General features: G+C 39.0%; 416 protein-coding genes, 11 tRNA genes, 3 rRNA genes, 7 pseudogenes and 3 riboswitches (2 of these 440 running past the window's edge). Of the genes and pseudogenes, 227 read left to right on the forward strand and 210 right to left on the reverse strand.

Annotated elements, in window-relative coordinates; translation table 11 throughout:
- The 5 genes from nirK to queC all read right to left on the reverse strand — a co-directional run.
- Window positions 1-881: the 5' portion of a copper-containing nitrite reductase gene (gene nirK, locus EL215_RS06760; RefSeq protein WP_126471062.1), read on the reverse strand. It extends 313 nt beyond the left edge of the window; the window shows 881 of its 1,194 coding nt (coding positions 1-881); it begins with the start codon at window positions 879-881; its stop codon lies beyond the left edge, outside the window.
- Between the two features lie 16 nt (window positions 882-897).
- A complete protein-coding gene (gene parE, locus EL215_RS06765) occupies window positions 898-2,796 on the reverse strand; it encodes a DNA topoisomerase IV subunit B (RefSeq protein ID WP_126471064.1) in 1,899 nt (632 codons plus the stop codon).
- A 159-nt stretch (window positions 2,797-2,955) separates the two neighbouring features.
- Complete coding sequence (locus EL215_RS06770) at window positions 2,956-3,585, reverse strand: 7-carboxy-7-deazaguanine synthase QueE (RefSeq protein WP_126471066.1); 630 nt, start codon at window positions 3,583-3,585, stop codon at window positions 2,956-2,958.
- A 5-nt stretch (window positions 3,586-3,590) separates the two neighbouring features.
- Entirely contained in the window at window positions 3,591-4,016 is a 426-nt protein-coding gene (queD, locus tag EL215_RS06775; RefSeq protein WP_049357348.1) for a 6-carboxytetrahydropterin synthase QueD, read from the reverse strand.
- A complete protein-coding gene (queC, locus tag EL215_RS06780; protein WP_126471067.1) occupies window positions 4,009-4,695 on the reverse strand; it encodes a 7-cyano-7-deazaguanine synthase QueC in 687 nt (228 codons plus the stop codon). The genes queD and queC overlap by 8 nt, the downstream gene beginning before the upstream one ends.
- A gap of 1 nt (window position 4,696) precedes the next feature.
- Window positions 4,697-4,741, reverse strand: a riboswitch (PreQ1 riboswitch).
- 123 nt (window positions 4,742-4,864) lie between these two features.
- Here queC and EL215_RS10280 point away from each other — a divergent pair.
- Window positions 4,865-5,008, forward strand: coding sequence for a hypothetical protein (locus tag EL215_RS10280; protein ID WP_065420739.1), 144 nt, complete (start codon window positions 4,865-4,867; stop codon window positions 5,006-5,008).
- Between the two features lie 45 nt (window positions 5,009-5,053).
- Here the strand turns inward: EL215_RS10280 and ribA are convergent, their stop codons facing one another.
- Window positions 5,054-5,701, reverse strand: coding sequence for a GTP cyclohydrolase II (gene ribA, locus EL215_RS06785; RefSeq protein WP_049357352.1), 648 nt, complete (start codon window positions 5,699-5,701; stop codon window positions 5,054-5,056).
- Window positions 5,702-5,768: 67 nt separating this feature from the next.
- On the opposite strand from ribA, the gene EL215_RS06790 reads away from it, so the two are divergent.
- The 3 genes from EL215_RS06790 to EL215_RS06800 all read left to right on the forward strand — a co-directional run bounded on the left by EL215_RS06790 (window position 5,769) and on the right by EL215_RS06800 (window position 9,131).
- Window positions 5,769-6,500 (forward strand): phosphatase PAP2 family protein, encoded by a 732-nt coding sequence (locus tag EL215_RS06790; RefSeq protein ID WP_164757065.1) that lies wholly within the window; start codon window positions 5,769-5,771, stop codon window positions 6,498-6,500.
- Window positions 6,501-6,638: 138 nt separating this feature from the next.
- A complete protein-coding gene (gene nagK / locus EL215_RS06795) occupies window positions 6,639-7,556 on the forward strand; it encodes an N-acetylglucosamine kinase (protein WP_126471069.1) in 918 nt (305 codons plus the stop codon).
- Window positions 7,557-7,691: 135 nt separating this feature from the next.
- Window positions 7,692-9,131, forward strand: a complete 1,440-nt coding sequence (locus EL215_RS06800) for an alanine/glycine:cation symporter family protein (protein WP_049357358.1) — start codon at window positions 7,692-7,694, stop codon at window positions 9,129-9,131.
- A gap of 79 nt (window positions 9,132-9,210) precedes the next feature.
- Here the strand turns inward: EL215_RS06800 and EL215_RS06805 are convergent, their stop codons facing one another.
- From EL215_RS06805 to EL215_RS06820, 4 genes are all read right to left on the reverse strand, one after another.
- Entirely contained in the window at window positions 9,211-10,737 is a 1,527-nt protein-coding gene (locus EL215_RS06805; protein ID WP_049357360.1) for a catalase, read from the reverse strand.
- A 252-nt stretch (window positions 10,738-10,989) separates the two neighbouring features.
- Entirely contained in the window at window positions 10,990-12,189 is a 1,200-nt protein-coding gene (locus tag EL215_RS06810; RefSeq protein ID WP_049357361.1) for a Bcr/CflA family multidrug efflux MFS transporter, read from the reverse strand.
- A gap of 1 nt (window position 12,190) precedes the next feature.
- Entirely contained in the window at window positions 12,191-12,889 is a 699-nt protein-coding gene (gene rsuA / locus EL215_RS06815; protein WP_049357363.1) for a 16S rRNA pseudouridine(516) synthase RsuA, read from the reverse strand.
- Between the two features lie 9 nt (window positions 12,890-12,898).
- Window positions 12,899-13,528, reverse strand: coding sequence for a DUF1919 domain-containing protein (locus EL215_RS06820; protein WP_049357365.1), 630 nt, complete (start codon window positions 13,526-13,528; stop codon window positions 12,899-12,901).
- Window positions 13,529-13,728: 200 nt separating this feature from the next.
- Here EL215_RS06820 and EL215_RS06825 point away from each other — a divergent pair, with 200 nt between their 5' ends.
- Together EL215_RS06825 and EL215_RS06830 are read left to right on the forward strand one after the other, a co-directional pair.
- Window positions 13,729-15,003 (forward strand): malic enzyme-like NAD(P)-binding protein, encoded by a 1,275-nt coding sequence (locus EL215_RS06825; RefSeq protein ID WP_126471072.1) that lies wholly within the window; start codon window positions 13,729-13,731, stop codon window positions 15,001-15,003.
- 146 nt (window positions 15,004-15,149) lie between these two features.
- Window positions 15,150-17,075 (forward strand): LTA synthase family protein, encoded by a 1,926-nt coding sequence (locus EL215_RS06830; RefSeq protein WP_164757066.1) that lies wholly within the window; start codon window positions 15,150-15,152, stop codon window positions 17,073-17,075.
- A 68-nt stretch (window positions 17,076-17,143) separates the two neighbouring features.
- Here the strand turns inward: EL215_RS06830 and ytfE are convergent, their stop codons facing one another.
- Window positions 17,144-17,818, reverse strand: coding sequence for an iron-sulfur cluster repair protein YtfE (gene ytfE, locus EL215_RS06835; RefSeq protein WP_126471076.1), 675 nt, complete (start codon window positions 17,816-17,818; stop codon window positions 17,144-17,146).
- 211 nt (window positions 17,819-18,029) lie between these two features.
- On the opposite strand from ytfE, the gene EL215_RS06840 reads away from it, so the two are divergent.
- Window positions 18,030-18,881, forward strand: coding sequence for an endonuclease/exonuclease/phosphatase family protein (locus EL215_RS06840; protein ID WP_126471078.1), 852 nt, complete (start codon window positions 18,030-18,032; stop codon window positions 18,879-18,881).
- 59 nt (window positions 18,882-18,940) lie between these two features.
- On the opposite strand, the gene EL215_RS06845 is transcribed toward EL215_RS06840, so the two are convergent.
- A complete protein-coding gene (locus EL215_RS06845) occupies window positions 18,941-20,416 on the reverse strand; it encodes a leucyl aminopeptidase (RefSeq protein ID WP_126471080.1) in 1,476 nt (491 codons plus the stop codon).
- A 104-nt stretch (window positions 20,417-20,520) separates the two neighbouring features.
- Here EL215_RS06845 and lptF point away from each other — a divergent pair, with 104 nt between their 5' ends.
- Both lptF and lptG read left to right on the forward strand, forming a co-directional pair.
- The gene (gene lptF, locus EL215_RS06850) at window positions 20,521-21,612 is read left to right on the forward strand and encodes an LPS export ABC transporter permease LptF (protein ID WP_049357374.1); all 1,092 of its coding nucleotides are present in this window, start codon (window positions 20,521-20,523) and stop codon (window positions 21,610-21,612) included.
- 11 nt (window positions 21,613-21,623) lie between these two features.
- The gene (lptG, locus tag EL215_RS06855) at window positions 21,624-22,697 is read left to right on the forward strand and encodes an LPS export ABC transporter permease LptG (RefSeq protein WP_420026302.1); all 1,074 of its coding nucleotides are present in this window, start codon (window positions 21,624-21,626) and stop codon (window positions 22,695-22,697) included.
- Between the two features lie 91 nt (window positions 22,698-22,788).
- Here the strand turns inward: lptG and fbp are convergent, their stop codons facing one another.
- Window positions 22,789-23,793 (reverse strand): class 1 fructose-bisphosphatase, encoded by a 1,005-nt coding sequence (gene fbp / locus EL215_RS06860; RefSeq protein WP_049357539.1) that lies wholly within the window; start codon window positions 23,791-23,793, stop codon window positions 22,789-22,791.
- Between the two features lie 178 nt (window positions 23,794-23,971).
- Between fbp and EL215_RS06865 the strand changes: the two are divergent.
- Together EL215_RS06865 and EL215_RS06870 are read left to right on the forward strand one after the other, a co-directional pair.
- Window positions 23,972-24,106: pseudogene (locus EL215_RS06865) on the forward strand (patatin); the annotation flags it as partial.
- Window positions 24,107-24,290: 184 nt separating this feature from the next.
- A complete protein-coding gene (locus EL215_RS06870; RefSeq protein WP_126471082.1) occupies window positions 24,291-25,436 on the forward strand; it encodes a 5-methyltetrahydropteroyltriglutamate--homocysteine S-methyltransferase in 1,146 nt (381 codons plus the stop codon).
- A 139-nt stretch (window positions 25,437-25,575) separates the two neighbouring features.
- Here the strand turns inward: EL215_RS06870 and lysS are convergent, their stop codons facing one another.
- The 7 genes from lysS to EL215_RS06905 all read right to left on the reverse strand — a co-directional run bounded on the left by lysS (window position 25,576) and on the right by EL215_RS06905 (window position 34,492).
- Complete coding sequence (gene lysS / locus EL215_RS06875) at window positions 25,576-27,084, reverse strand: lysine--tRNA ligase (protein ID WP_126471084.1); 1,509 nt, start codon at window positions 27,082-27,084, stop codon at window positions 25,576-25,578.
- 298 nt (window positions 27,085-27,382) lie between these two features.
- Entirely contained in the window at window positions 27,383-28,513 is a 1,131-nt protein-coding gene (nrdB, locus tag EL215_RS06880; RefSeq protein WP_014065539.1) for a class Ia ribonucleoside-diphosphate reductase subunit beta, read from the reverse strand.
- 95 nt (window positions 28,514-28,608) lie between these two features.
- Window positions 28,609-30,879, reverse strand: coding sequence for a class 1a ribonucleoside-diphosphate reductase subunit alpha (nrdA, locus tag EL215_RS06885; protein WP_126471086.1), 2,271 nt, complete (start codon window positions 30,877-30,879; stop codon window positions 28,609-28,611).
- Window positions 30,880-31,154: 275 nt separating this feature from the next.
- Window positions 31,155-31,736, reverse strand: a complete 582-nt coding sequence (gene dolP / locus EL215_RS06890) for a division/outer membrane stress-associated lipid-binding lipoprotein (RefSeq protein ID WP_126471088.1) — start codon at window positions 31,734-31,736, stop codon at window positions 31,155-31,157.
- A 74-nt stretch (window positions 31,737-31,810) separates the two neighbouring features.
- A complete protein-coding gene (locus EL215_RS06895) occupies window positions 31,811-32,395 on the reverse strand; it encodes a D-sedoheptulose-7-phosphate isomerase (protein ID WP_126471090.1) in 585 nt (194 codons plus the stop codon).
- A 12-nt stretch (window positions 32,396-32,407) separates the two neighbouring features.
- Window positions 32,408-32,767 carry a YraN family protein gene (locus tag EL215_RS06900; protein WP_126471092.1) on the reverse strand — a complete coding sequence of 120 codons (360 nt, stop codon included), beginning with the start codon at window positions 32,765-32,767 and terminating at the stop codon, window positions 32,408-32,410.
- A 3-nt stretch (window positions 32,768-32,770) separates the two neighbouring features.
- On the reverse strand, window positions 32,771-34,492 hold the full coding sequence (locus tag EL215_RS06905) for a penicillin-binding protein activator (RefSeq protein ID WP_126471094.1): 1,722 nt from the start codon (window positions 34,490-34,492) through the stop codon (window positions 32,771-32,773).
- 69 nt (window positions 34,493-34,561) lie between these two features.
- Here EL215_RS06905 and rsmI point away from each other — a divergent pair, with 69 nt between their 5' ends.
- From rsmI to pntB, 4 genes are all read left to right on the forward strand, one after another.
- A complete protein-coding gene (gene rsmI / locus EL215_RS06910) occupies window positions 34,562-35,410 on the forward strand; it encodes a 16S rRNA (cytidine(1402)-2'-O)-methyltransferase (RefSeq protein ID WP_126471096.1) in 849 nt (282 codons plus the stop codon).
- An 81-nt stretch (window positions 35,411-35,491) separates the two neighbouring features.
- Complete coding sequence (tldD, locus tag EL215_RS06915; RefSeq protein WP_049357523.1) at window positions 35,492-36,940, forward strand: metalloprotease TldD; 1,449 nt, start codon at window positions 35,492-35,494, stop codon at window positions 36,938-36,940.
- A 303-nt stretch (window positions 36,941-37,243) separates the two neighbouring features.
- A complete protein-coding gene (gene pntA / locus EL215_RS06920) occupies window positions 37,244-38,785 on the forward strand; it encodes a Re/Si-specific NAD(P)(+) transhydrogenase subunit alpha (protein ID WP_049357521.1) in 1,542 nt (513 codons plus the stop codon).
- 10 nt (window positions 38,786-38,795) lie between these two features.
- The gene (pntB, locus tag EL215_RS06925; RefSeq protein ID WP_049357519.1) at window positions 38,796-40,175 is read left to right on the forward strand and encodes a Re/Si-specific NAD(P)(+) transhydrogenase subunit beta; all 1,380 of its coding nucleotides are present in this window, start codon (window positions 38,796-38,798) and stop codon (window positions 40,173-40,175) included.
- Between the two features lie 59 nt (window positions 40,176-40,234).
- On the opposite strand, the gene yedF is transcribed toward pntB, so the two are convergent.
- From yedF to moeA, 4 genes are all read right to left on the reverse strand, one after another.
- Window positions 40,235-40,504 (reverse strand): sulfurtransferase-like selenium metabolism protein YedF, encoded by a 270-nt coding sequence (gene yedF / locus EL215_RS06930; protein ID WP_049357517.1) that lies wholly within the window; start codon window positions 40,502-40,504, stop codon window positions 40,235-40,237.
- Between the two features lie 40 nt (window positions 40,505-40,544).
- Window positions 40,545-41,768: a selenium metabolism membrane protein YedE/FdhT gene (gene yedE / locus EL215_RS06935; protein ID WP_049357558.1), complete on the reverse strand. Its 1,224-nt coding sequence runs from the start codon at window positions 41,766-41,768 to the stop codon at window positions 40,545-40,547.
- Window positions 41,769-41,989: 221 nt separating this feature from the next.
- A complete protein-coding gene (moeB, locus tag EL215_RS06940) occupies window positions 41,990-42,712 on the reverse strand; it encodes a molybdopterin-synthase adenylyltransferase MoeB (protein WP_049357515.1) in 723 nt (240 codons plus the stop codon).
- The gene (gene moeA, locus EL215_RS06945) at window positions 42,712-43,929 is read right to left on the reverse strand and encodes a molybdopterin molybdotransferase MoeA (RefSeq protein WP_049357513.1); all 1,218 of its coding nucleotides are present in this window, start codon (window positions 43,927-43,929) and stop codon (window positions 42,712-42,714) included. Before moeA ends, moeB begins: the two co-directional genes overlap by 1 nt.
- Window positions 43,930-44,084: 155 nt before the next feature.
- Between moeA and folE the strand changes: the two genes are divergently transcribed.
- Window positions 44,085-44,735, forward strand: a complete 651-nt coding sequence (gene folE / locus EL215_RS06950; RefSeq protein ID WP_049357511.1) for a GTP cyclohydrolase I FolE — start codon at window positions 44,085-44,087, stop codon at window positions 44,733-44,735.
- Window positions 44,736-44,779: 44 nt separating this feature from the next.
- Here the strand turns inward: folE and aroA are convergent, their stop codons facing one another.
- From aroA to EL215_RS06965, 3 genes are all read right to left on the reverse strand, one after another.
- The gene (aroA, locus tag EL215_RS06955) at window positions 44,780-46,078 is read right to left on the reverse strand and encodes a 3-phosphoshikimate 1-carboxyvinyltransferase (RefSeq protein ID WP_049357509.1); all 1,299 of its coding nucleotides are present in this window, start codon (window positions 46,076-46,078) and stop codon (window positions 44,780-44,782) included.
- Entirely contained in the window at window positions 46,078-46,914 is an 837-nt protein-coding gene (purU, locus tag EL215_RS06960; protein WP_049357508.1) for a formyltetrahydrofolate deformylase, read from the reverse strand. Before purU ends, aroA begins: the two co-directional genes overlap by 1 nt.
- A gap of 71 nt (window positions 46,915-46,985) precedes the next feature.
- Window positions 46,986-47,390, reverse strand: coding sequence for an H-NS family histone-like protein (locus tag EL215_RS06965; RefSeq protein ID WP_049357505.1), 405 nt, complete (start codon window positions 47,388-47,390; stop codon window positions 46,986-46,988).
- Window positions 47,391-47,687: 297 nt separating this feature from the next.
- A riboswitch (Lysine riboswitch) is annotated at window positions 47,688-47,864 on the forward strand.
- A 63-nt stretch (window positions 47,865-47,927) separates the two neighbouring features.
- Here EL215_RS06965 and EL215_RS06970 point away from each other — a divergent pair.
- Entirely contained in the window at window positions 47,928-49,448 is a 1,521-nt protein-coding gene (locus EL215_RS06970) for a Na+/H+ antiporter NhaC family protein (protein WP_126471098.1), read from the forward strand.
- A gap of 72 nt (window positions 49,449-49,520) precedes the next feature.
- Here the strand turns inward: EL215_RS06970 and cls are convergent, their stop codons facing one another.
- Window positions 49,521-50,981, reverse strand: coding sequence for a cardiolipin synthase (gene cls / locus EL215_RS06975; protein WP_049357501.1), 1,461 nt, complete (start codon window positions 50,979-50,981; stop codon window positions 49,521-49,523).
- Window positions 50,982-50,999: 18 nt separating this feature from the next.
- On the opposite strand from cls, the gene EL215_RS06980 reads away from it, so the two are divergent.
- On the forward strand, window positions 51,000-51,677 hold the full coding sequence (locus tag EL215_RS06980) for a TIGR01621 family pseudouridine synthase (protein WP_126472036.1): 678 nt from the start codon (window positions 51,000-51,002) through the stop codon (window positions 51,675-51,677).
- 10 nt (window positions 51,678-51,687) lie between these two features.
- Here EL215_RS06980 and EL215_RS06985 read toward each other — a convergent pair whose 3' ends face one another.
- On the reverse strand, window positions 51,688-52,998 hold the full coding sequence (locus tag EL215_RS06985; protein WP_126471100.1) for a cation:proton antiporter: 1,311 nt from the start codon (window positions 52,996-52,998) through the stop codon (window positions 51,688-51,690).
- Between the two features lie 138 nt (window positions 52,999-53,136).
- Here EL215_RS06985 and xthA point away from each other — a divergent pair, with 138 nt between their 5' ends.
- Together xthA and EL215_RS06995 are read left to right on the forward strand one after the other, a co-directional pair.
- Window positions 53,137-53,940: an exodeoxyribonuclease III gene (gene xthA, locus EL215_RS06990; RefSeq protein WP_126471102.1), complete on the forward strand. Its 804-nt coding sequence runs from the start codon at window positions 53,137-53,139 to the stop codon at window positions 53,938-53,940.
- A 9-nt stretch (window positions 53,941-53,949) separates the two neighbouring features.
- On the forward strand, window positions 53,950-54,723 hold the full coding sequence (locus tag EL215_RS06995; protein ID WP_126471104.1) for a TIGR01619 family protein: 774 nt from the start codon (window positions 53,950-53,952) through the stop codon (window positions 54,721-54,723).
- 132 nt (window positions 54,724-54,855) lie between these two features.
- Here EL215_RS06995 and EL215_RS07000 read toward each other — a convergent pair.
- Window positions 54,856-54,931, reverse strand: a tRNA-Asn gene (locus EL215_RS07000).
- A 389-nt stretch (window positions 54,932-55,320) separates the two neighbouring features.
- Here EL215_RS07000 and uvrB point away from each other — a divergent pair.
- Window positions 55,321-57,357 (forward strand): excinuclease ABC subunit UvrB, encoded by a 2,037-nt coding sequence (uvrB, locus tag EL215_RS07005; RefSeq protein WP_126471106.1) that lies wholly within the window; start codon window positions 55,321-55,323, stop codon window positions 57,355-57,357.
- 39 nt (window positions 57,358-57,396) lie between these two features.
- Here the strand turns inward: uvrB and EL215_RS07010 are convergent, their stop codons facing one another.
- A complete protein-coding gene (locus EL215_RS07010) occupies window positions 57,397-58,788 on the reverse strand; it encodes a DegQ family serine endoprotease (RefSeq protein ID WP_126471108.1) in 1,392 nt (463 codons plus the stop codon).
- Window positions 58,789-59,201: 413 nt separating this feature from the next.
- On the opposite strand from EL215_RS07010, the gene aroG reads away from it, so the two are divergent.
- On the forward strand, window positions 59,202-60,293 hold the full coding sequence (gene aroG, locus EL215_RS07015) for a 3-deoxy-7-phosphoheptulonate synthase AroG (protein WP_126471110.1): 1,092 nt from the start codon (window positions 59,202-59,204) through the stop codon (window positions 60,291-60,293).
- 121 nt (window positions 60,294-60,414) lie between these two features.
- Entirely contained in the window at window positions 60,415-61,332 is a 918-nt protein-coding gene (locus tag EL215_RS07020; protein ID WP_197721739.1) for a LysO family transporter, read from the forward strand.
- Window positions 61,333-61,419: 87 nt separating this feature from the next.
- Here the strand turns inward: EL215_RS07020 and hypF are convergent, their stop codons facing one another.
- On the reverse strand, window positions 61,420-63,687 hold the full coding sequence (gene hypF, locus EL215_RS07025) for a carbamoyltransferase HypF (RefSeq protein ID WP_126471112.1): 2,268 nt from the start codon (window positions 63,685-63,687) through the stop codon (window positions 61,420-61,422).
- Window positions 63,688-63,700: 13 nt separating this feature from the next.
- Entirely contained in the window at window positions 63,701-63,976 is a 276-nt protein-coding gene (gene hybG / locus EL215_RS07030) for a hydrogenase maturation factor HybG (protein WP_005696275.1), read from the reverse strand.
- A 343-nt stretch (window positions 63,977-64,319) separates the two neighbouring features.
- Between hybG and EL215_RS07035 the strand changes: the two genes are divergently transcribed.
- From EL215_RS07035 to fdhF, 12 genes are all read left to right on the forward strand, one after another.
- Window positions 64,320-64,919, forward strand: a complete 600-nt coding sequence (locus EL215_RS07035; protein ID WP_126471114.1) for a 4Fe-4S dicluster domain-containing protein — start codon at window positions 64,320-64,322, stop codon at window positions 64,917-64,919.
- A 36-nt stretch (window positions 64,920-64,955) separates the two neighbouring features.
- Window positions 64,956-66,977: a hydrogenase 4 subunit B gene (gene hyfB / locus EL215_RS07040; RefSeq protein ID WP_126471116.1), complete on the forward strand. Its 2,022-nt coding sequence runs from the start codon at window positions 64,956-64,958 to the stop codon at window positions 66,975-66,977.
- A gap of 10 nt (window positions 66,978-66,987) precedes the next feature.
- A complete protein-coding gene (locus EL215_RS07045) occupies window positions 66,988-67,950 on the forward strand; it encodes a respiratory chain complex I subunit 1 family protein (RefSeq protein ID WP_126471118.1) in 963 nt (320 codons plus the stop codon).
- A gap of 11 nt (window positions 67,951-67,961) precedes the next feature.
- The gene (locus tag EL215_RS07050; protein ID WP_126471120.1) at window positions 67,962-69,407 is read left to right on the forward strand and encodes a hydrogenase 4 subunit D; all 1,446 of its coding nucleotides are present in this window, start codon (window positions 67,962-67,964) and stop codon (window positions 69,405-69,407) included.
- 15 nt (window positions 69,408-69,422) lie between these two features.
- Entirely contained in the window at window positions 69,423-70,061 is a 639-nt protein-coding gene (hyfE, locus tag EL215_RS07055; protein WP_126471122.1) for a hydrogenase 4 membrane subunit, read from the forward strand.
- Window positions 70,062-70,065: 4 nt separating this feature from the next.
- Complete coding sequence (locus tag EL215_RS07060) at window positions 70,066-71,604, forward strand: hydrogenase 4 subunit F (protein ID WP_126471124.1); 1,539 nt, start codon at window positions 70,066-70,068, stop codon at window positions 71,602-71,604.
- Window positions 71,605-71,624: 20 nt separating this feature from the next.
- Window positions 71,625-73,355: a hydrogenase large subunit gene (locus EL215_RS07065; protein WP_126471126.1), complete on the forward strand. Its 1,731-nt coding sequence runs from the start codon at window positions 71,625-71,627 to the stop codon at window positions 73,353-73,355.
- 12 nt (window positions 73,356-73,367) lie between these two features.
- Window positions 73,368-74,015, forward strand: coding sequence for a formate hydrogenlyase complex iron-sulfur subunit (locus EL215_RS07070; RefSeq protein WP_049367960.1), 648 nt, complete (start codon window positions 73,368-73,370; stop codon window positions 74,013-74,015).
- A complete protein-coding gene (locus tag EL215_RS07075; protein WP_049357455.1) occupies window positions 74,012-74,788 on the forward strand; it encodes an NADH-quinone oxidoreductase subunit B family protein in 777 nt (258 codons plus the stop codon). Before EL215_RS07070 ends, EL215_RS07075 begins: the two co-directional genes overlap by 4 nt.
- A gap of 44 nt (window positions 74,789-74,832) precedes the next feature.
- On the forward strand, window positions 74,833-75,240 hold the full coding sequence (locus EL215_RS07080; RefSeq protein ID WP_049357453.1) for a formate hydrogenlyase maturation HycH family protein: 408 nt from the start codon (window positions 74,833-74,835) through the stop codon (window positions 75,238-75,240).
- Window positions 75,230-75,688 carry a hydrogenase maturation peptidase HycI gene (hycI, locus tag EL215_RS07085; protein WP_126471128.1) on the forward strand — a complete coding sequence of 153 codons (459 nt, stop codon included), beginning with the start codon at window positions 75,230-75,232 and terminating at the stop codon, window positions 75,686-75,688. The genes EL215_RS07080 and hycI overlap by 11 nt, the downstream gene beginning before the upstream one ends.
- Before the next feature lie 183 nt (window positions 75,689-75,871).
- Entirely contained in the window at window positions 75,872-78,025 is a 2,154-nt protein-coding gene (gene fdhF, locus EL215_RS07090) for a formate dehydrogenase subunit alpha (RefSeq protein WP_126472040.1), read from the forward strand.
- An 83-nt stretch (window positions 78,026-78,108) separates the two neighbouring features.
- Here the strand turns inward: fdhF and EL215_RS07095 are convergent, their stop codons facing one another.
- Genes EL215_RS07095 through EL215_RS07115 form a run of 5 tightly spaced genes read right to left on the reverse strand, consistent with a single transcriptional unit; the run spans window position 78,109 to window position 81,190 of the window.
- Window positions 78,109-78,750: an energy-coupling factor ABC transporter ATP-binding protein gene (locus EL215_RS07095; protein WP_126471130.1), complete on the reverse strand. Its 642-nt coding sequence runs from the start codon at window positions 78,748-78,750 to the stop codon at window positions 78,109-78,111.
- Window positions 78,750-79,394 (reverse strand): energy-coupling factor transporter transmembrane component T family protein, encoded by a 645-nt coding sequence (locus tag EL215_RS07100; RefSeq protein WP_126471132.1) that lies wholly within the window; start codon window positions 79,392-79,394, stop codon window positions 78,750-78,752. The genes EL215_RS07095 and EL215_RS07100 overlap by 1 nt, the downstream gene beginning before the upstream one ends.
- Window positions 79,391-80,002: a cobalt transporter CbiM gene (gene cbiM / locus EL215_RS07105; RefSeq protein ID WP_126471134.1), complete on the reverse strand. Its 612-nt coding sequence runs from the start codon at window positions 80,000-80,002 to the stop codon at window positions 79,391-79,393. Before cbiM ends, EL215_RS07100 begins: the two co-directional genes overlap by 4 nt.
- A 16-nt stretch (window positions 80,003-80,018) precedes the next feature.
- Window positions 80,019-80,507 (reverse strand): HI_1622 family ECF transport-associated protein, encoded by a 489-nt coding sequence (locus EL215_RS07110; protein WP_126471136.1) that lies wholly within the window; start codon window positions 80,505-80,507, stop codon window positions 80,019-80,021.
- A complete protein-coding gene (locus EL215_RS07115) occupies window positions 80,507-81,190 on the reverse strand; it encodes a DUF4198 domain-containing protein (RefSeq protein ID WP_126471137.1) in 684 nt (227 codons plus the stop codon). The genes EL215_RS07110 and EL215_RS07115 overlap by 1 nt, the downstream gene beginning before the upstream one ends.
- Before the next feature lie 86 nt (window positions 81,191-81,276).
- Here EL215_RS07115 and EL215_RS07120 point away from each other — a divergent pair, with 86 nt between their 5' ends.
- From EL215_RS07120 to hypE, 5 genes are all read left to right on the forward strand, one after another.
- The gene (locus tag EL215_RS07120) at window positions 81,277-81,690 is read left to right on the forward strand and encodes a MerR family transcriptional regulator (RefSeq protein ID WP_049357439.1); all 414 of its coding nucleotides are present in this window, start codon (window positions 81,277-81,279) and stop codon (window positions 81,688-81,690) included.
- Between the two features lie 136 nt (window positions 81,691-81,826).
- The gene (gene hypA, locus EL215_RS07125; RefSeq protein WP_126471138.1) at window positions 81,827-82,168 is read left to right on the forward strand and encodes a hydrogenase maturation nickel metallochaperone HypA; all 342 of its coding nucleotides are present in this window, start codon (window positions 81,827-81,829) and stop codon (window positions 82,166-82,168) included.
- Window positions 82,169-82,355: 187 nt separating this feature from the next.
- A complete protein-coding gene (gene hypB, locus EL215_RS07130; RefSeq protein ID WP_126471139.1) occupies window positions 82,356-83,162 on the forward strand; it encodes a hydrogenase nickel incorporation protein HypB in 807 nt (268 codons plus the stop codon).
- 9 nt (window positions 83,163-83,171) lie between these two features.
- Window positions 83,172-84,284, forward strand: coding sequence for a hydrogenase formation protein HypD (gene hypD, locus EL215_RS07135; RefSeq protein WP_126471140.1), 1,113 nt, complete (start codon window positions 83,172-83,174; stop codon window positions 84,282-84,284).
- A gap of 4 nt (window positions 84,285-84,288) precedes the next feature.
- Window positions 84,289-85,302, forward strand: coding sequence for a hydrogenase expression/formation protein HypE (hypE, locus tag EL215_RS07140; RefSeq protein WP_126471142.1), 1,014 nt, complete (start codon window positions 84,289-84,291; stop codon window positions 85,300-85,302).
- 67 nt (window positions 85,303-85,369) lie between these two features.
- Here the strand turns inward: hypE and EL215_RS07145 are convergent, their stop codons facing one another.
- Window positions 85,370-85,693, reverse strand: a complete 324-nt coding sequence (locus EL215_RS07145; protein ID WP_049357433.1) for an HI1450 family dsDNA-mimic protein — start codon at window positions 85,691-85,693, stop codon at window positions 85,370-85,372.
- A gap of 129 nt (window positions 85,694-85,822) precedes the next feature.
- Between EL215_RS07145 and EL215_RS07150 the strand changes: the two genes are divergently transcribed.
- A complete protein-coding gene (locus EL215_RS07150; protein ID WP_126469813.1) occupies window positions 85,823-86,176 on the forward strand; it encodes a helix-turn-helix domain-containing protein in 354 nt (117 codons plus the stop codon).
- Entirely contained in the window at window positions 86,164-86,982 is an 819-nt protein-coding gene (locus tag EL215_RS07155; RefSeq protein ID WP_232013322.1) for an IS3 family transposase, read from the forward strand. The genes EL215_RS07150 and EL215_RS07155 overlap by 13 nt, the downstream gene beginning before the upstream one ends.
- Window positions 86,983-87,052: 70 nt before the next feature.
- Here EL215_RS07155 and ppc read toward each other — a convergent pair whose 3' ends face one another.
- Together ppc and purR are read right to left on the reverse strand one after the other, a co-directional pair.
- Window positions 87,053-89,692 (reverse strand): phosphoenolpyruvate carboxylase, encoded by a 2,640-nt coding sequence (gene ppc, locus EL215_RS07160; protein WP_126471144.1) that lies wholly within the window; start codon window positions 89,690-89,692, stop codon window positions 87,053-87,055.
- 177 nt (window positions 89,693-89,869) lie between these two features.
- Entirely contained in the window at window positions 89,870-90,880 is a 1,011-nt protein-coding gene (purR, locus tag EL215_RS07165) for an HTH-type transcriptional repressor PurR (protein WP_111315569.1), read from the reverse strand.
- 394 nt (window positions 90,881-91,274) lie between these two features.
- Here purR and EL215_RS07170 point away from each other — a divergent pair, with 394 nt between their 5' ends.
- The 8 genes and pseudogenes from EL215_RS07170 (at window position 91,275) to EL215_RS07205 (ending at window position 98,006) form a co-directional block, all read left to right on the forward strand.
- The gene (locus EL215_RS07170) at window positions 91,275-92,045 is read left to right on the forward strand and encodes a glycosyltransferase family 25 protein (protein ID WP_126471146.1); all 771 of its coding nucleotides are present in this window, start codon (window positions 91,275-91,277) and stop codon (window positions 92,043-92,045) included.
- Between the two features lie 7 nt (window positions 92,046-92,052).
- On the forward strand, window positions 92,053-93,252 hold the full coding sequence (locus EL215_RS07175) for a hypothetical protein (protein ID WP_126471148.1): 1,200 nt from the start codon (window positions 92,053-92,055) through the stop codon (window positions 93,250-93,252).
- Complete coding sequence (locus EL215_RS07180; RefSeq protein WP_126471150.1) at window positions 93,245-94,126, forward strand: glycosyltransferase family 2 protein; 882 nt, start codon at window positions 93,245-93,247, stop codon at window positions 94,124-94,126. Before EL215_RS07175 ends, EL215_RS07180 begins: the two co-directional genes overlap by 8 nt.
- A 22-nt stretch (window positions 94,127-94,148) precedes the next feature.
- Window positions 94,149-94,952: a glycosyltransferase family 2 protein gene (locus tag EL215_RS07185; RefSeq protein WP_164757067.1), complete on the forward strand. Its 804-nt coding sequence runs from the start codon at window positions 94,149-94,151 to the stop codon at window positions 94,950-94,952.
- 33 nt (window positions 94,953-94,985) lie between these two features.
- On the forward strand, window positions 94,986-96,068 hold the full coding sequence (locus EL215_RS07190; RefSeq protein ID WP_126471152.1) for a lytic murein transglycosylase: 1,083 nt from the start codon (window positions 94,986-94,988) through the stop codon (window positions 96,066-96,068).
- 79 nt (window positions 96,069-96,147) lie between these two features.
- Window positions 96,148-97,287 (forward strand): cytochrome-c peroxidase, encoded by a 1,140-nt coding sequence (locus EL215_RS07195; RefSeq protein ID WP_126471154.1) that lies wholly within the window; start codon window positions 96,148-96,150, stop codon window positions 97,285-97,287.
- A 49-nt stretch (window positions 97,288-97,336) separates the two neighbouring features.
- Window positions 97,337-97,558: pseudogene (locus EL215_RS07200) on the forward strand (ABC transporter ATP-binding protein); the annotation flags it as partial.
- A gap of 13 nt (window positions 97,559-97,571) precedes the next feature.
- Window positions 97,572-98,006, forward strand: coding sequence for a pseudoazurin (locus tag EL215_RS07205; protein ID WP_126471156.1), 435 nt, complete (start codon window positions 97,572-97,574; stop codon window positions 98,004-98,006).
- 93 nt (window positions 98,007-98,099) lie between these two features.
- Here EL215_RS07205 and EL215_RS07210 read toward each other — a convergent pair whose 3' ends face one another.
- The 12 genes from EL215_RS07210 to erpA form a co-directional block, all read right to left on the reverse strand.
- Complete coding sequence (locus EL215_RS07210; protein WP_126471158.1) at window positions 98,100-98,714, reverse strand: PM1805 family lipoprotein; 615 nt, start codon at window positions 98,712-98,714, stop codon at window positions 98,100-98,102.
- Window positions 98,715-98,814: 100 nt separating this feature from the next.
- Window positions 98,815-99,138, reverse strand: coding sequence for a c-type cytochrome (locus tag EL215_RS07215; protein WP_126471159.1), 324 nt, complete (start codon window positions 99,136-99,138; stop codon window positions 98,815-98,817).
- Between the two features lie 5 nt (window positions 99,139-99,143).
- Window positions 99,144-99,623, reverse strand: coding sequence for a TlpA family protein disulfide reductase (locus EL215_RS07220; RefSeq protein WP_126471161.1), 480 nt, complete (start codon window positions 99,621-99,623; stop codon window positions 99,144-99,146).
- Entirely contained in the window at window positions 99,613-100,284 is a 672-nt protein-coding gene (locus EL215_RS07225; protein ID WP_126471163.1) for an ABC transporter ATP-binding protein, read from the reverse strand. The genes EL215_RS07220 and EL215_RS07225 overlap by 11 nt, the downstream gene beginning before the upstream one ends.
- Before the next feature lies 1 nt (window position 100,285).
- Window positions 100,286-101,419, reverse strand: a complete 1,134-nt coding sequence (locus EL215_RS07230) for an ABC transporter permease (protein ID WP_126471165.1) — start codon at window positions 101,417-101,419, stop codon at window positions 100,286-100,288.
- Window positions 101,406-102,746, reverse strand: a complete 1,341-nt coding sequence (locus tag EL215_RS07235; protein ID WP_126471167.1) for an ABC transporter permease — start codon at window positions 102,744-102,746, stop codon at window positions 101,406-101,408. Before EL215_RS07235 ends, EL215_RS07230 begins: the two co-directional genes overlap by 14 nt.
- Entirely contained in the window at window positions 102,746-104,140 is a 1,395-nt protein-coding gene (locus tag EL215_RS07240; protein WP_126471169.1) for a Fe-S-containing protein, read from the reverse strand. The genes EL215_RS07235 and EL215_RS07240 overlap by 1 nt, the downstream gene beginning before the upstream one ends.
- Window positions 104,141-104,255: 115 nt before the next feature.
- A complete protein-coding gene (locus tag EL215_RS07245) occupies window positions 104,256-104,777 on the reverse strand; it encodes an iron transporter (RefSeq protein ID WP_126471171.1) in 522 nt (173 codons plus the stop codon).
- Between the two features lie 28 nt (window positions 104,778-104,805).
- Window positions 104,806-106,710: an FTR1 family protein gene (locus EL215_RS07250; RefSeq protein ID WP_126471173.1), complete on the reverse strand. Its 1,905-nt coding sequence runs from the start codon at window positions 106,708-106,710 to the stop codon at window positions 104,806-104,808.
- A 219-nt stretch (window positions 106,711-106,929) separates the two neighbouring features.
- Entirely contained in the window at window positions 106,930-109,329 is a 2,400-nt protein-coding gene (gene mrcB, locus EL215_RS07255; protein ID WP_126471175.1) for a penicillin-binding protein 1B, read from the reverse strand.
- A gap of 24 nt (window positions 109,330-109,353) precedes the next feature.
- Complete coding sequence (locus EL215_RS07260; RefSeq protein ID WP_164757096.1) at window positions 109,354-109,707, reverse strand: YacL family protein; 354 nt, start codon at window positions 109,705-109,707, stop codon at window positions 109,354-109,356.
- A 1-nt stretch (window position 109,708) separates the two neighbouring features.
- Complete coding sequence (erpA, locus tag EL215_RS07265; RefSeq protein ID WP_126471179.1) at window positions 109,709-110,056, reverse strand: iron-sulfur cluster insertion protein ErpA; 348 nt, start codon at window positions 110,054-110,056, stop codon at window positions 109,709-109,711.
- Between the two features lie 125 nt (window positions 110,057-110,181).
- Here erpA and map point away from each other — a divergent pair, with 125 nt between their 5' ends.
- The gene (map, locus tag EL215_RS07270) at window positions 110,182-110,985 is read left to right on the forward strand and encodes a type I methionyl aminopeptidase (RefSeq protein WP_126471180.1); all 804 of its coding nucleotides are present in this window, start codon (window positions 110,182-110,184) and stop codon (window positions 110,983-110,985) included.
- Between the two features lie 61 nt (window positions 110,986-111,046).
- Window positions 111,047-113,632, forward strand: a complete 2,586-nt coding sequence (gene glnD / locus EL215_RS07275; RefSeq protein ID WP_126471181.1) for a bifunctional uridylyltransferase/uridylyl-removing protein GlnD — start codon at window positions 111,047-111,049, stop codon at window positions 113,630-113,632.
- Between the two features lie 46 nt (window positions 113,633-113,678).
- Here the strand turns inward: glnD and hemL are convergent, their stop codons facing one another.
- Window positions 113,679-114,962, reverse strand: coding sequence for a glutamate-1-semialdehyde 2,1-aminomutase (gene hemL, locus EL215_RS07280; RefSeq protein ID WP_049357386.1), 1,284 nt, complete (start codon window positions 114,960-114,962; stop codon window positions 113,679-113,681).
- Window positions 114,963-115,083: 121 nt separating this feature from the next.
- Between hemL and wecA the strand changes: the two genes are divergently transcribed.
- The 15 genes and pseudogenes from wecA (at window position 115,084) to rnd (ending at window position 128,407) form a co-directional block, all read left to right on the forward strand.
- Window positions 115,084-116,148: a UDP-N-acetylglucosamine--undecaprenyl-phosphate N-acetylglucosaminephosphotransferase gene (wecA, locus tag EL215_RS07285; RefSeq protein ID WP_049357384.1), complete on the forward strand. Its 1,065-nt coding sequence runs from the start codon at window positions 115,084-115,086 to the stop codon at window positions 116,146-116,148.
- 181 nt (window positions 116,149-116,329) lie between these two features.
- Window positions 116,330-116,406: transfer RNA gene (locus tag EL215_RS07290), tRNA-Arg, on the forward strand.
- 28 nt (window positions 116,407-116,434) lie between these two features.
- Window positions 116,435-116,510: transfer RNA gene (locus EL215_RS07295), tRNA-His, on the forward strand.
- A gap of 24 nt (window positions 116,511-116,534) precedes the next feature.
- A tRNA-Pro gene (locus EL215_RS07300) sits at window positions 116,535-116,611 on the forward strand.
- A 172-nt stretch (window positions 116,612-116,783) separates the two neighbouring features.
- Window positions 116,784-118,323, forward strand: a 16S ribosomal RNA gene (locus EL215_RS07305).
- An 82-nt stretch (window positions 118,324-118,405) separates the two neighbouring features.
- Window positions 118,406-118,482, forward strand: a tRNA-Ile gene (locus EL215_RS07310).
- Window positions 118,483-118,535: 53 nt separating this feature from the next.
- Window positions 118,536-118,611 (forward strand) — tRNA-Ala (locus EL215_RS07315).
- Between the two features lie 231 nt (window positions 118,612-118,842).
- Window positions 118,843-121,739, forward strand: a 23S ribosomal RNA gene (locus EL215_RS07320).
- A gap of 144 nt (window positions 121,740-121,883) precedes the next feature.
- Window positions 121,884-121,999: ribosomal RNA gene (rrf, locus tag EL215_RS07325) — 5S ribosomal RNA — on the forward strand.
- Together the 16S, 23S and 5S rRNA genes with 5 tRNA genes alongside form the textbook arrangement of a ribosomal RNA operon.
- A 122-nt stretch (window positions 122,000-122,121) precedes the next feature.
- Window positions 122,122-122,247 (forward strand): annotated as a pseudogene (locus EL215_RS07330) (peptide deformylase); the annotation flags it as partial.
- A 5-nt stretch (window positions 122,248-122,252) separates the two neighbouring features.
- The gene (locus EL215_RS07335) at window positions 122,253-124,175 is read left to right on the forward strand and encodes a DNA repair helicase YoaA (RefSeq protein ID WP_126471182.1); all 1,923 of its coding nucleotides are present in this window, start codon (window positions 122,253-122,255) and stop codon (window positions 124,173-124,175) included.
- A 2-nt stretch (window positions 124,176-124,177) separates the two neighbouring features.
- Entirely contained in the window at window positions 124,178-124,888 is a 711-nt protein-coding gene (gene tsaB / locus EL215_RS07340) for a tRNA (adenosine(37)-N6)-threonylcarbamoyltransferase complex dimerization subunit type 1 TsaB (protein ID WP_126471183.1), read from the forward strand.
- A 20-nt stretch (window positions 124,889-124,908) separates the two neighbouring features.
- On the forward strand, window positions 124,909-125,451 hold the full coding sequence (locus EL215_RS07345) for a Slp family lipoprotein (protein ID WP_126471184.1): 543 nt from the start codon (window positions 124,909-124,911) through the stop codon (window positions 125,449-125,451).
- A 46-nt stretch (window positions 125,452-125,497) separates the two neighbouring features.
- On the forward strand, window positions 125,498-127,186 hold the full coding sequence (fadD, locus tag EL215_RS07350) for a long-chain-fatty-acid--CoA ligase FadD (RefSeq protein WP_126471185.1): 1,689 nt from the start codon (window positions 125,498-125,500) through the stop codon (window positions 127,184-127,186).
- 69 nt (window positions 127,187-127,255) lie between these two features.
- A complete protein-coding gene (rnd, locus tag EL215_RS07355; RefSeq protein ID WP_126471186.1) occupies window positions 127,256-128,407 on the forward strand; it encodes a ribonuclease D in 1,152 nt (383 codons plus the stop codon).
- A gap of 87 nt (window positions 128,408-128,494) precedes the next feature.
- Here the strand turns inward: rnd and pta are convergent, their stop codons facing one another.
- From pta to EL215_RS07365, 3 genes and pseudogenes are all read right to left on the reverse strand, one after another.
- The gene (gene pta / locus EL215_RS07360) at window positions 128,495-129,592 is read right to left on the reverse strand and encodes a phosphate acetyltransferase (RefSeq protein ID WP_420026303.1); all 1,098 of its coding nucleotides are present in this window, start codon (window positions 129,590-129,592) and stop codon (window positions 128,495-128,497) included.
- A 27-nt stretch (window positions 129,593-129,619) separates the two neighbouring features.
- Window positions 129,620-129,946, reverse strand: a pseudogene (locus EL215_RS10460) (AAA family ATPase); the annotation flags it as partial.
- A gap of 65 nt (window positions 129,947-130,011) precedes the next feature.
- Window positions 130,012-131,217 (reverse strand): acetate kinase, encoded by a 1,206-nt coding sequence (locus EL215_RS07365; RefSeq protein ID WP_126471188.1) that lies wholly within the window; start codon window positions 131,215-131,217, stop codon window positions 130,012-130,014.
- 221 nt (window positions 131,218-131,438) lie between these two features.
- Between EL215_RS07365 and yfbV the strand changes: the two genes are divergently transcribed.
- The 3 genes from yfbV to purF all read left to right on the forward strand — a co-directional run bounded on the left by yfbV (window position 131,439) and on the right by purF (window position 134,009).
- Entirely contained in the window at window positions 131,439-131,885 is a 447-nt protein-coding gene (gene yfbV / locus EL215_RS07370; RefSeq protein ID WP_126471189.1) for a terminus macrodomain insulation protein YfbV, read from the forward strand.
- 104 nt (window positions 131,886-131,989) lie between these two features.
- On the forward strand, window positions 131,990-132,481 hold the full coding sequence (locus EL215_RS07375) for a CvpA family protein (RefSeq protein WP_049355871.1): 492 nt from the start codon (window positions 131,990-131,992) through the stop codon (window positions 132,479-132,481).
- A gap of 10 nt (window positions 132,482-132,491) precedes the next feature.
- Window positions 132,492-134,009 (forward strand): amidophosphoribosyltransferase, encoded by a 1,518-nt coding sequence (purF, locus tag EL215_RS07380; protein WP_126471190.1) that lies wholly within the window; start codon window positions 132,492-132,494, stop codon window positions 134,007-134,009.
- 125 nt (window positions 134,010-134,134) lie between these two features.
- On the opposite strand, the gene dacB is transcribed toward purF, so the two are convergent.
- The gene (gene dacB / locus EL215_RS07385) at window positions 134,135-135,574 is read right to left on the reverse strand and encodes a serine-type D-Ala-D-Ala carboxypeptidase (RefSeq protein WP_126471191.1); all 1,440 of its coding nucleotides are present in this window, start codon (window positions 135,572-135,574) and stop codon (window positions 134,135-134,137) included.
- A gap of 152 nt (window positions 135,575-135,726) precedes the next feature.
- Between dacB and greA the strand changes: the two genes are divergently transcribed.
- Window positions 135,727-136,203 (forward strand): transcription elongation factor GreA, encoded by a 477-nt coding sequence (gene greA / locus EL215_RS07390; protein ID WP_049355876.1) that lies wholly within the window; start codon window positions 135,727-135,729, stop codon window positions 136,201-136,203.
- Window positions 136,204-136,240: 37 nt separating this feature from the next.
- Here greA and yhbY read toward each other — a convergent pair whose 3' ends face one another.
- The gene (yhbY, locus tag EL215_RS07395; protein WP_049355878.1) at window positions 136,241-136,540 is read right to left on the reverse strand and encodes a ribosome assembly RNA-binding protein YhbY; all 300 of its coding nucleotides are present in this window, start codon (window positions 136,538-136,540) and stop codon (window positions 136,241-136,243) included.
- Between the two features lie 167 nt (window positions 136,541-136,707).
- On the opposite strand from yhbY, the gene rlmE reads away from it, so the two are divergent.
- The 9 genes from rlmE to bioD all read left to right on the forward strand — a co-directional run bounded on the left by rlmE (window position 136,708) and on the right by bioD (window position 146,679).
- Entirely contained in the window at window positions 136,708-137,340 is a 633-nt protein-coding gene (rlmE, locus tag EL215_RS07400) for a 23S rRNA (uridine(2552)-2'-O)-methyltransferase RlmE (protein WP_005697532.1), read from the forward strand.
- A 92-nt stretch (window positions 137,341-137,432) separates the two neighbouring features.
- Complete coding sequence (gene ftsH, locus EL215_RS07405; RefSeq protein ID WP_126471192.1) at window positions 137,433-139,331, forward strand: ATP-dependent zinc metalloprotease FtsH; 1,899 nt, start codon at window positions 137,433-137,435, stop codon at window positions 139,329-139,331.
- Between the two features lie 113 nt (window positions 139,332-139,444).
- A complete protein-coding gene (gene folP / locus EL215_RS07410; RefSeq protein WP_126471193.1) occupies window positions 139,445-140,272 on the forward strand; it encodes a dihydropteroate synthase in 828 nt (275 codons plus the stop codon).
- A 72-nt stretch (window positions 140,273-140,344) separates the two neighbouring features.
- Window positions 140,345-141,679, forward strand: a complete 1,335-nt coding sequence (glmM, locus tag EL215_RS07415) for a phosphoglucosamine mutase (RefSeq protein ID WP_126471194.1) — start codon at window positions 140,345-140,347, stop codon at window positions 141,677-141,679.
- A gap of 69 nt (window positions 141,680-141,748) precedes the next feature.
- Complete coding sequence (gene sixA / locus EL215_RS07420) at window positions 141,749-142,231, forward strand: phosphohistidine phosphatase SixA (RefSeq protein WP_126471196.1); 483 nt, start codon at window positions 141,749-141,751, stop codon at window positions 142,229-142,231.
- 182 nt (window positions 142,232-142,413) lie between these two features.
- Window positions 142,414-144,225 (forward strand): apolipoprotein A-IV repeat region-like domain-containing protein, encoded by a 1,812-nt coding sequence (locus EL215_RS07425; RefSeq protein ID WP_126471198.1) that lies wholly within the window; start codon window positions 142,414-142,416, stop codon window positions 144,223-144,225.
- Window positions 144,226-144,735: 510 nt separating this feature from the next.
- Window positions 144,736-145,509: a hypothetical protein gene (locus EL215_RS07430; RefSeq protein WP_126471200.1), complete on the forward strand. Its 774-nt coding sequence runs from the start codon at window positions 144,736-144,738 to the stop codon at window positions 145,507-145,509.
- Window positions 145,510-145,576: 67 nt separating this feature from the next.
- Window positions 145,577-145,843 (forward strand): YcgL domain-containing protein, encoded by a 267-nt coding sequence (locus tag EL215_RS07435; protein WP_126471202.1) that lies wholly within the window; start codon window positions 145,577-145,579, stop codon window positions 145,841-145,843.
- A 101-nt stretch (window positions 145,844-145,944) separates the two neighbouring features.
- Complete coding sequence (gene bioD, locus EL215_RS07440; protein ID WP_164757068.1) at window positions 145,945-146,679, forward strand: dethiobiotin synthase; 735 nt, start codon at window positions 145,945-145,947, stop codon at window positions 146,677-146,679.
- Between the two features lie 54 nt (window positions 146,680-146,733).
- On the opposite strand, the gene can is transcribed toward bioD, so the two are convergent.
- Together can and asnS are read right to left on the reverse strand one after the other, a co-directional pair.
- On the reverse strand, window positions 146,734-147,426 hold the full coding sequence (gene can / locus EL215_RS07445; RefSeq protein ID WP_126471206.1) for a carbonate dehydratase: 693 nt from the start codon (window positions 147,424-147,426) through the stop codon (window positions 146,734-146,736).
- 128 nt (window positions 147,427-147,554) lie between these two features.
- The gene (gene asnS, locus EL215_RS07450; protein WP_054420411.1) at window positions 147,555-148,958 is read right to left on the reverse strand and encodes an asparagine--tRNA ligase; all 1,404 of its coding nucleotides are present in this window, start codon (window positions 148,956-148,958) and stop codon (window positions 147,555-147,557) included.
- 140 nt (window positions 148,959-149,098) lie between these two features.
- Between asnS and sohB the strand changes: the two genes are divergently transcribed.
- Window positions 149,099-150,154: a protease SohB gene (gene sohB, locus EL215_RS07455; protein ID WP_126471208.1), complete on the forward strand. Its 1,056-nt coding sequence runs from the start codon at window positions 149,099-149,101 to the stop codon at window positions 150,152-150,154.
- A 195-nt stretch (window positions 150,155-150,349) separates the two neighbouring features.
- Window positions 150,350-151,207, forward strand: a complete 858-nt coding sequence (locus EL215_RS07460; RefSeq protein WP_049355793.1) for an OmpA family protein — start codon at window positions 150,350-150,352, stop codon at window positions 151,205-151,207.
- 65 nt (window positions 151,208-151,272) lie between these two features.
- On the opposite strand, the gene EL215_RS07465 is transcribed toward EL215_RS07460, so the two are convergent.
- Entirely contained in the window at window positions 151,273-152,136 is an 864-nt protein-coding gene (locus EL215_RS07465) for a fructosamine kinase family protein (RefSeq protein WP_126471210.1), read from the reverse strand.
- 201 nt (window positions 152,137-152,337) lie between these two features.
- Between EL215_RS07465 and pheS the strand changes: the two genes are divergently transcribed.
- From pheS to EL215_RS07485, 4 genes are all read left to right on the forward strand, one after another.
- The gene (pheS, locus tag EL215_RS07470) at window positions 152,338-153,327 is read left to right on the forward strand and encodes a phenylalanine--tRNA ligase subunit alpha (RefSeq protein ID WP_126471212.1); all 990 of its coding nucleotides are present in this window, start codon (window positions 152,338-152,340) and stop codon (window positions 153,325-153,327) included.
- A gap of 75 nt (window positions 153,328-153,402) precedes the next feature.
- Entirely contained in the window at window positions 153,403-155,793 is a 2,391-nt protein-coding gene (pheT, locus tag EL215_RS07475) for a phenylalanine--tRNA ligase subunit beta (protein WP_126471214.1), read from the forward strand.
- A gap of 13 nt (window positions 155,794-155,806) precedes the next feature.
- A complete protein-coding gene (locus EL215_RS07480; RefSeq protein WP_005697518.1) occupies window positions 155,807-156,106 on the forward strand; it encodes an integration host factor subunit alpha in 300 nt (99 codons plus the stop codon).
- Between the two features lie 47 nt (window positions 156,107-156,153).
- Entirely contained in the window at window positions 156,154-156,639 is a 486-nt protein-coding gene (locus EL215_RS07485; protein WP_126471216.1) for a C40 family peptidase, read from the forward strand.
- 255 nt (window positions 156,640-156,894) lie between these two features.
- Here EL215_RS07485 and prfB read toward each other — a convergent pair.
- Window positions 156,895-157,993 (reverse strand): peptide chain release factor 2 gene (gene prfB, locus EL215_RS07490; RefSeq protein ID WP_111327117.1). Its coding sequence is split into 2 segments (ribosomal slippage): window positions 156,895-157,917 and window positions 157,919-157,993, totalling 1,098 coding nucleotides; the frame shifts between segments, so codons are not numbered across the junction.
- Window positions 157,994-158,121: 128 nt separating this feature from the next.
- On the opposite strand from prfB, the gene dsbC reads away from it, so the two are divergent.
- From dsbC to yciH, 14 genes are all read left to right on the forward strand, one after another.
- Complete coding sequence (dsbC, locus tag EL215_RS07495) at window positions 158,122-158,808, forward strand: bifunctional protein-disulfide isomerase/oxidoreductase DsbC (protein ID WP_126471218.1); 687 nt, start codon at window positions 158,122-158,124, stop codon at window positions 158,806-158,808.
- Window positions 158,809-158,910: 102 nt separating this feature from the next.
- A complete protein-coding gene (gene recJ / locus EL215_RS07500) occupies window positions 158,911-160,635 on the forward strand; it encodes a single-stranded-DNA-specific exonuclease RecJ (protein ID WP_126471220.1) in 1,725 nt (574 codons plus the stop codon).
- Window positions 160,636-160,638: 3 nt separating this feature from the next.
- Window positions 160,639-161,352, forward strand: a complete 714-nt coding sequence (locus tag EL215_RS07505) for a thiol:disulfide interchange protein DsbA/DsbL (protein WP_420026296.1) — start codon at window positions 160,639-160,641, stop codon at window positions 161,350-161,352.
- A complete protein-coding gene (locus tag EL215_RS07510) occupies window positions 161,352-162,041 on the forward strand; it encodes a 5'-methylthioadenosine/adenosylhomocysteine nucleosidase (RefSeq protein ID WP_126471223.1) in 690 nt (229 codons plus the stop codon). The genes EL215_RS07505 and EL215_RS07510 overlap by 1 nt, the downstream gene beginning before the upstream one ends.
- A 124-nt stretch (window positions 162,042-162,165) precedes the next feature.
- Window positions 162,166-164,541 carry an ABC transporter permease subunit gene (locus EL215_RS07515; protein WP_126471225.1) on the forward strand — a complete coding sequence of 792 codons (2,376 nt, stop codon included), beginning with the start codon at window positions 162,166-162,168 and terminating at the stop codon, window positions 164,539-164,541.
- A gap of 10 nt (window positions 164,542-164,551) precedes the next feature.
- A complete protein-coding gene (locus EL215_RS07520) occupies window positions 164,552-165,070 on the forward strand; it encodes an L-2-amino-thiazoline-4-carboxylic acid hydrolase (RefSeq protein ID WP_126471227.1) in 519 nt (172 codons plus the stop codon).
- The gene (locus EL215_RS07525) at window positions 165,060-166,289 is read left to right on the forward strand and encodes a M20 family metallo-hydrolase (protein WP_164757069.1); all 1,230 of its coding nucleotides are present in this window, start codon (window positions 165,060-165,062) and stop codon (window positions 166,287-166,289) included. The genes EL215_RS07520 and EL215_RS07525 overlap by 11 nt, the downstream gene beginning before the upstream one ends.
- A 62-nt stretch (window positions 166,290-166,351) precedes the next feature.
- A complete protein-coding gene (gene cmk / locus EL215_RS07530; protein WP_126471230.1) occupies window positions 166,352-167,029 on the forward strand; it encodes a (d)CMP kinase in 678 nt (225 codons plus the stop codon).
- A 96-nt stretch (window positions 167,030-167,125) separates the two neighbouring features.
- Window positions 167,126-168,775, forward strand: a complete 1,650-nt coding sequence (gene rpsA, locus EL215_RS07535; RefSeq protein ID WP_126471232.1) for a 30S ribosomal protein S1 — start codon at window positions 167,126-167,128, stop codon at window positions 168,773-168,775.
- 149 nt (window positions 168,776-168,924) lie between these two features.
- On the forward strand, window positions 168,925-169,209 hold the full coding sequence (locus EL215_RS07540; protein ID WP_126471234.1) for an integration host factor subunit beta: 285 nt from the start codon (window positions 168,925-168,927) through the stop codon (window positions 169,207-169,209).
- 94 nt (window positions 169,210-169,303) lie between these two features.
- A complete protein-coding gene (locus EL215_RS07545; RefSeq protein WP_126471236.1) occupies window positions 169,304-169,597 on the forward strand; it encodes a LapA family protein in 294 nt (97 codons plus the stop codon).
- Window positions 169,597-170,775, forward strand: a complete 1,179-nt coding sequence (gene lapB / locus EL215_RS07550) for a lipopolysaccharide assembly protein LapB (RefSeq protein ID WP_126471238.1) — start codon at window positions 169,597-169,599, stop codon at window positions 170,773-170,775. The genes EL215_RS07545 and lapB overlap by 1 nt, the downstream gene beginning before the upstream one ends.
- Before the next feature lie 21 nt (window positions 170,776-170,796).
- Entirely contained in the window at window positions 170,797-171,489 is a 693-nt protein-coding gene (gene pyrF, locus EL215_RS07555; RefSeq protein ID WP_126471240.1) for an orotidine-5'-phosphate decarboxylase, read from the forward strand.
- 1 nt (window position 171,490) lies between these two features.
- On the forward strand, window positions 171,491-171,811 hold the full coding sequence (gene yciH / locus EL215_RS07560; protein ID WP_126471242.1) for a stress response translation initiation inhibitor YciH: 321 nt from the start codon (window positions 171,491-171,493) through the stop codon (window positions 171,809-171,811).
- 47 nt (window positions 171,812-171,858) lie between these two features.
- On the opposite strand, the gene EL215_RS07565 is transcribed toward yciH, so the two are convergent.
- Together EL215_RS07565 and ettA are read right to left on the reverse strand one after the other, a co-directional pair.
- Entirely contained in the window at window positions 171,859-172,215 is a 357-nt protein-coding gene (locus EL215_RS07565; RefSeq protein WP_164757070.1) for a SirB2 family protein, read from the reverse strand.
- A 55-nt stretch (window positions 172,216-172,270) separates the two neighbouring features.
- Window positions 172,271-173,941 carry an energy-dependent translational throttle protein EttA gene (gene ettA / locus EL215_RS07570; RefSeq protein ID WP_126471245.1) on the reverse strand — a complete coding sequence of 557 codons (1,671 nt, stop codon included), beginning with the start codon at window positions 173,939-173,941 and terminating at the stop codon, window positions 172,271-172,273.
- A gap of 350 nt (window positions 173,942-174,291) precedes the next feature.
- On the opposite strand from ettA, the gene zevA reads away from it, so the two are divergent.
- Together zevA and zevB are read left to right on the forward strand one after the other, a co-directional pair.
- Entirely contained in the window at window positions 174,292-174,924 is a 633-nt protein-coding gene (zevA, locus tag EL215_RS07575) for a zinc transporter binding subunit ZevA (protein ID WP_126471247.1), read from the forward strand.
- Between the two features lie 4 nt (window positions 174,925-174,928).
- A complete protein-coding gene (zevB, locus tag EL215_RS07580) occupies window positions 174,929-175,906 on the forward strand; it encodes a zinc transporter permease subunit ZevB (RefSeq protein WP_126471249.1) in 978 nt (325 codons plus the stop codon).
- A gap of 41 nt (window positions 175,907-175,947) precedes the next feature.
- Here the strand turns inward: zevB and EL215_RS07585 are convergent, their stop codons facing one another.
- The 7 genes from EL215_RS07585 to EL215_RS07615 form a co-directional block, all read right to left on the reverse strand.
- Window positions 175,948-176,610: an NAD(P)H-dependent oxidoreductase gene (locus EL215_RS07585; protein WP_126471251.1), complete on the reverse strand. Its 663-nt coding sequence runs from the start codon at window positions 176,608-176,610 to the stop codon at window positions 175,948-175,950.
- Between the two features lie 47 nt (window positions 176,611-176,657).
- A complete protein-coding gene (locus tag EL215_RS07590) occupies window positions 176,658-177,401 on the reverse strand; it encodes a YdcF family protein (RefSeq protein ID WP_126471253.1) in 744 nt (247 codons plus the stop codon).
- Window positions 177,401-178,357 carry a polysaccharide pyruvyl transferase family protein gene (locus tag EL215_RS07595; RefSeq protein WP_126471255.1) on the reverse strand — a complete coding sequence of 319 codons (957 nt, stop codon included), beginning with the start codon at window positions 178,355-178,357 and terminating at the stop codon, window positions 177,401-177,403. The genes EL215_RS07590 and EL215_RS07595 overlap by 1 nt, the downstream gene beginning before the upstream one ends.
- Window positions 178,354-179,877, reverse strand: a complete 1,524-nt coding sequence (locus EL215_RS07600; protein WP_126471257.1) for a lipopolysaccharide biosynthesis protein — start codon at window positions 179,875-179,877, stop codon at window positions 178,354-178,356. Before EL215_RS07600 ends, EL215_RS07595 begins: the two co-directional genes overlap by 4 nt.
- 134 nt (window positions 179,878-180,011) lie before the next feature.
- Window positions 180,012-181,772: an ABC transporter ATP-binding protein/permease gene (locus EL215_RS07605; protein WP_126471259.1), complete on the reverse strand. Its 1,761-nt coding sequence runs from the start codon at window positions 181,770-181,772 to the stop codon at window positions 180,012-180,014.
- Window positions 181,773-181,836: 64 nt separating this feature from the next.
- A complete protein-coding gene (locus EL215_RS07610; protein WP_126471261.1) occupies window positions 181,837-184,020 on the reverse strand; it encodes a TonB-dependent siderophore receptor in 2,184 nt (727 codons plus the stop codon).
- Between the two features lie 169 nt (window positions 184,021-184,189).
- Window positions 184,190-184,266 (reverse strand) — tRNA-Val (locus tag EL215_RS07615).
- Window positions 184,267-184,492: 226 nt separating this feature from the next.
- Here EL215_RS07615 and pyk point away from each other — a divergent pair.
- The 6 genes from pyk (at window position 184,493) to EL215_RS07645 (ending at window position 191,543) form a co-directional block, all read left to right on the forward strand.
- Window positions 184,493-185,929: a pyruvate kinase gene (pyk, locus tag EL215_RS07620; protein WP_126471263.1), complete on the forward strand. Its 1,437-nt coding sequence runs from the start codon at window positions 184,493-184,495 to the stop codon at window positions 185,927-185,929.
- A gap of 148 nt (window positions 185,930-186,077) precedes the next feature.
- The gene (locus tag EL215_RS07625) at window positions 186,078-187,484 is read left to right on the forward strand and encodes a replicative DNA helicase (RefSeq protein ID WP_126471265.1); all 1,407 of its coding nucleotides are present in this window, start codon (window positions 186,078-186,080) and stop codon (window positions 187,482-187,484) included.
- A gap of 23 nt (window positions 187,485-187,507) precedes the next feature.
- Complete coding sequence (alr, locus tag EL215_RS07630) at window positions 187,508-188,590, forward strand: alanine racemase (protein ID WP_126471267.1); 1,083 nt, start codon at window positions 187,508-187,510, stop codon at window positions 188,588-188,590.
- A gap of 56 nt (window positions 188,591-188,646) precedes the next feature.
- A complete protein-coding gene (gene pgi, locus EL215_RS07635) occupies window positions 188,647-190,296 on the forward strand; it encodes a glucose-6-phosphate isomerase (RefSeq protein WP_126471268.1) in 1,650 nt (549 codons plus the stop codon).
- Window positions 190,297-190,383: 87 nt separating this feature from the next.
- The gene (locus EL215_RS07640) at window positions 190,384-190,737 is read left to right on the forward strand and encodes a helix-turn-helix domain-containing protein (RefSeq protein WP_126469735.1); all 354 of its coding nucleotides are present in this window, start codon (window positions 190,384-190,386) and stop codon (window positions 190,735-190,737) included.
- Window positions 190,725-191,543: an IS3 family transposase gene (locus tag EL215_RS07645; protein ID WP_232013322.1), complete on the forward strand. Its 819-nt coding sequence runs from the start codon at window positions 190,725-190,727 to the stop codon at window positions 191,541-191,543. Before EL215_RS07640 ends, EL215_RS07645 begins: the two co-directional genes overlap by 13 nt.
- Window positions 191,544-191,595: 52 nt before the next feature.
- On the opposite strand, the gene EL215_RS07650 is transcribed toward EL215_RS07645, so the two are convergent.
- The 6 genes from EL215_RS07650 to sfsA form a co-directional block, all read right to left on the reverse strand.
- Window positions 191,596-192,768 carry an MFS transporter gene (locus EL215_RS07650; protein WP_126471269.1) on the reverse strand — a complete coding sequence of 391 codons (1,173 nt, stop codon included), beginning with the start codon at window positions 192,766-192,768 and terminating at the stop codon, window positions 191,596-191,598.
- Window positions 192,769-192,837: 69 nt separating this feature from the next.
- Window positions 192,838-194,295 carry a glycoside hydrolase family 32 protein gene (locus EL215_RS07655; protein WP_126471271.1) on the reverse strand — a complete coding sequence of 486 codons (1,458 nt, stop codon included), beginning with the start codon at window positions 194,293-194,295 and terminating at the stop codon, window positions 192,838-192,840.
- 9 nt (window positions 194,296-194,304) lie between these two features.
- A complete protein-coding gene (locus EL215_RS07660) occupies window positions 194,305-194,916 on the reverse strand; it encodes a glutathione S-transferase N-terminal domain-containing protein (RefSeq protein WP_049355760.1) in 612 nt (203 codons plus the stop codon).
- Window positions 194,917-194,974: 58 nt separating this feature from the next.
- The gene (locus EL215_RS07665) at window positions 194,975-195,901 is read right to left on the reverse strand and encodes a fructokinase (protein ID WP_126471273.1); all 927 of its coding nucleotides are present in this window, start codon (window positions 195,899-195,901) and stop codon (window positions 194,975-194,977) included.
- Window positions 195,902-195,976: 75 nt separating this feature from the next.
- Window positions 195,977-197,164 (reverse strand): tyrosine--tRNA ligase, encoded by a 1,188-nt coding sequence (tyrS, locus tag EL215_RS07670; RefSeq protein WP_049355758.1) that lies wholly within the window; start codon window positions 197,162-197,164, stop codon window positions 195,977-195,979.
- A gap of 206 nt (window positions 197,165-197,370) precedes the next feature.
- Window positions 197,371-198,087, reverse strand: coding sequence for a DNA/RNA nuclease SfsA (gene sfsA, locus EL215_RS07675; RefSeq protein ID WP_126471275.1), 717 nt, complete (start codon window positions 198,085-198,087; stop codon window positions 197,371-197,373).
- Window positions 198,088-198,499: 412 nt separating this feature from the next.
- On the opposite strand from sfsA, the gene EL215_RS07680 reads away from it, so the two are divergent.
- The 4 genes from EL215_RS07680 (at window position 198,500) to odhB (ending at window position 204,200) form a co-directional block, all read left to right on the forward strand.
- On the forward strand, window positions 198,500-199,162 hold the full coding sequence (locus EL215_RS07680) for a Bax inhibitor-1/YccA family membrane protein (protein WP_005695953.1): 663 nt from the start codon (window positions 198,500-198,502) through the stop codon (window positions 199,160-199,162).
- 125 nt (window positions 199,163-199,287) lie between these two features.
- The gene (locus tag EL215_RS07685; RefSeq protein WP_126471277.1) at window positions 199,288-199,959 is read left to right on the forward strand and encodes a helix-hairpin-helix domain-containing protein; all 672 of its coding nucleotides are present in this window, start codon (window positions 199,288-199,290) and stop codon (window positions 199,957-199,959) included.
- A gap of 149 nt (window positions 199,960-200,108) precedes the next feature.
- The gene (gene sucA / locus EL215_RS07690) at window positions 200,109-202,916 is read left to right on the forward strand and encodes a 2-oxoglutarate dehydrogenase E1 component (protein WP_126471279.1); all 2,808 of its coding nucleotides are present in this window, start codon (window positions 200,109-200,111) and stop codon (window positions 202,914-202,916) included.
- 57 nt (window positions 202,917-202,973) lie between these two features.
- The gene (gene odhB / locus EL215_RS07695) at window positions 202,974-204,200 is read left to right on the forward strand and encodes a 2-oxoglutarate dehydrogenase complex dihydrolipoyllysine-residue succinyltransferase (RefSeq protein WP_126471281.1); all 1,227 of its coding nucleotides are present in this window, start codon (window positions 202,974-202,976) and stop codon (window positions 204,198-204,200) included.
- A gap of 101 nt (window positions 204,201-204,301) precedes the next feature.
- On the opposite strand, the gene cytX is transcribed toward odhB, so the two are convergent.
- On the reverse strand, window positions 204,302-205,480 hold the full coding sequence (gene cytX / locus EL215_RS07700) for a putative hydroxymethylpyrimidine transporter CytX (RefSeq protein ID WP_126471283.1): 1,179 nt from the start codon (window positions 205,478-205,480) through the stop codon (window positions 204,302-204,304).
- 144 nt (window positions 205,481-205,624) lie between these two features.
- On the opposite strand from cytX, the gene sucC reads away from it, so the two are divergent.
- From sucC to EL215_RS07735, 6 genes are all read left to right on the forward strand, one after another.
- Window positions 205,625-206,791 carry an ADP-forming succinate--CoA ligase subunit beta gene (gene sucC / locus EL215_RS07705; protein WP_126471285.1) on the forward strand — a complete coding sequence of 389 codons (1,167 nt, stop codon included), beginning with the start codon at window positions 205,625-205,627 and terminating at the stop codon, window positions 206,789-206,791.
- Between the two features lie 2 nt (window positions 206,792-206,793).
- On the forward strand, window positions 206,794-207,663 hold the full coding sequence (gene sucD / locus EL215_RS07710; RefSeq protein WP_126471287.1) for a succinate--CoA ligase subunit alpha: 870 nt from the start codon (window positions 206,794-206,796) through the stop codon (window positions 207,661-207,663).
- 122 nt (window positions 207,664-207,785) lie between these two features.
- The gene (locus EL215_RS07715) at window positions 207,786-208,409 is read left to right on the forward strand and encodes an L-threonylcarbamoyladenylate synthase (RefSeq protein WP_049355749.1); all 624 of its coding nucleotides are present in this window, start codon (window positions 207,786-207,788) and stop codon (window positions 208,407-208,409) included.
- Window positions 208,410-208,448: 39 nt separating this feature from the next.
- Window positions 208,449-209,459 carry a 23S rRNA pseudouridine(2605) synthase RluB gene (rluB, locus tag EL215_RS07720; RefSeq protein ID WP_049355748.1) on the forward strand — a complete coding sequence of 337 codons (1,011 nt, stop codon included), beginning with the start codon at window positions 208,449-208,451 and terminating at the stop codon, window positions 209,457-209,459.
- 12 nt (window positions 209,460-209,471) lie between these two features.
- The gene (gene cysB, locus EL215_RS07725) at window positions 209,472-210,443 is read left to right on the forward strand and encodes an HTH-type transcriptional regulator CysB (protein ID WP_126471289.1); all 972 of its coding nucleotides are present in this window, start codon (window positions 209,472-209,474) and stop codon (window positions 210,441-210,443) included.
- A 521-nt stretch (window positions 210,444-210,964) separates the two neighbouring features.
- On the forward strand, window positions 210,965-211,219 hold the full coding sequence (locus EL215_RS07735) for a helix-turn-helix domain-containing protein (RefSeq protein WP_126471291.1): 255 nt from the start codon (window positions 210,965-210,967) through the stop codon (window positions 211,217-211,219).
- 55 nt (window positions 211,220-211,274) lie between these two features.
- On the opposite strand, the gene EL215_RS07740 is transcribed toward EL215_RS07735, so the two are convergent.
- Together EL215_RS07740 and prmB are read right to left on the reverse strand one after the other, a co-directional pair.
- Window positions 211,275-212,339 carry an MFS transporter gene (locus tag EL215_RS07740; protein WP_126471293.1) on the reverse strand — a complete coding sequence of 355 codons (1,065 nt, stop codon included), beginning with the start codon at window positions 212,337-212,339 and terminating at the stop codon, window positions 211,275-211,277.
- A gap of 97 nt (window positions 212,340-212,436) precedes the next feature.
- Window positions 212,437-213,381 (reverse strand): 50S ribosomal protein L3 N(5)-glutamine methyltransferase, encoded by a 945-nt coding sequence (prmB, locus tag EL215_RS07745; protein ID WP_126471295.1) that lies wholly within the window; start codon window positions 213,379-213,381, stop codon window positions 212,437-212,439.
- A gap of 84 nt (window positions 213,382-213,465) precedes the next feature.
- Between prmB and smrB the strand changes: the two genes are divergently transcribed.
- A complete protein-coding gene (smrB, locus tag EL215_RS07750) occupies window positions 213,466-213,975 on the forward strand; it encodes an endonuclease SmrB (protein WP_049355742.1) in 510 nt (169 codons plus the stop codon).
- Window positions 213,976-214,015: 40 nt separating this feature from the next.
- Here the strand turns inward: smrB and trpA are convergent, their stop codons facing one another.
- The 9 genes from trpA to EL215_RS07795 form a co-directional block, all read right to left on the reverse strand.
- Window positions 214,016-214,822, reverse strand: a complete 807-nt coding sequence (trpA, locus tag EL215_RS07755; RefSeq protein WP_126471297.1) for a tryptophan synthase subunit alpha — start codon at window positions 214,820-214,822, stop codon at window positions 214,016-214,018.
- Window positions 214,822-216,018 carry a tryptophan synthase subunit beta gene (gene trpB / locus EL215_RS07760; RefSeq protein ID WP_126471299.1) on the reverse strand — a complete coding sequence of 399 codons (1,197 nt, stop codon included), beginning with the start codon at window positions 216,016-216,018 and terminating at the stop codon, window positions 214,822-214,824. Before trpB ends, trpA begins: the two co-directional genes overlap by 1 nt.
- Window positions 216,019-216,030: 12 nt before the next feature.
- Entirely contained in the window at window positions 216,031-216,789 is a 759-nt protein-coding gene (locus EL215_RS07765; RefSeq protein ID WP_126471301.1) for an SDR family oxidoreductase, read from the reverse strand.
- A 23-nt stretch (window positions 216,790-216,812) separates the two neighbouring features.
- Window positions 216,813-218,249, reverse strand: coding sequence for a bifunctional indole-3-glycerol-phosphate synthase TrpC/phosphoribosylanthranilate isomerase TrpF (gene trpCF / locus EL215_RS07770; protein WP_164757071.1), 1,437 nt, complete (start codon window positions 218,247-218,249; stop codon window positions 216,813-216,815).
- 41 nt (window positions 218,250-218,290) lie between these two features.
- The gene (gene trpD, locus EL215_RS07775) at window positions 218,291-219,292 is read right to left on the reverse strand and encodes an anthranilate phosphoribosyltransferase (RefSeq protein ID WP_126471305.1); all 1,002 of its coding nucleotides are present in this window, start codon (window positions 219,290-219,292) and stop codon (window positions 218,291-218,293) included.
- An 11-nt stretch (window positions 219,293-219,303) separates the two neighbouring features.
- Window positions 219,304-219,690, reverse strand: coding sequence for a tautomerase family protein (locus EL215_RS07780; RefSeq protein ID WP_126471307.1), 387 nt, complete (start codon window positions 219,688-219,690; stop codon window positions 219,304-219,306).
- 9 nt (window positions 219,691-219,699) lie between these two features.
- Window positions 219,700-220,284: an aminodeoxychorismate/anthranilate synthase component II gene (locus tag EL215_RS07785; RefSeq protein ID WP_005697516.1), complete on the reverse strand. Its 585-nt coding sequence runs from the start codon at window positions 220,282-220,284 to the stop codon at window positions 219,700-219,702.
- A gap of 12 nt (window positions 220,285-220,296) precedes the next feature.
- Window positions 220,297-221,847, reverse strand: coding sequence for an anthranilate synthase component I (gene trpE / locus EL215_RS07790; protein WP_049355734.1), 1,551 nt, complete (start codon window positions 221,845-221,847; stop codon window positions 220,297-220,299).
- A gap of 208 nt (window positions 221,848-222,055) precedes the next feature.
- Window positions 222,056-222,637, reverse strand: a complete 582-nt coding sequence (locus EL215_RS07795; protein ID WP_049355733.1) for an FMN-dependent NADH-azoreductase — start codon at window positions 222,635-222,637, stop codon at window positions 222,056-222,058.
- Between the two features lie 260 nt (window positions 222,638-222,897).
- On the opposite strand from EL215_RS07795, the gene thrS reads away from it, so the two are divergent.
- Window positions 222,898-224,829, forward strand: a complete 1,932-nt coding sequence (gene thrS, locus EL215_RS07800; protein WP_070582446.1) for a threonine--tRNA ligase — start codon at window positions 222,898-222,900, stop codon at window positions 224,827-224,829.
- Between the two features lie 104 nt (window positions 224,830-224,933).
- Here the strand turns inward: thrS and EL215_RS07805 are convergent, their stop codons facing one another.
- Window positions 224,934-225,713, reverse strand: coding sequence for a ferredoxin--NADP reductase (locus EL215_RS07805; protein ID WP_049355731.1), 780 nt, complete (start codon window positions 225,711-225,713; stop codon window positions 224,934-224,936).
- Between the two features lie 304 nt (window positions 225,714-226,017).
- Between EL215_RS07805 and infC the strand changes: the two genes are divergently transcribed.
- The 3 genes from infC (at window position 226,018) to rplT (ending at window position 227,366) form a co-directional block, all read left to right on the forward strand.
- Window positions 226,018-226,560: a translation initiation factor IF-3 gene (gene infC, locus EL215_RS07810; RefSeq protein ID WP_080351268.1), complete on the forward strand. Its 543-nt coding sequence runs from the start codon at window positions 226,018-226,020 to the stop codon at window positions 226,558-226,560.
- A 197-nt stretch (window positions 226,561-226,757) separates the two neighbouring features.
- A complete protein-coding gene (gene rpmI, locus EL215_RS07815) occupies window positions 226,758-226,955 on the forward strand; it encodes a 50S ribosomal protein L35 (protein WP_005596065.1) in 198 nt (65 codons plus the stop codon).
- 57 nt (window positions 226,956-227,012) lie between these two features.
- A complete protein-coding gene (gene rplT / locus EL215_RS07820) occupies window positions 227,013-227,366 on the forward strand; it encodes a 50S ribosomal protein L20 (RefSeq protein ID WP_005596075.1) in 354 nt (117 codons plus the stop codon).
- Between the two features lie 241 nt (window positions 227,367-227,607).
- Here the strand turns inward: rplT and dxs are convergent, their stop codons facing one another.
- The 3 genes from dxs to xseB form a co-directional block, all read right to left on the reverse strand.
- The gene (gene dxs / locus EL215_RS07825; RefSeq protein WP_126471309.1) at window positions 227,608-229,461 is read right to left on the reverse strand and encodes a 1-deoxy-D-xylulose-5-phosphate synthase; all 1,854 of its coding nucleotides are present in this window, start codon (window positions 229,459-229,461) and stop codon (window positions 227,608-227,610) included.
- 69 nt (window positions 229,462-229,530) lie between these two features.
- Window positions 229,531-230,424: a (2E,6E)-farnesyl diphosphate synthase gene (ispA, locus tag EL215_RS07830; RefSeq protein ID WP_126471311.1), complete on the reverse strand. Its 894-nt coding sequence runs from the start codon at window positions 230,422-230,424 to the stop codon at window positions 229,531-229,533.
- Between the two features lie 3 nt (window positions 230,425-230,427).
- Window positions 230,428-230,670: an exodeoxyribonuclease VII small subunit gene (gene xseB / locus EL215_RS07835; RefSeq protein WP_126471313.1), complete on the reverse strand. Its 243-nt coding sequence runs from the start codon at window positions 230,668-230,670 to the stop codon at window positions 230,428-230,430.
- Between the two features lie 167 nt (window positions 230,671-230,837).
- Here xseB and thiI point away from each other — a divergent pair, with 167 nt between their 5' ends.
- The gene (thiI, locus tag EL215_RS07840) at window positions 230,838-232,289 is read left to right on the forward strand and encodes a tRNA uracil 4-sulfurtransferase ThiI (RefSeq protein ID WP_126471315.1); all 1,452 of its coding nucleotides are present in this window, start codon (window positions 230,838-230,840) and stop codon (window positions 232,287-232,289) included.
- Between the two features lie 36 nt (window positions 232,290-232,325).
- Here the strand turns inward: thiI and EL215_RS07845 are convergent, their stop codons facing one another.
- On the reverse strand, window positions 232,326-233,270 hold the full coding sequence (locus tag EL215_RS07845) for a gluconeogenesis factor YvcK family protein (protein ID WP_126471317.1): 945 nt from the start codon (window positions 233,268-233,270) through the stop codon (window positions 232,326-232,328).
- A gap of 145 nt (window positions 233,271-233,415) precedes the next feature.
- Window positions 233,416-233,556, forward strand: a riboswitch (molybdenum cofactor riboswitch).
- On the opposite strand from EL215_RS07845, the gene moaA reads away from it, so the two are divergent.
- From moaA to EL215_RS07870, 5 genes are all read left to right on the forward strand, one after another.
- Window positions 233,545-234,558, forward strand: a complete 1,014-nt coding sequence (moaA, locus tag EL215_RS07850) for a GTP 3',8-cyclase MoaA (protein ID WP_049355725.1) — start codon at window positions 233,545-233,547, stop codon at window positions 234,556-234,558. (Overlaps the previous riboswitch by 12 nt.)
- 88 nt (window positions 234,559-234,646) lie before the next feature.
- Window positions 234,647-235,129: a cyclic pyranopterin monophosphate synthase MoaC gene (gene moaC / locus EL215_RS07855; protein ID WP_126472046.1), complete on the forward strand. Its 483-nt coding sequence runs from the start codon at window positions 234,647-234,649 to the stop codon at window positions 235,127-235,129.
- Window position 235,130: 1 nt separating this feature from the next.
- Window positions 235,131-235,376, forward strand: coding sequence for a molybdopterin synthase sulfur carrier subunit (moaD, locus tag EL215_RS07860; protein WP_126471319.1), 246 nt, complete (start codon window positions 235,131-235,133; stop codon window positions 235,374-235,376).
- The gene (gene moaE / locus EL215_RS07865; protein WP_126471321.1) at window positions 235,377-235,829 is read left to right on the forward strand and encodes a molybdopterin synthase catalytic subunit MoaE; all 453 of its coding nucleotides are present in this window, start codon (window positions 235,377-235,379) and stop codon (window positions 235,827-235,829) included. It abuts the gene before it with no gap.
- Between the two features lie 258 nt (window positions 235,830-236,087).
- On the forward strand, window positions 236,088-238,358 hold the full coding sequence (locus tag EL215_RS07870; protein WP_126471323.1) for a YadA-like family protein: 2,271 nt from the start codon (window positions 236,088-236,090) through the stop codon (window positions 238,356-238,358).
- A gap of 100 nt (window positions 238,359-238,458) precedes the next feature.
- Here the strand turns inward: EL215_RS07870 and EL215_RS07875 are convergent, their stop codons facing one another.
- From EL215_RS07875 to purE, 3 genes are all read right to left on the reverse strand, one after another.
- A complete protein-coding gene (locus tag EL215_RS07875; RefSeq protein WP_126471325.1) occupies window positions 238,459-239,649 on the reverse strand; it encodes an amino acid aminotransferase in 1,191 nt (396 codons plus the stop codon).
- Window positions 239,650-239,787: 138 nt separating this feature from the next.
- Complete coding sequence (purK, locus tag EL215_RS07880; RefSeq protein ID WP_126471327.1) at window positions 239,788-240,876, reverse strand: 5-(carboxyamino)imidazole ribonucleotide synthase; 1,089 nt, start codon at window positions 240,874-240,876, stop codon at window positions 239,788-239,790.
- A 70-nt stretch (window positions 240,877-240,946) separates the two neighbouring features.
- The gene (purE, locus tag EL215_RS07885) at window positions 240,947-241,441 is read right to left on the reverse strand and encodes a 5-(carboxyamino)imidazole ribonucleotide mutase (protein WP_126471329.1); all 495 of its coding nucleotides are present in this window, start codon (window positions 241,439-241,441) and stop codon (window positions 240,947-240,949) included.
- 162 nt (window positions 241,442-241,603) lie between these two features.
- Between purE and pepN the strand changes: the two genes are divergently transcribed.
- The 3 genes from pepN (at window position 241,604) to rnm (ending at window position 246,129) form a co-directional block, all read left to right on the forward strand.
- Entirely contained in the window at window positions 241,604-244,213 is a 2,610-nt protein-coding gene (gene pepN, locus EL215_RS07890; RefSeq protein WP_126471331.1) for an aminopeptidase N, read from the forward strand.
- A gap of 68 nt (window positions 244,214-244,281) precedes the next feature.
- Window positions 244,282-245,301 (forward strand): quinone-dependent dihydroorotate dehydrogenase, encoded by a 1,020-nt coding sequence (gene pyrD, locus EL215_RS07895; RefSeq protein WP_126471333.1) that lies wholly within the window; start codon window positions 244,282-244,284, stop codon window positions 245,299-245,301.
- Complete coding sequence (rnm, locus tag EL215_RS07900) at window positions 245,302-246,129, forward strand: RNase RNM (RefSeq protein WP_126471335.1); 828 nt, start codon at window positions 245,302-245,304, stop codon at window positions 246,127-246,129. It abuts the gene before it with no gap.
- 27 nt (window positions 246,130-246,156) lie between these two features.
- Here the strand turns inward: rnm and EL215_RS07905 are convergent, their stop codons facing one another.
- Window positions 246,157-247,056 (reverse strand): LysR family transcriptional regulator, encoded by a 900-nt coding sequence (locus EL215_RS07905; RefSeq protein WP_126471337.1) that lies wholly within the window; start codon window positions 247,054-247,056, stop codon window positions 246,157-246,159.
- A gap of 97 nt (window positions 247,057-247,153) precedes the next feature.
- Between EL215_RS07905 and topA the strand changes: the two genes are divergently transcribed.
- Window positions 247,154-249,760, forward strand: coding sequence for a type I DNA topoisomerase (gene topA / locus EL215_RS07910; protein WP_126471339.1), 2,607 nt, complete (start codon window positions 247,154-247,156; stop codon window positions 249,758-249,760).
- Window position 249,761: 1 nt separating this feature from the next.
- Entirely contained in the window at window positions 249,762-250,322 is a 561-nt protein-coding gene (locus EL215_RS07915; RefSeq protein ID WP_126471342.1) for an LOG family protein, read from the forward strand.
- Window positions 250,323-250,357: 35 nt separating this feature from the next.
- Here the strand turns inward: EL215_RS07915 and EL215_RS07920 are convergent, their stop codons facing one another.
- From EL215_RS07920 to EL215_RS07940, 5 genes and pseudogenes are all read right to left on the reverse strand, one after another.
- Window positions 250,358-251,164 carry an IS3 family transposase gene (locus tag EL215_RS07920; RefSeq protein ID WP_164757072.1) on the reverse strand — a complete coding sequence of 269 codons (807 nt, stop codon included), beginning with the start codon at window positions 251,162-251,164 and terminating at the stop codon, window positions 250,358-250,360.
- A pseudogene (locus tag EL215_RS07925) lies at window positions 251,161-251,531 on the reverse strand (transposase). The gene EL215_RS07920 and the pseudogene EL215_RS07925 overlap by 4 nt, the downstream one beginning before the upstream one ends.
- Before the next feature lie 56 nt (window positions 251,532-251,587).
- Window positions 251,588-252,421 (reverse strand): annotated as a pseudogene (locus tag EL215_RS07930) (DUF4198 domain-containing protein).
- Window positions 252,422-252,618: 197 nt separating this feature from the next.
- Window positions 252,619-253,542 (reverse strand): universal stress protein UspE, encoded by a 924-nt coding sequence (gene uspE, locus EL215_RS07935; RefSeq protein ID WP_049358044.1) that lies wholly within the window; start codon window positions 253,540-253,542, stop codon window positions 252,619-252,621.
- Between the two features lie 137 nt (window positions 253,543-253,679).
- Window positions 253,680-254,453, reverse strand: a complete 774-nt coding sequence (locus EL215_RS07940) for a fumarate/nitrate reduction transcriptional regulator Fnr (RefSeq protein WP_049358045.1) — start codon at window positions 254,451-254,453, stop codon at window positions 253,680-253,682.
- A 424-nt stretch (window positions 254,454-254,877) separates the two neighbouring features.
- Here EL215_RS07940 and mukF point away from each other — a divergent pair, with 424 nt between their 5' ends.
- The 9 genes from mukF (at window position 254,878) to EL215_RS07985 (ending at window position 267,150) form a co-directional block, all read left to right on the forward strand.
- Window positions 254,878-256,212 (forward strand): chromosome partition protein MukF, encoded by a 1,335-nt coding sequence (gene mukF, locus EL215_RS07945; protein WP_126471346.1) that lies wholly within the window; start codon window positions 254,878-254,880, stop codon window positions 256,210-256,212.
- A 45-nt stretch (window positions 256,213-256,257) separates the two neighbouring features.
- Window positions 256,258-257,010, forward strand: coding sequence for a chromosome partition protein MukE (gene mukE, locus EL215_RS07950; RefSeq protein ID WP_049358047.1), 753 nt, complete (start codon window positions 256,258-256,260; stop codon window positions 257,008-257,010).
- The gene (gene mukB, locus EL215_RS07955) at window positions 257,010-261,524 is read left to right on the forward strand and encodes a chromosome partition protein MukB (protein ID WP_126471348.1); all 4,515 of its coding nucleotides are present in this window, start codon (window positions 257,010-257,012) and stop codon (window positions 261,522-261,524) included. Before mukE ends, mukB begins: the two co-directional genes overlap by 1 nt.
- Before the next feature lie 69 nt (window positions 261,525-261,593).
- On the forward strand, window positions 261,594-262,466 hold the full coding sequence (locus tag EL215_RS07960; RefSeq protein WP_007243099.1) for a DMT family transporter: 873 nt from the start codon (window positions 261,594-261,596) through the stop codon (window positions 262,464-262,466).
- 2 nt (window positions 262,467-262,468) lie between these two features.
- Window positions 262,469-263,890, forward strand: a complete 1,422-nt coding sequence (sbcB, locus tag EL215_RS07965; RefSeq protein WP_126471350.1) for an exodeoxyribonuclease I — start codon at window positions 262,469-262,471, stop codon at window positions 263,888-263,890.
- Window positions 263,891-264,653: 763 nt separating this feature from the next.
- Complete coding sequence (ftnA, locus tag EL215_RS07970) at window positions 264,654-265,139, forward strand: non-heme ferritin (protein ID WP_049358051.1); 486 nt, start codon at window positions 264,654-264,656, stop codon at window positions 265,137-265,139.
- A gap of 20 nt (window positions 265,140-265,159) precedes the next feature.
- Complete coding sequence (gene ftnA / locus EL215_RS07975; RefSeq protein ID WP_126471352.1) at window positions 265,160-265,660, forward strand: non-heme ferritin; 501 nt, start codon at window positions 265,160-265,162, stop codon at window positions 265,658-265,660.
- Window positions 265,661-265,854: 194 nt separating this feature from the next.
- A tRNA-Leu gene (locus tag EL215_RS07980) sits at window positions 265,855-265,940 on the forward strand.
- 223 nt (window positions 265,941-266,163) lie between these two features.
- Window positions 266,164-267,150, forward strand: a complete 987-nt coding sequence (locus tag EL215_RS07985; RefSeq protein ID WP_126471354.1) for a tyrosine-type recombinase/integrase — start codon at window positions 266,164-266,166, stop codon at window positions 267,148-267,150.
- 275 nt (window positions 267,151-267,425) lie between these two features.
- Here EL215_RS07985 and EL215_RS07990 read toward each other — a convergent pair whose 3' ends face one another.
- The 36 genes from EL215_RS07990 to EL215_RS08170 form a co-directional block, all read right to left on the reverse strand.
- Window positions 267,426-267,719 carry a hypothetical protein gene (locus tag EL215_RS07990; protein ID WP_126471356.1) on the reverse strand — a complete coding sequence of 98 codons (294 nt, stop codon included), beginning with the start codon at window positions 267,717-267,719 and terminating at the stop codon, window positions 267,426-267,428.
- Between the two features lie 10 nt (window positions 267,720-267,729).
- Window positions 267,730-273,081, reverse strand: coding sequence for a TipJ family phage tail tip protein (locus EL215_RS07995; RefSeq protein ID WP_126471358.1), 5,352 nt, complete (start codon window positions 273,079-273,081; stop codon window positions 267,730-267,732).
- A 10-nt stretch (window positions 273,082-273,091) separates the two neighbouring features.
- Complete coding sequence (locus tag EL215_RS08000; RefSeq protein WP_126471360.1) at window positions 273,092-273,676, reverse strand: tail assembly protein; 585 nt, start codon at window positions 273,674-273,676, stop codon at window positions 273,092-273,094.
- On the reverse strand, window positions 273,619-274,353 hold the full coding sequence (locus EL215_RS08005) for a C40 family peptidase (RefSeq protein WP_126471362.1): 735 nt from the start codon (window positions 274,351-274,353) through the stop codon (window positions 273,619-273,621). Before EL215_RS08005 ends, EL215_RS08000 begins: the two co-directional genes overlap by 58 nt.
- A gap of 2 nt (window positions 274,354-274,355) precedes the next feature.
- Window positions 274,356-275,069: a phage minor tail protein L gene (locus tag EL215_RS08010; RefSeq protein WP_126471364.1), complete on the reverse strand. Its 714-nt coding sequence runs from the start codon at window positions 275,067-275,069 to the stop codon at window positions 274,356-274,358.
- On the reverse strand, window positions 275,069-275,398 hold the full coding sequence (locus EL215_RS08015) for a phage tail protein (protein ID WP_232013302.1): 330 nt from the start codon (window positions 275,396-275,398) through the stop codon (window positions 275,069-275,071). Before EL215_RS08015 ends, EL215_RS08010 begins: the two co-directional genes overlap by 1 nt.
- A complete protein-coding gene (locus EL215_RS08020) occupies window positions 275,395-278,808 on the reverse strand; it encodes a tape measure protein (protein ID WP_126471366.1) in 3,414 nt (1,137 codons plus the stop codon). Before EL215_RS08020 ends, EL215_RS08015 begins: the two co-directional genes overlap by 4 nt.
- A 303-nt stretch (window positions 278,809-279,111) precedes the next feature.
- A complete protein-coding gene (locus EL215_RS08030) occupies window positions 279,112-279,414 on the reverse strand; it encodes a type II toxin-antitoxin system RelB family anti-toxin (protein WP_005651224.1) in 303 nt (100 codons plus the stop codon).
- Window positions 279,398-279,781 (reverse strand): type II toxin-antitoxin system RelE/ParE family toxin, encoded by a 384-nt coding sequence (locus EL215_RS08035; protein WP_126471368.1) that lies wholly within the window; start codon window positions 279,779-279,781, stop codon window positions 279,398-279,400. The genes EL215_RS08030 and EL215_RS08035 overlap by 17 nt, the downstream gene beginning before the upstream one ends.
- A 68-nt stretch (window positions 279,782-279,849) precedes the next feature.
- Window positions 279,850-280,074: a phage tail assembly protein T gene (locus EL215_RS08040; RefSeq protein ID WP_118809166.1), complete on the reverse strand. Its 225-nt coding sequence runs from the start codon at window positions 280,072-280,074 to the stop codon at window positions 279,850-279,852.
- Window positions 280,075-280,118: 44 nt separating this feature from the next.
- Window positions 280,119-280,526, reverse strand: a complete 408-nt coding sequence (locus tag EL215_RS08045; protein ID WP_126471370.1) for a hypothetical protein — start codon at window positions 280,524-280,526, stop codon at window positions 280,119-280,121.
- Between the two features lie 57 nt (window positions 280,527-280,583).
- Window positions 280,584-281,237, reverse strand: a complete 654-nt coding sequence (locus EL215_RS08050) for a phage tail protein (RefSeq protein ID WP_126471372.1) — start codon at window positions 281,235-281,237, stop codon at window positions 280,584-280,586.
- A 2-nt stretch (window positions 281,238-281,239) separates the two neighbouring features.
- Complete coding sequence (gpU, locus tag EL215_RS08055; RefSeq protein ID WP_230304754.1) at window positions 281,240-281,611, reverse strand: phage tail terminator protein; 372 nt, start codon at window positions 281,609-281,611, stop codon at window positions 281,240-281,242.
- Between the two features lie 47 nt (window positions 281,612-281,658).
- The gene (locus EL215_RS08060) at window positions 281,659-282,189 is read right to left on the reverse strand and encodes a phage tail protein (RefSeq protein WP_126471374.1); all 531 of its coding nucleotides are present in this window, start codon (window positions 282,187-282,189) and stop codon (window positions 281,659-281,661) included.
- Window positions 282,190-282,191: 2 nt separating this feature from the next.
- The gene (locus EL215_RS08065) at window positions 282,192-282,503 is read right to left on the reverse strand and encodes a hypothetical protein (protein WP_126471376.1); all 312 of its coding nucleotides are present in this window, start codon (window positions 282,501-282,503) and stop codon (window positions 282,192-282,194) included.
- Window positions 282,484-282,807 carry a DUF2190 family protein gene (locus EL215_RS08070; protein WP_126471378.1) on the reverse strand — a complete coding sequence of 108 codons (324 nt, stop codon included), beginning with the start codon at window positions 282,805-282,807 and terminating at the stop codon, window positions 282,484-282,486. The genes EL215_RS08065 and EL215_RS08070 overlap by 20 nt, the downstream gene beginning before the upstream one ends.
- A 267-nt stretch (window positions 282,808-283,074) precedes the next feature.
- Entirely contained in the window at window positions 283,075-285,117 is a 2,043-nt protein-coding gene (locus EL215_RS08075) for a ClpP-like prohead protease/major capsid protein fusion protein (protein ID WP_197721741.1), read from the reverse strand.
- Complete coding sequence (locus EL215_RS08080) at window positions 285,053-286,576, reverse strand: phage portal protein (protein WP_126471380.1); 1,524 nt, start codon at window positions 286,574-286,576, stop codon at window positions 285,053-285,055. The genes EL215_RS08075 and EL215_RS08080 overlap by 65 nt, the downstream gene beginning before the upstream one ends.
- 3 nt (window positions 286,577-286,579) lie before the next feature.
- Entirely contained in the window at window positions 286,580-286,801 is a 222-nt protein-coding gene (locus EL215_RS08085) for a hypothetical protein (protein WP_126471382.1), read from the reverse strand.
- 38 nt (window positions 286,802-286,839) lie between these two features.
- Window positions 286,840-287,358: a Rha family transcriptional regulator gene (locus tag EL215_RS08090; protein WP_126471384.1), complete on the reverse strand. Its 519-nt coding sequence runs from the start codon at window positions 287,356-287,358 to the stop codon at window positions 286,840-286,842.
- 123 nt (window positions 287,359-287,481) lie between these two features.
- Window positions 287,482-289,599, reverse strand: coding sequence for a phage terminase large subunit family protein (locus EL215_RS08095; RefSeq protein WP_126471386.1), 2,118 nt, complete (start codon window positions 289,597-289,599; stop codon window positions 287,482-287,484).
- Between the two features lie 2 nt (window positions 289,600-289,601).
- Window positions 289,602-290,075: a DUF1441 family protein gene (locus EL215_RS08100; RefSeq protein WP_126471388.1), complete on the reverse strand. Its 474-nt coding sequence runs from the start codon at window positions 290,073-290,075 to the stop codon at window positions 289,602-289,604.
- 269 nt (window positions 290,076-290,344) lie between these two features.
- On the reverse strand, window positions 290,345-290,623 hold the full coding sequence (lysC, locus tag EL215_RS08105) for an Rz1-like lysis system protein LysC (RefSeq protein WP_126471390.1): 279 nt from the start codon (window positions 290,621-290,623) through the stop codon (window positions 290,345-290,347).
- A complete protein-coding gene (locus EL215_RS08110) occupies window positions 290,535-290,870 on the reverse strand; it encodes a DUF2570 family protein (RefSeq protein WP_126471392.1) in 336 nt (111 codons plus the stop codon). The genes lysC (EL215_RS08105) and EL215_RS08110 overlap by 89 nt, the downstream gene beginning before the upstream one ends.
- Window positions 290,840-291,322, reverse strand: a complete 483-nt coding sequence (locus tag EL215_RS08115; protein WP_126472050.1) for a lysozyme — start codon at window positions 291,320-291,322, stop codon at window positions 290,840-290,842. Before EL215_RS08115 ends, EL215_RS08110 begins: the two co-directional genes overlap by 31 nt.
- A 43-nt stretch (window positions 291,323-291,365) precedes the next feature.
- Window positions 291,366-291,617, reverse strand: a complete 252-nt coding sequence (locus EL215_RS08120; RefSeq protein WP_420026297.1) for a hypothetical protein — start codon at window positions 291,615-291,617, stop codon at window positions 291,366-291,368.
- Between the two features lie 66 nt (window positions 291,618-291,683).
- Window positions 291,684-291,757 (reverse strand) — tRNA-Trp (locus tag EL215_RS08125).
- Window positions 291,758-291,905: 148 nt separating this feature from the next.
- Window positions 291,906-292,748, reverse strand: a complete 843-nt coding sequence (locus EL215_RS08130; RefSeq protein WP_126471396.1) for a BRO family protein — start codon at window positions 292,746-292,748, stop codon at window positions 291,906-291,908.
- Between the two features lie 300 nt (window positions 292,749-293,048).
- Window positions 293,049-293,543, reverse strand: a complete 495-nt coding sequence (locus EL215_RS08135) for a hypothetical protein (RefSeq protein ID WP_126471398.1) — start codon at window positions 293,541-293,543, stop codon at window positions 293,049-293,051.
- 177 nt (window positions 293,544-293,720) lie between these two features.
- Complete coding sequence (locus tag EL215_RS08140; protein WP_053465065.1) at window positions 293,721-294,089, reverse strand: antiterminator Q family protein; 369 nt, start codon at window positions 294,087-294,089, stop codon at window positions 293,721-293,723.
- 1 nt (window position 294,090) lies between these two features.
- Complete coding sequence (locus EL215_RS08145) at window positions 294,091-294,645, reverse strand: recombination protein NinG (protein ID WP_126471400.1); 555 nt, start codon at window positions 294,643-294,645, stop codon at window positions 294,091-294,093.
- A 168-nt stretch (window positions 294,646-294,813) separates the two neighbouring features.
- Complete coding sequence (locus EL215_RS08150; RefSeq protein WP_126471402.1) at window positions 294,814-295,227, reverse strand: recombination protein NinB; 414 nt, start codon at window positions 295,225-295,227, stop codon at window positions 294,814-294,816.
- Entirely contained in the window at window positions 295,227-296,606 is a 1,380-nt protein-coding gene (locus tag EL215_RS08155) for a replicative DNA helicase (protein ID WP_126471404.1), read from the reverse strand. Before EL215_RS08155 ends, EL215_RS08150 begins: the two co-directional genes overlap by 1 nt.
- Window positions 296,606-297,400 carry a helix-turn-helix domain-containing protein gene (locus EL215_RS10395; RefSeq protein WP_126471406.1) on the reverse strand — a complete coding sequence of 265 codons (795 nt, stop codon included), beginning with the start codon at window positions 297,398-297,400 and terminating at the stop codon, window positions 296,606-296,608. The genes EL215_RS08155 and EL215_RS10395 overlap by 1 nt, the downstream gene beginning before the upstream one ends.
- A gap of 336 nt (window positions 297,401-297,736) precedes the next feature.
- Complete coding sequence (locus tag EL215_RS08165) at window positions 297,737-298,177, reverse strand: YmfL family putative regulatory protein (protein WP_126471408.1); 441 nt, start codon at window positions 298,175-298,177, stop codon at window positions 297,737-297,739.
- Between the two features lie 54 nt (window positions 298,178-298,231).
- The gene (locus tag EL215_RS08170) at window positions 298,232-298,414 is read right to left on the reverse strand and encodes a Cro/CI family transcriptional regulator (RefSeq protein ID WP_126471410.1); all 183 of its coding nucleotides are present in this window, start codon (window positions 298,412-298,414) and stop codon (window positions 298,232-298,234) included.
- A gap of 100 nt (window positions 298,415-298,514) precedes the next feature.
- Between EL215_RS08170 and EL215_RS08175 the strand changes: the two genes are divergently transcribed.
- The 4 genes from EL215_RS08175 (at window position 298,515) to EL215_RS10285 (ending at window position 301,706) form a co-directional block, all read left to right on the forward strand.
- Entirely contained in the window at window positions 298,515-299,168 is a 654-nt protein-coding gene (locus EL215_RS08175; protein WP_126471412.1) for a LexA family protein, read from the forward strand.
- Between the two features lie 3 nt (window positions 299,169-299,171).
- Window positions 299,172-301,019 (forward strand): AAA family ATPase, encoded by a 1,848-nt coding sequence (locus EL215_RS08180; protein ID WP_126471414.1) that lies wholly within the window; start codon window positions 299,172-299,174, stop codon window positions 301,017-301,019.
- Between the two features lie 348 nt (window positions 301,020-301,367).
- Window positions 301,368-301,444 (forward strand) — tRNA-Arg (locus EL215_RS08185).
- 109 nt (window positions 301,445-301,553) lie between these two features.
- Window positions 301,554-301,706: a hypothetical protein gene (locus EL215_RS10285; RefSeq protein WP_164757073.1), complete on the forward strand. Its 153-nt coding sequence runs from the start codon at window positions 301,554-301,556 to the stop codon at window positions 301,704-301,706.
- On the opposite strand, the gene EL215_RS08190 is transcribed toward EL215_RS10285, so the two are convergent.
- The gene (locus EL215_RS08190) at window positions 301,684-301,887 is read right to left on the reverse strand and encodes a hypothetical protein (protein WP_126471416.1); all 204 of its coding nucleotides are present in this window, start codon (window positions 301,885-301,887) and stop codon (window positions 301,684-301,686) included. The two genes, EL215_RS10285 and EL215_RS08190, sit on opposite strands and share 23 nt — an antisense overlap.
- A gap of 504 nt (window positions 301,888-302,391) precedes the next feature.
- Between EL215_RS08190 and EL215_RS08195 the strand changes: the two genes are divergently transcribed.
- The 10 genes from EL215_RS08195 to EL215_RS10300 all read left to right on the forward strand — a co-directional run bounded on the left by EL215_RS08195 (window position 302,392) and on the right by EL215_RS10300 (window position 307,399).
- The gene (locus tag EL215_RS08195) at window positions 302,392-303,414 is read left to right on the forward strand and encodes a hypothetical protein (protein WP_126471418.1); all 1,023 of its coding nucleotides are present in this window, start codon (window positions 302,392-302,394) and stop codon (window positions 303,412-303,414) included.
- Window positions 303,415-303,521: 107 nt separating this feature from the next.
- The gene (locus EL215_RS08200; protein ID WP_126471420.1) at window positions 303,522-303,776 is read left to right on the forward strand and encodes a hypothetical protein; all 255 of its coding nucleotides are present in this window, start codon (window positions 303,522-303,524) and stop codon (window positions 303,774-303,776) included.
- 259 nt (window positions 303,777-304,035) lie between these two features.
- Window positions 304,036-304,860, forward strand: a complete 825-nt coding sequence (locus EL215_RS10400) for a BRO-N domain-containing protein (RefSeq protein WP_232013304.1) — start codon at window positions 304,036-304,038, stop codon at window positions 304,858-304,860.
- A 98-nt stretch (window positions 304,861-304,958) separates the two neighbouring features.
- Window positions 304,959-305,228, forward strand: a complete 270-nt coding sequence (locus EL215_RS08210; protein WP_126471422.1) for a hypothetical protein — start codon at window positions 304,959-304,961, stop codon at window positions 305,226-305,228.
- Entirely contained in the window at window positions 305,225-305,389 is a 165-nt protein-coding gene (locus EL215_RS10290; protein ID WP_164757074.1) for a hypothetical protein, read from the forward strand. The genes EL215_RS08210 and EL215_RS10290 overlap by 4 nt, the downstream gene beginning before the upstream one ends.
- 2 nt (window positions 305,390-305,391) lie before the next feature.
- Entirely contained in the window at window positions 305,392-305,535 is a 144-nt protein-coding gene (locus EL215_RS10295; RefSeq protein ID WP_164757075.1) for a hypothetical protein, read from the forward strand.
- Window positions 305,536-305,544: 9 nt separating this feature from the next.
- A complete protein-coding gene (locus EL215_RS08215; protein WP_126471424.1) occupies window positions 305,545-306,045 on the forward strand; it encodes a siphovirus Gp157 family protein in 501 nt (166 codons plus the stop codon).
- Between the two features lie 10 nt (window positions 306,046-306,055).
- Window positions 306,056-306,709: an ERF family protein gene (locus EL215_RS08220; protein ID WP_126471426.1), complete on the forward strand. Its 654-nt coding sequence runs from the start codon at window positions 306,056-306,058 to the stop codon at window positions 306,707-306,709.
- Between the two features lie 9 nt (window positions 306,710-306,718).
- On the forward strand, window positions 306,719-307,153 hold the full coding sequence (locus EL215_RS08225; protein ID WP_126471428.1) for a single-stranded DNA-binding protein: 435 nt from the start codon (window positions 306,719-306,721) through the stop codon (window positions 307,151-307,153).
- 75 nt (window positions 307,154-307,228) lie between these two features.
- The gene (locus tag EL215_RS10300) at window positions 307,229-307,399 is read left to right on the forward strand and encodes a hypothetical protein (protein WP_164757076.1); all 171 of its coding nucleotides are present in this window, start codon (window positions 307,229-307,231) and stop codon (window positions 307,397-307,399) included.
- On the opposite strand, the gene EL215_RS08230 is transcribed toward EL215_RS10300, so the two are convergent.
- On the reverse strand, window positions 307,394-308,272 hold the full coding sequence (locus tag EL215_RS08230) for a DUF4393 domain-containing protein (RefSeq protein ID WP_126471430.1): 879 nt from the start codon (window positions 308,270-308,272) through the stop codon (window positions 307,394-307,396). The two genes, EL215_RS10300 and EL215_RS08230, sit on opposite strands and share 6 nt — an antisense overlap.
- Before the next feature lie 169 nt (window positions 308,273-308,441).
- On the opposite strand from EL215_RS08230, the gene EL215_RS08235 reads away from it, so the two are divergent.
- From EL215_RS08235 to metE, 12 genes are all read left to right on the forward strand, one after another.
- Window positions 308,442-308,933: a helicase gene (locus EL215_RS08235; protein ID WP_126471432.1), complete on the forward strand. Its 492-nt coding sequence runs from the start codon at window positions 308,442-308,444 to the stop codon at window positions 308,931-308,933.
- A gap of 3 nt (window positions 308,934-308,936) precedes the next feature.
- Complete coding sequence (locus tag EL215_RS08240; protein ID WP_005656638.1) at window positions 308,937-309,029, forward strand: hypothetical protein; 93 nt, start codon at window positions 308,937-308,939, stop codon at window positions 309,027-309,029.
- Between the two features lie 128 nt (window positions 309,030-309,157).
- A complete protein-coding gene (locus tag EL215_RS08245; RefSeq protein ID WP_126471434.1) occupies window positions 309,158-309,613 on the forward strand; it encodes a hypothetical protein in 456 nt (151 codons plus the stop codon).
- Between the two features lie 344 nt (window positions 309,614-309,957).
- Window positions 309,958-310,770, forward strand: a complete 813-nt coding sequence (locus EL215_RS08250) for a BRO-N domain-containing protein (RefSeq protein ID WP_126471436.1) — start codon at window positions 309,958-309,960, stop codon at window positions 310,768-310,770.
- Between the two features lie 239 nt (window positions 310,771-311,009).
- Complete coding sequence (locus EL215_RS08255; RefSeq protein ID WP_164757077.1) at window positions 311,010-311,285, forward strand: hypothetical protein; 276 nt, start codon at window positions 311,010-311,012, stop codon at window positions 311,283-311,285.
- A gap of 223 nt (window positions 311,286-311,508) precedes the next feature.
- Entirely contained in the window at window positions 311,509-312,438 is a 930-nt protein-coding gene (gene ttcA / locus EL215_RS08260) for a tRNA 2-thiocytidine(32) synthetase TtcA (protein ID WP_126471438.1), read from the forward strand.
- 1 nt (window position 312,439) lies between these two features.
- The gene (locus tag EL215_RS08265; RefSeq protein WP_049358053.1) at window positions 312,440-312,769 is read left to right on the forward strand and encodes a TusE/DsrC/DsvC family sulfur relay protein; all 330 of its coding nucleotides are present in this window, start codon (window positions 312,440-312,442) and stop codon (window positions 312,767-312,769) included.
- Window positions 312,770-312,875: 106 nt separating this feature from the next.
- Complete coding sequence (locus EL215_RS08270) at window positions 312,876-313,862, forward strand: FecCD family ABC transporter permease (protein ID WP_126471440.1); 987 nt, start codon at window positions 312,876-312,878, stop codon at window positions 313,860-313,862.
- Window positions 313,862-314,650 (forward strand): ABC transporter ATP-binding protein, encoded by a 789-nt coding sequence (locus tag EL215_RS08275; protein WP_049358055.1) that lies wholly within the window; start codon window positions 313,862-313,864, stop codon window positions 314,648-314,650. Before EL215_RS08270 ends, EL215_RS08275 begins: the two co-directional genes overlap by 1 nt.
- A 21-nt stretch (window positions 314,651-314,671) precedes the next feature.
- Window positions 314,672-315,706: an ABC transporter substrate-binding protein gene (locus EL215_RS08280; RefSeq protein ID WP_126471442.1), complete on the forward strand. Its 1,035-nt coding sequence runs from the start codon at window positions 314,672-314,674 to the stop codon at window positions 315,704-315,706.
- Between the two features lie 69 nt (window positions 315,707-315,775).
- On the forward strand, window positions 315,776-315,985 hold the full coding sequence (locus EL215_RS08285) for a TOBE domain-containing protein (RefSeq protein ID WP_007525241.1): 210 nt from the start codon (window positions 315,776-315,778) through the stop codon (window positions 315,983-315,985).
- A 213-nt stretch (window positions 315,986-316,198) separates the two neighbouring features.
- Window positions 316,199-318,472 (forward strand): 5-methyltetrahydropteroyltriglutamate--homocysteine S-methyltransferase, encoded by a 2,274-nt coding sequence (gene metE / locus EL215_RS08290; RefSeq protein ID WP_126471444.1) that lies wholly within the window; start codon window positions 316,199-316,201, stop codon window positions 318,470-318,472.
- A gap of 86 nt (window positions 318,473-318,558) precedes the next feature.
- Here the strand turns inward: metE and cdd are convergent, their stop codons facing one another.
- The 5 genes from cdd to EL215_RS08315 all read right to left on the reverse strand — a co-directional run bounded on the left by cdd (window position 318,559) and on the right by EL215_RS08315 (window position 325,251).
- Window positions 318,559-319,434, reverse strand: a complete 876-nt coding sequence (gene cdd, locus EL215_RS08295) for a cytidine deaminase (RefSeq protein ID WP_126471446.1) — start codon at window positions 319,432-319,434, stop codon at window positions 318,559-318,561.
- A gap of 177 nt (window positions 319,435-319,611) precedes the next feature.
- Complete coding sequence (locus EL215_RS08300; protein WP_126471448.1) at window positions 319,612-320,424, reverse strand: ABC transporter ATP-binding protein; 813 nt, start codon at window positions 320,422-320,424, stop codon at window positions 319,612-319,614.
- Window position 320,425: 1 nt separating this feature from the next.
- On the reverse strand, window positions 320,426-322,402 hold the full coding sequence (locus tag EL215_RS08305) for a dipeptide/oligopeptide/nickel ABC transporter permease/ATP-binding protein (protein ID WP_126471450.1): 1,977 nt from the start codon (window positions 322,400-322,402) through the stop codon (window positions 320,426-320,428).
- Window positions 322,402-323,355, reverse strand: a complete 954-nt coding sequence (locus EL215_RS08310; protein ID WP_014065363.1) for an ABC transporter permease — start codon at window positions 323,353-323,355, stop codon at window positions 322,402-322,404. The genes EL215_RS08305 and EL215_RS08310 overlap by 1 nt, the downstream gene beginning before the upstream one ends.
- A gap of 297 nt (window positions 323,356-323,652) precedes the next feature.
- Window positions 323,653-325,251 carry an ABC transporter substrate-binding protein gene (locus tag EL215_RS08315; protein ID WP_126471452.1) on the reverse strand — a complete coding sequence of 533 codons (1,599 nt, stop codon included), beginning with the start codon at window positions 325,249-325,251 and terminating at the stop codon, window positions 323,653-323,655.
- A 355-nt stretch (window positions 325,252-325,606) separates the two neighbouring features.
- Here EL215_RS08315 and EL215_RS08320 point away from each other — a divergent pair, with 355 nt between their 5' ends.
- On the forward strand, window positions 325,607-326,089 hold the full coding sequence (locus EL215_RS08320; RefSeq protein ID WP_126471454.1) for a Dps family protein: 483 nt from the start codon (window positions 325,607-325,609) through the stop codon (window positions 326,087-326,089).
- 51 nt (window positions 326,090-326,140) lie between these two features.
- On the opposite strand, the gene EL215_RS08325 is transcribed toward EL215_RS08320, so the two are convergent.
- From EL215_RS08325 to recB, 5 genes are all read right to left on the reverse strand, one after another.
- Window positions 326,141-326,602 (reverse strand): threonine/serine exporter family protein, encoded by a 462-nt coding sequence (locus EL215_RS08325; protein WP_014065358.1) that lies wholly within the window; start codon window positions 326,600-326,602, stop codon window positions 326,141-326,143.
- 4 nt (window positions 326,603-326,606) lie between these two features.
- Window positions 326,607-327,377: a threonine/serine exporter family protein gene (locus EL215_RS08330; protein WP_126471456.1), complete on the reverse strand. Its 771-nt coding sequence runs from the start codon at window positions 327,375-327,377 to the stop codon at window positions 326,607-326,609.
- Window positions 327,378-327,505: 128 nt separating this feature from the next.
- Window positions 327,506-328,153, reverse strand: a complete 648-nt coding sequence (gene grxB / locus EL215_RS08335) for a glutaredoxin 2 (RefSeq protein WP_126471458.1) — start codon at window positions 328,151-328,153, stop codon at window positions 327,506-327,508.
- Window positions 328,154-328,156: 3 nt separating this feature from the next.
- Complete coding sequence (gene recD, locus EL215_RS08340; RefSeq protein WP_126471460.1) at window positions 328,157-330,091, reverse strand: exodeoxyribonuclease V subunit alpha; 1,935 nt, start codon at window positions 330,089-330,091, stop codon at window positions 328,157-328,159.
- Entirely contained in the window at window positions 330,091-333,759 is a 3,669-nt protein-coding gene (gene recB / locus EL215_RS08345; RefSeq protein WP_126471461.1) for an exodeoxyribonuclease V subunit beta, read from the reverse strand. The genes recD and recB overlap by 1 nt, the downstream gene beginning before the upstream one ends.
- Before the next feature lie 138 nt (window positions 333,760-333,897).
- Between recB and EL215_RS08350 the strand changes: the two genes are divergently transcribed.
- The 5 genes and pseudogenes from EL215_RS08350 (at window position 333,898) to EL215_RS08365 (ending at window position 340,783) form a co-directional block, all read left to right on the forward strand.
- A complete protein-coding gene (locus EL215_RS08350; RefSeq protein WP_126471463.1) occupies window positions 333,898-335,445 on the forward strand; it encodes a type I restriction-modification system subunit M in 1,548 nt (515 codons plus the stop codon).
- A 7-nt stretch (window positions 335,446-335,452) separates the two neighbouring features.
- A complete protein-coding gene (locus tag EL215_RS10325; RefSeq protein ID WP_197721742.1) occupies window positions 335,453-336,052 on the forward strand; it encodes a restriction endonuclease subunit S in 600 nt (199 codons plus the stop codon).
- Window position 336,053: 1 nt separating this feature from the next.
- Window positions 336,054-336,602, forward strand: a complete 549-nt coding sequence (locus EL215_RS10330) for a restriction endonuclease subunit S (RefSeq protein WP_197721743.1) — start codon at window positions 336,054-336,056, stop codon at window positions 336,600-336,602.
- 74 nt (window positions 336,603-336,676) lie between these two features.
- Window positions 336,677-337,690, forward strand: a complete 1,014-nt coding sequence (locus tag EL215_RS08360) for a virulence RhuM family protein (protein ID WP_126471465.1) — start codon at window positions 336,677-336,679, stop codon at window positions 337,688-337,690.
- Window positions 337,687-340,783, forward strand: a pseudogene (locus tag EL215_RS08365) (type I restriction endonuclease subunit R). The gene EL215_RS08360 and the pseudogene EL215_RS08365 overlap by 4 nt, the downstream one beginning before the upstream one ends.
- Window positions 340,784-340,862: 79 nt before the next feature.
- Here EL215_RS08365 and EL215_RS08370 read toward each other — a convergent pair.
- The 3 genes from EL215_RS08370 to EL215_RS08380 all read right to left on the reverse strand — a co-directional run bounded on the left by EL215_RS08370 (window position 340,863) and on the right by EL215_RS08380 (window position 343,561).
- A complete protein-coding gene (locus tag EL215_RS08370) occupies window positions 340,863-341,219 on the reverse strand; it encodes a DsrE/DsrF/TusD sulfur relay family protein (RefSeq protein WP_126471467.1) in 357 nt (118 codons plus the stop codon).
- Window positions 341,220-341,280: 61 nt separating this feature from the next.
- Window positions 341,281-342,588, reverse strand: coding sequence for an NCS2 family permease (locus tag EL215_RS08375; RefSeq protein ID WP_126471469.1), 1,308 nt, complete (start codon window positions 342,586-342,588; stop codon window positions 341,281-341,283).
- A 19-nt stretch (window positions 342,589-342,607) separates the two neighbouring features.
- Window positions 342,608-343,561 carry an oxidoreductase gene (locus EL215_RS08380; RefSeq protein ID WP_126471471.1) on the reverse strand — a complete coding sequence of 318 codons (954 nt, stop codon included), beginning with the start codon at window positions 343,559-343,561 and terminating at the stop codon, window positions 342,608-342,610.
- A gap of 77 nt (window positions 343,562-343,638) precedes the next feature.
- Between EL215_RS08380 and ybaK the strand changes: the two genes are divergently transcribed.
- Entirely contained in the window at window positions 343,639-344,118 is a 480-nt protein-coding gene (ybaK, locus tag EL215_RS08385) for a Cys-tRNA(Pro) deacylase (protein ID WP_126471473.1), read from the forward strand.
- 60 nt (window positions 344,119-344,178) lie between these two features.
- Here the strand turns inward: ybaK and fabA are convergent, their stop codons facing one another.
- Window positions 344,179-344,712, reverse strand: a complete 534-nt coding sequence (gene fabA / locus EL215_RS08390) for a bifunctional 3-hydroxydecanoyl-ACP dehydratase/trans-2-decenoyl-ACP isomerase (RefSeq protein WP_005698958.1) — start codon at window positions 344,710-344,712, stop codon at window positions 344,179-344,181.
- Between the two features lie 165 nt (window positions 344,713-344,877).
- On the reverse strand, window positions 344,878-346,680 hold the full coding sequence (locus EL215_RS08395) for an AAA family ATPase (RefSeq protein WP_126471475.1): 1,803 nt from the start codon (window positions 346,678-346,680) through the stop codon (window positions 344,878-344,880).
- A gap of 102 nt (window positions 346,681-346,782) precedes the next feature.
- Between EL215_RS08395 and matP the strand changes: the two genes are divergently transcribed.
- Window positions 346,783-347,232: a macrodomain Ter protein MatP gene (gene matP, locus EL215_RS08400; RefSeq protein WP_126471477.1), complete on the forward strand. Its 450-nt coding sequence runs from the start codon at window positions 346,783-346,785 to the stop codon at window positions 347,230-347,232.
- 80 nt (window positions 347,233-347,312) lie between these two features.
- On the opposite strand, the gene cspD is transcribed toward matP, so the two are convergent.
- From cspD to EL215_RS08420, 5 genes are all read right to left on the reverse strand, one after another.
- Complete coding sequence (cspD, locus tag EL215_RS08405; RefSeq protein ID WP_049358078.1) at window positions 347,313-347,522, reverse strand: cold shock domain-containing protein CspD; 210 nt, start codon at window positions 347,520-347,522, stop codon at window positions 347,313-347,315.
- A gap of 146 nt (window positions 347,523-347,668) precedes the next feature.
- On the reverse strand, window positions 347,669-347,833 hold the full coding sequence (locus EL215_RS10335) for a YoaH family protein (protein ID WP_197721744.1): 165 nt from the start codon (window positions 347,831-347,833) through the stop codon (window positions 347,669-347,671).
- Between the two features lie 12 nt (window positions 347,834-347,845).
- A complete protein-coding gene (truC, locus tag EL215_RS08410; protein WP_232013305.1) occupies window positions 347,846-348,562 on the reverse strand; it encodes a tRNA pseudouridine(65) synthase TruC in 717 nt (238 codons plus the stop codon).
- The gene (locus EL215_RS10405) at window positions 348,563-348,883 is read right to left on the reverse strand and encodes a YqcC family protein (RefSeq protein ID WP_075875490.1); all 321 of its coding nucleotides are present in this window, start codon (window positions 348,881-348,883) and stop codon (window positions 348,563-348,565) included. It abuts the gene before it with no gap.
- A 70-nt stretch (window positions 348,884-348,953) separates the two neighbouring features.
- Window positions 348,954-349,223 (reverse strand): acylphosphatase, encoded by a 270-nt coding sequence (locus tag EL215_RS08420; protein WP_126471478.1) that lies wholly within the window; start codon window positions 349,221-349,223, stop codon window positions 348,954-348,956.
- A 121-nt stretch (window positions 349,224-349,344) separates the two neighbouring features.
- Between EL215_RS08420 and EL215_RS08425 the strand changes: the two genes are divergently transcribed.
- The 15 genes from EL215_RS08425 to EL215_RS08495 all read left to right on the forward strand — a co-directional run bounded on the left by EL215_RS08425 (window position 349,345) and on the right by EL215_RS08495 (window position 368,242).
- Window positions 349,345-350,001: a curli polymerization inhibitor CsgI-related protein gene (locus EL215_RS08425; RefSeq protein ID WP_049358082.1), complete on the forward strand. Its 657-nt coding sequence runs from the start codon at window positions 349,345-349,347 to the stop codon at window positions 349,999-350,001.
- A gap of 94 nt (window positions 350,002-350,095) precedes the next feature.
- Window positions 350,096-352,249: a YccS family putative transporter gene (gene yccS, locus EL215_RS08430; RefSeq protein WP_126471480.1), complete on the forward strand. Its 2,154-nt coding sequence runs from the start codon at window positions 350,096-350,098 to the stop codon at window positions 352,247-352,249.
- A gap of 100 nt (window positions 352,250-352,349) precedes the next feature.
- Window positions 352,350-352,928, forward strand: coding sequence for an electron transport complex subunit RsxA (rsxA, locus tag EL215_RS08435; protein WP_126471482.1), 579 nt, complete (start codon window positions 352,350-352,352; stop codon window positions 352,926-352,928).
- A 74-nt stretch (window positions 352,929-353,002) separates the two neighbouring features.
- Window positions 353,003-353,596, forward strand: coding sequence for an electron transport complex subunit RsxB (gene rsxB, locus EL215_RS08440; protein ID WP_049358084.1), 594 nt, complete (start codon window positions 353,003-353,005; stop codon window positions 353,594-353,596).
- Window positions 353,589-356,054 carry an electron transport complex subunit RsxC gene (rsxC, locus tag EL215_RS08445; RefSeq protein ID WP_126471484.1) on the forward strand — a complete coding sequence of 822 codons (2,466 nt, stop codon included), beginning with the start codon at window positions 353,589-353,591 and terminating at the stop codon, window positions 356,052-356,054. The genes rsxB and rsxC overlap by 8 nt, the downstream gene beginning before the upstream one ends.
- A gap of 14 nt (window positions 356,055-356,068) precedes the next feature.
- Window positions 356,069-357,151 carry an electron transport complex subunit RsxD gene (gene rsxD, locus EL215_RS08450; protein ID WP_126471486.1) on the forward strand — a complete coding sequence of 361 codons (1,083 nt, stop codon included), beginning with the start codon at window positions 356,069-356,071 and terminating at the stop codon, window positions 357,149-357,151.
- On the forward strand, window positions 357,151-357,777 hold the full coding sequence (gene rsxG, locus EL215_RS08455) for an electron transport complex subunit RsxG (protein WP_126471488.1): 627 nt from the start codon (window positions 357,151-357,153) through the stop codon (window positions 357,775-357,777). The genes rsxD and rsxG overlap by 1 nt, the downstream gene beginning before the upstream one ends.
- A gap of 10 nt (window positions 357,778-357,787) precedes the next feature.
- Window positions 357,788-358,498: an electron transport complex subunit E gene (locus EL215_RS08460; protein ID WP_049366549.1), complete on the forward strand. Its 711-nt coding sequence runs from the start codon at window positions 357,788-357,790 to the stop codon at window positions 358,496-358,498.
- Window positions 358,495-359,130 carry an endonuclease III gene (nth, locus tag EL215_RS08465; protein ID WP_005696036.1) on the forward strand — a complete coding sequence of 212 codons (636 nt, stop codon included), beginning with the start codon at window positions 358,495-358,497 and terminating at the stop codon, window positions 359,128-359,130. The genes EL215_RS08460 and nth overlap by 4 nt, the downstream gene beginning before the upstream one ends.
- A gap of 26 nt (window positions 359,131-359,156) precedes the next feature.
- Window positions 359,157-360,530 carry a sodium-dependent transporter gene (locus EL215_RS08470; RefSeq protein WP_126471490.1) on the forward strand — a complete coding sequence of 458 codons (1,374 nt, stop codon included), beginning with the start codon at window positions 359,157-359,159 and terminating at the stop codon, window positions 360,528-360,530.
- 217 nt (window positions 360,531-360,747) lie between these two features.
- Window positions 360,748-362,394 carry a class I SAM-dependent DNA methyltransferase gene (locus EL215_RS08475; RefSeq protein ID WP_126471492.1) on the forward strand — a complete coding sequence of 549 codons (1,647 nt, stop codon included), beginning with the start codon at window positions 360,748-360,750 and terminating at the stop codon, window positions 362,392-362,394.
- Entirely contained in the window at window positions 362,387-363,769 is a 1,383-nt protein-coding gene (locus EL215_RS08480) for a restriction endonuclease subunit S (protein WP_126471494.1), read from the forward strand. Before EL215_RS08475 ends, EL215_RS08480 begins: the two co-directional genes overlap by 8 nt.
- Window positions 363,762-364,175, forward strand: coding sequence for a hypothetical protein (locus EL215_RS08485; RefSeq protein WP_126471496.1), 414 nt, complete (start codon window positions 363,762-363,764; stop codon window positions 364,173-364,175). The genes EL215_RS08480 and EL215_RS08485 overlap by 8 nt, the downstream gene beginning before the upstream one ends.
- Before the next feature lie 10 nt (window positions 364,176-364,185).
- The gene (locus tag EL215_RS08490) at window positions 364,186-364,716 is read left to right on the forward strand and encodes a TIR domain-containing protein (protein WP_126471498.1); all 531 of its coding nucleotides are present in this window, start codon (window positions 364,186-364,188) and stop codon (window positions 364,714-364,716) included.
- A 355-nt stretch (window positions 364,717-365,071) separates the two neighbouring features.
- On the forward strand, window positions 365,072-368,242 hold the full coding sequence (locus EL215_RS08495; RefSeq protein ID WP_126471500.1) for a type I restriction endonuclease subunit R: 3,171 nt from the start codon (window positions 365,072-365,074) through the stop codon (window positions 368,240-368,242).
- Between the two features lie 66 nt (window positions 368,243-368,308).
- Here EL215_RS08495 and EL215_RS08500 read toward each other — a convergent pair whose 3' ends face one another.
- From EL215_RS08500 to EL215_RS08515, 4 genes are read right to left on the reverse strand one after another with little or no spacing between them, the layout of a single operon-like run.
- Window positions 368,309-370,252, reverse strand: a complete 1,944-nt coding sequence (locus EL215_RS08500) for an ABC transporter ATP-binding protein (protein ID WP_126471502.1) — start codon at window positions 370,250-370,252, stop codon at window positions 368,309-368,311.
- 45 nt (window positions 370,253-370,297) lie between these two features.
- A complete protein-coding gene (locus EL215_RS08505) occupies window positions 370,298-371,650 on the reverse strand; it encodes an anti-phage deoxyguanosine triphosphatase (RefSeq protein ID WP_126471504.1) in 1,353 nt (450 codons plus the stop codon).
- On the reverse strand, window positions 371,647-372,342 hold the full coding sequence (locus tag EL215_RS08510; protein ID WP_049355693.1) for a CidB/LrgB family autolysis modulator: 696 nt from the start codon (window positions 372,340-372,342) through the stop codon (window positions 371,647-371,649). Before EL215_RS08510 ends, EL215_RS08505 begins: the two co-directional genes overlap by 4 nt.
- 6 nt (window positions 372,343-372,348) lie before the next feature.
- The gene (locus EL215_RS08515; RefSeq protein WP_126471505.1) at window positions 372,349-372,765 is read right to left on the reverse strand and encodes a CidA/LrgA family protein; all 417 of its coding nucleotides are present in this window, start codon (window positions 372,763-372,765) and stop codon (window positions 372,349-372,351) included.
- A gap of 112 nt (window positions 372,766-372,877) precedes the next feature.
- Between EL215_RS08515 and EL215_RS08520 the strand changes: the two genes are divergently transcribed.
- From EL215_RS08520 to EL215_RS08550, 7 genes are all read left to right on the forward strand, one after another.
- Window positions 372,878-373,393, forward strand: coding sequence for a thermonuclease family protein (locus EL215_RS08520; RefSeq protein ID WP_049355691.1), 516 nt, complete (start codon window positions 372,878-372,880; stop codon window positions 373,391-373,393).
- On the forward strand, window positions 373,383-374,585 hold the full coding sequence (locus EL215_RS08525) for a cysteine desulfurase (protein ID WP_126471507.1): 1,203 nt from the start codon (window positions 373,383-373,385) through the stop codon (window positions 374,583-374,585). Before EL215_RS08520 ends, EL215_RS08525 begins: the two co-directional genes overlap by 11 nt.
- A complete protein-coding gene (locus EL215_RS08530) occupies window positions 374,579-374,953 on the forward strand; it encodes a SufE family protein (protein WP_049355689.1) in 375 nt (124 codons plus the stop codon). The genes EL215_RS08525 and EL215_RS08530 overlap by 7 nt, the downstream gene beginning before the upstream one ends.
- A gap of 2 nt (window positions 374,954-374,955) precedes the next feature.
- On the forward strand, window positions 374,956-375,741 hold the full coding sequence (locus EL215_RS08535; protein ID WP_126471509.1) for a Zn-ribbon-containing protein: 786 nt from the start codon (window positions 374,956-374,958) through the stop codon (window positions 375,739-375,741).
- 24 nt (window positions 375,742-375,765) lie between these two features.
- The gene (gene queF / locus EL215_RS08540) at window positions 375,766-376,605 is read left to right on the forward strand and encodes an NADPH-dependent 7-cyano-7-deazaguanine reductase QueF (RefSeq protein WP_126471511.1); all 840 of its coding nucleotides are present in this window, start codon (window positions 375,766-375,768) and stop codon (window positions 376,603-376,605) included.
- 84 nt (window positions 376,606-376,689) lie between these two features.
- Entirely contained in the window at window positions 376,690-377,043 is a 354-nt protein-coding gene (locus EL215_RS08545; protein WP_126469813.1) for a helix-turn-helix domain-containing protein, read from the forward strand.
- Complete coding sequence (locus tag EL215_RS08550) at window positions 377,031-377,849, forward strand: IS3 family transposase (RefSeq protein WP_232013322.1); 819 nt, start codon at window positions 377,031-377,033, stop codon at window positions 377,847-377,849. Before EL215_RS08545 ends, EL215_RS08550 begins: the two co-directional genes overlap by 13 nt.
- A 46-nt stretch (window positions 377,850-377,895) precedes the next feature.
- Here EL215_RS08550 and tyrA read toward each other — a convergent pair whose 3' ends face one another.
- The 9 genes from tyrA to EL215_RS08590 form a co-directional block, all read right to left on the reverse strand.
- A complete protein-coding gene (gene tyrA, locus EL215_RS08555) occupies window positions 377,896-379,020 on the reverse strand; it encodes a bifunctional chorismate mutase/prephenate dehydrogenase (RefSeq protein WP_049355686.1) in 1,125 nt (374 codons plus the stop codon).
- Window positions 379,021-379,106: 86 nt separating this feature from the next.
- Window positions 379,107-380,030: a tRNA pseudouridine(55) synthase TruB gene (truB, locus tag EL215_RS08560; protein WP_126471513.1), complete on the reverse strand. Its 924-nt coding sequence runs from the start codon at window positions 380,028-380,030 to the stop codon at window positions 379,107-379,109.
- Window positions 380,030-380,416: a 30S ribosome-binding factor RbfA gene (gene rbfA / locus EL215_RS08565; RefSeq protein ID WP_049355684.1), complete on the reverse strand. Its 387-nt coding sequence runs from the start codon at window positions 380,414-380,416 to the stop codon at window positions 380,030-380,032. Before rbfA ends, truB begins: the two co-directional genes overlap by 1 nt.
- A gap of 61 nt (window positions 380,417-380,477) precedes the next feature.
- Window positions 380,478-383,003, reverse strand: a complete 2,526-nt coding sequence (gene infB / locus EL215_RS08570; protein ID WP_126471515.1) for a translation initiation factor IF-2 — start codon at window positions 383,001-383,003, stop codon at window positions 380,478-380,480.
- Between the two features lie 13 nt (window positions 383,004-383,016).
- Window positions 383,017-384,504 (reverse strand): transcription termination factor NusA, encoded by a 1,488-nt coding sequence (gene nusA / locus EL215_RS08575; protein ID WP_126471517.1) that lies wholly within the window; start codon window positions 384,502-384,504, stop codon window positions 383,017-383,019.
- 15 nt (window positions 384,505-384,519) lie between these two features.
- Entirely contained in the window at window positions 384,520-384,975 is a 456-nt protein-coding gene (gene rimP, locus EL215_RS08580; RefSeq protein WP_049355681.1) for a ribosome maturation factor RimP, read from the reverse strand.
- Window positions 384,976-385,104: 129 nt separating this feature from the next.
- A tRNA-Met gene (locus tag EL215_RS08585) sits at window positions 385,105-385,181 on the reverse strand.
- A 78-nt stretch (window positions 385,182-385,259) separates the two neighbouring features.
- Window positions 385,260-385,382 (reverse strand): hypothetical protein, encoded by a 123-nt coding sequence (locus EL215_RS10430; RefSeq protein WP_263970175.1) that lies wholly within the window; start codon window positions 385,380-385,382, stop codon window positions 385,260-385,262.
- A 7-nt stretch (window positions 385,383-385,389) separates the two neighbouring features.
- On the reverse strand, window positions 385,390-386,100 hold the full coding sequence (locus tag EL215_RS08590; RefSeq protein WP_126471519.1) for an RIO1 family regulatory kinase/ATPase domain-containing protein: 711 nt from the start codon (window positions 386,098-386,100) through the stop codon (window positions 385,390-385,392).
- A gap of 88 nt (window positions 386,101-386,188) precedes the next feature.
- Here EL215_RS08590 and EL215_RS08595 point away from each other — a divergent pair, with 88 nt between their 5' ends.
- On the forward strand, window positions 386,189-386,749 hold the full coding sequence (locus EL215_RS08595; RefSeq protein WP_049355679.1) for a YceB family lipoprotein: 561 nt from the start codon (window positions 386,189-386,191) through the stop codon (window positions 386,747-386,749).
- A 34-nt stretch (window positions 386,750-386,783) separates the two neighbouring features.
- Here EL215_RS08595 and qseC read toward each other — a convergent pair whose 3' ends face one another.
- The 4 genes from qseC to EL215_RS08615 all read right to left on the reverse strand — a co-directional run bounded on the left by qseC (window position 386,784) and on the right by EL215_RS08615 (window position 390,073).
- On the reverse strand, window positions 386,784-388,139 hold the full coding sequence (gene qseC, locus EL215_RS08600) for a quorum sensing histidine kinase QseC (protein WP_126471521.1): 1,356 nt from the start codon (window positions 388,137-388,139) through the stop codon (window positions 386,784-386,786).
- Window positions 388,129-388,797 carry a response regulator gene (locus tag EL215_RS08605; RefSeq protein ID WP_126471524.1) on the reverse strand — a complete coding sequence of 223 codons (669 nt, stop codon included), beginning with the start codon at window positions 388,795-388,797 and terminating at the stop codon, window positions 388,129-388,131. Before EL215_RS08605 ends, qseC begins: the two co-directional genes overlap by 11 nt.
- A 75-nt stretch (window positions 388,798-388,872) precedes the next feature.
- Window positions 388,873-389,241: a NirD/YgiW/YdeI family stress tolerance protein gene (locus tag EL215_RS08610; RefSeq protein ID WP_049355677.1), complete on the reverse strand. Its 369-nt coding sequence runs from the start codon at window positions 389,239-389,241 to the stop codon at window positions 388,873-388,875.
- Between the two features lie 145 nt (window positions 389,242-389,386).
- Complete coding sequence (locus EL215_RS08615; RefSeq protein WP_126471526.1) at window positions 389,387-390,073, reverse strand: hypothetical protein; 687 nt, start codon at window positions 390,071-390,073, stop codon at window positions 389,387-389,389.
- 106 nt (window positions 390,074-390,179) lie between these two features.
- Here EL215_RS08615 and yfaE point away from each other — a divergent pair, with 106 nt between their 5' ends.
- Complete coding sequence (gene yfaE, locus EL215_RS08620) at window positions 390,180-390,428, forward strand: class I ribonucleotide reductase maintenance protein YfaE (protein WP_049355675.1); 249 nt, start codon at window positions 390,180-390,182, stop codon at window positions 390,426-390,428.
- On the opposite strand, the gene dapB is transcribed toward yfaE, so the two are convergent.
- From dapB to glnS, 14 genes are all read right to left on the reverse strand, one after another.
- Window positions 390,423-391,235 carry a 4-hydroxy-tetrahydrodipicolinate reductase gene (gene dapB, locus EL215_RS08625; RefSeq protein ID WP_049365834.1) on the reverse strand — a complete coding sequence of 271 codons (813 nt, stop codon included), beginning with the start codon at window positions 391,233-391,235 and terminating at the stop codon, window positions 390,423-390,425. The genes yfaE and dapB overlap by 6 nt on opposite strands.
- 16 nt (window positions 391,236-391,251) lie before the next feature.
- The gene (locus tag EL215_RS08630; RefSeq protein ID WP_126471528.1) at window positions 391,252-391,878 is read right to left on the reverse strand and encodes a LysE family transporter; all 627 of its coding nucleotides are present in this window, start codon (window positions 391,876-391,878) and stop codon (window positions 391,252-391,254) included.
- Window positions 391,872-392,366, reverse strand: a complete 495-nt coding sequence (locus EL215_RS08635; protein WP_164757078.1) for a phosphatidylglycerophosphatase A family protein — start codon at window positions 392,364-392,366, stop codon at window positions 391,872-391,874. Before EL215_RS08635 ends, EL215_RS08630 begins: the two co-directional genes overlap by 7 nt.
- Window positions 392,366-393,346, reverse strand: coding sequence for a thiamine-phosphate kinase (thiL, locus tag EL215_RS08640; RefSeq protein ID WP_126471532.1), 981 nt, complete (start codon window positions 393,344-393,346; stop codon window positions 392,366-392,368). The genes EL215_RS08635 and thiL overlap by 1 nt, the downstream gene beginning before the upstream one ends.
- Before the next feature lie 57 nt (window positions 393,347-393,403).
- The gene (gene nusB / locus EL215_RS08645; protein WP_126471534.1) at window positions 393,404-393,841 is read right to left on the reverse strand and encodes a transcription antitermination factor NusB; all 438 of its coding nucleotides are present in this window, start codon (window positions 393,839-393,841) and stop codon (window positions 393,404-393,406) included.
- A gap of 5 nt (window positions 393,842-393,846) precedes the next feature.
- Entirely contained in the window at window positions 393,847-394,320 is a 474-nt protein-coding gene (gene ribE, locus EL215_RS08650) for a 6,7-dimethyl-8-ribityllumazine synthase (protein WP_005695997.1), read from the reverse strand.
- A 105-nt stretch (window positions 394,321-394,425) separates the two neighbouring features.
- Window positions 394,426-396,891, reverse strand: coding sequence for a glycogen/starch/alpha-glucan phosphorylase (locus tag EL215_RS08655; protein ID WP_126471536.1), 2,466 nt, complete (start codon window positions 396,889-396,891; stop codon window positions 394,426-394,428).
- 114 nt (window positions 396,892-397,005) lie between these two features.
- Window positions 397,006-398,445, reverse strand: a complete 1,440-nt coding sequence (gene glgA / locus EL215_RS08660) for a glycogen synthase GlgA (protein WP_126471537.1) — start codon at window positions 398,443-398,445, stop codon at window positions 397,006-397,008.
- Between the two features lie 94 nt (window positions 398,446-398,539).
- Complete coding sequence (gene glgC, locus EL215_RS08665) at window positions 398,540-399,838, reverse strand: glucose-1-phosphate adenylyltransferase (RefSeq protein ID WP_126471539.1); 1,299 nt, start codon at window positions 399,836-399,838, stop codon at window positions 398,540-398,542.
- Window positions 399,828-401,846 carry a glycogen debranching protein GlgX gene (gene glgX, locus EL215_RS08670; RefSeq protein WP_126471541.1) on the reverse strand — a complete coding sequence of 673 codons (2,019 nt, stop codon included), beginning with the start codon at window positions 401,844-401,846 and terminating at the stop codon, window positions 399,828-399,830. The genes glgC and glgX overlap by 11 nt, the downstream gene beginning before the upstream one ends.
- Before the next feature lie 17 nt (window positions 401,847-401,863).
- Window positions 401,864-404,053, reverse strand: a complete 2,190-nt coding sequence (gene glgB, locus EL215_RS08675) for a 1,4-alpha-glucan branching protein GlgB (RefSeq protein ID WP_126471543.1) — start codon at window positions 404,051-404,053, stop codon at window positions 401,864-401,866.
- 35 nt (window positions 404,054-404,088) lie between these two features.
- Window positions 404,089-404,481 carry a 4-alpha-glucanotransferase gene (locus EL215_RS08680; RefSeq protein ID WP_126471545.1) on the reverse strand — a complete coding sequence of 131 codons (393 nt, stop codon included), beginning with the start codon at window positions 404,479-404,481 and terminating at the stop codon, window positions 404,089-404,091.
- Window positions 404,482-404,610: 129 nt separating this feature from the next.
- On the reverse strand, window positions 404,611-405,051 hold the full coding sequence (locus EL215_RS08685) for a YcgN family cysteine cluster protein (protein WP_049355663.1): 441 nt from the start codon (window positions 405,049-405,051) through the stop codon (window positions 404,611-404,613).
- Window positions 405,052-405,117: 66 nt separating this feature from the next.
- A complete protein-coding gene (gene glnS, locus EL215_RS08690) occupies window positions 405,118-406,791 on the reverse strand; it encodes a glutamine--tRNA ligase (RefSeq protein ID WP_126471547.1) in 1,674 nt (557 codons plus the stop codon).
- Between the two features lie 220 nt (window positions 406,792-407,011).
- Between glnS and EL215_RS08695 the strand changes: the two genes are divergently transcribed.
- From EL215_RS08695 to EL215_RS08730, 8 genes are all read left to right on the forward strand, one after another.
- On the forward strand, window positions 407,012-408,193 hold the full coding sequence (locus tag EL215_RS08695) for an efflux RND transporter periplasmic adaptor subunit (protein WP_126471549.1): 1,182 nt from the start codon (window positions 407,012-407,014) through the stop codon (window positions 408,191-408,193).
- An 18-nt stretch (window positions 408,194-408,211) separates the two neighbouring features.
- A complete protein-coding gene (locus tag EL215_RS08700) occupies window positions 408,212-410,143 on the forward strand; it encodes a MacB family efflux pump subunit (protein ID WP_126471551.1) in 1,932 nt (643 codons plus the stop codon).
- Window positions 410,144-410,227: 84 nt separating this feature from the next.
- Entirely contained in the window at window positions 410,228-411,595 is a 1,368-nt protein-coding gene (gene tdeA / locus EL215_RS08705) for a toxin/drug exporter TdeA (protein WP_126471553.1), read from the forward strand.
- 53 nt (window positions 411,596-411,648) lie between these two features.
- On the forward strand, window positions 411,649-412,278 hold the full coding sequence (locus EL215_RS08710; protein WP_049355658.1) for a histidine phosphatase family protein: 630 nt from the start codon (window positions 411,649-411,651) through the stop codon (window positions 412,276-412,278).
- Window positions 412,279-412,816: 538 nt separating this feature from the next.
- Entirely contained in the window at window positions 412,817-413,707 is an 891-nt protein-coding gene (locus EL215_RS08715; RefSeq protein WP_126471555.1) for an OmpA family protein, read from the forward strand.
- A gap of 20 nt (window positions 413,708-413,727) precedes the next feature.
- A complete protein-coding gene (locus EL215_RS10340) occupies window positions 413,728-419,793 on the forward strand; it encodes a hypothetical protein (RefSeq protein WP_197721745.1) in 6,066 nt (2,021 codons plus the stop codon).
- Window positions 419,790-422,489, forward strand: a complete 2,700-nt coding sequence (locus EL215_RS08725; RefSeq protein WP_126471557.1) for a hypothetical protein — start codon at window positions 419,790-419,792, stop codon at window positions 422,487-422,489. Before EL215_RS10340 ends, EL215_RS08725 begins: the two co-directional genes overlap by 4 nt.
- A gap of 241 nt (window positions 422,490-422,730) precedes the next feature.
- Window positions 422,731-425,862, forward strand: a complete 3,132-nt coding sequence (locus tag EL215_RS08730; RefSeq protein WP_126471559.1) for a UDP-N-acetylmuramoyl-tripeptide--D-alanyl-D-alanine ligase — start codon at window positions 422,731-422,733, stop codon at window positions 425,860-425,862.
- A 274-nt stretch (window positions 425,863-426,136) separates the two neighbouring features.
- Here the strand turns inward: EL215_RS08730 and apbC are convergent, their stop codons facing one another.
- Window positions 426,137-427,249, reverse strand: coding sequence for an iron-sulfur cluster carrier protein ApbC (gene apbC / locus EL215_RS08735; RefSeq protein ID WP_126471561.1), 1,113 nt, complete (start codon window positions 427,247-427,249; stop codon window positions 426,137-426,139).
- 165 nt (window positions 427,250-427,414) lie between these two features.
- Here apbC and metG point away from each other — a divergent pair, with 165 nt between their 5' ends.
- Window positions 427,415-429,463, forward strand: a complete 2,049-nt coding sequence (gene metG / locus EL215_RS08740; RefSeq protein WP_126471563.1) for a methionine--tRNA ligase — start codon at window positions 427,415-427,417, stop codon at window positions 429,461-429,463.
- Window positions 429,464-429,567: 104 nt separating this feature from the next.
- On the forward strand, window positions 429,568-430,437 hold the full coding sequence (gene tehB / locus EL215_RS08745) for an SAM-dependent methyltransferase TehB (protein WP_126471566.1): 870 nt from the start codon (window positions 429,568-429,570) through the stop codon (window positions 430,435-430,437).
- 62 nt (window positions 430,438-430,499) lie between these two features.
- Here tehB and dapD read toward each other — a convergent pair whose 3' ends face one another.
- From dapD to EL215_RS08765, 4 genes are all read right to left on the reverse strand, one after another.
- The gene (dapD, locus tag EL215_RS08750) at window positions 430,500-431,327 is read right to left on the reverse strand and encodes a 2,3,4,5-tetrahydropyridine-2,6-dicarboxylate N-succinyltransferase (RefSeq protein WP_014065291.1); all 828 of its coding nucleotides are present in this window, start codon (window positions 431,325-431,327) and stop codon (window positions 430,500-430,502) included.
- A 144-nt stretch (window positions 431,328-431,471) separates the two neighbouring features.
- Window positions 431,472-431,936 (reverse strand): outer membrane lipoprotein, encoded by a 465-nt coding sequence (locus tag EL215_RS08755; protein WP_049355522.1) that lies wholly within the window; start codon window positions 431,934-431,936, stop codon window positions 431,472-431,474.
- 22 nt (window positions 431,937-431,958) lie between these two features.
- Entirely contained in the window at window positions 431,959-432,258 is a 300-nt protein-coding gene (locus EL215_RS08760; protein ID WP_049355523.1) for a hypothetical protein, read from the reverse strand.
- Between the two features lie 4 nt (window positions 432,259-432,262).
- The gene (locus EL215_RS08765) at window positions 432,263-432,832 is read right to left on the reverse strand and encodes a VOC family protein (RefSeq protein WP_049355524.1); all 570 of its coding nucleotides are present in this window, start codon (window positions 432,830-432,832) and stop codon (window positions 432,263-432,265) included.
- A gap of 88 nt (window positions 432,833-432,920) precedes the next feature.
- On the opposite strand from EL215_RS08765, the gene argS reads away from it, so the two are divergent.
- Window positions 432,921-434,654: an arginine--tRNA ligase gene (gene argS / locus EL215_RS08770; RefSeq protein ID WP_049355525.1), complete on the forward strand. Its 1,734-nt coding sequence runs from the start codon at window positions 432,921-432,923 to the stop codon at window positions 434,652-434,654.
- A gap of 374 nt (window positions 434,655-435,028) precedes the next feature.
- Here the strand turns inward: argS and EL215_RS08775 are convergent, their stop codons facing one another.
- From EL215_RS08775 to rplM, 4 genes are all read right to left on the reverse strand, one after another.
- On the reverse strand, window positions 435,029-435,475 hold the full coding sequence (locus EL215_RS08775; protein ID WP_126471568.1) for a ClpXP protease specificity-enhancing factor: 447 nt from the start codon (window positions 435,473-435,475) through the stop codon (window positions 435,029-435,031).
- Window positions 435,475-436,113, reverse strand: a complete 639-nt coding sequence (sspA, locus tag EL215_RS08780; protein ID WP_126471570.1) for a stringent starvation protein SspA — start codon at window positions 436,111-436,113, stop codon at window positions 435,475-435,477. The genes EL215_RS08775 and sspA overlap by 1 nt, the downstream gene beginning before the upstream one ends.
- 228 nt (window positions 436,114-436,341) lie before the next feature.
- Complete coding sequence (rpsI, locus tag EL215_RS08785) at window positions 436,342-436,734, reverse strand: 30S ribosomal protein S9 (RefSeq protein ID WP_049355528.1); 393 nt, start codon at window positions 436,732-436,734, stop codon at window positions 436,342-436,344.
- A gap of 16 nt (window positions 436,735-436,750) precedes the next feature.
- Window positions 436,751-437,179, reverse strand: a complete 429-nt coding sequence (rplM, locus tag EL215_RS08790) for a 50S ribosomal protein L13 (RefSeq protein WP_049355529.1) — start codon at window positions 437,177-437,179, stop codon at window positions 436,751-436,753.
- A 320-nt stretch (window positions 437,180-437,499) separates the two neighbouring features.
- Between rplM and metF the strand changes: the two genes are divergently transcribed.
- Window positions 437,500-438,387 (forward strand): methylenetetrahydrofolate reductase, encoded by an 888-nt coding sequence (metF, locus tag EL215_RS08795; RefSeq protein ID WP_126471572.1) that lies wholly within the window; start codon window positions 437,500-437,502, stop codon window positions 438,385-438,387.
- A gap of 135 nt (window positions 438,388-438,522) precedes the next feature.
- On the opposite strand, the gene EL215_RS08800 is transcribed toward metF, so the two are convergent.
- Window positions 438,523-439,593, reverse strand: coding sequence for a TIGR01620 family protein (locus tag EL215_RS08800; RefSeq protein WP_126471574.1), 1,071 nt, complete (start codon window positions 439,591-439,593; stop codon window positions 438,523-438,525).
- A gap of 181 nt (window positions 439,594-439,774) precedes the next feature.
- Here EL215_RS08800 and EL215_RS08805 point away from each other — a divergent pair, with 181 nt between their 5' ends.
- Genes EL215_RS08805 through EL215_RS08815 form a run of 3 tightly spaced genes read left to right on the forward strand, consistent with a single transcriptional unit; the run spans window position 439,775 to window position 441,505 of the window.
- Window positions 439,775-440,881: a transglutaminase-like domain-containing protein gene (locus EL215_RS08805; RefSeq protein ID WP_053465624.1), complete on the forward strand. Its 1,107-nt coding sequence runs from the start codon at window positions 439,775-439,777 to the stop codon at window positions 440,879-440,881.
- Entirely contained in the window at window positions 440,856-441,218 is a 363-nt protein-coding gene (locus EL215_RS08810; RefSeq protein ID WP_005628992.1) for a mercuric transporter MerT family protein, read from the forward strand. The genes EL215_RS08805 and EL215_RS08810 overlap by 26 nt, the downstream gene beginning before the upstream one ends.
- An 8-nt stretch (window positions 441,219-441,226) precedes the next feature.
- Window positions 441,227-441,505, forward strand: coding sequence for a heavy-metal-associated domain-containing protein (locus tag EL215_RS08815; RefSeq protein ID WP_005651690.1), 279 nt, complete (start codon window positions 441,227-441,229; stop codon window positions 441,503-441,505).
- A 66-nt stretch (window positions 441,506-441,571) separates the two neighbouring features.
- Here the strand turns inward: EL215_RS08815 and sodC are convergent, their stop codons facing one another.
- Together sodC and EL215_RS08825 are read right to left on the reverse strand one after the other, a co-directional pair.
- Window positions 441,572-442,132, reverse strand: a complete 561-nt coding sequence (sodC, locus tag EL215_RS08820) for a superoxide dismutase family protein (protein ID WP_126472054.1) — start codon at window positions 442,130-442,132, stop codon at window positions 441,572-441,574.
- A 109-nt stretch (window positions 442,133-442,241) separates the two neighbouring features.
- Entirely contained in the window at window positions 442,242-443,651 is a 1,410-nt protein-coding gene (locus EL215_RS08825) for a YcjX family GTP-binding protein (RefSeq protein WP_049355534.1), read from the reverse strand.
- An 88-nt stretch (window positions 443,652-443,739) separates the two neighbouring features.
- On the opposite strand from EL215_RS08825, the gene EL215_RS08830 reads away from it, so the two are divergent.
- The 6 genes from EL215_RS08830 (at window position 443,740) to EL215_RS08855 (ending at window position 450,173) form a co-directional block, all read left to right on the forward strand.
- Complete coding sequence (locus EL215_RS08830; protein ID WP_126471576.1) at window positions 443,740-445,440, forward strand: ABC transporter substrate-binding protein; 1,701 nt, start codon at window positions 443,740-443,742, stop codon at window positions 445,438-445,440.
- Window positions 445,440-446,405, forward strand: coding sequence for an ABC transporter permease (locus EL215_RS08835; protein WP_126471578.1), 966 nt, complete (start codon window positions 445,440-445,442; stop codon window positions 446,403-446,405). The genes EL215_RS08830 and EL215_RS08835 overlap by 1 nt, the downstream gene beginning before the upstream one ends.
- The gene (locus tag EL215_RS08840) at window positions 446,395-447,282 is read left to right on the forward strand and encodes an ABC transporter permease subunit (RefSeq protein WP_126471580.1); all 888 of its coding nucleotides are present in this window, start codon (window positions 446,395-446,397) and stop codon (window positions 447,280-447,282) included. Before EL215_RS08835 ends, EL215_RS08840 begins: the two co-directional genes overlap by 11 nt.
- A gap of 3 nt (window positions 447,283-447,285) precedes the next feature.
- Window positions 447,286-448,341, forward strand: coding sequence for a peptide ABC transporter ATP-binding protein (locus tag EL215_RS08845; protein WP_049355538.1), 1,056 nt, complete (start codon window positions 447,286-447,288; stop codon window positions 448,339-448,341).
- Window positions 448,341-449,144 (forward strand): peptide ABC transporter ATP-binding protein, encoded by an 804-nt coding sequence (locus EL215_RS08850; RefSeq protein ID WP_126471582.1) that lies wholly within the window; start codon window positions 448,341-448,343, stop codon window positions 449,142-449,144. The genes EL215_RS08845 and EL215_RS08850 overlap by 1 nt, the downstream gene beginning before the upstream one ends.
- Window positions 449,145-449,240: 96 nt before the next feature.
- Window positions 449,241-450,173 carry a bile acid:sodium symporter family protein gene (locus EL215_RS08855; RefSeq protein WP_126471584.1) on the forward strand — a complete coding sequence of 311 codons (933 nt, stop codon included), beginning with the start codon at window positions 449,241-449,243 and terminating at the stop codon, window positions 450,171-450,173.
- 60 nt (window positions 450,174-450,233) lie between these two features.
- On the opposite strand, the gene sppA is transcribed toward EL215_RS08855, so the two are convergent.
- Complete coding sequence (gene sppA, locus EL215_RS08860) at window positions 450,234-452,096, reverse strand: signal peptide peptidase SppA (RefSeq protein ID WP_126471586.1); 1,863 nt, start codon at window positions 452,094-452,096, stop codon at window positions 450,234-450,236.
- Window positions 452,097-452,207: 111 nt separating this feature from the next.
- On the opposite strand from sppA, the gene EL215_RS08865 reads away from it, so the two are divergent.
- Window positions 452,208-452,762 (forward strand): nitroreductase family protein, encoded by a 555-nt coding sequence (locus tag EL215_RS08865; RefSeq protein WP_049355542.1) that lies wholly within the window; start codon window positions 452,208-452,210, stop codon window positions 452,760-452,762.
- Window positions 452,763-452,802: 40 nt separating this feature from the next.
- Here EL215_RS08865 and metX read toward each other — a convergent pair whose 3' ends face one another.
- Window positions 452,803-453,888 carry a homoserine O-acetyltransferase MetX gene (metX, locus tag EL215_RS08870; RefSeq protein ID WP_126471589.1) on the reverse strand — a complete coding sequence of 362 codons (1,086 nt, stop codon included), beginning with the start codon at window positions 453,886-453,888 and terminating at the stop codon, window positions 452,803-452,805.
- A 165-nt stretch (window positions 453,889-454,053) separates the two neighbouring features.
- Here metX and EL215_RS08875 point away from each other — a divergent pair, with 165 nt between their 5' ends.
- From EL215_RS08875 to EL215_RS08890, 4 genes are all read left to right on the forward strand, one after another.
- A complete protein-coding gene (locus tag EL215_RS08875) occupies window positions 454,054-454,752 on the forward strand; it encodes a SanA/YdcF family protein (protein WP_049355544.1) in 699 nt (232 codons plus the stop codon).
- 168 nt (window positions 454,753-454,920) lie between these two features.
- Complete coding sequence (gene lysC / locus EL215_RS08880) at window positions 454,921-456,273, forward strand: lysine-sensitive aspartokinase 3 (protein WP_126471590.1); 1,353 nt, start codon at window positions 454,921-454,923, stop codon at window positions 456,271-456,273.
- A gap of 129 nt (window positions 456,274-456,402) precedes the next feature.
- The gene (gene purA, locus EL215_RS08885) at window positions 456,403-457,701 is read left to right on the forward strand and encodes an adenylosuccinate synthase (RefSeq protein ID WP_126471592.1); all 1,299 of its coding nucleotides are present in this window, start codon (window positions 456,403-456,405) and stop codon (window positions 457,699-457,701) included.
- A 64-nt stretch (window positions 457,702-457,765) separates the two neighbouring features.
- Window positions 457,766-458,431 carry a DUF484 family protein gene (locus EL215_RS08890; RefSeq protein WP_126471594.1) on the forward strand — a complete coding sequence of 222 codons (666 nt, stop codon included), beginning with the start codon at window positions 457,766-457,768 and terminating at the stop codon, window positions 458,429-458,431.
- A 186-nt stretch (window positions 458,432-458,617) separates the two neighbouring features.
- On the opposite strand, the gene ilvN is transcribed toward EL215_RS08890, so the two are convergent.
- From ilvN to fabB, 3 genes are all read right to left on the reverse strand, one after another.
- Complete coding sequence (gene ilvN / locus EL215_RS08895; protein WP_111315760.1) at window positions 458,618-459,109, reverse strand: acetolactate synthase small subunit; 492 nt, start codon at window positions 459,107-459,109, stop codon at window positions 458,618-458,620.
- A complete protein-coding gene (locus EL215_RS08900) occupies window positions 459,109-460,833 on the reverse strand; it encodes an acetolactate synthase 3 large subunit (protein ID WP_126471596.1) in 1,725 nt (574 codons plus the stop codon). Before EL215_RS08900 ends, ilvN begins: the two co-directional genes overlap by 1 nt.
- A 368-nt stretch (window positions 460,834-461,201) precedes the next feature.
- Window positions 461,202-461,373 carry the 3' end of a beta-ketoacyl-ACP synthase I gene (gene fabB, locus EL215_RS08905; RefSeq protein ID WP_126471598.1) on the reverse strand. 1,049 nt of this gene lie beyond the right edge of the window, so 172 of the gene's 1,221 nt are visible here — the last part of the coding sequence; its start codon lies beyond the right edge, outside the window — the gene reads right to left on this strand; the stop codon is at window positions 461,202-461,204.

Consider the following 461,373-nt stretch of genomic DNA (forward strand, 5'->3'; position numbering starts at 1 on the left):
TTGTGATTAATAAGCGTACCGCCTTCCACATACACATTGTCAAATACTGCACCAATTAAGTGGAAAGAAGAGCATAAATTTGGCCCAGCATTTCCTACAAATAAACGAATTGTTTCACCGTTTTTTGCTTTTAAGGCATTTTCATCCATGGTTGCGCCGACTTTGCCGTTGAAGAGGACATATTCTGGGCGCTCATCAATAGCTTTTTTCATACTAAACGGCTGCAAGCCAGGATCGCCAAACTCGCCTTTGGTATAGAATTCACTTTGCATAATGTAAAATTCACGATCCACTTTTGGTAAACCTTCTTTCGGCTCAACCAAAACTAAACCATACATCCCCTTGGCAAGGTGAATGTCCACAGGCTGGCTGCCGCAGTGGTACAAATAAATGCCCGAACGTAACGCTCTAAATTGGAAGGTTGATGTACGTGTTGGTGGGGTTTCACTTGCGATAGCGCCGCCCATTGGTACGGCAGCAGCATGAAAATCGATACTGTGCGGCATCATTGAACTCGCTGAATTGGAAAGTTGCACTTCCACCATATCGCCTTCGCGTACACGAATGAATGGCGCAGGCACGCTACCGTTTAATGTCCAGAATTTAAATTGTACACCATCCATTAAATCCATAATTTGCTCAAGTGCGGTCAGTTTTACCACGACTTTTGCAGGGTGATTACGTTCAATCGGTTTTGGCACATTTGGGGCAAGCGTCAGCTCAGCTTCAATTTCAGGTAATTTTTCAACCGCAGTGGTTGCCGTATTAGAGGGCTTTTCCTCTGCTTGAGCAGAAGGAACAAGGCTTAAACCTGCACCCAATGTAATTGTTGCTAGGCCTAGTGCACTATTCTTAAAAAAATCTCGACGTTGTTCGTTCATGATTAACCTCAAATAATTAAACAGCTAAATCCACTTGATCGCCATTGGTTTGCAACCAATTTTTGCGATCTTCCGCTCGTTTTTTGGCGAGTAACATATCCATTAATTCTAATGTTTCTGCCCCTTGATCTTCGCCTAGCTCATAGGTTAATTGAACTAAACGGCGTGTATTCGGATCCATGGTAGTTTCACGTAGTTGTGACGGATCCATTTCGCCCAAACCTTTGAAGCGTTGTACGTTTAAGGTACCTTTTTTACCTTTTAAGCGTTCTAAAATCGCTTCTTTTTCGTTTTCATCGAGGGCATAAAAGACTTCTTTACCTAAGTCGATGCGATAGAGTGGTGGCATCGCCACATAAACATGCCCATCTTGAACCAATTTTGGGAAATGACGTAAAAAGAGGGCGCAAAGTAAGGTTGCAATATGCAAACCATCAGAGTCCGCATCGGCTAAAATACAGACTTTGCCGTAACGAAGTTGAGATAAGTCTTCATTATCAGGATCGATACCAAGCGCCACTGCAATATCATGAATTTCCGTTGAGGCAAGCACTTGATCACTGGCGACTTCCCAAGTATTTAAGATTTTTCCGCGTAACGGCAGAATAGCTTGATATTCACGATCACGCGCCTGTTTGGCTGAGCCGCCCGCAGAGTCACCTTCAACCAAGAATAATTCAGTTTTTTCTAAATTTTGTGATGCACAATCGGCTAATTTCCCCGGTAGAGCAGGGCCACTCACTAATTTTTTACGTACGACTTTTTTAGCGGCATTTAAACGACGTTGTGCAGAGCTAATGGCCATTTCAGCTAAGCGATCCGCATCTTGTACGTTCTGGTTTAACCATAAACTGAAGGCGTCTTTTAAAACACCCGCAACAAAGACCGCACTTTGACGGGAAGATAAGCGTTCTTTAGTTTGGCCGGCAAATTGAGCATCCTGCATTTTCAGTGAAAGAATATATGCACAACGATCCCAAATGTCGTCTGCGGTTAATTTCACGCCACGTGGTAATTTATTGCGGAACTCACAATATTCGGTCATGGCATTGAGCAAGCCTTGGCGAAGACCATTTACGTGTGTTCCGCCTTGTACTGTTGGAATTAAGTTTACATAGCTTTCAGCAATAAGCTCGCCACCTTCAGGCAACCATAATAATGCCCAGCTTACCGCTTCTGTGGAGCCTTTAAATTCACCGACAAATGGTTTTTCAGGCAAGGTTTCAAAACCATTTACCGCTTCAGTTAAGTAATCGGATAAACCATCTTGATAGCACCATACATCTTCGGTGTTATTCACTTTATCGACAAATTTAATCTCTAAGCCTGAACAAAGCACCGCTTTCGCACGTAATAAATGGCGTAAACGACTAACAGAAAAATTCTTGCTATCGAAATATTTTGGATTCGGTTTGAAGTGAACGGTGGTTCCAGTTGTTCGTCTGCCACAAGTCCCAATAACTTCTAATTCTTCTACTTTTACGCCATTTTCAAAGGCAATTTTATACACTTCACCGTTACGTTTAACTTGAATATCAACGCGTTCAGAAAGAGCATTGACGACAGAAATCCCCACCCCGTGTAAACCACCGGCAAACTCATAGTTTTTATTTGAGAATTTACCGCCAGCATGAAGTTTGGTTAAGATGACTTCAACACCCGAAACCCCTTCAGTTGGATGAATATCCACTGGCATCCCACGACCATTATCGATGACTTCAAGAGATTGATCCGCATGTAAAATCACTTCAACTTTGGTGGCAAACCCAGCAAGTGCTTCGTCCACACTGTTATCGATAACTTCTTGAGCAAGGTGATTGGGACGGGTAGTGTCCGTGTACATACCTGGGCGGATTTGCACAGGTTCGAGATCTTTCAGAACCGTAATTTCTTGAGCGGAATAATTTGTAGTCATTTTTAAAATTAGTTACTTATTTATAAAAAATAAGCCTGATTTTATCAAAAAATGACGCATTTATAAAATCAAAGATATGCAGGAAAGGAGGGGGATCTTGAAAAGTGCAGTTAAAGTTTGAAATGAATAATAACCGCACAGATAATAGAAAAATGATTGCTATTCGATCCCAATCAATTTATGTGTTTGTAAACTTAACAGCCATCTCGGTTTATTCGTTCTTTGATTTAATTTTCCTAATTGTGTGATCGTTTCTAATAGATTCATCTTGCCATGAACTTCACAAGGAGAAAGATAGTAATATTTTGCTTGAATTTTATTTTCAATCATTTCACAAAAAGGAATAATATTGTCATCAGCAACAATGCGAACTTCATGTGCAAATGAAATACAACGCTTTTCGTATTTATGTGCATATAGACGTTTTGGGCTTGTGGCAATAAAATCAATTTGTGCTGGAACAGTGTTAAGACCATTAGTTTCAATTGCTAAAAAATAACCTAAACTTTTTAATTGATTAAGTATCATCTCTAATTTGGGCACAATAGTCGGCTCCCCACCTGTGATAATAATATTCTTTGCAGAAAATGACCGCACTTTATTGAGAATTTGTGATAAGGAGCAACGTTTAAATTGATGATAATTAGTATCACACCAGGTACAGGCAAGATTACATTTACCAAAACGGATAAAAATAGCGGGCATACCGGTATTAAAACCTTCTCCTTGAAGGCTTTCAAAAATCTCAACAATATTATAATACGGTTCTGAAATGATTTGTTTTTCCACCGTACTTATTCCTGATATTCACAAAATGATGTTGGCGTTTCCCATAATCGGATGGCAGAAATTGGTAATTTTTCATCATATTTTAGACGATGAAAAATAAAACGAGCCATTTCTTCAGCGGTACTACGAAAATTCACGCCAAAGGTTTTTGATTGTAATTCTTCTAGAAGTATTGCAATTTTACTTTCACGTTTACTGGTTTGATCGTAGATAAAAGCATGATCCATGGGATCTAAAATGGATTTTTTCACAATAGATTTTAAATCTGAAAAGTCCATCACCATTGATTTTTTTGCGCCATGAGTAATTAAATGACCGGTTATTTCGACTTGGAGTTTATAGGTATGGCCATGTAGATTTTGGCATTTACCATCATGACCATCTAATAGGTGTGCCATATCAAAACTAAATTCTTTGGATACTTTAAACATCTTTATTCTCTGCTTTTATTGACAAGTACTCTTGTAAACCTTTATGACGTAATTGACAGCTTGGACATTTACCACAGCCTCCTTCAACACCTTCATAGCAAGTATGGCTGTGCTGACGAACATAATCTAAGGCATTTAATTCATCGGCAAGAGCCCAAGTTTGGGCTTTGGTGAGATACATTAATGGTGTTTTTAAGTTGAACGAATAATCCATGGCTAAATTGAGGGTGACATTCATGGATTTGATGAATACATCACGACAATCCGGATAGCCACTGAAATCTGTTTCACATACACCTGTAATAATGTCGTTGATGCCTTGTTTTTTTGCATAAATCGCTGCATACAATAAGAATAGGGCATTACGACCATCCACAAAGGTATTGGGTAATTCACCATCTTTTTGCTCAATATCAAGGTTTTCATCCATTAAGGCATTATGAGTGATAGATTTAATAACGGATGTATCAATCAGTGTTTGCTTTACGCCAAGATCGTTAGCGATCCAACGGGCTTTTTCTAATTCAATTGCGTGGCGCTGGCCGTATTGAAAGGTGACGGTTTCGACATTTTCTACGCCATATTCGGCAATTGCTTGAATTAAACAGGTTGTGGAATCTTGTCCACCAGAGAAGATCACAAGGGCTTTACGATTGTGATTAGGATTTGAAATATTCATAGGATACCTAGTTTTTTTATGTAGGAGGTTTGCGAACTACAAGTTAAAAATGAGCTGGTATTGTAGAAGGCAAGGATAAAATTTGCAAGAAATAGGGTAATTTAAGCAGTAAAAACCAACAAAAGTTGTGGTACAATTTTGATGATTTAGTTTTTAAAAGGTAAACACAATGAAAAAATTAATACTTATTGTTGTTGCGACATTGGTGATTTCAGCTTGCGCAAATAAAGACGTTTATTTTAATGGTTCTGAAGGATCCCATTCAGGCATGAAATTTGACAAAGATGCTCATCATTGGGGAGTAAATCAATAGGTTATACTTATAATCTAAAAGCCATACTGTTGTATGGCTTTTTTATTAAATGACTTCTTCTTGACAATGTGGGCATGTCATTAAGTGTTCTTCATTATTGTGAACAATATAATGACCCATTTTTTTCGCTTTGGTATCAAGATATTTTGTATTATAGCGGTTTTCACCCACATTAAGAGGCACTCGCTCCACAATATTAATACCCGCTTTTTTCATGGTTTCTACTTTTTGCGGGTTATTTGTCATTAAGCGGACTTGTTTCACACCTAATAATTCAAACATATCGGCACACACATTAAAGTTACGCTCATCAGCTTTAAAGCCTAGTGCAAGATTCGCTTCGATAGTATCCATGCCTTGATCTTGCAAAGAATAAGCACGGATTTTATTAATTAAACCAATTCCGCGACCTTCTTCACGGTGATAAATTAATATACCTCGGCCTTCTTCACTAATTTGGCGTAATGCCGCAGCAAGTTGGAAACCACAATCGCATTTTAAACTGTGTAATGCATCGCCAGTTAAGCATTCAGAATGAATACGGGCAAGTACAGGTTCATCTTGATTTGAAATATCGCCCATTACCAAGGCAACGTGCTCTTTTTTTGTATCGGGAAATTCAAATCCAATCATTTTAAATATACCATATTCGGTCGGTAAATTGGCTTGAGCAACCAGTTCGATTTTTGACATAACTTATCCTTTTTTTAACTTAACTCTGATAAAATGTGCACTTTATTGTTATTATCAAGAGGCAACAATGTTTAAAAGGCTGTCATTATATACGTTATTCCTTTGTCTTGTACCATTTTTTGTTTGGGGCTTTGCTTATCATTGGCATGGAAACAACCAATTAATGGAATGGGATTATTGGCTTTATCTTTTAACGGAGACGGGTAGTGTGCCTTACGCTTTAATTACCTGTGGTGTATTTGCTTTACTTTTCCGTTTTCTTTTTGAAAACCGTAAACAGTGGATTATGGGCGTGATTGTAATGGGGCTGTCGGTATTATCTACACAAGTAATTAAAACAGGGTTGAAAACGATTTTTGCTGAGCCGCGTCCTTTCACGGTTTATTTAGCGGAAAAAACAGAAAGTACGACGGATGATTTTTATCATCAAGATCGTTCAGAGCGTGCGAAATTAGTGGATAAATTTTATTCTACACAAGCAGATACACCAGCTTGGTTAAAAGCGCATTATGAAGATGAAACCGGTTATTCTTTCCCATCTGGACATTCTATTTTTGCCGCCACTTGGCTGATGTTAGCCGTCGGATTTAGCCAATTATTAGGTAATCGTTCTTTCAAAGCGGAATTACTTATTGGCGCGATGACAATTTGGGGCGTATTAATGTTGATTAGCCGAGTGCGTTTAGGGATGCATTATCCTATAGACTTATTTGTAGCGATAATTTCAGCGTGGATTGTTCATCTAATTATGTTTGGTTTTTTACAAAGAAAAACGATCTTTAATAAAAAAATAAAGTAAAAGATCGGTTTTGTTATAGCATCGATCTTTTTATTACTTGTAGAAAATATGATTTTTATCATAGATTTTCATTGAGATATCAAGGAAAATAGGCTGAGAAAATCCTGTTAATTTTGACCGCTCTTTTTAGGAGACAACATGTATTACGGTATTGATATTGGTGGCACAAAGATTGAATTGGCTGCTTTTAATGCAAAATTAGAAAAATGTTATACTGAACGTGTGCCAACACCGCAAACAGATTACCAAGATTGGTTACAGGCGATCAAAACTCTAGTAGAACGTGCAGATGCCTATTTTGGTGAAAAAGGAACGGTAGGACTTGGTTTACCCGGATTTGTTAATCTGACCACTGGACTCGCTGAAATCACGAATATTCGTGTCGCAGATAATAAGCCTATTTTAACCGATCTTGAGCGCCTTTTAGATCGTGAAGTAAAGGCTGAAAATGATGCGAACTGTTTTGCGCTTTCTGAAGCTTGGGATGAAGAAAATACTCAATATCCTTCCGTTTTAGGATTAATTTTAGGCACTGGTTTTGGTGGTGGATTTGTGATTAACGGCAAAGTGCATTCTGGACAAGTCGGGATGGCGGGGGAGTTAGGGCATCTTCAATTAAATTATCATGCCTTAAAATTATTGGGTTGGGATAAGGCACCCATTTATCAGTGTGGCTGCGGTAATCAAGCTTGTTTGGATACATATATTTCAGGTCGTGGTTTTGAAATGTTGTACCGTGATTTAAAAGGGGAAGCATTATCAGCCAAAGACATTATCGATCGTTTTTATGCAAAAGAAGAAAGTGCGGTTGATTTTGTTCGCATTTTTGTGGAGTTAGCGGCTATTTCTATCGGTAATATTATCACCGCATTTGATCCGCATATGATTGTGCTGGGTGGTGGCTTATCTAATTTTGATTATCTTTATGAAGCATTACCAAAAGCTTTGCCTCCACACTTAATGCGTAGTGCTAAAGTGCCACCAATTAAAAAAGCAAAACATGGTGATTCAGGTGGTGTTAGAGGTGCGGCTGCGTTATTTTTAAAACGTGAATAGATTTAAGCTAAAAATATAGTAAAAATTTGAATAAACTTCGTTTTATGGGATAACAATCCAGTTTTTTTCTAAGAAAACTGGATTTTTTCTTTTATCACTCTACAATCAGGAGATTGATTTTTTTATGAGGTTTTTATGCTGACAGAATTTGGTAACTGGATTGAGCAAGCTTTAACATGGATTGTTCAACATTTAGATGAGCCATTGTGGAACATCACTATTATCATTTTATTAGGTGTGGGCTTATTTTTTACGATTACGACTGGTTTAGTGCAACTACGTCTTTTACCTGCAAGTGTGCGAGAAATGTGGTTTGGGCGTGCTACTGAGGGAAATTCTTTAACGCCATTTCAAGCCTTTGCAACAGGTCTTGCAAGTCGTGTTGGTGTGGGCAATATCAGTGGGGTAGCGACCGCTATTGCTCTAGGTGGAGAAGGAGCCGTGTTCTGGATGTGGGTAACCGCATTTATTGGGATGTCGAGCGCTTTTGCAGAATCTACTTTAGCACAAGTATTTAAAATTCAAGATAAAGATGGTTCTTTTCGCGGAGGTCCCGCTTATTATATCGCTCAAGGTCTAAAATCGCGTTGTATGTCGGTCGCTTTTGCGATATCACTTATTTTTACTTTTGGGTTTGCATTCAATTCAGTGCAAGCAAACTCTATTGTTGAAGCAACCAATAACGCTTGGAACTGGCAAGGTGAATATGTCGGTCTTATTTTAGTTATTCTAACTGCGGCCATTATTTTTGGTGGAGTTAAACGTATTGCGACCATTTCCAGCCGTGTTGTACCAACGATGGCGTTATTTTATTTAATTATGGCCTTTATTATCTTAGGAATGCATATTGATATGATTCCTACTGTGATAGCCAATATTTACAAGAGCGCTTTTACTTTCCAATCAGCTGCAGGCGGGATGTTTGGTGCTTTAGTCTCTAAAGCGATGATGATGGGAATTAAACGAGGATTATTCTCTAATGAAGCAGGGATGGGCTCAGCACCAAATGCGGCCGCTGCAGCTCACGTAAAACACCCTGTTAGCCAAGGTTTAGTGCAAATGCTTGGTGTATTTGTGGATACCATGATCGTCTGTACTTGTACGGCGGTGATTATTCTGCTTTCTGATAATTATGGTAGCGAAACGTTAAAAAGCATTTCTTTAACTCAAAATGCATTACGTTATCATGTCGGCGAATTTGGTGTACATTTTCTGGCTTTTATTTTATTACTTTTTGCTTATTCTTCTATTATTGGTAACTATGCTTATGCGGAAAGTAATATTCGTTTTATTAAAAATAAACCATGGTTTGTGTGGTTGTTCCGTTTATCGGTGTTGTTCTTTGTTTATTTCGGTTCAGTAAAATCAGGCAATGTCGTGTGGAATTTTGCAGATACTGTGATGGCTGTGATGGCAATTATTAACCTAGTTGCGATTGTTTTACTTTCCCCGATTGTGTGGAAGTTAATGAAAGACTATCAACGTCAATTAAAAGAGGGGAAAGAACCTGAATTTAAAATTGACTTTTATCCTGAAATTAAAAAGCGAGTATTAGAGCATCGAATTTGGAAATAAGTGTTCAATAAAATATGAAAGGCGGGGAATTCCCGCCTTTATTTTTAGATTTAAAATCTGCTTATAAAATTGACCGCACTTATAACAATCCACCTTGACCTAATGCAGGGTCAGTTTCACGTGCTTTTAATGCCTCTTCAACGGTTAAACCTAATGCTTTTGCTACACCTGCACCATATGCTGGATCACACCAGTGGCAGTTACGAATGTGACGATATTTGATGAAATCAGGTGCATCACCCATTGCTGCGGCTGTATTGTTAAATAACGCTTGTTTTTGTGTATCATTCATTAAGTTGAATAATGCACGTGGTTGACTGAAGTAATCGTTATCATCGTTACGATAATCCCAGTGTGCTGCATCGCCATTGATACGAAGTGGTGGTTCAGCAAAATTTGGTTGTTGTTGCCATTGGCTGAAGCTGTTTGGCTCGTAGTGTGGCAAGCTACCGTAGTTACCATCTACACGACCTTGACCATCACGTTGGTTGCTATGCACTGGGCAACGCGGACGGTTTACTGGAATTTGACGGTAGTTCACACCTAAACGGTAACGTTGTGCATCTGCATAGTTAAATAAACGAGCTTGTAACATTCTGTCAGGACTTGCACCGATACCCGGAACCAAGTTACTTGGTGCAAACGCAGATTGTTCTACATCCGCGAAGAAGTTTTCTGGGTTACGGTTTAATTCAAACTCCCCTACTTCAATTAATGGGTAGTCTTTTTTCGGCCATACTTTAGTTAAGTCGAATGGATGATAAGGCACTTTTTCCGCATCTGCTTCTGGCATTATTTGTACAAATAATGTCCATTTAGGGAAATCACCACGTTCAATCGCTTCATATAAATCACGTTGATGGCTTTCACGGTCATTTGCAATAATTTCTGCTGCTTCAGCATCTGTTAAATTTTTAATGCCTTGTTGAGTACGGAAGTGGAATTTTACCCAAAAACGTTCGCCCGCTTCGTTCCAGAAACTATAAGTATGAGATCCGAAACCGTGCATATGACGATAACTTGCAGGAATACCACGATCACTCATTACAACAGTTACTTGGTGTAATGCTTCTGGTAATAATGTCCAGAAATCCCAGTTGTTAGTTGCTGAACGCATATTAGTACGTGGATCGCGTTTTACCGCTTTGTTTAAGTCTGGGAATTTACGTGGATCACGTAAGAAGAATACTGGCGTATTGTTACCAACTAAATCCCAGTTACCTTCTTCAGTATAAAATTTTAATGCAAAACCACGAATATCACGCTCAGCATCTGCTGCACCACGTTCGCCTGCCACGGTAGTAAAACGTGCGAACATTTCCGTTTTTTTACCCACCTCACTGAAAATTTTTGCACGAGTATATTGAGTAATATCGTGTGTGACAGTAAAGGTACCAAATGCACCAGAACCTTTCGCGTGCATACGACGCTCTGGAATAACTTCGCGTACGAAATCAGCTAATTTTTCGTTAAGCCATAAATCTTGTGAAAGTAATGGACCACGCGGACCTGCAGTTAAACTGTTTTGATTGTCAGCAACAGGGGCGCCATTTCCCATGGTTAGGTTAGTAGACGATAAATGCGAAAAAGGGCATTTTGAACTCATAGTTAACTCCTTGTATGAATAGATAGGGGGATGAAATAAATTTCTTAAGTATCATACAAAAAGGTTTCGGTGATTAAAATCTATTAAATTAATCAAAATAATCTATTGATTTGAAGGAGGATTGAATTTTGTATCAAATTTCATGAAATGCTGTTGTATTCGCTTTAAATGACACAAAAATACTAGTCTAATTGAAACAATTACATCCATTCATATCTAATAATTGCTTATTAGATATGAATAAAATTTTTATTATTTAGTTGAATTGCAATGCCGATAAGTCAGGAAATAGTAAGAGAGGGCTGAAATAACTACGCAAGCTGCCATTGTATAGAGCATTGGTGATGCTGTTTCCATTTTAAAGCTCGCTACTAGGGAACCCATTACTGCGCCGACACCAAAACGGACACTTCCCATTAATGAGTTTGCAGTACCTGCCATCGTTGGGAATTTTTCTAGAATAGAGGCGGTCGCATTGGAGGAAATTAATGGGTTTTGTCCTACAAAAAAGGCTACACCAATTGCCATTGACCAAAAACCAAAATCAAAAAGTGCGGTTAAAAATAACCAAATTCCTGAAATGAATTGTATGGCAATACCAATTCGTAACATGGTTTCTGCACCTAGCTTCAATACAAATTTACCATTTAGATAAGATGCAACGGTCATAATGGCAATATTGATCATAAAGAAATAGCCGAATTGATCGACAGGAATACCATAAATACCGATATAGACAATCGATCCCGCAGTGACGAAGGCAAATAAACCACCAAATCCAAAAGAGGCTGCGGCCATATAACCTAACACTTCTTTTTGTTTAGAAAGCATCATGAAGTTACGGGCAATAATATTAAGACGCAAGGGAATACGATTTTCTTGTTTATGGGTCTCGGGAATAATGAAAAAGACAAGCAATGCTGCAAGAAATCCCATGATGCCAATCACATAAAAAATCATATGCCAGTGGAAATATTTCACGATATATCCGCCAATTATAGGCGCAACAAGTGGTGCGATCATAAAGACAAGCGTGATGGTGGACATGATTCTAGAGAGCTGATCTTTGCGAAATAAATCTCGTAATAAAGCGCCTGAAAGTACAACAGGCGCCGCCCCAAAGAAACCTTGAACGAAACGCAGAACAGTGAAACTGCCAATAGAATGAATACTCGTTAAAATAATGGATGTGATAGCACCAATAATGACCCCTAATAAAATAATCGGTTTACGACCAAAGCTATCACCAAAAGGCCCCCAGAATAATTGCCCTGCCGCCATACCATAAGCGAAGAATGTCAGCGTGTGCTGTACTTGCTCGGCGTTGATATTTAAGTCTTCAGCAATATTTAAAAAGGACGGAATATACATATCCACGCCCAAAGGCGGTAGCATCGAGAGAATGCCGAGCGTGGCGATAAAAATAAAGGTAGGTTTAATATTTTGGCTCATATTATTTCACTAAATTGTCGATTTCGTCCTGAGTAAGTGGACGAAATTCGCCTTCTTCTAAGCTTTCATCTAATTCAACGTTACCGATTCTCCAACGATGGAGTGCCACGACTTTATTACCCAGCGCGGCAAACATTCGTTTCACTTGGTGATAGCGCCCTTCAGAGATAGTCAGGTTCACGTTGTAATCATCTAACACTTCAAGTTTTGCTGGCTTAGTTGGTTCTTTTTCACCACGTAATAGAATACCTTCTTCACAAGCTGAAGCATAATGATTCTCAACCGGATCAGCTAAAGTGACTAAATAGGTTTTCTCACATTGATGTTTTGGTGAGGTAATACGATGTGACCATTGACCATCATCAGTTAATAACACGAGTCCTGTCGTATCGACATCTAGTCGCCCTGCGCTGTGTAACTTGCCAGAAAGTGGTGGTTCAAAGAATTGATAAATAGTTGGATAGTCACCGTCATCATGAGAGCAAACGTAGCCCTGAGGCTTATGCAGCATAAAATATAGACCTTCTTCCACCCAAGGCAATAATTCATCTTCAAAATAAATTTCATCTTCTTGGCTTACTTTGGTGGCACTATTTTTAATAATTTCACCGTTAATTTTAACCGCACTTTGGCGAATGGCCTTGGTAGCTTGTGAACGGGTTAAACCAGTATTCTCGGCAATAAATTTATCTAATCGCATCGTAAACTCTTATTTTTGATTGAACCAGCTGACGTAATCAAATTGGTCGTAATATTTTTCGCCATTCCAACTGGAAAAGGTAAATAAATCACCCACTTCGTTTTCATTTTCAAAGCCTTTAATATAGAAAGCGGATTTAAACTCGGGATAAGGCTTATGGGTAAAGACCACTTTGTTCGGATAAGGCAAGTTATCAAAGGCTTGTAAGTGTTCGTAATCCACACCTTTTCCTCTGTACTTATCCGTCATTATAATAAATAAATTATCAAAGTTTAAACGTTGTGAGCGAGCCTCCCATTTTTCTTTAGCTTCTTGCTCTGAACGATAGTGCATAAAGTGGATTTTGAGGTCACCTAAGATTCCAATAGGATAGTTTTTTTCTGTTTGTATAAATTGGAGCGGCAGTGATTGATAAAAACGGATATCTTGCAAATAACGAATAAAATCAAAAGGTTCTAAATAAAGATTAACAAATGGAGAATTAAAAGGCTGATTTAGATCGTGTAAAATAAAAGCGCCGACACAGTTTGCAGAAATCACCGACATGCCTCGATTGGTTAAACGTTTTTGATAGGTTTGATTAATCGCTTTCCGTTGTAATTTATTGATGGCGCTTCTAAATTTAGAAAACAAACTCATTATTTATATCCTGTATATTTTTTGCGATATAGTAACGTTTTTGCTTATGAATGTGAAGAAAAGACAAAGGTGTGGTCGATTTCATTCATATTTTTGTAATAAATTTGTAAAATTTTTGCGGTATGTCACAAAATTCTATTTAAAAGGGAGTATAATGGCGTAAATTTTATTTGTTATAAGTGAAAATGGAGTATTTTTATATGAGCGAACAATTGCGCCAAGCCGCATTAGATTTTCATGAATTCCCTATCCCAGGAAAAATTGCAGTCACCCCAACCAAATCATTAGCTACTCAACATGATTTAGCCCTTGCGTATTCTCCAGGTGTTGCTGAGCCTTGCTTAGAGATTGAAAAAGATCCCTCAGCGGCAAGCCGTTATACAGCACGTGCTAATTTAGTGGCCGTTATTTCAAATGGTACAGCCGTGTTAGGGTTAGGAAATATTGGCGCACTTGCATCAAAACCTGTTATGGAAGGGAAAGGTGTATTGTTCAAAAAATTTGCAGGTATCAATGTATTTGATATTGAAATCAATGAACATAATCCAGATAAATTAATTGATATTATCGCTTCATTAGAACCAACATTTGGTGGCATTAACCTTGAAGATATCAAAGCACCGGAGTGTTTCTATATTGAAAAAGTGTTGCGTGAACGCATGGGTATTCCAGTTTTTCATGATGACCAACATGGTACAGCCATTATCGTGGGTGCGGCTGCATTAAATGGTTTAGAAATTATTGGTAAAAATATCTCTGATGTTCGCTTAGTGGTAAATGGCGCAGGTGCTTCAGCTATTGCGTGTACTAACTTGCTTCGAGCATTAGGCTTCAAAAAAGAAAACATCACCATGTGTGACTCTAAAGGCGTGATTTTCAAAGGTCGTGGCGATAACATGGATGAAACCAAACAATTCTACGCAATTGAGGATAACGGCTGGCGTACATTAGCCGATGCAGTAAACGGTGCAGATGTATTCTTAGGATGCTCTAAAGCGGGTGCGTTAAAACCTGAAATGGTGAAAACTATGGCTGAAAATCCGTTGATCTTAGCACTGGCTAACCCAGTTCCTGAAATTACACCAGATGAAGCCAAAGCTGTTCGTCCAGATGCGATTGTTTGTACCGGTCGTTCAGACTTCCCAAACCAAGTAAATAACGTACTTTGTTTCCCATTCTTATTCCGTGGTGCTTTAGACGTAGGTGCGACAACGATTAATGAGGAAATGAAATTAGCCGCTTCTCATGCAATTGCGGGTTTGGCAAAAGAACAAGTTCCATTAGAAATTATTGCTAGTTACGGCGCATTATCATTTGGTCCTGATTATGTGATTCCAACACCATTTGATCCACGTTTATTGTTTACCGTGTCCTCTGCGGTAGCGAAAAAAGCGATGGAAACAGGTGTAGCAACACGTCCAATTACAGATTGGGTAGCTTATGAACAGCAATTAAAAGCATTAGTTGCAGCGTAATTTTACTTTATCAAAGTGCGGTCAAAAATGATGATGTTTTTAACCGCACTTTGTGTTTTTTATCTGTCTATGAAAGGAATGGCACATTAACGTGCTTTAAATTAATCAAAGAGTAGCGGATTCCCTTAGGGCTTATGAGTGTCAAAATGAAGCAAACACGTTCTCCTTTATATCCGATTTTCCTCTTCGTCATCACTAATCTGATTATTTTCACCTTGTCTCGTCTTGGACTTGCAATTTGGCAGGCAGACCGCGTTTCTGCTGTAGCGGGATGGGGGCAATTATTTTTGCAAGGCTTGCGTATGGATATCGTAGCCTTATGCTATTTATTTGGTGTGCCAGCATTATTTACGGTGTTATTCCATAATAGCCGAATTTGGAAAATGATTTTACGCATTTGGCTTACTCTCGGTAGTGTGTTCATTCTATTTATGGAACTGGCTACGCCTGCATTTATCGAAACCTATGATTTCCGTCCAAACCGACTCTTTATTGAATATTTAATTTATCCGAAAGAAGTCTTTTCAATGTTGATGGAAGGTCATTTAACTGCGGTCATTTTTAGCCTTATTTTTACCGTTACGGCTTTCTTCTGTTATTGGAAGCTCTCTGGTTATGCGGTGAAAAACTTACGCTCAATGAAATGGAAATTACGTCCTGTTCTAGCATTGCTTGTGATTGCCGTTGCTTTTTTAGGTGCGCGTTCGAGTTTCCAACACCGTGGTGTGAATCCTGCAATGGTGGCTTTCTCTTCCGATGGTTTAGTGAATTCTCTAGTGTTGAATTCAGGCTATTCAGTTCTTTATGCGGCACAGCAATTTAAAGATGAAGGTTCTTCTTCCGAGGTGTATGGCAAAATGGATACAGATGAAATGTTGCGTATTGTCAAAGCAAGCCGTGGGCGCCCTGAAAGTGATTATATTTCAGAGAAGATTCCAACCTTAACGAAAAACCAAGCCACTTACCAAGGTAAACCGAAAAATATTGTGATTATTTTGGAAGAAAGTTTTGGGGCGCAATTTGTGGGTACATTAGGCGGAAAACCACTTTCACCTGAATTTGATAAATTAGCCAAAGAAGGTTGGTTATTTGAAAATCTCTATGCTACAGGGACGCGTTCTGTTCGTGATATTGAAGCAACTACAGCGGGCTTTACACCCACTCCGGCTCGTGCGGTGGTGAAATTGAATAACAGTCAAAGTGGTTTCTTTACCATTGCAGATTTACTTGCCAAACAAGGTTACAACACGTCCTTTATTTATGGCGGTGAAAAACACTTTGATAACATGGCAAGCTTCTTCTATGGTAACGGCTTTCAAAATATTATCGATCAAAAAGATTACCAAAATCCAAAATTTACCGCGACTTGGGGCGTGAGTGATGAGGATCTATTTGATAAAGCGAATGAAACCTTTACCCAATTACACAATGAAGGAAAACCGTTTTTTAGCCTCGTGTTTAGTTCGAGTAATCACGATCCTTTCGAGTTTCCCGATGGCAAAATCGAACTTTATGAACAACCAAAAGCCACCCGTAATAACAGTGCGAAATACGCGGATTATGCGATTGGTCATTTCTTCAAGTTAGCGAAACAATCTAATTATTGGAAAGATACCGTATTCTTGGTGATTGCAGACCACGACTCCCGTGCAGCAGGGGCAAGTTTAGTGCCAATTAAGCATTTCCATATTCCAGCGTTAATTTTAGGTGATCATGTTGCACCACGCCGAGACAGTCGTTTAGTGAGTCAAATTGATATGCCGACAACCTTACTTTCTATTGCGGGCGTAAGCGGTAATTATCCCATGATTGGTTTTGATTTAACGCAAGACGCTAATCCAGATCGTGCCTTTATGCAATTTGATCAAACTCAAGCTTTAATGAAAGGCAATCATGATGTCGTTATCCAAACACCAAATAGCAAAGCAAAAGGCTATGTGTATGATAAAGAAAAAGATACATTGACTGAAAAAGAGGTGCCGGAAGAAATGAAAAAAGAAGCCTTGGCACATGCCTTACTTGGCAGCTATTTGTATAAAAATCGTTTATATAAAGGCAGTGAAGAGAAATAAAGTGCGGTCAGTTTTAAGCTAATTTAAAGGGCGAATGATTTCGCCCTTTTTCTTTATATGATTTGCTCTTAATGATTTTCAGCAATAACACGTGGGAATAAAATATTGTTTTCACGGTGAATATGCATCATTAAATCGTCTGCAAATTCTTGAATGCCGCTATAAAGTGCGCGCCATGTGTTACAAGCATCAGCAGGAGGTGTCATATTGTTTGTTAATGATTTCAATACATCTAAATGTTCGCCGTGTTCTGCGTGTTCCATTTCCATCATACGAATCGGCATTTGTGCCATCATATAATTGCCTGCTTTAATCATAGGGAAAAGCACGTGCTCTTCTTTCATCATATGGTTGCTTAAATCATCATAGACATTGCGTAATTCTGCCGCTACGCCGATAGGGCAATCATCGCGATCACCATGAACGCTTTCTACGCGATCCGCTAACACGATTAATTCTTGAAGTTGTTCACGATGGCGTTGATGGTAGCGAACTAAAATATGATCGATAATTTCAGGATAAGTTGCATTAACCCAATATTCTTCAGGGTTTTCTGCTTTACTGTTTTGTAGCGCAGTTAAACGCATTTCGATGTCTGCTAAATTGAGTCCTTTTTCTGCTGCTGCGTGAGCGAGTGTATCTGAACCACCACAGCAGAAATCTAAATCATATTCACGAAGTAGTGAAGTTGAACCGGGTACACTGATTGCAATTTCACTTAATTTTTTATCTGCAAAAGACATAATTAATTTCCTCATTAAAGATAGAATTAAAGTTGAGTGAAATACTATGGTAATGGTAAAAAAATGCAAAGCCTTTTTTAGAAAAGTATGATTTAAATCAAAGCTACGACTCAAATTTACCTTGTTATAGTTAGGAGTTGATGCGTTTAAAAAGAGAAAGTTGCATTGCTTGAATAGGCTGTTATTATTCGAGTATTGAAAGGGGATTTAGATGAAACGAATTTATCGATTTTTAGCTGTTGGATTACTATTGCTGGTTTTAGGTGGTGGCTATTTTTTTGCGAATTTAACAATTTTTGAACGTACATTTATCCAATTAAATACATCACAAAAAGTAAATTATATTCCTTTTGAAAACAGGTTAAATATGCAATGTGACAAGGCTGATAATTCAGTGTCTAAATTAGTCTCTTCACATTTTCGTTTAGTCAATTGGAATGTGCATAAAGGGCAAGATAAGGGGTGGCAAGAAGATTTAGCGCGGCTCTCTAAACAAGCTGATTTTGTGTTATTACAAGAGGCGACGCAGCATCAAAATTTAAGTACATTTTCGACCGCACTTTTTGTGTCCTCTTTTTCTTTTAAAGATCTCTTATCAGGTGTAAAAACATTCACCAAAACGCAACCAGAATGGTATTGCGGTGGTGGCGTAGCAGAACCATTAATACAAATACCTAAAGTGGCAAGTGTGATGAGTTTTTCATTAGAAAAAGACGCTAGCTTGCTACTTATTAATGTGCATTTGATTAATTTTGAATGGGGTATTTCGGCTTATCAAACTCAGTTAGAGCAGCTCTTTTCTTTTGTGGAAAATCATCAAGGCCCCATCATTATGTCTGGCGATTTTAATGCATGGAATGAGCATCGTCTGAATTTTGTCAATAATTTGATGCAAAAATATGGCTTAGATTCAGTGGCACTCTCTCAAGATGAGCGGGTTAGATTTTTAGGTTATCCACTTGATTATATTTTTACGCGAGGCGTAAAAGTGGTGAGTGCAACATCAGAAGTGGTTACTTCGTCAGATCATAATCCGTTACTAGTTGAATTCGAATTGGAATAAAGAGCGGTCAGATTTTGAGAAAATTTTAGGGCTAACGTTATGTTAGCCCTATGTGTTAATTACTTGGTTTGATTAATTAAAAATTGTGTTAATAGAGACACTGGACGACCTGTTGCGCCTTTATTTGCACCTTGAAGCCAAGCTGTCCCGGCGATATCTAAATGTGCCCAAGTGTACTTTTTCGTAAAGTTGGAGAGGAATGCGCCTGCAGTAATTGCACCGCCCCAACGACCGCCAATATTAGCTAAATCAGCAAATGGGGATTTTAATTGCTCTTGATATTCTTCACTTAATGGTAAACGCCATGCTTTATCGGTGGTTTGCTGTGCGGCTTGTAATAACTGTTCTGCTAAGGCATCATCAGTTGAAACTAAGCCACTGTTATGTTGGCCTAAAGCAACCACACAAGCGCCAGTCAGGGTCGCAACATCAATCACATATTGCGGTTCAAAGCGTTCTACATAAGTTAATGTATCACAAAGCACTAAACGGCCTTCCGCATCTGTATTTAATACTTCTACGGTTAAACCGTTCATTGTGGTGAGAATATCGCCTGGGCGATAGGCATTGCCATCAGGTAAGTTTTCACAACCCGCTAATACACCAATGACATCTAATGGCAGATTTAATTCTGCAATGGCTTTCATTGTGCCGAAAACAGAAGCCGCACCACACATATCGTATTTCATCTCATCCATTTCTGCAGCTGGTTTTAACGAAATACCGCCCGCATCAAAGGTCAATCCTTTGCCCACTAATACGATAGGTTTCGCATTTTTATCTGGGGCGTTGTTGAAATGCAAAATAGATAGGTAAGCAGGGTGTTGAGAACCACCTGATACCGCTAAATATGCATTCATACCAAGTTTTGTCATTTCTTCTTCATCAATCACATCTAAGGAAAGTGCGGTTGATGTTTTGGCTAAATTTTTAGCTTGTTCAGCTAAATAAGCCGGTGTACAAATATTAGGTGGCATATTCGCGATATTACGCGCAGCTTTTACACCATTTGCAATGGCCTGTGCTTCTGCGATGGCTTGCTGAGCTTGTGAATCATCGGTATTAAAAATGATTTCTTGAAGTGAGATAGCATCCGCTTTTTTACTCTTAAATTCATCAAATTGATAAAGATTATGTTCGATGGTTTCAACAGTAAAACGTACATTCCAAAATAGATCGCGATCTTTAATTTCCACATCCGTTAAATTATTCACCGCTTGTTGAATATTTAATTCTTTTAATGTTTGGGTAACTCGTTGGATGATTTGTTTAAATTGGCGTTCAGTCGTTTCACCTTTTTTACCACAACCTGCGACTAACACGCGTTTAGTCGTCAGATTAGGTAACGAATGAAGTAGAGTTGCTTGCCCAATTTTACCTGAAAGATCTTGGCTTTGAGCTAACTGGCTAAGGTAACCTTGTGTGATTTGATCGATTTCATTGAAACTTTTTGTCAATTCATTGTTCTCATAAATGCCGATAATAAGGCAATCGGTTGATTGAGAAAGTGCGGTTGAGTTCGCTTGATATTTCATGTTATTTCCTTATGTTGCTAATTTGCTATTTAAATCAGTCAAAATAAGGTATCATACGCCATCTAAATTAGCCAGTTTCCCGTGTTTTTAGTTAGAAAAAAAGAATGATATTAACCCGATATTTAACAAAGGAAGTTTTTAAAAGCCAGATTGCAATTTTGTTTATTTTGCTTTTAATTTTCTTCAGCCAACAACTTGTGCGCGTACTTGGTTCAGCGGCAAATGGTAAAGTACCTGCCGATCTGGTGTTCTCTTTACTCGGTTTAGGGATGCCGACAATGGCGCAATTAATGCTGCCATTATGTTTGTTTATCGCCATTTTACTGACTTTCGGTCGTCTCTACGCAGAAAGTGAAATTACCGTTATGCGTGCTTGTGGTGTGGGACAACGTATCCTTGTTCGTGTGGCGTTAATTCTTTCTTTGTTCACAGCTGGCTTGGCTGCTTACAACGCATTGTGGCTTTCTCCATGGGCGATTCAAAAACAAGTGGCAATTGTTGAAGATGCTAAAGCGAACCCAACCATGGGGGCATTGGCTTCTGGTCAATTCATGTCTACAAGCAACAATAATTTCGTCTTATTCATTGATAAGATTAACGGTAATCAAATCAGTGATGTTTATCTTTTCCAAATGAAAGCCAAAGGCCAAACTAAGCCATCAGTGGTTACGGCTGAAAAAGGTGAATTAAAAGCGTTACCGAATGGCGACCAAGTCTTGAATTTACAGAATACCTTGCGTGTAGAAGGTACATCCGTGCTTCCTGATTTTCGTATTACACATTTTGATGATTACCAAGCCTATTTAGGCCATCAAGAGACAAACTCGGAAAGTGATGAAGCCGCTGAATTATCTTTTGAGCAATTATTAAAAGATAAAAGCGCAGCCGCAAAAGCAGAGTTGCATTGGCGTATTACCTTAATTTTGGCCGTGCCTTTAATGGCGCTCATCGCCGTACCAATGAGTAAAGTGAATCCTCGCCAAGGCCGTTTTGCGAAGATCTTACCGGCACTATTGCTTTATTTAATTTACTTCTTATTACAAAGCTCATTTAAATCTTCGGGTGGCGCAGGTAAGCTTGATGCCGGTTTGTTAATGCCGTTGGTAAATATCGCCTTTTTAATTTTAGGGATTGTACTGAATAGCTGGGATAGCACTGCTATGCATAAATTCCGTCGCGTATTCAGAAAAGGGTAATAACAATGTTGATGAATACTCTTGATCGTTATATCGGTAAAAGCATTTTAGGGGCAATTTTTGCCACGCTATTTACATTGGTTGGCCTTTCGGCAATTATCAAATTTGTAGAGCAATTCCGTAGCGTAGGGAAAGGTTCTTATGATATTTGGCAAGCGGTGGCTTATACAGGCTTAACGATGCCAAAAGATGTAGAAACCTTTTTCCCAATGGCGGCCTTGTTAGGTGCCTTAATTGCTTTAGGTAATTTAGCCAGCCGTAGCGAATTAGTGGTAATGCAATCTGTGGGTTTTTCCCGTTTTAAAATTGGATTAGCTGTCATGAAAACGGCACTTCCACTGGTACTTTTTACCATGATTATTGGGGAATGGGGAATTCCACAAACTGAACAATTTGCTCGTGATATGCGTACTCGAGCACTTTCTGGTGGTTCAATGCTTTCGGTGAAAAATGGAGTATGGGCAAAAGACGGTAATAATTTCGTGTATGTTCGTCGTATTACCGATGATGCACAATTAGAAGATATTTATATTTATACCTTTGATGAACAGCGTAATCTCACGCATTTGAAGCATGCAAATCAAGCACAATATTCTGCTGAAAATAATCAATGGCAGTTACGTCAAGTGAATAATTCAGCGGTATCAAAAGAGCAAATTACCACAACAAACCGCTTAACCGAAGATTGGGCGACGAGTTTAACGCCAGATAAATTAGGCGCAGTTTCATTACGTCCAACGTCATTATCCATTTCAGGTTTATACGAATATATCGCTTTCTTAAAACAAACGGGGCAGGATTCTCGCCGTTTTGAATTAACCTATTGGCGTAAGATTTTACAACCCCTTTCTGTAGGTGTGATGATGATGCTTGCGTTATCTTTTATCTTCGGTTCATTACGCAGTGTCACTGCAGGAGCAAGAATCGTAACGGGGATTTGCTTTGGATTCTTGTTCTATGTCGTCAATGAAATTTTTGGACAAATGAGTGTGGTATTTAATGCGCCAGCTTTTTTAAGTGCACTGATGCCAAGTCTCTTGTTTATGGCGATTATTTGGTGGTTACTCGCAAGAAAACGGGATTAATTAACAAGCATTAATGAAAAAGGCGAACTGATAAAGTTCGCCTTTTTATTCTCTAAGAAAGTGCGATTAAAATTGACCGCACTTTAGGAATTTAATCTTCTTTAAATTCTCTCATCATTTCTTCTGCTTTTTTCACCATTTCTGCAGAACCGATGAAAAGTGGTACACGTTGGTGAAGTTCAGTTGGCTGAATATCTAAAATTCGATTGTAACCATCAGAGGCAATACCACCCGCTTGTTCTGCTAAGAATGCCATTGGATTGCCTTCATAAAGCAAACGAAGCTTACCATTTGGATAGTTGGTTGCACTTGGGTAAATGTAGATACCGCCTTTTAATAAGTTGCGATGGAAGTCAGCTACTAATGAGCCGATATAGCGTGAAGCATAAGGGCGGTTAGTTGCTTTATCTTCTTCTTGGCAGTATTTAATGTATTTTTTTACCCCTTGTGGGAATTTGAGATATTGTCCTTCATTGATGGAATAGATTTTGCCCTCTTTTGGCATTTGCATATTTTCATGAGAAAGGCAGAATGTACCGATAGATGGATCATAAGTGAAACCATTTACGCCATGACCAGTAGTATAGACCAACATGGTAGACGAACCATATACGATATAACCCGCAGCCACTTGTTTATTACCCGGTTGCATAAAGTCTTCTAAGGTAACAGGTGAGCCAATCGGTGAAACACGACGGTAAATAGAGAAGATTGTCCCAACCGAAACGTTCACATCAATATTGGATGAACCATCAAGTGGGTCAGTCAAAATAATATATTTTGCATTGCGAGCACGTTCAGTATCAAAAGCAATAAAGCTTTCTTCTTCCTCAGAAGCAAAACCTGCCACTTCTTCACGTGACATGAGTGCTGCATTCATGGTGTTATGGGCGAACAAGTCCAATTTCATTTGGCTTTCACCTTGCACGTTTTCGACACCAGATTGACCAAGGATATTCGTTAAACCTGCTTTATTGATATCACGATGAATGATTTTTGCTAGTAAACGAATAGAGGACAAAATACCACTAAGTTCTCCTTTTGCATTTGGGTACTCTGCTTGGCGTTCAACAATAAATTCACTTAATGTTTTCATTTTTATTCCTTTTTTATCATTATTAAGTAACAGATGCGCTGATTATACGCTATTTCATAATTTTGATTGAGATCAAAATATGAATAATGAGATCTGCATCACACTTTATTTTCAAGGCGAAGCCTTGACAATGTGTATTTATTAGAAAAGGATAGAGTTTAAAAAATTATCGGAAAGACAGATGAGAAATGATGTGCTTAATATCGGTACATTGTTATATTTGCCAGAATCGGATGTGGATAAATTGCATGAAGCGGCTAAGATTTTATTGGAACAATCAAAAGAATACCATAAGGCAGTGAAAGCATTGTGATCGTTTATAGATTTAAAATGTGGTTAAAAATGACCGCATTTTTTCTTTTTATATTTTATATCAATTCCCTTCATATAAAATTACAATAAAATTCACACCCATCTAGACGTCTAAATGTTTAATGAGGACGTTAATTTTGTTACACTCAGTCTATCTTAAAATTAATTAAATATAGGAAAGCAAAATGAGTAAACTTTTTCCAAGTGCCACTATTCGTACTTCTGCACCCTATCGTTTTGATATTGTAGGCAGTTTTTTACGTCCAGAGACTTTAAAACAGGCTCGTCATCAATGTAGTTGTGGCGATATTTCTTGTGCTGATTTAACGCAAGTTGAAGATGCTGAAATTGCTAAATTGGTTGAGCATCAAAAAACTGTCGGATTGCATGCGGTGACTGATGGTGAATTTCGTCGTACTTTTTGGCATTTAGATTTCTTAGCCGCATTAGATGGCATGAAAGAAGTGGATGCTGAAAAATTCTCCGTGCAATTTAAACACGATAATGTACGCCCGAAAACATTAAAAATTGTGGATAAGATCGGTTTTTCAGAGAGCCATCCTTTCGTTGAACATTACCGCTCATTACAAAAAATAGCAGGGGAGACTGAAGTTAAATTAACGATTCCTTCTCCGTCCATGCTACATTTAATTTGTACAGTACGAGCTACAGATTATCAGCCAATTGAACGTTATAAAGATAATAATCAGTTGTTATTAGATGATATTGCTGATGCTTATATTGATGCAATGAATATCTTCTATAAATTAGGCTGTCGTAACTTACAGTTGGATGATACAAGTTGGGGCGAATTCTGTGCGGAAGATAAACGTAAAACCTATATTGAACGTGGTTTAGATTTAGATCAAATTGCCAAAGATTATGTGTATATGTTAAATAAAATCGTGGCAGCAAAACCGGCTGATTTAGCGGTTACAATGCATATTTGTCGTGGTAATTTCCGTTCAACTTGGTTCTCTGCTGGTGGTTATGAGCCTATCGCAGAAACCTTATTTGGCCACTGTAATGTGGATGGTTTCTTCTTAGAGTATGACAGTGATCGTGCGGGAGATTTTAAACCTTTACGCTTCATTAAAAATCAACAAGTAGTGTTAGGATTAATCACCTCTAAATCGGGCGAGTTAGAAAACCGTGATGAAATTATTGCTCGTATTAAAGAAGCAGCGCAATATGTGGATATCAATCAACTTTGCTTAAGTCCACAATGTGGTTTCGCTTCAACAGAAGAGGGGAATATCCTGACTGAAGAACAACAATGGAAGAAACTCGAATTTATCCGTAGTATCGTGGAAGAAGTTTGGGGTAAATAATTTCAAATTGGAATGTAAAAGGGATAACGGTGAAAGCGGTTATCTCTTTTTTTCATGAAAGTGCGGTTAAAAATGACCGCACTTTTAAATAATAAAAAAAGGAAGTCAATAGACTTCCTTTTATGTTACTTCAATTTAATTATTTTTGACGCATTGCAGGGAATAGGATTACATCACGGATAGATGGCGCGTTAGCATAAAGCATTGCTAAGCGGTCAATACCTAAACCTTCACCCGCTGTAGGTGGTAAGCCGTGTTCAAGTGCAACTACGAAGTCATCATCCTTAAACATTGCTTCATCGTCACCCGCTTCTTTCGCTGCGACTTGCGCATCAAAACGTTCATTTTGGTCTTCGGCATCGTTTAATTCTGAGAAGCCGTTACCAATTTCACGACCACCGATGAACAATTCAAAACGGTCTGTTACTTCTGGATTTTCATCGTTACGACGTGCAAGTGGTGAAATTTCTGCTGGATGCGCCATTAAGAAGGTTGGTTGAATTAAGTGATGTTCAGCCACTTCTTCAAAGATCGCATTTACGATAGAGCCTAAGCCCCAAGATTTTTGTACTTCAATACCTAAGCGTTCAGCGGTTGCTTTTGCACGATCGAAATCATAAAGATCTTCTTTTACGATACCTTTATCTGCACCATATTTAATGGTTGCATCATGTAATGTTATACGCTCAAATGGTTTGCCGAAGTCAAATTCTAAATCACCGTATTTCACAATGGTTGTACCAAGAATATCAATGGCGAGTTTGCGTAATAATTCTTCGGTGTTATCCATTAAATCATGATAATCTGCATAAGCTTGGTAGTATTCAAGCATGGTGAATTCTGGATTGTGACGGACAGAAACTCCTTCATTACGGAAGTTTCGGTTTAATTCGAAGACACGCTCAAAACCACCAACCACTAAACGTTTTAAGTAAAGTTCTGGCGCAATACGAAGATACATATCAACATCTAATGCGTTGTGGTGTGTGATAAATGGACGAGCAGATGCGCCACCTGGAATCACTTGTAGCATAGGCGTTTCAACTTCCATGAAACCTTTAGAAATAAAGAATTCACGAATACCGGCAACCACTTTTGAACGAATAATAAATGTACGGCGAGATTCTTCATTAGAAATTAAATCTAAGTAACGCTGACGATAACGCGCTTCCATGTCGGTTAAACCATGGAATTTGTTTGGTAACGGACGAAGTGCTTTGGTTAAAAGTTGTACTTCAGTTGTTTTAACGGTTAATTCATTGGTTTTGGTTTTGAAAAGTGTTCCTTTCACGCCAATAATATCACCTAAATCCCAGCTACCTACATCTTCTGCATAAACGCCTTCAGGAAGATTATCACGAGCAACATATAATTGAATTTTGCCACTCATATCTTGTAAGGTAATAAAGGTGGCTTTACCCATTGCGCGACGAGTCATAATACGACCGGCAACAGCTACTTCAATGGCTTTTTCTTTTAATACTTCGCCCTCTTCGGCTTCGTACTTATCATGTAAATCTTGGGCAAGGGCGTTACGACGGAATTGGTTTGGAAACGCATTACCTTTTGCGCGTAATGCGGCTAATTTTTCACGGCGAACGAGCATTTCGCCATGGAGATCTAATTCTTTTACTTCTTGCTCTGACATATCCTTTACCTCGTTAGTTTTTACTTGGAATGTGATTTATTTAATAATAAACAGAATTCTCCTATTCTACCTAGAGCATTGTTTTTTGTTAAGCCTTTTTTAATTAAGTTATCCTTTTTATCTAGAAAGTTGTCGAAATTGAATTGGTAGAGATGGAATTATGCCATTTTTCCACATAAGATAATTTTATCCTTGGCTCTTGAATAAGGTTCACCGTGTACGCAAACAAAAGAGCGGTCAATTTTTCAGAGGTTTTAAACGCTGAAAATACTGATCGCTCTTTGCGTAGAATGATTAATTAAAGATCGAAATCGCCGAAATCATTGGTATCGACTTTAGAATCAATTTGACCTACAAGATAAGAACTCACTTCCACTTCTTGCGGCGCTACTTGTACGTTGTCAGAAACAAGCCATGCGTTAATCCATGGAATTGGGTTAGAACGTGCACCAAATGGTAATGGAAGACCTACAGCTTGCATACGGATATTGGTGATGTATTCCACGTATTGCACCAAAATGTCTTTGTTCAAACCAATCATTGAACCGTCTTTGAACAAGTAATCCGCCCATTCTTTTTCTTGCTCTGCTGCGGCTAAGAATAAATCATAGGCTTCTTGTTTACATTCTTCCGCAATTTCAGCCATTTCAGGATCGTCTTGACCTGCAGCCATAATGTTTAAAATGTGCTGTGTGCCGGTTAAGTGTAACGCTTCATCACGAGCGATGAATTTAATGATTTTCGCATTACCTTCCATTAATTGACGTTCTGCAAAGGCAAAGGAGCACGCGAAAGATACATAGAAACGAATGGCTTCAAGTGCGTTCACACTCATCAAGCAAAGATAAAGTTGTTTTTTCAAGTTGCGTAACGTTACAACACATTCTTTACCATCTACAGTATAAGTGCCTTCACCATACAGGCTGTAAAGTTGGCTATCACGGATTAAATCATCGTAGTAAGAAGAAATATCACGTGCACGTTTAATGATTTCTTCGTTGGTCACGATGTCATCAAATACAATAGAGGGATCGTTCACAATGTTACGAATAATGTGTGTATAAGAACGAGAGTGAATGGTTTCAGAGAAGGTCCACGTTTCGATCCAGGTTTCCAATTCCGGAATCGACACCAACGGCAACAACGCCACGTTCGGGCTGCGGCCTTGAATAGAATCTAACAAGGTTTGATATTTTAAGTTACTGATGAAAATGTGTTTTTCATGTTCAGGCAACGCCGCATAGTCGATACGGTCTTGCGACACATCCACTTCTTCCGGACGCCAGAAGAAAGAAAGTTGTTTTTCAATGAGCTTCTCAAATGTCTCATATTTTTGTTGATCGTAACGCGCAACGTTAACGTTTTGACCAAAGAACATTGGTTCTTTTAATTGGTCATTTTTAGTTTGTGAGAATGTGGTATATGCCATGTTATATCCTTACTTATAGCGGGCTTTTACCCACTTAATGATTGATTGTCTAAAAATATCAAAAGGCGGACTTGTAAACAAGCCCACCTAAATGATTAAATCTTACAAGCACCGCCTGCACAGCCATCATCTAAATCTTCTTGGCTGTCTTCAGCACCATCACGGGTGTTTTGATAGTAAAGAGTTTTTAAGCCGTATTTGTAAGCGGTTAAAAGATCTTTTAACAACACTTTCATTGGTACTTTACCGTCTTCAAAACGTTTTGGATCGTAGTTGGTGTTTGCAGAGATCGCTTGATCCACGAATTTTTGCATGATGCCGACTAAGTGCAAATAGCCGTCGTTGCCCGGGATGTCCCAAAGTAATTCGTAGTTTTCACCGAGGTTTTCATAATCCGGCACCACTTGTTTCAAAATTCCGTCTTTCGAGGCTTTGACACTCACGTGGCCACGTGGTGGTTCGATACCATTTGTTGCGTTAGAAATCTGAGAAGAGGTTTCTGACGGCATTAATGCAGTTAAGGTTGAGTTACGTAAACCGAATTCTTTGATTTCTTGACGTAATGTTTCCCAATCATAATGTAATGGTTCTTGTGTTAAGTTATCGATATCTTTCTTATAAGTATCGATTGGTAAAATACCTTTCGCGTAATTGGTTTCATTGAAGTACTCACATGCACCTAATTCTTTCGCTAAGTTCATGGATGCTTTTAATAGATAGTATTGAATCGCTTCAAACGTACGGTGAGTTAAATCGTTCGCTGAGCCATCAGAATAACGCACGCCATTTTTCGCTAAGTAATAGGCATAGTTAATAACACCGATACCAAGTGAACGACGGCCTAGTGAAGAACGTTTCGCCGCTGGAACAGGGTAGTCTTGGTAATCAAGTAAGGCGTCTAATGCACGTACTGCCAGATCCGCCAAGTTATCTAACTCATCTAAATTCTCTAATTTACCCAAGTTAAATGCAGAAAGTGTACAAAGCGCAATTTCACCATTTTCATCATGGAAATGTTGTAATGGTTTAGTTGGTAATGCAATTTCTAAACATAAGTTAGATTGACGCACCGGTGCAACAAGCGGATCAAACGGAGAGTGAGTATTACAGTGATCCACGTTTTGGATATAAATACGACCGGTTGATGCACGTTCTTGCATTAATAAAGAGAATAACTCAACGGCTTTTACAGAACGTTTGCGGATATTTGGATCCTGTTCGTATTTCACGTAAAGTTCTTCAAATTTATCTTGATCTGCAAAGAAGGCTTCATAAAGCCCAGGTACGTCTGAAGGGCTGAATAAAGTAATGTCTGCGCCTTTAATTAAGCGTTGATACATTAATTTGTTTAACTGTACACCATAGTCCATGTGACGAACACGGTTATCTTCCACACCACGGTTATTTTTCAATACTAATAAGCTTTCAACTTCTAAATGCCAAATCGGGTAGTAAACTGTCGCTGCACCACCACGTACGCCACCTTGTGAACAAGATTTGACGGCACTTTGGAAGTGTTTATAGAATGGAATACAGCCTGTATGGAATGCTTCACCACCACGAATTGGGCTACCTAACGCACGAATTGCACCCGCATTTACCCCGATACCCGCACGTTGTGAAACGTATTTCACGATTGCTGCAGAGGTAGCGTTGATAGAGTCTAAGCTGTCACCACATTCAATCAATACACAAGAGCTGAATTGACGTGTAGGCGTACGAACCCCCGCCATGATAGGCGTAGGTAAAGAAATCTTAAAGGTTGAGGTTGCATCATAGAAACGACGAATATAATCCAAACGGGTTTCTTGCGGATATTTGGAGAATAAGCTCGCCGCAACTAATAAATAAAGGAATTGTGCAGATTCATAGATCTCACCGGTTACACGGTTTTGAACTAAATATTTTCCTTCTAATTGTTTTACTGCTGCATAAGAAAAGGTCATATCACGCCAGTGATCAATAAACCCATCCATTTCATCCCATTCTTCACGAGTATAGTCGGCTAAAAGTGCAGGATCGTATTTGCCCATGCGCACTAATTTTTTCACATGATCGTATAAACGAGGTGGATCAAAATGGCCATACGCTTTTTTACGCAAATGGAAAACCGCAAGACGTGCAGCAAGATATTGATAATCAGGGGTATCTTTGCTGATTAGATCTGCTGCTGCTTTAATAATGGTCTCATGAATATCGGAGGTACGAATACCTTCATAGAATTGAATATGAGAACGCAATTCAACTTGAGAAACAGACACATTTTCTAAGCCTTCAGCCGCCCAAGTAATTACGCGGTGAATTTTGTCTAAATTGATTTGTTCAAGCGTACCATCGCGCTTTGTAACCATTAATCCTTTGTTCATGGAAGATAAACCTGCTAGAGAGATGACTTTAAAAAAACACAAGATATAGTGTTGTGAAAAATAGTGATGCACAAGATAGAGGGTTTTGAAATTGAATTCAAGTGGTAAATTTTTTACTGATATTATTGACAAAAGATAAGTCATTTAAAATAAATAACTTTTTATTGAAGTGATCTTTTTTTAAGATTGAATCTTTTTTTGGGGAAAGTATTGAGAAAATATAAGTGCGGTTAAAACAACATGATTTTTAACCGCACTTTAAGTATAAAAATTAACTAATTCAAATACTTAAATACCTTGATAACTTTTTGAACACCTGCAACATTGCTTGCAATTTCTGCGGCAGAATTGCCTTGTGATTGAGTGACATTGCCGAGTAAGAACACTTCACCATTTTCGGTGATAATTTTGACATCTGTAGCCTTAACATTATCACCTACGAAAAGTTTTGATTTAATTTGTGTGGTAATCCAGCTATCTTTTGTAATTTGACCAAATGTAATTTTTGGGGCAATACGTAATTCGTTATAAACATCATTTACACCTTCGACACCTTTAGTAAGACTCGTTGCCGTGTCTTTTACATTTTCATCAGGAACTTGACCAATTAACAATATACGACCACTGTAAGAAACAGCATTTACACGGCCTTCAGATTTAATTTGAGCATCTTTATCCAATGCATTTTCCACTTTGACTTCTAGCGTTTCATCATCGACCTGCGTACCCATCGTGCGGGGATCCGTTGCAACTTTTGTTCCTGCTGCCGCACCACCTACAAGTGCGGCTGCACAGCCCTGCAAGAGGGCTGCTGTACCTAAAATAAGGGCAATTTTTTTTAATTGTGATAATTTCATTGTGTTCTCCTTATTGAGTGACTAATTCATGCATTAATTGCTCCTTAAGAGTGTGAGGTGTAATCGAAGATTTGTCAAGCTCTTGGGAAAAGTGTGCAATCAATAAGTTCACAAAGCGCATTAATGACAAATAAATGATTCTCTAAAATACGTGCTTCTTTGGTAGTAGGAATAGATATTTCCAAATCGCTATCAGCTAAGACACCTTGGATAGCGTCATTATTGGCACCAGTTAAAGCGATAACTTGAACTTCTTTGTGTACGGCATTGGCAATTGTATTCAGCACCGATTTTTCAGAACCAAGAGGGGCAAATGCTAAAAGAAGATCACCTGATTTAGCAATAGCATTGAATTGATGTTGATAAAGTTGATCAATTGGCTGATCAAAAACCAGTGAAGAACCGACCGCACTTTCCAGGCTAAGCAGTACAGATGGCAGGCTAGGACGCTCGAAATCGTAACGATTAAGCAAATTTGACACTAAAAATTGCGCATTGGCATAAGAACGAGATACCCCACAAGCAATGACTTTATTACCGCTCAGTAAACATTGCATCACCATTTGTGCGGCAGTAGCAATATTTTCTGATAGTAGGCTAGAAGCAGAGATTTGAATCTGAATACTTTCGCTATAAATATCTTTGACTTTTTGTAACATAATTAGAAACGATTAATCGAGGAAATTAGGAAACCATTGAATATCACTGGTCGTTTTACCAAAGGCGATAAGATCAAAACGGCAATCCGCATCTTCAAGGCTCAAATCGTGTTTAGCAAGCCATAAATTTGCAGCATTCAGCCATTTTTGTTGCTTTTGCCAATCGACGCTTTCAACAGCAGATCCAAATGCTGAGTTGGATCGTTGACGTACTTCAACAAAAACAATCGTTTGACCGTCTTGCATAATAAGATCTAATTCACCACATTTGAAATATTGATTCGCAGCGATGAATTTGAGGCCTTTGGTTTCTAAGAAAAGGCGGGCTTGATGTTCAAAGCCCGCCCCTTGTTGGCGTTTTAATGAAAACATAGATTAGTTTGCAACTGTAACTATGTGACCATCTTGTACTTGATACCATGTCATATCACGATTTATATTGCAGTTTGAATCAGCATTAAGCTGCCCAGTTAAACCGCTTAAGGTATAACCCGGTACTTGGCGTAATTCGTTAAAGTGATTGATGAGCAACCATGCATCAGCACCCATTGCATATAAACGCATTAATTGGAACTCACCACCAGTTGAATCCGCTACTTTTTGGTATTGTGAAGAATCATTTTGTTTAAAGAACGGAATATCACTAAATTGAACGCCATTCATTTTTGCATAGTATTCCGCAGTATTGCTTGCCGCATTTGAACGAGAACTTGCATAAATGCGAACATTCGGATTGCTGGTATCTAAGTAGCCTTTAATTTCTGCTAATTCATCTGGCGATGACACGACATAAAGCCCAGCTGTATCTTGTGAAGCACCTTGGAAGAAATAGGTAATATCAGCTGGTAAGTTATAGTAGCGAATATTCGCATCTGTACCTGCTAAACGTTGCCAACGTACATTGAACGCATTACCAACACGTTGTCCTAAATCATTTTGTGGCATCGCAACGATGGGGTTGCGAATACCATCTTGCCACATTTTATTTGCAGCCGATTCCGCTTCATCCTCTGGCGATAAACCGTAATAACACATTTGGTTAATTGTGCGCACATTCGGTGTTGCATTTAAGGCTAATACATCCATACCTTGCACTTCAGCAGGGTTTGAAATAATGGCATCTACGTTTTGTTTGAGCAATGGTCCGACTAATGCTTTAATGTCAGCGTTTTTAGCTTGTGCAATAATTTCGTTAATTGGTGTGGTTGATGAGTCAAAGACCTGCACTGGGATAGTTGAGTCACCTTTGGCATCATTGAAACCTGATTGAATCGTTGTACCTAAAATTTGTCCATCTCCACTTAAGGGTAAGATTAACCCAATTTGAGCTAAATTTGTTTGTTGGAAATTTAATAAGCTTTCTAGCTCTTTAGGGAAAAAAGTAGCTGCAACGTGACTTGGATAAGCGGATTTCCAGCTTTGTAGCGCTTGACTTAATTGTACCGGCTGACGAATGTTGTCATTATAGGCTTTAATTAAAGTGAGCCACCCCCCGAGTGCTACGCTGCCTTCATCTGAGGCATTATTAATGACCCCTGTATTAGCAGAATGGAGTAATGCCCAAGTCTTATTGACATTATTTTTACGACGTTGTATATCTGTTAAGTTTTCATCCATTTTGATGCGTGCTTTCACCGCTTCAATCACATCTTTACGATTTTCTGCAGTTTGCGCAAAGGTTTCGTAATAACGGGATTTTTGTGATGGACTTAATTTCGTAAGATCAAGCGCACGTAATTGACTTTCAGCCATCTCATTAGCGCCTTTCGCCGCAGAGATACTCGCTTCAACTAACGTACGGTCTAATTGTTGCGCTTCGTTTAAGTCAACCAATTCATTTAATAATTCTTCGGCTTGTGGCACTTTATTTTCAGTAATTAATACACGTGCGGCTAAGAGTTTGTAAGTTTGTTGATCTTCTTTATCTTGTACTTGTCCTAATTTGTTCATATAAAATTCAGAACTTGCATTAGCATCACGTTGTAATGTTTGGGTAAAGCTGCTATCGAATAAGTTAGAACAACCCACTAATGCAACAGACAATAAAATCGGCATTAAACGTTTTTTAAAACGACCGCCTTGTAATAGAATAGACATATTCGCTCCATAATGAATAAATCAATAATGGTCGATCTTACTTATCTCACAATGTAAAAGCAAACAAAAATGAATGATTTAACCGGAATTTTATATATTGTCGCCACGCCAATCGGGAATTTACAAGATATTACACAACGTGCTTTAGAGACCTTTTCACAAGTGGATTTAATTGCTGCGGAAGACACACGCCACAGTGGTTTATTGCTCAGTCATTATGGTATCAAAAAGCCTTTTTTTGCCTTGCATGATCACAATGAACAAGAAAAAGCACATGTGTTGGTAGAAAAGCTAAAACAAGGTACCAATATTGCATTAATTTCCGATGCAGGAACCCCCTTAATTAGCGATCCAGGTTTTCATTTAGTGCGTCAATGTCGTGAAGCGGGCATTAAAGTAGTGCCACTACCAGGTGCTTGTGCAGCGATTACTGCATTATGTGCATCAGGCATTGCGTCAGATCGTTTTTGCTTTGAAGGTTTTTTACCTGCGAAAACCAAGGCACGTAAAGATAAGTTAGAAAATGTCGCAGAAGAAGACCGCACTTTAATCTTCTATGAATCAACTCACCGCATTTTAGATACCCTTGCCGATATGCAAGACGTATTAGGTGGTGAACGCTATGTTGTGCTTGCACGTGAAATTACGAAAACGTGGGAAACCATTGCAGGGGATAAATTAAGTGATCTTCGTCAATGGTTAAGTGAAGATCCGAATCGCACGAAAGGTGAGATGGTGTTAATCTTGGAAGGCAAACCCAAATTAGAAGATAGCGAAGAATTTTCACCACAAGCAATTAAAGCACTCACTTTGATTGCCAAAGAACTCCCTTTAAAAAAGGCTGCGGCGATTGTAGCAGAACTTTATGGTTATAAGAAAAATGCCTTATACCAATTTGGATTGGATACTTTAGATTAGTCAAAAAACGATCTCCCTCTTTAGCAAAGAGGGGATAGGAGAGATTTGGCAGAATTAATTTTTATAAATTTCGGAGAACAAATGTTAAAACAGGTTTCAGATACCTTACTTGCACCAAGTAATTTATCGCATCAATCATTGCTTAATATTTTTGATGTGATGTCGCATCGTCATATTGATTATGCGGATCTTTATTTTCAATTAAGCCAAGATGAAAGCTGGGTATTAGAAGACAGCATTATTAAAGAAGGTGGCTTTCATATTGATCGCGGTGTTGGTGTACGCGCTGTTTCTGGTGAAAAAACAGGCTTTGCGTATTCTGATCAAATCAACTTAGCCTCATTACAACAATGTGCAGAGGCCGTAAAAGGTATTGCACAAATTAAAGAAGGCAATTTAATTTCGCCTCAAGCATTTAATGCGGTGAATGCGGTTCAGCGTTATGCGGCGATTAACCCGTTAGAAAGTTTAAGTAAAGAGAAAAAGATCGAGTTATTACACTTAGTGGATCATACAGCTCGATCTGAAGATCCTCGTGTTACGCATGTTTCCGCAGCATTAAGCTCAATTTATGAAGAAGTGTTAGTGGTCGCAACGGATGGCACTCTTGCTGCAGATATTCGCCCGCTTGTGCGTTTATCCATTTCGGTTCTCGTGGAAGAAGATGGCAAACGTGAGCGTGGTAGTTGCGGTTCAGGTGGACGCTTTGGCTTAGATTGGTTCTTTGACGTGGTAAATGGGGATATTCGTGCCGTTAATTTTGCCAAAGAAGCGGTTCGTCAAGCCCTTGTGAATTTGAGTGCGGTCGCTGCACCAGCAGGATTAATGCCTGTGGTATTGGGGGCAGGTTGGCCTGGCGTATTGCTTCATGAAGCAGTGGGGCATGGTTTAGAAGGGGATTTCAACCGCAAAGAAAGCTCTCTATTTACAGGAAAAATTGGTGAGTTAGTGACGTCGCCATTATGCACAATTGTGGATGATGGCACATTACAAAATCGCCGAGGTTCTTTAACCATTGATGATGAAGGTGTACCAAGTCAGTGCAACGTTTTAATCAAAGACGGGATTTTGCAAGGCTATATGCAAGATAAACTCAACGCTCGGTTAATGGGTGTGAAACCAACAGGAAATGGTCGTCGTGAATCTTATGCACATTTGCCAATGCCACGAATGACGAATACCTATATGTTGGCAGGTCAAAGCAAATTTGAAGATTTAGTGGCCTCTGTGGATCGTGGTATTTATGCACCGCACTTCGGTGGTGGGCAAGTGGATATCACTTCGGGTAAATTTGTGTTCTCGACTTCTGAAGCTTATCTGATCGAAAAAGGTAAAATCACCAAACCGGTTAAGGGCGCTACATTAATTGGTAGCGGTATTGATGTGATGCAAAAGGTGTCTATGGTCGCAGATAAAACAGACTTAGATCTTGGTATTGGTGTATGCGGCAAAGATGGCCAAAGCGTGCCAGTCGGCGTTGGTCAGCCCGCCTTGAAAATAGATGAAATCACCGTTGGTGGAACCAATTAAACATACAGCCCGATAAACCATGTCGGGCTTTTTATTCCTCCATTTAAGTGCGGTCAATTTTTTAGGTATTTTTATCAATCGATTTTTGATGAATAATCATTGAGTTATGTGAGAAACTAAGCGCACCATATTTCTATTTCAATCCTTTTGTGATCCCTATCACAATATCTTGTAAAACCAGTTAAAAATTTCCCCAAACAATCCCAATAAGTGGTACATTTACCGTGCATGACTTTTTGTCATTTAAGAGGTAGAGACAGGCGTGAGCTTGTCTGAAATTTTATCAACTAGAGGGAAACATTTATGTTAATTGGTGTACCTAGAGAACTGCTTGATAGCGAAAATCGTGTGGCGGCGACGCCAAAAACGGTTCAGCAGATCTTAAAACTGGGCTTTGACGTCATCGTAGAACACGATGCGGGATTCAAAGCAAGTTTTGAAGACCAAGCATTTATCGACGCCGGCGCAAAAATTGGCTCAAGTTCAGAAGTGTGGCATTCGGATGTGATTTTTAAAGTGAATCCACCAACGGATGCAGAAATTGATCAAATGAAGGAAGGTGCAACACTTGTGAGCTTCATTTGGCGCGCACAAAATCCGGATTTAATGAAAAAACTCACGTCGAAAAAAATTAATGTATTAGCGATGGATTCTGTGCCACGTATTTCCCGTGCGCAAGCGCTTGATGCATTAAGCTCTATGGCGAATATTTCTGGTTATCGTGCGGTGATTGAAGCAGCTCATGAATTTGGTAGTTTCTTCACTGGACAAATTACTGCAGCAGGTAAAGTACCACCGGCAAAAGTGTTAGTCATTGGTGCGGGTGTAGCAGGTCTTGCTGCTATTGGTGCTGCTAATAGCCTTGGTGCGATTGTACGTGCTTTTGACTCTCGTCCTGAAGTAAAAGAACAAGTACAAAGTATGGGCGCGTCTTTCTTAGAAATTGATTTCAAAGAAGAAGGCGGTAGCGGCGATGGTTACGCGAAAGTGATGTCAGAAGAATTTAACCGTCGTGCGATGGAGCTTTATGCGGAACAAGCGAAAGAAGTGGATATCATTATTACCACTGCAGCAATTCCGGGTAAACCAGCCCCTCGCTTAATCACAAAAGAAATGGTTGATTCCATGAAACCAGGTTCTGTGGTGGTGGACTTAGCGGCTGCAACAGGGGGTAACTGTGCTTATACTGAAGCAGGAAAAGTCGTCACCACTGAAAACCAAGTAAAAATTATTGGTTATACCGATTTCCCAAGTCGTTTACCAACACAATCTTCCCAACTTTACGGTACAAACTTAGTTAATTTATTAAAACTGCTTTGTAAAGAAAAAGACGGCAAGATCAATATCGATTTTGACGATGTGGTATTACGCGGTGTGACTGTGGTACGTGATGGTGAAGAAATTCCACCAGCGCAAATCCAAGTGTCAGCACAACCAAAACAAGAAACGAAAGCGGCACAAAGTGCGGTTAAAAAAGAGGAAGAAAAACCAGCAGATCCTCGCATCAAATATGGTGTGATGGCGGGTGTGGGTGTGTTATTCCTCTGGCTTGCGTCTGTAGCGCCAGCGGCATTCCTTTCTCACTTCACTGTATTCGTATTGGCTTGTGTAGTCGGTTACTACGTGGTTTGGAACGTCAGCCACGCTTTACACACCCCACTTATGGCGGTAACTAATGCGATTTCAGGTATCATCATTGTGGGTGCATTACTGCAAATTAGACAACCAACAGGCAACTTCTTTATTGATGCATTAGCCTTTGTGGCAATCTTGGTGGCAAGCATCAATATCTTTGGTGGTTTCCGTGTAACTCAACGTATGTTGGCGATGTTTAGAAAAGGTTAAGGAGAAGACGATGTCTGAAGGTTTAGTACAAGCAGCCTATATTATCGCTGCATTACTTTTCATTATGAGCTTAGCCGGTCTTTCTAAACATGAAACGGCAAAAGCCGGTTGTTGGTATGGTATTGTCGGTATGACAATTGCCCTTATTGCAACTATTTTCGGCCCGCAATCTGAAGGCACATTATGGATCATTATTGCGATGATCATCGGTGGCGTGATTGGTGTTCAACGTGCATTAAAAGTTGAAATGACTGAAATGCCTGAACTCGTTGCGATCCTTCACAGCTTTGTAGGTTTAGCAGCAGTGCTCGTAGGCTTTAACAGTTACGGTTTAACACACGAAACCGATCCGGTGTTAATGAATATCCATAATGTTGAAGTATTCTTAGGGATCTTCATTGGTGCGGTGACATTCACGGGTTCTATCGTAGCATTCGGTAAATTAAGCGGCAAAATCAATTCAAAAGCATTAATGTTGCCACATCGCCATAAATTAAATTTAGCGGCATTAGTGGTTTCTGCTTTATTGATGGTCGCTTTCTTAAACAACCCAGATAATATCTTCCCAGTGTTACTTATGACCGCGATTGCACTTGCATTCGGCTGGCACTTAGTGGCATCTATCGGTGGTGCGGATATGCCGGTTGTGGTTTCAATGCTTAACTCTTATTCTGGTTGGGCAGCGGCTGCAGCAGGTTTCATGCTAAGCAATGACTTGCTTATCGTCACCGGTGCATTAGTGGGTTCTTCTGGTGCGATTCTTTCTTACATTATGTGTAAAGCGATGAACCGCTCATTTATCAGCGTTATCGCAGGTGGTTTTGGTAATGATGTTCAAGTATCTTCTGATGAAGAACAAGGCGAACACCGTGAAACAACCGCAGAAGAAGTGGCTGAATTACTCAAAAATGCAAGCTCTGTGATCATCACTCCAGGATACGGTATGGCGGTAGCACAAGCGCAATATCCAGTGGCTGAAATTACGGCGAAATTGCGTGAGCGTGGTATTAACGTACGTTTTGGTATTCACCCTGTTGCAGGTCGTTTACCGGGTCATATGAACGTACTTTTAGCGGAAGCAAAAGTGCCTTATGACATCGTACTTGAAATGGATGAAATCAATGATGATTTCGCGGATACCGATGTGGTATTGGTTATCGGTGCAAACGACACTGTAAACCCAGCTGCAATGGAAGATCCAAACAGCCCAATCGCAGGTATGCCAGTGTTAGAAGTCTGGAAAGCACAAAACGTTATCGTATTCAAACGCTCGATGGCGGTGGGATATGCAGGCGTTCAAAACCCATTATTCTTCAAAGAAAACACTCAAATGCTCTTTGGTGACGCAAAAGAACGTGTTGATGACATTCTTACAGCATTAAACAAATAAGCAAAAAATTGAAGTAAAACTGACCGCACTTTGAGAGATTAAAGTGCGGTTTTTTTACATTAACGTTGAATCAAATAGCGTAATTTAGTGCCATCTTGCTCCACGCTTAATAATGTGTAGCCGTGGTTTTTAGTATCAACAGGAATATTGTTGATGGATTGGGCACAGTCGCTTAATAGCTCTAAAATTTCGCCTTTTTGTAATTGGGGCATGGTTTCGAGCATCGTGATTGCTGGATACGGGCAAGGTTCACCTAGTGTATCTAACGTGTAATCTGGGGTGATATCTTTTGGATCTTTATCTAATTTTTGAACAACGGTAAATGCCATAATAATGTCCTCTTTTTTGAATGAATTCGTTAATATTTAATTAGCAGCCACAAGCTTGTGGATTTGCTGCGGCGATTTTTGCTTTAGCCTTTTTCAAGAAGTGGTGTTCCCACCAAACGACAGCGATTAAGCAAAGAATAAGCAAGCCGTAATTCACTAATAAACCGCCAACTGGGCCAAAGGATTTCAATAAGTTAAGTTTTTCGTAATCTAACGCAAGCACAGGGGCGAGATCGTCCCATGCATAGGCTAAATAGGTTGAGCCAACAACATTACCCACTCCTACCCACATAAAGTGAACTTGACCTTCCATTGAGCGATACATCCAACCGGTTTCACATCCGCCTGCTAACACAATACCGAAGCCAAATAATAAACCACCGATAATCGCATTTGGACCCGCCCACATGATTTTGGCAGGGACGCCTAATTGAATATAGCTGAATACGCCAAGTGTACTCACGAGAATACCAAAGATAATGGCTTTTGCCATATAAGCACGGCCTGTTACCCATAAATCACGGAAGGCAGAAGTAAAGCAGATTTGAGCACGTTCAATTAATAAGCCGAAAGCTAATCCACAAAGCATCGCAAAACCCAGTTTGACGGAGTTTGTCATCACATAAAGTGACGTAATTAGGTAAGCAAAAAAGACGACCATACCAATCCAAAAACGACGATTTGCTTGTTTAGGATCCGTTTCTTGTAATTTTGCCGCGCCTTTTTTCAATTCTAATTTCACACGGAACATTGGAAGTAAGGTGACTTTTACCCCTGCGTAAGTGCCTATGGCAGTGGCAATAGTGAAAAACCAAGCGTGAACCGAAAATTGTGGAATACCCGTGAAGAGAGAGGCAAGGTTACAGCCCATTGCTAAACGAGCACCAAATCCCGCTAATGCACCACCAATGAGGGCTTGAACAATACGGCGTTTGTGTGGTTGATTACGCCATTTCACGTTGTTTGCCCAAAGTGCGGCAGAAATACATCCCGCGAACATACCTAAAATCATCACGCCATCAATACGGGTGAAGATCGTGCCTTGCATGCCGATAATTTTATAATAGCTCCAGTCGGATACATCGACGCCTAGCGCTTGCAAAGCATGACCGCCCCAACGGGTAAATTCCCCGGTAACCGCCCAATAAGTGCCTGTTACCCCAAAGTAATAAGCTGAAATAAGCCCTGCAGCAATAACGGCAGCGACAGGATTCCAGTATTTGATCAGATAATTTTGTTTGAATTGCTGCAAAATCTCTTTCATGAGTGAGTAAATCCTTAAAATGAAATGATGATTTGCAAGTGCGGTATAAAATGAAGAGATTTTTGAAGTGTCTGCCATTTTCCTATACACAAAACTTGCGATATAAGACAAATGAATTGTCGAGCAAGATAATAGCATTTGTTTTTTGTTAATGCACGAGGGGAGGGATAATTATTTATGGGTAATTTGAGAGAAGGACAGACTTGATGTCTGTCCAACTATTAGACGGGTAATTTCATTTCTCGGATACGCATGGTTAATCCATCGATTAACAATAAGCGTCCACATAAATTTGAACCAATTTTTAACCGTACTTTAATGGCTTCTAAGGCTTGAATAGAGCCAATAACACCCACAATTGGCGCGAGTACGCCCGCCTCTACACAACTTAAAACGTTTTGCCCAAATAGCTGGCTAAGTTGGCGATAGGTTGGGGTATTAGGTTCGTAAGTAAAGACGGAAACTTGCCCTTCTAAACGGATCGCTGCACCTGAAATTAGCGGGATCTTCGCTTGTTCGCACCCACGATCGAGCGCATTACGAATATCCACGTTATCGGTACAATCTAATATCACATCAAAGTGCGGTATGATTTCCGTGAGTTTTTCTTCGGAAAGTTGCGCATTGATGGTTTTAATTTCTACGTGTGGATTAATCTGTTGTAACGCGATTTTTGCTGATTCCACTTTAGGCATATTTAATCGGCTATCGGTATGCAAAACCTGACGTTGCAAATTAGAAAGCGATACAGTGTCAAAATCCAATAAAGTTAAATGACCCACGCCAGCAGCGGCAAGATATTGACTTGCCGCACAGCCTAAACCGCCCAGACCGACAATTAACATTCGGCTGTCTTTCAGCTTTTCTTGCCCGTCAAAATCAACTGCTTTTAAGATGATTTGGCGGTTATAGCGCAGTTCTTCTTCGTAGCTTAATTCAGCCATTATTGCCCCAATAGGTGATTAAACGGTTCAATGGTGACGATTTCACCCGCAGTTACATTACCGCGATCTTTTTCTAAACGAATAAAGCAGTTACTTTTCACAAAAGAACTGAATAAATGTGAGCCTTGGAACCCTACGGGTTGCACTTCAAGTTGACCATTTTCATTAATTTGATAGAAACCACGTTGGAAATCTAAACGTCCTGGCGCTTTTTTCAAATTGGTTTGGGCAATCGCTTGAAAGTGCGGTTGTTTTTTCGGGTGTTTTTTACCGCTTAATTTGGCAATAGCCGGTTGCACTAATTGATAGAATGTCACTAATGCAGAAACGGGATTGCCAGGTAAACCGCAGAACCAAGCATTTTCTAATTTACCGAAAGCAAATGGCTTGCCGGGTTTCATCGCAATTTTCCAGAAATTCACTTGGCCCACTTTTTCTAACACGGTTTTTGTAAAGTCAGCTTCACCCACCGAAACGCCACCACTTGTGATCACCAGATCTGCCTGAGCTTGTGCTTTCACAAAAGCCGCTTCAAATTCATCTTGGTTATCCGGCAGAATACCAAAATCAAGCACGTCACAATTTAATCTTTCGAGCATTAATTTCACGGTGAAACGGTTAGTATCATAAATTTGTCCCGCTTGTAACGGTTGGCCGACAGGCACTAATTCATCGCCGGTTGAAAGCACGGCCACTTTTAAGCGAGGGTAAGCTTTGACTTCAGCAATGCCTAATGAGGCAAGTAAAGGTAAAGAAACGGCATTTAACTCATCTCCTTGATGTAATACCACATCACCTTTTTTCACATCTTCACCAATACGGCGAATATTCTGATTAGCTTTAGGTAAGGCAGAAAAGGTAACAGAACCATCTTCATTGACGGTCACATCTTCTTGCATAACCACCGCATCAGCACCTTCAGGAATCATCGCACCCGTCATAATTCTGATCGCACTTTGTGTTACCCATTTTCCTTGAAATGGATTACCCGCAAAGGATTTTCCTGCGACAGAAAGCGTCATGGATTGCAGTAAATCGGCTAAACGAACCGCATAACCATCCATTGCGGAGTTATCAAAAGAAGGCACGTTAATTGGAGAAATCACATCTTCCGCACAGACACGATTTGCGGCTTCAGTTAAAGCCAGAGTTTCAGTTTTTGTTGGGAAGGGAAGTTGGTTGAGCATTTGCGCCAAGGCATCTTCAAGTGGCAACATTATCAATCCTTTGGGTTGAGCGAAATAAAAGTGGATATATTGTAGCCCGAAATTCAACATGAAGGAAATTAATAAATTAGGGTGATTTTTCGCATTTTACGAATAATTCATCTTTTGCTAAAATGACACATTATTTTTTTATAAATGGAAAGTAAATGAACGCGATTTCACCTGATGCGGAAAGTGTCCGCAGAGCCTTGATTGCCAAAGGCATCGAAACACCAATGATTGATCCGACTCAATGTAAAGATGAGCGCCGTGTGGCGATTGCTTCGCATATGCGTGAAGTGATGAAATTGATTGGGTTAGATCTACGTGATGATAGCTTAGAAGAAACGCCAAGTCGTTTAGCTAAAATGTTTGTTGATGAAATTTTCAGTGGAATGGATTATGCCAATTTCCCGAAAATGACGAAAATCAAAAATCAAATGAAAGTGAGCGAAATGGTGCAAGTGAATGACATCACGTTGACCAGTACTTGCGAACATCATTTTGTGACGATTGATGGTAATGTCGCTGTCGCATATTATCCAAAAGATTGGGTGATTGGCTTGTCTAAAATCAATCGCATTGTGGCGTTTTTTGCGCAACGCCCGCAAGTACAAGAGCGTTTAACTGAACAGCTTTTAACGGCATTTCAAACCATTTTAGAAACCGATGATGTGGCAGTTTATGTGAAAGCAACACATTTCTGTGTGAAAGCTCGCGGAGTAAAAGATACTCACAGCTATACTGTGACATCAGCTTATGGTGGAATCTTTCTAGAAGATCGTGAAACCCGTAAAGAATTTTTATCTTCTATTTAGAAATAACGAAAAAAGCACCGAGCATTCGGTGCTTTTTTATGTTTTTAACTTCGAACACTTAATTTCTCAAATTCATCGAAGAATGTTGGGAAGGTTTTAGCCGTACATTTCGGATCTAAAATCGTGACGGGTGTATCCGATAATGCAATCAACGCAAAACACATTGCCATACGGTGATCGTTATAGGTCTCAATTTCAGCATGCTTAAATTGAGAAAGATCAAGTGGTTGAATTCGAATAAAATCTTCACCTTCTTCAACTTCCGCACCGACTTTTCGTAATTCGGCAGCCATAGCTGCAAGGCGATCGGTCTCTTTCACTCGCCAGTTATAAATATTGCGAATAACGGTTTCACCCTTAGCAAATAAGGCGGTTGTGGCAATCGTCATGGCTGCATCAGGAATGTGGTTCATATCCATATCAATGCCGTAGAGCTCAGCTTGTTCTGCTTGAATAAAATCTTCACCCCAAGTGATTTTTGCGCCCATTTTTTCTAGCACGTCGGCAAATAGGCGGTCGCCTTGGATGGAATGCTTACCAATTCCTGTCACTTTTACGTTGCCTTTAATCGCGGCGGCGGCAAGGAAATAAGAAGCGGATGAAGCATCACCTTCTACTATATATTTGCCAGGTGAGACATAGGATTGGTTACCTTTCACCTTAAATAATTGATAATGTTGATTTTCAACCGAAACACCAAAATCTTTCATCATCGCGAGGGTGATATCAATATAAGGTTTTGAAACTAAATCACCCACAATATGGATATCTAAATCGCCTTCAGCAAGAGGGGCAGCCATTAAAAGTGCGGTCAAAAATTGAGAAGAAATCGAACCGTCAATTTTAATCATGCCACCTTTAATTCCTTGATTGCGAATTGCAAGCGGTGGGTAACCGTCATTTTCTAAATAACGAACATTAGCCCCCGCTTGAAGAAGTGCATCCACCAAATGTTTGATTGGGCGTTCTTTCATTCGAGGCTCACCGGTCAAAATGACTTCGCCTTCAGCGTTTCCTTTTAAACAAAGCGCAGCCGTTAAAGGACGCATGGCTGTGCCAGCATTACCTAGAAACAGTGATAAGCCATTTTCAATCTGAAATGCGCCACCTAAGCCTTCAACTTCACAGCAAGTTTTGTTTTCAGAAAGCTGGTAATTTACACCTAAAGCTTTAAAGGCATTTAGCATATGACGAATGTCATCACTGTCTAACAAGTTAGTAACCGTTGTGGTGCCTTTAGCTAATGCGGCTAATAATAATGCACGGTTTGATAAACTTTTCGAACCTGGTAAGTTGAGCTCACCTTCAATGCGAGAAATTGGCTCTAAAGTGATTGCTTTCATTACAAGACCACCGTTTTATTTTTATACACAAAAATACGATCATGTAAGGCAAGATCAAGTGCACGGCTTAATACGGTTTTTTCCACATCACGGCCTGCACGCATCATGGCATCGGCAGAGTAAGTGTGATCCACATTAATCACATTTTGCATAATGATCGGACCTTGATCTAATTCATTATTAATAAAATGAGCCGTTGCACCAATGATTTTTACGCCGCGCTCATAGGCTTGTTGATAGGGTTTTGCTCCAATAAATGCGGGTAAGAATGAATGGTGAATATTGATGACGCGATTTGGATAACGCGCCACGAATTCAGGATTTAATACACGCATATATTTTGCTAATACAATGTAATCAGGTGCATATTCATCAATTTTTTCAGCCAGTAATTTATCGTGTTCCACACGCGTGAGCCCTTCATGGCTGACACAATGGAATGGAATATCAAAGCGTTCAACTAATTCGCGTAAATTATCGTGATTGCCAATTACTGCCACAATTTCTACGTCTAACGCACCGTAGTAATTTTTCATTAAAATATCACCTAAGCAATGTGCTTCTTTGGTGACTAAAATTACGATACGTTTACGTATTGCACTGATTAGGCGACAGTTTGTTCCTTTCGGTAAACTATAATCTAAATCAGCTAGTAAGGTTTCTTCATTAAAAATCCCTTCTAATTCGGTACGCATAAAGAAATGCTTTGTTTCAAAATCAACAAACTCATTATTATGAAGGATATTTAATTGGTGTTTGTAACAAATATTGGTGATTTTGGCGATTAGTCCTTTGTCATCTGGACAGTCGGTCAGTAATATTTTCTTTTCTAACATAATGAATATTTTGCAAGGTAAATAAAAAAAGAGAACCCATAAAAATGGGTTCTACATAGTTGATAATGAAATTAGATTTCGAAAGAAGCTAAAGATGCACCTTTATCTAAGGCCTTTTGAATCACACGAGGTGTACGACCTTGGCCAGTCCATGTTCTTTCTTGACCAGTTTCATCAGTATATTTGTATTTTGCTGGACGAGGTTCACGTTTTTTACGAATTGAAGCAGGGGCAATACCAATAATTGCAGTTAATTCTTCCGCTGTGATACCTTCTTGTTTAATTAATTCTTTATATTTGGCAATACGAGCACGACGTTCTTGTTCAGCCTGTTTAATTTCAGCGGCTTGAGTGCGTTTTTCTTCAACAGCAGCTTGTAATTTTAAAAGTGAATTTTCAGCTTGCTCTAATGTTAAATCGCGTATAGCTGCGCGCAAGCTACGAAGATTAGTTAAACCTTTTGTTAATTCGTTCATTACTACCTCTTTTTACGTGTGTGAATGCTTAATTATTTTCAAAACATATGATAGCGAAAATAATATATTTGGTAAATATGAATTAACAAAAATACAATAATTAATTAGTCGAATGTCATTATATTTATATTATCAATTGAATTATTCTTATATTGTTTTCCTCATATAGAGGTTAAATTTCTTAACAAACACGTAACAATCTTATAAGTAATGGTAAATAAAATAATAGATCTAGGAAAAAAACATAAGATTTTATTGGTAATATTATCCGTTTTAATGTAATCTTTCTATATCCTATACAACAGTAGAGGTGCGATTACTATAAGTATTTTCTTAGAGTGGATAACGTTGAAGAGAAAGGAAAGGAGTGATTGCCGAAATCGAATAAAAGTCATTTTATTCGGTTGGTTGCGTGTTCGAAAGGAACGTGACTGTCATAGTTTTATGTATTAACTATGGAGCGCTACGGTTCGGTCTGGTTATACTTGATTGTATCTTTTCTTGCCGTTGTCTCCATTAATTTATAGGTATAACTTAATGGAACTAATTGATTATTCTTCATCTATTTATTCAGTTATACCCGCATTTCTTGCGATTGTTTTAGCGATTGCAACGCGTCGGGTTCTGGTTTCTCTAAGCGCAGGGATTATTGTTGGGACGTTAATGTTGGTTGACTTCCATCCATTGGATGCGCTTATTTATTTAAAAGATAATGTTGTTGCGTTAGTTTATAGTGACGAAAATGGCATGAATTCAAATATGAATATTGTGTTTTTCCTCGTTTTACTTGGCGTATTGACCGCACTTTTAACGGTATCAGGTAGCAATCGTGCTTTTGCTGAATGGGCTCAAAAGAAGATTAAAGGTCGTCGTGGTGCAAAATTATTAGCCGCATCTTTAGTATTTGTGACATTTATTGATGATTATTTCCATAGTCTTGCTGTGGGGGCAATTGCTCGTCCAGTCACCGATCGTTTTAAAGTTTCTCGTGCTAAATTAGCGTATATTCTTGACTCAACGGCCGCACCTATGTGTGTCATGATGCCAGTATCTAGCTGGGGAGCATATATTATTACTCTCGTAGCCGGTTTATTGGCAACCTATTCTATTACATCTTATACGCCAATGAGTGCATTCGTTGCCATGAGTTCAATGAATTACTATGCGATCTTCTCATTATTAATGGTGTTCTTTGTTGCTTATTTCTCATTTGATATTGCGGCGATGGCTCGCCATGAAAAATTAGCCATGGAGCGTGATTATAAAGAAGAAGCCATTGAAGGTGTGAAAGGTAAAGTTCGCAACTTAATTTTACCGATTTTAGTCTTAATTACCGTCACTGTTTTTATGATGATTCATACGGGTAGTGAGGCCTTAACGGCAGATGGAAAACCATTTAGTATCTTAGGCGCCTTTGAGAATACAACGGTGGGAATATCACTGGTTGTAGGTGGTTCTAGTGCAGTTGCTATATCGACATTATTGATTATTTTTGAGCGTCAAGTTTCTTTACAAGAGTATGGAAAAGCCTGGATTGTTGGTGTTAAATCGATGTTAGGGGCAATAGCAATCTTATTTTTTGCTTGGACAATTAACAAGGTTGTTGGTGATGCACAAACCGGTAAATATTTATCTTCTTTAGTAAGTGGTAGCATTCCCGTTCAATTTCTGCCTTTTATTTTATTTATATTGGGTACTGCAATGGCGTTCTCAACAGGAACAAGTTGGGGAACATTTGGGATTATGCTACCAATTGCTGCAGCGATGGCAACTAATTCAGCGCCAGAGCTATTACTTCCTTGTCTTTCGGCTGTAATGGCTGGAGCTGTATGTGGAGATCATTGTTCACCGGTTTCAGACACCACGATTTTGTCTTCAACAGGGGCAAAATGTAATCACATGGATCATGTAACGACACAACTCCCTTATGCTGTAACAATTGCGACAGCGAGTTCAGTTGGTTACATTGTAGTGGGTTTTACAAAATCAGGTTTAGCAGGTTTTATTACAACAGCTTTTGTATTAGCTCTTTTAGTCTTTGTGGTAAAAAAACGGTAATCGTTAAGTGACGCAAAATAAATAAGGGCATACACATTGAATGATATGCCCTTCTTTTTTAGTGTGTAAATATTATAACAATGGACTAAATAAGAAAAACAATCGTTCGATAATTCGATGATAGAGAGGGCGATTAAGCCATTCTTGCATATCGAGTTTAGATGAATTCGCTAAGTAATTTTCGTGGAGTGTTGCGACTTCGTTAGCAAAATTACGATCTTCGACGGCAATAGTGATTTCAAAATTAAGTAAAAAACTACGCAAATCCATATTTACTGTACCAACAAGTGCAAGTTTATTGTCAATCAGTACACTCTTTGTATGCAGAAGCCCCGCTTCAAAATGATAAATTTTTACTCCCGCTTCGAGTAAATCATCAAAAAAGGTTCGACTTGCCCAACGAACCATGAGGGAATCATTTTGCTTTGGTAAAATAAGTGTGATCTCAACGCCACGGAATGCGGCAATACGTAATGCTTCAGCGATATTGTGACTTGGTACAAAGTAAGGCGAGGTGATCACAATACTTTCCCTTGCCGCATAAATGGCGGTAGCAAGAGATTGAGCGATTAGGTCATCAGGAAAAGCGGGGCCACTAGCAATCACTTGTACTGAATGCGTGTCGTTATCGTCAATTTCTACAATCGGGCAATTTGGTAATAAAAGTGGTAATTCTTCCGTAGTTTCAATTTCCCAATCCCAGGCGTGTAGGCTGTTTAAAATCGGCGAAACAGGGCCATTAATTCTCACCATTACATCTACCCAATTACCCACATGACTTTCTTGTTTGAAGAAATTTGGGTCTACCATATTCATACTACCTGTATAGGAAATTTGATTATCAATGACGATAATTTTACGGTGTTGGCGTAAATCAATTCGGTTGAAGAACATGCGGAACAAGTTTACGTGTAACGCTTCTGTAATCTCAATGCCTTTCACTTGCATTTCTTTACAAATAGCACTTTTAAGAAACGCTTTACTTCCAACAGAATCTAGTAAAAGACACACTTTTACACCACGTTGTACGGCTTCTTCTAACGCTTGTTTAACCTCATTAATTAACCCATCATTACTCCAAATATAAAAGACCATATTGATGGAGTGGCGTGCTTGTTGAATATCACCGATGATACTTCGAATAATGCTTTCCGGTGTATCGAGAATATGTAATTCATTGCCTCGAATATTCGGAATGCCTAAGCGTTGGTGGACCAATTTAAATAAAGCACGATAACGTGGATCTTTAGAATGAGTGACCACATCTTTTTGTTCTGAAAGTAAGTTAAGCCATTTGATATATTTAGGTTTTAACAGCTGAAATGCTTTGGCACGGCGAGTACCGAGTTTCACTTCACCAAAAACCAGATAGGCAATGACACCAATTAGCGGCACGAGGTAAATAATCATTAGCCATGACAACGTAGCGGAAACCGCTTGTTTTTTGACGAGTAACCGCAAGGTGACAGAAATAACCGCCACCCAAATTAACACGGGAATAATATAAACCAGTATAATATGTTCAACATTCATCAATTTTTAACCGCACTTATGAAATTAGACATTATTTATCAGACCGATGATTTTATCATTATTTATAAGCCTTGTGGACTGAGCGTGCATAAAGATCAAAGCGAAATTGGTTTAACCACTTTGCTTGCTGAGCAGCTTGGCGTGTCACAGATTTGGCTTGTACATCGGTTAGATAAAGTGACATCAGGTTTACTCATTTTGGCATTGAACGCCGAAAGTGCGGCTGAATTTTTCCGACTTTTTGCTGAACACCATATTCAAAAAACTTATCTCGCCCTTAGTAATCAGAAACCCAAAAAGAAACAAGGATTGATTGTCGGGGATATGCAAAAGGCCAGAAACGGCGCTTGGAAACTCTGCCCATCAAAAGAAAATCCCGCGATTACGCGTTTTGAAAGTGTAAGTTGTGAGCCTAATTTACGAGTATTTATCTTAAAGCCGCAAACAGGGAAAACCCATCAATTGCGTGTGGCGATGAAAAGCTTAGGGAGTCCGATTTTAGGCGATACGCTTTATGGTAAAAACACTGAAAATATTGACCGCACTTATTTGCACGCTGCAAGATTGCAATTTGAATTTAAAGGTCAGGCATTTGATGTGTTGACCCCTCCGAAAGAAGGAGAGTGGTGGCATCGTGAAGGCGTCATGTCTCAGATTCAAAAAATAGGCTCAGCAAATGCTGAGCCAAAGATATAAACGTGATTGATTATTTCGCTAATCCGATACCTGTATAGCCGCGTTCACGCATGGTTGCTTCTTTTGATTTACGAATTAAAGTTTCAATTGTCATGCCTTGAATGAGAATTGAGAATGCGACTACCGCATACGTCATACCTAAAATAAGATCGCGAACATCCATTTCTAATCCTTCAATATAAAATTGGCCACTTGGAATAGAAAGCGCCATAGCGAGCGCTAATCCACCTCGTAATGCACCCCAAGTGAGTACTTTCATGGTGTAAGGGTTGTATTTACGGTAGCGTTTCATGACTTGGAATGGTAACCAAACACTTGCATAGCGACAGATTAAGCAAACCGGAATAGCGAGGAAAATTAAGATTAAACCTTGCCAAGACACATGAATCAATAAAATCGCTAAGCCTATCAATATGAAGAGTAAGGAGTTGAGAAAGTGATCAATCATTTCCCAAAAATGATCTAGATAACGCTGGCTTTGTTTAGAAAAACCGGTATATCTTGTCCAGTTTCCAATTAAAATCCCCGCAACAACCATAGCTAGTGCACCTGAGACGTGTAAGAGATTAGCAAGCATAAAACCAGCGGTTGGCACAATTAAGGTCAAGAGAATTTCTAATGAACCATCATCGGTAGCAGAAATAAGATAATGAGCAAATAATCCTAAAATCAATCCAAATGCTATCCCACCCAATGCTTCTTTTAAAAATAAATGTAAAATACCGCTAGCTGTTGGCTCGTGACCACCAAATGCAACCGCAAAAACTGTCGTGAAAATGACTAAACCAATCCCATCATTAAAAAGTGATTCACCTTCAACTTGCATAGAGAGGCGCTTTGGCGCTTTTAAGTTTTTGATAATGGCAAGTACGGCAATAGGGTCATCAGGAGAAATAAGCGCACCAAACAAAATACAGTAAATTAGATCAATATGCCATCCGAAAAGTAACGCTATACCATAAAGTAAAAAACCAATAAAAAAGGTAGAGGCTAATGTTGAGAATAAGGCAAAGGTGGTAATTTCCCATTTTTGATTATTCAGCACAGGAAGTTTAATGCCTAATGCGCCAGCAAAGAGTAGAAATCCTAAAATACCGTTCAGCAAGAAATCTTTAAAATCAATACGTTCAATAACTCGCGTCGCAATTTCGTCTAAATTAAACCAGTTTAAATAGCCCAGTAAAACGAGAAAGAGTGACCCCGCCATGGATGTTGCCGTAATAGCAATTGTATATTGAATATTATCGTTCAATTTACGAGTAATAAAACTGATTAGAATAGCGATAGTGGTGAGAAAACACAGATAAGTATAGATATTCATAAAATGATCCGAGCAAGTAATAAAGCTCGCTCAGTATAAGCAAGTTGATTTAATTTATAAAGCAGGATTTAGGAAAAGTGCGGTTAAAATTTTAATTATTTTGTATAATAGTCATTATTTTTCACATCAGGAATAGAAATGAAATTTATCTCTTTTAATATTAATGGGCTAAGAGCTCGCCCTCATCAACTCGAAGCAATTATTGAAAAATATCAACCCGATGTAATTGGTTTACAAGAAATTAAAGTCGCGGATGAAGATTTTCCGTATGCAATTACCGAAAATCTGGGGTATCACGTTTTTCACCATGGGCAAAAAGGACATTACGGTGTCGCACTGTTAACTAAACAAGAACCCAAAGCGGTGCGTCGTGGTTTTCCAACGGATAATGAAGATGCGCAAAAACGCATTATTATGGCGGATTTAGAAACGCCATTTGGTTTGTTAACGGTAATCAATGGCTATTTCCCACAAGGTGAAAGCCGCACACATGAAACGAAATTTCCAGCAAAAGAAAAATTTTATGCCGATCTTCAACGTTATTTAGAACAAGATCACGATAAAGCAAACCCTGTTTTAATTATGGGTGACATGAATATTAGCCCAAGCGATTTAGATATTGGCATTGGTGATGAAAACCGCAAGCGTTGGTTGCGTACCGGCAAATGTTCTTTTTTACCCGAAGAGCGTGAATGGTATCAACGTTTATACGATTATGGCTTGGAAGATACGTTCCGTAAATTAAACCCAACAGTCAATGATAAGTTCTCGTGGTTTGATTATCGCTCAAAAGGTTTTGATGACAATCGTGGATTACGTATTGATCATATTTTAGTGAACCGTCAATTAGCAGAGCGTTGTATTGATGTTGGTATTGCATTAGATATTCGAGCGATGGAAAAACCGTCAGATCACGCTCCAATTTGGGCAGAATTTAAATAGGGAAGCAAAATGGATATGGCAAATTGGCAGAATTATCGTTCACAAGTGAATGGTATGCCTGCTGTGTTTACTGCAAATATTGAAGATTTAGATGTTTATCATGGTAAACATCTTAGTAAAGTAGTGCAATTTACCGTGTCTTATCAAGGTGATGAGGACGGTTTGCCGAATGAAGACGAATATGAAAAATTGATTAATCGTCTTTTTAAAGTTCTTGCTCAATTGACCGCACTTCCGAATGTTTTTTTTGCTGGGCACTTTATTTGCAACCATCAGGCAAAAATGCATTTCTATTGTGAACATGATATTTTGCTTAAAGAAACCCTTCAACAGCTTGATTTTGTTTCAGAAATCAACGTACAGAATGATCCTAATTGGGATACCTATTTCGATTTCTTATTGGCTTCACCATTAGAAATGAAATTAAATGCGACAGAAGAAATTTTGAGCATGCTGAATAGCAAAGGGCGTAATTTAAGTGATACTTATTTAATCGAACATACTTTCCATTTTGATGAAGAAGAGAAAATGTTTCCCTTTATGGATGAATTAACGCTCGGACAAATCTCTTTTAATACGTTGAAATATTCTAGCCAAGCCATTCAAACAGAAGAAGATGAAGAACCTTACTTTATGGTGAAATTAGAGCAAGAGCTTTCATTAGATAGCAATGAGATCTTCCAGTGGGTAGAGCGCTTTGAAAAACTAGCCATAGAATTTTCAGGCGATTATATCGGCTGGGAGTGCGATAATTTAATTGATGATCGTTCAGCATTAAATTAGTGCGATAATTCATTAAATCAGTATAGATTAGATAAAAATAAAGCCCATCAATACGATGGGCTTAAATTCTTTTGGCTACTAATTTAGGATTCGTAAAAGGAGACAAACGAAAGCTAAACCAAAAGAGAAAGTTGGCTCCTCCTGCGGGACTCGAACCTGCGACATATGGATTAACAGTCCACCGTTCTACCGACTGAACTAAGGAGGAATAAACTTAGTATCATAAAGAATAGGCGCGCATTTTAATGATTGAAGCGATGTTTGTCAATAAAAAAAATGACAAAAAAGTGAGAGTTTTTCTATCCACAAAGCCTGTGGATAACTTTGTGGATTGTTTTTGTTTAAAATGCTTAACCACTTGTGCGGACTGGCTTTTCCTTAAATTGTTCACCTATTAGCCATAAGTAAATATTTTTTTAAATATCAATATGTTGCATAAAGTCCAGCAAAAAAAATGAAATATTTTTCAATTTTGAAGTGCTTAAGGCTTGACAGGTCTAAGTATGTGTAAAACTTGGATTTTTATTGCTCAAAATGGAGTAATAAATGTGCTAAAATAGCTACACTTCTAAAATAGCTAAAAAATTAACAGCACTTATGGTAGAGAAAATTAATACTAAGCCTTTTATCCTTCATTCCGATTTTCAACCTTCTGGCGATCAGCCCCAAGCAATCGAAAAATTGGTCGAAAATTTAGAGGATGGTTTGGCACATCAAACACTTCTAGGGGTAACGGGGTCAGGTAAAACATTTACCATTGCAAATGTCATAGCGACATTAAATCGTCCGGCAATGCTACTTGCCCCAAATAAAACCCTCGCTGCTCAGCTTTATGCAGAAATGAAAGCATTCTTTCCTGAAAATGCGGTGGAATATTTCGTCTCATACTATGATTATTATCAGCCGGAGGCTTATGTGCCGAGTAGTGATACCTTTATCGAGAAAGATGCTTCTATTAATGATCAGATTGAACAGATGCGCCTTTCTGCCACAAAGTCGTTCTTAGAACGTCGAGATACTATTGTAGTGGCGTCCGTATCAGCAATTTATGGTTTGGGGGATCCTGATAGCTATTTAAAAATGATGTTACACTTACAGCAAGGGGCCATTATCGATCAACGTCAGATTTTAGCGAAGTTAGCGGAATTACAATATACAAGAAACGATCAAGCTTTTCAGCGTGGTACATTCCGAGTGCGTGGCGAAGTGATTGATATTTTTCCTGCTGAATCTGACGATCGAGCGGTACGAATTGAATTATTTGATGATGAAATTGAACGTTTAAGTTTATTTGATCCTTTAACTGGCACAAGTTTTGGCGCAGTTCCGCGTTTTACGGTGTATCCGAAAACTCACTATGTGACACCAAGAGAACGTATTTTAGATGCGATTGAAAAAATCAAAGCGGAGCTTGTGCAACGCCGTGAATATTTCATCAAAGAACATAAATTACTAGAAGAGCAGCGTATAACCCAACGTACGCAATTTGACATTGAGATGATGAATGAGCTCGGTTATTGCTCAGGCATCGAAAACTATTCACGCTATCTTTCAGGCAGAAATGAAGGCGAACCGCCTCCGACATTATTTGATTATATGCCGTCTGATGCGATTTTGATTATTGATGAATCACACGTGACTGTGCCGCAAATTGGCGGAATGTATCGCGGAGACCGTTCTCGTAAAGAAACTTTGGTGGAATATGGTTTTCGTTTGCCTTCAGCATTGGATAATCGTCCATTACGCTTTGAAGAGTTTGAACGTTTAGCGCCGCAGACGATTTATGTTTCCGCAACACCAGGTCCTTATGAGTTAGAAAAATCGGGCAGTGAAATAGTCGATCAGGTGGTACGTCCAACGGGCTTGCTCGATCCACAAATTGAAATTCGTCCAGTATCCATTCAAGTAGATGATTTGCTGTCTGAAGCGCGTCAAAGAGCGGATAAAAATGAGCGTGTTTTAGTCACCACGCTGACGAAGAAAATGGCGGAAGATTTAACGGATTACTTAGACGAACACGGCATTCGTGTACGTTATCTGCATTCAGATATTGATACTGTTGAGCGTGTAGAGATTATTCGTGATTTACGTTTAGGCGAGTTTGATGTGTTAGTCGGTATCAACTTATTACGTGAGGGTTTAGATATTCCAGAAGTTTCTCTTGTCGCCATTTTAGATGCGGATAAAGAGGGTTTCTTGCGTTCTGAGCGTTCTTTAATCCAAACCATTGGTCGAGCAGCTCGAAACTTGAACGGTAAAGCGATTTTGTATGCTGATAGCATGACTAAATCTATGGAAAAAGCCATTACCGAAACGAATCGCCGTCGTGAAAAACAAATGAAATACAATGAAGAAAAGGGTATTGTTCCACAGGCATTGAATAAGAAAGTCGGCGAGTTATTAGATATTGGTCAAGGTGCAAATCAAAAAGCGAAATTGAAACAGCGTGGAAAAACGGCAGCTGAACCGACCGCACTCTACAATACACCAAAATCAGCCAAAGAATTCCAACAACAAATTAAGAAATTGGAACAACAAATGTATAAATTTGCTCAAGATCTCGAATTTGAAAAAGCCGCCGCAGTACGCGATCAGCTTCATCAATTAAGAGAGCAGTTTATGATATCGGAATAAAGTAAAAGAGGGTCAAATCAAATTGACCGCTCTTTCATTTTATTGCACTAATAAGTAGAAGTTGTTTTGACCACGTAAGATATTAAGTGCAATGGCAGATGGTTTTTCATCTAGCGCTTTGCGTAAGTCTTGTATGCTTTCAATTGACTGACGGTTAATGCCGATGATGATATCACCTGATTTTAAGCCGCGTTGTGCTGCCATTGAATTTGGCTGTACTTTGCTAATTTCCACACCTTTCAGGCCTTTTACATCATAGTTGTTTAAGGTTGCACCGTCTAATGCAGGAAGTTCGGTTTTACTTGCTGTTGGTGTGCTATCGTCTGCTTGCAAGGTCACTTTTACGTTTTCAGTTTTACCATCTCGTAAGTAAGTGAGCTCAATTTCTTTACCAACACCAGAAGTCGCGATTTTTGCACGCATTTCGGCAAAGCTTGAGATTTTTTGACCATTCATTGCGGTAATCACATCACCCGCTTTTAAGCCCGCTTTTTCGGCAGCAGATTTTGGAATGACTTCACTCACAAAAGCACCTTGTTGCGCACTGACATTAAAGACTTTTGCCAAGTCTGCATTTAATTCGCCACCTTTAATACCGAGTAAACCACGGCGTACTTCACCAAATTCTAAGATTTGTTGAACGAGATTGTTGGCTTGGTTGCTTGGAATTGCAAAGGCAATCCCAGCGTTACCGCCGCTTGGAGAAATAATTGCGGTATTAATGCCAATTAATTCACCTTGTAAATTCAATAATGCACCACCAGAGTTACCACGGTTTACCGCAGCATCAGTTTGAATATAGTTTTCATACGCTCCGCTATCTGAACCAGTAGAGCGACCAAGTGCTGAAACAATACCAGAGGTTACAGTTTGGCCTAAACCGAATGGGTTACCGATAGCAACGGTGAAATCACCTACGCGTAATTTATCGGAGTCAGCCATTTTGATTGCGGTGAGGTTAGTTGGTTTTTCGATTTGTACTAAAGCGATGTCAGATTGTTCGTCTTTTCCAACGAGTTTTGCTTTGAATTCACGTCCGTCTTGTAATTTTACGGTAATTTTATCCGCACCATCTACCACGTGATTGTTAGTTAAAACATAGCCTTTATCTGCATTGATGATCACGCCGGAACCTAAACCACGGAAGTTGCGTGATGAGCCACGGTTTCCACCAAATTGTTCGCCAAATTGATCACCAAAGAAAAATTTAAATTCTTCCGGAATATCATCAGGTAATGCAGAACGGCTGTTTGCTTTTGCTTTGCCTTCAACTGAAAGGGTTACAACAGCTGCTTGCGCTTTTTCTAACATTGGCGCAAGGCTGCCTTGTTCTACGATTTCATTCGGAATAGCTGCTTGAGCAGATAAAGAAGTCGCAAATACGCTTAAACCTAATGCGATGCCGGTTAACACAAAATTTCTTTTCTTCATAGAGTTCTCCAAGTAAAAAAATGACTGAATAAGTTTTCAATCTGACAAGGAAATGGGGGAAATGTTCAGTAAAACAAGAGGGTTTAAAAAAATATTTTAAAAAGTGCGGTCGGAATTGAAATTGTTTTTTATGACCACATTTTATTCAAATTTATTTATTCATTTTAGAGGATAAAAGAATAATCTATTTTAAATGGAGCAGGTACAACCTATTTTTACGCCAAAATCCTTGCCAGATAAAATGAAAGGTAGTTTAATAACGACCTACTTGGATTGCTTAACGAGTACAAGTTTTATGCAATTGTATAAAATTAGTGTATTAATTCAAATGAACTAGTTTACTAGTACAAAAAATAGGTGTAGAGTAACGCCATGAGATTTAAGCACAACATTTAAGATTTAGAGAGTGACATATGGCGACGAAGAAAGAAGATATCGAAATAAAAGTTGCAAATGACGATACCAGAATTGAAAAAGTGGATCAGGTATTGCCTCCAATTGCCTTATTAGAAAAATTTCCTGCAAGTGAAAAAGCAGCTGAGTTGGTTCGTGAAACTCGTTTGCATGCCCACAATATTATTCATGGTAAAGAAGATCGTTTACTTGTGGTGATTGGTCCTTGTTCTATACATGATCCTAAAGCTGCATTAGATTACGCTAAACGTTTAAAAGTATTACGTGATGAATATAAAGATACACTTGAAGTGGTGATGCGCGTTTACTTTGAAAAACCGCGTACAACAGTGGGTTGGAAAGGCTTAATTAACGATCCTTACTTAAATGATACGTATCGTTTAAATGATGGTTTACGTATTGCGCGTAAATTGTTATCTGATATTAATAACTTAGGAGTGCCGTCAGCGGGTGAGTTCTTAGATATGATCACACCACAATATGTGGCAGATTTTATGAGTTGGGGTGCAATTGGTGCGAGAACAACGGAATCTCAAGTACACCGGGAGTTAGCGTCAGGTTTATCTTGTGCGGTAGGCTTTAAAAATGGCACAAATGGTGGCGTGAAAGTGGCTCTAGATGCAATGGGTGCAGCAGAAGCTTCCCATTATTTCTTATCCGTAACTAAATTTGGTCATTCTGCCATCGTTTCAACAAAAGGAAATGAAGACTGCCACATTATTTTACGTGGTGGCGATAAAGGCCCTAACTATAAAGCAGAAGACATTGCAAAAGTGTGTGCAGAGATCGAAAAATCAGGTCGTATTCCACATGTAATGATTGATTTCAGCCATGCGAATAGTTGCAAACAATTCAAAAAACAAATGGAAGTTTGTGAAGATGTCAGTCAGCAAATTACAGGCGGTTCAAAACAAATCTTTGGCGTGATGGTAGAAAGCCATATCGTTGAAGGTCGTCAAGACTTAGTTGATGGCAAAGCTCAGACTTACGGGCAAAGTATCACTGATGCTTGTATCGGTTGGGAAGATACAGAAATCGTGTTAAAACAGTTATCCGATGCTGTATTAGCTCGTCGCCAAGTAAATGGCTAATCAGTTTTGTTCTTAGATGATTAGAAGTGAGGTCGATTTTGAGCGCACTTTTTTATGTGTTTTGAAAAAGGAGGGGAAAAGGGGTATGCTAGCGTCAGTGGAATAATAAGGGAGAAGTATAATGCAGGATATGATAAATGGTTTATTAATTGTCTTAGTACCGATGGTGTTAGGCTATCTACTGAAGGTCAATAATAAATCCTATATCGCAAAAATAAATCATATCGTGATGTTTTTGCTTTACATTATTCTTTTCTTAATGGGTTATTTACTCGGCCAGTTAGATGATTTAGAACATAAACTCCCTATTATTGGTACAACCGCATTGACGCTATCGGCGATCATTTTGGGATCCAATATGATTGGTTTGATGCTTTATGATCGCTTTAATCCGGCTGAACCACTTAAATCACAAGGTAAAATTGACTCTCGCTGGCACTCCTTAATTGACTCTCTCAAACTTTCCGGCACAGTGGTAATTGGTACCCTTTGTGGTTTCTTATTCAAATCCTATCTCATGTTACCTACAGGTATTAATCTGTATGTATTGATTGTACTGATTTTCTTTGTAGGGATTCAACTAAGAAATAACGGCATTTCCTTGAAAGAAGCCCTTTTCAATAAACGAGGTTTCCAAACGGGAATGGTGTTTACGTTTACCTCGTTACTAGGGGGCGTGATAGCTGCTTTTGTTTTAGCGATGCCTATTACTCAAGGACTGGCGTTTGCCTCTGGAATGGGGTGGTATTCGTTATCCAGTGTAGTATTGACCAATGCATGGGGACCGGTGCAGGGCAGTATTGCCTTTTTTAATGATTTATCCCGTGAAATAGTCAGTTTATTTGTCATCCCATTATTTATGCGTCATTTTCGTTCAACCGCGATTGGAATTACGGGGGCAACTGCAATAGATTGCACTTTGCCAATTATCCAAAAAGCGGGAGGCATTGAAGTCACGCCAATTGCGATTTCATTTGGCTTTGTGACGAATATTCTGCCACCATTGTTATTGGTTTTCTTTTCCAGTATTCCGCTATAAAAAGATAAAAAAGAAATACAAAAAACAAAAGAGTTAATCGTTATTTTTCGATTAACTCTTTTTCTTATATTTTAATATTAGGGATTATCAGTTTCTATGCATGGCAATAACAGCCTGACCTAAACTGAGACCTCCATCACCCATCGGTAGTTTATGCGCACTCAGTACGTGGAATTCGCTCAAATTTTCTTTTAATAAGCGACGTAGCAGTTGGTTATGCATCACACCACCAGATAGCACGATGGTACGGCATTGGTGTTGGCGTGCTTGGTTTGTAGCAAGTTCAGCAAAACCTTGGGCGAGAGAATAATGAAAGGCAAAGGCTTTATCTTCAACAGAAGCATGATAATTCAACCAACTTTGCCAAAAGTAAGCCAAATCCAGTTTATTGCCGATAAGCGGCATTTTTACAGGAATATTGACCGCACTTTCCGGTTGTATGGCAAAGGATGAACTATTTGCCAGAGCTTCGAGATGGCAAGCCGCTTCACCTTCCCAAGAAACAATGCTTGGAGCAATACCGAGATCATAAGCCACTGCATCAAATAAACGACCCGCAGATGATATAGGTGGACAATTGAGTCCGCGCTCAATGGCATTGACTAATATTGGCCAATTCGGTTCAGTGCAAGTTTTGGTGAGTATTTCTTGCCATTGTGGCACAAATTGATGCAGGTGAGCCAGCCAGTTGCGCCAAGGTTGTTTCGCAGCAAGATCGCCACCTGGTAGAGCAACAGCAGGTAGACCACCTAAATATTGACTATGTTGATAATCAACGAGTAGGCATTCGCCTCCCCAAAGTTGTCCATTTTCGCCCATGCCGATACCGTCTAGAGCAAGACCAATTACTGGCTCATTACAATTGTGCTCGGCCATCACGCTGACAATGTGTGCATGGTGATGTAGTACTTCGATGGTGGGGATTTGTTGCTGTTCGGCAAGTTGTTTACCAATGGAAGATGAAAAATAGCCAGGGTGAGCATCGACAGCGATGATGTCTGGTTTAAATTGATAAATACTTTGAAATAATTCAAGATTTTCACTTAATTGTGACCGCACTTGTTCATTTGCTGTGTCGCCAATATGTTGGCTTAGTATGGCTTTATTGTGACGTAGTAAGCAGAATGTATTTTTCAGATCAGAACCTAACGCTAACACATTCTTCGTGCTTTGTGTTTCAAGTGGTATTTCATCGGGTACATAGCCACGAGCACGACGTAGCGTTTCTAATCCATCGAAGGCAACGCGAACAAGGCTATCATCGGCACGTTGTAAAATATCGCGATTGTGACAAAGATAAAAATCAGCTAAATCATTTAATTGTTCTACCGCATATTCATTCTTCAGTACGGGAGGTTGTCCGCTTGCGTTAGCAGAGGTCATGACTAGCGGACGATTAACTGCGCGTAACAACAAATGCTGCAGTGGGTTACTTGGAAGCATCACACCAATTTCCTGTAAGTTTGGCGCGATGTTATCGGTAATATTCGGCACTTTGTGTTTTGAAATAAGTACAATCGGCGCAGCACTACTGGTTAGCAATTCTGTTTCTTGAGAACTCAAATCTTGTAAAAACTGCAGGTCAGGCACCATAATGGCTAATGGTTTTGTTGGACGATGCTTCCGTTGACGTAATAAATTAACGGCCATTTGGTTATTTGCATCACAGGCTAGATGAAAACTACCTAAGCCTTTAACTGCGACGATATGACCTTGTTGCAATAAAAGTGCGGTCTGTTTTAGCGCAGTTTCATGAGTAGCGAGTGTTTGTTCTCTATTTTGCAACCAGATATGGGGGCCGCAAACAGAACAAGCATTGGGTTGTGCATGAAAACGACGATCAGCGGGATCTTTATATTCTTTTTCACATTGTGGACAAAGTGGAAAAGAAGCCATTGCCGTGTTTTTTCGGTCGTAAGGAATTGCCTTGATGATGGTAAAACGTGGACCACAATGGGTGCAGTTAGTAAAAGGGTAATGATAGCGTCGGTTGTTGGGATCGAATAAGTCGGATAAACAATGTGGACAGGTCGCTGCATCGGGAATAATTTGCGTGTCCATTTGATTGTTTTCACTTTCCCGGATAGTAAAGCCTGTTATTGCAGTTGTTTCTGGCCAATCAATGGCGCGCTGAGTAATATCGGTAATTTGCGCGAGCGGTGGGAGTTTGTTTTGTAGGTCGGACAAAAATTGCTCGAGTGCATCTGTTGGAGGAGAGACAAAACGAACTAATACGCCTTGTCCATCATTATTGACATCTCCGTTTAACTTATATTGATTTGCTAGAAGCCAAACAAAAGGGCGAAATCCCACACCCTGAACTTTTCCTTTTATGCGTAATTCGATCCCTTGCATAACGCAACCCTATTTATTTTTGATTTAAGCCAAGAAAATCACCGACTTCATGTTCTAGTTGACTCATGGCAATTAAGGCTTCTTGCGTTTGTTTAGCCTCTTCTTCATCGATAATTGTCATGGCAAAACCCACATGCACGAGTACCCATTTACCGACCAAAGGTTTTGGGTCATCCTGACAAATTAATGAAATATTAACTTCTCTTTTAACTCCGCACACATCGACTACAGCAAGCTGTAATGCGCTGTCAGCTACTTGAATGATCTGTCCCGGAATACCTAAACACATAATCTGTCCTTAGTTAGAATGTTTATGAGATGAATTGTTTATTGTGAGGCAATAAACATACTACTAAAGGGAAATTTTATCACGTAAGCATTTAAATTTGTATAGCGATATTTCAAATAGGACAATGTCTATTGTTGAAAATCCGTTCACATTTTTAACATAAAATTATTATGTTTTACTCTTATTTAACAGGGGCATCGCAGTAATAGAAAAACAATGTAAATCTTTTGATCTTAATCACAATTTTTTGAATTACTTCTTGAGCTTTACTTTTCGTCAGGAGTATCCTTAGTCCTAGAGTGGTTATTGTAGAAACGTTATTTACATACAAGGAGGGGAATGTATGAATCGTTTTGTAATCGGTGATCCGAAGGATTGCATTGGATGCAACACCTGTATGGCCGCTTGTAGCGAAGTGCATAAAGCTTTCGGATTACAATCTTTTCCACGCTTACAAGTCATGCGTAATGACGATGTAACCGTGCCAATTCTCTGTCGTCATTGTGATGATTCACCATGTGCTACCGTGTGTCCTGTACACGCCATTACACATATTGATGACACCATTCAACTTAACGAAAGTCTCTGTATCGGTTGTAAACTTTGTGGTATTGCTTGCCCATTCGGTGCAATTACCCAACATGGTTCAGCACCGATTGACGCACCAACCTATTATGAAGGATTCTCCTTCACTGATGCGGTAAAACGAGATATTCGTACTGCACCAGATAATACGGATTTACACAATATGTTGGCATGGCAACCTGGCGTAAAAGCCATTGCGGTGAAATGCGATCTTTGCTATTTCCGTGAAGATGGTCCGGCTTGTGTACAAACCTGTCCGACCAAAACGTTATTTATTATTAGTGATGAGAGTATCAAACAGGCTAATGAAAGAAAACGTGAAATGGCAATGATTTCTTCGCCAGCTATCCCAAGATAATTAGTGTGTTTAACTTGTAATCAATGGAGTGATATTATGAGTTTACCAATCAATTTACTCATCACGGCCCTGTTGATTTATGTCGTAGGTGCGTTTATTTCGCTCGCAGTGAGACGAAACGAACAACTTTCAATCAATATATCCGGCGTGACCGGTGTACTTGCTGGAGTGTTAGGTATTGTTGCCTGCATCCCCGTTCTGATCAGCAGCGACACAGTCGTTGATGTTTTCAAAACCCCATTTGAATTTGCCTCGTTCTCCATCCGTATTGACGGATTGGCAGCCTTTATGGTGTGTGTCATTTCTTTATTAGTTATTGTGACCGCACTTTATTCTTTCTCTTATGTAAAAGAATATAAAGGTAAAGGCGCAGGTTCCATGGGTTTCTTCATGAATTTATTTATCGCTTCCATGGTTGCGTTAGTTACCAGCGATAATGCGTTCTACTTCCTTGTATTCTTTGAAATGATGTCATTGGCATCTTATTTCTTAGTCATTACCGAACAAGATGACAACGCCGTAAATGCAGGCTTGCTTTATTTCTTTATTGCGCATGCTGGTTCGGTATTAATTATGATCGCCTTCTTCATTTTCTACTGCTATGCCGGTAGTTTTGAATTTAGCGCATTTCGTCAAACCACTTTGCCAGCACCGCTTGCCTTTACCGCTTTTATTTTGGCATTTTTAGGTTTTGGCGCCAAAGCAGGTATGATTCCATTACACAGCTGGTTACCGAAAGCTCACCCGGCTGCACCTTCTCATGCATCTGCAATGATGTCTGGTGTGATGGTAAAAATTGGTATTTTCGGGATCATTAAAGTGGGGATCGATCTTCTTGGCTCTACCAATGTTTGGTATGGCGTTATCGTACTCGGTTTCGGTGCAGTCTCTTCCGTACTCGGCGTACTTTATGCCTTGGCAGAACATGACATCAAAAAACTCTTGGCTTATCACACGGTAGAAAATATCGGCATCATTATGATGGGTGTGGGCGTTGGTATGATTGGTATCGCAACACATCATCCTGTATTGGCTACTGTAGGCTTACTTGGTGGGTTATATCACTTACTTAATCATGCCGTATTCAAAGGCTTGTTATTCTTAGGTGCAGGTTCTGTAATGTATCGCTTGCACACTAAAGACATGGACTTAATGGGTGGCTTAGGCAAACTTATGCCTTACACTGCATTCTGTTTCTTAATCGGTACCATGGCGATTTCTGCATTGCCACCGTTTAACGGTTTTGTCAGTGAATGGTTTACTTATCAATCCTTATTCACCTTAAGTCAAAGTGATGATTTCGTCTTAAAACTTGCCGGTCCAATTGCCATTATTATGTTGGCATTGACGGGTGCGTTAGCGGCACTTTGTTTCGTGAAAGTGTACGGCATCAGCTTTGGTGGTGCACCGCGTAGCGAAAAAGCAGCCAATGCACGTGAAGTGCCAAAACCAATGGTAATTGCGATGGCGGTATTAGCGTTATGTTGTGTATTGTTAGGTATGGGTGCATCTGTGGTAACGCCAATAATTGCGAAAATTTCGACCGCACTTGCTCACAGCGAGCCGCTAATGTTGGCTCAAAATGGTGTGGTGGTCGCGCAAGCTGAACCGCATACCGTGCTTTCAACACCGATGGTGACTATCATGCTATTGGCATTTTTCTTCTTGCCATTTAGTTTTTATGCCTTCACCAAAAATCAACGTTTATCCGATCGTGCAAAAGGCAATCCATGGGCTTGTGGTTACGCTTATGAACAAGATATGGCGGCTTCTGCGGGTAGTTTTACTCGTCCGTTACGTACGATTTTCAAACCGCTTTATACCTTGCGCGAAGTATTGGATCCTGCACCTTTAGGTGATAAAGGCATCCAAGCGGTAATTAAAGGCGCAACAAAAACAGAACCTTTCTGGGAAGAAAAAGTGACCATGCCGATCGCTCGTTTTATTCCTTGGTTAGGAACTAAAATCCAATGGTTGCAACAAGGTGATTTTCGTGTGTACTGCGTGTACTTCGTGATTGCCTTGGTGGCAATACTACTTTCCATTGCGTTGATGTAGGAGGTTGAAGATGATTACGTTACCTTCAGAAATTGCAACATCTGCCGGAATGTTTGTTTTTGCCATTGTGCAAGCCTTGATTCTGCTTGCCCTTGCACCATTATTTTCCGGTATTTCACGTATGATCCGTGCTCGAATTCAATCTCGTCGCGGTCCAGGCGTGTTACAAGATTATCGTGACATTGTGAAATTAATGAAGCGCCAAAACATTTGGCCAGACAATGCGGGTTGGGTTTCTAAAGTGATGCCTTATGTGCTAATTAGCACGGTGATGGTAGTTGCCATGAGCTTGCCTTTATTTACTCGTGTTGCACCATTTGGCGCTGGCAGTGATTTAATCACCGTGATTTACTTATTCGCCTTGTTCCGTTTCTTCTTCTCAATTGCAGGTTTGGATTCAAACAGCACATTCTCAAGTTTAGGGGCGAGCCGTGAAGTCACATTGGGTGTTTTGGTGGAGCCAATTCTCATGTTGGCATTCCTTGTGATTGCTTTAATTGCGGGTTCAACCAATTTTGCGGTTATCGGTAATGCGCTTTCCGAAAACACTTGGCAATATCCAATTGCGACAGTAATTGCTATTGCCGCAGCATTCTTCGCCGTGTTTATTGAAATGGGTAAAATTCCATTCGATTTGGCAGAGGCTGAACAAGAATTACAAGAAGGTCCATTGACTGAATACTCTGGTCCGGCACTTGCCTTATTAAAAGTCGGCTTAAGCTTAAAATCAATGGTTGTAGCATCTATCTTTGTGAGCGTGTTGCTTCCGTTTGGTATCCCGACAGAGATGAGCTTAAGTGCGGTCATTTTAGGCGGTGTTTTATTCTTCGTGAAATTATTCGTAGTGTTCGTATTGGCTTGTGTCTTTGAAAATACACTCTCTCGTACCCGCTTTATGTTAACAGGACGTTTAACCGTAGTCGGCTTCGGCATTTCTGTGTTAGCGTTTGTATTTTACTTCACAGGGTTGTAAGGAGGACAAATATGGAACGTTTAGCTCTGATTACAATCATTTTACCTTTCATCGGGGCGTTTATTGTTGGTTTGAACAAAAAACACTTTGCTCAAATTGCCACTGTATTTGCAGCGCTTGCTACGTTAGGAACCATGTTAGTTGCTGGACAATGGTTTGCCGATGGCCATCAAAGTGTCACTTATGACATTGTCGCGTTTGATAAAACCGCGATCTTTGGTGTCACTCTTGATGCAGTCAGTACATTAATTGCCTTTGCTGTTGTGGCCTTAGGTTTCTTAATCTGCTTATATTCTTGTGGTTACTTAACCGATAAAAACCGCGAACATCCACATAACGGATTACCACGTTTTTACGCGTTCTTGCTTATTTTTATCGGTGCCATGGCGGGCTTGGTGTATTCCTCAACTTTAGCCGGACAATTGTTGTTCTTCGAAATTACTGGGGGATGTTCTTGGGCATTAATCAGTTATTATCAAACACCAAAAGCGCAAGCCGCTGCGATGAAAGCGTTGATTATCACCCATGTGGGGGCAATCGGGTTATATATCGCCGCAGCCTATTTATTTAGCCAATCAGGTACTTTCTCGATTACTGCGTTAGAACATTTAGATCCGAGTGCGAAAACAATCGTGTTATTCGGTGTGATGTTTGCCGCATGGGGTAAATCAGCACAATTACCAATGCAAATTTGGTTGCCGAATGCGATGGAAGCACCAACACCGGTGAGTGCGTATTTGCACGCCGCATCAATGGTAAAAGTTGGGGTATATATTTTCGCTCGCTCTGTTATGTCTGCTGGTGAGATTCCACATATTGTGGGTGAAGTCGGCATCATCATGGCGATGATTACTTTAATTTACGGCTTCTTGATGTACTTGCCACAAACTGACTTAAAACGTTTATTGGCGTATTCAACCATTACCCAACTGTCTTATATTTTCATTGGGATTTCTCTTGCTGCATTAGGTTCTAAATTGGCCTTTGTTGCAGCGATTAGCTACATCTTCAACCATGCTTTCGCGAAAAGCTTATTCTTCTTGGTTGCGGGTTCATTAAGTTATGCGACAGGAACTCGTTCTATGCCATTACTACAAGGCATTATGCGTACAATGCCAGTGGTAGGGGCTGGATTTGGTGTTGCGGCTTTGGCTATTGCCGGGGTACCACCGTTTAACGGATTCTTCAGTAAATATCCATTATTTGCGGCCGGATTTGAATTAGGCCATGAATATGGTTGGATTACTTGGTTAATGGTGCTTGCTTTAGTTGAATCTACCGCGACATTCGTATGGTTGTTGTATAAATTCGGACAATGTGTCATCGGTAAACCATCAGAAGCGGTTGCCAATGCACAACCTATACCATTCTCTATGCGCTTCGTATTAATTGTATTAATGGTGATGTCCGTGGTGTCCAGTTTTATCGCCGCATATTGGTTAGGTTTGGCTGGTTAGGTTAAGGAGGAATCTATGTTAATGATAAATGGACTTGCGTGTTTACTCATTATTACCTCTCTTTGCGTAATTATGGTTCGAACCGCCAAAAAAGCTGCGTTATTTTACAGTTTGCAATCGTTGGTGTTGGTATTACTGTTTGTCTATCTTGCCAATGAAATGCAAGCCCATGAACTTTATATGTGGTCAATTAGCGCATTTATTACCAAAGTATTTTTGGTGCCAGCAATTTTAATCTATGCGATGAAAAAAGTTGATGAAAGTCAAACTCCAGCTGGAATAAATGTCGCTTGGTTGATCCCGATCACAGCAGTGATAGTGACATTGTGCTACTTTGTCGTTGTCCCAATCGATTTGCCGTTGGTTGCCCATCTTAAACCGGCATTATCAGTGTCATTAAGTCACTTCTTATTAGGTTTAGTGTGCATTGTTAGCCAACGCAATATCGTAAAACAAGTATTCGGTTATTGTTTGATGGAAAACGGTTCTCATCTCACATTAGCCTTATTGGCAAATAAAGCACCTGAGTTAGTGGAAATCGGAATTGCCACAGATGCTATCTTTGCCGTCATCATAATGGTGGTGTTGGTAAACAAAATTTACCGCACATTCCACTCATTAGATGCAAAACAACTTATGAGTTTGAAGGGGTAACGCTATGTATGAACAATGGATAATCGCGTTATTAATCGCACCTTTAGCAATATCACTTGCCAGTTTCGCTTGTGGCGTGACAAAAACACGGACAATTTGTACCGCACTTCATGTTACAGGTTTGATTTTGATGTTGGCATTCACCTTACAAATTATTAATGGTGTGCTGACTCAGGGAGAAATCAGTGCATTACATAACTGGGTTTACATCGACAGTCTATCTGCTATTTTCTTAGGTCTTATCGCTATTGTTGGGACTTTAGCGGGTATTTATTCTATCGGCTATATCGGTACTGAATATCGAGAAGGCCATCTTGATTTGAAAACATATTGCAATTATTACGGCTTTTTGCATTTGTTTTTCTTCACTATGATTATTTCTGTGATCACCAATAATGTGATTTTAATGTGGGCAGCCATTGAAGCAACTACATTAAGTTCTGCGTTCTTGGTTGGCACATATAAACAAAAAACTTCTCTTGAAGCCGCATGGAAATACATCATTATTTGTTCAGTTGGGGTGGCGTTTGGATTGTATGGCACAATTTTAACGTTCTCTAATGGTACGAATCTTTTGGCGGATCCAAGCCAAGCTATTTTCTGGACAGAAATCAATCAACAGGCAGCGGGTTTGAACCCGATGCTTATGTATCTTGCTTTTGCCTTTATTTTGGTTGGCTTTGGTACTAAGTGCGGTCTATTTCCAATGCATACTTGGTTATCTGATGCGCACAGTGAGGCACCAAGTCCTGTGAGTGCGATTTTATCAGCGGTATTATTGAACTGTGCCATGTTGGTGGTATTGCGCTACTACATCTTAGTTTCTAAAGCAGTTGGTCCAACTTACCCTCAAACCTTATTATTGGTATTCGGTTTACTTTCTGTATTGGTTGCGGCCTTGTTTATTATCGTTCAATTCGACATCAAACGCTTATTGGCATACTCCAGTATTGAAAACATGGGTTTAATTAGCTTTGCTTTTGGTTTAGGTGGTCCAATAGGCGTATTTGCTGGGTTATTACATACCATTAACCATAGCTTGGCGAAAACCTTGCTGTTCTGTGCTTCAGGTAACATTTTATTGAAATACAAAACCCGTGATATGAACCAAGTACGTGGTTTATGGCGTGTGGCACCAATGACAGCAGTATTATTTGCCGGTGGTGCATTAGCACTAGGTGGTATTCCACCATTTAACGTGTTCGTCAGTGAATTCAGTATTGCGGTTGCCGGTATTTACGCAGGTAAAACTTGGTTGGTCGTTTTCTGTTTAATTTTACTCACTATTGTGTTAGCTGGATTGTCTTTAATGGTATTAAAAACTGTATTAGGCAAACAGCCAGATAATGTTGAAGTGGGAGATGTGAACAAAATTTCACTCGTGGCGATGGCAATTTTATTGTTATTCATGTTTATTATGGGTATTCATATTGCCGAACCAATTTTGCAGTTATTAAAAAGTGCGGTCGGAATTGTACTCGGATCTGAACACGTGTCTTTTGGTGAAATGTTAGTTTTACCTTGGCAAAGTTTAGCACAATGATCGACAGGAGGGATAAATATATGGAATTAACTAAAAATACATCAGTCGATCCAGCCAAAATGATTGGCAAAAATTATATTGAAGCAGTCGATGCAAAATTTCCAAATACTATTTTGGATGAGGAGTGGTCAACACCCAATCAGGTTACGCTTACCGTAAAAACGAATATGTTGCCTGATGTGGTGGAATATCTCTATTACCAACATGACGGTTGGTTGCCTTTAGTATTCGGGAATGATGAACGCTCAATCCATGGCAATTATGCAGTGTACTACGTGCTTTCCATGGAAGGGGAAGTGAAAACTTTTATCACTATTAAGGCCTTAGTTGATCCTGTGAGCTTAGAATTTCCGTCTGTGACACCAAAAGTCAAAGCGGCTGTCTGGGGTGAGCGCGAATTGTTCGATATGTACGGCTTAAAAGCGGTTGGCTTGCCTGATCAACGCCGTTTGGTATTGCCGGACGATTGGCCGGATGATCTGTATCCATTACGTAAAGACTCTATGGATTATCGTTTACGTCCTGATCCGACAACCGCGACAGAAACATACGAATTTATTAACGAAAAAGGCGAAGCACGTATCGTTCCACTTGGCCCGTTACATATCACTTCGGATGAACCAGGACATTTCCGTTTGTTCGTGGATGGGGAAGATATCATTGATGCGGACTATCGTTTGTTCTATGTGCACCGTGGTATGGAAAAATTGGCCGAAACCCGTATGGATTACGACCAAGTTAACTTCCTTGCTGACCGTGTGTGTGGGATTTGTGGTTTCACACATAGTGTAGCCTACGCCAACTCTGTAGAAAGTGCTTTAGGGATTAAAATTCCACAACGAGCTGAATGGATCCGTGCGATTTTATTAGAAGTAGAACGTTTACACAGCCACTTATTAAACTTAGGTCTATCTAGCCACTTTACCGGCTTTGATACTGGCTTTATGCAATTTTTCCGTGTTCGTGAGAAATCCATGACATTAGCGGAAGTATTAACTGGTGCGCGTAAAACCTATGGTATTAACCTTATCGGTGGTGTGCGTCGTGATATGTTGAAACACCAACGTGAGCAATGTATCAAACTTATCGGCGAAATGCGTGAAGAACTCAAAACCTTAACCGATATTTTATTAAATACACCGAATATGGAACAACGTACGGTGGGTGTCGGTGTCTTGGCAAAAGATATCGCGCGTGACTTTAGCCCGGTTGGTCCAATGATTCGTGGTTCTGGCTTTGCGCGTGATGTGCGTAAAGTACATCCATTCTCTGGTTATGGCGATATCCCTTTCAATCTCTTCACTGAAGCAAATGGCGACGTGTTATCCCGTGTGAAAGTGCGGATTAATGAAGTATTTGAATCTATGAATATCATTGATTACATGGTGGATAATTTGCCAAGTGGTGAAATCTTAAAAGAAGGTTTCAATTATACGCCTGGACGTTTTGCTTTAGGGATTACCGAAGCTCCACGTGGCGAAGATATTCACTGGTCAATGCTAGGCGACAACCAAAAACTTTTCCGTTGGCGTTGTCGTGCTGCCACTTATGCTAACTGGCCAACCTTACGCTACATGTTGCGTGGCAATACAGTGTCTGATGCACCACTTATTATTGGTAGTCTTGACCCTTGTTATTCTTGTACCGACCGTGTCACTGTGGTGGATGTGCGTAAACGCAAAGCGAAAACCGTAGATTACAAAGAAATTGAACGCTACGGTATCGAACGTAAAAATTCACCATTGAAATAGGGGAGGCGGAAAATGTTTAAATTACTAAAAACGGTATTTAAAGCAGGTGATGTCACCACCAAATATCCGTTCAAACCTTATGAAGTCGATGATGATTTTAGAGGAAAACCAGAACTTAATTCTGATCAATGTATTGTCTGCGCGGCTTGTACCATTGCCTGTCCAGCCAATGCGTTGACCATGAGAACGGATCCGGTGACAGGTGAACGTACATGGTCGTTATTTCTTGGTCGTTGTATTTTCTGTGGTCGTTGTGAAGAAGTTTGCCCAACTAAGGCGATTCGCTTATCACAAGATTTTGAACTCTCAGTGACCAATAAACAGGATCTTTTCCAAGAAACCACCTTTGCTACTGTAACTTGTCAGGAATGTGGTAAACCGTTTATTTCTTATAAAGAATTGAATTACACCATTGATTTATTCAAACAAACTTTGGATAAACCTGAATTAGTGAAACAAAAATTGGCGGAGTTGCATACTTGTCCGGTTTGTAAACGTCAGCACAGCTTAGAAAAAACCGCGAATATGGAATCCAATATGCGGATGAAGTTAATCGACTTTAAAGAGCCGGTTCGCTTGAATTTTAAAAAAGCGCTCGAGCAACGAGAACAAAGTGCGGTTGATTTACCTAACGTTTTAGCAGGAGGCGAAAGACGATGAACACACAAATTCCAATGCCGGTCAATGGCATATCAACGCCATTTAGTATTGATGAAAATATTGCCAAAATGAAACAAACGTTGCTGAAAGATATTCAACGTTCAGCTTACGTTTATCGTGTGGACTGCGGTGGTTGTAATGGGTGTGAAATCGAAATTTTCAGTACCATTACGCCAACATTCGATGCGGAACGTTTTGGTATTAAAGTGGTAGCCTCACCTCGTCATGCGGACATTTTATTGTTCACCGGTGCAGTTACCCGTGCAATGCGTACGCCAGCAATGCGAGCTTACCAAGCTGCGCCTGATCCAAAAATCTGTATCGCTTACGGAGCTTGCGGTTGCGGCGGTGGTATTTTCCACGATCTCTATTGTGTATGGGGTGGTTCTGACCAAATCGTACCGGTTGATGTGTATATTCCTGGTTGTCCACCAACTCCTGCAGCGACCATTTATGGATTCGCGGTAGCACTTGGTTTGCTTGATCAAAAGCTCAAAGGTAAACAAGAAAAAGCTGATCCTAACGCAGAAGCTAAATTACGTTTCCCAACTATTCCGTTGGATTTGCGTATTAGTCTTGAACGTGAAGCCCGTCGTCTTGCCGGTTATCGTCAAGGTGGCAACATCGCTAACCAATTTATGGCAATGATGACAGAAAATGACAAAGTGCCATTTGGTGTACGTTTAGGTGAATATCTAGAACGCGAAGCCGATCCGCGTTTAAGCGAAATTGTCAATCGTTTGCATGCGATTAGTCTGCCGTTTTCGGGATAATTAATGATGGGGCAAGTGATTGCCCCTATAAAAATGGGAATGTTATGACAACGAAAGTCTTTTTCTATTTATTAAATGAACGTTTCGTCGAAAATGATGAACAGGTGCCAGAGCAAGCAAAACAGGTGATGTATTACTCTTTGGCGATAGGTCACCATGTTGGCGTAATTGATTGTTTTAAAAAATTACTGGTTTGCGATTACGATGCTTATCAACGTTTTGTAGATAGCTTTCCAGAAGGGGATGCTAAACGTAAATTTGCCGGCTTAATACGATTCGGTGAAATCGTGATTGATTCTAGCCATGTCAATTTATTGGCGAAAGCGATGGATGAAAATAAAGCAAATTTCACCCCAGAACATCAAGAGTGGGTCGAAATTCTGATGAATACGTTAGCATCAATTCAGCGTGAACCTGTGATGTATATTATGGTGAAACGTCGTGACGAATAATGTGATCTTAACCGTTGGCAACAGCATGATGGGGGATGACGGTGCTGGCCCTTATCTCTATCAGCTATTGAATGAAAATCCATTGCCAAATTGGACCGCACTTGACGGTGGCTCAGCACCGGAAAATGTTGCACATATTGTGCGAGGCATGAAACCTGATTTGCTTTTAATTTTCGATGCGGCTGATATGGAATTAGCGCCGGGCAAAATCCGAATCATTGAAAAAGAGAGCATTGCGGAAATGTTTTTCATGAGTACACATAATATGCCGCTCAATTACCTCATCGAGCAACTGGAACAAGATATTAAACAAATCGTTTTTGTTGGGCTCCAACCCGATCTGGTTTCCTTTGGTTTTCCAATGACAGAAAGTGTAAAAGAGTCTGTGCAATTTATATATGATTTTTTAAAAGAGGGAAGATCGCTTGAAGAGATTCCTGTTTTGTAAAAAAGTGAGGGTGATTTTCTAAACATATTTTAAAAATATTACGAAAACCTGTTTTATATCAATAAATCCATGTTTTTTGTAAGACTATAAGCTGATTTTGGGTGTAATATATACCCAGAATTAATTATTCTAATTCTATCTCTAACCTCGTGTTGTATCTAAAATAAGGACGTTACTATGGCTATTAAAAAAGTAATTACCGTATGTCCGTATTGTGCCTCAGGTTGTAAAATCCATCTTTTGGTGGAAAACAACAAAATTGTGGGAGCTGAAGGTGCAAACGGCAAGACAAACGAAGGGGAGTTATGCCTAAAAGGATATTATGGCTGGGATTTTGTGCATGATACAAAAATCCTGACTCCTCGCCTGACTCAACCGATGATCCGCTACAAACGTGGCGAACCATTCACACCAGTGAGCTGGGAAGAAGCGATTTCTTACACAGCAAGACGTCTCAGTGAAATCAAAGAAAAGTACGGTAACGAATCGATTATGGTAACGGGCTCTTCCCGTGGACCAGGTAACGAAGTGAACTTCGTGATGCAAAAATTCGCCCGTGCGGTATTAGGAAATAACAACATTGACTGTTGTGCGCGCGTGTGACACGGCCCTTCTGTAACAGGTCTGCTCAAATCGGTCGGTAACGGCGCAATGTCCAACTCAATTGTTGAGATTGAAGATACCAAATGCGTATTTATTTTTGGCTATAATGCCTCCACTTCACATCCTATTGTGGCGCGTCGGATTAACCACGCCAAAGCAAAAGGGGCGAAAGTGATTGTTTGTGACCCTCGTAAAATCGAAACAGCCCGTATTGCGGATATTTATGCACCGCTTGCTAACGGGTCTAACGTGGCATTCTTGAATGCGATGATGAATGTGATTTTAGAAGAAGGATTACAAGATCAAAAATTTATTGATGAACACACCGAAAACTTCGATGCGTTCTATGAAACCGTGAAAGCTTATACACCGGAATCCACTCAACACATCACCGGTATTGAGCCTGAAATGTTGCGTGAAATTGCCCGCACTTATGCGAAAGCGGAAACCGCTACTATCTTATGGGGTATGGGCGTTTGCCAATTCCGTCAAGGTGTAGAAACCGTACGTGCATTAGCAAGCTTGGCAATGCTTACCGGTAACTTAGGTAAACCAAATGTTGGGGTGAACCCAGTACGTGGTCAAAACAACGTACAGGGTGCATGCGATATGGGGGCGTTATTCAACACATTACCTGGCTATCAAAGTTTTGCTAATCCAGAGATTAATGCAAAATTTGCGAAAGCTTGGGGCGTGCCATCTATTCCAACCAAACCTGGTGTGCCGTTGAGTGAAGTGCCTGAAGCGATCATGGAAGATAAAATTAAAGCATTCTATATCATGGGTGAAGATACATTACAAACTGAGCCTGATATTAATGCGGTTAAAAAAGCCTTCGAGAAAGTTGAGCTTCTTATTGTTCAAGATATCTTCATGACTCAAACCGCAGCAGAAGCAGATATTTTATTACCTGCGACTTCTTGTGCTGAGCATGAAGGGGTGTATAGTGCCGCCGACCGTGGTTTCCAACGTTTCTATAAAGCGGTTGAACCAACCGGCGATGTTAAGGATGACTGGGTGATCATTAGCGAAATTGCTACGGCAATGGGCTACCCAATGCACTATAACAATACCAAAGAAATTTGGGATGAGTTACGTGATCTTTGTCCACTTTATAAAGGGGCAACTTACGAAAAAATGGAAGGTATGGGCTATATCCAATGGCCATGTACTGACGAAGGTCCTGAAGATCAAGGTACAACATACTTGTATAAAGGCCAAATCTTCGACCGTCCAAACGGCAAAGCTGAATTCTTTGCATGCGACTGGGAACCACCGATGGAAGAGCTTTCTGAAGAATTCCCATTGGTACTCTCTACCGTGCGTGAAGTTGGTCACTATTCTTGCCGTTCAATGACAGGTAACTGCCGCGCTCTAGCTGCACTAGCGGATGAGCCGGGATTCGTACAAATGAATGATCAAGATGCCAAAGGATTAGGTATTAAAAATAATGACTTGGTTTGGATTGCTTCTCCGCGTGGTAAAGTGATTTCTCGCGCGGATGTGAGCACTCGTACTAACAAAGGCGCTTGTTATATGACCTATCAATGGTGGATCGGTAAATGTAACGAATTAACCGCTGAACATTTGAACCCGGGTTCTAGAACGCCGGAATACAAATATAGCGCGGTTCGTATTGAGAAAATTGAAGACCAAGCCTGGGCTGAACGCTATGTGGTCACTGAATACGCGAAATTAAAAAATCGCTTAAAAGAAACCGCACTTGTGGCTTAATTAGTGTCATAAATGAATGACGGGCGAACTTAAATGGTTCGCCCGTTTTTTATTCAATTATTTTCTCATGATTATGAACGCATTTAGCCATCATTATCTGTGGCTAAAGACAAACAGGAATCGGCGAGCGTTTCACTAAAGTGTAAATCATGCGAGGCAATAAGCATTGGTAACTGTAACTCGCGTAAAAGTGCGGTCAGTTTGGCAATATTTTTTACATCCAGTCCATTGGTTGGTTCATCAAGTAATAATACTTTGGGTTGCATCGCTAGCACGCCAGCCAGTGCAGTAAAATTCTGTTCACCACCAGATAAGGTATTCACAGAGCGATCTTTTAATCCAACAATATTCAGACGTTCCAACTGCTGTAATGCAATTTGATAGGCTTCATCTCTGTTTAATCCTTGATTAAGTGGACCAAAGGCCACATCATCAAGTACGGTTGGACCGAAAAGTTGATCGCCTGCATGTTGGAAACATATACCAATCTTTCCACGTAATGGTACAAAATCTTTTTCTTGACGGCAGGTGTTATCAAACCAGCGAATTTCTCCTTGTTGGTAAGGTATAAAACCTAATAGGCAATGTAATAGGGTGGATTTTCCACAACCAATATCACCTTGTAAAAAAAGACGATGGCCTTCGGGGAGTTCAAAAGAAAGGTTATCAATAATCACGCGTTGGTTGCGCATGATCTGTAATTGTTTGACTTCGAGGACGTTCATCAAGATTTATCCTGTGTTTTTTTCACATCATGTAGCTGAAAGCCACGAGCTTTTAGCGCCATTTCTGTTTTTTCTGCTTTAACGAGTGCATGAATTAATAATAGGGCGACACGCTGCGCCGCGATAAATAAGGTTCTGCCGTTAAGTTTTGGCTGATATCCGCGCGCGCGCATTGCCATATCCATTTTTTTATGTACATCACCGAGTACAGAAATATAACGTACGGTTAGAACAAATAGGTGAAGTAGTTTTTCGGGCAATGGTAAACGACATAATGCTTGTAATAAAAGGCTCTCGTTCATATCAATTAACAAGAGGCGAGTTAAACTTAAAATCAAATTGAAGCGTAGCGTGATGAGCAGTGCGAGCTGAATACCCATTGGATTTAATACTAAACCTTGCTCGGTGATTTTCCAACTTAAGGTCAACCAAACAAGCAAAGTGAAAAAATTCAGTTTCAGCCAATATTTGAAATAACCGGCAAGGGATTTTTGATAACGTATTAGCGCAATAAGTAACCCGCTGAATACGATCAGATTAAGGATAATAAGCGTTGAAATATGTGTCATTGTGCTGACGATAAGTCCACACAAAAACACATAAATTAATCGCAAGTGCGGTTGAAAAAAAATAAGAAAATTCATTTCACCACACTGAGCGCTGTTGGATACATTTTGTTTAACAATAAGACCACCCCGACGCTGACGATACTGTCGATAATAAATACGGGAATATGTGATATCACCAGTAGCATGATCAGATCGCTGTAGGCTTTACCACCATCTAGAGCCAAGACTAAAGAAGCGAGCAAGGCTGAACCGCCAACGCCGATCACGCCAGCTCCAATTCCTGCAGTAATTTGAGTGCGACGGGAATTGTCATTTTCAAGCCTTTTTGCAAATAGCCAATGTACAAGAAGGGCTGGTAATGCCATTACGCATAAATTGACACCTAATACAGCAAATCCCCCGAAGGAAAAGAGCAGAGCTTGTAGGACTAATGCGATTAAAAAAGCAGGGAAAACGGCCCAGCCAAGAAACAGGCCGGCCATGCCGTTTAAGATGAGATGCACGCTACCAATGCCTACCGGTACATGAATGGTTCCAGCAATAAAAAAAGCAGCAGCAAACAATGCTGTTAGCGGCAATTGCTGCGAATTGAGTCGTTTAAGACCAATCATTACGCAGACTAATGCGACAGCTGCACCACCAAGCAGTATGGGTGTATGCAACACACCTTCCGATAAATGCATATTATCTTTCCTTAGATTACGACGCACGCGTCATTTTTGAGGCTCTAATCAATGCCCATAAGCCAAAAATACCAACAATATAGCCGATACCGCCAATAATATCGTGCAGGTAAATTTTGTCTTTTAATTTAGAAATATCTTCGCGGACCAACATCAATGCATTGTCGCTGTTATTAGTGGCTTGCGCAGATACTCTGTTGGCAACAATTGAGGCTCGATGTCCTTCTTCACCTTCTATCACTACTTTAATGGCACCTTCTGTAGTCGTATTGATCGGATAGAAAAATTGCCCATCGCGATCCGTTTTGCCTTCCAACAGAGGGGAGTCCTGTCCAGATTGCAAAATTTCCATATAGGTTTCTGCCGCTGGGGTCATATCGGAATAATAGGCTTTGCCAAAGACTGTGCGTCCATCATATTGTGCAAAAACATGTAAACTATGAGCCAATGCTGATGGTGCGCACAGCCAGGTGAAAAGTGCGGTTAAAAATACAACTCTTTTCATTACTTCGCATCAAAAGTCAGCATATATTCAACACTGCGTTCGGTATAGTCAGGGTTTTCTTTAACAGGCTCGTCAAATTCAGCCCAAACTTTGTTATAACCCGCTTTAGGGGTGAATTGTGCGATACCTTTTTCATTGGTTAAGTTGAATGGGTGATCTTCGCCTAAACCCACTTTGATGCCTTGTACAGGTTTACCTTTTACTAGCACGAGAATATCGAGTGGTTGTCCCGCTTTGGGTTCACTTTGAGGGATTAATTCATAATCCATGTTGTGTGATTTATTTGCTTGCGCATCCCAGTGTAAAATCGCTTTACCGAATTTGATTGGATTAACACTGCGTACCGCTTCAGGTGCCTGTTGTTTGGTTTTTTCGACATATTTACCGCTCGGTAATTTTGACCAAACACCATTATCAAAGCGAATAAACGCAATGGCTGCATCTGGTGCGGCAAAGTGTGCTTCGCCTTCCTTAAAGTTCACTGTGGCATTTTGCAATTGGCCTTTAGCATCAAGAAGGCGTACCGTTTTTAATTTGCTTTGAGGATAGGTTTCAGTTTCCTCATGACCAAATTTAACCACATATTGTCCTTTTACATCCTTAACGGGCTCCAACCAAACATTATGTGCATTGGCGAGTGAAGCACCGAATAGTGCAGTAATAAACAATGCTGCTTTTTTCATGGAAGTTCTCCTTTTCTAACATGTGAATACTGTGATAAAGTATAAAATATGAAGTAACTTCAGAGTCAAGTGTAATTTAATTAAAAATGAAAATTGGTCAGTTAGCCAATATCGTTGGCTGCACGGTGGAAGCCGTACGTTTCTATGAAAAGCAAGGATTAATCGAGCCTGCCAAGCGAACAAGTGGTAATTTTCGCGTTTATACGGAAGAGCATTTGAAGCAACTTTCTTTTATTTGTTATTGCCGCAGTTTGGATATTTCACTAAAAGAAATCAAAATGTTGCTGAATCCGCAATGTGCCACTCAAGAGCAAGAAAGAGAAATCAATGAGCTGCTAGATCGACATATTCGAGAAGTATCAAAACGGATCCATGAATTGGCTCACTTACGAATTCGCTTAATTCAGCTCAAAGGTAAATGTAGCCATTTTGAGCAAAACAATGATTTAATGAATACTTTATTGCAGCACAGTGGCATTAATTTTGTGCCGCTAAAATGATATCTAGCACGAGTACCGGTAAAATTTTTTCAAATAACGTTTAAATATCGAACAGCGAAACACAGAAACACTGAAAATAAACATTAAAAAAGAGTAGAATCGGAACAGACTGCTTTTTTATTTTAAGGAGAAAATCATGCATGAGATGTCTCTCTGTCAGAATATTATGGAAATTATTGATCAACAAAAGAAAAAGCATGAAATCCATGAAGTGACAGATATTTGGCTAGAAATTGGGGCACTGTCTTGTGTCGAGCAAAGTGCGGTTGAATTTTGCTTTGAAATTATGCGTAAAGATACCGTTGCTGAAAATTGCCAGTTGCATTTCATTCATTTACCTGCGTTTGCTTGGTGCTGGCAATGCCAAAAGGAAGTAGAGATTGAGGCCTATCAGGATTGCTGTCCACATTGTCACAGTGCATGTTTACAACGTCGAAGCGGCACAGAATTTAGAGTGAAAGAAATCGCCGTAAAATAGCATAGTATTTTAATTGATTAGAATGTCGTCTGACTTTTGAATATAAAACACGCTAACTGATTGATAGTATGCGTTTATCCCTCTTCAAAGAATATATTTAAGATAGAGAATATGGTATTCTAACGCATGTGAATTACCATAGATTCTAAGTATTTACAGAATAAACGAAAAATTATTGAGGTGACTTATGTGTACAACCTGTGGCTGTGGCCATCCAGACCAAGTCAGAATCGGAGAATTACCGCATGTCCATAATGATTCCAATGCGCAACATGCAACAAAACTACCTAATTTTTCTCACTCCTCCTTCCGCATGCCAGACACGCCGCAACAAGAAGAAACGCAACAACGATTACTGAAAGTAGAACAAGATATTCTCGGTGCAAACAATCAATTAGCCGATATGAATCGTCGCTTTTTCGCGAATCAGCATATTTTGGCGCTTAATCTTGTTTCAAGTCCTGGCTCAGGCAAAACTACCTTGTTGACGACTACATTAAACGCATTAAAAAATAATTATCCTTGTTATGTGATAGAGGGCGATCAACAAACAGAAAACGATGCGGATCGTATTCGTCAAACAGGTGTGCCGGCGATTCAAGTTAATACGGGTAAAGGTTGTCACTTAGATGCACAAATGATTGGCAATGCATTGGTGAAATTGCAGCCACAGGAAAATAGCCTGATGTTTATTGAAAATGTCGGAAACCTAGTTTGTCCGTCAGAGTTTGATTTAGGTGAGCACGCCAAAGTGGTGATCTTATCCGTGACAGAAGGCGAAGATAAACCGCTGAAATATCCACATATGTTTGCGGCTTCTAAGTTAATGATTTTAAATAAAGTGGATTTATTACCTTACTTGAATTTCGATGTGGAAAAATGTATTGCTTATGCAAAACAAGTGAATCCAACAATTCAGGTTATCCAGTTATCTTCTCAAAGTGGAGAAGGATTACAGCAGTGGCTAGATTGGTTAAAAGTGCAAGAACGATAGGAGCATCAAATGCAGTTTGTTGATGAATTTCGTGATCCTGAACTGGCTAAAAGTCTGTTGCAGCGGTTACAAAAAATAATGGAAAACCAACCGCACTTTACGCCAGAAAATCCGTTATATCTGATGGAGGTCTGTGGCGGACATACTCATACCATTTTTAAATTTGGGCTGGATCGCTTATTACCAAAAAGTATTGAATTTATTCACGGTCCAGGCTGCCCGGTGTGTGTCTTACCGATGGGGCGAATTGATGTATGTATTGAGATTGCTCGTCGTCCAGAAGTGATTTTCTGTACTTTTGGTGATGCTATGCGAGTACGCGGACGTCTAGGCTCATTATTAGAAGCCAAAGCACAGGGCGCGGATGTTCGTATCGTTTATTCACCGCTTGATGCATTGAATATCGCATCCAATAATCCAGACAAAAAAGTCGTGTTCTTTTCACTCGGTTTTGAAACGACGATGCCGAGTGCCGCGATTACCTTGCAACAAGCGAAAAAACAACAGGTAAAAAACTTTTTTGTGGTATGCCAAAATATTACCATCATCCCGACATTACACAGCTTATTGTCACAGGGACAAGTAAAGATTGATGGTTTTATTGCGCCAGGTCATGTCAGCATGGTGATCGGTTCTGAACCTTATCAAGAATTGTGTGACGCTTATCATAAGCCATTTGTGATCACCGGTTTTGAGCCTCTAGATATCCTACAAGCAATTTTAATGTTGGTGACACAGATTGTTGAACAACGATGTGAAGTGGAAAATCAGTATAAACGCATTGTGCACCAACATGGCAATCTGTTGGCTCAGCAGGCAATAAGCGAAGTATTCCGCTTGAAAGCTAGCAGCGAATGGCGTGGATTGGGCGAAATTGCAGAATCTGGTGTAGAACTGACAGATGATTATCAATGCTTTGATGCAGAAGCCCATTTTGTTTGTCAGCCACATCAAGTTGCAGATGATCCTGACTCTCGCTGCGGTGATGTATTAATCGGTAAATGCAAGCCGGCGGATTGCCCATTATTTGCTAAAAAATGTAATCCAGACAATGCCTATGGTGCATTAATGGTGTCTTCTGAAGGGGCATGTGCGGCCTATTATCAATACAGACGGGAATAAAACAATGACTGATTTTATTACGATGGCACACGGAAATGGTGGTGCCACAATGCAAGAGTTGATCCGCGATTATTTTGTCAAGGCATTTGATAACCCGATACTTTCACAAGGTGAAGATCAGGCTCGCATTGCGTTACAAGAAATGAACGCTTTGGGTGGAACATTAGCTTTTTCAACTGATAGCTTTGTGATTGATCCGATTTTTTTCCCTGGTGGTGATATTGGTAAATTGGCGGTATGTGGTACCGCTAACGATGTCGCGGTATGCGGTGCTGTTCCCAAATATTTATCATGTGGCTTTATTTTGGAAGAAGGTTTACCACTAGAAACCTTAAAAAAATTGATTCAATCGATGGCAAAAGCCTGCCAGTCAGCCGGTATTCAAGTGGTAACAGGTGATACCAAAGTGGTACAAAAAGGCGCAATAGATAAAGTGTTTATTAATACGGCAGGTATTGGTGTGATTCCAAACGGACTCGACTGGGGCGTGCATCGAATTCAGCCTGGCGATCAGATTATTGTGAGTGGTACTTTGGGTGATCATGGTGCAACCATCTTGAATTTACGCGAAAATCTCGGTATTCAAACGGATTTATACAGTGATTGCGCCGTGCTAGCACCGCTTATTGATTGCATTCGTCCGATTGAAGGGGTGAAAGCTGTACGCGATGCGACCCGTGGTGGTGTGAATGCGGTACTTCATGAATTTGCACAGGCTCAGAAAGTGGGGATTCAAATTGATGAAACGGTATTACCAATTCGTCAGGAAGTACGTGGTATTTGCGAATTACTCGGTTTGGATGCGTTGAATTTTGCTAATGAAGGCAAATTGGTGATTGTGGCGGACAAAGCAAAAACAGCTGAAATTCTGACCGCACTTCGTCGCCATCCATTAGGTGAAAATGCGGCCGTAATCGGCGAGGTAACGACTGATGGCAAAGTTCGTGCAGTTGGACTCTTCGGTCAAAGTCGTTTATTAGACTTACCACGTAACGAACCTTTACCACGAATTTGTTAAGCAAAAACCGGTTTAATTTTTAATTAAACCGGTTTTAGTTTGTCAATTGATATAGAGAGAAGAGTGATTATTTTTTCCAAATAACGTGGAATTCGCGATCTTCTTCTCGATGTGAAATTAAGAATTTCGCAAACACATCATCCATTTCATCTTTCTCATTCACTAAACCCACCCAAACTTCAGCAAAAGCGTCAGGATCGATTAACACCCCAATTTCTTGTTCCCAGTCATCTGCAGTTTCGACAAACTCGACAGCACCACGATCTTCAAATTGCAGATTGAATAGCATAATATCAGCGGGATCGAGATTTTCGCCTGCCATTTCTAAGAAAATATCATAAGCAAGATCAATCGCTGCATCGGGATCGAGTTTTTGAATATCAGTTGTCATTGGGTTTTCCTTTATTAAGTCAATTGCACGTATGATACCGCAAGAAACACAAAACAAAAAGTGCGGTCAAATTGATCTGCACCCCAAAAGTTGGACTAACCAAACCAACAATTGAGGTGCAGATTTTTTATGGGTAAACACTACACAATCGAATTTAAATTACAGGTTCTTCAACCTATTTTGAATGGGAAAATGAGTATTAGAGAAACTGCGCGTTTTTACAATATTCCTTCCAACGCCTTAGTCGGAACATGGTTGAAACGGTTTGAAAAAAGTGGCATAAAAGGACTTATTCCCCGTAAACCATCAGGACGACCGCCGATGAAACCCAAATATGCAAAAATGCCACCGCCACCCAAAACTGAAGAAGACCGTTTACGCCTGAGAATTTTACAGCTTGAAGCGGAGGTAGCCTACCTAAAGGAGTTGAGAAGGCTCAGACTTCAGGACGAAGCCGAGCAACGGAAATTATCCAAAGGTTAAGAACACGCTATCCGTTAAAATGGCTTTTAGGCTTTGCACAATTAGCGCGTAGTACGTTTTTTGCTAAACTTCAGATTAAACTGGATAAGGATGAGTTGTTGAAAAAGACCATTAAACGCATCAAAGCCAATCATCCTGATTATGGCTACCGACGTGTTCATGCCTGCTTGCCAGGCGTGAATCATAAAAAAGTTCAACGTTTAATGCAGACACTTGGGCTTCAAGTGCGGTCAAGAAAAAGCAAGAAATTTACGACCTATCGAGGCACGATAGGGGTGATTGCTCCTAATCATCTTGAACGCGATTTTAGTGCAACGGCCCCGAACCAAAAATGGGTGACCGATATCACCGAGTTTAAGGCGAAAGATGGGAGTAAAGTCTATTTATCTCCAATTTTAGACTTATTTAACAATGAGATAGTTTCATATAATCTCAGCTATTCCCCAAACTGGGCGCAAGTAGAGGACATGTTAATGCAAGCCGTCAAAGGATTAAATAAAGCTTGTGGTGTCATTTTACATTCAGACCAGGGATGGCAATATCAAATGGTGGCTTATCGTCGAATCTTGGCTGAACATGGCATCATTCAAAGTATGTCGAGAAAAGGGAATTGCTTGGACAACGCCGCAATGGAAAGTTTCTTTGGACGATTAAAAACAGAATGTTTTTATGGTCGGGAATTTAACAGTAGAGAGGAGATAGTTGATGCCGTCAGGGATTATTTGGATTACTATAATCACCGACGGATTCAACTAAAATTAAAAGGACTGAGTCCGGTACAATATCGAAAACAATCCTTTAAATAACAGTCTAACTTTTTGGGGTCAGATCAAATTTATCATTATTTATGACCGCACTTATTTTTAGTTGCTGTAACTATCCTGTATTTCGCATACCTGCTGCAATACCTGTGATGGTAATCATCAAGGCTTGTTCGACATCAGGGCTTGGGTTTTCAGGCGATTCACGGAAACGACGGAGCAATTCCACTTGAAGGAGATTGAGCGGATCCGTATAAACATTACGTAACGCAATAGAATCGGCGATCCATGGCAAGTCCGCCATTAATTCATCTTTGTGAGAAAGCGAAAGCACGGTTTTAATATCCGCATTGAGTTGATTACGCAGATTTTCACCTAAGTACCAAAGCTCTTTTTTCACTAAGTTATGATCATATTGTTCAGAAAGCCAAGTATCGGTTTTACTGAAGACCATTTCCAACATGCCCACACGAGTAGAGAAGAATGGCCACGCTTTACACATTTCTTCAATAATATGACCTTTGCCTTCATCTACAATTTTTTGAATTGCCGCACCCGCACCCAGCCATGCCGGTAGCATTAAGCGGTTTTGCATCCAAGCAAAAATCCATGGAATGGCACGTAAGCTTTCTACGCCACCATTTGGATTACGTTTTGCAGGGCGAGATCCAAGTGGCAGTTTAGATAGTTCTTGTTCTGGTGTGGCACTACGGAAATAAGGTACGAAGTCTTTATCACCACGAACAACACTACGATAAATATCACATGAAGTGCTAGAAAGCTCATCCATGACGGTACGCCATTCTGCTTTAGGTTCTGGTGGTGGAAGTAAGTTCGCTTCTAAAATAGCACTGGCGTAAAGATCAAAGGTTTCAACTGCGACTTCAGGCAAACCAAGTTTAAAGCGGATCATTTCCCCTTGTTCAGTCACACGTAAACCATTTTTGAGTGAGCGCGGAGGTTGGGAAAGTAATGCCGCATGTGCAGGCGCACCACCACGACCGATTGTACCACCACGACCATGGAATAAAGTGAGTTCAATACCCAGTTCTTCGGTTAAATTGACTAATGCTTCTTGTGCACGATATTGTGCCCATGAAGCTGCCATCATCCCCGCATCTTTAGCTGAGTCAGAATAACCAATCATCACCATTTGGTGATTGTTAATCACACCACGATACCAACCAATATTAAACAATTGACGCATGACTCCTTCAGAGGCATCTAAGTCATCTAAGGTTTCAAAGAGTGGCACGACAGGAATGTGATAAGGCACGCCCGCTTCTTTTAATAATAAATGCACGGCGAGTACATCAGAGGCGCTTCTTGCCATGGAAATAATATAGCAAGCAATTACGCCTTGTTTTTGTTGGGCAATGACTTTGCAAGTCTCTAAAATTTCTTGGGTTTCTGCAGACGGCTCCCAATGGGTTGGAATTAATGGACGGCGAGAATTTAATTCACGCACTAAGAAAGATTGTTTTTCTGCTTCGCTCCATTGTGCATAATCACCAATACCAAGATAACGGGTAATTTCTGCGATAGCATCTGTATGACGCGTGCTTTCTTGACGGATATCCATTTGTGAAAGGGTAACCCCAAAACAGCGAATACGATGCAAAATATCTAATAGTGAACCATTGGCGATAATCCGCATGCCACATGCCATTAATGATTGATAGCAATCATAGAGCGGTTCCCAAAGTTGATTATCTTCCATAATGATATCCGCTTGGCTTACGCGTGGTGGACGATTTGCCATGCAATCTTCAAAGTAATCAAGGGTGGCGATAAGTTTTGCACGAAGTTCTTTGACCACAAAACGATAAGGCTCTAAATGTTCACCATATTTTGCAGTAAATTCTGACGTGCATTTCACCATAGATAATTCATCGGCAAGGGATTTGATATCGTTCAAGAATAAATCCGCCGCTTTCCAACGAGCAAGATAGAGGACTTGTTGGGTGATTTTTGAGGTCACAAATGGGTTACCATCACGGTCACCGCCCATCCAAGAAGAAATTCTGACAGGACGTAAGCCCACAGGTAAATCGTAGCCTAAGAATTCACGAGCATGTTCATTTAATTGACGTAAGAATTCCGGTACACCTTGCCATAGGCTATTTTCAATCATGGCATAGCCCCATTTTGCTTCATCGAATGGAGTAGGGCGAACAGTACGGATTTCATTAGTATGCCAAGCTTCAGCAATTAAACGAAGCAACAGACGTTCAATAATGCCGCGTTCTTTCGGTGTTAAGTCATCGTGCTCTAATTTGCTTAAACATTTATTGATCTCAACGTGTTTATGGACTAAAGAACGACGCGTGGTTTCGGTTGGGTGTGCCGTTAATACAAGCTCAATGAGTAAGTTTTCAACAGTTTTATAAACCTCTTCTTTTGAGGCATTTTGTGCTTTTAAACGTTGAAATAAAGCACTTAATGAACGATTAGAAGATTGTAAATCTTTATGTTGGCGAGAGACCGTTTGGTATTGTTCAGCGATATTCGTCAGATTAAGAAAATGGCTGAATGCACGCGCAACGGGAATAATGTTTTCGTTAGAAATGGTGGAAAGGGTATCTAACAATGTTTTACGTGCTTGGCTATCGCCCGCTCGAGATTGTTTGGACAATTGTCGAACATTTTCAATCAAGGTAAGAATGTCTTCGCCTTGTGCATCATTGATGGTTTCTCCAAGAAAACGCCCTAACATATTAATATTATGGCGGAGAGTGCGATACTCATCAGTCATATAAACTCCGATAAAGAAAAAATAAAATAAAACCAGGAGAGATATAACCAAAAATATGTATCGGGATCAAATGCTATACGTCGAAAACTTGTATTAAATCAAAAAAGCTGAAAATAAGTAAAAAAAAGACCGCACTTTTTTAGATAAAATTTAAAGTGCGGTCAAAAAATTTAATGTTTATGCAAGTGTACGAACTGATTTTCGTAGTACCAATTCTGGATGGATCGCAATACGATGTTTTTCGTGATTGTCGTTATCTTTATTCGCAATACGTTCAAATAAGAGATTCACTGCCTGTGCACCTAAGCGCGACTTCGATTGGTGAATCGTTGTGAGTGGCGGTGCATAGAAACGTGATGAGTGAATATTGTCATAGCCAATAATCGAAATATCATCAGGCACGCGCAAGCCTTTTTCCGTAATAGCAGAAATTGCCCCTAATGCCATCACATCATTACAGCAGAAGACAGCAGTAGGTAGGCTGTCTTGTGAAAGGATCTTGTTCATGCACTCGTAACCGTCTTCTGGTTCGAAGAAACCTTCCATAATCCAATTTTCATGAATTGGCAGATTGGCTTCATTCATGGCTTTCACAAAACCTTCATAACGGGTTCTTGCGGTAGTTTTATCCAATTCCCCCGCAATAAGACCAATGGCTTTATGACCACAATCAATTAAATGCTTAGTCGCAATATAACCGCCCGTAAAGCTGTTATCTTCAATGATATCGGTATCCACATTAGGACCCCAATCCATTACCACCATAGGTACGGAAGAGAAACCTGAAAGCACATCAAGTGAATGTTGCGTATATTCAGAACACATCACCAATAAACCATCTACGCGTTTCTTGGCGAGCATTTCGACGTGATTTTTAATTTTTTCAGGATCATTTTGTGTATTACACAAAAAAAGTGAATAACCTTGACGATAACAATGATCTTCAACGGCATGAATGATTTCAGCAAAATAAGGGGATTCACTGGTGGTCACAATCATCCCAATAGATTTTGTCGTATTGACTTTCAAACTACGCGCAACAGCACTTGGTGAGTATTTCAAGCTTTTAATGGCTTGCATCACTGCCTCTTCGGTTTCCTTTGCTACAAAACGGGTTTTATTAATTACATGGGAAACTGTGGTGGTGGAAACACCAGCCATTTTCGCGACATCTTTAATTGTTGCCATAATTTTGCCTCTAGAGAATTTTTCCCATTATAAAGACTGTCACCAAATAGGTTAAGCAAATTATAAAAAATTTTTGAAAAAACGTACTTTATTGTTAGAATGGGTTATCTTTAACTAAACAAGTGGGAAATTAAAATGAGTGATTTTGGTTATGCAATGTTAGCTGTAGTGCTTTCTTTAGGTGTTGTAGTAGGTTTAGCGACTGCAATTTTCTAATTGAAAGAAAAACATATTTAGGATTAACCGCGCTTTAAGCAATTAAAGTGCGGTTATTTTTTTGTTGTTTTTTGTCTCTGAGCTAAAAGCAATGCCAACAGACTATTTCTTTAGTATAATTTGCAACTATTTTCGTTTGTTGCAATCAAAATAACGCAAAAACTAAATTGAGATAATTATGAATAAATATTTGATTTCACTAGATAAAGATGTTCAGCGTCGTGAGCTGTTTTTTGCTCAACCAGATACCGCTGATTTTGCTGTATTTTCAGCCATTAATACCATGCAAAAAGAATGGGAAGAATTGGCAGAAGTGTTCAATTCAACGAAGTTTGAACAGCATTATGGACGCAACGTCACAAAAGGCGAAATTGGTTGTACATTAAGCCATTTAGCGGTTTATCGCCAGATCGTAGAAGATCAAAATGTGACGGAAAATGACTATGCTTTAGTCTGTGAAGATGATGCGTTATTTAATGCTAATTTATCGCCAAACACAACCGCACTTTTAACCGAAAAATGTGATGCAGATATTGTATTAATCGGGCAGTCAAAAATTGCGGAATTTGATGATGTAGAATTGGAAATTAATTATCCGACAACCTTCTCATTTTTACGTCAAACAGTGGGTGATGTCACCGTGGCTTATCCATATAAAAGTTATTTTGCGGGTACGGTAGCATACTTAATTAAAAAATCAGCGGCACGTGCATTTTTAAGACAGATCGAACAAGAAAAACCGTTTTGGCTGGCTGATGATTTCTTATTATTTGAAACCCAATTCCAGATTAATAACAAGGTAGTTCGTCCGCTTGTAGCCATTGAAAATCCACAATTAGCGAGTAATTTGGAAGCGATTCGTGGTTCAAAATCCAATAATTTAGTGAAGAAATTAATTAAATATCCGCTCAAAAAAATCTTAGCGGTGAAAAAGAATTTAGGAAAATAACGTAAAAATGACCGCACTTTTTAACCTTTTTTATCTTTACGATCCTTGGCTGTTCCATGTCGTACGAATGTCATTCGTCGCGGGCTTGGCAGCACTGGTTGTTTTGGCTTATCAGTACATTAAAAAGCAGAAGCCACAAGGCATCATTCTGCCTTTAGACAGTCTTGCTGTTTTAGGCGGATTGATTGTTTTCAGTGTGATTCCGTTATTGCTTAATGGCACAAAAGATCTTTCTGTTATCACCATGTATGTGAAGGAATTGATTTTATTCCTCTTAGGAGTGGGACTTTATAATGCGTTTTATGCCAATGCAAACGGACAACAACGAGTCGTGCGAGATTTGCAAATTGGTGTTGTGGTGCAATTTGCAGTGGGCATCATTGGCTTGCTCGGCGCATCATTTATGATCGATTTCTTGCTTTCAACTAATGCGGTGTTGCCTGCACGTTTTTATGGTTCAGAGCAGGAATATCGCTTATATAACATCACCGCAACCGCCTTTTTCCAACTGAGTTTATTCTATTTAATGCTGTTGCATTTCTTACTGGCTTACAACGCTAAATATAATACACTTCCAAGTATTTTAGTGTTTTTAATGTTATGTATCGGATTAATTTCAGGACGTACATTCCTTCTGTTATCGGTTGTGAGCATTTTAGTGTATTTCAAATGGCGTTATGTTCCATCACTCATTGCATTTGCTATTTTGGTCTTGTTATTGGCGTATTTCTTACCAGAAAATCCTTATGTGGCACATGCCTTAGAACCTGTGATCAATTTATTACATGGTGCAGGTTTTGCGAGTTCTTCAACCGATACCTTGATGAAAAACCACCTGTTCATGCCAACGCTTAAACAGTTTATTTATGGTGATGGCATGTATATGACAGGACAGTTGGAAGTTGGCCGTTATTATGGCCATACGGATTCCGGTTTCTTACGTCAGATTCTTTATGGTGGCGTGTCTTATGCCTTAGTGTGTTTTGCCGTGACATTTTATTTTGTGCGCAAAGTCGCCTTAAATTGGTTTGATGGCAGCTGGAAATTTATCCTTTCTGCCTTTGTGATTTTGGCATTTTGTAACATCAAAGCGGACACCTTTGCTTTCCCTGGCATTATGTTCGTGATGTTGATGTTCTTATCGCTTTTTGGCACTCACGGTAAACAGCTTATTTTATTTAAACAAAAGGAGCCGAAAGATGTTTAGTATCATCGTGCCTTCTTATAATCGGAAAGAAGAAATTCCTGCGTTATTGGACAGTTTAACCAAGCAAACCGCCTATAATTTTGATGTGGTGATTGTGGACGATTGCTCGAAAGAACCTGTTGAAGTGACACAATCTTATCCATTTGCAGTTAAAGTTATTCGTAACGAAACTAATCAAGGCGCCGCAGGAAGTCGTAATATTGGGGCAAGAAATGCCGATAATGATTGGTTATTATTCCTTGATGATGATGATCGTTTTGCAAATGATAAATGTCAGAAATTAGCCGATGTGATTGCTGAGCATGCTGATGTCAACTTTGTTTACCATCCAGCCAAATGTGAAATGGTGAATGAAGGTTTTAGCTATGTGACCAACCCGATTGAGCCGCAAGAGATTAGCGTAGAGCGAATTTTACTGGCGAATAAAATCGGTGGTATGCCGATGATTGGGGTGAAAAAAGATCTGTTTTTAAAAATTGGCGGATTATCGACCGCACTTCGTTCATTGGAAGATTACGACTTCTTGCTTAAACTTGTGCAAGATCCTACGTTTAAAGCGTGCAAAGTAGCAGAACCATTAACTTATTGTACGTTCCATACTAAGCGTTCTAGCGTATCAACGGATACGACGAATACGCAAAAAGCGATTGATTATATCCGTGAAAATTATGTGAAAACGGCAGAGCAAGAAAAGAATTTTGCCATCAACGCACAGTATATGTTGGCCTACCCACATATAATGAATTTATCCCGTAAAGCGGCTTTTTATTATTTTGAAATTTTTAAATTAACGAAAAGTATTAAGCAGCTAATCATTGCCTTTGTGGTTTTAATTTCACCTAAATTGGCAATTAATTTGAAACGGTTTATGTAGATAACTTATTAGATAGAGAAGTATGAAATTTTCAGTTTTAATGTCCTTATACATTAAGGAAAATCCACAATATTTAAGAGAATGTTTTGAAAGTTTAGTGGCTCAAACCCATCCAGCAGATGAGATCGTATTGGTGTTTGACGGTGCGGTAACGCCAGAATTGGAAGCCGTGGTTTCTGAATTCGAAACCAAATTACCCTTAAACTTGGTGAAGTTGCCAAAGAACTTAGGATTAGGTAAAGCGCTCAACAAAGGATTAAAACATTGTTCACATGATTGGGTTTTCCGTATGGACACTGATGATATTTGTGTGCCTGAGCGTTTTGCGAAACAAGTGGCGTTTATTGAACAACATCCGGATACGATTATTTTCGGTGGGCAGATTGCTGAGTTTGGCGAAAATATTCAAGACATCGTGGCATATCGTAATGTACCGACTGATGCACAAGATATCGTTAAATTTACGCAAAAACGTTGTCCTTTCAATCACATGACGGTGGCGTATCAAAAAAGTGCGGTCATTAATTGTGGTGGATATGAAGATTTACAGGAAGATTATTACCTGTGGATTAAGCTTGTGGCACAAGGTCAAAAAGTGGCAAACTTGCCGGATATTTTAGTTTATGCCCGCGTAGGCAATGGTATGGTAGGGCGTCGTCGTGGTTTAAACCAAGCCAAGGCAGAATGGCGTTTATTTAAATTGAAGCACCGCTTAGGTATTCAAGGCTTATTTTCTGGCCTATTCACCTTTGCATTGCGTTCAGGTTCACGCTTATTACCAACCTCATTATTGAAAGCTGTTTATAACCAATTTTTACGCAAATAATACGATATTTTAATAATTAAAAAAGGAAAAGAAATGAATTTAACCTCAATGTTAAAAATGACTGTATTATCGACTGCACTTTTATTAGTGGGCTGTTCGAGCGTTTCAATGGTAAATAGTAGTGCTATTTATAGTAAACCGAGAACTTTAAATAACTTCAATGATTATGTGCAGTTTTTAAAAGGTAAAGCAGCAACTGAAGGTGTATCGGCTTCAGTATTAAATGCGCAGAATAATATTGAATATATGGAAAAAGCGGTAAAACTAGATCGCTCACAAGCGGGTAGAAGCAAACGTAATGTAAATAAACCTCATACCCCGAATCCTAATGGCACAACGAATTATTTGAATAAAGTACTGACTCAAAATAAAGTGAATATTGCCGCAGAGCGTTATTGGGAAGTACAGGCGCCATTACAACAAGCAAGCCAACGTTATGGTGTTCAACAGGAATATATCCTTGCCTTATGGGGTATGGAAAGTAGCTTTGGACACTACCAAGGTCGCTATGATGTGCTTTCTGCTTTAGCTACTTTAGCTTTTGATGGTAGACGTGAAGCCTTATTCAGTAAAGAGTTTGTGAATGCAATGAAAATGTTAGAACGTGATCATATTCAACGCCACAGAATGTTAGGCTCTTGGGCAGGCGCAATGGGGCAAACCCAATTTATGCCAAGCGCATTCTTAAATTATGCGGCAGATGGTAATAATGATGGCGTGAAGGATATTTGGACGAACCAATTTGATGCCTTTGCTTCAATTGCAAATTATCTTCACACTGTAGGTTGGGATAACAAATTGCCTTGGGGTGTTGAAGTCACATTAAATCAACCATTAGATTTATCGCTTTCAGGCATTGAGAAAAACAAAGCACGTTCATTAAGTAACTGGCAGTCTAAAGGTATCACTTTAGCGAGTTTCAGCCAACAAGAACAAGATAAATTGACCGCACTTTCGCAAGCCGATCTTTGGTTAGTTCGTCCCGATAAAGAAGTTGGGCGTGCATTCTTGGTCTCCAATAACTACCGTACAATTTTAGATTGGAACAAATCGAACTATTTTGGCGTGAGTATTGGTATGTTTGCTGATCGTATTAAGATGGCCACCGGCTTGTAGAAAATTATTTTCCTTTTATAATCCAACAAAGCTTTGTTGGATTATTTTTTATCTATAATTTGAATATTTGGAGAACACGATGCAAAAAAAATGGCTTTCTATTTTATTGTTTGCACCTTTGATGCAGAGCAATTATGCATTGGCTGATCAAGCAGCAAAAAAAGAATTGGATTATAAAGCACTAGGAGAAGTGTTGTTTTTTGATAAATCGATTTCTTTTAATAAAACACAAAGCTGTTCAACCTGCCACAGTCCAGATACTGCCTTTGTGGATCAACGTAAGAACTCTGCAAATCAAATGGTCTCAGAAGGGGATAATCCTCATCTTCATGGTAATCGCAATGCTAATACTGCGCTTTATGCGATGTTCTCACCAAATTTTCATTTTGATAAAAAAATTCAAGATTATGTGGGCGGACAGTTCTGGGATGGTCGTGCGAAAGATTTAGCTGAGCAAGCAGGTGGGCCACCAGTAAACCTAGTGGAAATGGGCATGCCGGACAAAAAAGCCATTGTTGAACGTTTAAAAGCAGATCTGACCTATTACAAGCCAATTACGGACCTTTATGGTGAAAGCATTTGGGCAGATACTGACAAGATTTATGACATCATGGAAAAAGCCATTGGCGAGTTTGAAAAACAAGAATTATTTGCGCCATTCTCTTCAAAATATGATCGTGCTTTAAAAGGTGAAGTCGAATTGACCGCACTTGAAGCCAAAGGTAAGGCATTATTTTTTGATAAAACACGCACAAATTGTAGTAACTGCCATCAATCAAGTGAAGCGAATTCAGCAAAAGAAACCTTTACGAATTACCGCTATTTCAACATCGGTGTGCCAAGTAACCAAGAATTAATCAAGCACAATAAATTAGCCGCCGATTTTGTGGATAATGGACTACTGGATAACCCGATGGTGAAAGGCGATGAAAAGCAAAAAGGCAAATTTAAAGTGCCAACATTGCGTAACATTGGCGTTACAGCACCTTATATGCATAACGGTGTTTTCCGTGATTTAAAAACCATTTTGTTATTTAAAGACAGCTTTAATAATCCTAATCGTAAAATTAATCCTGAAACAGGAGAAGCATGGGATAAAGCCGAATATGCTCAAACCATTAATCCTGATGTTTTAAAAGCTAAACCGCTTACAGATGAAGAGATTAATGCGTTAGAGGCGTTCTTAAAAACGTTAACTGACGAAGCTTACGAAGAATAATTATCAGATTAATCTATTAGAATAAGTTTACATCTATACGAAATAGAAAAATCTGATTACTATAATGGTATTACATGATTTAAGCCTTGCTGCTCAATTTTCAGATGAGTTGATTTTACTTGGTGAAGGTAAAGTGCAAGGCGTGGGTGATGCTCATCATGTTTTACAAGTAGAAACCATTAATCGTTTATATCATGTAAACGTTGAATTATTACAATGTAGCGCAGGTTTGCCGGTGGTTCGTCCACAACGTAAATCAGCACATTCTTAAGAAGGAAATGAAAATGAAGAAAATCGCACTTGCAGCATTATTAGGTTTAAGTTTTGCTGCTCAAGCCGCACATCATGACATTAAAATGTTGAATTCAAACAGTGAAGGTTCAATGGTTTTTGAACCGGGTTATTTAAAAGTACAACCAGGTGATACGGTGACATTTCGTGCAGAAAATAAAAGCCACTTTGTACACAGTAAAGCGATTCCTGAAGGTGCACAAAAGTTCCAATCTGAAGAAGATCAGGAACTTACGCTCACTTTAGATAAAGAAGGTGTGTATGTTTATAGTTGTCCTGTTCACCGAACAATGAATATGAATGGCGTGATTCAAGTGGGTGATAATCTACCAAACAAAGAACAAGCAGAGAAAGTGGTCAAAGAGCTTGAGAAGAAATCAATGGCAAATAAAGGTCGTCTTGAAAAATATTTTGCTCAAGTAAAATAATCTCTGAACTCTGAAATAGGTATGTTAGTGGAATAATAAGCGCATAAAAAACCTTACTTTTTACAGTAAGGTTTTTTAATCTTTAACGCTGAATTATTTTGCAGTTGGAGCAGCTGGTGCTGCAGGTGCAAATTTTTGTGCTAAATCAGCGCCGTCTTTTTGTAATTTAGCTACTGCAGCTTGGAGCTTTTCAACTTTAGCTTGGTAAAGCTTAGTTTGTTCTTCAGTTGGCGTTTTAGTCGATAAGTTTAATTGATCAACTAATAATTCGCTTGACAATACAAGCACGTCTTTATTTTGATCTTTAATACTTTTTACTGAAGGTGCTGTGATATCTAATTTATCTAAGCTTACAATTGTATCTTCAACAGTTTTATTGAAAGTTTTGATTGCTTCTTCAATTTTCTTATCATCTTTTGCGTTTACTGCAGTATTTAAATCAGATTGCAGTTTTTGTTGCGCAGTCATTTGAGTTTGTGCTTGACTAGCATTCCATTCAAGTAATTTGTTGTAGTCAGCTTGTTCTTGAGCATTTGCTGCTTCAACGGATGTTGCGGTTTCAGCAGTTTTCGCCTCTTCTTGTTTTACTTCAGATGCAGGCTGGTTTATTTCAGTTTTTACTGGAGTTGGTTTATCTGCAGGTTTATCACAAGCAGTTAAGAATAACGCAAATAATGCCGTAGCGCTAATTTTAGTGAATTTGTTCATAAAAAATCCTTTATTGATATAATAAAAATATCTTAGCTTGTAAAAACTAAGCCCTTTTTAAGACCTTGTATTTTAAAATTAGTTTAAAAAAATTTCAAAACTATTTTAGTGTTTGAATATATTCACTTAAATTATGTATCTCTTGTTCACTTAAACGTTGTTTTGCGGGACTTCCTGCACCGATAATCTTTCCTGCTTTTCTTTCTGAAAGTGCGGTTGATATTTCTTCTGGTGTGAGCTGATTAATAATTTTTGACTCACCCATTGCTGGTTTTTCGCCTTGTTTCCCATGACAAGTAGCACAAGAGCGCTTATATACCTTTTCTGCTTTCACTAAATCAGCTTCGGCAGAAAGCGCAGGTGTTGCAAATAAAAAGCCTAAAACGGGTAAAAGTGTAGAGAGTAAGTAAATTCGTTTTTGCATTTTGGCTAGCCTTTAAATAATTTATCTAAATCTGTAGCAGGAATTGCCCCTTCATATTTAGCCTGAATATTGCCTTCAGGTGAGATCACAAAGCTTGTTGGCGTGCCGATAAGCTGATAACGTTCCGCTGTGATTTTTAGTTGGTCTTTGATAATCGGCAACGTAAGCTGACGTTTGGTGACCATCGCTTTGGTATCCATTTTATCCCCATCCACATTAATAGCGATAAGTTGAACCTTATTTGGATTAGCTTCAGCCAATTTTTCAAATTCTTTTAATTCTGCGACACATCGTCCACAGGTTTCAGACCAGAATGTCAGCAAGCGAGTGCCTTGCCAATCATCAAGTTTCACTTCTTTACCTTGTAAATCGTAGGCTGCAATATTGGGTGCTTTTTGACCAATCGCAGCAACTTCGTCTTTACAAGAAACGCTGCCGAAAATGACCGCACTTATCGCGAGTAATTTGACGAATTTATTTTTCATGAATGTCCTCTTTTACAAATTTTCCGTGATGGAGATAAATAACACGATCGGTTAACTCACCCAATTCAGGATTGTGTGTAACCATCACAATGGTTCTACCTTGACGATTTAGCTCTTGTAGTAAATTTAGTACAAGCGCTTCATTTTTTTCGTCGAGGTTACCCGTAGGTTCATCGGCAAAAATAACAGGCGGCTGGTTTACTAATGCACGAGCAATACACACGCGTTGTTGTTCGCCTCCAGAAAGTTGGCTTGGACGGTGATCAATACGATGACCTAATCCTACTTGTTCGAGTACTGCTTTAGCTGCCGTTTCATCAATTACACTGTGATAATGCTGAGCGAGCATCACATTTTCAAGTGCGGTCAAATAAGGAATTAAATGGAATTGTTGGAAGACGAGACCAATTTTTTCCGCTCGGAAACGTTGACGACCCACTTCATCCAGTTGTGCCGCATCGACGCCGTCTAAGATCACTTTACCTTCACTGGCGGTATCTAAGCCAGTTAGAATATTCATGAGCGTGGTTTTACCCGAACCCGATGCGCCCATGATTGCAATAAACTCACCTTGGCGAATTTGAATATTAATATCTTCTAAAGCAGTGACTTGCCCGAATCGTTTATATAAATGTTGCGTTTCAATCACAAATTCACTCATTTTATTCCCCTTTTAACACATTTGCGGTTTGAATATTTAAAGCGCGTTTGGTTGGTACAATCACCGCAATAAAGGCAACCAATAACGATAAGACGATAGTAATTGGAATAACCGGCAGACGCATATCAATATAAGATTTGAATACGGTTAATCCTAGTAATTGTGCCAAGATGTAGCCGAGAATTAGGCCCGCGACAATTGCACAAAGTGCAATGATCAGAATCTCGGTACTAATTTGCTTAATGATGTCACTTTGTTTTGCACCCAAGGCTTTTTGTAGTGCAAATTCTTTTGCTCGCTCACCAACAATCGCAATTAACGTGGTATTCACACAAAGGGTCGCGAGAATCAAAATGACTAATGAGATTAACCCCATCAATCCTTTGATTTTATCTAAAATCTGTCCTTCAGACGCTGAGACTTTTCGAATTGGGCGAGCAGTTAGATCGGGTTGGCGTTGCATAATATCTTGTGCAAATTGTGCGACGTTACCTTGTTCATTTTTGACATTGAGCAAGGCGTTGTTTGCCAATCCTTCTTTATCTAACCAACTTTGTGCAAATTCTAAGCTAACGATTAACATGTTGTCTGTGGCATCGCCTGCCTCAACTATCGCTTTAATCGTGAATTCATGTTTTTCAACGGCATTTTTGGAAAGCTTTAATTTACTTCCAACACCTAAATTGAGACGTTCAGCTAAGGTTTTACCAATCATTGCATTGCGATCATCAAAGTTCACATTAATGGCTGAACCGGTAATTTGCCAATAAGGTGCGAGAACACGCATATCTTCAAACCACACGCCCATAATCACGATTTTTTCTAAATCACTTCGTGCAACACCATATAAATAAGGGCTAGCAGCAGTGATAAAATTATCCGGTGCATTGTGCAGAATTTGCTTTAATTGGCGTTCTTTCATCAATCCACCATTGGCTTCACCAATGTAAAAGTTCGCCCCAAAAGTACGGAGCTCTTGGCTCATTTTGGTATTAATATCAAAATACACTGCAGCCATTGCCGTTACAATAGACGCACCAACAGTCAGTGCAGAGAAGATAATAAATACTCGTTGTAAACGTAGGCGTAATGCTTGGAAGATTAAACGCCAAAACATACTTTTATTGGCGGCCATACAGCACCTCCACAGGGTAAAGTTTGGCAATACGATGGGCTGGGAACCAAGTGCCCACCACAGCAATTAAAATAGACAGCATCAATACGCAAGGGATGACAATCCAAGCGAAACTCAGTGGTACGCCAAATAGCGCTGAACCAATAAATCTTGCTAAGACCCAACCTGCAATACAACCAAGCGAACCACCAATTAAGGCACTGATAATGGCTTCGCAATAAAATAATAAGGCGATTTGCCATTGGTATGCGCCTAAGGCTTTCATTAAACCAATTTCTTTTGAACGTTCAATGATCCCAGTACTCATTAATGAGGCAATGCCCATAGCAGCGGCGATTAAGGCAGCAAGAGTCACGACAGCAAGCAATAACTGGATTTTACCAATGACTACACCTTCTGATGCGGCAACCTGCCAAATTGGGCGAACAATAGCACCAGAGATAGCTTCTTCTAACTGATGTGAAATAGACGAAACATAAGCTGTACAATACCAACGATCGTACTCTTCAGCATCCAATGCATCGGTATTGGCACGTGCTTTGCGAGAAAGATCATTTTCCGGAACAGTAAGCGCAGACACTTTAACCGCTTGAATTTTCCCTTCTAAACCCAGTAATTTTTGTACGGTATTGAGTGGCATGACTAATTGATTATCTTCAGCGCCCCCAGTAGATAAAATCCCGGTAATTTCAACCGCACTTTGATTATCAAGTTCATCATTTTGATAGTGCAGCTTGATCTTATTGCCTTGTTTTAACCCAGTTCGTTGTGCTAATTGTTCACCAATGATCGCAGGAATAAATTCACCTTCAGGCGTTTCAAGATCGTTTACCCATTCCCCTTGAACATGCCAATAAGGGCTAATAATTTTTTGCCCCGTATGGAAATCATCTTCATCTGGTACAGGAATGTTGTGATCGAAAAATGTACCAAGCACATTAATTTGTTCAAGTGCGGTCGATTTTTCATGCGTTTTTGCAGAAAGAATTTCTGCTTTTACATTTGCACTTAATAATGGCGCAAATCCCACGATGTTATTTCGCCAAAAAATATCTTTAATATTCGGCAGTTCTTTTTCATCAAGGAAATCTTGGCTGCTTAAATCTGTGTTATGACTGAGTTCGCCAGGCAAGGCTGCATTGCTCGCAGGTTCAACTAAAATATTGGCACCGTAAGATTTTAGTTCTTTCGCCATTTTGTCGCCGATATCAATGGAGACAGCCAATAGCGCAGAGACTAATCCCGCAGCTAAGAAAATAGTCACCACGGCTAAAAACTTACGTTTTATGCTAAAACGCCAAGATTGGAATAACATTCTTGCTAGCATTATTCCCCCTTACCTAAATATTTTTCAGGGTTATCACGGAATAAATCGAGGTTTTTCTCGCTTTCAAAGAAGTAAGTTTTACCTTCATAATTGTATTTGTGCTCCGTTTTAGTGTTTTTCATTTGGGTGCCACTAATCGGATCTTTTACATCGATTTCAACAATCGTGCTAAATAAATTCAGCCCTTCTTCTAAGCCGGTTCGATTAATGAGAATTTCAGTTTCAATTTGTTGCCAATCTTCAATCGGTACAGGATTACAGCCACCCGGTTTACCAATAGATGGAATAAACATATGTACGCCGCAGCCCACGCAAACGACCTGGTTACCTTCCATAACATAGCCTTGGTCACCACAAAGCAAGCAGGCATCAAATACTGCGGCTAAGCTCAATTTATCCGGTTGACGATTAATAACAAAGAAACGCACGGCTTTACCGTCATCAGCAATCCAGACAAAACGGTGTAATTTGCCGTCTTTCACTTGCTCAATCGGAATATGAACTTGTTGCTTGTCATCTAAGGTAACAGGAATTGCTTCTGAAAGTTGTGGGGGGCGAGAAGCAATTTGCTCCCAATAAAGTTGCGTTGCAAAAGTAATCGCTAAAGCTAAATAGCCCCAACGAAGTAAGTGAGAGGACGTACGTAATGCAGCTAATTTTTGGCGTTTTTCAATCGGTTCTTGTGTGGCATTAACTTGTTGCTTGCGTGATAAATGAATTTTGCCGTAAAAGATAGCAAGTACAACTAAGAGCAATGTTGCACAGATGTAATTTAACCAACGAGTGATTTCGCCTGATTTCGCAACAAAACTTAAACGAAGCTTGGTAAGCTCAAGCACCTGAAGTTTCATTAAAATTAATAAGAGTTCACCGATAAGTGGCACAAGCAAGCAAACTAAGAGAAGGCTAATTGCACCTTTTAAAAGTGCGGTTGATTTTTGTTGTGTTTTTACCGCTTGTTTTAGAAGTAAATCGATCCAGGCTTGTAAGCATAAACAAAAAACAAAGGCAAAAATGACCGCACTTATATGTAAGATCGAATCGGTATTGATAACATCAGTAGAAACGAGGGCTGTAATGTTAGGATCTTTTGCCCAGAAGCTTCCCGCAATGAGCATTAATACCGTTTGCCAAAAGGCAGGTAAGCGACCTTTGCCGAAAATTAAACATAAGGCAAAGATAATCAATAGCGCCAATATCACTGCATTGACGATTAAATTAGTGATTTGTCCCGTAGGTAAACTAAGGCTCAGCACAATACCGGCAATAAAACCGAATAGGCTAAGCCAAATTATTTTTTTCGCACTCACAGTGGATTGTTTACTCTGATAAACACCGAGCAATAATGAAAAAGGTAAAAGTGCTTGAAGCAGGAAAGTAAAAAAATAATTCATAGTTTGACCATTTAATAGGATAAAACAGACGATATTTTAAGGTTAAATAAAATGCTATTGCCTTCCCCTGACAAACAAGGGAAGGCAAGTCGGTAAAATCAATATTTACCTGAGATTATTTGATGCCAGTGAATTTGAATTCATAGCTTACATCAAATGGTTTCCACCAACGACCAACGCCAGTCTCAGAGTCTGTGTGACGGTGCATACCCGCTTTTGATGGTGGGTCGATGCGGTAAGTTAATTTATAATTACCCACGCCCATCATTTTCACGTTTGCACCATAGTGAGGACCGTCACCAGCTACCATTGGCATGAAAGTACCTTCTTGTTTTTCACCAGTATCAGTATTCACTAAAGTGTAGTTGATGGTTAAGTAAGGCATCCATTCACCATCACCAAAGCCATTTTTGTTACCTTTTACTGCGTGGATATCCGCTTCTAAGTGGATATCTGATTTCGCAGCAGGTAATCCCATACCACGTGGTTCCATATCGATTGGTTTGAGATAAACCGCTGCAATTTCCATTTCATTCATGGTTACCGCTTCACCGATTGGATACTCTTGGAATGCGTTTGCAGTAGACGCGGTGAAAATACCCGCAAATAATGCTGTTGCTAAAAGTGCTTTTTTCATTGTTTTTCTCCTAAAGGATTGTTGGGTATTACGCGGCTTTTTTGCTTTGATATTTCATAATAAACAGAGCAAATACGGCTGCGATGAGTAAGATTGCTTGTGGAATTAAGGTTTCCATGTAAGGGTAAATACCTAACCACGAAATTTCAGGCACACCGCTAATCAGCGTTGGCTCGAAAAGTTTGCCTTCAATGAGTTCTAAAACAGATTTACCGGCGAATACAAAGGCCATTAAATACATGAAAGAACCCGTGAACATAAAGAATGGTTTAAGCGGTAATTTCACCACGGTATAACGCATCACGAAGTAGCAAATGGTGAGGATAATTGCACCGACAATAATACCTGCGAAAAGATAGATGAAACTGACCGCACTTTTCGCATCACTCACGAGGGCATAGTAGAACAATACGGTTTCCGCCCCTTCACGATATACGGCTAAGAAGCTGGTAAGCCATAAGCCGATGAGTGAGCCTGTAGTGAGGGCAGTTGAGAGTTTACCTTCTAAATAACGTTTCCAGTTTTGTGCTTCGACTTTAGACAATAACCAATAACTCATCATAAAGAGCATGATTACGGCAAAAATCATCGTAAAGCCTTCGAGCAATTCACGGTTTTGACCGGAATTTTCAAAGATAAGTTGGAAGATAAATGCGGTAATCACACTGGCAATTAATGCCACATAAACAGACTGACGGATAACCGGCAATTTATCTTTGTGGTTATTTTTAATTAAGTAAGTCACGATAGCCGCAACAATTAACAAGGCTTCCAAACCTTCACGAAGAATGATTAAAAGGCTATATAAGAACATCGACCAATCGCTTTGCTCTCCGCCCTGTAACATTTCAACGGCTTTAGTTAAATTCTGGTCTAAACCATTAGCTTGCGCTTGTAACTTATCACCTTGTTCAGCTTTCATTAAACTGACTAAACGGGTGAAGTAGCCTTCAAGTTCTGCTTTAAAGTTGCTATCACGAGAGCCAATTTTGTTTTCCATGCCACTGCTTTCAAACACATCAAAATAGGTGTCTTGTACAGAAAGAATGGCTTTTTTGCTCTCACCTTGTTGATAGAGCGCAATAGCTTGTTGAATACGTTGGTTGATCTCTTGTTTAATCTTATTCCAATCTTGCTCTTGTTGATTATCTGTTGCTTGCTGCGCTGCATTGGATTGAACATTTTGTTCTTCGCGTGTCGTTGGCAGATTAGGCAAGTTTTCTTCAATATCTTGTAATAATTGTGTACTTTGATAGCCAATTTCTGTAATTTGATCGGCTTGTTCACTTAAACGGATGATGTTGTAAAATTGTTGATTGATCGCCGCTGAGATTTCTGCAGAGCGATTTTGGCGAATGGACATTTCCATTTCTGAATTTTTATAGCCATCGTATTGCGCTTGTTGGAACAATTTTTTTGCGTTAGCGAGATCACCATTTTGATACGCTTCGAGCCCTTGAGCGAGCAAATCATCAATGGTTTTAAAACTTTGTTGCCAATAAGGGGCGATCTCTTGATTATCATAAACACCATGTTGACCATCGGCATTGAGCTGATGACCTTCAATCAATGATGGCAGCACTTCTTGTAATTCTTTTTTGAGCTGATCGATTTTAGCTTGAATCTCTTGTTGTGAACTGCCTTCACCGATCATTTTACGGATCTCGCCAAACGTGGCTTCCATTTGGTAACTTTTCTGTGCCGAGAAATTGATGCGAATCGGTCCTTCTAGATTTTCAAACACTTCAAAATAAGCCATTTGCACTTCAGTACGCGCATCATCGGCATTACCTTGCTGGACAAGTTGAGCGGTTTTGTTTAAGCGCGACGTAATATCATTAACCCACTGTTGGTAGTTGTCTTGCGCAAAGAGTGAAGAAGAGAAGGCGAGTGAAAAAATTAAAAAGAAAAATCGAATAGAACGGCATAGCATCGTCTATTTACCTCATTACCTAAAATGAAATTAATTCCTATTTATAATTATCTTTTGATATCAGTGAAATGACAATAAATAATTTTAATTTTTGTGATGGAGATCAAAAAATTCACAAGAGTCGGAAATGTCTAGAGGGTGATTGTATGCTTAAAAGAATAAAGCGCCTTTGTTAGGCGCTTTATGGAGATATAAAAGTGCGGTCAAAAATAAGCGAATTTATTGAGCGGGTGCCGCTTCTTCAACAGGCGCTTTATTATCTAACACATCCCATACACTTTCTTGTTTTGCGGATTCAGGTTGCTCAGGTTGTGGCGATTGTGTAGTCTGTGCTGCTGTAGCTGTTGCCGTACTCGTCGTTGGTGCAGAAGCGCAGAAGTTTTGATCTTTATCTGCCCAAACTGGAATTGTTCGATTACTACCACAGCTCCAACTGCCATAAGCATTAATGCCAACCCATTTAATCGTAGAAGGTTGTCCGAGTTTCAGTTTTTCAATAACCACACGGTTTAAATAATCTTTATAGATTTGTAATGCACCTGAGGCACCCGTTAATTTGGTTTCACCGTTATCATCACGACCTAGCCAAATGGTGCTAACATTTTTACCATCAATACCCACAAACCACGTATCACGGGCATCATTGGTGGTGCCTGTTTTACCTGCAAGACGAAGATCCGCGTAATCATTTTGTAAGCTACGCGCGGTACCACGTTCTACGGTTTGTTGCATCGCATACAAGGTTTGGTAAGCTGCCTCTCTCGGAACTACTTGATCAGGCACTGTATTGTGTTCGTAAATAATATTCCCTTGACGATCAGCAATGCTTTGAATGGTACTTAACTCAATTTTTCCACCTTGATTTGCAATGGTTTGATAGAGTTTGGTCACATCATAAGGTGAAATACTGTAAGAACCGAGCAAGGTTGCAGGTACTTTTGGAATGGCTACATTATCCCAGCCCATGGCTTTTTGCGTTTCGATCACTTTGCTTAAACCGACTTTCATCCCAATATTTACTGTTGGAATATTCAGTGAGCGAGCAAGGGCATCCATTAACATCACTGATCCGCTATATTTACGATTATAATTACGAGGTTGCCAAGGTTGGCTACCTTTAATATGAATCGTAATTGGTTGATTCTGAATTGGTGTATTTAAGCGGAATTGTTCCGGATTCATTAGAGCAGTCAAATAAATAGAGGGTTTGACTAATGAACCAATTTGACGTTTTGACATTAAGGCACGGTTAAATCCGGCATATTCTGTTTGTAATCCACCGACAACCGCACGTATTTCACCCAAGTGATAATCTGCCACAATCATGGCGCCTTCTAAGTGTGGATTTTTAGTTTGTACTTGCAATTGATTGACCGTATTCACCACGGCATTTTCAGCTTGTGCCTGTTGTTTTAAATCCATGGTGGAGAAAATGCGTGCACCAAGTAATGCAGACGTTTTATTTTCCCCTAATTGACGGCGAAGATCCGCTTGTAAGGTTTGAATGAAAGCCGGGTATTTACGTGAAATTTGACCTTTAGCTTGCACGCCTAATGGACGTTTACTCAACATCTCATACAACTCATCCCCAATCATTTGGTGATCAAGCATCAGTTTTAACACCACATTTCGGCGATCGAGTGCATATTGTGGATTTCGCCATGGATTATAAAGGGATGGACCTTTCACCATGCCAACTAAAAGGGCAATTTGGTCAAGACTGATTTCACGGATGGAGCGACCAAAATAGAATTGGCTCGCCAACGCAAAACCGTGAATTTGGATATCCCCATTTTGACCAAGGTAAATCTCGTTCAGATAGGTTTCTAAGATACGGTTTTTATCATATCGCCAATCTAACACCAATGACATTAAGGCTTCATTGGCTTTACGTGTCAGAGAACGTTCTCTGGATAAAAATAGGTTTTTAACTAATTGCTGAGTGAGTGTACTGCCGCCTTGAACCGTTTGGCCAGCTTTAATATTGGCAATCATCGCTCGCACAATACCCACTGGATTAATCCCGTTATGCTCATAAAAGCGGCGATCCTCTGTGAGTAATAAGGCATCGATGAGTAAGCGAGGGTATTGTTGTAATGGAATCGCCAAACGATCTTCATTATCTGATTCCAACATGGCAATTAATTTAGGCGCAAGACGGAATTCATCAACGGCTTTTACGTTGACCAAGTCTTCAATACGAGAAAGTTTGTTATCGGTAAAACGTAAACGTAATACACGTTGTGGCTCTGGTTTGTCAGGGTAAGGGAATGCACGACGAAGTAATACGATGGTGTCCTCTTCGAGTTTAAAATCACCCGGTGCTGCAATCATTGTGGTTTGACGGTATTCGTTATCGAGTAAGATTTGAATCACTTCGTCAAAAGAAAGGTTATCAGAAAGTTTTACGCTTTCTAAACGGCTATACACTTCTGCCGGTAAACGCCAAATTTGGCCATCCATTTTAGAGCGAATTTGCCAATCCAAATAGCCACCATAAAATACGGCAAGCGTCCCTAAAGTAAAGGCTGCTTTAGCTAAAAAGATTTTACAAGAACGGCGCTTATCTGGCGCTTGTGTTTCTTGTCGTTCAGGTGAGTTGTTTTCCGTTTCCGACATAATAGTTAGCTTCAGAGAATGAGATTAAGCAATAAATTCAAAATAGGCATTAAGAAAGTGGATGAAGTCTGTTGTACCGCAGAAGGCGATACTTTCTTCATCATAATAATGGAAGTCGTCTTCTAAAATGTCATCTGTTTCAATCGCAAGGTTATTGGCGCGAATCATCACTTCATCGGTATTGATAAAAAGCGTGTATTCGGAACCAATCAACGTGATTTCATCATTATTTTTAATAAGCTCACAGGCAGAAAGTGCGGTCAAAAACACTTGAGGATTTGACCGCACTTCTGAATTAAACCAATTGGCTAGCGCAATGTGTTCCATCGAACATTTAGCATGCACATTGCCTAGATAATGGGTAAATTGAAAATCCATATTAAATGCTGAATGAAGAACCGCAGCCACAGGTGCTGGTTGCATTTGGATTGTTCACCACAAAACGAGAACCTTCCAATCCTTCAGTATAATCAACGGTGCCACCAATTAAGTATTGTAAGCTCATTGGATCAATGACTAATTGCACACCAGATTTTTCAATCGTCAGATCGCCTTCATTGACTTTATCATCAAAGGTAAAACCATATTGGAAACCGCTGCAGCCACCACCGGTGATGTACACGCGTAATTTTAATTCATTGTTTTCTTCTTCGCTAATTAAACTTTTTACTTTATTGGCTGCCGCATCAGTAAAAGTTAGCGGCATGGCCATATCTAAATCTGACATATCTCTATCCCCACTTTCCTAAAAATAATCCTTGTATTATCTAATAACCTGTTAATTCATTCAAGATTTTTCACGGAATTAGTGCTATTATATGCGAATAAATCAGAATTAAATAAGGAGAAATAATGGGCATTCCATTAAGAACTGAAGAAGAAATTATTAAGTTACGTGAAGCGTGTAAATTAGCGTCTGATGTCTTGGTCATGATCGAACCTTATGTAAAAGAAGGGGTGACCACAGGTGAATTGGATCGCATTTGTCATGATTACATGGTGAATGTACAAAAAGTGATTCCAGCCTGCTTAAATTATCATGGTTTCCCGAAAGCAACCTGTATTTCTATAAATGAAGTGGTTTGCCATGGTATTCCAAGCGACGATAAAAAATTAAAACAGGGCGATATTGTCAATATTGATGTGACCGTGATTAAAGACGGTTATTTCGGAGACAACTCTAAAATGTATGTCGTGGGTGAAACCAATATTCGTAGCCAAAAATTAGTTGAAGCGGCACAAGAAGCGCTTTATGTGGGATTACGTACGGTTAAGCCAGGTATTCGTTTAAATGAAATTGGTAAAGCGGTACAAAAATATACCGAAAGCCAAGGTTTTAGCGTGGTGCGTGAGTATTGCGGTCACGGTGTGGGAACTGAATTCCACTGTGAACCGCAAGTATTACACTATTATGCCGATGATGGCGGCGTGATTTTAAAACCAGGTATGGTATTCACCATTGAGCCAATGATTAATGCGGGTAAAAAAGAAGTGCGCATTATGGGTGATGGTTGGACAGTAAAAACCAAAGACCGTAGCCATTCAGCGCAATATGAACACCAAATTGTTGTGACAGAAACAGGTTGTGAAGTGATGACAATCCGTGACGAAGAAATTACGGAAGGTAGAATTCAACGTATAATGAATAATCTTTAAGTTCAGCTAAAAGCCTACGTATAGTGGGCTTTTTTATAATTGTTTTGTTTGTGGAATACCTATGCTTTTTCCTTATCATTTCGATTCTCCACTCACGCCAAGTGCGGTCAAAATTCAGCGTGAAAATTTGAAGGAATTGGAACGTCAGCACTTTACTGATTATTCCATTTTTAATCTGATCGTTAACCGAACACAATTTTGTGATGATTTGTTAAAACAGCTTTGGCAGCAATTTGAATTAGATAAAGCTAATCTTACCTTAATTGCAGTAGGCGGTTATGGCAGACAAGAAATATTTCCTTTATCTGATTTGGATGTTCTTATTCTTTCAAAAGAAGAAAAAGGCATTGAAGCGGAAGAAAAAATTGCTCAGTTTGTGCAGTTCTTGTGGGATTGTGGATTCGACGTAGGGCATAGTGTTCGTTCTTTGGAAGAATGTGAAAAGGAAGGTAAACAAGACATTACTATTGCTACCAATTTGCTTGAGTCTCGTTATTTATCGGGAGATGTATCCCTTTTCAATGCTTTAGAGGAAATACTGAAAAAGCCAGATTTTTGGGCGGTAAAATCATTCTTTGATGCCAAAGTACAAGAACAAATTGAACGTTATCAGCGTTATCACAACACCAGTTATAATCTAGAACCCGATTTAAAATACAGTCCAGGTGGTTTACGGGATCTTCACCTTTTATATTGGATCGCCTTACGTCATACCGGAGAAATGACCCTTGATGGTATTTTGGAACGCGGCTTTATTTACCCATCAGAACACCAACAATTATTAGAGAGCCAAGAATTTTTATTCAAAGTGCGGTTCGCCTTACACTTGAGTTTAAAACGTTATGACAACCGACTGCTGTTTGAGCGTCAAATCAAAGTGAGCGAGATGCTTGGTTTTGAAGGCGACGGGAACCGTGGTGTCGAAAAAATGATGAAACGTTTTTTCCAAGCTTTACGCACGATTTCTCGTTTGACCGATATCCTGATTAAGCATTATAAAGCGCATTTTTTATCTTCAAACGGGGAGGAATCAGTTCACCATTTGGATAACGATTTTGAAATAGTGAATCAAAGTTTGTGTTTACGCAAGGAGGACGTGTTTTTACGTTCACCGGATCGTATTTTGGATCTTTTTTTCTATCTTACGCAGCATGAACAAGCCGAAATTCATTCCTCAACATTACGTCAACTTCAGATTGCGTTGGAAAGTTTGACGAAGAAATTGTGTGATATTCCTGAAGCAAGGGAGAAGTTTATTCGGTTATTTAATCAACCGAAAGCGATTCAGCGTGCATTCCTCCCAATGCACCAATATGGTGTGTTAACGGCTTATTTGCCACAATGGCAGGGGATTGAAGGCTTAATGCAATTTGATCTCTTCCATATTTACACCGTGGATGAGCATACCTTGCGAGTGATGTTGAAATTGGAAAGTTTCTTGGCCAAAAATGAGGCAGAATCTCATCCCATTTGCCATCAAATATTTAGTCAAATTTCTGACCGCTCTTTGCTTTATGTTGCCGCACTTTTCCATGATATAGCGAAAGGGCGAGGGGGTGATCATGCAGAGTTAGGGGCTGAAGACATCGCTGACTTTGCTCGTTTGCATGGTTTTGATCGTCGAGAAATTGAAACAATGATCTGGTTGGTGAAAGAACATCTGCTCATGTCAATTACTGCACAGCGTCGAGATATTCATGATCCGGAAGTCGTGATGAACTTTGCAGAAAATATGCAAAATCGTGTTCGTTTAGATTATCTTACTTGTCTGACCGTTGCGGATATTTGTGCGACAAATGGCACATTATGGAATAGCTGGAAGCGTTCTCTTTTTGCCTCTTTATACGACTATACGGCGCAACAATTCCGACAAGGGATGGATTTGTTATTAGATAGTGAAGAAAAAATCCTTGAAAATCGTCAATTGGCGTTGGCAATTTTATCCGAAGAAAAAACAGAATTATCGGAAGAGAAAATTTCAGCGTTGTGGCAACATTGCCCATCTGATTATTTCTTGCGAAATAGTCCAAAACAAATTGCGTGGCATACCGAGTTATTAGCTGAATTTGATGGTGAAGTACTCGTTAAAATCAGTAACCGTTTTTCTTCCGGCGGAACAGAAATTTTTGTTTATTGTCCCGATCAAGCTAATTTGTTTAATAAAGTGGTCTCAACTATTGGCACGAAAAAATTTAGTATTCATGATGCGCAAATTTTAACATCCGATGATGGCTACGTATTCGATAGTTTTATCATCACAGAATTAAATGGTGAATTGGTTCGTTCAGAACGTCGCCGAGAATTAGAGACGGTATTAACCTCTGTTTTATTAGGCAAAAAATTGCCATCCATGTCTTTTGCTAATAATCGACAGTTGCAACATTTCACCGTAAAAACAGATGTACGTTTTTTGAAAGAAACTAAAAAAGAGCATACCGAATTAGAAGTGGTGGCTTTAGATAAACCTGGTTTATTGGCTCAAATCAGTCAAATTTTTAGCGAGTTAAAACTCAATATTTGTAATGCAAAAATCACGACTGTAGGGGAAAAAGCCGAAGACTTCTTCATTCTGACAAATGAAAAAGGCACAGCATTAACCGAAGAGGAAAGGGGATTGTTAGAAAAAGTGCTCTATGAACGTTTATAATATGAAATAAAAAAGTGCGGTTAAATTTAACCACACTTTTTATATTTTAAGCCACTGCGGCAAATGCAATATCAGCAGCAGTAAGCGTTTTTTCAATGTCTTCATTTGTGTGTGCTAAAGACATAAAGCCTGCTTCAAAAGCAGAAGGTGCAAGATAAACGCCTTGATCGAGCATTTTGTGGAAGAACACTTTGAATTTTTCGGTATCACATTTCATGACTTCTGCATAAGAGGTAACTTGTTTTTGGTTAGTGAAGAAAATACCAAACATGCCGCCTACATGATTAATCACAAATGGTACATTGTGTTTTTGGGCTAATGCTTTTAAGCCATCACAAAGTTTAGTGGTTAATTCTGCAAGGTGTTGCTCGTTACCTGCTTTTTTCAATTCGGTTAAACAGGCTAAACCTGCCGCCATTGCAATCGGGTTACCTGAAAGAGTACCTGCTTGATAAACAGGGCCGGTTGGTGCGAGGTGTTGCATAATCACTTTTTTACCGCCAACAGCACCCACTGGCATACCGCCACCAATGACTTTACCTAATGTGGTAAGATCAGGTGTTACACCATAGTAAGCTTGTGCACCCGCAAGTGAAACACGGAAACCAGTCATGACTTCATCAATAATGAAAAGTGCACCATATTGGTCACAGATTTCGCGAATGCCTTGTAAGAAACCTTCTTTTGGCGGAATACAGTTCATGTTGCCTGCAACAGGTTCAATAATCACACAAGCGATGTCGTTAGGAAATTCTTCAAATAATTTTTTAACAGAATCAAAATTGTTATATTCTGCAGTTAAAGTGTGTTTTGCAAAATCTTCAGGCACACCTGGTGAGCTTGGTTGACCAAGTGTTAACGCACCCGATCCAGCTTTTACTAAAAGTGAATCAGAATGACCATGGTAACAACCTTCAAATTTTAGAATTTTGCTTCTATTTGTATAACCACGCGCAAGACGAATAGCAGTCATGGTTGCTTCAGTACCAGAACTCACCATACGAACCATTTCAATAGATGGTACAAGCTCACAGACTAATTCCGCTAAATCAATTTCAGAGGGAGTTGGTGCACCAAAGCTTAAACCATTCTCTGCTGCTTTTAATACAGCATCTAAAATAGCAGGGTGGTTATGGCCTAAAATCATTGGCCCCCAAGAACCCACATAATCGATATATTGTTTGCCTTCGGTATCATAAATATAAGCGCCTTTGGCTTTTTGAATGAATACAGGTGTACCACCTACGCCTTTAAAGGCACGAACAGGGGAGTTTACACCACCAGGAATAACTTCTTGTGCACGAGAGAAAAGTGCGGTTGATTTTGTCATGATTTTTAATCCTTATATTAAAAGTGGGCATATTGTACTAAAAAACTGAATTTGAGAAAAATCTTTGTGTGCTGATTTTTCTTTATGTTATCCTTTGCAAAAAATTTTTAGGATACAAACTATGCTAAGTCTTATTGTAACTTTCTTAGGCGCATTTTTAACCTTGATTGTGATGCGACCAATTGCGAATAAAATTGGCTTGGTGGATAAACCAAATTATCGTAAGCGTCATCAAGGTGCAATTCCGCTGATTGGCGGTGTTTCTCTTTTTATGGGAAACCTTTGCTATTATTTGATGGAGTGGGATCAACTTCGTTTACCTTATCTTTATATATTCAGTATTTTTATTCTACTCGCAATCGGTATCTTAGATGACCGCTTTGATATTAGCCCTTTCTTACGTGCAGGGATTCAAGCGGTACTTGCGATTTTAATGATCGACTTAGGCAATGTTTATTTAGATCATTTAGGTCAAATTCTTGGGCCATTCCAATTAACGCTTGGTTCTATCGGATTGATTATTACCGTATTTGCCACAATCGCGATTATTAATGCCTTTAATATGATTGATGGTATTGATGGATTGCTAGGTGGATTGTCTATTGTTTCATTTGCAGCTATTGGTATCTTGATGTTCCGTGATGGACAGATGGATATGGCATATTGGAGTTTTGGCTTAATTGTAGCGATTTTACCTTATCTATTATTAAACTTAGGGATTCCGTTTGGGCCAAAATATAAAGTGTTCATGGGCGATGCAGGAAGTACTTTAATTGGCTTTACTATTATTTGGATTCTACTTTTAAGTACGCAAGGGAAAGGGCATCCGATGAATCCAGTGACTGCACTTTGGATTATTGCTGTTCCTTTAATTGATATGGTGGCCATCATTTATCGCCGTTTACGCAAAGGAAAAAGTCCATTCCGTCCGGATCGTTTACACGTACACCACTTAATGGTTCGTGCAGGATTAACCTCTCGCCAAGCTTTTTTATTAATTACCTTCTTTGCGGCCATTTGTGCCACAATCGGGATCTTAGGTGAAATCTTCTACATTAATGAATGGGCAATGTTTATTGCATTTATTGTATTATTCTTCCTTTATGCTTATTCAATTACAAAAGCATGGAAAATCACTCGTTGGGTACGAAGAATGAAACGTCGAGCACGTCGTAACAAGAAATAAATTAAATAAAGAGGATAGCAATTTGCTATCCTTTTTTACGTTTTAGCATTAAAAATAAACGAATGCATAATAAATTCTATACAAATTGAACAAAAATTTATCTTTTGATATTTTTTTTCAAAAAAGTGCTAGACAAGGTATTTAGAAATCATTAATATACGCCCCGCAACGACGCAGTAACGCGTTCGTAGCTCAGTTGGATAGAGCGTTGGCCTCCGGAGCCAAAGGTCGCAAGTTCGAATCTTGTCGAGCGCGCCAGAAGTCAATGCGGTACAACTAATCAATGGTGGCTATAGCTCAGTTGGTAGAGCCCTGGATTGTGATTCCAGTTGTCGTGGGTTCGAATCCCATTAGCCACCCCATCTTCTCTTGATTGAGAAATCTGACGGCGAGTAGCGCAGCTTGGTAGCGCAACTGGTTTGGGACCAGTGGGTCGTAGGTTCAAATCCTATCTCGCCGACCAATTTGTTTTTTGCTCTTTAACAATATATCAGACAATCTGTGTGGGCACTTGTTGATTGACTTGTTTTAAAAATATTTTTTAATTTTGAAGTCTTAATAGGTGCTAACTAGAAATTCATAATACTTTTTTAAGTAGTGACATTTTATGTCAGCAGTATTGAGCGATTGAACTTGAATTGAAGAGTTTGATCATGGCTCAGATTGAACGCTGGCGGCAGGCTTAACACATGCAAGTCGAACGGTAACATAAAGAAGCTTGCTTCTTTGATGACGAGTGGCGGACGGGTGAGTAATGCTTGGGAATCTGGCTTATGGAGGGGGATAACTACGGGAAACTGTAGCTAATACCGCGTAATATCGAAAGATTAAAGTGTGGGACCTTCGGGCCACATGCCATAGGATGAGCCCAAGTGGGATTAGGTAGTTGGTGAGGTAAAGGCTCACCAAGCCGACGATCTCTAGCTGGTCTGAGAGGATGACCAGCCACACTGGGACTGAGACACGGCCCAGACTCCTACGGGAGGCAGCAGTGGGGAATATTGCGCAATGGGGGCAACCCTGACGCAGCCATGCCGCGTGAATGAAGAAGGCCTTCGGGTTGTAAAGTTCTTTCGGTAGTGAGGAAGGTGGTTAGTTTAATAGGCTAGCCAATTGACGTTAACTACAGAAGAAGCACCGGCTAACTCCGTGCCAGCAGCCGCGGTAATACGGAGGGTGCGAGCGTTAATCGGAATAACTGGGCGTAAAGGGCACGCAGGCGGACTTTTAAGTGAGGTGTGAAAGCCCCGGGCTTAACCTGGGAATTGCATTTCAGACTGGGAGTCTAGAGTACTTTAGGGAGGGGTAGAATTCCACGTGTAGCGGTGAAATGCGTAGAGATGTGGAGGAATACCGAAGGCGAAGGCAGCCCCTTGGGAATGTACTGACGCTCATGTGCGAAAGCGTGGGGAGCAAACAGGATTAGATACCCTGGTAGTCCACGCTGTAAACGATGTCGATTTGGGGGTTGAACTTTGAGTTTGGCGCCCGTAGCTAACGTGATAAATCGACCGCCTGGGGAGTACGGCCGCAAGGTTAAAACTCAAATGAATTGACGGGGGCCCGCACAAGCGGTGGAGCATGTGGTTTAATTCGATGCAACGCGAAGAACCTTACCTACTCTTGACATCCAGAGAACATTCCAGAGATGGATTGGTGCCTTCGGGAACTCTGAGACAGGTGCTGCATGGCTGTCGTCAGCTCGTGTTGTGAAATGTTGGGTTAAGTCCCGCAACGAGCGCAACCCTTATCCTTTGTTGCCAGCGATTCGGTCGGGAACTCAAAGGAGACTGCCGGTGATAAACCGGAGGAAGGTGGGGATGACGTCAAGTCATCATGGCCCTTACGAGTAGGGCTACACACGTGCTACAATGGCGTATACAGAGGGAAGCGAGAGTGCGAGCTGGAGCGAATCTCACAAAGTACGTCTAAGTCCGGATTGGAGTCTGCAACTCGACTCCATGAAGTCGGAATCGCTAGTAATCGCAAATCAGAATGTTGCGGTGAATACGTTCCCGGGCCTTGTACACACCGCCCGTCACACCATGGGAGTGGGTTGTACCAGAAGTAGATAGCTTAACCTTTTGGAGGGCGTTTACCACGGTATGATTCATGACTGGGGTGAAGTCGTAACAAGGTAACCGTAGGGGAACCTGCGGTTGGATCACCTCCTTACCAAAAACGAGAGACAATAAGTGTCCACACAGATTGATTGATATATTGTAGACAATATCGAGCAGAAAGTCGTTATTCCCTTGGGTCTGTAGCTCAGGTGGTTAGAGCGCACCCCTGATAAGGGTGAGGTCGGTGGTTCAAGTCCACTCAGACCCACCACTCAAACTGAGTGAGTGATGAAGGTGAATAAGGTAATAAATAAACGATGACATGGGGATATAGCTCAGCTGGGAGAGCGCCTGCCTTGCACGCAGGAGGTCAGCGGTTCGATCCCGCTTATCTCCACCACTTATCATCGTTAAGTAAATTGAGTTTTTACACTTAATGAGTTTATTTAACGATGATAACTGAAAATGTTATTTCTGTTCTTTAACAACCAGGAAACAAGCTGAAAAACTGAAGAGACTTTCAAGTCCTTAAAGGATAAGAAAAAGTCTGAGTAAGAATAAAATCTTGATTGAACAAAAGCAATCAAGTGTTTAGTTGAAAACGCAACATCAAGAATTTTTGAGGTTGTATAGTTAAGTGACTAAGCGTACAAGGTGGATGCCTTGGCAATCAGAGGCGAAGAAGGACGTGCTAATCTGCGAAAAGCTTGGATGAGTCGATAAGAGGCGTTTAATCCAAGATGTCCGAATGGGGAAACCCAGTAGATGAAGAATCTACTATCACTTACTGAATACATAGGTAAGTGAGGCAAACCGGGAGAACTGAAACATCTAAGTACCCCGAGGAAAAGAAATCAACCGAGATTTCGTTAGTAGCGGCGAGCGAACGCGAAGGAGCCTGTTAGTGATAATGACAGAGACAGAGGAACAAGCTGGGAAGTTTGGCGATACAGGGTGATAGCCCCGTACTCGAAGTCCAGGTCATGGTACTAAGCTAACGATAAGTAGGGCGGGACACGTGATATCCTGTTTGAAGATGGGGGGACCATCCTCCAAGGCTAAATACTCCTGATTGACCGATAGTGAACCAGTACTGTGAAGGAAAGGCGAAAAGAACCCCGGTGAGGGGAGTGAAATAGAACCTGAAACCTTGTACGTACAAGCAGTGGGAGCCTGAAAGGGTGACTGCGTACCTTTTGTATAATGGGTCAGCGACTTATATTTTGTAGCGAGGTTAACCGAATAGGGGAGCCGAAGGGAAACCGAGTCTTAACTGGGCGAATAGTTGCAAGGTATAGACCCGAAACCCGGTGATCTAGCCATGGGCAGGTTGAAGGTTGGGTAACACTAACTGGAGGACCGAACCGACTAATGTTGAAAAATTAGCGGATGACTTGTGGCTGGGGGTGAAAGGCCAATCAAACCGGGAGATAGCTGGTTCTCCCCGAAATCTATTTAGGTAGAGCCTTGAGCGGACACCTTCGGGGGTAGAGCACTGTTTCGGCTAGGGGTCCATCCCGGATTACCAACCCGATGCAAACTACGAATACCGAAGAGTGATAGTCAGGAGACACACGGCGGGTGCTAACGTCCGTCGTGGAGAGGGAAACAACCCAGACCGCCAGCTAAGGTCCCAAAGTCTATATTAAGTGGGAAACGAAGTGGGAAGGCTTAGACAGCTAGGATGTTGGCTTAGAAGCAGCCATCATTTAAAGAAAGCGTAATAGCTCACTAGTCGAGTCGGCCTGCGCGGAAGATGTAACGGGGCTCAAATATAGCACCGAAGCTGCGGCATCAGACGAAAGTCTGTTGGGTAGGGGAGCGTTCTGTAAGCGGATGAAGGTGAATCGAGAGGTTTGCTGGACGTATCAGAAGTGCGAATGCTGACATAAGTAACGATAAAACGGGTGAAAAACCCGTTCGCCGGAAGACCAAGGGTTCCTGTCCAACGTTAATCGGGGCAGGGTGAGTCGGCCCCTAAGGCGAGGCTGAAAAGCGTAGTCGATGGGAAACGGGTTAATATTCCCGTACTTGGATAAACTGCGATGTGGGGACGGAGCAGGTTAGGTTATCGCACTGTTGGATATGTGCGTTTAAGTTTGTAGGTGTGAAGTTTAGGCAAATCCGGACTTCTTTAACACTGAGAGATGATGACGAGGCTCTACGGAGCTGAAGTAACCGATACCACACTTCCAGGAAAAGCCACTAAGCTTCAGGTTTATCTAAACCGTACTGAAAACCGACACAGGTGGTCAGGTAGAGAATACTCAGGCGCTTGAGAGAACTCGGGTGAAGGAACTAGGCAAAATAGCACCGTAACTTCGGGAGAAGGTGCACCGGCATAGATTGTAGTCCCTAGCGGATGAAGGTTGAACCGGTCGAAGATACCAGCTGGCTGCAACTGTTTATTAAAAACACAGCACTCTGCAAACACGAAAGTGGACGTATAGGGTGTGATGCCTGCCCGGTGCTGGAAGGTTAATTGATGGTGTAATCGAAAGAGAAGCTCCTGATCGAAGCCCCAGTAAACGGCGGCCGTAACTATAACGGTCCTAAGGTAGCGAAATTCCTTGTCGGGTAAGTTCCGACCTGCACGAATGGCATAATGATGGCCAGGCTGTCTCCACCCGAGACTCAGTGAAATTGAAATCGCCGTGAAGATGCGGTGTACCCGCGGCTAGACGGAAAGACCCCGTGAACCTTTACTATAGCTTGACACTGAACATTGAATTTTGATGTGTAGGATAGGTGGGAGACTTAGAAGTAGTCACGCCAGTGATTATGGAGTCGTCCTTGAAATACCACCCTTTAACGTTTGATGTTCTAACGAAGATTACGAAACGTGGTCTCGGACAGTGTCTGGTGGGTAGTTTGACTGGGGCGGTCTCCTCCCAAAGAGTAACGGAGGAGCACGAAGGTTTGCTAATGACGGTCGGACATCGTCAGGTTAGTGCAATGGTATAAGCAAGCTTAACTGCGAGACGGACAAGTCGAGCAGGTACGAAAGTAGGTCATAGTGATCCGGTGGTTCTGAATGGAAGGGCCATCGCTCAACGGATAAAAGGTACTCCGGGGATAACAGGCTGATACCGCCCAAGAGTTCATATCGACGGCGGTGTTTGGCACCTCGATGTCGGCTCATCACATCCTGGGGCTGAAGTAGGTCCCAAGGGTATGGCTGTTCGCCATTTAAAGTGGTACGCGAGCTGGGTTTAGAACGTCGTGAGACAGTTCGGTCCCTATCTGCCGTGGGCGTTGGAGAATTGGTTGGGGCTGCTCCTAGTACGAGAGGACCGGAGTGGACGCACCACTGGTGTTCCGGTTGTGTCGCCAGACGCATTGCCGGGTAGCTAAGTGCGGAAGAGATAAGTGCTGAAAGCATCTAAGCACGAAACTTGCCAAGAGATGAGTTCTCCCAGATTATAAATCTGTAAGGGTTGTTTAAGACTAAGACGTAGATAGGTCTGGTGTGTAATCGGTGCGAGCCGTTGAGCTAACAGATACTAATTGCCCGAGAGGCTTAACTATACAACGCTCAAGGGTTTTGGGTGTTGAGAAGACGAAACAAACTCAGAGAAGAAAGAGAAGAAGAAAGTTTTTAGGTAAATCAGCTTGTTTGGTTGTGAGCGCTAGAGATAGCGGAACAGAGAGAAAAGTTATTAGAGGAATAATCCTGGCGGCGATAGAGCGGTGGTCCCACCTGACCCCATACCGAACTCAGAAGTGAAACGCCGATGCGCCGATGGTAGTGTGGGGCTTCCCCATGTGAGAGTAGGACACCGCCAGGTACTGAATTAGAACCCCGAGCTGAATGGCTTGGGGTTTTTGTTTATGGAGTTTTCAATATTTTAGCAAAGCGTTGATTCTATGATACAATCATCGCTGTAATTTTTATAAAACAAGAGAAAATATGACCGCACTTAATGTATTAATTTATCCAGATGATCACCTAAAAATTGTTTGTGAGCCAGTTGTCGAAGTCAATGATGACATTCGCAAGATTGTAGATGATATCTTTGATACGATGTACCAACAAGCATCATGAAAAAACAGATAAGTAAAATTTTTTCCAGTGATGGCGAATTGAGTAAGAATATCAAAGGATTTAAGCCACGAGCAGAACAGCTCGAAATGGCTCAATCAGTAGGATATGCTATTCAAAATAAGCGACCGCTTGTTGTAGAAGCTGGAACAGGTACTGGAAAGACTTTTGCTTATTTAGCTCCGGCACTTATTGCAGGAAAGAAAACGATTATCTCAACTGGCTCTAAAAATCTACAAGATCAACTCTTTTCAAGAGATCTTCCTGCCATAAAAAAAGCCTTAAATTATTCTGGCAAAATTGCATTATTGAAAGGGCGATCCAATTACTTATGTTTGGAACGACTGGATCAAGTTATTGCTCAAGGTGTGCTTGGGGATAAATCTGTTTTAGCCGATTTAAGTAAAGTAAGAAAATGGAATAATGCGACGAAAACAGGCGATTTAACAGAATGTATTGAATTGGCTGAAGACAGCCCAATTTTGCCTCAATTGACGAGCACGGCAGAAAGTTGTTTAGGAACAGATTGTCCTAACTACGCTGAATGCTATGTTGCACAAGCTCGCAAAAAAGCGTTAAATGCAGATCTCGTTGTTGTAAATCATCATCTTTTCTTTGCTGATATGGCGGTAAAAGAAAGTGGCTTTGGTGAGCTTATTCCCAATGCAGAAGTTATTATTTTTGATGAAGCACATCAACTTCCCGATATTGCTAGCCAGTATTTTGGTCAATCATTAACATCTCGCCAGCTATTTGATTTATGCAAAGATATCAATATTGTTTATCGAACCGAATTGAAAGATATGCCGCAGCTTGGCACTACTGCAGATACATTGCTTAAAGTTATTCAAGATTTCCGTCTTCTTCTTGGGGAAGGAAATCAGCGAGGAAATTGGCGTGAGCTATTTAAGCAAAGTGCGGTTAAAAAATCCGTCGAATTATTGCAAGAAAAAATTGAGTTTCTTTCTGAAGTTATCAAGATTGCATTAGGTCGCTCTCAGACTTTAGATAGTATTTTTGAGCGCACTGAAAGTATTAAGAATCAATTAATTCGTCTTTGTGATACGGCCATTGTTGGCTATTGTTATTGGTACGAAAGTATGGGACGACAATTTGGTTTGCATATTACACCACTAACAGTCGCAGATAAATTTGGTGAACAACTAAATAATAAAGAAGCCGCTTGGATTTTTACTTCAGCGACTCTTGAAGTCGGTGGCACTTTTAATCATTTCTGTCAGCGACTTGGTATTGAGCAAGCAGAACAAAAAATTCTTCACAGTCCTTTTGATTATCCTAATCAATCGCTACTTTGCGTACCACGGTATTTACCTGCAACGAATCAAAATAATACGTTACAATCTCTTGGTGAAATGTTGTTGCCTATCATCGATGCGAATAAAGGGCGATGCTTTATGCTTTGTACTTCTTATTTAATGATGAGAGGTCTGGCAGAGTATTTTAGAGAAAAGAGTGAGCTTTCTATCTTATTACAAGGTGAAATGCCTAAAGCAAAATTACTCGAACAATTTATTAATGAAACCCATAGTGTGCTAGTTGCTACTTCTAGCTTTTGGGAAGGCGTGGATGTCCGTGGTGATGCACTTTCCTTGGTCATTATTGATAAATTGCCTTTTACCGCACCAGATGAACCTTTGCTAAAAGCGCGTATTGAAGATTGTCGATTGCAAGGTGGCGATCCATTTAATGATATACAGATCCCTGAAGCGGTTATTACGCTGAAACAAGGTGTAGGACGCCTAATTCGAGATGTAACAGATCGTGGTGCGGTAATTATTTGTGATAATCGTCTTGTTATGCGAAATTACGGAGAAACCTTTCTAAAAAGTTTACCTAATTCAACCCGTACCCGAGATCTCAACAAAGTGGTACAATTCTTACAAAATGAGAAAATGGATTAATAATGAAAAATATCACCTTATTAGCACTTGATACTTCAACAGAAGCCTGTTCTGTTGCACTTTGGCATAAAGGCGAAAAAACACATTTAGATGAATTAGCACAACGTACACATACAAAACGTATTCTTCCAATGGTTGATGAGTTGCTCGCTAATTCAGGTATCAATTTGAAGCAGGTGGATGCGTTAGCATTTGGACGCGGTCCTGGTAGTTTTACTGGTGTTCGTGTCGGTGCAGGGATTGCTCAAGGGCTTGCATTTGGTGCTGATTTACCTGTTATTGCGGTATCAAATTTAACAGCAATGGCTCAGGCTGCATTTGAATTACATCAAGCTGAAAATGTGGTAGCTGCCATTGATGCGAGAATGAATGAAGTTTATTTTTCTCAAGTAAAACGAGAAAAAGTGCGCTCAGAATTGGGTGAGTTTTTCCAATGGAATCCTGTTATAGAAGAACAAGTTTGCCAACCTGAAAAAGTGCTTGAACAGCTTTCAGATTTAACCGCCTATCAAGTCGGAACAGGTTGGGCAGCGTATCCTCAATTTAAAGACAGTGGTTTAGGAGGGAGTGATATTATTTTACCTTCTGCACAATATATGCTTGAGCTTGCTTTAACAGATTATGCACAGAATAAAGTCATATCTGCCTTAGAAATTGAACCGGTTTATTTGCGTAATGAAGTGACTTGGAAAAAATTACCTGGGCGTGAATAATTTTCAAAAAGGAGTTGAAGATGAATAAAAAAACGATTTTAGTTTTAACCGCACTTTCGATCACATTAGTGGGATGTGTTAATGCACCAAGAGGACTGGAAAAAGAACAGTTTACTTTAAAATCATTATCTTCAATTCTGCAGAGTGATTATAGCTGTCAGTGCAAATCAATTCGTTTAGGCGGAAAAGTATTAACAGCACAAGCCCAGCCGAATAAAACTAAAATTGAAGTATTAAGCTATCCAGTTTACTCAACCTCAGCAAAACCCATGATTGATGAACAACCTAATGGACGTTTCATTACTTATCTTGATGGTTTTGTTGAGCCAGAAAGCTTAAAAGATCAATTTATTACAATTGGCGGCACCTTACTGAAAACAGAACAAGGCAAGGTTGATCAGGCAAGCTACACTTACCCTGTAATTCAAACCAATCACTATCGTGTCTGGAAGCTTTCTCAAAGCTATTACTATCCAGATGATATGTGGGAGAATTGGGGCTTTTGGGGTCGACGACCGTATTATTGGTATGGCGAGCCTGAAATTCGCTATTATCTCTACTAACTAAATGATAAAATTAAGAAAATTTTCCAAAGAATAAGGATAAAAAATGGAAAAAGTTTGGTTTCAAAATTATCCAGAAGGTTCACCTACCACGCTGGATACATCTAAGTATGATTCGATTCTCGATATTTTAGATAAAGCAATTCGTGAGCACCCAGACCGTCCCGCTTATATCAACATGGGGCAGGTTTTAACATTTCGTAAATTAGAAGAGCGCAGCCGTGCATTTGCAGCTTATTTACAAAATGAATTAAAGTTAGAACGTGGTGAGCGTGTTGCATTGATGATGCCGAATTTATTGCAATATCCTATTGCGCTGTTCGGTATCTTACGTGCGGGCTTAGTTGTGGTAAATGTGAATCCACTTTATACCCCTCGTGAATTAGAACATCAGTTAGAAGATAGCGGTGCCACGGCGATTGTCGTTGTTTCAAACTTCGCCTCAACCTTAGAAAAAATCGTGTTTAATACTAAAGTGAAACACGTGATTTTGACAAGAATGGGTGATCAGCTTTCTTTTGGTAAGCGTAATTTGGTCAATTTTGTGGTGAAATATGTCAAAAAGTTAGTACCAAAATATAAATTACCGAATGCTGTAACGTTCCGTGAAGTGTTAAGTGTTGGTAAATATCGCCAATATGTCCGCCCTCAAGTGGATCGTAAAGATTTAGCCTTCCTACAATATACAGGTGGTACAACGGGTGTTGCTAAAGGCGCAATGCTGACACATGGTAATATTATTACCAATATTTTCCAAGCGAAGTGGATTGCAGAGCCATTTATTGGCGATCATACCAAGCAACGCATTGCCGTACTGGCTTTACCGCTTTATCATGTTTTTGCCTTAACGGTAAACTGTTTACTCTTCTTAGAGCTTGGCGTTACCGCGCTCTTAATTACGAACCCACGTGATATTGATGGTTTTGTTAAAGAGCTCAAAAAATACCGTTTTGAAGCGATTACAGGGGTGAATACCTTGTTTAATGCGCTACTTAATAATGAAAATTTCAAAGAAGTAGATTTTTCACGATTAAAACTTTCTGTTGGTGGCGGTATGGCGATCCAACAATCGGTCGCAACACGCTGGCATGATTTAACCGGCTGTAACATCATCGAAGGTTACGGCATGACAGAATGTTCACCGTTAATTGCTGCTTGTCCGATTAATGTGGTGAAACACAATGGTACAATCGGTGTACCTGTGCCAAATACCGATATTAAAATTATCAAAGATGATGGCTCGGAAGCACAACTTGGTGAAGCTGGAGAGCTTTGGGTTAAAGGTGAACAAGTCATGCGTGGTTATTGGCAACGGCCTGAAGCGACTGCTGAAGTGCTTCAAGATGGTTGGATGGCAACGGGTGATATCGTCATTATGGACGAGAGCTATAGCCTCCGTATTGTTGACCGCAAAAAAGATATGATCTTAGTTTCAGGCTTTAATGTTTATCCAAATGAAATCGAAGATGTGGTGATGCTAAATTATAAAGTTGCTGAAGTGGTTGCTATTGGTGTACCACATGAAGTGTCGGGAGAAACCATCAAAATCTTTGTTGTGAAGAAAGATGATAGCCTCACGCGTGATGAATTGCGCCAGCATTGCCGACAACATCTGACGGGTTATAAAGTCCCGAAAGATATTGAGTTTCGCGATGAATTACCAAAAAGTAATGTAGGCAAAATTTTACGACGCGTACTGCGTGATGAAGAAATAGCAAAACGCTCACAACATTAATTTAATCAGGGATATGTGTTCATATCCCTGTTTAGTCTTTACCTCTATTTGAAAATACATCCTATTACAATGATAAAAGAATGCCAAAATCAACCGCAGTTTACATTAATTCAAAATAATGAAGAGCTCGCTCAGGTTTGTCAGTTAGCACGTCAGCAAAGTGCGGTCGCTTTAGATACCGAATTTATGCGGGTATCGACCTATTATCCTAAATTAGGATTAATTCAACTTTATGATAGTGAACGAGTTTCATTGATCGATCCTTTATCGATTACTGATTTTTCACCTTTTGTAGAATTATTACATGATCAAGAGGTAATAAAAATTTTGCATGCTTGTAATGAAGATTTATTGGTTTTCTTACAAGAATTTGATGCGCTTCCACAACCTATGATGGATACACAAATCATGGCGCGTTTCCTAGGTTTTGCTAATTCAGCGGGCCTGGCTAAACTTGTGTTGCATTATTTGGGCGTTGAAATGGATAAAGGGGCAACACGTACAAACTGGCTAAAACGCCCGCTTTCTCCCGTACAGCTACAATATGCTGCAGGGGATGTATGGTATCTCTTACCAGTCTATCAAAAAATGCAAATAGAATTAGCAGAATCTCCTTGGTTTCAAGCGGTAATTGATGATTGCCAGCTTGCGATTTCGAAAACCAGTAAATTAGACGATCGCGATCCAGACAAAGCTTATTTGGATATTCCGAATGTTTGGAAATTGAATCCGCTCGAATTAGCGCGTTTACAGCTATTGGCAAAATGGCGACAAGAAACCGCAATGTCACGAAACTTAGCTCTTTCTTATGTGGTGAAATCAGACAACCTTTGGAAAGTAGCCAAAAATAATCCTCGTAATACATTAGAAATGTTAGCGCTTGGATTATCTGAAAATGAAGTGCGTGTACGTGGCAAAAAAATGCTTCAATTATTAGCACAAAGCCGTCGAATTTCACCTTATGATTATCCTACACGTTTAGTGCGCATTGTGGATGATCCTCGTTATAAAAAGGCAATTCGATTGTTACAAGAAAAAGCTTATGAACTGACCCCAAAAGGATTAACCCTTGATATTCTGGCGAGTAAACGAAATTTAGAAGATCTCATTAAATGGGTTTGGCTAAAAAATGAAGATATGACCAAACAGCCCGATCTGCTTTTAGGGTGGCGAAGAGAAATTGGCTTGAAGCTGGTTGAATACTTAAAATCTGTAGAATAGCCATTAAAAACGATCCTAAAAATAACCGCACTTTGAATCATCAAAAGCGCGGTTATTTTCTTTAGTGTTTTACAACGAAGGCTTTAATTAAGCTTGAGTTGCTTGGATCGCAGTTAATGCGATGGTGTAGACGATATCATCTACTAATGCACCACGAGATAAGTCATTAACCGGTTTACGCATACCTTGAAGCATTGGACCTACTGCCACTAAATCAGCAGAACGTTGAACTGCTTTATAGCCGATGTTACCTGCGTTGATATCAGGGAATACAAAGACGTTTGCTTGACCAGCCACTTTAGAGTTTGGCGCTTTAGAAGCGGCTACATCTTTCATTACTGCCGCATCGTATTGTAATGGACCATCGATTAATAAATCAGGACGTTTTTCTTGTGCAATACGCGTTGCTTCTTTCACTTTCTCTACAGATTGGCCTGAACCAGAAGTACCGGTTGAGTAAGAAAGCATTGCGACTTTTGGATTTAAACCAAATGCTTTTGCAGATTCAGCTGATTGGATTGCGATTTCAGCCAGTTGTTCAGCGGTTGGTTCTGGGTTTACTGCACAGTCACCATACACTAATACTTGGTCTGGTAATAACATGAAGAATACAGACGAGATAATTGAGCTACCTGGTGCTGTTTTGATGATTTGCATCGGTGGACGAATGGTATTTGCAGTGGTGTGAACGGCACCAGAGACTAAACCATCTACTTCGCCCGCTTCTAACATCATCGTACCTAATACAACGGTGTCTTCTAATTGCGCGCGCGCTTGTTCTTCCGTTAAACCTTTAGATTTACGTAATTCAACCAAACGAGCAACGTAGTTTTCGCGTACGTCAGCTGGATTGATGATCGTTACGTCAGCACCTAAAGTCACGCCTTGTTCTGCTGCAACTTTTTTCACGGATTCTGGATCCGCTAATAACACTGATTTTGCAATACCACGTTCAGCACAGATAGCTGCTGCTTTAACAGTACGAGGTTCATCACCTTCTGGTAATACGATGGTTTTACCTGCTTTGCGAGCTAAATCGGTTAATTTGAAACGGAATGCAGCTGGAGAAATACGCGCTTCTCGAGCAAGTGGTGCAGAGATTGCATTCGCTAGTGCTTGAGCATCTAAGGTTTTAATTTTGCCTGCTTGCGCACTAAATACACCTAAGATTTCAGCGTTGTTCACACCGCCAAATTCTGAAGCAACAGCTTCGACTAATGTGCCTTCTTCATTGTTTGCCACTAAGATAATTTGTGCATCTAAGGTTTGTGCAATTGCGAAGTTTAAGCTATTTGCAAAAGGCGCTTGAGCTGAAGGTTGAACACCTTTAACAACCACTAAATTTGCATTTAATGCTTGGAAATCAGCCACAATTTTTTCTAATAACACGTCTTTTTGATTATTTGCGATTAATGCTTGAGCGGCTTTTACATCTTCTACTGCATTGAATACGACGGCGCCTGTTGTTTTAGCTACGTCTAATGCTGCTGCTAAATTTGCATCTGCGCTAGTTGGAATAAGAATAACTGCTTTAGTCATTTTGATATACCTTTTAATGAATGAAAAAAACCTGCTGATTTCTCAGCAGGTCTGAAGAAAATTGATTAGCCCGCTAAACGTGCTGTATCTTGTGCAATGACTAATTCTTCGTTAGTTGGAAGAACGATTGCTTTGAATGCAGAATCATCAGCGGTAATTAAGCCCGATTTGCCAAAGCGAGCAGCAAGATTACGTTCTTGGTCTAATTTGATGCCAAATAATTTTAAGTGACCTAACGCTAATTCACGAACGTGAGCTGAGTTTTCACCGATACCACCCGTAAATGCAATCGCATCTAAGTGATCATCACCTAAAACAGCCATATATGCACCGATGTATTTTGCTAAACGGTAGCTGTAAACGTTTAATGCACGTTTTGCTTCTGGTTTAGATGCGTCATCATAGTTATCTTCTGCATAACGACAGTCGCTCGTTACTTCAGTTAAACCTAAAAGACCTGATTTTTTCACTAGGGTCTCTTCGATTTGCTCCATTGACATGCCTAAGTTTTTGTATAGATAGAAAATGATTGCAGGGTCGATGTCACCACAACGTGTACCCATCACTAAACCTTCTAATGGAGTTAAACCCATAGATGTATCGATACATTTACCGTTACGAACCACAGAAACAGAACCCCCATTACCTAAATGACAGATAATTGCGTTTACTTGATCTGCCGGTTTGCCTACGTATTCAGCCACTTCACGAGAAACGAAATAGTGGCTGGTACCGTGGGCACCGTAGCGACGTACGCCATGTTCTTTGTAAAGTGAGTATGGAAGCGCATACAAGAATGCTTCTTCAGGCATGGTTTGGTGGAATGCGGTATCAAATACGACAACGTTCTTATCTTTTAAGTGTGGGAATGTTTTGAATGCTTCACGGATACCAATTAAGTGAGCCGGGTTGTGAAGTGGTGCGAATTGCGCTGCATCTTCAATACCTTTAATCACTTCGTCTGTTACGACAACAGATTGGGTGTATTTCTCACCACCGTGAACGATACGGTGACCAATAGAGGTGATAGAGTTTTTAAGCTCATCAGTCATAATGTTTGATGCGATGAAGTTAAGAGCTTCAGTGTGCGCAGCTCCAGCACCTAAATCTGCACTACCTTTTTCACCGTTAAGTTTCCATTTGATACGAGCTTCAGGAAGATAAAATGCTTCGGCTAAGCCTGATAATTTTTCGTCACCTGTCGCAGGATCGAGGATTGCAAATTTTAATGAAGAACTACCACAGTTAAGGATGAGAACAAGTTTTGACATAGGAACCCTATTTTTTATTGAAGTTAATAAAAATCCATTCACAAGAAAGGACCACAAACATGGTATAGAATACACCTTTTGGCGAATAAAATAAAATAACACAAGTGTAAAAATACAATCTTTTCTTAAAAAAGTTGAAAATTTCAACAATTTCTAGTCAGGGATGACAATTAAACCTAAACTAGAGTATTATAAGTGCGGTTATTTTCAAGGATGTTTTTATGTCATCATTTTTTTCAACCTTAAAACAAGGGCAAGTTTATTTGCAAACGTGGCCATTAGAAGCGAAACTCGGCATGATTTTTCCGGAAAATCGCATTATTAAAGCCACAAAATTTGCACAAAAATTTATGCCTTTTATGGCAGTATTTGCAGTGGTCTGGCAGCAACTTTATGCCAAAGCAGATCTTACTGCATTTTCGATTGCTATTTTGACCGCAATTTGTGCATTAGCGATGCCATTTCAAGGTTTATATTGGTTGGGGAAACGAGCAAAATCACCCTTAGAACCGCAAAGTTCTCAGTGGTTTTATGAGATTAGTGAACGTTTGAGAAAACAACATGAAAGTTTGCCAACCGTGCAAGATAAACCGACATATCAGCACTTGGCAGAAGTATTACGAAAGGCGCAGCGAAAATTAGATAAAGCATTTTGGCAGGAAATCTAGTCAATTGCTTTAAATTTTATTAACGCAAACGTTTTCCTTTTGTGTTTTTTTATGTAGAATACTGCGGTCGCAATGGCGGCCCTTTTTAATTGAGAGATTATTTAATGATTGATTATATTATCATTGGTATTATTGCGTTTTCTGTTATCGTGAGTTTATTACGTGGATTTGTGCGAGAGGTGATGTCTCTTGCGAGTTGGGTCATTGCATTTATTGTTGCTAGCCAATTTTATCCTTATCTCGCTACCTATCTTACTCAAATCGGCTCCGACTATGTACGTAATGGTGCTGCAATCGGTATTTTGTTTGTGTTAACTTTAATTGTGGGTAGTGTTGTTAATTATGTAATTAGCCAATTAGTGAATAAAACAGGATTAACAGGAACTGATCGTGTGCTCGGTGCGGCATTTGGCTTAATTCGTGGTGCTTTAATTGTTGCAGCGATTTTATTTTTCCTAGATACCTTCACAAACTTTGAACAAACCGATTGGTGGAAAGAATCAAAATTGATTCCTCATTTTGGTTTTATTATTGAATGGTTTTTTCAACAACTACAAGCAAGCTCGAGTTTTTTAAACTCTACTTTTAAACAATAAGGTCGTCAATATGTGTGGAATTGTCGGTATCGTTAGCCAAAATGCGGTTAACGAATCCATTTATGCAGCATTAACTTTATTACAACATCGAGGCCAAGATGCAGCGGGGATTGTCACAATCGATGATGAAAACCGCTTTCGCTTACGTAAGTCAAATGGCCTTGTAAGCGATGTGTTCAGACAAGAACATATGTTACGTTTACAAGGCAATGCTGGGTTAGGACATGTGCGTTATCCAACAGCAGGTAGCTCAAGTGTATCAGAAGCTCAACCTTTCTATGTTAACTCACCTTATGGTTTAACCCTCGTTCACAATGGCAACTTAACCAATTCAGCCGAATTAAAAGATAAATTATTCAAAGACGCCCGCCGCCATGTGAATACTAATTCCGATTCAGAACTTCTTCTTAATATTCTCGCCAACCACCTAGACAGAATTAATAAATACCACCTCGATCCACAAGATATTTTTGATGCAGTTCGTGCCACACATAAAGATATCCGTGGTGCTTATGCATGCTTAGCCATGATTATTGGACATGGTATGGTGGCATTTCGCGATCCTTTTGGTATTCGTCCATTGGTATTAGGTCAGCGTGAAGAAAATGGCTCAGTAGAATATATGTTTGCTTCTGAAAGTGTTGCATTAGATGTGGCAGGTTTTGAATTTGTCCGTGATGTTGCGCCAGGTGAAGCCATTTATGTGACCTTTGATGGCAAACTCTATGCTGAGCAATGTGCCGAAAGTGCGGTCTTAAATCCGTGCATTTTTGAATATGTGTATTTTGCTCGCCCAGATTCGACGATAGATCGTGTATCTGTTTATGCGGCACGTGTTCACATGGGCGAATATTTAGGTAAAAAAATTGCAAAAGAATGGGCTGATGAAGTAGACAACATTGATGTCGTAATTCCTGTACCTGAAACTTCAACTGATATTGCATTACAGATTGCAAAAATTTTAGACAAACCTTATCGTCAAGGCTTTGTTAAAAACCGCTATGTTGGCCGTACGTTTATTATGCCTGGGCAAGCACAACGTATTAGCTCAGTTCGCCGTAAGCTCAATACGATTAAAGCTGAATTTAAAGATAAAAATGTATTGTTGGTTGATGATTCCATTGTTCGTGGAACAACATCAGAACAAATTGTATGTATGGCTCGCGCTGCGGGCGCAAAGAAAATTTACTTTGCTTCAGCTGCTCCAGAAATTCGTTATCCGAATGTGTACGGCATTGATATGCCAACAAAACAAGAGCTTATAGCCTGCGGTCGTAGTGTCGAAGAAATCGCGAAATTGATCGGAGTGGACAAATTGATCTTCCAAGATCTTGAAGCATTAACAGAATCCGTTCGTCAAGAAAACCCGGCAATTCAAGGTTTTGATTGTTCAGTATTTACTGGGGAATATATTACGGGCGATATCACGCCAGAATATCTCGATAACATTGCTTTTCAACGTAACGATTCAGCAAAGAAAAAACGTGAAAAAGATGCGAGTAATCTCGAAATCCATAATGAAGGATAAAACAGTCTAAAAGTATAAAGCACCAAATTCGATGAAGAGTTTGGTGCTTTTTCTTTTTAATTTAAAACGAAGAAAAAAATAACCGCACTTGATATATTTAAAGTGCGGTTATTTTTTTATGTGTTTTAGTCTTTATAAAAATCGTTATAAAGTGTACTTTCAAATTGCACAAGTGGAGCGCGTTTCGTTTTACTTTCTAAATCGCCAGTGGAGTAACCATTGATAAATTGAACGAAAGCCAGTTTTTCACCTTGAGCATTGGTCATAAAACCAGCAAGGTTATAAACGCCTTTTAATGAGCCTGTTTTCGCAATGACATTTTTAACCAATGGTGGATTAATTAAGCTGCCGCGTCCGCTGATGGTGCCATCTACACCTGCGATCGGGAAAGTTTCCATTAAATGCAGTGTATCTTCATTTTTAGCGATGTACTCCAACACAGACAGCATAGTTTTCGGTGCAACCAAATTGTGACGAGAAAGGCCAGAACCATCAGCTAAAATGCTGTTGCCAAATTTAATGCCTTGTTTTTGTAATACTGATTTAACTGCCAATGTACCTAATTGAAATGAAGCCGGGCGTTTATAGTAATTGTAGGCTACTGCTCTGAATAGGGCATCTGCAATTTGGTTATCTGATTTTTTCATCATTTTTTTCAATAACTCAGGCAGTGGTTTAGATAAATGTTGTGCAAGTTTTTGCCCTTGCTGCGGTTTTTGAGGCTGTTTCACTTTACCTGTAAATTCGATACCAAGACGTTTTAATTGATGTTGAATAATGGCAGCTGCATAGGCATCCGGATCTTGTACTGCAAAACTAAGTCCAAAAGGTTTTGCTTGACGCGCAATACAGCCTTTAACTTGATAGCGATTATTGTCGTGAACAACGACGTCTAACTGGCAATAACCAGCCTCTTGTTGATCCACAATGTAAACTTGCCCGAAAACTTGAATAGGGAATTGAGCAGGAACATTAATTTTGACTGTTTCACCCACAGGTTGATTTGCATCCAGTTCTGCATAAAAACAGTTATTATCAATATTTGCTGCTGCAGGAGGGGAGTTAAAGCACATGGTGAGATCGTTCCAAATCCAACCTAACCCACGGTCGTGGCTAGCAAAGACAGAAGTATCTAACACAAGATCGCCATTAATCTTCTGAATACCTTGATTTTTTAAATTAGCGAGTAGGGTATAAAGTTGTCCACTGGTGAGATCAGGATCGCCAGTAAATTGCACAACAAGATCATCTTCTAAGGTATTATTCTGAATTTTTCCGTTACTTAAAAGTGAAGTCTCAAACTGGAAGGTATCACCTAATACTAATTTAGCTGCTACAGCGGTAAAGATTTTTTGTGTGCTAGCAGGTAACATAAACGCTGAACCATTGTAATCTGCGATAATTTGATCGTTATTGAGGTTTTTAGCAATAATACTGGCAGACGCGCCTTCTGGTAAATAGTGGGTGATAGAGGCCACATCAACTTTAGCCATAGAAGAAAAAGAAAATCCGAATGTGACAAATGCGGCCTTAAGTGCGGTCGAAATAGAAGATTTTTTAGTCATTTTTAGTTCTGTTTTGGTTGCTATTTTTCTCAAGAAGAATAATAATAAGCCTCGAATTCAATAGAGTAAATCATTTTTTATTTTTCATTGACTGCGGCAAAGTTGTAAAACATTGTCGTGGTTTTATTTTGACCAAATTTCAAGGAAAAAGAATGAAGCAAATTCCAATGACTGTACGTGGTGCAGATCTATTACGCGAAGAATTAGATTTCTTAAAAAATGAGCGTCGTCCTGAAATTATTAAGGCGATTGCTGAGGCTCGTGAGCATGGTGACTTAAAAGAAAATGCAGAATATCATGCTGCACGTGAGCAACAAGGTTTTTGTGAGGGACGCATTCAAGAAATTGAAGGGAAACTTGCAAATTGTCAGGTTATTGATGTCACTAAATTGCCTAATAATGGTAAAGTGATTTTTGGTGCGACAGTGGTATTAATGAATACGGATACTGATGAAGAAGTCACTTACCAAATCGTGGGCGATGATGAGGCGGATATTAAATCAGGTTTGATTTCTGTGAATTCACCGATTGCTCGTGGCTTGGTGGGAAAAGAGTTGGATGATACCGTAAATATTACCACACCAGGTGGAACGGTTGAGTTCGAGATTATTGAAGTCAATTACATCTAAAAAAACATCCCCTCTAATCGAATCGAGGGGATAACAATTATTTACGAGGTAGCTGGATTTTACCTTCTTCGCTTGGTCGATAGAGCACCAAAATATGCCCGATTGTTTGAACATTAGATGATTGTGTTTCACGTACAATTGCATCAATGATTAACTGTTTAGTTTCGCGATCTGCACCAGCAATTTTTACTTTGATTAATTCGTGATGATTTAATGCATTATCGATTTCGGCTAATACACCTTCAGTTAAGCCGTTACCGCCAAGCATGACGACAGGGCTAAGGTGATGAGCAAGTCCTTTTAAAAATTGTTTTTGTTTTGTTGATAAGATTATCATAAGGGAATCCTTTAAATAAATGAATATGAGTCATAAAAAGACCGAAAAGAGCGGTCAGAAAAAACGTGGTTTTTCAGCACTTTTTGGTAAGTCTAGTCTTGAATTTGGCAGATTGTACCCAAATATAGACGAAACTACTACAAAAAATAGTACAAAAGATAGAGATTATGGGAAAGAAAAAACGTTCGGCGAGTTCTTCTCGTTGGCTAAACGAACATTTTAAAGATCCGTTTGTTCAGAAAGCACATAAACAAAAATTACGCTCGCGTGCTTACTTTAAGTTAGATGAAATTCAACAAACGGATAAATTGTTTAAACCGGGAATGACCGTGGTGGATCTTGGTGCCGCACCAGGCGGTTGGTCACAATACGTTGTGAGCCAGATTGGCGGAAAAGGCAGAGTGATTGCTTGTGATATTTTAGATATGAATCCAATTGTCGGTGTAGATTTCTTGCAAGGTGATTTTCGTGATGAAAATGTACTGAATGCATTATTAGAACGAGTTGGTGAAGCAAAAGTTGATGTAGTGATGTCTGATATGGCGCCCAATTTTAGTGGTATGCCATCGGTTGATATTCCACGCGCAATGTATTTGGTAGAGCTAGCCTTAGATATGTGTAAGCAAGTTTTGGCGAAAAAAGGCAGTTTTGTGGTCAAAGTATTCCAGGGAGAAGGCTTCGATGAGTATTTGCGTGAAATTCGTTCACTGTTTAGTGTTGTAAAAGTACGTAAACCAGAGGCCTCTCGTGGACGTTCTCGCGAAGTTTATATTGTAGCGAGTGGTTATAAAGGCGAATAATTGCTTTGATAGCTTTTCATTGTGTCACGGATGAGATAGTATCTCGTTTTATTTTAATTAACTTAAGAAAGGCAGGTTAAACCTTGAACGATATGGTCAAAAATCTAGTTCTATGGGTTGTGGTTGCAGTTGTCATGATGACGGCTTACCAAAGTTTTAACTCCAATGGTGTGAGTGACTCAACAGATTACACAACTTTTGTGTATGATGTGAGTAATAGTCAAGTGAAAGAAGCGCGTTTTGATGCGAATGAAATCACTGTGACCAAAAATGACGGTTCTAAATATATGACCGTTATGCCACCGTTGGAAGATAAAAAACTCTTAGATGACTTATTAAATAAAAAAGTCAAAATCGAAGGTACGCCTTTTGAAAAACGCAGTTTATTATCACAAATTTTGATTTCTTGGTTCCCAATGCTATTCCTTGTGGGTGTATGGATTTTCTTCATGCGACAAATGCAAGGTGGTGGTGGCAAAGCCATGAGCTTTGGTAAAAGCCGCGCGAAAATGCTGAACCAAGACCAAATCAAAGTCACTTTTGCAGATGTCGCAGGTTGTGATGAAGCAAAAGAAGAAGTCGGTGAAGTAGTTGATTTCTTGCGTGAACCGAAAAAATTCCAAAACCTTGGTGGTAAAATTCCAAAAGGGATTTTAATGGTAGGTCCTCCAGGTACAGGTAAAACCTTATTAGCGAAAGCTATTGCGGGTGAAGCAAAAGTGCCTTTCTTTACCATTTCAGGTTCTGACTTTGTGGAGATGTTTGTAGGGGTTGGTGCTTCTCGTGTACGTGATATGTTCGAGCAAGCGAAGAAAAACGCACCTTGCCTCATCTTTATTGATGAAATCGATGCGGTAGGTCGCCAACGTGGCGCTGGTTTAGGTGGTGGACACGATGAGCGTGAACAAACCCTTAACCAGATGTTAGTTGAAATGGATGGTTTCGGTGGTAACGAAGGTGTAATTGTTATTGCAGCAACTAACCGTCCAGATGTACTTGATCCAGCATTAACTCGTCCAGGTCGTTTTGACCGTCAAGTTGTCGTGGGTTTACCGGATGTGAAAGGTCGTGAGCAAATTTTAAAAGTTCACATGCGTAAAGTTCCTGTGGCTGGTGATGTTGATGCGATGACACTTGCTCGTGGTACACCAGGTTATTCAGGTGCGGATTTAGCGAACTTGGTTAATGAAGCGGCATTATTTGCTGCACGTAGCAATAAACGTACTGTATCGATGCTTGAGTTTGAAAAAGCCAAAGATAAGATCAATATGGGACCTGAGCGTCGTACCATGATCATGACGGATAAACAAAAAGAATCGACAGCGTTCCATGAAGCGGGTCATGCGATTGTGGGTTACTTAGTGCCTGAACATGATCCTGTACATAAAGTCACGATTATTCCTCGTGGCCGCGCATTAGGTGTGACTTTCTTCTTGCCTGAAGGCGATCAAATTAGTATCAGCCAAAAACAATTAGAAAGTAAACTTTCAACACTTTATGCGGGACGCTTAGCAGAAGATTTGATTTACGGTGAAGAAAATATTTCTACCGGTGCGTCTAACGATATTAAAGTGGCAACCAATATTGCACGTAATATGGTGACCCAATGGGGCTTCTCAGATAAACTCGGTCCAATTCTTTATACCGAAGATGAAGGCGAAGTGTTCTTAGGGCGCTCAATGGCTAAAGCAAAACATATGTCAGATGAAACGGCGCATGCGATTGATGAGGAAGTACGTGCGATTGTAAATCGTAACTATGCGAGAGCTAGACAGATTTTGATCGACAATATGGATATTCTTCATGCTATGAAAGATGCGTTAGTGAAATATGAAACCATTGAAGAAGAACAAATCAAACAGTTGATGAATCGTGAACCTGTTACCCCGCCATCAGGTTGGGAAGATAACAAAGACACAAAACCAACAGCAAAACCGCAGGAAGAGAAAACTGAAAATGCGGTTAATCATTCAGAAGATCCTGAAGCATAAAATTAAAGCCTTCCTAATTGGGAAGGCTTTTTATTTATTATTTCATTCTTTTCATTACTATATTCCGTTATAATCTAACCTTTCAAATTTGATTTAAAAATTGACCGCACTTTATGAAACTTTATGCTAATAACAAATGTCTAGATTTATCATTTCCTCAAATTATGGGAATTTTGAATTTCACGCCCGATTCATTTTCAGATAGCGGACAGTTTTTTAGTCTAGACAAGGCATTATTTCAAGTTGAAAAAATGCTTAAAGAAGGTGCAACAATTATTGATATTGGCGGGGAATCAACTCGACCAATGGCAGAAGAAGTGTCTGAAACTGAAGAGTTGCAACGAGTAATACCTCTTGTTGAAGCGGTGCAAAAACGTTTTGATTGTTGGATTTCAGTGGATACCTCTAAAGCAATAGTAATGCAAGAAGCAGCTAAGGTTGGCATGGATTTAATCAATGATATTCGTGCTTTACGTGAACCCGGTGCACTCGAAATAGCAGGACAGTTGAATTTACCAACTTGTATCATGCATATGCAAGGACAGCCGCGCACAATGCAGACTAATCCGCATTATGATGATGTGGTTCAAGATGTTTATCAGTTTTTAGAAGCTCGGACTCAAGTTTGTCTAGAGGCAGGAATTGCCAAAGAAAATATTATTTGGGATATGGGGTTTGGTTTTGGTAAGACCGTGCAGCATAATTATAAACTTTTACAGCAGTTAGCTCACTTTTGTGAAAGTGGTTATCCCATTTTAGTAGGCCTTTCACGTAAATCGATGATTGGTGCCGTATTAGATAAACCCGTGACTGAACGTGTTGTGGGAAGTGTAGCTGGCGCACTAATTGCTGTGCAAAATGGAGCAACAATTTTGCGCGTACATGATGTGGCAGCAACGGTAGATGCTTTGAAAGTATGGCAAGCAACACAACAAGTGTAAGAACAGATTTTATATGTTGTAGAATAAATGATTTCTGCAACATCAATTATTTAAATTTATTAAGGAATAAACATGGCAAATCGTAAATATTTTGGTACAGATGGCGTGCGTGGTAAAGTGGGTACTTATCCAATCACGCCAGATTTCGCATTGAAATTAGGTTGGGCAGCGGGTAAAGTTTTAGCCTCTCAAGGTTCTCGCACGGTATTAATCGGGAAAGATACTCGTATTTCGGGTTATATGTTGGAATCTGCATTAGAAGCGGGTTTAGCGGCAGCTGGTTTATCGGCAGCCTTTACTGGTCCAATGCCAACTCCTGCTATAGCTTATTTAACGCGTACATTCCGTGCTGAAGCAGGGATTGTTATTTCTGCATCACATAATCCTTATTATGATAATGGAATTAAATTCTTTTCTGCGCAAGGAACCAAACTACCCGATCATATTGAGGAGGCTATTGAAGCATTGCTTGAGCAATCAATGGACTGTGTGGAGTCGGCTGATTTAGGTAAAGCAAGCCGTATAAATGATGCGGCAGGACGTTATATTGAATTTTGTAAAAGTACTTTCCCGGCACATCTTGATTTAGAAGGTTATAAAATTGTGGTGGATTGTGCAAATGGTGCAACTTACCATATTGCGCCCAACGTATTAAGAGAATTAGGCGCAGAGGTTATTGAAATAGGTACAGAGCCAAATGGGATTAATATCAATGAAAAATGTGGCGCAACTGATGTAAAAGCGTTACAGGAAAAAGTGCTTGAAACTAAAGCGGATGTTGGTCTCGCTTATGATGGTGATGGTGACCGTATTATGATGGTGGATCACTTAGGTAATAAAGTCGATGGAGACCAAATTCTTTTCATTATTGCTCGTGAAGCTCTACGTTCAGGTCAATTAAAAGGTGGCGTAGTTGGGACATTAATGAGTAATATGAGCTTAGAGATTGCTTTAAAAATGTTAGGTGTACCTTTTGTGCGGGCTAATGTAGGCGACCGTTATGTATTAGAAAAAATGGTAGAGCATAACTGGACGTTAGGTGGAGAAAATTCTGGACATATTATCATTGCAGATAAGAATACGACGGGTGATGGTATTATTGCGTCTCTAGCAGTCTTAAGTGCAATGGTTAAACATCGTTTATCTTTAAACGAATTAGCTAGTGCGGTGAAATTATTTCCACAAGTTTTAATCAATGTCCATTTTTCCGGTGGGGCTAATCCATTAGAAAGCAAAGCGGTAAAGGTGGTAGCTGCTGATGTGGAAAAACGCTTAGAAGGTAAAGGTCGAATTTTACTGCGTAAGTCTGGTACAGAGCCACTTATTCGCGTAATGGTGGAATGTGAAGACGGCGCACTTGCAAAACAATGCGCAGAAGAAATTGCAGAAGCAGTAAAAGCGAATTAATTGAATGGGGGCTTGCCCCCATTTTTGATCATAAAATTTATCTTTTATTATTTTTAGGAAAGCAAATAGATGAAAGTTTTTATTATGCGACATGGGGAAGCTGAAGCTGTGTCTTCATCAGATGAGACTCGGCGTTTAACCGGCTATGGACGTAAACAATCAATATCACAAGGTCAATGGCTTAAAACACATCTAAATTCAACCGCACTTTCAGTTCAGAAAGTGATTGTCAGTCCTTATGTTCGTGCTCAAGAAACGTTTGAGCTCGTCAATTTAGCGTTAGACAATATTCTTAATGATGTTGAAACTTGGAGTGGAGTTACACCTTACGGGAATGCGACGCTGGTAGCAGATTATTTATCTGTTTTACAGAAACAAGGTGTTGAAAGTGTTTTGCTCGTTTCTCATTTACCTTTAGTAGGGAGCATTGTTTCAGAGCTTTATGGCAAGCGAAATCCAATCAGTTTTTACCCTTCAACGATTGTTCAAATTGACTGGAATGGTGAAGAAGGTATTATTGAAGCCTGCAATTCTTATAAAGAACATGATTAAAAGTGATTAAAGAGAGCAGGGTAAATAAGTTTTATTTGATTCGCTTTTTAATAAATGCAAAAAATTCAATTACTAGAGATGTGTTTTTGGGGTGTATTCTTTTTTCTTTTTTGATAGACTGGAGGGGAGCTATATTTGAATAGCTTTATATTAACCACTATAATCATGCTAGGAGAGTAGTTATGAATAATAAAATTGAAGATACGGTAACTGAAGTAAAAGAGACGACAGTTAATGCTGCGACACAAGTTAAAGATGTATTAGTTGCAGCAGCTAACTATGTTAAAGATACTGTAACAAATAACGCATCAGAAGCAAAAGAAGCAGTGGAAGATAAAGCTGCTGAAGTGAAAGATGCGGCTGAAGATAAAGCATCAGAAGTAAAAAAAGCAGCTTCAGAGGCAAAGGATGAAGCGACAGATAAAGTAGCAGAGCTAAAAGATGCAGCTGAAGACAAAGTATCAGAAGCAAAAGAGGACGTTTCTGAAGCAAAAGATACAGTGCTAGACAAGGTCGCTAAATTAAAAGATGCATTTGCAGATAAAGTTGCAGAAGTAAAGAATGCGGTTTTTGAAGCAAAAGATGGCGCAGCTGATAAAGCAACAGAGCTAAAAGATGAAGCTAAAGACAAAGCATCAGAAGCAAAAGAAGCAGTGGAAGATAAAGCTGCTGAAGTGAAAGATGCGGCTGAAGATAAAGCATCAGAAGTAAAAAAAGCAGCTTCAGAGGCAAAGGATGAAGCGACAGATAAAGTAGCAGAGCTAAAAGATGCAGCTGAAGACAAAGTATCAGAAGCAAAAGAGGACGTTTCTGAAGCAAAAGATACAGTGCTAGACAAGGTCGCTAAATTAAAAGATGCATTTGCAGATAAAGTTGCAGAAGTAAAGAATGCGGTTTTTGAAGCAAAAGATGGCGCAGCTGATAAAGCAACAGAGCTAAAAGATGAAGCTAAAGACAAAGCATCAGAAGCAAAAGAAGCAGTGGAAGATAAAGCTGCTGAAGTGAAAGATGCGGCTGAAGATAAAGCATCAGAAGTAAAAAAAGCAGCTTCAGAGGCAAAGGATGAAGCGACAGATAAAGTAGCAGAGCTAAAAGATGCAGCTGAAGACAAAGTATCAGAAGCAAAAGAGGACGTTTCTGAAGCAAAAGATACAGTGCTAGACAAGGTTGCTAAATTAAAAGATGCATTTGCAGATAAAGTTGCAGAAGTAAAGAATGCGGTTTTTGAAGCAAAAGATGGCGCAGCTGATAAAGCAACAGAGCTAAAAGATGAAGCTAAAGACAAAGCATCAGAAGCAAAAGAAGCAGTGGAAGATAAAGCTGCTGAAGTGAAAGATGCGGCTGAAGATAAAGCATCAGAAGTAAAAAAAGCAGCTTCAGAGGCAAAGGATGAAGCGACAGATAAAGTAGCAGAGCTAAAAGATGCAGCTGAAGACAAAGTATCAGAAGCAAAAGAGGACGTTTCTGAAGCAAAAGATACAGTGCTAGACAAGGTCGCTAAATTAAAAGATGCATTTGCAGATAAAGTTGCAGAAGTAAAGAATGCGGTTTTTGAAGCAAAAGATGGCGCAGCTGATAAAGCAACAGAGCTAAAAGATGAAGCTAAAGACAAAGCATCAGAAGCAAAAGAAGCAGTGGAAGATAAAGCTGCTGAAGTGAAAGATGTGGCTGAAGATAAAGCATCAGAAGTAAAAAAAGCAGCTGAAGCGGCAAAAGATGAAGCGACAGATAAAGTAGCAGAGCTAAAAGATACAGCTGAAGACAAAGTATCAGAAGCAAAAGAGGACGTTTCTGAAGCAAAAGATACAGTGCTAGACAAGGTTGCTAAATTAAAAGATGCATTTGCAGATAAAGTTGCAGAAGTAAAGAATGCGGTTTTTGAAGCAAAAGATGGCGCGGCTGATAAAGCAACAGAGCTAAAAGATGAAGCTAAAGACAAAGTATCAGAAGTAAAAGAAGCTGTAGAAGATAAAGCTGCTAAAGTAAAAGATTAGGTTTCATAGGCAAAAATATGGTGTCTACTAAAGTTTACGCTGTAAAAGATGTAATAGTAAGCACGGTAGTACAAGTTAAGATTCTGTCATTGTCGTAGCTAAGCATGTTAAACATGTTGCCGAAAAATGACTGAAGTAAAAGATGCCATATGCTCTAAAGCAGAGGAAGTAAAAACTAGATTCTGAAACAAAAGATCAATCTGCAGACGTAAACAAAGTAACTGAAAAGTAAAAACAATGATTAAGGATTATTCAAATTAACTGAGCCTGTCTGTTTAAAAAAAACACAAAAAAGTAATTTTTTATCTTTACAAAAAATAAAATTTTTATAATGAACTTGTGTATAAGTTTTTTAAATTCATAGAGTTATAGTTATTTTTATAAAAAACTATATCTTTAGAAATGTAAATTTTTTTTGAAGATATTCTATTTTGAGTTTTTTTGTGTAGACTAATCAGCGCAAAGCATGTAGCTTTGGATTAATCCTTAACCATGAAATGGAGAATAACAATGAAAAAATCAGTATTAGCCGCATTAGTATTAGGTTCATCTTTAGCCGTAACAGGCTGTTTCGATAAAGAAGAAGCACAACAAAAAGTTGAAGCAACAAAAGATGCGGCAACACAAGCTAAAGATGCAGTAGTAGATAAAGCTGTTGAAGTAAAAGATGCGGCTGCTGATAAAGCTGTTGAAGTAAAAAATGCGGTGGCTAATAAAGCTGTTGAAGTAAAAGATGCAGTGGCTGATAAAGCAGCTGAAGCAAAAGATGCGATGTCTTCTAAAATGGAAGCAGCAAAAGATTCAGCTTCTAAAATGAAAGATGCAGCAGCAGATAAAATGACTGAAGTAAAAGATGCGATGTCTTCTAAAATGGAAGCAGCAAAAGATTCAGCCTCTGAAATGAAAGATGCGGCAGCAGATAAAATGACTGAAGTAAAAGATGCGATGTCTTCTAAAATGGAAGCAGCAAAAGATTCAGCTTCTGAAATGAAAGATGCGGCAGCAGATAAAATGGCTGAAGTAAAAGATGCGATGTCTTCTAAAATGGAAGCAGCAAAAGATTCAGCTTCTGAAATGAAAGATGCGGCAGCAGATAAAACGGCTGAAGCAAAGGATGCAATGTCTGCTAAAATGGAAGCAGCAAAAGATTCAGCTTCTGAAACAAAAGATGCAGTAGCTGATAAAGCTGTAAAAGTAAAAGATGCAGCGGCAAATAAAGCAGTAGAAGCAAAAGATGCAGCAGCAGATAAAGCAGCTGAAACGAAAGATGCTGTGACTAAATAATTAAACTTTTGTAAAATGAAAACCTATCAGAGATTATCTGGTAGGTTTTTTCTTTTGGAGCAATAAAATGTTATGTGCAATTTATAAAAGTTTACGTAAGCCAGGCTGCTATCTCTATATTTCGAAACGAGATGATTTTTCAGCTGTGCCAGACGTATTGATGCAAAGTTTTGGTAAGCCTCAGTTTCTTATGCTATTTAATTTGAAAGGAAGCAAGCTGCTTGTTCATGCTGATAAAAGCGAGGTAATGGAAAAAATCACTCAGCAAGGATTTTATCTTCAAATGCCAAAACAGAATGATGGTTTATTTTATAGTTTGAGTGAGATCAAATAAAATTGTTATTTTTTAGTAAAATTATTAAAGTTTGTGCTATCTCAATATTTTTTATTTAAAATGCCTTTAAAATTCAATCCGATTTAAAAAGGAGAGTGAAAATGAGTAGTTTTTTTGTGGTTGGCACAGATACAAATGTAGGAAAAACTACAGCTTGTCGTGCCATTATTCAAGCATTACAAGCAAAAGGTGTGAGAATTGTAGGTTATAAGCCGATTGCTTGTGGCTGTGAGGAAAATATATATCTGACTGAAAATCAGTCTGATGAGAGTCAAACAGATTATGATGCTGAAAATAATTCAGATGTGTTAGCTTTGATGGATGCAACAAATGAACCAGTATCTTATCAAGAGGTGAATAGTTATACTTTTTTACATTCTTTACCTATGTTAACACAAGATAAATCACGTATTAAATTAAGCAAGATAGATCAGGCGTTAACAAAATTAATCAAAAAATATCAATCTGTTGTAGTTGAAGGTTCATTTGGCTTACTCACACCAATGGCTGAAAATAAAAGTTTTGCAGATTGGATTGTTACACATAAAATGCCAGTTTTATTAGTTGTTGGAATTAAAGAAGGATGTATAAACCACGCATTACTTACAGCAAGAGTGATTAAACAGCTTGGCGTCCCTTTATTAGGTTGGGTTGCTAATCGTATTAATCCAGGCTTAGGTCATTATAAAGAAATTATAGGTGTCCTAGAATCACAAATTGATGCACCGTTGCTTGGAAAAATTCCTTATATTCACAAACCAGAAATTCAGGAGTTAGGGCATTATTTAACGGATATTGATCATTTAATGTACATGCAAACAGAATTAGTTAAATAGCAGTTTTAAATGTGGAGTGAGGTTAAAATTTTTTAAATTTTAACCTCATTGTTTTTATTCTTCATTTTCTGAATATTCTTTTTTCAGAATATCATTTTCTGCCAAACTAGATAAACGAGCAATGGCATTACGATAAGAAATTTCAAGGCTTTCGCGACTTGTTGCTATTACACCTTGATCTACTAGGAAACCATCATTTACATCATATACCCAACCATGTAGCGAAAGCTTTTGTCCTCGTTCCCAAGCACTTTTTACGATAGATGTACGGCCTAGGTTATAAACTTGTTCTGCTACATTTAATTTAGTTAGCATGTCTGCACGTTTTTCTGCAGAAAGGTTACCCAATAGGTGCCCATGCTTGAACCAAATATCACGAATATGGAGTAACCAGTTATTGATTAATCCAAGATCTTTATCTTGCATAGCCGCTTTAATACCTCCGCAATTTGTGTGCCCACAAATAATAATATGTTCAATTTTGAGTACATCAACGGCATATTGCACAACCGAAAGACAGTTGAAATCTGTATGAATAACTTGATTGGCAACATTACGATGGACAAATAACTCGCCTGGTTCAAGATTTGTTAATTTTTCGGCTGGAACGCGGCTATCAGAGCAACCAATCCAGAGATAGTGAGGGGTTTGGTGGTCAGCAAGTTCTTTAAAATAAGTGGAATTTTCTTCTTTCATTCTTTGCGCCCAACTGTAGTTGTTTGCAAAGAGTTGTTTAATTTTGTCCATTTCTACTTTCCTTAATATGATGTATTTGAAAGATTGATTCAAACACAATAAATAAAATAGGGATAAAATTTATCGCCTAAAATGATGACCGCACTTTAAAGAAAGTGCGGTCAATTTAAACAATATTTTTAGAAATTTGCATTTCTTGGTGCGCGAGGGAATGGAATCACATCGCGAATATTTTGTACGCCTGTTACATAAACGATTAAGCGTTCAAAACCAAGACCAAAGCCTGAATGTGGTACAGTACCGTATTTGCGGAGATCACGATACCACCAGTAATCTTCAGGATTTAAGCCCATTTCTTCCATACGTTTATCTAAAATTTCTAAACGTTCTTCACGTTGAGAACCACCGATGATTTCACCAATTCCTGGGGCGAGAACATCCATTGCTGCAACGGTTTTACCATCGTCATTTAAACGCATATAGAAGGCTTTAATATCTTTCGGATAGTTTTTCACAACAACAGGTGATTTGAAATATTCTTCCGCTAAGAAACGTTCATGTTCAGAAGACAAATCGATACCCCAAGATACTGGGAACTCGAATTTTTTACCTGATTTTAATAATACATCAATCGCATCGGTATAGTCGATTTGAGCAAAATCAGAGTTTACAAAGTTTTCTAAACGAGTAATCACATCTTTATCTACATGTTTTTCAAAGAATTTCAAGTCATCTTTGCGCTCAGCAAGTACTGCACGGAACACGTATTTCAACATGTCTTCTGCTAATTTAGCATTGTCAGCAAGTGTTGCAAAAGCGACTTCAGGTTCAACCATCCAGAATTCTGCAAGGTGACGAGTTGTATTTGAATTTTCAGCACGGAATGTTGGACCGAAAGTATAGATTTTGCTTAATGCACACGCGTAAGTTTCACCATTTAATTGACCTGAAACGGTTAAAAATGATTCTTTACCGAAGAAGTCTTGACTGAAATCGACTTTACCATCTTCACCACGAGGAAGATTTTCTAAATCAAGCGTTGAAACACGGAACATCTCACCCGCCCCTTCAGTATCTGATGCAGTAATTAATGGAGTAGCGACCCAATAGAAACCTTGTTCATGGAAGAAGCGATGAATAGCTTGAGCTAAGCAGTGACGAACACGTGCGACTGCACCGATAATATTGGTACGAGGACGTAAGTGTGCCACTTCACGTAAGTATTCAATTGAGTGACGTTTTGCCGCCATCGGATAAGTATCAGGATCTTCTACAAACCCAGTTACTTCTACTTTTTCAGCTTGAAGTTCAACAGCTTGACCTTCAGCTGGTGACTCAACAATAGTACCGGTTACAATAACAGAGCAACCTGTTGTTAGGCGTAACACTTCACTTTCATAATTTTCAATATCGTTATTAACAATTGCTTGAATAGGGTCAAAGCAAGAACCATCGTAAACAGCAAGGAAAGAAAGGCCCGCTTTAGAATCTCGACGAGTACGAACCCAGCCGCGTACGGTAACTTTTTCGCCTATAGCGATTTTACCTTGTAATACATCAACAATAGATGCAACTTTAGACATATAAACCTCTGTAATTTATTATAAATTAGGCAATAAAACTGCGTTAGTTTACCTTAAATCGCAAAATTTTCCATAAAAAGTTAGTGTAAATCTGGCTTGCACAGTAAAATAATTCCTTCACTTTATTTAGGAGAAAAACTATGTGGTCTGATATTTTGACCGGCTATGGCATTTTTATTTTAGAGATTTTAACGATTTTACTTGTAATTGCCGCTATCGTAGCAATGATTATTTCTGCAAAGCAACGTAATGCAACACATCATGGTGAATTAGTTGTGACAGATCTTTCTGAAGAATTTAAGGAAACAGTTAAGCATTTACGCGATTTTCAACTTTCGGAGAAAGAGATTAAACAATCGGAAAAAGCTGAGAGGAAAGCCAAAAAACAAGAAGCAAAGGCTTTAAAAGCAAAATTAAAAAATGGTGAGAAAGAGTCACCTAAGCCTTGTGTTTATGTGCTAGATTTTAAAGGCGATATTTCTGCATCAGAAACAACCGCACTTCGTGAGGAAATTTCTGCGATTATTAATGTGGCGAAAGCCGATGATGAAGTCTTACTACGCCTAGAAAGCCCAGGCGGTGTTGTTCATGGTTATGGCTTGGCTGCTTCACAGTTAGCCCGCTTAAAACAAAAAGGTATTAAATTAACGGTTGCAGTAGATAAGGTCGCTGCAAGTGGTGGGTATATGATGGCTTGTGTAGCAGATAAAATTGTTTCTGCGCCTTTTGCAATCATCGGTTCTATTGGTGTGGTTGCGCAAATCCCTAATGTTCATCGTTTATTAAAAAAACATGATGTCGATGTTGATGTGATGACTGCTGGGGAGTTTAAACGTACAGTCACAGTATTAGGTGAAAATACCGAAAAAGGGAAACAGAAATTCCAAGCAGAACTTGAAGAAACCCATCAATTATTCAAACAATTTGTGGCTCAAAATCGACCGCACTTAGATGTAGATAAAGTCGCGACTGGTGAGCATTGGTTTGGTCAGCAAGCTCTAGAGCTTCAGCTAGTTGATGAGTTAGCAACCAGTGATGATATTATTCTTGAAAAAATGAAAGATAAATCTGTTATCTCTTTGAAATATAAAGTGAAAAAGCAACTTTTACAAAAAATAGGTAAACAAGCTGAAGAGAGTATTGAGGCAATTATTCGACGTAATTTAACAAGAGTTGGGCGAGACTTCATCCACTAACAGAGTAATTTAACTAGGATTTGCATGATTTTATGTGAAAATATTTTTTACTGTTCTAGTTTACAATAAAAATATTTATGACTACTATACACATAAACCTTTTCTAAGGTTTCAAATAAGGATTTAGATAAGGCTATTGTGTTAGCCTTGTTACAAGAAATACGTCTTGGCAATTTAAAGGTGAAGAATTAAATAATGAAATTATCTCGTATTTTATTATCTGTAGTAGCTGTAGCGACAGTTGCTGCTTGTGGTAACTTAAGCAAAGTTACAGAAGCTGGTACTCCAGAATATAAAGAAGTTAATGGTCAGAAAGTACCACAATTGGTATGGCCAAAAATTGATAAGTCAACTTTTAATCATGACGGTAGTCAATTTGGTTCATGGCCAAATTGGGATAATGTTCGAATGATTGAAAGAGGCATGAATAAAGATCAATTATACAGCTTAATTGGACGTCCTCATTTCTCTGAAGGATTATTTGGTGTTGAAGAATGGGATTATGTATTCAACTATCGTGAGAATGGTATTCACAAAATTTGTCAATATAAAGTATTATTTGACAAAAACCATAATGCTCAAAGTTTCTTCTGGTATCCAAACGGTTGTAACGGAAACTCAACATTTACTTTAAGTGGTGATTTCTTATTCGACTTCGATAAAGATATTTTAACTCCACGTGGTAAAGAAGTTTTAGATAACGTTGCAACACAATTAAAAGAAACTGGCGCTAAAGAAGTTAAAGTTACAGGTTATACTGACCGTTTAGGTTCTGATGCTTACAACTTAGATCTTTCTCAACGTCGTGCAAACCGTGTTAAAGCTCGTTTAATTCAAGATGGCGTAACATCTGAAATTACAGCTGTTGGTTACGGTAAGGTACCACAAGTTAAAGCTTGTAATGGTTACAAACACGCAAGTAAAGCTGAGAAAGACTGTTTACGTCCAAACCGTCGTGTAGAAATCACTGCTTCTGGTTCTGTATTAAAATTACAAGAAGGTGGTCAAACTAACGGTGGAACTCAAGGTCCAGCACCTCTTTATCAAAAATAATTAGATAGAGAAGACAAAAAGAGCGTAATAAAAATTACGCTCTTTTTTATTTTATGTTTAAGAAATTATTCAAGTAAAAGTTCTTCAATTAGCTTAGTAGTTAAATTGATATAACTTCCATTAAAACGATGGCTGAAATTTAGTAAATAATAGAGCTGGTAAAGGTGTTTTCTTTCTTCAAAACCTTCTTTATCAAGCGGGAAAGTGCGGTCATAAATTTCATAGAATTCAGGCGAGAAAGGTTGGAATAGTTCACTGAATGCTAAATCACATTCTCTATCCCCCCAGTAGCAAGCAGGATCATAAGTAAAGGTTTGGTTACCTACAACAGCAGTATTTTCAATCCATAAGTTACCATGTAACAAAGAGGGTTTGGGATTATGTTTTGAAAGTTTGTGTTTTACCTTTTCAATAATTAAATCAATGTCACCAAAGTCTAAAGCTTTGTCTTTGCAAAGTTGTAATTGCCATCCAATACGTTGTTCTGCAAAAAATTTTGCCCAACTTCCATTCCATTTATTCGGTTGATACTCAGGTCCAAGCCAAGTATCAAAATCTAATCCATAGTTTTTAGTGCCAGATACTTGATGGAGTTTAGCTAATTCTTCAGCAAAATGTGGCGTAGCATTGGTTTGCTGAGTAATAGGAAGCGCCTCTAATAATAAGAAACTATGGTTTTGAGAACAGCCTACGCCATACACTTGCGGAAGTCGGATTGTATTGGTTTTGCCTAGTAGGTTTAATTGGTCAGCTTCTGCACGAAACATTGAACGATAGGACCGTTCATTCACTTTAACAAAGACAGGTTGGATTCCATCCGTAATAAGCCAAGTTTCATTCACTTCGCCACCAGGAACTTTGTTTTTTTCTTTGATGTTATAGTAAGCACCAAATTGATCAGCTAAGACTTGAGAAATTGATTTCCACATATTACACCTCCTAGACATGGTCGATTGTCTAGTATTCTAGCTAAAGTATTAAAAATTACTGTGATAGATCTCAAAAAATAGTAAAAAATTTTGTTATTTTTTCATTCAAAATGTCAATTCCTCAATAAATACGTGATTTTTTAATAAGTTAGTATTATCATTAAGCGTATTTTTAGTTAGAAAAGATAATCAGGGGAAACCATGCAACATCTGAAAGATCTTGTTGAGAAAGCAAAATCAGCGATTGAACAAATCGAAAATAGAAGTTTAGCCACATTAGATGAAATTCGTGTGGAATATTTTGGTAAAAAAGGGCATTTTACCCAACTTATGCAGGAATTGCGTAATGTTACAGCAGAAGAGCGTCCAGCAATGGGGGCTAAAATCAATGAGGCAAAACAAGCTGCATTAGATTTTTTAAATACTAAAAAAGCAGAGTGGGAACAAGCTGAACTCAATGCGAAATTAGAAAAGGAGCGTATTGATGTCAGTCTTCCTGGTCGTAAAACAGAAACGGGTGGTTTACACCCAGTGACCATTACTATCAATCGCGTAACAAAATTCTTTTCAGAGTTAGGTTTTTCTGTGGAAACTGGTCCAGAAATTGAAAGTGATTATTACAATTTCGATGCATTAAATATCCCAAAACATCACCCAGCACGAGCTGATCACGATACATTCTGGTTTAATCCGGAATTATTACTTCGTACACAAACCTCCGGTGTGCAAATTCGTACCATGGAAAAAATGCAGCCGCCTATTCGTATAATGGCACCTGGTCGTGTATATCGTAACGACTACGATCAAACACACACACCAATGTTCCATCAAATTGAATTGCTTTATGTAGATAAAAAAGCAAACTTCACCGAGTTAAAAGGCTTATTACACGATTTCTTACGTGCATTTTTTGAAGAAGATTTACAAGTTCGTTTCCGTCCTTCCTATTTCCCATTTACTGAACCTTCTGCAGAAGTCGATGTAATGGGTAAAAATGGTAAATGGTTAGAAGTATTAGGTTGTGGTATGGTGCATCCTAATGTGTTACGTAACGTAGGTATTGATCCAAATGAATATTCTGGCTTTGCAGTAGGCATGGGGGTTGAGCGTTTAACTATGTTACGCTACAACGTCACAGATTTGCGTTCATTCTTTGAAAACGACTTACGTTTTTTAAAACAATTTAAGTAATTAACCGTTGGGTTAAATTGACGATAATGATTAATTTAGAACGTAACACGTTCATCAATAAAGGATACAGAGATAATGAAATTTAGTGAAAATTGGGTGAGAGAATGGGTTAATCCATCAATTTCAACAGAGCAGTTATGTGATCAAATCACGATGCTTGGTTTAGAGGTTGATGGTGTTGAAAAAGTAGCTGGCGATTTTACAGGTGTTGTTGTGGGTGAAGTTGTTGAATGTGCGCAACACCCAGATGCAGATAAATTACGTGTCACTAAAGTAAATGTTGGTGGCGAGCGCTTATTAGATATAGTTTGTGGTGCACCAAATTGCCGTCAAGGTTTAAAAGTGGCATGTGCAACTGAAGGCGCTGTATTACCCGGTGATTTTAAGATTAAGAAGACTAAATTACGCGGACAACCTTCAGAAGGGATGCTTTGCTCATTCTCTGAATTAGGCATTGATGTAGAGGCAGATGGTATTATTGAATTACCGTTAGATGCACCAGTAGGCACAAAGCTACGTGAATATTTAGATTTAGATGATAAAGCTATTGAAATTAGTTTAACGCCAAACCGTGCAGATTGTTTAAGCATTGCAGGTGTTGCACGTGAAGTTGGCGTGGTTAATAAACAAGTTGTTAATCAACCGCACTTTGATGCTGTACCGGCAACAATTTCAGATAAAGTTCAAATTGAATTAAACGCACCAGAAGCATGTCCACGTTATTTATTACGCGTGGTGAAAAATGTGAATGTTAAAGTGCAGTCACCAATTTGGTTACAAGAAAAATTACGTCGTTGTGGTATTCGTTCTATCGATCCGATTGTGGATATTACCAACTATGTTTTACTTGAATTAGGTCAACCAATGCATGCTTTTGATGCATCAAAAGTAGCTCAACCTGTTCAAGTACGTTTAGCCAATAACGGCGAAGAACTTGTTTTATTAGATGGCACAACTGCAAAATTACAACCGAATACTTTAGTGATTGCAGACCAAACAGGTCCATTAGCAATGGCGGGTATCTTTGGTGGTCAAGCAAGTGGTGTTGATGCTGAAACAACAAAAGATGTGATTTTAGAAGCGGCATTCTTCGCACCATTAGCGATTGCAGGACGTGCAAGACAATATGGTTTACACACCGATTCTTCACATCGCTTTGAACGTGGTGTTGATTTTACGCTACAACGTCACGCAATAGAACGTGCAACAGCATTGTTACTTGACATATGCGGTGGTGAAGCAGGTGAAATTTGTGAAGTCGTGAGCGAGCAATATTTACCAAAAGTCAATGAAGTGACTTTACGTCGTGAAAAATTAGATAGCTTATTAGGTCATCATATCGAAACTGAAACCGTGACCGAGATTTTTGAACGTTTAGGTTTTGCCGTGAAATATGCTAATGACGTCTGGACAGTGACTTCTGCAAGCTGGCGTTTTGATATTGAAATCGAAGAAGATCTCATTGAAGAAGTAGCCCGTATTTATGGTTATAACAGCATTCCAAATAATGCGCCATTAGCGCATCTTCGTATGCGTGAGCATAAAGAAGCAGATTTAGAATTAAGCCGAATTAAGACCGCACTTGTGGATGCAGATTATCAAGAAGCGATTACTTATAGCTTCGTTGATCCCAAAATACAGACTTTACTTCATCCAGAAATTGATGCGCTTGTATTACCAAATCCAATTTCAGTTGAAATGTCAGCAATGCGCGTTTCATTGTTAAGTGGATTACTTGGTGCAGTACTATACAACCAAAACCGTCAACAAAACCGTGTACGTTTATTTGAAACAGGATTACGTTTTGTTCCGGATGCAAATGCGGAATTTGGCATTCGCCAAGAGTTTGTTCTTGCTGGTGTAATTACAGGTACCGCTAAATCTGAATCTTGGACGGCTAAAGCAGAAAATGTAGATTTCTTTGATCTTAAAGGTGATTTAGAAAGCATTCTTTCTCTTACCGAAGTAGGTAATCGAGTTAAATTTGTGGCAAAAGCACACAGTGCATTGCACCCAGGACAATCTGCTTCAATTGAATTAGATGGAAAAGAAATTGGTTTTATTGGAACTATTCATCCACTTATCGCTCAAAAATTAGGATTAAATGGCAAAGCGGTTGTTTTTGAAATTTTATGGGATGCCATTGCAAATCGTCGTGTGGTTCAAGCTAAAGAGATTTCAAAATTCCCGGCAAACCGTCGTGACTTAGCTTTAGTCGTTGCCGATAATGTACCAGCAGGCGATATTATCGAAGCATGTAAGCAAGCTGGCGGAGAAAAATTAACACAAGTCAATTTATTCGACGTATATCAAGGCATTGGCGTTGCTAGCGGACATAAGAGCTTAGCAATCAGTTTAACTATTCAAGATAATGAAAAAACGCTTGAAGATGATGAGATTAATGCGGTAATCTCTGCTGTATTAAACGAAGTTAAACAACGCTTTAATGCGGAGCTTAGAGACTAAACAGGAGACTAACATGGCAACGATTACAAAAATTGATATTACTGAATACTTATTAGATAAGTATCAATTACAAAAAGCTGAAGCTAAAGCATTAGTGGAAGACTTTTTTGAGGAAATTCGTTTATCGTTAGAATCTGGTGGAGAAGTAAAATTATCCGGTTTTGGTAATTTTGAACTTCGTAATAAAGCTTCCCGTCCAGGGCGTAATCCGAAAACAGGTGAAAGTATTCCTGTTTCTGCGCGCCGTGTAGTGGCATTCAAGCCAGGACAAAAATTACGAGCTCGTGTAGAAAATACCAAGCCAAAACAATAGTAAGAAAAGTGCGGTCGTTTTTGACCGCACTTTTGTCAGGATTGAACATGAATAAGATTAAATGTGCTTTTTTAGTCGCAGGAAGTTTTTTACTTTTTGCTTGTTCAAGTGGTGTTCGTGAAGATTATGCAATGAACTATAAAGGTCAGATTGGGGATCCTATTATGGCCATTACCATGTTAAGTGAACAACAATATGAATGGGCGGGTACACCATATGTTTTAGGCGGGCAATCTCGTGGTGGTATTGATTGTTCTGGTTTTGTGCAAAAGACCTTTATTGACCGTTTTAACATTCGCCTGCCTCGTACAACAAAAGATCAAGCGGGTTATGGAAAACTTGTTCGTAAAGAAGATATCCAAACTGGCGATTTAATTTTCTTTAAGACAGGGCGCGGACCAAATGGCTATCATGTTGGGATTTATGTAAAAGAAGATAAATTTTTACATGCTTCAACCAAAGGTGGTGTGATTTATTCTTCGATGAATAGCCCTTATTGGAAGAAAGCCTTTTGGCAAATTAGGCGAGTATAGTGATAAATAGACAATTGAGGTCAGACTAAATACGAAATAGGCTCTATGGATGAGCGATAGATCCGATTGCAGTCAACCATCTTAATATTCTCTGATGGTAAGTGCCTCGTTCAAAATTGTGTGACAAAAATGGCAAAATTTAACTGAAATCAAAAGGACTAAGTGCGATATGACATTATCACTAGCCCTTAACTTCAGTGGTGTCTTCAGGAGACCAGGAAAATGACCTCACTTAGTTTATATAAAAAATTATGATTAAAGCCCAGCTTTCAAACTGGCTTCAATAAAGCGATCAAGATCGCCATCCAATACTGCTTGAGTATTCCGATTTTCAACGCCTGTGCGGAGGTCCTTAATACGCGCATCATCTAACACATAAGAACGAATTTGGCTGCCCCAACCGATATCAGATTTATTATCTTCCATCGCTTGTTTATCCGCATTTTTCTTTTGTAACTCAAGCTCATACAATTTCGCTTTTAACTGCTTCATAGCTTGATCTTTATTTTTGTGTTGAGAACGATCGTTTTGACATTGTACAACAATCCCACTTGGCATGTGAGTAATACGCACCGCACTTTCAGTTTTATTGACGTGCTGACCACCCGCACCTGATGCACGATAAACATCAATACGTAAATCTGCTGGATTAATTTCAATATCAATGTCGTCATCAATTTCAGGATAAACGAAAGCGGCTGCGAACGATGTATGACGTCGATTATTAGAGTCGAATGGACTTTTACGCACTAAACGATGAATACCGGTTTCCGTACGTAACCAACCGAAAGCATATTCGCCACTAACACGAATCGTCGCTGATTTTAAACCCGCAACATCGCCATCAGAGACTTCCATTAATTCAGTTTTAAAGCCTTTGCTTTCTGCCCAACGAAGGTACATGCGAAGTAACATTTCCGTCCAGTCTTGCGCTTCTGTACCACCTGAGCCAGCTTGTAAATCGACATAACAATCACACGCATCGTGCTCACCGCTAAACATGCGTCGGAATTCTAATTTTGCGAGTTGTTGTTCAAGCTCATCTAATTCAGCAACGGCTTCATTGAAGGTCTCTTCATCTTCCGCTTCAATGGCTAATTCAAGCAGCCCTTCAACATCCTCTAAACCTTGTTCTAAATTCTTGATAGTATCAACCACTTGTTCAAGTGAAACGCGTTCTTTCCCAAGTGCTTGAGCTTTTTCAGGTTCGTTCCACACATCAGGTTGTTCTAATTCGGCATTAACTTCTTCTAAACGCTCAACTTTTGCGTCGAAGTCAAAGATACCCCCGAAGCACAGAAGTGCGCTCGGAAAGATCAGCGATTTTGTTTTTGATTGGATTAATTTCAAACATAATAAATAAACCTCTATAAGCGGCAGAAGTATAAGTCATTTTCAGTTTTTTGGGTAGTTTGGCTTGCACAAATTATCGATCCATTTATAATTCTAATCTTTGTTGTTTAGATATATTTAGGAATAAAAATGAAAAAATTACTCACCGCACTTTTAATCACTGCTTCTGCCACTGCAATGGCGAGTGATGCTGAGATTAAATCGAAACTACAAGCATTAGGTGCGAAAAATATTGAAGTGAAAGATTCACCTGTAAAAGGCCTTAAAACAGCCGTGACTGATCAAGGCATTTTATATGTGAGCGAAAATGGTCAATATGTTTTGCAAGGCAAAATGTATGAATTAACAAATAAAGGCCCAGTTGATGTAGCGGGTAAATTTTTAGCAGATAAAGTGAATGCATTAAAAAGCGAAATGATCATTTATCCGGCAAAAAATGAAAAATATGTTGTGACTGTATTTATGGATATTACTTGTCATTATTGTCATCTTCTCCATCAACAGACAAAGGAATATAATGATTTAGGTATTACAATTCGTTATCTTGCTTTCCCGCGAGCAGGAATGAATGATACGGCTCGTCAAATGGAAACCATTTGGACTGCAAAAGATCCTGTATTTGCATTGAACGAAGCAGAAAAAGGCAACTTACCGAAAGAGTTGAAAGCACCTAATATTGTGAAAAGACACTATGATTTAGGTGTGCAACTCGGCGTGCAAGGTACGCCAAGTATTGTAACGTCAACAGGTGAAGTGATTGGAGGATATTTAAAGCCTCAAGACTTGTTAGCTGCCTTAAAAGAATCGGTGCAATAATTTTAAGTGAGGGCGTGTGATATACGCCCTTAAAATATTCATATCATAAAAATACAATACCAAATATTTCTTTAAGTGATTATTAGTCAATAATAAAATATTGTGAAAAAACTCATCAAACGTCGTGAAATTCCTGCCGGAAATTCTGTTTCAGATAATGCATTACTCGATCGTCTTTATCGTTCTCGCCATATTAAAAACAGTCAAGAATTAGACCGCACTTTGCAATCAATGCTGAATCCCAATCAATTATATGGTATTCAAAAAGCTGTAGATTTATTGATAGAAGCTTATCAACAGCAACAAAAGATTGTTATCGTTGGTGATTTTGATGCTGATGGGGCAACGAGTACCGCTATTTCAGTATTGGCTTTACGCATGCTTGGTTTTGCTGATGTGGAATACCTTGTGCCAAATCGTTTTGAGCAGGGTTATGGCTTAAGCGTTTCTGTTGCAGAGATGGCAATGGAAAAAGGTGTACAGTTATTGATGACTGTAGATAACGGTGTATCGTCCTTTGAGGGCGTAGCATATTTAAAAGAGCAGGGTATAAAAGTGTTGATTACCGATCATCACTTGCCACCAGAAATATTGCCTAATGCTGATGCTATTGTTAATCCAAATTTGCAACAATGTGATTTCCCCTCAAAATGTTTAGCTGGTGTAGGTGTGGCATTTTATTTAATGCTCGCTTTACGAGCTAAATTTCGCGAGTTGGGTATTTTTACGGCAAAAACACAGCCTAATTTTACTGAATTATTGGATTTAGTTGCGCTCGGCACGATTGCGGATGTTGTCCCCCTTGATCAAAATAATCGTATTTTAGCTCATCAAGGTTTGATGCGAATTCGTGCGAAACGTTGTCGCCCTGGAATAATAGCATTAACAGAAGTGGCTAATCGAGAAGTTGAAAAACTTTGTTCAGCTGATTTGGGCTTTGCGATTGCACCCCGTTTAAATGCTGCGGGCCGATTAGATAATATGTCTGTCGGTGTGGAGTTATTACTGGCAGAAAGCATGCAAGAGGCAAGAGCCCAAGCCTTAGATTTAGACAGTTTAAATCAAGCTCGAAAAGAAATTGAGCAATGCATGAAGTTGGAAGCCTTAGAAATTTGCCGAAATCTCACCGCTCTTTCGGATGAATTCCCAATGGGAATCGCCTTATTCCATCCAGATTGGCATCAAGGTGTATTAGGTATTGTGGCTTCTCGAATCAAAGATCAATACCATCGACCCGTTATTGCTTTTGCTCAAGATCAAGAGGGCATTTTAAAAGGTTCTGCACGTTCAATTGAGGGCCTGCATATGCGCGATGTATTAGAGCGTATTCATTCCCAACATCCTGATATGATTTTAAAATTTGGCGGCCATGCTATGGCGGCAGGATTAAGCATTAAAGAAAGCTTTTTCCCTGAGTTTCAAAAGATTTTTAATCAAACGGTGCAAGATTGGTTAAATGAAGATCAATTACAAGGTGTGATTTGGACGGATGGCGAACTTCAAGCAAATGAATTTAATATTCAAACAGCAGAAGTGATAAAATCTGGCGGACCTTGGGGGCAAGCATTCCCTGAACCGGTGTTTGATGGAGAATTTAAAATTTTTGAGCAACGAGCTATCGGACAAAATCAAAATCATTTAAAAATGCTTGTTGAGCCTAAAAATGGTGGTCCATTACTAGATGCCATTGCGTTTAATATCGATACTCGGTATTATCCCGATTTGTCGATTAAGCAGGCAAAATTTGCATATAAGTTAGAAATTAATGAGTTTCGAGGAAATCGAAACCTCCAATTATTAGTCGATTATATTGAACCAATTGGTTAAGTTATGAAAAAAGTTTGGCAGAATATATCAAAAGGATCCTTTGCAATGATATTGCTAAGCGTGATGGATATCGCATTTAGTGAAGTTAATGCAAAGAGTTTTTCTGTCCAAAATTCACCGCATTTACCATCAGCAAATATCATACAGTTTGAAGATGGGCGTGATTATTTTTCATATCAAGAACCAATTGTACAAGCTAAAAGAAACGATCGTAAAATCCCCATCCAATTTTTCTTTGACTATGACTGCCGAGTTTGCTCTTCAGCTCAAGATATCTTACAGCTTTATAGTCAAATTCGCCCAAATAAGCTCATTTTCAAGGAATATCCTGTTGCAACGAATGAGGATAAATTTTCAGCAATAATATTTTATACATTGAAGCGCTTAAATGCGAGCGAGTTGTCTGATGCGTTATTATTTGAAACCTCAGAAAAAGCTCGTTATACCGAGTTATCGTCATTAGATAAAATGAGTGAATGGGCTGCTTTGCAAGGAATTAATCAGTCTGAATTTGACGAGGTAGCATCCTCTATTGGAGTGAAAGAGGATGTGAGTAATGCTATTGATTTAACTGAAGAATATGGTGTTTTTACTTTTCCTTATGTGGTTGTAGATGGAAAATATGTGCTTACAGCAAGCACACTATATAATGATGATTACAGTGTAGCGGTATTGGATTTTTTAGTGAACAAAATAGAACAAGAAAGGAAACAATAATGAAAATCGGGATTGTTGGTGCAATGGCACAAGAAGTGGAGATTTTATCTCAGTTAATGACAGATAAAAGAGAAACCAAAGTGGCAAGTGCGGTCATTTTTGAAGGCAAAATTAATGGCAAAGAGATCGCATTATTACAATCAGGAATTGGTAAAGTTGCAGCCGCTATTGGTACTACCGCTTTATTACAATTGACAAAACCGGATGTGGTTTTAAATACGGGCTCAGCAGGCGGTGTTGCAAAAGGTTTAAAAGTAGGAGATATCGTTATTTCGGATGAAACACGCTATCACGATGCAGATGTGACGGCATTTGGCTATGAAAAAGGTCAATTACCCGCCAATCCAGCGGCTTTTCTTTCAGATAAAGAATTAGCCGATTTAGCTGATGAAATTGCCCAATTACAAGGACAAAATGTAAAACGCGGTTTAATTTGCTCTGGTGATAGTTTTATTAATAGCGAAGAAAAAATGGCTCAAATTAAAGCAGATTTTCCCAATGTGACTGCAGTAGAAATGGAAGCAACAGCGATTGCACAAGTTTGTCATGCCTTTAACGTACCTTTTGTGGTTGTTCGTGCAATTTCAGATGCGGGTGATGGCGAAGCGAGTATGTTATTTGAAGAATTTCTCCCACTTGCAGCAAAACAATCCTCTGCATTAGTGTTGGGCATGATAGATAGATTGTAAACTTATATATAAAATCATTATATAATAGGGAAATCAGTTATTAGATAGCCTTTTATAAAACACATAAAATCAAAAGCCTCCGCAATGGAGGCTTATTTTTTATAATAATAAAAGGATTATCAAAATGCTAAACATCATACATAAAACTCTTGCAGGAGGATTGCTGTTATTGCTGTCTTTCTTTTCACAAGCTAATGAAGCAAGTCCTTTACGAGTAGGAATTGATTTAACTTATGCTCCTTATGCTTACTTAGATAATAAAGAGGCCAGCGGATTTGATCCTGATTTAATGCGATTACTTGGAAAAAATCTGAATCGTCAAGTTGAGTTTAAAGACACTCGAATTGAAAATATTATTATTGGGTTAAATGCTGGACATTATGATCTTGTTGCTTCAGCTTTATATGTTAATCCTCAACGTGCGAAGCAAGTTGATTTTCTCCCTTATTTACAAACTGGGGGCGTTCTTGTTGTCCGAGGTAAGGATAGCTTTTCTCCACAAAAATTAGAGGATCTTTGTGGTAAAAGCATTTCTTCAATGAAAGGTGCTGCTTGGATTCCAACGATGAATGAGGTTTCAGAAAAGTATTGTGCGCCTAAAAATCTAAAACCGCTTATTGTGAAAGAGTACCCGAGTGCGCCAGAGGCTGCTCAAGCACTTTTATCTGGTGGTGTTGATGTTCAGTATGAAGACGCAGCCGTTGCACAGATGGTGATTAATCAATTAGGTGATCGTTTAAAAATTACAAATAAAGAACAGTTATATCCGGTATTGATTGGACTTGCTTTTAATAAGAGTGACTTATCTGGTAAGGCAGTTATTGCACATGCGATAAAAGATACCTTAGCAGATGGTTCATATCAAAAATTACTAAAAAAATATAACCTTGAGTTTCCAAATGAAGCATTATTAAAACAAAATGGACTAGAAAACGCCTTAGATAATGCGATTTTAGCTAGTGAAAATGGAAATGATAAAACGGTATCAAAAGGTTTTAATTGGTCATATTTAGCGAGTTTATTCGTAAATACTGATTTCTGGAAAGCTGTTTTAACCGTATTTGAGTTAAGTACATTAACTTGGATTTTTGCTGTTATTTGGGGATTTTTTCTTGCACTTGGAACTCAATCGAATAAAAAACTAGTTAGTAAATTTTCTAATACTTATATCTGGTTGTTTCGTAGTTTACCTTTATTAGTGTTATTAATTTTTATATATAACGTGCCTCAATTCTGGAGTGTTAGTTCTGTTTTATTATCGAACCCATTTATTGCAGGTTTAATTGCTATGGTGCTCAGTGAATCTGCTTATATAGCAGAAATTCATCGTGGAGCATTATCCTCTATACCTAAAGGTCAATATGAAGCCGGTAAAGTATTAGGAATCCGATTCTGGGGGCTTCAACGTTTAATTATTATTCCTCAAGCATTAAAAGTAGCCTTACCTCCACTGACCAACCAATATATTACAATTGTCAAATTAACCTCTCTTGTTTCGGTTATTTCTTTAACTGAGATTTTACTGGTAGGGCAACAGCTTTATACGCGTAATTTTTTAGTATTAGAAACTTTGCTCGCAGTCGCATTTTATTACATTGTTATCGTGAGTTTCTTATCCTGGGTGCTAAAAAAAGTTGAAAATAAACTGGATGTATCTTCAATAAAAAATGAAAACAATAGCGAGGTTACTATCGATAAGTCAGCGTTAGCACCTTATAGCATTTTAAAAACTGAACATGCTAATAGCGATGAAGCATTGAGTGTGCATGGGGTAAAAAAATCCTTTAACGGCGTACAAGTTTTAAAAGGTATTGATCTTTCTTTAAAATGGGGGGAGGTTCTTTCTATTATTGGTTACTCAGGATCTGGTAAAACAACGTTAATTCGAAGTATTAATGGTTTAGAGTCTTTAGATGAAGGAAGTATCAAATTAGAAGGTGAAGACTTTATCAATGGTAGCCATTTTGTTTCAAATTCGGTGGGTAAAATTGTGAATTTAGGAATGGTATTCCAAAATTATAATTTATTTCCGCATAAGACCGTATTAGAAAACCTTCTCCTTGCCCCTGAGTATCATAATAAGACTAAAGATGAGACTAGATTATTGGCTTTAGCTATGCTTGATAAAGTGGGCATGTTGCAACATCTCAATAAATACCCACATCAATTATCGGGTGGTCAACAACAGCGAGTAGCTATTGCAAGAGCTTTGGTGATGAAACCTAAAATTATGTTGTTTGATGAGCCAACTTCGGCATTGGATCCTACACTAGTTGGAGAAGTATTACTTGTTATGGAAGAACTTGCAAAAGAAGGAATGACAATGATTATTGTGAGTCATGAGATGCAATTCGCAATGCGGGTATCAGATAAAATTGCGTTTATGGATTCTGGTGAAATTGCATTTTTACAAACTCCAAATGAGTTAAGAAATAATGATGATCCTCGAATTCGTCGATTTATTAATAATGAAATTTTACGTAACGATTTTGTAATTTAAAGGAGTGAAAATGAATAAAGATTTTCCTGATTTTGTCGAGATTGGTATTTTACAGCAACGTAAAATTGAAGCCGAAATAATTAAACCTATTTACGAAATTATGAAACGTGAATTTGGTTTAGATAAAGCTAAATCTATCATAGAGGAAGCTGTAGCTAATGCTGCAATAGATGCAGGAAAGGAATATGCCAAACGAGAACTTAATGGTACGAGTGTAGAGAGTTTTGTGGCCTTACAATATTTATGGGAAAAGGATGATGCATTACGTATAGAGGTTATTAATAATGATCATTATAAATATGATTATAATGTACATCGTTGTCGTTATGCTGAAATGTATAAAGAAATGGGATTAGAAGAAATTGGTTTCCTACTTTCTTGTAACCGAGATAGCAAATTTATTGAGGGATATGCACCAAATGTGAGTTTAAGTCGACCTCATACAGTCATGAATGGTGATGGCTTTTGTGATTTTAGATATCGATTACAAGAAGAGTCAGCTAAAAATGAGGAACAGCATGAATGTTAATAATTCAAGATTACTTCATTTGTTAGATGTTTTTTCTCAATTTGGGAAAACCCCATTAAATGGCGTAACAAGATTTGCATTAAGTAATGAGGATAAACTTGCAAGAGATTATTTGATTAAACTTTCCAAAGAAGCAGGCTTTTCGATAAAAATAGATGCAATTGGTAATATTTTTATTCGCCGTGGTGGAAAGGATAATCAGTTAGCTCCAATATTAATTGGTTCTCATGGTGATTCTCAACCATTAGGTGGTCGTTACGATGGTATTTATGGGGTGTTAGCTGGATTAGAAGTGTTATTGTCATTAAATGATCATAATATTGAAACAGAGCGGCCAATTGATCTTGTTATGTGGACAAATGAAGAAGGGGCTAGATTTTCTCCTGCTATGATGGGCGCTTCAGTTTTTATTGGTAATTTATCTCTTACAGCTGCATTATCTGAAAAAGATAAGGACGGTATTTCAGTCGAGGAAGCTTTAAATAATATTAACTATTTAGGCACAGACGATTTTGCATCATATCATCCTTATGCTGTATTAGAGCTTCATATCGAGCAAGGTCCTGTTTTAGAAAATAATCAAACTGAAATAGGTGTAGTAACTGGTGCATTAGGACAGAACTGGTATCAAATTACATTGACTGGGTTATCTTCTCATGCAGGAACTACACCAATGAATATGCGTCAAGATGCATCAGTAGGCATGGCAAATGCAATAGTTAAATTTAATAAATTAGGTTTGAGAGAAGTGGTGAATCAGGGGCGCATGACTGTTGGCCAGATTAAATTAACGCCAAATTCACCCAATGTAATCCCTGGTCAAGCTTATTTTACGCTAGAGGTTCGTCATCCTAATGAACAAAGTTTAATAAATATAGAGAGGAAAATTTATCAGATTTTGAATGATATTGCTCGAGAAAATAATTTAGTGTTTGATATTAAGAAAGTTGTTTCTTTATCTCCAGTTAAATTTAATTCGGAGTTGATTAAAACGGTCCAAGAAAGTTGTAATTCATTAGGTTATTCTTGGGAGTATATTGTTTCTGGAGCTGGTCATGATGCTTGTCAATTAAATCATAAATTTCCAACATCAATGATATTTATTCCTTGTGTTAATGGATTAAGCCATAACGAGGCAGAAAATATTACAGATGAATGGTGTAAAAATGGGGCAAGAGTGCTACTTAATTCCACAGTTGCTCTAGCTAATAAAATTTAAAAAGCAATAATGAGGAGAATAAGGTAAAATTCTCCACATTATTATTTTTGCTGGAGATTTTTATGGGTATGATTATCACTGTTGATGGTCCAAGTGGGGCTGGAAAAGGAACACTTTGCTACGCATTGGCAGAAAAGTTAGGTTTTACCTTATTAGATAGTGGTGCGATTTATCGCGTGACGGCATTGGCTGCGCTGAAACGTCATGCAGACTTAACCGATGAAAAAGGATTAGCAGAGTTAGCCCGTCATTTAGATATTCAGTTCATTCCGAAAAATGGTGAAGTCAATGTGCTTCTTGGTGGGATGGATGTAAGTCATTTAATCCGTACGCAAGAAGTGGCGGAAGCTGCGTCAAAAGTGGCGATTTTTCCTAAAGTGCGGTCGGCTTTACTGCAACTTCAACAGGATTTTGGTAAAAATGATGGTCTGATTGCGGATGGACGAGATATGGGAACCGTAGTTTTTCCAAATGCACAAGTTAAGCTGTTTTTAGATGCGAGTGCGGAAGAACGTGCAAAAAGACGCTATAAACAGTTGCAAAATAAGGGAATTAATGGTAACTTTGCACAGATTTTAGCCGAGATACAAGAACGCGATTTTCGTGATAGAAATCGAGAGGTTGCGCCATTGAAACCGGCTGATGATGCTTTATTGTTAGATAGTACAACATTGAGCATTGATGAAGTCATTGCTCAAGCGTTGGCTTATATTCAACAAAAATCGTCAATTTCGATTTAACTGTTTATTCAAGGAAGAATAGACATTTATCCTCAACCCCGCATTTTATGGATCTTAATGTGGATGTTATTAACTTAAATTAAGAAGATTATTTATATGTCAGAATCTTTTGCTCAACTCTTTGAAGAATCATTAAAAGGCCTTGAAACCCGTCAAGGTTCAATCGTTAGCGGTACTGTTGTTGCTATTCAAAAAGGCTTTGTACTTGTTGATGCAGGCTTAAAATCTGAATCTGCAATTCCTGTTACTGAATTCCAAAACGCTCAAGGCGAACTTGAAGTTAAAGTTGGCGACACAGTAAATGTAGCTTTAGATGCAGTTGAAGATGGTTACGGCGAAACTAAACTTTCTCGTGAGAAAGCGGTTCGTCACGAATCTTGGATTGAATTAGAAAAAGCTTACGAAGAAAAAGCGACCGTTATCGGTTTAATCAACGGTAAAGTGAAAGGCGGTTTCACAGTTGAGTTAAACGGTGTTCGTGCATTCTTACCTGGTTCATTAGTTGACACGCGTCCTGCGCGCGAAGCTGATCACCTACTTGGTAAAGAATTAGAATTCAAAGTAATCAAATTAGATCAAAAACGTAATAATGTTGTTGTTTCTCGTCGCGCAGTAATCGAATCTGAAAACAGCCAAGAACGTGAACAAATTCTCGAGAGCCTTGCTGAAGGTTCAGAAGTTAAAGGTATCGTTAAAAACTTAACTGACTACGGCGCATTCGTAGATTTAGGTGGTGTTGACGGTTTATTACACATCACTGATATGGCTTGGAAGCGTGTTAAACACCCAAGCGAAATCGTGAATGTAGGTGATGAAGTTACAGTTAAAGTATTGAAATTTGATAAAGATCGTACTCGCGTATCTTTAGGCTTAAAACAATTAGGTCAAGATCCTTGGATTGCTATCGCTGAAAACCACCCAGTAAACAGCAAATTAACTGGTAAAGTAACTAACTTAACTGACTATGGTTGTTTCGTTGAAATCTTAGATGGTGTTGAAGGTTTAGTTCACGTTTCTGAAATGGATTGGACTAACAAAAACATCCACCCATCTAAAGTTGTAAGCCTTGGCGATACAGTTGAAGTAATGGTGTTAGAAGTTGATGAAGAACGTCGTCGTATTTCTTTAGGCTTAAAACAATGTAAAGCTAACCCATGGACTCAATTCGCTGAAACTCACAACAAAGGCGACAAAGTTACTGGTAAAATCAAATCAATCACTGATTTCGGTATCTTCATCGGCCTTGAAGGTGGTATCGACGGTTTAGTTCACTTATCTGACATTTCTTGGAATGTTGCAGGTGAAGAAGCAGTTCGTAACTACAAAAAAGGTGACGAAGTTTCTGCAGTAGTATTAGCAGTAGATGCAGTGAAAGAACGTATTTCTTTAGGTATCAAACAACTTGAAGATGATCCATTCAACAACTTCGTAGCAATCAACAAAAAAGGTGCTGTAATTTCTGCAACTGTTGTTGAAGCTGACGCTAAAGGTGCTAAAGTTGAATTAGCAGGTGGCGTAGAAGGTTATATCCGTGCAGCAGATTTAACAAACGAAGTTGCAGCAGGTGATGTAGTTGAGGCGAAATATACAGGTGTTGATCGTAAAGCTCGTATCGTTCACTTATCTGTAAAAGCGAAAGATCAAGCTGAAGAAGCCGCTGCAGTTGCAAGTGTGAATAACAAACAAGAAGAAGTTGCTATTCCAAACGCAATGGCTGAAGCTTTTAGAGCAGCTAAAGGTGAATAATTAATTCACATGAATAAGGCTGAGTAATTACTCAGCCTTATTATTACTCGCAATATTTAATAAAGATTTAGCGATAATTTGTTATGAACCAATATATTAATCGTAAATTTTAATGAAAGGTTTGAATATAATTTAAAGGAGAGTTGACGATGACTAAATCTGAACTAATTGAAAATCTATCAACAAAGTACCCAACTTTATCCGCAAAAGAAGTAGAAGGCATTGTAAAGGATATTCTTGAACTGATTACACAATCTTTAGAAGATGGTGATCGGATTGAAGTACGTGGTTTTGGTAGTTTCTCTTTACACCATCGTCAACCGCGAGTTGGCCGTAATCCTAAAACAGGTGATTCTGTAAAATTGCATGCTAAATCCGTACCGCACTTTAAAGCAGGTAAAGAATTAAAAGATCGTGTAAATGTTTTTGCTTAAGCATATCAATTGATATCAATAAAACGACACTTAAGTGTCGTTTTTTATTATAAATTTTGGCATAATGAAACTATTCTTAATAAAGGAGATTGTGATGATTAAGTATATTCTTGGACTTATTATTGTGTTTGCTATCGTATTAGTTGCGATAACTATTGGGGCAAATAATGATCAAGTCATTACTTTTAATTATATTGTTGCCGAAAGTCAATTACAACTTTCAACATTGGTTGCAATTTTATTTGGCTTTGGATTGATTCTAGGTTGGTTAATTACTGGACTCTTCTACTTAAAATTAAAATTCAAAAATATGTCGTTAGCCCGTCAAGTTAAACGTCAAACATCACAAATTAACGAATTAACGACTACTCGCGATAAGGCAGTATAATGCTTGAATTACTCTTTCTGCTTCTGCCAATAGCCGCCGTTTACGGTTGGTATATGGGGCATCGGAGTGCTAAGAAGGATCAGGAAGATATTAGTAATAAACTCTCCCGTGATTATGTCACGGGGGTCAATTTTTTGCTTTCTAATCAAACAGATAAAGCTGTTGATTTGTTTCTTGATATGCTGCAAAAACAAGAAACAGAAAATGAAATTGAAAGCAACTCACAATTTGAAGCAGAGCTAACGCTCGGTAATCTTTTCCGTTCTCGAGGCGAAGTGGATCGTGCTTTGCGGATCCATCAAGCTCTCGATCGTAGTCCCAATTATTCTTTCGAACAAAAATTATTAGCTAAACAGCAACTTGCCAAGGATTTCATGGCGGTAGGTTTTTATGACCGTGCTGAAGCGCTTTACATCATTATGGTAGATGAACCAGAATTTGCTGAAAATGCACTGCAACAGCTTTTGGTGATTTATCAAAAAGTAAAAGAATGGAAAAAAGCGGTTAATATCGCAGAGAAGCTTGCCAAGATTTCACCTATAGAAAATAATGTGGAATTAGCACAATGTTATTGTGAATATGCCTTAAGCGGTGAACTTGAAAGTGCGGTCGAAAAACGCAGTATTCTACAAAAAGCGCTGAATGTATCTCCAACCAGTGTGAGAGCATCAATACTGCTTGCTGATTTAGAGATGGCCAATAAAAACTATCGCCAAGCTATTCATTTTTTAGAGGATATTCTTAATCAAAATTCAATTTATATTGGTGAAGTGCTGAAAACACTCAAATATTGTTATGATGAATTAGGGGAGAGAGATAACTTTGAGTTATTCTTGATTCGAGCTAGCCAGCAGGCTAACAATACTAAAGTCGATTTAATGTTAGCAAGTGTGATTGAAGAGAAAGATGGTAAAAGTGCAGCACAATCAAAACTTTATCAACAATTAACAAAGCGGCCAAGTATATCTATTTTCCATCGTTTTATCCAATTTCAAATTGATGATGCCGAGCAAGGTAGAGGCAAAGAAAGCCTAATTTTGCTACATAAGATGGTTGGTGAGAGGATTAAACAAGATTTTGGTTATCGTTGTACAAATTGCGGTTACCAAACTCACAAATTGATGTGGAATTGTCCTTCTTGTAAAGAGTGGGAGTCCATTAAACCTGAACATAATTAATTGACACAGTGAGGTAAAATTATGAATAGTAAAGTAATCGTTGCATTGGATTACGAAACGGAAGGGCAAGCGCTATCCCTCGTGGATCAAATTGATCCAAACTTATGTCGCTTAAAAGTGGGTAAAGAAATGTTTACTACACTAGGGACAAATTTCGTCAAGCAATTACACGAGCGTCAATTTGATGTTTTCCTCGATCTTAAATTTCATGATATCCCAAATACTGTGGCAAGAGCAGTGCGGTCTGCAGCTGATTTAGGGGTATGGATGGTTGATGTCCATGCTAGTGGGGGGCTGAAAATGATGGAAGAGGCGAAAAAAATTCTCGAGCCTTATGGAAAAGATGCACCTTTATTAATCGCAGTAACTGTATTGACTAGTATGGAAGATTTAGATTTATTACAAATCGGTATTAATTCTTCACCACTTGAACATGTTTTACGTCTTGCGCATTTAACACAGCGAGCAGGATTAGATGGCGTCGTTTGTTCACCACAAGAAGTGGAGATTTTACGTAATACTTGTGGTCCTAATTTTAAATTAGTCACACCGGGGATTCGTCCAATTGGAAGTGATTTTGGTGATCAGCGTCGCGTTATGACTCCTGCTGCGGCTATTCGTTCAGGTTCTGATTATTTGGTGATTGGTCGCCCAATTACTCAAGCTAAAAATCCAGCAGAAGTGCTTCGTTCAATTAATTCATCACTTTTGTAACATGACAGAGAGTACTTTAGTTTATTCTACCGAAGCAGGTAGAATTAAAGAGCAAAAGCAACTAGTACAACGCCCTAAAGGTGATGGAGTGGTTCGCATACAAAAACAAACCAGTAGTCGAAAAGGTGCAGGCGTTTCAGTGATTACTGGGCTAGATTTAACTGATGATGAATTGAAAAAGTTAGCGGCTGAACTTAAAAAGCGGTGTGGTTGCGGTGGTTCAGTTAAAGACGGCAATATTGAGATTCAAGGCGAAAAACGTGATTTACTAAAACAACTTTTAGAACAAAAAGGGTTTAAAGTAAAATTAGCAGGTGGCTAAGATAAAACAAAAAATCCATCTTCAATTGAAGATGGATTTTTTTATGATTAACTTTCTATGAAGTCTGGTTGGTAAGCAAAGAAAATTGCACCCAAGAAACTTAATACAGCAAATACCAGAAATACATTATTTGGATTTGTAGTTTTGCGACTAAAATATTTAGCCGAGAAGAAGATATAAAAAACAAGCATGATGATTTTCATGATAAGCCAGCTTTGTAACTGATAACCGACCAAGAAGAAAATCGTTAAGCCACTTGCAATTAAAAGTGTATCAACTAAGTGCGGTAAAATTTTTAGCAGCTTAATTGCTCGCCAATCTTTCCCACTTAATTGCATTCCCCCACGGATAATTAATAATCCTAAACTTAAAAAGGCACAAACAATGTGCAAATAAACTAACATAGTCACTCCAGATGTAAAAGGAAAGTGCGATCAAAAGTAACCGCACTTTGATTGCTTATTTTGCAATACGTTTATATTTAATACGATGTGGCTGTGTAGCTGCTTCGCCTAAAGTTTTCTTTTTCCACTCTTCGTAGTCTGAGAAGTTACCTTCGTAGAATGTTACTTTACCTTCATCACCGTAATCTAAAATATGAGTCGCAATACGGTCTAAGAACCAACGGTCATGGGAAATCACCATTGCACAACCAGGGAATTCTAAGATCGCATTTTCTAACGCACGTAAGGTTTCAACGTCTAAGTCATTGGTCGGTTCGTCCAATAACAGTACGTTACCACCACGTTGTAGAAGTTTAGCTAAGTGTAAACGACCACGTTCACCACCCGATAATTCGCCCACACGTTTTTGTTGATCTACGCCTTTGAAGTTGAAGCGTCCAACATACGCACGGCTTGGAATTTCAAAGTTACCAATAGTGAGAATATCTTGTCCGTTAGACACTTCTTCCCATACGGTTTTCTTATCATCCATTGAGTCACGGAACTGATCGACAGAGGCAAGTACCACCGTTTCACCCATTGTCACTGAGCCACTATCAGGTTGTTCTTGACCAGAAAGCATACGGAATAGGGTAGATTTACCCGCACCATTCGCCCCGATAATACCCACGATAGCACCTTTTGGAATACTGAATGATAAATCATCAATTAAAGTGCGATCGCCATAAGATTTAGTGAGATGTTCTACCTCAATCACTTTATCACCTAAACGTGGACCAGGTGGAATAAAGAGTTCGTTAGTCTCATTACGTTTTTGATATTCGCCAGAGTTCAATTCATCAAAGCGAGCCATACGTGCTTTGCTTTTTGCTTGGCGACCTTTAGGATTTTGACGAACCCACTCTAACTCTTTTGCAATCGATTTTTGACGTGCGTTTTCAGTAGCTTGTTCTTGCTCTAAACGTTTCTCTTTTTGCTCTAACCAAGAAGAGTAGTTGCCTTCCCAAGGAATACCTTCACCACGGTCAAGCTCTAAGATCCAACCTGCAACATTATCTAAGAAGTAACGGTCGTGGGTAATCGCTACAACAGTACCTTCGTAGTCATGTAAAAAGCGTTCTAACCATGCTACAGATTCCGCATCTAAGTGGTTGGTTGGTTCATCTAATAAGAGCATGTCTGGTTTTTCGAGCAATAAACGGCAAAGCGCCACACGACGACGCTCACCACCAGATAAATGCTCGATTTTGGCATCCCAATCCGGTAAACGTAATGCATCAGCCGCACGCTCTAATTGGTTATCTAAATTATGGCCATCGTGTGCTTGAATAATAGCTTCAAGGTTTGCTTGTTCAGCTGCTAATTTATCGAAATCCGCATCAGGATCGGCATAAAGTGCATAAACTTCATCTAAACGAGTCAGTGCATTTTTTACTTCAGAAACGGCTTCTTCTACCGCTTCACGCACGGTTTGTTGAGGATCAAGTTTTGGTTCCTGTGGAAGATAACCAATCTTAATACCCGGTTGTGGACGCGCTTCACCTTCAAACTCTTTATCCACGCCCGCCATAATGCGTAAAAGGGTTGATTTACCTGCACCATTTAAGCCGAGCACCCCGATTTTTGCACCAGGGAAGAAGCTTAAAGAAATATCTTTCAAAATATGACGCTTCGGTGGCACCACTTTGCCGACACGGTGCATCGTATATACAAATTGCGTTGACATAATTCTCTCGATGTTATGAATAAAAGTGCGGTTATTTTACTTGATGTTTCGGGAATAAGCTATTTGAAAGGCAAAAAAAACCACCCATACAGGGTGGTAGGAAAGTAGTTTAGCTATATTTATGATTATTTTATTTAGGAACTTTATGAATATCAAGCAATCACCAATCACTTGACGAAATAAATAATACATAATTTTCAGTTATAAGGAAAACACGAATGAATTATTTTTTGATAAAAATCAATAAAATTACATAATTTTTTATTTTCAGGCTGATTTTTATTCGATTTAGGCTTGGAACTGTTTGTGATAAAATCTGTCTATTGAGTTATTCAACTTTTTTCTCATTTATGTTTAAAAAATTATTTCTTAGATTATTACTCATGTTTCCTTTTTCAGTTCTCTCACATCCTCATGCCTTTATTGATATGCAAACCAAACTGTTAGTGAAAGATAATGAATTAATTGGTTTTTCGACCCAATGGTTACTGGATGAAGCCAGTTCCTCAGCCGTATTGTATGACATGATGCAGACGAAAGGGGATAAAGCAGCGCAACAGAAATTAGTTGATGAGGTAATGGCAAACGTTGTGAATGAACATTACTTTAGTTATGTCTTTGATAAAGAAAATCACAAAATTAAATATAAAAAACAGCCTGAAAATTATGGCATGCGTGTTAAAGGAAATGAGGTGGAGTATTATTTTGATTTTCTTTTAGCTCAGCCACAGACTTTGCAAAATAATGAATTTACGCTAATGACTTATGATAGCACCTATTATGTGGCAATGCGTTATGCTGAAATAGGTAAAAGAGCGGTTGATTTTTCAGCACTTCCTGCAAACTGCAAAGGGGAAGTGCTCGAACCTAATGTCGATGAAAAAATTAAATCCTACGCTTCATCATTGGATAAATCTCAAAAAAATGAAGATGATTCTCTTGGTGTATTGTTTGCGCAGAAAGTAAAAATTAAATGTGAATAAAAAAATGAAGTTAAAACTGACCGCACTCTTTATCGGTTTATTGATGATTATTTTTGCCTTGCTACCTTGGCTTTTTGTGCAAGTAGCCGATTGGCAAAAAGCCTTTAATCAGCTGATTTCTGAAAATTTACACCAGATTCAAGCACATTCATCTACAGCAGGATTGTGGTTAATTTTTGCTGCCTTTTCTTATGGTGTATTACATGCTTTAGGGCCTGGGCATGGAAAATTTATTATCGCTAGCTATCTTTCTACTCATGAAAGCCAGCTTAAAACCAGCGTACGCTTAAGTTTACTTTCCTCTCTCATGCAAGGTTTTGTCGCTGTTACAGCAACGTCCATTGTAGTTGTGATACTTAATCTTTCCTCAAAATATTTTAAACTAAGTCAGTTATGGCTGGAACGTAGCGCACTCATTTTATTATTGTTGTTAGGGGTTTACTGGATTACTCAAGGTTTGAAAGGCTTGAAGAAAAAACAAGCTTTTCGTATAACATCGATTCAATCATTGCCGAAACAGATTGGAGCGGCTTCGCCATTTCGATATGAACAAAGAAAAGCAAGCCAAGTGCAATGTAGTTGTGGACATCAACATCTACCCAATGATCAACAGCTTAAGCAATCGGGTGATTTAAAATCTCAACTCTTAGTGATTTTAACCATTGGTATGCGACCGTGTAGTGGCGCCATTTTTGTGCTCTTTCTCGCCTATATGCTGGATCTGTATTGGTGGGGGATTTTAGCTACGTTTGCTATGTCTTTGGGTACGGGTTTAATGCTTTCACTTTTTGCAGCATTAGTACGCTATGCGAGAAATGTCGCGACTCGTTTAGGCCATTGGTATGGTTTTGCAGGTGCTAATCAAAAAGGCGAAGCCATGATCAAATGTATTGCAGGCGCAATGATGATCTTTTTTGCACTAAGCTTGTTATATGGCATGCTGGGAGCTGTAACAGGTGGCGCAGCCTTGTTTGGTGGATAAAGAAAAGGGCAGCGTTTGCTGCCCATTTATTCAAAACTGAATTATTCAACCCAAGTGACAATTTCTTCAATTGGTCTACGAGATTTTTTCGTAATATCTCTTGCGCGGTAACCAAATGTTGCTGCCACGGATACGCCCCATTCACTTGGATCAAAGAGACCTTCTGCAGATAAAACTTCATTCATTTTATCGTAGTTAAAGCCTTCAATAGGGCAAGAATCTACACCGATAGCGGCAGCACCAGTTAGCATATTCGCTAATGCAATGTAGGTTTGTTTACTTGTCCAGTCAAATAATGCACGCTCGCTTTCTGCGGTTTTCATTTCAACTTCTTGTAAGCCTTTATATTTTTCCAAGGCTTTTTCTAATTGCTCGCCTTGTAAACCTCTTCGCACCGAAACATCACGGAAGAAAGCAGAGTCATAACGAGCATTTTTCTTCGCAAGAATGACCACTAAATGGCTGCAATCATCTAATTGATATTGCATGCCCCAGCTAAAAGGTTTGAGCTTATCGCGTAATGCTTTATTTTGAATAACTAAGAACTTCCATGGCTCAGAACCGACTGAGCTTGGTGATAAACGAGCAAATTCTAAAATTGCTGCGAAATCTTCTTGGCTAATTTTTTTATTCGGATCGTAATAACGTGTGGAACAGCGATTTTCGAATACTTGAAGCATTTGTTCGCGTGTAATTTGATTCATGTTTTTTCCTCTTTACATTATCTAATTTGTAATCTTTTGACCGCACTTTAGCGCTCTTTCCAATATCCAATCCACTCTTTGAGTAATTGCATATTTTTCGTAATTGCGCCACCTTGCGGAATAAAATGCATCATATTGAGTCCGTAACTGTCAGGCGTAATGCCTTCACCTACACTCGCAGGTAACACATTAAAGCCTTGTTGTTGGAATAATAATTTTGCACGTTGCATATGCCATTCATTGGTAACTAAAATAATTTTATGAATACCTTCTTTTTCTAATATTTGTTTGGTTAAAAGGGCATTTTCTTTGGTGGTAAGTGCTTTAGGTTCAATCCATTTGGTTGGCACATTAAAGAAGTTTTGGAGCTCTTCTGCGGCGATTTTTGCCTCAATAGCGCCTGTTGGACTTGCCCCTGTAATTAATAATGGCAAGTGGGTTTCTTTTTGTAAGAAAGCAGCATAACGTAAGCGTTCAAGTTGAATACCTGTTGAAGCTAATGGTGCATAAAGCTCTTTGCTATCACGCAAGCCACCGCCAAGTAAAACGATCGCTTGAGCTCGTTGATAATCTTGCAGTGTCAAATGATCTTCAGTAATGAGGCTATCTTTAAGTACTTGTGCGGTGTAAGGGATACTTAAAAGATAGAGTAGTGAGAAACCAAGTGCGGTTGAAATTCGGCTTAATTTTTTGAAATTGAATTTAGCTAGAATAAGTGAAAGTCCCCATAAAATTAAAATATTAAATGGGGGGAGAATCATAGCGGTAATGAGTTTTTTCAATTCAAACATTATTTATCCAATTCAACGAAATCTAGCTCTTTTGTCCATAATTTCGCATAGCTACTATTTTTGCCATAAGAGTTATCGCAAACACGATTTGGAATTTCTAACAAGCAAGAGAAAATATGACCATGTAAGCGAGTTGTGGTCACTTTGTCGTTCGCTAAGAATACTTGCGCAACACGTTTTACAATGCGCTGAGTATAGGCATACCAGAATTGATGGCAGAGATCTTTTAGCCAATTTAAACCAAATTTATTGGCCATTTTACTCATTCGCCAGCTTAATGCTAAAACCACATCATCTTCGGTTGAAAGAATGTCTTCCCAGTCTTTAACATTACTGTTAGCGGGCAGTTGCGCTAAGATATTTTTTTCTACATCACTTGCTTCAATGTCTTTACGCAAGAAATAAAGTTGTTCGCCAGTTGTGCCTTGTTTGATTTCCATGGTGCCATAAAGCTGATGCGCCATATCCGGTGATAAATAAACATGATCAGAAAATTGTGCAAATAAATTCGCTGTTCTTTCGTCACGCGCCAGTAAATGGCAATCACCGTGGTTATGGAAAAGTGCGGCTGATTTTTGTAGATTTTCTTCGTGCTTAAAATAAGCGGTTTGTGGCAACACAATAATGCGATTATTCGGAAAATGTGTCACCATTTCTTCACGGATTTTTTGATGCTGCGGATAAAGATCACCAAAGTTGCCGCCACCATGTAAAAGGATAGTGGTGTTCGGTGTGATTTTTGCTTTGACTTCTTCAAGATCTAAATCGTATTCACAGCGTTTTAAGGTCACGTTAATTTTGTGATCTTTAAAAAATTGTTCTGTACCGTGATAAATCAATAAATCGCCCCCGTTCAAATGAAGCGGGTAGTCAAAATAAAATACGTCGTTTTTATCTTTGATCAGTTCAACAATAGGATTCAGTTTATTTTTTAAATCAATAAGGAGTTGATTCATTTTTTTACTCTTTTCTTTAAATAGCTAAACAAGAAATTTTTTTCTGCTGTGTTTAATCCGAAGATTAAAATGACACAGATTAATACCATTTCTAAGATGATGGATTGTCCAATAAATTCTAATAAAGAATAACTGCGGGTAGTATCGGATATATAGATGATACCTAATAGCAGGCCAAACACCACGCCGACATTCACTAAATATGAGACAAATTCTTTTTGGCTAAATTTAATTTTTTTATTAATAAAATATAATCGATAGATTTGTGAGATGACCATCGTACTAAATTTACCCACAAAGGCAAACACTGGATTATAACCAAGTGTGAACAAATAATAAGCCAATGGCACCGTGCAAAGATCAATTAACGCCACGATGATATTGTATTGTTTTACGGTGGATGTGCCAATGGCTAATGCACTCATCCAAAATGCCCCAGCCATTGCACTGATCAATAAGCAAGCAATAATAGCTTGTACAAGTTGTTCAGTATATTGCGGAAGATGATCGCCTAGCCAAAATGTCAGTAAGGTATGGGTGAAATACAATACAGGCGCAGAGAGAATCGCCATTAAATAAAGTGAATATTTTGAAATGCCAAGAATTAATTGACGATTGCGATCGTAATCTTTTGCCGCATAAGATTGAACCAACTGCGGATTAGCTGCCATTTGGAAATTATTCACAAAGCTATAAACAGCACCTTCTACCTGAGTCGCAATAGCGACAGCTGCATTGACTGCTACGCCAAAGAATAAGTTAGACACCATATTCAAGCCTTGTGTTGAACCTACATAGGCAACCTGTCCCATAAGCATCCAACCAGAAAAACTCACCATTTCTTTGGTTTTGCTTAAATCTTTATATAAACGGAAACGTGCGGCTTCTTTGAAATAATATTTAGTGAATAACACATAAAGAGAGAGCACGATTAAGCTAACCGAAAGCAATAAGCAGCCATAAGTAATCAACTTATCGTAATGTGTGATATGACTTAAAATAAAGACAGAAGTCAGTTTTAAGATGGTCTCACCTAATCCCAACCACGCATAGAATCCCATTTTCTCATGTGCAACAATCATGGCATTGAATGGCACCTTGATGATTTCAACAAGAGCAATAATTAAGGCTAATTGGTAAACGATATTTGCCGCTTGCAAGCGTTCAGTGGGGATAACTAATTTGTGATTTAAAAACCATAAACCGACGGTTTCAGCTAACACGAATACGATAAAAATAATGAGTAGGTGATTTAAGATACTAATATTAAAGACTTTATTGACACGTTGGATGTCATTCGAGGCTTTTTCTACGTTAATAAAACGCTGAGTGGTGGCGGTCATTGTACCATTAAAAAAGGAAAATAAGACCACGACCCCCATCACAATGTTATAGATACCAAAATCTTCTACACCCAAAATCTGTAATACCACACGAGAGATATACAGCATGGCTCCCATGTTGAAAAGCATTCGGATGTACAGAAATAGCGTATTTTTTGCAATGGTTTTATTTGACATTGTGAAAATGAAATTAGAAAAATTGGGGGAATTATAGGGGGGATTGGGGTGTGTAGCAAGCATTGTGCAAGTTCTAAGCAATTGTACGGGCGTAGTAAAAAGAAAAGGCTAAATATAATTTAGCCTTTTGTTATTTAGACGATGCAGACTGCCAAATCCAATTGTTTGTTATGGAACTGATGTAATGTACCACGATGACCCACACTTAGAATGATCATATTCGGTAAGCGCTCTTTAATTGTTTTATAAAGCAGATACTCTGTTGGCTCATCAAGTGCTGATGTGGTTTCATCTAAAAAGACCACTTCAGGTTTGGTCAGTAAAATCCGAATGAATGCCACGCGCTGTAATTCACCCGGTGACAAAATCGCTTGCCAATCGTTATCTACATCAAGACTATGAAGATATTTATCCAAACAGCAATCCGCGAGTGTTTTTTCCAATTCAGGATGATAAGGATCAATGTCTGGATAGCAAATCGCTTCACGTAACGTGCCTTGTGGTATATAAGGACGTTGTGGTAAGAATAAACTGGTCACACAAGGATGTTCCACTAGACCAACTGTCTCAAAAGGATAAATTCCCGCCATTGCTTTTAATAGCGATGTTTTCCCTGTGCCAGATGGACCTTGAATTAATAAAGCATCACCATTTTTTAATTTAATATTTAAGTTATTAAGCAACAATCTGCCTTGCTCATCTTTAATACCAAAATTTGATAACGCAACACGGTTAGAACATTTCATGGGTTGATGAACCTCTGAATGATCTAATTTATCCAACTTAGTCATAAAACCATAAAGACGATTTAAGCGCGCTTGATAGAGCGTAAACTCTTCATAGAACAAACGGAAGAAGGAAAGGGCGGTCATTAATCGGTTAAATGCTTGTACAGTTTGGTGCATATCGCCCAGTTTGATTTGTCCAGTAAAAAAACGAGGCGCTTGCAGCATTAACGGTAAGAGTTTTGCAACGCGCGTGACACTTCCATTAAAGCCGTCTAATCCCAACATTCTTAATACAATTGCCCAACGGTTATGAATAATTTCGGCAAATTTGTTTTTCAATAAATGCTGTTCTTGCTGTTCACCTTGATAGAATGCGATACTTTCCGCATTATCTCGCACTCGAATTAAAGAATAACGGTAGTCACCATTGAGTTTTTCTTTATTGAAGTTCAGCTTGATCAAAGGGTGACCAATCCATACAGACATTAATGTTGCCAGGATAATAAAGGCATAAATAAAGAAAACAACGCCTTTTTCGATATTCAAGCCAAAAAGACTTAATATTCCAGAAAGTGACCAAAGAATGATAGTGAATTCAATGGTAGTCAAAATAGAATTAATCATACCGCGCACAATTTTGACGGTACTACTGATAAATTCACGTGCATCTTGCTCAATACGTTGATCAATATTATCGGGCAGATCTTTTTCGTATTTGATTCGATAGTATTTTTTATTTTCTAACCATCGTTTAACAAGGACTTTATTCAAGCTTTCCAACCAACGGATTTCAAATACTTGTTGCAAGAAATAATCGGCGATGGAGTGGATAACTTGTACCAATACTAAGAGGGCATTCAGTTTTGCAAAGAACCAAAACTTATCCGCATCTAATTCCTGCATTGAGCTATAAAGCCCGTTATAGAAAAAAGAGTTGAGTACGCTGAAACGCACTTCTAACAAAATCATGGTAAACAACACCAGTAGCATAACGATGATTTTGATGCTGTTACGGCGATTAATCGAAGGAGATGCAATATGCCAAAACTTCTGACCGAATGTGGTTTGTTTGAGTACCAGTGTCGTCACGCTAAAGCACACAATCACCCAGAAAAGTGCGGTCAAAATCCAGCTTAAACTTGAGTTAAGTTCAGTTTGCCAATTCATTGATTATCCATAAAGTAAAAAACGAAAAAAGGGCGAAATATTCGCCCTCGTATTGTGCGCTTAATTAAAACTCAACTTTCGTGTTGAAGATAAATTCACGTCCATAACCTAATGCAACAGGGATTAACGTATTTGTTGCGTTACCAGAAGTGGATGGATAGTAAGTTTTATCTGTTAAGTTTTTACCGTTAAGTTGGAAAGAGACTTTCTTGCCAGAGATTTTGGTATCGTAAGCAATAAAGGCATCATATACCACGGCATAAGGTAATTTGTATGCTTTGGTGTAATCACTGTTATAAGCATGCCAAGAACCTAAATAACGAGCACCACCACCAACACGGATGTTACCAAAATCAAATTCACCTACGTTATAAGCTAGGAACAGGGAAGCTTGATGTTTCGGTACACCAGAAAGTTGTTGATTTACCGCATCAGGATAACGCTCATTTTCAAGTGATTTTACTTTGGTGTAGGTATAGTTAGCCGCTACGCTTAGACTATCCGTAATTTGACCATTAAGATCGAATTCCACACCACGAGAACGTTGTTTGCCGACGATATTTAATTGCGCATTTGAACCAGACCCAACAGCCTCAGCTACATTACGTTTGCTGATATTGAATAATGCTAGTGTTGCATTAAAGCCTGAGTTTTCGTATTTTGCACCAATTTCAAAAGATTTACCTTGTTCTGGTTTTAAATCGCCGCTAACAGGTGTTGCCACACTCATTTGTGGACGGAAAGACTCAGAGTAGTTCGCAAAGGTTGCAATATGTGGCGTAAATTTATATACGGCACCTAATTGATACAATAATTTACCATCGTGCTGATCGGTATTTCCGGTTTTTGTTAGATTTTGACCTTTTTTACAGTTTGCTGCATTTAAGCAATAACGTCCTGCAAATTGATCAAAGTACTCATAACGTAAACCACCCGTCATGATAAAGTTATCGGTAAAGTAGGCGGTATCTTGAATATAAACACCAACGGTTTTGAGATAGTTATATTGGTAGGCGTTGCCGTTACCATTTTTATGTTCCGCAACAGGGCTGGTATAGTTTGGATGATCAATATTGATATCAGAATTCATGATGCCTTGGTTATAAATAGGACCAAGATCACGAATATTACGCATTGCATCAATACCCGCTACAAAGCGGTTAGCAATATCACCGATACCAAATTCACCAACGATATTTAATGTACCGCTATGAACGCGTTGATCGCCTTGTTGCTGTTCAATTGCACGGCGGGCTGTACGAGTTTTAACGTTAATATTTGTAATACGAGCTTGATCGTAGAAATATTTGTAACGAGCATAGCTATAACCCGCATTTAATTTCCAACCGTCACTCAATTTGTGTTCAATTTTGAAATCAATGTTATCGGTTTTTGCGGTTGTTTCATTATTTGGTTCATCTAAACGACGCGATACTGGGATATCCGGTAATGCATTAGTTGCCGTTAAAAGATTTGTACCACGATCAAATGGCTCAAGAATATCTTTGTGTTCATAAGAAAGAAGTACTTTAGTTTTATCATTTTCCCAAGAAAGTGATGGTGCGTAAGTGGTATTTTTCACTTTGCCAAAATTACGCCAGTAGTCTTTTTCTTGTTTGTCATAGATAAAGCGGTAAGCGAAACCATTTCCTAACCCACCAGTAAAATCTAATTGCGTTCCCCACAGGCTATGATTACCTAAGGTTCCACCAACGACATAACGTGGCGTTTGTTGTGGTTTTTTAGTAATGATATTAACCACACCACCTGGATCTTGAATACCATAAAGTACAGATGCAGGTCCTTTTAAAACTTCAACAGTTTCAGTTGTCGCGCTAAAGTTTTTAGCTGGACCAGCTTGTAAACCGTTACGCATAATTGAGTTGTCACGGTTTCCACCAAAACCACGTTTTTGAATAGAGTCAAACATACCACCTAACGTATTCGCTTGACTCACACCACTGACGTTATAAAGCGCATCAATGAGTGATTCAGGTTTGCGATCTTCTAGTAGTTTGGTTGAAAGAATATTTACTGTGTTTGGTGTGTCGAATACAGGCAATTCAGCTTTTGATACAACTGATGTCCCTGTCGTTTGATAACCATTTTGTTTAATTCCCGTATCTTGAACGTTAATTTGCTCAAGCGTCTCGGTGTTTGTATCTACGGTTTGCTCAGTTTCTGCAAACGTAGAAATGGAAAAACTGGTTAAAAGTGCAGTTGAAATAAGGCTTAATTTAAAATTCATAATCGCTTTCCAATAGATAATAAAAGAGCCCAAAGTATAGCGAAAACGTTTACGTCAATCAATGCAAATTATTTTCATTTATATATGTGATTATCCAGAAAAGATTCATTCAAATTAAGGTGAGATCGAAAAAGAAAAACCCCAAGCTAATAAAGCTTGGGATTGTAAATGGTGCGACTAGCTGGACTCGAACCAGTGACCCCCACCATGTCAAGGTGGTGCTCTAACCAACTGAGCTATAGTCGCATAAAAGATGTAACAGATGATAAACAGTTTTAAGGATGAAAACAAGGGGATTTGTTTTAAGTTAAGTTTAGATGCTAAAAAAATAACCAATATTTAACTTGAAAAGTCTCAGTAGCTATTTTGATTTTATATTGGTTTAAGCGTATAATGCGCAACGTTTTTTATCTCGGATAAGCCGAATTTAGAAAAGTTTTATTAAAATTGTAACTATTGTGGAGTTTAGATAATGTCTAGAAAATTAAGAAGAACGAAGATTGTATGTACAATGGGACCAGCAACAGATCGCGATAATAATCTTGAAAAAATTATCGCAGCTGGTGCGAATGTTGTACGTATGAATTTTTCTCACGGTACACCAGAAGATCATATTGAACGCGCAGAGCGTGTTCGTGCGATCGCAAAAAAATTAGGTAAAACCGTGGCAATTTTAGGTGACTTACAAGGTCCTAAAATTCGTGTTTCTACTTTTAAAGACGGCAAAATTTTCTTAAATGTTGGTGATAAATTTATTCTTGATGCGGAATTACCAAAAGGTGAGGGTAATCAAGAAGCCGTTGGTTTAGACTATAAAACACTTCCACAAGATGTTGTGCCAAGCGATATTCTTTTATTAGATGACGGCCGTGTTCAATTAAAAGTACTTTCTACTGAAGGTGCAAAAGTATTTACTGAAGTGACTGTTGGTGGCCCATTATCAAACAATAAAGGGATCAACAAATTAGGTGGTGGCCTATCTGCAGATGCATTAACTGAAAAAGATAAAGCAGATATCATCACTGCTGCTCGTATCGGTGTAGATTACCTAGCGGTATCTTTCCCACGTTCAAGTGCAGATTTAAACTATGCACGTGAGTTAGCAAAACAAGCTGGTTTAGAAGCGAAAATCGTTGCTAAAGTTGAACGTGCTGAAACCGTAGTTGATGAAGCAGCAATGGATGATATCATCTTAGCTTCAGATGTCATCATGGTTGCGCGTGGTGACTTAGGTGTTGAAATCGGTGACCCTGAATTAGTTGGTGTACAGAAAAAATTAATTCGTCGTTCACGTCAATTAAACCGTGCAGTTATTACAGCAACTCAAATGATGGAGTCAATGATCAGCAACCCAATGCCTACTCGTGCAGAAGTTATGGACGTGGCAAATGCGGTATTAGATGGTACTGACGCGGTAATGCTTTCAGCGGAAACTGCAGCAGGTCAATATCCAGCTGAAACTGTAGCGACAATGGCACGCGTATGTTTAGGTGCAGAAAAAATGCCTAGCATCAATATTTCCCATCACCGTTTAGATCGTGAGTTCAGAGATATTGAAGAATCAGTGGCAATGTCTGCCATGTATGCAGCAAACCACTTAAGCGGTATCGCTGCAATCATTACATTAAGTCACTCTGGTCGTACACCATTATTAATGTCACGCATCAGCTCTGGTTTACCAATCTTTGCACTTTCTCGTGTTCAAGAAACATTAAACCGTTGCGCATTATATCGTGGTGTCACTCCAGTTCATTTTGATGGTGAATCTCGTAGCTCTGCAGGTGCAAAAGCAGCGATTAACCTATTAAAAGAAAAAGGTTATTTAGTTTCAGGTGATCTTGTTTTATTAACACAAGGTGATGAATCAGAAGGTACAACTAACGTATGTCGTACTTTAACAGTTGAATAATCAATATGAATGAATAAAAAGAGCGGTGGATTTTTCCACCGTTTTTTTATATCTAAAATATTGAAAATATTGACCGCACTTTTTTCTTAAAACCACCTCCTATTTGCGGTATCATAAGCACAGTTTTTTAGTTTAAATTGAAATCCTTATGGCATCACAAAGACAAATCCAATCTCCCGATAAAAAAACTGAACAAGTTAGTATCCCGCCTCACTCCATTGAAGCTGAACAAGCCGTACTTGGCGGCATCATGTTGAGTAATCAACATTGGGATGGTATTGCAGAAAGAGTGATTGCTGAGGATTTTTATACTTTTGCGCATAAAGCAATCTTCCAAACCATGGAAGAATTAATGCGCAACCAAACGCCGATTGATTTAATCACTCTTGATCAAGCCCTTAAAGCTAAGGATATTAGTGATTCCGTAGGTGGTTTTGCTTATTTAGCGGATCTTTCTAATAATACCCCAAATGCGATTAATATTTTGGCTTATGCGGAAATCGTGCGTGAAAAAGCGATTTTGCGTGAGCTTATTGCAGTGGGAAATCGTATCGCAGAAAACAGCTATTCTCCGAAAGGCAAAGATATCAAAATGGTGTTGGATGAAGCCGAGAGAGAGGTGTTTGCTATTGCTGAAAAACGCAGTTCTTCAACTGAAGGACCGCAAAATGTGATCAGCGTGTTGGAAAGCACTATTGCTCGAATTGATACCTTAAGTAAGCTTGAAAATCATAGTGGTGTGACAGGCGTCACAACGGGCTTTGTTGACTTAGATAAGAAAACAGCAGGTTTACAGCCTTCCGATCTCATCATTGTCGCAGCACGTCCTTCTATGGGTAAAACTACGTTTGCGATGAACCTTTGTGAAAATGCCGCCATGGCAAGTGATAAGCCTGTGTTGGTATTCAGTTTAGAGATGCCGGCTGAACAAATTATGATGCGTATGATTGCCTCTCTTGCTCGCGTGGATCAAACTAAAATTCGTACTGGTCAAAACTTGGATGAAACAGAGTGGAGCAAAATTGCAAGTGTGTTTGGGATGTTTAAGCAAAAAAACAATCTTTATATCGATGATTCATCAGGTTTAACCCCAACAGAATTGCGTTCTCGTGCGCGTCGTGTGTATCGCGAAAATGGTGGCTTGAGCATGATTATGGTGGACTATCTTCAATTAATGCGCGCCCCCGCATTTTCAGATAACCGTACCTTAGAAATTGCTGAGATTTCCCGTTCATTAAAAGCCTTAGCGAAAGAATTAGAAGTCCCCGTTGTAGCTCTTTCCCAGCTTAACCGTACATTGGAACAACGTGCAGATAAACGCCCAGTAAACTCGGACTTGCGTGAATCAGGCTCTATTGAACAGGATGCTGACTTGATCATGTTTATTTATCGTGACGAAGTGTATAACGATAATTCTGAAGATAAAGGTGTTGCTGAAATCATTATCGGTAAACAACGTAACGGTCCGATTGGTCGTGTACGTTTAGCATTTAACGGTCAATTCTCACGCTTTGATAACCTTGCCGAACAGCGTGAATACAGAGATGATTATTAGGCAAGAGATAACGGATTAGAAAAATGAACGTAAAACCGGCAACAGCGAAAATCAGTTCGCTTGCCCTAAAACATAATTTACAAGTTATTAAAGAAAAAGCACCACACAGCAAAATTATTGCCGTGGTAAAAGCAAACGCATATGGTCATGGTGTGGTATTTGTCTCATCCGCTTTAGAAAGTATGGTGGATTGCTTTGCTGTGGCACGTTTAGAAGAAGCATTATCTTTACGCTCCAATGGTATTATTAAACCGATCTTATTGCTAGAAGGCTTTTTCGATGAAAAAGATCTGCCTATTATTGCAGTAAATAATATTGAGACGGTGGTTCATAACCGCGAACAGCTTGAAGCATTAAAACGAGCTGTGGTACCAAGTCCAATCAAAGTTTGGTTGAAGATTGATACTGGTATGCACCGTTTAGGTGTGTCGCTTGGTGAAGTGGATTATTTTTATCAAGAGCTGAAAAAACTGCCTCAAATTCAATCGCACTTAGGCTTTGTGAGTCATTTTAGTCGAGCAGATGAATTAGATTCTGATTACACTCAAGTTCAGCTCGATCGTTTCCTTCAAGCCACAAAAAATAAAGAGGGAGAGCGAACCATTGCCGCATCAGGTGGAATCCTATTCTGGCCAGAAGCGCATCTAGATTGTATTCGTCCAGGGATTATTATGTATGGTATTTCACCAACGGATACTGCCGGTGCTGAATTTGGTTTAACTCCCGTGATGAATTTAACGTCATCTTTGCTTTCTGTACGTGATCATAAAAAAGGGGAGCCTGTTGGCTATGGCGGTATTTGGACGAGTCCGAAAGATACTAAAATTGGCGTGGTTGCCATTGGTTATGGTGATGGATATCCGCGTGATGTGCCAGAAGGTACACCAGTTTATCTAAATGGTCGTATTGTTCCTATTGTTGGTCGTGTCTCAATGGATATGCTAACGGTCGATTTAGGTCCAGATAGCCAAGATAAAGTCGGTGATGAAGTGATCTTATGGGGTAAGGAATTACCAATTGAAACGGTAGCTAAATACAGTGGTATTTTAAGCTATGAATTGATTACAAAATTAACGCCGCGTGTTATAACAGAATATGTCGATTAATTGTTTTTGTAAGAAAGCAAAAATGTAAAGAATTCAATTTTTAAAAGGAAATATTCATGAAAAACATCAACCCAACCAATACACCAGCTTGGAAAGCACTTGAAGCTCATCAATCTCAGCTGGCTAATACCACGATTGCTGATTTGTTCAAACAAGAACAAAATCGTTTTAACGATTATTCTTTAAATTTTGAAAATCAAATCTTAGTGGATTTTTCAAAAAATAAAATTAACCAAGAAACCCTCAAATTGCTTCGTCAATTAGCCAAAGAGTCTGCATTAGATGAAGCGATTAACGCTATGTTTACAGGTGAGAAAATTAATCGCACAGAAAATCGAGCTGTATTACATACCGCACTTCGTAACCGTTCAAATACACCTGTCTATGTAGATGGCAAGGATGTGATGCCGGAAGTGAATGCTGTATTAGCGAAGATGAGCGCTTTCTGTGATCGTGTGATTTCAGGTGAGTGGAAAGGTTATACCGGAAAAGCAATTACTGATGTGGTGAATATCGGCATCGGTGGTTCGGACTTAGGCCCTTATATGGTGACCGAAGCGCTTCGTCCTTATAAAAACCACTTGAATATGCACTTTGTTTCAAACGTAGATGGTACACATATCGCTGAAACATTGAAAAAAGTAAATCCTGAAACCACACTTTTCTTAGTCGCATCTAAAACCTTTACCACACAAGAAACTATGACCAATGCGAATTCTGCGCGTGATTGGTTATTAGCTGCAGCGAAAGATAACAGCGCAGTGGCAAAACACTTCGCCGCACTTTCAACCAATGGTAAAGCCGTAGCAGAATTTGGAATTGATACAAACAACATGTTTGAGTTCTGGGATTGGGTTGGTGGCCGTTATTCTTTATGGTCTGCAATCGGTCTTTCAATCGCACTTTCAATTGGCTTTGATAATTTTGAAGCACTATTAAGTGGTGCGCATGAAATGGATAAACATTTCCGTACTGCGCCATTAGAAAAAAATATCCCAGCGACATTAGCGTTAGTAGGCTTATGGAATACCAACTTCCTCGGTGCACAAACTGAGGCAATTTTACCTTATGACCAATATTTACACCGTTTTGCGGCTTATTTCCAACAAGGCAATATGGAATCAAACGGTAAATATGTCGATCGTAATGGCAATGTTATCCGTGATTATCAAACTGGCCCAATTATTTGGGGGGAACCGGGTACAAATGGTCAGCATGCGTTCTATCAATTGATTCACCAAGGTACGATGTTAATTCCTTGTGACTTTATCGCGCCAGCACAAAGCCATAATCCGTTAGGTGATCATCACAGCAAATTGTTATCCAACTTCTTTGCACAAACTGAAGCACTTGCTTTCGGTAAAACCAAAGAAGAAGTTGAAGCAGAGTTTGTGAAAGCCGGTAAATCGTTGGATGAGGTAAAAGACATTGTGCCATTTAAAGTCTTTACCGGTAACAAACCGACCAACTCTATTTTAGTGCAAAAAATGACACCATTTGTTCTTGGTGCATTAATTGCGATGTACGAACACAAGATTTTTGCACAAGGTGTGATTTTCAACATCTTTAGTTTTGACCAATGGGGCGTGGAATTAGGTAAACAATTAGCGAATCGAATTCTTCCTGAATTGGCAGATAAAGAGAACGTTTCAAGCCATGATAGCTCAACCAATGGATTGATTAATCAATTTAAAGCATGGCGCTAAGATAATGTAAAGTAAAAGGCGGTCGAAAACTGATCTGCACCCCAAAAGTTGGACTCAACAAACCAACAATTGAGGTGCAGATTTTTTATGGGTAAACACTACACAATCGAATTTAAATTACAGGTTCTTCAACCTATTTTGAATGGGAAAATGAGTATTAGAGAAACTGCGCGTTTTTACAATATTCCTTCCAACTCCCTAGTCGGGACATGGTTGAAACGATTTGAAAAAAGTGGCATAAAAGGACTTATTCCCCGTAAACCATCAGGACGACCGCCGATGAAACCCAAATATGCAAAAATGCCACCGCCACCCAAAACTGAAGAAGACCGTTTACGCCTGAGAATTTTACAGCTTGAAGCGGAGGTAGCCTACCTAAAGGAGTTGAGAAGGCTCAGACTTCAGGACGAAGCCGAGCAACGGAAATTATCCAAAGGTTAAGAACACGCTATCCGTTAAAATGGCTTTTAGGCTTTGCACAATTAGCGCGTAGTACGTTTTTTGCTAAACTTCAGATTAAACTGGATAAGGATGAGTTGTTGAAAAAGACCATTAAACGCATCAAAGCCAACCATCCTGATTATGGCTACCGACGTGTTCATGCCTGCTTGCCAGGCGTGAATCATAAAAAAGTTCAACGTTTAATGCAGACACTTGGGCTTCAAGTGCGGTCAAGAAAAAGCAAGAAATTTACGACCTATCGAGGCACGATAGGGGTGATTGCACCGAATCATCTTGAACGCGATTTTAGTGCAACGGCCCCGAACCAAAAATGGGTGACCGATATCACCGAGTTTAAGGCGAAAGATGGGAGCAAAGTCTATTTATCCCCAATTTTAGACTTATTTAACAATGAGATAGTTTCATATAATCTCAGCTATTCCCCAAACTGGGCGCAAGTAGAGGACATGTTAATGCAAGCCGTCAAAGGATTAAATAAAGCTTGTGGTGTCATTTTACATTCAGACCAGGGATGGCAATATCAAATGGTGGCTTATCGTCGAATCTTGGCTGAACATGGCATCATTCAAAGTATGTCGAGAAAAGGGAATTGCTTGGACAACGCCGCAATGGAAAGTTTCTTTGGACGATTAAAAACAGAATGTTTTTATGGTCGGGAATTTAACAGTAGAGAGGAGATAGTTGATGCCGTCAGGGATTATTTGGATTACTATAATCACCGACGGATTCAACTAAAATTAAAAGGACTGAGTCCGGTACAATATCGAAAACAATCCTTTAAATAACAGTCTAACTTTTTGGGGTCAGATCAAAACTGACCGCACTTTTTTATTTTCATTAAACTGACTTGACTTTCCACATGCAGCCTACGCTGATAAAAATTAGTGCCACAGCGACATAAAAAATAGAATTGTAACGCCAAATTTCCGCAATCATGCCCGCAAGAGGTCCTCCGATAATCCAACTACTTTTTGCGGCATTGCTGAATAGCGTAGTGGCAGTGCCCATTTTAGTCGGCATTAAATCTTGGAAATACACCATCCCAATGGTAGCAGTAATACCAATAAAAATCGCATTAAGCGTTTGCAATCCGATCAGCTGCCAAGTTTGCTCAGTGAATAATAAACTTGAATAGAAGACGAGACCTGAAACTAAAGCAATCATCATCAAGCGCTTTTTACTGAAATATTTGGTGAGATAGCCTGCAAATATCATCACAGGGATTTCCAATCCCGCAGCCGTTCCCATTAATGTTCCCGCCAGTTCTTTGTTTAAATGTAATTCATTAATCACAAATAATGGCATATTAATGAGATACATGCTGTTACAGGTCCAAAGTAATAGGTTAGCGATGAACAAGTAAATCACACTTTTTCTTGGTGGTGTATTGTCTAAAATTTCTTGATTTTTAACCGCACTTTGACGAGGAATTTTCGGCAATAATTTGCTGACGCCTGCACACAGTAAAAAGGCTGACCCTGCCACCAAATACATGTAATCAAAGCCCCTGTTTAACGCAATGAAAAAAGAAAGCGGTGGCCCAACAATCCAAGCTAATGAGATTTGAGCTCGCATAATTGTGGTGAACATCATGGCTTCACGATGGCTGCTTTCAGCATATTCTCGCGCTAAAGCAAAAGATTGCGGATTAGCGGATGAACCTAGCCCTAATAGCGTTGTGCCGATAATAATCAACACATAATAATTTCGGCTATAAGCAAAAATTAGACAACCAAGCACAGCAATTAAACAGCAAACAATCATCACCTTGCGACGGTCATCTTGCTTATCAGAATATTTTGCGAGAATTTGACTCAAGATAATGCCAATAATGGCATTGACTGAATAGAACAAGCCTACAAAAAAAGGTGAAACTTGAATCTCTTGAGAGAGATATAAACTCAAGGTCGGTGTTTGAAACGCAGAGGCAATCCCAGTTAAAAAGGCAATCAATAGAAAATTGAACGCCACGATATTGGATGGTGTTGCGTTTTGTTGTTGAGCAAACATAGTCATTGCTTAATAAGAGAACATGGTTGGAAATAAAAGTGCGGTTAACTTTAACCGCATTTGAGTTGATTATTTGTCATAATGAATCGCCGCTAAATAACCGATCATTAAATCTAACGGGCGATTGCTGGTTATTGTATTCTCTCTGTTCTCAATGAAAAATCTTGATGTCATGACTTTTTCACCGTGATTCAAGAAAATTTCAATAATTGAGCGATCAAAGAAAATTTCAACCGTCTGCAGATTTTCAATTTCGCAGAAGCGTTTTGTATCGAATTTCTCCATTAATTCCGTTTGTTCGCTTTGGCTGCGATCTAAGCAGATTAAGCCATTTTCATAAGATAGGCGCAGTGATTGTCTTTTTTCATTTTGGAAGAAGGTTAAGTCAAAGGCTTGGTTATTTGCCTCAAATTTAAGATAGGCACGATCTAAATTGCCAATGTCCGCTTTCTTATCAAGATGTAGCGCTAAAAGTTTGGTTAGATTTTCGTCTATCTTATGAATTGGACGTTGATAAATTCTCGAGCCTTCTAAGCGCAAATCTCTTGGCAAGGTTAAAGCCGAATGCCATTTAAATTTATCTGTTGGATAGGTTAAATCGGGTAAACCAATCCAACCGAAAAGCACCGCATGAGTTTGATTATCTAAGCCGCCAAACGTTTGTGGTGCGTAGAAATCAAAACCCTGATCTAATTCGCCGATATATTCTGCTTCAAAGGTTGAATCCGTTAATTTACCCACAGCATAAGTCGCATGATAATTATTTTGGAATTGATGAGTTTCTCGATCTTTACCTTGTGGCGACCAAATAAACACATCTTTATCACCGATCTTCAATAGGTCAGGGCATTCCCACATAAACACATTTTTGTTGTCAAAAGCAGGCAAGGAAAGCTCGCCTAATAAACGAGGCGTATCTTCAAGATTGTCCATTTCAAAAATAATCGCCGTGCCGGTGAGATTTTCCCGTTGGGCACCGCAGATAAAACGGATTTTACCGTTTTCGGTGAAATAAGGTTTAGGATCACGAACATGCTCTGTATAACCTTCAGGCGCATTTTCAATTAACGGACGTTTGCTAAGCAATTTTCCATTAAGATTGAAAATTGCTAAATTTTGATAAGGCACGCGTTGATTATCACTTGGGCGACGGGTATTGCCCGTATAGAACATGGCCAATTTATCACCAACTTTCAAAGCACCACCAGAATAACAGCCGTGAGATTCAAAAAGCTCGCAAGGAATCAGATCATCTGCTGATTGATAATGTTGGAAATCTTTCGTGATTAAATGCTTCCAATGTTTCATCCCGTGAATAGCATCGAATGGAAACCATTGATAGAACAGATGATACTTTTCACCATCAAAGATCAAACCATTCGGATCATTCATTAAGCCGGTTGGTGGGGCAATATGAAAGTGCGGTCGAAAATCTTTGTCTTTTTGCACGGTTTCAGCAATTTCTGCGAGTTCGCCTTTCTCTGCAGCTAGGATGCTTTTGTATTTGCCATTATTGAAAATAATCATAATTCAATCTTATTTGGGTAAAGTATTTTTTAAGCAATCATAGCGTTGATTCATTGCTTCAGCCCATGCTTTTAATGATTTGATAGTTGCATGTTGTGAAGCATGAGTCCAAGCATCGCGGAAGAGTAGGAAATCAATCGCACATACGGCATTCAATGTACCGATATTTAATTCTTCACCAAAGATATCAATGGCTTTTTGGAGCTCTATTAAGCTTCGTTCTGTACGGTCAAAAATTTGTTGATGACGTTCAAGCCACCATTGCTCTTGTGGACGAAGGCATTTTTCAGGTGCTACGGATATTTCATTCTCTAAAATACCATCTGCTAAATAATGTAAACGGAGAATTTCCCAACGTGTCTCTTTGTTCCCATAAAGTGAAGGTTGTGTACCAAGGTGATCGAGATATTCAGCAATAAGCGAACTGTTATAAAGCCATTCACCATTTTCCCGTTGTAATGCCGGTAAACGACCAAGAGGATTGTCTAAGTTATGTGGTGAGTTCTTATCTAAGCCACTGGTTGCGAGGAGTAATTCAACATGATCTTGTAATTGATGATATTGCACTACGGCACGGGCTTTTCTTGCATAAGGGCTAGAGTTGGAATACCAAAGTTTCATAAATATCTCCTAAATTATCTTCATAAATAAAAGGTGTAGTGACTTGCACCTTTGCTCGCTAATTCGCTAAAAATGTCGCTAATTGTATTTGACTTGGCAAGGCAGACATTGCGCCTTTTGCTGTCGTAGCAAGGGCACCACAGGCATTAGCCTGACGGATAATTTGCACGAGCACATCATTTTCTTTCCAGTTTGGATGCTGTGAAAGTCCTGCAAGCAGACCACCAACGAAGGCATCACCTGCGCCTGTTGTATCAATCGGTTGTAAGGCTTTTCCGGCAATTACATCTTTCTTACCTTTTAAGTGATAGAGCGCGCCATCTTTACCTAGAGTCACAATAATCAATTTTTCAGGATAAAGTGCGGTCACTTTTTCAAAGGCTTTTTCAAGGCTATCAGTATTGGTTAAAAGCGTTAATTCTTCTTCAGAGAATTTTAATACGTCAGCTAATGCAACGGCTTCCATGACCACGGTTTTCATTTCTTCTAGGCTAGACCAAAGTGATTCTCGTAAATTTGGGTCAAAAGAGAAGAAACCACCAGCAGCTTTAATGCGACGAATGGCTTCGAAAGTCGCTTCGCGAGATGGATTATTAATCAGCGCAATAGAGCAGCAATGTAGCCATTCACCTTGTTGGAAAGGCGGTAAATCGCTGGCTTGTAAGAACTGGTCCGCACTTGGGTTTACCATAAAGGTAAAACTACGTTCGCCATTATCTAGGCCAACTACAACCGTAGATGTACGATGTTGCGGATCTAAAATCATATGTTGTGTATTTACATTTTCCGCATTTAAGGTGTCTTGCATAAATTGGCCAAGGGGATCGTTACCTACGCGACCAATAAAGGCACTTGGGCTGCCTAAGCGTGCCACACCAACAGCCACATTTGCAGGGGCACCACCGGCACAACGTAAATAATGATTTTCACCGTCAGGAATAAGATCGACAACCGCATCGCCGGTTACCCAGATTTTTTGGCTCATATTATTTTCCTTCTATTGTGGATATCAGTTAAAAAATAACCGCACTTAAAAAGAGCGGTCATTTTCATCGGTGTTTTATGCGATGGTTACGCGAGCGAACTTACGTTTACCGACTTGGTAAATATTCGTGCCTTTTGGTGCATTGGCTTTCATGTCTTCGACTTTTTCGCCATTGATTTTCACCCCACCTTGCTTCGCTGAGCGAATCGCTTCAGAAGTAGAAGGAACCAGCCCTGCTTCTTTTAATAAGGTTGCTAAACCAATTTCGCCTTCAAAGGTGAATTCAGGCATTTCATCCGGCATTGCACCTTTTTGGAAACGGTTAATAAATTCTTGCTCAGCCGCCTCTGCAGCCGCTTCATCATGGAAACGTGCAATGATTTCTTTGGCTAATAAAATCTTCACATCACGTGGGTTTTTACCATTTGTCACTTCTGCTTTTAATTCCGCAATTTCAGTGAGTGGGCGGAAAGAAAGTAAGTTATACCAATCCCACATTAATTCATCCGAGATCGACATGATTTTACCAAACATATCGCTTGGTGCATCTGTCACGCCGATGTAGTTGCCTAATGATTTAGACATTTTTTTCTCACCGTCTAAACCAACAAGTAATGGAAGCGTAATCGCTACCTGTGGTTTCTGACCGGCTGATTTTTGTAACTCGCGACCAACCAGTAAGTTAAATTTTTGGTCTGTACCACCAAGTTCCACGTCTGCTTCTAAAGCAACAGAGTCATGGCCTTGTAATAAAGGATAAATAAATTCGTGAATTGCGATAGGTTGATTGTTACCAAAACGTTTTTTGAAATCATCACGTTCTAGCATACGCGCTACGGTGTAGTTACTTGCTAAACGGATCATTCCTTCAGTGCCCAATTTACCCAACCATTCAGAGTTGAATACGATTTTCGTTTTTTGTGGGTCTAGAATCTTGTAAATCTGTTCTTTATAGGTTTCTGCATTGCGAAGCACATCTTCGCGGCTAAGCGGTGGGCGAGTGGTATTTTTGCCCGATGGGTCGCCGACCATGCCAGTAAAATCACCGATTAAGAAATAGACTTCGTGGCCTAATTGTTGGAATTGACGAAGTTTGTTTAATACCACGGTATGCCCTAAGTGAATATCCGGAGCAGTAGGGTCTGCACCAAGTTTAATTTTAAGTGGGCGATTTTCTTTCAGTTTTTCGATTAAATCCGCTTCAGAAAGAATCTCATCAGTACCGCGTTTTAGTTCTGCGAGAACGGTATTAATATCAGTCATTCTATTTCCTAATGTTATTTCAATATTAAAGGCTACATTATAGAGAATATGGCTAAAATGAAAAGATTGAGATGAAAAAAAACGCCTATTTGTGGGGAAATAGGCGTGAAGTTGGAGTGATTATCTGTTTGTTTTTGGAATGGATAGATGATAACTATTATCAAATACCTTGTCAACAACAAAATACAAATAATTCTCAATTATTTTTAATCGATGTAAGGTACGCTTTCTGTGAGAGAAAGTGCGGTCGGGATTCCATCTGAAATGTCAAATTTTCCCGCATAAGCATAAGCTTCAACGCCCTGAGATTTGGCGTCTTTTAAAAGACGATCATATTCAGGATCTACAAACTCAGCGATTTTAAAACGATCAAAGCCATCATGTAATCCAGCAAAGAGAACAACGGCGCGATGTCCTTGTTTTTTCATGGCTAAAAGCTCACGAACATGTTTTTGCCCTCGAGTAGTCACCGCATCGGGAAACATCCCTAATGTGCCTTTTACAAAGGTGATGGATTTCACTTCAACATAACAGTCTGGCAAGCCCTCACCTTTAAGTAAGAAGTCGATACGGCTATTTTCTTCACCATATTTCACTTCAGGATAAATTGCATCATACATAGCCAGTTCTTTGATTTGTTTATTTTGCAAGGCTTCAAAGACTAACTGATTGGATCTGTGCGTGTTAATACAAACAAGTTGGCCATTTGCTAATTGAGTTAATTCCCAACTGTGTGGATATTTGCGAGTTTGACTATCAGAATGAGAATACCAAACAGTATCGCCTTTTTCACCGCAGCCAGTCATTGCTCCAGTATTTGCACAATGAATGGTGATGACTTCGCCATTTGGTAATTCAATATCAGTCAAAAAACGCTTATAGCGGCGAATTAATTTTGCAGATTGTAGGGTAGGGAGTTGCATGGTTGTTCCTTGTTAAAAGAAAGTGCGATCAAATTTAATGATGAAATTGACCGCACTTTGTCTTTATGAATGTTGAGTAAATAGTAAACAATTATTCAATGGCATTGACGACTAAGCATGCTTTTCTCGATGGTGCTTGTGTCGTAGCTACCAGTGTAATCATGCTAGAAATACACGAATACAACATATGTAAAAAAGAGGTTCATTATAAGGTAATTCAGCTTGTTGAGTAAGTTAATTTATTCACTATAACGCATATAAAAAATAACTTTAAAAATTGACCGCACTTTTCCCTTCTTAAATATAAAAATTGAAACAAATTCTTGATTTACCATTGACTTTTTGACCTATAGCCCTTACTTTACAGATTGATATTTCATCAATTTTATTCTCTGTAAAATAAGGAGCTTTTATGCAATCTCGCATTGTGGTTAATTCACAGGAAGAATCACTACTTAGCACACACAAAGTGCTACGTAATACCTATTTCTTATTGGGATTAACGATGGCATTTTCGGCAGTTGTTGCTTATATCTCTATGAGCTTAAACTTGCCTTATCCAAATCTTATCGTGTTACTTGTAGGTTTTTACGGTTTACTTTTTGTCACAAACCGTTTAGCAAATAGTGCGTGGGGAATTTTGGCTGCATTCGCGTTCACTGGATTTATGGGCTATACCATCGGGCCAATTTTAAATATCTATGTGGCAAGAGGAATGGAAGATTTAATTATGCTTGCATTCGCAGGTACAGCCATCGTCTTCTTTGCTTGTTCAGCTTATGTGCTAACAACGAAGAAAGATATGTCTTTCCTTTCTACCGCAATTTTCTCATTATTTATCGTGTTATTGTTAGGGATTGTGGCAAGCTTCTTCTTCCAAATTCCGGCACTAGCGGTAGGGATCAGTGCATTGTTTGTGGTGTTCTCAACAATGACAATCCTTTATGAAACCAGCAATATTATTCACGGTGGTGAAACAAACTATATTCGTGCAACAGTGAGTATTTATGTGTCAATTTACAATTTATTCATCAGCTTATTAAGATTACTTTCTATCTTCTCAAGCGATGATTAGTCAGCATTAAATTTAAAAACGCTCCTTATTAGGGGCGTTTTTTTGTTTTGAACTAATTTTCTTAAGATAAGTCTTAGCATACAGGTTCGCTTGTCAAGCCCATTAATAACAAAACAGGAGTTTTTATGAAATCTTTAAAATCACTTTTAACATTAACATCACTTGCATTAGCCGTATCTGGTTCTGCATTGGCAACGAATACATCTGTATTACCAACAAAAGAATCAGTCGTAACTAATTCAAAATCAATGGTTGAAAGTACAAAAGCTGACGTGAAAAATGCGGCAAATGATAAGCTTAAATCAATGAGTGATAGTGCGAGCTCAACGAAATCAAGCGCATTAGATAAAGTTAATGCAGCTAAAGAAAAAGCAACTTCCGCGAAAGATGCGGTAAAAGAGAAAGCATCTGTTTTAAAAGAAAAAGCGACTGAGAGTAATCAACCATCCATGAAAGACAAAGCCACTGAAAAATTAAATTCAGTGAAAGAGAGTGCGAAAGAAAAAGCGTCTGACGCAAAAACAAAAGCGGCAGATAAAGTAAAAGAAGTGAAAGATAAAGCGACTTCAACAAAAGAGTCAGCAAAAGAGAAAGTGGCTTCTTCTGCAAAAGTAAACATCAATAAAGCGGATGCAGAAACATTACAAAAACTTTCTGGTATCGGTGAGAAAAAAGCACAAGCGATTATTCATTACCGTAACAAAGTGGGCAAAATCAAAAGTGCTGCCGAGCTTTCAAATATTGATGGTATCGGTGAAGCTACAATTGAAAAAATTACTCCATACTTAAGTTTCTAAGAAAGCTCAGATAAAACAGACCGCACTTTATGTGCGGTTTTTTTATTGAAGTAGATCACAAAATTGTAACAAAGTGTGATTTGAGGATTATTTCTTTTTTTATCCTATGTATAATGGGCAGACAACATCATGTAATACAAGGGGTAGATATGCAGCATTACAATGCCTTTGATGAATGGTTGGCTTCAACCGCTTTAGGTGGTTCTAATCAGTCTTATATTGAGGAATTATACGAACGTTATTTAGAAGACCCATCTTCAGTCGATGAAAGCTGGCGTGCTACATTTGATGCATTGCCGAAAACAACCGCAGTAGAGCAACCACATTCACCAGTCCGTGATTATTTCCGTCGTTTAGCGCGAGAAAATACAACAGAAGCCGTGACGGTTATCGATCCAGAAGCCAGTGCCAAATTAGTCAAAGTACTCCAATTTATCAATGCTTATCGCTTCCGTGGTCATTTAGAAGCGAAACTAGACCCAATCAATTATTATCGTTGGAAAGTCTCCACCGTACCTGAGTTGGATTACCGTTATCACGGTTTTACCGAGCAGGATCTTAATGAAACCTTCAATATTAATCACTATGTCTATCATCGCGATAACATCAAGTTAGGTGATTTAGCTGAAATGCTGAAAGAGACCTATTGTGGCTCAATTGGTCTTGAGTTTATGCATGTTCAGGATATGGAGCAAAAAAGTTGGTTACAAAGCAAATTAGAAAGCCAATTAAATAAACCGCTCTTTACCAAAGAAGAAAAAATTAATTTATTAAGCGAATTGACCGCTGCAGATGGCTTAGAGCGTTATCTCGGTGCAAAATTCCCAGGTGCAAAACGTTTCTCTTTAGAGGGAAGTGATGCCTTTATTCCATTGATGAAAGAAATTATTCGTCATGCGAGCAAACAAGGTGTACAAGATGTGATGTTTGGTATGGCACACCGTGGTCGTTTAAATATGTTAGTAAACGTGCTCGGTAAGAAACCCGAAGATCTTTTCGACGAGTTTGCGGGTAAACATTCAGGCGAGCGTACAGGTGATGTGAAATACCACCAAGGTTTCTCTTCTGACTTCGCAGTCGGTGATCGTCGCGTGCATTTAACCCTTGCATTCAACCCATCCCATTTAGAAATTGTTAGCCCAGTAGTGATTGGTGCGGTACGTTCTCGTCAAACCAAAAAGAATGATACAGAGCGTAATCAAGTATTAGCGGTTACAGTTCATGGGGATTCCGCAGTAGCGGGACAAGGTGTTGTACAAGAAACCTTGAATATGTCTAATGCACGTGGTTATACTGTTGGTGGAACAATCCGTATTGTGATCAATAACCAAATTGGTTTTACCACCTCTAACCCAAATGACACCCGTTCAACAGAATACTGTACTGACATCGCGAAAATGATTCAGGCACCGATTATTCATGTTAATGGTGATGATCCTGAAGCAGTCGCTTTTGCCGCGAGAATGGCGGTGGAATATCGCAATTTATTCAAACGCGATATTTTCATTGATCTGATTTCTTATCGTCGTCATGGTCATAATGAAGCGGATGAACCATTAGCCACTCAACCAATGATGTATAGCATCATTAAAAAACATCCAACGCCACGTAAAGTCTATGCAGATCGTTTAATTGCTGAAGGGATGATTACCGAAGAAGAAGCCATTGAAATGATGAATCTCTATCGTGATGCTTTAGATAACGGCGATCGCGTAGTGAAAGAGTGGCGAGAAATGAATACCGCCCAAATGGACTGGTTGCAATATCTCAACTATGACTGGACATCCCCTTACGAAAGTAAATTCCCACGAGAGCGTTTCCAAACTTTAGCGGAGCGTGTCAGTGAATATCCAGAAACCTTACGTGCTCATCCTCGTGTCGAAAAAATCTATGCTGATCGCCGTGAAATGGCAAAAGGCGAGAAATTGCTCGATTGGGGTATGGCAGAGACTATGGCATACGCAACCTTATTAGATGAAGGTGCTAATGTTCGTTTATCGGGTGAAGATGCAGGACGTGGTACGTTCTTCCATCGCCATGCAGTTGTGCATAATCAAAATGACGGGACAGGCTATGTGCCATTAACGCATTTGCACGCCAACCAAGGTCGTTTTGAGGTGTGGGATTCAGTATTATCCGAAGAAGCCGTATTGGCTTTTGAATATGGCTATGCGACAACAGATCCAAAAACATTAACCATTTGGGAAGCGCAATTTGGTGACTTTGCAAACGGCGCACAAATCGTGATTGACCAATTTATTAGTTCTGGCGAACAAAAATGGGGCAGAATGTGTGGCTTGGTGATGTTATTACCACATGGTTATGAAGGCCAAGGCCCAGAGCACTCATCCGCTCGTTTAGAACGTTATTTACAACTTTGTGCAGAACAGAATATGCAAGTGTGTATTCCATCTACACCAGCACAGGTTTACCACATGTTACGTCGTCAATCGATCCGTAAAATGCGTCGTCCATTAATTGGTATTTCACCAAAATCTTTATTACGTCATCCACTTGCCGTGTCAAGTTTAGATGAATTAGTAAATGGCACATTCCAAACAGTCATTGGTGAAATTGATAACATTGATCCGAAACAAGTTAAACGTGTAGTTCTATGTTCAGGTAAAGTGTATTACGATCTCTTGGAACAACGTCGTGCGAATAACCAAACAGATGTGGCGATTATTCGTATTGAGCAGCTTTATCCGTATCCACATGAAGATGTGAAGAAAGCGTTAGAGCCTTATGCTCATGTGATGGATTATGTATGGTGTCAAGAAGAGCCATTAAACCAAGGCGCTTGGTATTGTAGTAAGCATAACTTTGACAGCTCGCTGCCAGAGCATGTGAAGTTAAAATATGCAGGTCGTCCTGCCTCTGCTTCACCAGCGGTAGGTTATATGTCTTTACACACCAAACAGCAAAAACAATTGGTAGAAGACGCGCTGACACTGTAAAAGTTCGGTCGAAATTTCAGTAATTTTTAAAGAAAGAATAATTTAAAGGAAAATAAAATGACAATTGAAATTCTTGTTCCAGATTTACCGGAATCCGTTGCGGATGCAACTGTTGCAACATGGCATAAAAAAGTTGGTGAGACGGTAAAACGTGACGAAGTATTAGTAGAAATTGAAACAGATAAAGTGGTACTTGAAGTACCAGCCTTAAGCGATGGCGTAGTGACTGAAATTCTTCAAGAAGAAGGTGCAACCGTAGTAAGTAAACAGCTTTTAGGTAAACTTTCTACTCAACAGGCTGGTGATATTTCATCTAAAACAGTGAAAGACAATGAACCAACACCTGCTGATCGTCAAAGAGCAGCCATTGAAAATAGCCACAATAATTCAGCGGATCAAGGTCCTGCTATTCGTCGTTTATTAGCTGAACACGATTTAGATGCTGAGAAAATTCAAGGTTCTGGTGTGGGTGGTCGTATTACCCGTGAAGATATTGAACGTGAAGTGGCAAAACGTGACGCACAAAAAGCGAAACAAGATGTGGCAACAGAGCAGAATACTATTAGCACCGTGGCATATAGCTCTCGTTCAGAAAAACGCGTACCGATGACCCGTTTACGTAAACGTATTGCGGAACGTTTATTAGAAGCGAAAAATACCACCGCAATGCTCACTACATTCAATGAAGTGGATATGCAGCCGATTATGAAATTACGTAAAACATACGGCGAGAAATTTGAGAAACAGCATGGTGTACGTTTAGGCTTTATGTCTTTCTACATCAAGGCTGTAGTTGAAGCGTTAAAACGTTATCCAGAAGTGAATGCCTCAATTGACGGTGATGACATTGTGTATCACAACTATTTTGATATTAGCATTGCCGTTTCAACCCCGCGTGGTTTAGTGACACCAGTATTACGCAATTGTGACAAACTCAGTATGGCGGATATTGAGAAACAAATTAAAGCACTAGCAGAAAAAGGCCGTGATGGTAAATTAACCGTTGAAGATTTAACAGGCGGTAACTTCACCATTACTAATGGTGGCGTATTTGGTTCTTTAATGTCCACACCAATTATCAATCCACCGCAAAGTGCAATTTTAGGCATGCATGCCATCAAAGAGCGCCCGGTTGCGGTAGATGGCCAAGTGGTGATTCGTCCGATGATGTATTTGGCATTATCTTACGACCACCGCTTAATTGATGGTCGTGAATCAGTTGGTTTCTTAGTGGCGATTAAAGACTTATTAGAAGATCCAACTCGTTTATTATTAGAAATTTAAGCACACAGGCTTTTCTCTTTTGAGGGGAAAAGCCTTTTTTATATTGATGTGAATAAAAGGGCGGGAACAATGCCCGTCTTTTTATAATTAAAATCCAACCTTTATTTAGCTATTTTACGTACTAAGATTGCTAAGATAAAGGTAATGATGATAACAGGGAAAGTCAGACCTAAATCGGTTTCCCAACCTTTTGCCATAAGGAAACGATAGAGTACGAAGCCGACAAACCAAACGCTGAGTCCAACACTATCAACTGATTTTTTAACATCATGCTGTTTGAGCACAAAGAAATCAGCGATAAGCACAGCGATCATTGGCGCGAATACTGAGCCAATAAAGAACAAGAAATGTTCGTATTCTGTTATAGGCAAGGTTGAGGCTAATATAATGCCCACAATCACGGTAAGTACGGAGATTGGCGTGACTTTTAATTGAGGGAAAATATTGTTTAAACTCATGCCGGTGGAATAGGCGGGAAGAGCAGTGTTAATCATGGTAGAGGCGATGACAATTAATACGCCAATAACACTGACACCAGCAAGCGAAAGAATTTGTGAGATTTCAGATTTACCGGTTACTAATGCTGCACCTAAGCCAAGAGTATACATCCAGCAGCTGGTCGCGGTATAAGTCAGCGTTGAAAGTGCGGTCGTTTTAAATGGCGTTTCGCTATTCTTCGTATGGTCAGATACTACCGGTAACCAAGAAAGCGGCATGACGGCAGCAATTTCAACAGCTGTACCAAATTTAATATTTTGTGCTACATCCATGGCAATGAATGGTTTATTCGCGACTTGAATACTAAGCCACAACATCAGTAAAAACATGGTAACAAGTGAAATGCTTTTGAAGATACCTAATTTAGTGAAGCCGAGTAGTAGCCAAAGTATGATGAGTATGCCTAAGCCAAGTGTAAGGAATGGAAAGATGGAAGCATCAGCTGTTTGATTTAAGATAGAAATGACTTCAGCCCCCATATAAATCATGACAGCAGTCCATCCCATCAGTTGCATGGCATTGAGTAAAGAGAAAAGCGCAGAACCTTTTTCACCAAATGATATTTGTACCGTTTGCATGGCACTTTTTTTGGTTTTTGCACCGATGTAACCTGCACAGAAAAACATCGAACCACCAATAAAGTGTCCAACGATGATGGCAATTAAACCTTGTTTCCATCCTAGTGGTGCAAACCAAGTACCCGTGAGAATTTCTGCCATTGAAATAGCAGCAGTAAACCAAATGAGTGCAATAGCAAGATTGCTTGATTTTTTCGTTTGCATGTTGTTATCCTTAACATGAATTGTGGTTATTATGTCCCAGTATATAACTCAATATGGAAAGGGCAAGCCAAGAATTTAAAATAAAACAAAGTGCGGTCAAATTTTTGTTTGTTTCGCTAAACAACATCAAAATAGGAAGGAAATATGAATTTACATGAGTACCAAGCTAAGCAGCTTTTTAAGCAATATGCTCTACCTGTAAGTGAAGGTGTCGTGTGCCAAACAGCAGATGAAGCTGAAATGGCACTCTTTCAGCTGAATGGCGATGTTTGGATAGCGAAATGTCAAGTTCACGCAGGTGGACGCGGAAAAGCCGGTGGTGTAAAGCTCGTGCATAATGCAGAAGAAGCGCATGCTTTTGCGGATAAATGGCTTGGACAACATTTAGTAACCTTCCAAACCGATAAAAAAGGCCAACCCGTTAATAGCATTTATATTGAAGAAACCTGCCAGATTGATAAAGAACTCTACTTAGGCGCAGTGATTGATCGTGCTTCACAGAAAGTCGTTTTTATGGCATCTTCAGCGGGTGGCATGAATATTGAAGATGTGGCAAGAGAAACGCCTGAGCTAATCCATAAAGTCGCCATTGATCCTTTGGTTGGCGGTATGCCATATCAAGGTCGTGAATTAGCCTTTAAACTCGGTTTAAGTGGCGAGCAAAATAAGCAATTTGCTGCTATTTTTGTGAAATTGTCGCAGCTTTTTGTCGAAAAAGATTTTTCTTTAGTTGAAGTGAATCCACTCGTGGTAACAAAAGAAGGTCACTTACTTTGTCTCGATGCGAAAGTAGGCATTGATGATAACTCACTTTATCGTCATCCTGAGCTGTTAGCCTTACGTGATTTAAGCCAAAGTGATTCTCGTGAAGCAGAAGCAGAAAAATATCAGCTCAATTATGTTGCCTTAGAAGGTGATATCGGCTGTATGGTTAATGGCGCCGGACTCGCTATGGGAACCATGGATATCGTGAAATTATATGGTGGTAACCCTGCAAACTTCCTTGATGTTGGTGGTGGTGCAACGAAAGAGCGTGTGGCTGAGGCATTCAAAATTATTCTCACAGATAAAAATGTGAAATCTGTCTTAGTAAATATTTTTGGTGGAATTGTACGCTGCGATCTTATTGCTGAAGGTGTCGTAGCGGCGATTCAAGAAGTCGGTGTAAAAGTGCCTGTTGTGGTTCGATTAGAAGGAACCAATGCCCCACAAGGTAGAGCAATTTTAGCCGAAAGTGGTGTGAATTTAATTTCAGCACATAGTTTACAAGAAGCAGCACAAGCGGCAGTGAAAGCGGCAAAAGGAGAATAATCATGGCGATTTTAATTAATAAAGAGACAAAAGTAATTTGCCAAGGTTTCACTGGTGCGCAAGGGACATTTCACAGCGAACAGGCATTGACTTATGGCACAAAGTTAGTGGGGGGCGTTTCACCGAATAAAGGCGGAACAACGCACTTAGGTTTGCCGGTATTTAATACCGTGCATGAAGCCGTGCAAGCTACAGGGGCTACGGCAACCATGATTTATGTGCCCGCACCATTTTGTAAAGATGCGATTTTAGAAGCCATTGATGCAGGTATTCAGTTGGTTGTCTGTATTACAGAAGGTATCCCAACGCTGGATATGTTGTTGGTAAAACAAAAATTAAATGAAACGGGAGTCGTGATGATCGGCCCGAATTGCCCAGGCGTGATTACACCAGATGAATGCAAGATTGGGATTATGCCAGGTAATATCCATAAAAAAGGTAGAGTAGGCATTGTTTCTCGCTCAGGTACTTTAACCTATGAAGCGGTACAACAAACGACAGATGAAGGTTTTGGTCAATCTACTTGCGTAGGAATCGGTGGCGATCCTATTCCAGGATCTAACTTCATTGATATTCTCAAACGTTTCCAAGACGATCCTGAAACTGAAGCTATCGTGATGATAGGTGAAATCGGTGGCTCTGCAGAAGAAGAAGCGGCAGCGTTTATTAAATCTCATGTGACAAAACCTGTGGTGGCTTATATCGCAGGCGTGACGGCGCCAAAAGGTAAGCGTATGGGACACGCAGGCGCGATTATCAGCGGTGGAAAAGGGACGGCAGAAGATAAAATTGTTGCACTTGAAGCAGCTGGTGTGAAAACGGTGAGAAGTCTTGCTGAAATCGGTTCAGCCCTCCGTGAATTATTGAAATAAAATACTTAAAAAATGGACCGCACTTTGGATTAGTTTTCAAAGTGCGGTCGTTTTTTATAACAAATTCTTATAACTACATCTAAATCAGTGTATAATCTCGTCAGTTTTTTAAGGACAAAATTATGAGCCAATTTTTCTATATCCACCCTGAAAATCCGCAAGCGCGTTTGATTAATCAAGCGGTAGAAATTTTGCGTCAAGGTGGTGTCATTGTGTACCCGACAGATTCGGGCTATGCCTTAGGCTGTATGATAGGCGATAAACATGCGATGGATCGTATTGTTGCGATTCGTAAATTGCCAGAAGGGCATAATTTTACGTTGGTATGTAGCGATTTATCCGAGCTTTCAACCTACGCAACGGTGAGCAATTCGGCTTATCGTTTAATTAAAAACAATACGCCGGGGCGTTATACTTTTATTTTGACGGCGACGAAAGAACTTCCACGCCGATTAATGACCTCAAAACGCAAGACTATTGGTTTGCGTGTGCCGGATAACCAAATTGCTTTGGATTTATTGAACGCATTAGGTGAGCCGATTCTATCTTGCTCACTGATGTTGCCTGATAATGAACATATGACTTATTCTGATCCAGAAGAGATTCGTGAATGTTTAGAACGTCAAGTGGATTTAATTATTCATGGTGGCTATTTAGGCCAAGAGCCAACAACGGTGGTGGATTTAACGGAAGAATCGCCAGTGATTTTACGTGAAGGAAGTGGTAGTACCGATCCTTTCATTTAACTTATTTTAGACGCTTGGGAAAGCGACAAAGGAAAACAGATGAAACCTATTCAAAAAACAGTCAGACAAGAACGTGAAAAACAAGCGGGAAAGCAACCGCACTTTGAGCGTAAAGAACGTAAAAGTGCGGTCAATTCTGACATCAAATCAACCCCTAAAGCTAAGGTGGCTAAACCCTCTCGTCAATCGACAGTAGAAGGTGAAAAATTACAGAAAGTGCTTGCGCGAGCAGGACAAGGCTCTCGTCGTGAAATTGAAGCGATGATTGCTGAGAACCGAGTGAGTGTCGATGGTAAAATGGCCACCCTTGGTGATCGTATTGATGTACATTCTGGTGTAAAAGTGCGTATTGATGGTCGTATCATCAATCTTCAACAAGCACAAAAAGAAGTATGCCGTGTATTAATGTATTACAAACCAGAAGGCGAACTTTGTACCCGCAGCGATCCTGAAGGTCGTGCAACTGTATTTGATCGTTTACCACGCTTAAATGGCGCAAGATGGATTGCAGTCGGTCGTTTAGATATTAATACTTCGGGCTTATTACTTTTCACGACAGATGGTGAATTAGCTAACCGTTTAATGCACCCAAGCCGTGAAGTTGAACGTGAATATTCCGTGCGCGTATTTGGTCAAGTGGACGATGCCATGTTAGCGCGTTTACGTAAAGGCGTGCAGTTGGAAGATGGTCCAGCTAATTTCAAAGAAATCAAATTTGCGGGCGGTGTTGGAATTAACCAATGGTACGATGTGACCTTAATGGAAGGTCGTAACCGTGAAGTGCGACGTTTATGGGAATCACAAGGTATTCAAGTGAGCCGCTTAATTCGTATTCGTTACGGCAACATTAAGCTAATGAAAGGCTTACCGCGTGGTGGCTGGGAAGAAATGGATCTGGAAAACGTCAACTATCTACGTGAGTTAGTGGGCTTACCACCAGAAACCGAAACCAAATTAGACGTAACCAAACCTCGTCGTCGACCAAAATCAGGTCAAATTCGTAAAGCAGTAAAACGTTATACTGAGTTAAGTAAACGCTATAAAAAATAGGTGGTATTAGCGATGAAAATGCAGCAACTTCGCTATATTGTTGAGATTGTAAACCAAAATTTAAACGTGACAGAAGCGGCTAACGCACTTTATACCTCTCAGCCAGGTATCAGTAAACAGGTTCGCTTGTTAGAAGATGAACTCGGTTTAGAGATTTTTGAGCGTAATGGTAAACACATTAAATCCATTACTCCTGCGGGTAAAAAGATCGTGGCTATTGCTCGTGAGCTTTTGGTTAAAGCACAAAGCATTAAATCGGTTGCCAATGAATATACTTGCCCGAATCATGGGGTGTTACGCATTGCGACAACCAATACACAAGCGCGTTATATGCTGCCAGGTGTGGTGGAACGTTTCTCTAAACAATATCCGGATGTGAGCTTGCATATTCATCAAGGTTCACCCACTCAAATTCATGATGCGTTGATTTCTGGTGAAGTAGATCTAGCGATTACGACAGAAGCGCCGTATCTTTTCGATGATTTAATTCAACTGCCTTGCTATTTATGGAATCGTTCGGTGATTGTTAAACCCGATCATCCTTTAGCAAAAGTGAAAGAGCTTACCGTTGAAGACTTAGGTAAATATCCGTTAGTCACTTATACTTTCGGCTTTACTGGTGTATCTGATTTAGATTATGCGTTTAACCGAGCTGGTATTTTGCCGAATATTGTGTTTACCGCAACGGATGCTGACGTGATAAAAACCTACGTGCGTTTAGGATTGGGCGTGGGCATTATGGCGTCTATGGCACATACACCTTCCGATACGGATTTAGTGGCGATTGATGCGGGAAATTTATTTCGTCCGAGTATAACGCAAATAGCCTTTAAACACAGCACATTCTTACGCAACTATATGTATGATTTTATCGAATTTTTCTCACCGCACTTAACACGTCCAATGGTTGAAAAAGCCGAGAGATTGCGTGATAACAATGCCGTGAAGAAATTGTTTGATAATGTCGAATTAGATGTGAAGTAAAATAGCAGTTAAAAATTAAACTTTTTTATAGAAGAAAGGACGCGTTATAGCGTCCTTTTTTGCTATTGTTTTTCATTTTGATTCTGAAGTTTCTCTTGTTTTGAATGATAAAAATAGAGGTATGTTAAACCAATTGGTGCGATAAATACTGCGAACACAAAACACAGCATCATGGTTATGAATTTGATTATAAGCATGAATAGAGCATTAACAAAGAAAACATTATTTCCTAAAATATATTCAATAATACTTTCATAAACAAATCAAGAATAGGGATATAAGAATAAACAAATTAATCCAAGGATTATATTAGTAAGAAATATAGATGAGTTACCAGTATGACTGTAGTTGTTATATCCTATAACAGCCATAAATGTAAAAAAGATTGACCCGAATAAAAATTGACGAATATAGTAAGCTTTTGATAAGCCACCAAGAGTCTTAGATAAAAATGACATAACATCTCCTTATAGTTGAACCTAAAACGGGTACAAGTATAACTTGCACCTAAAATAGGTGCAATGAGAAAATTAAGATTATCTATTCATTCCGATGAATATATTTGGTTAAGAGAATTATTGCTTAATCGAAGAAAAGAGCTGGGTTTATCACAACGCGCATTTGGAGAAAAATTGGGCGTTGTACATTCGTTTATTGGAAAAGTAGAGACTGGAGATCGTCGTTTAGATGTATTTGAATTCATCGAATATTGCAAAGGACTTAATTTAGATCCAATTCAGGTATTAAGAGAAATTGAAGAAAAATTTAAAGTATAATATTTGTCATATAGTTTTACAAAAGTGTATTGAGACATTGACTCAATACGCTTTTTTACAATAAAAACAAATGAGGCACTAAATTCATGACGATAACTGTCGCGATAGAAAGCAATAATCGTGATGCTCCAAAGATAAAACCTCGGTTAGTGCCATTATCAAATTTTACTAATAAATTTGCCATCGCCGTTAAGGCATAGACTTCAATCACCGTGAAGATGACTAAGTAAATATAAGCGGAAACCACAGAAATATATTTCAACGTAATAAACCAAGGCAAGATAATGCCCACAGCCAAGATTGGTGCCACCCATAAGGTTTGTTTAATCGTTAAATTAATTTTTCGAGAAAAATAACTTTGTAATGACACAGTCAACAAACCATTTACAAAAAGTGCAATGGGGGAGTGTTCTGGCATCACTAATTTATTATCGAAAAGAAATGGGAAGATCACAAAGAATGACGTTGCAATGGAAAGAGGAATAAATAGCATCAAATGCACAAATAAAAATTCTTTGGTGATGATTTCTTTAATTTGAGCAATGCGAAACTTCACTAAGGTCTGTAAGGTTTGGATTTGATAAAACGGTTTTACCATTAAGGCAAAGAGAACCGCTTCCATCGCAAAGCAGACCCAAATCAGCGACTCAATGTGATTGTATTTGATAAATGGAATCACTAACAAAGGCGCAAACATAGACGACATGGAGGTGACTTTTAAATATTTTCCCTGTAATCGAGTTTTCTCTTTGTATTCTTCGCCTGCGAGTACAAGTAGGCAGGCTTTCGCATTGGTACCAAACAAACAACTGCCTAAGCCAAAACAGGTGGTGGCAATTAAAAGCAGAAGGTAATTGTCTGCAGAGAGAAAGAAAATGTAGGCGATCACATCTAAAAAGCACCCAAGCAACATCATTTTGGCCAGTCCAAATCGATCGCCCCAAATACCGGCTAAAATGGCTAATGCTTGGTTGCAGAAGAAAAGCAACGAGAGTGAAAAGGCAATTTCACTGTTACTTAAGCCTTTTCCTTGTAAATAGATGAAAAATACCGTTTGCATGGAAAAGAATGCAAGGGTAGAAAAGAAACGACGAGTCAGTAAAAGTTTTTGTAAATTCATTGTGTTATTAAAAAAAGAAAAGCACGCGTTAAGAACGCGCGCCAGTAATTGGTTAAGTGCGGTCAAAATTCACGACGATTTTTAACCGCACTTGAGATTAAAATGAATCGTGATATTTCACTAAATCTTCGCGGCTAATGGCAAATACACCTAGACCGCCATTTTTTAGTTCAACCCATTCAAATGGCACATCTGGATATTGTTCAATGAGACTTACCATACTGTTGCCTACTTCGCAAACGAGCACGCCATTTGGTGTTAAATAATCCGGCGCTTGTTTTAAAATTTGTTTTGTAATTTCTAAACCATCAACACCGGAACCTAAGGCTAATTCAGGCTCATAATGGAATTCTTCCGGCATATCTGCCAAATCTTCTTCATCTACATAAGGTGGGTTGGTCACGATTAAATCATATTGTTGACCGAAGAGATTTTGGAATAAATATGATTGAATCGGGAAAACACGGTGTTCTAATTGGTGGCGTGCAATATTGATTTCCGCTACATTTAACGCATCCACAGAAAGATCGACTGCATCCACTTCAGCCTCAGGAAAGGCTTCAGCAGTAGCAATCGCGATACAACCACTGCCGGTACAAAGATCTAAAATACGTTTTGGTTCAGATTTTAAAAGCGGAGCAAATTTATCTTGGATTAATGCACTAATTGGCGAGCGAGGAATAATCGTCCGCTCATCTACATAGAATTCTAATCCGCAGAACCACGCACTATTTGTTAAATAGGCGACAGGCATACGTTGCTCAATACGGCTTAAGACTAATTGTACTAAGGTTTCTTTTTCTGAGTGAGTGAGTTTGCTGCTAAATAAATCTTGCGGTAAATCGAGCGGTAATTGAAGTCCCGCAAGGACTAATTGAAGACTTTCATCCCACGCATTGTCATGGCCTTGTCCGTAATAAATATCAGAACGGTTAAATGTGCTGTATGTCCAGCGTAAAAAATCTTGAATGGTTGTTAATTCACTTGCCACATTATCTTCTAAAATTGTCGCAACAAGTTCTTGATTGTGTAAGGTTTCCATTTTGTGCCTCAATAAAAAATTTGGCTAGTTATACCATAGAATAGATGTGCTATCATTAAGCAAAATAACAAATTGAGAAAAATAATGACAGAACAAGATGATTTCGATCTTTTTCGGGCGGAAACAAAAGGGATCAAACCCATCAAGCAAGATACTTTTGTGGCGCCGCGTCAAAAGAGCGGTCAAAAAAAATCTGATTTACGTGATATTCGAGAAAAAGAAGATACGCTTTTCTATTTTTCCGATGAATATGAACCATTGCTAAATGAACATGATGGTGTCATCAAATATTTACGCGAAGGGGAAGATAGCCATTTATTGAAACAACTTCGTCGTGGCGATTTTTCACCCGAATTATTTTTGGATTTACATGGTTTAACCCGTGAGCAAGCCAAAATGGAATTAGCGGCATTGTTGCTAGCTTGTGAAGATCAGCATGTTTATTGCGCGAGCATCATGACCGGCTATGGAACCTTTACGTTGAAAAAACAAATTCCACGTTGGTTAGTTCAGCACCCTAAAGTCCGGGCGTTACACCAAGCACCCAAAGAATGGGGTGGAGAAGCAGCGATACTCATTTTAGTGGATGTATAAAGAAAGATGCAGATCGACATTGATCTGCATCTTTTGTCAATTATTTTGTTGCCGCTTTCATATCACGAACAAACTCAGCAAGTTCAGTTAAGCATTGAGCTTGATTATCTAAATTTCGCTCAATGATTTTTACCGTTGCAGAGCCTGAAATAGCTCCCGCAGCACCAAGTTGAAGAGCCTCTTTTACTTGAGCAGGTTGAGCAATACCAAAACCTTGTAGAATTGGTGGAGCCTTATGAGCTTTAAGTTGTTCTACAAGTGTATCTAAGTTTGCAGCATGAGCTTGATTCTCAGCACTTGTTACACCTGCACGAGAAACTAAATAGGTATAGCCTTCGCTGTTTTCAGCAACACCTTGTACCGTTTTGGCATCAGCATTTGGTGGGCAAATAAAGACAGGTTGAATGCCATACTTTTTAGCAGCTTGAACATAGTCTTCTTTTGCCAATAGTGGAATATCTGCTACTAAAACCGCATCCACGCCGACTTCTGCACAACGTTGATAGAAATTATCTAATCCTTTAGCAAAAATCAAATTTGCACAAAGGAGTAAGCTAATCGGAATTTCTGGATATTTTGACCGTACTTTAGCGAGTAATTTAAAGCTGTCTTCAGTGCTATGGCCCGCATTTAGCGCACGGTTATTAGCTGCCTGGATTACGGGACCGTCTAATAGCGGATCAGAAAATGGAAAGCCTAATTCCAACGCATCTGCGCCATTTTCAACTAAAGTACAAATAATCTCAAAAGAGCGATCAAATGTTGGATCGCATAATGTAACGAAAGGTACAAAAGCCCCTTCTTTTTTCGCTGCAAGTTCTGCAAATTTAGTTTCAAAACGGCTCATTATTGCATTCCTTTTTCTTTTAAAATTTTATCAACGGTGAAAATATCTTTATCCCCACGACCAGAAAGATTCACCACTAAAATTTGTTCTTTATTCGGTTCTTGATGAATCATTTTTAGTGCATGTGCTAATGCATGAGAACTTTCCAATGCAGGAATAATTCCTTCATGTTTTGCTAATGCTTGGAAAGCGTTTAATGCTTCATCATCTGTAATACTTGGGTATTCGGCACGACCAATGCTTTGTAAATAAGCATGTTGAGGCCCTACAGAAGGGAAGTCTAATCCAGCAGAAATAGAGTAGGATTCTTCTACTTGACCATCTTCAGTTTGCATTAAAGGTGATTTCATACCGAAATAAATACCGACTTTTGCATGGCCTAATGGTGCACCATGTTCACCACTTTCGATGCCATGACCAGCAGGTTCTACGCCAATTAAGCGTACGCCTTTTTCATCAATAAAATCGGCAAACATACCAATTGCATTGGAGCCACCACCAACTGCCGCGATGACAGCATCCGGTAAGCGATCTTCTTTTTCTAAGATTTGACGTTTGGTTTCTTCACCAATCATTTTTTGGAATTCACGTACAATGGTTGGGAATGGATGAGGGCCTGCCGCTGTACCCAATAAATAATGGGTGTTTTCATAGTTGGCTGACCAATCACGCATCGCTTCACAGCACGCATCTTTCAATGAGCAAGAGCCTTTTTGTACAGGTATTACTTCAGCTCCCATTAAACGCATACGAAATACGTTTGGTGATTGGCGTTCCACGTCTTTCGCGCCCATATAAACACGGCAAGGCATATCTAACATTGCACAAGCTAGAGCTGTTGCCACGCCATGTTGGCCAGCACCGGTTTCGGCGATAATGCGCGTTTTCCCCATGCGTTTTGCTAATAAAATTTGACCTAATACTTGGTTGGTTTTGTGGGCACCACCGTGAAGTAAATCTTCACGTTTTAAATAAATTTTTGCTTTTGTCCCTTTGGTTAAATTACGGCAAAGGGTAAGTGCGGTTGGTCTGCCCGCATAATTTTTAAGTAAATCTTGAAATTCACGTTGGAATTTAGGATCGTCTTTTGCTTCAACAAAGGCTTTTTCTAGCTGTTGTAGTACCGGTACGAGAATTTCCGGTACATACATTCCGCCAAATTCACCGAAATAAGGATTTAAAAGGGTTTCTGACATAATATTTCCTTGTTATTTTTGAATTCTTGCGACATTAAGTGGTGCAAAGGTTTGTGCTGTAGGCATCACTTCAATGCGATTAATATTGACATGTTCAGGTTGTTGATTGAGCCATAAAATAATATTAGCAATATCTTGTGGGCTGACATATTCTACATTTTCATAGAGTTTTTTTGCTCGGGCATCATCACCTTTAAAACGGACATTCGAAAATTCAGTTCCACCACAAAGACCTGGCTCAACATTGGTCACGCGAATTTGTGTACCAGCAAGATCGGCTCGAAGATTTAAACTAAATTGTTTTATAAACGCTTTAGTGCCGCCGTATATATTGCCACCAGGATAAGGATAAGTACCTGCAATTGAGCCTAAATTAATAATATGACCTGAATTACGTTCAACCATTTGTGGTAACACAAGACGAGTGATGGTGACGAGACCTTTAATATTGGTATCAATCATTTGCATCCAATCGTCTAAACTCGCTTTATCGGCACTTTCTAAGCCTAATGCTAATCCTGCATTATTCACCAATAAATCAATAGATTGCCAATTAGTTGGAAGTGAATGGAACGCATCTTCTGTTGCTTGGCGATCTGAAATATCAAAGGCAAGAAAGTAGAAGTTTTCACCTAATTCTTGTTGTAATTGTTCTAAACGAGTTACGCGGCGTCCTGTGCCAATTACACGATAACCATTTTCAATGAGGGTGTGACAAATTGCCGCACCAAATCCGGCAGTTGCGCCGGTTACTAACGCTGTTCTTTGCATAATGCTTCCCCTTAGCAATCAGATTAATTTGACAAAATCGTCTTAAAAACTGACCGCACTTTTTCGCTGTCTTTTACGCCTGCGGCAGTTTCTATACCAGAATTGAGATCAACTCCTAGGCAACCTTGCTTAATGGCTTGTTCAATATTGTCAGGCGAAATGCCACCAGCCAAAATAATTTTGTGTTTTAAGTTTTCAGGAATGACGGACCAATTAAAGGTTTTTCCTGTGCCACCTTGTTGATTAGCGGATTGGCTATCGAAAATATAGCGAGCAATATTTAAATCATCCGTAAAATCAACCGCACGTTGTGCTTCAGTATCGACTGAAATAGCTTTCCAAATTTGTATTTTTTCAGGCAGTTGGTGACGAAGTGCGGTAATAAATTCAGCGGTTTCTGAACCGTGTAGCTGAACGGCATAAAGCTGCAATTGTTTAGCGATTTTTACAATAAAATCAATTTCTTGATTCTGGAACACGCCCACAAAACGAAGTGGTGATGCTGTCACTAATTCTTGAGCTTGACGTAGGCTCACACAGCGTTTTGAATGATCGACGAAAATTAAGCCGCCGTATAATGCCCCGTTTGCGTAAACCTCTTTGACATCTTGCGTGCGAGTTAAACCGCATACTTTATTTTCGCCCAAAATCACTTCACGCACAGCATTATTTAAATCTGCACTGCCCATTAGGCTGCTACCGATTAAAAAGCCATGTGCCACTTTTTGCAAATCACGAATTTGGCTGTGATTATAAATCCCCGATTCGCTGATAATACGTGCATCACTAGGAATGCGATCGGCATATTTTTGTGTGAGTTCTACCACGCGGTTTAAATCAACAGTAAGATCGTGAAGATTACGATTGTTAACCCCGATAATTTTTGCCTCTAATGCAAGGCCTCGCTCAAACTCTTCCTCGTTACTGGTTTCTGTTAATACGCCCATACCGAGAGAATGTGCAAGATCAGCCAATACGCGATAGGTTTCGTCATTCACTACCGAAAGCATCAATAAAATAGCATCAGCTTGATAATAGCGTGCAAGATAAACCTGATATTCGCTGATCATAAAATCTTTGCACAATACAGGTTGTGAGACAACGTCACGTACTTGCGGCAAATAGTCAAATTTACCTTGAAAGTATTTCTCATCCGTTAGCACTGAAACCGCTGACGCATAATGTTTATACACATTGGCGATTTCATCTAAATTAAATTCACCACGAATTAATCCTTTAGAAGGGGACGCTTTCTTACATTCTAAAATATAAGCCGGTTTTTGATGGGTGCCTTTACCCAACGCATCATAAAAAGAGCGGTCAGATTTTTGAATGTTTTCTTTAAATTGTGAAAGCGGAAATTCAGTTTCCTTTGCTTTAACCCATAGTGCTTTGTCTAAGACGATTTTTTGTAGCACCGTAGCAGAGTCAATTGGTTTGGTGAAATCTTGCGTGATCATAATTTTTCTTCTTATTGTGGCTTATCAAATCAGCCTTTATCTTAATATTTTGTCAAATGTTGTAGTGTCTCAAACGCTTTGCCTGAAGCAAGGTGAGCCAACACATTTTGAACATTTTGTTTTAAGTCATCATGACCAAATAATTTCAGCAATAATGCCACATTTGCGGCTACCGCATTAGCATGCTCTGCTTTGCCTTTACCTTGTAAAAGTGCGGTCAGATATTGGGCGTTTTCTTGCGGTTCGCCACCACGTAAACTTTCTAAAGATTGTGTTTTTAAACCAAAATCTTCTGGCGTTAAGGTGAAGTAGTCAATTTTGCCGTTTTTAATTTCAGCGACTTGCGTTTCACCATGTACGGCGACTTCATCAAGACCCGCACCATGAACCACAAAAGTATGTTGATGGCCTAATGCAACAGCTGTTTCAGCATAGGTTTTCACTAATTCAGGAGCATACACACCAAGCAAATGATAAGTTGGGCGAGCTGGATTGATTAATGGCCCCAAAATGTTAAAAAGCGTACGTGTTTTTAATGCTGCACGAACAGGAGCGACATGTTTAAACCCACTGTGATATTGTTGAGCAAATAAGAAGCATACGCCAATATCATCAAGTGCTTGACGAGCTTGTTCTGACGTGACATTCACATTTACACCAAGTGCGGTTAATACATCACTGGCACCTGATTTGCTTGATACGCTACGGTTACCGTGTTTGGCTACTTTGGCACCCATAGAGGCTGCAACAATGGCGCTCGCAGTAGAAATATTAATCGTATTTTGACCATCACCGCCAGTACCCACAATATCCGCAAAAGGGTAGTCAGGACGAGGGAATGATTTGGCATTTTGCAAAGACGCAGATACCGCTCCACTTAATTCCTCAATGGTGGCACCACGTACTTTTAATGCAATCAGCATGGCAGCGATTTGTTCGTTATTCAGTTCGCCTTGCATAATGGCATTAAAAATGACCGCACTTTCTTCTTTATTAAGTGTTTTTCCGCTGTAAAGTTGTTCTAATAATTGAGCCGTTTGCATAATATTGTCCCTTATACGTAAATATCGTAATCTAAATCGCGCGCTTCATCGCCAGTCATACCACGGAAACCCCAACAATGCGCCGGTTGTTCTTTAATCGTAATTTCAACGTTGTGAGATTTAATACCGATTTTGTATTCCAGTTCGCTGAAGAGCATTTTGATTAAACGTTTTTTTGTACCTTCCATACGACCTTGCATCAGGTTAATTTCAATAACGGTATAATCATCGTTACGATCGATAGGATAAAGGAAATCTTCTCTATCTAAACATAAAAAACGAATTGCATGTTTTCCACGAGGAATGTCTAAACCAAGGTTTAAACAGTTATAAATTACTTCAGCAATATCTTGACGACGAGGTGCAAGCACTTCTTTTAATCCATATACGGTAATCATTTTTCTTCCTTAATCTCTGTTTAATAACCATTCCACAGATTGTTGTAATAATTTGGAACCTTGCACAGTAAGGATGCTTTCTGGGTGGAATTGGAAAGCACAAATTGGCAAGGTTTTATGACGAATTGCCATTACGATACCATTGTAATCGGCATTAACAATAAATTCGTCAGGCAGATTTTTACCCATTAAAGAGTGATAACGTGCCACAGGCATTGGGTTGGCAATATCTTTAAACATGGCTTGGTTATCGTGTTGAATGCGCGATACTTTACCATGTAATACTTCGCCTGCATGTACAACCTCTCCACCAAAGGCTTGAATAAGCGCTTGATGGCCTAAGCAAATACCAATAATTGGCACATCATTTTTTAAACGTTCAATGAGCGGGAGCAAGATACCTGCTTCAGCCGGAGTACCTGGTCCTGGAGAGAGTGCAAGAATCGTATCCGGTGTATTTAATGCCTCTTGTACCACTTGCTCTAAATTGGTGTCATTACGATAAATTTTTACGTTATGCCCAAGCACACGGAATTGATCCACTAAGTTATAAGTGAATGAATCAAAATTATCTAAAAAGAGAATATTAGCCATAATTTATCGTCCTTATTTTGCTTGGGTATTGATTTGTTTGATTGCTTTAAGCACTGCAGCCGCTTTATGGCGAGTTTCATCCGCTTCCATTTGTGGATCAGAATCCAACACTTCACCACAACCCGCTTGAATATGGGCAATGCCATTTTGTACAAAAGCAGAACGAATCACGATACAGGTATCAAAATGACCATCAGAGGTGAGATAGCCGACCGCACCGCCGTAGCTGTGACGTTTTTGTTGTTCAAATTGATAAATTAACTGCATCGCTTTAATTTTAGGTGCACCAGTTAACGTCCCCATATTCATACAAGCTTGATAAGCATGTAATGCATCAAGTTCAGGACGAAGTTTACCCACTACGCGAGAAACCAAATGCATGATGTGAGAATAGCGATCCACTTGCATTAATTCAGCGACTTTACGTGTACCGCTTTGGCAAACGCGAGCAATGTCATTACGGGCTAAATCCACTAACATTAAATGTTCAGCTTGCTCTTTATGATCAAGACGTAATTCTAATTCCAAACGCGCATCCAATTCAGGGTCAATATTGCCATGGGCATCAAAACCACGCGGACGAGAACCTGCAATTGGGTAAATTTCTAATTGGCGATTGTCCGGTGCATATTTCAACGCACTTTCTGGTGATGCACCGAATAAAATGAAATCCTCATCGTTCATGTAGAACATATAAGGGCTTGGATTGTTATGTTTTAATTGCGCATAGCTCGCAAGGGTATTTGGGCAATCTAATGAAAAACGGCGAGATGGCACGATTTGGAACACATCACCAATATTAATATGATGTTTTAATGCTTTGACAATGCCGATAAATTCAGGATCATCAAAGTTGGTGCTGACCTCATCACTTGCTGCTTTAATGGAAAATACGCCATCAATATTTTTTAATTTTTGAGCAATAGAAAGTGCCGTTTTCGCGACTTCCACTTGTTCTTCTTGGCTAAAACAAAAGCTTTTTAATGTGGCTTGTTGGCTTTGGTGATCGATGGTGATTAAATTTTCTGCGAGATAAAAACTGTAATCCGGGCAGTTAATACCATCATCTTTTAATTCAACACCTTGCATTGGAATAAAATTTGCCACCAAATCATAAGCAAATAAACCACCTAAAAAGACGGGTGTGCTGCTATGTTGATAATGGTTAGAAATTACACGAAGTCCATCAAAAATGGTTGCAGCTTGTAATTTGCTGTCTTCATCTAATTGATTGTCGAGCGGCGCGAATTGTACAGAAAAGTCATTCTTAAAATTAACCGCACTTACGGTACCGAGTTGGCTTAATACTGGATGAATTTCGTTTAACACTTGTTTTCCGTTCGCATTCAGCGCTCTAAAGGTTACCTGATTGCCTAAACAAGTAATTTTAACGGCAGCATTAATTAGAATAAGGCTCTGTAAGCTATTTTTACTACCAATTTCAGCAGAGTCGAGGAGAAGAGAATTTGAGTTCTGTTTGCAAAGCGTATTAAAAATTGCGGTGGTGTCGGCGTGATAGGGAACCGGTTGAGAAGTCACCGCAATAAAAGGGGTATTTTTCATAATCAATCCTGTATTCTGAACTTTTGCACTATTAAACTAGTACATGAGGCATAAGTCAAGAGAATAATTAAAAAATTGGCGTGATTTTACAATATTGTTTTAATGTTTAACTAAAGATATTGAAAATAGAGGGGTTCAGTTAGAAAAAAGCCATTTTGAGGACGAATCTCAAAATGGCTTAAATGGCTTAGTTGGGGGATTTTAGTAATTAGAGAGATGCAACGATCTCATCGATTTTATGTCTTGCTGAACGTTGTGCGTTTTCAATGGCTTCAGCGCCTAATCCGATGCCTTTTGCATAAGCAAACTGAACATCGGTAATGCCAACAAAACCTAAAATCGCTTTTAAGTAAGTTGTCACATTGTTGTTGTCATCATACATGCCCCCAAAGCTTGCTAATACAACCGCTTTTTTACCTTGAAGTAAACCTTCAGGGCCATTTGCGGTGTATTGGAAAGTTACACGAGGGCGCGCGATAAAATCAAAATAAGATTTAAGTTGTGTTGGGATGCCTAAGTTATACATTGGCGCTCCAATGACGATGATATCCGCCGCCTTTAATTCCGCCACTAATTCATCTGATAGCGCTAAAAGTGCATTTTCTTCTGCTGTTTTAGGTTCGCCACGTACTGCTGTTGCAGCTGTCGCATCAAAATGAGGAAGGGGTTGAGCCACTAAATTACGTACCACAATGTTGTGGTCTTTTAATTTTTCAATGATGTAATCGGCTAATTTATTACTTTGAGAGTTATCTGCAAGGATGCTTGATTTCAATACTAATACGTTCATAGAGTTTCCTTTAATTTGTGTTTGTCAAAAGTGCGGTCATTTTATCGGAAATTTTGAATAGATAAAGTCGCTATAAGGAAAATCATTGTTTACTCATTGGAAAGAATTCAGTGAGATATTAACAAGTGTGGTGGAAAGTGCTAAAATTCTCCGCCGCACTTGGTTTGCTCGATAGTGGGAGTGAATGAAAGTGCGGTTTGTTTTTAATCATTATTTGCATGTTGCCTTTCGTATGGGCGACCACTGTATAAGGAAAAATTATGCCTATTATTACTTTACCGGACGGTTCTAAACGTGAATTTGATCGTCCAGTTTCTGTGTTAGAAGTGGCTCAAGATATCGGAGCCGGTCTTGCCAAAGCAACCATCGCTGGCCGTGTAAACGGTGAACGTCGTGATGCGTGTGACATCATCAATGAAGATGCCAACCTTGAAATTATTACAGCAAAAGATGAAGACGGTTTAGAAATTATTCGTCACTCTTGCGCACACTTGCTTGGTCACGCAATCAAACAATTATTCCCCGATGTCAAAATGGCAATCGGTCCAACGATTGAAAATGGCTTCTATTATGACGTGGATTTAGACCGTTCTTTAACGCAAGAAGACATTGATGCTATCGAAAAACGTATGCTTGAATTGGCGAAAACCAATTATGACGTGATCAAAACTCCGGTAAGCTGGCAAGAAGCAAGAGATACTTTTGAAAAACGCGGTGAGCCATACAAAATGGCTATCTTAGATGAAAATATCGAACGTACCGCAACGCCTGCGCTTTATCATCACGAAGAATACATTGATATGTGTCGTGGACCACATGTGCCGAATATGCGTTTCTGCCACAACTTCAAATTAATGAAAGTTGCAGGTGCTTATTGGCGTGGCGATAGCAAAAATAAAATGTTACAACGTATCTATGGTACGGCTTGGGCAGATAAAAAACAATTAGCGGAATACTTAACTCGCTTAGAAGAAGCGGCAAAACGTGACCACCGTAAAATCGGTAAAGCGTTAGATTTATATCATATGCAAGAAGAAGCACCGGGTATGGTGTTCTGGCATAACGATGGTTGGACAATTTTCCGCGAATTAGAAACCTTCGTACGTACAAAATTAAAAGAATACGATTATCAAGAAGTAAAAGGTCCGTTCATGATGGACCGTGTGTTATGGGAAAAAACAGGTCACTGGCAAAACTACGGCGATTTGATGTTTACTACACAATCAGAAAACCGTGAATATGCGATTAAACCAATGAACTGCCCAGGACACGTTCAAATCTTTAACCAAGGTTTAAAATCTTACCGTGATTTACCAATCCGTATGGCGGAATTTGGTTCTTGTCACCGTAATGAACCATCAGGTTCTTTACACGGTTTAATGCGTGTGCGTGGCTTTACTCAAGACGATGCACACATTTTCTGTACTGAAGATCAAATTGAAAGTGAAGTAACCAGTTGTATCAAAATGGTTTACGACATTTACAGCACGTTCGGTTTCCAAAATATTCAGGTGAAATTATCTACTCGTCCTGAAAAACGTATCGGTGCAGATGATATGTGGGATCGTGCAGAAGCAGGTCTTGCGGCAGCATTAGCGCATAACGGACTTGAATATGAAATTCAAGAAGGTGAAGGCGCATTCTATGGTCCGAAAATTGAGTTTGCATTACGTGACTGTTTAGATCGTGAATGGCAATGCGGTACTATCCAATTAGACTTTGCATTACCTGGTCGTCTAAATGCGTCTTATGTGGCAGAAGACAATGATCGTCGTACACCAGTTATGATTCACCGTGCGATTTTAGGTTCGATTGAGCGTTTCATCGGTATCATTACTGAAGAATATGCGGGTTTCTTCCCTGCATGGTTAGCGCCAGTTCAAGCGATTGTGATGAATATTACAGATAGCCAAGCAGACTACGTTCAAAAAGTAGTAAAACAACTTTCTGATGCGGGATTACGTGTCAAAGCAGATTTACGTAATGAGAAAGTCGGCTTCAAGATTCGCGAACACACCTTACGTCGCGTACCTTATATGCTTGTTTGCGGTGATAAAGAAATCGCAGAAGGCAAAGTGGCTGTACGTACCCGTAAAGGTGCTGATTTAGGTACTTTCACGATTGAAGAGTTTGCAGAAATCTTAAAATCCCAAGTAAGACAACGTGAGTTGAAATTGTTAGGTGAAGAGTAGTAACTCAAGGAATTTAATAAAAGAGGACAAAATATAATCAGTCCTCTTTTATAAAGAAGATAAGAGACAGAATTTGCAATAAAAAACGACCGCACTTTTAACGCTTAAAAGGCGTTTTCCATCATAATTTCACCGTCTTTATGTACCCGATGAAGTGCGAAGCCTTTAGCTTTTAATTTCTCGTAACTTTCTTTTACCATATTCGGGTTGCCACAAATTAAGAAACGGGTATCGACTTTAGTAAAGGTGATATTTAACGCGTTTTCCAGTTCGCCGTTTTCTAATAATTGCGGAATTCTTTGGTTTAATGCGCCGGCAATTTTCTCTCGGGTAATGACTGGTTGATAGATGAATTTGTTGGCATATTTCCCCACAATAGCGTGGTCTTTTAAGTCGGCTAAATACTGTTCAAATATCAAATCATCTACATAAGAAACGGAATGCACTAAGACGACTTTATCGGCTTTTTGCCATAATGTTTCGTTTTCTAACATCGACAAAAACGGCGCAATGCCTGAACCGGTGGCGAGTAAAACAAGTTCTTTACCCTGAGGAATGCGGCTAACGGTAAAGAACCCGATAGGTTTTTTCTCTAATAATAAGCTGTCGCCTGCTTGCATTTGGTTAAAATGCCCTGACATGATGCCGTCTTCAATGAGGATGGCGTAAAAATCCAGATGATCCGCATTTTCGGCAGAAATCATGGAATAGGCACGGGAAATGTATCCATCTCCTTGCATAAACCCTAATTTGGCAAACTGACCGGCAATAAAATCAAAGTCCTTTGGGCGAGTGATACTGAAAGAAAGTAGCTTGGGTGTGTGTTTTTTAACCCAACGCACTTTCTGTTCGGTAAAAGGATATTCTTTTTTGTGCTCGTTCATAAATAGCTCCTGATTCCTGAATTAAAAAATAAAAGTAAAACAGCAAAAGCGGCAATCGTTAGGTAGGTGATATTTTATACGATTTGGACAAATCTTGCTATGCTTTTTCGGAGTAGGTAATTGATTGTCGTAAAAGGTTTTAAAATCAATTTTCCTCACAGCATTCGACTATTGCTTAACAAGGTAAAATTCTGTAAAATGCACCCGTTTTTGCTCATTCTTAGAGCATTAAAAATGAATTTAACTTCTGTTTTTGTATAGTAAAACAGAAGTTTTGAGGCTTAATTAATAGAGGAATATCATTATTAAAACCGTAAAAAAAGCTCCGGCAGCTAACCGCCCGAATCGCATTAACGATGAAATTCGAGTAAAAGAAGTTCGTTTGATTGACCAAGATGGTGAACAAGCGGGGATTGTATCAATTCAACAGGCCTTAGATATGGCAGAACAAGCAGCGCTTGATTTAGTTGAGATCAGTCCGAATGCCGAACCACCGGTTTGTCGTATTATGAACTACGGCAAGTTCCTCTATGAAAAGAGCAAAACCGCAAAAGAACAGAAGAAAAAACAAAAAGTCGTACAAGTAAAGGAAATTAAATTCCGTCCAGGTACAGATGAAGGTGACTACCAAGTTAAATTACGTAGCTTAATCCGTTTCTTAGAAGATGGCGATAAAGCGAAAATTACCGTACGTTTCCGTGGTCGTGAAATGGCTCACCAAGATATCGGTTTAGACGTATTAGAACGCGTTAAAAACGATTTGGCTGACATTTCAGTAGTGGAATCTGCACCGGGTAAACTAGAAGGTCGCCAAGCGGTAATGGTGTTAGCACCTAAGAAAAAATAATTTTTTATTTAGATCTAATCTAGATAATCGAATTTTCACTTCGGTGAGAATACAATTGCACATTAGGCAAACTACGCAGCCTAATTGCTTTTGGAGAAGGGCAATTCAATTTGCCATATTGGAATAATTAGTGCCTACAAGTAATCTTCGGATTCGCCTAATTATGTGTTTAACTTAAAATGCGGAGTTTTTTAACAATGCCTAAAATTAAAACAGTACGTGGTGCTGCTAAGCGTTTCAAAAAAACAGCTTCTGGCGGTTTCAAACGTAAACAATCTCACTTACGTCATATTTTGACTAAAAAGACAACTAAACGTAAACGTCATTTACGTCATAAATCAATGGTTGCGAAAGCAGACCAAGTTTTAGTAGTAGCTTGCTTACCATACGCATAAGCCGTTATTTAAGCAAAACGTACGATTAGTTAAAAATATTACATAGGAGATTAAATAATGGCTCGTGTAAAACGTGGTGTTATTGCAAGAGCACGCCATAAGAAAGTTCTTAAGGCTGCTAAAGGTTATTATGGTGCACGTTCACGCGTGTATCGCGTTGCTTTCCAAGCGGTGATCAAAGCTGGTCAATACGCATATCGTGACCGTCGTCAACGTAAACGTCAATTCCGTCAATTATGGATTGCACGTATCAACGCTGCAGCTCGTCAAAATGGTTTATCTTACAGCAAATTCATCAACGGCTTGAAAAAAGCATCTGTTGAAATCGACCGTAAGATCCTTGCTGATATCGCTGTATTCGACAAAGTGGCGTTCGCTGCATTAGTTGAAAAAGCAAAATCTGCACTTTAATTTTTTAAAGTTTAGATCAAAAATTAGGACGCTGAAAAGCGTCCTTTTTTATTACCTCCCAAAAAGAAAAAACCGCTACTCAAAACTTGAATAGCGGGGAGGTCTTAATTTATAAGAAACTTCAAAAAGATAACTGCAATATGCAGTGCACTAGCAATGTATCAGACTGTGTGTTTTTGAAATAGTTCGATATTTTTGAAAATTTTTTTAAAATATCAAAATTAAACCAAAATGAATGAATTTAGCCCTTTATAAAGGCGATAATTTGCTCTTCAATCCCTTTTTCATCTAATTTAATTTCAGCAAGTGCTTCTTGTTGTGTGCCTTGCGGAATAAAAATATCAGGTAAACCAAGTTGTAAAAGTGCGGTTGTTTTTCCATGAGAATTTAGCACTTCTGAAACAGCAGAACCTGCACCACCTTGAATCGCATTTTCTTCCAATGTTACAATGACGTCATGTGTATTCGCCACTTCTAGAATACGAGCTTCATCAATTGGTTTCACAAAGCGCATATCGACAACAGTCGCATTGAGTTTTTCTGCCACAGATAAAGCAGCAGGTAAGAGAGTACCAAAATTCAGAATCGCGATTTTTTTACCTTGACGAATCATTTTTGAATGACCAATTTCTAATTCTGCAAGTGGGGTTAATTCTACGCCGATTGCATTTCCACGCGGATAACGTACCGCAGCAGGTTTACCACATTTATAGCCAGTATAAAGCATTTGGCGACATTCATTTTCATCACTTGGTGTCATAATGATCATATTCGGAATGCAGCGCATAAAACTTAAATCAAACGCACCTTGGTGAGTTTGACCATCAGCACCTACGATACCTGCACGATCGATGGCAAAGAGAACAGGCAAGTTTTGAATAGCAACATCATGAATAAGTTGATCATAAGCACGTTGTAAGAAGGTAGAATAAATGGCTACAACAGGTTTATAACCACCAATTGCAAGACCGGCAGCAAAGGTGACAGCGTGTTGCTCAGCGATAGCTACATCAAAGTATTGTTGTGGGAATCGTTCTGAAAATTCTACCATGCCAGAACCTTCACGCATTGCGGGAGTAATACCGACTAATTTATCGTCTTGTTCCGCCATTTCGCATAACCAATCACCGAAGATTTTTGAATAGGTTGGTTTGGCATTTAATTTAGGAAGTTGGCCGCTTGTTGGGTCAAATTTTGGTACGCCATGGAAACCAATTGGGTCTTTTTCTGCGGGCTCATAACCTTTTCCTTTTTTAGTTTTGATGTGTAAGAATTGCGGCCCTTTGAGATCGCGCATATTGCTTAAAGTAGCAATTAATTCATCAATATTATGCCCGTCAATTGGCCCGATATAGTTAAAACCGAGTTCTTCAAAAAGCGTACTTTCTGGTGAGAACATCACGCCTTTTATGTGCTCTTCGGTTTTCTTCATAAAGTTTTTAACAGTTGGCACTTTATCTAAAATTTTCTTACTGCCATCACGAACAGTTGAATATAATGAACCAGAGAAAATACGGGCAAGATGATTATTTAATGCACCGACATTTTTAGAAATCGACATTTCATTGTCATTTAAAATGACCAACATATCAGTATGCAAAGAACCCGCATGGTTTAAGGCTTCAAATGCCATCCCCGCAGTGATTGCACCGTCACCAATCACACAAACGGTTTTGCGACCCGCATTTTCACGTTCTGCCGCAACAGCAATACCCAGCCCTGCACTGATTGAAGTGGAAGAGTGACCAACACTTAATACATCAAACTCACTTTCTCCACGCCAAGGGAAGGGGTGAATGCCGCCTTTTTGGCGAATGGTAGACATTTGATCACGACGCCCCGTCAAAATTTTGTGTGGATAAGCTTGATGGCCCACATCCCAAATTAATTGATCAAAAGGGGTTTTAAAAATGTAGTGTAATGCAACCGTCAATTCAACGGTACCAAGACCAGATGCTAAATGGCCGCTGGTTTGACTAACGGATTCCAACAGATAACTCCGTAACTCCTGACAAAGTTGCGGAAGCTGATCTTTATTTAAAAGACGCAAATCTTCCGGCGAATTAATTAAGGATAAAAGAGGATAGTTGTTCATATATTCGTTAGTCCTAAAATGTGAAAAAAGTGACCGCACTTTGAAAAATCAAAGTCAGTGCTGTCACCATTAACTTTTACGATTGACAATAAATTCAGCTAATGCACGTAATGCAGTAGTATCAAAAGGTAAATTGTCTAATTCATGTAAGGCGGTTTGATAGAGTTCTTGGGCTTTTTGTTTCGCGCCCTCTAACCCTAACAGCTTTGGATAAGTGCTTTTATCTAAACCTAAATCAGAACCCACCGGTTTACCGATTTCCGCACTGTCACCTTCAATATCTAAAATATCATCTTGTACTTGGAAAGCTAAACCAATAGCTTGTGAATAACGTTCTAGTTGTTGCTCTAATTCTTTGTTTTCAAAGTGAGGAGAGCAGATAAAACCCAGTTTTAATGCAGCTGTTAGCAACGCACCAGTTTTATTGCGATGAATAAGTTCTAATTCAGCTAAATTAACTTGTTTATGCTCAGAAATTAAATCTAAACTTTGCCCTAAACACATGCCTTGTACGCCAGATGCTTGAGCCAATACTTTCACTAATTGCAACTTTTGTTCCGCAGAAAGAGAAGGAGCTTCAGTAAGAATTTCAAAAGCAAAAGTTTGTAATGCATCGCCAGCTAAAATGGCCGTCGCTTCATCAAAAGCAATATGACAAGTTGGTTGACCACGACGAAGTTCATCGTTGTCCATGGCAGGCAAATCATCATGGATTAAAGAATAAGCGTGAATAGATTCAATGGCTGCTGCCGCATAATCTAAAGCGGGCATTTCTGCGCCCAGCATTTTACCCGTTGCATAGACAAGGAAAGGACGAACGCGTTTGCCACCTAGCAATAAGCCATACTTCATTGCATCACGCAAAGGGGCATTATAAGCGTCAATTTCTTCAAATTGATTGGCTAAAAACTGATTAATGCGATCTTGAACTTGTTTGAGTTCAGTGCCGAATTGATAACTCATGGATTACTCGTCCCCTTGATAATCACTTAATGGGGCGGTTTCGCTTTTTTGTAACAAAATTTGAATACGTTGTTCTGCTTGTTGCAAGCGCTCTTGACCAAGTTGAGCCAATTTAATGCCATTCTCAAATTCTTTCAGCGCATCTTCCAATGGTAATTCACCGCTTTCAAGTTTTGTCACAATCGTTTCCAATTGTGCAAGTGTTGTTTCAAAATCAGGTTCAGCATTTGCTTGTTTACGCGCCATTAAATTATCCTTTTCAGATGAATAAATTGCTCCGCATTGTACTTGATTTTTATAGGGATGTTAAAAACTTATTTCAAAGTGCGGTCAGTTTTTCGTGAGAATTTGAACTTTGTGGGATCTGGAATTTAGCGTACAATACGGCCATTTTTTATTATTCACAGATTATTATGAAATTTATCGTTAAACTTTTTCCTGAAATTATGATTAAAAGCGAAACCGTGCGTAAGCGTTTCGCGAAAATTTTGACCTCAAATATCCGCAATATTTTACAGAAATATGATGAAGAAACAGCGGTTGTTCGTCATTGGGATTACATCGAAGTGCGGTCAAAAAATGAAGCCAATCGTGAAGAGTTGATTGCACTTTTACAACGCATTCCGGGTATTCATCATTTTTTAGAAGTGGAAGAAAAACCGTTTACTGATTTACATCATATCTTTGAATTGACCTTAGTGGATGTTGCAGCTCAACTTGAAAACAAAACCTTTTGTGTACGTGTAAAACGCAAAGGGAAACATGATTTTAGTTCCATTGAAGCTGAACGTTATATCGGTGGTGGTTTAAATCAGCATATTGAAAGTGCAAAAGTACGCTTAAAAAATCCTGATGTGACGGTGCGTATTGATATTGAAGATGACAAAATGATGCTGGTAAGAACTCGTCATGTTGGCTTAGGTGGTTATCCAATTGGGACGCAAGAGGACGTGCTTTCATTGATTTCAGGGGGCTTTGACTCTGGCGTATCCAGTTATATGCTTATTCGCCGTGGTTCACGTGTGCATTATTGTTTCTTCAATTTAGGTGGGGCAGCCCATGAAATTGGCGTGAAACAAATGGCTTACCATATTTGGAATCGTTATAGTTCATCACATAAAGTCCGTTTTATTGCCATTCCTTTTGAAGGCGTAGTGGGCGAGATTTTAGAGAAAGTCGATAATGGCCAAATGGGCGTCGTGTTAAAACGAATGATGGTTCGCGCTGCAAGTAAAGTTGCACAACATTTTAATATTCAAGCCATTGTTACCGGCGAAGCACTCGGACAAGTTTCAAGCCAAACTTTAACCAATTTACGCTTAATTGATGAAGCATCTGATGCGTTAGTATTACGTCCACTTATTACCCATGATAAAGAACAGATTATCGCGATGGCGAAAGAGATCGGCACAGATGATATTGCAAAATCCATGCCTGAATTCTGTGGAGTGATTTCTAAAAATCCAACGATTAAAGCGGTACGTGAAAAAATTCTTGAAGAAGAAAATCACTTTGATTTTGGCGTGTTGGAAAGTGCGGTTGAAAATGCACAATATTTAGATATTCGCCAAATTGCAGAAGAAACAGAGAAAGAAGTGGTAGAAGTAGATACCATTTCAGTGCTTGGTGAAAACGATATTATTTTAGATATTCGTAGCCCTGAAGAAACAGATGAAAATCCATTTGAATCAGATGAGCATCAAGTGATGCAATTGCCGTTTTATAAATTATCTTCACAATTCAGTTCATTAGATCAAAGTAAAAATTATGTGCTTTATTGTGAACGAGGCGTGATGAGTAAACTTCAAGCGCTTTATTTAAAAGAAAATGGTTTCACGAATGTGAGAGTTTTCGGGAAAAAATAAGCAAAAAATGACCGCACTTTAACGTGCGGCTTTTTTTTATTCGTAATCTAATTCACCCACTAATTCATCAATAGCTTTAGCAAGTAATGTTCTGTCATGACGATAGCTGATATCATCTGCATTCAAGCGTTTAGCTAAAATTTTAACGGGAGAAATCGCAGACAAGTCGACCGCACTTTGTTCACGATAAGGGGTTATAGCACCATCAATAACGGGGGCACCGACGATTTCATTAATTTTCTGAATACGATCAGCCAGTGAAAGCTGAGAGGCAGCGCCAATTTCTATCCCTAAATTATCAATAAAAATTACTTTCGCTTTGCTATTACGCAGAGCAGTCGCTAATTCAGGTAATAATAATGGTGGCATAATGCTCGTCATGAAACTTCCTGGACCAAGTAAAATGACTTCCGCTTGCTCCAATGCTCGAATAGCTTCTTGTGCGGCTTTAACCATAGGCACTAAGAAAAGTGATCGGGGTAATTCTGTTAAATTATCAATGCTCACTTCACCGACAATACTGGAGCCTGAACCTAAACTCGCAGCAAGATGAACGGGTTCTTCTGACATGGGAATAATGTGAGATTTTACTTTGAGTAATTCACGAATTAAGTTAATGGCTTCAATAGGGCGAATATGCATATCTTCTAAGGCTTTGAGCATTAAATTGCCTAAATTATGCCCAGAAAGTTCACCTTCACCCGTAAATCGGTATTCAAATAATGCGGAGGTCGTGCTCGGTTCAATAATGATTTGGTTTAAGCAATTACGTAGATCGCCCCATGCAATGCCACCTTGAGCTAGCCGAATACGACCCGTTGAACCACCATTATCTGTGGTGGTAACAATACCTGTTAAGCGCTCTTTCATAAAACTGAGCGCCGATAATACACGCCCTAATCCATGCCCACCACCAATAGCAACAATATATTTGATTTCGTCTAAATACTCATGACGACTGTAGCGAGATAAATCAGACATTTTTTCTTTTCACCTAAAGTTATTATAATGTTATATATTTTTTTATATAAGTTAATGCTGTTATTTTTATCAATATAGTCGGGTTATTCTAGCAAATTATTGCTATTAACCGCTTGCTTTTATTACAATACCAGCACAATTTATTTTTAACGCATAACTCCGAGCTTGTTTAGCCTAAGTTTCATAGAAATACGGCGACAAGCCAATAACGCCGTGTGTTATTCAGGGATACGCTGGAAACGGTTTATCCTCTCCATATTTAGAAAGGTGTAAAATGCAATCCATTCCTATCAAGAACGTAGGAGAGTCTCGCTTAGTCGATCCTTTCCAACGCCAATATTACTATCTACGACTGTCGATTACCGATCAGTGTAATTTTCGTTGTACCTATTGTTTACCTGATGGTTATCAACCCGAAGCTAACAAACCAAGTTTCTTAACCTTAAAAGAAATTACCCATCTTGCTCAAGCGTTTGCTGAAATGGGCACAGAGAAAATCCGTTTAACGGGTGGCGAACCGACTTTACGCAAAGATTTTATTTCTATTGCTGAAAGCATTGCTAATATTGATGGAATCCGTCAATTAGCTGTCACGACAAACGGCTATCGCATGGCAAAAGATGTGGCTGATTGGAAGAAAGCAGGGATTACGTCCATTAACGTCAGTGTTGATAGTTTAGATCCAAAAATGTTCCATCAAATTACAGGTATCAATAAATTTGATGACGTGATGCGTGGTATCGATCGTGCATTTGAAGTGGGCTACAACAAAGTTAAAGTCAATTCAGTTTTGATGAAAAATTTGAATGACAAAGAATTTGAACAATTCCTTGTTTGGGTGAAAGATCGTCCAATTCAAATGCGCTTTATCGAACTCATGCAAACAGGCGAAATGGATAGTTTCTTTGATAAATTCCATCTTTCAGGACAAGTATTAGCGGATAAGTTGCTGCAAAACGGTTGGCAATTACAACACAAATCCCATACTGATGGTCCTGCTAAAGTATTCACGCATCCTGATTATGCAGGCGAAATTGGCTTAATTATGCCTTATGAGAAGAATTTCTGCGCAAGTTGTAATCGTCTCAGAGTATCAGCGAAGGGCAAACTTCATCTCTGTCTATTCGGTGAAGAAGGCATTGAATTACGTGATTTATTGCAATCCCATGAACAGCAAGATATTTTGCAAGCACGTATTTTTTCTGCACTACAAGGCAAACGTGAACATCATTATTTGCATATCGGTGATAGTGGCGTAAGAAATCATTTAGCCTCTATCGGTGGCTAAAAGAAAATAGGTGAATTTTGCTATTCACTTATTTTGCTTTTGTCACACATGTAAAACATTCAATATTTTAACCGCACTTTATTTTATTATGACTACATTTACGCATATCAATTCTCAAGGCGAAGCCAATATGGTGGATGTTTCTGCAAAGGCAGAGACTGTTCGTGAAGCTCGTGCTGAAGCCATCGTTACTATGTCAAAAGAAACCCTTGCTATGATCGTGGAAGGCAAACATCACAAAGGCGATGTATTTGCTACAGCACGTATTGCAGGTATTCAAGCGGCAAAACGTACTTGGGAACTTATCCCGCTTTGCCATCCATTGTTACTTTCTAAAGTAGAAGTGAATTTAGAACCGTTACTTGAAACAAACCAAGTTCGTATTCAATCTCTTTGTAAATTAACCGGAAAAACCGGCGTAGAAATGGAAGCATTAACGGCAGCAAGTGTAGCAGCCTTAACCATTTACGATATGTGTAAAGCCGTACAAAAAGACATGGTGATTGAGAATGTTCGCCTGTTAGAAAAGAGCGGTGGAAAATCCGGTCATTTTATTGCGGAGGAAAAATAAAATGTTAAATGTTTTATTTTTTGCTCAAACTCGTGAATTAATTGGTGAAGATTCAATTCAGCTTGAAGGTGATTTTGCAACAGCGGAAGTGGTGCGTGAACATCTTGCTCAAAAAGGTGATAGATGGGCGTTAGCGTTAGAAAAAGGGAAGCTTTTAGTCGCTATCAATCAAACCTTGATGCCATTAGAAAGTGCGGTCAAAAATGGGGATGAAATTGCATTTTTCCCACCGGTAACAGGGGGCTAAATGACGGATATTCAAATTTCAGTACAAGAACAGCCTTTCGATCAAAATACCGTTTATCAATGGCTATCTGAGCAACATTCAGTTGGCGCAACGGTTATTTTCGTGGGTAAAGTTCGCGATCTTAATTTAGGTGATGAGGTATCGAGCTTATACTTAGAGCATTATCCCGCCATGACAGAAAAAGCCTTACGTGAAATTGTAGAACAGGCGAAAGCGCGTTGGGATATTCAGCGAGTGTCTGTGATTCATCGCGTAGGCCTTTTGCATACTGGAGATGAAATTGTTTTAGTCGGCATTAGTTCTGCTCACCGAGGTGATGCCTATCATGCCAACGAATTTATTATGGACTTCTTAAAATCCAAAGCCCCGTTCTGGAAAAAAGAACAAACCAATCAAGGCGAACGTTGGATTGAAGCAAGAGAGAGCGATAAAGAAGCGTTAGAGAAGTGGTAATTCAATATAAAAAACATGGTCATTTTATGGCCATTTTTTATTCCTGTAAAAAAAGTGTAACTGCATTTTGGTATATTATGTGATGATTTGTAAATTTTTTATTTTTCAATGAAAAAGACTGTTTTATTAAATGATATCTAAAATAATGTAAATTCAGTATTCATTGTAATAAATATTGTATTATACTTATACAGTATTGTTTAGGTTATTTGTACTTGAATATAATCATATACAATCATATACAATGGGAAATTAATTATGAATCATGTTTTTAAAATTATTTGGAATAAAGTAAATCAATGCTGGGTTGCTGTTTCAGAACTAAGCAAATCTGTGGGTAAATCATCTCAAACCGATGAACGTAAAGCATTAAATGTAATTATTGGCGCTGCAGTTTTAGCTGGTGCAACTACAAGCGCGATGGCTGAAACCAATGTTGTTGTCAATGATAAAGGTACAGTTATTGGCGGAACTGGTGCAGTAGCTGATCGACCTAACGCAGTTGTTTTAGGTAATAGCGCTAATTCTAATACGGCAGACTCTATTGCTATTGGTACAGGGGCTAAAGTAGAGGGAAATGCTGATTACAACCAATACAATATTGCAATTGGTAATAAAGCTCGATCAACCAATAAAGAAACAGTTGCCATTGGTAACAATGCAAATGGCTGGGGCTCTGGCGGTATTGCAATTGGTAGTGGTAGCAATGCACCATTTCGCGGTACGGCAGTTGGTTATGGTACAAAAGCAAGTGATGAGGGATGGGCTACAGCTATCGGTAATGAATCAAATGCAAGTGGTCGTGGTGCAATCGCTATGGGTAATGGCGCAAAATCATCAGGAAATGATGCTATTGCTTTAGGCTTTATAACTAATGCAAGTGGAGAAAATGCAGTTACTATTGGTGTGCGTTCATTTGCAACAGGTAAATCAGCCTCTGCTTATGGTTCGAATACCAAAGCATCAGGAGATTATTCGACAGCAATAGGTGTTGTAGCAAATACAACAGGTTATTCGAGTACTGCGTTAGGTCATCGTGCAAAAGCTGAAGGTCATGGATCTACTGCTTTAGGTTCTTACTCTTGGTCAAAAGGTGGTGGTTCGGCGGCTTTAGGATATCAGGCAAGAGCTATAGGAAGTACCTCCATAGCTATTGGACCAAGATCAACATCATCTGCAGAAGATGCTCTAGCTCTTGGAGGAGGGGCTAATGCTTCAGGCATGAGTTCTATTGCTATTGGTGAAAGCACCAAAGCTGAGGGTTATAATTCTGTTGCATTAGGTTCTGATTCTACTAATACTCATGAAAATTCGGTTGCTCTAGGCTCAAGTTCTGCAGGGGCAAAAAATGTGTTTAATGATGCTGCTACTAAATTAGAATCTTTTGATGATGGTGCAAATTCAAAAACAATTAATTATAACGGCACGTCTTCATATAAAACGATAATTAATTATGGTTATTCTTTCACTAAAGAATCAACAGGTGCGGTTTCTGTCGGTGATGGCTCTCTTGTTCGCCAAATCCAAAATGTAGGTGCGGGTCGAATTACGGCTACTTCAAATGATGCGGTAAATGGTAGCCAGTTATATCAAGCATATTACAATGCAGGCTTTAACATTCAAAACAATGGTACTGAAACATCACGTATTAATACCCATGGCAAAGTGAATTTTGTAAATGGTGAAAATACTGAAGTCGTTGTAAAAGATGGTGAGAATGCAGCAGAAATTAAAGTGAATGCAAAAGACACTTCAGCATCAGTTGAAGCTGGTTCTGATGCAATTACTGTGACTGTGGGTGAACCAACGAAAGTTACTGGAAAAGACGGTGTGACTGTTACTACAGTAACCAATTACAAAGTGGATCTTTCACAAAAAACCAAAGATGAAATCAAAAATGCAGGTGGTCGTGGATTTAACGTGACTGCAAGTGCATCTGAAGGTACTGTTGTAAATGAAGTGACAGAAGAAACTGTTCAATCCACTGCAACAAAAATGGATAAGTTAACACTTGATGCGGGTAAAAATATTAAATTAACCCATAAAAAAGGCAAAGTGTTAAGTGTTGCGGTATCTGATACTCCAACATTTACCAATGTTACAACAACGGGGGATCTTAACGTTGGTGGTACAGTCCATGCACATGGTGGCTTGGATGTTCACAATAATCGTATTGTGAATGTGGCTGATCCTAAAGACCCAACTGATGCAGTAAATAAACGTTATGTTGATAATGCAGTGAAAAACATTAATAACAACATCAATCGTTTAGACAACAAAATTGATCACGTTGATCGTAAATTACGAGCAGGTATTGCAGGAGCAACAGCGATTTCTTTCTTACAACGTCCAAATGAAGCGGGTAAAAGCTTAGTTTCTGTTGGTGTTAGTGGTTATCGCAACGAAAATGCATTAGCGGTTGGTTATGGTCGAAATTCTGACAACAACAAAGTTTCGATTAAAGTTGGTGCAAGTATCAATTCCCGTAGTGATGTGAACTGGGGCGGAAGCATCGGTTACCAATGGTAATTATTTGATAAAAAGGCAGAGTAAAATCTGCCTTTTCTTTTGTTATGTTGAGATGAAAAAAAGTGCGGTAAAATTTAACCGCACTTTTGGTTTTTATTGATTAAAGCACTTTCACAATGCTTTCACACAAATAACGAATATTGTCTTCAGTGATACCGGCCACATTGATACGACCAGAACGAACAGCGTAAATCGCAAATTCTTCTTTTAAGCGATCGACTTGTTCAGGCGATAAGCCACTGAAAGAGAACATACCGTTTTGTTCCATGATAAAGCTGAAATCTTGTTCTGCACCGTATTCTTTTAATAACTGAACGAATAAATGACGCATTTTTTTGATGCGTTCACGCATTTCAGTCAATTCATTTTCCCACTCTTGGCGAAGTTGTGGATCATTTAACACCGTGGCTACGGTCGCCCCACCATGAGATGCTGGGTTAGAGTAGAGGGTACGAATAATTGATTTCACCTGTGTTAATGCAGTTGAAGCAATTTCTGCATTTTCAGCCACAAGGGTAAAAGCACCTACACGCTCATTGTATAAACCAAAGTTTTTAGAGAATGAACTCGCCACTAATAATTCTTTATGATTTGCCGCAAAAGCACGTAAACCGTAAGCATCTTGGTCTAAGCCATTGGCTAAACCTTGATAAGCAAAGTCAAAGAGTGGCAACCAACCATTTTTAGCTGAAAGTGCGGCTAATTCTTGCCATTGTTCAGGGGTTGGGTCAATACCGGTTGGATTGTGGCAGCAACCGTGTAAAAGCACCACATCGCCTTCGCTTGCTTGGCTTAAATCTTCAAGTAAATGTTCCCAGTCAAGGGCTTTGCGTTCAGCATCATAATAACGATACTCACGAATCGTCATGCCTACCGCATTGAAAATGGCATTGTGGTTAGGCCATGTTGGTGTACTAATCCATACATTTTGAGCTTTGGTTTGGCGTTTAATGAATTCCGCAGCGATGCGTAATGCACCTGTGCCCCCTAAACTTTGCGCAGTTCTTGCACGGTTTGCTTTAATGACATCAGAATCTTTACCGAAAAGAAGCTCTTTTGTGCGTTCGTTATAATCGGCAATACCATCGATAGTCAGATAGTTTTTTGTTTTTTCGTTATCAAATAAGCGTTTTTCTGCTTCTTTCACTGCACGCATAATCGGTGTTGTACCTTGTGCATCTTTATAAACGCCAATGCCTAAATTGATTTTATTTTCACGGGTTTCAGATTTGAATGCTTCGCCTAAGCCTAAGATAGGATCGGCCGGAGCCGCTTTGATATGTTCAAACATAGCTTTTCCTTATGTATGTGTTGTGAGATAAGTAATTTTATACTTCAGCCGATAGATTTTATCAAGAAGAACCTGATAAAAATCAACCGCACTTTGATGTTTTTAGATATTCATCAAAAAGTGCGGTTGTTTTTTGGATTATTTTAATTTCTCAATCGCCCAATTTAAACCGGATTGATAGTCTTCAGGGAGTTCATGACGAAGTTTTTCAAGCTGTTGAATAATGATTGTTTTATCAGGATGCGTAATATTGATATGACCTAATTTCCGACCAGGACGAACTTCCTTACCATACCAATGTAACTGAGAGAATGGTGTGTTCAACCATTGTGGATTATGTTCTGTACCAATCAAGTTGACCATAACACTTGGGGCAATAGGTTGTAATGACGGTGTAGGTAAATCTAATAAAGCACGTAGGTGCAATTCAAATTGACTGATAGCACAACCTAATTGTGTCCAATGTCCGCTATTATGCACACGAGGGGCAAGCTCATTAATTAATAATTTATCACCCACCACAAAGCATTCCATTGCCATTACACCCACATATTCAAGCTTATCCATGATTTTCCCGAGCATAGACTCCGCCTGAATTTGTTGGCTGTGTTGTTGAGGGAATGAAACATCTGTCACACTGTAACGTAAAATGCCATTTTGCTGTAGGTTATGTGTTACAGGATAGAAACGTTTTTCACCATTTTTAAATCTTGCGCCTACGATAGACACTTCGTAATCAAAAGGAATAAATTTTTCTGCAATAACTTCACCAAATAAATCGTCCGTAATATCACGTTGATTATTTTCAGTGATAATCCATTGACCTCGACCGTCATAACCACCGGTACGACGTTTTACCACGACTTTTTCGCCTACGTTTGTAAATACTTCAGTCCATTGCGTTTTATCTTCTAATAAACACCATGGTGAGGTAGAGAGATTGAGTTCATCCAGTAAAGATTTTTGGGTAAAACGATCTGCTAATAAGCCAAAAACATTCTGATTAACGAAATTCTTATGATGGCCTAATAATTCAGTTAACGGTGTTTTTTCCCAACGTTCAATCTCTGCGGTGATGATGGCATTTTTAGGTAAATCAAATACGGGGGCATTGAACTCAAGTGGTTGAACATTAATGTCTAATGGCGCGCCAGCGTAACGTAACATTCTGCCGAGTTGGCCATTCCCAAGCACATAAACGGTAGGATATAGGGTAGAGTTTTGCATAAAATTTCTCATCAAATCTAGCTAAAAAAACAACCGCACTTTAAAAAGTGCGGTCAAATTGCAAGGTGTTTTATGTACGAGGATCAGGATTATCCAATACCATATTGGTTTGATTTTCGCGGAATACTTGTAGGCGAGCGAATAACGCCTCATCCCAACCTGCAAGAATTTGTGCAGCGAGTAATCCTGCATTAGCAGCACCAGCAGGGCCAATCGCTAATGTACCGACAGGAATGCCTTTCGGCATTTGCACGATAGAATAGAGACTATCAACACCGCTTAACATAGAACTTTTAACAGGGACACCCAATACAGGTACAAGCGTTTTAGCCGCAATCATACCGGGTAAATGAGCAGCGCCACCCGCACCTGCAATAATCACTTTGTAACCATTTTTTTGTGCATTTTCGGCAAATTCAAACAGCTTATCGGGGGTTCGATGTGCGGAAACGACTTCAACATGATATGTCACATTGAGTTCATCTAAAATTTGAGTGGCTTCTTGCATGGTTGCCCAGTCGCTTTTTGAGCCCATCACAATAGCAATTTGTGCGGTATTTGACATATTTTTAAAAAATTATCTGATAAAAAAACGATACGTAGAATAGCATATTTGTTCACTTTTAAGCAAACGTTTGCTATGTGGTGAAAGCTGAAAATTCCATTGCAAGTTTGGTCATAAAATCTTATCCTAATATGAGTTTTTTTCTTAGAAATAGAGCAGATTATGTTAGCTAAAGCGAAATATAGAAAAGATTACAAACAACCTGATTTTACGGTTACGGATATTTTCCTTGATTTTCAATTAGATCCTAAGCATACCGTTGTCACTGCAAAAACAACCTTCCAACGTTTAAATAATGAAGCAACTTATCTACGATTAGATGGTCATGGTTTCCAATTTGCCTCCATTAAATTCAATGGCGAAGATTTTAAACATTATCATCAAGACCATGAAAGTTTAACGTTAGATTTAACCAATCAAAGTGCGGTTAATTTTGAACTTGAAATTGTGACGAATCTAGAGCCTGCACAAAACACCTCTTTACAAGGGCTTTATCAATCAGGTGAGGGTATTTGTACACAATGTGAAGCAGAAGGTTTCCGTCAAATTACCTATATGCTTGACCGTCCAGATGTATTGGCGCGCTATACAACCAAAATTACCGCAGATAAGACTAAATATCCTTACTTACTTTCTAATGGTAATCGTATTGCAAGTGGTGAATTAGAGGATGGTCGTCATTGGGTTGAATGGAATGACCCATTCCCGAAACCAAGCTATTTATTTGCTTTAGTGGCAGGTGATTTTGATTTATTACAAGATACTTTTACGACAAAAAGTGGTCGTAAAGTAGCCTTAGAGCTTTATGTTGACCGTGGCAATCTTGATCGCGCTTCGTGGGCAATGGAAAGCCTGAAAAAAGCGATGAAATGGGATGAAGACCGTTTCAATTTAGAATACGACTTAGATATTTACATGATTGTTGCTGTGGACTTCTTCAATATGGGTGCCATGGAAAATAAAGGGTTGAATATTTTTAACGCTAAATTTGTGTTGGCAAATCCACAAACCGCAACCGATGATGATTATCTCGCCATTGAAAGCGTAATTGCACACGAATATTTCCATAACTGGACGGGAAACCGTGTAACTTGCCGTGATTGGTTCCAATTAAGTTTGAAAGAAGGTTTAACGGTTTTCCGTGATCAAGAGTTTTCATCTGATACAGGTTCTCGAGCGGTCAATCGTATTAATAATGTGAAATTCTTACGTACGGTACAATTTGCCGAAGATGCAAGCCCAATGTCACACCCAATTCGCCCTGAAAAAGTCATTGAAATGAATAACTTCTATACCGTGACCGTATATGAAAAAGGGGCAGAAGTGATTCGTATGTTGCACACTTTATTAGGTGAACAAGGTTTCCAAAAAGGGATGCAACTTTATATTGCTGAAAACGATGGTAAAGCGGCAACCTGCGAAGATTTTGTGTCTGCAATGGAACGTGCGAATGACGTTGATTTAGCTCAATTCCGTCGTTGGTATAGCCAATCTGGTACGCCAGAATTATTGATTAGTGATGCCTATGATGAACAAACTCATACTTATCGTTTAACCGTTTCACAATCTACGCCGCCAACAGCGGATCAAATGGAAAAAGTAAACTTACATATTCCATTGAAAATTGCGCTTTATGATGCTAACGGTAACAAGCAAACATTACAGTACAATGGAAAATTATCAAATGATGTACTCAATGTTACGGAAAAAGATCAAATATTTGAATTTCATAATCTCTATTGTCGACCTATTCCTGCATTATTGTGTGATTTTTCTGCACCAGTTAAACTGGATTATGATTATACGACTACACAATTACTTAGCCTGCTTAAATTTTCTAATAATCAGTTTGTTCGATGGGATGCGGCACAAACGCTATTGGCTCAAGAATTACGCCGTAATGTAGCGAATTTTCAGCAAGGAGAGCGATTAGAGATCTCACCTGACATTTTGATTGCACTCGCTCATGTGTTGGAAAATTATGAACAAGATATTGAATTAGCTACATTGATTTTGACTTTTCCAAAAGAAATTGAGTTTGCAGAAAGCTTCAAAACAATTGATCCTGATGGTATTACTGCAGCAAGAGAATTTATGTTGGTGCAAATAGCCGAATACTTAAAAAATGATTTATTGAGGATTTACACGCATATTCGTCTTGATGTTTATCAAGTGACTCAGAAAGACATTGCTTTACGAGCAATGCGCAATGTTTGTTTAAGTTATTTGGCCTACAGTAACCTAGGTAATAATGTGGTACAAAAACATTACAATAATGCTAATAATATGACCGATACTTTAGCCGCACTGAATATGGCAACTAAGGCATCATTGCCTTGCCGTGATACTTTATTAGCAGATTTTGAACAAAAATGGCAACATGATGGCTTAGTGATGGATAAATGGTTTGCGTTACAAGCAACCCGCCCTGATGAAAACGTATTGGAAATTGTACAAACATTAATGGAACATCCTAGCTTTAACTTCCACAATCCAAACCGCTTACGCTCATTAGTTGGAAACTTTATAAATTATAATTTAAAAGCCTTCCACCATATTAGTGGATCTGGTTATCGTTTTTTGACAGATGTTTTAATTCGTTTAAATGATAGCAACCCACAAGTTGCAGCACGTTTAATTGAGCCACTGATTCGTTTCTCTCGTTTCGATGAACAGCGTCAAACCTTAATGAAACGCGCCTTGGAGCGATTAAGCGCTGTTGAAGAGCTCTCAAAAGATCTATTTGAGAAAATAGAGAAAGCCTTGCAATAACCCAATAGTGCGGTTAATTTTAACCGCACTTTCCATTTACAGTGAACTATCCTGAGAGATAAACGAGTATGTATTCTTTGATCCGTAAAGCTATCTTTTCCCTTGATCCTGAAACCGCCCATGATTTAGTGATTAAATCATTGCATTTAGCGGGTAAATCACCTTGCCAATTTTTATTAAAGCAGCTTTTGGCTTATCCACAAGGTTCGCCTAAGCAAGTAATGGGCATTACGTTTAAAAACCCTATTGGGTTAGCCGCGGGCGCAGATAAAAATGCCGAAGCGATTGATGGATTTGGTGCGATGGGATTTGGTTTTATTGAAGTGGGTACGGTTACGCCTTTGGCACAAGAGGGAAATGCGAAACCCCGTCAATTCCGTTTAGTGGAAGCTGAGGGGATTATTAACCGTAATGGATTCAATAATTATGGCATTGATTACGTGGTCGAGAATGTTAAAAAGGCAAAATTTGATGGTGTAATTGGGATTAATATTGGCAAAAATAAAGTCACGCCACTTGAAAAGGGGAAAGATGATTACTTATTTTGCTTAAATAAAGCCTATAACTATGCCGATTATATTACGGTAAATATTTCATCACCGAATACTCCGGATTTACGCCAATTGCAATACGGTGATTACTTTGATGATTTATTGAAAAATATAAAACAACGTCAAAAAGTATTAGCTGAGCAATACAATAAATATGTGCCGATTGCCGTAAAAATTGCACCTGATTTATATGAGTCTGAGCTGGTTCAAATAGCTGATACCTTACTTCGTCACCGAATGGATGGGGTAATTGCGACTAACACCACCATTTCTCGCGACAACGTCACAGGTTTGAAAAATGCAGAACAACAAGGCGGCTTAAGTGGAAAGCCATTACAGCAGAAAAGTACAGCAATTATTCGAAGATTATATCAAGAACTCAAAGGACAAATCCCGATTATCGGGAGTGGGGGCATTGATGGTGTACAAAATGCACAAGAGAAGATTGAAGCCGGTGCAGAATTATTACAAGTTTATTCGGGTTTGATTTATCACGGTCCAAACTTAGTAAAAGAATTAGTGAAAGCGATTAAATAAATGACAAAAAAATATGATTTACATTGCCATAGTACAGCGTCAGATGGTGTTTTAACACCTACGGAGCTTATGCAACGAGCTCATGAGCAAGGTATCAATGTGCTTGCTTTATGTGATCACGACACGATAATGGGTATTGATGAAGCCAAAATTGAAGCCGATAAATTAGGTATAGATCTGATTAATGGCGTGGAAATTTCAACGAATTGGGAAGGTCGTGGCATCCATATTGTTGGATTAAATTTTGATAAAACACATCCTAAAATGACCGCACTTTTAGCCGAACAAAAATCACTGAGAGAAAAAAGAGCGGTCGAAATTGGCCACAAATTAGAAAAAGCAGGTGTCCCCAATGCCTATGAAGGCGCAAAAGCGTTGGCTAATGGGGAAGTGACTCGTGCGCATTATGCGCGTTATTTGGTACAAATCGGCAAGGTTTCAAATGATGGGCAAGCCTTTAAGCGTTATCTTGGTAGTGGAAAATCGTGTTTTGTCAAAGCTGAATGGGTGGATATTCCAACAGCGATTGAGACGATTCATGCTGCAGGTGGCGTTGCCGTCATTGCTCATCCTATGCGTTATAACATGACAGGAAAATGGATTCGTCGATTAATTGTTGATTTCAAACAATGGGGCGGTGATGGCGTGGAAGTCGCAGATAGTGGACAGACCAAAGATCAGCGGCAATATATTGCGCGTTTAGCCAATGAATATGACTTAGCCGCCTCTTTAGGATCAGACTTTCATTTTCCTTGTGGATGGATTGAATTAGGAAAAAATTTGTTTTTACCTGAAGAGGTCAAACCGATTTGGACATTATTTCAATAATAAAGGGCGGTCAATCCGCCCTTGTTTTTATATTTGACTGTTCTCACACAAGCCGAGACTCGCTAGAAATTCAATAAATGCGCGAACTTTAGCCGGTAAATGACGACGATTTGGGTAAACCACATAAATATCTAAAGGTTTTTGTTTATATTCAGACAAAATTTCAACTAATTCACCCGAAGCAAGTGCATCTTTTACAAAGAAACCAGGTGAATTGCTGATGCCCAAGCCCGCTTTCGTCATCTCTAACAACGCCATCCCATTATTGGACACTACTTTAGATTGAATTTTATAACGTTGAATTTGATTGGCTTTTGTTGATTGCCAATATACTTGATTTAACGATGATTTATAAAGTAAACCTTGGTGATATTCTAAATCATCAGGTGTAAGTGGTGTGCCTCGCGACTCTAAATAACTTGGCGAAGCAACAAAATGCATAGGGGAGCTGCTAATTTTACGCGCAACAAGTGAGCTGTCTTGCATATAACCGATACGTAATGCTAAGTCATAGCCTTCCGCAACGAGATCGACGCGCTTGTCTTCAAACTCAATTTCTACGTGTAAATTGGGATGAAGCTCAATAAATTTAGGCAAGTTAGGTGAAATATAAAGTAAGCCAAAATCACGTGGCACGGAGATTAATAAATTACCCTGCAAGCTCGTTGTCATATTACTGATGCTAGAATCAGCCTCATTTAAATCTAATAAAATAGCTTGGCAACGTTGGTAATAAAGCATACCTGCTTCAGTTGGCATAATTTTTCGTGTTGTACGTTGTAATAATCGTGTTTTTAAATGTTCTTCTAATTGTGAAACTAATTTACTCACCATTGCCACAGAAATATTCTGTTGGTTTGCGGCTTGTGTAAAACTTTGCGTTTCGATTACTTTGCAGAAAACCGAAATTGCATTGAGTTTATCCATTTATAAATCCTTTTTGAAAAAAAGCTTGATTTTATCGGCGTAAGTTTGCAGTATATCGGCTATTTTAGAGAATTCTAGTTATATTTTAGGTAAGCAAATGAGCAAATCTTTAGTGATTGTGGAGTCGCCAGCCAAAGCGAAAACCATCAATAAATATTTAGGTAGCCAGTATGTGGTGAAATCCAGCGTAGGGCATATTTGTGATTTGCCGACATCAGGAAGTAGTACTGGCGAAAAGGCTAAGCCAGTTTCGACAAAAGGATTAAGTACAGAAGAAAAAGCAAAAATTAAAGCAGAGAAAGAGCGTTCCGCTTTAGTTAAACGTATGGGGATTGATCCTTATCACGATTGGAAAGCTAATTACCAAATTCTACCTGGCAAAGAAAAAGTGGTTGCCGAATTAAAATCCCTTGCAAAAAAATCCGATCATATTTATCTCGCAACCGACTTGGATAGAGAAGGAGAGGCTATCGCATGGCATTTACGTGAAGTGATCGGTGGCGATGATAGTCGTTTTAGTCGTGTTGTATTTAATGAGATTACTAAAAAAGCGATTGAAAAAGCGTTCCAGCATCCTGCTCACATTAATATGGACCAGGTTAATGCTCAGCAAACCCGTCGTTTCTTAGACCGCGTAGTAGGCTTTATGGTGTCACCATTATTATGGAAGAAAGTGGCACGTGGGTTATCTGCAGGACGAGTACAATCTGTTGCCGTAAAATTGGTGGTAGAACGTGAGCGTGAAATCAAAGCATTCCAACCGGAAGAGTTTTGGGAAATTGAAGCGCTAACCCAAACGAGTAAGAAAGAAGGCTTGCGTTTGGATGTGGTGCAATATAAAGGCAAGAAATTTGAGCCGAAAAATGAAAAAGAAGCTCAAAGTGCGGTCGATTTTTTAAATAAATCACACTACGTTGTCACAGATTTAGAAACAAAACCAACAGGTTCTAAACCAAGAGCCCCATTTATTACTTCAACCTTACAACAAACTGCAAGCACGCGTTTAGGTTTTGGGGTGAAGAAAACTATGATGTTGGCACAACGTTTATACGAAGCCGGTTACATCACTTATATGCGTACTGACTCTACTAACTTGAGCCAAGATGCATTAAATATGGCACGCGCTTATATCGAAAGCCATTTCGGCAAAGATTATTTGCCCGCTAAACCAAATTTCTATTCGAGCAAAGAAAACGCACAAGAAGCACACGAAGCGATTCGTCCTTCTGATGTCAAACTGCTTGCGGAACATTTAAGTGGCATGGATAAAGATGCTGTGCGTTTGTATGATTTAATCTGGCGTCAATTTGTAGCCTGCCAAATGCCTGCTGCACAATATGACAGCACAACCGTCACTGTAATGGCTGGCGATTATGAGTTGAAAGCCAAAGGCCGTATTTTACGCTTTGATGGTTGGACAAAAGTCTTGCCACAATTAGGTAAAAATCCAGAAGACCAAATTTTACCGGCGGTGAGTTTAAACGAAACATTAGCACTAAAAACGGTTTCGCCAAGCCAACACTTTACCAAACCGCCCGCTCGTTTTACTGAAGCAGCATTGGTAAAAGAATTGGAGAAACGTGGTATTGGTCGTCCTTCGACTTATGCGGCAATTATTTCGACCATTCAGGAACGAGGTTATGTACGTACTGAAAATCGTCGTTTTTATGCTGAAAAAATGGGGGAAATCGTTACCGATCGCTTAAATCAATCGTTTACTGATTTGATGAATTATGATTTCACTGCCAATATGGAAAACGTACTAGACCAAATTGCATCCGGTGAAAAAAATTGGAAAGCTGAGTTAAATCAATTCTTCAAAGATTTTTCTACCCAACTTTCTACGGCTGAATTAGATGAGCTAGAAGGTGGAATGAAGCCGAATAGCCTTGTGCTCACCGATATTGATTGCCCAACTTGTGGCCGCAAAATGGCGATTCGCACAGCAAGTACTGGTGTCTTCCTTGGTTGTTCTGGTTATGCATTACCACCAAAAGAGCGTTGTAAAACAACGATTAATCTCATTCCAGAAGCAGAATTACTCAATGTATTGGATGAGGCCTCTGAAACCAAAGCCTTAATGGATCGTAAACGTTGCCCAAAATGTGGTACGGCGATGGATAGCTATATCATCGACCCACATCGTAAATTGCATATTTGTGGTAACAATCCGAATTGTGATGGTTATTTGGTTGAACAAGGCCAATTCAAAATTAAAGGCTATGATGGTCCGATTGTAGAATGTGATAAGTGTGGTTCAGATATGCACTTAAAACTCGGTCGTTTTGGTAAATATATGGGCTGTACCAGTTGTGATAATACCCGTAAGATTTTGAAAAATGGCGAAGTTGCACCGCCAAAAGAAGAACCGGTTCATTTCCCTGAATTGAAATGTGAAAAATCTGATGCGTATTTTGTATTACGTGATGGTGCAAGTGGCGTGTTTATGTCAGCACATAACTTCCCGAAATCACGTGAAACTCGAGCAGCAAAAGTGGCGGAATTAGCGCTTTATCGTGATCGTTTACCAGAAAAATTACGTTATTTAGCGGATGCGCCACAAAAAGACCCTGAGGGTAATGAAGCCATTATCCGCTTTAGCCGTAAAGAAAAACATCAATATGTGACATCTGAAAAGAATGGCAAAGCCACAAAATGGATTGTGGATTATATTGATGGAAAGTGGGTAGAACGGAAAAAGTAGGATGAATATCACGGTTTATTGCGGAGCAAGTTTAGGTAATGATTCAGCCTATCAGGCTGTCGCAAAAAAATTAGGAAAATGGATTGCTGATGTTCAACATACTTTAGTTTATGGTGGCGGAAAATTGGGATTAATGGGCGTAGTTGCAGATACTGTACTTGCTCATCAAGGTAAAGTAATTGGCATTATCCCTCAATTTTTACAAGACAGAGAAGTTTCACATCCTAATTTGACCAAGACTGTGGTTGTTGAAAGCATGTCTGAGCGAAAAAATAAAATGGTTGAGCTTGGCGATGCTTATATTGCTTTGCCTGGCGGACCTGGCACTTTAGAAGAGATTGCTGAAGTGATTTCTTGGGCGCGAATTGGAAAAAATAACAATCCTTGTATTCTGTTTAATGAAAAGGGGTATTTTGATTCACTAAAGTCCTTTTTTAGCCATATGGTGAAAGAAGGCTTCTTTACTCAAGGTGATTTTGAGAAGATTTTATTCTCGAATAATCTTCAAGAAATCGAAACCTTTATTGAACATTACCAACCTCCAGCGTTAAGAACATATTAAAAAAGTGATCTGCCCCCAAAAAGTTGGACAGGTAGTTAACTTAAATATTGAGCTCGGTATTGCACTGGGCTCAATCCTTTTAAACCAAGTCTAATTCGTTTTTGGTTGTAATACACTAAATATTCTTCAATGTCAGCCTGTAATTCAGCAATTGAATGATAAGTCCGAGAGTAAAAGCACTCTGATTTTAATATTGTAAAAAAGCTTTCAATCACCGCATTATCGTAACAATTTCCTCGGCGGCTCATACTTTGCACCGCTTTACCCTCCAACATCTTTACCCATTCTGCCGAATCATACAATACGCCTTGGTCGCTATGAATAATCGGACATTCTGTTGGTTTAATCCTACTAAGCCCTTGTTCTAACATCTTTTTTACCAATGAAAACTTCGGGCGTGTCGCAAAGTTATAGGCAATAATTTCTCGGTTAGCCAAGTCCATTAACGGTGAAAAATAAAGCCTTTCTTGCCCAACCTGAAATTCCGTTACATCCGTTACCCATTTTTGATTGAGTGCCGTTGCTGTAAAATCACGATTCAGCAAATTCGGGGCAATATGCGATGTTTTTCCTCGTTTTCCATGTCTTTTTTTGCGTAAAATGGAATGAATACCTAACTCGTTCATCAGCTTTAACATCGTTTTATGATTCAAATGAAAACCCATTTGGCGTAATTTAAACGTCATGGGGCGATAACCATCTCGTTTTCTGTTCTTTTTATACAGCGATAAAATAGCTTCTTTAGCTTCGTGATAATTTCGCTTAATCTCTTTATAGTAAAAGCTTGGGCGAGGCATTTTAGCCACACGAAGTAAATCATTTAATGCGTGATTTGGCTTCAATCTTTCAATGATTTTTCTTTTTTCTGTCTCTGTTTTTGACGGTCGAGCGCCTCCAACTCCTTTAGGTAAGCAATCTCCGCACGAGCCAAGGCGAGCTCTCGTTGTAACTTTTTAAACGCTTTAGGTGAAAAGTCTGTAGTTTCTGGAATTTCAATGTCTTTCTTTTTCATTTTGGGCTTCACTATTTTCGGTGTTTGAAGGGGTGTATAAGGCAAACGCCATCAAGCCCTCTTTCCCGAAATGCTTTTAGCCAATAAATAACGAGAGCGTGGGAAATTTTATGAAGTTTAGCCACCTCACGGATACCATAATCCTGTTCGGTGACGAGTTTGATAATTTTCAAACGAAATTGATAAGAGTAGGACATAATCTGCACCTCAAAATAGGTGTCCAGATTTTGGGGTGCAGATCACTTTTTTATGATTAATGATGATGTTCTGGTTTTGGTGGGAGTTTAGCTCTAGTTTTACCAACAGGGAGAATTAACGTCGCGTAATTCGCTGAATGTTGACAAACTTTTTGATCTTCAAATGGTTCTTTATGAATCACTTTAAGTTTCCAAACGCCTTCAATTAATGGGATAAAGTTAACTTTACCTTCACTGTCTGTTTTACCTGAAAACGCTTGTGGTTCACGGTGAGATGTTGCCGCTTCCATATCTTTTACAACAAAGGTATCAGATGTTGCAATAATCGTTTCGCCTGCAAGCGGTTGGTCTTTATAGAAAATCTGAACAGGGAAAGCTTCGCCCGCTTTAATTGTTTTTGGATCTTTAAGTGGCACGATTTCAAGTGGTAAGCCGAGGCGTGTCATTGCCATATCTGCATTTAATGGTTTTTTGCCCACTACAGTAAAGGCTTTACCAAACATTTGAGTTTGTTCGCAATAGAATGCATTTGGTGTGCCTTGTAAGTTATCCATTTTCCAACCTTCATTATTTTGTGACCAGAAAGTTGGTTTATAAGTCGCTGTTACCTAATATGAGCCGTCTTTTAACGGTTTTTCTGATTGATATTGGTAGTTTTCACCTTTTTGTACTAATGTTTGCATTTCACCATCTTGATTGATGAGTTTCATCGGTGGAAAAATCGCGAGACGTTTTTCAGGAATTTTTTCAACGTAGGGGTAGTCACCATAAGCTAAATCAGCTTTTAAAACGCTATTAGAAGCCAGTTGTGCCGGTGTTGCAACCCAAACTTCATGGGCTTGCGCGAGCGCAGAGAAGCCAAGTAGTGCTGTAATTAATGTTTTTTTCATTGTCTTTCCTTTTTAATTAATAAATCAATTTATAGAAAGTTTTCGATAGGGCGGAGGAGTATAACGAAAAAGAAAGGATAAGACGAACGAAAAAAGTTGATTTTGTGAGGAACTTCACATTTTTTAACAAAAAAGTGCAGTCAATAAAACGATTGTTTTTCTAACCGCACTTATTTTAAATAAAAAGCTAAATAGGCTTATTTTTTAGATGGTTTAATGGCTAATAAATTGCAGCTTAATTTACTAATTACATGTTCAGCTGTATTACCTAATAATGCTGCAGATAACCCCGTTCTTCCCACTGTACCTAAAATCACTAATTCAGCTTCAATTTCTTTCGCCACTTCAGGAATCACTTCTTCAGGAAAACCTTCGCGTACATGGGTATGATCTTCATCAATACCAAATTTTTGACGTAAGGCTTTCATATTGATGAGATGTTGGCCACGAATGCCATTTTCATAACCTGAAGTATTAAATTCAGGTAAATCAATCGCCATATTAATTGGTGCAACAGGGTAGGCTGCCACTAAATGTACATTACCACGGTTTAAGTTTTCCGCTAAGCTTATTCCTGTTGAAACTAACTCTTGGTTGAATTCATCTTGATATTCTTGTTCACCTGACACATTAACCGCAACTAAAATACGGCGTTGATGTTTCCAATCACCATCACGTACCATCAATACTGGGATTGGACATTTACGTAATAATTGCCAATCTACCGGTGTGAAAATCAATGAGGTAAAACTTTCTTCATCCTTAGTGTATTTCACAACAAGGTCATATTGATTTTTTTCAACTTCTTCATTTATTGCATCGGCTTCATTACTGTTCCATACAATATGAGATTCAAATTCAATTTCAGGATCAGCATATTTATCTAAATAAAATTGTACAGCTTGACGTTGTTGCTCAATGGCAGTTTTATGCATTTCACTTCGTTCTTCCGAAGAAAGAAGAGCAGACATCTCATAAGATAAATCATAGACACTTAATAGCGCAGTAATTTTCACTTTTTTTTCACTTTGCTGCTCTTTCGCCAAACGAACAGCTCGAGCAAGTGCGTATTGTTTTTCATTATCAGGATTAAGAACAACAAGAATATTATTAAATTTCATAAAACCTCCAAGAGATGAGATATCAATAGGATAGAAAAGATTTTAAACGATGACAAGAACCGATTATCAAAAAAGTGATCTCGTGCAAGTTTTTTTGTTTCAAATGTTTAAAAAGCGTGAAAACTCACGCTTTTAATTTATTCTGCTAATTGGATTTTGGTTTTATGTACACCGGTTAAATCAATCAATGCATTAATATCATTAATAGTAATGTATTTACCTTGAACAGAGAGGACACCGAGTTTTTGGAAACGTCCAAGTAAACGGCTGATGGTTTCAACAGTTAAACCGAGATAGTTACCGATATCACTACGGGTCATGGTTAAACGGAATTCTTTAGCAGAGAAACCGCGAGCGGAGTAACGTTTTGATAGATTGTGAATAAAGGCCGCTAAACGTTCTTCAGCGTTCATTTTAGACAGTAATAAAATCATTTCTTGATCACTTTTGATTTCACTGCTCATTAAACGCATAATTTGCTGGCGAAGCTTAGGCATTTTCCCAGATAAATCATCTAAAATATCAAAGGGAATCTCACATACCATAGCAGTTTCCAACGCTTGAGCAAAACTTGGATGGCGCATATTGGTGATGGCATCAAAGCCCACTAAATCACCAGGCAAATGAAAAGACGTTATTTGTTCTTCACCGGTTTCACTAATAGTGTAGGTTTTGATCGTGCCGGAACGAATGGCATAAATAGAATTAAGTGTATCGCCCGCTTTAAAAAGAACTTGTGATTTTTGAATCGGTTTTTTACGCTCGATGATATTATCAAGCTGATCAAGCTCGTGCTCATTTAAAGTGAAAGGAATACAAAGCTGACTAATACTGCAATCTTGGCAATGAATCGCACAACCGCCGGATTGAACTCTGCGCCCTGATTTGGTTTCTGAAACAAAAGTTTTCATTAGTTCCTCAAATCGATAAATATAGTGTAAAATTGATCTAACTCAATTATTCTACCACTAAATAGTCAATTAAAGAAGTTATCTAAGAGTAAATAGGTATGGCAGCAGAAAAATTAACCAAAAAACGTTTAATACAAATTGTGATTACGCTAATTATTTTAGTTAGTGCATTTGTGTGGCGATATGTATTGTGATAAATGTGACAAGTTTTAATGTTTTTAAGCGAATAAATCAAAGAACAATTTAAACTGTTTTTCTTTTTGAATAATCATACCTCACTGTATAAAGAGTAGAATTCTTAATGAATTGTACATAATATCTATACATAAAAAGTGCGGTCGATCTATAAGAAGATTTTTAAGATCGATAAAAAATCCTGTATAATCTCAGAAATTTTTTGTTCAATTTCAAGCTTTTTAACCGAATGATCGAAACCTCACAAACCATTCCTGAACTCGTCTCATGGGCGAAAGAGCGGAAATTTTCGTTAAATCTGCCGACAGAGCGCTTAGTATTTTTATTGGCTATTGCCATCTACAACAACGAACGTTTAGACGGTGAAATGCTAGAAGCAGATTTAGTGGATATTTTCCGCCATACCGTCAATGCTTTTGACCAATCAACAGACGCAATTGCTACCCGAGCCAATAATGCTATTAATGAATTGGTAAAACAGCGTTTTGTTAACCGTTTCAGTAGCGAATTTACTGAAGGGCTTTCCATTTATCGTCTAACGCCACTAGGTGTTGGCGTATCAGATTATTATATTCGTCAGCGTGAATTTTCTGCATTGCGTCTTTCTGTACAGCTCTCTATTGTGGCAGATGAAATTCAGCGTGCATCCGATGCAGCAGAGGAAGGGACTGCAAAAGGGGAAAATGAGCATTTTTGGCGTCGTAATGTATTTGCACCATTAAAATATTCTGTAGCAGAGATTTTCGATAGTATCGATTTATCACAACGTGTGATGGATGAAAATCAGCAAAGCATTAAGGAAGAAATTGCGAATTTGCTTACAAAAGATTGGCAGGCGGCAATTTCTAGCTGTGAACGTTTATTAGATGAAACCTCAGGCAATTTACGTGAGTTACAAGACACCTTAAATGCAGCGGGTGACAAGTTACAGGCTCAATTATTACGTATTCAAGATTGTGTAATTGGTCATGATGAGCTGTATTTTATTGAACAATTAATTACCGATTTACAATCTAAGCTCGACCGTATTATTAGCTGGGGACAACAAGCCATCGATTTATGGATTGGTTATGACCGTCACGTGCATAAATTTATCCGTACCGCCATTGATATGGATAAAAACCGCGTATTCTCACAACGTTTACGTAATTCTATCCACAGTTATTTCGATCATCCTTGGTTCTTGTGGACAGCTCAAGCAGAACGTTTGGTCGATCTGCGAGATGAAGAAATGGTATTGCGTGAAGATGATGCATTGGGTGAATTACCAGAAGAATTGCAATATGAGTCTTTAGCTGATTTGCATGATCAAATCGTCGAACATATGCAAGGCTTATTAATTCAATACCGTGAGAATAATCGTCCAATTGATTTAAGTTTAGTCTTAAAAGAACAGTTAGAAGCTTATCCACTTTCTCGTCATTTTGATGTGGCTCGTATTATAGTGGATCAAGCTGTGCGTTTAGGTATGGCAAATGATGATTTAGCCGGTATTTATCCGCAATGGCAGGAAATTAATGATTACGGCGCAGAAGTACAAGCGCATGTAATTGATAAATATTAATTCCGTGGCTTACCCAAAACGAATTCATAAAATGAGAAATTAACCATGACAGATATTCAAGATGTAATTTCCCCGAAATTGGCAAATGCCATTGCTAATCCTATTTTCCCGACAGTGGACAGCTTATTGCGTTCAGGTCGCCATATCAGCACCGATCAATTAGATAATCATGCTTTTTTGATGGATTTCCAAAATGAGTTAGATGGCTTTTACCGCCGTTACAACGTGGAATTAATTCGTGCACCGGAAGGCTTTTTCTATTTACGTCCAAAAGCGACGACGTTAATTGCCCGTTCAGTGCTTTCTGAATTAGAAATGTTAGTAGGAAAAGTGCTTTGCTATCTATATTTAAGTCCAGAGCGTTTAGCACAGCAAGGTATCTTCAGTACACAAGAAGTCTATGATGAATTACTCAACTTAGCAGACGAAGGCAAATTATTGAAAGCCGTTAATCAACGTTCCAGCGGTTCTGATTTAGATAAGCAAAAATTATCTGAAAAAGTACGCGCGGCGATCGGTCGTTTACGCCGTTTAGGCATGATTCATACTGTAGGTGAACAGCATAGCGGTAAATTTACTATTTCAGAATCAGTTTTCCGTTTTGGGGCTGAAGTCCGTTCTGGTGATGACCCGTTAGAAGCACAAGCTCGCTTAATTCGTGATGGGGAAGCCGCAACACCGCAATCCCTCGAATTGGAAAAACAAGCAAAAGCGGCAAGTCATGCTGATGAGCTTGATGATGAAGAAAGTGCGGTCGAAATTGATGAAGAATTTGATGATGCAGGAGAACAAGAATAATGTCTGATGTATTAGAACTTGAAAATGAAATCTATCAGGACGAACCTGAGCAATCAACCGAACAGGTTGAAGAAGAATTTATTGCTCCTGTATTAAACCAACATAGTGGAGTAGAACGAGGTAAATTTCGTTCATTAACCTTAATTAACTGGAATGGTTTCTTTGCCCGCACCTTTGATTTGGATGAATTGGTGACCACACTTTCCGGTGGTAACGGTGCTGGTAAATCCACAACCATGGCAGGTTTTGTCACAGCATTAATTCCAGACTTAACCTTATTACATTTTCGAAATACCACAGAAGCTGGCTCGACAGGCGGATCGCGTGATAAAGGGTTACACGGTAAATTACGTCCGGGCGTTTGTTACGCAGTATTGGATACCATCAATTCTCGTCACCAACGAATTCTTGTAGGTGTGCGTCTGCAACAAATTGCGGGTCGTGACAAGAAAGTGGATTTAAAAACCTTCTCGATTCAAGGGGTAGAATTGTCCTTAAATCCGACCGCACTTTTCACCGAAACAGTCGGTGAACGTCAAGCGCGCGTACTCAATTTAAATGAATTAAAAGACAAAATTGAAAATCTTGGTGCACAATTTAAACAATATCATTCCATCACCGATTATCACGGCATGATGTTTGATTTGGGTATTATTCCAAAACGCTTACGTAGTGCCTCAGACCGTAGCAAATTCTATAAATTAATCGAAGCTTCTTTATACGGTGGTATTTCCAGTGCCATTACCCGTTCTTTACGTGATTACTTATTGCCAGAAAACCTTGGTGTGCGTAAAGCCTTCCAAGATATGGAAAGCGCATTACGTGAAAACCGTATGACCCTTGAAGCAATTAAAGTTACCCAATCTGACCGTGATTTATTCAAACATTTAATCACTGAAACCACTAATTATGTGGCATCAGATTATATGCGTAATGCCAATGAACGCCGCGGCAATATCGAAGCGGCTCTAGGTTTCCGTCGTGATTGGTATAAAGCAAAAGCTGAGCAAGCGTTATCACAACATCGCTTAATTGACTTAAGCCGTGAAGCTGCAGAATTGGCAGAAAATGAACGTACTTTAGAAGTCGATCACCAAAGTGCGACAGACCACTTGAACTTGGTATTAAATGCGTTACGTCATCAAGAAAAAGTATCGCGCTATCAAGAAGATGTGGCTGAGCTTACAGAAAAATTAGAAGAACAAAAAATGGTTGTGGAAACTGCAACCGAACAGCTTGAAGAAAGCCAAGCACAATTTGAGCAAACGGAACTTGAAATTGACCAAGTACGTGCGCAACTTGCGGATTATCAACAAGCATTAGATGCACAACAAACTCGTGCATTGCAATATCAACAAGCGATTGCCGCGCTTGAAAAAGCGAAAACCTTATGTGGTTTAGCGGATTTAAGCGTGAAAAATGCAGAAGATTACCAAGCAGAATTTGCTGCCCATGCTGAAAGCCTTACCGAGCAAGTGCTTGAGTTAGAACATAAAATGTCTATTTCTGAAGCGGCAAAATCGCAATTTGATAAAGCCTATCAGTTGGTATGTAAAATTGCTGGTGATATGCCACGTTCAAGTACTTGGGAAAGTGCTAAAGAATTATTGCGTGAATATCCAACACAAAAAATTCAAGCACAACAAACCCCACAATTACGCGCGAAATTACATGAGTTAGAGCAGCGCTATGCTCAACAACAAAGTGCGGTTAAATTATTGGCCGATTTTAATCAACGTGCTGATTTATCTTTAGAAACTGCTGATGAACTTGAAGCATACCACGCTGAACAAGAAGAACTCATTGAAAGTTTGAATGAAGAACTTGCTGAGCAAGTAGAAAACCGTTCAACCTTACGTCAAAAACGTGAAAGTTTGACCGCACTTTACGAAGAAAATGCTCGTAAAGCACCGGCTTGGTTAACTGCTCAAGCCGCTTTAGAACGCTTACAAGAGCAAAGTGGGGAAACCTTCGAGCATAGCCAAGATGTGATGCATTTTATGCAATCACAATTGGTGAAAGAACGTGAGCTGACTATTCAACGTGACAATTTAGAGAAGCAACGTCAACAATTAGATGAGCAAATTTCTCGTTTAAGCCAGCCAGATGGTTCAGAAGATGCTCGCTTGAATGTGCTTGCAGAACGTTTTGGCGGTGTGTTGCTTTCTGAATTATATGATGATGTACCAATTGAAGATGCACCTTATTTCTCGGCACTTTATGGTCCTGCACGTCATGCTATTGTCGTTCATGATCTCAACATGGTACGCGAACAATTAGCTAATTTAGAAGACTGTCCAGACGATTTATATTTAATCGAAGGTGACCCAAATGCCTTTGATGACAGTGTACTTTCAGCTCAAGAGCTTGAAATGGGCGTTGTGGTACAAGTGTCTGATCGTGAATTGCGTTATTCAAAATTCCCGCAAATTCCATTATTCGGCCGTGCTGCACGTGAAAAACATTTAGAAGAATTACAAGCTAAACGTGATGAAATTGCGGAAGAATACGCACAAATCGCCTTTGATGTACAAAAATGTCAACGTTTACACGAACACTTTAGTCAATTTGTTGGCTTACATCTAGCGCTTGCGTTCCAACCAAACCCTGAAGAGGTGATGGCGGAAATCAATCAAGAACGCAATGAAATTGATCGCGAGCTCAATCAATTCTCAAGTACCGAACAACAAATTCGCATTAAATTGGATAACGCCAAAGAAAAAATGCAATTGTTGAATAAGTTAATGCCACAGCTTAACTTGCTCGCTGATGAAGAATTACTTGATCGCATTGAAGAGTGCCGCGAACAATTAGACATCGCAGAGCAAGATGAAAGCTTTATTCGTCAACATGGCGTTGCGTTGTCACAATTAGAACCGATTGCCAATACCTTACAAAGTGACCCAGAAAACTATGAGCGCTTAAAAGCTGATTTAACCCAAGCGATTGAACGTCAAAAACAAGTACAGCAACGTGTATTTGCTTTAGCGGATGTAGTACAACGTAAAAATCACTTCAGCTATGAAGATGCAGGTCAAGCAGAAACGTCTGAGCTTAATGAGCAACTTCGTCAACGTTTGGAACAATTGCAGTCACAACGTGATGCTCAACGTGAACAATTACGTCAAAAACAAAGCCAATTTGCACAATACAACCAAGTATTTATCCAATTGCAAAGTTCTAATGACAGTAAAAATCAATTGTTAAAAGAATTAATTGCTGAGATTGGTGAATTGGGTGTGCGAGTTGATGAAGGGGCAGAGGAACGTGCAAGAAATCGCCGTGATGAGTTGTATCAACAACTTTCAATCAGTCGTCAACGTCGTTCTTATGTTGAAAAACAATTAACACTTATTGAAAGCGAAGCGGAGAACTTAAATAAACGTATTCGCAAAGTGGAACGTGATTATAAAACTCAACGTGAATTGGTTGTGGCAGCGAAAGCCAGCTGGTGCGTGGTTCTCCGATTATCTCGTAATTCCGATGTGGAAAAACGACTCAATCGTCGTGAGTTAGCTTATTTATCTGCTGATGATTTACGTTCAATGTCGGATAAAGCCTTAGGTGCGTTACGTACTGCGGTGGCTGATAATGAATATCTACGCGATGCATTACGTATTTCTGAAGACAGCCGTAAACCGGAAAATAAAGTCCGCTTCTTTATTGCTGTGTATCAACATCTTCGTGAACGTATTCGTCAGGATATTATTAAAACTGATGATCCGATTGATGCAATTGAGCAAATGGAAATTGAGCTTAATCGCTTAACAGAAGAATTGACTGGCCGTGAGAAAAAATTGGCGATCAGTTCTGAAAGTGTGGCGAATATTATGCGTAAGACCATTCAACGTGAACAAAACCGTATTCGCATGTTGAACCAAGGCCTACAAAATATTGCTTTCGGTCAAGTGAAATCGGTACGTTTAGTGGTCAATATTCGCGATACACATGCGATGTTGCTTGATGCGCTGTCTGGTAAACAGGAAGAATACCAAGATTTATTCAGTGATAACCGTATTACTTTCTCTGAAGCCATTGCGAAACTTTATCAACGCATCAACCCGCATATTGATATGGGCCAACGCACAGCACAAACTATCGGTGAAGAATTATTGGATTACCGTAATTATCTCGAGTTAGAAGTTGAAGTATTCCGTGGTGCAGATGGCTGGTTACGAGCTGAAAGTGGCGCATTATCGACAGGTGAAGCGATCGGTACGGGTATGTCAATCCTATTAATGGTTGTACAAAGCTGGGAAGAGGAAAGCCGCCGTATTCGCGGTAAAGACATCATACCATGTCGTTTACTCTTCTTAGATGAAGCGGCGCGTTTAGATGGTAAATCTATTTCCACCTTGTTCGAACTTTGCAAACGTTTGGATATGCAATTACTTATCGCAGCGCCAGAGAATATCAGCCCTGAAAAAGGGACAACCTATAAACTAGTGCGTAAAATCGCCGGCAACCAAGAGCAAGTTCATGTGGTTGGTTTGCGTGGCTTTGGCGCAGAGTAGTTTTTTAAAGCGGCCAACGCAATTGGCCGCTTTTTTCATTGTTATTTTTATGAGAATTTAGGACAAATTATGCACAACCTTATTTTTGCCATTCTATGTAGTGTTGCCGTATCGGTATTACTCAAAGTTGCGCGCAAGAAAAATATCATTATTGAACAAGCAATTGCGTTTAACTATATTGTCGCCATTTCATTAAGCTATTTCTTACTCAAACCTGATTTCAAAGGATTAGAATTTACTGAATATCTAGCACAAAGTGATAGCACACCTATTTTCCTGGCGTTAGGGATTTTATTACCAACCGTATTTATCATTATGTCTAAAGCCGTTGAATTTGCGGGTATCGTGCGTTCTGATGCTGCACAACGCTTATCGTTATTTCTACCGATTGTTGCCTCTTTTATTATTTTCCATGAAACATTAAGTCAGCCTAAAATTGTTGGTATTATTTTGGCATTCATCGGTTTATTCTGTATTTTGAACAAATCAAATGAACAAAGTGCGGTCACTTTTAAAGGTATTTTAGGCTTAATCGGTGTTTGGTTTGGTTATGGCACCATTGATATCTTATTCAAACAAGTAGCCAAAAGCGGGGGAGCATTCCCAACCACATTATTCATTGCTTTCTCATTAGCCGCTTGTGTCATGTTCCTGTATTTATTCCTAAAACGCACTCAATGGACGGTGCCAAGCTTTATTGGTGGAATTATTTTAGGTGTATTGAATTTCTTCAATATCCTGTTTTACATTAAAGCGCACCAAAGTTTCGGACAAAATCCAACCTTAGTTTTTGCGGGAATGAATATTGGTGTTATTTGTTTAGGTACCATCACCGGCGCATTTTTCTTCAAAGAAAAAATCAGCAAAATCAACTGGTTTGGTGTGCTTATCAGCCTTTCAGCAATTTTCTGCTTATATTATTTAGATAAAATTTTGGCTTAATTATGGTAAACAATTTTAGTTTTTTTATCTACGATTACGAAAGTTTTGGTATCAATCCGGCAAGTGATCGTCCAGCTCAATTTGCTGGTATTCGTACCGATGCAGATTTCAATATCATTGGTGAGCCTATTATGTTGTATTGCAAGCAAACCAATGATTATTTGCCCGTCCCGGAAGCCGTAATGGTCACAGGAATTACGCCACAAGAATGTAATGAAAAGGGGATTCCTGAACCTGAATTTGCCGCAAAAATTTTAGCTGAGTTTTCACAACCTAATACTTGTGTGATGGGTTATAACAACATTCGTTATGACGATGAAATGACTCGTTATACCTTTTACCGTAACTTCATTGATCCCTATGAATATAGCTGGAAAAATGGTAATTCTCGTTGGGATTTACTGGATTTGGTCCGGGCTTGCTATGCACTGCGTCCAGAAGGGATAAATTGGGCTTATGACGATGATGGTATGCCAAGCTTTCGCTTAGAAAAGCTAACCAAAGCAAATGGTATTGAGCATGAAAATGCCCATGATGCGATGGCGGATGTGTATGCAACCATCGCTATGGCTAAATTAATCAAAGAAAAGCAGCCTAAATTATTTCAATTCTTCTTTGAGCATAGAGGTAAAAAGGAAATTGAGAAATTGATTGACACAGCTGAGATGACACCATTAGTGCACGTTTCTGGCATGCTGGGGAATTATCGTGGCAATTGTGCTTGGGTAGCACCATTAGCATGGCATCCAACTAATCAAAATGCTGTAATCGTCTGTGATTTATCAGGTGATATTGATAATTTACTCAGTAAAAGTGCGGTTGATTCGCGACAAGATTTATATACTAAGAAAAGTGAGCTAGAAGAAAGGGGAGTTTCATCAGTCCCACTAAAATTGGTTCATATTAATAAATGCCCAATTTTGGCGCCTGCAAAAACGTTACTGCCGGAAAATGCAGCTCGTTTAGGGATAGACAGACAACATTGCTTAGTTAATTTAGCAAAATTGCGCCAATCCTTAGATATTCGTGAGAAAGTTATTGAAATCTTCTCAGAAGAACGCGAATTTGAGCCGAGTGATAATGTAGAAACGGAACTTTATAACGGTTTATTTAGCAATGCCGATAAAAACAATATGGCTATTTTACGTGATTTACCACCTGAAAAATTAGCTGATCATGGTTTAGCATTTGAAGATAAACGGATTCCTGAATTGTTGTTCCATTATCGCTCAAGACATTTTTATAAAACTCTAAATCGTGCAGAGCAAATCAAATGGCAAAAATACCGCCAACGTAAATTAGAACAAAGTGCGGTTAAATTTGAAGAAAGTTTACAACGGTTAGTAGAGGAATATTCAGATAATCCAATTAAGCTAAATTTACTGCAACAAATTTATGAATACGGAGCAAAACTGTTATCTTAATCTTATACATATCGTGACATAGTCACACGAATACTATTCATCAAAAACGTAAATCTTATTCACTGAGATTTACGTTTTTCTTTTTCAAATCTGATGATATTCACCTCATAAAATAACGCAGAATTCACGTAGCGTTGTCATTATTTGATATATATAAACTTCTTTATTTTTTCCTTACATAACAAATTTAGAGTGTATAAATCATTATTTAACCTTATTGCAAGGTATTGTGAAGCTAGATTTTGCATCGTTTGAGTGATATTCGCACCCTGTGTATAACCCTGTGATTTATTTAATCCGTAGTTTCCGCTAACCTGATAACTAATTTCGCATAATGTATATTATGTTAAATTAAATATATAAATATGTCACAAAACAATATGGGTGACTATCCTATTTCATGTATTGCCAAAATAAGATGACTTTGGCTTATGGATAAAAAGAATAAATGGATGTCTTTAAATAGAAGAATTGTAATTAGTATGAAATTTATAGATAACGCTATGCGAATTCTAAATGCAATTGCGTGCATCAATTCACCAGATTTAATCATTTCTGATCTGATAATAAGAATTGATTTTATGACATTGCATAAATGAGAATAATTAATATTGATTTTTCTTTTACTATTAGTTACTTATAAAAAAATATTTAAAAAAATACTTGAATATTCTCATTTACAAGATTAGAATGCCTATTGATGACAAGTTAAGCAGTCTTGTTTTTATTTTTAATCTCTACTTAATAAGGAAAGGAGTTGGTTATGCTTAATAAAGCAATCGCAGATAAGTTAAATGAACAAATCAATTTAGAGTTCTACTCTTCTAATGTTTATTTACAGATGAGTTCTTGGTGTAGTAAACACGGTTACGAAGGTGCTGCAGCATTTTTACTTCGTCATGCTGATGAAGAATTAGAACATATGCAAAAATTATTCCAATACGTAAATGAAACTAGTGGCATGCCACTTTTAGGTAAAATTGATGCACCTAAAAATGACTATAAATCACTTAAAGAAGTATTTGAAACCACACTTGAACATGAAAAACTCGTTACTTCTAAAATTAATGAATTAGTTGAAGTAACTTTTGCAAACAAAGACTATTCTACTTTTAACTTCTTACAATGGTATGTGGCTGAACAACACGAAGAGGAAAAATTATTCAATAGCATTATTGATAAATTTAACTTGCTGGGTGAAGACGGTCGTTCGCTTTACTTTATCGATCGTGATTTAGCAACATTATAATTTTAGAAGGAGAATACAAAATGTTATCAGCAAACGTAATCAAATTATTAAATGATCAAATGAACCTTGAGTTCTACTCTTCAAACCTTTACTTACAAATGAGTGCATGGTGCGAACAAAATGGTTTTGAAGGTGCAGCTAAATTCTTATCAGCTCACGCTGCAGAAGAAATGCAACACATGCGTAAATTATTCACTTATTTAAATGAAACTGGTGCATTAGCGGTAATCACTGCAATTGAAGCACCTGCGCATGAGTACAAATCATTAAAAGAAATCATTGAATTAACTTATGAACACGAAAAATTGATCACAAGTAAAATCAATGAATTAGTGGGTAAAACTTTTGAAGAAAAAGACTACTCTGCATTCAATTTCTTACAATGGTATGTTGCAGAACAACACGAAGAAGAGAAATTATTCAGCGGTATTTTAGACAAATTAAATCTTCTTGGCGAAGATGGCAAAGGCTTATTCTTAATCGATAAAGATTTAGGTAACCTTGCTGGTCAAACCGCTTAATTAGATAATCATAAAGCTTAGTAGAAATACTAAGCTTTTATTTTACCCATTATTTGTGACAACGTATCAAATTATTTTAAACTTCCCTTTTATCTTTGAATACAAGTTGATGAAATTTAAAACAACCACACGTTTTTAATAAAATTTTACTTGCAACGAAGTCAGATAAACGTATAATTCAAAACAACCCAAATGCCTGGGTGGCGAAATTGGTAGACGCAGCGGATTCAAAATCCGCCGGTGAATAACCGTGTCGGTTCGAGTCCGACCCTAGGCACCACATTATAATCCTCGTTCATTGAACGGGGATTTTTCTTTTCTACTTTTCTATTAATAAAATCAACAATTTACGACACTTAAACATCACTTCTCTACTCTTTCAATCTTATCCAGTATTGCAAGTTTTTATGTATTTTTATATATTTTTATGCACCAATTACGCCAAAATTACGCCAAACGGTTTAATTTATGGCGACTTATATTCTTAAAAAAAGGTGTGAAAAATGGCAACGGTTAGAAAACGTGGTGAGAAATGGCGTGTCGAAGTCTATCGAGACGGCATAAGAAAATCTAAAACCTGTTCTACAAAGACCGAGGCTGTCTTATGGGGAGCGGAAGAAGAAAAGAAGATAGAACTACAAGCTAAAGGATTACTGCCGGAAACACTATTCTCTGATGTAATTAAGCGATATTTGAATGAAATCACACCTACGAAACGAGGTGAAAAGCACGAATTCAACCGATTAACTCGCTTTCTACGCCATCCTATCACAGATAAGTATATATCTGATGTTACTCGCCAAGATTTAGAGCTTTGGATAAAGGAAAGACTGGAAACAGTAAAAGGCGAAAGTGTTCGTAGAGAGTTATCAACCATCGGACATATATTCAAGGTTGCACAGGAACGATGGGGATATATTCAATCCTCCTCTATGGTTGGGTTGCAACAACCAAAGGCAAGCAAGCCAAGAACTCAAAGATTTAATCAAGAAGATATTGACCAAATAGTCAATATTAGCGGATATAACGAGAGTTCAAAAACAGCTAAGGCGAGGACTGGAGCGGCATTATTGTTTGCGATTGAAACAGCCATGCGAGCTGGTGAGATATGTGGATTAACTTGGGATAATGTAAGCATAGAAAGAAAGACAGCTTATTTACCGATGACTAAAAACGGATCTTCTCGCACTGTTCCACTTTCAAAAAACGCAGTAAGAATACTGGAAAGATTGAGGGATGAAATAGAGCAAGGCGAGACTTGCTTTCAGGTGAAATCAAATATACTTGATGCAACATTTAGAAAGCTGAAGAAAGCAGTTAATCGAGATGAATTGCACTTCCACGACACAAGACGAGAGGCTTTAACTAGATTAGCGAAAAAAGTTGATGTGATGACTCTAGCGAAAATATCGGGGCATAAAGACATCAGAATTCTTCAAAATGTCTATTACGCCCCGAATATGGAAGAGGTTGCGGAACTTCTGGACTAATTAAGCATTACTTGCGCAGCCAAAAGCTACGACACCATTATTAACTTACTCACCTGTTTCGGTTGATAGCTTGATAATCTCGCTTTTTTCGGGTCAATCCACATATCAAACTTACTACCAGTTTAATCACTTTTCTGCCCATCATCTTCTAGGGTTTCAATAGTTCACCCGTCATCATCACCACACACTGTTTCTAGCTCAATGTTTTCCATTTTTGCTCCAATAAAAAACCGCACTAAGATTTCTCAAGTGCGGTTGGTTTTAGTTAAGGTTGATTAGATTACGATTTGACCATTCTCTTTCAAATAAGCATAAATTCTAGCAAATTCAATCTGCTCTGTCGTTTTACCAATATCTTCTTTAGTTAATGGCTTGCTCATTAGCTCTTTAGCTGCTGCGGCATCAATCCACTTATAATCAGAGATGATAGGCGTAAAATTAGTCACAGAACCATCGCTATCTTCGCCCGTGCCTAATACATACTTAGCATTGATTGAACCATCTTCTTGTTTTGAGTATGCAGCGATTGCTGAATACATTGGATTTAAGATTTTGTTAAATGTTGTCATTTTTTACTCCTTATTGATAAATTGTTCTTGCGTCAGATACTGCGTAAGCTGTTACGCAGATTTTTGGATTTCCACCACCAAGGTTAAACACCTCTGGTGGACGTGTGACTCTGGAGGTTTTTGAATAATAATATTCTTTTCGTTCGTTAGCATTGACGATAAAGCTAACGTCAGAATTAACGATAAAAACAATGCGTTTAACTGGTGATGGGTTTATATACAGCTTTGCTGTATATAAAGAAATGCTACTGTTTCTTGAATCTATATTGGTAATATCCACATTGGCTACAAACACTTCGCATAAATTACCACCAATCAACTGATTAACTTCAAGCGCTCCGGTGAATTTACCAGTTGCCCCCTCTAATCTAGCTCCTCGTATCGTGCCACCCTCAATTACCGAACCTTTAATAGAGCCACCGATCACGGTTGTACCGCTGATTGTACCGCCAGAGATATTATTACCATTGATATTATTACCGTTAATGGTTGCACCTGTAATTGTACCACCAGAGATATTATTACCATTGATATTGTTACCGTGAATATTAACCCCAGTAATATCGCCAGCGTTAATTCTCCCAATATCAGAACTGATAGCAGAAAGGCTATTCACATTTAACTTATCAGAGGTTAATGACCGTGTGGCAATATGATTTGCACCGATACTATTAGCTGCAATATGTTTAGCTGCTACCGCACCTGCTGCAATCTCATTTGCAGTAATACTATTGGCCGCCATTTGTTGAGTAGTGATTGATTTGGTAACAATCGACCCACCATGGATAGCTGTTACGCCTGCATTTTGCCATGGGCTAGGTTGAGTTGTGTACTCGGTACATTCTTCAAGCATTGGGCGAGCTAAATAAAAATCACCGTATGTTTGATTTTTAGCATATCTGTTAATACGAAATACTAATAAAATTTTACCTGTATCGGGTGCTTTAAACTTAACAAAAATTCGTTTTGCATTTTCCCCTAGTCCTTTCGCAAATTCACCACTAATAGCGTCAATAAAATTATTAGGCTTATTATGTACATCAATTTGTCCAGCAATAGGTGTTTCCGCAACAATACCTTGATATTGATTTTCATCACCATTATATTTTTCAACAATTATTTGTCCTGCACAGTGAAAACCACCAACATAAGAACTTACTATATACCATTTACCAGCTACTACATTTACAAATTGACGGCAAATATCAACCCAAGAACCTCTATCTGCTAGAGTATTGAATTGGGCTTGGGTGCCGTGAATAGTAATCAAGCGCCATTCTTCTGTTTGTTCCCCTTTAGGATTATAATCATTTTTATTATAACCTCGCCCAATTGCATTTGTTGTCGGGCAGTTACTCCAGTCACCTCCTCTTGCGTTAAAATCTCGCCAACCGTAAGCATTATTAGCAAAAATAGGGTTGTAAAGCAGATTGCCACCGAGCCCGATTGCCATCTTGTCAGCGGTAATCTGCCCTGCTGCCATGTGTTCAGCTCGCACCGCTCCAGCTTGTAACGCCCCAGTAGTAACAGAGTTTGCTGCTAACTTAGAAGCGGTCACTTCGCCATCAGCGATTAAATCTCCAGCAACTACCGCTTTTCCGTTCTGAACCTTAAATATAGGCTTAGGTGTTCCGCTTGCATTAGGTACAACTTGGAACTTGTCAGCCATTACGATAACGGAGCTTTCCTCCTGGCTTGTACCAAGCGAAATACCCGCAATTGCAGTCTTGCCACCAGAAATAGTCTGCGTTTTGATTGTGTGTGTAGCAGATAACTTGCCATTAACATCTGCAACTGTTCGACTAACGCTCTCAACTTCGGCTTTTGCACTTGCTACACTGCTAGTTAAAGTCGTGATTTGCTGCGCTTGAGCCTTGTCTTTTTCGGCTGTTGCTTTTTGATAATTGGTTAATTCCGCTGACACATTGCTTATTTTGCTGTTAAGCGTGTTGAGCTGTTGTGCTTGAGCTTGCTCTTTTGTAGCTTGCGCTGTTTTGTAGGTAGTTAACTCAGAATATACCTCATTGATTACACCCCCTAGATCTTCGGGAGCGAGTGTCCAATCTGTTGCGACTGTCCCACGCTCAAACTTGATTTTATTAATAGTGTAGTTTGATTTAGCTGTATTTGGATGAAAATAAAGGTTTAAATATGTGTTATCTTCCCACTTCCCCTTATTCACACCGCCATTAGCTAACGCCCATTTACCCTTACCCTGATAAATACCATCTGCCACTTTCTTAAGGCGGAAAAGCTCACCATAACCTCGTGAGTTGTAAACGCCAACCCCTGTACGATCTGCGCCAACTTCGCCATACAGCGTAACAACCACATCATCACCAACAGCTGGAGCTTCTGTAATAGCGTAGCGCTGTACGTATGCTCTACTTGTGATAGGTGTACCGCTATCTCTAATCAAGTTTCGTCCGCCAACTTGCAATTTATCTAATTCTGCTTTTGCATCATTTTTCCAAATGGCTTGCAATGATGATTGAGCTAGACCTACCACCTCGTTTTTGTTTGCTTTAGCGGATTTAATCTCATTAATCGCACTTTCGGCATTATTAGCTTTTGCGGTTAAAGCTATAATTTGTTGAGCGTTCTGTTTATCAACATTCTGCAACTGCGTGATTGCAGTTCCACGAGCATTAGTCTCGGATTGGATTCGAGCAGAAAGAGATGTTGTTTCAGACTTAGCTTGTTGAGCCACTGAATTAGCGGTGTCAGCGGTTGATTTTGCTGAGTTAATTTCACCAATTAAAACATTGTCTAATTGATTCTTGCTTACCTTTCCGCTTAAATCGCTAGCTTGGACTTTGGTTGTGTATTCTCGACCATTCCAAATATACAGCTTGCCATCTACGGCATTGTAAACTTGGTTGTGACCGATAAATCTACCTGTATTTAATCCGCTTACGGTTTTAATTAATTCAAGGTTACGAGCAGGTAACGCTGTGTCTATTACTTCATCAGCGATATTTTGAGAAAGCTTTTTATTTAAAATCTCTAACTCTGCATCAATATCAACCGAGCTTTCGCCCCTAGTACCAGTCAACTGATTAAATGGGCCAATATTCACACCTCTAGTGTGTCTTAACCAGTAGTATCTAACCTGTTTAGCCCCGACCTCGTGCGTGTAAGTCCGTGAATTAACTTTCGCTAATCGTTTAGCGGTCTTGATGTCGTCTGTTTCGCTGACAAAAATCTCGGTATAAGTTACATCATCAATCCAATCCCACTCAAGCGTGATATTACCTAGACCGCCAGTTGTTCTTACGCCTGTTGGCGCCGGCGGTTTATTGATGGTAAAGGTCTGAGTTTTTTCACTCAATAACTGCCCATTCTCATTTTTAACTTGGATAAGGACGCTGTAATCCCCATTTTCTAGACCGTCTATATTAAGATTGGGAGACGATTGTCCTAATCGCACGTCATATAGCACCCCGCCTTTATAAATGCGGATATCGTATTTTATGATGCCATTACCGCCAGTCACGCTACTATCGACCGATACGCTACCATCTGCATTTACTGCCACCGCAATGTTACTAATTTGCGGTACTGTAAGTACAGTCGTTCCTACTGGCTCAAACTTGGCGCCATTATCAACAATAGCCTCTTTTTGTGGCTCGTGTTGTAACGCCATAATGGTGTACTTACCTTCACTCTCCTCTTTTACAGATAGTGCCTTAAATAATTGGCTTGTTACTTGTTGAGTAGCTAAAGACCATACACCGTAGAGTTCCAAACCTAGTGGCGGTTGATCGAGTGTTACCTCTGCACCATTTACAGAGATAATCTTAATATTTTGATGTTTAGCATTGGAATTGATATAGCTAAGGTAACTATTGCCGCTAATGGTGATTTCTCGGTCTAATGTAACGGTTTTGCCATTGACTGCTAAAACTCGACCACCAATATTAGTGCCTGCATAGTGTGTATCAGCGACTTTGATAATGTCGCCAGGAATATGCATTAGCCCTTCCGTGCCAACAGTAAAGGTAACGGTTTTAGTTTCTAATTTTTCTGTTTGCAACAACCATAAGGCAGTGCGGTGCGCTTGCCCTCTTGATGTACAGCCAAAAGCCGTGATTTTCTTAATGTTTAATCCATTTTGACGGATGGACTCGTCATCAGAAACGTATTCAATCGTTTTTTCGTAGCTATTATCTTTGTCTGCGTATTCAACTTGAATTGCATTATGGCGGGATTTTCGAGCCGAAAATGTATAACTAAACCCGCTCTCATCCACATTGGCATTTGTATAAGTCCAAACGGGATCTGCTGGTCTATCCATGACAACTGTGAGCTGCTGACCATTCCAAACTGGCATTGCTCTGAAAATTGAGCAGATGTCATTAATAACTTGGTAAGCTGAGCGCTGTTCTGTTAGCCAAATATTGCAAGTAAATCTTGGCTCATGTCCACCAAATCCATCTGGCACTAATTGATCACAATATTGAGCAGCTTGATATAATGCCCATCTATCTGCACCAAACTCACCTAATCGCCCACCCAATCCATAGCGTTTATTCGTCACTATATCATAGAGCACCCAAGCGGGATTATCCGTCCAATCAACCTTAAATGTACCATCCCACATGCCAGTATATTGACGAGTACGGGTATCATAATTGCTAGGTACTTTAACTTTTAATCCTAGTAAGTCATAGGTCCGAGTTGGAATATTGCCAAAATATTCCGAGTCAAACTTAACCCCGATTAAAGCCGTGTTTGGATAAGCAAACTCGGTATCAATAATCTCAGTGTAGCTAGACCAAATGGTATTATTTTGTAGGCGCTGTGTTGTGCTATCGTCTGTAGTTCGTTCGATTTTGACAATAAATGGCACGCTAGGCAGATTATCAAAAGTATGATGTTGCAAATACTGGGAGCTATACTTACCACTAATTGATACAGGATAAGTTCTTTTGCCAATAGTAATAATAAAGTTTACCGATGATCCGTTAGTATCGCCATTATCCTCTTGTTTAAAAAGCGATTGGACACCAATGGTCAAACGTAATCGAGATACTTTTGCATCTGTCACGGTTCTTGTAATCGGTAGATTTTTTTTAACTACTGTGCCAACACCTACCTCTTTTTCTGAGGTGTTAAACCCAGCCATTAAATCCTGTACTTGGCCACCTACTCGACCTTCTACCTGCACATTTTTGAAATTATAAGAGCCGTCTTTGTTTTGTACTGGCGTTTTGTCAAAATAAATGGACTTCATTCCATCGGCTAAACCGTAAACTTCGCCCTCTGAAATTACTTCAACAATTTTGACAAGTTGCTTACTTCTGCCGCTCTCTTTTGCCTCGACTGGCGTATGACCGCCACCACCGCCACCTTTACCCATTGAAAACTCCTTAAATTTCAGTATCCATCGTTTCTACACCCTGAGATATGATAAGAGAGCCTACCCTTATTCTCCCATACGCCAATGGCATAGGTTTCCCCTGCGCTGCCATATTCGACAGGTTCGAAAATGCCGTAGATTGTTTCTTTTCTTTTTCAGTGCCCATTTTCATCTCAGGCATTTTAGTGAGCATTTGAGCAACGCCACCCAATAATAGAGCCGCCCCAACAGAACCAACTATCCAAGCGGCATTGGTACTGATAATGCCAGCAAGCGGACCTAAAGCGATTGCACCAGCAATAATTGCGACACCTGCAATCACACCAAATAATCCGCCACGTTTTGAGCCTTTTAAAACAGGTGTAAAATGGACTGTCGCATCATCTTTTAGCTTGTGGCTCAGCCCTTGCTCGAGATAGCGATTATCAAAGTAGTCTCGCCCTACTCGCACGGTAAATAGTCCTTGCTGAATGAATTGACGCAATTTAGGAATTTGGCTCGTTAAGGCTTGGACTATCTCTGCTGTAGTTTGGCAATCTAGCCTAAATTCAGATCCAAACTGTTTAAGGCTGCCGTAAAATCTAACGTTGACCATGCGTTATATCTCCAAATACTATGAGTGTGTTTAAGCCAATATCCATCATACAAATCACGCTTAGATAATCGTTTTGGTGCATGATGAAGTACCATTTGATGACCGACATAAATTGCTGCGTGATTGGGTACATCAGCCCCGATATTGATTAAAATAACATCGCCTATTTGTGGTTCTTTTACTTGCTCAAAACCGTGTTTTGCCATGTTATCTAGGTAGAGATTAAAGCCATTTTCCCACCAGTAATCGTCTCGTTCAAAGTCTGGTAAATTACAACTAGATAAGCAGTAAAAATCTCTAAATAACGTGTAACAATCCATTTCACCGTGTTTAAAATCACGCCCTATTAAAAATGGAATCTTCGGAAAAAGATGGATTTTCTCATCACAAACTAACCAAAAATCTAACTGGCTATAAAGTTGTGTTTGCAAATCTGCTTGTGATAGTTTTGGCTCGCCTTGTGGGTGTGAGTGGACTAAGGCTAAAACCTCACCTTTCTCACTTGCCGCAATGTAATCTTCTGGCGATATTTCAAAGTGATTTTCTTTATCTTCTGATGCGTTTTCGCAAGGGATAAAGACTTTTTCACCACCTACTAAAACAACAAAACCACAGCTTTCCTGTGGTTCTTTTGATTTTGAATAACTGATGATTTCGTTATGTAATTTTCCGTCCATTGTTACCCCAACTTATCAACGCTAACAAATCCGCCATAGTTATGTGTATTGTTTCGCAATTTACATCCAGTCAATAATCCGCTGCACTTATCCTTTTGAGGATCTATGGTTGGCTGATCTTTTTCATCTGCGACTGCTCCACCTGTATAGCCACACTCAACGCTACGGTATAACCAACTACAAGTGGCAGTAATCATTCTTGCACCAATTAACGCGTTGTCGGTTTCAGATGGTAACGCCAGTGTAAATTGAGCAATATCTCGATTTAATGAGGATAATTGCTCAATCACAAAGTAACTTAACGCCTCTTGCGTTGGATCTGCTTTTTTATTGCCATTTGTAAAATTAACCGCATCAAGATAGTGCATATAGACTAATCTTCGTCTGACAATCCCACCCAAACATTGATCAAAGCGGTTACAAAGTGCGGTAATAAATCCGTTAATATTTCCCAGCGTGAGAGTTGGTCGATTACTTGGGCCATTACCTGACATTTCAAAACCATCAGCTTTCACAGCAAATGGCTCAAATGTTTTACCTTGCCATACGATAGATTGTGATTTTTCATTAGTGCCAGCATAAAAGCGATACAGCTCACCATTCATACCGTCATTATCTTTCAATCCTCGCAAATCAACCTCGAACAACTCAATGAGCGCATTTTGTTCGAGTTTGGCGAGGTCAAGTTTAAATGCGTTGCTAATTAAGGATGGCATTATGGCTCCTCTTTAAAATCACAGGTGATTTCTGTATAAGATTGATCCACCTTTGCAGGCCACTTTTTACAAATCACTTTTTTAAGTTGTTTTGTTAAAGGATCGATAAAGTAAAAAGGTTTGATCCCTTGATGGCGCTCGAAAAATGATAAAACATCGGGAGCGCTTTTATTTCGCACCTTAATGACAACAGAATAAGTTTTAAGCAAAGCATTGATACCATTCAATCTGCGCTGTGTATAACCATCGCCAAACACTACCTCACTAATATTTGGCTCGTTATCTACACTATAATTAGGTCGAACACACCATTTAAATGTTTCCATCATCCAAGCATACCTCCGTAACGCATATTCTCTTGTAGCATCTTGCCTGACTCTTGCTGTGCAATTTTTCGCATTAATTCTACTGTAATTTCAAGCTGTCCATTTCTTGATTGTTGGCTTACCGTTGCATCCATCGGTTCACCGTTATTAATCACCTTAACCGCTATATTCCCTGATGATTTAGGTTGATAAGCCATAGTTGGCAATCTTGGTACGCCGACTCCACCGCCATTAGCAAAACCATGACGCACAGAACCGTAATTAAGATGATCTAAAAAGCCACGACCCAAACGAGCAGTGGCTTCTTTTGTTATGACGTATTCGCCTTTATGTACAATACCAGCTGGCGTATATTTTCCACCATCACCTGTATAACCACCAGTCGCAAAACTCATCGTTACTGATTGAATATTTGAAACGATACTGGCAGTTTGACTGGCTACCCGTGCATATTCAACCAAATTTGCTGGATAAGGTAATTTTGCTGCTTCCGACAAAGCTAACTGGATATTGATAATACTTTCCGCAATAGCGAAAGCTTTACTTGCAGCAAACATAGCTTTATAAGCAGATGACTGTTGGCCTGCAGCATTAGCCATTACACCAGCCATCGTGTCAAAAGCTGAACTCATCATCTGCGTCGATTGCGCGTAATAATCTGATTCCTTCTTCTGCCGCTCCAAATCATACTTATCTTGAATTTCTTTTTTGCGACGCTGATATTCTTCCTCCGATAATAATTTCTGCTCATTGCCGCTTTGCATTGCCTCCAGCAAGGCTAAATCGCGAGTGCGTTGGTTCTCGATCTCCTGATTCGGATCGAACTGAGCACGAAATTGTGCCAATGGATCGACCGCACTTTGTGACATCTGTTGCGCATAGTCAAACTGCACTCGATTCGAGGCTTTCGCCGCTTCACTTTGGTTGATCTGCCCTTTCTCGTATAATTCTTGAATAGATTTTAGTTCATCATCAAGATTAGCTTTCAATAATTTTTCTGGCGCATACTTGCCAGCAAGCTCTAAACGTTGGCGAGCAAAGCGTTCTGCAATGGCAGTTTTTGCGGTTTCATATTCTTGATAAGACACCACACCTTTTTTATTGTGTTCTTCCAACCGTTGTAACATTCGCACTTGTTCTAATTCAATTTCACCAAGGTTGGAACTACTTTTTTTACGTATTTCATCGTAGAAATTAAGCCAGCTGTCGCGAGCATTTTCACCAGATGATTTGCGCCCACCTGATTTTTTGTGACTTTCTTTGATTTGCGTTTCAATTGTTGTCACTTTTGTTTCATCGGAAAACATTTTTTCTAATGTTGCTTTACCGGCTAAAATCTTGTTTAGTGTTTCAAGTGATAACCCGACGGCTTTATCTGCCGCATTAGCTGCGGTAATTGTGCCTGTCGCAATGCCAATCAATACTTCATTATATTCAGCACCCTCTTTCCCAAGCAATTCATAGAGACCTGCTAAAACATATGCAGATTTTGCTTGCCCTTGTTGTTTTAACTTCGCAACCTCTAATTTTTGAGCAAGCGTTGTTGATTTACCATTTAACTTATCAATTGCATCTTTTAAATCTAATGTCTTATCTGCCGCTTTGTTTGCACTATTCGCCGTATCATTAAAGCTTTTCGGTAAGTTAGCTATAATGTTATCTGTAGTTTCAGCTGATACTCCAAGCAACTTGAATTTCTGTCGCACTTCATCGACACTTTTACCTGCTCTAAGCATTTTCTCACCAAGTGGAGAAAGCATTTTTTCAAGAGCTTTTTCTGCTAAACTTGCATTTTCTTCGATAGACTTGATTTCGTTTTGTAGGTGCTCCAACTCTTTATCACTAATACTATTAACGACTGTGAAACCATCAAAATCGCCATTAATGTTTTTTGATTTTGCACTAGCTTTAGCTTTTTCGATTTCCTTGTAATATTTCTCAATATCTTCGAGTTGCTTTTCTACTTTTAAGGATAATGCAGCTTCACTTAATTCATTGTAACTTTCTGCTAATCCTTGGTTTGCAGTTGTAGTATCAAGTGCCCACTGTCTTGCTTGCGCCGCCTGTGAACTGAAGAAAATTAATGATGTAGCAGCTATTCCAATTACGCCAGCAGGCCCACCAAGTAAAGCCATTACACTTTGCAAACCTTTTGCCGCCATCGCAGCAATGTTAGTTGCCGTGGCAAGATTTCGTTTTGCAGTAGCTTCAGCTTGTGCAAGTGCAATAATTTGCGCTGACTGCACTTTCATTCTTTCACGCAATGCAAAGCGTGTTTGTTCCGATTGCGCAAGCTGGAATTGAGCATTTAAGCTTGCCATTTCAACCTGAGCCGCTGTACGCATTGCAGTAGCTTTTGTCACAATAGCTTTTGCTTCAGCATAATAAGCCAGTTTATTTTTTGCACTAGCATAACCCGTTTTTAATAGTTCCAAGCCGTATTTGCTAAGATGACCGATAGCAAGTGCAGCTGTCAGCGATCCAAGCCCAATAATTAATTCTTGGAGATGATCGCTAACAAAATCGACTCCAGTAGCTAGTTTTTGCGTAACACCTAACGCACTATTTGCTTCGCCTGAAAACTTAGTTATCGATGTCTCTAAATTTGTAAAAGACATCGAAAGCGTTTTAACGCGTTTATTAAAGTCATTATCTACTGTATCTCGTGCTTTTACTAAAGCCTGGATAACAGTGTGAATATCCAATTGCCCTGCTTTAGCTAAGTTTTTCAGCTCACCAGTTGTTACGCCAAGCCCTTTAGCTATTGCGTCAGCAAGTCCTGGAGTTTGCTCAATCACAGAATTAAGCTCATCACCGCGTAATTCCGCACTTCCTAATGCTTGCCCAAATTGCATTAATGCTGCTTCGGCTGCACCTGCACTAGCACCTGAGATTGCAACAGATTTTGCAACAGTCTCCGTTAATTCAGAGACTTGCAATTGAGATAAATTCAATCTATCTGCATTTTGTGCAAAGCGTTGATAGATTTGTGCAGTAGCACCAACAGCTTGATTGGTTTTCAAGGAAATATCAAACACCGATTCTGTCGCAGCCACCATAGCTGTTTGGCTATTTGTTACTAAGCGAATACGGTTTTGCAATTCAGTATAACTATCCGCATATTTCATCACATCAGAAATACCAGATGATAAATAGGAACCGCCCGAACTTACAATGCCGGCCCAAAAAGTATTTCTTGTTGTTTTATTAATTGTATTTGCCGCTTTCTCTATGTTATTCAAATATTGAGTTGTACGCTCTGAGAATTGTTTTGCTTTAGCCTGAGCTTTTGTAAAATTCAATTCAAATTGTTTTGCGAACTTTTGCGTTTGATAGGATGATTTATCAAGCGCCTGATTAAACCGAATTGAGTCCAAACTCAAAAGAATATTTAACGAACCTAAACTTGACATATTCACCTCATAAAAAAAGCCCGCCGAGGCGAGCTTTTAGAAACTTATAATTTAATTAATAATAACATATTTCACACGATTCTTATCTTGTTCAGCTATCCTTAGTTTATTAATACGGTTATTTTCTTTAATAATAGCTACAACAAGACAAGTTGCGAAAATAGCAACATATACACCCAAAAAAGCGAGAATATAAATAAAATCAACAGCAAATAAAAGGAATAATGTTCCTAATGCAATCAGCAGTATAAAAAAGCATTTTGCTGTAAATTGAATGAAATCACACAATATGTTTACCGCCTTCTATAAGTTGAAAGTAACTGTCTTTCCTGTGGGTAATTCAACCGATAAATTTAACACACCACCCATTGCTTCAATGTAACGTTTAACTGATGATAATTTAATGTCATTGCCACGTTTTTCAAGGGCGACAACTGACGGCTGAGAAATACTTAATGCTTCTGCCATTTGCTTTTGTGAAAGCTCTAATTCTTCACGAATACGGTAAAGTTGTAACTCCATTCGCATATCGTCTGCCATAGCTTTCACTTTCGCTTGCTTTTCAGCTGGAAGATTATTCATCAGATCTTTAAATTTTACGCTCATTCTCTTGCTCCTTAGTTAATTCAGAAAGGTAATCATCATAGGTTTGTTCCGCTAGGGCAATCATCTCTTTGTAAAAGAGCTTTTCTTTCTTGCCTTTCTTATCTCCGCCACACAAAACAATCGCTTGTCTGACAGGATCGAAAATATAAAATAAACGGAATACCGATAATTTAGACTGTACTCGCAATTCTTTTAAATTGGTATATTTAGAGCTTTGCAGCGTATCCGCATAAGGTCTGCTTAATTGTGGACCTTCTGTTGATAGTAATTCCAACGCCGCATAGATTTTTAATACGTCATCTTCTGCCAGCATTTTTAACCAGTTTAAAAGTGGGTCTTGTAAAATTACTTCCCATTCTTGTTTCATACAGCTATTACCTTTCTTATTATTTATATAGATTCTAATCTATATAAGATACGGAAGCAATAGATAATTTAACGATTTGCTAAATAATCAGCCACCCCGTCATCATCTTCATCATCCATTTTTTCTTGGTAAAACGGCATAAAATCAGATAATTCTGGAGCCTTAGACTTAGGGTCTCGATTTATCATAGCAAGCAAATGTGAAACTTGTGCAGTCCGATAATCCTCTCGCCATAATCCAAAAGGCTGTTCCTGATAAAACATTTCGTATTCTTGGAGATGATGCTCTGGCATTTGCTCAATTTCTTCAAGTGTTTTGCCGAGAGAAAGTGAGAGGTTTATTTGGAACTTTCTTCGGCTAGAGAGTTTTTTGGTTCGTCTTCCACAATAGCTTGAGTTAATTGCTCAAATACAACCTTATCTAATTTGGAAAGTGCGGTTAAATCATCAGGATTATCCACATCAAAAAGATTTTTACCATCTTGATCGCACAACCGCATAGCAAGCGTACGCGTTAATCGATTCGGGTCATAAATTTTAGCAAGTTGCTCAGTAAGGTGTTTTTCATCATTGAAGTTCAATTCAATACCTTGACTCTCTGCAATGCGTACCAATTCTTGTTGTTGCCCATAAAGCACACGATTCATTTCACCAACGGTAATTTCACGTATATAAAAAGTCACTCCATTAATGATGATTGGGGTAACGTTAGGCTTATTGGCTAAAAGTTTTTCGCGTAAATTCATTTTAATTCTTCCATTCATTCAAAAAAATAGCCGCACTTTTAAGTGCGGCTGCACAGATTAAGCTACAGGTAAGTGATATTCCTGTTTTGTATGCTTAATAGTTGCACCACTTTCAAATTTACCCATAGTTTCACCAGAGTAACCATTGCCAGATTTGAAATAACCAGTGCCATACATCGTTCCTTGACCATTTGGGAAAACTAAACGGAAAGGGAATTTCGATTTCGAAAAGAATTTTTTACGGCATAATTTTTGCATTTCAGACATTGGCGCGGTAAAGAACTTCATCTGAGTCTCACCATACTCGAACTCGCCTGCTTCGGTGGTTTTGCCATCATCACACATAGTAGTCACATCTTCTTCGGTCAATGTATCTTCGCTACGCTCTAAATTTCTGAGCTCACAGAAATTATTTGACCATTTCACTAATGCCGCTTTAGCATCAGTAAATACTGTTGGTTGATCATACGCTGACCAATCAACTTCATCGGCTAACGTGATTACATCTGCCGCTACAGATTTAACTGGATAATATCCATCTAGCGCACCTAATCCGGTCACTAAGATACAATCACCAGTTTTGAATCCGCTTGATGGAACAGTTACTGTTGCATTCGGGGTCACGGTACAAGCAGTAATTTTTTTACCAACATCTTCTCCGATGCCAATATAAAATCGTGTACGTTGAAACGGTGTTGTTTGTGTAGGCATATCTAGTCCTCATACTTAATTTGATATTTAAGGTTAGAAACGAACCAAGTGCGATTCGTCGTATCTTGCTCGTATTCGTAGCTAATAAGAGTCATTTCAGAAATATTTTCCGATAATTCATCATTAGATATAGCTACGCTTAATCGCTCTTTGATTTTGTCTGCAATATCATCTAATGCGTCGTCGCCTAAAGCAGTTTTCAGATAAATCGCGATGTTTAAGGCTGCGGTATATTCGTGATGACAGAGATCTACCTCTTCGCACGAAATCTCATCAAGAAAAACTGCAATAGCTGTTTTTTCTTGGTCAATATCAATAAATAAAGGGCGCCCAGAATAAATATTCTCAACACCCTTTATACTGCTTTTGAGCATATCCGACACTTGATGTCGAATCTTCTTATGAATTAGCATTTAATCCTCTATTTTTTAAAAATGTCACTCAACTCTCTTGTCAGTTCGACTTTGATCTGACTTGAATAATCTTTTAACTCATTACGGAAAGCCGTTGTTAATGGTCTAGTTAACGGAATCTTAACAACATCAATTGAATACCGCTCTTTACCTTGTCGCTGCATAACGTGTTTACGACCATTTGCTAGAGTTTGAATAAAACCGCGTTGTATTTGATATTTGCCTATTCTAATTTGCCCTTTACTCGCTCGCATAGTTCGTCTAGGGTTTTCCAATAATCGAATTAACGGTAAATTTCTTCTATCAACTCGTATTTTTGCAACTGGTCGATTCGCTGTTGCTTTTTGGGATAATCGAGCTCGCTTGCGGATTAATTTAGCTGGCACATGAATCTCTTTGGATACATTTTTGGTTCCATTTTTGATTGCACTTCTCGCCACCTTATTAATCGCTTTTGCTGCCGCTTTAGGCGCGACTTGATTAGCTAGTTTTTGGATATTAGCTTGTAACGCTGCCATCCCTTCAATTTTCACCGCCATATTTACTCCAATTGCAGTACGATCTTCTTATCTTCAAAGCTAAACCCTCGCACAACATATTCCTCTGTTGAAGAAGTAATGATATCTCCAAGTTTTGGCTTATATTCTGATGCTTTAAAAAGAGTGAGAGTACGCGTCGTGCCATTAATTAAGTAATCATCGGTGTAATTGCCACTCATTAGTTTTGGGTTTTCATCAAGCACAGCCTTGTATTTTTTGCCGTTGATAACATAGACGGACATCATCACATCTGATATGACTTTGTCCGCCTGTGCGAGCGCGTCATCAAACGGACTAAGCGTTGATCTTGACATCTACAGTGCCCATCGATACTCCACTAGCATTCCAAGCAATACCTAAACGCTTGTTACTACCAGCGGTAATGGTTGCACCATCGGTTGCTGACCAGTAAACAATTGCACCTTGTTTAATGTCATCTTCCGCTTTTGCTTTCACAGTGAAAACGCCTGTAGTTAAGCCAACGCCTGTTTCATTTTGTGCAACATCAGATACTGAGATTGCAGCAAGGTTTTCTAACATTACTACATCACCGCTTTTTACAGCAGCGGTAGCGGTAAAACGAACGGTGTTTCCGTCTTGCATATAGTTTTTAGCCATATTTATTGTCCTTTCTGAATTAATAAGAATTTGCCTAATGCATCCAAGAAATCTGGCGATAATCATAAAATCACACAAATAAAGGAGAGAACAAGCACTGCCCATATAAAATGCCGAGCCGTCTTTGATTTATCGATGATTTCTAACATTTTACAAACCCCATCAAGTAGTTTAAAATCAATCACGATTTATTCCTTCTTGTATAGGAAGTTGGAATGAAAGAAACCCCAGGTAATTCTCCGTTACTTGGGGTTTCGCTATTTTGGGTTACTTATTGGTAACTTTTACAATGCCACGGTAGTCAATTACATTAACACCTGCATCAATGCGCACCTTGGTAGATACACCATCAACAGTGAAACCTTGTTGTTGCTCCATGTATGGCGTATCAATGCCGTCAAGATAAGAAACTTCAATTGCTTCTTTGTTGATTAAGTACCAAGATTTTGGATAGGCAACTTGTAAACGTGCGGATTTAACTGTCGGCACAATGTCGCGGATTGGATTGATAATGCCAGAATTGATATCTGCCCCCTCCACACTTGCTGAACCTAGAACTTGTTTAGCACGAGTATAAAGTGAGGTTGGTAACAACATAAAATCAGGCTCAATCGCTAATGGTTCACCACGAGTATTGACAAAGCCATTCATCATTTGAATTACTTTATCAATATTGGCCACATCTAATGCGGCATTATTAAATGAGTTTTTGTGCGAGCCATCAAATAATTTTTTGCCATCTTGTGCAATTGCGTTACCAGTTAATAACGCAAACACTAATTTAGCGATGGTTGCACGTGCCGCTTGTCCCATTTTTTCAGGAATTTTTGTCAACAAGTGCATATCGTCATTGATGATTGCTTGACGAGTAATGCTAAATAATTGCCCGTAAGTCGCTAATGCAACGCTAGCGCCTTCATCACCGATTGTGCCGTAGGTGTACTCCTCACCCTCACCGACTTGCGGTAAGTAGCCAAAATCACCCAAGCCAACACGTTTCGCTGCACGGAAGTCGGTTAATGTGCCACGAGAGGTAAACTGATCAAAGTTTTCCGCTGCGGTTTCCCAACCTTTGAGCAAGGATTTGTGAGCCACATCAATTAAGATTTGACCAAAGTCAGAGCTTGAGTGGGTAAACGCCAAGCCAACCATGCTCATTGCATTTTGACCCGATACACTAATGCCGCGATCAACCAATGATGCACGAGCAAGCTCACGCAAGGTCATTGCGTTGTAGGCATTGTCTTTGGCGTCTGCTTTGTCTTTATCGATACCCGCACGAGCTAACAAAGATTGTTTCACACTGTCGCCAACGATGTTGCCGTTACCTGCATAAGGCGTTGCTGTTGCGCTTGGCGTTGTACCTGCACCAAGTTTTGCTAACAATTTGTCTTTGGCTTGCTCTGCGGTAATTGATAAATCACCTAAACACTCCACTAACAAATCATTGTGCGTAGTACCAAACGGTGCAAATACCGCTTTAATGTCAGCGTTGCGTTTATTTAATTCGGCTTGCACTTGTGCGGTGTTATCTACCGGAGTTGTTGGCGCTTGATTTACCGGTTCGGTTGGTGCTGGTTGTGCAGGGGTTGCTGTGGCTTGTGGTGCAGATGCGCCAGCGTTGCCTTGTGGCTTAAACAACATGTCTTTCATTGCTTTTGGCATATTTTCAAAGTCCTCTAATTTTCGTGATTTAATAGACGCCATCGCCACAAGTGGTTCGGCTAGTTTGTCTGCAAATCCTTGTTCAACACATTCTTTTCCGTTGAGCCAAGTTTCTGCTGATAGCATTTCTGCTAATTCTTCAGGTGTTTTTCCTGTTTTGTTTGCGTAAGCTGGGATTAGCGTATTTTCGACCTTGTCTAATAAGTCGGCATACTTGCGCATATCCTCAGCATCTCCGCCTTGAATGCCCCAAGGCTTGTGGATCATCATCATTGCATTTTCTGGCATGATTACTTCATTCCCTGCCATTGCAATAACGCTCGCCATACTTGCTGCTAATCCGTCAATGTAAACTGTCACATTGGCTGGATGATTTTTCAGTAAGTTGTAAATTGCGATTCCATCAAAAACATCACCACCTGGTGAGTGGATGTGTAGATTGATTTGTTTGAGGTCATTGCCAAGCGCTTTTAGATCTTTCGAAAAGCTCTGCGCCGTAACGCCCCAAAATCCAATCTCATCGTAAATTGAGATCTCTGCCGTATCGTTGGCTTTGGCTTTGATTGAGTACCAAGACTGGTTATTCGTCTTTGTCACGTTCGCTGCCATCGCCATTGGCGACAGAATCATCTTTTGTTTTTTCATTTGTCGTACCTGTGTTAGTTAAATCCGTGTCAAACTTGAGACCCAATTCTCGGTTTTCGTCCACCTCAACTTTACGTCTGCGTTTCACTTCTGCTGGATTGCTACCGCTTGCTCGTACAGCTTGGCTTTCCGTTGCCAACCCACCTTTAATGCGCTCTTTCCAGGCTTGCGCCTCTTTGGTTGGATCAATCCATGGCATTACAGGGCCGCTATAAACAGCGTTATAAAGTGATGCAGGATCAATATCGATTGGCACTTCAATTTCGCCGCTGACAATCGCCATTTTTAACCATTCTCGGTAGATTGGACGGGAGATATGCGCAGCAAAGGTATCTTGTAAAACAGAGTAGCCCTCAAAGCTCTCAACCAACTCTTGGCGTTGGCTTGAGTAAGTGCCGTTATAATCTCGCGCAATACTTGAGTAGCTTGAGCGAGTACCGGCTGCGGTTGCTCTTAATTGTCCATTTCTAAAGGTTTCGAGATTGACATTCGGGCGATTAGAATTGATTAACCCAATATCTTCACCTGGTTTTAAGTCATCAATAATTGCGCCAGGCGCTATCTCAAAGTCACGCTCTGGGCTATCTGTGCTGTAATCCTCGTTGTCCCCATAGAGCGCAGCATCACCTTTTCGGATATACATCGTAAAGGCGGCGGCAATTCGTGCGGCCACGCGCTCGCTCTCTTCGTAATCTTTAAGATCTGATAGGCGGACAATTACGCCATGCAACATCGATACGCCGCGCAACTGGTGCAAGCGTTTTTTAAACGCAAGGTGCAGCATATTTTCCGCGGGCACCATTTTAACTCGCCCATAAGTGCGGTTATTTTCCTGTGGATTGTCCATGTAAACCCGATAAGACACAGGACGACGCCAGGCGTTAATCTCTATACCTTGGATTACATTAGCTGTGTCAGATTGCCACATCGGCACAAAATCAGGCTCTAACGCCTCAAGACTAAATGCAATGTCAGTGCTATGATTTAGTCCAGCCACACTACCGCGCACGAGCTGGATAAATACCTCACCATCTCGTAACCAAGTGCGCAAAAGCATTCGCTCAAGTTCTGGCCGAGTAAATTGTCCTGTAACCTCAGGTCTAACAGACCATTCCGCCCATTTCTTCCGAATTTGCTCTGCCAAATCTTCATCAACATCGCCGCTTAAATTAAGCGGCTGTGGCTCAATATGGATACCCCTTGAGCCGATAACTCGCTCCTCCATCTTATCCAAGATGCCGATCACAATATCGTGATTTTGGTCTAATGCCCTAGCCTGCTCTCGCAAACTTACCGCACTTTGTTTTGTCGATACATTCGCACCTTGGCTTTCGCGTTTTGCTTTGTGTGTACGATTTGGCATTGCCGCCTCATAGGCATTCATCACATAGCGGTTTTTTGCTCGCTGTGCGCCCCATTTAGGCGAGATTGCGGCAATCGCTTTATCTACTATTCCCATTGTTTAAAATCTCGCATATTTGATTCTGTGGCGTTTAACGCGCTGTCTTGTTTCCGCCAGTAACTCATTAAGCATTTGTTGATAGCGGTCACGTTGTTTTGTCCATTCTGATACTTGATAAGATACCGACCGCCCATTAAAGCTCACTTGGCTTTGGGCGTTTTCAATTTTCTCGTCAAGTGCTCTGATTTTTTCTTCGAGTTCTTCTCTTTCGTAGATAGCCATTTTTGCCCCAATAAAAAACCGCACTTTTTAAGGTGCGGTTAGTTAAGTAGTGGTAACTCAATTTGCAATTTGTCTTCAAAGATTTTTAGTGTTGCTTCAAGCAACGGCTTTTTACCTTTCCATTCGTTCAACGCTTTGCCACAAACGCTTGCTAATTGTTTTTCTGCTTTATGCTCACCCAAGGCTTGGTAATATTGCTCAAGCAATGTCATGTTGCCAGATAACAATTGATCTTGCATAAAATTAAATGCTTTGATGTAAGCGATCTTAATTGCCATTGCTTTTTTGGTTTTATATCCCATAACCAACAACATAAAACCGTCTTTTGTCATCTCAAACATTGGGCGCTTTTCGCCTTTTTTATCGATATATTCAACCAATCCAAAATTGGATCGGTTAAATTCTTCATCTCCAGATTCCAAAATTTCGCGGATATCACGCATTACGTGAGCGTGCAACTTGCCAAAAACTTTTGCTACAGTTTCTGATGTGGTAATAGTTTTAGATCCTTTATTTTGTACAAACTGTTTAAAATTTTCGTGATTTGCTAATTGCATTTTCTACCTCCAAATTTAGATAATAAAAAGCCCCAACTATCTCTAGTCAGGGCTTGAGTTATTACCGCAACATTCCCACCTTTTCATAGGCTCGGCATCTACCGATTTAAGGCTGTTTGGGAGTTAAAGCCAACCGCTTTTTTTGCCACCACCATTTAGCCAATTACTTTTTGTCTTGGCTTTCGGTTGCGGTTTTACTTGTTCAATTTCTACCGCACTTTCAGTTTCTTCTTCTGGTGCAGATGATTCTCTACGGATCACGTTAGGGTTTACGCTTGGCAATTTCGCCCAGTATGGGACATTGTCCTCATCTCCCCACTTAATACGCTCATAACCACGCAAAATTGCGATCGCATGGGCATAGCAAAATAAGTCAAATGCCTCATTGTTGCCCTTACCTGGTTTGCACCATTTGCCGTCTTGTCCGCGCTCCTCATAAGTCAGCTCATCAAAAAACCACTCCCCAAGCCAGGACGGGAAATGGATATAGTTAGCCCCGATAGTCTCACGGCTTAGTGCGTTACTAATACGATCTTTGAGTTGGTCTGTTTGAAGTAGGTATAGCGGCACATCACCTCGTGCTTTAGCATGACGATCTGACCGAGAAGTGTTATCAGGATAAGTGCGAGAAATCAGTTTTTGGCGCTTGGTGCTATCACCTTTGACGAGATACACTCGTTTTGATATGCCATCACGCTTACATCTACGCCAAAACTTATAGGCGTTATCTGTTACACCGTCCTCACCGCCACTATCCACAGCCATAGCAAGGATTGGCATGAATCCGCCATCTAATCCCTCAATACGATATTGCTTATTAAGCACATCGCTAATGAGTAAATCCCAGTCCTCAGGGTAGGCGGACGGATCAATCGGGAGACTTTCTCCGTCTGAATTGCTCCGCATTGATGATTTAATGTTGTATCTATCAATGAGCCACCGTTCGCTGTTTTCACCATATCCAACAATTTGGACGACAAAACGGCGATTCCGCCCACCCTGTACATCAACTGCAGCCAATAAAAAACGGCACCCATAAGGTACCGTTCTTTTTTCGCTTTCTTCGCGCCGCTCCATCAGCTCATCACTTCGGCGTTGCTCAAGTGCGGAGCGTGGTAAATAAGGCAATCCCCAGTCTGTATTTGTTACTGCCTTTAGCGTTTCTTCACTGCCAGTCATCTCAAATTCGTGCTCAGCAGTAAGTAATTTATAAGTTAATTGTGCCCATGTTTGATAAGCGGCCGCTGGGCCTTCTAGCCAAAATGATGCAATACGAGAGTTTCTTCCCTCGCCATGTATAACACCGTCTTTGTCTATCGTTTGCCCCTCTTTTAACCACTTGCCACCGATGTTTAATGCGCGCTTTCTGTCAGGCTCGATCAGAGTTTGACAGTGTGGGCATTGCAGCCGAGCTTTTTCCGATGCTTTGACATAATCGGTATCATCACGATAACCAACCATGTTAGCCATTGATGGCTCAAACCACTCAGAGCAAGTAGGGCATTGCCAATAAAATCTACGTCTGTCACCACGGTTATATAGTGACAAAATACCTGTTGTTGGCGGTGCCTCGTGAGTAGTTTTTGGATGATGTTTTATATCAACAATATCTTTGCCTGGCGAACTCTCTACAAGTGTCATACCGGCACTCATAAATGTAGTCGTCCGTTTGGACGCTAAACTAAATCCGTCGCCCTCACCGTCCACATCATCGGGCCATCGGTCGTAATCTGTTAACGCAACATATTTGTAATCGGATGATGACAATACGTTAATTGACGGCCAACCAATCTTTAATAGATTACCAGCCCTAAAATATTTATCGTGGACATTATTATCGTTTTTACGCGGGCTTAATCTTTTTGCAATCTCAGGCGAGCATCTAAAAGTGCGATCTAAACGTTTACGACTATGTTCACTGGCTTTCTCTTGTGTAAGTTGCACCAAGAGGAAATCAGACGGATCGCAAATAATCGCATAAGTAATCCACCCATCAATCAATCCGATTGTTTTACCAGTACGAGCTGGACCAACAAAAATTACTGCATCATACTCACGAGAGTTTAGGCAATCCATTGGTTCTAGCATATATGCAGCAGTATCTTTATCCCATTTAACAGAGTTACCACCTCCAACAGGCACGCGCATATACTCTGCGACAGCCTCAGATACTTTCATTCGGCGAGGCGGTTTAAGTAGATTTGCAATATCTCGTCTAATATCTTTAGCTGATGCAAACATTATTACTCCTCTGACTTGTCATCGCCAGTCTGTATGCGCGATGACATTTGCAATTTAATATCATCAATTACCTGCATTACACGGATTAATTGTGATGGATTTAATCCACAATCACGCTCTAAAATATCTGGCAATGTATCAAGTGGCTGCACTACTGATTTTGCTAAAAAGCTCATCTCTTGAGCAACTTCAAACGCCGGTACTAATTCCCCTGTGTCTCGCTCATATTTAAGTCTTTCATTTTCCGCCTGCCAAAATGCCCGTCTCTCAACAGGTGACAAGCTATCAACATCTGCCGTCATTTTTTCGGCAAGCCCGATTTTGATTAAATCGGATATTGCGTATAACTTTAATTTTGAGTTACTACCGATAGCAGGAGTAAGTCCTGCGACCCGTTGTGACACGGTCTGACGGTGCATTCCGACAAGTTCGGCAATCTGATTTATATTGAGTTTTAAGTCGTATAAATTATCCATAGCCGAGACCGTTAAAATGCCCAAAAAGAAAAAAGATGATGATGCCTAAGATGTCAAAAAACTGTCGAAAACCGCGAGCCCGAAACCCCGTGGAAAGGGGTATCCCCTCAGGAGTACCTTTTGCCGTCACGATTCTTTATAAAAATCACTCGATATATTTTTGTTTTGTCCATAAAACATAGCTTAGGACTACCCTCGAGCTATCATCAGATAATCAAGATCAGTCCTAATGTATGTGCCTGTATATGCCAATAAAAAAAGACCGCACTTTAATTGGCGGTCTTGGTTTGGTTAATCCACTTATTGAGATTATCTACTTGGCTTGCGCACTTGTCTCGCTCTGCGGTTACCTTGACTAACTGTAATACGACATCACCGTAAGTCTCCCCGGTAAATGCTGTCTTAGCACACGGCACCGTGTAGGCTTGAGGTGGGTAGATATAGCTCGTCTTGGTTGTGTTACTTCCGCAGGCGCTCAAGAGCAGACTGAGGCAGACGAGTGTTAGCACAAGGTTGTGTTTTAATAATCGTTTTAATTGATTCCGCATTTTCTGCTGCCATCCGTTCGATTTCTTCGTTGCGTTGTTGTTGCGCAATTACCGCGGCGCGCTCTTGTTGCAATGCCGCATTTAGAGTTTTGTTGGTTTCTTCTTGTTGTTTAATAGTTTGGGCTTGCACTTGGTTTTCGGCTCTTAGTTCATCTATATTCTTTGATTGGTGCCAAATCCAACCGCACAAGCCCAAAATCGTTATCGCAATAAAGGCTATCGCGTAGGTTTTAAATTCTGCAAACATAGTGCTTTTTCCTTTTCTCTGCGACTAACAAGCCCAGGTAACACTCTTCCGCCAGCTCTCGTCCAGCGTGATAACTCATTACACGCTTGCGCATACTTGCCTGCATTGAGATATTTAAACATTGTGGATTTCCGCATTGCACCACAGCCAACATTAAACGTGATAGATGTTGCAGCATCAAAAACGGGTTGCGGTAAATTTCGTCCGTTTCCATATTGATTCACGCATTTTTCGGCCACCTGAATATCATTCTTCCAGCGTTCGGCAATTTCCAAATCCGTATAGATTCGTTTCGGCTCAATCGGCAGTCCGCTATATTCTGTTGAGCCAATACCAACAGTTAGCACATCTGATGGGCATTTATACGGCTCACGGCGACAACCCTCAGCGTTACCAATAATTTCCGCACCAGCGGGGCTTAATTGGATTTCATCGCCATGCGAGGTGTACATCACTGCAATAATACTGATAACGGAGCAAACACCTAATGCACCTCTAGTCTTTGATAATTTCAATATTTAACCCCTGTTTTAATCTTGCCACCATCAGCGCGTGAATCTCTTCTTTGCGCTCTTCTTCGCGCTTCAGCAAGCGGCCTTCCCAGAATTTGGAATACATATTCACAAGCGCGGTCAAAATACCAATCGCAAGACTAAGTAACATTAAATTATTCTGATCGCCAAGCCACGCCAAAAAGCCAGAAAAACCCGACCAGACATAGCTTTGATTTCCGGGATCTTTAAACATTCTCATACTCCACCCCGCTTTCTCGAGGCAATAAAAAAGCCCACGCATTAACGTGAGCTTGTGATATGGCAAAGGCGCAAGGATTCGAACCTCAATTAGCGATTTTGGAGACCGCTGTCTTACCATTAGACTACGCCCTTATAGTTTGATAACAAAAAGCCCCGACCGTTTCCGATCAGGGCTGTAAAATTCTTTTGTTCGTTTGCCATGCGCTAAAACCGCAAATTACCGAATATAGTACACTTTCACTTGCAAGTAATCAAGTGTTTTTATAAATTTTATGATGTTTTATTGGGCGATGAGGTTTTTCGCTCTTTCCCAGTTCATTCGATTAGACGCTTTAAATGGCGCAATCAATTTCTGAATGGTAGGGAGTGTGTTTTTGTATTGGCGTTGATATTCTTGGTGATGGCTGATCACCATTCCCGTGAAATAAGAGCCGATAGTTTCTAACGGTTTGATCATATCGCCAAGTAAGGTGTTCATCTGCTTGTGTCCACACCAAAGCCAAACAAGTTGTTCGAGTTCGTACTCAGTGAATTCAAAACTGAATTTCTTTTCACTGCTAGGCAGTTCAGGATCAGTGATCAACTCCCCTTCTAAAATTATCTTGTGTACATACTCTACTGCTTGCGGTAATTGCTCAAGGGTTAAATCTTCTATGCTTTCTACATTAAAGCGTTGATGGACTAAATGATAGGCATCAGAATAAATTAATCCCTTTTTGCTCACGAGCATATTCACGGCATTGCGTAATCCAGTTCTGTCATTGACGGATGTTTTGCTTTCATATTTTCCTGTTTTGCGAATAGTAGGTAATACTTCTGATGTAACCCATTTTCTAAAACGGTGTGGGATAGATCCTTTTTTCACTGCATCACGGCAACGTAAGATCAAAGTGTACATTCCGCTTTCGCTTACTACAGCCATTTCTTGCTTTCCTCCAAGGGTGTCGGTTAAAGCGACACCCTTTTCATCGTCATCTAATCTTTCGATTGCATCACGATAATTTGAGATATTGATAGCATTACAAAGATCTTTTGCAACAAACCAAGGCTCGTTATTAATAGCTAAAGTGCGGATGGATTTTGATTCAAAATTGAATGTGGATAATTGAGTTTGAGTTGTCATTTTTCTGTTCCTTTTGAGGGATTGATTGTTTACCCATAATTGGGCGACCAACGGCTCAAAACTAGCAGAAAATCTAGCGGAGTTATTCCCTTTCGGTATTGTATTCCTCGCACCGTCGGTCATTGATTCTTTGAGAACTTTATAATGGCGGTAAAATTCTCAAATTTTAGATACAAAAAAATCACGCTGACGGGGTGAATAATCCGTTTTCTGTTAGGCTTTTGAGACCTTGTAAAACATATTAATAAAAAGCCCCTTTGTAGTCAAGGGGCTTTTATTTGTAAATTATCTCTATAAAAATTACTTCTTATCTGTAAATTTTATCCATGCTTTAGTAATCTCTGCGAGACCCATTCTTTCATCGCGGCTCAGAATATGATTAATCCCACAACTACTAATCATTACTTTGTTTTCCTTCGCCATAAATTCAAGGTATTCGTCGAACGAATATTTAGCTCTATAAGATAGTTTACGCTCACCTCTTTCTTCTAATTTTACAGTAATTGGCTGCAATCTTTTATTGTTAATCAAGATCTCCGTATCGCGCAAGCATTTACTTTCAGACTTTTCTCCAACTATATTTAAATCAATCGATTTAAAATCACCTATTCCCTGTGCATCAGATAACATAATGCTAGCATAGGAGAATTGCTTGTTTTTTGATAACTCTTGTATATATAAATTCCCAAAAAATAAAACGTCTCTGTCATCAATGCTAACAATATCGTCCCCACAAGCTGTCAACATCAAACCAGCTGCGAACAATAATAATTTTTCCATTAATAATTTTTTCATTTTGTATTCCTCGTATGCTATATAGACTCGCTAATTCTACGAAACACAAAACATTTATTTAAGTTTTTAATCAAAGTTTTTTCTAATTTTGTGACCTACATCTCAAATTCAGGATGCTCTATCAAATTATCAAATAAAAAATCTATATAGATCTAATTTAGATCTATATAGATTTATTTATCCCAAAAACATAAACTTAATCTTCGCCCCAGTAAATGCACCTTTTAGGAATCTAACGCCCTTAGCACGCTCACGATACATATGCGCAGGAGAAATATGGAGTGCGGTACAAATATCTCGTTCATTTGCTTGCTGAACGTATAACGCCATTAAGATTTGATATTGCAGCAAGCTATCCTCGTGAAGATTCATAATCTGCTCCTCAATTTTTAAACATTCGTCATCCGTTAAGAATCGAATGTGAGCCTTGCGCACGGTAGGTAAAACAGGAATAGAAATTGTGGTGCTTGGGTATTCTGTGCCAATTCTGTCTCTGCCCCAGCAATTACCCCACTTTTCCAACACTCTCTCAACGCTATACGACATTCTACTCTCCTTCCAGCTCTTTAATTTTCGCTTTGTAGTATTTGATGATTTCTTTGCAATCTTCGACCGTGTACTTTTTCGCCTCGTGGTCTTGCCGCTCCAACCAAGCAACCTTATCTGCACCGATTTTATTCACAAGATTGATTCGGTACTCAATAATGTTTCCGCTCTTGTGGTCATTACAGGGTGCGCATTGCTTATGCACGTTTAATTCGCAAAATCTTAGTTCTGGACAAGCTCCAACACTCCGATAATGCCCTGCGTGATACTGTCCTGTGTGATATTTACCGCAACTTATACAAGGCTCATTTTTATCACGTAAACGAATAAATTTATTAAATACCGATTGAGCATCTTTCAACCATTCAGAGCGGCCTTTTAATTTAGCTTTACGCTCTCTTCGCTCTGCTCTTTCCTCTTTCTCTCGTTTCTTTCTTGCCTGCTCTTTTGAAAGGATAATCGCACATTTAGGCGAGCAGACTTTTTGTGTTGAGCTTATTGTTTTCACAAAGTAGTTGCCGCATACTTTGCATTTGGATTCCTTAGGCTTGCTCATATCTACCACCATTTACCAGTGATTAAAATTGTCCCTATAACTACACAGGCGTAAGCTATAATTAAAATTTTCAATTCTTTCTCATTCATCGTCCGCGCCCTCAATAAAACAAATAATCACAAACGCAACCACAAAGAGAACTACTGCTAAGGCTATTTCTTCTCTCATTTAAAATCTCCACGTATCGTTAAATTTAACGCCGTTCTCAACGCCCCAAGCGGTTGTATATTCGATAAGACTCGCCAATCGCTTTACGCTCATTTGAGCAGTGCTTTCTCGCAGATTGATTACTTCACCCTCAAGCCCGATTACCATTTCAGCTTGTCCACCTGTTGCGATTTTATGGGCTGATACCATAATCATTTTCCAAGTGTCTATGTCTCGCTTTTTACCGTTGAATTCGCACTGTTTGGATATATCGCTTAGTAGTGCGTGTAATTTACTGTTCTGTTCAAGTGAGCGTGTCATTGGTTGGATTTTTACCACCAACGGATTTTTGTCGTCCGTTGGTAGTTCTTTGATGAATTCAATGCAGTTCAACCGCACTTGGTTTGAGCGTAGAAAGAATTGTTTCTTGTCCATTACTGAATCACCCCTTTCCCGTAACTTTTCGCATAGCTTTTTTGTGCTTGTTGCGGTTTTTCGTTTAAGTCTTGATAGGCTTTTGCCTGATCGCAATCAACAAAATGACCTTTATCAAATCTCATATAGGCAGTGCCTAATTCACCGAAACGGTTTTTAGTGATAATGGCCTCTGAATATGGATTATCTGTATCAGCCTTATAAGCGCCCTCACGGTAAAGCATAATGATTTGACTGGCATCTTGTTCAATTGAGCCCGAATCTCTTAAATCAGAGTTTACTGGGCGTTTTACTGCACGGCTATCTACATCACGGTTAAGTTGGCAAAGTAAAATAATCGGGATATTGAAATTCTTGCTAAACGTTTTAAGCTTGCTCATTGAATTTGAGATAGCTTGTGTTAAGTTGATGTTCTTTTCTTGCTTGTGGCTCATTAAGCCTAAATAATCAATCACAATCGCAGAAAGATTGCCTACATCGCTAACATGTCGTTCTGTAATCGCACAGATTTCATCTGCTGATAAACCACCACGGTCAACGAAATAGATTTTTTGCTCACGAAGATCGGTGATCGCATTGGTTAAGAGGTTGTAATCTAAATCATCTAAGTCTTGTGGATTGCGGAGCTTCTTAACACCTACGCCACCCGTTGCACTTAACAAGCGGTCGATTAATTGGAAGTTACCCATTTCAAGACTGAAAAATAATACTGAACCGTTGTTTTTAGCGATGTTTCGTGTAAGTGTTAGACTGAATTCTGTTTTACCTGTACCAGGACGACCTGCCACCACAACTATGTCGGTAGAATCAATACCGCCTAGAATGTTATCCACCGCTTCAATGCCTGTGTAAAGTAAACGCTCTTTAAAATCGCTTTTTGAGCGTTTTTCTAGCACATCGATGTAAGAACCCATTAATTCGCCCATTACCACAGGCTTAATCTCTGTTTTACTGACAAGGAGTTTTTGAATTTGGTTTAACGCTTTTTGAGTTAACTCGTTCACTTGGCTTTCGTTGCTAGCTTGCGACATCTCGCCGGCAAGTTTAAGCATAGTTTGTTGAGCTGAACGGTTTACCCAAGAAGAATGGATTTTTTTCGCATAACCTAAAAGGTTTCCACCGTAAGTCGCACCGTTTGCCATTTCGGCCAACGTTGCTAGGTTTTCGCCATAGTCTTGTGATAACAGCAAGAAGTCGATTAAATCGTGTTTACGGGCTTGTTTACGAATGTTTGCGTATAAAGCACCTAGATTGTAGATTGAGAACATTTCAGGTTCTAACCAACTAATCACTTCACGAGCTTGAGCGGTTAATCCTGTCGCTAGCATTGAGCTGATTAGTCCGTATTCTAGGTTGTAGTTATTATCCTGCGTTACCATTACAAATTCCCCTCTAAAACTTTATCCAGTGTTGACTCTCTCAAAATGTATTCAAAATCTGCTTTCCAGCCTCGATTATTTTCGCCAAAGTAGAAACTCGGGGCGGACTGTAAGAAGTCCTTGATGTACTCACCGAGCGAGGACTCTACATCGTTGTCAATTTCAAATCGTTTAATAAACACTTGAGCTAGTTTCTTAATCGCTTTCTTGCGTTTATCACTTAACTGTGATGGATTTGCGATTAGTGGTAGATTTGAATTTAATTCTTTAACCAAGTCGTTGTATGTTTCTGCTACTGCTGAATAATTCACTTTGATTGAATTTTGTTTTTTGTCAGTGTGCGGCTTGTCCGCACCCCCGACTTCCGTGTGTTCTGCGTTAGCAGAATTTTCATCGTCAGATACATGGTTAATTGATAGGTTAAAAGAGTGACTGGTTATGGGTGCAGAATTTTCACTACCCCCTAGTGCAGAATTTTCACTACCCAGTGCAAATTTTTCACCCCCTAGTGCAGAATTTTCACTACCTTGCTCAAGGTGTAAAAGATATAAATTTGCACTTGAACCATCTTTATTTTTTCGCGCTTTTTTGGTGACCAATCCCATTTTGATTAAATCATCAATGTGACTAATCGCACTACGTTTTGACATTTCGCATTTATCGGCAATGTATTGATAACTAGGAAAACAAATTCCATCATCATTGGCATTATCAGCTAGTTTTAAAAGCACAAGTTTTCTAGCAGGATTGCCAACCTTACAATTCATAGCTTGAACCATTAATCTCATACTCATATTTCCAATTCCTCAATCGCTTGATCTGTTACTCTGTCGTATTCTTCTTGGCTTGTATTTCGCTCTCTTAGCTCTCTTTTAACTGCCTCGTACGCTAGGATTTTTTCTCTGTCGTCTAAGCTAGCTACAAATTCGGGTGAGAATAATCTTTCCATATCACGCCTCTAACCAATATTGGGCCACACGTTTTTTAAGCGTCGTAGATACGAGAGCCAAGACGTAAGCAGTTAAAGCGCTTTTCTGCGTAAAAGTGCTTGCATTTTCGTTTGTAATTGGTAATAATTGCTCCATCAGTATATTCCTTAATAAATTAACCACGGCGGACACCGTGGTTTTTTATTTCTTGTGTAACACAATCGCACATTCAATCGAATGTTGCGTCGCTACCAAATGTTTACTCAATGCTTGACGTATTTTGTCTTCTTCTTTCGAGGTGATTTCACCGTCTTCTAATGCCTTTTCTAATACAGCAAACAATAAACCACGCGCAGAAAGCTCGTGAAGTTGTAAATTGGCAAGCTCAACCTTGTCTAATTCATTCTCTGCCACATCAGGTACAAAACGACCACCAGCGGTACGGCAAAGCTCATCGATAAAATCAGTGCATCTATACTCAAGCTGAAGTGCGATCAATTCTTCGTTTTTGAATCGTTGGCCTTTTATTTGATAAAGGCGATTCTTTAATTCACTTTCGGTAAAACCTAGGAATCCTGCTACCGCACTTCTCCCCCCAGGAATCCGATCAATCATTTCGATAATAACTTTCTTCATTTCCATAATTTTTGCCTTATTTTTATGGTTTTCTTTTTTCGTGGAAGATTTAGACTTTTTTCAAGCTTTTGAATAAAGATCTGAATCGACTTTTAACTTACCCTTAGTTAAGTATTGCAATTTATATGCATTTTTTTCAGGGATTACCTTTCCCCATTGGGAAACTGCGGCAGGACTAATATTCAAAACTCTGGCAAGTTTTCTAGAGTTGCCAAAGAATTTAATAACATCATCTTTAAACATAAGATTCCTTAAATGTAATTTAAGATTACTTTAAATATTATCATCAAAGGAATCTTAATGCAATAAAGGTTAAGATTGCTTAACAAACAAGGAGTAATTAATGAACAATGAAACAATTGGAGAGCGCATTAAGCGTAGAAGAACAGAGTTAAAACTGACACAAAAAGAGTTAGCTAATGCAATTAAAGGTGTCTCAAATGTGGCAATATCCCAATGGGAATCAGATACCACAAAGCCAAATTCTGAAAATATCTTAGACTTATCAACCGTATTGCAATGTGATATTAGCTGGTTATTGCGTGGTAATGGGCAGTCAAATGTATTACCAGCAAGCATTGGTGGAAATAAAATCCCCTTAATTAGCTATATTCAGGCTGGAAAATGGTCGGGAATATCATCTCTTAAAGAAAGTTGTGGTGATTTTGATTATGTCTTTACAGATCTTGATGTTTCTGAAAATGCTTTTGCGCTTTCTATAATTGGGGATTCTATGGAGCCTGAATTTAAAGAGGAAGATGTCATTATTATTGATCCACTGGTGCAACCTGTTGCAGGAGAATTTGTCGTTGCAATTAATGGAGATTATGAAGCAACCTTTAAAAAATATCGCCCCCTAGAAATAGATGAATATGGTCGAACTCAATTTGAATTAATTCCTTTAAATTCAGATTACCCTAAAATGTCTAGCTTAAAGCAACAAATATCAATTATAGGAACGATGGTGGAGCATCGAATTTACAGAAGAAAGAGATAAGTTATGGGCAAGGGGATGATTGAAAAAATGAAAACATTGAGTTTAACTTCTAATAGACAAAGAAAAGATTCAACGATAAAAGTTATAAAGAAACGAAAAATTCCTAAAATATTATTGAATGAAATAAATGAATATGCCCCACCAATTCAAGAGGAAATAATAATTCCTAAAGAGATAAAAGATAAAGCTCTCACTAAGATAAAAAGAATATATATAAAATCATTCCGCGGGTTAAAAGAAATTGACTTATCTATTGCGGATAACATTACATTAATCGCTGGCAGAAATGGAACTTGTAAATCAACAATACTGGGGATTATTGCACAATGTTTTTCTTTTAATAAAGATTACTCTCAATTAGATGAGAAAGGAAAATTCTTAAATATTTCCTATAAAACATTAACAGGGAAAAAGTTTATATCCTATGCAACGGAACATTTTAGATTATCTGAAAAGTATGATCTTACAGGCACAATGGATATTAACATTGAAGTCTATGATGCAATTAATCAGCTTTATCTAGATAAATTACAGTTACGCCTAACTCAAGAGACGAATAAAAATGGGCAGCTGGTTCCACGTTCTAGACTTAGAAATAACCAAGATACTGACAGAGCGGTAACTCACCCAGTAATTTATCTTGGATTGAAAAGAATGTTTCCTATTTCAGAAAGAAAATATGAAGAAAAAGAAAATGAAAAATTTATTCAGGACAACATCAAAGATTTTTTGAAAGATAATAACAATATACTTGCCAAAAGATCTTCTCAAGTAACTACAACCTTGGGTATAGTAAATTCTATTGTCGCTCATTCTGACAGTTATGATCATCAATCAGTATCAGTGGGAGAAGATAACGTTGGCCAGATATTACAAGCAATTTACTCATTTAAGAAGTTAAAACAGGACATGGGAGATAATTATAAAGGGGGGATTATTTTAATTGATGAACTAGATTCAGCTCTTTTCTGCGCGGCACAAATTAGACTACTTGACTTACTAGAAAAATACTCGAAAGAACTACAATTACAGGTAATTATTACATCTCATTCCATTGAGATAATGGAGCGACTTTACAAATCAAGTAAAAGGAAAGATCAAGAAAATAATTTCAAGGTTCATTATCTAACAAATGCGTATGGAAGAATAAAACTGCTTTCAGATATAGATAAAATGAAAGCGGATATAAAAGACTGCATTCCAGACGAATATCTTTCATCACCAAAAGGCATAAATGTTTACACAGAAGATCAAGAGGCAAGAGATTTTTTACATAAATTATGTAAAGATAGTATCATTGAAAAACAACTTAATATACTTGACGAAATACATATAGGCTGTAAAAACTACAAACAATTTATCAAATATAATATTCCAGAGTTTACGAAAAAATCACTTATTATTCTTGATGGAGATAATCGCACAGATGAAGACCTGATCAACAATACAAATGTAGTATGCTTACCAACAGAACTCCCTCCCGATCAACTACTGTTCGAATACTTACTAAATAAAGATGAGGAAGATCCATTCTGGGAAATAAACGAAATCCCCAGATCAACGATCATCTCATTGCGCGCTTCATTAGATATCACAACAAGGTTAGATATTAATACAGGGGAAAAATTTGATTTAGTTCAAGTCATTAATGAATATAGAGAATCCGATGTAGTAAAAGAAAAGCCTCCGCTTAGAAAGCTATTTAAGAAATGGTATCAATCTCCAGAAATCCAGCATCTTATCAAAAATAAGTCACTATACGAAAACTGGCTGCAAAATAATCCACAATATGTGACATCCTTTCTGAATTCTCTCCAAACCGCACTTCAATACACTCAAAAATACGCATAAATCAAAGCCACAAAGTGGCTTTTTGTTTATGCAGTTAAGTTTTCTTAAATAAAATAATAAAAAATCTTAAATTTTTATTGCTTATGTATTTAAGATAACTTAAAATCAATCTCATCAAAACGAGATACACAATCTCAAAGCTCTTTAAAAACTTGGTCTCGTGCGGGATATAAATTATCGGCTGATTAAAGTCGAGTAACCCCAGAGCAGAAAACTGTACTGCGTGTTTAACCGAAGTGATGTGGTTGGCAGGTCAATGGCAGCGCTGTTTATATCTTTAAGCAATCCCTTAGAGGATACGAGTTCAGTCGGGGAAATGGCAAACAAGCCCACGGACTGGTTACTTACGCCCTATTAGCTCAATCGTATAGAGCAATTGTCTTCTAAGCGATAGGTTACAAGTTAGAATCTTGTATGGGGCGCCATTCTAAAGCACATTTGAAGTACAGAGACACAACGGCACGTGAAACCGTTGCGAATGATAGAGAGAAGTGTGCTTTGAAATGGCAAACATAAAACAAACGAGGTTAAAAAATGGAAGAAAAGAAAAAAATAAGCCCAAATGATAAAGAGAAAATCAAATGGGCTGTATTAGAAAGCGCGGCTAAAAATACCAGCTTAACGCCTAGTGAGTTAGCGGAAGCACTTTGTTTGGCAATTAAGTTTATTGACCTCTATGAGCGTTAATAACTTCCGCACTTGTTACTTCGTCAGAAATAATTTCCTGTAGATTTTTTGAAAGCGTAGAAATAAATTCAGCGATTTCATCTGCAGTGAATTGATTTAGATTTCTGTAATGCTCAGATGATGTTCTTAATACATCTCTAGTCATAATTAAAGCTAATTTGTCAGCAGTCTTTTTAAGCATAATGATTACCTCATAAGTGGTTGTTGTGACTAAAAATATTATATTCCTCATTGTTGTGACTATCAATAGGGACTTGAGCCTTGCAAGTATAAAGAAAGGTATTTAATGTCTCTTTGTTGAGTTGGTTGTGGAAACCGACACCGTTAAAAACACTAATATAAAATTAGTTAATGCTGACTTTTGGAAAAACGAAATGGGTTCAAATCCCGAAAGAGCCACCAGCTAAAGCCGCTTTCACCGTGCGAATGGAATCGCCCAGTCTTCTTGAAAATTAAATGGATCGAGAGCGGCTCTAGCTGGTTACAGCAATAGCATAATAAAAAATATCTCCTTTAAGATTGGTTATACCCCTAGTTGCTTATAGCTGGCTCTAGGGGATTTTTTTATTAACGTAATTTAGTTTGTGAAATTCACATTGACACCGCCCACACTTCGGATTAAGATACCCCCACTTTCAAGCCGTCTCCAACGGCTTTTTTTATACCCAAAATTCAAGGAATGTTTATGTGGAAAATTGAAAATGTTGACGAATTATCGGATTTTATTCAAACGCTAAAAATTCGTGATCAGATTGATTTTGAAAAGGTTGAATTTGATTTTCTAAAACAGGTAAAAATCAAAATTCAAGGCGATCCACTGCGTTATAATGGCAGTATCAACTACGCTATCTGCAAAGCGATTTGTGAATTCCAAAATGAAATCTGGCGTACTTATGCTGAAATTAAAACAGGTAAACCACACATTACTCAGCTTACCCAAGAAGAAAAAGATGCACTGGAAATCACTTTCACCATCAACGAAGGTTGCACAGAAATCATCGCCGATCTCAAAGATTTATTTAAAGAAATGCGCAAATGTTTTATGGGACTAACAAACGGTATGACAGGTAAACAAAAAATCTTTACTTACACCACGCTGGCCATTTGTATTGGCGGTGCAGTAGTTGGTATGAAATGGGTTGAAAGCCAAAAAGATATTGAGCTTGCTCAAATTCAATTGACAGAGAAACAAGCCACTGAAAACATCGAAGCCCAAAAACTAACAACTATTCTAACCACCATTAAAGACGTGGCAAACCACAGTACCAATTCACGCTTTAAACAATCTATTCAATCTATTGAAGAACATACTGAAAAAGCTTACAGCGAAGTCGTGCGTGCAGCAAGTGATGCGGAAAATATTACAATTTCCAGTAATAATGCGGAAACTAAATTAGACAAACAGCAAATCACAAAAATAGTTGATGAGCTCAATAGCCAAGAAAAAGCAAAAACCACCCCTGATGCCATTGATTTATACATTGACGGCGTAAAACGGCAAGAAGGGAAAATCACTATCTTTGCTCGCACTTTACAAGGCGAAACCTTTACCGCCAACATCGATAGCGATATGTTAGGCGATGAAGGTGTGAATGAAATTATCGACCGAGTAAAAGATATTAACACCATCAAGCTAAGTGGAATGGTAAAACGTCGTGCAGGAAAGATTGAACAGGCGACATTTAGTACCATCATTGTCGAAGAATAAAAAGATTATTGACAAAAACCGCCATCAACGGATAAGATAACCGCACTTTCAACAGAAAGTCAGTAGCCACAATTAAGTGGCTTTTTTTGTACTTAGCGGGGACCAAAATGAAGATAAAAAAAGAACATCAAGAATGGATTAAACAATACGCCAAAAGTCATAACCTTACCGAAGAAGCTGCGTTGAATAAATTGATTAGTGACGTGCGCGAAACGCAAGAAACTGAACGAATGAATTTACAACAGCAAATTATCGAAAGATTACCGCACTTAAACCTCGAACAAATGCGTGAAATTCGTCAGCGTGTTGAGCAGTTTTACCCAACGCTCTTTCACGTTTTGTCAGAAGCAATTAAAAAATAATTTCGCTTTACAACCCCAAATTCTTATATTACTATGCGTCTAAGGTGTCGAAACCTAATGCAAAAAGGCGGATAGTTCAACTGATCGCCACATGGCGATTTTTTTATATCCGTAATCCTGACTATGTCGGGAGGGCGACTAATACAATACCTTCGGGAAATAAGTCCAGCCCTTTCCTTTTTGCAGGGTTTTCGAACCTCCCGACGCCACTGTCGAAAGTGGCTTGTTTAAACAAACAAATAGCAAAAAGGATTACAAAATGTCAAATCTTACAATTTTCAATTTTGAAAACACTCCTGTTCAAACCATTGTAGAAAACAATGAAATCTTTTTTAGAGCAACTCAGCTTGCAGAATTGTTGCAATATAAAAATCCACATGACGCATTAAGAAAACACGTTGATTCTGACGACCTAGCAAAACGCGAGATCGTGAATACTATCAATAAACGTGCTCAAGTTCTCTTCGTGAATGAAAGCGGAATGTATTCATTAGTCTTGAGTTCAAAATTAGAGCAGGCCAAAAAAGTAAAACGTTGGATAACTAAAGAAGTTCTCCCGCAGATTCGTAAAACAGGAAAATATCAACTTCAACCACAACAAAAAACCGCCGTTGATGACCGCGCTGGCTTACGTAATGCCGTCAGCTTCTTAGTGAATAAAAAAGGGCTCATCTATTCTGAAGTTTATCAACTGATTCATCAACAATTTGGCGTCGAACACATTGATGAACTTTCTCAGGAACAACTTTCTCAAGCCATTAAATACATTCACTTTCTTACCCTAAATCTTGATGGTTTATTTAAAAAAGGCGAAGAAGTTATCATCCCTGAATATATTTTCGATGCCATTATGAAGCATGCAAAACTGGCTCAAAAACTGGCAGAGAAAGTTATTTGCTATCAAGAAAAACAATTTGCTTTACTCGGCATAGCTCGCCATTACCGAAGTAACGAGCTTACCAGCCGTGCAAATAGCCTACTTAGTGAATTTTCTTATTTTTTACACGAGGGCGAAAAACTGCTCGCACAACAAATAGAAAATCCATCACTAACGCAAATTAAAAAATTATCTTTTAACGCGTAAAACACCACAAAATCCGACCGCACTTTTCGCCTTAGAAAATTGTGTGGCGGATTTTTACACCCGAAATTCACGAAATCGACTAAAAAGGAAACAAAAAAATGGAAAAGTTTACTGATGTATTGGCCGAAGCTATCCCCTTTCTTTGTAAAACAGTCATCGCCCTTGTTCTTGCTTTTTTAATTGGCGGAATCTCCTATTGTTTTGCAAGTGAACCTACCCCACTCGAACGAGAAAAAGCGAGAGTGCAATGGATTGCTGAATATGGGCAATATCAGCCAAATCTAACAGAGCCAGCTAAACGAGAGACTCTAGCTTATACAGAACAAAAACAAACAGAAATTAACCGCACTTTAGGAGAAAAACAATGAAACGCACAACGCTATCTTCTTGGCTATGCGATAGTGACCACGACTACTACGCACAATTTGAAGAGCCTAACTATGAGCCAGACGAACCCGAAGAAGATTGGCGTGAACCTGAAGATGCTGATTGTGAATATTGGCAATCCAATTGTTATGGGAGAGGTTAAAAATGGAAGAAACACCAGGTGAACGCCTAGAAAGTAAGGCTGAATTGTTAAATGCCATTCGAGATTGGTTGTGGCAAGAACGAATTACGCCAGAAGAATTACAAGCTGAAATTGAATATATCCAACACAACCAGCTACCATTCTAAGGAGCTACGATGAAACTTTACGAAATCACCGAACAACTCGAAAACATCAAAGAATTGCTCGAAAATCCTGAATTTGTAGATAACGCTGATATTGCCAAAGCATTAGATGCGGTGCAGCAAGATTTTGACAAAAAAGCGGAGAATGTCGTCTATGTCATTAAAAATACAGAGGGTGATATTGAAGTGATTGACGCTGAAATTAAACGCTTACAGGCAATGAAAAAGCAGCGCCAAAACGGTATTGAGCAGATTAAAAACTATCTCAAACACAATATGGAAGCAACGGGCACGGCAAAAATTAACTGTCCATTGTTTACCATTTCTTACCGTGAAAGTAAGCAAAGTGCGGTGCAATTAGATGAAGATTTATTCCTCGCCAACAACTGCGATGAAACCCTTGTTAATGTGAAAATCACAGCAAATAAAACCGAAATTAAAGCACGATTAAAAGCAGGGGAAGAAATTCCTGGTGCAAAATTGGTTGATAGTCAAATTCTGACGATTAGATAAGGAAAGATAAATGGAGCTACAAAGTGCAAATTTAAGCGAGCTTATGCCTGAACTTATTCAAGCGATTAGCCAGCTTGGAAATCTAAGCAAAGATAAACAAGGTTATGGTTATAAATACGCAGAACTAAGCAAAGTGCTTGATACCTGTCGCCCAATTCTCGCGGAACATAATTTAGTTATCACGCAACTTGTTACTGTCCTAAATGACGAGCCAACACTAGTGACAACGCTATTTCATAAAAGCGGGCAGTTTTTACGGAGTTGTTATCCATTGGTTAAGGCTGGAGTTAAGCAAGCTAACGATGCTCAGCAAGTTGGTGCGGCCATTACTTATGCTCGTCGTTACGCTTTAACTGCAATGTTATTTATGGCGCAAGAAGATGATGATGCGGCAAGCGTGGGAAAGCGTGAGCAGTCATCGCCCCCAAAGTCCGAGCGGCCAAACAACTCCAACAAATCGACCCCGCAGGCTATGAGCTCTACTCAAGCTAATGTAACTAGCAAATCGATTATAGAGCAACTTAAAGATAGGCTGAAAGGAAAAACCAAAGAGGAGTGCGGTAAAATTTACGATAAGTCTATCGTTTGGTTAAAGGAAAAACACCCCGATCTCGTTGATGAATACAATCTAATGTATAACGATTATTTACTTAATTTAATGTAAGGAAAAACTATGGCTCGTAATACCAATACTGTCATATTAATCGGTCATTTAGGTGGTGATCCAGAAATCCGACAATTCCAAAATGGCGGTCAAATTGCAACATTTAATCTTGCTATCGGCGATGATTACCGTGATAAACAAGGTAATACAGTTAAACGCACACATTGGATACCCATTGTAGTGCACGGCAATTCTGCCGATGTAGCAAGACAATATCTTCAAAAAGGCTCAAAAATCTGCGTAACAGGAAAACTGGTACAGGAAAGTTGGCAAGATCAAAACGGCAATAATCGCACCGCACTTAAAGTAGCGACACAATCGTTTGAAATGCTAGACAGTAAAGCAAGAAATGAGATGCAACAGCCAACCAAAGATAAAGAAAAAACCGATCCATTAAGTGCAATGGCTGAACAAGATGGGTTTAATGATGATATTCCGTTTTGAGGTGCTTATGAAAATCTATAGCAGGATTTAACGAGTAAAATTTTTAAATCGTAACACAATAATAAGGATGGCATAATGGAAATATTAACTTCAGCTATAATGGCACTAATAGTCTCGTTACTTGTGCATTGGTTTACCATTGCACAAGTAACAAAATGGTTTGATAAATTCTTTTTCGAGCAAAATCAGATAATGAAAAAATATGCTGATGATGTAAAAGAAATTATTGATGGGCGAAAATTATAAGCAGATCTTACAGAAGTTTCTGCCAAGAGCAGTTAGGCGTATGATGCCTTTTTGAATATCAATTGTTGTATCTTGGCTTAATTTTTTAAGATTTTCGATAACTAGTTCCTGGTGCTCTTGTGAAGCTCCTTGAATTATACCGCCCCCATTGAGATAATTTAAAGTCTCTTTATATGACTGTATTTCTTGTGTTCTTCTTGCCTTTAATTCTAGAATGAGGCTATTTCCTCTATGTTTCTCATAAAGAGATTCGTCATTTTTCTGGGCGTCATATGTAACATCCACTAGTTTCAATCTAATAAGATTATCAATAGACGGTTCAATTAAAGTATTATCTTGGCATTTGGGATTACCCAAAAAAATATGCTTAAAATGCTCGGTATATCCTCCAGTTGTGTCAGTTTCTCTAACACTTGAAATGGTTTCATCCCTGTTGTGGTAAAGATAATACAAATTCTGAGCATCTAGCGGACTAAGCATTTTTATCATTTCTGAAAATGATGGATGAATATCATTTGCTTTTGAACTATCCATTGCAGATACAATGAGATTGGAAAACATATCTCTAATTTCATCCTTATTAATACGAAACTTAGCTGATTCTAGTGTAGAACCAATTACCTCAACATCAGGCTCAATGCGATTTTCATCAAGAATTTTAGTTGATTTATTTGTGATTTCTTCTTTGAATTTGTCAACATTATTGGCAACTTCTATTTGTTTTTTCTGCCGTTCTTCATCCCATTTTGCACCAAAAACGACATACCATATATCACTTACTGTTTGCCCAATGCCCTTGGATGCAGTTGCTGTAATTTCTTTACCAGCCGCTACAGCAATACTAGTAGCAGCTGTTGATAATGGTTCACTCATAGTAAAATCCTCTTTATTTATGTGATATAGATTAAAGTTTGATCGCAATAATCATATCACTAGGTAGAGAGGATTTCATTATGATTGACAACCGCCCCAACTTCGGATTAGGATACTCCGAATTTCAACAACCTCTTTTAGAGGTTTTTTTATACCCAAAGCGTGGAATATGGCAGAATTATTTATTGAATCTGAATATCATTCAATTCCTCATCAATTTGCTGAATTTCGTGTAGCAAATGTTGATTATATTATTGATTTCTCATCGGATAATGATGTGATTGAAAGCCTCTTTTCTTTAGATGAACGCTTAGAACCGCTATTAAAAAATCGTAGCACATACAGTGTCAAATTTGGTGTGAAAGAATACTACGAAAGCACCGATCCAAATATCGATCTATACGCTCCACCAATCAATCATCAGATAAAGAAAACCGATATTCAGCACTTAAAAGAACAACTTGAAACATTGCTCTATAAGCACTATTTAATTTACCAACCTGAATGTTATTTTTTCATCGCTGAACGCCCCTCATTGAGCCGAATGTATCAAAAAATGTGCGACAATCGCCATCCACTTATGATAGACTTTCAACCAATCGGGCAACTAGGCGAAAACTCTGATTGTTTTATTATCAAAACCCCAAACTATAAGGAGTAAGCAATGGCAGAAACTAAACCCAGTGCAAAAGAACTTAAACGTCAAGCTATGCTTGCTTCACGTTTAGCTTACCAAAAAGCAAAAAATCAATCATAAAAACCCGCCCCGAAAAATTCGGGGCTTTTTATTGACACCACTATTACTTCGGATTAAGATACCCCCACTTTCAACAGAAAGTCGATAGCCACAATTAAGTGGCTTTTTTTGTATCTGCGAGGTAGATAATGACACCTGAACAATTTGCTATGCACGCTACCCCAATTAACAAATCTGCGATCTATACGGTCTATCGTCCCAATCTTGGATATAAGGGGGATAAAACATTCGAACGTTGTGAAGAGTACGATAATGTTATCCTTGCGATTGAACAAGCAAAGGCTCAATTAAAAGTCAAAAAAGATAAATACAAACGCAAGAAAAACCATATCCCAACTATCCACAAAGCCAACTTTGAAGAAAAATATCAATTTGAAATTAGCGAGTTAGAGGCTCGTTTGTCCAATCTGGAACAACTGAAAGAAGAAATAAAAACGAAACACGGCATTATTAGTAAATATGGGAAAGAGCCTGAATTTACTCAGTTGTTACTTGATGAACTCTACCGTATTATCGAACCTGAACGCTTTGAAGCAGCTGTGAGAGTGGCAAAACAAAAATTTGCTGAACTTACGCAAAAATAACTTTACAAATTACCGCTTGTTATTTTAGACTAAAGCCTATCGAGTAACCGAGTAATCGGTGAAAGTCGGGATCGCAGTCCTGAAAGAATAAGTGGCGGTAGTAACGATCGCCTAATGGCGATTTTTTTATAGCCGAAATCTAGCAAATTAAAACCTTTCAACAAGGTAGGATCGATTTGATCCCCCCTTTGAAAAGTTGTCAATGATGGGCTAGGTAAGGGGGCGAAAGCCCACTGGAAGTTTAACCGCTTATTCACCAGGACTGCGAACCTTGCCTAGTTCATCACCAGTAATCGCAGTTGCTCGTGATGATTGAATTTAAATTCAATTTAGAGAATAAGCGTATGACAACTTTAACTTTTCAAAATACTACCCTTTCGGTTATCAACCAAAACAATCAAACATTCTTAACAGCAAGTGATTTGGGCAAGGCGTTAGATTATTCCGATGCCGATCGTAGTGTTCGCAGACTTTATACCGCTAACGCAGATGAATTTACCCCAGAAATGACCGCACTTGTGGAAATGCAAACTGCAGGCGGACTTCAAAAAGTGCGTATCTTCTCATTGCGTGGCGCACACCTAATTGCAATGTTTGCTCGCACCAAAATCGCCAAAGACTTCCGCAAATGGGTACTTGATGTTTTAGACAAAGAGGCAAACCAACCACAGCAAAAAACCGCCGTTGATGACCGCGCTGGCTTACGTAATGCCGTCAGCTTCTTAGTGAATAAAAAAGGGCTCATCTATTCTGAAGTTTATCAACTGATTCATCAACAATTTGGCGTCGAACACATTGATGAACTTTCTCAAGAACAACTTTCTCAAGCCATTAAATACATTCACTTTCTTACCCTAAATCTTGATGGTTTATTCAAAAAAGGCGAAGAAGTTATCATCCCTGAATATATTTTCGATGCCATTATGAAACATGCAAAACTGGCTCAAAAATTGGCAGAGAAAGTTATTTACTATCAAGAAAAACAATTTGCTTTACTCGGCATAGCTCGCCATTACCGAAGCAACGAGCTTACCAGCCGTGCAAACAGCCTACTTAGTGAATTTTCTTATTTTTTACACGAGGGCGAAAAACTGCTCGCACAACAAATAGAAAATCCATCACTAACGCAAATTAAAAAAATATCTTTTAACGCGTAAAACACCACAAAATCCGACCGCACTTTTTTAAGTCTGCGGCGGATTGCTACACCTAAAATCCGACAAAAGGAACAGAAAATGAACAAATTAATCATTACGCTCGTGTGTGCATTTGTGGTGTATATGGCGCACACCTTAAATCTTAATCAAGACTGTGACGGCAAAGTCTGTCACATCGAACAGACACAACAATATTAACAAACCACCGCTCTTATGGGCGGTTTTTTATTGGAGTTTTTATGGACAAAATAACCCTATTAGATAAAGCAGAAAAAGAAATGTCAGAAGCTATTAAGATTATGGCTGTATCGGCTTTCACCGAAAAAAGCCAGAACTTAATCCCTCTTGATTATGTGGCCGCTCTTGTCGGTTGCCCTTATCAACACACTGCTAACGTTATCGTAAAACAGCCTAGCTTTCCAAAAGGCGTTAGATTGAAAGAGAAATCACACCCGAGATGGATAGCTGGCGAAGTTATTCGCTGGTGTAGAATTAACGCCAAACGCATCAAATAACATTTCAAATATCCCACCATTGGCACAATTCACTTCTATGATATAATAATGCTCAAACAAGGATATTTTATCCAATACGTTTTAGAGCAAGTACGCCAAAATTACGCCAGAAGTCAAAAATCTCTTTAAAAATCAATACAGGAAGAAACTGACCCTAGGCACCACAGAATTTATAAGCTCTGAAGTTAATTCAGAGCTTTTTTATTAGCTAAAGTAAATCAATATGACAGAACAAATTCTAGATAAAAAACAGACTTATAATTTCAATAAATTGCAAAAACGTCTTCGCCGTAATGTAGGCAATGCAATTGCTGATTTTGGCATGATTGAAGAGGGCGATAAAGTAATGGTTTGTCTTTCTGGTGGTAAAGACAGCTATACACTTCTTGATATTTTGTTGAATTTACAACAAAGTGCACCGATTAAATTTGATATTGTAGCGGTCAATTTAGACCAAAAACAACCAGGTTTTCCTGAGCATGTTTTACCAGAATATCTGCAAAGTATTGGTGTGGATTATAAAATCGTTGAAGAAAATACTTATGGCATCGTGAAAGAGAAAATTCCGGAAGGTAAAACAACGTGTTCTCTCTGCTCTCGCCTACGCCGTGGTATTTTATACCGTACAGCAACAGAACTTGGTGCAACCAAAATTGCACTTGGACACCATCGTGATGATATGTTGGCTACCCTATTTCTGAATATGTTCTACGGTGGAAAATTAAAGTCTATGCCTCCAAAATTGATTTCAGATGATGGCAAACAAATCGTGATTCGTCCATTGGCTTATTGCAAAGAAAAAGATATTGAAAAATATGCCGTAGCCAAAGAATTCCCAATTATCCCTTGTAATTTATGTGGTTCTCAACCTAATTTACAACGTCAAGTGGTGAAAGAAATGTTGAATACTTGGGACCGTCAATATCCAGGTCGCTTAGAAACCATGTTTAGCGCGATGCAAAACATTACGTTGTCACACTTATGTGACCCAAAACTCTTCGATTTCAAAGGCATCAAACATGGCCAATCACTTGATGGTATTGAAGGGGATACCGCATTTGATGAAGAACGCATCGAACCAATGAAATTTGATGATGAAGAAACGTCCGACTACGCCGATAATGAAATGATCAGCTTTAAAGAAGTAAATTAATATGATTACCGTGCAAGGAAAACAAATCGAAACCGACGCCTTTGGCTATTTGTTAAATATTGCAGAGTGGAATGAGGATGTAGCAAAACATATCGCTCAGTTAGAAGGTATAGAACTGGCCGAAGCTCACTGGGAAGTGATTTATTTTGTGCGTGATTTCTATCAAGAATATAACACCTCCCCTGCGATTCGAATGCTGGTAAAAGCCATGTCAGAAAAATTAGGCTCAGATAAAGGTAATAGTCGCTATTTGCAACGACTCTTCCCTGACGGACCAGCTAAGCAAGCAACCAAACTGGCGGGTCTGCCAAAACCGGCTAAATGCTTATAAAATAATGTAACCGCGCAATAAGTGCGGTTATTTTTTTACTCAAATTTCGCTATATACAAAAAAATATAATCGCTATATACTTATAAAAATAACGAATTTTGAGTGTATGAACAAATCCTCCCTTACCTTTCCCCTTTTACTTTGCTTGCTTATTGGGCTCATTTTATGTTCGCTCTCTTGCGGGCGTTTTGCGATTCCGTTTGAGGATGTAGTGCAAAGCCTGATTGGCAATAATGTCAATGATGTGCAAAACAACATTATTTTTAATCTTCGTTTGCCCCGAGTGATTGCTGCCATACTTGTCGGTGCCTCATTGGCTATTGCGGGTGTTGTGTATCAAGGTATTTTCCGCAATCCATTGGTTTCACCTGATATTTTAGGCGTGTCTAATGGTGCCTGTGTTGGTGCCGCATTAGCGATTTTAATCGGTTCGGGGATGCTGGGCATTCAAGCCTTTGCTTTTGTCGGTGGTTTGATTGCCGTCTTGCTCACCATGAATTTACCGCGTTTAATTCAGCGTGACTCCACCATTGTTTTAGTGCTTTCCGGCATTATCGTCTCAGGTTTTATGATGGCAACATTAGGCCTATTGAAATACCTCGCCGATCCCGAAACTCAGCTAGCTGACATTGTGTATTGGCAATTAGGGAGCCTAACCAAATCTAACTACGACAACTTGCTCATCCTTTCTCCTATTATTTTGCTTACTACCCTTGGCTTATTTTTAATGCGTTGGCGTATAAATGTGCTTTCATTGGGCGATCGCGAGGCGAAATTAATTGGGACAAATATTCGATTAGAGCGTGGATTAATGGTGATTTGTGCCACATTGCTGACGGCTTCATCGGTTTGCTTAAGCGGGACAATTGGTTGGCTTGGTTTAGTAATTCCGCATTTAGCACGGCTTTTCATTGGTGATAACAATATCAAAAGTTTACCGCTAGCTGGACTTATCGGTGCGATTTTCTTGCTCGTTATCGACACTCTTGCCCGCAATTTATACATTCAAGAAATTCCTCTCGGTATTCTCACTGGCTTTATCGGTGCGCCATTCTTTGCTTGGGTACTGATTAAACAAAAGGTGGTGGACTAATGCTTAAAATTGACAATCTGTATTACTGGCACAATGTTGAACATTCACTACTCAACGGCATTGATTTAATCTTACAGAAAGGCGAATTGCTGACTATTCTTGGTGCAAATGGTCGTGGTAAATCAACCTTATTAAATTGCATTGCTGGGCTTTTGAAACCAAAGAGCGGTCAGATTTTGCTGGATAATTGCAAATTAAGCGAAATGAGCAGCAAGCAAATTGCGCAAAAAATTGCTTATGTCTCGCAACACAGCCCACAAACCTATCAATATCGCGTGCGTGATTATGTGGTACTCGGTCGTGCTGCGCATTTAGGTGTTTTTGATAAGCCAAGTGAAGCTGATTTTGCATTAGTTGATGAAGCCTTAAAGAAACTCGGCATCAGTCATTTTGCTGACAGAATTTATATGCAAATGAGTGGCGGTGAAAAGCAGCTGGTTAATCTCGCGCGTATTTTGGTGCAACAACCCCAATTGATTTTGTTTGATGAACCTACTTCGGCATTAGATTACGGCAATGTGTTTAAAACCTTAAGCCTAATAAAAGAGCTCTCACTACAAGGCTTTACCATTATCATGACAACACATAATCCCGATCATCCCATGTTGTTACATAGCGCACTGCCCCACAGCCGAGTAAGCATCTTAAACGAGCATGGCAAGTTACAAACAGGTTTGGCACCGGAAATCATTACCGAAGCCAACTTGAAAGCACTTTATCAGACAGATTTGCGCCTGGTCGATGTACCTGCTCTGCAACGACAAATCTGTGCGATTACCCATTTATAACCCCACTAGAAGGACATTCATATGTTGAAACATTCTCTGAAAAAAGGCTTAATTGCACTTTCCCTTTCCGCCTGCTTTGCACTACCATTGCAAGCAAAAATCGTGACGGATGTTGAAGGTAATAAAATTGAATTACCAGATAACGTTCAACGCGTTGCTGATCTTTGGCATGCCAATAACCAAATTGTCTTACTATTAGGCGGTGCCAATAAACTGGTTGGCACGACCACATCTATCGCAGCCAATCCTTGGTATAGCGAAGTATATCCAAATATCAAAAACGTACCAGTATTAACCAATGGTGAAACAATTCAAACAGAAGAACTGTTAAGTCATAAACCAGATGCAGTGTTGCTCTCGAAAAAATCCATGTTAACTGAAGTGGAACAAGCGGGATTAAAAGGCGTGCGTGTAAGTTTCCAAGATTTTGATGGTTTAAAGAAAACCGTACGGATTACCGCTGAAGTTTTAGGTGATAAAGCACCTGAAATTGCAGAAAGCTATATCAAAGAATTAGAAGACAATATTCAATTTGTGGAAAATCGTCTTAAAGGTCTCAAAGATGAAGCGCGCCCTACGGTGTTACATCTCACTAAAGGCTCTGACTTATTGATGATTGACGGTGGAAAATCCATGATCGGTGAATGGATTAAATTAGCCGGCGGTAAAAGCGTATTACCGGATGAAGCGAATATGGTGACCGTCACCGTAGAAAGCATTATTCAAGCCAATCCAGATGTGATCATCATTGGCAGCAGCGGCAATAAAGCGCAAGCAGCGATAGATAAAATCAAAGGTGATCCGGCATGGCAATCAATAAGTGCGGTCAAAAATAATCGTATTTATGCCAATCCAACCGGCACGTTTCCATGGGATCGCTATAGTGCCGAAGAAGCCTTACAAATTCTTTGGGCAGCTCTGCTCTTCCATCCTGAACACTTTAAAGATTTAAACATGGTAGAAAAAACGCAAACCTTCTATAAGAAATATTACGGTTACGCGTTAAGTAAAGAAAATGCCGAGCAAATCTTAAAAGGTTTATCACCTATTAAGTAGTATTTTCAACTTATATATTTATCTATATAATACCTACTCTTTTTTAACTCAAACATAAGGAAATGCTTAATGAAAATTAGTGCAAGAAACCAACTTAAAGGTACTGTAAAATCAATCGAAACTGGTTCTGTGAACGCAATCGTACACATTGATATCGGTAACGGTAATGTCATTTCTTCTACCATCTCTATCGATGCAGTAAAAGAATTAGGTTTAGCAGTTGGTAAAGAAGCATATGCGATTATCAAAGCAACGTCTGTAATGGTTGGTGTTGAATAATCTCAACTAAACTGTTCAGAATTCTCTATAACCGCGCTTTAAAGTGCGGTTATTTTTTGTCTTCTTTCTCCTTTTTAGAAACCTTAAAGAGTTTTTATTAATTTTATTCATGTAAATGCTGAAAATTATGAAGTTGTATAATCTTTTATTTTATTGCATTCTATACATGAAAAGACGTTTAGACGTCTAAACTAAACAATAGAAGGATTAATTATGACAACATTTCATTTAGCAGGATTTCCGCGCGTAGGCGCAAAGCGTGAACTTAAATTTGCTCAAGAGCGTTACTGGCGTGGCGAAATTGAGGAAGCGGATTTATTAGATATTGCAAAAAGATTACGTGAACTAAATTGGCAGCACCAAGCCAAGGCAAATGCTGATTTTATCGCAGTGGCTGATTTTACACTTTACGATCATATTTTAGATTTACAAGTGGCAACAGGTGCGATTCCTACTCGCTTTGGTTTCGATAGCCAAAATTTAACACTCGATCAATATTTCCAATTAGCGCGTGGTAATAAAACTCAATTTGCGATTGAAATGACAAAATGGTTCGATACCAACTACCATTATCTTGTTCCTGAATTCCATAAAGAAACGCAATTTAAAGCAAATCCAACTCATTATGTGACACAAATCCGTGAAGCTAAAGCGCTTGGGTATGATGTTAAACCAACTATCGTTGGTCCACTCACTTTCCTTTGGTTAGGGAAAGAAAAAGGTGCAGCATTTAATCGCTTTGATTTATTAACACAACTCGTGCCGGTTTATGTTGAAATCTTAAATGCATTAGCTGCAGAAGGTGTTGAATACATTCAAATTGATGAACCTGCTCTCACTTTAGATTTACCGGCAGAATGGATTTCTGCTTATAAAGCGGTTTACGCCACTTTTGCTGAACAAGTGAAAGCGAAATTATTGCTTGCGACTTATTTCGGCTCTGTGGCAGAACACGCTGATTTGTTAAAAGCCTTACCTGTAGCAGGTTTACATATCGATTTAGTGCGCGCACCAGAACAACTTGCTGCCTTCGCGGATTATGACAAAATCTTATCTGTAGGCATCATTGATGGCCGTAATATTTGGCGTGCAAACTTGAATCAAGTGTTAGATGTGGTTGAACCATTAAAAGCGAAATTAGGTGATCGTTTGTGGATTGCGCCAAGCTGCTCTCTCCTCCATACACCTTATGATTTAGAAGTTGAAACGCAACTCCAAGCAAATAAGCCTGAGCTTTATCAATGGTTGGCTTTCACGTTACAAAAAATTCAAGAATTACGCATTATTAAGACCGCACTAGAACAAGATCATGAAGCCGTTCAAGCCGAATTAGCTGCCTCTCAAACAGCTGCAGATGCGCGTAAAAACTCGTGTGAAATTCACCGCACTTGTGTGGCAGAACGTTTAGCAAATCTACCGAAAAATGCTGATCAACGTAAATCGCCATTTGCGGAACGCATTAAATTACAAAATGCGTGGTTAAATTTACCACTTCTACCCACCACGAATATTGGTTCTTTCCCACAAACGACTGCCATTCGTCATGCTCGTGCAGCCTTCAAAAAAGGCGAACTCAGCTTAGCTGATTACGAAACTGCAATGAAAAAAGAAATTGAATTTGTTGTACGTGAGCAAGAAAAATTAGACTTAGATGTATTGGTACATGGCGAAGCAGAACGTAACGACATGGTGGAATATTTCGGCGAACTACTCGATGGTTTTGCTTTCACCAAATTTGGTTGGGTACAAAGTTATGGTTCTCGTTGCGTAAAACCGCCTGTGATTTACGGTGATGTGACTCGTCCAGAACCCATGACGGTACGTTGGTCACAATATGCCCAAAGCCTTACCAATAAAGTGATGAAAGGCATGCTGACAGGTCCAGTCACGATCTTACAATGGTCTTTCGTGCGTAACGATATTTCTCGTGAAACAGTCTGCAAACAAATTGCGGTAGCGCTTTCTGATGAAGTGTTAGATTTAGAAAAAGCAGGTATCAAAGTGATTCAAATTGATGAGCCGGCTATTCGTGAAGGTTTACCGTTAAAACGTGCAGATTGGGATGCTTATTTGAAATGGGCGGGCGAAGCCTTCCGTTTAAGCTCAATGGGTTGCAAAGATGATACCCAAATTCATACGCACATGTGTTATTCCGAATTTAACGACATTCTACCCGCTATTGCAGCCTTAGATGCCGATGTCATCACTATCGAAACCTCGCGTTCTGACATGGAATTACTCACCGCATTTGGTGATTTCAAATACCCGAATGATATTGGTCCTGGCGTATATGACATTCATAGTCCTCGCGTGCCTGCAGCAGAAGAAATTGAACATCTTCTTCGCAAAGCATTACAAGTGGTGCCGAAAGAACGTTTATGGGTAAACCCAGACTGTGGATTAAAAACGCGCGGTTGGCCAGAAACGATTGCTGCACTAAAAGTGATGGTTGATGTCACGAAAAAATTACGTGCTGAATTAGCATAAAATCAGTAAAAAGAAAGGCGAACATGAGAGATTATCTCTGTTCGCCTTTTCTTTTAGTTCAAAAACTAATTTATTTTTGACCGCACTTACAGGCTAATATATTCCATTTTTACCTTGCAGAGGCTCTTCAATAACTGCTCTGCCATCTTGCGGTGACTTAAACACAACGGTTTCTCTGCAAATACCACTCGCTCAATTTTCGATACATCCAGTTGATTTAAGTAAGCAAAATTAATGGCGGTTTGCATAGCGGGTAAGCTTGGGTTAAATGCTGCATTTTCTGCATATCGACCACAAATCATTTCCCCATTTTTAAATAAAATGCCTACACCATGAGGGCTTTTAGAATAAGGTGAATGTGCTCGATTTGCCCCTAAAATGGCTTTATTTGCCACTTCATCTTCCGTCGTCAAAGTGAAACCTTGTTCTTCTTTATTTAATAGAAGCAAATCAACGCCTAGATCTTTCGGGCCAAAGCTATCGGGTAAATATTGAGGAAGTGGATTATTTTGGCTGTGTGGCAAATGGATCTTTAAATCTGCTGCTTGATAAAGCTCATTCATAAATTGACGGCAGTGACCACAAGGCGTGTAATTCACCACAATATCCGTGATGCGAGGTTCATTACGTAACCATGCATGGCTAATCGCACTTTGTTCAGCATGGATGGTTTGAGCCATGCTACTACCCTGAAACTCCTGGTTCGCACCAAAGTAAAAATCACCACTTTCACCAATCGCAATCGCGCCAACATGGAATTCTGAAATGGGTGTATGGCTATAACAAGCCGCTACGGGCAAAAGTGCCAAACCTAGTTGAACAGGCGTAAGCTTAAATTCATCACAAATTAACCGCACTTTTTCAGCCGGTAAAAAGCCTTTCCATTCTTGTTCTTCTAACGCAGAAAAAATTGCATTTGAAAGTGGCGAGTTTGCTAATGCTTGTTGAATTTTTTGTTGCATGTTAAATCTCCTTATTTTTATATGTCCATTCTACGCTATTTGATAAAAAACCTAAACTCTAAAAGACTTTCGAAATATGTTTCTAAAATTTATCAACACCTTAAAACAAAAAATGATCAAAAAAATAACCGCACTTTTAAAGTGCGGTCATAAATTAAGATGTTTTATTCACTCGTTTTATAACAACGATGGCGCAACACCGAGTAATTTTCTTGTGTAGTCCACTGTTGGGTTATTGAAAATATCTTCAGTGCTACCCGTTTCCAAAATTTGACCGCCGTACATTACGACAATGCGATCAGATACTTGACGTACGGTTTGGATATCGTGAGAGATAAACACCATGGCAAGATTGAGTTCTTTTTTCAAGTCCGCCAATAAGTTTAACACCTGAGCGCGAACGGATACGTCTAATGCAGAAGTTGGCTCATCCGCAACAATCAGTTTTGGGTTCAGCGCTAAAGCACGTGCAATCGCCACACGTTGTTTTTGCCCACCAGATAAACGAGTTGGCTCAACTAGTGCTGCAGAACGTGGTAAACCGACGCGAGAAAGCAAGTCATACACACGTTTTTCCCGTTCATGAGGTTGTAACACATTGTGAATATCCATTGGATCACGCAAAATATCCAACACTTTCATACGAGGATTCAATGCTGTTGCTGGGTCTTGGAAAATGACCGATACTTGGCGACCAAATTGTTTTCTCGCTTCTGAGCTGCCATATTGCATTTGTAAACCGTTGAATTTCACTAAACCTGATGTTGGTTTAAGAAGGCCAATAATCACATTGGCTAAGGTAGATTTCCCGCAGCCAGACTCCCCAACTAAACCAATGGTTTCCCCCGCTTTAATACCAAGACTCACATTGTTCACCGCAGTGAATTTTTTACGTCCAAACAATGAACCGTCGCGAGAAGGAAATTGCACCACGATATTTTCTAAATCGATGATGTTTTGTTCTTTAATGACTTTAATACTACTGCTCATATTATGCTCCTTTCGCTTCCGTTACAGGCTTAGCTAGATGAGAAGCCCACAAGTGAGACGGCTCGCCTTCCACGGCGGTTAATACCAATTTTTGTTCCGGATTTGCATCTGGTCGTAATGAACGACTTGCAAAACGGTCACCCACCGCAAAGTCGTAAGGTGACGGTACGCTGCCCGGAATTTGATATAAACGTTTCGCACGGACTTCAGTTGAAAGTACAGAGCCCAATAAGCCACGTGTATATTCATGAGTTGGATTAGCAAGCAATAAGGATGTTGGTGCCATTTCAACTACTTGACCTGCATACATTACGGTAATGTGGTGAGCTAACTGTGCAACCAATGCTAAATCGTGGCTGACAAACACCATAGCAAAACCAAGTTTTTCACGTAATTCATTCAATAATTTCACCACTTCAGCTTGAACGGTTACGTCTAATGCGGTTGTTGGTTCATCGGCGATTAATAATTTCGGCTCACGAGTTAATGCCATTGCAATCACCACACGTTGACGTTGACCACCAGAAAGTTCATGCGGATAACGGTTCAACACTTTTTCTGGATCAAGGTGTACCCATTCCAACAGTTTTTCTGCAGTATGGTGGCTGCCACGTTTAATGAGCTGTGCCATTTGATCTTTGATACGCATTGATGGGTTTAATGCACTTAAAGAGTCTTGGTAAATCATCGCAATTTCAGAACCACGCAATTCACTTAGATTGTTAGCGTTAAGTAAACTGTGTTGTTTTCCGCTACGGTCTGTGAAAAGCACTTCCCCAGTAATTTTAGCTGTTTTTGGTAACAAGCCCATGATAGAGAATGCTGTAATAGATTTACCACAACCAGACTCACCGACTAACCCCATGGTTTCCCCTTCATTTACGGTGAAGCTGATGTTATCTACCAGTGGAATTTCACCATAACGATTAGGGAAACGAATAGATAAGTTTTTCACTTGTAAAATCGGTTTTGCATTTGGATTTAATTGCATACGATTCGTACGGGTGATTTCTTTTTCATGTAATTTGAGTAAGTAACGTTTTAATGCAAGACCTTCAGCAAGTGCTTCTTGTACGTCAGTAGAAAGACGTTCATCTGATTTGCCTTCTGGTTTTTTACCACCTTTTAAGCGCGGGTTAACCAAGGCATCAGTAAGACCTTCCGCTAAGATATTTAAGGCTAATACGGTTAAAAGAATCATCACACCCGCAAAGGTTGTCGCCCACCATGCACCGTTTAACACGATGTTACGACCTTCAGAAAGAATGTTACCCCATGAAGGATGTGGGGGTTGTACACCTGCGCCTAAGAAAGAAAGTGAGGCTTCGAATACAATGGCATCTGCCACCATTACGGTCGCGAAGACTAAAACCGGTGCCGCGGTATTGCGTACAACGTGTTTGAGAAGAATATAAGTACGGCTACCACCAATAACGCGTTCAGCACGCACATAGTCTTCATCCCATTGTGATACCACGTTAGCACGAACCACACGTGCAAGTTGCGGTGTATAAACCACAGCAATGGTGATGATAATGACCGGCACTGAGTTACCAAAGGTTGCTAATAACACTGCCGCTAATGCGATACCTGGGAAGGCCATTAAAATATCCATTAAGCGCATGATAATTTCATTGCCCCATTTCTCGGATGTGGCTGCAGTTGCACCTAAAACACTACCGAAAATAATGGCGCAAGCTACCGCACCTAAACCGATAAATAAGGACGTTTGGGCACCATAAACAATACGAGAGAAAATATCACGACCAAGTCGATCAGTCCCAAACCAATATTCCGCACTTGGAGCACGCATACGTGCGATCACTTCTAATGGATCATGTGTTGCTACCCAAGGGGCAAATACCGCCACTAAAGCAACGAAAACTAAGAATAATAATGAAATTTTTGATGCGGTGGAAAGTGCTCGGAATCTCGCACCGCTTGCCGCTAATCGATCTGCTAAACCTTGACGAAACATTATAGACTCCGAATTTTAGGGTTAATCAACACATAGAGAATATCAACGATAATATTCACTAAAACGAAAGTAAAAGCGATTGTCAGAACCACTCCTTGTACTAAGTGTAAGTCGTGGTTGACGATGCCGTTAAAAATCAATTTACCCATGCCTGGTAAGTCAAAGATTTGTTCGATAACTACCGCACCACCAAGTAAGTAACCTACACGTAATCCTAATACAGTCACAGGTGTAATTAAGGCATTGCGTAATACGTTGTGACGAATAACGGTAGCATAAGGCACACCGTTACCAATCGCGGTTCTCACATAATCTTTATCCATTTCTTCTACCATGGTTGTACGCACCACACGAATTAATGACGCACACACCGGCACGGCAAGCGCAAGAGATGGTAAAATCATGGAATTGATATACCCCATTGGGCTTTCGCTGAATGGCACAAAACCACCTGAAGGTAACCAATCTAATTCCAAAGAGAACCATTGAATAAGTAAGATACCTAACCAGAATGATGGTGTCGCAACCGCTGCAACAGAGATTAAACGAATCACTTGATCTACCCAGCTATCACGATAAAGCGCGGCTAGTACACCTAATGAGAAAGAGACTACTGCCGCAAACACCACACCAATTAAGGTAAGTTGTAACGTGATTGGGAAAGATTTCGCTAACATGCTACTGATTGGTAATTCTGGTGGCATCGTCACACCAAAATCCAATACAAGTAAATTACCTAAGAAACGAAAATATTGAACAAAGAGTGGATCATTTAAGCCATGTGATTCGCGGTAAAGTTGTTTTGCCGCTTCACTCGCACTTTCACCCAATGCCACCGTAGCAGGATCACCTGGTGTGAATTGAAGCACCACAAAAACGAGTGCGGTTACACCTAGAATCATGACTGGCAAAGCCATCAATCGGCGTAACAATAACCGAAGTATCATTTCCATCTGACTTCTCCTATTCTAGCCTGAGAAATTCGTTAGCTTCAAAAATGAAGCAAAACAATCAAATTCAAAAACAAAATGAATTGCAGTAATCATAGTGTTCAGCCTAAGCCCTGTCAATCCAAGTACATAGAGCAAAATTCAAATCTGTGATCGGCTTCACAAAGATTTTTTTGAAATGAAATTGAGAGAAAAAATGATTGAAAAATAGAGAGAAAAATGACCGCACTTTGGTGTTAAAAAGAAAGAAAAAAGGCTGTTGATTTCTCAACAGCCAAAACATTAAATTAAAAAGTGCTTTTATTTACGGCCCACACCGAGGAAAGATAAACCGGTTGTTGCCAATGGTTGATAGCCTTCAAGGCTGCTATCATCCCATGCAGAAGGAAGTTTACGATGAACAATCGGATAAAGTGGTACTTCAGCCGCAATAATGTTAATCGCTTCTTCCCATGATTTTTTCGCTTCAGCGTGATCTTTTGCTCTCACTGCTGCATTGAGTAATTCAGTCACTTTCGCAAATTCAGGGGTATTACTCCAGCGGAAACGACGTTTCGGCCATACATCACCACGATACCACCAGCTTAAAAGCAAGTCTAAGTCATTACCGAACACTGATGGGTCACCTGGAGCGATTGCCACTTCATATACACCAGGATCCACGTTGTTGCTGTATAACGCACCTGATTGTAAGTGTTGTAAAGTCACTTTCACACCTGGAATCTTGTTCCAAGATTCTAAAATTAATGGTGCAGATTCTTTCACCCAGTCATGGTCGGTTGCGAGCAGTTCAAATTTGAGCTCAGTTACACCTGCTTCTTTTAATAATGCCGCTGCTTTTTCCGGATCATAAGGATATTGAGTTGATGCCTTAATGTAATCTGGGTGAGTCATTTGTAAGTATGATGTTGCAGCTTCTGCATTACCATCAAATACAATATCAACAAGTTTGTCAGTGTTTAAACCATAGTGTAACGCTTGACGTACTTTTGGATTGTTAAACGGAGCTTTCTCACAGTTAAACATTAAGAATAGCAAGCCGAAAGATTGAACGGATTGTACTTGTTGTTTTTTGTTTTTCAAGCGACTAATGTCTAAATAAGGCACGCTTTCCATTGCTTGAGTACGTTTAGACTCTTGTGCTGTTACACGAGCTGCGGCATCAGAAAGTAATAACCAAGACATTTTTTCAACTTGCGCTGGATATTTACCATTATAAGGTTCATAAGCTTCAAAGACGATTTTGTCATCTTTCACCGCTGAAACAAATTTGAATGGACCAGAACCAACTGGGTGTGCATCAAATGCAGATTGACCGACTTTGTCGATTACATGTTTCGGTACAATTTTCACGCAAGTTAAGCGGTTAGCAAATAAAGCAAATGGATATTTCAATTTAAATTCCACCACTTTATCATCCACAGCTTTCACACTTTCAATGAAATCAATAAACATCACGAATAAAGATTTATTGGCTGGATCCATAATACGATTGAAAGAATACACAACGTCTTCAGTGGTGACTGGTGCGCCATCATGGAAGGTTGCGCCTTCACGTAAAGTAATGCGCCATGTTGTTTCATCAACTTGTCCTGGCTCTTTTCCTGCTAAAGCAAGATAAGGTTCACGAGTTGCAGGATGCAAATCCACCAAACCTTCAAAAATGTGCAAGTTTGCTGCATAAGGTGAAGCACCACTTGATGTCATTGGGTCAAAACCGGTAGAAAGCGGATAAGCAATCCCCGCTTCAATAGTTTTACCTTTAATATCTGCAGCAAAGGCTTTTGGTGCAAATGTGCCTAACGTACCACTAAATGCAAGACCTGCCCCCACGCCAGCCATAAGTTTCATAAAATGACGACGAGATTCATTAGTTTCAAAGGAAAAATGCTTTGTCATACTAAACTCCTGATGAGTAATAAAATCATATTTTTGGTTTTTAAACCTAGCCAAACATTTCATTCGAAAATGAAGTAAAGCAATCAAATCTTAGAATAAAATGATTTGCATCAATCATAATCATCTTCGCTTCATTCTGTCAAAGGGGAAATATTGAATGTGTGATCTACTTCACAGAGTTTTTTTTGCAATTTACAATAAAAGCTTTTAACTATGTATAATTTATTATAAATAGATTTTAACTATTGAATCGCTAGATAATATGAAATAGCTATCAGAAAAAATGATGCTTATAATGACCGCAATTCCCAAGCAAGGGAACAATATTTTAATCAACAATAAAGAGGAAAATACTATGTCAAAAACATCAATCGGTTTAGATAAAAAAGCATCTGAAAAATTAGCAGTAAAATTAAATGAATTATTAGCAACCTATCAAGTATTCTACACCAACGTGCGCGGTTACCACTGGAACATTAAAGGGGTAAACTTCTTTGAATTACACGCAAAATTTGAAGAAATCTACACTGATTTAGTAGTAAAAGTAGATGAAGTGGCAGAACGCATCTTAACTTTAGGTTACACACCGCATAACGGTTATTCACAATACTTCCAACACTCACGTATTAAAGAAGAATTAGGGGTAAGTGATGCGCAATCTTGCTTAAGAGGCACATTAGAAGGATTAAAAGTATTACTTGAACAACAACGTGAAATCCTTGAATTAGCGGGTGAGTCTGATGATGAAGGTACCGCTTCTCAAATGAGCGACTACATCAAAGAACAAGAAAAACTTGTTTGGATGTTCAAAGCCGCTTGCCAAACTTGCCATGCTTAATTAAATATTGATTAAATGCGAAAGCCGACTAATGTCGGCTTTTTTATTTTCCTATACGACAGGCCTTTGTCGATAGAACAATAGCCCTGGTAAAGCTAAACCCAAAACAAGCGCACCCAAAATAAAGCTGGTATTGATAAAAGAGCTGATCATTTGCTCAAATAATTTATCGGAAAAGCCATAATGATGAATTTGTACGATAGCAATCATGGCTTTATACGCATGAACACCCGGAATCATTGGAATAATTGCCGCAACGGTAAAGACTTTCGGATGAGCTAAATAACGATGAGATAAATGCACTCCAATAAAACCAATTACACAAGTGGCGAAAAAAGTGGCAAAAACAATAGGGACACCAAAGTGTAATAATAAGGTTCTCGTGACATGTCCGAGTGCACCTAAAATAGCACAATACTTTAAGGCTTTAGGCGGAACATTAAATACTAAAGCAAATCCTACTGCAGGAATGGCAGCAAAAAGCATATCGTCGAGTAAATTCAGTAAAAACATCTTATTACCCTACCCAAGAAACAATATGTAAAAGATTTAATGCAAAGACAATGCCTAAACAAGCACCAAAGGTAAGAACCGTAGCGATGGTCCATCGTCCTATTCCCATATTGACATACCCTTTTAAAATATCCGCAAGTGAATTAATCAATGGGAATCCTGGGACGAGTAATAAAACGCTAGAAGCTAATGCGATATGAGGATCATTGCCTAAACTATATTTCAAACTCATACCGGAAATCAGTGAGGCGACAAAAGCGGTAATGGCAAAAACGATGAGTGGATTGTAATGACGTTTAGACATTTCTTGTCGAACAAACATCGCAATGGCAGAGGCAATAAAGGTGATCGCACAAATTGTCATATCTCCGCCAGAAAGGTGAGCAAAAGAGGCACAAGATAAACCAATCATAAACACCACCAAATAACGGTTATATTTTAGTGGTTTTAACTTATCCAATTTCTTTTGTGCCATAGACAAATCATACAAGTGATGCTCTACGGCAACCACAATGTGCTGAACATCCGTAACGATTTGCATATTAATGCCTTTATCGACATTCTTCCGCACGGTAGTAATACAATGTTGCTTAGAAAGTGTGGTCAATAAGACGGCATTTGCCGTTAAAGCACACTCCACGCTTTCAATGCCTAAAGCTACACCTAATCGCTGTGCCATTTGTACGACAACAGCACTTTCTGCACCATGCTGTAACAATAACAAAGCGGTTTCCACACAAATACGGGTAACCGCTCGTTGGTATTCCTGATTCATATCTCTACGCTCTTATAAAGTAAACCTTAGAGATTATAGATCGATGAATAAAAAATACTGAAAAAATGACCGCACCTATGATCCAAGTCAAAACTTCAGTATTTCCAATGCCTATGAATCAGCAGTGATTAAATAGCTTTATCAAAATATAGCGGCACATTGCTTAACTTAGCCATATTCGTGATATAAGCTAAAACTGCTGGTGGGAATTCGATGCCTTTCACACAAGTCAGATTTCGTAATACCGGGAAAACGATAATATCTTCAAAAGAAAGTTGGCCGTTTAAGGCTTTTTCAGATTGAATTAATACCGCTAATTTCTCTAAATCGCCTTTTAAGCGAGTAAGATAGGTCTCAGTCTTTGCGATATTTTCAGCAAAATCCCCAATAAATTCCGTTTTCTTTTTAGTAAAATAATCGACCGCACTTTGGGTTTCAAATTCTGCTAGGCTCATTTGCGTGAAGCGTGCAGTCGTAAGATGACCATAATAACTGCCGACTTCTTTTGACCATGCTTCAATTTCAGGACGAACTTGTTCAGATAAGATTTTTTCACCAAAATATTCATCGATATAATGCACGATATCCAAACTTTCTGGCATCGCTGCACCATCCTCTTTGACAAGAATTGGCACTACTTTTTTGCCCACTAAACCAATCGGTGTCGTTTCATCATCATTCGCTAGCACTACAAGTTCTACCGGCAAATTTTTTAAACCGAAAATCATGCGAGCTCGCACACAAAACGGGCAATGATCGTAAACATATAATTTCATTTTTTACTCCTCTTTTTCCTGTAATAATTTTCCTAATCCACTTTGTCGTTTTACGGTATTTCTGACCGCACTTTGCCAGATTTTTTCATTGGCAAATACGGAAAGTTGATTTTTCGCACGGGTAACACCAGTAAATACCAGCTCTCGTGAAAGCACTGGATTGGGTTCTGTTGGTAACACCATGACGGTATGTTCAAACTCCGAACCTTGGGATTTATGAATTGTCATCATAAATGCAGGCTCATGAGCGGGAATACGACTGGTAGAAACTTCTCGACTGCCGAACCACACTTTGCCTTTAGCTAAACACAAGCCAATATCGCCGTTATACAGTTTAACATTATGATCGTTTTCGGTAATCATAATTGGCTTACCAATATACCAATCGTATTCTTGACGGAACCAAAGTAATTTCTCAGCTCGTAATGCTAAAGCAATTTCACGATTTAATTCTTCCACACCTAATGCCGAAGCTCGAAGTGCGGTCAAAAATCTCACTGAATTAAAGCGATCTAAAATCGCTTCCGCATAAGTTTTTTCGTTGCCCTTTTCATCTATAAATTTTGCATTGAGATCTTTCTTCTGAGCAAAATAAGTTTGAAGTTGGGTTAAATAAACACGGTAATTTTCAACCGCACTTTTCACCACTTGGCGAACAGATTCTTTAACGTCTTGTTCTTCATCAAAATGATGGAAATGCAACTCTTGTGGATATTCCGCAAAAGTCTCCACACTGCCCTCACCTTTTCCTTGCTGAATTTGCTCAGCAAGTTGTTTAATGCCCGAGTCATCTCGGAAACGACGACTAAAGGTTAAATGACAAATGGCATCACGTAACGGACTATGTTCATCTGAAGTTGGAACGGTATAGCCTGTTGTTGCATGGATATAATCGGCTTGAGCAGGGCTATAATCTTGCGTTAAAAATTGTGCGATTTCGCCTAATACCGCCCCAGCTTCTACTGAAGCTAATTGAGCCTGGTCTCCCAATAAAATCAAACGTGTTTCAGGCTTCAACGCTTGCACAAGTTTCGCCATCATAGGCAAATCAATCATCGAGGTTTCATCCACCACTAATACATCAATTTGCAGTGGATTATGTGCATGATATTTTACGCTATCGGTAAAAGGTCGAACACCTAGCAAACGATGCAACGTTTCTGCGCTTTTAGGAATGGATGCACGTAATTCATCTGAAATCGGCATTTGTGCCAAAGCGTTTTCGATAGATTCCGTTAAACGAGCCGCAGCTTTTCCTGTTGGCGCAACCAATTTAATGTGAAGCTTGCCACCAAATAATTCCTGTAATACACATAACAAGCGAGTGACTGTCGTGGTTTTCCCTGTTCCAGGGCCACCTGTAATCACAGAAAATGGACTTTTTACTGCCGTTGCGACTGCTACTTTTTGCCAATCAACTTGTGCTTGTTGTTGAGGAAAATAGCGATCTAATAAGGTTCGAATTTGTTGCGATTCTACCGATAAAGTGCGGTCATTTTTCAGTGCGTTTTTAATATATTGCGCAACACGAAATTCATCTTGCCAAGCTCGGTAGAAATAAATCGCCCCAAATTGAAATGCGAGAGGCGCAATCTGATTTTCAGGATCTTGTGTAAAAGCAATATGCCCCGCTAAGGCTGATTGCCATTTTGATACAGGAAGTGAACCAATCTTTTCATTGATCAGCGACAAAAAATCCGTTTCAGTATGACGATAAGCCAAGCCGAATAAATTACGTTCTAAGAAACGATCTAACACACAACAAGTATTACCTTGCGTATAGCTCCAGTTGCAAAGTGCGGCTAATAAAATCGCTAAATTTTGTACGGGTTCGGCATAGACTTTATCTTTTTGTTTATCAGCAATTAATTGAGCAAAATAATAATCGCCTTGAGTAATCACACCTTGTTCTTGCAAGGATTTTAATAGGCTTAACATTAAAATAATTCCTCTAATTGTTGGATTAATTGCCAATCTGGTTTATCAAAAAAGATGCCCGATTGCGGTGAACCATTCATTCCTCGTAAAAATGCATAGACTACACCACCAAAATCTCGGTTGTAATCATAGTGAGGCAAACGTGTTTTTAAATAACGGTGTAATGCCACCACATACAACAAGTATTGCCAATCATAGTGATGCTCTAACATGGCTTTTTTCAATGCAGCTTGATCGTAATCCTTTAATGCCTCACCCAAGAAATTCGATTTGTAATCAAGCAAATAATATTTATCTTGATAACTGAAAACTAAGTCCATTGTGCCTCGCACCATACCTTGAATATCATCAAACTGTAACGGTTCTGATGGCAAATGATGTAAGGTTGCTAACGCTCGATTAAAACCTGCGACATCAAAATGGCTTGTGATATTGAGATAAAACGCCAACTCTTTTAAGCATTGTTTTTCGTTAATTTGAGCAAGAGTAAAATCATCGTTTGGCAAAATTGGCGTGCTGAGTATTTGTGCAAACCACTGTTGAACTGCTGCAAATTGCTCTTCGGCAATATTCAAATCCTGACATAATTTTTCAATGTTTTCTTTCTCAGCCAGTTGAGCAAAAGGCACTTTTTCAAAATAACGATGCAATAACGTACCAATTTGTGTTCCACGTGGGAAATCTAAAACCATTTCATCGTTATCATGAGCAAGTGCGGTCAGATTTTCAGTGATATTTTCTGTTAAAATCGATGCATCATAATCTTTCGCATCATCAAAAATGAGTGATTTTTTCACCGCATTTTCATTCAAATAAGCTTTACGTTGATGAGTTTGTTCTATGCCACTAAAGCTCGTCACTCGCCAATCTTGTTCAATTTCACCTTGGAAAATTTCTGCACTTAAATTTTCTTGAGAAATATTTAAGGTAAGTGGTTCACTGGCTTGTAACATATCGGTTAATTCAATCGCTACATCATTGGGTAAAAGTTGCTTAAATTTTTCCAATAACGGTTGAGTATCCCAATTATTTGGCAAATCGAGTTTTCGACCAATTTCACCTTGCGTTAAAACATACAATAAAGCATTCCATTTTTTATCAAAGGCTTTCGGTAACACAAAGGCCATTTGGTATTTTGCTCGAGTCAATGCTACATAAAGCAAACGCAATTCTTCCGCAAAAACTTCTTCGGTTAATTCATCCAAGTGTTGATCTTGCATATCCCACAAGGTTTTGTTTTGTTTCTTATCGTAATATAAATTAAATAGTTTCTTTTTAGTTGGGGCTTTTGCTGCATTTCCTAAAAATGGCAACCAAACCAAATCATATTCCAACCCTTTGGATTTATGGATAGTCACAATCTTCACTAACTGACGTTCGCTTTCTAAACGAATTTGTGCTTCTTGACGACCATTATCTTGAATTTGCTTTTCAAACCAGCGCAATAATGCTGCTTCACTTTCATTTAATGCGGCAGCTTGCTGTAAAATTTCAGCTAAATGTAATAAATCCGTCAGTTTTCGCTCACCATCAGGCCGAGATAAGAGTTTTTCTGTGATATTTTCAGCTAAAAGTAAATGATGCAACATCGGCAAGACGCCTTGACGTTGCCAAATTTGTTGATACTCTGCAAATTTTTCAGCCCAACGTTGCCACTGAATTTCATCCTGGTGAATTTGGTGAATTTCAGCTGCATTTAAGCCGAAAAGTGCGGTCGCAATGGCATTCAAAATTGGGCGTTCCGTCACGCTCAAACAAGCTTGCAAAATCAAGGCAAGTTCTTTTGCTGTATTACTCTCAAATACATTTCCCCTATCCGAAAGGTAAACCGAGGCAATACCGAGTGCTTGCAATTCTTTTTTCACCAGATCTGCTTCGGTATAACCACGCACCAAAACGGCAATATTTTCTGCTTGCAATGTTTGATTTTCCGCTTTACTTTCATTCGGAAAAACAACCGGATTTTCAGCCGCACTTTTTAACCATTGCTGAATCGATGTCGCACAAGCTTTCGCATAATCTTGCTGGGTGGATTCGTCTTTATCATTAATGTAAAAACGGAAGGCCGGTTCAGGTTGATTATTCAACTGAAAAACAAGATTTTTCTTGGCTGCGCCGACGTTTAAAAATTCAATATTTTTATAAATAAAGGGGTCATTTTTAAAATCAAATAATCGATTTACCCCTTCCACTAAAGCTTGGGATGAACGGTAGTTTATGCCTAAATTAAAACGCTCGCTCGCTTCGTCCGCTGCTTTTAAATAAGTGAAAATATCGGCACCACGGAAACGATAAATCGCCTGTTTTGGGTCCCCGATCATCATAAAGCCAACATTACCAGACGCGGTTTTATTGTGATAAATTTTCGAGAAAATTTGATACTGTAACGCATCCGTATCTTGGAATTCGTCAATCATGGCAAAAGGATATTGAAAACGAATTAATTCCGCTAACTGTTCACCGCCCTCACCATATAGTGCTTCTTTCAATAAGCGTAATAAATCATCAAAAGATTTTTCAGGATGATTCGCTTTGTATTCAAGGCGTTTCTTTTGAATACCTTGACGATAGTGATAGAGAATGATTTTTTTTAATAAATCACTAGGTTGATGTTTTTCAACCAATTCTTCAAGCTCTGCAAAAATTGACGCATAAAACGGTATAGCTGCTTTTTTATTTTTCGTTTTTTCTGTCTGCTTTTCGTATTTTTGCTCAATCGAAGATTGTAAAAAATAATCCCTTAATGTTTTATTAATTTCATAGTCTAGTGGGTTATTTGCCCATTCATTAATCTGTTCAATCCACGTTTTGAGACGTTCTTTTTGGTAGCTACTACGACTGAGAGATTTGAGCTGATCTTTTGGATAATCTTTTGTTATTTCCTCCATGATAATGGAGGAAATTTCATCTACATTTTTTAACCAAAAAACTTTTAGAGCTTCAACAGCTTTTAATCGCTCTCCCACATTTTTCTGTAAAAATTCATCAATTGACAACGACAAGCTTTGTTGGTTGTCCGTCGCTACCGATACATCTTTGTTTAAATCCGATTCTAAAATACTTAGCACATCATCAGGCGAACCTAACTCTTTCGAGATAAAATTAGCAATCTCGAAAGGTTGGGAATAAAAATGCTCCCGCCAAAATTCATTTGCAAATTGTTTGAGTAAATCAGACTGATCTTTGAGAAGTTTTAAATTGAAATGCACGCCTGAATTGAAAGCATGTTGCATCAGCATTCGGCGACAAAAACCGTGAATGGTATAAATGGAGGCTAAATCTAAATTTTGCTCGGCCAACTTTAAGCGGCGAAGTGCGGTCGAAATATCTTCTAAATAAGGCAACAATTCCGCTAAAAATTGATGTTCCCCAGTAAAAATCGCCTTATTTTGCTTTTCATAATATTCAGAAAAAACCGAAATTGCCGCCGTTAAACGTTCCCGAATTTTGCGTTTTAAATCTTCCGTCGCCATTTCAGTAAAGGTTACGACCAAAATCTCTTCCACATTCAACGGACGAGAAAAACAATTCTCACCAGCCTGTAAAAGTAAACGAAGATAGATAGAACCAATGGTATAGGTTTTCCCTGTACCTGCAGAGGCTTCAATTAAATTGACTTGATTTAAGGGTAACGAAATGGCATTAAGTGCGGTTGATTTTTGGCTCATTTTTTTTATTTTTTGGAAACATTAGCGTGTTCTTATTGTAGAGGAATTTCCATAGAAATTCATTTAGTTATTATTTATTTCTTGTATAATTTGGAGCATTTATATCTTAATAATGACACAAAATATTCTGAGGATTTTATGGCAGCAGCAATTCAACAACGTGCCGAACTTCAACGCCGTATTTGGCAAATCGCTAATGATGTACGCGGTTCCGTCGATGGTTGGGATTTTAAACAATATGTTTTAGGTACACTTTTCTATCGTTTTATCAGCGAAAACTTTGCCAACTACATTGAAGGTGGAGATGATAGCGTTGATTATTCTGCTTTTAATGATAACGACCCTATTATTGCGGCAATTAAAGAAGACACCATCAAAGCAAAAGGCTATTTTATTTACCCTAGCCAATTATTTAAAAATGTCGTCGCAACAGCCAACACTAATCCGAATTTAAATACAGACCTAAAAAGTATTTTTACAGCTATCGAAAACTCCGCTACTGGCTACCCTTCCGAACAGGATATCAAAGGCTTATTTGCTGATTTTGATACCACCAGCAACCGCCTAGGTAATACCGTTGCCGATAAAAACAGCCGCCTAGCAGCCGTATTAAAAGGCGTTGCTGAGTTAGATTTTGGTGACTTTGAAGATAATCATATCGATTTATTCGGTGATGCTTACGAATTTTTAATTTCCAACTATGCTGCTAATGCCGGTAAATCAGGTGGCGAGTTCTTTACACCACAATGCGTTTCCAAGCTGATTGCTCGACTGGCTTTATATGGACAAGACAAGGTCAATAAAATTTACGACCCTGCTGCCGGTTCGGGTTCTTTGTTATTGCAGGCGAAAAAACCATTTGATGAACATATCATCGAAGAAGGATTCTTCGGGCAGGAAATTAATCACACCACTTACAACCTTGCTCGTATGAATATGTTTTTGCATAACATCAACTACGACAAGTTTGATATCGCCCTTGGCAACACCTTAATGAATCCGCAATTTGGCGATGATAAACCTTTCGATGCTATTGTCTCTAACCCGCCTTACTCAGTGAAATGGATTGGCTCAGACGATCCGACGTTAATTAACGATGAACGCTTTGCCCCTGCTGGCGTGCTTGCGCCAAAATCCAAAGCGGACTTTGCCTTTATTTTGCATGCGTTAAGTTATCTTTCAGCAAAAGGCCGAGCGGCAATTGTCTCCTTCCCTGGTATTTTTTATCGTGGCGGTGCGGAGCAAAAAATTCGTCAATATTTGGTCGATAATAACTATATAGAAACGGTGATTGCGCTTGCGCCAAATCTCTTTTTCGGCACCAGTATTGCGGTGAATATTTTGGTACTTTCCAAACATAAACCCGATACCCAAACCCAATTTATCGATGCCAGCGGTTTATTTAAATCTGCCACCAATAACAATATTTTAGAAGAGGAACATATTGAGCAAATTCTCAAATTGTTTGCCGATAAAGAAGATGTGCCGCATTTGGCTACATCCGTGTCCTTTGAAGACATCGTTAAAAATGACTACAACCTTGCGGTGAGTTCTTATGTGGAACAAAAAGACACCCGAGAAGTGATCGATATCGATAAACTCAACGCTGAAATTAAACAAACTGTTGCTAATATCGACCGCTTGCGTGCGGAAATTGACAAGATTGTGGCGGAGATTGAGGGATAAAAACACCATGAAAAACAACCGCACTTTTTTAGAAAAATTATTGGATGGGGCTGAGGTTGAGTGGAAGAAACTTTGTAAAGTTTCAGAAATAGAAAAAGGAAAACAGCTTAATAAAGCACTTTTAACTGAAACGGGAGAATACCCCGTAATAAATGGAGGAATCAATCCTTCAGGTTATTGGCACGAATATAATAATGAGGCGAATACAATTGTAATTAGTCAAGGTGGTGCGAGTGCAGGTTATGTCAATTGGATGACAACACCATTTTTTGCTGGTGCGCATGCTTATGTAGTAAAAACTAATGAAACATTAGTTCAAAAACGTTATGCGTATCATTTTCTTAAAATGAATCAAGTTAAATTTATGCAAAATCAATATGGAGCTGGAATTCCTGCTTTAGCTAAATCAGATTTAGCAAATTTACTTATTCCCATCCCCCCACTCTCCGTCCAAACCGAAATCGTGCGAATTTTGGACGCATTGACAGCGCTTACCAGCGAGCTTATACTACGCCAGAAACAATATGAATACTATCGGGAAAAATTACTATCTTTTGATAGTTTAGAACAATTAAATTCGGGGGGGAGGGAAGAAGAAACTTATTGATGTGGCTTATTTCCAAAATGGAAAAGGGCATGAAAAAAATATTGATGAAAACGGTTCATTTATTGTTATAAATTCAAAATTTATTTCAACAAATGGAACTGTAAAAAAATATTGTAATGACCAGCTTGTTCCTTTATTTAAAGAGGATATTTTGATTGTGATGAGTGATTTGCCAAACGGAAAGGCTCTTGCAAAAACATTCTTTGTAACAGAAGACAACAAATATACTCTTAATCAACGTATAGGAAGAATTACAGTAAAAGAAGGAGGGGAATTACTCCCTAGTTTTGTTAATCATTTTTTAAATAGAAATAAACAATTGACAAAATATGATAATGGTACAGATCAGACAAATTTAAGAAAGGATCAAATACTTGATGTTGTAATACCAATTCCTCCACTCGAACAACAACAGCGTATCGTTTCAATCCTCGATAAATTTGAAACCTTAACCAATTCCATTACCGAAGGCTTACCTTTAGCGATTGAACAAAGCCAAAAGCGGTATGAATATTATAGAGAATTGTTATTAAATTTTCATAACCCGTAGGGTGGGCTTCAGCCCACCAATTAATCACAACAAACGGTGGGTTAAAGCTCACTCTACAAATTTGAGAAGAAATAATGAACAACTTAATCATCTACAACACCGATGACGGTAAATCTCACGTTGCTTTGTTAGTTGTTGAAAATGAGGCTTGGCTAACCCAAAATCAGCTTGCGGAACTTTTTGACACCTCTGTACAAAATATCGCCTTACATATAAAAAATATATTAAAAGACAATGAATTAGACGAAAATTCAGTTATCAAGGATTACTTGATAACTGCCCAAGATGGCAAGCAATATCAAGTAAAACATTATTCCCTTGATATGACTCTCGCCATCGGCTTTCGTGTGCGTAGCCCTCGTGGTGTACAGTTTCGTCGTTGGGCGAATACGCAATTACGTACCTATTTAGATAAAGGTTTTCTATTAGATAAAGAGCGGTTGAAAAATCCGCAAGGTCGATTTGATCATTTTGATGAATTACTGGAACAAATTCGTGAAATTCGAGCCAGTGAATTGCGATTTTATCAAAAAGTACGAGAGTTATTTAAATTATCTAGTGACTACGATAAAACAGATAAAGTCACTCAAATGTTTTTTGCAGAAACACAAAATAAGTTGATCTATGCCATTACACAACAAACCGCTGCAGAACTCATTTGTACTCGTGCAAATGCTGAATTGCCTAATATGGGCCTCACCTCTTGGAAAGGTGCTGTTGTACGTAAAGGGGATATTATTACCGCTAAAAACTATTTAACCCGTGATGAATTAGATTCCTTGAATCGTCTAGTGATGATCTTTTTAGAAAGTGCCGAATTACGCGTTAAAAACCGTCAAGATCTGACATTAAATTTCTGGCGTAATAATGTCGATAATTTAATTGAATTTAACGGTTTTCCGCTGCTTATCGGTAATGGAACCCGAACCGTAAAACAAATGGAAACCTTTACTAAAGAACAATATGCCTTATTTGATCAGGTCAGAAAACAGCAAAAACGCATACAGGCTGATAATGAAGATTTAGACATTTTAGAAAATTGGCAAAAAGATCTGAAAAAAAAATCAATAATTAAGGAAAATTCATGACCCAATACAAAACCATCGCTGAATCCAATAATTTTATCGTTTTAGATCAATATAATAAATTTGTGGAAGAACCTAACGTGGGTTACCAAACGGAAGGGAGCCTTGAGCGTGAGTTTATTCGTGATTTACGGGCGCAAGGCTATGAGTATTTGCAAGATATCAATGGTCATGATGCGTTGATTAAAAACTTACGGGTGCAATTACAGCACTTGAATAATGTGGTTTTCTCTGATGCGGAATGGCGACGTTTTTTAGAGGAATATTTGGATAAACCCAGTGATAGTCTGATTGAGAAAACCCGCAAAGTTCATGATGACTATATTTATGATTTTGTGTTTGATAATGGACGCATTCAGAATATTTATCTGCTAGATAAGAAAAATCTTGCTAATAACACCCTGCAAGTTATCAATCAATTTGAACAAACCGGTAACTATGACAATCGTTATGATGTGACGATTTTGGTCAATGGCTTACCGCTTGTGCATATCGAACTAAAAAAACGCGGTGTGGCTATTCGTGAAGCCTTTAATCAAATTCATCGCTACAGCAAAGAAAGTTTCAATAAAGAAAATTCGCTCTTTAAATATATTCAAATTTTTGTCATTTCTAATGGCACAGATACCCGCTACTTTGCCAATACCACCAAGCGTGATAAGAACAGCTATGACTTCACAATGAATTGGGCAACGGCAAAAAATACTCTAATTAAAGATTTAAAGGATTTTACGGCGACATTCCTACAAAAACATACCCTGCTTAATGTGTTGGTAAATTACTGCGTGTTTGATGTTTCTGACACCCTATTAATTATGCGCCCCTATCAAATAGCCGCCACCGAGCGTATTTTATGGAAAATTAAAAGTTCATATCAGGCGAAAAATTGGAGCAATAAAGAAAGTGGTGGCTACATTTGGCACACTACAGGCTCAGGCAAAACGCTCTCCAGCTTTAAAGCCGCACGCCTTGCAACGGAATTAGACTTTATTGAAAAAGTATTCTTCGTAGTAGATAGAAAAGATTTGGACTATCAAACTATGAAAGAATACCAACGTTTTTCACCGGATAGCGTGAATGGTTCGGAAAGTACGGCTGGGCTAAAACGCAATATCGAAAAAGACGATAATAAGATCATCGTTACCACCATTCAAAAACTCAACAACCTGATGAAATCGGAAGATAAATTACCGATTTACGATAAACAGGTCGTTTTTATCTTTGATGAATGTCATCGTTCTCAATTTGGTGAAGCGCAAAAAAATCTAACAAGAAAATTTAAAAAATACTATCAATTTGGTTTTACCGGCACGCCTATTTTCCCAACTAACGCATTAGGTGCTGAAACTACAGCGAGTGTTTTTGGCATTGAACTCCACTCTTACATTATCACCGATGCGATTCGTGATGAAAAAGTGTTGAAATTTAAAGTGGATTACAATGATGTACGGCCACAATTCAAGAGCATTGAAACTGAAAAGAATCTTGAAGAGCTAACAAAACTCGAGAAAAAACAAGCCTTTTTACAACCTAAACGTATTGAGCAAATTGCCCAATATGTTCTAGATAATTTCAAGTAAAAAAACCCATCGCTTTAATGCGGGTAACAATGGCTTTAATGCGATGTTTGCGGTAAGTAGCGTGGATGCGGCCAAAGCTTATTATCAAACGTTTAAACAGTTACAAAGTGCGGTCAAAAATCCACTTAAAATTGCAACAATCTTTTCGTTTGCCGCGAATGAAGAGCAAGATGCGATTGGCGATATTGTTGATGAAAGTTTTGAAGTGGAAGCGATGAACTCCTCGGCTAAGGAATTTTTAAAATCTGCCATTGATGATTACAACGGCTATTTTGCCACCAATTATGATGTGGATGCGAAATCGTTCCAAAACTACTATCGTGATCTCGCCAAACGCGTCAAAAACAAAGAAGTGGATTTACTGATTGTCGTTGGAATGTTTTTAACCGGTTTTGATGCGCCAACCTTAAACACGTTATTTGTGGATAAAAACTTGCGTTACCATGGTTTGATTCAAGCTTATTCTCGTACAAACCGCATTTACAACAGCACCAAAAGTTTTGGCAATATCGTCACTTTCCGCGATTTGGAACAAGATACCATTGATGCGATTACCCTTTTCGGTAAATCTAATACGCGCAATATCGTATTAGAAAAAAGTTACCAAGAATATATGGAAGGCTTTACCGATGCGGGTGTTGCCCGTCGTGGGTATTTAGAGGTTATTGCTGAATTGCAAGAACACTTCCCTGATCCTGATGAAATTCAAACGGAAAAAGACAAGAAAGACTTTGTAAAATTATTTGGTGAATATTTGCGGGTTGAAAACATTCTGCAAAACTATGATGAGTTCGCTGCTTTACAAGCATTTCAATCGCTCGATACCAGCGATGCAAAAGCCGTTGAAGCCTTTAAAGAAAAATATTATTTAACGGATGAAGCTTTTACTGAAATGCAACCTATTGATATGCCAAGTGAACGTAGCATTCAGAATTACCGTTCAACTTACAATGATATTCGGGATTGGCTCCGTCGTCAAAAAGATGGCGAAGAAAAAGCAAAATCGACCATTGATTGGGACGATGTGGTGTTTGAAGTAGATTTATTAAAATCTCAAGAAATCAATCTAGATTACATCTTAGAATTGATTTTTGAACACAACAAAAAAATGAAAAATAAAGCTGAGCTGATTGATGAAATTCGAACCACAATCCGAGCGAGCCTAGGTAATCGCGCCAAAGAAAGTTTAATTGTAGATTTTATCAATCAAACTGACTTAGATAGCATAGTCGATAAAGCCGGTATTATTGAATCCTTCTTCCAATTTGCCCAAAAAGAGCAACAGAAAGAAGCTGACGAATTAATTAGCAGTGAAGAGCTGAATATTGATGCTGCGAAGCGTTATATTAATGTCTCTTTAAAACGCGGATATGCTAGTGAACAAGGTACGGATTTAAATGATGCCCTACCGAAAATGAGTCCGCTTAATCCGCAATATCTCACGAAAAAACAAAGCATTTTCCAAAAGATTGTTGCCTTTGTTGAGAAATTTGTTGGGATTGGTGGCGAGGTTTAAAAACTTAAATCAACTATATAGAATTAAAAAGGTGTAATCTATTGATTACACCTTTTTATTTTGTCAGTTTTATCAGAAATTAGAACGTTAAAACTTTATCCGCCCATAATGTCCACTCGGATACATCATCTAAGGTACCAAGGGTCACACCGTCAATTAATTTAGCATCTAATAAACCACGTGCTTTTACACAGCTGGTGCATAATTTAATTTCAGCGCCTTGTGACGCTAAAATATCGATAAGTTGTTGGATATTGAAACCTTCATTTGGGTTTTGCCCAGCAATACCGCATAAAATCGCATCAGAAAAGCAGAATAATTTAATATTCACATCCTTGCTATGCTCTTCTTTCATATTGATGGCGAAACGAACAGCATTGAATGTTTTTTCTCCGCTATATGGGGAATCGTTGACGATAAAAAGAATATTTTGCATGACGCACTCCTTGTTACAATGCTATAAAAATGAAGGCGTAATAAATTACGCCTTTATGAAATCAACCAACCCAAACGAACTTGGCTACAAATAATAAAGACACCACCCATACTGGGGCATTGACCTCACGTATTCTACCTGTACAGGCCTTCATGACGCAATAACTAATAAAGCCAAATGCGATACCTTCAGTAATTGAATAAGTAAATGGCATCATCGCTGCAGTGATAAAAGCAGGTGTTGCTTCAGTTAAATCATCCCAGTGTACACGAATAAGACTGGATGCCATTAAAATCCCCACATAGACTAACGCCCCTGCGGTTGCATAAGCTGGTACGACACTAGCAAGTGGCGAGAAGAAAATGGTAAGTAAGAATAAAACACCGACTGTTACTGCTGTTAAACCTGTTCTACCACCAACTGAAACCCCTGCACCACTTTCAATATAGGTACTGATAGCGGATGTGCCGATATAAGACCCCACCACAGCACTCACGCTATCTACATAAAGAGCTTGTTTCATTTTCGGGAAACGCCCTTTTTCATCGCTGAAACCTGCTTTATCGGTCACGCCTAATAACGTACCTGATGAGTCAAATAGGTTTACTAATAAGAATGAGAAAATGATGCCGAGCAAAGCCGTATCTAAAGCACCAGCAATATCCACTTTCCCCACAACCGCACCTAAACTTGGTGGCATCGAAACAATGCCGTGGAAGGTAACTTGGTCATCAATTAAAAGTGCTAATCCAGTGACTACCGCAATAGAAATTAAAACACCAGAGAAAATATTACGTGCAGCTAAAACTACGATAATAAAGAAACCTAATACGCCAAGCAGAATTTTAGGATCATGTAAATTGCCTAATGCCACTAAGGTTGCAGGATTCGCTACAACCAGCCTCATATTTTTAAAGCCAATTAATGCAATAAAAAAGCCGATACCTGCACCAATTCCCACGCGTAATGAAAGCGGAATAGACGCCATGAGCCAATAACGGATTTGGAATAAGGTGAGAACAAATAAACCAATCGAGCCCCAGAAAATGGTACCCATACCCACTTCCCAAGAATAACCAAGCTTGCCAACTACCACATAGGCGAAAAACGCATTGAGCCCCATGGCTGGTGCAAGAGCGATGGGTAAATTACTGAATAATCCCATTGCAATAGTGCCGAGCGCGGCAATTAAACAAGTGATCACGAAAACAACTTGCTTATCCATTCCCGCATCACCTAATACGGATGGATTTACAAACACGATATACACCATAGTAAAGAAAGTGGTAATACCGGCAATAATTTCGGTTTTGGTCGTACTGTCCTTTTCTTTAATCGAAAAAAGGCGTTCAAGTAAAGATCGTTGCATTGTTTCCCCCTTAACTTAATTAATAACCTTGGTGATAAATCGACTCAAGTAATTTCACACCTAACAAGGCAATATTGAAACGTTGCTCATCAGCTACCGTCCAAAATTCGATACCATTTTCAACCGCACTTTGTTGGCTAATGTGCAATTTTACGCTGTCTTCACCATTTTCATTTTCACCGTTAATTACAGGCGTAATAGGACTATCGTGTAATTCAATCAATTCGCTTTGTTGGGGCTGATAATCAAATTCATAATCTAAAAGTGCAGTCACTTTTTGTGCCATGCCGTAGAAGACGGGTACTTGAATTTGATGGAAAATGACATTGTCTAACTGCGGGAAGATTTTTTGCAATTGCAGATTTAAATTAGCCGCTTGTTGTGGAAACACATCAAAGGCAAAACGGGTTTCACCTTCTTCCAATGGCATACCATTCAGTAAACGAGCGGTTTGTCCAGCAAGTTTATTCACGGTTTCACCATCCATATAAGAAGCCGGTAAAAGTGACGTTGCAAAGACTTGAGTTAAATTCGTTTGTTGAACGATTGGTAATAGAGATAAAGCTAATTGACTCACTTGCGGATCGGGCAAACTCACAATATTACGTTGTCTTAACTCTGTAAGATTTTCTTCATTGATTGTAGGGACCACAACAGGAACATCAGATAATGCAGAGCAAATCCCTTTTAAATCAATTACCACGCAGCCACTTTCTGCAGCTTGTGCCAATAAAGGTGCTTGGTCAATTTGGCCTGCGAAGAAAAGATAATTAACACTATTCCACTCAATTTTATCAGTGGCTAATTGAGCAACTGCTTTATTGCGAAAACGCACTGCTTGTTCTTCTTCAAAAGGATAAATTTCTACAATTGAAACCTTGCCTACATCTAGCTCACTTTGTTCAAGGGCTTCGGCAATTTTTTCACATAGATCAAATTCTGCTGCAATAGCAATATTTAGGCTTGCGTCCATTTTTATCTCCGCTGTAAAATGTTCTGAACCGATTTATTCTACAGAAAAAAAACGCGTAAATACATAAGGAAAATCAGATGACACCGGCAATTGATTTATTAAAGAAAAATAAAATTCCTTTTACTCTCCATACCTATGATCATGACCCTAATAATACGCATTTTGGCGATGAAGCCGCTGAAAAACTCGGGCTTGATCCGCACCAATCCTTTAAAACACTTTTAGTCGCAGAAAATGGCGATCAGAAAAAATTAGCATGTTTTGTGCTTTCCACGGCAAATATGTTGAGTTTAAAGAAAGCGGCAAAATCAATTGGTGTAAAAAAAGTTGAAATGGCCGATAAAGATGAGGCACAAAAAAGCACAGGATATTTAGTCGGTGGCATTAGTCCATTAGGTCAAAAGAAACGTGTAAAAACAGTAATAAATTCGACCGCACTTGAGTTTGATACGATTTTTGTTTCAGGTGGTAAACGCGGATTAAGCGTCGAATTGGCCCCACAAGATTTGGCTAAATTACTGAATGCCGAATTTATCGATATCATTGACGAAGAATAGAAAAAGAAAAGCCCGAATGAATCGGGCTATTATTTTTATATAATGTTGTATTTATTTGAATTAAAAACTTGATGTATCTTGGAATAAGCCAACTTTTAAATCGGTTGCGGTGTAGATAACGCGACCATCAACTTCCACTTCACCATCAGCCATTCCCATCACTAACTTGCGGTTAATTACGCGTTTCATATTGATGCGATAAACCACTTTTTTCGCGGTTGGTAAGATTTGTCCGGTAAATTTCACTTCACCTACGCCTAATGCACGGCCTTTACCTTTGCCGCCGACCCAGCCAAGGAAGAAACCCACTAATTGCCACATCGCATCTAAGCCTAAGCAGCCTGGCATAACTGGGTCACCAATAAAGTGGCAGCCGAAAAACGGTAAATCTGGATGAATATCTAATTCTGCTTCAATATACCCTTTACCAAACGCACCGCCGTCTTCGGTCATTTTTACAATACGATCCATCATCAACATCGTTGGTGCTGGAAGTTGCGGGCCTTCTTTACCAAATAATTCACCACGACCAGAGGCTAATAAATCTTCATAGGTGTAGCTGCTTTTAATATTTGGTGTACAGGTGTTTTCCATTTTTCATTTCCTTGTATATAGTTTTGCTTGGTTATAACCAATAAGTAACGATTTTATATGGATTTAAAAGAAATGTAAATAGCGAACACTTGTTAGCTCAACTTATCGGATCAGTGAGTAAAATTAAGATAAAAGAAAAGCGAACAAAAGGTTCGCTTTAAGAAATTAAGATTTAAAGAAATCTAACCAGCTTTTTTTCGGCGTTTCCGAACGGAAAGCAATTCGATTTTGAATTAAACGCACAATAGGGTCTTTACCCTTCGCATATTCTTCTTTCTCTTCTAATAAATCGCGGTCAAATAGGATTTTGGCTGTTTGATAAATATCCTCAACTTGATAGATGAAGAACTGCTTACTTTTCACTGCCTCAACCACTTCGTCAGATAAACTTAATTGCTGAATTGTTGTTGCAGGAATAATCACACCTTGTTTACCCGTTAAACCACGACGTTGGCAAATAGTGAAAAAGCCTTCAATTTTGTCATTTACTCCGCCTACTGCGTGCGCCAAACCAAATTGGTCAATTGTACCGGTAATCGCAATACTTTGTGGCAATGGCAAATCAGATAACGCACTGACTAATACGAAGAAAATAGCTAGAGACGCACTGTCACCATCAATTTCACCATAAGACTGTTCAAATACTAAGGAAGCAGAAAATGGTAACTGTGATGGCAACTCTAAGATACTGGCCAAACACGCTTCAGAAATCATCATACCTTTCCCGTGGAGGTTGCCCGCTAATTCGTTTTTGCGCTCCACATCCACAACTTCACCATCACCAAACTGCACTAAACAACTGATACGAGAAGGTTCACCAAAACAAACCGGTGTGCCTGGATATTCAATCACAGACAAGCCATTAATCTGCCCAACAATTTCGCCGTTGGTTTCCACATAAATTTGCTCATTGAGAATATCTGCATAAGTGCGTTCACGTAAAAAACCATGCTGCTCGTTTTTTTGTTTAAAAGCTTGCTCAAAATCAACCGCACTTAAAGTTTGTTTTTGTGACAACGTCGCGGTATTAAGCAACATTTCCGTTGTTTTTAATGGTGAAATGTTAATTAAAAAGCGGTCTTCACTCTCACGAACCAATAACTGATAGAGTTTATTTAATGCAGTTAAATCTAAATCGAGCTCATATTTTGAGGCTAATGCCAACACATAATTAGCCCAATTTTCTTGTGCTTTAGGTTGCGCAACAGAATAATAGCTTTCAATTTCAGCGTAATCAGCTAAGCTGTAAAGATCTTCTTCTAACTCACCTAAGGTCGCAATTTCAGTGCGATTGCCTAAAATCACCACTTTTAAATTAAGTGGATAACTTGGAATATCACAAGGCAAGGTTTTAAATGGATGAGCTGAATACCAATCAAAAGTTTGCGTTTGTAAAATATGTTTTAAGCGTTGCCATAAATCAAATTGGCTTAGCATCGTTGCTGCGCTTAAAATCAAAACGCCCCCATTGGCTTGATGCACTAAACCTGGTGCAAGCAAAATATCTTGCGAACTTGGGTGAACACGCACACTACCAAAAAGACTAAATTGATCGGCATGTAATGACTTCAGCACATCACCTTGTGCGGCAAAATTATCCGCTAGTGATTGAGCAGGCTCAGTATAAATACGAGGGAAAGAAAAAGAATCTCCCTGTTCAACTACGTAATTTACCCCAAAAACTGACCGCTCTTTTGGCTGTTCTTGACGAATAAGTTCCGCTAATAAATCTGCATATTCTGCTTGATCATCGGCTTTTAAAACCAATAGAGAGCGACGAGGCTGTTTTAAAAATAAAGAAATCGCTTTTGTGGCATGTTTTTGTAATGACCAAAAATCAGCCTTTTCAGCTGAAAGTTCAGTAATCGATAATTCTGGTTGTAAGGCTTGCCAATTTAAGGCTTGTTCCGAAGATGTTGAAGTCACGACATATCTCGCTTTAATTAAATTGGCGGTATTATCGCACACTTCATCCTAAGTGAAAATCCGTTATAAAAATCTACTGGAAAATTTTGTTTAAAGCGCGTATATTTATGAGGTTACCACGTCACTAAAAAGCATAATAAAACGATGAAATATCAGAAATTAGAAAACCAAGAAGCAAACTGGAAATGGATTTATCTCATTCGCAAATATCGCGAAGGGGAAAAAATTACCCGTTATGAAGAAAAAAGCTTAGAAGAAAGCAAAGTTCAAGAATTAATAGAATGTCAGAATTATCCTGAAAAAATAGAGGAATGGATTAAAAATCACCTTTCTCTTGATTTACCTATTAAACTTGACCAGGCTATTCGTGCAAGACGTAAACGCTTTTTTAATGCTGAAAAACAATCAACGAAGAAAAAATCTATTGATTTAGAATATGGTGTTTGGCTTCGTTTATCTAAATATTCACGCAAAATGAAAATGACACTTTCTGAAACTATCACTTATATGATTGATGAACGTGAAAGCAAAGCATTATATGAAAGCCAAATGACGGCAATGAAAGCCGGTTTAAAAAATTTGCTCAATAAATAAGATGAAAAAAAGCCAAAGTCGAAACCTTGGCTTTTGATTATGCTAAATAGAGAAAATTTTGAAACGTTTTAGCGTTCCATCTATTCCACAATCGGAATAATTTTTGTAGCGTGAGATCCTTTGTCGCCGTGAATCACCTCAAACTGCACACGTTGCCCTGCTTTTAATGAACGGTAACCATCCATTTCAATTGCTGAATAATGTGCAAAAATGTCAGTATCCACGCCTTCTGCAGAAATAAACCCAAATCCTTTTGCGTTGTTAAACCATTTAACTACACCAATTTCCATAGTAGACCTCTATAGGCTTCGCCATTAATTCCTAAAAACAATAAGACTCATGCCTTATCACCTCAATTGGAAATATATTCAAACATTTTATTTTTTTATGCAACAACGAAACTTAAAAAATGATACATTGATCACAAAAATTTTATTTATTTACTCTCAGAAATCGATTTCTCATCTTTTTGATGAATTTCACGTAATGCTTTTACCACAATTTGAATGGCTTCGCCGCTACTCATTCCTTGTGCCATTAATTCCTGAATTTGTTCTACGGCTTTTTGTTGTTGTTCATGGGTTAAATTAATGTCTAACATGATTTCTTCTCGTTAAATTGACCAATTAAATAATTCCATCACACGCTTCCATTGTTCATCTATACCAGCCTTAATTTCTATTTTGGTAAAATGAATAGGATGCTCAAAAATAAGTGTATCTGCGTGTAAAAATAAACGCTGACAGCCAGAATATTCTGTTAAAGCACGATTTTGATGTAAATCACCATATTGTGTATCACCTAAAATAGGATGAAAAACATGTTTCATGTGACGTCGTAACTGATGCTTTCTGCCAGTTTGGGGAATCAGCTTTACTAATGAATATCTCGTGGTTTGATAACGCCCTACCGCATAAGGCATTTCCACAATTTTTAAGCCCTCATAATCCGTCGCCGCCTCTTGAGGCGCTTTATCTTCTTGCGCAAATTTATCCGCAATCTTATCTAATTGGATTTTAAGGGGATAATCAATCCGTCCTTCACCTTGCAAATATCCTCGCACAATCGCTAAATAAGATTTTCGCACCGTTTTCTGTTCAAATTGCTGACACATTAAATTTGCTATTTCACTATTTAAAGCAAATAGCAATACACCTGATGTTGGGCGATCTAATCGATGAATAGGAAAAACATGTTGCCCGATTTGATCTCGCAAGGTTTGCATCACAAATTGTGTTTCATGCGTATCAAGCCAACTACGATGCACCAGCATGCCTGCTGGTTTATTGACGGCAACAAGATATTCATCTTGGTATAAAATTTCTAACATTTATTGATTTTGTAATAAGGCTTCTAATTCACGTAACGGTGTTAATAATTCCACTAAAAAATCTTCTTCTGCTTCTTTAAATGCTTCTTCTAAATAAGGGGATACCGCAATTTGTGAAGGTAAATCTGCCCCGCTTTCAAGTAAGGCGAACATTCTTGGGATGAAAATCCATTGCAACCACTCTTCTGGCGACATCGTATCAATCGCAAAAGGTTCTTGGCTTAAAAAGGCTTCTTGTGCAGGAGGCGTGACTTGCCATAAATCAAGCTTTTGCATCGCAAGCTGTAATTGTTGAAGGTGAAGTTTTGTTTGATTACGCATAATTTTTCCTATTTATAAATAAGCGGCGTATTCTACGAGCATCAAGTAATGCTGTAAAGTGCGGTCTGTATTAACGGTGAATAATAGAAAAGTCAGAATAGCGTTTATTTTCAATATAATCCTCTAAGACTCGTTTAACACTTGCGGTTCTTGGGCCGACTTTTAACCAATTATAAAAATCCTGTAGTTGTTCGTCATTACCTTCGGCAACAATTTCCACACTGCCATCTACACAATTTCTGACGGTGCCTTTAATGCCAATTTTCTCTGCCTCCTTCCAAGTAAAATAGCGAAATCCTACTCCTTGAACTCGCCCATATACAACAAATCGTTTTGCCATGATTTACTCCTTTATTACAAAAACTTTTTAAAAATTAACCGCACTTTCCTATTCCCATTTTTTTAAATTTAGCATAGCATTACAACTATCTAATTTCATTCAAAAAATAAAAGGAGTAATTATGAAATTATGTAAGTTTGCTTTAGGCGTTGTCACACTTGCTGTCAGTATGAGTAGCTTAGCTGGCATGGTAACCAGTTCATCAAACCTTGAATTTCTTGCAATCAACGGCCAAAAAGCCAGCAAATCTCTTCTAAAAGAAAAAAAATCATTCAATGCTGATACGAACCAAACACAACAAGTTGTAGTACGTTTAGGTGAGATCGTTGGTGCGGGTTCTAGCCAAGCGCTTTTTGAATCTAATCCTATTATTGTGACCTTCAAAGGTACGGCTGATGATGTTGTGGTATTTGCCGAAAAAATTCGCTCTCAAGAAGAGGGTGAAAAATTTAATAAACAACCACAAATTACCGTTAAAACAAAATCAGGTAATGTAATTGATGCTAAAATCGACACCTTAAAACAAGAAGGTTTATTCCCCGCTGCGAATATTGTTAACGATTTAGCTGAATATAATGCCTCAAATGCGCCAGCGGCAGTTTCTGCTTTAGCTGTTCCTGCAGTTGGAATGATGCCCATTGTGTCAGGAAAAACAATGAAAGGCAAAGTGGTTGTACAAGGTGAAAACGTTGCTGAACAACAATTACAATACTGGTTCCAACAGGCCGATAAAGAAACCCAAACTCGTTTCTTAAACTGGGCGAAAAAACAAAAATAAGCGTTTTTAACCATACGTTAGAAAAAAGAAGTGAGCCTTCCTCTCACTTCTTTTCTATTTAATACTTAACGACGAAACATTCTAGGATATCAATATGAATCAATGGCTTAATGCAAAAGTAATCGCTTCAATACCTATTTTTATTGCAGTGAATATAGCCGCATTTGGTGTTTGGTTATTTGATATTTCTACGCAATCCATGCCCTTAATTTTAGGCATTATTGCTGGCGGTTTAGTGGATTTAGATAATCGCCTCACTGGACGATTAAAAAATATCTTTTACACATTAATTGCCTTTTCTATTTCAACCTTCATCGTTCAGCTGAATATTGGTCAACCTATCCAATATGTATTGTTGATGACCATCATCACCTTTTTATTTACGATGGTTGGCGCTGTAGGTGAACGTTATCGTACTATTGCTTTTGGTACGCTAGTGGTTGCTATTTATACGACGCTCACTTATATACCAGATAATTCTTCAAGTTGGTTTATCAATCCGGTAATGATTTTATTAGGCTCTTTGCTCTACAGTATTGTGACCATTATCGTCTATCTCTTTTTCCCAAACCGTCCTGTACAAGAAAGTGTCGCAAAAGCTTTTTGTGCATTAGGTAATTATTTAGATGCCAAATCAGAATTTTTTGATCCTGATGAAATTGATGAAATCGAGAAAAAACATCTTAATTTTGCGATGAAAAACACTAACGTGGTAGATGCCTTCAATCAAGCAAGAACAGCGCTTTTCTACCGTATTCGTGGACAACATCGCCATGCTCGCACACAACGTATGCTCCGCTATTATTTTGCTGCGCAAGACATTCATGAGCGTGCCAATTCGACACATTTTGATTATCGACAAATTGCGGAACAGCTCAAAAATACAGATTTAATTTTCCGTATTCAGCGCTTGCTCGAATTACAAGCACAAGCCTGTCATGATATTACGGCTTGTCTGCGTCAAAATACGCCTTATCACTATAATATTCGCGTAGAAAAAGCGTTAATGGGTACAATTCAATCCCTTGAGCTTTATAGTAAAGAACACACCAATCAAAACAATGTTTTGCTTGCCCTTCAAACACTGATTGATAACCTGCAAAGCATTAACTGGCAATTACGTCAGCTCGAACAAGAAAGCAATGAAAATGAGCAAACTGCACAAATTCATACCGAACAAATTACAGGATTAAAAAATATTCTTTCTGTTATTGGAAGCAATTTCACTTTTGAGTCACCGCTTTTCCGCCATGCTGTGCGTTTGTCTATCGTGGTGTTTTTATGTTGCGCTATTGTTGAATTCTTCCAATTTAATTTAGGTTACTGGATTTTACTTACTGCGGTTTTTGTGTGTCAGCCAAACTATTCTGCAACCAAAGTGCGGTTACGTCAGCGTATTGTAGGTACGATTTTAGGGGTTATTATCAGTGCCTTGTTGCCCTATCTCAACCCCACATTAGAAATGAAACTGGGTTTAATGGTGGTGACCAGTACGCTCTTTTTCTTTTTCCGCAGTAATAATTACAGCTTCTCCACGTTCTTTATTACGCTTCAAGTATTGATCAGCTTTGATGTGATGGGATTTGATACTCAGGCGGCGCTCTTTCCTCGCCTCATCGATACCGTATTAGGTTCAGCCATTGCATGGTTTGCGGTTTCTTATTTATGGCCGGATTGGAAATATCTGCAACTCGATAAAGTGAGCCATCAAGCGATTCAAAGTGATGCACAATATTTATTGCACATCATCAGCCAACTGCAATTTGGTAAAAGTGATAATTTAAAATACCGTATTGCTCGCCGTAATGCCCATCAATATGCAGCAGCATTAAGCACAACGCTTTCCAATATGAATAATGAGCCCCAAAAATATCACGCTCATTTGCAGGAAGGCTTTGACCTGTTAAAAATGAATTATTCTCTCTTAAGTTATATTTCTGCTTTAGGGGCATATCGCAATAAAATGACAAAACTACAGCAGACTACCGAATTTTTAACAGACTTTTATCCTGTTGCAAAAAAGGTTTTATATACACTGGAAAATATTGAAAAACTCAGTCCAGAAATTTTTACAAAATTACAAAATAATATTGAACTGAGTCTAAAAGAAATTCTATGGAATGAAGATCAAGCTAAAGGTGACATAGCTTTTGCTTTACCATATCAACAACTTAATCTAATTTCTCAATTGTTGCCACAATTGTATCACTATTTTCAACACAATCAGGAAAAAACAGTTAGTCAATAAAAAAGAAAGAAAAGCTACCCAAACTAACCCAAATTTTTTATTGTTCTCTGCGCAATAAATAGAGATAATATGCTACTTATGTAAAATAAATTTAGACGCAATGACACATTATATTCTACTCGTTATCAGCACCGCATTAATCAATAACTTTGTTTTGGTCAAATTCTTAGGACTTTGTCCATTTATGGGCGTATCCAAAAAGATTGAAACGGCGATTGGTATGGGGCTTGCTACCACATTCGTATTAACTGTAGCATCACTGTGTTCTTATTTAGTCGATAATTATATTTTAATGCCACTAAACGCCACATTCTTGCGCACATTAGTCTTCATTTTAGTGATTGCCGTTGTGGTTCAATTTACCGAAATGGTGATCAATAAAACGAGCCCATCTCTTTATCGCTTATTAGGGATTTTCTTACCCCTGATTACCACAAACTGTGCAGTACTTGGTGTGGCATTATTAAATGTTAATTTAGCACATAATTTAACAGAATCTGTCATTTATGGTTTTGGTGCGTCTTTAGGTTTCGGTTTGGTTTTAGTTTTATTTGCAGCCTTACGTGAACGTTTAGTTGCTGCAGATGTACCCATTACGTTTCGTGGCTCGTCTATTGCGTTAATTACGGCCGGTTTAATGTCTCTCGCCTTTATGGGCTTCGCCGGATTAGTAAAATGATTTATCTTTTGATGTTTATTACTGTAACAGTGATTTTTCTCGGCTTATTTTGGAATAACACTAAAAAATAAATAATGTTTATCTTAATTTCAGTAACTGTTCTCGCTTTAATTTTTGGTGCGATTTTAGGCGTTGCTTCGATTAAATTAAAAGTCGAAGCTGATCCTATCGTTGAAAAAATTGATGCCATCTTACCGCAAAGCCAATGTGGGCAATGCGGCTATCCTGGTTGCAAGCCTTATGCCGAAGCGATTGCCAATGGTGACGTTATCACAAAATGTGTGCCTGGTGGTCGTCCAACGGTGGTAAAAATTGCCGAAATCATGGGTGTTGATGTACCTGCAATGGATGATGTAGCTGAACCTGAAGAAATGGTTGCCTTCATTGATGAAAATATGTGTATCGGCTGTACCAAATGTATTCAAGCCTGTCCTGTTGATGCCATTATTGGCACGAATAAAGCGATGCACACCATTATTGCCGATCTCTGTACAGGCTGTGAACTTTGTGTAGCTCCTTGCCCGACAGATTGTATTTCCATGATTAAAGTGAAAAAAGATATTGATAATTGGAACTGGAACTTTGATCCTAAATTAGTCATTCCAGTTGTAAATACCACAGAAGTCGAGAAAAAATTAGTGGTTGGGGAGTCGGAATCACATGACTGACGTATTGACGAGATTTAAATCCGGTAAGATTTGGGATTTTAAAGGCGGTATTCATCCACCTGAAATGAAATCTCAATCAAACCAATCCCCAATTCAGCAATCAGAACTTGCTCATGATTTTTATGTGCCGATTAAACAACATGCTGGCACTGCAGGAAATGTATTAGTTAAAGAAGGTGATTATGTCTTAAAAGGCCAACCTTTAACACAAGGTGATGGCTTAAGAACCTTGCCTGTTCATGCACCGACTTCTGGTACTATAAAATTTATCGGAAAACATGTTGCACCTCATCCTTCTGGTTTAACCGAGGACATGATTCATATTCAAGCAGATGGTTTGGATAAATGGCGTGAGCAATTTCCACTTGAAGAATTCTTCACATTACCTGTCGAACAGCTCATTGATCGTATTTATCTAGCAGGCGTTGCTGGCTTAGGTGGTGCGGTATTCCCAACTGCCGCCAAAATCCAATCGGCTGAAAAGAAAGTTAAACTCTTAATTATTAACGGCGCAGAATGCGAACCTTATATTACCTGTGATGACCGCTTAATGCGCGATTATACCGATGAAATGATCGAAGGGATTCGCATCTTACGTTATATCCTACGCCCTGAAAAAGTGGTGATTGCACTTGAAGACAATAAACCTGAAGCGATTCAAGCTATTCAAAAATCACTGCATGGTGCAAATGATATTGAATTGCGCGTTATTCCGACTAAATATCCATCCGGTGCAGCCAAACAGCTGATTTATTTACTTACTGGCATGGAAGTACCAAGTGGCGGACGTTCTTACGATATTGGCGTATTAATGCATAATGTCGGCACGGCTTTTGCGATAAAAAGAGCGGTTATTAATGACGAACCGTTAATTGAGCGTGTCGTCACGCTGACTGGTGATAAAATTTCCGAGAAAGGCAATTACTGGGTTCGCTTAGGTACACCGGTTGACCACTTATTGGCACAAGTTGGCTATCAATATGACGAACGCTTCCCTGTTTTTGCAGGCGGACCAATGATGGGATTGCAACTTTCTGATCTCAATGCGCCTGTCACTAAATTAATTAACTGTCTATTGGCACCTGATCATTTTGAATATGGTGAACCCGAACCGGAGCAATCTTGTATCCGCTGCTCTGCTTGTTCTGACGCTTGCCCTGTTAATTTAATGCCACAGCAACTTTATTGGTATGCTCGCAGTGAAGATCATCAAAAATCTGAAGAATACAGCTTAAAAGATTGTATTGAATGTGGTGTGTGTGCTTATGTTTGCCCAAGCCATATTCCGCTTATTCAATATTTCCGACAAGAAAAAGCCAAAATTTGGGAAATTAAAGAAAAAGCGAAAAAAGCTGAAGAAGCCAAAATTCGTTTTGAAGCCAAACAAGCTCGTATGGAGCGTGAAGAACAAGAGCGTAAAGCACGTTCACAACGTGCGGCAGAAGCTCGCCGTGAAGAGCTTGCAAAACAAAAAGGTGAAGATCCTGTTAAAGCTGCATTAGAACGCTTGAAAGCAAAACAAGCGGGTTCAACAACAAATAAAGAAACAAAAACTATCGTATCTGAGAAAGGCGAAATCTTACCTGATAACCATGAGCTCATGGAACAACGTAAAGCCCGTCGCCTAGCTAAACAACAAGCACAAGCAGATACAGGCACTGTGACAAATGCAACAACGTCACAAACTGACGAAAAAGAGGCGAAGAAAGCAGCTGTTGCAGCTGCTCTCGCAAGAGCAAAAGCGAAAAAAGCAGCCGCTCAAGGTGAAACTATTGCGACAAATGAAACTGAAAGTGTGGTAGTAAAAACAGATGAAAACCCAACCGTACTTGATCCGAAAAAAGCCGCAGTAGCTGCAGCCATTGCGAGAGCTAAAGCCAAGAAAGCTGCCGCTAATAATGAAACTGTTACAACACATGCAACTGAAAGCATGGTCGAAAAAACAGATGAAAACCCAACCCCACTTGATCCGAAAAAAGCCGCAGTAGCTGCTGCAATTGCAAGAGCCAAAACTAAGAAAGCTGTCGCTAATAATGAAACTGTTACAACACATGCAACTGAAAGTGCGGTAGAAAAAACAAATGAAAACCCAACCGCACTTGATCCGAAAAAAGCCGCAGTAGCTGCAGCCATTGCAAGAGCTAAGGCGAAGAAAGCCGCCGCTCAAGGTGAAACAGTTACAACACATGCAACTGAAAGTGCGATCGAAAAAACGGATGAAAACCCAACTGCACTTGATCCGAAAAAAGCCGCTATCGCAGCAGCCATAGCAAGAGCTAAAGCCAAGAAAGCTGCCGCTCAAAGTGAAGCACTTACAACACATGCAACTGAAAGTGCGGTAGAAAAAACAAATGAAAACCCAACCGCACTTGATCCGAAAAAAGCCGCTATCGCAGCAGCCATAGCAAGAGCTAAAGCAAAAAAAGCGGCTGCTGAAGCAGCCAAAGAAACAGAATAACGCAGGAAAAGATTATGTTTAAGAAAATGGAGAGTTCGCCTCATACCCATTCAGGCAAATTAACCGCCCGTATTATGTTATGGGTGATTGCAGCCATGCTGCCTGCTCTGCTCGCGCAGATTTATTATTTTGGAATGGGTGTTTTGGTGCAATCCGCCTTGGCTATTTCTTTCGCATTATTACTTGAGTTTATTGTGACTAAATTGCGCAATAAGCCAAACCTAGTCTATATTTCAGATTTTAGTGTGGTGCTTACTGCCTTAATTTTAGCGATGGCGATTCCGCCTTATGCACCTTATTGGGTGATTTTAATTGGTACGCTTTCTGCTGTTATTCTAGGTAAACATGTTTATGGTGGTTTAGGACAAAACCCGTTTAATCCGGCTATGGTGGGTTATGTGGTGCTATTGATTTCTTTCCCTCTACAAATGACAAGTTGGATGCCACCGATTTCATTATTAAATGAACCCCCAACATTTGCGGATTCTCTTTCTTTAATTTTCACAGGTTTAACCACTGACGGTTTTAGCTTAAGCCAACTTGTCCATTCCATTGATGGAATTACACAAGCGACGCCATTAGACAGTGCTAAAATCTTCTATAACTTACATCAAGGCGATGAAAGCGTATTCCATGATTTTGTAAAATTACCAATTTTATTACAAAACGGCACTGACTTTGCTGAAGGTTGGTGGCAAGTTAATCTTGCCTTTATGCTTGGTGGGATTGCATTAATCTTAAAGAAAAAAATTCACTGGCAAATTCCCGTTTCAATGCTCGTGACCTTTGCGACCTTAGCAACAATCACTGCGATGTCAGGTCATCATCATTTAAGTATGATAAGCCAGCTCTTTAGCGGTGCCATGATGTTTGGCGCGTTCTTTATTGCTACTGACCCTGTCACAGCCTCTATTACGCCTCGTGGTAAGCTTGTATTTGGTACTTTGGTTGGATTATTGGTTTACCTCATTCGTTACTTTGGAAACTATCCTGACGGCGTGGCATTTGCGGTTTTATTAAGTAATATTTGTGTGCCACTTATCGACTACTACACCCGTCCTCGCGTAGCGGGACACTTTGCAAAAGGGAGAAAATAATGGGTATTTTTAAAGTCACCTCCCGTTTTGGTTTGTTATTAGGGTTTATTGCGCTTGTATGTACCGCTGTTTCTGCAGGCATTTATATGCTGACAAAAGATAAAATTGATGAAGCCATGGCTGAACACCAAAAAGCGTTATTACTCCAAGTCATCCCTCAGGATTATTTTAATAATAACTTGCTTGAAAGCGTAGAAACACCTGAGCAAGATAAACTCAAAGGCATTCAAAAACTCTATTTTGCTATTAAAGATCATGTACTAACAGCCTATGCTTATGAAACGACAGCACCAGATGGTTATTCAGGGAATATCCGTTTATTAGTGGGGATTACACCAAACGCTGAAGTTTTAGGTGTGCGTGTGATTGAACACCATGAAACTCCAGGATTAGGCGATAAAATCGAACTCCGTATTTCCGATTGGATTTTGAGTTTTACGAACCAAGTTATTGTACCGGAAAGCCTAAAAGATTGGGCGGTCAAAAAAGATGGCGGTAAATTCGACCAATTTTCTGGCGCAACGATTACGCCACGCGCGATTGTGAATCAAGTAAAACGATCTGCTCTCGTGATGCTTGAAAATGAGACATTACTCAACGAGATGGCAAAAAAATACGCGCAATAGGATATTTATTATGACTGATTTAACCGAAAAAACGACCGCACTTGATGAGCAAAGTGCAGTTGAAAATTCAGAAGAAATAACGCAAACGCCTTCTGTTTGGAAAGAAATCTTTATTCAGGGCGTATGGAAAAACAACTCAACCCTTGTGCAATTATTGGGGCTCTGTCCGCTCTTGGCCGTATCGAGTACGGCGACAAATGCCTTAGGCTTAGGCTTGGCAACTATGTTAGTTTTAACCTGTACAAACACGGTTGTTTCGCTCTTTCGTAAGCAAATTCCTCATGATATTCGCATTCCAATTTATGTGATGATTATTGCCACCACCGTAACCGTGGTGCAATTATTGATGAATGCTTATACCTATACGCTTTATCAAGCCCTCGGGATTTTTATTCCTTTAATCGTGACCAATTGTATTGTGATTGGTCGTGCAGAAGCCTTTGCCTCTAAAAATAGCGTTGCACATGCTGCCTGGGATGGTTTTTCAATGGGATTAGGCATGGCATTAAGTATCACCGTATTAGGTGCGTTACGTGAAATCTTAGGTCAAGGTACCCTTTTTGAAGGCATTGAAAACTTATTTGGCCAAGGTGCGAAATTCCTTACATTACATATTTACCAAACGGATAGTAGCTTTTTACTCTTTATTCTTCCGCCAGGTGCATTTATTGGATTAGGCATCCTATTGGCGATTAAAAACCGAATTGATATGAAAAAATGAACCAAGCTAAACGAATTGAAATTCTCACTCGACTTCGGGAGCAAAACCCGCATCCCACCACGGAATTAGAGTATAATTCGCCTTTCGAATTACTCATTGCCGTGATCTTATCGGCCCAAGCAACCGATAAAGGTGTCAATAAAGCGACGGCAAAATTATTCCCTGTGGCAAATACACCACAAGCTATTTTAGATCTTGGCTTAGAGGGTTTAAAAGAATACATTAAAACCATCGGGCTTTATAACAGCAAAGCAGAAAATATCATTAAAACCTGCCGTGATTTAGTTGAGAAACACAACGGTGAAGTACCTGAAAGCCGTGAAGCCTTAGAAGCCCTTGCGGGTGTTGGCAGAAAAACGGCGAATGTCGTGTTAAATACCGCTTTCGGTCACCCAACTATTGCAGTGGACACCCATATTTTTCGCGTATGCAACCGCACGAATTTTGCCCCAGGCAAAGATGTGGTAAAAGTAGAAGAAAAACTGCTCAAAGTTGTACCTAAAGAATTTAAAGTGGATGTGCATCACTGGCTTATTTTGCATGGGCGTTATACTTGTACTGCGCGCAAACCTCGTTGCGGTGCTTGCATTATTGAAGATCTCTGCGAATACAAAGAAAAAACAGAATATTAAACGAGTAAAATCAAACGGAATATATTATGACAACAAACAATCAATCTCGCCAAACGTGGTCTAGCCGACTAACTTATGTGCTCACCGTTGCGGGAGCGACAGTTGGCTTTGGGGCAACATGGCGCTTTCCTTATTTAGTGGGTGATAATGGCGGTGGTGCCTACGTACTCCTCTTTTGTATCGCGATGATTGTGATTGGTATCCCGATGATTTTAGTAGAAAACGTCATCGGTCGCCGTTTGCGTGTGAATTCCATTGATGCCTTTGGCGACAAAATCCTAGATAAAGGTAAAAACATCTCCAAATATTGGAAAATTCTCGGCTACATGGGGCTTCTCGGTGCATTTGGTATCATGGCCTATTACATGGTATTAGGTGGTTGGGTGATGTCTTATATCATCAGCCTGATTAATAATACCCTTGATATTAGCGCCCCAATTACAAAAGAAGTGGCCAAAGATTTCTACGATTTACACATCAGCAACAGCCCATGGGAAATCATGCTTTATACCTTCCTGTTTGTGGCGGTGAATTACATTATTTTGGCAAAAGGTATCATCGGCGGGATTGAACGTTCTGTAAAATACTTAATGCCATTACTATTCATCTTCCTAATTGGTATGGTGATTCGTAACCTCACCTTACCTGGCGCAATGGAAGGTGTGACTTTCTACTTAAAACCTGATTTCAGTAAAATTACACCTAAATTATTCATCTTCGTATTAGGTCAGGTATTCTTCGCATTAAGTCTTGGTTTTGGTGTATTGATTACTCTCTCCAGCTATTTAAACAAGGAAGAGAACCTTATTCACACAGCCGTTATTACAGGCTTCACTAACACCATCATTGCTGTGTTATGTGGTTTTATGATCTTCCCATCATTATTCACATTCGGCATTGAACCTAACGCTGGCCCAACCTTGGTTTTCCAAAGTTTACCAATTGTATTCTCACACTTATGGGCGGGTAAATTCTTTGCTATCGTGTTCTTCGGTTTATTGCTTATTGCCGCATTAACCACATCAATTACGATTTACGAAGTCATCATCACCGCATTACAAGAAAAACTCAGAATGCGCCGTGGTAAAGCGATTTTTGTTACCTTAATGGGGATTTTCTTATTAGGTAACGTGCCATCTATTCTAGGTGATAACCTTTGGAAAGATTTCACTATCTTCGGTAAAAGCATTTTCGATGCCTTCGATTTCGTCAGCGGAAATATTCTCTTTATGCTGACCGCACTTGGCTGTGCCATTTTCGTTGGTTTCGTGTTACAAGACGATGCAAAAAAAGAGCTATCACCAACACCCAATTCGCTCTTCACCACAATTTGGTTTAACTATGTCAAATTTGTGGTTCCTGTTATTATCTTGGTCATTTTTATTAGTAATTTGATATAGCCTAATTAAAAAAGCAGCGCTAAAGCGTTGCTTTTGTATCCATAAAAACAAATCATCTCACTGCTAAATGATTGTTTGTAGAGAAGAAAAATTTTCGATAAAATACTAACTATTGATTGAATTATTACTTTACTAAGGATAAATTTTATGCAGACGACACGACACGACACGACACGACACGACACGACACGACACGACACGACACGACACGACCAAGATTGTCGATGAAAATCACGTATTACAACAAGCATTTTTAAATGAATTAGATGAAAAACTTTGGTCATCTGCCGATAAACTGCGCCAGCAGCTTGATGCTGCCAATTACAAACACATCGTACTCGGCCTCATCTTCCTGAAATACATCTCCGACAGCTTCACCCATCAGCAAGAAAAAATTCAGGCAGAACTGAGCGATCCCGAAAATCCACTCTATCTTGACCGCGCTTTTTACGATACGGACGAAGAATATCAAGAAGCCTTAACCGTCGAACTGGAAAACCGCGACTACTACACTGCCGACAATGTGTTCTGGGTGCCGCAGCAAGCCCGTTGGGACGAGATTAAAGCCGTTTCCATCTTAAACATCGGCGCAGAGCTGCCTTGGGGCGGGAAATTTTCTGGCGTGGCCAAACTGATTGACGATGCCTTCGATGCCATTGAAAAAGACAACGAAAAACTCAAAGGCGTCCTCCAACGCATCAGCGGCTATGCCGTAAACGAAGACACCCTGCGCGGGCTGATTATCCTCTTCTCCGATACCAACTTTACCCGTCCGACTTACAACGGCGAGCCCGTACATTTAGGCGCAAAAGACATACTCGGCCACGTTTACGAATACTTTCTCGGTCGTTTTGCCCAAGCCGAAGGTAAACGCGGCGGCCAATATTTCACGCCGAAATCCATTGTTTCCCTGATTGTCGAAATGCTCGAGCCATACTCAGGTCGCGTATATGACCCAGCTATGGGCAGCGGCGGCTTTTTCGTGCAAACCGAACGCTTTATCACCGCCCATCAAGGCAACATCAACAACGTTTCCATCTACGGACAAGAATTCAACCCAACTACATGGAAACTCGCCGCCATGAACATGGCCATCCGCGGCATTGATTACGACTTCGGCAAACACAACGCCGATAGCTTCACCCAGCCGCAACACATCGACAAAAAGATGGATTTCATCATGGCAAACCCACCATTCAACGTCAGCGATTGGTGGAGCGAATCCCTGGCCGACGACCCACGTTGGGCATACGGCACGCCGCCCAAAGGCAACGCCAACTTCGCTTGGCTGCAACACATGATTTACCACCTCTCGCCCAACGGCAAAATGGCATTATTGCTTGCCAACGGTTCCATGAGCAGCCAAACCAACAACGAAGGCGAAATCCGCAAAGCCATCATCAATGCCGACTTGGTGGAATGTATGGTTGCTCTGCCCGGCCAGCTCTTCACCAACACCCAAATCCCCGCCTGTATTTGGTTTTTAAACCGCAACAAAAAGCGCAAAGGCGAAGTATTGTTTATCGACGCCCGCCAAATCGGCTATATGAAAGACCGCGTCTTGCGTGATTTCACCGCTGACGACATCGCCAAAATTGCCAACACCCTACACGCTTGGCAAACATCAGCAGGTTATGAAGACCAAGCCGCTTTCTGTAAATCCGCGACTTTAGAAGAGATTGCGAATAACGACTTCGTCCTCACACCGGGGCGCTACGTCGGCACCGCAGAACAAGAAGACGACGGCGTGCCATTTGCAGAAAAAATGCAAAATCTGACCGCACTTTTAAAGGAACAGTTTGCGAAAAGTGCGGAGTTGGAAGCGGAGATTAAGAAGAATTTAGGGGGATTGGGGTATGAGTAATTTAAAATCGTATGTCATACACACTATTGGTGGTGGTTGGGGTAAAGAAACTATAGAAGAAAATTTAATAAAGGTTTCTGTTATTAGAGGAACTGATTTCCCTAAATTAGAGAAATTAGATTTTTCTTCCGTTCCAATTCGCTTTGAAACTTTAAAAAAAATTGAATCAAGAACATTACAAGTAGGAGATTTAATTATTGAAGTTTCTGGAGGAAGTGCTTCATCCGGTCAAAGAACAGGAAGATGTTTATACATTACTCAAGAAATTCTAGATAATTTAGGTAAGTATGTTATTCCAGCTAGTTTTTGTAGATTACTAAGATTGGATAAAGAAAAGATAAATTCTAAATTCATTTATTACCAAATTGCAGAAATGCATTTATCAGATCAAATTGGTATTTATGAAAATCAATCTACAGGAATATCTAATTTTCAATTTAATTTATTTTTAGATGAGATATTTCCCAAAATTACTGATTTAAATAAGCAAAATAGTATTGTTGATATTTTTAATTCAATAGACCAAAAAATCCAAGTCAATACTAAAATCAACCAAACCTTGGAACAAATCGCCCAAGCCCTGTTTAAAAGCTGGTTTGTTGATTTCGATCCCGTGCATGCCAAAGCCCAAGCCCTTTCAGACGGCATGAGTCTTGAACAAGCGGAACTTGCCGCCATGCAGGCAATCAGCGGAAAAACACCCGAAGAACTGACCGCACTTTCACAAACACAGCCTGAACGCTACGCCGAATTAGCCGAAACCGCCAAAGCGTTTCCTTGTGAGATGGTGGAGGTTGATGGGGTTGAGGTGCCGAAGGGGTGGGAATTATCTACGATTGGCGATTGTTATGATGTCGTTATGGGGCAATCTCCAAAAGGAGAAACTTATAATGAAAATAAACAAGGAATGCTTTTCTATCAAGGTCGTGCAGAATTTGGTTGGCGCTTTCCTACCCCGAGATTGTTTACAACAGATCCTAAACGTATTGCAGAACAAAATTCTATTTTAATGAGCGTTCGAGCTCCTGTTGGGGACATTAACATAGCACTTGAAAAATGCTGTATTGGTCGCGGATTAGCTGCATTACAACATAAGAGTAAAAGTTTGTCGTTCGGTTTATATCAAATACAATCTATAAAACCAGAATTAGATTTATTTAATGGTGAAGGAACTGTTTTTGGTTCTATCAATCAGGCTAACTTAAAAAATATTCAAATTATTAACCCTGAGGAAAAATTTATTCAGCTTTTTGAAAAAAATTTATCATCTTGTGATTCAAAAATTATGAATAACGAGATAGAAAATAATGCGCTGAAAGAAATAAGAGATTTATTGTTACCTAGATTATTGAGTGGAAAAATTGAAAATGACTAATCAGATTGATAATGAGGTTATCCATAAAGAAATTGATCTAATTCAATCAATTATCAATAGAATGGCCCAAAATAGTTTTATGCTTAAAGGATGGGTAATTACTATTTTTGTTGCAGTAATTGCACTAAACGTACAAACAGAAAGATTCATTCAGAATCTTACATTATCTATTTTTCCTTTAGCTTTTTGGTATATAGACGCTTACTATTTATATATTGAAAGAAAATATCGCAAACTATATGAAAACAGAATAACACTAAGGAAGAGTGGTAATTCAGATAATCTGTACTCATTAGGAATTGGGGAAATAAAATTAATAAATGTATTGGCAACCATGTTTTCTTCTTCCATTGCTTGGTTTTATATTCCTATTCTAGGAATACTTATTTTAGCACTACTTATCTAAGGTATATGAAATGAAAAGAAAGGTATTTTTTAGCTTCCATTATCAAAAAGATAATTGGAGAGTTCAACAAATTAGAAATATGGGGGTAATTGAAGGAAATGCTATCACTACCCCAAATGACTGGGAAACGATAGCTAGAAAAGGGGATCAAGCGATTAAAAACTGGATAAATCAGAATCTTATTGGTTGTTCCTGTCTTGTCGTTCTTATTGGCGAAGAAACATCTAATAGAAAATATGTACTTTATGAAATTGAAAGTGCCTGGAATCGTGGAATGGGCGTTTTAGGTATTTATATTGATGGTTTAAAAGATCTAGAAGTTAAAACATCAAGAAAGGGAAATAACCCATTTACTAAATTTAAATTTCAGAATTCCTTATTAAGATTTAATGTTCCTATATTAGATCCAAATAATTATAGATTTCTTCGAAAACTAACTAGCCAAGATGTATATAGAATAATTGAAGATAATTTAGAAGAATATATTGAAAAAGCAATAAATTATAGAAAAAACAAACTATCCATTTTCAAAAAATCATAAAAAATAGTGCGTAAGATTTGTGAACAGCAAAACTAATTTTACCCCTATCAAATCTCCCCTAACCCCTCTTTGCTAAAGAGGGGGACTATTTGGGAGGTTTATTGACTGCAAGCAGTCGAATTAACAGAAAAATTACTCATGAAAAACACCTAAACTAAAATTACGCTCAATACCATTCCCCTCTTTCGTAAAGAGGGGTTAGGGGAGATTTGAAAGGTTTGTTGGCTGCAAGCGGTCGGATTAACAGCAAAATTACTCATGAAAAACACCTAAACTAAAATGACGCTCAATACCATTCCCCTCTTTCGTAAAGAGGGGTTAGGGGAGATTTAAACCACACACTAAGGAATCCATCATGCTCAACGAAAACGACATCGAACAAATCACCCTTCAACAACTGCAATCCCTCGATTGGGAATATCGCTATGGTAAAGACTTGCCTGTTCATGAAGGCGAGTTTGCCCGTGGCGATTTGAGCGGCGTAGTCTTTGTTGAGCAACTGCGTGAGGCGGTGCGTAAACTTAATCCGCAGCTGCCTGAAAGTGCGGTTGATTCTGTGGTCAAAGCCGCGACAAAAAGCGATATTGGCGACTTGGTGGTGCGTAATCAGGCGTTTTATAAACTGTTGCGCGATGGTGTGCGGGTGGAATATCAGGCTGACGGTGAGCAGAAAATCGAGATGGCACGCTTGGTGGATTTTGAGCAGGTGAAGAACAACCGCTTTGTTGCCGTCAACCAGCTGGAAATCCGCAGCCGTAAAGGAGGCAAGCGGATTCCTGATATTATCAGCTTTGTCAATGGTCTTCCCTTAGTGGTGTTTGAGCTGAAAAATCCGCTGCGTGAATCGGCGGATTTGTTGCAGGCGTTTAATCAGTTTGAAACCTATAAAGATGAGATTGCCGAGCTGTTTGTTTACAACCAAACCCTGATTATTTCAGACGGCATTACCGCCCGTTTAGGTTCGCTTTCGGCAGACTTTCAACGCTTTACGCCGTGGAAAGTGGTCGATGAAAAAAATCAAAGCATGCGCTTATATTTTGACGATGAATTGCAAAGCCTGCTCAATGGCTTGTTGCAGCCCAAAGATTTGCTCGACTATATCCGCTATTTCGTCTTATTTGAGCGGGATTCCAACGGTAAAACCATTAAAAAAATCGCGGCGTACCATCAATATTACGGCGTAAATGAAGCGGTAGATTCCACCATTTGGGCGACTTCAGAAAAAGGCGACCGCCGCATTGGCGTAATGTGGCACACGCAAGGTTCGGGTAAATCGATTTCCATGTTGTTTTATGCCGGAAAACTGCTTGCGCAGCCTGAATTAAAAAATCCCACCATTGTGGTGGTCACCGACCGCAACGATTTGGACGGTCAGCTCTTCCAAACCTTTTCTTCAGGCAAAGATTTAATCAAACAAACGCCGCAACAAGTAGAAGACCGCGATCAACTGCGCCAACTGCTCGCGAAAAATGAAGTGGGCGGTGTATTTTTTACGACAATTCAAAAATTCGCCCTAAATGAGGAAGAAAACCGCTTTCCTGTTTTAAATGAGCGCAGCAATATTATTGTAATTAGCGATGAAGCGCACCGCAGTCAATATGGCTTTACGCAAAAACTGCATAACGGCAAATTTCAGGCAGGCTACGCCCGCCATTTACGCGATGCGTTACCTAATGCTTCGTTTATCGGTTTTACCGGTACGCCGATTAGCCTGGAAGATAAAGACACGCAAGATGTGTTCGGGCGTTATGTGTCGATTTATGACTTGCAAGATGCGGTGGAAGATGGCGCAACCGTACCGATTGTTTATGATGATGCTCGCCAAATTCGCTTAAATAAAAAAGACCATGATGCTTTGTTTGCAGAAATTGATGCCCTACTAGAAGAGGAGCCATCGACTTCCCTGCGTTTGCAGGAAAAATTGCTGGGTTCACAAGCCCGTCTGGCTGATTTAGCCGCGGATTTTGTGCAGCATTTTGCCAAACGCAATGAAGTCGTCGACAGCAAAGCGATGATGGTGGTTTCCAGCCGTCAGATTTGCGTGGACTTATACAATGAAATCATCAAACTGCGCCCTGAATGGCATTCGGACAATATTAACGAAGGGGCGATTAAAATTGTGATGACAGGCTCTGCTTCCGATGCGCCGGAAATGCAGAAACACGTTTACAGTAAACAGGAAAAACAAACGCTGGAACGCCGCTTTAAAGACCCGAACGATCCGCTGAAAGTGGTGATTGTGCGCGATATGTGGCTGACGGGTTTTGATGCGCCTTGCTGTAATACGATGTATATCGACAAGCCGATGCAGGGGCATAACCTGATGCAGGCGATTGCGCGGGTTAACCGTGTATTCCGTAATAAGAGCCGAGAAAACGGCGGTTTGATTGTGGATTATGTCGGTATTGCCGAAAAACTCAAAGAAGCGACCCAGCAATACACGAATTCACAAGGCAAGGGCAAGCTGACTGATAACGTGATTGATGTGTTCTTTAAAATGAAAGAGCATTTAGAAGTTATCCGCAGCCTGTTTGCAACGCCGGTTGAAGGGAAAACCTTTGATGTTCAGACGGCCTTAGAAAAAGATAATCCGAATGATCTTTTGATGGCGATTCGTTTTGCCGCCAACCATATTTTGGGCCTCGATCGATTACCGTTTGATGGCAAAGCGCATGAACAACATTGGTTTAATAAAAAAGAAACCGAGCCACGCAAAAAAGCCTTTTTAAAAGCGGCAGGTTTGGTGAAAAAAGGCTATATGCTGTGCGGCGCATTGGCTGAAGTTGAGCCATACAGCCAAGAAATTGCCTTTTATGATGCCGTACGGGCAATTTTAACTAAACGTGAACAAAAAGGCACAGGTACAAATGAAAGACAGATTTTATTGAAAAAATTGGTCAATCAAACTGTGTATTCTGAAGGCGTGATTGATTTATTCGATCTGCTAGAAAAACCACAACCACAAATCAGTTTGCTTTCCGAGGAATTTTTACAAACTGTTAAAAATAGCCCAACTAAAAATTTATGGGTTACGGCAATGGAACGTTATTTAGCAAGTGAAATTAAAGTTAAATCAGGCACAAACTTAACCTTGCAAAAAGATTTTGAACAGCGTTTGAAGGAAGCATTGAATCAATACCACAATCACAATTTAAGCGTGGTGGAAATTTTGGATGAGCTCTTCAAAATGAGCCAAGACTTCCAAGAACGCTTAGCTTTAGGCGAAAAACTGGGGCTGAAAAAAGAAGAGCTCGCCTTCTACGAAGCCCTCGCCCAAAACCAAAGCGCCCGTGAACTGATGGGCGATGAAGTATTGAGCAAACTTGCCAAAGAAATTACCGATACTTTAAGACGCTCAGTTACCATCGACTGGCAATACAAAGAAGGCGTTCGCGCCAAAATGCGTATTCTCGTGAAACGAGCTTTGCAGCGTTATAAATACCCACCGGATAAGCAGGAAGAAGCTGTGAGCTATGTGATTAAGCAAGCGGAGGAAATTGCCGAGGATTTAACAGCTGAAAAATAAGCATAAGTGGCAATCACGCATAATAAAAAACCGAGCTATTTCGCTCGGTTTCTTTTTATCTATCCTCTATTTTGCTTCAGCTTGGTTTTTTTTCTCTTCCAGCTCTTCCCAACGAAGGAAAGCCGTTTCAAGCTCCGCTTCAGTGTCCGATAATTCCTTAAGCTTAGCATCTGTTACATCATGAGCTTGTTGGAAAAAATGAGGAGCACCAATTTCAGCTTGAAGTGCGGTGATTTTCTCTTCCAATTCTTCCAACAATTGTGGTAGCTGTTCTAACTCACGTTGTTCTTTGTAAGAAAGTTTAACGGATTTTGGCTTTTGAGAAACAACGTCATTTTTGACCGCACTTTCCTGTACTTTGGGTGCTTCTTTTTTGGATTTTGGGGTCTCTTGCTCTGCTTTCATCGCAAAGTAATTGGCTTGTTGTCCTTTCGCATCAAAGAAACCGCCCACGTATTTATTCAATACGCCATCACCTTCAAAGAAATAGCACTCCGTTGCGACATTGTCAATAAACTGACGATCATGGCTGACAATCAATAAGGTGCCTTGATAATCCGTGAGGATTTCTTCCAATAATTCTAAGGTTTCTACATCCAAGTCATTGGTTGGTTCATCGAGAATCAATAGATTATTAGGTTTCAGTAATAATTTAGCCAATAACAAACGGTTACGTTCACCGCCTGAAAGCGCTTTTACAGGTGTCATAGCTCGTTTGGGTGGAAATAAGAAATCCTGCAAATAGCCCAGCACATGACGTTTTACACCATTGACTTCAATATCCTGCTTGCCATCAGCAACGTTATCCATTACCGTTTTTTCCGGATCAAGATCAGCGCGATATTGATCAAAATAAGCGATATCTAATTTTGTACCGCAATGAATACGACCACTCGTTGGCTTGATTTCACCTAATAAAAGTTTAATAAACGTGGTTTTTCCGCAACCATTTGGGCCAACCAATGCAATTTTATCGCCTCGCAAAATGGTCGTGCTGAAATCTTTGAGCAGCTGTTTGCCTTCAATTTCATAACTCACATTTTCCATTTCAAACACAATTTTGCCTGAACGACTTGAGTTATCTAATTGTAACTTAGCAGTCCCCATCACTTCACGACGTTGGTGACGTTCTTCACGCATGGCTTTTAAAGCGCGCACGCGGCCTTCATTACGTGTACGGCGTGCTTTAATACCTTGACGAATCCAAACCTCTTCTTGTGCTAAGCGTTTATCAAAAAGGTCATTTTGCAATGCTTCGACACGTAAGTTTTCCTCTTTAGCGGTGAGGTATAAATCATAGTTACCTGGATAAGACACTAATTTCCCGCGATCTAAATCGACAATACGGGTCGCCATTTTGCGGATAAAAGAACGGTCGTGGGAAATAAACACAATGCTTCCGGTAAATTCTAATAAGAAGTTTTCTAACCATTCGATTGCATCCACATCCAAGTGGTTAGTCGGTTCATCTAATAACAAGACATCAGGATTACACACCAACGCACGAGCAAGAGCGGCTTTACGCAACCAACCACCAGATAAATCCGCTAATTTAGTATCGGGATTTAACTCGAGCTTTTGCAGGACTTCATTGATTTTATTTTCAAACTGCCAACCGTTGGCATGCTCTAATTTGGCTTGTACTTGCGCCAGTTGATTAAGAATTTGCTCACTGTAATTTTGTGTCAACTCTTGCGAAATATGGTGATATTCTTTTAACAAATCCGCTAAATGCTCAATGCCTTCCGCCACATAATCAAATACATTCCCTTCAGCATGGCGAGGCGGATCTTGTTCTAAACGTGAAACTACTAAATCTTTTTCATACTGCACTTTTCCGTCATCCATCGTAACTTGCTGTGCAATAATTTTTAATAAAGTCGATTTACCTGCACCGTTACGCCCCACTAAACACACGCGCTCATTGGGTTCAATATGCAGTTCAGCATGATCAAGTAAAGGGTGATCACTAAAAGAAAGATAAGCGTTAGTTAAACTAATTAATGCCACAAAATTGTCCTATAAATTCAAAATATCAATAAAAATAACTGCACTTTAGAGCTGATGATAAACCTTTAAGGCATAGGCATCTGACATACCTGCGATATAATCACAAATAATACGTTTTTTACCCTGCTCTGGCGCATTTTTCCAACGATTAGCGGTATTCGTTGGCAATAAACGTTCCGGGTCAGATTCAAAAATCTGGAACATTTCGGTGAGAATGCGTTGTCCTTTATATTCGATACGCTGCGTTTCCACATGACGAATCACGTATTTCCATACAAACTTTTTAAACACATTTAATGCCGCAATCACATCTTGTGGTAGTTCCGCGTTATAACGTAACAAGGGCTCATCAAAATTGCCGGTAACTTTCCAACGCACATGGGTAATAAAGAAATTTACTAATGCCCCAATGGCATTTTTACGCTCGAAATGATGGTTAGAGAATAATCGTTGGCTGACCTGTTCTATATTTTTTGCCAACCAATCTGAAGGAATCGTTTTAAGTTCAGTTAATGCTTCTTGCCATTGATGTTGATTTACTACACCAGTCACAATCGCATCTTCTAAATCATGCACCCCGTAAGCAATATCATCCGCCAATTCCATAATGCTACAATCTAAAGATTTAAATTGTGTTTTTAAAAACTCAGCAGGATTTGACCGCACTTTTTGAAATGAATCAAACAAAGTGCGATCATTTTCAGAAAGGTTTTGCAACAGCCAATTAAACATTGTGACATCATCACGGAATAACCCTTTTCCAGGCTTCCAATCGCTAATTTTGACATAATGAGGATCGGCGTTTTCAGCATGGGGCAGCTGGGTATATTGCGGGGAAGATAAGTCTAAAATATTCGGATATTTCACCACACCTAAAATGGCACGACGCGTTAAATTCATCCCAGCCGTTTCAGTATAAGGTTCCAATTTAGTAATAATACGAAATGTCTGCGCATTGCCTTCAAAGCCGCCATGATTGCGCATCATATAATTAAGCGCCACTTCCCCACCATGGCCAAACGGTGGATGACCAATATCATGTGCAAAGCACAAACTTTCAATTAAATCATTGCTTGGTAATAAAGGTTTGAGTTGTTTCTGTAATTCACTTTTTTCAATATGAAGCAGGTCTGAAATAGCAACATAACTTTCCGCAAATTTTAATTGAGAAACAAGGCTGCTGCCGATTTGTGCCACTTCAAGGGAATGGGTTAAACGAGTGCGATAAAAATCATTTTCGCCCACCGCATGAATCTGTGTTTTGGCTTGCAAACAACGGAAAGCGGCAGAATGTAAAATCCGCCCGCGATCACGACGAAATGGTGGTCTGTGATCTTTTTCACGAGGCGGATCTGAAAGGAAACGTTCAGTCCAAAAATCAGCTAATTGGGTTCTCATAAAAACAGATGAATAACGTTGAATACTAAGGGCGCTAAAATTGAGCTCATAATACCGCAAAGTACCAAAGAAATCGAACTATAACTACCGGCTTTCGGATTGGCTTCCATGCAACTTACCGTGCCTAATGCGTGAGAAACGGCACCTACAGATAAACCCACTGCTTCTTGTTGTTTAATGCCCAGTTTTTTTAAAATAAGATAACCAAAAACCGAACCTTGCAACCCCGCTACGACTACGCCTACCGCAGTCACTGCAGGAATACCGCCTAAATGTGAAGACACTTCCATTGCAATTGGCGTGGTTATTGATTTTGGTAATACGGTCGCCACCATTTCAGGACTCGCCCCTAAAATAATGGCAAAAATGGCACCAGTAAACATGGAAAGCAAAGAAGCTAATGTCACCACAGAAAGAATAATTTTCCACTGTCTCGCGATTTGTTGAAGCTGTTCATACAATGGCAAGGCAAGTGCCACAATACTTAAACCAAGTAAATTATTAATCGGTGCATTACCCGTCATATAATCATCATAAGGAATATCGCCAATTTCTAAAATCAGCACGAGAATTGATACTGTTAGGACGAAGGTATTGAAAATCATGGATTTCCAACGTTTACTAATTTGCAATGCGAGCCAGAATCCGAAAATTGTTAACCCCGTATAAAGATAAATTGCATATTGCATAATGAAACCTTAGTCTGCTTGAAGATTACGTTTTTCTAATACTTTTTTACGTTTATGGGTAAAGGATTGTTTGTAAAACAAATAATTACCAAAAAATGCGATAATGAAGAGCGTCAGAAAAGTACTAAGAATATTTGGAATGAGTAAAATTTTCCATTTAGAAACAAGTAAATCATAATATTTAATAATGCCTACACTCACTGGTACAAAAAGTACTGCCATGTAACGAATCAATAGACTAGAACCCAAATAAATCCATTCCAAGCGAATGATACGAGTGGTTAATCCAATAAAAAGTATTAATAATCCCCAGATGCTGCCAGGAATTCCAACGGGCACATACTGCGAAATCAAATTGCCGAGTAGTAACATAATGTATAAAATGAAAAGCGAGCGAACAAGTTGAACGCCTTTTTGGAGTAACATATTTCCTCTTTCAACTTATTTAACAATAATTCAAATTTATTTTACGCTTTTTTTGTTAGAATTACCCCCTCTTTTTAGCTAAGTTTTGCGATATAGATCAAAGAAATTCAAAATGATTAAGAAATTCTTATTATTTTTAACCGTAATTTTGACCGCACTTTGGTGTCAATTTTCAGTCTCTGCGGAACGCCAAATGGCGTGTTGGGTAGTAGGAGTCAGTGATGGCGATACTCTAACTTGTCTCTTACCCACTAAAAAGCAATTTAAAGTACGATTACAAGAAATTGACGCCCCTGAGAAAGGTCAGGCATTTGGTAAGAAAGCCAAACAATATCTTTCACAACGGGTTTTTAAACAAAATGTGACATTGTCCGTTTCTGGCTATGATCGTTACCAACGTATTTTGGCAACAGTCTATCTGCAAGAACGAAACATTAACTTAGAAATGGTAAAAAACGGCATGGCGTGGGTTTATCCGCAATATACTAAAAATCCAATCTACTTCCAGGCTCAAAATTTTGCTCAACAACAAAAAATCGGATTATGGCGAGATCCCAACCCTGTTGCCCCTTATGAATGGCGTAAACAGAAAAAAACACCTAAACACGGAGATAACCATGGCTTTTGATTATCAATTATTTAAAAATGAATTCCCTTATTTTAAATCGCCAAATGCCGTAGTCTATTTGGATAATGCAGCGACGGCATTAAAACCTCAAGCATTCATTGATGCAACGACTACTTTTTATCAATCGGCAGGTTCTGTGCATCGTAGTCAGTACGAAGCCGCACAAACAGTACAATACGAAAATGCTCGTCACTTAGTAAAAACCTTAATTAATGCGGAAGATGAAAAAGCGGTAATTTGGACGTCTGGGACGACTCATAGCATTAATTTGGTTGCTAACGGTTTACTCCCCTCTTTGCATGCAGATGATGAGATTTTAATTAGCCAAGCGGACCATCATGCTAATTTTGTTACTTGGCATGAAACAGCGAAAAAATGCGGCGCGAAAATTCAAGTGCTGCCTATTTTGGATAATTGGCTAATTGATGAAAATGCCTTAATTAAAGCCTTAAATGAGAAAACCAAATTAGTGGCACTCAATTTTGTTTCCAACGTAACAGGAACAGAACAACATATCCAACATTTAATTCGACTCATCCGTCAACATAGCAATGCGCTCGTTTTAGTGGATGCCGCTCAGGCTATTAGCCATATACAAATTGATTTACAGGCATTAGATGCGGATTTTATCGCCTTTTCTGCACATAAAATTTATGGACCAAACGGCATTGGCGTATTAAGCGGAAAATTAAGCTCACTTTCCCTGCTGCAACCGCTTTTTTACGGTGGAAAAATGATTGAGCGCGTATCCCATGAATGTATTACCTTTGCTGATTTGCCTTATCGATTAGAGGCGGGCACACCAAATATTGCAGGCGTGATTGGTTTTGGTGCAGTATTAGATTGGCTCAAAAAATGGGATTTTCAGGCCACCGAGGCGCATGCCGTTGAGCTTGCCGAGCAAAGTAAAGTGCGGTTAAAAAACTATCCGAATTGTCGTTTATTCAATTCGCCGCAGCCAAGTTCAGTGGTTTGTTTTGTTTTTGATGGGATTGCGGCTTCGGATCTTGCTACGCTCCTGAGCGAACAAAAAATTGCGTTGCGTGTAGGCGAACATTGCGCCCAACCTTACTTAGCCCGCCTTGGCGAGCGTACCACATTAAGACTTTCTTTTGCGCCTTACAATAGCCCACAAGATGTGGATACTTTTTTTGCGGCATTAGATAAATCCTTAGAGTTATTAGCATGCTAGAAAACATTAAACAGGCAAAAAATTGGGAAGATCGTTACCGTTTCATTATTCAAGCAGGTAAACATCTCCCTCAACCTTCTCCAGATGAATTGGCTCAAATGCAATCAATTCAAGGCTGCGAAGCAGGGCTTTGGTTTAAGACCATTCAACAAAATGACGGCACGTTTCAATTTCAAGCTTACAGCGAAGCGCGCATTATGAATGGTTTGTTATGGTTATTACTGCAAAATATCAATGGACAAACCAATAATCAACTACAACAATTTAATATCCGTCAATTTTTTGATGAACTTGGTATTGCTTCTCGCTTAAGTGAAACCCGCTTAAACGGTTTAAAACAAATTGAAGAAATCTTACACAATCTGTAATTATGTATCTGATCGAACCCTTTTTTAAATTGACCGCCTTAGAAAACGACATTGGCCAACAAAGCCGTTTGCTCAATGCAGTCATTGACCAATGGCGTTATAACGGGCAAATTATCGGCCGTGAAATCCCGCTTTATTTAACGGAAGAAGATGGCGAACAAGGTTTTGCGATGCGCGTTATTTGCCCTGAGCAAGATAGCCTTTTACCCGAAAACAATAATCAATCTGTGAATCTGGCGATGGAACATGCTGAAAAGAGCGGTCTAAATTTTCAAGGTTTTCAAATTATTGCCGATGATTTAAATGCAGACAGCACCGCAGAATGTAGCCAACCAGCATGGCAAATACTCTACACCACACATTTACAATCTTGCTCGCCATTACATAGCGGAGATGATTTTTCTCCAATTCCGCTCTATAAACAGCTAAAAAATCAACCGCACTTAAGCCAAGATTTGATTAAATGGCAGGAAAATTGGCAGGCTTGCGATCAGTTGCAAATGAATGGCTCAGCTTTAGAAAAAGAATCGTTAAGCGAAATCTCCGAGATTAATAGCACGCTAAGCAAACATGGACGCTACCTTGCTGCTGAAATCGAAAAAGAAAGCGGCATACCGACCTATTATTATTTATATCGTGTTGGTGGTCATTCTTTAGAATCGGAACAACAACGCTGTTGCCCGCAATGTGGTGGAGATTGGGCATTAAACGCACCACTATTTGATGTGATTTACTTTAAATGCGACCAATGTCGATTAGTCTCGAATGTGTCGTGGAATTTTTTATAACGCTTTCGTCATTTAGGAAAACAAATGAACTATCAAGATAAAAGCCTTCAATCTTTAAAACTCGGTCAAGCAACAGAATATGCGGCAAATTATGACCGCACTTTGTTACAACCCGTACCTCGTAAACTCAATCGTGATGGCTTAGGCATTACCGCACAACAGCCATTTACTCATGGCGCCGATATTTGGACAGCCTATGAAATTTCCTGGTTGAATCCAAAAGGTTTGCCACAAGTCGCCATTGCTGATGTGGAAATTGATTATCGCAGTGAAAATTTAATTGAATCGAAAAGCTTTAAACTCTATTTAAACAGCTTTAACCAAAGTCAATTTGCTGATTTTGCTAGCGTAGAACGCACGATGTGTGAAGACCTAAGCGCTTGTGCTCAAGGCGAGGTCAAAGTACGTTTACATCCATTATCCCACTATCAAGGACAAAGTATTGATACTTTAACGGGCGATTGCATTGATGATCAAGATATTGAAATCCACAGCTACGAATTTAATGCGGATATTTTGCAAAATTGTACGTCCGATAACGTGGTGGAGGAAACCTTAGTGAGCCATTTATTAAAATCTAATTGTCTTATTACCAGTCAGCCGGATTGGGGAACAGTGCAAATTCATTATGTGGGCAAACAAATCGATCGAGAAAAACTTCTCCGTTATATCGTGTCTTTCCGTCAACATAATGAGTTTCACGAGCAGTGTGTCGAGCGTATTTTCTATGACTTGATGCATTACGCCAAACCAGAAAAACTCACCGTTTATGCGCGTTATACGCGCCGTGGTGGATTGGATATTAATCCATTCCGTTCTAACTTTGAGGAAATTCCGCAAAATTTACGCTTGGCAAGACAATAAATCAAAAAACAAAAGTGCGGTGAAAATTGATCTGCACCCCAAAAGTTGGACTAACCAAACCAACAATTGAGGTGCAGATTTTTTATGGGTAAACACTACACAATCGAATTTAAATTACAGGTTCTTCAACCTATTTTGAATGGGAAAATGAGTATTAGAGAAACTGCGCGTTTTTACAATATTCCTTCCAACGCCTTAGTCGGAACATGGTTGAAACGGTTTGAAAAAAGTGGCATAAAAGGACTTATTCCCCGTAAACCATCAGGACGACCGCCGATGAAACCCAAATATGCAAAAATGCCACCGCCACCCAAAACTGAAGAAGACCGTTTACGCCTGAGAATTTTACAGCTTGAAGCGGAGGTAGCCTACCTAAAGGAGTTGAGAAGGCTCAGACTTCAGGACGAAGCCGAGCAACGGAAATTATCCAAAGGTTAAGAACACGCTATCCGTTAAAATGGCTTTTAGGCTTTGCACAATTAGCGCGTAGTACGTTTTTTGCTAAACTTCAGATTAAACTGGATAAGGATGAGTTGTTGAAAAAGACCATTAAACGCATCAAAGCCAATCATCCTGATTATGGCTACCGACGTGTTCATGCCTGCTTGCCAGGCGTGAATCATAAAAAAGTTCAACGTTTAATGCAGACACTTGGGCTTCAAGTGCGGTCAAGAAAAAGCAAGAAATTTACGACCTATCGAGGCACGATAGGGGTGATTGCTCCTAATCATCTTGAACGCGATTTTAGTGCAACGGCCCCGAACCAAAAATGGGTGACCGATATCACCGAGTTTAAGGCGAAAGATGGGAGTAAAGTCTATTTATCTCCAATTTTAGACTTATTTAACAATGAGATAGTTTCATATAATCTCAGCTATTCCCCAAACTGGGCGCAAGTAGAGGACATGTTAATGCAAGCCGTCAAAGGATTAAATAAAGCTTGTGGTGTCATTTTACATTCAGACCAGGGATGGCAATATCAAATGGTGGCTTATCGTCGAATCTTGGCTGAACATGGCATCATTCAAAGTATGTCGAGAAAAGGGAATTGCTTGGACAACGCCGCAATGGAAAGTTTCTTTGGACGATTAAAAACAGAATGTTTTTATGGTCGGGAATTTAACAGTAGAGAGGAGATAGTTGATGCCGTCAGGGATTATTTGGATTACTATAATCACCGACGGATTCAACTAAAATTAAAAGGACTGAGTCCGGTACAATATCGAAAACAATCCTTTAAATAACAGTCTAACTTTTTGGGGTCAGATCAAAATCAACCGTACTTTTATTTTATACATGTCGTAAATCATGAGCTTGTTGCAATAACTGACGACTTTCCTGCAAGAATTGATCTGAATACTCCCCAAACCATTCTCTCACCTGATGGAAAGCATCAATAAACCCTTGTCGATCGCCTTTTTCAAAAAATTGTAACGCTTCTTCATACGTTTGCTTCAAGCTTTCAATCACGTCTAAATTTTCTGGCTTATCCATAATAATATCGGCATAAAGTGCCGCATCTTGGGCAAATAGACGACCAATCATGGCTAATTCCAAACGATAAATCGGGGAAGATAATGCCAATAAATTGCTTAAATTGACAGGCTGTTTAGAAAGATGCAGACCATTCGCAAAAGTAGAAAAGTGACGTAATGCTTGAATGTACGTCATATTGTGATCATGCTCTGCAGCATCAATTTGATAAATTTTTGCACCCCAGATTTGAATTTGCTCTAACAACCATTCATAACGTTCACTAAAGCGCCCATCACAACGCACAACCACTTGTTTTGCCATGCTCGCAATATCGGGACCAAACATTGGATGAAGCCCAACCACTGCCCCTTTATGCACGTCTAACATTTTAGCCAAGGGCGCACGTTTCACGGAGGTGAGATCCGCCAGTAGCATATTTTCCGTTAAATAGGGTTTTAAACGTTCTATTGTTTCTAACGTGTGATCAATCGGTACTGAGACAATAACAACATCCGCATTCGTTAAAATGCGTTCTGCCACATCCCAATCATCTCGGTCTAAAATAGAAATAGGATAACCAGAAGCACGCAAATAACGGGCAAATAACTGCCCCATTTTTCCGTAACCACCGACAATAACAATTTTGTTAATGGCTGGATTCAGGGTTTTAAAACCAAATTGATTTTCATTGGAATACGATTCACGCATGAAACGACGTAGCACATCTTCAATAAGCTCTGGAGAAATCCCCGCTTTAGCCGCTTCTTCTCGGCGAGACTGTAACATCGCTAATTCACGCTCTGGCGCATAAATCGGTAACCCCTTTTCATGCTTTACTTCGCCTACTTGGGTCACCAGTTCGAGGCGTTTAGCAAAAAGTTGAATCAGTTCACGATCGAGTGCATCAATTTCCTGACGTAAATGGTTAAGAACATCCATAATTCACCTGTAATATCTTATTTACATAGATTGCAATTAAAAGGTTACAGGTGAGATTACTGGAATTAAAAAAGAAAGGCAAATAATTAGATAGATTGCGTAATCAAACGTTGTGGACGAATCACATTGTTATCATCGACAAGTGCTACACCTAAAAAGATATTCTCGTCAGAAAATAACCGCACTTGACCATATAATTTTGCTTCATTAGCAAATTTGACTCGTTGTCCAAAGCCAATACCTTTACTTTGCTCGGCATTTAGCTGTAATGCGGGTAATTTACTGACCGCTGTATCTGTCGGTAAAAGATATTGATCAAGTTGTGCAAGATCACCTTGCTCTGCAAGCGCTTGCAAAGCATCCCATATCATCATCTTTTCTGTTGGATAATCCGCAACCGCAGTTCGACGTAACACTGTCACATGAGCACCACAACCTAACACTTCACCTAAATCATCCACTAATGTACGAATGTAGGTTCCTTTCGAACAATGCACTTCTAAGGTTAGAAAAGGGGCTTGATACTCGATAAAGTTTAGCTCAAAAATCGTGATAGGACGTGCTTCACGTTCTACTGTAATGCCTGCGCGAGCATAATCATACAACGGTTTCCCATTGTGCTTTAATGCTGAAAACATGGTCGGCACTTGCAAAATATCACCACGAAATTGTTCAAGTGCGGTCAAAATTTGTGATGTTTCTACATTGACTGAGCGCGTTTCTACCACTTGCCCTTCAGCATCCGAGGTATCCGTACGTTCACCTAATTTTGCTGTGACCACATAGCGTTTATCTGCATCTAACAAAAACTGTGAAAACTTTGTAGCCTCGCCTAAACAAATAGGCAGCATACCGGTTGCTAATGGATCGAGCGCACCGGTATGCCCTGCTTTATTCGCTTGGAATACGCGTTTCACTTTTTGCATAATGTCATTCGACGACATGCCTTTTGGCTTATCTAATAAAAATACACCATCAATATCACGTCCACGCTTACGAGGTCTCGACATTAGTCATTTTCCTCAACATGTTTCTTCTCATCTTCACGTACCACGTTTGTCACTAAATTAGACATACGCATCCCTTCAACTAAGGATTGATCGTAGAAGAAACGAATTTCCGGCACAATGCGTAAGCGCATTGCTTTACCTACTAATGAACGAATATAAGGTGCCGCTTTTTCTAACCCTTTCATACCTTGTTCAATCGCTACTTCATCATGATCAAACAAAAATGTGACAAACACTTTTGCATAAGCTAAGTCGCTTGATACTTCCACATCTGACACGGTTACCATGCCAATACGGGGATCTTTTACTTCCCGTTGTAAAATGATGGCGATTTCTTTTTGTAATTCTTGTGCAACGCGATCGCTGCGTTTAAATTCTCTTGCCATAATATTCTCCTTGTTAAAAAGCGGCCAAAATATGTTGAATTTTGACCGCTCTTTTTATTGATTAGATTGAACGCTTAATTTCAACGACTTCAAACACCTCGATTTGATCGCCAACTTTTACGTCATTGTAGTTTTTAACGCCGATACCACATTCCATACCATTACGGACTTCAGCAACGTCATCTTTAAAGCGACGGAGAGATTCCAATTCTCCTTCAAAGATTACCACGTTATCACGTAATACACGGATTGGATTGTTACGTTTTACTACACCTTCAGTCACCATACAACCTGCGATTGCACCGAATTTCGGATGTTTGAACACATCACGCACTTCAGCCAAGCCAATGATTTCTTGTTTGAATTCAGGTTGTAACATACCGCTCATCGCAGCTTTCACATCATTTAAGAGTTCATAAATGATAGAGTAATAACGAAGGTCAATATTTTCTGCTTCGATAATACGGCGAGCAGAAGCGTCCGCACGTACGTTAAAGCCGACCATAATCGCATTAGAAGCTGCAGCTAAGGTTGCATCAGTTTCAGAAATACCACCTACACCTGAACCAACAACTTTCACTTTCACTTCATCAGTAGAAAGATCTTGTAACGATTGAATAATCGCTTCCACAGAACCCTGTACGTCTGCTTTTACAATGATGTTCAGTTCAGCCACATCACCTTCAGTCATATTGCTAAACATATTTTCAAGTTTTGCTTTTTGCTGACGAGCAAGTTTCACTTCACGGAACTTACCTTGACGGTGTAATGCCACTTCACGTGCTTTTTTCTCATCACGTACTACGGTTGCTTCATCACCCGCTGCAGGTACGCCAGAAAGACCTAATACCTCAACAGGAATAGATGGACCTGCTTCATCGATTTCTTGACCATTTTCATCTCGCATTGCACGAACACGGCCGTATTCAAAACCACAAAGTACGATATCACCTTTATGTAAGGTACCTGACTGAACAAGAATGGTTGCAACTGGACCACGACCTTTATCAAGATAAGATTCAATCACCACTCCACTTGCCATACCATCTTTTACTGCGGTTAATTCAAGTACTTCCGATTGAAGTAAGATAGCATCTAATAAGTCATCAATACCTGTCCCTTTCTTCGCTGATACAGGTACAAATTGCACATCACCACCGAATTTTTCAGAAATCACTTCATGTTGAAGCAATTCTTGCTCTACACGATCAGGATTAGCTTCCGGTTTATCGATTTTGTTCACTGCCACTACTAAAGGCGCACCCGCTGCTTTCGCGTGTTGAATCGCCTCAATAGTTTGAGGCATCACACCATCGTCTGCAGCCACGACAAGAACCACGATATCCGTTGCTTTCGCACCACGTGCACGCATTGAAGTAAATGCAGCATGTCCCGGCGTATCTAAGAAGGTAATCATTTTACCATCGTCCATTTCTACGTGGTATGCACCAATGTGCTGAGTAATACCACCCGCCTCGCCTGCTGCCACTTTCGCTTTACGAATGTAGTCAAGCAATGAGGTTTTACCATGATCAACGTGCCCCATAATGGTCACAACCGGTGCACGAGTTACTTTTTCAGCGTTAACATCACGATCGCCTAGTACTTCTTCTTCGAGCTCATTTTCATTACGAAGAATCACTTTGTGGCCTAATTCTTCAGCTACGAGTTGTGCGGTTTCTTGGTCTAGCACTTGGTTAATGGTCACCATTTCGCCCATCTTCATCATCGCTTTAATGATTTCCGTCGCTTTGGTCGCCATTTTATTCGCTAACTCAGCGACGGTAATCGTTTCACCAATGACAACTTCCGTTTTCACTGCCTGAACAGGTTTTGTGAAAGCTTGTTGTAATGCAGCACCTTTCTTACCATGTTTACCTTTACCGAATTTTCCGTCTTTTTGATTTTTGCGGTTAGATTCTCGCTCATTTTTGCTACCTTTCACGTCATCACGTTCTTTTTTCGCTTTGGCCACTTTATTTTTGCCACGACCTCGATTTTCGTTACGACGTTCTTCTTCATTTTCTGCTTCTAGTGCATAACGAGAACTTAAGTTGTAATCCGCATAATCTTCAGATGAAGACTCTGTTGCCGAGTTATCAGCTTCAGCATAACGTTTTGCTTCTTCAGCAGCTTTACGCGCTTGTTCCTCAGCTTTCTGACGAGCTAATTCGTCCGCTTTACGACGAAGTTCGGCTTCTTCTGCTTTTAGCTTTTCTTTTTCAGGATCAGTCGATTTAGGTTTATTTTCCACCACACTTTGTGCTGGTTTCACTGATTTTTCTGCTTCAGATTTGACTTGTTCAGCTTTTGTTTTTTCAGCTGCAGCTTTTTCAGCGGCTAAACGCGCTTTTTCTTCTGCCGCTTTCTTTTCTGCTGCCTCCGCCTCTTGCTGTGCTTTTAATTTTGCAGCTTCTGCTGCTTTCTGTGCAGCATTAGTTGGTACCGTCCGTTTTTTACGAACTTCAACTTGTACGGCCTTTGCTTTACCACCTGCGGTCGTACCACTTACAGTTGTCTTCGTTCTGCGTTGAATACTTAGTTTTTTGGGTGCATTTGCATCTATATTTTTTACATCTTCAGTCATAATTATAAACTCCTTACTCTTCGCTGAACCAGCAAATATTTCGAGCAGCCATAATAAAATCAGCGGCTTGCTCTGCGGTTAATTCTTCGATATCAGTTAAATCATCTACTCCCTGCTCTGCAAGTTCTTCAAGTGTAGTAATTTGTTTTTCAGCTAATTTAAAAGCAATGTGACGATTCATACCTTCAAGATTTAATAAACGATCTTCAATATTCGCTTTTTTCAACGCTTCTTCTTCAGCGACAGCTTCAGCGGTAATCGCCTCTTTTGCTCGACCTTGTAATTCTTCAATCAAGTCTTCATCTTCTAAACCATCAATTGCAGTCAGTTCACTCACGGGGACATAAGCCACTTCTTCTAATGAAATGAAACCTTCATCCACTAAGATTTGAGCAAACTCTTCATCAAGCCCTAATTTATCCATAAATAAGTTTAATACTTTAGTATCTTCAGCTTGATGTCTTTCATTTAGCTGTTCAGTAGTCATCACATTTAGTGTCCATCCTGTTAATTGGGTGGCTAAACGAACATTTTGACCGTTACGGCCGATTGCTTGTGCTAAGTTATCTGCATTAACGGCAATATCCATTGAGTGATTATCTTCATCTACGATAATTGAAGTCACATCAGCCGGCGCCATCGCATTAATTACGTATTGTGCCGGATTATCATCCCAAAGTACGATGTCAACTCGTTCGCCACCTAATTCATTGGTAATCGCTTGAACGCGGGCTCCACGCATACCCACACATGCACCAACAGGGTCAATACGTTTATCATTGGATTTCACCGCAATTTTCGCACGAGAACCTGGATCACGTGCAGCACCACGAATTTCAAGCATTTCTTCGCCAATTTCTGGTACTTCAATACGGAATAACTCGATTAACATTTCAGGTTTTGCGCGAGTCACAAATAATTGTGCCGTTTTGCTTTCTGGATTCACTTTATAAAGCACACCACGAACACGATCACCTGGACGGAAATTTTCACGTGGAAGCATATCTTCACGCATAATCACGGCTTCAGCTTTATTGCCTAAATCTAAAATGATGCTTTCACGATTTACTTTTTTCACCGTACCCGTAACAATCTTGCCTTCTTCAGAACGGAATTGCTCAACTACTTTTGCACGCTCTGCTTCACGAATTTTTGTACTGATAACTTGGCGAGCAGTTTGCATTGCAATACGGTCAAATGCGATAGACTCAATTTGATCTTCGACATAATCACCAAGTTGAATATTCGCATCTTCAAATTGTGCTGCTTCTAATGTCATTTCTTTGGTTGGCACTTTGACTTCATCAACCACCAACCAGCGACGGAATGTATCAAATTCACCCGTTTTAGGATTGATAGATACACGAATATCGGTTTCATAGTCATATTTTTTCTTCGTTGAAAGTGCGATCGCACTCTCTAACGCTTCAAAAATCTTTTCACGTGGTAATAACTTCTCGTTAGATACTGCTTCAGCAGCTAACAAAATCTCTTTACTCATTTTCCTTTTTCTCCTTTAAAACTTTGCGATTACATTGGCTTTTTGAATGTTGCCAAAAATAAGAACGTGTTCCTGACCATCAACAATAAGTGTCAACATGTCATTTTCAATTTTTTCTAATTTACCTTGCCATTTACGACGATCTAAAACAGGAATACGTAAATGCACAGCGATATCCTCGCCCACATAACGTTGGAATTGTTCAAGCGTAAATAATGGACGATCAAGACCTGGTGATGACACTTCTAGGTTATATTTATCCGCAATCGGATCTTCCACGTCTAAAATTGCGCTCACTTGACGACTTACATCAGCACAATCATCAACGCCTACGCCACCTTCTTTATCAATGAATAAACGTACGGTCATAAAACGACCTGCACGTTGGCATTCAATACCCCAAAGTTCGCAGCCTAAGTCTTCTACGGCACCTTGAAGCATCGCTTGCAAGTTTTGTTCTAATGTTGCCAATTTTTGCTCCTAATCTTAAAATTCAGACATAAAAAAAGGGTTAGGTTCGTCAATGAACCTAAGCCCAGTTTCTAAATTTCTCGTATAAAAAAACCCCAAATCTGGGGTTCTTTTTACTGAACTTGTTATTGGTTGCGGGGGCCGGATTTGAACCGACGGCCTTCGGGTTATGAGCCCGACGAGCTACCAAACTGCTCCACCCCGCGTCCGAAATATGGGTGCATTATAGTATTTTAATATGGAAAGTTCAAGTGATTTCTGCTCATTTTCATGAAAAGTACAATTTAGAATCCAAAACCAGTACCAAGTCCAATACCTACGCCGTTACTCCCACCTTTAGCCCCCACTCCGACAGAACATGCACTCACAACAAGACTTAATAACATAACTAAAAATAATTTTTTCATTAGTTTCCTATTTTAAATGTTCGAATAAGCGATAAATAGCCAATAAATCTGTCCGAGCAATAGGCTTAAATGGAAGTAAAACATAGTAAAGCCAACGCATTTTTTTTATATATCTAATCATAGCAATCCAATAATCTGAAGGACAATGCAATTTATAATAATCAAATAGTGCTCTTAGTTTTTTATCATTTAAATTTTTTACTCGGCACAAACTATTTAAAAATGCCAACATATCACGAGCGATCAGCCATTGTTTATTATAACTTTTAGAATGAGATTCAAAATCCATAAACCTCACCTTTCCTGATTGCCAAGCTATATCACGAATAGCGGGACGCCCATGAATAATACCTTCTTGATGTAATTGAATTAACGCTCGTATCGCTGTCTGCAAAATATTTTCTTTCTGTGCCCAATTTATTTCATTATTATCTAACCAACAATTTAATGTTGGACCAACATCTTCAAGAACCAAATGGTCATCACTAAAGTCACATAATTTAGGTACTGGTGCGCCAATACTATTTAATTTTTGTAGAATGTAGCATTCTTCTTTAAAATGTTTCTTAGGGTAAGGTTTTAAGATTAGCCAGATACCTTTTAAACGCTCAGGTTGTTTCAGCCAATAATATTTGCCCAAATATTCAAAACGAAAAACCCTTTCTTCATTATGTTTTTTTAGCAATGTTTGCACATAAGCTTTAAAGGATAAGACCATACTTTATTACCCATTTTTTTTAGTGTATAGTGAAAAATCAGGGATGTATTGTACGAAACTTTCACTTTTTTTCAATAAAGGAAACATAATGAAAACTTTTAAAATCATATTGGGCATGCTGATTTTTAGTCTATTTACGCCAACCGTTCAAGCCACCCCTTTTAGTATTAATGAACAAGAAATGAATCATTATTTGAATAAAACAGTAACTATTAATGATAGTCTTCGTATTCCAGGCTTATTTTCTGTTGATTATTCTCTGAAAGATTTAATAACACGTATCGGCCAAAATAATGATAGTCGTGTAGAAATGAGTGGTTTAGCTGATATGTTTATTCGCTTATCTGATAAAACTTATGTAGCAAAATTGCATCTAACTTTTGATGCCATTCCAGAATATAACCCACAAGAAGGCGCCCTGTATTTAAAACAACTACGGATTTTGCGCTGGTCAGGTGAACCTAATAATGTGATGGAGCAACTACAAAGTGTGATGCCATTATTAAGCAGAGGGATCGCCACCTTACTCGGCGAGATACCTGTTTACACCTTAGATGAAACAGATATGAAACAAATGATTATAAAAAAATTTGCTCGAGATATTAAGGTAGAAAAAGGGCATATTGACTTAATTGGTGGGATATTTTAACAATCGTAATAAGGGCGTTCAAAAACGCCCTTAACTATAACTCAATCACAGCTCGTAAGCCTTGGATTTTACCTTGGTATTCAATATTTTCTAAATAAAAACGATAGTGATGCAATTCTGCAATTCTTGCAACAATCGATAGTCCTAATCCACTTCCTTTTTCATTTTGTCCTGCTGGTCGATAAAAACGTTGACCTAATTTAGCTAACTCTTCAGGTTCAACGCCTCCACCATTATCTTCGATTAATATTTTGGTTCGTTGCAAAATGACTCGAACTTTTGTTCCTTTGGGGCAATATTTAATAGCATTATCAAGTAAATTACGTAACATTTGTGACAATAAGAGTGGTTGACCCAATTTAATCGGAGGCGAATGCTGATAATCAAAGCTCAAATCAATTTGATGATTCAAGGCATTAAAATATAACTCGCTAACTAATGAAGTAATAATTTCTGACCAATCAATTAGAGCCTGCTCATCTAATTCATTAAGATTATCCAAGCGAGAAAGTGTAAGGAGCTGTTCAATTAATTGATTAGCACGATCGATGCCTTGAGTTAAATGTATTAACGCCATTTCACGAGTTTTTGTATCATCACCAGCTAATTGGGCAACTTCCGTTTGAATACGCAATGCTGCCAATGGACTACGCAATTCATGAGCCGCATCGGAAACAAAACGTCGCTCTCGTTTTAATTGCTGTTCGGTACGTGCAAAAAATTGATTTAAATTACTAACCAATGGCAAAATTTCTATAGGTATATCATCCGTCTCTAACAGAGAAACATCTCCCGGTTGACGTCGCTGTACATTACGACTTAAACACCGAATTGGTTTTACTGAACGATAAATTACCCCAAACGCAACTAATAATAAAATAGGTAAACTCGCAAACCAGATACCGGTTTGACTAAATACCATTTTATTGACTAACTCTTCACGATATTCCAATTCTTGTCCTACAGCAATCACTAATTCACCATTGCCTGCGGGTTGCCAATAAATTCGCCAAATATCATCATCATCTAAAATATAGCTCTCACTAAAGCCATGGTGAAATTTAAAAATAAACTTGTCACCATTATCCCCGTCGGTTAATAATTGTTCACCTTTATCAGAAAAAATAGCAAATGCTAATGCATCATCGTCATAATTCCGCTTTAATGCTTTAAATCCGCCACGTGGAAAATCTTGTTGTTCATCCAATAAAATATTTTGCAAGTCAGAATTTGCCAAACGTTCAGCAAACAAAATTAGCTGGGCATCAAAAACATCTTTTGCTTCTTTTTTAACCACACACCATGCTGTAGCAGTAGCCACAAACCAAACACAAAGTGCGGTCAAACTTAAACCGGTTAAGAGTCGGATACTCAGTCGTTTATTTCTCATTAACTTGTCCTAATGCATACCCTACACCATGTACTGTTCGAATAAATTGCTTACCTAATTTTTGTCGTAAATTATAAATATGCACATCTAATGCACCACTACTTAATTCTTCATCCCAATTTGACAATTTTTCTTCAATGGTTGTTCGTGAAAGCACCCTCCCTTTATTTAGCATGAAAAGCTCGAGTAATTTATATTCACGTCCGGTTAATGTAATTTCATCCTCATTCAACCAAGCCTTACGCTGAGCAGGATCAAGTTTTACATTGCCATGCTCAATTTGCGGATTCACTTGCCCATAACGACGACGAATCAAGGCCTGCAATCGCACCACCACTTCAGCCAAGGCGAAGGGCTTACAAAGATAATCATCAGCACCTTGTTGAATGCCTTTAATGCGTTCATCCAACGTATCACGTGCAGTTAAGATCAATACGGGCACATCTTGATTACTTGAACGCCATTGTTTTAATACCTCCAAACCATCTAGTTTAGGTAGTGTTAAATCCAATACCACTGCATCATAAGGCGCGCCGATTAGGGCATGTAATCCACTTTGCCCATCGGTAAACCAATCTACAATAAAGCCTGATTTTGTTAAACCAATTTGCAGACCATTGCCGATCAGAGGATCGTCTTCTACTAATAAAACTCGCATAATTTTGACTGCACTTTTACCTTTCTCAAAACGCAAAAATGGCGGGCTTTTGCCCACCACTTCAAATTAGATAAATTATTGCGCTTTTTCAACGCTAATGACTTCAAGCTCTGCTTTATCAAAAGCTTCATTATCTAATTTACCGTAAACGCGAATTTTATCCTGAGGCCCTACATTTAAGCCATTCCAAACACGGTTTTTAATTTCTAATTTGATTTGGCCAGTACCATCAGTGAAAAGATATTCATCACCATCAACTTGTTGAGTGATTTTACCAACTAAGCTAATCATTGAGTCATCTTTTGCAGATAATGCTTGTTTAACAGTTAGTTGTTGACCTTGGTTACCACCTTGGAAACCACTTTGTGCATTATTACCAGTAAAACCAGCAAATGCTGCTGAAGTAGATAAAGCTAAAAGGGTTGCTAAAGCAAATTTTTTCATCATGTTCTCCTAAATAGAATTAAGCATAAATTAATCATGTTGCAAAGCGAAGGATTATCCTCATTGCCGCCTTGTTGATGCTTATTAAACACAACAAATCTTAATGAAATCTTAAGCAACCTTAAGATTTTTAAAATTTTTAAAATTACCAACAAAATCGTTCATTAACTAAGTTATTTTGGCGTTCTTTTTCCCATTTTGCTTTATTTTCAGGATGAGCAAAATAGCGATCTTGCTCAACTAAACGAGTATCAAGTTTTGCTTCAGCTTCTTTTAACGCTTGTTTTCTATCTTGATATTTGCTTGGTAATTGAGGTAAAAACACCACCTGATACGCATGATTTTTAGCCCAGTCAATCGCATCTTGCGCCGCCTTGTGTTGCTTATTCAAATCACAGAACGCATACGGATTAACATGCTGTCCCACTAATTGCCCAAATGCTGTGTTATTCGATACTGTTAATTTATCTAAATCCAACACATATAAAGCGGTGATTAAACGATTTTGCCCACGATAAAACCACTTTACCGCTTCATCTCGTAGGCCAAAATCATAAGCACGAGCAGAAAGTGCAAACATTGTCATCGGAGAAACAAAATCCACTTTTTTCTCAATAATATTGACCGCACTTTCAAAATCTTTTTGTGTATTTTTCAGTAATAACGCATCAATATCTTTGTTCACATTAATCTGTTCAAGTCGCCCATCTCTTGCATCGTAATAAGGCTTTACATACATATCAATATGCTTAACCGGCTCTTTTGAAATGGTGCTACAAGCCGTTAATAAAAGTGCGGTTGAAATCCACGTTAATTTTAGAAAGGTTCGCATGGTCTTCCCTTATGATGAATATTAGCTCGCTATATTACAACAAAAGAGCCGTGAGTTTTACTTCTCTTTCTTCTATAATGAGCAAAATTTTGTTTTATTTTGTTTCATGAAAATTCATCTTATTCAGCGCCAAATCACCTTAGATTTCGATAACCAAACTTCTCTGCTTAACTTTTTAGAACAACATCAAATTCACCATGAATATCAATGCCGTTCTGGCTATTGTGGTTCTTGTCGCGTTAAGATCAAAAAAGGCAAGGTTTCCTACGCTGAAGAGCCCCTTGCCTTTATTCAACCCGATGAGATTTTGCTGTGTTGTTGTCGGGTGGAAAGTGATTTAGAAATAGAATTATAAATTATTCAAATCCAACACATCTGTCATATCAAACAATCCGTGAGATTGTTTTTCTAACCATTTACCTGCACGCACTGCGCCATTAGCAAATGTCATACGGCTTGATGCTTTGTGAGCAATTTCAACACGCTCACCAATATCCGCAAACCAGACACTATGCTCACCCACGACATCTGATGCACGAATGGTAGAGAAACCAATTTCATCACGTTTGCGTTCGCCTGTAATGCCTTCACGACAAAATACGCCATGCGTTTTCAAATCACGACCAAGGGTTTTCGCAATATGTTCTCCCATAGAAAGTGCGGTGCCAGATGGTGCATCTACTTTGTGGCGGTGGTGAGCTTCAATGATTTCGATATCGCAATAATCGCCCATCACTTTGGCAGCTTTTTCTAATAGTTTAAATACCAGATTCACCCCTACGCTAAAGTTTGAGGCAAATACAATGGCAATTTTTTCTGATGCAGCTTGAATTGCGGCTTTACCTGCATCATCAAAACCTGTAGTACCAATTACCATCTTTTTGTTATTAGCGACACAAAATGCGATATGCTCAAGCGTGCCTTCCGGACGCGTGAAATCAATTAGCAAATCAAAGTTATCTTTTTCTGCGTTTAAATCATCTGATACTTTTATACCTAATGCACCAATACCAGCAAGCTCACCAGCATCAGCCCCCACTAAAGAGGAACCTTTACGTTCAAAAGCGGCACCTAACTCAGCCCCTTCTGCATTATGTACGGCTTGAATTAATTGACGCCCCATTCTTCCGCCAGCACCGGCGATCGCAATTTTTAATGTCATGTTTTGTCCTTTTTTATCAAATTAAAGCGTGTTGAACACCACTATAAATTAAATAGATTCCGAAGAAAATAAAAATCAGCCCTGCTACATTATCAATATAGCGACTATATTGGCTATAAAACTGTTTTGCAACAGAACGTGAGAAAAGCACCGAAATGATGTAGAAATATAAAAAAGTTTCTACGGTAATCACGGCTAGCGCGGTCAAAATCTGTGATGTTTCGGTAATATTCACTAAAACCAATGACATCACACTGCTGAAATAAATCACCACTTTAGCATTAGACAAATTGACTAATAAGCCTTTCATAATGCTCGTTAAGATTGATTGATTTGGCACATTTGTATTCTGCTTTTCATCAAAGACTGCATTGGTTCTTACTTTTGCCATTTTAATTCCGAGATAAACTAAATACGATCCGCCAAGCATCATCACAATGCCTTGAATAATTGGCATCGTAGCAAAAATAATGGCAAGTCCTAAAACGGCAGCCGTAGCCCAAATTAATACACCAATGGTAATCCCAATCACGCCACCAATGGCTTCTCGACGAGAACTCATGGCAGAAATTCGGCTGACATAGAAAAAATCAGGGCCTGGAGAAAGTAAACCCACAAGATGAATAATCATCAAATTTAGCATGGTAAGCCTACAATACGTAGTATCACGATCACGATAACCGCATAAACTGCCGCTAAAACGTCATCCACCATAATCCCAAAACCGCTTTCCAGTTTTTGGTCAAAATAACGGATGGGATAAGGTTTTAAAATATCGAAGAAACGGAAAAGCACAAAGGCAATGACAATCCAAGGTAAAGATAAAGTTGGAATCGCGGCTAACACGATAAATACCCCAACAAATTCATCCCAAACAATGGAACCGTGATCATGAACGCCCATATCATCTGCGGTTTTTTGGCATAGATAACAGCCAAGAGCAAAGCAAAGTGCAGTCAAAATTAGGAAGATTTTTAGTCCAAGACAAGCTAATAATGCCGAACCTAAAATCGTTCCAGCTAAACTTCCCCATGTGCCCGGAGCAGGACGAATGAGTCCTGAACCAAAACCTAATGCAAGTAAATGAACTGGATTTTTTAAGCTAACTTTATCAAGAGGTGAACTATTCATTATTTATCCTTAAAATGATCGAAGCCAGATGGTGCTTGATAATTGATTACACATCCATCTTTTAAAAAAGTAATCGGATTGCTATTTTGCGGAACGATTTTTCCGATACAAGAACAAGGTACATTCAACGATTGAGATAACTTCTCAATCTCAGATTTTTTATTTGCGGGAATCGTAAAGCAAAGCTCATAATCTTCCCCACCACTTAATGCAAACGCTTCTGCTTTTTCTAAGCTATATGTTTTTTTGAGTGATGTAGATAAAGGTAAGAAGGATAAATCAATCTCCGCAGAACATTGGCTTCTCGTTAAAATATGTCCTAAATCAGCGACAAGACCATCTGAAATATCAATGCATGAATGCGCTACATTCACTAATGCTTGGCCTAATTCAACCCGTGGTGTTGGGTGAAAATGGCGTTTTACTAAAAATTCACTATCAAAATCGACCGCACTTTTACCTTGTAAGATCCAATTTAAACCCGCCGCGCTATCACCTAACGTGCCAGATACATAAATTAAATCGCCAACCTTCGCATTATGTCGGAATAAAGCCTTTCCTTTTGGTACGAAACCTTGCGCCGTAATGGTGACAGAAAGTGGGCCTTTCGTTGTATCGCCACCAATTAACGTCACATCGTATTGATTTAATGTATCAAACAGACTTTGACTAAATTGGCTTAGCCAGTTTTCATCAACTTCAGGTAATGTCAGTGCAAGCGAAATCCAAGCAGGTTTAGCGCCCATAGCAGCTAAATCACTTAGATTTGTCGCGATAGCTTTATACGCTAAATCTTGGGGAAAAATAGAAGATAAAAAATGCGTACCCTCGACCATTGTATCAGTGGTGATCGCAAGCTGATAGCCTTCTGGAATATGAGTGATCGCACAATCATCCCCAATACTGAAATCAACAAAGTGTTGATTGCCTTGTTGTATTGAGAAATATCGCCCTATAAGATCAAATTCACCTGTACTCATTTTATCTGCACACCAAAAAACAAAGGGCAGACATTTGTCTACCCTACATTTGAATAATTATTTGCGACCTAATGCAGGAGCGACTTTATCCAATACACCGTTAATGTATTTATGGCTTTCATCTGCACCAAACACTTTCGCCACTTCAATTGCCTCATTAATCGCCACTTTATACGGTACATCTAGCTCAAATTGAAGTTCATAAACTGCTAAACGTAAAATCGCTTTTTCAATCGGATCTAATTCATCCAATGCGCGATCTAAATAATGGCTCATTGAAAAATCAACGGCTTCTACATTCGCAACGGTTTGACGGAAAAGGCGGCTAAAATAAGGTTTATCCACACCTTTTAAATCTTGATCCACAACGAAAGTGAGTTCCACTTGTTCTGGCGCATTACCAGAAATCGCCCAAGAATATAATGCTTGAACCGCACATTCTCTCGCTCTACGACGTGGCGATACTTTTTTTACAGGTTCTTTTTTCTCTGTCATTTGAATTATGCCGCATCAATTTGTTGTAAAAGATTCACCATTTCAAGCGCAGTTAATGCAGCTTCTGCACCTTTATTACCTGCTTTAGTACCTGCACGCTCGATAGCTTGTTCAATGTTTTCAGTGGTTAAAACACCGAATGCTACTGGGATTTCAGCTTGCATTGCGACTTGACCTAAACCGCTGCTTGCTTCGCCAGCCACATATTCAAAGTGAGCTGTACCACCACGGATTACTGTACCCAATGCTACAATCGCATCAAATTTTTTGCTTTCAGCTAAACGACGTGCTACTAATGGAAGTTCATACGCACCTGGTGCTCGAACGATTGTAATATTCTCATCTTTCACTTGGCCGATACGTTTTAATGCATCTACCGCACCTTCTAATAAACTTTCATTAATAAAACTGTTAAAACGAGCAATCACTACTGCGATTTTAGCATTTGGCGCAGCTACCGCACCTTCTAAAACTTTCATACTTTTTCCTAATCTGAATGAACAATAAATTTGACGGTGGATTTTAGCATAAAAAGAAACCCTGTGGAAATAATCCGACAGGGTTTTCTATGAGTGGAAAAGAACTTACTTCTCGAGTTTTAACGGCTCAATTTTCCAAATATTTTTCGCATATTCAAGAATCGTACGGTCTGATGAGAAGAAGCCCATGTTCACTATATTTTGAATCGTGCTTGCAATCCATACATCACGATCTTGATATTTTTTATCTACCGCTTTTTGCGCTTTCACATAACTGCGAAAATCAGCAAAAGATTGATAATAATCGTGGTATTGTAAACCTTGAATGAGAGAGTGATAACGGTTCGGTTCTTCTGGTGAGAAATCACCACGAATGATTTGATCAATGACTTCGCGTAACTGCTCGTCATTTTGATAATAATCAAACGGACGATAACCTTCGCGACGTAATGCATCCACTTGTTCAACCGTATTACCAAAGATAAAGATGTGGTCTTCACCAACATTATCTAAAATCTCAACGTTCGCACCATCAAGTGTACCCAATGTTAACGCACCATTTAAGGCAAATTTCATGTTACTGGTACCTGATGCTTCTGTTCCTGCAAGAGAGATTTGCTCAGAAATATCTGCTGCTGGAATGATTAATTGTGCAAGACTTACGCTGTAGTTCGGGATAAATACAACTTTTAAACGACCTTTTAAGCGCTCATCGTTATTGATGACATTCGCGACATCGTTAATTAAACGAATGGTTTGTTTTGCCGCATAGTAAGCTGAAGCTGCTTTACCCGCTAAAATAAATACGCGTGGCTGCCAATCTTTTTCTGGGTGTGCCAACATTTCGTTGTAACGAGCAATAATGTGTAACACATTAAGCATTTGACGTTTGTATTCGTGAATACGTTTTACTTGAACGTCAAATAATGCATGCGGATCTAAATCGATGTTAAGTGTTTTCTTCACATATTCTGCTAATTTCACTTTGTTATCGTATTTGATATCTGCAACAGCACGCTTAAATTCACCTTTATCTGTAAACGCTTTAAGTTTTTCAATTTGGCTTAAATCGCAACGCCATTCAGAACCAATATATTGATCAAATAAAGCCGCTAATTTCGGATTTGCTACCGCAAGCCAACGACGTGGTGTAATACCGTTTGTCACATTGGTGAAACGTTCCGGATAGATACGTGCAAAATCAGCAAAAGTAGAAGAAACCATAAGATCTGAGTGAATTGCTGCGACACCGTTCACTTTATGTGAACCGACAACAGACAACCAGCCCATGCGCACTTTACGTTGATATCCTTCTTCGATCAGTGAAACGCGACGGATAAAGTCCATATCAGTCGTGACATAAGTTTTCACATACTCTAGGAAATGATCATTAATTTCAAAAATCATTTGTAAATGACGCGGTAAGATTTTCGCCATCATTTCTACCGGCCAGGTTTCTAATGCTTCTGACATTAAAGTATGGCAAGTATAAGAGAAGATACGACGAGTCACATCCCAAGCGTGTTGCCATGAATAACCGTGTAAATCGATTAAAATACGCATTAACTCTGGAATGGCTAATGCAGGATGGGTATCATTCAAGTGAATCGCCACTTTATCAGCAAGATTATCCAATGTACCATGTATTCTAAAATGACGATGGAGAATATCTTGTAAAGACGCTGATACTAAGAAGTACTCTTGACGTAAACGCAACTCACGGCCATTCCAAGTAGAATCATCCGGATAAAGGACACGAGAAAGGTTTTGGTTAGCTGAACGCGTTGCAACTGCTGCTAAGTGATCACCACGGTTAAACTCGGCTAAATCAAACACCTCACCACCATGCGCAGACCATAAACGTAAGGTTGATGCCGAGTCATTTTTATAACCGGGGATCATTTGGTCGTATGCAAGTGCGGTCACTTTTTCATCTGGATTCCAAATACATTTTTTGCCTTCAAAATAAATGTGACCACCAAAATCAATACTAAAACGTTTTGATGGACGCATAAATTCCCAAGGTGCGCCTTTTTCTAACCAATCATCAGGGCGCTCAACTTGTTGGCCATTTTCAATTTTTTGACGGAACATACCGTATTCATAGCGAATACCGTACCCCATTGCTGGAATCGCTAACGTTGCCAGTGAGTCCATAAAACAAGCAGCAAGACGACCTAAACCACCATTACCTAAACCAGGATCCACTTCTTTTTCAATAATCTCTTCTAAATCAACATTTAATTCAGCCAAGGCTTTTTGTGCCACATCATAAATGTCTTCTGCGATCATCGCATTAGAAAGTGTACGGCCGATTAAAAATTCCATAGAAAAATAATAAACACGGCGAGTTTCTTCTGCACGAGATTGGCGTGCAGTCGTAATCCAACCTTCTGTCACTAAATCACGCACCGCATGGAGAGTTGCATTGAGCCAGTCACGTTGACTCGCCTCTTTTGGTGAACGACCAATTAAGAAAATTAATTTATAAACAATTGCTTTTTTCATGCCTTCAATATCAAGACTTGGTCGATTGTAGAGAAATGGCGAATCAAAATTATCCATGATCATAGAAAGTAAAACCTCAATAAAAAATCGCACAAATTTTAAGCTTTTTTATGAAAAAAACAACAAAAATTCCCCCTTCAAAGGCGATTATTTTGAAGAGGGAGTCAATCCATTGAATTATGCATTTAAAATGCCTAAATAGAGCTGCTCATATTGAGTGGCTGCATTTTTCCAACTAAAATCCTGTGCCATGGCATTATTACGAATCCTCGCCCAAACACGTTGTTTTTGCCACAAGGCAAAGGAATGCTGAATTGCACTTCGTAAATCATCAGCTTCGGCTTTCTGGAATACAAAACCTGTTGCGGTACTCGCTTCAATGGTTTCACTTGTACAGTTTGTGACTGTATCCGCTAATCCTCCTGTCGCACGAACAAGCGGCAATGTGCCATATTGCAATCCATACAATTGAGTTAATCCACAAGGCTCAAAACGGCTTGGTACTAAAATCACATCACCGCCTGCAACCATTAAATGTGAAAGTGCTTCGTCATAACCAATTTTTACTGAGATATTTTCTGGGTAACGTTGTGCTAATTGACAAATTCCCTCTTCCAAATGTTTAGCACCAGAACCGAGAATCGCTAATTGACCACCTTGTTTCACAATTTCATCCGCTGTCGCAATCAATAAATCCACGCCTTTTTGTTCCGTTAAGCGAGTCACCATCACAAATAAGAGTGCATCTGGCTGTTGTGGTAAATTGAAATAAGCTTGTAAATCAGCTTTATTTTTCTTCTTGCCCGCAATGGATTTCAATTTGTAATGATGCTGAATATAAGCATCACAACTTGGATGCCAAATTTCTTGATCTACGCCATTTAAAATCCCCACCAACTTGCCAGCTTCACGTAAACCCGTTAATAAGCCTTGCAACCCATAAGCAAAATCTGGTGTGGTAATTTCTTTCGCATAAGTAGGACTAACGGCTGTCACCATATCAGAATAATAAAGCCCCGCTTTCAAATAGGAGATTTGACCAAATAACTCTAAACCATTAACATGAAACATCCCTTCTGGTAAGCCAATCTCATGTAAATGATGATGTGCAAATTGTCCTTGATAAGCTAGGTTATGAATCGTAAATACCGATTTTGCAGGGCGACCTTTATTAAAGAGATAAGCGGCAGCTAAACCTGCGTGCCAATCGTGCGCATGCACCACTTCAGCTCGCCACCAACTATCTAAGCCTGTCGCAAGTTCTGCGCCCACCCAGCCTAATAAAGCAAAACGCTTATAGTTATCGGCATAATCATTGTAATCGGTATCATGATAAGGATTCCCTTCTCGCCAATAAAGATGTGGCGCATCAATCAGATAAATCCCTACCCCATTGTATTCGCCATAACGCAATACAACATGACCAGCAAAATTGTCAAATTCTGTCACGACATGTGTGTTCTCAATACCCGCTGAAATTTTTGGATAAGCTGGCAATAAAATACGCGTATCAATACCAATTTCTTTTTGAGCAAAAGGTAATGCCCCTAAAACATCGGCAAGTCCACCGGTTTTGAGTAAGGGATACAGCTCCGAGCAAACATGTAAAACTCTCATAATGTTCCTTTTATAGTTAAAATTGTGCTGTCATTGATAACAGCACAATCTTTTTAATTTAATTCAATAAAATACTGTCAAAATTAACCGCACTTTAGTCCAAATGTTCTTCATTAGTGACTTCTTCGCCTTGCAATTTTTTCAACATTGCTGATGTAACAAGTACAACCTTACCGGTAGAACTTACACGGAAACGTTTACTATCTAGGGCTTTATCCACACCAATTTCCATGCTATCTGGAATAATACAATGGCGATCAATAATACAATCTTTCAACGTACAATTTTTACCAATTTGTACTTGTGGTAACACAACACAGTGATCAACAGAAGATCCTTCATCAATTTTGATTCTATCAAACAACACAGAATTACTAATAGATGCATCAGTAATGACACAGCCACCACCGATAAGCGAGTTATCCACCGGTTTGACATTCACATTTTTATAGAAGAATTTAGATGGATAAGCTTGTACTGGATTACCACGAATTGGCCAGCTTTGATCGTAAATATCTAATTGTGGATTTTCTGAAACTAAGTCGATATTAGATTGCCAGAAGCTATCAAGCGTACCTACATCACGCCAGTAAATTTCGCCTTCAGTGTTACGTCCCATACAAGAACGGCTGAATGGATGCGCATAAAGCACACCTTCTTCTAAGCATTTTGGTAACACATCTTTACCAAAGTCATGTGATGTACAAGGTGTATTCACTTCTCTATCTAGCATTTTATAAAGATATTCAGCATCAAAGACATAAATACCCATAGACGCTAATGAAGTATCTGGTTTACCAACCATCGCAGGAGGATCTTTCGGTTTTTCAACGAAGGCTTTCACTTTAAGATTTTCGTTTACTGCCATGACGCCAAATTCACTGGCTTCAGAACGAGGCACTTCAATACAACCCACCGTACATTTTGCACCGCTTTTCACGTGATCCATTAACATCACGCTGTAATCTTGTTTATAGATATGATCACCAGCAAGAATTAAAATATATTTTGGGCGGTAGTGATTGCGAATAATCGCCATATTTTGATAAACCGCATCCGCTGTACCACGGTACCAAGTTGAATCATCAATTTGTTGACGAGCAGGTAGCATATCAACGAATTCACCACGCTCTTGCGGTAAAAATGACCAGCCAGTTTGTAAATGACGTAATAAGGAGTGAGCGGCATACTGGGTCACGACACCAATGCGATTCAGACCTGAGTTAATACAGTTGGAAAGCGCAAAATCAATAATGCGACGATTACCGCCAAAATATAACGCAGGTTTAGCACGTTTATCGGTTAATTCATGTAAACGGGAACCACGACCACCAGCCAAAATAAGCACTAAAGTATCTTTAACTAATTCATATTTATTAAGATCACTTTTCATAACAAACTCCATCGTTTTCATCATCCATATGTTCCAACACTTCAAATGCTATACCGCTCACATCACATTGTTGAATCACGCTATTTTCAGTTTCGGCAATCTTTTTCCATTTACCACTTGGAAAATAAAAAGATTGCGGTTCAGTTTTTGCATTAATTAAGAAAAGATACTTGCCGTCCAACATGATTTGTAGAGCTTTGCTTTCCCGATTATGCCAATCGTCTAGGGTCATCGGGTTTCCCCCAGTATTCAACCACACGACATTTTCATCCGACCACCAAGCCTCCTGTTGCAAACTTTTAATTTTTTTTCGCAATGCAATCGTTTGCTTGGTGAAGTCAAATAAGGTTTGGTTAAAATCATCCCACTTTAACCAAGTAATTTCGTTATCCTGGCAATAGGCATTGTTATTGCCATATTGGCTGTTGCCGAACTCATCTCCGGCAAGTAGCATGGGTACACCATTTGCCAGTAATAAAGAGCCTAATAAACCTTTTTCCGATAAAACACGACGTTTTTCAACCGCACTTTGCCATTCATCAGCTAAATCTAATTGAGAATCTTCAATGCCATGATTGTAGCTGTAATTTTCATTCCGTCCGTCACGATTCTCTTCACCATTGGCTTTATTGTGTTTATGGTTATAGCTCACTAAATCTCTCAACGTAAAACCATCATGGGCTGTAATAAAATTCAGGCTACCATGCGGTAATCGACCTTCGCGATTAAAGATATCGCTAGAGCCAGCAAAACGCTCAGCAAAGGCGCCTACCTCACCACTTTGCCATAGCCAAAAACGGCACATATCATCACGGAAACGATCATTCCATTGAGAGAAATAAGCGGGGAAATACCCTACTTGATAACCGTAATGGCCTATATCCCAAGGTTCTGCAATTAATTTAATTTTTTGTAGAACGTCATCCTGTTCCATTTCTGCAAACAATTTTGCATTCGGATTGAAATCAGGCGTTTCACGCCCCAACACTGTGGCTAAATCAAAACGGAAACCATCTACATGGCATTCTGTTACCCAGTAACGTAAACAATCTAATACCCATTTGCGAGTAACATCATTAGCAAGATTGAGCATATTGCCGCATCCCGTCCAGTTGAGGTAGCCTCCATGCTCGTTTTGCCAGTAATAGGTTTCATCATCAATACCACGCTGACAAAATGTAGGAAATGATTTTTCGGATTCAGCCGTATGGTTAAATACGACATCTAAAATCACTTCAATGCCCGCTTGATGCAAGGTTTTGATCATGCTCTTAAACTCATTTAAAGGCTGTTTTTGATCAGCGGCATAACTTGGTTCTAAAGCAAACATAGCTAGTGGATTGTAACCCCAATAATTACGTAATCCTTTTTCTTGCAAATGCGGTTCATCAATAAAGAAATTCACTGGAAGCAATTCAAGGCTAGTAATACCCAATGATTTAAAATACGCAATATTTTCTAGGTGTGCTAACGCTGCATAAGTACCCCGGATATTTTCTGGAATACGGGAATTTAATTGGCTAAATCCTTTGATATTCAGTTCATAAACAATGGTTTGAGCCCAAGGAATAGACGGCTTACAATCCCCTGACCAATCAAAACGTTCATCCATAATACGACCTTTAGGCGCAACTGATGCATTATCTCGTTCATCATTTAACAAGAAAATTGAGCGGGCTTCTGATGAACTCAAATCTGGTTTATGAGTGACCGCTTTCGCATAAGGATCAAGCATTAACTTTTGCGGATTGGCTAAAGTGCGGTCATTTTTGCCTGTGATTCTAAAAGCATACTCATCATTTAACTCAACGCCTTCAATTGCCACATGCCAAATATCATCGGTTCTGCTCATAGCAAAACGGCTTTCTTTGCCATCACGGAACAAGCAAAGTTCAATAGCATCCGCCGCACTAGAAAAAAGTGCAAAATTCGAAATTTTTAGTCCATTTTCCAGCGTTTGCGAATATCCCATTGGGGAAGGTTTTCCATTGTTATAAATACTAAACATCGTGTTCTTCGCTATTGTTATGCTTTATATTTTAAATAGATTGTTGCGAGTGGCGGAATGGTCACGCTAATCGAATTATCACGTCCGTGACTGGCGATCACTTCGCTTTTCACTGAACCGAAATTACCTACATTTGAACCTTGATAATACATTGAGTCAGTATTCAAAATTTCCTCGTATTCACCCGAGGCATTCACACCGATACGATAGCCTTCACGTGGTACTGGGGTGAAGTTGCTGATCACAATAATGCGTTCGCCATTACTACTTTTACGTTCAAAAGCAAAAACTGAATTTTCCGCATCATCTACCACTAACCAATCAAAGCCTTCCGGCTCACCGTCTAGTTCAAAGAGCGGTGCATTTTTTTGATAAATTCCGTTCAAATCTTTGACTAATTGCAATACGCCTTTATGCCATAGGCCACCATGGTTTTCGTCAAGCAAAAACCAATCTAAACTTTCTTCATAATTCCATTCGCGACCTTGAGCAAATTCATTGCCCATGAATAATAATTTCTTGCCTGGATAGCCCCACATATAACCATAATAGGCACGTAAATTCGCGAATTTTTGCCATGTATCACCCGGCATTTTACCGAGTAACGAACATTTGCCGTGTACAACTTCATCGTGAGAAAGCGGTAATACAAAGTTTTCGCTGTATTGATAAATCATCCCGAAGGTCATTTTGTCGTGATGGTAACGACGATAAACTGGATCGAGTTTCATATAACTTAAGGTGTCATTCATCCAGCCCATATTCCATTTAAAATTAAACCCAAGACCACCGTTTTCTGTCGGATGGGTTACGCCACCGAAAGAAGTCGATTCTTCAGCAATGGAAATAGCGCCAGGCACCTCAGAATGAATTTTCCAATTGGTATGTTTTAAGAACTCAATCGCTTCTAAATTTTCACGCCCTCCATATTGATTCGGGATCCATTCGCCTTCAGCACGACTATAATCACGGTAAATCATCGATGCTACTGCATCTACACGGATACCGTCTACACCAAATCGTTCAAGCCAATACAGAGCATTGCTGGATAAGAAGTTTTTCACTTCATTACGACCATAGTTGTAAATCAAAGTATTCCAGTCTTGGTGATAGCCTTCTCGTGGATCTACATATTCATATAATGCCGAGCCATCGAATGCCACTAAACCATGTGTATCACTTGGGAAATGTCCTGGCACCCAATCTAAAATGACATTAATGCCTGCTTTATGTGCTTTTTCGACTAAACGTTTAAAAGCTTCTGGCGTACCGAAACGGCTGGTTGGAGAATACAAGCCTATCGGTTCGTAGCCCCAAGAGCCATCGAATGGAAATTCGGAGAGCGGTAAAAACTCAATATGAGTAAAGCCCATATGTTTGACATAAGGAATGAGTTCATCAGCAATTTGGTCATAATCAAGCCAGAAATTATTCTCTAAATTACGTCGCCATGATCCCAAATGCACTTCATAAATCGAAATAGGTTGATTACGTTGGTTCGCTTTACGACGTTGCTCCGTCATTTCGACTACATCCGGTAACATACTGATTTCTGATGCGGTATCAGGACGTAATTCCGATCTGAATGCATAAGGATCGGCTTTCAAACGAAGGTTGCCATTGCAATCAATCAATTCAAATTTATAGCGTTGACCAAGGCTAGCTTTTGGTAAGAATAATTCCCACACTCCACTTGCAGGATGGAAACGCATTGGATGACGGCGACCGTCCCAATAGTTGAAATCACCTACCAATGAAACGCGTTTCGCATTCGGTGCCCATACACGGAAATTCACGCCTGGCACACCATCACATTCGGAGAAATGTGCACCTAATACGTCATAGGGACGTAATAATGAACCTTCTGCTAATAGCCATTGGTCTAAATCATTCATCATCGGATAGAAGCGATATGGATCTTCAATAATTTGGGCTTCTGCGCCCCAATACACTTTTAATTGGTAGGCAAAGAAATGACGAATCTCTGGCATAATCGCAGTAAAAAATCCACGGTCATCCACTTTTTCGAGAGCGACAATGATGGATTGACTTTCTTTATCAATCACTTCTACTTTATCTGCATCCGGTAATAAAGTACGGATCTCAATACCATTGTAGGTCTCATGCATTCCTAATACAGCAAAAGGATCGGCATGTTTGCCATCAAACAATGAATTAATTACTGATTGCGCGACTAGTTTCGTCATAACATACTCCTTTATGCTTTAGAAGCTTAATTAATTTACAACCGATTGCATTTTCTCATTTGTTGAGCGACAAAAAGCATTAAACGATAATAGCTAAAAGGCAAAGCAGGCAATGAAAGTGCGGTTGAATATGGCATTGTTTTTTCAAACTGAATTTGGTTTTGCTTGTCGAGCAATTGATAACGCAAAGAAGCATCGGGAGGAGAAGAAAACGCGGTTAAATCATCATGAATGGGCTCGTTTTCAAAGGCACATATAACATCTTGGAACGGCTGATTTTGTCCAATATTCGGCGGAAATTGCAACTGCTCGATAAAATAATCAATACTGGTTGGCGATGCATCAATCAAATGCCCATCAATATCATAATGGGAAAACGAAATGCCAAGATGTTTAGCAGATTGTTTGAATGATAAGGACATTTGCATACAACGAATAATACTTCTACATAATACTTACTAAGTATTATAAGTAAGTGCAATTGAAATACAATTACCAACATTGCAAATTGTGACCTACATCAAAAAACAAATTTCAAAAAGTCTATTAGTGAAAATTTATTCAGTTTCAGTCACAAATTCAAACCAATCAATTACATCTTCTTCGTGTACACCATCTTGAATTAAAATGCCTGCTTTTTTCACAGAGTCAGGATCGCCACTGATTAAGGGATGCCATTCGGGCAAAGGTTTCTCCTCATACAATAAACGATACGCACAGGTATTCGGCAGCCAACCAAAATCAGGCAAATTCTTTTTGGTTAATTTCGTACAATCACTCTCAATCTTGAAACGTTCAGGATAATTACGACACTTTCCAGTTTCTACATCTAATAGATTGCAAGCAATACGTGTGTAATAGAGTTTTTCACGCTTGCCTCTCCCTTGAATGTATTTTCGATAACAGCATTTTCCGCAGCCATCACATAAGGCTTCCCATTCGGATTCCGTCATTTCAAGGAGCGATTTTTTTTGCCAAAAATGAGATTCAAATTGCATAGTGAAACCAATAAAAAAGTGCGGTCAAAATTTACGTGATTTTTGACCGCACTTTGTTGTTTAGAATTAGAAGCCTTCTTTTAAGCTTACTGTTAAGTTAAATACCAAATGTTCAGGACGGCTATCTTTACTATCTGCACAGAAATAACCTTCACGTTCAAATTGGTAACCTTTTTCTGGTTCCGCATTTGCGAGGCTTTGTTCTACAAAACCATGTTTTACCACTAAAGAGGTTGGATTTAACACGCTTTCGATTTCTTCTTCTGCACCAGGGTTTGGTACGGTGAAGAGGCGTTCATATAAACGGAACTCCGCAGGATGATTATGCACTGCAGATACCCAGTGAATTACCCCTTTTACTTTGCGTCCATCTGCTGGATTCTTACCTAACGTTTCGGGATCGTAAGTACAGAAGATTGTAGTGATTTCACCATTTGCATCTTTTTCGACACGTTCAGCTTTAATTACATAAGCATTACGTAAACGTACTTCTTTACCTAATACTAAGCGCTTATATTGTTTGTTCGCTTCTTCACGGAAATCTGCACGATCGATATAAAGCTCTTTCGTAAACGGTAATTGACGCTCACCTAATTCAGGACGATTCGGGTGATTTGGCGCCGTTAAGGTTTCTTCGCCTTCAAAGTTTTCAATCACTACGCGAACAGGATCAATCACTGCCATTGCGCGTGGTGCATTTTCGTTTAAATCTTCACGAATGCAGGCTTCAAGCGCAGAATATTCCACCACGTTATCTTGTTTAGTCACACCAATACGACGACAGAATTCACGTAACGAAGCCGGTGTATAACCGCGACGGCGTAAACCAGAAATCGTTGGCATACGTGGATCGTTCCAACCATCCACAATGCCTTCATTCACTAATTTCAATAATTTACGTTTAGACGTTAACGTGCCTTCTAAATTCAAACGTGAGAATTCATATTGATGTGGCAACGGACGTTCAATACTAATATTATCCAATACCCAGTCATATAAACGACGGTTGTCTTGGAATTCTAATGTACATAGAGAGTGTGTAATACGCTCAATCGCATCAGAGATACAATGAGTGAAATCATACATTGGGTAAATGCACCATTTGTCACCGGTTTGGTGATGGCTCGCAAATTTAATACGATAAAGCACGGGATCACGCATGACCATAAATGGTGAAGCCATGTCAATTTTCGCACGAAGACTTAATGTACCTTCCGCAAACTCACCGTTTTTCATTCTTTCGAACAACGCGAGATTTTCTTCTACGCTACGATCACGATATGGACTGTTTTTGCCCGGCTCGGTTAAAGTACCACGATACTCACGCATTTCATCTGGAGAAAGTTCATCCACATACGCTAAACCTTTTTCGATTAACTCAATGGCATAGCCATAAAGTGCATCGAAGTAATCAGATGCATAACGCGGTTCGCCTTCCCATTTAAAGCCTAACCATTCCACATCGGCTTTAATGGAATCTACATATTCCACGTCTTCTTTTACGGGGTTAGTATCATCAAAACGTAGGTTACATAAACCATTATATTCTTTTGCTAAACCGAAGTTTAAGCAAATTGATTTTGCATGGCCAATATGCAAATAGCCATTTGGCTCAGGCGGAAAACGAGTATGAACACTTTCGTGTTTACCCGAGGCTAAATCTTCATCAATAATTTGAGTAATGAAATTGTGTGTGCGGGTATTTTCCGCATTTTCTAGAGTGTGTTCTGTATTGCTCATAAATTTCTCAATAAATTGAAAATAATTTCCCCATTCTATACGAAAAGTCAGGCGATGTGAATTTGATCCCAAAACTAACCGCACTTTCATTAAATTAATATTGAATTTTTAAGGATTTTTCGGTCTAACTTGAAGATTTTTCGTGCAAACTGAAAAGTTTACCTTTAGAATACGCAAACTGAACAATCGTTCATTTTTTTATTTTGGATGATAAAGTTTTATGAAAAAACGTTTTTTTATTTTACTCGGATTACTCATTGCTGCCGGTACAGCTTATTATTTTTTCTCTAGCAATAGCAAACAAAAAACGACTTACCTGACTGAATCGGTTACCCGTGGCAATGTGGAAAAAACAGTTGTCGCTTCTGGTTCGATTGAAAGCGTGAATAAAGTTGATGTCGGCGCCCAAGCTTCGGGTAAAATCACCAAACTCTATGTCAAGTTAGGGCAAGAAATCAAAAAAGGCGAAATGATCGCAGATATTGATTCCACAACCCAAATTAATACCTTAAATACCAAAAAGGCGGCATTGGTTAGCTATCAAGCACAATTAAAAGCGAAGAAAACCGCTTACGATGTTGCCCTTTCAAGCTATAACCGCTTATCAAAACTTTATACGCAAAAAGCCACCTCTTTGGATAGTGTGAATACCGCAAAAAGCACCCTTGATAATGCGAAAGCCGAAATGGAAGCTGTTGAAGCTAATATCAAACAAGCTGAAATTGAAGTGAATACCGCTGAAACCAATGTGGGTTACACTAAAATCACCGCTCCAATGGACGGTACCGTTATTTCTGTGCCTGTTTCAGAAGGTCAAACCGTTAATGCCAACCAAACGACGCCAACAATTGTCACCATTGCTGATTTAAGCCAAATGAAGATTAAACCTGAAATTTCAGAAGGCGACATCACCAAAGTGAAAGCAGGTCAAGAAGTGAGTTTTACTATTTTATCGGATAGCCAAACCCTGTATCACTCTGTTATTGATTCTGTTGATCCAGCCAATACCACGACAAGTGATAGTTCTTCAACCTCATCTTCTACGAGTTCAAGTGGCAGCTCAACGACCAGTGCGATCTACTATTACGCCAATGTTTTGATTGATAACCCTGATCGTACTTTACGCATCGGAATGACGACAGAAAACAACATCAAAATTGCCAACGCGAAAGATGTGTTATTAGTTTCCAATATGGCTATTCAAAAACGTGATGGCAAAAGCTTTGTCAATGTATTGAATGATAAAAATCAACCTGAACCGCGTGAAGTTGAAATCGGTGTTCAAAATGATTTCAAAACTGAAATCAAATCGGGTTTAAACGAAGGTGAAAAAGTCATCGTGTCGCAAGTTGCGAATGGTGAACAAGTTGGCTCTATGCCTCGTGGTCCAAGAATATTCTAAAAGTGCGGTAGAAAATTAATGAATATTATTGAAATTAAGGATCTCAACCGTTACTTCGGTGAAGGCGAAAATCGTGTTCATATTTTAAAGAATGTCTCTTTAAATATAGAAAAAGGCGATTTCGTCGCGATTATTGGGCAATCGGGTTCCGGTAAATCGACCTTGATGAATATCATCGGGTGCTTGGATACAGCTACCAGTGGCTCTTACAAAATCAATGGTAAAGAAACCATTGAATTAAGCAAAGATCAGCTGTCAGATTTACGTAGCCAAAAATTCGGCTTTATTTTCCAACGCTATAATTTATTGTCAAGTTTGACCGCAGCAGAAAACGTCGCCTTACCTGCTATTTATGCGGGAATGTCGCAAGAAAAACGTCTTTCTCGTGCGAAACAACTTTTAGAAAAATTGGGCTTAGGCGATAAATGGCAAAATAAACCAAGCCAGCTTTCCGGCGGTCAGCAACAACGTGTGAGTATTGCGCGTGCGCTGATGAATGGCGGTGAAATTATTTTAGCCGATGAACCCACAGGTGCATTGGATTCACAAAGCGGTCAAAATGTGATGGAAATTCTGCGCCAATTACACGCAGAAGGCCACACTATTATTATGGTAACCCACGACCGAGAAATTGCCGCCAGTGCGAATCGCGTGATTGAAATTAAAGACGGCCAAATCATTGGCGATACGCAAAAAGAAACAGTAAAAAGTGCGGTCGAAAATCCAACCAAATCTAAACCGCACTTTGGATTTAGCAAAGATCAATTTGTTGAAGCCTTTCGTATGTCTGTGAGTGCTATTATTGCCCACAAAATGCGTTCTCTTTTAACTATGCTAGGGATTATTATCGGGATTACGTCTGTGGTTTCCGTCGTGGCATTGGGAAATGGTTCACAGCAAAAAATCTTGGAAAATATTCGAGGAATTGGGACGAGCACCATAACGATTTTTAATGGTACAGGCTTTGGCGATCGTCGTGCTGAACAGATGCAGAACCTTACAATTAATGATGCCACTGCTTTAAATCAACAAAGCTATGTACAAAGCGTCACGCCAAATAGCTCATCAAGTGGCACATTAATTTATGGTAACCAGACTTTCTCCTCGACCAGTTTAAAAGGTGTAGGCGAACAATATTTTGATGTTGATGGTTTAAAACTAAAATCAGGCAATTTATTTTCAGCTCAAGATGTGGCTGATAACAATCAAGTAGCCTTAATCGATGAAAGTGCGAAAAAGTCGATTTTCCCTGATGAAAATCCTATCGGCAAAATCGTGATGTTTAATAAACGTCCACTACGTATTATTGGCGTGGTATCTGATAAACAAATGGGCGGAGCAAGCAGTTCACTTAATCTCTATGCCCCTTACACTACCGTGATGAATCGTATTTCGGGCAGCAAAAAAATTGGTTCGATTACCGTAAAAGTAGATGATTCCGTGAATACGACTGTTGCTGAAAAAGGAATTACTGAATTGCTCACCATGCGTCATGGTAAAAAAGATTTCTTCATCATGAATAGCGACACCATTAAACAAACCATTGAAAGCACAACCGGCACGATGAAATTACTCATTTCTTCTATCGCCTTTATTTCATTGATCGTTGGTGGGATTGGGGTGATGAATATTATGTTGGTTTCCGTGACAGAGCGAACTAAAGAGATTGGTGTGCGCATGGCTATTGGCGCGAGACAATTTAATATTCTGCAACAATTTTTAATTGAAGCCGTGCTGATTTGTTTAATTGGTGGCGTGACGGGTATTCTGCTTTCGGGTTTAATCGGTCTGCTATTTAACGTATTTATGACTAACTTTACGATGGCATTTTCAACTGGCTCAATTGTTGCCGCAGTGGTCTTCTCAACCTTGATTGGTGTAATCTTCGGTTATATGCCGGCAAAACGTGCGGCACAATTAGATCCGATTACAGCCCTTGCTCGAGAATAAAGAAATTTTGTAAAACACAAAAGAGCGGTTAAAATTCTCACTAATTTTTGACCGCACTTTAATTGAAAAAGAAAGGAAAAATCCATGTTAAAAATGAAAAAATTAACCTTAGCAATCGCGATGGCAACTGCTCTAGCAGGTTGTGCTAATATTGGCGATTCTTATAAAGCAAGCCAGCAGGATTACCAAAATTATGCGGAAATCACCAAACAATTTAATGTAAAAGAAAACTGGTGGGTGCTTTACAATGATTCACAATTAAATCGTGTGGTAGAACAAGCATTAGTAAATAACAAAGATTTAGCCAAAGCGTCTGTTGCCGTAAATCGTGCTCTATATAATGCAAACCTTGCAGGCGCGAATTTAATTCCGGCATTTAGCGGTTCAACCCAATCTTCTGCGAGTAAAAATATTAAAACTGGAGGCAACTCAATTATCACTCATAAAGGTGCGTTAAATGTGAGTTATACGCTAGATTTATGGCAACGTTTAGCGGATACTGCTGATGCCGCAGAATGGTCACACAAAGCAACAGCTGAAGATTTAGAAGCAACAAAACTATCACTCATCAACTCTGTTGTAACAACCTATTATCAAATTGCCTACTTGAATGATGCGATCAACACCACACAAGAAAGCATTAAATACTACAACGATATTAGCAGCATTATGCAACGCCGTTTATCACAAGGTGTGGCGGACAGTGCCAGTGTAGATCAAGCACAACAAGCGGTATTGAACGCACGTAACAACTTGATCAACTATCAAACACAACGTAAAACAGCAGAACAAACGTTACGTAACTTACTTAACTTAAAACCGGAAGAAGCATTAAATATCACCTTCCCACACATTCTTAATGTGAAAAATGTGAGCGTGAATTTAAATGTACCTGTTTCTGTGATTGCGAATCGTCCTGATGTGAAAGGCTATCAATATCGCTTAAGCAGTGCATTCAAAAATGCGAAAGCAACTGAAAAAGGCTGGTTCCCTGAAGTCACTTTAGGCGGAAGCTTAACATCAAGTGGTAATAAAGTGGGCAATGCCCTGCATAATCCTATCGGAGCTGGTGTATTAGGAATTAACCTTCCTTTCCTCAACTGGAATACCGTAAAATGGAACGTGAAGATCTCTGAAGCTGATTATGAAACTGCTCGTTTGAACTATGAGCAAAGCATCACTAAAGCCTTGAATGATGTAGATACCAACTACTTCGCCTATACCCAAGCACAAAGCGCCTTTTCGAACTTACAAAAAACATACAACTATAACCAACGTATCACCAAATACTACCGCGATCGCTACAATGCAGGTGTATCGGAATTACGTGAATGGCTTACCGCTGCAAACACAGAGAAAAACGCTCAACTTTCTATCTTGAATGCGAAATACAACATCATTCAAGCAGAAAATGCCGTATATAGTTCAATGGCAGGTTATTATTCTCGTTAAAATCATGATTAAGGAAGTTTCGGCTTCCTTAATCTTTTTTATGGACATGAAAAATGAAAAAACAACTGACTTTTTATTTTATTCGCCACGGTAAAACCGTTTGGAATACAGAAGGTTTAATGCAAGGGCATGGCGATTCCCCTTTAACTGAAGAAGGCGTTAATGGTGCGGAAAAAACAGGTGTGGCACTTAATCATATTCCTTTCGTTGCCGCTTATTCCAGCGTATTAAAACGTACTATCGCAACTGCCTCTCATATTATTGGTGAACGTGATATTCCCCTTTTCCATCACCAAGGTTTAAATGAACAGTATTTTGGTACTTGGGAAGGACAACCTGTCGATACATTAAGAGAACATCCAGAATTCCAGCAACTTATCAAAGATCCCGCCAATTACAACGCTGTTTCAAATCGCGGTGAAACCTATGAGCAACTCGCTGAACGAGCCATGAAAGCATTAGACGATATCATCAAAGTTCACAATTACGGAAATATCTTAATTGTTTCTCACGGACATACATTACGTTTATTGCTTGCTCTATTAAATGGTGCAACGTGGAAAAATCACCGTGATGAAGATAAATCAGTATCACTCATTAACGCCTCTATTAGTGTTGTTCATTATGACGATAAAAAAGGATTTGATGTTGAAAAGATCAATGAATCTCGCCATTTAGTGTAACTCAATAGTAATATATTACTAATCTATCTTTTGCTTATAGGCCTGTCTTTATCCTTGCCGATAATAAAGTAGACGTTTTTAAATGATTTCCTTTAATCTTATTGAGTTAAGAGAGCTGATTGGCGATCTTAGCTCAATAATCCATCAAATTTAATTAATCACCTAACTTTCACGGCTCTTCATAATGTTATTTGTAAATTTTATATAAGCTTATGTAAAGTTATGTAAAGTTATGTAAAGTTATGTAAAGAGTTGTAATTTCATGTAAATTATACGGTAAAAACGTGTTACTTATTTGTTATGTCAACTCATTCTTTGTATACTAAATAACCTTTTTCAAAGATGGAGATTATTCTAAAAACAATCTAAAATAACTCAAAAATTCCTCGTATACATATATGATTTTTTTAGAAAATCATACATGTTATACAAAATAACATAAATAAACAGATTGATATATCAAGATAAAACACATAAGTTCTGTGATTTTCTCTTTTATCAGATCTTTTGTTCATTCTCTATTAAAGGATTACTATCAATGAAAAAATCTTTATCCATGCTTGCTATTGCTATAGCAGTGTCTGCTTGTACTTCTCGTGGACCTGATGGTGCACTTGAATCATGGAATAATTACAGTAATAAACCAATTAGCACTGAAGGATTAAAAGAAAATCAAGCTTTAGCTGTTTTCTATCGTCCAGCAGAATCTCAAAAGAAGGCTATTAATGTTTATGTAAATGGTGATTATCAAGCTTCTTTACTTGATCATTCATTTACTTCTATTCCTGTTTGTGCAACTAAACAATTATTTACCTCATCTGTAAGTTCTGCGACTAAATTTGGGAATAGAACTGATGGGGCTCGTTATACGTTACCTGTTAACGATATCGCTTATATTCGAGTAAATGCTGATGCGAATGGTAAAGCCGTATTAAGTAAAGTAAGCAAAGAAACGGCTGAACAAGAGATGCAAGGCTTAAAATATGTGTCTAACACCTTATCTCGAGTTGTAACACATAAAGATTGTGAGCCAGTTATTGCAGCGAAAGACTTATCTGCTTCCGCATTATTCAAATTTGATAAATCAGGCTATAACGATCTTTTACCTAAAGCTAAGCAAGAAGTTCACGAATTTGCAGCCCAAATTAAAGCGCTTGATGCGAATAAAATCAATCGCATCGTAATTAGCGGTTATACAGATCCTCAAGGCTCTGCTGCATACAATAAGAAACTTTCTCAGCGTCGAGCTGAATCTGTTGCTCGCTTATTGAGAGAAACAGGTGTCAATGCCAAGATTGAAGCTATCGGTTATGGCCAAGCTGACTTACTCATTCCAAATTGTGCTGCTTTACATCCTGCTGGTCAGCAACGTATTGCATGTAACCAACCAAACCGTCGTGTTGAAATAGCGGTATACGGTAAAAATTAATTAGTTTATAAGGAAACGTTATGACGACAACAGTCAAGATATTAAATGCTAAAAAAGAAGTGGGCAATTACACCATTTCAAAAGAAAATAAATTAGTTATTCAAGCTCAAGATAAGGTTAATTATCAACTTATTGATGATTCTACCGGTTTAGCTCCACAAAATATCATTACAAAGCGTGAACATAATAATTTAATTATTATGTTGGAAGATGGTGATACCAATCCAGACATCATCATTGAAAATTATTACCGTGATAATGAAGAAGCAACTAACTTAATTATTGGTCAACATGAAGATGGTAATTTGTATGTTTATGTACCAGAATCTGGCTTAAATTCTGAAGCGATCAGTATTCTTGCCGAAGAAGTCGTTGCACCACAAGCATTGGGTGGAAATGCTTTACAAGATCCATTTTGGGCATTTAACCCTTGGTGGTTATTAGGTGCTGCAGCCTTAATTGGCGGTATTGCTGCACTTTCTTCAGGCGGAAGTAATGGTGGCAAAGATACCACACCACCAAGTGCGCCTGAAGTTATTGCTCAACCTGATGGTTCAGTAACCATCACACCTGCACCTGAAGGTGATGTGGCTAAAACTACCGTAACTTATACCGATGAAGACGGTAACGAGCATACTGAAATCTTTACTAAAGATCCTAAAACAGGTAAATGGATTGATAATAATCCAGACGATAGTATTTCTATTGATCCTGAAACAGGTGTGATTACTATTCCTGAAAAAGGCGTTAAAGATGGTTCAGATATTATCGTCACAAATACTGATGACTCTGGCAATGTTGGGCCTGAGACCAAAACTACCGCAAAAGATATCACGCCACCAAGTGCACCTGAAGTTGTTGCTCAACCTGATGGTTCTGTGACCATCACACCTGCACCTGAAGGTGATGTGACTAAAACTACCGTAACTTATACCGATGAAGACGGTAACGAGCATACTGAAATCTTCACTAAAGATCCTGAAACCGGTAAATGGATTGATAACAATCCAGGCGATAGTGTTTCTATTGATCCTAAAACAGGTGTGATTACTATTCCTGAAAAAAGTGTTAAAGATGGTTCAGATATTATCGTCACAAATACTGATGACTCTGGCAATGTTGGGCCTGAGACCAAAACTACCGCAAAAGATATCACGCCACCAAGTGCACCTGAAGTTGTTGCTCAACCTGATGGTTCAGTAACCATCACACCTGCACCTGAAGGTGATGTGGCTAAAACTACCGTAACTTATACCGATGAAGACGGTAACAAGCATACTGAAATCTTTACTAAAGATCCTGAAACCGGTAAATGGATTGATAACAATCCAGGTGATAGTGTCTCTATTGATCCTAAAACAGGTGTGATTACTATTCCTGAAAAAGGTGTTAAAGATGGTTCAGATATTATCGTCACAAATACTGATGACTCTGGCAATGTTGGCCCTGAGACCAAAACTACCGCAAAAGATATCACGCCACCAAGTGCACCTGAAGTTGTTGCTCAACCTGATGGTTCAGTAACCATCACACCTGCACCTGAAGGTGATGTGGCTAAAACTACCGTAACTTATACCGATGAAGACGGTAACAAGCATACTGAAATCTTTACTAAAGATCCTGAAACCGGTAAATGGATTGATAACAATCCAGGCGATAGTATTTCTATTGATCCTGAAACAGGTGTGATTACTATTCCTGAAAAAGGTGTTAAAGATGGTTCTGATGTTGTCGTCACGAATACTGATGACTCTGGCAATGTTGGGCCTGAGACCAAAACTACCGCAAAAGATATCACGCCACCAAGTGCACCTGAAGTTGTTGCTCAACCTGATGGTTCAGTGACCATCACACCTGCACCTGAAGGTGACGTGACTAAAACTACCGTAACTTATACCGATGAAGACGGTAACAAGCATACTGAAATCTTCACTAAAGATCCTGAAACCGGTAAATGGATTGATAACAATCCAGGTGATAGTGTCTCTATTGACCCTGAAACAGGTGTGATTACTATTCCTGAAAAAGGCGTTAAAGATGGTTCTGATGTTGTCGTCACGAATACTGATGACTCTGGCAATGTTGGCCCTGAGACCAAAACTACCGCAAAAGATATCACGCCACCAAGTGCACCTGAAGTTGTTGCTCAACCTGATGGTTCTGTGACTATCACACCTGCACCTGAAGGTGATGTGGCTAAAACTACCGTAACTTATACCGATGAAGATGGTAACGAGCATACTGAAATCTTCACTAAAGATCCTGAAACCGGTAAATGGATTGATAACAATCCAGGTGATAGTGTTTCTATTGACCCTGAAACAGGTGTGATTACTATTCCTGAAAAAGGCGTTAAAGATGGTTCTGATGTGACGGCAAAAAATACTGATGATTCTGGCAACGAAGGTCCAGAAGGTAAAGGTATGGTATATCCAGATGATTCGGATGCCGACGCAGATGCCGATGCTGACGCGGATGCGGATGCCGATGCCGATGCCGATGCTGACGCTGACGCTGATGCAGATGCGGACGCGGACGCTGATGCCGATGCAGACGCTGATGCGGATGCTGACGCAGATGCTGATGCTGATGCTGACGCAGATGCTGACGCCGACGCTGATGCAGACGCCGACGCTGATGCTGATGCGGATGCCGACGCAGATGCGGATGCTGACGCCGATGCTGATGCCGACGCGGATGCGGATGCGGATGCTGATGCTGATGCTGATGCTGACGCTGACGCTGATGCCGACGCGGATGCAGATGCTGACGCCGACGCTGATGCAGATGCGGACGCTGATGCAGACGCAGACGCTGATGCTGATGCAGACGCAGACGCAGACGCTGATGCGGATGCTGATGCAGACGCAGACGCAGACGCTGATGCGGATGCTGACGCCGACGCTGATGCAGACGCAGACGCTGATGCGGATGCTGACGCAGATGCGGATGTCACCCCACCAAGTGCACCTGAGGTTGTTGCTCAACCGGATGGCTCTGTGACCATCACGCCTGCACCTGAAGAGGATGTGAACAAAACAACCGTAACTTATACGGATGAAGACGGTAACGAACATACTGAAACCTTTACTAAAGATCCGAACACCAATAAATGGGTCGATAATAATCCAAATGACAGTGTCTCTATTGACCCTGAAACAGGCGTGATTACTATCCCTGAAAAAGCGGTGAAAGACGGTTCTGAAGTTACGGCGAAAAACACTGATAATTCAGATAACACCGGTGAAAAAGGCAGTGATACCGTTAAAGATGTCACCCCACCAAGTGCACCTGAGGTTGTTGCTCAACCGGATGGCTCTGTGACCATCACACCTGCACCTGAAAAGGATGTGAACAAAACAACCATAACTTATACGGATGAAGACGGTAACGAACATACTGAAACCTTTACTAAAGATCCAAACACCAATAAATGGGTCGATAATAATCCAAATGACAGTGTCTCTATTGACCCTGAAACAGGTGTGATTACTATCCCTGAAAAAGCGGTGAAAGACGGTTCTGAAGTTACGGCGAAAAATACTGATAATTCAGATAACACCGGTGAAAAAGGCAGTGATACCGTTAAAGATGTCACCCCACCAAGTGCACCTGAGGTTGTTGCTCAACCGGATGGCTCTGTGACCATCACACCTGCACCTGAAAAGGATGTGAACAAAACAACCGTAACTTATACGGATGAAGACGGTAACGAACATACTGAAACCTTTACTAAAGATCCAAACACCAATAAATGGGTCGATAATAATCCAAATGACAGTGTCTCTATTGACCCTGAAACAGGTGTGATTACTATCCCTGAAAAAGCGGTGAAAGACGGTTCTGAAGTTACGGCGAAAAACACTGATAATTCAGATAACACCGGTGAAAAAGGCAGTGATACCGTTAAAGATGTCACCCCACCAAGTGCACCTGAGGTTGTTGCTCAACCGGATGGCTCTGTGACCATCACACCTGCACCTGAAAAGGATGTGAACAAAACAACCGTAACTTATACCGATGAAGACGGTAACGAACATACTGAAACCTTTACTAAAGATCCGAACACCAATAAATGGGTCGATAATAATCCAAATGACAGTGTCTCTATTGACCCTGAAACAGGTGTGATTACTATCCCTGAAAAAGCGGTGAAAGACGGTTCTGAAGTTACGGCGAAAAACACTGATAATTCAGATAACACCGGTAAAAAAGGCAGTGATACCGTTAAAGATGTCACCCCACCAAGTGCACCTGAGGTTGTTGCTCAACCGGATGGCTCTGTGACCATCACACCTGCACCTGAAAAGGATGTGAACAAAACAACCGTAACTTATACGGATGAAGACGGTAACGAACATACTGAAACCTTTACTAAAGATCCGAACACCAATAAATGGGTCGATAATAATCCAAATGACAGTGTCTCTATTGACCCTGAAACAGGCGTGATTACTATCCCTGAAAAAGCGGTGAAAGACGGTTCTGAAGTTACGGCGAAAAACACTGATAATTCAGATAACACCGGTGAAAAAGGCAGTGATACCGTTAAAGATGTCACCCCACCAAGTGCACCTGAGGTTGTTGCTCAACCGGATGGCTCTGTGACCATCACACCTGCACCTGAAAAGGATGTGAACAAAACAACCGTAACTTATACCGATGAAGACGGTAACGAACATACTGAAACCTTTACTAAAGATCCAAACACCAATAAATGGGTCGATAATAATCCAAATGACAGTGTCTCTATTGACCCTGAAACAGGTGTGATTACTATCCCTGAAAAAGCGGTGAAAGACGGTTCTGAAGTTACGGCGAAAAACACTGATAATTCAGATAACACCGGTGAAAAAGGCAGTGATACCGTTAAAGATGTCACCCCACCAAGTGCACCTGAGGTTGTTGCTCAACCGGATGGCTCTGTGACCATCACACCTGCACCTGAAAAGGATGTGAACAAAACAACCGTAACTTATACCGATGAAGACGGTAACGAACATACTGAAACCTTTACTAAAGATCCAAACACCAATAAATGGGTCGATAATAATCCAAATGACAGTGTCTCTATTGACCCTGAAACAGGTGTGATTACTATCCCTGAAAAAGCGGTGAAAGACGGTTCTGAAGTTACGGCGAAAAACACTGATAATTCAGATAACACCGGTGAAAAAGGCAGTGATACCGTTAAAGATGTCACCCCACCAAGTGCACCTGAGGTTGTTGCTCAACCGGATGGCTCTGTGACCATCACACCTGCACCTGAAAAGGATGTGAACAAAACAACCGTAACTTATACCGATGAAGACGGTAACGAACATACTGAAACCTTTACTAAAGATCCGAACACCAATAAATGGGTCGATAATAATCCAAATGACAGTGTCTCTATTGACCCTGAAACAGGTGTGATTACTATCCCTGAAAAAGCGGTGAAAGACGGTTCTGAAGTTACGGCGAAAAACACTGATAATTCAGATAACACCGGTGAAAAAGGCAGTGATACCGTTAAGGATGTCACCCCACCAAGTGCACCTGAGGTTGTTGCTCAACCGGATGGCTCTGTGACCATCACACCTGCACCTGAAAAGGATGTGAACAAAACAACCGTAACTTATACGGATGAAGACGGTAACGAACATACTGAAACCTTTACTAAAGATCCAAATACCAATAAATGGGTCGATAATAATCCAAATGACAGTGTCTCTATTGACCCTGAAACAGGTGTGATTACTATCCCTGAAAAAGCGGTGAAAGACGGTTCTGAAGTTACGGCGAAAAACACTGATAATTCAGATAACACCGGTGAAAAAGGCAGTGATACCGTTAAGGATGTCACCCCACCAAGTGCACCTGAGGTTGTTGCTCAACCGGATGGCTCTGTGACCATCACACCTGCACCTGAAGAGGATGTGAACAAAACAACCGTAACTTATACGGATGAAGACGGTAACGAACATACTGAAACCTTTACTAAAGATCCAAATACCAATAAATGGGTCGATAATAATCCAAATGACAGTGTCTCTATTGACCCTGAAACAGGTGTGATTACTATCCCTGAAAGGATGGCTCTGTGACCATCACACCTGCACCTGAAAAGGATGTGAACAAAACAACCGTAACTTATACCGATGAAGACGGTAACGAACATACTGAAACCTTTACTAAAGATCCGAACACCAATAAATGGGTCGATAATAATCCAAATGACAGTGTCTCTATTGACCCTGAAACAGGTGTGATTACTATCCCTGAAAAAGCGGTGAAAGACGGTTCTGAAGTTACGGCGAAAAACACTGATAATTCAGATAACACCGGTGAAAAAGGCAGTGATACCGTTAAGGATGTCACCCCACCAAGTGCACCTGAGGTTGTTGCTCAACCGGATGGCTCTGTGACCATCACACCTGCACCTGAAAAGGATGTGAACAAAACAACCGTAACTTATACGGATGAAGACGGTAACGAACATACTGAAACCTTTACTAAAGATCCAAATACCAATAAATGGGTCGATAATAATCCAAATGACAGTGTCTCTATTGACCCTGAAACAGGTGTGATTACTATCCCTGAAAAAGCGGTGAAAGACGGTTCTGAAGTTACGGCGAAAAACACTGATAATTCAGATAACACCGGTGAAAAAGGCAGTGATACCGTTAAGGATGTCACCCCACCAAGTGCACCTGAGGTTGTTGCTCAACCGGATGGCTCTGTGACCATCACACCTGCACCTGAAGAGGATGTGAACAAAACAACCGTAACTTATACGGATGAAGACGGTAACGAACATACTGAAACCTTTACTAAAGATCCAAATACCAATAAATGGGTCGATAATAATCCAAATGACAGTGTCTCTATTGACCCTGAAACAGGTGTGATTACTATCCCTGAAAAAGCGGTGAAAGACGGTTCTGAAGTTACGGCGAAAAACACTGATAATTCAGATAACACCGGTGAAAAAGGCAGTGATACCGTTAAGGATGTCACCCCACCAAGTGCACCTGAGGTTGTTGCTCAACCGGATGGCTCTGTGACCATCACACCTGCACCTGAAAAGGATGTGAACAAAACAACCGTAACTTATACCGATGAAGACGGTAACGAACATACTGAAACCTTTACTAAAGATCCAAACACCAATAAATGGGTCGATAATAATCCAAATGACAGTGTCTCTATTGACCCTGAAACAGGTGTGATTACTATCCCTGAAAAAGCGGTGAAAGACGGTTCTGAAGTTACGGCGAAAAACACTGATAATTCAGATAACACCGGTGAAAAAGGCAGTGATACCGTTAAAGATGTCACCCCACCAAGTGCACCTGAGGTTGTTGCTCAACCGGATGGCTCTGTGACCATCACACCTGCACCTGAAAAGGATGTGAACAAAACAACCGTAACTTATACGGATGAAGACGGTAACGAACATACTGAAACCTTTACTAAAGATCCAAACACCAATAAATGGGTCGATAATAATCCAAATGACAGTGTCTCTATTGACCCTGAAACAGGTGTGATTACTATCCCTGAAAAATCGGTGAAAGACGGTTCTGAAGTTACGGCGAAAAACACTGATAATTCAGATAACACCGGTGAAAAAGGCAGTGATACAGTTAAAGATCTAACGCCACCTGATGCGCCAACAGTTGTAATTAATGATGATAATGATGGTAAGATTAATAAAGGCGATTTAAATCAATTTGATAAGGCCACAACTACAATTACCATTCCTAGCACAGCTAAAAATGGAGATTCACTGGTTGTGACGATTAATGGTTCTCAGCAAACCTTTATTGTCGATGACAATAATCGTTCTAATGGTATTACAATAACGTTTGATCCTCTTGCAAATGGTCAAAATAATACCGTAGATGCCTATATTCAAAGAGGTAATTTAAAATCAGCTATTGCTACAGATAGTTCAATTACTGAGTTAAGTAATCCTGGGTTGAATATTACCGTTACTGATGTCGTTGGTGTAAATCTATCTTTAGATTATGGTATCAAAGCTTCAGAATATAACACTCACATTGGTCAAGTAGATTTGTCACAGGATACCTCAGTGGCTCCTCGTTTCAGCTCTGCTGATGATAAATTAACCGTAACCAAAAATATGGATGGTTCACAAAACTTCGTCAATATGGGCGATGGTGATAACGTACTAAATGTAGGTGGTTATATATCAGGAAATACTCAAGTAAACTTTGGTAATGGTAATGATAAAGTTCATATCTCTGGTTATTTAGGTGGCTCAAGCCCGATTAATCTTGGTGCTGGTAACGATGAAATTATCGTTGATGGTAAATTACAAGGCTCTGCACGTATCAATGCAGGTGATGGTGATGATCACATTAGTGTTGGTTCAACGGTAATCTCATCAACTGCCAGAATTGATGGAGGCAACGGCCATGATGTACTAACCTTTACTGATAACTTCAAAACACCTACAAGTGTTGGTAATTTACATCACATCAGTGGAATAGAGGAAATCGTTCTAGATGGTACAAACCAAACTTTATTAGGCGTAACTTATGAGGATCTGCTATCGAATAGTAAATCTCTATATATTACCGGTGATTCAAATGATACAGTTCACTTAGGTAACCAAAAAGGCAACCTAAATGACTCAATGAACGGAGCTGGCTCATACCAATGGAATGCTACTGGTTCTGTGACAAAAGGTGATCATACGTATACTGAGTATACTTTCAGTGGTGATAACAACTATAAAGTGTATATCGATACCGATATTCAAGTTATTTAAACATCCATAAAATATCTGCAAGTCTAACATTGTTAGACTTGCAGAAAGTATTAAGAAAAGCAGAGTTTTGTTTATCAAAACCCTGCTTTTTGCCAATTTTACATGCTTAAAATAAATATCTTATTTTAAAGTTAAAGCAATTTATTAAAATAAGCTTATAATAACTTCGATTGTCATTTCATCAACTGAAATAGACGTATTTTCATTACCATTATTAATCATTATTTATTGTGATAAAACTATGACTTTATTTTGCTCTGATATTTCAGTGTCATCTACACATGACTTGGCTAAGATCTCTCAAAAATTATGTGAGACACTGCAAAACATATCATCCTCTACTCATAATCATCAATTGTCCAATTATTGGCTATTATCCGCAACTGATGGTATAAGGCGCGCTAAAACAACAAGTTTTCAGGTATTATCTTTAGTTGAAACTGATATTACTTTTCATCTAGAAAAGCTAGCTCAAAAATTCAATGCACCATTAAAATGGTTACGTTTAGAGTGGGTAAGCTCTACACAAGAAACAACATGGGAAGCATTACAACAAGAATTAAGAAAATACAAACGTAATTATTTTCGTAAAGGTATTGCTTTTAAAGGAAAAAAATATCCATGGCTACTCTGCTCTGAAATGGAGCTCAATGCACATGCCTGCTTTTATAATGGAGCTGATGTTGGTGTTGCTGAAGTTAATAAAAAGAATTTACAAGCTTATTTAAAAGCTCGGCATGGTAGCAGTGAAATGCCTGAATTTTCAGATAACATGGAAATCCTAACTTTTTCAACGGATGGTATCTTTATGGATTTGTCCACAAAAGAAATACACCGCCTATCAATAACGCCTCGCCAACACGGTCGACGGGAACTACAACCGTTAGATAAAAATAATTTACAACCAATTATAAAAAATCTCACCACCTATTTGGGTAATCAAGTAAAGGAAAATGGCAGATTCGAATATGGTTATTTTCCTGTATTTGGACGAACTATAAACACATATAATACTTTACGTCATGCAAGCAGTACTTACGCACTAATTGAAGGTTATGAATTTTGTAGAACATATCAAACAGGAAATTTAACTAAGCTAAAACAGCAAATCGAGGCAACATTAGAATATTTTATTAAATCTTTTATTCGTTATTATCCAAATAACTTAGCTTATGTAATAGAAATTAATAATGAAATTAAGCTTGGTGCCAATGCCGTAGCCATTTTAGCATTAGTAAAATATATTCAAGTTTTCCCTGATAGCCCAAATAACAAGCATTATCTTACTCTAGCTGAAGCCTTAGCAGAAGGAATAGCATTTATGCAACAATCCGACGGTAGTTTCGTACATATTTTAAACGCCACCGATTTATCAATTATAGCTAAAAACAGGGTAATTTATTATGATGGTGAAGCTGCATTTGGTCTGATGCGTCTATATAATCTCACTCTAAATCATCGTTGGCTAGATATTGTAATGAATGCTTTCAATTATTTTATTTCAGCAGGACATCATAAGACACATGATCACTGGTTATCTTATTGTTCTAACGAGTTAATTCAACATTGTCCAGCCGAAAAATATTTCCGCTTTGCCGTAGATAATATAAAAGATTACACCCATTTTATTGAAAAACGTATTACGACATTTCCTACCTTGCTCGAATTAAGCATGGCATTTCATAAAATGCTACTTAAACTTGATGAATTTCCACAATTTTCTCATGTACTAGATGGATTTGATGTCGGTCAGTTTTATCATGCGTTACACACTCGAGCTAATTATCTACTTAATGGGATATTTTTCCCCGAAATAGCAATGTTCTACAAATTACCATCCTCGATCTTATGGGGCGCGTTTATTCGTCATCATGCTTTTCGTGTCCGCATAGACGATGTAGAGCATTATTTATCAGGCTTGGTGGCTTATCATCAACTACTGTCAGATAATAACTATCCAAAATTGGCACAAAAAACAGGTACTGATTTAGTCACTCCTCATTGTAGTTTGACTGCACAAGGTGTTGCAGCAGCTACGTCTGGCAAATGGATAATTCCACCTCCAAATGATTGGCTAGCGACAGGTGTTGCAATACATACATTGGGATTTAAACCAGGCAGCTTATTAGTCGCTCGCGGTAAAAATATGGATAAAGGTTTTTTAACATTACCTTCCGTTCGTTCCCTTATTAGTAAAGGCGCTTGCGGTATTATCACTGACGATTCAACTCACTACCTAGATTTTGGGATTCCCGTATTACAAGTTCAAAATGTTCGTCAGGCCACACTTGATTTAGGCGCTTGGGCTCGCAAACATTTTTCTGGACGTGTTATAGGAATTACTGGTAGTGCAGGTAAAACAACAACAGTAGCAATGATGGCTGCCGCATTAAAATCAAGCAAGCAAGTGGGCCATACAATTAAGAGTGCCAATCTCCCGATCGGTATAGCATGGAATATGGCTTCATTGCGTTCAGATCTTGATTATTGGGTGATGGAAATGGCTATCGGTCAAATGACATTAAATTCTCAAATTACTCGCCCTGATATTGCTTTGATCACCAACATTGCACCTGCTCATTTAGAGTATCATGATAATGTTGAAAATATTGCTCTAAAAAAAGCGCGTATTTTTGATGCTATGAAGCCTGGCAGTTATGCAATTATTTGTCGTGATATCGATCAATTTGACCTAATTGCTGAAAAAGCAGCACTGCGAGGTTTAAAGGTTATCAGTTACGGGGAGTCAAAAAATGCCGACATGCGTTTACTCTCATATGAGAAAGGTATTGCAACAATATCCATTAATAACGAAAAGCTCTCTCTAAAACTTAAAACTGCTGGTCGCCATATGGCACTCAATGCTGTAGCCGTATTAACCGTAGCTTACCTTGAAAAATTTTCCTTGAAAGAGATTGTAGCGGCATTAGAAGAATTTGAAGCGGTAGATGGTCGAGGTAATATATTTATGAGTGAAATTGAGGGACACAGAGTAACAGTATACAATGAAGCCTATAATGCTAATCCATTATCAATGAAAGCTGCTTTAGAGGCTTTTGCCGATAATATGATAAATTCTGATCTCAAAATTCTCGTAGTAGGTGATATGTTAGAACTTGGGTATAATAGCGAACATTTACACCGCTTAATAATAGAACGGATTGCCTTATTACCGATTAAACGTATCATTTTAGTTGGAAAAGAAATGTGTAAACATGCAAAATGGCTAGAGACACAAGATAAAATTGTTCTTACCGCAAAAGATAAAATTGTTGCTACTGAGCATTTAGCGAAGATCGCTCAAACTGGAGATCATGTCTTCTTAAAAGCCTCTAATGGTGTTGGTTTACATAGTTTATTCAAAAGAATTTGATTAATCTCCCACTAAATGCGCTTAACTAAACAATAACATTAAACGCTGTATCAATATTTGTTATAAAGTAGCATCAAAAAATGCGGAGTACAACTATTTAAGTTAGTACTCCGTTTGTAGGTATCTCTTAAAGAAGAAAAACTAAACGTTTAATCGCTATCCCCTTCTGCTCAACTTCTCATATAGACGTTCAACTATCGCTAATTCCTTCAAAAAGTGTTGTCAAAATTAACTTATTAGAAAAAAGGCTATATACATAGCCTAATTTTTCATTCTATTTCACTTCTCTAAATAAAATTTCGCTTGGGATGACAGAGCCTTGCCAGTAAAGCTCAGTTGATACTTTCTCCGCTAAATCTAAGAAAGATTTCGCAATTTCACTGTCTGGCGCTGCAACTACGGTTGGTTTACCCGCATCCAAATCTTGACGAACTTGGATATTCAACGGTAACTGACCCAATACTTTCACATTGTATTTTTGTGCCATTTTTTCTGCACCACCAGTACCGAAAATTGCTTCGTGGTGTCCACAGTTGCTACAAATATGCATAGACATATTTTCCACAATACCTAACACTGGTACAGACACTCGTTCAAACATCGATACGCCTTTCACTGCATCTAATAACGCAATATCTTGTGGTGTTGTCACCACTACTGCCCCCGTTACCGGGATTTGTTGTGAAAGCGTTAATTGAATATCACCTGTACCCGGTGGCATATCGATTACTAAGTAATCTAAGCTATCCCATAAGGTTTCATTTAAAAGCTGACTTAATGCACTACTTGCCATTGGACCACGCCAAATAGTCGCATTATCTTCATCCATTAAGAAACCGATCGAGTTTGCAGATAACCCATGTGCTTTAATCGGTGTGATATGTTGGTTATCTGGTGAAGTTGGGCGTTGATGTGGTGCACCTAACATATGCGGAACAGATGGACCGTAAATATCCGCATCTAAAATACCCACGCGAGAACCTTGAGCTTGTAAAGCAAGGGCAAGGTTAACCGAAACAGAAGATTTCCCAACCCCGCCTTTACCTGAAGTTACTGCGATGATGTTTTTCACGCCTTTTACAGCCGGTTGATTATTCGCACGTTTTAAAGTAGCGATTTGATAATTCACCACCCATTTGATTTCTTTGCTATCCGTTGCTTTTAATAATGCATCAGAAAGCTGTTGTTTCACTTGCTCCACGCCAGTGTTCCATGCAAAAGGCAGTTGTAATTCAATACGTAACACGTCACCGCCTTTTTCTACTTTCTTCAAAGTATTTAAGGCGATTAAGTCTTTTTGCAAACTTGGATGTTGGAATTGTTGAAAAACTTGCAGAACTTGAGATTGTTGTTCCGCCGTTAAATTTTCAGAAAAAGCGGTTGCCATAATATTCCTTTAATAAATAGTGGTAGGTAGTAGAGTAAATTTGTCGGGGATATTCTACCCTTTTTACACCTCAAATGTTAAGCTAAAAGTATAACTAAACTAGAAAAAATCGCACTAATCGGGTAACATACTCGCAATTTTTGCAAAAAGAATAAGAGAAAAATAATGACAACTCAACCTCGTAAAATTTTAGTCACTTGTGCATTACCTTATGCAAATGGCGCCATTCATTTAGGCCATATGTTAGAACATATTCAAGCTGATATTTGGGTGCGTTTCCAACGTATGCGTGGCAATAAAATTCATTTTGTTTGTGCTGATGATGCGCACGGCACACCAATTATGCTTAATGCTAATAAATTAGGCATTACACCAGAAGAACTAATCGCAAAAGCAAAAGCTGATCACGTACGTGATTTTGCAGGCTTTAATATCAGTTTCGATAACTATCACTCTACTCACAGTGAAGAAAACAAACAAATCACGGCCAATATTTACAATAAATTAAAAGCAAAAGGTTTCATTAAAACGAAAGTCATTTCTCAGTTATTCGATCCTGAAAAGAATATGTTCTTACCAGATCGTTTCGTCAAAGGGACTTGCCCAAAATGTAAAGCTGAAGATCAATACGGCGATAACTGTGAAGTTTGTGCCTCTACTTATAGCCCAATGGATTTAATTAATCCACGTTCTGCCGTGTCAGGTGCAACACCAATTGTTAAAGAGTCTGAACACTTCTTCTTTGACTTACCGGCTTTTGAAGGCATGTTAAAAGAATGGACTCGATCTGGTTCACTTCAACCGGAAATTGCAAACAAAATGCAAGAATGGTTTGAAAGTGGCTTACAACAATGGGATATTTCTCGTGATGCGCCTTATTTTGGTTTTGAAATCCCGGGTGCAAAAGATAAATTCTTCTATGTTTGGTTGGATGCCCCAATCGGCTACATGGCTTCTTTCAAAAATCTCTGCGATCGTGAAGGCATTGATTTTAATGAATTCTGGGGAGAAAACAGCGATGCTGAACTTTATCACTTTATCGGTAAAGATATCGTGTATTTCCACAGCCTGTTCTGGCCAGCAATGTTAGAAGGTAGCGAATACCGCAAACCAACTAATGTGTTTGCTCACGGTTATGTCACCGTAGATGGCGCCAAAATGTCAAAATCACGCGGTACATTTATCCAAGCCAGCACCTATTTAAATCACATTGATCCGGAATGTTTACGTTATTACTACGCAGCAAAATTAAACGATCGCATCGAAGATCTTGATTTCAATTTGGAAGATTTCGTTCAACGTGTCAATACGGATATTGTTAATAAATTAGTCAATTTAGCTTCTCGTAATGCTGGATTTATCGCTAAACGTTTTGAAGGCAGATTAGCAGATAAATTAGAAGACAAAGCACTTTTTACTGAATTTACGGCACAAGCTGAACAAATCGCTGCTTATTATGAAAGCCGCGAATACAACAAAGCGATTCGTGAAATTATGGCATTAACCGATAAAGCCAATAAATATATTGATGAAAAAGCACCTTGGGTAATTGCGAAAGAAGAAGGCAAAGATGCCGAATTACAAGCGGTTTGCTCAATGGGTATCGAGCTTTTCCGAGTATTGATGTCTTACTTAAAACCAGTTCTTCCAAAACTGGCTGAACGTGCAGAAGCATTCTTACAAACAGAACTAACTTGGGAAAATATTGCACAACCATTATTAGGTCATCAACTTACCCCATTTAAAGCCCTTTTCTCTCGTTTAGAGAAAAAACAAATTGATGCTGTTGTAGAAGAAACTAAAGCACTTTTCGCTGAAGCAAATAAAGCGACAGAAAAAACTGCGGCAAAAGCGACCGCTCTTTCAAATATCGAACCTATTGCTGACACTATTACCATTGATGATTTTGCTAAAATCGATATGCGTGTGGCAAAAGTGCTGAAATGCGAAGCGATACCAGAATCCAATAAACTCTTACGTTTTGAGTTAGACTTAGGTGATCACACTCGCCAAGTGTTCTCTGGCATTAAAGCGGCTTACAACAAACCTGAAGAATTAGAAGGTCGTTTTGTTATTGTGGTTGCAAATCTTGCACCGCGTAAAATGAAATTTGGTGTATCGGAAGGGATGATTCTTTCTGCTGGTACTGGCGGAAGTGATTTATTCTTACTTTCAGCTGATAGCGGTATCACTGCGGGTATGCAAGTAAAATAATTTAGTATTTAGGCGACTTCAGTCGCCTTTTTTATTGCCAAATAGAATCTAATACCCTACCATATTAATCAGTTATTTATCACGCAAATTAAAAGGAATTCATTATGACAAACAAACTTATCTGCTATAAACAAATGCCGGTTTGGACAAAAGATAAATTACCTAAAATGTTTCAAGAAAAACACAATACTAAAGTGGGAACTTGGGGCAAACTCACTGTGCTGAAAGGTAAACTTAAGTTTTATGAGCTAACTGAAAATGGCGATGTCATTGCTGAGCATATTTTCACGCCGGAAAGTGATATTCCATTTGTCGAGCCACAAGCCTGGCACCGAGTTGAAGCCCTTTCTGATGACTTAGAATGTACGCTTGGTTTCTATTGCAAAAAAGAAGACTACTTCAGCAAAAAATACAATATGACCGCAACGCATGGTGATGTGGTTGATGCGGCTAAAATTATTAAGCCTTGTAAAGTGTTAGATTTAGGCTGCGGACAAGGTCGTAACTCGCTTTATTTAAGTTTAAAAGGCTATAATGTAACCTCTTGGGATCACAACGAAAATAGCATTGCCTTCTTAAATGAAACCAAAGATAAAGAAAACTTGAATATTAAGACCGCTGTTTATGATATTAACACTGCCAATATTCAAGAAAGCTACGACTTTATTTTATCTACTGTGGTATTTATGTTCTTAAATCGTGAGCAAATTCCAGCCATTATTAAGAATATGCAAGAACACACCAACCCAGGCGGTTATAACTTAATTGTAGCAGCCATGTCCACGCCAGAAGTGCCTTGTCCACTTCCGTTCTCATTTACATTCTCTGAAGGTGAATTAAAAGAATACTACAAAGATTGGGAATTCTTAGAATACAACGAAAATATGGGCGAATTACATAAAACCGATGAAAATGGCAATCGCATAAAATTAAAATTTGCGACAATGTTAGCAAGAAAAAAAATAATTTGCTAATTTAGAAAAGAAAATGACCGCGCGTTGTCTATCAAGTGCGGTCATTTTTTATGTTATTTTAATTACTCTTCAATCGAACGTAATAATTCGTTGATACCTACTTTACCTAAAGTTTTTGCATCAACTTTTTTCACGATCACTGCACAGTATAAGCTGTATTTACCACATTTTGATGGAAGGCTACCAGAAACCACTACTGAGCCTGCAGGCACACGACCATAGAATACTTCGCCCGTTTCACGGTCGTAGATTTTTGTTGATTGACCGATAAATACACCCATAGAGATCACACAACCATCTTCCACAATCACACCTTCAACGACTTCAGAACGTGCACCGATGAAACAGTTATCACCGATAATGGTTGGGTTTGCTTGTAATGGCTCCAATACACCACCGATACCTACACCACCAGATAAGTGTACGTTCTTACCAATTTGTGCACATGAACCAACAGTTGCCCATGTATCGACCATGGTACCTTCACCTACGTATGCACCGATATTGACATAAGATGGCATTAATACACAGTTTTTAGAAATGTATGCGCCTTTACGTACTGTTGCAGAAGGTACGACACGGAAACCTTCTTGAGCAAAACGCTCTTCGGTATAGTCAGCAAACTTCAATGCCACTTTGTCATAGTATTTTGTTTCTGCTCCATCAATAATTTGATTATCATTGATACGGAAAGATAATAATACGGCTTTTTTCAACCATTGATGTGTCACCCATTCACCATCAATTTTTTCTGCAACACGGTATTTACCGCTATCTAATCCTTCGATCACTTCTTCGATTGCTGCACGAGTTTGTGCATCAACAGTTTTAGGTGTGATTTCTGCACGTTTTTCAAATGCTGCTTCAATAATTTGTTGTAAATTTGACATTTTGCTTCCTATTGTCGATATGAAATAACGGTTTATAGTTTTATCATATTTTTGACTTTCAAGCAAAACAACTACGTTTTCTTTTGATTTCAAATATAAAAAAAGCGAACCTAATGGCTCGCTTTTTTCTAGTTCTTGTTTACGTTAGTTTATAACAGAAACATTTAATGATGAACCACCAACGATTCTTACGCGACGACCCGCTTTAAAGTTAGGATCTGCTTTTTGAACGACTACAATTTCTTCGTTATTATCTTTTCTGATAACAAGTTCTGCGCCATTCACTTGACTCATTTTTTCTTCAGCCTTACTACCGAGCATTGCACCACCAATTGCACCAACCGCTGTTGCAATAGCTTGGCCTGTACCGCCACCAATTGTACTACCCGCAATACCACCTAGTGCGCCGCCACCAACAGTACCAATTACGCCAGGATTATCGGCTTGAATTTTAACTGGACGAACAGAAACAATCGTACCATAGCTAATTGAACGCGCTTCTTTCGCCTGCCCAGCTTCATATACATCACCACTAAAAATATCGGTATTAGCACAGCCAGTTAAACCAATAGACATCATAAGTGCTAACGCCACTGTTATTTTTTTCATAAAACTACCTTCTAAAATTTAATTAAATTGGATTTCTTGGAGACCACGTCGAAATATTTTTTACGCCTTGTCTATCTCCAGAGACTTTCGCACAGACTCCTGTTACTAGAGTTGAATCGTATTTTTGAACGATTACTTCCGTTTCGCCTTCTTGCTTGTATGAACAATCATTCTTTTGAAGGGTTAATTTTATATCATTCCCCTGAGCTTCAGTAAAAATAATTTGTCCTTTATACGTATACTCATCTTTTTTTAATTGAGATGAACATGCAAATAAACCTAAGCTAAATAAAACAATTAATGCTAAGGCAACTTTTTTCATTATATTAACCCTCAAGTATTTTCTTTATCGCATAAGGATGAACCTTTATGCAAACGTAATTTTCTGTTTTATCAACAAAACTTACTGCAATGGATGGATTAGGCAATTGCTCCCCTTCCACTTTAGGCTCACTCACTTTCATAGTTAATTGAGTTATTTCCTTCCATAAAAAAGTATTATAAATCCGATTAACCCAACTCTCCACAGATTCATTAAGTAAAAACGGCATTACAATCTCAATATGTTCCCAAGTTTCTTGGGGATATTGTTTATTTTTAGGGAAAGGTAATTCAATAACATCGACAGGTTGACCAATAAAATTAACTGGTTCATCTAATTCAATCAAATAGATAGGACGATGATTGACGATATTACTGCTTAAAATTTTACCGTACTTTAATAATTCTGTCAGCCAATTTTTTGCTTTTTCTTCACTATTTGCTCTTAAAGCTAAATGATCAATTTGGTAATCGGCTAAATTAATTTTCATTACAGCAGCTAATTGTTGAATTTTTTCCTTAAACGAAGGTAACTCTTGATAAAGTGCGCTCGATTTTTCCATTAAATTTGACATTTTCTCCTACTCTTACTTTGAGAAATCTATAAACAACGGTATCATAGCCGATTATTTTCATTATTCAATTTCAAGATTAGGAAAAACCGTGAATATTCAATCTATTTTATCCGATAAAATTAAACAAGCAATGATTGCAGCTGGTGCAGATGAACAATGTGATGCACTTATTCGTCAATCTGGTAAACCGCAATTTGGTGACTATCAAGCAAACGGCATCATGGCTGCTGCTAAAAAACTAGGTTTAAACCCACGTGAATTTGCACAAAAAGTACTTGAGCATTCTAATCTTTCTGATGTTGCCGAAAAAACTGAAATTGCCGGCCCAGGCTTTATCAATATTTTCTTAAATCCAACTTGGTTAGCGAATAATGTTTCTGCCGCATTAAAAGATCAAAATCTTGGTGTAAGTGTAAATGAAAAACAAACCATTGTGATTGATTATTCTTCACCAAATGTTGCGAAAGAAATGCACGTAGGTCACTTACGTTCTACCATTATCGGGGATGCCGTTGTTCGTACCCTTGAATTTTTAGGTCATAACGTTATTCGTGCGAACCACGTAGGCGACTGGGGTACCCAATTTGGTATGCTCATTGCTTATCTTGAAAAAATGGAAAATGAACATGCGAGCGAAATGGAACTTCAAGATCTTGAAGCGTTCTATCGCGAAGCGAAAAAACACTATGATGAAGATGAAGCTTTCGCTGAAAAAGCGCGTAACTATGTAGTGAAATTGCAAAGTGGAGATGAATATTGCCGCACGATGTGGAAAAAATTAGTTGATATCACCATGCAACAAAACCAACGCAACTATGATCGCTTAAATGTCACGTTAACCGAAAAAGATGTAATGGGTGAAAGCCTTTACAACCCGATGTTACCTGCTATCGTTGAAGATCTGAAAAAACAAGGTTTAGCCGTTGAAGATGAAGGTGCGTTAGTGGTTTATCTTGATGAATTCAAGAATAAAGAAGGCGAAGCAATGGGCGTTATCGTTCAAAAGAAAGATGGTGGTTTCCTTTATACCACTACTGACATTGCTGCTGCTAAATATCGTTATGAAACCTTAAAAGCGGATCGAGCATTAGTGTTCTCAGATACTCGTCAAAGCCAACACATGCAACAAGCTTGGTTAATTACGCGTAAAGCAGGTTATGTGCCAGACAGCTTCTCACTTGAACATAAAAACTTTGGCATGATGTTAGGTAAAGATGGTAAACCATTCAAAACTCGTACTGGCGGTACCGTAAAATTAGCGGATTTATTAGATGAAGCGATTGAACGTGCAACTGTATTAATCAACGAGAAAAATACCAATTTATCTGACGATGAAAAAACAGCGGTTATTGAAGCGGTTGGTATTGGCTCGGTGAAATATGCAGATCTTTCTAAAAACCGCACGACTGACTATGTATTCGATTGGGACAATATGCTTAGCTTTGAAGGTAATACTGCGCCTTATATGCAATATGCTTACACGCGTATTCGTTCTATCTTCAATAAAGCAGATGTGAATCCAACCGCACTTGCCGAAGCTAAGATTCAGCTTTCTGATGAAAAAGAACGTGCATTAGCGATCAAATTGCTTCAATTTGAAGAAGCTGTTCAAACTGTGGGCAAAGAAGGTACACCTCATGTGCTCTGTGCTTATTTATATGAGTTGGCAGGAGTGTTCTCCTCATTCTATGAGCACTGCCCAATCTTAAATGCTGAAGACGAAAGCGTAAAATTAAGCCGTTTAAAACTTGCTTCTCTTACAGAGAAGACCTTAAAACAAGGTTTAGAGTTATTAGGCATTAAGACAATTGAAAAAATGTAAAAAAGTCGATACAAAAAGCTAGCTGCACCCGAAAAAGTTGAACTAAATAAATCAACAAATGAGGTACAGCCCTTATTATAAAGAAACTCTATAACAGAATTTTAATTATGGTCATCTGTCCATTCACAGTTTGTTATTTATATGTAAATAATAAGGATATCGAGTATATGATGAAGTGATTTAATTTTTAAGTAGAGTTAAAAATAATATATTGTTATGAATAGCTAATAGAAACATAATTGATAGAGTTGAGAGTTGTTTAACTCATTATCATCATCAATATATTCAACTAAAATTAAAGGAACTGACTTTGATATCATATCATCATCAGTTCCTAATAAAGATCACTCATTTAGAGCTACTCTTTTTCTTTATCAATCAACAATTCGTAAATGAGATGCTGATTTTTGTATTTTATTTTTAAGTCTAGGCTTATCTACAGCTTCAGAAAAGCTTAAGGGCTGTTCAGATATTGGCTCTCGGTTTAATTCATCGTAAATTTCTTCTGCCTCAAACATTACACCATCACCATTTTCACGAGCGTAAATAGCTAAAGCCGCTCCCATCGGAATATATAACTCACGAGAAATACCTTTAAAACGTGCATTAAACTGAATAAAATCATTCGTTAATTGTAAATTTCCTGTCGCTCCAGCTGAAAGATTTAAGACAATTTGTCCATCTTTTACATATTCTACAGGCACATTAGTACCATAATAATTGGCATCTACAACTAAATATGGTGTGAAATCGTTATCCACTAACCAATCATAATAGGCTCTTAGCAAATAAGGTCGTTTTGGAGAAGATAAATTGGCCATTATTTGTCATCCATTAAATTTTTAGGCGCAGCTTCACCCACTGATTGTAAGAATGAGTCATGGCTAAACACACGATCCATATAACCTTTGATTGCTTTGCTTCCTGTACCAGTAAACTCAACACCCATATTACGTAATTTCCAGAGTAATGGTGCAATATAACAGTCTACTAAACCAAACTCTTCACTCATAAAATAAGGCGTTTGTTGAAAAATTGTAGATACCGCTAACAATTCTTCTTTTAGCTGTTTTAACGCTTCTTCACGCTCAACTCCAGTACCTTTTTCAGCAATTTCTAATGTCGGATACCAATCTTGTTCAATACGTAACATCAATAGGCGACTCTTAGCTCGAGCTACTGGGTAAACTGGCATTAGTGGCGGATGTGGAAAACGCTCATCAAGATATTCCATAATAATACGTGAGCTGAATAATATTAAATCACGATCTACTAAAGTCGGTAGTGTGCCGTAAGGATTTAATTCCATTAAATCTTCTGATAATGCTTGCAAATCCACTTCCTCGTTTTCGTAAGCAACTCCTTTTTCAGCTAAGACAATCTTAACCTGATGACAGTAAATGTCATTTTTATTTGAAAAAAGAGTCATTACTGAACGTTTATTCGATGCATTGGACATTTATTCCTCCGAAGATCCAAAATAATCTATATACTTCTACTTAAAATTGGCGACTATTTTAACATAAATGATAGACAAATCGCCAATAATTTCTTATTTTCACTTTAAAATCAAACGGTTAGATAGCAAAATGAAAAATCAAAGAACGGTGATTTTTATTTAACTTACTTTTTACAAGCATAAAAAAAGCAGAGATTGCTCTCTGCTTTCTTGAAACGATAATAAAAATTAACGTTTGGAGTATTGTGGACGACGACGTGCTTTGTGTAAACCCACTTTTTTACGCTCAACGCGACGTGCGTCACGAGTAACGAAGCCAGCTGCACGAAGAGCAGGACGTAAAGTCTCATCATATTCCATTAATGCACGAGTGATACCGTGACGGATTGCACCCGCTTGACCAGAAATACCACCACCTTTAACAGTGATGTATAGGTCTAATTTATCAGTTAATTCCACTAATTCTAACGGTTGACGTACGATCATACGAGCTGTTTCGCGACCGAAATATACGTCTAATCCACGTTGGTTAATAGTGATTTTACCACTGCCCGGTTTGATAAATACACGAGCTGAAGAGCTTTTGCGGCGACCTGTGCCGTAGTTTTGATTCTCTGCCATTTCCTAAACCTCGTGATTAAATGTCTAATACTTGTGGTTGTTGTGCTGCGTGTTGGTGTTCTGCACCCGCATACACTTTTAATTTACGGAACATTGCACGGCCTAATGGACCTTTTGGCAACATACCTTTAACCGCAATTTCAATCACCGCTTCAGGACGGCGAGCGATCATTTCTTTGAAAGTCGCTTGTTTGATACCACCTACATAGCCAGTGTGCCAGTAGTAAAGTTTATCTGTTTCTTTACGACCAGTTACTGCCACTTTATCTGCGTTGATAACAACGATGTAATCGCCAGTATCTACGTGTGGAGTGTACTCAGCCTTGTGTTTACCACGAAGACGACGCGCTAATTCAGTAGCTAAACGACCTAAAGTTTTACCTGTCGCATCTACCACATACCAGTCACGTTTTACTGTTTCTGGTTTTGCTACAAAAGTTTTCATTAATTAATTACCAAAATATAAGTTTGATACCCAGTGTTCCATATTGATTGAAACACAACCATTAATCTTAATCTCCACCCCTTCGAGTGTGATCTCGATAAAATAATACACAGTGGGAATCTGTGCATTTACAGGGTCGGCATATTATACCTATTTTCAATAAAAATGCTAACTTTTTGTTCAAAAAACTCATTTTATTTATAGAACACAAAAATAAACATTAATTAATTTCATGATTTTTATGAAACAATTGAAATTGACGCATGTTTATTCTTATCTTATGATAAACGCATTCTAATAAAAATATGAGAAAGCATGCTATGAGCTACGCAAAAGAAATTGACACATTAAACCAACATCTTGCCGACATTAACAAAAAAATCAATGTATCCTTCGAGTTCTTTCCTGCTAAAAATGAAAAAATGGAAAGTATGCTTTGGGATTCTATTCATCGCTTAAAAGAATTAAATCCTAAATTTGTTTCCGTAACCTATGGCGCAAACTCTGGTGAACGTGATCGTACACATAGCATAGTAAAAGCCATTAAAGCAGAAACAGGTTTAGAAGCCGCTCCTCATTTAACGGGTATTGATGCGACACCTGAAGAATTAAAAGAAATTGCAAAAGATTATTGGGATAGCGGTATTCGTCGCATCGTCGCATTGCGTGGTGATGAACCAAAAGGTTATGAAAAGAAACCATTCTATGCAGCTGACCTAGTTGAACTACTCCGCTCCGTAGCTGATTTTGATATCTCGGTTGCCGCATATCCAGAAGTTCACCCTGAAGCAAAATCAGCGCAAGCAGATTTAATCAATTTAAAACGTAAAATTGATGCCGGTGCCAATCATGTCATTACTCAATTTTTCTTTGATATTGACAATTACCTTCGCTTCCGTGATCGCTGCGCGTCTATTGGCATTGATGCTGAAATTGTACCGGGCATTCTCCCTGTAACCAACTTTAAACAACTTCAAAAAATGGCATCGTTTACGAATGTAAAAATTCCAGCATGGTTGACTAAGGCTTATGAAGGATTAGATGACGATCCAACGACTCGTAATCTTGTTGCAGCAAGCATCGCAATGGAGATGGTAAAAATTCTTTCTCGTGAAGGTATAAACGATTTCCACTTTTATACATTAAACCGTAGTGAACTGACTTATGCGATTTGCCATACATTAGGCATTCGCCCTAAGTCTAATTAAATATTTGGCTAAACTACATTCAAGCTATAGATAGAATTCTCCTACGTAACCCTCTTTCAGGGACATCATAAAATCAGCACCTAATTATTGATATTTATTCAAGATTAGGTGCGTATCAATTCTGAATTGAAGTTTTTAATATACATCCTCTTTTTCTCTTGCTTTATTTTTACCTAGCACAACATCTTTCATTACCGTCAGCAATTCTTTTTGAACATGAGAAAGCTTTGGCTTTTCTGCTTTATCAAATGCAAGAGGACGACAAAACTCCATCGCCTTAACGCCCAATCGAGCCGTCAATAATCCCACGCCAATCCCCTGCGCTGCTCGTGCAGAAAGTTTCGCGGTAATATTTTGCGAAAGCCAATCCATCCCTAAATCTTGCATAATCTCCGTTGCCCCTGCAAAAGCAAGATTCACTAACACCATTCTAAGTAAGCGAAGACGAGTAAAATACCCAAGCTCAATCCCATAAATCGCTGCAATTTTATTGATTAAACGAATATTGCGCCATGCAATAAAAAACATATCAATAATGGCCAAAGGACTGATTGCCACAATCACAGCGGATTCTGCTGCCATTTTAGTAATCAGTTTTTTCGCTTTTTTATCAAAAGACTGTAACACTGTTTGACTAAATAAATGGGTAACTTCGCGAGCAGAATAACTTTCATTAATCTGCTTTTCCCATTGGACAATTGCAGGATGTTGCGAATCCAATTTTAAGGTATCGGCAATCGATAAACACAAGGCTTTTCCTTTTTCACTATCCTGTTCAGAAAAAACGTGATGATTTTCGACCGCACTTTCACCAATTAATCGCTGACTTTGTTCTTGTAAATTCAAACGTTTTTTAAGTTTCACCAAACGTCGCCATTCTGCGATGATTTCAGATAAACCAAACAACACAACGATAAAACTCACCAAGGCAAAAGCAAGATAAATCCATTGTTGGTTTTGATAACTATCCCAAATCCATTGAACAGATTGTGCAACCGTCGCCCCTAAAAATAAAAGTGCGGTCAATTTCAAAGCCGTTTTCCAACCACTCGATTTAGGCTTCACAATTTGCTCAAATTGCTCATCCAACAACTCCCCTTCTAAAGGTTCGTTATCAATGGTGGTTTCAACATTATGAAATTCTTGCTTAGGCAGAATTTCTTCCTCTTCGGATTGGTGAGATTGTGTGAAAATTTGTTTTGTCATTATTCTTTCCAATAAAAATAGAAACGGTATTTTACTTCGAATTTCTTTAGCAAATCTTAAATGGCTAAAATAAAAAAGCAATATTGACTAGAAAATAAAATGAGCTACTATAGTCATCGTCCACAATTAGTTTATCTAATGTGTTAAGTTTTAACTGTTAACTAACTAGAAGGATCTTTTCATGAAGAAACTTATCGCCACTGCGGTGCTCTCCGCATGTTCCATGGCTTACGCCAATACCGACATTCCAAACTACAATACTGATTCTCATCTGTATGAATTCACGCAAACCTACGATTTAGTTGCGCCAAAAGGCTCGCAAGGACAAACCAATTTATGGGTTCCATTGCCATTTAATGGAGAATACCAACAAGTGAAATCGATTCACTTTGAAGGTAATTACATGAATGCCTATGTAACAGAAAACAATAAATACGGTGCGAAAACCTTATTTGCCACTTGGGATAAAGATGCACAAAAGCGTGATTTAAAAGTCACTATGGTCATTGAAACAAAAGACCGTGAACCGATGGTGAAAGGTGCTTTAGAAAATTATACTCCGCCAAAAGATATTCAGTATTCGGTAGATGTACAAGAATACTTAAAAGCTACTCCACATATTAAAACTGATGGCATTGTGAAAGAATTTGCTGACAAAATCGTAGGTAAAGAAACCAATCCATTGAAAAAAGCTGAGTTAATTCACCAATGGATCGTCAACAATATGGAACGTGATAATTCTGTATTAGGTTGTGGTGACGGCGATGTAGAAAAAATTCTTACCACTGGCGTATTAAAGGGTAAATGTACCGATATTAACTCTGTATTTGTGGCGCTTGCTCGTGCGGCAGGCATCCCAGCCCGTGAAATTTTTGGTATTCGCTTAGGTGCGGCAGAGAAAATGGGTAAATATTCCAAAGGTGCTTTCGGTAGTGCGAATGAACAAGGCATCGCAAACGTAAGTGGCGGTCAGCACTGCCGTGCTGAATTCTACCTTGCAGGGTTTGGATGGGTACCAGTTGATTCCGCAGACGTTGCCAAAATGCGTTTAGCAGAGAAAAAATCTGTTGAAGATAAAGATACACAAGCCGTAGCAAAATATTTGTTTGGTAACTGGGAAGCAAACTGGGTTGGCTTTAATCATGCTCGTGACTTCGATTTATATCCACAACCAGAACTGGCGCCAATCAATAACTTCGGCTATCCGTATGCAGAAGTAGGTGGCGATCCGTTAAATTCCTTTGATCCAAAAGAATTTAAATATGACTACGTCTCTAAAAAACTCTAATAAATCCTTTTGGGTTGCCATAGCCACCGCACTTAGCGCCGCGGTGGCATCAACCTTGTGCTGCATCGCACCATTAATCTATTTGGTGTTCGGCGTATCATCTACTTGGTTGATTGGCCTAGGCGAATATGATTATTTGCGTATTCCAATGCTTATCGTTTCATTATGCGCCTTCGCCTATGGATTTTGGCTGTTGATGTTTTCCAAAAAAATCATTTGTAGCAAATATATTTCCCGTAAAAAACTCATTGTTTTATATTGGATTGTATTTATCGTGATGATTTTTTTCTTAACCTATCCAACAATTTTGCCTTGGATTTTAGAATTAGCTAATTAGGAATAAAAATGAAGAAATTATGTACCGCACTTTTGCTTTCGCTGTTTGCCATTTCTTTCGCCCATGCGAATGAAACCAAACAAATTGTGCTAAAAGTAAAAGAAATGAATTGCCAGCTTTGCGCTTATTTAGTGAATAAAGAGCTACGTAATATTGATGGCGTTATATCAACAAAAGCATCTATTAAAGATGGGTTAGTGACGGTTGTGGAAGATCCAAAAGTCACAAACCAGCAATTATTCGATGCGATTCACAAGCTGAAATATACTGCTGAAGTCGTGAATTAAATGCTAAATATCTAGCAAAAAAAGTGCGGTGAAAATTCACCGCACTTTTCGTTTCGAACTATCGAATTATTTAATCACGCCACATGCCATACGTGGGCCGCCACCACCAAGTGGAGCTGGATGATCGGAGTGATTATCACCACCAGCGTGAATCATAATAGAGTGACCGCGAACATCATCTAAATGTTTAAGACGTGGCGCTAAAACAGGGTTAGTTGCAGTGCCATCATGTAATACAGTTAATGCTGGTAAATCACCTAAGTGTGCATCATCTTGCCATGGGTAACCATGTTGTTTTGCACCTTTAGGATCCCAGTGACCGCCAGCCGCTAAACCTGCTGTTAATTTACCGTCTTTTTCTTTTGGTTCACAGCTTGGATTTTCATGAATGTGGAAACCATGTAAACCTTCAGCTAAACCTTGTAGATTTGGTGTAAACACTAAACCATAATTTGATTCAGTAATCGTTACAGTCCCTACATCCTTGTTACCATTTGCAGGATCTAATTGTTGTACTTTTACTTCGATTGAAGGACCTGCTGGTTTTGCCATATGGTCATGTGCATTTGCCACGCCAGCAGCACAAATTCCGCTGATTGCTAATGCTAAGAGAGTTTTCATTTTCATCATAAGCTCCTTTACTTTAGAAAGACTCAAATTGATTCTACCTAAATACCAATAAAAAAATAGTGGTTTATATTAAGTATTTGACAATTAAATTGATTTAACTTTTCTATCAATCAAACCTATCCGCCAATAAAAACTGCAAGACGGCATCCATTCTTAAATGCGGGATGCTTTCACCTTGTTGTAAAACTTGAGGTTCAAAGGAATCAAAATCAAAAGATTGTTTTGACCAGAACTCTGCATTAGGTAGTTTACTTGGAACAGAACCCGGATAAAGGGTAATCAGTTGCTTATCTAAAGAACGCACACCTTGAATAGCTTTGATTTGTTTACCGTTTTGATTAACTAAAACTTGTTTGGTCGCTCGAATCGCAGCAATTGCGGTATATTCTGTATCAATCCCTTCAAATTCAACATGACGACCGCCCTCTTGCACCAATTGGCGCATCAGGCTGATTAAGTTTTGAATTTGATCTGTCGTGATATGATCGGCTTTTGTTGCCACAAACATGAGCTTATCAATATTCGGGGAAAACAAACGATTAAGTAAATTGCGTTTTCCATAATGGAAATTTTTAAAAAGCTGATTAAGCCCTGTTTGCATATCGATAAAGGCTTGTTGACTATGATTTAGTGGCGTTAAGCAATCCGCTAAAATTACTTGGCGATCAAAAGTCGAAAAATAATTTTCATAAAAGCCTTTCACCACCTTATTACGATAATAATCATATCGTTTATTCAACACCGCAAAATAGCTATTGGATTTCGCTTCTCTTTTCAGTTTTTGCCATTGTTCTTCCGACAAATGCAATAACGGAAAAAATTGCAATACAGGTGCACCTTCTAATTCTCCAGGCAAGACGAATCGGCCTGGTTGAATAAATTGCATTCCTTCTGCTTTGCAGGCAAGCAAATAATCGGTATAAGATTTTGCAATCTGTGCTAAAACATCTTCATTGACGACCGCACTTAGGTCGAGTTTTTTCAGTTTTTCCAACCACTCTTGCGCAAACTGTTGACGAACACCTGATGTAATTTTGGCTAGTTCAAGTGACCATTGTTGAAAGTCTAGATTTAGCAAAGGTAAATCCAATAGCCATTCACCAGGGTAATCAAAAATATCTAAATATAATGTGCCACGTTCTTTAAAATGGCGAAGTAAACCCGATTGACGTTCAAAACGAATAGCAAGACGTGTTTCACTCACGCCTCGAGTAGATTGGCACCATTGTGGTGGATTATTCATTAAATCATTGAGATTCGCTTCATAATCAAAACGTGGAATACTTAAATCCTGCTGAGGCACACGTTTTACCGCTAAAATAGATTGATTTCGGGCTGCCTCAAATAAAGGAAGATGAGCATTTTCCTCTTGATTAATATATAACAGTTGATTAATCAAACTCGTAATAAAAGCGGTTTTACCGCTTCGACTTAACCCCGTTACAGCTAAACGCAAAGTGCGGTCAAATCCGCGATTGATTATTTGATTAATTTCCCGATTAATTGATTTAAACATATCCTAAAAATCCAATAACTAGCCATTTTTGCCAAGATATTTTACAATTCACTCAATTTATCACAAAACGGTCTTTAATAATAAAGCTATGTTACGTCGAAATGTCACTTTTTGTTTTTTATTGTGTGGGTTGAGCCTAATTAATCTGGCACAAGCCGCCCCACGCATACCTAAAATGCTGACGGAAAATGGCTTAACATACTGCACAAATGCATCGGGTTTTTCCTTTAACCCGCAAACTGCCGATGCAGGTACCAGTATGAATGTGGTGACGGAGCAAATTTATAACAAATTGTTTGATATTAAAGACCACAGTGCCGCACTTATTCCTGTGTTAGCACAATCCTATTCAATTTCATCTGATGGCAAACAAATTCTCATTAATCTTCGTAAAGGAGTGAAATTCCATCGTACGCCTTGGTTTACTCCTACACGTGACTTTAATGCAGAAGATGTGGTCTTTTCAATTAATCGTGTTTTAGGGCATGATACTTATCTGCCGACACTTTCAAACGATGTAGTAACCTATAAAAATCCACAATATAGAATCTTCCACGAGCAGGCCAAGAAGGTTCACTTTCCCTATTTTGAAAGTATTAAGCTGAATCAAAAAATTAAAAGTATCACGGCAACGAATCCTTATCAGGTCAAAATTGAACTGTTTGAACCTGATGCCTCAATTCTGTCGCATCTTGCCAGTCAATACTCTATTATTTTCTCTCAAGAATATGCGTATCAATTAAGTGCTGATGATAACCTCTCCCAATTGGACACGCATCCTGTCGGCACAGGTCCGTATCAAGTAAAAGATTACGTTTATAATCAATATGTTCGCTTAATACGTAATGAGGAGTATTGGAAAAAAGAAGCTAAAATTGAAAATATTATTGTGGATCTTTCAGCTGAGCGCAGTGGTCGTTTAATAAAATTCTTTAATAATGAATGTCAGATTGCTTCTTCTCCAGAAGTTAGCCAACTTGGTTTGTTAAGTGAAAAAAATGCTCCTTATTATTTACAATCCACAGAAGGGATGAATTTAGCTTATTTAGCTTTCAATTTTCAAAAATCGTTAATGCAGGATAAAACAATTCGTCAAGCCATTTCACAAAGCTTAAACCGTTTTAGAATTGTACGAAACATTTATCATAACACGGCGACTGTAGCGAATAATATTATTCCTGATATTTCTTGGGCTTCAGCGATTAACACGCCTGATTTTGCATATGATTATCAGCCTTCAAAAGCGGAAAAAATCTTACGAGATAAGAAATTAGCATTAAAAATGTGGGTTATAAATGAAGAACAAGTATATAATCCTGCTCCCATTAAAATGGCTGAACTTATCAAATGGGATTTAGCAAAGGTTGGAGTGGATGTTAAAGTGCGGTCAGTAACACGTACATTTTTAACCGAACAATTACGTAATCACACTGAAGATTACGATTTAATTTTAACAGGGTGGCTTGCAGGAAACCTTGATCCTGATGGTTTTATGCGTCCGATTTTAAGTTGTGATACTCAAAATGAAATCACAAATTTATCCAATTGGTGTAACCCTGAATTTGATAAGATGATGGATCGTGCACTGTCGACTAATCATTTATATGAGCGTTCTAAAGCTTATAATAGCGCACAAGAACTTATTTTAGATGAATTACCTATTGTGCCAATTGCAAACGTTCAACGACTTTTAGTCGCAAGTGGCAACGTAAAAGGTATAGAAATGACACCATTTGGTAGCATCAATTTTTCTACTTTATATTTTATGAAAACTAAGGAGAAAAAATAATGCTCCTTTCAGCAATTAGACATATAGTTTGGATGATTATCTTATTATTGATTCTCTCTTTGCTAAGCTTTGTCATTTTAATGCGTGATCCGCTTAATGCTGATCTTATTACCAATAATATTTATAGTACTTACTATCACTATTTAACGTCATTATTACAAGGCGATTTGGGCATTACTTATAACGGAGGAAAATCCTTAAAAGATTTAATTTTCACCGTCTTACCACCAACATTAGAACTCTGCTTTACTGCGCTCTTATTAGCTTGTCTTTTAAGTATTCCTTTGGGTGTATTAAGTGCGGTCTATAATCAAGGTGCTTTTTCACGAACATTGCAAAGTATCTCGAATGTTGGTTTATCGATTCCTAGTTTCTGGTTAGCCCCTATTTTGCTTTATGTTGCAGCAATTCAAAATTGGGAAATTGCAGCAATTGGACAATATAATTTACTCTATGAAATCAAACCAATAACAGGTTTTCCTATCATTGATATGTGGTTTTTAGATGTTACTTACCGAACAAAAATAGTACAGAACGTTTTACAACATTTAGCCTTGCCCACATTGGTGCTTTGCATTCTACCGACAATGGAATTTATCCGTATTATTCAACAACGAGCAAATTATTTACTTCAGCAAGAATATGCTAAAGCGGCAGTAACACGTGGGTGGTCAAAATGGATGATCTTAAGACGTTATGTTTTTCGAAATACATTTCCATTATTAATTCCACAGTTTACTCGTGTATTTACCTTAGTGTTAACACAATGTATGCTAGTAGAGACTGTCTTAAGCTGGCCTGGTATTGGACTTTGGCTCATAAATGCTGTAACCCAACAAGATTACAATAGCATTTCTGCTGGTGTAGTGGTAATTGGTATTTGTATAATCATTATTGATACCTTAGCCAAATTACTCATGTTTATATTAGATCCATTTAATAAGAAGGGATGGTATGCAAGATAGAGAACCTGATGAGTTTCGTGAAAGTACCTCCTTTTTTCAGATTTGGTTGCTTTTTCGTCAAAATCGTGTAGCGTTATTTAGTTTCTATTTATTTGTTTTTCTTATTTTTATCGCACTTTTTCCCAAGCTAATCATGCCTTATAACGAAAGCATGGAATTTGTGGGAGAAGAACTTATGCCGCCATCTTGGGTCGAAAAAGGCCGTATTGCCTTTTTCTTTGGAACCGATGATCTCGGTCGTGATGTACTCAGTCGACTCATCATGGGGACGCATTATACCCTTGGTTCATCTCTTTTAGTCGTCATTGCTGTAGCGATTATTGGTGGTGCATTAGGTATTCTTGCGGGCATGTCAGAAGGAATTAAATCTCGTGTCTTAGGTCATATTTTTGATGCGTTTTTATCCATTCCTATTTTGTTGATTGCCATTATCATTTCAACATTAATGGAACCGAGCTTGATAAATGCCATATTTGCTACCCTATTAGCTATTTTGCCGTATTTTGTACATGCCATTTATCAATCCATTCAACAAGAACTGAAGAAAGACTATGTTCTCTTACTAAGATTAGATGGGGTTTCAAACTGGGAGCTATTAAAAAGCACCATTTTGCCGAATATTAGTGTTGCCTATACGCAAGAAATCGCCCGTGCATTTGTGGTTGCTATTTTAGATATTACAGCATTAAGCTTTATTTCGCTAGGTGCACAACGTCCAATGCCTGAATGGGGTGCAATGATTAAAGATTCATTAGAATTAATTTATCTTGCACCATGGACAGTTTTATTACCTGGTTTTGCTATTATTTTTACCATTTTATTGAGCATTATTTTTACTAACGGATTGTGTCAAGCAATCAACAAATATTACGAGTAACCGATGGCGCTGTTAGATATTCGCAATCTTAATATTGAAATTCAAACACCAAACGGCCGTATAAAAATTGTGGACGGCGTCAATCTTTCAGTCAATGAAGGGGAAATTCTAGGACTTGTTGGTGAATCGGGTTCCGGTAAAAGTTTAATCGCTAAAATAATCAGTAATTCCATTAAAGATAACTGGATTGTTACGGCTGACCGTTTTCGTTTTAATGATATTGAATTACTTAAACTAACACCGAATCAACGTCGAAAAATCGTTGGAAAAGAAATTTCAATGATTTTCCAAAATCCATTAAGCTGCCTAGATTCAAGTCGAAGAATCGGCAAACAGCTTATTCAGAGTATTCCGAACTGGACATTTAAAGGTCATTGGTGGCAATGGTTTGGCTGGAAAAAACGTCGAGCAATTGAATTACTACACCGTGTAGGTATTAAAGATCACCTGGACATTATGGCAAGTTATCCTGATGATCTCACAGAAGGTGAAGGTCAAAAAGTCATGATCGCAGTAGCGATTGCAAATCAACCTCGCTTATTAATTGCGGATGAACCCACCAATTCTTTGGAGTCAATTACAGCATTACAAATTTTCCGCTTACTTTCAAGCATGAATCAAAACCAAGGCACAACGATTTTATTAGCGAGTAATGATCTGAAAAGTATTAGTGAATGGTGTGATAGCATTTCTGTGCTTTATTGTGGTCAAAATACAGAATCTGGCCCAACCGAGCAATTATTAGAAATGCCTCATCATCCTTATACACAAGCATTACTCTACTCTGTTCCCGACTTTAGTCGCCCCTTAAGTTTTAAAAGCCGATTGGGAACATTGGAAGGCACCGTCCCCATTCTGGAACAAATGCCGATGGGGTGTCGATTAGGACCTCGCTGCCCTTTTGCACAACGTGAATGTATTCAGAAACCAGGCCGATATCGTATTAAACAGCACGAGTTTTCCTGCCATTATCCAATAAATCTCCGAGAAAGGCAGTTTAAAGATAAAATGACAACGTCACCACTTACGCTCAATACAGAATCAAAAGGAAGTGAATAATGCCTTTATTACAAGTGGAAAATCTTAGCAAAACCTTTGAAGGTCCGGCTAAATTTCTTGGCACAGAGCAGTTTTATGCAGTAAAAGAGATAAGCTTTTCACTTAATCGCAAAGAAACGCTTGCGATCATTGGTAAAAATGGTTCGGGTAAGTCAACCTTAGTGAAAATGATCGCAGGGATTACCCCACCAACTTCAGGAAAAATATTATTTAATGATTTACCGTTGAAATTTGAAGATTTTCATAATCGAGCGCAGCATATCCGAATGGTTTTCCAAGATGCGAATTCAGCATTTAACCCTCGCTTAAATATAGGACAAGCCTTAGACGCACCATTGAAATTAATTACCAATTGGGATGAAGAAACACGCAATCAAAAGATCTTTGAAACCCTTTCATTAGTGGGACTTTATCCCGATTATACTAATCTTAAAATTAAACATCTCTCAATGAGCCAAAAACAGCGGATTGCCTTAGCTCGCGCACTGATTCTTCAGCCTGAAATTATTATTATTGATGATGTTCTTAGCGCATTAGATGCTTCTGTACGTGTTCAATTACTTAACTTAATTTTAGATTTACAAGAACATTTGGGACTTTCCTATATTTATGTAGGGCAAAACTTAGGCATTATCAAACACATTGCTGATCAAGTCTTGGTGATGGATCAAGGTGAAATTATCGAATCAGGTACACCAAGAGAGATCTTCACCAATCCGCAAAACAATATTACCCGCCTTCTTGTGGAAAGTCATTTTGGTCAATTACTCGATGAAAATGCTTGGCAAACAACTATTTCCTAATCATCTGTAAATTCAAGTTAGGCATAGACATCTTAAAAAAACGTCTTTAAAATTGACCGCTCTTTTCATTCTTTTTAACAAAATAGGAAAGCAACTATGCAAGCATTATTAAAACTCACTAACTTTGTGAGCAAAACTTTTGCCCTATGGGCGATTGTTTTTGCTCTTCTCGCCTTTCTCTTCCCTGAGCAATTCAAAATTTTTGCCCCCTATATTCCTTACCTTTTAGGTTTGGTGATGTTTGGCATGGGGATCACCTTAACGTTTGCAGATTTCAGCGAAGTGGCTAAACATCCTAAATCTGTACTTATTGGTGTAGCGGGTCAATTTATTATCATGCCTATCATTGCATTTGGATTAGCAAAAGCCTTTGATTTACCTGCTGATTTAGCAGTTGGTGTGATTCTTGTGGGTTCTTGCCCAGGTGGTACGTCATCAAACGTAATGACTTATTTAGCGAAAGGTAACACCGCACTTTCTGTTGCTTGTACGACAATTTCAACCTTACTTTCACCAATATTAACCCCTGCTATTTTCTATGTATTAGCAAGTCAATGGTTAGATATTGATGCAGGCGCAATGTTTATGTCTGTATTAAAAATGGTATTGTTCCCCATTTTCTTAGGTTTAGTTATTCGTGCTCTCTTCAAGAAACAAATCGAGCAAGCAAGCCAAACGATGCCATTAGTCTCTGTTATTTCTATCGTCTTAATCTTGGCAGCGGTAGTAGCAGTAAGTAAAGATAAAATCGTAGAATCAGGCCTATTAATTTTCAGCGTAGTGGTTTTACATAACTGCTTAGGCTATTTAATTGGTTACTTTGCAGCGAAATTATTTAAACTTAATACTGCAGATAGCAAAGCGGTGGCAATTGAAGTAGGTATGCAAAACTCAGGTTTAGGCGCCGCACTGGCTGCCGCACATTTCAACCCAATTGCAGCGGTACCAAGTGCTTTATTTAGTTTCTGGCACAATGTATCGGGTCCAATTTTGGCAAATATTTTCTCCAATATCAAAAATGAAAAATAAGCTAATTGGATAAAAAATAAGGGCGAAAATTACATTCCGCCCTTTTTACATTTTACTATTTTACTTAACCGAACCACAATTTAAACAATATAGATACTGTCCTTTTGGATCATTAAATTTGGTTAACACATTCAGTTGTTTTTTCACTTGATACACTTCCTGTGGCAATCCCAACCAATTTGTCAGTAAAGCTTGACCTTTTTGTTTAAGCTTACGATCTAATTTAGCTAGGAAACTATTATCTTCATCAACCAACCATTGCACACTAAAATTATCCATGTATTTATCAGGATGTTGATTAACTAGTGCGACCACTTTATCAATGGCTACATCAATATCACCTAACTCGTCCACTAAACCGTTTTTCTGTGCATCTTGCCCTAACCATACCTGGCCCTGAGCAATTTTGTCCACTTTATCTTTTGATAATTGACGACCACGGCTTACTACCTCTAAGAAACGATCATAACCATTTTCAATACTAAGCTGGTAAATATCCTGAGTATGTTTACTCAATGGGCTTAAGGCTGAGGTTTCCGCGAGATCTGTTGTTGCCACGCCGTCAGTACTCATTCCCATTTTTTTGATTGTATTTTCAAAGGTTGGGAATAATGCAAAAATCCCGATTGAACCCGTAATCGTATTTTTATCCGCGACAATATAGTCTGCAGTTGAAGAAATCCAATAACCACCAGAGGCAGCCATCCCTCCCATTGATACCACAACAGGTTTGCCTACTTTTTGGAGATTTTCAGTTTCCTGGCGAATAATCTCAGAGGCAAATGCACTGCCGCCAGGTGAGTTAACACGGAGAACAACCGCCTTCACTTTCTCGTTATCGTAGGCCTGTCTTAATAACTTCGCAATGGTATCTCCACCTGCGGATTCTTCATCACTTTCACCATCAATAATCGTGCCTTCGACATTCACTACCGCAACGATATTTTTTTCATTAGGATCGACAGAGAAACGATCACCTAAATCAGATAAATAATATTCAAACTCTAATAATTTCGCTTTTCCTTCTTCATCTTGCCCAAAAAGTGCGGTCAATTTTTTATCTAAATCCAATCTTGTCGCAAATTGTGTCACTAAATGACGTTTTTTCACATAAGCCGTTTCATCACCTTTTAATACTTTTAAATCACTAATATATTTTTGTGCATTCGGTAATACATCATTAGCGGTAATATTACGATTAGCTATTAATGTTTGCATATAATTTTGCCACATACCTCCAAGCCATTTTTGCATATTCGCTTTTGCCTCTGGCGACATATCATCACGCAAGAAAGGTTCTACAGCAGACTTATAAGTCCCAACACGGAAAATATGCGGCGTAATTTCAAGTTTTTCGAGCATGGATTTAAAGTAAAGATTTTCCTGACGTAAACCTTGAATGCCGACTTGCCCAATCGGATTGAGATAAATTTCATTCGCAAAACTCGCAAGAAAATATTGTACCTGTGTGTAATTGTCTGCATAAGCAATGACAGGCTTTTCGGATTCTTTGAAGCTTTGAATCGCTTTTCCTACATACTCTAACGATGGAAGATCGCCCCCTTCAAAGTCATTTAAATTCAGTACTAAGCCACGAATTCGTTCATCATCTTTCGCAGATAAAATACTTTGCACCACATCAAAAGTAGAATATTTATACAAGACCTTTTCATTATTTAAACGTTGAAATTCCGCTTGCCAACTCAGCATATTCTCTGTGTTATCCGCAAGATAGCCTGTTAAATTTAAATATAATGCGCCTTGATCGCCCGATAAAACTTGGCTTTTCTTGCCATCACTAAAAAGGCTGACAAGCACAATCAACGCTAAAACAAATAATAAGAACACAAAATTCATCACAAGATTTCGGATAAAATTGAGCGCTTTACAACAAAATTTCAATACGCTTAATATGACATTCATGTGAAATTAAACCTTTTAAAACAGAAATAAAAATTGTGCGTAGCCTATCATAAAGTCCTATGAAAAACTATGTTATAATCAACTGCACTTAACTGGAAGAAGGAAAATACTATGGATGCATTAACTCTTTTAACACAACGCAAATCCAATAAAAAATTAACGGCACCCGCCCCTAACCAAGTGCAATTAGAACAAATGTTTCAAGCGGCTTTACGTGCCCCCGATCATGGTAAACTCGAACCTTATCATTTTGTCGTGATGCAAGGCACTGGTTTAAGTAAATTAGAAGGCTTGCTCAAAGCATCTGTGGCTGAATTTGATTTAGGTGAAGAGAGACTAAAAAAAGCAGAGAATTTTGCACGCCGCGCACCAATGGTTATTGCCGTCATTGCTAAAATTAATCATGAAGTCGCCAAAGTTCCTGGTTGGGAACAAATGCTTACTGCAGGTGCAGCAACTTATGCCCTTCAACTTGCAGGTAATTCGCTTGGCTTTGAGAGCTTTTGGGCAACGGGTCCACTTATTGAAGGTCGTGAATTACGTGAAGCATTTGGCTGTGGTAAAAATGATAAAATTGTTGCCTTATTACAAATTGGTACAGCAGCTGAAAAATTAGAAAAAGACTGTAAACCAAAAGATTTATCACGTTTCGTGAGCCATTTATAAAAATCAAAAAAGGCGGAAATTTCCGCCTTTTCTGTTTATTTTATTCTAACTCGCCTTCTATTCCGCTTCGAATTTTGTGCTCAAACGCCGTATAATCCACTAAAAAGGCATCATGACCATAATCTGATGGAAATTCATAAAATCTTAAATCCACGCCTGCTTGCTCTAAAAGCTGTTTACTTTTATGTAAATCAACAGATTTAAATAGTTGATCGGTCGTTACTGAAACTAATGTATAGCATGCCTTAATTCGAGATAAGGCTTCTTTTACATCAATATATCCCATACTTGGATCATATAGATCGAGTGCTCGCAATAAATGTAAATAAGAATTAGCATCAAAACGATCTAAGAATTTTTGACCTTGATAACTTAGATAGGATTCCACTTGAAAGTGATCCCCCCAGAATTGCCCGTCAGATTTAGTTGCTCGACCAAATGCCTTCGCCAATTGCAAATCAGTGCGATAGGTTAGCATACCCAGCATTCGAGCTATCGAAAGGCCTTGGTGAGGTGGAGTCCCCTCATAATAATCACCATGATTAAAATTTGGATCATTGATTATTGCTTGACGCATAACATGATTAAACCCAATGGCTTCCGCACTAAAAAAAAGAGAAGAGCATAGATTTACAATATTATCCATAAAATCGGGATAATCAATTGCCCACTGTGTGGCTTGCATTCCACCAAAAGAACCACCTACGATTGCTTTTAAATGCGCGATGCCGAGATAATCAAGTAAGGCTTTTTGCACTTTGATAATATCTTGAACAATGATATTCGGGAACTGGCTACCATAAGGTTTTCCAGTAGTTGGATTAATCGAACTCGGACCTGTTGTACCTTTACAACCACCTAATACATTTGAGCAAATAAAAAAATATTTAGATGTATCAAAAGCTAGACCTTCGCCCATAAAGTTTTGCCACCAACCGTCTTTATTCGGTTCATCAAAATAAGGTTCTGCGTCTCCTGTTAAGGCATGGCAAACCAGAACAACATTGCTTTTATCTGCATTTAAAGTGCCATAAGTTTTATATGCCACATTAATAGGCGAAAGCTGTCCGCCCAATGCTAATTGAAGTGGATAGTCTTCAAAAAGCGCAACATTTTGCACAGCCATAAAAATGATAACCCATAACCCTTTCCGTTGATAGTTTACCAATTATCAACAGCTTATTTTTTTTGTCAAGAAATTTTAGACGTTTAGACGTCCAAATACTCTTATCATCTATTCAATAAACAAGTTAGACTTGAATTTACTTCCTTTTTTCAGTATGTTAGCTATATGCAACTATCCAAAATGCCATCAAAAATGACCGCTCTTTCATGGTTTTTACGCCTTTCACTAAAAAAACTCCTCGGTTATATCTTGGGGCTCTTTTTATTTGTCTTGATTGGTTGTTTCACGATTGATCGCACCGTGAGCTTTTATGTACAAGATCGCGTGTATGAAGATGTCGAAACGCTCCCGCATCGTCATTATGCATTGGTACTTGGTACATCCAAATATGTCGCTAAAGGAAAAACCAATAAATATTATGATTACCGCTTAGACGCATCAAAATTCTTGATCGAGCACGATAAAGTCGATTATTTACTGCTAAGTGGTGATAACCGCACGCTTCAATATAACGAGCCACGCACCATGTTTTTGGACCTACGTAAAATGGGCATATCTGAAAGTGTGATGTTTAAAGATTTTGCGGGATTCCGCACCTTAGACTCCGTTGTACGCGCAAGCAAAGTTTTCCAAGTGCCCTCTTTTACTATTATCAGCCAAAAATTCCACTGTGAACGTGCACTACTGATTGCTAAGTACTACGATATTGATGCGATTTGTTTTACTGCAAAACAACCCGAAATGTATTTTGGGATACGTATTCGCGAAATATTTGCTCGCGTGAAAGCCGTGTTAGACTTAATTATTGGCGTAAAACCTTATTTCCTTGGTGCACCAGAGCCTCTGCCAATACCTATCGAATAGTTAATGATTCTTTAATTTTTACCCTATTAAATCAAAAAATATCTAAATAATTGGTTTTTTACTCTATTTTTTTGGAGTATTTATTTGACAATTTTTGATGAAATCGCTATTTCTAATACCTAATCATAAAACACAACATCTTACTTTTCATTTTTAGAGGATTATCTTATGTCTCATTTATCGGTAGCAAAATTTGGTGGTACATCTGTTGCAAACTACTCAGCTATGCAGGCCTGTGCGAAAATCATCATTGCAGATCCTAATACTCGCGTTGTGGTGCTTTCAGCATCAGCTGGTGTGACAAATTTATTAGTCGCCTTAGCAAATGGCGTGAAAGCTGAAGAACGTGCAAAATTAATCGGTGAAGTCCGTCAAATTCAAGAAAATATTTTAAATGAATTACAAGACGATAGCCATGTACGTCCTATCATCGAAAAATATTTAGAAAACATTACCGCACTTTCTGAAGCAGCAAGCCTTGCGACATCAAAAGCTTTAACTGATGAAATCATCAGTCAAGGTGAAATGATGTCGACACAAATTTTCATTGAAGTATTAAGAGAATTACAAACATCAGCCACTTGGATCGATGTACGGACTTTAGTGGCAACTAATGATAACTTTGGTAAAGCCACACCTAATGATGCTCAAACTCAAGCAAATTGCGATAATTTATTAAAACCATTAATTGACCGAGGTGAATTAGTCATCACCCAAGGTTTTATCGGCCGTGAACCAGGTGGTAAAACGACTACTTTAGGTCGTGGTGGTAGTGACTACTCTGCGGCACTTTTAGCGGAAGTATTAGACGCAAAAGATGTATTAATTTGGACGGATGTAGCGGGAATTTATACCACAGACCCGCGTGTCGTCCCTGAAGCAAAACGTATTGATACAATGAGTTTTGCTGAAGCTGCAGAAATGGCAACTTTCGGTGCTAAAGTATTGCACCCTGCAACATTACTTCCAGCTGTGCGCAGTAATATTCCCGTTTATGTCGGTTCTAGTAAAGCGCCTGATGCAGGCGGTACTTGGGTAACACGCGATCCACAACCACGTCCTACATTTCGTGCAATTGCATTACGGCGTGATCAAACTTTATTAACGCTTTCAAGCTTAAGTATGCTACATGCTCAAGGTTTCCTTGCAAATGTATTCAATATCTTGTCCAAATATAAAATTTCCGTCGATACAATCACCACATCTGAAGTGAGCATCGCATTAACCTTAGATAAAACAGGATCTGTTTCATCCGGTATCGAATTACTTTCTCCAGAATTGCTAAATGAATTAAACCAATATTGTACCGTAAGAGTGGATACGGGAGTCTCACTTGTGGCCTTAATAGGCAATGATCTACACCTTGCCTCAGGTGTAGCTAAACGCATATTTAATACCTTAGAAAATTATAATATTCGTATGATTAGCTATGGTGCAAGTACGAATAATATTTGTATGTTAGTACAGAGTGACAAAGCGGATGATGTAGTTTGTTCATTACATAAATCGTTGTTTGAATAATAAATTTATAGAAAGTGTGGTTAAAAACAACCGCACTTTTTTACGTTTAGAATTTGAGATTACGATAAAAAAAGAGTAAAGTATTAACTTATTTGATTTATGGACTGACGCAAACTTAAGGCGGAAATTATGGGAAAAAGTGTTGTTATTCTTGGCGCTCAGTGGGGCGATGAAGGAAAAGGTAAGATCGTTGATTTATTAACAGATCGAGTTAAATATGTGGTGCGTTACCAAGGTGGTCACAACGCAGGTCACACGTTAATTATTAATGGTGAAAAAACCGTATTACGCTTAATTCCATCAGGTATTTTACGTGATAATGTGACCTGTTTAATTGGTAATGGCGTAGTGCTTTCTCCTGCCGCATTAATGCAAGAAATGGGCGAGTTAGAAAACCGAGGGGTAAAAGTACGTAAACGTTTGTTAATTTCTGAAGCTTGTCCATTAATTCTCCCTTATCATGTTGCGATGGATCATGCTCGTGAAGCCGCATTAGGTAAAAAAGCCATTGGTACAACCGGTCGTGGTATCGGTCCTGCTTATGAAGATAAAGTGGCACGTCGTGGTTTACGCGTGGGTGATTTATTCAATCGCGAAGCCTTTGCTGAAAAATTAAAAAATATCCTTGAATACTATAATTTCCAATTGGTGAACTACTACAAAGTAGAACCTGTTGATTATCAAAAAACATTAGACGATGTGTTTGCGGTAGCTGATATCATCACGGGCATGGTAGCAGATGTGACAACCATCTTAGATACGGCTCGCAAAAATGGCGACAACATTTTATTCGAAGGTGCACAAGGTACCATGCTTGATATCGACCACGGCACCTATCCGTATGTAACCAGTTCCAACACTACCGCAGGTGGCGTAGCGACTGGTTCAGGTTTCGGTCCTCGTAACCTTGATTATGTATTAGGTATCATCAAAGCATACTGTACACGTGTTGGTGGCGGTCCATTCACCACAGAATTATTCGATGAAACGGGTGCTGAAATTGCACGTAAAGGTAATGAATTTGGTGCAGTAACTGGTCGTCCTCGTCGTTGTGGCTGGTTTGATGCAGTAGCCATTCGTCGTGCAATTCAACTAAACTCAATTTCTGGCTTCTGTATGACCAAATTAGATGTATTAGATGGCTTTGATGAAGTGAAAATCTGTACAGCTTACAAAATGCCAAATGGCGAAATCGTTGAATATGCACCATTAGCAGCGAAAGATTGGGAAGGCGTAGAACCAATTTACGAAACTTTACCAGGTTGGAAAGAAAACACCTTCGGTGTCACTGATGTAAATAAATTACCGCAAACTTGCCGTGATTACATCAAACGTATCGAAGAAGTAACTGGTGTACCGGTAGATATCCTTTCAACGGGTCCAGATCGTGTACAAACTATGATTTTACGCGATCCATTTGCGGCCTAAAACGGCATAAAAATAAACCGCACTTTGGCACAACCAAGTGCGGTTATTTTTTAAGGAGTTTTTAATGACTGAACAAGATATTGCTGACTACCTAAAAAATCACCCTGATTTTTTTACCCATCATCCTGAACTACTTCAACTGCTTAGTATTCCGCATAGCCATGAAGAAGGGACGATTTCCTTAGTCGAAGCACAGCTTGCTCAGCAACGAGAACAAATCAAAACGCTTACTCAACTCCTCGAAAAATTTCATCTGCTTGCCCATCAAGAAGCGGATATCTTCTTTGCTCTGTTACCTTTGCAGAAAAAACTATTTCAAACAGAAGGCTTTATTGCCATCAATGAAAAGATTGATGACTGGGCAAAAGGCTATGAGTTAGAAGGTGGTAAAATTTTACTTTTCACAGATAGTTGGCAAAAAAATAGCACTATTCCTGAACAACATTGGTTAGACCGAAAAGCCTTTGAACTCATTCGTCTAGAGCGCATGGGGTTACGCCAATTCTATTTAGGCGATCTCTCCAATAAAGAAAAAGCCCTTATGTTCCTTTCTGAAGAACTCCCTATCGGTTCTGTGGCGATTTGCCGTTTAGGTGGAACACCGCAAAAACCAACCGCACTTTTAGTCTTCAAATCTCGAGACACTGACCGTTTCCACAACGACCAAGACACCACATTTCTTCGACATTTAGTCGATATTGTAGAATTGCATTTAGGAAGATGGCTTTAAATATTGAAAATCAACTTGTGATATACAATCATCATTATGAGTAACGGGTATGCTACATAGCATTAACACCATTTTGTCATTTCCTTTATTAACTATTAGCATTCAGTCAAAACACCTAAAAAAGAAAGTCCAATTATTCAGCCATCCAAAAATGCGAAGCCTTCTTAACCTGACTTTCTTTGATAATTAAAGTATATTCTTCTCTCCACGAGAAAGACTGATTAACCCTGAACGAACAATTTCAAGTAATGTGCTTTCTTCTTTCAGTGCCTCAACAAAAGCATCTAATTTATCTTTTGTACCCGTTAACTGAATGGTATAAGATTTTGTTGTCACATCCACAATCTGACCACGGAAGATGTCGGCTAAACGTTTTAATTCATCACGCGATGAACCCGTTGCTCGCACTTTCACTAATAACACTTCACGCTCTACGTGATCATGTTCACTCAAATTGATGACTTTAAACACGTCCACTAATTTGTGAAGTTGCTTTTCAATTTGCTCAAGTACTTGCTCATCCCCCACCGCTTCAATCGTCATACGAGAAAGCGTTGGATCGTCCGTAGGTGCTACGGTTAAGCTTTCAATGTTAAATGCACGTTGGGAAAATAAGCCGACCACTCGAGATAATGCACCGGATTCATTTTCTAATAAAACAGATAAAATTCTACGCATTATTCGTTCTCCTCTTGTGGTTTGCTTAAAATCATCTCATTCATCGCCCCGCCGCGAACTTGCATCGGGTAAACGTGTTCGGTTTCATCAACATTAATATCAACAAAAACCAATTTATTTTTAATGCTGAAGGCTTCTTGTAATTTGCTGTCTAATTCATCAGGTGTCGAAATTTGAATCCCCACATGACCATAAGACTCGGCTAACTTCACGAAATCCGGTAAAGAATTCATATAAGTTTGGGAATGGCGGCCTGAGTAAATCAAATCTTGCCATTGTTTTACCATGCCTAAGAAGTGGTTGTTCAAACAAATCACCACAACTGGAATGCGATATTGTGTTGCCGTTGAAAGCTCTTGAATATTCATTTGAATACTGCCATCACCCGTTACACAAACTACCGTTGCGTCAGGATGTGCAAGTTTCACCCCTAATGCAGCAGGTAAACCAAAGCCCATCGTACCCGCACCACCTGAATTGATCCAACGACGCGGTAAATCAAACGGATAATGCAATGCAGCAAACATTTGGTGTTGCCCTACATCCGATGCCACATAAGCTTGGCCTTTTGTTATGCGATATACCGCTTCCATCACTTGCTGTGGTTTGATGACGCCTGAAGTGCGGTCGAAATCTAAGCATTTTTTTGCTTTCCATTCATCGATTTGTTTCCACCAATCTTCTAAGTGATTTTGCGGACGCGAACCGATTTCTTCACCTAATAAACTTAAGAATTCATCCAATACATTTTTCGCATTACCTACAATTGGAATCGCAGCAGGTACATTTTTGGAAATAGAGGTTGGGTCAATATCAATCTGAATCACTTTTGCATTCGGACAATATTTATCTAAGTTGTTAGTGGTTCGGTCATCAAAACGTACCCCAACACCAAGGATTAAATCACTTTCATGCATCGCTGTGTTAGCTTCATAAGTTCCGTGCATCCCAAGCATGCCTAAGAATTGTTTATCGGTACTAGGATACACACCTAAACCCATTAATGATGACGTGACCGGTAAATTTAAACGTTGCGCAAATTGCATTAATTCTTCATGACAACCTGCCGCAATTGCACCACCCCCGACGAATAAAACGGGTTTTTTAGCCACTAATAATGCTTTTAATGCTTTCTTAATTTGACCTTTATGACCATTTACCGTTGGATTATAAGAACGAAGCTCAACAGATTTTGGATATTCGTAAGGATATTTTAAAGTTGGATTTACCGTATCTTTTGGAATATCGACAACAACGGGACCTGGACGGCCTGTTGATGCGATATAAAAGGCTTTTTTCAAGATCCCTGGAATATCTTCTGCTTTTTTAACGATAAAGCTGTGTTTAACCACTGGGCGAGAAATCCCCACCATATCACATTCTTGGAACGCATCACGACCAATTAAGCTACTCATTACCTGACCTGAAATGATCACCATTGGTACCGAATCAGTATAAGCCGTTAAAATCCCTGTAATCGCATTGGTCGCACCTGGTCCTGATGTGACTAACACACAACCCACTTTACCTGTCGAACGTGCATAACCATCTGCCATATGTACCGCAGCTTGCTCATGACGAACTAAAATATGCTCAATCCCACCAAGAGTATGGATTGCATCATAAATATCCAATACGGCACCGCCCGGATAACCAAATAAATACTCAACGCCTTCGTCACGCAAAGACTGAACCACCATTTCCGCACCGGATAATTTCTTCATATTTTACTCCTAAAACTGACCGCATTTTTATTTGTTACGATTCGTATCAAAACAATGGAAACATCATACCGAAAGAAAACGGCTTGTCCAGCATGAGAAAAGTCTAAAAAACCAATTAAAAAGCATTAAACACTAAAAAAACAAAAATATTAAGGTTTTAATAAAGGTAATTTATGTAAAAGATAGAAAATCGTAGTTTTATATGGGATTTTATAAAAATAAAAATTTTTTATTCTTTTATTCAAAATTTTGAGGTGGATCACATTTTAAGTGTTGATTTCTCAGCTGAGTAAGAAGAAAGAGAGAGATGATAAGAAAAAACCGCACTAGGAAGACCGAAGTGCGGTTAGATTTTAAGACATTTTTAATTAGCCATTATAGCGTTTGAACACTAAAGTTGCGTTTGTTCCACCGAAACCAAAGCTGTTTGACATCACTGTTTGTAAGCCCGCATTTTCTTTTGTTTCAGTCACGATATTGCAGCCTTCTGCCGCTTCGTCTAATTTTTCAATATTAATGCTTGGTGCAATGAAGTCATTG

The sequence above is a fragment of the Haemophilus parainfluenzae genome (assembly GCF_900638025.1).
Taxonomy (GTDB): domain Bacteria; phylum Pseudomonadota; class Gammaproteobacteria; order Enterobacterales; family Pasteurellaceae; genus Haemophilus_D; species Haemophilus_D parainfluenzae_J.

Excerpts from the sequence above, each read along its gene's own strand:
- parE (WP_126471064.1), bottom strand. The coding sequence starts at position 2,796 with ATGACTACAAATTATTCCGCTCAAGAAATTACGGTTCTGAAAGATCTC.
- queD (WP_049357348.1), bottom strand. The coding sequence starts at position 4,016 with ATGTTTAAAGTATCCAAAGAATTTAGTTTTGATATGGCACACCTATTA.
- queC (WP_126471067.1), bottom strand. The coding sequence starts at position 4,695 with ATGAATATTTCAAATCCTAATCACAATCGTAAAGCCCTTGTGATCTTC.
- EL215_RS10280 (WP_065420739.1), top strand. The coding sequence starts at position 4,865 with ATGAAAAAATTAATACTTATTGTTGTTGCGACATTGGTGATTTCAGCT.
- ribA (WP_049357352.1), bottom strand. The coding sequence starts at position 5,701 with ATGTCAAAAATCGAACTGGTTGCTCAAGCCAATTTACCGACCGAATAT.
- EL215_RS06790 (WP_164757065.1), top strand. The coding sequence starts at position 5,769 with ATGTTTAAAAGGCTGTCATTATATACGTTATTCCTTTGTCTTGTACCA.
- nagK (WP_126471069.1), top strand. The coding sequence starts at position 6,639 with ATGTATTACGGTATTGATATTGGTGGCACAAAGATTGAATTGGCTGCT.
- EL215_RS06800 (WP_049357358.1), top strand. The coding sequence starts at position 7,692 with ATGCTGACAGAATTTGGTAACTGGATTGAGCAAGCTTTAACATGGATT.
- EL215_RS06805 (WP_049357360.1), bottom strand. The coding sequence starts at position 10,737 with ATGAGTTCAAAATGCCCTTTTTCGCATTTATCGTCTACTAACCTAACC.
- EL215_RS06810 (WP_049357361.1), bottom strand. The coding sequence starts at position 12,189 with ATGAGCCAAAATATTAAACCTACCTTTATTTTTATCGCCACGCTCGGC.
- rsuA (WP_049357363.1), bottom strand. The coding sequence starts at position 12,889 with ATGCGATTAGATAAATTTATTGCCGAGAATACTGGTTTAACCCGTTCA.
- EL215_RS06820 (WP_049357365.1), bottom strand. The coding sequence starts at position 13,528 with ATGAGTTTGTTTTCTAAATTTAGAAGCGCCATCAATAAATTACAACGG.
- EL215_RS06825 (WP_126471072.1), top strand. The coding sequence starts at position 13,729 with ATGAGCGAACAATTGCGCCAAGCCGCATTAGATTTTCATGAATTCCCT.
- EL215_RS06830 (WP_164757066.1), top strand. The coding sequence starts at position 15,150 with ATGAAGCAAACACGTTCTCCTTTATATCCGATTTTCCTCTTCGTCATC.
- ytfE (WP_126471076.1), bottom strand. The coding sequence starts at position 17,818 with ATGTCTTTTGCAGATAAAAAATTAAGTGAAATTGCAATCAGTGTACCC.
- EL215_RS06840 (WP_126471078.1), top strand. The coding sequence starts at position 18,030 with ATGAAACGAATTTATCGATTTTTAGCTGTTGGATTACTATTGCTGGTT.
- EL215_RS06845 (WP_126471080.1), bottom strand. The coding sequence starts at position 20,416 with ATGAAATATCAAGCGAACTCAACCGCACTTTCTCAATCAACCGATTGC.
- lptF (WP_049357374.1), top strand. The coding sequence starts at position 20,521 with ATGATATTAACCCGATATTTAACAAAGGAAGTTTTTAAAAGCCAGATT.
- lptG (WP_420026302.1), top strand. The coding sequence starts at position 21,624 with ATGAATACTCTTGATCGTTATATCGGTAAAAGCATTTTAGGGGCAATT.
- fbp (WP_049357539.1), bottom strand. The coding sequence starts at position 23,793 with ATGAAAACATTAAGTGAATTTATTGTTGAACGCCAAGCAGAGTACCCA.
- EL215_RS06870 (WP_126471082.1), top strand. The coding sequence starts at position 24,291 with ATGAGTAAACTTTTTCCAAGTGCCACTATTCGTACTTCTGCACCCTAT.
- lysS (WP_126471084.1), bottom strand. The coding sequence starts at position 27,084 with ATGTCAGAGCAAGAAGTAAAAGAATTAGATCTCCATGGCGAAATGCTC.
- nrdB (WP_014065539.1), bottom strand. The coding sequence starts at position 28,513 with ATGGCATATACCACATTCTCACAAACTAAAAATGACCAATTAAAAGAA.
- nrdA (WP_126471086.1), bottom strand. The coding sequence starts at position 30,879 with ATGAACAAAGGATTAATGGTTACAAAGCGCGATGGTACGCTTGAACAA.
- dolP (WP_126471088.1), bottom strand. The coding sequence starts at position 31,736 with ATGAAATTATCACAATTAAAAAAAATTGCCCTTATTTTAGGTACAGCA.
- EL215_RS06895 (WP_126471090.1), bottom strand. The coding sequence starts at position 32,395 with ATGTTACAAAAAGTCAAAGATATTTATAGCGAAAGTATTCAGATTCAA.
- EL215_RS06900 (WP_126471092.1), bottom strand. The coding sequence starts at position 32,767 with ATGTTTTCATTAAAACGCCAACAAGGGGCGGGCTTTGAACATCAAGCC.
- EL215_RS06905 (WP_126471094.1), bottom strand. The coding sequence starts at position 34,492 with ATGTCTATTCTATTACAAGGCGGTCGTTTTAAAAAACGTTTAATGCCG.
- rsmI (WP_126471096.1), top strand. The coding sequence starts at position 34,562 with ATGAATGATTTAACCGGAATTTTATATATTGTCGCCACGCCAATCGGG.
- tldD (WP_049357523.1), top strand. The coding sequence starts at position 35,492 with ATGTTAAAACAGGTTTCAGATACCTTACTTGCACCAAGTAATTTATCG.
- pntA (WP_049357521.1), top strand. The coding sequence starts at position 37,244 with ATGTTAATTGGTGTACCTAGAGAACTGCTTGATAGCGAAAATCGTGTG.
- pntB (WP_049357519.1), top strand. The coding sequence starts at position 38,796 with ATGTCTGAAGGTTTAGTACAAGCAGCCTATATTATCGCTGCATTACTT.
- yedF (WP_049357517.1), bottom strand. The coding sequence starts at position 40,504 with ATGGCATTTACCGTTGTTCAAAAATTAGATAAAGATCCAAAAGATATC.
- yedE (WP_049357558.1), bottom strand. The coding sequence starts at position 41,768 with ATGAAAGAGATTTTGCAGCAATTCAAACAAAATTATCTGATCAAATAC.
- moeB (WP_049357515.1), bottom strand. The coding sequence starts at position 42,712 with ATGGCTGAATTAAGCTACGAAGAAGAACTGCGCTATAACCGCCAAATC.
- moeA (WP_049357513.1), bottom strand. The coding sequence starts at position 43,929 with ATGTTGCCACTTGAAGATGCCTTGGCGCAAATGCTCAACCAACTTCCC.
- folE (WP_049357511.1), top strand. The coding sequence starts at position 44,085 with ATGAACGCGATTTCACCTGATGCGGAAAGTGTCCGCAGAGCCTTGATT.
- aroA (WP_049357509.1), bottom strand. The coding sequence starts at position 46,078 with ATGAAAGCAATCACTTTAGAGCCAATTTCTCGCATTGAAGGTGAGCTC.
- purU (WP_049357508.1), bottom strand. The coding sequence starts at position 46,914 with ATGTTAGAAAAGAAAATATTACTGACCGACTGTCCAGATGACAAAGGA.
- EL215_RS06965 (WP_049357505.1), bottom strand. The coding sequence starts at position 47,390 with ATGAACGAATTAACAAAAGGTTTAACTAATCTTCGTAGCTTGCGCGCA.
- EL215_RS06970 (WP_126471098.1), top strand. The coding sequence starts at position 47,928 with ATGGAACTAATTGATTATTCTTCATCTATTTATTCAGTTATACCCGCA.
- cls (WP_049357501.1), bottom strand. The coding sequence starts at position 50,981 with ATGAATGTTGAACATATTATACTGGTTTATATTATTCCCGTGTTAATT.
- EL215_RS06980 (WP_126472036.1), top strand. The coding sequence starts at position 51,000 with ATGAAATTAGACATTATTTATCAGACCGATGATTTTATCATTATTTAT.
- EL215_RS06985 (WP_126471100.1), bottom strand. The coding sequence starts at position 52,998 with ATGAATATCTATACTTATCTGTGTTTTCTCACCACTATCGCTATTCTA.
- xthA (WP_126471102.1), top strand. The coding sequence starts at position 53,137 with ATGAAATTTATCTCTTTTAATATTAATGGGCTAAGAGCTCGCCCTCAT.
- EL215_RS06995 (WP_126471104.1), top strand. The coding sequence starts at position 53,950 with ATGGATATGGCAAATTGGCAGAATTATCGTTCACAAGTGAATGGTATG.
- uvrB (WP_126471106.1), top strand. The coding sequence starts at position 55,321 with ATGGTAGAGAAAATTAATACTAAGCCTTTTATCCTTCATTCCGATTTT.
- EL215_RS07010 (WP_126471108.1), bottom strand. The coding sequence starts at position 58,788 with ATGAAGAAAAGAAATTTTGTGTTAACCGGCATCGCATTAGGTTTAAGC.
- aroG (WP_126471110.1), top strand. The coding sequence starts at position 59,202 with ATGGCGACGAAGAAAGAAGATATCGAAATAAAAGTTGCAAATGACGAT.
- EL215_RS07020 (WP_197721739.1), top strand. The coding sequence starts at position 60,415 with ATGCAGGATATGATAAATGGTTTATTAATTGTCTTAGTACCGATGGTG.
- hypF (WP_126471112.1), bottom strand. The coding sequence starts at position 63,687 with ATGCAAGGGATCGAATTACGCATAAAAGGAAAAGTTCAGGGTGTGGGA.
- hybG (WP_005696275.1), bottom strand. The coding sequence starts at position 63,976 with ATGTGTTTAGGTATTCCGGGACAGATCATTCAAGTAGCTGACAGCGCA.
- EL215_RS07035 (WP_126471114.1), top strand. The coding sequence starts at position 64,320 with ATGAATCGTTTTGTAATCGGTGATCCGAAGGATTGCATTGGATGCAAC.
- hyfB (WP_126471116.1), top strand. The coding sequence starts at position 64,956 with ATGAGTTTACCAATCAATTTACTCATCACGGCCCTGTTGATTTATGTC.
- EL215_RS07045 (WP_126471118.1), top strand. The coding sequence starts at position 66,988 with ATGATTACGTTACCTTCAGAAATTGCAACATCTGCCGGAATGTTTGTT.
- EL215_RS07050 (WP_126471120.1), top strand. The coding sequence starts at position 67,962 with ATGGAACGTTTAGCTCTGATTACAATCATTTTACCTTTCATCGGGGCG.
- hyfE (WP_126471122.1), top strand. The coding sequence starts at position 69,423 with ATGTTAATGATAAATGGACTTGCGTGTTTACTCATTATTACCTCTCTT.
- EL215_RS07060 (WP_126471124.1), top strand. The coding sequence starts at position 70,066 with ATGTATGAACAATGGATAATCGCGTTATTAATCGCACCTTTAGCAATA.
- EL215_RS07065 (WP_126471126.1), top strand. The coding sequence starts at position 71,625 with ATGGAATTAACTAAAAATACATCAGTCGATCCAGCCAAAATGATTGGC.
- EL215_RS07070 (WP_049367960.1), top strand. The coding sequence starts at position 73,368 with ATGTTTAAATTACTAAAAACGGTATTTAAAGCAGGTGATGTCACCACC.
- EL215_RS07075 (WP_049357455.1), top strand. The coding sequence starts at position 74,012 with ATGAACACACAAATTCCAATGCCGGTCAATGGCATATCAACGCCATTT.
- EL215_RS07080 (WP_049357453.1), top strand. The coding sequence starts at position 74,833 with ATGACAACGAAAGTCTTTTTCTATTTATTAAATGAACGTTTCGTCGAA.
- EL215_RS07095 (WP_126471130.1), bottom strand. The coding sequence starts at position 78,750 with ATGAACGTCCTCGAAGTCAAACAATTACAGATCATGCGCAACCAACGC.
- EL215_RS07100 (WP_126471132.1), bottom strand. The coding sequence starts at position 79,394 with ATGAATTTTCTTATTTTTTTTCAACCGCACTTGCGATTAATTTATGTG.
- cbiM (WP_126471134.1), bottom strand. The coding sequence starts at position 80,002 with ATGCATTTATCGGAAGGTGTGTTGCATACACCCATACTGCTTGGTGGT.
- EL215_RS07110 (WP_126471136.1), bottom strand. The coding sequence starts at position 80,507 with ATGAAAAGAGTTGTATTTTTAACCGCACTTTTCACCTGGCTGTGCGCA.
- EL215_RS07115 (WP_126471137.1), bottom strand. The coding sequence starts at position 81,190 with ATGAAAAAAGCAGCATTGTTTATTACTGCACTATTCGGTGCTTCACTC.
- EL215_RS07120 (WP_049357439.1), top strand. The coding sequence starts at position 81,277 with ATGAAAATTGGTCAGTTAGCCAATATCGTTGGCTGCACGGTGGAAGCC.
- hypA (WP_126471138.1), top strand. The coding sequence starts at position 81,827 with ATGCATGAGATGTCTCTCTGTCAGAATATTATGGAAATTATTGATCAA.
- hypB (WP_126471139.1), top strand. The coding sequence starts at position 82,356 with ATGTGTACAACCTGTGGCTGTGGCCATCCAGACCAAGTCAGAATCGGA.
- hypD (WP_126471140.1), top strand. The coding sequence starts at position 83,172 with ATGCAGTTTGTTGATGAATTTCGTGATCCTGAACTGGCTAAAAGTCTG.
- hypE (WP_126471142.1), top strand. The coding sequence starts at position 84,289 with ATGACTGATTTTATTACGATGGCACACGGAAATGGTGGTGCCACAATG.
- EL215_RS07145 (WP_049357433.1), bottom strand. The coding sequence starts at position 85,693 with ATGACAACTGATATTCAAAAACTCGATCCCGATGCAGCGATTGATCTT.
- EL215_RS07150 (WP_126469813.1), top strand. The coding sequence starts at position 85,823 with ATGGGTAAACACTACACAATCGAATTTAAATTACAGGTTCTTCAACCT.
- ppc (WP_126471144.1), bottom strand. The coding sequence starts at position 89,692 with ATGACTGATGAGTATCGCACTCTCCGCCATAATATTAATATGTTAGGG.
- purR (WP_111315569.1), bottom strand. The coding sequence starts at position 90,880 with ATGGCAACAATTAAAGATGTCGCGAAAATGGCTGGTGTTTCCACCACC.
- EL215_RS07170 (WP_126471146.1), top strand. The coding sequence starts at position 91,275 with ATGAATAAATATTTGATTTCACTAGATAAAGATGTTCAGCGTCGTGAG.
- EL215_RS07175 (WP_126471148.1), top strand. The coding sequence starts at position 92,053 with ATGACCGCACTTTTTAACCTTTTTTATCTTTACGATCCTTGGCTGTTC.
- EL215_RS07180 (WP_126471150.1), top strand. The coding sequence starts at position 93,245 with ATGTTTAGTATCATCGTGCCTTCTTATAATCGGAAAGAAGAAATTCCT.
- EL215_RS07185 (WP_164757067.1), top strand. The coding sequence starts at position 94,149 with ATGAAATTTTCAGTTTTAATGTCCTTATACATTAAGGAAAATCCACAA.
- EL215_RS07190 (WP_126471152.1), top strand. The coding sequence starts at position 94,986 with ATGAATTTAACCTCAATGTTAAAAATGACTGTATTATCGACTGCACTT.
- EL215_RS07195 (WP_126471154.1), top strand. The coding sequence starts at position 96,148 with ATGCAAAAAAAATGGCTTTCTATTTTATTGTTTGCACCTTTGATGCAG.
- EL215_RS07205 (WP_126471156.1), top strand. The coding sequence starts at position 97,572 with ATGAAGAAAATCGCACTTGCAGCATTATTAGGTTTAAGTTTTGCTGCT.
- EL215_RS07210 (WP_126471158.1), bottom strand. The coding sequence starts at position 98,714 with ATGAACAAATTCACTAAAATTAGCGCTACGGCATTATTTGCGTTATTC.
- EL215_RS07215 (WP_126471159.1), bottom strand. The coding sequence starts at position 99,138 with ATGCAAAAACGAATTTACTTACTCTCTACACTTTTACCCGTTTTAGGC.
- EL215_RS07220 (WP_126471161.1), bottom strand. The coding sequence starts at position 99,623 with ATGAAAAATAAATTCGTCAAATTACTCGCGATAAGTGCGGTCATTTTC.
- EL215_RS07225 (WP_126471163.1), bottom strand. The coding sequence starts at position 100,284 with ATGAGTGAATTTGTGATTGAAACGCAACATTTATATAAACGATTCGGG.
- EL215_RS07230 (WP_126471165.1), bottom strand. The coding sequence starts at position 101,419 with ATGGCCGCCAATAAAAGTATGTTTTGGCGTTTAATCTTCCAAGCATTA.
- EL215_RS07235 (WP_126471167.1), bottom strand. The coding sequence starts at position 102,746 with ATGCTAGCAAGAATGTTATTCCAATCTTGGCGTTTTAGCATAAAACGT.
- EL215_RS07240 (WP_126471169.1), bottom strand. The coding sequence starts at position 104,140 with ATGAATTATTTTTTTACTTTCCTGCTTCAAGCACTTTTACCTTTTTCA.
- EL215_RS07245 (WP_126471171.1), bottom strand. The coding sequence starts at position 104,777 with ATGAAAAAAGCACTTTTAGCAACAGCATTATTTGCGGGTATTTTCACC.
- EL215_RS07250 (WP_126471173.1), bottom strand. The coding sequence starts at position 106,710 with ATGCTATGCCGTTCTATTCGATTTTTCTTTTTAATTTTTTCACTCGCC.
- mrcB (WP_126471175.1), bottom strand. The coding sequence starts at position 109,329 with ATGTCGGAAACGGAAAACAACTCACCTGAACGACAAGAAACACAAGCG.
- EL215_RS07260 (WP_164757096.1), bottom strand. The coding sequence starts at position 109,707 with ATGGATTTTCAATTTACCCATTATCTAGGCAATGTGCATGCTAAATGT.
- erpA (WP_126471179.1), bottom strand. The coding sequence starts at position 110,056 with ATGTCAGATTTAGATATGGCCATGCCGCTAACTTTTACTGATGCGGCA.
- map (WP_126471180.1), top strand. The coding sequence starts at position 110,182 with ATGGGCATTCCATTAAGAACTGAAGAAGAAATTATTAAGTTACGTGAA.
- glnD (WP_126471181.1), top strand. The coding sequence starts at position 111,047 with ATGCTTTTTCCTTATCATTTCGATTCTCCACTCACGCCAAGTGCGGTC.
- hemL (WP_049357386.1), bottom strand. The coding sequence starts at position 114,962 with ATGACAAAATCAACCGCACTTTTCTCTCGTGCACAAGAAGTTATTCCT.
- wecA (WP_049357384.1), top strand. The coding sequence starts at position 115,084 with ATGCTAAGTCTTATTGTAACTTTCTTAGGCGCATTTTTAACCTTGATT.
- EL215_RS07335 (WP_126471182.1), top strand. The coding sequence starts at position 122,253 with ATGAAAAAACAGATAAGTAAAATTTTTTCCAGTGATGGCGAATTGAGT.
- tsaB (WP_126471183.1), top strand. The coding sequence starts at position 124,178 with ATGAAAAATATCACCTTATTAGCACTTGATACTTCAACAGAAGCCTGT.
- EL215_RS07345 (WP_126471184.1), top strand. The coding sequence starts at position 124,909 with ATGAATAAAAAAACGATTTTAGTTTTAACCGCACTTTCGATCACATTA.
- fadD (WP_126471185.1), top strand. The coding sequence starts at position 125,498 with ATGGAAAAAGTTTGGTTTCAAAATTATCCAGAAGGTTCACCTACCACG.
- rnd (WP_126471186.1), top strand. The coding sequence starts at position 127,256 with ATGATAAAAGAATGCCAAAATCAACCGCAGTTTACATTAATTCAAAAT.
- EL215_RS07365 (WP_126471188.1), bottom strand. The coding sequence starts at position 131,217 with ATGTCAAAACTTGTTCTCATCCTTAACTGTGGTAGTTCTTCATTAAAA.
- yfbV (WP_126471189.1), top strand. The coding sequence starts at position 131,439 with ATGTCATCATTTTTTTCAACCTTAAAACAAGGGCAAGTTTATTTGCAA.
- EL215_RS07375 (WP_049355871.1), top strand. The coding sequence starts at position 131,990 with ATGATTGATTATATTATCATTGGTATTATTGCGTTTTCTGTTATCGTG.
- purF (WP_126471190.1), top strand. The coding sequence starts at position 132,492 with ATGTGTGGAATTGTCGGTATCGTTAGCCAAAATGCGGTTAACGAATCC.
- dacB (WP_126471191.1), bottom strand. The coding sequence starts at position 135,574 with ATGACTAAAAAATCTTCTATTTCGACCGCACTTAAGGCCGCATTTGTC.
- greA (WP_049355876.1), top strand. The coding sequence starts at position 135,727 with ATGAAGCAAATTCCAATGACTGTACGTGGTGCAGATCTATTACGCGAA.
- yhbY (WP_049355878.1), bottom strand. The coding sequence starts at position 136,540 with ATGATAATCTTATCAACAAAACAAAAACAATTTTTAAAAGGACTTGCT.
- rlmE (WP_005697532.1), top strand. The coding sequence starts at position 136,708 with ATGGGAAAGAAAAAACGTTCGGCGAGTTCTTCTCGTTGGCTAAACGAA.
- ftsH (WP_126471192.1), top strand. The coding sequence starts at position 137,433 with ATGGTCAAAAATCTAGTTCTATGGGTTGTGGTTGCAGTTGTCATGATG.
- folP (WP_126471193.1), top strand. The coding sequence starts at position 139,445 with ATGAAACTTTATGCTAATAACAAATGTCTAGATTTATCATTTCCTCAA.
- glmM (WP_126471194.1), top strand. The coding sequence starts at position 140,345 with ATGGCAAATCGTAAATATTTTGGTACAGATGGCGTGCGTGGTAAAGTG.
- sixA (WP_126471196.1), top strand. The coding sequence starts at position 141,749 with ATGAAAGTTTTTATTATGCGACATGGGGAAGCTGAAGCTGTGTCTTCA.
- EL215_RS07425 (WP_126471198.1), top strand. The coding sequence starts at position 142,414 with ATGAATAATAAAATTGAAGATACGGTAACTGAAGTAAAAGAGACGACA.
- EL215_RS07430 (WP_126471200.1), top strand. The coding sequence starts at position 144,736 with ATGAAAAAATCAGTATTAGCCGCATTAGTATTAGGTTCATCTTTAGCC.
- EL215_RS07435 (WP_126471202.1), top strand. The coding sequence starts at position 145,577 with ATGTTATGTGCAATTTATAAAAGTTTACGTAAGCCAGGCTGCTATCTC.
- bioD (WP_164757068.1), top strand. The coding sequence starts at position 145,945 with ATGAGTAGTTTTTTTGTGGTTGGCACAGATACAAATGTAGGAAAAACT.
- can (WP_126471206.1), bottom strand. The coding sequence starts at position 147,426 with ATGGACAAAATTAAACAACTCTTTGCAAACAACTACAGTTGGGCGCAA.
- asnS (WP_054420411.1), bottom strand. The coding sequence starts at position 148,958 with ATGTCTAAAGTTGCATCTATTGTTGATGTATTACAAGGTAAAATCGCT.
- sohB (WP_126471208.1), top strand. The coding sequence starts at position 149,099 with ATGTGGTCTGATATTTTGACCGGCTATGGCATTTTTATTTTAGAGATT.
- EL215_RS07460 (WP_049355793.1), top strand. The coding sequence starts at position 150,350 with ATGAAATTATCTCGTATTTTATTATCTGTAGTAGCTGTAGCGACAGTT.
- EL215_RS07465 (WP_126471210.1), bottom strand. The coding sequence starts at position 152,136 with ATGTGGAAATCAATTTCTCAAGTCTTAGCTGATCAATTTGGTGCTTAC.
- pheS (WP_126471212.1), top strand. The coding sequence starts at position 152,338 with ATGCAACATCTGAAAGATCTTGTTGAGAAAGCAAAATCAGCGATTGAA.
- pheT (WP_126471214.1), top strand. The coding sequence starts at position 153,403 with ATGAAATTTAGTGAAAATTGGGTGAGAGAATGGGTTAATCCATCAATT.
- EL215_RS07480 (WP_005697518.1), top strand. The coding sequence starts at position 155,807 with ATGGCAACGATTACAAAAATTGATATTACTGAATACTTATTAGATAAG.
- EL215_RS07485 (WP_126471216.1), top strand. The coding sequence starts at position 156,154 with ATGAATAAGATTAAATGTGCTTTTTTAGTCGCAGGAAGTTTTTTACTT.
- dsbC (WP_126471218.1), top strand. The coding sequence starts at position 158,122 with ATGAAAAAATTACTCACCGCACTTTTAATCACTGCTTCTGCCACTGCA.
- EL215_RS07505 (WP_420026296.1), top strand. The coding sequence starts at position 160,639 with ATGAAAAAAGTTTGGCAGAATATATCAAAAGGATCCTTTGCAATGATA.
- EL215_RS07510 (WP_126471223.1), top strand. The coding sequence starts at position 161,352 with ATGAAAATCGGGATTGTTGGTGCAATGGCACAAGAAGTGGAGATTTTA.
- EL215_RS07515 (WP_126471225.1), top strand. The coding sequence starts at position 162,166 with ATGCTAAACATCATACATAAAACTCTTGCAGGAGGATTGCTGTTATTG.
- EL215_RS07520 (WP_126471227.1), top strand. The coding sequence starts at position 164,552 with ATGAATAAAGATTTTCCTGATTTTGTCGAGATTGGTATTTTACAGCAA.
- EL215_RS07525 (WP_164757069.1), top strand. The coding sequence starts at position 165,060 with ATGAATGTTAATAATTCAAGATTACTTCATTTGTTAGATGTTTTTTCT.
- cmk (WP_126471230.1), top strand. The coding sequence starts at position 166,352 with ATGGGTATGATTATCACTGTTGATGGTCCAAGTGGGGCTGGAAAAGGA.
- rpsA (WP_126471232.1), top strand. The coding sequence starts at position 167,126 with ATGTCAGAATCTTTTGCTCAACTCTTTGAAGAATCATTAAAAGGCCTT.
- EL215_RS07540 (WP_126471234.1), top strand. The coding sequence starts at position 168,925 with ATGACTAAATCTGAACTAATTGAAAATCTATCAACAAAGTACCCAACT.
- EL215_RS07545 (WP_126471236.1), top strand. The coding sequence starts at position 169,304 with ATGATTAAGTATATTCTTGGACTTATTATTGTGTTTGCTATCGTATTA.
- lapB (WP_126471238.1), top strand. The coding sequence starts at position 169,597 with ATGCTTGAATTACTCTTTCTGCTTCTGCCAATAGCCGCCGTTTACGGT.
- pyrF (WP_126471240.1), top strand. The coding sequence starts at position 170,797 with ATGAATAGTAAAGTAATCGTTGCATTGGATTACGAAACGGAAGGGCAA.
- yciH (WP_126471242.1), top strand. The coding sequence starts at position 171,491 with ATGACAGAGAGTACTTTAGTTTATTCTACCGAAGCAGGTAGAATTAAA.
- EL215_RS07565 (WP_164757070.1), bottom strand. The coding sequence starts at position 172,215 with ATGTTAGTTTATTTGCACATTGTTTGTGCCTTTTTAAGTTTAGGATTA.
- ettA (WP_126471245.1), bottom strand. The coding sequence starts at position 173,941 with ATGTCAACGCAATTTGTATATACGATGCACCGTGTCGGCAAAGTGGTG.
- zevA (WP_126471247.1), top strand. The coding sequence starts at position 174,292 with ATGTTTAAAAAATTATTTCTTAGATTATTACTCATGTTTCCTTTTTCA.
- zevB (WP_126471249.1), top strand. The coding sequence starts at position 174,929 with ATGAAGTTAAAACTGACCGCACTCTTTATCGGTTTATTGATGATTATT.
- EL215_RS07585 (WP_126471251.1), bottom strand. The coding sequence starts at position 176,610 with ATGAATCAAATTACACGCGAACAAATGCTTCAAGTATTCGAAAATCGC.
- EL215_RS07590 (WP_126471253.1), bottom strand. The coding sequence starts at position 177,401 with ATGTTTGAATTGAAAAAACTCATTACCGCTATGATTCTCCCCCCATTT.
- EL215_RS07595 (WP_126471255.1), bottom strand. The coding sequence starts at position 178,357 with ATGAATCAACTCCTTATTGATTTAAAAAATAAACTGAATCCTATTGTT.
- EL215_RS07600 (WP_126471257.1), bottom strand. The coding sequence starts at position 179,877 with ATGTCAAATAAAACCATTGCAAAAAATACGCTATTTCTGTACATCCGA.
- EL215_RS07605 (WP_126471259.1), bottom strand. The coding sequence starts at position 181,772 with ATGAATTGGCAAACTGAACTTAACTCAAGTTTAAGCTGGATTTTGACC.
- EL215_RS07610 (WP_126471261.1), bottom strand. The coding sequence starts at position 184,020 with ATGAATTTTAAATTAAGCCTTATTTCAACTGCACTTTTAACCAGTTTT.
- pyk (WP_126471263.1), top strand. The coding sequence starts at position 184,493 with ATGTCTAGAAAATTAAGAAGAACGAAGATTGTATGTACAATGGGACCA.
- EL215_RS07625 (WP_126471265.1), top strand. The coding sequence starts at position 186,078 with ATGGCATCACAAAGACAAATCCAATCTCCCGATAAAAAAACTGAACAA.
- alr (WP_126471267.1), top strand. The coding sequence starts at position 187,508 with ATGAACGTAAAACCGGCAACAGCGAAAATCAGTTCGCTTGCCCTAAAA.
- pgi (WP_126471268.1), top strand. The coding sequence starts at position 188,647 with ATGAAAAACATCAACCCAACCAATACACCAGCTTGGAAAGCACTTGAA.
- EL215_RS07640 (WP_126469735.1), top strand. The coding sequence starts at position 190,384 with ATGGGTAAACACTACACAATCGAATTTAAATTACAGGTTCTTCAACCT.
- EL215_RS07650 (WP_126471269.1), bottom strand. The coding sequence starts at position 192,768 with ATGTTTGCTCAACAACAAAACGCAACACCATCCAATATCGTGGCGTTC.
- EL215_RS07655 (WP_126471271.1), bottom strand. The coding sequence starts at position 194,295 with ATGATTATTTTCAATAATGGCAAATACAAAAGCATCCTAGCTGCAGAG.
- EL215_RS07660 (WP_049355760.1), bottom strand. The coding sequence starts at position 194,916 with ATGAAACTTTGGTATTCCAACTCTAGCCCTTATGCAAGAAAAGCCCGT.
- EL215_RS07665 (WP_126471273.1), bottom strand. The coding sequence starts at position 195,901 with ATGAGCCAAAAAATCTGGGTAACCGGCGATGCGGTTGTCGATCTTATT.
- tyrS (WP_049355758.1), bottom strand. The coding sequence starts at position 197,164 with ATGACTGATATTAATACCGTTCTCGCAGAACTAAAACGCGGTACTGAT.
- sfsA (WP_126471275.1), bottom strand. The coding sequence starts at position 198,087 with ATGCAACTCCCTACCCTACAATCTGCAAAATTAATTCGCCGCTATAAG.
- EL215_RS07680 (WP_005695953.1), top strand. The coding sequence starts at position 198,500 with ATGCAATCTCGCATTGTGGTTAATTCACAGGAAGAATCACTACTTAGC.
- EL215_RS07685 (WP_126471277.1), top strand. The coding sequence starts at position 199,288 with ATGAAATCTTTAAAATCACTTTTAACATTAACATCACTTGCATTAGCC.
- sucA (WP_126471279.1), top strand. The coding sequence starts at position 200,109 with ATGCAGCATTACAATGCCTTTGATGAATGGTTGGCTTCAACCGCTTTA.
- odhB (WP_126471281.1), top strand. The coding sequence starts at position 202,974 with ATGACAATTGAAATTCTTGTTCCAGATTTACCGGAATCCGTTGCGGAT.
- cytX (WP_126471283.1), bottom strand. The coding sequence starts at position 205,480 with ATGCAAACGAAAAAATCAAGCAATCTTGCTATTGCACTCATTTGGTTT.
- sucC (WP_126471285.1), top strand. The coding sequence starts at position 205,625 with ATGAATTTACATGAGTACCAAGCTAAGCAGCTTTTTAAGCAATATGCT.
- sucD (WP_126471287.1), top strand. The coding sequence starts at position 206,794 with ATGGCGATTTTAATTAATAAAGAGACAAAAGTAATTTGCCAAGGTTTC.
- EL215_RS07715 (WP_049355749.1), top strand. The coding sequence starts at position 207,786 with ATGAGCCAATTTTTCTATATCCACCCTGAAAATCCGCAAGCGCGTTTG.
- rluB (WP_049355748.1), top strand. The coding sequence starts at position 208,449 with ATGAAACCTATTCAAAAAACAGTCAGACAAGAACGTGAAAAACAAGCG.
- cysB (WP_126471289.1), top strand. The coding sequence starts at position 209,472 with ATGAAAATGCAGCAACTTCGCTATATTGTTGAGATTGTAAACCAAAAT.
- EL215_RS07735 (WP_126471291.1), top strand. The coding sequence starts at position 210,965 with ATGAGAAAATTAAGATTATCTATTCATTCCGATGAATATATTTGGTTA.
- EL215_RS07740 (WP_126471293.1), bottom strand. The coding sequence starts at position 212,339 with ATGAATTTACAAAAACTTTTACTGACTCGTCGTTTCTTTTCTACCCTT.
- prmB (WP_126471295.1), bottom strand. The coding sequence starts at position 213,381 with ATGGAAACCTTACACAATCAAGAACTTGTTGCGACAATTTTAGAAGAT.
- smrB (WP_049355742.1), top strand. The coding sequence starts at position 213,466 with ATGACAGAACAAGATGATTTCGATCTTTTTCGGGCGGAAACAAAAGGG.
- trpA (WP_126471297.1), bottom strand. The coding sequence starts at position 214,822 with ATGAGCCGTTTTGAAACTAAATTTGCAGAACTTGCAGCGAAAAAAGAA.
- trpB (WP_126471299.1), bottom strand. The coding sequence starts at position 216,018 with ATGTCAGAAACCCTTTTAAATCCTTATTTCGGTGAATTTGGCGGAATG.
- EL215_RS07765 (WP_126471301.1), bottom strand. The coding sequence starts at position 216,789 with ATGCAAAGAACAGCGTTAGTAACCGGCGCAACTGCCGGATTTGGTGCG.
- trpCF (WP_164757071.1), bottom strand. The coding sequence starts at position 218,249 with ATGATCACGCAAGATTTCACCAAACCAATTGACTCTGCTACGGTGCTA.
- trpD (WP_126471305.1), bottom strand. The coding sequence starts at position 219,292 with ATGCAAACGGCTCAATTATTAGAACAACTTTACAGCGGAAAAACACTT.
- EL215_RS07780 (WP_126471307.1), bottom strand. The coding sequence starts at position 219,690 with ATGATTACCGTATATGGATTAAAAGAAGTGCTTGCACCTCGTCGTCAA.
- EL215_RS07785 (WP_005697516.1), bottom strand. The coding sequence starts at position 220,284 with ATGGCTAATATTCTCTTTTTAGATAATTTTGATTCATTCACTTATAAC.
- trpE (WP_049355734.1), bottom strand. The coding sequence starts at position 221,847 with ATGAAAAATACCCCTTTTATTGCGGTGACTTCTCAACCGGTTCCCTAT.
- EL215_RS07795 (WP_049355733.1), bottom strand. The coding sequence starts at position 222,637 with ATGAACGTATTAGTATTGAAATCAAGCATCCTTGCAGATAACTCTCAA.
- thrS (WP_070582446.1), top strand. The coding sequence starts at position 222,898 with ATGCCTATTATTACTTTACCGGACGGTTCTAAACGTGAATTTGATCGT.
- EL215_RS07805 (WP_049355731.1), bottom strand. The coding sequence starts at position 225,713 with ATGAACGAGCACAAAAAAGAATATCCTTTTACCGAACAGAAAGTGCGT.
- rpmI (WP_005596065.1), top strand. The coding sequence starts at position 226,758 with ATGCCTAAAATTAAAACAGTACGTGGTGCTGCTAAGCGTTTCAAAAAA.
- rplT (WP_005596075.1), top strand. The coding sequence starts at position 227,013 with ATGGCTCGTGTAAAACGTGGTGTTATTGCAAGAGCACGCCATAAGAAA.
- dxs (WP_126471309.1), bottom strand. The coding sequence starts at position 229,461 with ATGAACAACTATCCTCTTTTATCCTTAATTAATTCGCCGGAAGATTTG.
- ispA (WP_126471311.1), bottom strand. The coding sequence starts at position 230,424 with ATGAGTTATCAATTCGGCACTGAACTCAAACAAGTTCAAGATCGCATT.
- xseB (WP_126471313.1), bottom strand. The coding sequence starts at position 230,670 with ATGGCGCGTAAACAAGCAAATGCTGAACCTGATTTTGAAACAACACTT.
- thiI (WP_126471315.1), top strand. The coding sequence starts at position 230,838 with ATGAAATTTATCGTTAAACTTTTTCCTGAAATTATGATTAAAAGCGAA.
- EL215_RS07845 (WP_126471317.1), bottom strand. The coding sequence starts at position 233,270 with ATGTCTGATTTATCTCGCTACAGTCGTCATGAGTATTTAGACGAAATC.
- moaA (WP_049355725.1), top strand. The coding sequence starts at position 233,545 with ATGCAATCCATTCCTATCAAGAACGTAGGAGAGTCTCGCTTAGTCGAT.
- moaC (WP_126472046.1), top strand. The coding sequence starts at position 234,647 with ATGACTACATTTACGCATATCAATTCTCAAGGCGAAGCCAATATGGTG.
- moaD (WP_126471319.1), top strand. The coding sequence starts at position 235,131 with ATGTTAAATGTTTTATTTTTTGCTCAAACTCGTGAATTAATTGGTGAA.
- moaE (WP_126471321.1), top strand. The coding sequence starts at position 235,377 with ATGACGGATATTCAAATTTCAGTACAAGAACAGCCTTTCGATCAAAAT.
- EL215_RS07870 (WP_126471323.1), top strand. The coding sequence starts at position 236,088 with ATGAATCATGTTTTTAAAATTATTTGGAATAAAGTAAATCAATGCTGG.
- EL215_RS07875 (WP_126471325.1), bottom strand. The coding sequence starts at position 239,649 with ATGTTTGAACATATCAAAGCGGCTCCGGCCGATCCTATCTTAGGCTTA.
- purK (WP_126471327.1), bottom strand. The coding sequence starts at position 240,876 with ATGCAAAACTCTACCCTATATCCTACCGTTTATGTGCTTGGGAATGGC.
- purE (WP_126471329.1), bottom strand. The coding sequence starts at position 241,441 with ATGTCAAATACCGCACAAATTGCTATTGTGATGGGCTCAAAAAGCGAC.
- pepN (WP_126471331.1), top strand. The coding sequence starts at position 241,604 with ATGTTAGCTAAAGCGAAATATAGAAAAGATTACAAACAACCTGATTTT.
- pyrD (WP_126471333.1), top strand. The coding sequence starts at position 244,282 with ATGTATTCTTTGATCCGTAAAGCTATCTTTTCCCTTGATCCTGAAACC.
- rnm (WP_126471335.1), top strand. The coding sequence starts at position 245,302 with ATGACAAAAAAATATGATTTACATTGCCATAGTACAGCGTCAGATGGT.
- EL215_RS07905 (WP_126471337.1), bottom strand. The coding sequence starts at position 247,056 with ATGGATAAACTCAATGCAATTTCGGTTTTCTGCAAAGTAATCGAAACG.
- topA (WP_126471339.1), top strand. The coding sequence starts at position 247,154 with ATGAGCAAATCTTTAGTGATTGTGGAGTCGCCAGCCAAAGCGAAAACC.
- EL215_RS07915 (WP_126471342.1), top strand. The coding sequence starts at position 249,762 with ATGAATATCACGGTTTATTGCGGAGCAAGTTTAGGTAATGATTCAGCC.
- uspE (WP_049358044.1), bottom strand. The coding sequence starts at position 253,542 with ATGAAATTTAATAATATTCTTGTTGTTCTTAATCCTGATAATGAAAAA.
- EL215_RS07940 (WP_049358045.1), bottom strand. The coding sequence starts at position 254,453 with ATGAAAACTTTTGTTTCAGAAACCAAATCAGGGCGCAGAGTTCAATCC.
- mukF (WP_126471346.1), top strand. The coding sequence starts at position 254,878 with ATGATCGAAACCTCACAAACCATTCCTGAACTCGTCTCATGGGCGAAA.
- mukE (WP_049358047.1), top strand. The coding sequence starts at position 256,258 with ATGACAGATATTCAAGATGTAATTTCCCCGAAATTGGCAAATGCCATT.
- mukB (WP_126471348.1), top strand. The coding sequence starts at position 257,010 with ATGTCTGATGTATTAGAACTTGAAAATGAAATCTATCAGGACGAACCT.
- EL215_RS07960 (WP_007243099.1), top strand. The coding sequence starts at position 261,594 with ATGCACAACCTTATTTTTGCCATTCTATGTAGTGTTGCCGTATCGGTA.
- sbcB (WP_126471350.1), top strand. The coding sequence starts at position 262,469 with ATGGTAAACAATTTTAGTTTTTTTATCTACGATTACGAAAGTTTTGGT.
- ftnA (WP_049358051.1), top strand. The coding sequence starts at position 264,654 with ATGCTTAATAAAGCAATCGCAGATAAGTTAAATGAACAAATCAATTTA.
- ftnA (WP_126471352.1), top strand. The coding sequence starts at position 265,160 with ATGTTATCAGCAAACGTAATCAAATTATTAAATGATCAAATGAACCTT.
- EL215_RS07985 (WP_126471354.1), top strand. The coding sequence starts at position 266,164 with ATGGCAACGGTTAGAAAACGTGGTGAGAAATGGCGTGTCGAAGTCTAT.
- EL215_RS07990 (WP_126471356.1), bottom strand. The coding sequence starts at position 267,719 with ATGACAACATTTAACAAAATCTTAAATCCAATGTATTCAGCAATCGCT.
- EL215_RS07995 (WP_126471358.1), bottom strand. The coding sequence starts at position 273,081 with ATGGGTAAAGGTGGCGGTGGTGGCGGTCATACGCCAGTCGAGGCAAAA.
- EL215_RS08000 (WP_126471360.1), bottom strand. The coding sequence starts at position 273,676 with ATGGTCAACGTTAGATTTTACGGCAGCCTTAAACAGTTTGGATCTGAA.
- EL215_RS08005 (WP_126471362.1), bottom strand. The coding sequence starts at position 274,353 with ATGGACGGAAAATTACATAACGAAATCATCAGTTATTCAAAATCAAAA.
- EL215_RS08010 (WP_126471364.1), bottom strand. The coding sequence starts at position 275,069 with ATGCCATCCTTAATTAGCAACGCATTTAAACTTGACCTCGCCAAACTC.
- EL215_RS08015 (WP_232013302.1), bottom strand. The coding sequence starts at position 275,398 with ATGATGGAAACATTTAAATGGTGTGTTCGACCTAATTATAGTGTAGAT.
- EL215_RS08020 (WP_126471366.1), bottom strand. The coding sequence starts at position 278,808 with ATGTCAAGTTTAGGTTCGTTAAATATTCTTTTGAGTTTGGACTCAATT.
- EL215_RS08030 (WP_005651224.1), bottom strand. The coding sequence starts at position 279,414 with ATGAGCGTAAAATTTAAAGATCTGATGAATAATCTTCCAGCTGAAAAG.
- EL215_RS08035 (WP_126471368.1), bottom strand. The coding sequence starts at position 279,781 with ATGAAACAAGAATGGGAAGTAATTTTACAAGACCCACTTTTAAACTGG.
- EL215_RS08040 (WP_118809166.1), bottom strand. The coding sequence starts at position 280,074 with ATGCCAGAGCATCATCTCCAAGAATACGAAATGTTTTATCAGGAACAG.
- EL215_RS08045 (WP_126471370.1), bottom strand. The coding sequence starts at position 280,526 with ATGAATTTACGCGAAAAACTTTTAGCCAATAAGCCTAACGTTACCCCA.
- EL215_RS08050 (WP_126471372.1), bottom strand. The coding sequence starts at position 281,237 with ATGCCTACACAAACAACACCGTTTCAACGTACACGATTTTATATTGGC.
- gpU (WP_230304754.1), bottom strand. The coding sequence starts at position 281,611 with ATGCTCAAAAGCAGTATAAAGGGTGTTGAGAATATTTATTCTGGGCGC.
- EL215_RS08060 (WP_126471374.1), bottom strand. The coding sequence starts at position 282,189 with ATGGCGGTGAAAATTGAAGGGATGGCAGCGTTACAAGCTAATATCCAA.
- EL215_RS08065 (WP_126471376.1), bottom strand. The coding sequence starts at position 282,503 with ATGTCAAGATCAACGCTTAGTCCGTTTGATGACGCGCTCGCACAGGCG.
- EL215_RS08070 (WP_126471378.1), bottom strand. The coding sequence starts at position 282,807 with ATGGCTAAAAACTATATGCAAGACGGAAACACCGTTCGTTTTACCGCT.
- EL215_RS08075 (WP_197721741.1), bottom strand. The coding sequence starts at position 285,117 with ATGAAAAAACAAAAGATGATTCTGTCGCCAATGGCGATGGCAGCGAAC.
- EL215_RS08080 (WP_126471380.1), bottom strand. The coding sequence starts at position 286,576 with ATGGGAATAGTAGATAAAGCGATTGCCGCAATCTCGCCTAAATGGGGC.
- EL215_RS08085 (WP_126471382.1), bottom strand. The coding sequence starts at position 286,801 with ATGGCTATCTACGAAAGAGAAGAACTCGAAGAAAAAATCAGAGCACTT.
- EL215_RS08090 (WP_126471384.1), bottom strand. The coding sequence starts at position 287,358 with ATGCAATTAGCAAATCACGAAAATTTTAAACAGTTTGTACAAAATAAA.
- EL215_RS08095 (WP_126471386.1), bottom strand. The coding sequence starts at position 289,599 with ATGTTTGCATCAGCTAAAGATATTAGACGAGATATTGCAAATCTACTT.
- EL215_RS08100 (WP_126471388.1), bottom strand. The coding sequence starts at position 290,075 with ATGGATAATTTATACGACTTAAAACTCAATATAAATCAGATTGCCGAA.
- lysC (WP_126471390.1), bottom strand. The coding sequence starts at position 290,623 with ATGCGGAATCAATTAAAACGATTATTAAAACACAACCTTGTGCTAACA.
- EL215_RS08110 (WP_126471392.1), bottom strand. The coding sequence starts at position 290,870 with ATGTTTGCAGAATTTAAAACCTACGCGATAGCCTTTATTGCGATAACG.
- EL215_RS08115 (WP_126472050.1), bottom strand. The coding sequence starts at position 291,322 with ATGTACACCTCGCATGGCGATGAAATCCAATTAAGCCCCGCTGGTGCG.
- EL215_RS08120 (WP_420026297.1), bottom strand. The coding sequence starts at position 291,617 with ATGTTTAAAGATCCCGGAAATCAAAGCTATGTCTGGTCGGGTTTTTCT.
- EL215_RS08130 (WP_126471396.1), bottom strand. The coding sequence starts at position 292,748 with ATGACAACTCAAACTCAATTATCCACATTCAATTTTGAATCAAAATCC.
- EL215_RS08135 (WP_126471398.1), bottom strand. The coding sequence starts at position 293,543 with ATGAAAAAATTATTAATGGAAAAATTATTATTGTTCGCAGCTGGTTTG.
- EL215_RS08140 (WP_053465065.1), bottom strand. The coding sequence starts at position 294,089 with ATGTCGTATAGCGTTGAGAGAGTGTTGGAAAAGTGGGGTAATTGCTGG.
- EL215_RS08145 (WP_126471400.1), bottom strand. The coding sequence starts at position 294,645 with ATGAGCAAGCCTAAGGAATCCAAATGCAAAGTATGCGGCAACTACTTT.
- EL215_RS08150 (WP_126471402.1), bottom strand. The coding sequence starts at position 295,227 with ATGGACAAGAAACAATTCTTTCTACGCTCAAACCAAGTGCGGTTGAAC.
- EL215_RS08155 (WP_126471404.1), bottom strand. The coding sequence starts at position 296,606 with ATGGTAACGCAGGATAATAACTACAACCTAGAATACGGACTAATCAGC.
- EL215_RS10395 (WP_126471406.1), bottom strand. The coding sequence starts at position 297,400 with ATGAGTATGAGATTAATGGTTCAAGCTATGAATTGTAAGGTTGGCAAT.
- EL215_RS08165 (WP_126471408.1), bottom strand. The coding sequence starts at position 298,177 with ATGGAAATGAAGAAAGTTATTATCGAAATGATTGATCGGATTCCTGGG.
- EL215_RS08170 (WP_126471410.1), bottom strand. The coding sequence starts at position 298,414 with ATGTTTAAAGATGATGTTATTAAATTCTTTGGCAACTCTAGAAAACTT.
- EL215_RS08175 (WP_126471412.1), top strand. The coding sequence starts at position 298,515 with ATGAACAATGAAACAATTGGAGAGCGCATTAAGCGTAGAAGAACAGAG.
- EL215_RS08180 (WP_126471414.1), top strand. The coding sequence starts at position 299,172 with ATGGGCAAGGGGATGATTGAAAAAATGAAAACATTGAGTTTAACTTCT.
- EL215_RS10285 (WP_164757073.1), top strand. The coding sequence starts at position 301,554 with ATGGAAGAAAAGAAAAAAATAAGCCCAAATGATAAAGAGAAAATCAAA.
- EL215_RS08190 (WP_126471416.1), bottom strand. The coding sequence starts at position 301,887 with ATGCTTAAAAAGACTGCTGACAAATTAGCTTTAATTATGACTAGAGAT.
- EL215_RS08195 (WP_126471418.1), top strand. The coding sequence starts at position 302,392 with ATGTGGAAAATTGAAAATGTTGACGAATTATCGGATTTTATTCAAACG.
- EL215_RS08200 (WP_126471420.1), top strand. The coding sequence starts at position 303,522 with ATGAAGATAAAAAAAGAACATCAAGAATGGATTAAACAATACGCCAAA.
- EL215_RS10400 (WP_232013304.1), top strand. The coding sequence starts at position 304,036 with ATGTCAAATCTTACAATTTTCAATTTTGAAAACACTCCTGTTCAAACC.
- EL215_RS08210 (WP_126471422.1), top strand. The coding sequence starts at position 304,959 with ATGGAAAAGTTTACTGATGTATTGGCCGAAGCTATCCCCTTTCTTTGT.
- EL215_RS10290 (WP_164757074.1), top strand. The coding sequence starts at position 305,225 with ATGAAACGCACAACGCTATCTTCTTGGCTATGCGATAGTGACCACGAC.
- EL215_RS10295 (WP_164757075.1), top strand. The coding sequence starts at position 305,392 with ATGGAAGAAACACCAGGTGAACGCCTAGAAAGTAAGGCTGAATTGTTA.
- EL215_RS08215 (WP_126471424.1), top strand. The coding sequence starts at position 305,545 with ATGAAACTTTACGAAATCACCGAACAACTCGAAAACATCAAAGAATTG.
- EL215_RS08220 (WP_126471426.1), top strand. The coding sequence starts at position 306,056 with ATGGAGCTACAAAGTGCAAATTTAAGCGAGCTTATGCCTGAACTTATT.
- EL215_RS08225 (WP_126471428.1), top strand. The coding sequence starts at position 306,719 with ATGGCTCGTAATACCAATACTGTCATATTAATCGGTCATTTAGGTGGT.
- EL215_RS10300 (WP_164757076.1), top strand. The coding sequence starts at position 307,229 with ATGGAAATATTAACTTCAGCTATAATGGCACTAATAGTCTCGTTACTT.
- EL215_RS08230 (WP_126471430.1), bottom strand. The coding sequence starts at position 308,272 with ATGAGTGAACCATTATCAACAGCTGCTACTAGTATTGCTGTAGCGGCT.
- EL215_RS08235 (WP_126471432.1), top strand. The coding sequence starts at position 308,442 with ATGGCAGAATTATTTATTGAATCTGAATATCATTCAATTCCTCATCAA.
- EL215_RS08240 (WP_005656638.1), top strand. The coding sequence starts at position 308,937 with ATGGCAGAAACTAAACCCAGTGCAAAAGAACTTAAACGTCAAGCTATG.
- EL215_RS08245 (WP_126471434.1), top strand. The coding sequence starts at position 309,158 with ATGACACCTGAACAATTTGCTATGCACGCTACCCCAATTAACAAATCT.
- EL215_RS08250 (WP_126471436.1), top strand. The coding sequence starts at position 309,958 with ATGACAACTTTAACTTTTCAAAATACTACCCTTTCGGTTATCAACCAA.
- EL215_RS08255 (WP_164757077.1), top strand. The coding sequence starts at position 311,010 with ATGGACAAAATAACCCTATTAGATAAAGCAGAAAAAGAAATGTCAGAA.
- ttcA (WP_126471438.1), top strand. The coding sequence starts at position 311,509 with ATGACAGAACAAATTCTAGATAAAAAACAGACTTATAATTTCAATAAA.
- EL215_RS08265 (WP_049358053.1), top strand. The coding sequence starts at position 312,440 with ATGATTACCGTGCAAGGAAAACAAATCGAAACCGACGCCTTTGGCTAT.
- EL215_RS08270 (WP_126471440.1), top strand. The coding sequence starts at position 312,876 with ATGAACAAATCCTCCCTTACCTTTCCCCTTTTACTTTGCTTGCTTATT.
- EL215_RS08275 (WP_049358055.1), top strand. The coding sequence starts at position 313,862 with ATGCTTAAAATTGACAATCTGTATTACTGGCACAATGTTGAACATTCA.
- EL215_RS08280 (WP_126471442.1), top strand. The coding sequence starts at position 314,672 with ATGTTGAAACATTCTCTGAAAAAAGGCTTAATTGCACTTTCCCTTTCC.
- EL215_RS08285 (WP_007525241.1), top strand. The coding sequence starts at position 315,776 with ATGAAAATTAGTGCAAGAAACCAACTTAAAGGTACTGTAAAATCAATC.
- metE (WP_126471444.1), top strand. The coding sequence starts at position 316,199 with ATGACAACATTTCATTTAGCAGGATTTCCGCGCGTAGGCGCAAAGCGT.
- cdd (WP_126471446.1), bottom strand. The coding sequence starts at position 319,434 with ATGCAACAAAAAATTCAACAAGCATTAGCAAACTCGCCACTTTCAAAT.
- EL215_RS08300 (WP_126471448.1), bottom strand. The coding sequence starts at position 320,424 with ATGAGCAGTAGTATTAAAGTCATTAAAGAACAAAACATCATCGATTTA.
- EL215_RS08305 (WP_126471450.1), bottom strand. The coding sequence starts at position 322,402 with ATGTTTCGTCAAGGTTTAGCAGATCGATTAGCGGCAAGCGGTGCGAGA.
- EL215_RS08310 (WP_014065363.1), bottom strand. The coding sequence starts at position 323,355 with ATGGAAATGATACTTCGGTTATTGTTACGCCGATTGATGGCTTTGCCA.
- EL215_RS08315 (WP_126471452.1), bottom strand. The coding sequence starts at position 325,251 with ATGACAAAGCATTTTTCCTTTGAAACTAATGAATCTCGTCGTCATTTT.
- EL215_RS08320 (WP_126471454.1), top strand. The coding sequence starts at position 325,607 with ATGTCAAAAACATCAATCGGTTTAGATAAAAAAGCATCTGAAAAATTA.
- EL215_RS08325 (WP_014065358.1), bottom strand. The coding sequence starts at position 326,602 with ATGTTTTTACTGAATTTACTCGACGATATGCTTTTTGCTGCCATTCCT.
- EL215_RS08330 (WP_126471456.1), bottom strand. The coding sequence starts at position 327,377 with ATGAATCAGGAATACCAACGAGCGGTTACCCGTATTTGTGTGGAAACC.
- grxB (WP_126471458.1), bottom strand. The coding sequence starts at position 328,153 with ATGAAATTATATGTTTACGATCATTGCCCGTTTTGTGTGCGAGCTCGC.
- recD (WP_126471460.1), bottom strand. The coding sequence starts at position 330,091 with ATGTTAAGCCTATTAAAATCCTTGCAAGAACAAGGTGTGATTACTCAA.
- recB (WP_126471461.1), bottom strand. The coding sequence starts at position 333,759 with ATGAGCCAAAAATCAACCGCACTTAATGCCATTTCGTTACCCTTAAAT.
- EL215_RS08350 (WP_126471463.1), top strand. The coding sequence starts at position 333,898 with ATGGCAGCAGCAATTCAACAACGTGCCGAACTTCAACGCCGTATTTGG.
- EL215_RS10325 (WP_197721742.1), top strand. The coding sequence starts at position 335,453 with ATGAAAAACAACCGCACTTTTTTAGAAAAATTATTGGATGGGGCTGAG.
- EL215_RS08360 (WP_126471465.1), top strand. The coding sequence starts at position 336,677 with ATGAACAACTTAATCATCTACAACACCGATGACGGTAAATCTCACGTT.
- EL215_RS08370 (WP_126471467.1), bottom strand. The coding sequence starts at position 341,219 with ATGCAAAATATTCTTTTTATCGTCAACGATTCCCCATATAGCGGAGAA.
- EL215_RS08375 (WP_126471469.1), bottom strand. The coding sequence starts at position 342,588 with ATGCAACGATCTTTACTTGAACGCCTTTTTTCGATTAAAGAAAAGGAC.
- EL215_RS08380 (WP_126471471.1), bottom strand. The coding sequence starts at position 343,561 with ATGGACGCAAGCCTAAATATTGCTATTGCAGCAGAATTTGATCTATGT.
- ybaK (WP_126471473.1), top strand. The coding sequence starts at position 343,639 with ATGACACCGGCAATTGATTTATTAAAGAAAAATAAAATTCCTTTTACT.
- fabA (WP_005698958.1), bottom strand. The coding sequence starts at position 344,712 with ATGGAAAACACCTGTACACCAAATATTAAAAGCAGCTACACCTATGAA.
- matP (WP_126471477.1), top strand. The coding sequence starts at position 346,783 with ATGAAATATCAGAAATTAGAAAACCAAGAAGCAAACTGGAAATGGATT.
- cspD (WP_049358078.1), bottom strand. The coding sequence starts at position 347,522 with ATGGAAATTGGTGTAGTTAAATGGTTTAACAACGCAAAAGGATTTGGG.
- EL215_RS10335 (WP_197721744.1), bottom strand. The coding sequence starts at position 347,833 with ATGTTAGACATTAATTTAACCCATGAACAACAACAAAAAGCCGTAGAA.
- truC (WP_232013305.1), bottom strand. The coding sequence starts at position 348,562 with ATGTTAGAAATTTTATACCAAGATGAATATCTTGTTGCCGTCAATAAA.
- EL215_RS10405 (WP_075875490.1), bottom strand. The coding sequence starts at position 348,883 with ATGCGTAATCAAACAAAACTTCACCTTCAACAATTACAGCTTGCGATG.
- EL215_RS08420 (WP_126471478.1), bottom strand. The coding sequence starts at position 349,223 with ATGGCAAAACGATTTGTTGTATATGGGCGAGTTCAAGGAGTAGGATTT.
- EL215_RS08425 (WP_049358082.1), top strand. The coding sequence starts at position 349,345 with ATGAAATTATGTAAGTTTGCTTTAGGCGTTGTCACACTTGCTGTCAGT.
- yccS (WP_126471480.1), top strand. The coding sequence starts at position 350,096 with ATGAATCAATGGCTTAATGCAAAAGTAATCGCTTCAATACCTATTTTT.
- rsxA (WP_126471482.1), top strand. The coding sequence starts at position 352,350 with ATGACACATTATATTCTACTCGTTATCAGCACCGCATTAATCAATAAC.
- rsxB (WP_049358084.1), top strand. The coding sequence starts at position 353,003 with ATGTTTATCTTAATTTCAGTAACTGTTCTCGCTTTAATTTTTGGTGCG.
- rsxC (WP_126471484.1), top strand. The coding sequence starts at position 353,589 with ATGACTGACGTATTGACGAGATTTAAATCCGGTAAGATTTGGGATTTT.
- rsxD (WP_126471486.1), top strand. The coding sequence starts at position 356,069 with ATGTTTAAGAAAATGGAGAGTTCGCCTCATACCCATTCAGGCAAATTA.
- rsxG (WP_126471488.1), top strand. The coding sequence starts at position 357,151 with ATGGGTATTTTTAAAGTCACCTCCCGTTTTGGTTTGTTATTAGGGTTT.
- EL215_RS08460 (WP_049366549.1), top strand. The coding sequence starts at position 357,788 with ATGACTGATTTAACCGAAAAAACGACCGCACTTGATGAGCAAAGTGCA.
- nth (WP_005696036.1), top strand. The coding sequence starts at position 358,495 with ATGAACCAAGCTAAACGAATTGAAATTCTCACTCGACTTCGGGAGCAA.
- EL215_RS08470 (WP_126471490.1), top strand. The coding sequence starts at position 359,157 with ATGACAACAAACAATCAATCTCGCCAAACGTGGTCTAGCCGACTAACT.
- EL215_RS08480 (WP_126471494.1), top strand. The coding sequence starts at position 362,387 with ATGAGTAATTTAAAATCGTATGTCATACACACTATTGGTGGTGGTTGG.
- EL215_RS08485 (WP_126471496.1), top strand. The coding sequence starts at position 363,762 with ATGACTAATCAGATTGATAATGAGGTTATCCATAAAGAAATTGATCTA.
- EL215_RS08490 (WP_126471498.1), top strand. The coding sequence starts at position 364,186 with ATGAAAAGAAAGGTATTTTTTAGCTTCCATTATCAAAAAGATAATTGG.
- EL215_RS08495 (WP_126471500.1), top strand. The coding sequence starts at position 365,072 with ATGCTCAACGAAAACGACATCGAACAAATCACCCTTCAACAACTGCAA.
- EL215_RS08505 (WP_126471504.1), bottom strand. The coding sequence starts at position 371,650 with ATGAGAACCCAATTAGCTGATTTTTGGACTGAACGTTTCCTTTCAGAT.
- EL215_RS08515 (WP_126471505.1), bottom strand. The coding sequence starts at position 372,765 with ATGTTACTCCAAAAAGGCGTTCAACTTGTTCGCTCGCTTTTCATTTTA.
- EL215_RS08520 (WP_049355691.1), top strand. The coding sequence starts at position 372,878 with ATGATTAAGAAATTCTTATTATTTTTAACCGTAATTTTGACCGCACTT.
- EL215_RS08525 (WP_126471507.1), top strand. The coding sequence starts at position 373,383 with ATGGCTTTTGATTATCAATTATTTAAAAATGAATTCCCTTATTTTAAA.
- EL215_RS08530 (WP_049355689.1), top strand. The coding sequence starts at position 374,579 with ATGCTAGAAAACATTAAACAGGCAAAAAATTGGGAAGATCGTTACCGT.
- EL215_RS08535 (WP_126471509.1), top strand. The coding sequence starts at position 374,956 with ATGTATCTGATCGAACCCTTTTTTAAATTGACCGCCTTAGAAAACGAC.
- queF (WP_126471511.1), top strand. The coding sequence starts at position 375,766 with ATGAACTATCAAGATAAAAGCCTTCAATCTTTAAAACTCGGTCAAGCA.
- EL215_RS08545 (WP_126469813.1), top strand. The coding sequence starts at position 376,690 with ATGGGTAAACACTACACAATCGAATTTAAATTACAGGTTCTTCAACCT.
- tyrA (WP_049355686.1), bottom strand. The coding sequence starts at position 379,020 with ATGGATGTTCTTAACCATTTACGTCAGGAAATTGATGCACTCGATCGT.
- truB (WP_126471513.1), bottom strand. The coding sequence starts at position 380,030 with ATGTCGAGACCTCGTAAGCGTGGACGTGATATTGATGGTGTATTTTTA.
- rbfA (WP_049355684.1), bottom strand. The coding sequence starts at position 380,416 with ATGGCAAGAGAATTTAAACGCAGCGATCGCGTTGCACAAGAATTACAA.
- infB (WP_126471515.1), bottom strand. The coding sequence starts at position 383,003 with ATGACTGAAGATGTAAAAAATATAGATGCAAATGCACCCAAAAAACTA.
- nusA (WP_126471517.1), bottom strand. The coding sequence starts at position 384,504 with ATGAGTAAAGAGATTTTGTTAGCTGCTGAAGCAGTATCTAACGAGAAG.
- EL215_RS10430 (WP_263970175.1), bottom strand. The coding sequence starts at position 385,382 with ATGAAAAAATTATTTTTAGTTATGTTATTAAGTCTTGTTGTGAGTGCA.
- EL215_RS08590 (WP_126471519.1), bottom strand. The coding sequence starts at position 386,100 with ATGGTCTTATCCTTTAAAGCTTATGTGCAAACATTGCTAAAAAAACAT.
- EL215_RS08595 (WP_049355679.1), top strand. The coding sequence starts at position 386,189 with ATGAAAACTTTTAAAATCATATTGGGCATGCTGATTTTTAGTCTATTT.
- qseC (WP_126471521.1), bottom strand. The coding sequence starts at position 388,139 with ATGAGAAATAAACGACTGAGTATCCGACTCTTAACCGGTTTAAGTTTG.
- EL215_RS08605 (WP_126471524.1), bottom strand. The coding sequence starts at position 388,797 with ATGCGAGTTTTATTAGTAGAAGACGATCCTCTGATCGGCAATGGTCTG.
- EL215_RS08610 (WP_049355677.1), bottom strand. The coding sequence starts at position 389,241 with ATGAAAAAATTTGCTTTAGCAACCCTTTTAGCTTTATCTACTTCAGCA.
- EL215_RS08615 (WP_126471526.1), bottom strand. The coding sequence starts at position 390,073 with ATGCGAACCTTTCTAAAATTAACGTGGATTTCAACCGCACTTTTATTA.
- yfaE (WP_049355675.1), top strand. The coding sequence starts at position 390,180 with ATGAAAATTCATCTTATTCAGCGCCAAATCACCTTAGATTTCGATAAC.
- dapB (WP_049365834.1), bottom strand. The coding sequence starts at position 391,235 with ATGACATTAAAAATTGCGATCGCCGGTGCTGGCGGAAGAATGGGGCGT.
- EL215_RS08630 (WP_126471528.1), bottom strand. The coding sequence starts at position 391,878 with ATGCTAAATTTGATGATTATTCATCTTGTGGGTTTACTTTCTCCAGGC.
- EL215_RS08635 (WP_164757078.1), bottom strand. The coding sequence starts at position 392,366 with ATGAATAGTTCACCTCTTGATAAAGTTAGCTTAAAAAATCCAGTTCAT.
- thiL (WP_126471532.1), bottom strand. The coding sequence starts at position 393,346 with ATGAGTACAGGTGAATTTGATCTTATAGGGCGATATTTCTCAATACAA.
- nusB (WP_126471534.1), bottom strand. The coding sequence starts at position 393,841 with ATGACAGAGAAAAAAGAACCTGTAAAAAAAGTATCGCCACGTCGTAGA.
- ribE (WP_005695997.1), bottom strand. The coding sequence starts at position 394,320 with ATGAAAGTTTTAGAAGGTGCGGTAGCTGCGCCAAATGCTAAAATCGCA.
- EL215_RS08655 (WP_126471536.1), bottom strand. The coding sequence starts at position 396,891 with ATGATCATGGATAATTTTGATTCGCCATTTCTCTACAATCGACCAAGT.
- glgA (WP_126471537.1), bottom strand. The coding sequence starts at position 398,445 with ATGAGAGTTTTACATGTTTGCTCGGAGCTGTATCCCTTACTCAAAACC.
- glgC (WP_126471539.1), bottom strand. The coding sequence starts at position 399,838 with ATGAAAAGTGATCTTAATAAATATGAATTAGTTAAAGATACTTTAGTG.
- glgX (WP_126471541.1), bottom strand. The coding sequence starts at position 401,846 with ATGTTTAGTATTTATAACAATGGAAAACCTTCCCCAATGGGATATTCG.
- glgB (WP_126471543.1), bottom strand. The coding sequence starts at position 404,053 with ATGACGAAACTAGTCGCGCAATCAGTAATTAATTCATTGTTTGATGGC.
- EL215_RS08680 (WP_126471545.1), bottom strand. The coding sequence starts at position 404,481 with ATGCAAATGTCCTTATCATTCAAACAATCTGCTAAACATCTTGGCATT.
- EL215_RS08685 (WP_049355663.1), bottom strand. The coding sequence starts at position 405,051 with ATGCAATTTGAATCTCATTTTTGGCAAAAAAAATCGCTCCTTGAAATG.
- glnS (WP_126471547.1), bottom strand. The coding sequence starts at position 406,791 with ATGAGCAATACAGAACACACTCTAGAAAATGCGGAAAATACCCGCACA.
- EL215_RS08695 (WP_126471549.1), top strand. The coding sequence starts at position 407,012 with ATGAAAAAACGTTTTTTTATTTTACTCGGATTACTCATTGCTGCCGGT.
- EL215_RS08700 (WP_126471551.1), top strand. The coding sequence starts at position 408,212 with ATGAATATTATTGAAATTAAGGATCTCAACCGTTACTTCGGTGAAGGC.
- tdeA (WP_126471553.1), top strand. The coding sequence starts at position 410,228 with ATGTTAAAAATGAAAAAATTAACCTTAGCAATCGCGATGGCAACTGCT.
- EL215_RS08710 (WP_049355658.1), top strand. The coding sequence starts at position 411,649 with ATGAAAAAACAACTGACTTTTTATTTTATTCGCCACGGTAAAACCGTT.
- EL215_RS08715 (WP_126471555.1), top strand. The coding sequence starts at position 412,817 with ATGAAAAAATCTTTATCCATGCTTGCTATTGCTATAGCAGTGTCTGCT.
- EL215_RS10340 (WP_197721745.1), top strand. The coding sequence starts at position 413,728 with ATGACGACAACAGTCAAGATATTAAATGCTAAAAAAGAAGTGGGCAAT.
- EL215_RS08730 (WP_126471559.1), top strand. The coding sequence starts at position 422,731 with ATGACTTTATTTTGCTCTGATATTTCAGTGTCATCTACACATGACTTG.
- apbC (WP_126471561.1), bottom strand. The coding sequence starts at position 427,249 with ATGGCAACCGCTTTTTCTGAAAATTTAACGGCGGAACAACAATCTCAA.
- metG (WP_126471563.1), top strand. The coding sequence starts at position 427,415 with ATGACAACTCAACCTCGTAAAATTTTAGTCACTTGTGCATTACCTTAT.
- tehB (WP_126471566.1), top strand. The coding sequence starts at position 429,568 with ATGACAAACAAACTTATCTGCTATAAACAAATGCCGGTTTGGACAAAA.
- dapD (WP_014065291.1), bottom strand. The coding sequence starts at position 431,327 with ATGTCAAATTTACAACAAATTATTGAAGCAGCATTTGAAAAACGTGCA.
- EL215_RS08755 (WP_049355522.1), bottom strand. The coding sequence starts at position 431,936 with ATGAAAAAAATAACAGTGGCGTTAGCACTTATGATGTCTATTGGTTTA.
- EL215_RS08760 (WP_049355523.1), bottom strand. The coding sequence starts at position 432,258 with ATGAAAAAAGTTGCCTTAGCATTAATTGTTTTATTTAGCTTAGGTTTA.
- EL215_RS08765 (WP_049355524.1), bottom strand. The coding sequence starts at position 432,832 with ATGTCAAATTTAATGGAAAAATCGAGCGCACTTTATCAAGAGTTACCT.
- EL215_RS08775 (WP_126471568.1), bottom strand. The coding sequence starts at position 435,475 with ATGGCCAATTTATCTTCTCCAAAACGACCTTATTTGCTAAGAGCCTAT.
- sspA (WP_126471570.1), bottom strand. The coding sequence starts at position 436,113 with ATGTCCAATGCATCGAATAAACGTTCAGTAATGACTCTTTTTTCAAAT.
- rpsI (WP_049355528.1), bottom strand. The coding sequence starts at position 436,734 with ATGGCAGAGAATCAAAACTACGGCACAGGTCGCCGCAAAAGCTCTTCA.
- rplM (WP_049355529.1), bottom strand. The coding sequence starts at position 437,179 with ATGAAAACTTTTGTAGCAAAACCAGAAACAGTAAAACGTGACTGGTAT.
- metF (WP_126471572.1), top strand. The coding sequence starts at position 437,500 with ATGAGCTACGCAAAAGAAATTGACACATTAAACCAACATCTTGCCGAC.
- EL215_RS08800 (WP_126471574.1), bottom strand. The coding sequence starts at position 439,593 with ATGACAAAACAAATTTTCACACAATCTCACCAATCCGAAGAGGAAGAA.
- EL215_RS08805 (WP_053465624.1), top strand. The coding sequence starts at position 439,775 with ATGAAGAAACTTATCGCCACTGCGGTGCTCTCCGCATGTTCCATGGCT.
- EL215_RS08810 (WP_005628992.1), top strand. The coding sequence starts at position 440,856 with ATGACTACGTCTCTAAAAAACTCTAATAAATCCTTTTGGGTTGCCATA.
- EL215_RS08815 (WP_005651690.1), top strand. The coding sequence starts at position 441,227 with ATGAAGAAATTATGTACCGCACTTTTGCTTTCGCTGTTTGCCATTTCT.
- sodC (WP_126472054.1), bottom strand. The coding sequence starts at position 442,132 with ATGAAAATGAAAACTCTCTTAGCATTAGCAATCAGCGGAATTTGTGCT.
- EL215_RS08825 (WP_049355534.1), bottom strand. The coding sequence starts at position 443,651 with ATGTTTAAATCAATTAATCGGGAAATTAATCAAATAATCAATCGCGGA.
- EL215_RS08830 (WP_126471576.1), top strand. The coding sequence starts at position 443,740 with ATGTTACGTCGAAATGTCACTTTTTGTTTTTTATTGTGTGGGTTGAGC.
- EL215_RS08835 (WP_126471578.1), top strand. The coding sequence starts at position 445,440 with ATGCTCCTTTCAGCAATTAGACATATAGTTTGGATGATTATCTTATTA.
- EL215_RS08840 (WP_126471580.1), top strand. The coding sequence starts at position 446,395 with ATGCAAGATAGAGAACCTGATGAGTTTCGTGAAAGTACCTCCTTTTTT.
- EL215_RS08845 (WP_049355538.1), top strand. The coding sequence starts at position 447,286 with ATGGCGCTGTTAGATATTCGCAATCTTAATATTGAAATTCAAACACCA.
- EL215_RS08850 (WP_126471582.1), top strand. The coding sequence starts at position 448,341 with ATGCCTTTATTACAAGTGGAAAATCTTAGCAAAACCTTTGAAGGTCCG.
- EL215_RS08855 (WP_126471584.1), top strand. The coding sequence starts at position 449,241 with ATGCAAGCATTATTAAAACTCACTAACTTTGTGAGCAAAACTTTTGCC.
- sppA (WP_126471586.1), bottom strand. The coding sequence starts at position 452,096 with ATGAATGTCATATTAAGCGTATTGAAATTTTGTTGTAAAGCGCTCAAT.
- EL215_RS08865 (WP_049355542.1), top strand. The coding sequence starts at position 452,208 with ATGGATGCATTAACTCTTTTAACACAACGCAAATCCAATAAAAAATTA.
- metX (WP_126471589.1), bottom strand. The coding sequence starts at position 453,888 with ATGGCTGTGCAAAATGTTGCGCTTTTTGAAGACTATCCACTTCAATTA.
- EL215_RS08875 (WP_049355544.1), top strand. The coding sequence starts at position 454,054 with ATGCAACTATCCAAAATGCCATCAAAAATGACCGCTCTTTCATGGTTT.
- lysC (WP_126471590.1), top strand. The coding sequence starts at position 454,921 with ATGTCTCATTTATCGGTAGCAAAATTTGGTGGTACATCTGTTGCAAAC.
- purA (WP_126471592.1), top strand. The coding sequence starts at position 456,403 with ATGGGAAAAAGTGTTGTTATTCTTGGCGCTCAGTGGGGCGATGAAGGA.
- EL215_RS08890 (WP_126471594.1), top strand. The coding sequence starts at position 457,766 with ATGACTGAACAAGATATTGCTGACTACCTAAAAAATCACCCTGATTTT.
- ilvN (WP_111315760.1), bottom strand. The coding sequence starts at position 459,109 with ATGCGTAGAATTTTATCTGTTTTATTAGAAAATGAATCCGGTGCATTA.
- EL215_RS08900 (WP_126471596.1), bottom strand. The coding sequence starts at position 460,833 with ATGAAGAAATTATCCGGTGCGGAAATGGTGGTTCAGTCTTTGCGTGAC.